Raw genomic sequence first — 427,960 nt, forward strand, 5'->3', positions numbered from 1 at the left:
CCCGCCGCGCCCGCCGCCGCCGCCGCCGCCGTCGCCGCGCCTGTGGCCGCTTCGGCACCGGCGGCGCCCGTGGTCGCCCCGGCCGCGCCGAAACCGACACCTGCACCGGTAGCGGAACCCGTCGCCGAAGACGATCTGCCGCCGTGGCACCAGGCCGGCAGCGACGAGCGTGATGAAGCGTTGGCGGTGGAACTGGCCAGCCCCGACGCCGCCATGGCCGCGCCGTGGGAAGCCCCGCCGGCACGCGCGCCCGCGCCCGTCCAGGCGGTGGCACCCGCGCCGCGCCCGCAGGGCATCGCCATCAGCCCGTCGCCCGCGGCCGGCAATGCCGGGCCGGTCGCGCTGGCCTCGGCTGAAACCTGGCTGGAACTGGTCGCCCAGAGCCAGCTGAATGGTCCGTCGCGGCAGCTGGCCGCGCATGCGGCCTTCATCGGGTTCCAGCACGGCGTCTTGAAACTGGCCGTATCGCCCGGATTTGAGTACCTGTGTTCGGACCGTTCGCTGGCGGCCCTGACCGAGGCCCTGTCGGGCCCGCTCGGGATGACCCCGAAGATCGTGATCGAACATGGCAACGCCGAGGCCGAAACGCTGCACCAGCGTTCCGACCGCCAGCGTGGCGAACGACAGCAGGCGGCCGAAACCGCCTTCATGGCCGACCCGTCGGTGCAGCTGCTGATCCAGCAGCATGGCGCCCGGGTCGTGACCGATTCCATCCGTCCTTTTGATGAGTAACACGACATGCGCGGCAACATCGCCCAACTGATGCAGCAGGCCCAGAAGATGCAGGAAAACCTGCAGAAGGCCCAGGAAGAACTCGCCAAGCTGGAAGTCACCGGCACTGCCGGCGGCGGCATGGTCAGCGTGACCCTGACCGGCGCCAAGGAGTGCCGCAAGGTGCGCATCGATCCGTCGATCCTGTCCGATGCGGAAATGACCGAAGACCTGGTCGCAGCCGCCTTCAACGACGCCTCGAACAAGATCGATGCCGAATCCAAGAACCGCATGGGCTCGGCCACGGCCGGCATGCAGCTGCCGCCCGGCATGAAGCTGCCGTTCTAAGCGTGAGCCTGCCCCTGCTCGAACAGCTGATCGAGGCCTTCCGGGTACTGCCCGGGGTGGGTCAGAAGACCGCCCAGCGCATGGCCTACCACGTGCTGGAGCGCGAGCGCGAGGGCGGCAAAAAGCTGGCCGAGGTCCTGGCCAAGGCGATCGAGCGCATCGGCCATTGCGCGCAGTGCCGCGATTTCAGCGAAACCGAAATCTGCGCGGTGTGCGCCAATGGCAGCCGCGAACGCCAGCAGCTGTGCGCGGTGGAATCGCCGGCCGACCGGCTGGCCATTGAAACCGCCACCGGGTTCCGCGGCGTGTACTTCGTGCTGCAGGGGCGGCTGTCGCCGCTGGACGGCGTCGGCCCGCGCGAACTCGGCCTGGACCAGCTGGAAGCACGGCTGGGGCAGGGCGAGGTGCAGGAGCTGATCATCGCCACCAGCGCCACCGTCGAAGGCGAGGCCACCGCGCATTACCTGGCGCAGCTGGCGCGCGCCCACAAGGTGCGGCCCAGCCGGCTGGCGCAGGGCCTGCCGCTGGGTGGCGAGCTGGAATACGTGGACCGCGGCACGCTGTCGCACGCGTTCGGCACCCGTACCGAAGCAACCTGACCACCGGCGTTGCCGGCAACCCTCAAGGTGACCCCATGTCTGAAGACACCCTGTTCGGAAAGATCATCCGCCGCGAAATTCCGGCCACCATCGTCTACGAAGATGACGAGGTGCTGGCGTTCAAGGACATCGCGCCGCAGGCGCCGGTGCACGTGCTGTTCATTCCCAAGAACGAAGCCATTCCCACGCTGGACGACGTGCAGCCCTCGCAGGCGCACCTGATCGGCAAGCTGGCGCTGGCGGCGGCAGCGTACGCACGCCGCGAGGGCTTCGCGCAGGATGGCTACCGCATCGTCATGAACTGCCGCGAGCACGCAGGGCAGACGGTGTTCCATATCCATCTGCACCTGTTGGCCGGCGCCCCGTTGGGGCACTTCGGTACGCCGGGTGCATGAAAAAAAATCGCCCCGAAGGGCGATTTTTTTTACCACCAACCCCAACCGCGGTAGCCCCAGCCGGGACCCCAACCCGGGCCCCACGGGCCATACGGATAGACCGGCACCACATCCACCTGGCGCTGTTCCGGCCACAGGTAGATCACGTCGGCCTCCAGCTTGGGCAGGCGGTACTCGTAATCGCCGATGCGGGTGTTTTCGTAGCCGGCGATCTTGCCGATGAAGGTCACGTCGCGGCCTTCCTCGAACACAGCCGGATCGTAGAAGCCGGCACGGCAGGCCACGAAGCGGCCATCGCTGGCGTCGTTGGAACTGGTGTTCGGGCGGCCGCTGCCATTGAGCGGGCGCGACAGCAGCTGGAAGCAGGTCTGACCCTGGCCCGGGGTGGTTTCGATGATGCGGCCGCCCCAGCGGACCGGCGTGCCCACCTGCTGGGTGGCGACCGAATCGCGTGGGCTGACCACGCTGAACTGCCCCTGCAGCGGTTTGGGGGCCGTGGCACAGGCGGCCAGCGCCAGCGACGCGGCAAGGGGAAGCAGGATCTTGACGTTCATGAGGTTGCTCCGGTGGACGGGCGATGCCTGTGCAGGTCACGCACGAGTGAAGGGTCGAGCTCAGCGCCAGCGTAGCGCGCGTGAACGAAACGCTGGCTGAGCGGAATCAACGCCGGGTCGGGACGTTGCCGGTGGACGCGCTGCGCCCACTCCGTGGCGGTTTCCGCAGGTTCCCGGGCCAGGCCATGCCGCGCGTAACGCCGCCCCAGCCGGTGCCAGGCCCGCAGCAGGGGATCGCGCTCGCGCTCCCCTCGGGCCAGCAGCCATGCCATCCAGCCTAGCGCGCCGCCTGCGAAGGCAATGAAAATGCCAACCAGCTGCGCCGGCTCCAGCTTGTCGATGCCAAGGGGACGCAGCAGCTGCTGCTGGCGGTTGGCGTCGAAGGACAGCACCAGGTCGTTCCAGCTGCGGCGCAGGAAGTCGCCCACCTGGCCCAGCTGCAGCCAGCGGCCTTCCAGGGTGGTGCCGGCGCCGTCGCCCAGGCGGTCTTCCAGCGTGTCATAGATGCGCTCGGGGGCGACCGCCGCGGTCGGGTCCACCCGCACCCAGCCGCGCTGCGGCAGCCACACTTCGGCCCAGGCGTGCGCATCCATGCGCCGCACCACGTAGTAGTTGCCGTAGGGATTGCGCTGGCCGCCGGCAAAGCCGGTCACCACCCGTGCGGGGATGCCGGCGTTGCGCATCAGCACCACGAACGAAGAACTGAAGTGCTGGCAGAAGCCGGCCTGCTGGTCGAACAGGAACTCGTCCACGCTGTGCCGGCCCGGTGCCGGCGTTGAAAGCGTGTACGCGAAGCGCGAGCGGATCCAGTCCAGCGCCCGCGCCACGATGGCCGCATCGTTGCTGCCCGCCTCCTGCCGCCACTGCCGCCCCAATGCTGCCGTGCGCGGGTTGAGGTCGGGCGGCAGTTGGAGTGCCAACTGCCGCTGGAACGCGCTGAGCGGCTCGGTGTATGCCGACGCCGGTGCCGACTGCAGGCGCCACCGGGTGAGTGCCGACAGGTTGCGATCGCTGCGCAGGCTGTAGGTGCCATCCAGCGTGGTGCCGGCCGGTGCCTGCAGGGGCAGGTCCAGCGCCACCAGCTGGCGGCGGTCGGTGGGCTCGTAGTCGATCTGGTAGTCCCAGCGCGCCGCGCTGCGGGTCACCGGCGGTGGCGGGCGTCGCTCGCTGTAGGGATCGCGGTCCCAGCGCCGACCGTCGAAGCGGGTCATCACCGGCCCGCGCCAGTAGCGCTGCTCAGGCGGGGGCGCGGCACCGATGAAGCTCACCCGCAGCGCGGTGGCATCATCGGCCATCAGGTCCAGCCACTCGGAGGGTTCCATGTGGTCGGACAGGCCGGGCTTGCCCACCGCGCGGTCCGGCAGCCCCCACAGCGGCTCGCTCAGTCGCGGGAACAGCCAGAACGCGGCCAGCGCCAGCGGCAGGCCCAGCGCCACCAGCTTGCCCACCCCGCGCAGCTGTTCGGCCAACGCGGCGCCGGGCGCATGCCCTTCCGCGCGCGCCAGGCGCTGCAGGGTGAGCAGCGTGGCCAGCGCCGCCAGTACCGCCAGGCCCATGGTCAGCGGGCCCTGGTCGAGCAGGAACGCAGCGAACGGGGCGAACAGCGCAAAGCCCAGCAGGCTGCGCGCATCGCGCAGGCTGCGCAGCTCGCTGGATTTCAGTGCCAGCATCGCCGCGAGCAGCGCACAGCCGGTATCGCGGCCCGGGCGGGCGCCCATCTGCCAGTAGATCGCGGCCAGCATGCCCAGCACCAGCAGCACGCGGACCGGACCGGGCAGCACGCGTTGCCCGGACGCCAGTGCGGTGAGCACCGCCGCCACGGCGAACACGCTGGCCAGCAGCGGCGGCAGCTGCAGCAGCAGTGGCACCAGGGCCAGCGCCGCGCTGGCCAGGGTCCAGCGGCGGGCGGCGGGTGACAGCAGCGGGGCGGAAGGGTCAGCCATGCGGCATCAGCGCCAGTGCGCGTTGGCAGAGGTGGTGGTGGCTGCTGCCCTGGCCGGGACCCAGCGCCGGTTGGCCGGGGAGCTGCAGCGTGTAACGGCGGCCTTCGCGTTCGGCCAGGTCGACCCAGCGTGCCAGCCGCGAGATCTTCATTTCGAGCGGCAGTGGACCCATCTGCCGCCAGTCCAGCAGCACGTCTACGCCCAGCGGCCTCTCGTACTCGCGTACCAGCAGCGTGTCGCGGCGTGCGGAGTGCTTCCAGGAAATGCTTCGCTGCGGGTCGCCCGGCCGGTAGGGGCGCAGCTGGTGCAGTTCATCGCCACTGGCATGCACGCGGGTGTGCAGCGGGTCGCCATCGCCCTCGGGCAGCGGCGGTGGCTGCTGCTCGGGCGCGGCGTAGACCAGCAACGGCGTGTCGGGCCACACCCATGACCATGCCCGCACCAGCCCCAGTGGCTGGGTGGTGGAAATGCGGATGCGGTCCACGTCCAGCCAGCCGCGACGCGTGGTGGGCAGCAACAGGTCCACTTCGATCTGGTCGGTATCCACCAGGTGGCCGTAACCCTGGCTGTCGCCCAGCGCCAGCACCAGGCCGCGGCGCACGCGGGTATCGGCACGCGACAGGTTGATGCGCAGGCGCAGCGTGGCGCCGGCCACCACCGGTTCGGCCGACACCGCATCGATCTGCAGGCCCGACAACTGCAGGTGCGCGCTGAGCGCGCTGGCAACGGCCACCGTGGCCAGCAGCAGCGCCAGCAGCAACGCCGGGTTGTTGTTGTAGTTCAGCGCGCCCATCAGCATCGTCCCCAGCAACAGGGCCACGAACAGGCCGAAGCGGGTCGGCAGCACGTAGATGCGGCGGCGGTCCATGCGGCGCGGCAGGCTCTCCGGCTGCCGTGGCCGGGCCATCAGTACCAGCCTGCGCCAGCGGTCTCCCCAGCCGCTGCGCACTCAGTCCACCGGAACGGTCTGGAGGATGGCGCGGGCCAGCGCCGGTCCGGTGCTGGCCTCGGCTTCGGGCACCAGCCGATGTCCGGCCACCGCGATGAACAGCGTCTGCACGTCTTCGGGCACCACGTGGGTGCGGCCCAGCAGCAGGGCATGCGCCTTGGCCGCACGCAGCAGCGCCAGCCCCGCGCGCGGCGACAGGCCGACCCGCACACCGGCGTGCTGGCGGCTGCGCGCCAGCAATGCCTGTACGTATTGGATCAGCGCTTCGCTGGCGTGCACCTGGCTGACCGCCTCGCGCAGGGCACGTACCTGGTTGTCATCCAGGCAGGCGGTGGCCTGTGCGATCAGGTGGCGGCGGTCGGTGCCGCGCAGCAGCTCCCGTTCGGATTCGGGGTTGGGATAGCCCAATGCAAGCCGCAGCAGGAAGCGGTCCAGCTGCGAATCGGGCAGCGGGAACGTGCCCGAAAGATCCACCGGGTTCTGGGTGGCGATCACGAAGAAGGGATCGGGCAGTGGATGGGTCACGCCATCAAGGGTGACCTGCTGCTCGGCCATCGCTTCGAGCAGCGCGCTCTGCGTACGTGGCGGCGCGCGGTTGATTTCATCGGCCAGCAGCACATGCGTGAAGACCGGGCCGGGATGGAACTGGAACTGGCGACTGGCCGCCTCATAAACCGAGACGCCGAGCACATCGGCGGGAAGCAGGTCCGAGGTGAACTGCACGCGCTGGAAACCCAATCCCAGGCTGGACGCCAGCGCGTGGGCCAGCGTGGTCTTGCCCAGGCCGGGCAGGTCCTCGATCAGCAGGTGCCCACCGGAGAGCAGCGCGACAAATGCCAGGCGGACTTCATGGGCCTTGCCCAGCACCAGCCCATTGACCTGGTCCTGTGCGTTGCGCAGGGACTGTCGCAGTTCTTCGGGTAGCATGGCGGGCACGCGGGGCGAAGTATCCATGTTCGTCTCGTGTCGATGATTCCTTCGATTCTATAGAGCAATGCAGGGCGAACAACGCGCACGCACAATTTTTTTGGTGTTGTGGACGCTCATCACGGCCGTCAAGCTCGTGGTGGCCGCGCGTCTGCCCCTGTTCGTGGACGAAGCGTTCTATTGGCAGGAAGGCCAGCACCTGGCCGCCGCCTATTCCGATCTGCCCGGGCTGACCGCGTGGCTGGCACGCCTGGGCGTGGAGCTGGGCGGCAACCACGTGCTGGCACTGCGCCTGCCGTTCCTGGCGATCGGCGCGATGCTGCCGTGGCTGGTCTCACGCATCGCTACCCGCTGGTTTGGCGCGGTGGCGGGCTGGCAGGCAGGCAGCCTGACCGTGTTGATGCCCCTGTCGGCCACGCTGGGCATGCTGGCCGTGCCCGATGTGCCGATGGCGCTGGCGGCGGTGCTGTGCCTGGATGCCGGCGCGCGCCTGCTGCGCAGCGTCGATGCGGCGGCGGCGGTGAAGCTGTCGTTGGGGCTGGTGATCGGCGCGCTGAGCCATTACCGCTTCATCGGCGTGATCGTGGTCGGTTTCATTGCCCTGCTGCTGTTGCCGCAAGGGCGGCGCACGCTGCGTGATCCGCGCGTGTGGGTCGCGCTGGCGGTGGGCGTGATGGCCTGGCTGCCGCTGCTGGCGTGGAATGCCGACAACCAGGATGCCGGCCTGAAGTTCCAGGTGGTCGAACGCCACCCGTGGGCATTCCAGTGGAGTGGCCTGTGGTTCCTGGTGATCCAGCCGATGCTGGTCACGCCGATCCTGTGCATCGCGATGTGGAAGGTGGCGCTGGCCGGCACCCGTTCCGGCGGTGGCGCGCGCGCGCAGTGGCGCTACTTCGGCCTGGTGGGTGCGGTGTCCACGCTGGCGATCTTCGCACTGGGCTTCTTCACCGACGTGGAGCGCATCAGCTTCCATTGGCCGCTGCCTGGCTACCTGGCGCTGCTGGTGGCAGTGCCGGTGGTGCTCAATGGCTGGCCGCGCTGGTTGCGCCGCACCGGCTGGTGGCTGGCCGGCGCAGGGCTGGCACTGGCGTTCTCGTATTACCTGGTGGCCTCCAGTCCGGGCCTTCGCGAGCAGCTGGCCGGCGACAAGTATTACCCGCGCAATTTCGCCGGCTGGGCGCCGTTGGCCGATGAGGTGCGCCAGGAGCTGGCGGGCATGCCGCCGGGCACGCGCGTACTGGCCGGCAACTTCAAGGTAGGGGCCGAGCTGGGCTTCCAGCTGCGCGATCCGCGCATCGAAGTGCTGCGCCACCCGCTCAACGACAAGCACGGCCGCACCGCGCAGCTCGGCCTGTGGGGCCTGCTGCACGATGGCCAGCGCGATGGGCCGATGCTGCTGGTGCTTTCGCCCAGTGACCAGCGCTACCGCGACCTGCTTGAGCGCTACCACGACATCTGCGCGCAGGTGGGCCCGTTGCCGCCGCCGCGCGTGGTCAGCCAGGACCATGGCTACCAGCGCTTCCTGCTGTTCAAGCTGCCCGCGCAGCGCATCGAGGGTCCCTGCGTGACCCCGGCCATGGCCTGGGTGGATGCGCCCCTGCAGGATGAGAAGGTGGCCGAGCGCATGGAAGTGCGCGGGTGGGCGTTCAAGGACGGCGTAGGGCTGTCGCGCGTGGAGCTGTTGATCGATGGCCAGCCGGTGGGCGATGCGGTGTACGGCCGCGCGTATGACATCACCGCCGCGTGGAAAATCTCCACCGATCCCCAGCACCCGCGCGTGGCCTTCGATGCCACGCTCGACACCCGCCAGCTCGCGCCGGGCAAGCACTGGCTGGGCATGACGCTGTATGGCAACGATGGCAGCGTGGAGCAGTGGCAGGAACAATCCTTCATCGTCCCCGCGCGCTGACCGGGCCGGCATTTTTCACGGAAGAAGAGATCCATGCGCGACGCGTTGCCTGCTGCTGCCTTTCCCGCTGTTGCCGTACCTGCCACCACTGAATCGCGCGTTCTCGCACGGTTGACCCGCCTGCTGTGGTGCAGCGCGCTCGCGGTCACCGTCGTGGGCCTGGCGGCCATGGCATGGCTGGCGCCGCGCGTGCTGTATGCCGACCCGTGGCGCTTTACCCAGAGCCTGCTGGAGCTGCCGTGGCCACGCAACGTGCTCGCCTCGGACAATGGCCACCGCGAGATCCTGCCCAACCTGGTGCGCTACGCCGAACTGGTCTGGCTGCAAGGCAACCAGTGGCTGCAGATCATCACCGGCATGCTGTTGGCCGTGCTGTCACTGGCGGGCATGGCCTGCATCCTGCGTCGCGATGCGGCGGCGCCGGTGGTGCGTGCTGCGGGCGTGCTGACAGCGGCGTTGTCGCTGTTCTGGGTGGGCAGCCAGCGCGTGCTCACCCACGCCAATGAAACCGTGCATGCCTACCTGATCACCGCGCTGCTGGTTGCCGGCGTTGCGGCGCTGCTGCGGGGTGGTTGGCGGGGTGTCGCGATGGCGGCGCTGTGCGGGATCGCCGCCACGTTCTCATTCGGCAGTGGCGTGGCGGTATTCGTCGGCTTTGCGGCGGTGCTGGTCGTGCGCCGCGCGCCGTGGCAGCACTGGCTGGTGCTGGCCGCCGGCGCCGCGTTGGCAGTGGGCGTGCACCTGGGCATGGGCAACACCGGCATGCGCAGCGATATCGTACTTGCGCCGCTGCGCCAGCTGGACCTGCTGCTGCGTTGGCTGGCGTCGCCCTTCATCTACGCGGCGTGGCCGCTGCTGGACCCGGCCATTGCGCAGCAGTTGCCGGTCGCACCGCTCCGCGCCACTGCCGTGGGTGTGGCCAGTGGTTATCAATCGGTGTTCGGCCCGGTGATGGGCGCGCGCTGGCCGCACCTGCTGCTGGGGCTCGCCGGGGTGTCAACCCTGCTGGCCATGAGCTGGCAAAGCTGGCGGCGCGGCCGTACCGCCAGTGCCGGTGAAGTGGTGGCGTTGGCCCTGGCGTGGTTCGGGCTGGCCGTGGGCGGGCTGATCGCGCTGGGGCGGATGGGCTACTTCTTCGACTACCCCGACCAGCTTTCCGCGCCGCGCTACGTGCTCTGGTCGTGGCTGTTCTGGTGCGGGCTGGTGCTGTGGGCGGTGGTCCGCATCGGGCCGCGCCGCCCACGCCGCACCGCCGGCCTGGCCCTGCTGATGACCCTCGCGCTGCTGCCCAGTACGGTCTGGATGGGCATGCTGGGGCTGGGCATGCAGCGCGTGGCGTCCGCCACCGCTACCGCCGTGGCGGCCGGCGTCGTTGATCCGGCCCAGCTCCATGGCGAAACCGTGCTGAGCGAACTGCGGTCCGCGCTGCCGGTAGTGCGGGCGCAGCGCATCTCGATGTTCGCTTGGCCGGAAACCCGCTACCTGCAGGGCGAGCGGGCCGGCCTGGCCGGCACGGGCGTGGCCATTGGCGGTGCCGCCCTGGTCCCGGTCGAAAATGCGCTGGGCGGCCCGGCCTGGCGCATCGACTTCGATGCCGACAGCAGCGCCAAGCGGCTGGTCCTGCAGTGTGGTGAGCGCCCGGTGGGGCTCGCTCTACGGGCCGGTGGGCGCTGGATGGGCTGGGCCACCGGACCGCTTGAAACGGACTGCCTGGTCGCCCTTCAGCTGCGCTGAGGGCCTGTCAGGGCAGGGTGTAGCCGGCCTGGCGCAGCAGCCCGCCGAGGGCGATCAGCGGCAGGCCGATCAACGCGGTCGGGTCGCGGTTGTCGATCGCCTCGAACAACGTGATGCCCAGCCCCTCGCACTTGAAGCTGCCGGCGCAGTCCAGCGGCTGCTCGGCCGCCACGTAGCGGGCAATCTCGTCCGCGCCCAGTGCCCGGAAGCGGACCTCGGTCAGGTCGCAGGCCTCCAGCATCTGGTCATCGCGGACCAGGCAGATCGCGGTATGGAAGGCCACCGTCTGCCCGGACATCGCCGCCAGCTGCGCGTGCGCCCCGGGCACATCGCCGGGCTTGCCCAGCGGGGCCCCGTTCAGGTCCGCGACCTGGTCCGAGCCGATCACCCACCGCCCCGGGTGGCGGGCGGCCACCTCGGCGGCCTTGGCCCGCGCCAGCCGGACGGCCAGCGCACGCGGCGCTTCGCCCGGCGCCGGGGACTCGTCCACCGTCGGCCGCGCCGTCTCCAGCGGCAGGCCCAGCCGCTCCAGCAGTTCACGGCGGTAACGGGAGGTGGAGGCCAGCAGCAGGGGAAGCATGCGACAATACCGGGGTGACAGGGGTGGGCGGCACTCTACCGCAGGCTCCCGTGTCGCGGGTAATTGACAACCGCCGGCGGCATCCTTAACATTCAGCGGCTTATGTCCGCGAACGTGCCCGAATTGCTGGATGCCTGGCGGATGGTCGCAGCACGAAGGTGCTTCGACGGTCAGGTAGAACTGGCAGAAATGACCCGCCTGCAAGGCCTTGTTGCCGATACCGAGGGCAAGTGCACGTTTGCGCTTGAATTCGGCCACGACGACATCCTGCGGGTATCCTATGTGGACCTGACCATCGATACCGCGCTGCCGCTGATCTGTCAGCGCAGCCTGCAGCGCTTCCTGCTGCCGGTGTCGGTCAAGCAGCGGCTCGGCCTGATCCGCAGCGAAGACGAAGAGTCGTCGCTGCCGGAAGAGTACGAGGCGATGCTGGTGCCCGAAGACGGCAGCCTGCGTCCGCTGGATCTGGTCGAGGACGAACTGGTCCTGGCCGTGCCGGTGGTGCCGCTGTCGCCCGAGGGTGAAGCGGTGGACCGGGACTGGGCACCGACCGAAGAAGAACAGAGCAAGGCCAATCCGTTCGCGGCATTGGCGGCGCTGAAGAAACAATAGCAGCCGGATTGTCGTCGGCGGCTGCGGCGAAAGCGAAGACTGTGCTGGGCGCTGGCGTCCTGCGCGACGATACGACGAAGCAAAAACGAACCGAGTTTGGAGCAATCCCATGGCTGTGCAGAAATCCCGTGTTACCCCGTCCCGCCGCGGCCAGCGCCGTTCGCATGACGCCCTGAGCGCCAAGCAGCTGTCCACCGACCCGACCACCGGCGAAGTGCATCTGCGTCACCACATCACTGCTGACGGTTTCTACCGCGGCAAGAAGGTGATCACGACCAAGTCGAACTCGGCCGTCGAAGAAGATTGATCTGTGTGAGGGCCGCTGCCCGGTCGGGCAGCGGCCTTTACCCTTTCTTCCGTTACAGGAAATGCAATGAGCAAGCGGATCTACTCGAGGATCGCGGGCACTGGTAGTTACTTGCCCGAAAAAGTGTTGACCAACCAGGATCTGGAGAAAATGGTCGACACCAGCGATGAGTGGATCCAGACGCGCACCGGTATCCGTGAGCGGCACATCGCCGCCGACACGGAAACCACCAGCGACCTCGGCTACCACGCCGCGGTACGTGCGTTGGAAGCAGCCGGTATCGACGCTTCCCAGCTGGACATGATCGTGGTGGGAACCACCACCCCCGATCTGATCTTCCCGTCCACCGCGTGCCTGATCCAGGCCAAGCTCGGTGCGAGCGGCTGCCCTGCCTTCGACGTCAACGCCGCCTGTTCGGGCTTCGTGTTCGCGCTGGGCGTGGCCGACAAATTCATTCGTTCCGGTGATGCACGCCATGTGCTGGTCATCGGTGCGGAAACCCTGACCCGTATCGTCGACTGGAACGACCGCACCACCTGCGTGCTGTTCGGTGATGGCGCGGGCGCCGTGGTGCTCAAGGCCGACGAAGACACCGGCATCCTGAGCACCCACCTGCATTCGGATGGCAGCAAGAAAGAGCTGCTGTGGAACCCGGTGGGCGTCTCGGCCGGCTTCGGCGAAGGCGAGCAGGCCCGCGGCGCGATCCTGATGAAGGGCAACGACGTGTTCAAGTACGCCGTCAAGGCGCTGGACTCGGTCGTGGATGAAACCCTCGACGCCAATGGCATGACCAAGGCCGACCTGGACTGGCTGATTCCGCACCAGGCCAACCTGCGCATCATCGAAGCCACCGCCAAGCGGCTGGACATGTCGATGGACCAGGTCGTGGTCACCGTGGACAGGCACGGCAACACCTCCTCCGCTTCGGTGCCGATGGCGCTGGACGTGGCGGTGCGCTCGGGCAAGGTGCAGCGCGGCCAGCTGCTGCTGCTGGAGGCCTTCGGCGGCGGCTTCACCTGGGGTTCGGCGCTGCTGCGTTATTAATACGTTAATCGGTTCACACGAAACGGCCCCGATGGGGCCGTTTTGCATTTCTGGAGGTGTGTCATGGTCGAACCCATTGTCATCGACGGCCAGCGCGCCTGGCTGAAGCAGTACGGTGAAAGCAGCCGCGCGGTCGCGCTGGGCCTGCTCAATTTCGTGGCCAACCGCTTCCAGCTGGACGCGCTGCGCCCACCGCCGCACCGCGGCGGTGACGCCGCCCGGGAAACCGAAGCGCGGCGCCTGGCCGAACTGCAGGCGCAGGGGGTGAACGTGCCGCACGTGATCGGCAGCGGCCATGCCTCGCTGGTGCTGGGCGACAACGGCAGCTCCTTCAACACCTGCCTGCGCCAGGCCGACGATGCCGGCCGCGACGCACTGGTGTCGGCGGCGATGGAGGCCATCGTGGCCGCCCATGCCAAGGGCGCCTATTTCGGCCAGCCACTGCCGCGCAACCTGACCTGGGATGGCCGGGCCATCGGCTTCATCGATTTCGAGGAAGATCCGCTGGAAGTGATGGACCTGGCCCAGGCCCAGGCCCGCGACTGGCTGATGTTCGGCTATGGCGTGGCCAAGTACTACGAACACCGCCCCGAGCAGCTGCAGGCGCTGATGGCCGCGGCCATGGATGGCGAAGACGCCCCGGTGCTGGCGCATGCGCACGAGGTTTCCGGCCGGCTGCAGCGCCTGGCCCGCTACAGCATGAAGATGGGGCGCTCGGCGCGCGCGCTGGCGCACGCCATCTTGATCGTGCACGGGGCGACGACGCTGGGCATGTTGATGTTGGTGGCGATCTGCTTTGATTTCTTCAGCGATGGCGACCTGGACATTCTGCAGCTGTTTGTTTGAGGGCGTGCCGACCAACGGTCGGCACCTGCCGGGGGCTGGTCAATACGCGCCAGTACAGACGAAGCGCGGTATTCCCCCTTATCATTCGCCGTTCGATTTTTGCAGGCGGAACTCCGCGTGACCGATTCCAATCTCGCTTTCGTGTTCCCCGGCCAGGGCTCGCAGTCGCTGGGCATGCTGGCTGAACTGGCTGAACTGCACCCGCAGGTGCGTGAAGCGTTCACCGAAGCCTCCGATGGCGCCGGCGTGGACCTGTGGGCGCTGTCGCAGGGCGGCCCGGAAGAGATGCTCAACCGCACCGAGTACACCCAGCCGGCCCTGCTGGCCGCCAGTATCGGCGTGTGGCGTGCATGGCAGGCCGTGGGCGGTGCCCAGCCGACCGTACTGGCCGGGCACAGCCTGGGCGAGTACACCGCCCTGGTGGCCGCCGGCGCACTGTCGCTGCGTGACGGCGCGCACCTGGTGCGCCTGCGCGGCCAGCTGATGCAGGACGCCGCCCCGACCGGCGTGGGCGCCATGGCCGCCGTGCTCGGCGCCGAAGACGCCCTCGTCAAGGAAGTCTGTGAACAGGCGTCCGGCAGCCAGGTGGTGGTGCCGGCCAACTACAACTCGCCCGGCCAGATCGTCATCGGCGGCGATGCCGCTGCCGTCGACCGCGCCTTGGCGCTGCTGGCCGAAAAGGGCGTGCGCAAGGCCGTGAAGCTGGCCGTCAGCGTGCCCTCGCACACCCCGCTCATGCGTGAAGCCGCCAACCGCCTGCAGGAAACCATGGCTGGCCTGGACTGGCGCGTGCCGGCCTTGCCGGTGGTACAGAACGTGGATGCCCGCGTGCACGACGGCATCGATGCCATCCGCACCGCCCTGGTCCAGCAGTTGTACTTGCCGGTGCAGTGGACCGGCTGCGTCGAAGCCCTGGCCGCGCGCGGCGTGACCCGTGTGGCCGAATGCGGCCCCGGCAAGGTGCTCAGCGGCTTGATCAAGCGCATCGACAAGGGCCTGGATGCGCGCACACTGTCCACGCCCGCCGACTTCGAGACGGCCCGCGAGACCTGGGCCGCCTGATGACTTTCGACCGCGTTCGCCACGTGCCAGCCCCCGGGCCGGCGCTGCGGACCGGTCCCGTTCGAGGAAACTGAGCATGAGCAAGCCCCTTCAGGGTGAAATCGCACTGGTGACCGGCGCCAGCCGTGGCATCGGCGCGGCGATCGCCGATGCACTGGCCGCGCAGGGCGCGACCGTGATCGGTACCGCCACCACCGAATCCGGTGCTGCCGCCATCGGCGAGCGCCTGGCTGCCGCAGGCGGCCACGGCCGCGCGCTGAACGTGACCGACCCGGCCGCGCTCGAGGCCGTGCTGGACGGCATCGCCAAGGAATTCGGTGCCATCACCATCCTGGTCAACAATGCCGGCATCACCCGCGACAACCTGCTGCTGCGCATGAAGGACGAGGACTGGCAGGCCATCCTCGACACCAACCTGACCAGCGTCTTCCGCACCTCCAAGGCCGTCATCCGCGGCATGATGAAGGCGCGCAAGGGCCGCATCATCAACATCGCCTCGGTGATCGGCGTGACCGGCAATGCCGGCCAGGCCAATTACGCCGCGGCCAAGGCCGGCATCATCGCCTTCTCCAAGTCGCTGGCCAAGGAAATCGGCTCGCGCGGCATCACCGTCAACGTGGTGGCGCCGGGCTTCATCGATACCGACATGACCAAGGCGTTGCCGGAAGAACAGCGCACCGGCCTGGTCAAGTCGATCGCCCTGGAACGCTTGGGCGAGCCGTCCGACATCGCCAATGCGGTGGCGTTCCTGGCCGGTCCCTCGGCCAGCTACATCACCGGCGAAACCCTTCATGTGAACGGCGGCATGTACATGCCGTAAGCATGTGGTGCAGGGAATGCACCGCAAGTGGTTGATCTGAATGGAATTTTGCAGCGATGCAAGGCGCCTTCGGTTTCCACTACACTATCCCACGGCCATCGCCACTTGATGGCGTCACTTTTTGAACCACTACTCCATCTGGAGCGATATCCAATGAGCACCATCGAAGAACGCGTCAAGAAAATCGTCGTCGAACAGCTTGGCGTCAAGGAAGAAGAAGTCACCACCAGCGCATCGTTCGTCGATGACCTGGGCGCCGACTCCCTGGACACCGTTGAACTGGTGATGGCGCTGGAAGAAGAATTCGAGTGCGAGATCCCGGACGAAGAAGCCGAGAAGATCAGCACCGTCCAGGCTGCGATCGAATACGTCAAGGCTCACGTCAAGGCGTGATGTCGGGCGGCTTGCGCGCGGTAGTGGTGCTTACCGCCACCGCGTGCAGCAAACCCATGGGGCCGCGCTTGCGGCCCTGTGCTTTTGAGCGTTACACCGCGTCAACCCCGCACTACCCGGGTCAGGAGAATCTGCAATGAAGCGTCGCGTCGTCGTTACCGGCATGGGCATGGTCTCGCCGTTGGGCAATGATCTGGCCACCAGTTGGAAGGGCATCACCGAAGGCCGTTCCGGCATCGGCCCGCTGACCAACGTTTCGCAGGCTTACCTGGACCGTTTCACCACCAAGATTGCAGGTGAGGTCAGGGACTTCGACATCACCGCCGACAACGAACAGTTCGGCAAGTTCCGGGTCAGTGGCAAGGATGCCAAGAAGATGGACCCGTTCATCCATTACGGCCTTGGCGCCGCCTTCATGGCCTTGAACGATTCGGGCCTGGAGATCACCGACGGCAATGCCGAACGCATCGGCGCCATCGTCGGCGCGGGCATCGGCGGCCTGCTGGGCATCGAGGAACAGACCATCGAGTTCCACGAGGGCAAAAAGATCTCGCCCTTCTACGTGCCCAAGACCATCATCAACATGCTCCCCGGTCAGCTGAGCATCATCACCGGGTTGAAGGGTCCGTCGTTCTCGGCGGTGTCGGCCTGCGCCACCTCGAATCATTCCATCGGCACCGCCATGCGCATGATCCAGTACGGCGATGCGGACGTGATGGTGGTGGGCGGCGCCGAGCGCGGCTCCTCGCCGACTGCGCTGGGCGGCTTCTGCGCCATGAAGGCGATGAGTACCCGCAACGACGCCCCGGCCGAAGCATCGCGCCCGTGGGACAAGGAACGCGACGGCTTCGTGCTCGGCGACGGCGCCGGCATCCTGATCCTGGAAGAGTACGAACACGCCAAGGCGCGTGGCGCACGCATCTACGCCGAGCTGGCCGGTTTCGGCGCCAGCTCCGATGCGTACCACATGACCGCCCCGAGCGAGAACGGCGAAGGTGCCGCCCGCTGCATGACCATGGCCCTCAAGGATGCCGGCGTTACCCCGGACCAAGTGGGGTACCTCAACGCGCACGGCACCTCCACGCCGCTGGGCGACCTGGGCGAAACCATGGCCATGAAGACCGCCTTCGGCGACCACGCCTACAAGATGATGGTCAGCTCCACCAAGTCGATGACCGGCCACCTGCTCGGCGCCGCCGGCGGCGTGGAAGCCATCTTCTCGGTGCTGGCGCTGCGCGACAACATCATTCCTCCCACCATCAACCTGCACGAAGCGGGCGAGGGCTGCGACCTGGATTACGTGCCCAACACCGCACGCGAGGCCAAGGTGGATGTGGTGATGTCCAACGGCTTCGGCTTCGGCGGCACCAACGGCACGCTGGTGTTCAAGCGCGTCTGAGCGCGCCACCCAACGTCACCGCACCGGGCCGCCATCTTGGCGGCCTTGGTGTATCTGGCCCCCGCACTTACCTTGGTTGCCCTGCCATGTTCCAGACCCGCCTGCTGCCCGACACCACCGACCTGCTTGCGCTGCAGCGACTGGCGCCGGAGCGTTACCCGCTGCTGATGGAATCCACCGCCTCGGGCACCGCGCAGGGCCGCTGGGACCTGCTGCTGATGGGCAACGGTGAATCGCTGGCGTTGCACGCCGATGGCGTGGTGCGCGACCACGTCGGTGCCGCGCACGCCGGCAGCTTCCTCGACGTGCTCGATGCGCACTGGCAGTCCCTGCGTCTGCCGCGCGAAGAAACCGGCCTGCCGTTCCGGGGCGGCTGGGCACTCATGCTCGACTACGAACTGGCCGGCCAGATCGAAACCGTGCTCCACCTGCCGGCGCGCGCCGACGGCCTGCCCAGTGCACTGGCCCTGCGCTGTCCGGCCGCCGTGCTGCACGACCGCGTGCTGGGCCAGTTCCACGCCGTGTGCGAAACCGACCACGCCGCCCAGCTCGACACCCTGCTGCAGGACCTGGCGGCCACCGCCACGCTGCCGCCGCTGCCGCAGTGGCAGCCACCGGCGCAGATGGAAGAGGACGCGCCCACGCGCTTCACCGACGGCGTGGGCAAGGTCATCGACTACCTGCGCGCCGGTGATGTGTTCCAGGTGAACCTGTCGCGGCGCTGGGTCGCGCATTTCGATGACACGCTGTCACCGCAGGCGCTGTACGCGCAGCTGCGCGTGGCCAACCCGGCGCCGTTCGCCGGCCTGTTCATCGCGCAGGGCAGGGCAGTGGTGAGCTCCTCGCCGGAGCGCCTGGTCTCGGTGCATGGCGATGACGTGCAGACCCGCCCGATTGCCGGCACGCGCCCGCGCTTCGCCGGCGACGACGATGCCGAACGCATCCGCGAACTGGTCGGCCACCCCAAGGAACGCGCCGAACACGTGATGCTGATCGATCTGGAGCGTAACGACCTGGGCCGCATCTGCACCGCCGGCAGCGTGGAAGTGGATGAGCTGATGAGCGTGGAAAGCTACGCCCACGTGCACCACATCGTGAGCAACGTGCGCGGCCGCCTGCGCCCGGGCGTGAGCCCCGGCCAGGTGATTGCCGCCACCTTCCCCGGCGGCACCATCACCGGCTGCCCCAAGGTGCGCTGCATGCAGATCATCGCCGAGCTGGAACAGACCGCGCGTGGCGCCTACACCGGTGCGTTCGGCTGGCTGAACCGCGATGGCGACCTGGACCTGAACATCCTCATCCGCACTGCCGAAGTCGCCGGCACCCACGCCGCCTTCCGCACCGGCGCCGGCATCGTGGTCGATTCGGATCCGTCCAGGGAGCTGGACGAAACCCGCGCCAAGGCCCGCGGCCTGATGCGCGCGCTCGGCCGCCAGGAATGAGCCAAGGTATGCTGTAGGGCGAACGCGTAGGGACACGCCATGCGTGTCCGCGCTGAAACGATAAACCCGTAGAGCCACGCCCTGCGTGGCTGCACCACCCACCGAGGAATGCATGGCAGGCGTAAAACGAGGTTGTCTCACCGTCCTGGCGGTACTGCTGCTCGGCGCACTGCTGCTGGCCGCCGCCGGCGCATGGTTCTGGCACAGCCAGAGCGGCTTCGCCGACACCGCCATCAGCCCCGACCAGCCCAGCGTCGTCATCGCCCCGGGCGATGGCCTGCAGACCGTCGTGCGCAAGCTGCGCGATGCCGGCGTGGATGAAGGCAACGACACCCAGTGGCAGCTGCTCGCGCGCCAGCTGGACGCGGCCGGCAAGCTCAAGGTCGGCGAGTACGCACTGGACGCCAGGCTCACCCCGCGCGAACTGCTCACCCGCATGCGCCAGGGCCGCACCCTGCAGCACCGCGTCACCATCGTGGAAGGCTGGAACATCCGCCAGCTGCGCGCCGCGCTCAAGCGCGCCGATCCGCTCATCCACAAAACCGACGAACTGGACGATGCCGCGCTGATGAAGGCGCTCGGCTTCCCCGGCCAGCACCCGGAAGGCCGTTTCCTGCCCGAGACCTACGTCTATCAGCGCGGCGATACCGACCTGGACGTGCTCAAGCGCGCCCACGCCGCCATGGAAAAGGAACTGGCCGCCGCCTGGGAAAGCCGCGCCGACGACCTGCCGCTGGATTCCCCGTATGAGCTGCTGATTCTGGCGTCCATCATCGAAAAAGAAACCGCGCTGCCCAGCGAGCGCCCGCAGATTGCCGGCGTGTTCGTGCGCCGCCTGAAGATGGGCATGCGCCTGCAGACCGACCCCACCGTGATCTACGGCATCGGCAGCAGCTACGACGGCAACATCCGCAAGCGCGACCTCACCACCGATACGCCGTACAACACCTACACCCGCGCCGGGCTTACCCCCACGCCGATCGCCATGCCGGGCCGCGACGCCCTGCAGGCCGCCGCACGCCCGGCCCCGGGCGATGCGCTGTACTTCGTGGCTGTCGGCGATGGCAGCGGCGCGCACGTGTTCTCGGCCAACTACACCGACCACAACGCCGCCGTGGCGCGTTACCTGCAGCAGCTGCGCCAGCAGCGCGCCCAGCCGCAGGCGGCACCGCAATGAGCCCCGCACTGCGCCGCCACCCGCGGTTCATCAGCCTGGAAGGCGGCGAGGGCGCCGGCAAGACCACCGCGCTCAACGCGATCCGCGCTGCCCTGCAGGCGCAGGGCTGTGAGGTGGTGCTCACCCGCGAACCCGGCGGCACCCCGCTGGCCGAGCGCATCCGCGCACTGGTGCTGACTCCGGATCCGGAAATCGCCGCAGAGCCGCTCAGCGCCGAAGCCGAGCTGCTGCTGGTGTTCGCCGCCCGTGCCCAGCACGTGCGCCAGGTGATCGAACCGGCCCTGCGCCGGGGCTGCTACGTGCTCAGCGACCGCTTCACCGATTCCAGCTACGCCTACCAGGGCGGCGGCCGTGGCCTGGAGCCGGCATGGATCGCCGAGCTCGAACGCCGCGCGGTGGGCCTGCTGCCCGGCCTGACCCTGCTGCTGGACGTGGACGTGGCCGTGGGCCGCGCGCGCGCCAACGGCCGCGACCTGTGGCCGGACCGCATCGAAAGCGAGCAGGACGATTTCTTCCAGCGCGTGCGCGCTGTGTTCCGCGAGCGCGCCACCCAAGACCCCACGCGGTTCCGCCTGATCGACGCCAGCCAGGACCAGGCCGGCGTGGCTGCCCAGGTCGTGGATGCCATCAACGCATACCTCACCAAGGAGGGCGGCAATGGCTGAGTTTTCCCCCTGGCAGCAACGCGCCTATGACCAGACCATCGCCGCGCTCGACGCTGGCCGGCTGGGCCATGGCCTGCTGATCTGCGGCCCGGCCGGGCTGGGCAAGCGCGAGGTGGCGCTGCGCATGGCCACCCACGTGCTGACCCGGGGCGAGCCGGCCGCCGCCCAGCGCGCCGCCCAGCTGATCGCCGCCGGCACCCACCCGGACCTGCAGCTGGTGTCGTTCATTCCGAACAAATCCGGCGACAAGCTGCGCACCGAGATCGTGATCGAACAGGTGCGCGAGATCTCCCAGAAGCTCTCGCTCACCCCGCAGTACGGCATCGCCCAGGTGGTGGTGGTGGACCCGGCCGACGCCATCAACCGCGCCGCCTGCAATGCCCTGCTCAAGACCCTGGAAGAGCCGCAGCCCGGCCGCTACCTGTGGCTGATCAGCAGCGACCCGGCGCGCCTGCCGGCCACCGTGCGCAGCCGCTGCCAGCGCCTGGAATTCAAACTGCCGCCGCGTGAGGAAAGCCTGGCCTGGCTGCAGGCCCAGGGCCACAGCGAAGCCAGCGCCCGCGAAGCGCTGGATGCGGCCCGGGGCCACCCCGGGCTGGCCGACGACTGGCTGCGCAACGACGGCCTGGCCCTGCGCCGGCAGGTCGCCAGCGATCTTGAGGCACTGGTGGCCGGGCGCGCGGGCGCGGTGGAACTGGCCCAGCGCTGGACTGCCGATGACCACGCCGCGCTGCGCCTGCGCCACGCCGCCGATCTGGCGTTGGCCCAGGCCACCGGGGGCGGCTTGACCGATCCCGAGCGATTGCACAAGCTGGGCGCCTGGTTCGACGCCGCCAACCGTACCCGCGATCTGTTGCGCACCACCGTGCGCGCCGACCTGGCGGTGGTGGAATTGTTGTTGGCCTGGAACAAGGTCAACGAGCGGCACGCAAAGGGGAATAGAGCATGAGCGCCACCAACGCCCGCCAGGGCATCCTGTCGCTGGCCGTCAAGGACAAAGCGTCGCTGTACAGCGCGTACATGCCGTTCGTGAAGAACGGCGGCATCTTCGTACCCACGCCCAAGCGCTACTTCCTGGGCGATGAGGTGTTCCTGCTGCTGACCCTGCCCGACTCCAGCGAGCGCCTGCCGGTGGCCGGCAAGGTCGTCTGGGTGACCCCGGCCGGTGCCCAGGGCAACCGCGCGGCGGGCATTGGCGTGCAGCTGGCCGATGGCCAGGAAGGCGAGAACGTGCGCAACAAGATCGAGACCGCGCTGGCCGGCACCCTGAACTCGGACAAGCCCACGCACACGATGTGAAGAAATTTACGCAAACCCGTTGACGCAAAATTTTGCCGCCCTATAATGAGCGGCTCAGCAGCATCGGGCGGTTAGCTCAGCGGTAGAGCATTGCCTTCACACGGCAAGGGTCGCAGGTTCGAACCCTGCACCGCCCACCATATAAGGCCCTGATAAATCGGGGTTTACGATCAAGCCGGCCTAGCGCCGGCTTTTTCGTAAATGCAGTCTGAGTGCAACGTGCCGATCTAGGTCGGTGTAGGGACCCTTCCCACAGGTCTATCCGTTCCGATGGTGTGGATTTGCCGAAAGGGAATTTCGGAAGCGTAAAGGGGGCGATGAAGTTCGTACTTCAAGCTCATGTAAGTCACGAGCGCTCGACCTCGCGAGTTTCTTTGCCGTCGAGGGTTAATTCTCTGCCCCGCTTCCCGTTGTCTTTCAGGGCGACCTTGAAGAAGACGGCTACGTCGCTGAGGGGAACGTCTTGGTTCTCCTCGGCCGCCCCAGACTAAGTCGAGCACTTCTGCGCGGCCTGATCCATAATTTCGCCCTCCATGAAGCCTCCGAACATTCGGGGGCTTTTTTCGTACTTTCGATAGAGAATGCAGCATGGAAGCATACCCAACTCAGGAAGCCGGCCATGCACAATGAAGTCGCGTCAGATCTCGTACCGCACAAAGAGGTAGAGGACTACTTGAACGCATATTTGGCCGCCAAGATCGATCAAGGCTCCGCAGTGTTGATAGCCGGCGGCTGGGGAAGCGGAAAAACAGAGTTCATCAAGCGGTTTTTTCAGCGCCCAGCATGGAAGAAATCTTCTCAGCCGGCGCCTCTGACAGCGAGTTTCTTCGGGGCAAAAGATGAGGCTGCCATATCTGACCAGTTCCTTTCTCAGCTCTATCCAGCTCTGAATTCGACATACGGCAAAGTTCTAGGGACTGCCGCATTTAGGTTGGGCAACACACTAATCTCCGCTCAAACAGGCGCCTCTGCACTTGAGCAATCGGACATATCGGCTGTTCGCGAATGGGCTGCTCATCCGAAGAAGCGCATCGTGGTCTTTGACGACTTGGAGCGGGCTACGTTTGGCGTTGACAGGGCGCTATCGCTGATCAATGGATACGTCGAGACCGATGGTCTCCGGGTGATCGTTATTGCAAACGAATCGGAAATTGCCTGCGATACGTACAGCAAGTGGAAAGAAAAAGTGGTAGGAAAGACGCTCAACGTTAGAGCTGAGCCGGAAAGTGTTATCGAGGCGGTAGCGCACGCTTTGCCGCACGGTGCGGTGAAGGGATATCTCACGCGCAATCCAAGTCGTGTGGCGGAAGTGTTGGAGGCCAATGGCAGCATCAACTATCGAAGCTTCAGAATGCTTATGGGTGATGCGCACAGGCTGGTGGATCGCGTGGATCAGCGTCTTGCCGAAAGTGCGCATGGTCTTGAATCCGTAATTCTATTTTCGATTGCCATAGGTTCAGAGTTTCGTGCGGGACGTTTGGCCGCCGAAGAGATTGCTGGCTTGAAAGGAACCTCTCGTAGGCACATCAAGGCGAGAGAAGAATGGAACGCCAGGGATGTCTACCTCGACGGACTGGAGGCGCGCGTTAGAGCGATTGGAGCCTTTGAGTCTGTAGTGCCCCCCAGGTTGCTAGCGCCGCTTTGGTCGTCCGGAGCGTTGCAAGTGGCTGCGATTAACGAGGCTATCGCAATTGATCCCGCCGTTGTCGGTCAGGCCGCGGCGCCGGCGTGGCGAAGAATGTGGGAACTATTTGGCATGTCTCGTGCGGAATACGAGAATGCCAAAGTTGAGTTAGAAGGTCAGATCTCAGATGCGCAAATACTTAAGTTTGGCGAACTACTTCATGTTGTCGGGGTCTCTCTACTTCTTGAGCGGTGGGGCGTCTACTTAATGGAAGGAAAGGCTACCCTAGAGTGGCTTTCTGAGTACATATCGCGTGAAGATGTGGGCTCAAAGCTCATAGGTGCAGAAGCGCGCTATGGCGCAAGTGAAGGGTACGGAAACCTAGGATTTCACGAACGAGACGCAGAGGATTTCAAGGTTGCAATGGGTATGGTGGTTGCGGCGGCTGCGCATGCAGCAATCGCGAATGCGAAGGTCATGCTTCCGGAATACATGAAGCAGATCGGAGCTGGCGACTACTCGTCCATATATGCGTTTCGCCTTGGTAACCTAGTGCCCAAGCCTGTTCCATGGCTTCAGCATTTGGATCCCGAGTGGCTCGTCTCCAAGGTAGTCAATGATGGGGCAATAGTTCGAGATCTGGTCGCCGCTATCTTCTCGCGCTATGACTCCGATTTAGACGGGTGGCTGAAAGACGAGTGGCCGTGGTTAGTTTCCTTCCGTCGCGAACTTAGAGGCGCTGTTCGTTCACTTCCGTCACCCCAGCGGCAAATTTGTACCGCCATCCTCAGAGGCAACTTGGAGCGCTGTAGGGGACGCGTCGTCGCGTGCTACAGGCGGACACTGGGCTGAGTTGCCAGCGTGCTCAACAGGCTTGAAGCGCCGTATGGACTTGGGCAAAGTCAATACGGCGCTTGGACCTGATCGCCGGTTACCAGCGCGAGGTCGCGGATCCGAAGTACGCTGGCCCGGACTCCAGGTGCTCTTCGGGACACCGCCTGCTGGTCCCTTCCTTCTGGCCAGTCGGCCAGCAGCACTGCTGGATTCGCTTCGCCGCGGCGAGGAATGCTCTTCCCCTCAGCAGCGGCTTGCCGGATGTATGCCTCTTCTTCGTGTTCGAGCTGCAACTGCTGCGCTTCGAGCTTCTCCCTCGTAGCGTCATCGGCGACTGTCAGACCTCTTTCATAGAGCGCCTTGACCTCTGCGTAGAGGTGAGCCCGGATGACTTCGGGGAAGAACTTGCAGGCGTAGCGGTGGCTGTCCTCTGGATACATCGACACAGGCTCACCGCCGCCTTGCGCGAACGCAGATGGCTTCACGCGCACGGATGCCGCCATCGATTGGATATGACGGTCTACAGCGGCGAGGGCGCCGACCTTCGGTAGAGCGCCCTGCCGTAGGATGCCGATCTGCTCTGCCAGCGCGTAGATCTGCGCACGAATGCGAGTCAAAGTAGGGTGGGCATCTTTCATCGTCATCTCGGGTTAGCTGCTCAGGCCCCAATCGGCCAGAGTTTGCTGCAGGTGTGCTTCTGCCGCCTTGAACGCGGCAACGTCGCCGGTTGTCCGCTCGGTCTCCTCCTGGGCGTCCGACACCACGGCATCTACCGCGTCGATCGCTGCAAGGTGCCGGCACAGCTCTGCGAGTCGTTTCTCCCGGTGGACGTCCAAGCCTTTGCCAGGTGCTGATCGGTCTTGTCCGAGGGTTACTTGCCGTCCACTGAAGCTCTCCGCCTCCGTATGGATCTGCTGTTCGATCTCCTTTCGCTGATCGCGGAGTTGGCGTCGTCTGTCACTCAGCGCTCGGCGGGCGGCGAAGTGAAGTTCGCTGCGGATTCGCAACTGTTCGAGCTTGATAAGCGTCTGGGGTACGTCGGCGGAATTGTCGATCACTGTCGGCTCCTGGGCGAATCGGTAAAGGCGGAAAGCCGCTCGGGCCTGGCCGCGAGCGCCCGCTGGAACGCGGGTAGGCATCGCAGTGCCTCCGAGAGGAGCTCTGCTGGCGGCACGCCAGCTGCTGCCGCGGCATCGCAAAGCGCATCGCTGACAACCTGGGGAAGGTCAAGCTCAATTCGGGGCATGGCATCAGTCCGAGTGGACGGATCCATTTGAACCTGGCCGGGCAGGATTGACCGAGCGTCAGTGCGCAGGAACGTGGACTTCCTGGCCGGGATCCCGTGGGATCCAGCTGCCTGGCTGAAATGCACAGGTCGCACAGCTCTAAACCCGCACTTTCCGCCGGGGAAATCGCGAGTTTCGGGGGACCTGTGGTGGAGCATCCCTATGGGCCGAAAAACTGTCGCGGACCGGGGTCCGAATTCCCCCCCCCGGTGGCTGTGCATAACCTCCAGGGACCCCGCCCATTCAGGTGCGCGTCCCTATCACTCGAGTCCTGCCCTGCTCAGCAACGCAATGGCCGCGGGGGAGAGCGGCGCCGTTTGGTGACGGGCGGATGAGCTCATATTGCTGTTTGGAATTCCGCTGTAGTATTTCTTAGCGCCGTCTCGGGGCGGCCTGTTCGGGCGCGACGGAAGATGTGCTCGTGGGAGGGCTAAGGAGGAGGTCTAATGGAACAAGATTCTGACGACAAGCCACAGGTAGAGCAGGACGACGCCGATTGCACGGTGCATACACATCCCGTACCGGCAGGGGAGTTGAGCCGCTATAGCGTGTATGGCGATCCTCACGCTGAGCAGGACATTAGGAACTACGTTGAGGGCCAGGCACGCGAGGCTGTGCATCATGTTGAGCGTGTAAAGCAAGAAGTCGTGCTGGGTCAGCTGTACGAGATATGGGACGTCACGTCCGAAACTGATCGGTGGTGGGTTGTCACCAATCTCACCAACCTCTACTCACAGAAGCACTTTCCGAGTCTTGATTACACCCTTTCGTTCCACATCGGGCTGATGGCGCGGATGAGTGATCGATCCGGCCGCGTGGACGCTGATGACCCGTCGCCCTTTGACGAGGTCGTTCGTAGAATGGATCAGGCGCAAGCTCGGCTCGGTCACGCTGTGGAGGCGGAGGATTACCAAGCTGTGGGCATGCAGCTGCGCGAAGCGCTCATTTCACTGACGAATGCAGTGCGGCGTCGGGTGACAGTGCCTGAGGGCACCACTGCTCCTCAGGCGGCCAACTTCATTGCCTGGTCCGAGCTCTTGTCCCAACTGCTGTGCCCGGGCGGTAGCAATCGCGAGTTGCGGCAGCACCTGAAAGCCGGTGCGAAGGAGGCTTGGCAGTTGGTCAGCTGGCTCACTCACCATCGCAATGCCTCTTCGCTTCCTGCTTCCATCGCGTTTGAGTCCTGCGGGACTGTCGTTGGCAACTTCATTCAGGTGACCCGAAGCGCTGAATCGGGTCAGATCGAGCGGTGTCCGGTGTGTTCTTCACAGAACATGCGAACGCATTTTGATATCGATATCCCGCCAGACGGGCAGTATTTCTCTAGCTGTGGGGCATGCCAGTGGGATAACCATCCTGGCGATGAGGCGGCTTCGGCGGATGCTGGCACCTGTTCCGAACCAGCTGAAGGATCTGGTTAGGTGGCGGCGAGGACCTAGCTTAAGCGTTAAGCGTGCCTTGGTTCCGGTACGTGCCGCTGGGCGGGTACGTGGCCAACTACCGGCCGGTAGTTGGCTGGCATCTTGCGTCGACCTAACAACGCGGCGTGGAGCGCTCGTTAGTAGGGGCGCCTCCATGCTGTTTGAGGCTCTCTTCCCTCCGCGATCCAAGAAAGCACGTCACCCAACTAGCACCACAGCGTTTTGGCCTGGTGGAACAAGCGAGGTTCTCTACCTTCCAGCCTCCAGCGCCTCAAGCGTCTGATAGGGCATGGAACCAAGGTGGAGGGGACGTCGGGCGGCGCGCGGATTGCCATGACGCACTGGGCGCACCAGTGCTTCTGGCTGCTCGGAGTAGGGCGGCACCTCGACCAGACGTCTGGCCAAGATCCTTTGCGGGACATGTAGCTTGCTTGCACTGCATCGGTTAGAAGGCCGACCAAGAGGCGGAGCGAAGCCGCGTATCGACGCGACCACCGGACAGGTTGCGTTGTATCGCGTATCGGTATACGATACATTTGCACAGGCAAAGGAGATGCCGATGATCAGATCGTTCGCAGACAAGGACACGGAAAAAATTGCCCACGGGAAGCGGGTAAGGGCTTGGGTCAACATTGAAAGGCAGATTCAACGGAAGCTTCAGTACCTGAAGGCGGCTGCTGAGCTGAGGGATTTAGGGTCTCCGCCCGGAAACATGCTGGAAGCATTGAAGGGTGATCGGCTCGGGCAGTACAGCATCCGGATAAATGATCAGTACCGAATCTGTTTCAGATGGCAAGGTAATGATGCTTACGATGTGGAAGTTGTCGATTACCACTGAAGGTCGACGTCCGTACCCCTCGGCCGATCAATCCGGACCTTGAAAGGAGGCGCTTGGGGTAAAAACCCCCAGCGGTACCCATAGATATGAAAAGCGCAAACGCGAAGAACACTACCAACGTGCTTCCGCCGGTCCACCCGGGTGAAATTCTGGCGGAGGAATTTCTTTCTCCCCTTGGCATGTCTGCGCGTGCTTTGGCTGCGGCAATTGACGTAACCCCGGCACGCATCTCGGACATCATCGCCGGTCGCCGTGGTATCACCGCCGACACGGCCTTGCGGCTTGGACGCTACTTTGGCACAAGCGCGCAGGTGTGGCTGAATCTGCAGACGAACTACGATCTGGAAATCGCCAGCCGCGAGCTAGCTGAAACGATCGAACATATCCGCCCTCGTGCCGCTTGACCGCTAGGTCATCCGCGGAAGCTACCGCTTCCCCATCATTGAAAGTTTGAGTTCCAGCGACAGGCAAGGGGGGCTTTGCCGGAAAGGAGTGGCGCTTACGGGCGGCGCAGGGCGCCGGGTGCTTTGACCCGGGAAAGGGCGCTGCCAGCTGTTTTAGCGCCCTTTGTTGTCGTGTACGAGCGACCGCTGACAACAAAGGTATCGGCACCGGATGCGGAGCGAGTGGCAAGGACATTGGTAGCCAAGATGCGCGCGGTCCTCCTGTCCGCGAACGCTTCCTTGGCGGCAGCGCTGAATGTGGCTTCTGCGCTCAGGCTTTTCATGAGCTGGTCTCCGTGACGTCCCCATTGTAGCTCTCGTTTCCAGCAGTGGACCGCAGGCAAACAGTTCAGCGGTCTCGCGGTCAACCAGTCAGGTCGCCCGCCTGCCGCCACAGCGCACTTGCAGATCAAATCAACAGCTCCCCGACGAGCGAATTCCTTCGGAATCGGATGTCGGATCTTGCACAAGCACGACAGGTGGCGGCTGGGGCCATCTGCAGCGCTGTGAGTCTCCAAAAAACTCAGATGCAACGTCGCAGCCATGATTCCAGCGGAGCTTGCCATGGTTCCAAGTGCGAAACGGTAGATTCCGACATGCTCCAGGCGGGGTGCTCGATGTTTTCATGCGTGTTTGGCGAGCCGCTCAAGTGATGAAGTGTGAGCTTCATCAACGGATCAATGCATAGTCGAGGTCGCTTGCGTCATCACTTAGGTTCCGTCTACCAAGATCGGCAGATCAAGTGATACAAACGATTTCCCAGCATCCGCATCATCCTGCATGGTGTTGTACAGAGCCTAGAAACTCTTGAAGGTACAGAATGTTGGACGTCCCGTTGTCGGGAGGGTGGCTAATACAACACCCTCGTGGAAATACGCCCGCCGGTTCCTGTAGCTTCACGGTTTCTAGCCTCCCGACGCTCTTGTCACTCCGACGAGAGCCACACGTGCCGGAGGTCCAACATGTTTAGATCGCGGGCTGTTACGCCCTACGAAGACGAACTGCGCCCCAAGCGCAAAGCCTTTTCCCGCCCGCCAAGCGCTTACAGGATGTGTGGGCATTTGTACGAACTGCCTGGCGGGATCGGGCGCTACGAACGCGTTCCTTGTCTCAAGCTGACTGGCCGCTGGTTGCGGGATGTCGGCTTCGAGATCGGTGCCAGGGTGGCCGTTGAGGTGAAGGAGGGCTCCATCATCCTCACGGTGATCGAAACGCCGCCGCCGGTGGCTCCGAAGGTTCCCTGCCAAGTGCAGCGGGAGCTGGCCCACGCAGGGAGGTTGTCATGAGCAGGCGCGTACTCATGCGGGCGAAGATGGAAGACACCTTGCGCGCCAACTTCCAGGCTGCAGCGGCGCGCAATTTCCTGCCTGCAGCCACGGTGCTGCGGCAACTGATGCAGGCGTACGTGGCGGTGCAGGGCGCGCCTGCCGATTCCGTGGCAAGGCGGCCTGGCAACGCCGTGCCGGTTGCTGCCGAGGCGGTGGCGAGGCTGACGCGGCCGCTGCACATGCAGCGCGACGAGCGGGATGTCGAAGCGCTGTTCCAGCGGCAGTGCCAATGGAAAGACAGCGTCTTTGGTGGCGTGTCGGGAGGAAACACCCATGGCTGAGCACGAGCGTCAGAAACGGTACGTATCGCCGGCGCGAAGGGAGGCACTGCGCATCTGCGCCGGCATGCTGGTCAGGTTGGTGGATGTGGTGGAAGGCTGCCACCGGCTCACGTTGCTGCGGCGCGCGGCAGGCGTTGACGAATGGGACAGGGACTTCGCCGTGTTCGCTGAGATGTCAGAAGAGTTCGACCGCCTGGGTGCTTGGGAAGGGCGCAGGTACTGGTCGGAAGAAGAGCTGGCCAAGGCGGTGCCGGATGGCAGGGAGATAGCCGCTCGGGCACGGGCCATGACGGAACGAGGGTGCCATTCTGTGGTGCGGCGGGTGGTTGCTGAGGCGGAGGGCTGAAAGCCGTAGAATCCGGATTCCAACGGTGAAGGATCACGGCATGAAGCTCAGGGGTACGGTGCGCGGCAGGCTGTGCATGGGGTGCTTCGTCCTGCTCGCCTTGGTGCTGGGTGCTGTCGAGCCTGTGCTGGCGCAGACAGCTCGCAAGCCTTCCCCCTACGAGTACCGCCCGGGTGATGACGCTGCTGCGCAGCCAGCGGTGGGGCCGGACTACCTGTCGCGGATCGATGGCCGCGAGCAGTTCATGCAGCTTTCCCGTGTCTACAACGCGGGCACTGCGCTGGAGATGCCGCACCTGATCTTCCTGGTTGACCGGCAGAATGCGGCGCGCGTGTACTACATCAATACGCCGCGCTTTGAGCTGCACGAGAACTTCGTGCGCCGCCAGGGGCTGGTCCGCTCGCTGGACAAGGCCACGCTCAATGCGCAGTACCGCGATCCGCAGCGGCGCTTCCTGTTCGGCACCATAAGCTGGCAGAAGGACCTGCCGGGGTACACGTACGAGTTCTGGGAGGGCGACAAGCTCACCGCTGCATTGCTGCGGCAGACTGATCAGGTCGTGCGGTCATCGTTCCGTGATCCCATTCGCTTCAAGACCAACTCCACCCAGCATGAGCAGCTGGCCAGCGGCATGAAGCTGCCGTTTGTCAGCCAGGAGGCCTTGTTGCGTGAGCAGCGTTTCCTGCCGCTGAACTCGGGCAAGGCCGAAGGGCGGCTGCGCATCGTACGTACCGAGGCGCAGCTGCGCACGCTGTCGCCGCGCGATATTCCGGTGCTGGACGAGGTGCCGATCGCGCTGGCCCCGGTGGCCGGGCTGGTTACGCAGCGGCCGTCCACGCTGTTGTCGCATGTGAACCTGCTGGCGAAGGGGTGGGGCATTCCCAACGTGTACGTGCGTGACGCCCAGAATGCGCTGGGCCAGTACGACGGACGCTGGGTGGCGCTGGAGGTCAGCAACAATGACTACCGGGTCACGCCGCTGGTACGCCCGGCACGCACACCGTCAGCAGCGCCTGCACGCGCCACGGTGCGCAACCTGCCGCGTCCGGATCTGGCGGTAGTCGCGCTTAAGCCCTTGGCCGCGCTGCGTGCACGCGACAGCAGCCACTGCGGGGTGAAGGCAGCCAACCTGGGCACGCTGAAGGCGGCGCTGCCACCGCTGGCGCGCGTGCCCGATGGCTTCTGCATTCCCTTCGCGCATTACCAGGCGACCATGCAGCGGCTGGACATTCACCAGCACCTGCAGGCACTGCAGCGCCGCCCCGGATTCAACACCGACCCGAACGTCCGCCGCGAGGCGCTGGCCGCGCTCCGTGCGGAGATCGCCAATGCCGCGCCCGACCCAGCCTTCATTCGTGCTCTGGATGCACAGTGGCAGGGCCAGTTGAAGGCCGGCGGGGTGTTCGTACGCAGCTCGTCCAACTCGGAGGATCTGCCGGGCTTCAGTGGGGCAGGGCTGTACACCACGGTGCCCAACGTGACCCGCGCCGATGCTGTGGCCAAGGCCGTACAGACGGTGTGGGCCTCGGTCTACAACTTCGAGGCCTACGAAGCGCGCACCGCCGCCGGCCTGCAGCAGGATGCGGTGGCCATGGCGGTGCTGGTGCAGCTGGCGGCGCCCTCGGACAGTTCCGGGGTGATGATCACCCGCGATCCGTTTGATCGCGCCCACCAGCACACGACCTACATTTCGGCCAAGCGCGGGCTGGGCATCCGCGTGGTGGAGGGCAAGCGCCAGGCCGAACAGGTGATGTATTCGGACTGGTCCAAGGCGGTGCAGGTGCTGAGCCGGTCGGCCGAGGATACCCAGCTGGTGGCCAAGGCCGGTGGCGGCGTGCGCGAAGTGCCCATCACCGGCTCACGCCAGGTGCTTACCGATGCGCTGATCGCGCGCCTGGCCAAGGTGGGCAAGGCCACCAAGCAGGCATTGGGCGGGGTGGACCAGGATATCGAGTGGGCAGTGGTGGGCGATGAGATCGTGATGCTGCAGTCGCGGCCGTATGTGGATGGCGCTGCGCGATAGCGCATCTGCTCAGTGGGATGAAACATAGCTTGCGCCGGGCCATGCCTGCGGAATGGCGAAGCTCTCGCGCATGCGCTGTGCTTCCTTTGCAGGTGTCAGCCCGAACAGCCGCTTGAACTCGCGGCTGAACTGCGAGGTGCTTTCAAACCCTACCGCATGGCAGGCCGCAGCAGCCGTCATGCCCTCGCGCACCATGAGCAGGCGTGCCTGATGCAGGCGCGTTGATTTCAGGTACTGCATGGGCGAGGTGCAGGTCACCGCCTTGAAGTGGCTGTGGAACGAGGGCGTGCTCATTCCGGCGCTCTGGGCCAACCGTGCGACATCCAGCGCTTGGGCGTAGTTCGAGTGGATGCGTTCAAGCGCCTTGGCAATCTTTCCGAACCTTCCCTGCTGGGAGAGTGCCGCGCGCAGGACCGCACCCTGCGGGCCGGTGAGGACGCGGTAGTACAGCTCACGGAGCAGCTGGGGGCCGAACAGGATCGATTCCACAGGATCGGCAAGCGCGCGGAGCAGGCGCTCCAGGGTGAGCTGCATGACGTCATCCAATGGGCTGGACATCATGCTCTGCGGTTGTGCCACGTCTGAGCTGATGCCGTGGCGGTCAATCTCCAGCATCAACTCGGCCGCAAGCGGAAAATCCAGGTGCAGGTACAGCGCCAGCAGCGGGGATTCCGCCGACGCATCCGTTTCCATGGTGAACGGCACCGGCACGGACACGGCCAGGTACTGGTTGGCGTCGTACACGTACGTGCGTTGGCCGAAGTAGCCGCGCTTGCAGCCTTGGCAGACGATCACGATGCCCGGGTCGTACAGCACCGGGGTTCGCGAAAGTGGGCGCTCGGAGCGGAGCACCCGCACGCTGGGCAGGGCGGTCAGGTTGTAGCCCTCCACCGGTGCCAGCGCGCGCACGAGCGGTGCCAGCGGCAGGGGGCTGGCCGGTCTGGAGCGGGCGGTGGCGGTGGTGGGAGTCATAGGAGTAGGCAATAAGTTGAGCGAATTGCGCCTTAGCGGGACCGGGTGGTGGAACTATTGTGCACCCCATCCCCTGATGGAGCACCCCATGACGCACCCCAAGCGAATTCTGATTACCGGTGTGAGCAGCGGCTTCGGCCTTGCGCTCGCCCGCGAGGCCCTGGCCGCTGGCCATGAGGTGGTTGGCACGCTGCGCCAGGCCGACGGCATCGCGGCGTTCGAGGCGCTGGCGCCCGGGCGCGCTCATGCACGGCTGCTGGATGTCACCGATGAGGCGGCCATCGGCACGGTCGTCGGCGCGGTGGAGGCGGAGCTGGGGCCGATCGATGTGCTGGTCAACAACGCTGGCTATGGTCATGAGGGCGTAATGGAGGAGTCTCCGCTGGCGGAGATGCGCCGGCAGTTCGACGTCAACGTGTTTGGCACCGTGGCGATGATGCGGGCCGTCCTGCCCGGAATGCGTGCCCGCCGCGCGGGGCGGATCCTCAACATCACCTCGATGGGTGGCATCATCACCATGCCGGGCATTGCCTATTACTGTGGAAGCAAGTTCGCGCTGGAGGGCATCAGCGAAGCGGTGGGCAAGGAAGTCCGTGACCTGGGAATCCATGTGACGGCGGTGGCGCCGGGCTCGTTCCGGACCGACTGGGCAGGACGCTCGATGGTGCGCTCACCGCGAACCCTGAACGACTATGACGCGGTGTTCGACCCGATCCGCCAGCGTCGGCAGGAGGTCAGTGGAAAGCAGCTCGGCGACCCACGGAAGGCCGCGCAGGCCATGTTGGCCCTGATGGACAGCGAAGCGCCCCCCGCGCACCTGCTGCTTGGCAGCGATGCCCTGGCCTTGGTTCGCGAGAAGCACATGACTGCCTTGGATGACCTCGTGCGCTGGGAGAGCGTTACCCGCTCCACCGATGGCTGAACGAGGGGCAGTTGCATCGCGGGTGGCGAGCAGACTTCGGCCTGTGCTTTCATTGGAATCGCATGTTGCCGCATGTATCCAGAGAGACATCCATGCCGTCTGATACCAGAAGGATTTCCGGCGCAGCGCTGCTGCTGGTTTCCGTGGTCTACGCGCTCACCATTGTGTGGGGCGTTGAGTGGGTGCTCGATTCACTGCGCTCACGCACGTTTGGCATGGGGCCAGAGCTGCAGCCACGCTGGGTGCGCACGGCACTGGCCCTGGCACCGTTCGCTCTGTTCTCGCTGTGGGTAGGTATCCGCCGTCCACCTCGCGTGCGCCGAGGCTTCATCGCCGGGCTGCTGGTTTCGCTTGCGCTGTGGGGCTGGTACTACGCCGATGGATGGATGAACACCGGCGGCGGCGCCAACATCGGGCTGGGCATCATCATGATGCTCTCGCCACTGCCGGTGTTCGTGGTCATCCTGCTGTCCGCCCGCAAAGCGTGAGGTTCGCGGGTCACCGAAGCTGGCAGATGCCGTTGGCGCCCTTGCGGCCGGTGTAGGACACCGACAGCGATCCGTCCGGGTTTTTGCTCAGCGAGATGACCGTATCCGTGGCGGCGTCCTTGGCTTCGTAGTAGTTGTCGTTGGACTTGTTCAGCGTGGCCTCCTTGCCGTTGACGTACACCGGGCCACCCTGGTCGCCATGGACATCCAGGCCGCCGGGGCAGGTGGCGTTGAACAACGGCAGCCCCCCACTGGCGGCGGGAGCAGCAGCCGCGTTATCCGATGCATTCGAGAAGACGGCACGGCAGCCCTGTTCGACCCACACGGCATGCTTGCTCAAGCCCCAGGTCACCCCTTCGGTGCAGGGCGATTTGCTCAACTGCCGCTTGACCTGCACATCCCCCTGGGTGTCCATGGGGCACTCGGTTCGACCACGGCCCTTGGATTCACAGGTGACGTCGGCGGCCCATGCAGGGGCGGCGACCAACAGCGACAGACCCAGAACGATGCATGTACGCATGGTTGATTCCTGAAGTGTTTTGCGCCCTGCCAGAGGCGGTGTAGGCGCAGGAAACCTACCGCCGGGATCGTTGCGCAGTGGTGAAGTCGAAGTGACCTGCGCGCGAGTGCGGGCGGGACCAGTAGAAGTACGTAGCGGTGGGCAATTCGACGGTCGCCCTGGCCGGGGTGTCGTGCGAGAATCCGGCAGACCTCGGCCGCATGGATCGGAAGGCTTGAATGGAAAAGCGTGTCTGCTTTGATTTCGAAATCGAGTTCAGCAACGGTGGTGGTATCCAGGGCCAGGAGTTCCGGCTGGATATCGAAGGCGACGACATCAGTGATGACGCGCTTGCTGATTACATCGTTCGCGACATGCGGCTGCTGATGGTCGGCACGGTGCGCATTCTCAACAAGCGGATCATCGAAGAGCCGCACAAGCGCCCACTGGATGCGCTTGACGGAGGGGAATGATGGCGTGGCACGGCATCGGACCGAACGTGCGGCGGGCATTCGTTCTCGCGGCGATTGCGCTGGGTTCGGCCTGTGGTGGAAAGCAGGACCATCGGGTTGAAGAGGGCAATCCGGCCCCAGCGGCCAATGCACGAAGCAGCGCTGAACCCTCCAGAGCGCCGGGTGGGATGCCGCGCAGTGCTCCGGTGCTGGGTAACGATGTGCCCGACGTTGAGGCAAGCGCTTACATGGAGGCCAACGGCGTTTCCCTTGAAGTTGCCCGGGAGCGGCTGCTGATCGAGTCAGAGCTTATGCCACATGTCCAGGACCTACGGCAGCGATATCGAGAGAGGATGGCCTTCATTTCGATCGAGTCAATGCCTTACCAGCACCTGGTGATAGGTTTGAAGGGGCCTGCAACGGAGCCTGTCCAGCTCATCAGAGTACGCGGGACCGATGTGAGGGTTGAGTTCGAGCAAGGCTACCCCTACACGGCGCAGGAATTCAGCGACATCATGAGCAGGGCAAGCGCCAGGGCTCTGGAGTTTTTTCCGGATGTGACCGGCCTGAGTGGTCGTCCGGAACTTGGCTTGATCGAAGTCATGGTGAGTGGGACAGACGAGCAGCGCTACCTGACCGCGAAAGCTGAACTTGAAGCAGTGGCCGGCATTGAGATCAAGATTCTGTTGGGTAGGTCCCCGCCGAGAGATCTGATTGATATTCCGCATTGATCGACCCACGGAGTGAGCCGCAGCGTGAAACCGAATACTGGAATGCCGGCCTTCCTGGGTCGAATGGGTGCATTGCTTCTTTCGCTATTTGTTGGCCTGCCGGCTGCAGCCGCGAATGCAGTGTTTCAAGATCTCCTGACGGTGCCGCGCGTGGACGGCAGCCTATTGGTCGTGCACGTGCAGCGCCCCTCTACGACGGGCAAGGTGCCGCTGCTGGTCTATATCGACGGCTCGCTGTGCATCCCCTCCACCTACAACGAAAGCGTTGCCTGGCTGCTGGAGAAGAGTGACGGTGCCCATCCCTTCGCGCTGGCCGTGATCGAGAAGCCGGGCCCAACCATCCCGGCGCTCAACGCCGAGGGAAATATCGAGATCGGACCAGATTTCCAATGCAGCGCGGAGTTTCGGCAGCGCTACTCCATCGACCAACGCGTGATTGACCATCTGCGCGCGTTGCAGCACCTGAACCGGCATGCGAGCTGGTGGAACGGGGAGCTGCTGGTGTGGGGCTTCTCCGATGGGGCGCGCATTGGAGCGCAGCTGGCGGCGTACTACCCGCAGACCAAAGCCTTGGCGCTGGTGGGCGTTGGCGGCGGAATGCGGATGGCGGATTCCATGGAGGCCATGGTGTGCTCCGCGCCTGCGGATACTGCTGCTTGCCGCGAATCGCTGCGCAAGGAAATGGACGAGATCCGCGCCGCGCCGGTGCCCACGCGCGACTGGATGGGGGAATCCAACACCTACGCGACATGGGCCAGCCGCCTGGATGCGGTGGAGGCCAATGTGTTGCGGGACCTCAAGGCGCCGCTATTGGTCGTGCACGGCGAACGCGACGGGTCGGTGCCGGTGGCGTCCGCACGGAAGCTGGCCGAACTCATGCAGGGCTCGGGCGTGGTGTTCCGTTACCGGGAAATTCCGGGCATGCGGCACAGCCTGTGGGGAGCGGCGACCCCGCAGGCGAGCGAGGCACTGCACCAAGAGGTGCTTGAGTGGTTGCCGGCGCAGGAAGGTGACTCGGAACGCTAACGGTCCTTGCCACGCGGCCGGAAGGGCACCGGCCGCAGGCCTTCTCTAGAGGGCGCCGCGTCAGCGGCGCAGGGCGTCGATAATCACGCCGGTGGCGATCTCAACGAGCAGGTACTCGGTGTCGGACTGCCGCACCCAGCGATGGCCGCGGCCCGGTTCGCGCAGATCGTAACGCGAGTAGTCGTCAACCCAGTAACGACGGTCCACCTCCGACCAGCTGAGCCGGTCGCCGCGGTGCCAGGCCTTCTTCTGCCATCCCGGCGGCGGTGCGTGGCGCTTGTCCGGGCCGCCGGCATGCGGGGGCGGGCCGTTGCCGCGTGCATGGTGGGGCGGATCGGCCCAGGCAGGCGCTGCGGCCAAGGCGGCAACGGTAAGTGCGGCAATGCCAATCAGACGTGCGGCTTTCATATCAAGCTCCCATTCCAGCCGCAGCGAGCGGCGGCGTGGTCCGGAATATAGAGCAGGTTCTGTGAAGAAAGCCGTGGGAATGTCGGGGGCTTATGGGCGGCTGAGCAGCAGCCGCGCCTGCGACTGCCAGCCACCGATGAACAGGTCCTGCTTGCCATCGCCATCCAGGTCGCCACGGGCCATGCTCCAGCTGCGGCCCACGGTGGCGGCTGGAATCACCGAAGCGGTGACGTCGCTGAAGTTGCCCTTCCCATCGTTCTGCCAAGCGCGCACCTGGAGGGGCACGAAGCCGGGCACGTCGATGGCGCTGACCACCAGATCAGGATGACCATCCTCGTTGAAGTCCACCACGCTACCGCCCCAGCTTGAGAAGCGGTGGGTGGGCAGGCGGGTACGGGTCTCATCCTTGAACCGTGCGTTGCCCTGGTTGATCAGCAACCGCGTCTGCGGGTCCTTGTCCCAGTCCCGGTTGTTGCTGGTGAGGTTGAAGAACACCAGGTCCAGCCGGCCATCGCCGTTGGCATCCAGGGCATGTACTTCGCGGGTCTCCGTAGGTATCTGCTCGCCCAGCCGCTCGGTGGCATCGGTGAAGCGTCCGCCGCCATCGTTCAACAGCAGCCGGTTGATCGGTTCCTGGCTGGCAATGGCCATGTCCAGGTCGCCATCGCCATCCAGATCGGCCAGCACGATGCCCTGCGCCTGCACGTCGATGGCCGGCAGGTGGGAGGTGCTGGCATCGATGAACCACCCGGGACGTGCACGGTCATTGAGCCACAGGAAGGGCCGCGCCACGCCCTCCTTTCCCTCGGTGGTGTTGCCCACCACGATGTCGGGCAGGCCGTCGCCGTTCACATCGCCGACCGCCACCGCGTTGGCCTGGCTGGTGGCGGGCAGGCGCTCGCTCGCCCGGGTAAAGCCACCCTTGCCGTCGCCCAGGAACAGGTTGTGCTGCTCGGTATCTTCGGCCACGAACACCACATCCAGGTGGCCGTCGCCATTGAAGTCGGCCACGCGCACATGCTCATTGTCACCCGCGATGGAACCGAACGCACCGGGCGTACGGCTGAGCTTGCCGGTGCCATCATTGAGGTACAGCCGGTTGGCGCCGTTCTCCACCGCCACCGCGACATCCAGGTCGCCGTCACCGTCGGCATCCAGCAGCGCCGCATCCAAGGCGTGCAGCTCGGCATCCGCAGGAACGTGGGTAGCGGTGACGTCGGTGAACAGCGTGGTGGCCGGCGGCGGTGGCGCCGCACAGGCGGTGATCGAGGCGCAGGACAAGGCCGTGAACAGCAGGAATGACGGGGTGGGTCGGCGCATGCTGTTCGTTCTCCAGTTCATTCAACCAGGGCCAGTTGCCGCTTGAAGCCTGGCCATAGTGCAAGCTTGTGGGTGACGTTGGTGATGGTCCGGCGCGGGTCGGTGGGGTGTGGCCGGGACGACGTGCTGCTTCGGCCCTGGCGCCACAGCCCGAACATCACGATCTCCGCGCCCACCGGGAAGGATTTCAGCCAAGCGGCGTCGGCATGCCCGACGCTGACTTCGTAGAAATCACGGCGATCGGCCACGCCGGTGTGCTGGTACTTCGGCGCGCAGTTGAGGAACAGCGAATCCGGCTGCGGCGAGCGGTGCGACCTGACCGTGCCGACCAGCGCCATCGGCAGGTCGGTAGTCCCGGTGCCAATACGCTCCCAGGCCTGGTCGTAGCGTTCCTGGTCGTAGAAGAAATTTTCCCAGTCCACGCGTTTCTTGCCCAGGCGCAGGGTGATCTGCGAGGCCACGAGGTCATCGCTCTCACACATCGCGCGCAGCACCAGCAGGTCGGCGAGGGTGCCTAGGTAGCCATATAGGGTCTGCTGCTCGATCCCGCCACGTTTCAGCGCCTGCTGCAGCAACAGCAGGCGCAGCTCGTGCCGGCCATCGTCCAGCGCAGGCAGGAACTCAGGATCCGAACCGGCGGCCACAATGGCCTGCAAGCGGCCGGGGGCGATGTACCGGCAGCCCGGCTGGTGCTCGGCGCCCTTGGCCAGGGCGATATGGGAAGGGTCCCCAGCCACGAACCTGACCGGGGCGCCGCACCCTTCGCTGTCGCAAAGCAGGGTGGGCAGGGACTGCTGCGTATCGTGGCGCTTCTGCAGGCCCTCGATGCGATGCAGGGTGCCGTGCGTTCCCACGGCCCTGCGCATCTTCATGTCACCGCTCATCTTCGCGTTCAGCCCGGATAGGCCGGGAAGCGCTCATCGGGGTGGTGCTTCTTCCACTCGGTATGGGCCACGGTGCCCTCCCAGGCGAGGAAGGTGTTCGGCACGCGCCCGCGACCGGACCAGGTTTCCTGGGTATGCGGCAGCCAGTAACGCGGCGGCAGTTCCTTGCGTTCTGCCTTGGCGGGTTTGGCCCGCTTGGCCGGGCTGGCCGCGCCCTCGCTGCCCAGCAGGGCGCGCAGCCGGCGCTGCTGTTCCGGGCTGAAATCGTCGAAGCTGGTGGTCAGCAGCAGGGTGACGCGCTCATACGCCTCCTTGGTAGCTGCCCGCAGCAGGGCCTGCGGGGAGAGGGATGCGGATGGCTTGCGGGGCATATGATTCCAGAAAGGAGGGTTGTCGGCGGGCAAGATAACAAATGCCGGTGTGATCAACCCGCTTCGGCGCCCCGCCATCCATTCAAGGAAGGAATATCGTGAGACTTGTCACGCTGCTGATGCTCTGTTTGATGGTGGCGGGCTGCAGCCTGGTGATCGATAGTGCGTACGACACCCTGGAAGAGGCGGATAAGGCCGGGATGATCGGGAAGGGATGGGTTCCCGCATGGGTTCCCCGCGATGCGACGAATCTACGTGAGGTGCACGACCTCGATTCGAATACGAGCCAGCTTTCGTTCTTCATGCCGCCGGGCACCGGGTTGAATCTCCCGCCGGATTGCCGACCGGTGGCCCATGCGCAGACGGCGCCCGCCGCCTTCAACCGCTTGTGGTGGCCCGGCGATCGCGTGCTCGCACGCTCTTACCGGTTCCTGCAATGCGATACCGAATACGACAAGGCGGTATTCATTGCCACCAACAAGGACGGCGACCGCGTTCTCTACTGGCGGACCTACGCGCGCTGAGCGTGATCCGGGGCCACCCGCGGGGGAGGGGCGTATTACTCTTTCGAGGCATGCGCGCCGGCGCCGATGGGTCCCCAATGGGGGCAGCCAGATCGACGCTGGAGGCGCCCCGGTGCAGCTGTTGTACGCAACCTTTCCCGACCGCACGCCCGGCGTGGGCCTGCTGTTGTTTCGCCTGGTGCTGTCGTTGATGCTGGTAGGCCCGTGGGGCCTGCGCGGGGCGCTGCCACCTCCCGACCTGATCGCGTGGGCGTGGCTCGCCGCCGCCCTGATCGCGTTCGGCGGACTGCTTCCGCTAGGGATAGGAGTCGCGCTGGTCCTGGCCGGGGTGGATGCCGCGCTGGACGGCTGGCCGTTGGCCGGACTGCTGCTGGCGCTGCTGTTGCTGGGTCCGGGCGCGTATTCGGTGGATGCGGTGCTGTTCGGTCGCCGGGTGCTGGAGCGGCCGGCGTCGCGGCGCGGCAGCGACGACCACACGGGCACTCACCCGAAAGAGTAGTCGTGCGCCCAGCCAATCGGGGCTTGGGCGGGGCGCGCTGGAGGCACAGCATGCACGGGTGGATTTCGCGAGGTCCGAGCCAATGCATGCCAACCATCCGGCATCTGCCGTGGAACCCGTGCCGGGCGCACCTTCGCGCGCGGTGGGGCGGGCGGTCGACTACATCGAGGCCAACCTGTCCGAACCCCTGCAGCTCAGCGCCATTGCCGGGGCGGCGTGCATGAGCCGTTTCCACTTTGCCCGTACGTTCCGCGAGCAGACTGGGCTGAGCCCGATGGAATACCTGCGCATGCGGCGCATCGAGCGCGCCCGGCACCTGCTGCGCACCGAGGGGCAGCGCGTCTGCCAGGTTGCCAGTGCGCTGGGTTTCTACGACCAGAGCCACTTCGTGCGCTGGTTCCGCCGCAGCCTGGGCTGCACGCCCACGGCCTACGTGCGCGCTGCCGTCCCGTCGGGGTGCCAGCCGTGCGACGGTGCGCCTTGCCGGTAGTTGTTTTTGTATGATGGCCCCGACGCGCAGGGGCTGACCATGACGATCACATTCCGGGCCATCGCCTGCGCGTGCCTGCTGCTGCTGGGCGGCCATGCTGCGGCGTTGGACCCGGCGCGGGCGGTGGGGCAGTTCCACCACACCGCGTGGACGGTCAACCAGGGCGCACCGGGGCAGGTGACCGCGCTGGCGCAGACGGCGGATGGCTATCTCTGGCTGGGTACGGAGATAGGCCTGTACCGCTTCGATGGCGTGCGTTTCACGCGCTTCGTGCCGCCCGGCGATGACGGGTTTCCCGCGACCAGTGTGTCGACCCTGTACGCCGCCCATGATGGCGGGTTGTGGGTGGGCTTCCGCTATGGCGGGGTGAGCCGGGTCGAGCGCACGGGCGTGCGCCACTACGGTTCAGCGGCGGGGCTGCCGACCAGCACCGTGTTCCGTTTCGCCGAAGACGGCGAGGGCCGCTTATGGGCCGCCACCTTTACCGGCCCGCTCTTCCTGCAGGGCCAGCGCTGGGTGCGGCCCACGCAGGCGATGGGCTACCCGGGACGACAGGCGCGGACGTTGTTCACCGATCGCGAGGGCACGCTGTGGATCGCCACCGAGGCCGGCATGGTGGTGTTGCGGCGCGGGGCAAGCGCATTCGAAGGGGTGCCGGCGCGCGTGGGCCGGGTAAGCCAGATCGCCCAGGCGCCGGACGGAGCCATCTGGGTGGCCGAAGCGGACGGCGGTGTGCGCCCGCTGTCCGGCCAGGGCGATGCGGTGGAATCGGCAGGGCTGCTGTTCGACCGCGACGGCGTGCTGTGGGCGACTACGCTGGGGACCGGGCTGGTTCGCCGCTCACCGCAACGCAACCAGGCGGAGGTGGAACGCTTCCGCCGGGTGGACGGGCTCAGCTCCGATTACGCGCAGCCGTTGCTGGAGGATCGCGAGGGCAATGTGTGGGTGGGCGGCAGTCGCGGGCTGGATCGCTTCCGCCATGCCAACCTGGTGCAGGTGCCGATGCCGGAAGGTGCGCAGGAGTTCGCCATGTCCGCGGACGGCAACGCGCTGCTGGTGGGCACCCGCAACCACCCGTTGCAGCGCGTGGACATGGCCGCACGCCAGACGCTGGCGCTGCCGGCGGGAATCACCGCCATGCACCGCGATGCTGCCGGCACCACGTGGTTGGCCGGGCCAGACGGGGTGTGGCGCCGTGACGGCGAGCGGTTCTCGAAGGTATCCGGGCTGCCGGTGGCGGCGCGCTCGGGTGTGCAGGCCATCGCGACCACCCCGGACGGCGCGCTGTGGGTGTCCTTGAACACGCCGGGTGTGTACCGGTTCAAAGACGGGCAGTGGGCACACTTCCAGGACAGGCCTGGATTGCCCACGGGTGGTTCGCCGCTGGTGATGCAGACCGATGCCAGCGGGCGGCTGTGGCTGGGCTTTGCCCGTAACGCGGTGGCAGTGCTCGACCACGGAGTTTTCTCCACGCCATGGACGGGCGAACCGCTGGACGTGGGCAACGTCACGGCGTTGTTCGAGGACGCGCAGGGCATGTGGATGGGCGGCGAGCGCGGTTTGGCGCGGGTGGCCGAAGGTCGGTTGCACAATGTGCTGCCGGCGGTGCGCGAAGACCTGCGTGGCATCAGCGGCATCGTGGCCGATGCTGCAGGCGGCCTGTGGTTCAACGGTGCACGTGGCGTGGTGCATGTGCGCGCCGGCGACATTGCCGGGCTGTTCAACGCGCAGGGCACCCCGCGTTACGAGCGCTTCGATGCGCTGGATGCGTTGCCCGGCATCGCCGCCCAGTTCCGGCCACTGCCCACCGCTGCGCGGACCCAGGATGGGCGGCTGTGGTTTTCCACGACCAGTGGCCTGGTGTCGATGGATCCGGCGCAGATCGTGCGCAACCCCGTGGCACCGCCAGTGGAGATCCTGTCGGTGGCGGTGGATGGGGCCGACGTGCCGATCAATGCAGGCGCCGTCGAGCTGCCGGCAGGAACGAAGAACCTGCGCATCCGCTTCACCGCACTGAGTCTTTCAATTCCCGAGCGGGTCCGCTTCCGTTATCAGCTGGAGGGCTTCGATCCGCAATGGTTCGAGGCCTCGACCGCGCGCTCGGCGTTCTACAACGCGCCTGCCTCGGGGCAGTACGTGTTCCGGGTAGCGGCCAGCAACAACGATGGGGTCTGGAACGAGCAGGGCGCCCGCCTGGTGGTCAACGTTGCACCGCATTACTGGGAAACCGCCTGGTTCCGCGTGCTGTGCGTGATCGCGGGTGCGGCCCTGCTGTGGCTGCTGTACCTGGGCCGGCTGCGGCAGCTGGCGGCACGCATCCGTACACGCCTGGATGAGCGTCACCGCGAGCGCGAGCGGATCGCGCGCGAGCTGCACGACACCCTGCTGCAGAGCACGCAGGGGCTGATCCTTCGGTTGCATGCGTCCAGCCGCAAGCTGCCGCCCACCGATCCAGTCCGCGCCGAGCTGGAAGCGGCGATGACCATGGCCGAGCAGGTGGCGGCCGATGGCCGTGAGCGCGTGCGCGGCCTGCGTGGCGATGTGGAACGTGCGCGCGATCTTGGCGCTGCGCTGATGGGCGTGGCGGAGGAGGCGCATGGCCTTGAGACCCCGGCCGTTCGCCTGGTGGTGGAAGGCACGCCGCGCGCCATGCAGACCTGCGCGGCCGAAGAGGCGTACATGATCGGCCGCGAAGCCCTGCTCAATGCATTCCGTCATTCGCGCGCCGCGCAGGTGCAGATCCTGGTCAGCTATGGGCGTCAGGGTTTCCACCTGCGCATCAGCGACGACGGGATCGGGTTACCCCAGGGGGCAGAGGCCATGACAGGGCACTGGGGCCTGGAAGGCATGCGCGAGCGCGCTGCGCGCGCCGGTGGCACCTTGACGATCCTGAGCGGACGCTCCGGGCGCGGAACGGAGATCGATCTGCAGATACCGGCGTCCTTCGCGTGGGAGCCCCGGCGCCGGTAGTCCCGGCATCGGCATGAAGAGCAACGGCGTACAAGCGTGAACCTGCCGGTATCTGGCTCCATGTGAGGTGCCGCCCCTGCGCAGGATTCACCGATGCCCCCCAACGTGTTGGAAACGCTGATGCTCACCCGCCGCCAGGCGCTCCAGGCCGGTGCCTCGGCGCTGGCCGTCATGGCGCTGCCGGGTTTTGCGATGGCGCGCACCCCTTCCCCCGCTCCGGAGAACACTTTCATGTCCGAGAATTTCGTCACCACCAAAGACGGCGTCCGCATCTTCTACAAGGACTGGGGCCCGCGCGATGCGCAGCCCATCGTCTTCCACCACGGTTGGCCGCTGTCGTCGGACGACTGGGACACCCAGATGCTGTATTTCCTGCAGAAGGGCTACCGCGTGATCGCCCATGACCGCCGTGGCCACGGCCGCTCGGCACAGGTCAGCGACGGGCATGACATGGACCACTACGCAGCCGATGCCTCCGCCGTATTCGAGCACCTGGACCTGCGCAATGCCGTGCATATCGGCCATTCCACCGGGGGTGGCGAAGTGGCGCGCTACGTGGCCAGGCATGGCCAGCCACAGGGGCGCGTTGCCAAGGCGGTGCTGGTCAGCGCCGTGCCGCCGCTGATGCTGAAGACGGCGGCCAACCCCGGTGGCCTGCCGATCGAAGTGTTCGACGGCATCCGTGCCGGTGTTGCGGCCAACCGTGCGCAGCTGTTCGTGGACTTCCCGACCGGCCCGTTCTATGGCTTCAACCGCCCCGGCGCGACCATCTCGCAGGGCGTGATCCAGAACTGGTGGCGCCAGGGCATGATGGGCAGCGCCAAGGCCCACTACGAAGGCATCAAGGCCTTCTCCGAAACCGACCAGACCGACGACCTGAAGGCGATCACCGTGCCGACGCTGGTCATGCACGGCGATGACGACCAGGTGGTGCCGATCGCGGACGCAGCGCTGCTGTCGGTGAAGCTGGTGAAGAACGGCACCCTGAAGGTCTACAAGGGCTACCCGCACGGCATGCTGACCACGCACGCCGACGTGATCAATCCGGACCTGCTGGCCTTCATCAAATCCTGATCAGGCGCTGCCACCCGGCATCCGGAACGTAAACGCTGTACCGGTGGCCTCATCCGAGGCCACCACCAGGGTGCCCCCATGGGACCGCGCAATCTCCGCGGCGATGTAGAGCCCCAGCCCCAGGCCAGGCCGCGGCAGCTCCGCCTGCTCGCGCGAGAACGGCCTGAAAATGGTCGCCAGTCGCTCGGCGGGAATATGCCCGCCGTTGCGCACGGTCAATACCAGTCCGCTTGAAGCGGCCTGTACCTCCAGCGCGATCGGCGCAGCGGCATCGCCATGCTGCACGGCATTGGTCAGCAGGTTGGCCAGCAATTGCCCCAGGCGGTTGGAATCGCACACCACCGCTCCATTGATCTCCATCCGCACCGCGATATCCGAACGCCCGGTAGCGTTCGCCACCTCGTCCACCACGTGCTGCAGATCGGCCGCCAAGCCGTCGGCGCTGCGCAATGCCACGGGAATGCCGCCGCCCAGGCGACCACGCGCGAAGTCGAGCACATCGCTCACCAACCCCTCCATGCGATTCACGCTGGAGGTGATGTGGTCGAACATGCGCTGCTGGTAATCCGTATGCGGCGCAGCTTCGAGTGCTTCGGTCACGATGCTGATCGACTGCAGCGGATTGCGAAGATCGTGGCCCAGTACTGCGATGAACTGGTCGCGCAGCTCAGCCACCTGCTGCGCATCGGACAGCGCCACTGCCGCCTGTTCAAGGCGTTCTTCGGTATCGAGGTAATTGCCGACCAGCTCGGCCAGCAGTTCCATCGAGCGCTGGATATGCAGCTCATCGAACGTGGCAGGCGCCGAATCGATCGCACACAGGGTGCCGAAGAAGCTGCCATCCGGACGGTGGATCGGTACCGAGGCGTAGCTCTCCAGCCCATAGATGCGCGGGGTATGGTGGGTGGAGTAGACCGGGTGCAGGCTCGCATGGGCGAACACCACCGGCTTGGGCGACTGCCGGATCTCATCGCAGATGGTGGTCTCCAGCACCAGCTGGCCGCCCGCCACCAGGCCGAAGCCCAGGGTGTCGTGGGTGGCGCACGCCGTCCAGGTGGTATCGGTCACCCGGGCAATGGCCGTGAACCGGCAGCCGGTGATGTGGGCCACCGTCTCGAGGATGCGCGGCACGGCCGCAATGCGGCCGATCTCGGCGATATCGCGGAGCAGGGCGGGATCGGACAGTTGGCGCATGGGGTTCAAGCAGGTCTTCAGGCCAGTAATGGTCACACGAATCGTGCCTTGTTGGGATCCATCCAAAGCCGCACACCGCGCGATCAGGGGAGATGCTTAACGGTTCAGTCGCCGTAGGATTGGTGCAGAATGGCCTGCGCCCAGCCCATGGAGGAACGATGTTCAAGCGTTTGATGCAGAGCCTGACCGGCAAGCCCGCCAGCGCCAAACCACCGCTAGCCGTGTCCCAGCCTGCAGCGCCTCCGGCGGAGGCAGCGCAAGCCCAGATCATCACCGTGTACGACGCCCACGGCCGGGAACTGCAGGTCACCCGGGCCGACTGGCGCGACAACATGCTGTTGCCCCAGATCAAGGCGATGTGGGACCAGCCCAACGAGCTTTACCAACTCATCCTCAATGCGCTGGACGACGGGTTCGCCGCCGAGGTTGATCCTGCATCCCAGCGGATGCTGGAGATCGACCCCATCGTGGAACGGGCGCACGTCATCCGCGCGATCGTGCTGATGCAGCAGGAACGCTTCGATCAGGCCGGGCAGGTGCTGCACGATGCAATCGGCAGGATCGGCGAGACCGCAACGCTCCTTACCAATCTCGCGAAGGTGCAGGCAGGCCGTGGCGAAGAGCACCAGGCCGATGCAACGTTGTGGAAGGCGCTGCAACTGGACCCCAACCAGGACAACGGCCTGGGCTGGTGGCTTGCACGGCAGCGCGAGCGCGGCGGTGAGCCCGCCTACCGGGCAGCACTGGAACAGGCAGCGGCCCTGCCGGGCAGCTGGCGCGCCAGCCTCTATCTGGGGCGGGAAAGCCTTGCGAAGAAGGATGTCCCGGCAGCGCTGGACCAGTTCCGCAGCGTTCTCGCCCAGGCAGCGCACAGCACCGATGTGTTGTTGGTCATTTCAGGCGACCTCGGCAATGCCGGCAGGATCGTCGAACTGGTGGACCTGATCGGTCCGTCCTACGACCCGGAAACGCATGGGCCGCAGGTCGGGATGAACCTGGTCCAGGCCTATCTCCATCTTGATCGCCTGGACGAGGGCGAGGCGCTACTGCATCGCCTGTACGCGCTCAACATTCCGCCGTTCAAGCAGCATCTGGATGCAATGGCCAGCCAGTACGAGGCGCGCCGGGAAGCGGGTGCATCATCGCGGCCGATCGACACTGAAGAACTGCAGATCGCGACCATGCCGTTCGAACTTCCGATCTGGCGTTACGGCCTGCGCGAGCCGCAGTGGCTGTTTGCGAACAAGCCCGACAGTGCGCGCAAGGTGACGTTCTTGATGCTGGGCAAGGTCGTGAGCGGCGAAGAGCGCGCGGAACAACAACGGGAAGATGAACTTGGGCGCCTGAGTCGCTCCATTCCGCTGTACCTGGCGGAAAGCGCCTACGAGTGGACATCCCTGCACGCCCACTCACTGGCCGCAGTGGTCAGGGGTGGCGGGCCGGTGCTGTTCGGTGCGCAGGACGAGGCCGGCGAACGCGAAACCGCGGCGGGGTTCGCGTCCAGTACGGATCTGCTGGTACTCGGTTCCATTGGTGAGGCAGGGAACCTCTGGACGGTAGATCTTGGCATCTGGGATACCGCCCGCGTGGCATTGATCGGGCGCGAAGCGGTGTCGTCGGACAGGGCAGGGTTGGAGGCCGCGATACTGGAGCTGGAAGGCAGGGTGCTTGCACGCCTGGGCGGCGTACAGAGCGCGCCGCACGATGCGATCTACACGCGGCCCACGGCGGAACAGATGCAGCCGTATCTGGGCGCGCTGGCGCAGTCACTGACGCTGTCCCTGGTCGCCAACGAGGTCACGCGGAAGCAGGATCTGTGGGGCGAGCGTAACCTGATCGAATGGCCGCTTCGGATGGCACTGCAGTGGCCGGAGCAGGAAGTGTTCAAGGCCCTGTACCTGTCGGGTATCAGCCACGCGGCGCGCTACGGCTCCGAGCTGCTCGGCGAGTTCGAGGGGCGTTCGTTCGCCCTGCTGCACGAGATGGGGCAAGCTAAATCGCCCCTGGTCGACCTTGGACCGCTGCTGCTGCATGCCTTTGGCCGGGCCGACGGGCTGGCAGCGGTGCGAAGGGACACCGCCGATGCCCATCGCCTTGCATGGATTGAACGGGTTGTCGGAGTTGGCTAGATTGGCGGCTCGACAGTAGCTCAACCGGAAGAGACGCTGATGCCATCGCGCCGGGACACAGTGTTGAGAGCCGCATTCGTGTTCGTCACCTGGCTGATCATCGTGGTGGTATCGGCCGAATTCCTGATGGCGGCGTATGCAAAGTACGGGCTTCTGGACAGCCCCGCGTACGGGCGCTTCGTGGATCGCCATGGCTGGCTGTGGCTGCACCTGGCTGGCGGCGTGGTGGCCATCGTGGCCGGGCCGGTCCAGCTGTTGGCACGCTGGTGGTGGGAACGTCCTGCGCTGCATCGGCGGGTTGGGTATCTCTACTTCGGTGGAGTTCTCACGGCCAGCGCGGCGGCGGCCGGATTGATCGCCACCACCCCGGCACCGCTTTCCATCAAGATTGGTTTTGCCGGTACCGCCCTGGCGTGGTTGACCACGGCGCTGTTGGCCATGATCGCGATCCACCGTGGCCGAGTGGAGCGGCACAGGACGTGGATGATCCGCAACTATGCGGTGACCCTGGCGCCCGTCCTGTTCCGTTTGATGTTGCCGGTAGCCATTGCTTCAGGACTGGCGCCAAGCGGAGCGCTCATCTCGTGCCTGCTGTGGGCAAGCTGGCTCTTGCCCCTTGTCACGGTGGAAGCGTTCCGGAGGAGAGAACGCGATCCGCTGAAGCACGATTACATACCTTCCTGAGGTAGTTCATGCCCGCACTTGCCCTGCTGTTTGCCGCTGCCGCCACCGCAAATACCCCGGCGGAACCTGATGCCGCCACCGTAGCCGCTATCGAGGCGACCTGCTTTGACTATGTGGATGGCCAGCTGGAAGCCGATCCCCAGCGGGTAGCGCGGTCATTGCATCCAGACCTGGCCAAGCGGATGGTGCTGGGCGAAACGCCGGACGAGCGGCTTGGCCTGCGCCGCATGAGCAAGGAAGAGCTGGTGGGCCTGACCCGCCAGGGCACGCTGAAGACGCCCAAGGCGGAGTGGGACCGTACCTGCCGCGTGCTGGACGTTACCGGCAACGCGGCCTCGGTGCGGCTGGAGACGCCGTGGTTCGTGGACTACTTCCACATGGGCCGTTTCGGAGAGCGCTGGATCATCGTCAATGCGCTCTGGTACTCCAAGCCCAGAGCGGCCTCCACGGCACCGGCGGCGAAGTAATCAGGGCGAACACGCCGCGTGATGTGAAACCAGATCGGCGAGTCGCCCGCCGTCCGCAACAGCGGCAACATAGCCGTCGGGGCGCACCAGCACCCACTCGCCCGGCCCCAGTCCGTACGCGCGCTGGAAATGCCCATCGCCGTCGCGCAGGTCGCCCTGCGGCCCAATGAGGTGTACGTGCAGGCCGGCGCGCAGCGGCGCAGCGGTTCGGTCGGCCGCATGGCCCAGCAGCGTCCAATGGGTGCCGCGGAGTACCTCGAACAATCGGCTGGGTTGCCCGCCCGCGCCCTGCAGCGGTGCATCCGGCGCGCGGTCGCCGGGCTCGATGCGCCCCTCGCGCGATTCCGCCGGCAGCGTAAGCGAAGACGCCCGATACCCCAGGTCGAGCTGCTGCACCTCACGACCACGCCGGTTGTCGCCGCGCTGGGCGTGCTCGAGAAGCCTGGTAGCAAGACCGAGCATCGCCGCCGCAACGGGCCTGCGTTCTTCTTCGTAGGTATCGAGCAGTGCCTCTGGCGCGCCTTCCAATACGGACGCCAGCTTCCAGCCCAGATTGTATGCATCCTGTGCGCTGGTGTTCAGTCCCTGGCCGCCGGTAGGGGGATGGGTATGCGCCGCATCGCCAACCAGGAACACCCGGCCAACGCGATACCGATCTGCCAGGCGTGCGTTCATCTGGTACGCGGAGCCCCACGAGACGCTCTCGACCGTGATGTCATCGCGCCCTGTCCGCTCGCGCACCATCGCGGCCAAGCCCTTGACGGACAGGTCCACCTCGCCCTCCAGCGGCACCGGTGCCTGCAACTGGAACAGGTCCGTGCCCATGAGCGGGCACAGCGAGATGCGGCGTGCCATGTCGTGCTCGTTGAAGTTGTGCCACGCATCGCGGGACAGACCCTGCAGCACGATATCGGCGACAACGGCGCGAACGCCCAGGGTCTGGCCCGGGAAAGGAATCGCCAAAGACTGGCGCACGAAGCTGCGGCCGCCGTCGGTGCCGATCAGGTAACGGGTTCTGATCGTCTGCTCGCCGCTGGGCGTGGCGATGCGGACATGGACACCTTCGCCATCCTGATCGAAGCCGAGCAACGTGTGGCTGAATTGCACGGCATGGCCCAGTTCGGCCAACCGCTCACGCATCACGGCTTCGGTGAGGAACTGCGGCACCATGAGCGGCTGGCGATAAGGCTCGGCGGGGGTAGCCAGCGCAGCTTCCAGCACCGCGCTGTCGGTGCTGCTGCCATCGGCATTGTGGGTACGCGAAAGGGGGTACGGCCCGCCGGTAGCGAACAACCGGTTGAGGATCCCCATGTCCTCGAACACCTCCTGGCTGCGGGGCTGGATTCCCTTGCCGCGCGAGCCATGGAACGGCTGGTCGCGCCGCTCCAGCAGCCTGAAGGACACGCCACGCCGGGCCAGTTCGATGGCCAGGGTCAAACCAGCGGCACCGGCGCCACAGATCACAACATCAGGGGTGCTACCCATCATTTTCTCCAGGTATGTGTAATATGCACGTATCTGGAGGGGATGCTATGCCTGCGAAAAAGAGAGTGCAAGATACACATATTTCGGCCGAGCTGAAGTCGCTGCACCTGTCCATGGTCAGCCTTGTCAGCGTGATGAACCGCCCGCGCAACGACGAGCGCCTCCTGCAGGAGGCGGGGGTAAAGCTGGACCAGGCTCTGTTCCGGCTGCTGGTGGTGATCGAGCGGGTCGGGCCGATCGGGGTGGTCGAATTGGCTGACCGGTTGGGTCGCGACTACACGACCATCAGCCGGCAGGTGGCCAAGCTGGCAACCATGGAACTGATCACCCGCCAGGGCAATCCGCAGGACCGCCGGATCCGCGAGGCCACCATTGCGCCCAAGGGCAAGGAGATGACTGACCGCTTGGACGCCGCGCGCGAGCGGATGGGCAGGGTCATCTTCGAATCATGGGAGCCGCAGGAGGTGTCGGACCTGGTGCGGCTGATGGCGAAATTCGCCGATGCAATGGAAGCGGTCGAACGTGGGACACCGGAGTAGAGCCACCGAGGCGCTGGTCAACGCGCACTGGCCGAGGCGATAGGCAGCGGCCAACCGCTTCGTTTCTAATCCGTGCCCGGGGTGCCGGGATTACCTGCTCAGCCCGTTGCAGCAGCACACCGCTGAATCGCTGCGCGAGCGCTGACCCGACCGCGCGCGATGCCGAGCTTGCAGCCGCACAGGATCAGACCTGCGCCATGCCGCCGTCCACGAACAGTTCGATGCCGTTGACGAAGCTCGCCTGGTCAGAGGCCAGGAATGCCACGGCGTTGGCCACTTCCTGCGGTTCGCCCAGTCGTCCCAGGGGCACCTGCGCTGCCAGGTGGTCGAACAGACCCTGACGGGCGTCGTCGGGCACCAGATCGCCGAGGCCGGGGGTGCGGATTGGCCCGGGGCTGACTACGTTGACCCGGATGCCGCGCTCCTTCAGGTCCAGCGCCCAGGAACGGGCGAAGTTGCGCACTGCTGCCTTGCTGGCGCTGTACACGCTGAAGTTGGCCGTGCCCTGGATGGACACGGTAGAGCCGGTGAGGATGATCGATGCCCCATCGACCAGCAGTGGCAGCGCCTTCTGCACGGTGAACAGGACGCCACGGACATTGGTGGCGAAGATGCGGTCGAAGTGCTCTTCGGTAATCGCGCCCAGCGGCAGCATGTCGCCGCCACCGGCGTTGGCGTGCAGGATATCCAGTCTGCCAGCCTGCGTGGCGATCCGGGCGTAGACCGTGTCCAGGTCGGTGGGAAGCGCCGCATCAGCGCGAATCCCGGTGGCGGCCGGACCGATCGCGGCGACGGCCGCGTCCAGTTCGGCCTGGCGCCGGCCGGTGATGAAGACAGTGGCGCCCAGCGACGCGAGGTGGCGGGCGCTGGCCAGGCCGATGCCCGAGGTGCCGCCGGTGACGAGGGCGATCTTACCGGTAAGGAGGGGGGTGCTCATGATGTTCTCCGTTGGACGAGCGGGAGGATTCCCGCCGCTGTTGGGAGAACGATAGGCTTGGCCGATTGGTGGATAAAGATGGATTAATGAGAATCACTATGCATGTACGTGCATAATGGGCGCATGAACCAACTTTCCGCCATCCGTGCCTTTGCCCGGGTCGTCGAAGCGGGCAGCTTCATCCGCGCCGCCGAGTCCCTTGACATGCCCACCGCTACGCTCAGCAAGCTGGTGCGCGAGCTGGAAGCGCATCTGGGCGTACGCCTGCTGCAGCGGACCACGCGGCGGGTATCGGTCACGGCCGAGGGCCAGGACTACTACGAGAAGGCCGGTCGTCTGCTGCGTGACCTGGAGGATATCGATGCGTCGTTCAGTGCCGCGCGGGGCACGCCGCGGGGACTGTTGCGCGTGGACGTTGGCGGGTCGACCGCACGCGACGTGCTGGTGCCCGCGCTGCCGGCGTTCATGGCGAGGTACCCGGATATCCGCATCGAGCTGGGCGTCTCCGACCGGCCGGTGAACCTGATTGGTGAGAACGCCGACTGCGTGATCCGCGGCGGGCCATTGGACGATTCATCGCTGGTTGCGCGCCATGTTGGCGATGCCACCTTGATCACCTGCGCCAGCCCGGGCTACCTGAAAGCGCATGGCGTGCCCGCCTACCCCGAAGAACTTCGCAACGGGCACCGGCTGGTGAGCTACGTGCTCAGCTCCACCGGGCGCGCCGTGCCGTTCCGCTTCCGGGGTGATGCGGGAAGTGTGGAGATCAAGGGCGGGCACCGTCTTGGCATCAATGAAAGCAACGCCCACCTGGCCGCGGCGATTGCGGGCTTGGGGCTGGTCCAGACCTTCAGCTATGCCGCCGCGCCTGCACTGGCCAGCGGTGCGCTGGTGGAAGTGCTGCGGGCCTGGCGACCGGCGCTGTATCCGTTCCACGTGGTGTATCCGCATAACCGGCACGTGACCCACCGCCTGCGGGTGTTCATCGACTGGCTGGCGGAAATGATGCCAGGGCTGCTGGCAGCCGGTTTCCAGGAACTCGACACCGACGCGCGGGTGGAGAAGCCGGCGACCACGGGTCGTTACAGGGTGCGGGCGTGAGCACACAGCGCCATACAGTTGCGAGGTGCTTGATCGCGGCGGCTTCGTGCGCGCCGCTTACGGCGTTGGCGACCAATTACACAGGCGTGCTGACGACCGCAATTGGCATTCCATTGCTTTTCGTCGCAGCAGGCTTGCTGCTGACCCTGCTGATCGTGCGCACGCAGACGCGGACATGGCTGACGTGGCTGGCGACGCTGCTTGCGCTGGCCCTGTTGCTGGCGGGCGTGTGGGTATTCGAGATGGATACGTGGCGGCTCTGGCCGTACGCCACTGACAGCCAACGCGTCACCAAGGGCGCAACAGTGGCGGTGTATTGCACACTTTGGTTGGCGGTATTGGTTCAGACATGCTTACTCTGGATACTCAGGCCGCGACGACCACAGGCGCATTGACCTTCCCACCATCCGGGCAGATCCCCCGGGCAACGAGGCAACCATGGCAGATCCTTACAACAGCGCCGCACACCCGTCGACCGCGACCCGACTGGACGATTCGATGGTGACCACCGCCTTCGAGTTGCCCGGGTTCCGGATCACGCGCAACTTGGGTGTGGTGCGCGGCATCACCGTGCGCTCGCGCTCCATCGTCGGCAATTTCCTGGGCGGAATCCAGACGCTGTTCGGCGGCAACATCACCATCTATACCGAGCTGTGCGAGCAGGCGCGCGAGGAGACCTATCGCGATATGGCCAAGCATGCACGGATGCTGGGGGCCAACGCGATCATCGGCATGCGCTACGACGCGACCGACATCATGACCGGGCTGACCGAGGTGCTGTGCTATGGCACGGCGGTGGTGGTGGAGCCGTTGCGGTGATTCGTTCAAGGGCGATACGCGGTTTGTATCGTGGACTGCTGCAGGTGGCATTGGCGCTGAGCATGCTGTCGGCACGATCCTGTGCGGATGCAGACGCACGACGATGTTTCATTTGAAGGGCAGGTTGGGCTGGTTACCGGTGCAGCCAGTGGACTGGGCCTGGCCTACAGCCGGCTGCTGGCCACGCGCGGAGCGCAGGTTGTCATGCATGACGTGGGCGCCGGTCTGGATGGGAGCGGGCAGGACCCGGGGCGGATCGATGCGACGGTGGCGCTGCTGCGCGGTACCGGGCTGGACGTGCATGCCGCGCACGCGGCGATCGATCAGCGCGATGGCTGCCGCTCGCTGATCGCCGACATCGTCGCCCGTTATGGCCGGATCGATTTCATCATCCACAACGCGGGGTGGGTGGAGTACCAGCAGATCGATGCGCTGGAGGAAGACCGCTTCGACCACATGATGACCATCGCGGCCAAGGCGCCGCTGTGGCTGGCCGAGGCGGCGTGGCCGTCGATGCAGGCACGCCACCATGGCCGCATCGTGCTGACCACCTCCGATCGCGCGCTGTATCCGCAGTACGTGCAGAAGGGCCTGGCTGCGTATGCGGCCGCGAAGATGGCAGCCGTGGGTATCGTCAACGTGCTGGCCGCTGAAGGCGCACCGCACAGCATCGTGGTCAATGCCATCTCGCCGGTGGCCAAGACCCGCATGTGGGGCGTGGAGGGCGAGCCCGATGAGCTGCACCCGGACGCAGTGGCGCCGGGCGTTGCCTTCCTTGCATCAACGGCCTGCCGCGATGGCGGCTGGATCCTGCGTGCCAGCAACGGCCAGTTCCACGCAACCCGCAGCGTGGAGGCCGACGATGTGGCCTACCCGCGCGACCTGCGCGCCACGTCTGCGGACAGCATCGAAGACATCGCCGCGCAATGGTCGCGCATCGCGCAGCCCGCGGTGGAACCACGCAGGTAGTCAACGGCACGGCATACTGGCGGGGTTTCCGTCCAGCGCATGCATGCCCATGGTTGATCTCCGCCTGCTTCGCCAGTTCGTTGCTGTTGCTGAAGAGCTGCACTTCCATCGCGCGGCCGCGCGCCTGCACATGTCGCAGCCACCGCTGACAGCGGCCATCCGCAAGCTGGAAGACGAGATTGGCAGCGAGCTGATCCAGCGCGGCAACCGTACCCTTGGGCTGACCGCCGCCGGGGCAGTGCTGCTGGCCGAGGCACGCCTGCTGCTGCAGCAGGCCGACCATGCGCTGGTGGCCACTCGCGATGCGGCTGCAGGGCGCACCGGTACCGTGCGGCTGGGCTATGTGGGCAGCGCGCTGTACGGGCGCCTGCCCGGGGTGATCCGCAGCTTCCGCCAGGGCAGCCCGGACGTTCGCCTGGAGTTGATCGAAGCCACCTCCGCACGCCAGATCCAGATGCTGCGCGAACAGCGGATCGACGTGGGCGTGGTGATTCCACCGGTGTTCGAGGCCGACGACATGCGGCTGCAGGCATTCGACAGCGACCGCCTGGCCATCGCGCTGCCGCGCGCGCACCCGCTCGCAGAGCAGGCGCATCTCACGGTGGCGATGTTGGCCGACGAAGCGTTCGTGCTGTGGCCGGCGCGCGAGGGCAGGGGCTTCCATTCGCAGGTCGTGCGCCTGTGCGCGGCCGCAGGATTCACACCGCGGGTGGTGCAGGAAGCGCACGGCATGCACGCGGTGCTGTCACTGGTGGCGGTGGAGGCGGGCATCTCGGTGGTGCCCGCCAGCATGGCCGGGTTCCGCAGTGCGGAAGTCGCCTATCACCCGTTGGCGGGGGGCGAGGCCACGTTCGAGCTGCAGTTGTGCCTGCGCGCAGATGAAGCATCGCCGGCGGCACTCAACTTCGCCCGCCATGGGGCCGGGGGCCGACCGGGCAATGCCGACCGGTAGTGCCGACCGTTGGTCGGCACCGCGAGCCCGGATCACCCCGTCACCGGGTGCGTTTCACCCAGGCGCGCACTACCAGGCCGATCAATGCGGCGAAGACCACCCATGACACCACATCGAACACGCCATCGCCAACCAGCGCGCTGACCAGACCCAGCAGGCTTGCCGCGGCGATCCACGCGGGCGCCGTGAACGGGCTGCCATTGGGCGCAGGCGTCCGGCTCATGCAGCACCCCCGGTTTTTTCAGCGCGCTCGATCTCGGTTACCCGCGCTTCGGTGCTGCCGCGCTTGAACCACAGGTACAGGCCGCTGACCAGTACCGCGATGGTGAGCAGGTCCAGCAGCGCCCACAGGATCTTCAACGGCAGCTTGCCGTAGTCGCCGAAGTGCAGCGGCTGGCTGAGCAGCAGCACGCTCATGTAGGTGGGCAGCTGCGGCTGGGCGGTGAGTTCGCCGCTGGCCGCATCGATCAGCACCGGGCGGTACAGGCGTTCGGTGAGCGGGGTATTGCCCTGCATGAACACGCCATAGTGGTGGTCGCCGCTGTAGCCGGTGCCGGGGAAGCTGACGAACGCCGGGCGCATGCCGGGCTCGGCAGCGCGTGCGGTGTCCACCGCGGCCTGCAGCGAGGCCAGCGTTGTCGGGCGCGGCTGGCCGGCGTAACGCGCGGCGAACTCCCCCAGCTGCTGGCTCTGCCAGGCGGTTTCCAGTGGCTTCGCAATCGTGTTGATGGCGCCGGTAATTCCCACCACCAGCGCCCAGCCCAGGGTGACCACGCCGATCACGTTGTGCAGGTCCAGCCAGGCCAGCCGGCGGCTGCGCCCGGTGCGCAGGGTGCCGAAACGCTGGCGGCGCATGAAGGGTCCGTACAGCACCAGGCCGGAGATGATCGCCACGGCGAACAGCAGGCCCATCGCGCCCATGAACAGCATCCCAGGCAGGCCGAGGAACAGGTCGGTGTGCAGCCGGTACAGGAAGTACATCACCCCTTCGTTGAACTGCGGCGCGGGCAACACCTCACCGCTGCTGGCATCGAGCAGTGCGGTCTTCATCTGCGGCGGCGGCGTGGCCGGCTCGGTGCCGGTGTTGACGTACACCGTGTGGCCGTCCCAATCCCAACCCACGAACAGCGGCACGTTGCCCGGGTACTGCGCCACGGCGGTGCGCACCTGTTCATCCAGGTTGCGATGCGCGGCCTGCGGCTGCGGGTTGTCCACGTGCGGTTCGCTGAGGTGGGCGATTTCCTCGCCGAACACCAGCGGCAGGCCGGTCACGCACAACAGCAACAGGAACAAGGTGCAGACCAGGCTGGTCCACTTGTGGACCAGGAACCAGGCTTTGATGGTGGAACGTTGCATTGAATTCTCTGGCGGCGGCTGGAGAGGGTAGGGACACGGTAGTGCCGGGCCACGCCCGGCACACCGTCAGAACCGGTACGAAATCGTTCCGGTCACCGTGCGCGGGTTGCCGGTGAAGCAGTCACCGAAATTACGGCACGGGGCGAAGTACTTCTTGTCGCCCAGGTTGGTGATGTTCAGCGCCATCGTCCAGTCGGTCACCTGCACTTCGGCCAGCGCGTCCACCAGCGTGTAGCTGGGCGTGCGGATGAAACCACCGTAGCCCAGCGACTGGGTGTTGCCCACGTAGCGGCCACCGATGCCCAGGCGCAGGCGCGCGTCGTCGACCAGGGTGAAGGCCTTGCCCAGCCATACCGAAGCCAGCTCCTGCGGGGTGTCGTTGAGGCGCTGGTTCACTTCCATGGCGAAGTTGCTCTTGGTCACTTCGGCCTTGTTGCGCGAGTACGCCGCGGTGAGGGTGATGTCGTGCGCGAACTGGAACTGGCCCTCGACTTCCACGCCCTTCGATTCGATCTCACCGGTCTGGATCACGTTCAAGACGTTGTCCGGATCGTTGGTCTGGCGGTTGGTTTCGGTGATGCGATAGGCGGCCAGGGTGACCAGCATGTTCGACGCCGGCTGCCACTTGATGCCGCCTTCCCACTGGTCGCCCTGCATCGGCTTGAACGCACGGCCGTACAGATCCTGGCCGGTTACCGGCAGGAACGACTCGCTGTAGCTGATGTACGGCGAGACGCCCGCGCCGATCTCGCCGATCAGGCCGGCGCGGTAGGTGGTGGCGTTGTCGGTCTGGCTGGGCAGGCCTTCGGTCTTGCTGCGCGCATGGTCGCGGCGTGCGCCCAGCACCAGCGAGACGCGGTTGGCCCAGCGGATCTGGTCCTGCAGGTAAACGCCCAGCTGGGTGGTCTGCTGGTCGGGCAGGCGGTCCCAGCCGTTGATGGTCACGCCGGTGGAGATCGGGTTGTAGATGTCGATCGGGGTCGGGGTGGCATCCAGGTTCCAGGACTTCTCGCGGTAATCGCTGTAGTCCACGCCAGCCAGCAGCAGGTGCTGGAAGGCGCCGGTGGCGAAGTCGAACTGCACCGCGTTGTCGCTGGTCAGCGAACGTACGTCCGGTCGCACGCCGTAGGCGTTGCGGTTGAGCACGCGCTTGTCGGCATCGATGAACGGGTCCAGCGGATTGGAGTAGGTGTCCGGGTACAGTTCGCGGAATTCGGTCTTGCCGTCCAGGTAGCGCACGGCCGAGCGCAGGCTGATGCTGTCGCTGAAGCTGTGGTCGAACAGGGCGGTCACGCTGTACACGCGCGAATCGAGTTTGTCGAAATCGCGGTCGCCCAGGAACGTTGACGGATCCAGACGCGGCGAACCGGCCGGTGCGTTGAGGGTCGCCACCACGGGCAGGAACTGCTGGCTCGAGGCGGTCTTGTCGTGCTGGTAGCTGGCCAGCACGGTCAGGGTGCTGCGCTCGCCCTGCCAGCTGATCGACGGCGCGAGGTACACACGGTCGTCGTCGATGGTGTCAGTCTGCATGCCGGATTCGCGCACCAGGCCGACGAAGCGACCGGCCAGGGTGCCGGCGTCGTTCAGGGTGCCGGCCACGTCGCCCTGGAACTGTCTGCGGTCGAAGTTGCCCAGCTGCAGGGCCACTTCGCCGCCGAGGTCGCCGAAGGTCGGGCGCTTGGTGATGGCATTGATGATGCCGCCGGTGGCGCCGGCGCCGTACAGCACCGACGAGGGGCCGCGCAGCACTTCCACCCGCTCCAGGCCGTACACCTCGGTGCGTGCCAGCGGATTGAAGCCGTAGCTGCGGCGCAGGCCGTCCAGGTATTGCACCGGGTCCAGGCCGCGAACGGTGCTGCCGTCGCTGCGGGTATCCAGGCCGTAGGCATCGGCGGTCACGCCCGCGCTGTAGCGCAGGGTTTCCTGCAGGTTGCGGGCGCCGCGGTCGGTGAACAGCTCGCGGGTCACCACGCTGATCGCCTGCGGGGTCTGGGTGAGCGGGGTATCGGTCTTGGTGGCAGTACTCGCGCGGTCGGCGACCACGCTGACCGCGTCCAGGGTACGGGCGGCGCTGCTGTCCTGGGCATGGGCCATCGCCGACGCCAGCAGGGTGGGAACCAGCAGGAGCAAGGGCGAGCGGCGGGACAGGGCAGGCATGACGGGGATCCCAGGGAGCAAGGGCCCGGATTATCGGGAGGTGAGGATGCGAACGCAAATGAATCTCAGATACAAGCCTATGGGGGGCGGTTTTCATCCGTCTGCCACATCCCCTGCACGAGCCCTACGCGGTGCCGGTCTTAACGTAGTCCGTCCCCGCTTCGTCATTGGAGACACGCCATGAATACCCTGCAGACGGCCGCCCGGGCGATGCGCAACGGCCTGGAGGAGATGGCGGCCCTGTTGGTGGGCGAGCGCGCCGAGGACCTGCGCCGTGACGATACCGCCGCGCCCGGGGTGGGTATTCCGATGCCACGCCGGCTGCCGCTGCGCCGCGCGCTGCCGCGCGCCCGCAAGGGCATGGCGCCGTGGCAGAAGGTGGGCGCCCCGCGTCGCTGACTGAACCTGAACAGGGGAGCATGTCCCCCACACCGCGGTTATGGCTAACTAGCGCCCCGACCAACCGACGGAACGATGTGTGAAGACAGCAGGACGATGGGGGCTGGCCGTATTGATGCTGGTCGCAGCGCTGTGGGTAGCCGGGCTGCTGGCGTACCAGCTTTCCGGGCCGGGTTGGCTGAAGGGTGTGCTGTTGGCGGGGTGGGGCGCCTTTGCGCTTGCCACCGCCGTGGCCGTTGGCCGCGCCCGTGCCGGGCGCTGGCCGGGCCCGCTGTTCGTGGCCGCGCTGGTCCTCTGCGGCGTGTGGTGGCTGCTGCTCAGCCCGCGCCAGGACCGGGTCTGGGCCGATGATGTCGCCCAGCGGCTGAAGGTGGTGGAGTTCGACGGCTCCCGGGTGGTGCTCGACAACGTACGCAACTTCACCTGGCGCACCGATGACGACCACGACGTGCGCTGGGAGCGCCGCGAGTACGACCTGGACCAGCTGCGTTCGGCCGACCTGGTGCTGTCGTACTGGATGGGGCCGATGATCGCGCACACACTGGTCTCGTTCGGCTTCGCCGATGGCCGCCAGCTGGTGTTCTCGCTGGAGATCCGCAAGGAGCGCGGCGAATCGTTCTCGGCGCTGGGCGGGTTCTTCCGCAAATTCGAGATGACCCTGGTGGCGGCCGAGGAAACCGACATCGTGCGGGTGCGCAGCAACGTGCGCGGCGAGGATGTGTACCTGTATCGCCTGAAGGGCATGACCCGCGACCAGCTCAAGGGCCTTTTCGTGTCCTACCTGGGCGAGGCGCGCAAACTGGATGCGGCACCGGCGTTCTACAACACCCTGACCAGCAACTGCACCACCATCGTGTACGAACTGGCCAAGCAGATCGCGCCGGGGTTGCCGCTGGACTACCGGCTGCTCGCCTCCGGCTATTTCGCCGAATACGCGCGTGACCTGGGCGTGCTCACGCCCGGCGTGGACTTCGCCGCGCTGAAGGCGCGCGGGCGCATCACCGATCGCGCGCGTGCCGCTGGCGATGATCCGCGCTTCTCGCAGCTGATCCGCGTCGGTGTGCCGGGCATCGACCCGGAGGTGCAGCCATGAGCCGGCTCCTTCGCCGTGGTGGGCCCCTGCTGGCGGTGCTGCTGTCGCTGCTGCTGTCCAGCGGCTGCGCCATGGTCACCATGAAGCAGGTCTCGCCCACCGATTACCTGGCCAACAAGCGCGGCGATGTGCTCACCTCCGGCAAGTTCAGCATGGCCTCGCAGGAAACGCTGAGCGTGATTGGCCTGGACGTGGCGCTGTGCGAGAAAGATGTTGCCGCCTGCGAAAAGACCCTGAAGGACACCCGCGACCTGCCCGAGGAACAGCGGCTTTCAACGCTGTCCGAGCTGTGGGTGAAGAACGCGCTGGCACTCACGCCCAAGCCGAAGGACCGCGACAAGACCCCGATGTCCGATGCGGCGCTGGATGCGTGGCTGGAAGCAGCGCGGTACGCGTATGCCTACCTGTTCTTCAGCGGGCGCACGCCGTCGGACCGCGCGTTCGAAGACCGCCAGACCCAGGTGCGCGACTACTACAACTACGCCGCGGAACAGACCGCCACGGTGGTGTTCAAGCGCAGCCGCGAAAGCGCGCTGGAAGGGGAGGACTACAACGCCGCGGTGGCGGGCGAGCGCTGGACGCTGACCTCGGACTTCGACGAGCTGCGCCTGGCCAGCATTCCCACCACGATGGTGTCGGCATCCTCGGTGAGTTTCGCCGGCCTGCGCAGTACCTATCGCCGCGACGGCTTTGGTGCCGAGCTGGTGGTGGTGATGGACCCGCCCAAGCTGATCGCGCCGGTGGACGGTGAGAAGGCCGAGATTCCGCAGTACAGCGAGATGTCGGCAATCAATGCCACCGCGTTGCTGCGCTTCAAGGGCGATACGCTGCAGCAGGTGCTGGACACCACCCAGGTGCTGTTCGACGTGTATTCGCCTGAATCCACCGAAAGCGTGGACCTGCATGGCGAGAAGGTGCCGCTGGCCGGCAACTTCACCGCCGCCTACGGCATGTGGCTTGCCCAGTCCGGCTTTGCCACGCAGTCGCTGCGCACGCTGTTCGGCCTGAGCGAAGGCATTGCCGAACCGCACATGTACCTGATGCAGCCGTGGGATCCCAACCGCCGCATCATCTTCATGCTGCATGGGCTGGGCAGCAGCCCGGAGGCCTGGGTGAACGTGGCCAACGAGATCCTGGGCGATCCCGAGCTGCGCAGGCACTTCCAGGTGTGGCAGGTGTACTACCCGACCAACGCGCCGATTGCACTGAACCGTTTCGAGATCGACCAGGCGTTCGACAACACGCTCCGGCATTTCGACCCGAAGGGCACCTCGCGTGCGTCGAAGGACATGGTGTTCATCGGCCACAGCATGGGGGGCGTGCTGGCCCGGTTGCTGGTCACCAGTTCCGGCGACACGTTGTGGAACCAGCTGCTGGCCAACTACGACCTGAAGGGTGAACGGCTCAAGCGCGTCCAGGCCAAACTGGGCCCGCTGCTGCACTTCGATGCCGAACCGAACGTGGAGCGCGCCATCTTCATCGCCGCACCGCATCAGGGCACCGATATCGCCGGCAATCGGGTCGGGCGCTTCATCGGGCGCCTGGTGCGCCTGCCGATCACCATCCTCGGCAAGTTCGAGGATGTGTTCCAGGCCCTGCAGCAATCCGAAGTGCAGTCGGCGCAGGCCACCAAGCTGCAGATCCCCAACAGCATCGACAATCTCAAGGCCACCGATCCGTTCGTGAAGGCGGCCGCCGCCCTGCCGATCATGCCGGGCCTGAAGTACCACTCGATCATCGCCCAGCGCAAAGCCGAGGTGCCGCTGGAGCAGTCCGACGACGGCCTGGTGCCCTACTGGAGCGCGCACCTGCCCGGCGCGGTGTCGGAGAAGGTGATCATCTCAGGCCACAGCGTGCAGGAAACCCCGCAGGCGGTGCTGGAGATCCGGCGGATCCTGCGCGAAGACCTGGAAGAGGTGGCGCCGTAGCGGTCAGACCCGCCGCGCCACCACCACGCTCGCAGCGGCCAGCAGCAACATGATCGCGAACGTCTGCAGGTAACCCAGGGTCACATCCACCGACAGCATCAGCGCGAACAGCGAGCCGGAAATGGCCAGCGTGGTGGCCACGCCCAGCGCCTCGCTCAACTGCAGCGCCGAGGTGTTCGCGCCCTGCTGCGCCGGCGGCGACAACGACAACGTCAGCACCGACAGGCTCGGGTAGATCAGCCCCATGCCGAGTCCGGTCAAGGTCCACCCGGCCAGCGCCAGGGCCAACGGTACGCCGGGCTGGATCGCCAGCGCGGTGCCGATGATGCCGGTGCACATCAGCAGCGCACCGGCGGTGAGCAGCTGGCGACGCGACAGCCCCTGGCCCCCATGGCCCTGGAACCACGACCCGCTGAACCAGCCCAGCGCGCCCAGGCTCAACGCGACCCCGGCCAACAACGGGCTCAGGCCACGCTCTCGCTGCAGCAGCAGCGGCAGGAACGCCTCGCAGCCAAAGAACGCCGACGCCGCGATACCGCGCAGGGCGATCACGCTGGGCAGGCCACGGCGCAGGCGCAGGGTGCCGCGCGGCAGCAGCTTCCAGCTGCACAGCACCAACAGCGCCACCGCCGGCAGCAGCACGGCCAGTGCCGGCCAGCCAACCTGCTGGCCGCCCACGTACAGCAGCAGCGCGCCCACGGATGCACCGATCGCCCAGCGCACCACGCTGCCCTCCGAACGCGGCGCGGCCGCCAGCGGCGGCACCGCGCGCAGCGCCGGCCGCAAAAGCAGCGCGGCCGGGATGGCCAGCAGCGGCACGCCCAGGAACACCCAGCGCCAGCCGGCGTGCTGCACGATCAACCCGCTGATGGCAGGGCCGATCAGCGAGGGCACCACCCAACCTGCCGAGAACGCGGCAAAGACGCGTGGCCGCAGCGATTCGGGGAAGGTGCGCCCGACCAGCACGTACAGCGACACGGAAATGGCACCGGCGCCCAGCCCCTGCAGCAGCCGGCCGATCACCAGCACCGGCATGTGCTGGGCCAGCCCGGCCACCAGCAGGCCGGCGATGAAGCAGCACAGGCCCAGCCACAACGGCCGGGCCGGGCCGAGCCGGTCGCTCCAGCGGCCCGCCAGGGTCATGCCGATCACGCTGGTGGCCAGCGTGCCGCCGAACGCCAGCGCATACAGGCGCAGGCCATCCAGCTCAAGCGCCACGGTCGGCATGGCCGCAGCCACGGCCAGCGCTTCGAACGCGTGCAGCGACACCAGCGCGACCATGCCGATGGTGGTGGCGCGGTAGCGCAGCGAGAGGATCGACGTGGGCGCGTCGGCGGGCAGTACAGCGACATCGGAAGACATGCGGATTCCAGGAACAAAGAAGCGCGGTGCTTGCGGCACACCGCGAGGTGCCGCACGATGACACCTTAACCATGGTTGAGGTCAAGCAGTGATCGCGCAGGAGCTGAGTGTAGGCGACGTGGCACGTCGCAGCGGCGTGGCGGTATCGGCGCTGCACTTCTATGAGCGCAAGGGCCTGATCCGCAGCCTGCGCACGGCCGGCAACCAGCGTCGCTTCAGCCGCGACGTACTGCGTCGGCTGGCGGTGATCCGCGTCGCACAGCGGGTGGGCATGCCGCTGGAAGCGGTGGCCAACGCGTTTGCGGCGCTGCCGGAAAACAAGACGCCGACCCGCGCCGAGTGGGCGAAGATGTCGGCGCTGTGGCGCGGCGAGCTGGATCAACGCATCGAGGAACTGCTGTTGCTGCGCGACCAGCTCACCGACTGCATCGGCTGTGGGTGTCTTTCACTGAAGCGCTGCCGGTTGGCCAATCCCGGGGACGCGTTGGGCGAGCAGGGGGATGGCGCGCAGCGCTGGGGCTGACCCGGATCAGTCGTTGGCCGCCGACAACGCCTGTCCCCGTCGCGTCGCCGCGTCGATCGCGCGCGCCACGATGGCCTCGAAGTCGGCGCCCTGGAAGCTCTCGATCGCGGCCTGCGTGGTGCCGTTCGGCGAGGTGACGCGCCGACGCAGCTCTGCCGGGGCTTCGCCGGATTCGTCCAGCATGCGGCTGGCGCCCAGCAGGGTCTGCACCACCAGCGTGCGCGCGGCGTCGGCCGGCAGGCCCTGCGCGATGCCGGCTGCTTCCATCGCCTCGGCCAACAGGAACACATAGGCCGGGCCACTGCCGGAGACGGCGGTGACCGCATCCATGCGTGCTTCATCCTCGATCCACACCGTGCGCCCGGCGCTGGCCAGCACGGTGTCGGCCTGGCCACGCTGTTCGGCGCTGACCCCGGCGGTGGCAAACAGACCGGTCACGCCTGCACCCAGCAGCGCCGGGGTATTGGGCATGGCGCGTACAACCGCGCCGGTACCGCCCAGCCAGCGCAGCAGCTGCGCACTGGTGATGCCGGCGGCGATGGATACCACCAGCGGGGCCTGGGCCTGGGCGATCTCCGCCAGCGACGCACAGACATCGCGCAGCACCTGCGGCTTCACCGCCAGCACCCATACCGCGCCCTGCGCGGCCGCTTCGCTGGCGCTGGCGTATGTCTTCACGCCGAAGTCGGTGGTGAGCTGGCTGCGCAGCCCGGCCACCGGTTCGGCCACATGGATGTTGCCCGGGGCAGTGCCCTGGCGGACCAGGCCGGCGATCAGGCTGCGCGCCATGTTGCCGCCGCCGATGAAGGTGATCGAAGTGCTCATTGGGCATCCTTGTACGTGATCTGGGCAGCGGGGCAGGGCCCCGCGCTACGGGTGGGTGGGCCCCTCAATGCCGTGCGCCGAACAAGGCGGTGCCGACGCGGACCATGGTCGCGCCATGGGCAATGGCGTCGGGGTAGTCGCCGCTCATGCCCATCGAGAGGGTATCGGCCTGCGGGTAGCGGGTGGCCAGATCGGCAAACAGCGCGTGCATGCGTTCAAAGGCCAGGGCGCGGCGGGCCGGGTCCGGCCACGGTGCAGGGATGGCCATCAGCCCGCGCAGGCAAAGGCGTGGTTCGGCGGCGATGGCGGCGGCCAGCGCCGGCACGGCGTCGGGCGTGCAGCCGTGCTTGCTGTCTTCATCGTCGATATTGACCTGCACCAGCACATTCAACGGCGGCAACGCGGCCGGGCGGTGCGCGGCCAGCGCGGTAACCAGCTTGGCCCGGTCCACGCTCTGCACCCAGTCGAAGCGCTGCGCGGCCAGGTCGGCCTTGTTGGACTGCAGGTGGCCGATCAGGTGCCACTCCAGCCCCAGGGCCGCCAGCGCATCGATCTTTGCCACCGCTTCCTGCACGTAATTCTCGCCGAACGCGCGCTGGCCCTGCGCCGCCAGCGCCGCCACGGCCTCGGCCGGCTGGGTCTTGGACACCGCCAGCAGGCGCGGCGATGGCCGCCCGGCGGCCGTGGCCGCGTTGTGCAGGTTCAGCAGCAGGGTGGGCAGGGGCAGGGCGGTCACGGGTGGGCGCTCACGGGGCAGGACACAAAGAGATTTCGCGGTGGATCAGGGAGGCTATACTGCCGACCGGGGAAAGATCCTTCCAGTCGCAGCAGTCTATGGGGAGTAGCAGCGTATGGATATCGCCGAGCTGTTGGCGTTTTCCGTTAAGAACAAAGCGTCGGACCTTCATCTGTCGGCAGGCCTGCCGCCGATGATCCGCGTGGACGGCGATGTCCGTCGCATCAACATTCCGGCCCTGGACCACAAGCAGGTCCACGCGCTCGTTTACGACATCATGTCGGACAAGCAGCGCCGCGATTACGAGGAATTCCTCGAAGTCGACTTCTCGTTCGAGATTCCCAGCCTGGCGCGCTTCCGCGTCAACGCGTTCAACCAGAACCGTGGCGCCGGTGCGGTGTTCCGTACCATTCCGTCCGAAGTGCTGACCCTGGAAGACCTGAACACGCCGCCGATCTTCCGCGAGCTGATCGACCAGCCGCAGGGCCTGATCCTGGTGACCGGCCCGACCGGTTCGGGCAAGTCGACCACGCTGGCGGCGATGATCGACTACATCAACAAGAACGAATACGGCCACATCCTCACCGTCGAGGATCCGATCGAATTCGTGCACACCTCGCAGAAGTGCCTGATCAACCAGCGCGAAGTGCACCGCGATACGCACGGCTTCAACGAAGCACTGCGTTCGGCACTGCGTGAAGACCCGGACATCATCCTGGTCGGCGAACTCCGCGACCTGGAAACCATCCGGCTGGCGCTGACCGCCGCCGAAACCGGCCACCTGGTGTTCGGCACGCTGCACACCAGCTCGGCGGCCAAGACCATCGACCGCATCATCGACGTGTTCCCCGCCGGCGAAAAGCCGATGGTGCGCTCGATGCTGTCCGAATCGCTGCGCGCGGTGATTTCGCAGGCGCTGCTGAAGAAGGTGGGTGGCGGGCGCACCGCCGCGTGGGAAATCATGGTCGGCACCCCGGCCATCCGCAACCTGATCCGCGAAGACAAGGTGGCGCAGATGTACTCGGCGATCCAGACCGGCCAGCAGATGGGCATGATGACGCTCGACCAGCACCTGCAGGACCTGGTCAAGCGCAGCCTGATCACGCGCAACCAGGCCAAGGAATACGCCAAGGACAAGCGCATCTTCGAATGATGGTGGCGCCGGGCCTTCCCGGCGCGACAGATTCGGCAGCGCCGGGCCATGCCCGGCGTTCGGCAAGGTTTCCGGAGCACATCGCCATGAATACCACCAGCACCACCATCGACTTCACCTCGTTCCTCAAGCTGATGGCGCACCAGAAGGCGTCGGACCTTTTCATCACCGCGGGCATGCCGCCGGCGATCAAGGTCAACGGCAAGATCTCGCCCATCACCCAGACCCCGCTCACGCCGCAGCAGAGCCGCGACCTGGTGCTGAACGTGATGACGCCGGCGCAGCGCGAAGAGTTCGAAAAAACCCACGAGTGCAACTTCGCCATCGGCCTGTCCGGCGTGGGCCGGTTCCGCGTGAGCTGCTTCTACCAGCGCAACCAGGTCGGCATGGTCCTGCGCCGCATCGAAACCCGCATTCCCACCGTGGAAGAGCTGAGCCTGCCGCCGATCATCAAGACGCTGGCGATGACCAAGCGCGGCATCATCCTGTTCGTGGGTGCGACCGGTACCGGCAAGTCCACCTCGCTGGCTGCGATGATCGGTTACCGCAACCTGAATTCCACCGGGCACATCATCACCATCGAAGACCCGATCGAATTCGTGCACAAGCACGAAGGCTGCATCATCACCCAGCGCGAAGTGGGCATCGATACCGACAGCTGGGAAGCGGCGCTGAAGAACACCCTGCGCCAGGCGCCGGACGTGATCATGATCGGCGAAGTGCGTACCCGCGAAGGCATGGACCATGCCATCGCGTTCGCCGAAACCGGCCACCTGGTGCTGTGTACCCTGCATGCCAACAACGCCAACCAGGCGATGGACCGCATCATCAACTTCTTCCCGGAAGACCGCCGCAGCCAGCTGCTGATGGATCTGTCGCTGAACCTCAAGGGCGTGGTTGCCCAGCAGCTGGTGCCCTCGCCGGATGGCAAGTCGCGCAAGGTGGCGATGGAAATCATGCTGGGCACGCCGCTGGTGCAGGATTACATCCGCGACGGCGAGATCCACAAGCTCAAGGAAGTGATGAAGGAATCGGTGCAGCTGGGCATGCGCACCTTCGACCAGAGCCTGTTCGAGCTCTACCAGGCCGGCGAGATCAGCTACGAAGACGCGCTGCGCTACGCCGATTCGCAGAACGAGGTGCGCCTGCGCATCAAGCTCTCGCAGGGCGGTGACGCACGCACGCTGTCGCAGGGCCTGGATGGGGTGGAGATTTCCGAAGTCCGCTGAAGCTGCGGGCGGGGAAACCGGGCGCGTACGGTGCAATGCCGGCGCGCCTTTGTTGCAAGTGGTGTTTCAAGGGGCCGGCACCGCGCCGGTGACACTGCCAATGATGAGAATGCACATGGAATTGCATGATCCATACCGCGCACCGGCGACCATTCCGATGCCACCTGCTTTGCCCGGCACGCTGCCGGAATCCCAGTCCCAGGCACGGGCGATTTCCGATGCGGCCGAGTACTACTCGCCTTCCACGCTGAAAATGGTGCTGCTTTCACCCACTACGCTCGGGCTGTACCCGATGTACTGGTTCTGGCGTAACTGGCAGGCGATCAAGCGCGAGACCGGCGGCGACCAGTGGCCCTGGGCGCGCGCGCTGTTCTCACCGATCTGGTCGTTCTTCTGCTTCCGCGAGCTGAGTGACGCGGCCAGCAGCCGGCGTCGCGAACTGGCCTTCGCGCCAGGACTGTTGGCGGTGACCTACTTCCTGCTCAACTTCGCCAGCCGGCTGCCCAACGCCGGTTGGCTGCTGGCGCTGTTCACGTTCGTACCGCTGCTGCCGGTCAACAGTCTGCTGCGCCGTTACCATCAGGATGAACGGGTCGACATGGAGCGCATGGACCGGCTCAACGTCTGGCACATCCTGGTGATCATCGCCGGTGGCCTGCTGCTCCTGCTGGCCCTGATCGGGACCGTGGCCGAACGCTGAGGCAGGTAGATGGCGCCTGCACCCGCAGGCGCCATTGATGAGCTTCGCTCATGACCACCAGTGGTTCCGGCAGTGCAATCGCCGGCGTGAGCGGGCGTATCGTTGGGGTCCCCACTCGAAGGAGCACCCCATGCAGACACGAATCCTTGGCAACAGCGGCCTGCGCGTTTCCGCGCTCGGGCTGGGCTGCATGGGCCTGAGCCATGCCTATGGCACCGCGCCGCAGGTGAGCGATGGCGTTGCGCTGCTGCACGCAGCGGTGGAGCGCGGGGTGACCTTCTTCGACACCGCCGAGGTCTACGGGCCGTTCCGCAACGAGGAACTGCTGGGCCAGGCGCTGGCGCCGTACCGCGACCAGGTGGTCATTGCGACCAAGTTCGGGTTCAAGGAGGCCAATGCCGACCTGGGGCTGGACAGCCGCCCGGAGAACATCCGCGCCGTCTGCGAGGCCAGCCTGCAGCGGCTCAGGACCGACCGCATCGACCTGTTCTACCAGCACCGGGTGGACCCGAACGTGCCCATCGAAGATGTCGCCGGCACGGTCAAGGACCTGATCGCGGAGGGCAAGGTGAAGCACTTCGGGCTGTCCGAAGCCGGCGAAACCAGCATCCGCCGCGCGCATGCGGTGCAGCCGGTGGCGGCGCTGCAGAGCGAGTACTCCCTGTGGTGGCGCGAGCCGGAGCAGAGCGTGCTGCCGGTGCTTGAAGAGCTGGGCATCGGCTTCGTGCCGTTCAGCCCGCTGGGGCGCGGCTTCCTGACCGGGGCGATCACCGCCGATACCGAGTTTGCGCCCACCGATTTCCGCAGCTCGCTGCCGCGCTTTGCGGTGGAGGCGCGCCGCGCCAACCAGGCGCTGGTCGAGGCCATCGGCGCCATTGCCGCCGCCCGCCAGGCCACCCCGGCGCAGGTAGCGCTGGCCTGGCTGCTGGCGCGCAAGCCGTGGATCGTGCCGATTCCCGGCACCACCAAGCTGCACCGGCTGGAGGAGAACCTGGCCGCTGTCGAGCTGGTTCTGCACGAGGCCGACCTGCAGCAGACCGCGGCGGCGCTGGACGGCATCGCCATCGTGGGCGACCGCTACAACGCGGAACGGCAGAAGCAGGTCACCCGCTGACGGATGTCGATTTCATGCCCTGGCCAGCGTCGTAGTGGATGAACCCCTCTGCAAGGAACAGGTCATGAGCGACACCGCCCCGGTCAAAGGTCCCGCGTCGTACTTCCCGTCCATCGAAAAGACCTACGGGCAGCCAGTGGGACACTGGCTTGCCCTTCTGGCCACGCAGGGCGGGCTCAGGCACATGGCCCTGGTCACCTTCCTGAAGAGCCAGCATGGCCTGGGCCATGGCCACGCCAACGCCTTGGTGGCCCACCATTTGAAGGACCGGACCGGGTGAAGCGGCCATTCGTTGCGGGATGAATCGATTTCACCTGCAACTGTCACGCGGATCGTGTCTAATACCGCTCCCCACGTGTCTGGCCCCACCCCCATGTCCCTTGAATCCCATGGCCCCGCGCCGTGCGACGACGCTGACGGCCATCTTGTCACCGCCGGCCCGCTGACCCCGCCGCCGGACAGCGCCGGCACCGTGGCCGATGCCAACGCCCTGCGCCATTCGGTGGCCGAGGACGTGCAGGGCATGATCCTGGCCACCCTGGTGGCCTCGCTGGGCCTGGCGATCTTCGCCAAGGGCGGGCTGATGATCGGCGGCATGGCCGGCCTGGCGTTTCTGGCCCACTACGCGTTCGGCTGGAATTTCGGCCTGGTGTTCGTGCTGGTCAACCTGCCGTTCTACTGGGTCGCGGTGCGGCGCATGGGCTGGGAATTCACCCTGAAGACCTTCGCGGCGGTCACCGCCTGCGGCGTGCTGACCGACCTGCTGCCGCGCTGGGCCGATTTCGCCCACATGAGCTCGCTCTATTCGGCGCTGGTGGGCGGCGCGCTGGCCGGGCTGGGCATCCTGTTCTACATCCGCCACCGCGCCAGCCTGGGCGGCATCGGCATCCTGGCGGTATACCTGCAGCGCACCCGTGGCTGGAGCGCGGGCAAGGTGCAGATGTCGTTCGACACGCTGCTGATGGGCGTGGCGTTCTTCGTGCTCTCGCCGGACAAGGTGATGTATTCGGCGATCGGCGCGGTGGTGCTGAGCCTGGTGCTGATGTTCAACCATCGGCCCGGCCGGTACATGGGCGTCTGAGGGTTTACCCGGTTTTCTTGAGTTTCTGCAGGCGTTTGTACACCGGGCAATCCGGGCTGTGCGCGCCGGGCAGGTAGCCCAGGCTCATCAGGAATTCACCGGTGATCTCGCCGCCGGTGAAGCGGAACGTCTTCTTGAACAGCTTCACCCACTCGGCCTTGTCGCGCGGGTGGTGCGCATCCAGCCATGCCGCGAAGCTGCCGTGGCTGGCCCGCAGCTGCTGGATCACCTGGGCGTTGTGGATGGCCGCATGCACCTTGAGCCGGTTGCGGATGATGCCCGCATCGTTGAGCAGGCGTTCCACGTCGCGCTCGCCATAGCCGGCCACGGTATCCACATCGAACTGGCTGTACGCCGCGCGGAACCCTTCTCGCTTCTTCAGGATCGTCTCCCAGCTCAGCCCGGCCTGGTTGATTTCCAGCAGCAGGCGCTCGAACAGCTCGCGTTCGTCGCGCTGCGGGAAGCCATATTCGTGGTCATGGTAATGACCGTGCACCGGATGGCCCGGTGCGATGAGGCAGTAGCCGCTCATGGGGTCTCGTCTTCAACGGGAGGTTGTTCGATGCCCAGTCTAGGCCCATCGCCGAGCGACAGTTGCGGCCAGCGTGCTGGATGGATCGTCAGGTTACCCCGCAGCAGCGGGTCGTACGCCGGGTCGCCGCGGTATTCGGAGGGCATCGGGAACTCGATCTTGCCGGCATCGGTCCAGTCCTTGCCATCGCGCGCGTGCAGGCGGCATACCGCGCCACCCCACGACGGCTCGTGGCACAACAGCATCTCGTCCACGCCATCGCCATCCAGGTCGCGGCGCAGTGCCACGCAGACCTCGTCCATTTCCAGGCAGCTGCTGACGTTCACGGTCCTGGCCAGCAACGCCTGCCACCAGTCCGGGTCTGGCGCCGGGCTGCTCTTGGCCAGTTTCAGCTGCTGCTGCAGCACCTTGAGGTCTTTGATGGCGTCGCTGTAGTTCCCATAACGGACTTGCCGCGCGTCCACGCTCAGGACATTGGCGATCAGGGTGCTTGCACGCGGATCGTCGCGGAAGCGCGGGTCCTGCTGCAGTTCCTTCAGCACCTCGGCGCCGCGCCGGCCATAGCCGAAGCGCAGATCGGTGGCGTCTTCGCCCTTGATTGCCGGCGCGGTTGCCTGCAGCCGGGCCATCTGGCTGGCCAGGCTGATCCGGATCGGGTCCAGCACCGGCGTATTGGCCAGCACCGCCGCACCCAGCACCACCCAGCACATCCAGCGGTTGACCGGTTCGATCCGCTGCAGCCAGCGCCCGCGCCTACGTACTGCGGCCAGCGCGTAACCCACCGCGTAACCGCACACCAGCAGCGCCGCGAGCAGCGCCCAGAAGCGCTCCAGGGTGACCCCGTACTGGCTGATGCGCAGGCCCATTGCATACAGCGCCAGCGCCGCATACACCGGCAGCGTGACCAGGCTGGCCTCGACCAATCGGCGCAGCCACGCCGGGTAGGGCGCCAGCTCGCTTTCATGCTGGTACACCGCGTTGCTGAAGACGATCAGCAGCAGCACCAGGGTCAGCAGTACCGTGGCTGCCGAGCGCGTGCGCCACAGCGGCTCCAGCCCGGTGAAGGGCAGGCAGACCACGAAGATCACCGCGATGAACGCCAGCAGCGGCAGCAGGCCGCGCGCCACGGCAAACAGCACCTGGCGGATGACCTGGATGGCCCGGTCCTGGGTGCGCCCGATCAGCACGCCGAACCCGAACAGCATGCCAGTGGCCAGCGCGATGAAGGCTTTTTCGCGGAACAGGTCGCGGAAGAGGTGGATGTCCACCAGGTCGAACAGCGCCGCCCACAGCCACAGCAGCATCCAGGTCAGCCCGGTGAAGCCCAGTGCCAGCGCAAGGGTCAGCCCGTTCTGCCAGGCGCGCTCGAACAGGGCTGCGTAGGTGGCGCGCCAGTGTCCGTGCTGCAGCCGGAACTGCCACCACGGCAGCGCGACGAACACCGCGACGGCCACGCACACGGAGAACGGCAGCAGCAGCGGTGCCTGGCGCAGGTCGTCGGGCGTTCCGCCCAGGTTCCAGCCGATCCATCCGGCCATAGCCAGCACCAGGGCCGAGGCCAGCGCCGCGTGCAGCCACAGGCGGCGGTCGCGCAGGTCCACCAGGGTCAGCGCAACGGCGGTGGGGACGCTCAGCACCCAGGTGTACCAGCACAGGCGCGTGGCGAATGCCTGGAACGGCCCGTGGTCGGCCGCTTCCTGCACCGCGTACAGCATCAGGCCCTGCAACAGCGCGATCAGCACGATGGCGGCGCGCGAGGCAGGGGAAAGGGGTGGCTGCGGGTTCATCGTGCTCTCCGTTGCGTACACACGTCCATGACTGCACGCATCGTAGCCGAGGCTCACGCCCGTGTGAGGATGCAGCGGGTAGAATGGCCCCATGTCCACGTTGCCTACCTCCCTTGCCGATCACCTGCTGGTTGCGCTGCCGTCGCTGACCGATCCGACCTTCGCGCGCACCGTAAGCCTGATCTGCCAGCACGACGAGAACGGTGCCATGGGCGTGCTGGTCAACCAGCCGTCCGAGTACACGCTGGGCGATGTGCTGGCGCAGATGGAGATCCAGACCGACGACCTCGTCCTGCGCGACCAGGTGGTGCTCAATGGCGGCCCGGTGCATCCCGAGCGTGGCTTCGTCATCCATGACGATGCACGTGCGTGGGAATCGAGCCTGCAGGTGGGCGAGGGCGTGTACCTGACCACCTCGCGCGACATCCTCGAAGCCATGGCCCGCGGCGAAGGCCCGCGCAATGTGCTGGTCACGCTGGGCTGTGCCGGCTGGACCGAGGGCCAGCTGGAAGGCGAGATCGCCGACAACAGCTGGCTGACCGTCCCCGCCGATGCCGAACTGCTGTTCGCCACGCCGCTGGAGCAGCGCTGGCAGGGCGCCGCCGCGCGGATCGGGGTGGACCTGTTCCGGTTGACGGACTACAGCGGCAATGTCTGAGCCGGCCACCATCCGCCGCGACGGCACCGTGCTCGGCTTCGATGTCGGCTCGCGCCGGATCGGGGTGGCGATCGGCAGTTCCTTCGGCACCCATGCCCGCGCCATCGCCGTGGTGGACGTGCACGGCAACGGTCCGGACTGGACCGCGGTCGAACGCCTGATCAAGGAATGGCGGCCCGATGGCCTGGTGGTGGGCGACCCGCTCACCCTGGATGGCCAGGACCAACCCAACCGCAAGCGCGCGCAGGGCTTTGCCCGCCAGCTGCGGGAACGTTTCAAGCTGCCGGTGGTGCTGATCGACGAGCGCTCCAGCTCGGTCGAAGCGGCCCGCCGGTTCGCCGTCGAGCGTGCCGAAGGCCGCAAGCGGCGCCGCGATGCGGCCACGCTGGATGCGGTGGCCGCCGCGGTGATCATCGAACGCTGGCTGTCCTCGCCGGACGATGCCACCCCCGTTTCCTGACCCCCAGACCCTGCCCATGACCGCCTCGCAACTCGATTCCGACGGACGCCTGCGCCACCTGCTGACCCTGGAAGGTCTGCCCCGCGAAACCCTGCTGCAGCTGCTCGACCGCGCCGGCCAGATCCGCGATGCGGCGGTCGGCCGGGTCGGCAACAAGCGCCACGTGCTGGGCGGTTCGGCGGTGTGCACGCTGTTCTTTGAACCCTCCACGCGTACCCGCAGCTCGTTCCAGCTGGCGGCGCAGCGGCTGGGCGCGGACGTGCTGAATTTCGACGCCTCCACTTCGTCCACGCGCAAGGGCGAAACCGCCTGCGACACATTGAAGAACCTGGAAGCGATGGGCGTGCGCGGCTTCGTCGTGCGTCACCCGGATGACGGTGCCGTGGCCGAGCTGGCCGCCGCGGCGGGCGAGGGCACCGCGCTGATCAATGCCGGCGACGGCCGCAGCGCGCACCCGACCCAGGGCCTGCTGGACATGCTGACCCTGCGCCAGGCCAAGGGCGGTGATTTCTCGAAGATGAAGGTGGTGATCGTCGGCGACGTGAAGCACTCACGCGTGGCCCGCACCGACCTGCATGCCTTGCGCACGCTGGGCGTGGGCGAGATCCGCGTGTGCGGCCCGCAGTCGCTGCTGCCGGACGATGACACGCTGAAGGGCTGCATCGTCGGCCAGGATTTCGACCAGATGCTGGAAGGCGTGGATGCGCTGATGATGCTGCGCCTGCAGCGTGAGCGCATGGAAGAAGGCCTGGTGCCGTCGATCGAGCAGTACCACGCCGAATACGGTTTGAACGCCGCGCGCCTGAAGCGCGCCGGCCAAGACGCGGCCGTGCTGCACCCGGGCCCGATCAACCGTGGCGTGGAAGTCACCGACGAAGTGGCCGACGGCCCGCAGTCGTGGGTGCTGCGCCAGGTGGCCAACGGCGTGGCCGTGCGCATGGCGGTGTTGGAGACGTTGTTGGGGTGAGGGGCGGCGGCTTCGGATCGTGTGAACGTTGGACGGAATACGGGGGCGGTGTGTTTCCGGCTTCGGATGCTTGGGCCGCGCTGCGCGCGGTTTCCGGCCAACGGCCGGGGCTACGAATTTTTACGGACCCATTGGGATTGGGATCAATCAACCGTGGGCTTCGGATCGTGTGAACGTTGGACGGAATACGGGGGCGGTGTGTTTCCGGCTTCGGATGCTTGGGCCGCGCTGCGCGCGGTTTCCGGCCAACGGCCGGGGCTACGAATATTTACGGACCCATTGGGATTGGGATCAATCAACCGTGGGCTGCGGATGGATGTGGCGTAGCCGTCGGCTCGTTTGTCGGTAGCGCCGGCCGTTGGCCGGAACGCAATGCTGGACGATGCCTATAGCGTCCAACGACACCATGCATGTTTGTATTCGCCGATGTTCGCGGTGATTCCCGCGCGTATCGGGTTGCCAACGATGTAGTGCGCGTGGCGTAACAAGGCTTCGTCGGCACGGACCGCATGATCGAAGAATCCGGGTTGCCACACCTTGCCCTGTCCACGTTTCAGGCGGTTCAGTGACAGCGCGCTGGAAGATTTGAAGCGCCGCGCGACGTACGCAAGTGAATGCGAGCGCAGTTCAAACATCCAGTGAATGTGGTCGGGCATGACGACCCATGCCAGGGTGTGGGTGCATCGGCTCCGGTCCATCTGTCGAAGCTGATTGACCACGATCTCGGCGGCTTCAGGATCATCAAACCAACGGGATTGCCCGGTACAACGCGTCGTCATGACGTAAACCTGCCCGACAATGCTGCGGCGCCCAAGACGTAGACGATGGCTGCTCATCCTCCCATCCTCGGCGGATGGGGCGTAGTGGTGATTCAGCGGAATGCCGACATACACATCGGCCGTTACCGTCATGCAGTGTAGGTAGCCATACGAAGGCCGGCCAACGGCCGGCGCTACCGGAATGGGGCGTTTGGTCGATTGACCCCAATCCCAATGGGCCCGTAAAAATTCGTAGCCCCGGCCGTTGGCCGGACACCGCGCGCAGCGCGGCCCAAGCATCCGAAGGCGGCATCATCACCGCCACCGATAATCCATCCGGCGTTTAAACGATCCGAAGCCCACGGTCGATTGACCCCAATCCTAATGGGCCCATAAAAATTCGTAGCCCCGGCCGTTGGCCGGAAACCGCGCGCAGCGCGGCCCAAGCATCCGAAGGCGGAAACACACGGCCCCCGCGTTTCGTCCGGCGTTTATACGATCCGAAGCCACCCACCAGACGTCCATGACCCGGATCGAAAAGCAGCCGGCCAACGGCCGGCGCTACCGCTTCTGCGCGAACAGCCAACCCCACATCGCCGCATCCGCATACGTCGCATCCCACGCGTTGTGGTTGCCCTGCGGATACTCGGTATAGCGCACGTCGCCGGCACCGGCGGCATCGAACGCGGCCTTCAATTTCCTGTCGTCGGCGGGCAGCACCACATCGTCCAATGCCCCATGGAACATCCAGATCGGCGTGGCCTTGAGGCGCTCGGCGATGGCAGCGTAGGGATCGGCTTCGTTCGCCACGGACTCCACGAACAAGGACGCCCGCACTGCGCGCGGAGCCAGCACCGCGCCGCACACCGGCACGATCGCGGCGAAACGGGTGGGGTGTTCCAACGCGATGTTCCAGCTGCCGTAGCCGCCCATCGACATGCCGGTGAGATACTGCCGCGCAGGATCGGCACCGAATTCGGCGATGGTGGCATCCAGCGCGGCCAGCGCGATGCGGTTGTTGATGCCCGACCATTCCTGGTCTTCCGGCGCCTGTGGCAGTACCACCAGTGCCGGGAAGTTGCGCGCGTGGTCGCGCAGGTGCGGGCCCAGCCCGGCGGTGGTCTGGCGATGGCCGTCACTGCCACGCTCGCCCGATCCATGCAGGAACAGCACCACCGGCAACGCGCCGCGCTGCGCCTTGGCATCGCGCGGCACGAATACCTGGTAGCGCGACACCCGCCCGTCCACGGTGACGCTGCGCTCAACGAAGTGCCCCTTGTCCGCAACGCGGGTCGTGGCACAGCCGCTCATGACGAGCACCGCCACCACCCACATCCACCACGCCGCGCGCTGTCGTGCCATCGTCCTTCCTCGGCTGAAATCGTTTTCAGTCTAGGCGCGGATGTCGGCGCAGGCATCTTGCAGTGCATCAGTCCGCGCGCGGTACCGAGGCCAGGATCTCCAGCTGTTCGATCGCCTCCGGGTGGCCCTCGGCGGCAGCGGCCTGCACCTGGGCCAGGCTGGGGTGGACCACCAGCAGGATGGGGTTCTCGCACTGGGGGCAATCAAACTCGGCCTCGTCCTCGTGCAGTTCCATGCTCATCTGGCGCGAGGTCCCCTGCCATTCGCAGGCAGGGCAGGTGTGGGTCTGGTCGCGCCAGCCGACAGTGAAGTAGTTGTCGAGGGTCAGGGCCATGTCGGTGAACCGGTCAGTGCAGCAGGATCAGGGTGGCCAGGCCCAGGAAGCTGAAGAAGCCCATGACGTCGGTGACCGCAGTGACCACCACGGTGCCGGCCACGGCCGGGTCCACGTTCATGCGCTTGAGCAGCAGCGGCAGCAGCACCCCGGCCAGCGCCGCGGCACAGAAGTTGATGATCAGCGCCAGGGTGATCACCAGCGACAGCAGGAAGCTGTGGAACCACAGGTAGGCAATGATGCCGACCACGGTGCCGATCAGGGTGCCGTTGATCAGCGCCACCCGCGATTCCTTCCACAGCAGGATGCGCGCGTTGCTCTGGCCCACCTGGCCCAGCGCGATGCCGCGCACCATGAGGGTCAGCACCTGCACCGCCGCGTTGCCGCCGACGCCGGCCACGATCGGCATCAGCACCGCCAGCGCAACCACCTTCTGCAGGGTCAGCTCGAACTGTCCGATCACCGTGGCCGCCAGGAAGGCCGTGCACAGGTTGATGCCCAGCCACACCACACGGCCGCGCACGGCGCGCTTGATCGGGGAGAACAGGTCTTCCTCTTCGTCCAGGCCGGCCGCGCCCAAGGCCTGGTGCTCGGCCTGCGAACGGATGATGTCGACCACGTCATCGATGGTGATGCGGCCGAGCAGGATGTTGTTGTCGTCCACCACCGGCGCCGACACCCAGTCATGGTCGGAGAACTGCCGGGCCACTTCGTCGGCGCTTTCGCCGACGTCGATCGCCGGCTGCTCATCGTCGATCAGGCGGTTGATCGGGGTGCTGTCCTCGTGGGTCACCAGCGAGGCCAGCGACAGCCGGCCCAGGTACTGGTGGCGGCGGCTGACCACGAACAGGTGGTCGGTGTGGTCGGGCAGTTCGCCGCGCAGGCGCAGGTAGCGCAGCACCACATCGACGTTCACGTCGGCGCGCACGGTCACCACGTCCGGGTTCATCAGGCGGCCGGCGCTGTCCTCGGGATAGGACAGGACCTGCTCGAGCCGCTCGCGGTTCTCGCGGTCCATCGACTTGAGCACTTCGTCGATGACCGTATCGGGCAGGTCTTCGACCAGGTCGGCCAGGTCATCGATGTCCAGGTCTTCGACCGCGGCGATGATTTCGTCCGGGTCCATGTCGGCCAGCAGGCTTTCGCGCACTTCCTCGCCGACGTGGACCAGCACCTCGCCATCGTCTTCCGGGTCGACCAGCCCCCACACCACTTCGCGCTTGCCCGGCGGCAGCGATTCCAGCAGGTTGCCGATCTCGGCCGGCGCCAGCGTATTGACCAGCCGGCGCACCGGACCCAGCCGCCCGCTGTCCAGTGCATCGGACAACAGTCGCAACTGGCGCGCCGTCTTGTCGTGGCGTACGGCTTCGGCCATGCACAGCTCCCGCGGCAAAAGAAAAAAGGCCGCTATCCCGGACAGGATGCGGCAGAGGGGGTGGTCACCGCGTCATTATCGCTTGGATGCATGACAAACCGGTAGGTCAGCGCGTCACGACCAACGGTCGTGACCTGCCGGGCCGTTCATTGGTTTGTGTCGATCCAGCGCTCGATGCTGCGCCGGTCGCGTGCGGCCAGCAGCTTCGGTGCTGCGGCCTGCAGTGCGGACAGATCGCTGTCGCGCACCGCGCGCCGCACCTCCAGCAGCGTGCCGGGGTGCAGGCTGAACTCGGTCAGGCCGAGCGCGAGCAGCATGCGGGTCATGCGCGGGTCGCCGGCGATCTCGCCGCACACCGCCACCGGCACCTGGTGTTCGCGGCCGGTGCGCAGGATGTGCGCCAGCAGGCGCAGCACCGCCGGGTGCAGTGGCGAATACAGCTCGCCCACCGCTTCATTGTTGCGGTCGGCGGCGAGCAGGTACTGCACCAGGTCATTGGTGCCGATCGACAGGAAGTCGACCAGGTCGATGAAACTTTCCAGCGCGATCGCCGCAGCCGGTACTTCGATCATCGCTCCGAACGGGATGTGCTCGGCCACTTCGTGGCCCTCGGCGCGCAGCAGCTCGGCCTGCTTGTTCAACCGCCGCCGGACCGCCAGCAGCTCCTCGCGGGTGCTGACCATCGGCAGCAGGATGCGCAGCTTGCCGTAGGCAGACGCCCGCAGGATCGCGCGCAGCTGGGTATCGGCCACCTTCGGCCGGGCCAGCGACAGGCGCACGCCACGCAGGCCCAGCGCGGGGTTTTCTTCGTTGCTCAGGGTCAGGCCGGTGCGGTCGGCCTTGTCCGCGCCCAGGTCCAGGGTGCGGATGGTCACCGGTCGCCCGCTCATGCCGAGCGCCGCATCGCGGTAGGTTTCGAACTGCTCCTGTTCGTCGGGCAGCTCGTCGCGCTGCAGGAACAGGAATTCGGTGCGGTACAGGCCCAGCCCGTGCGCGCCCAGCGCATGCGCCTCGGTGACGTCTTCGCGCGATTCGGCGTTGGCCAGCAGCGCGATCTCCACCTTGTCGCGGGTGCGGCTGGGCTTGCTGCGCAGGCGGCCCAGCTCGCGCTGTTCGCGGGCCTGGTCGCGCAGGCGGGCGCGGTAATCGCGCAGGTCCGGCGGCAGCGGGTTGACGGTGATCTGGCCGGTGCTGCCGTCGATGCCCAGCACGTCGCCATCGGAAATCTTCTGCAGCAGGTTGGGAACGTTGACGATCAGCGGCAGGTGCAGGCTGCGCGCCAGGATCGCGCTGTGCGAGAGTGCGCTGCCCGCGGCGGTGACGATGCCGACCACGCCATGCACCTGCAGCTGGGCCAGCTCGGAAGGCGCGATGTTGTCGCAGACCAGGATTTCACCGGCCAGCCCCTTCACGTCCGGCGGGCGTTTCTGCAGGAAGGCATGGATGCGGCCGATCACATGGTCCAGGTCGTCCATGCGGCTCTTCAGGTAGGCATCGTCCATGCCATCGAAGACCTTGGCCAGGCGGTCGCGCTGGACGCGCAGCGCATACCCGGCGCTGTACGGACCGCTGCGGATCAGCTCGTCCAGGCCGAACAGCAGTTCGGGGTCGTCCAGCAGCAGCGCGTGCAGGTCGAGGAATTCGCCCACTTCCTGGTTCAGTGCACCCTGCAGCCGCTGGCGCAGGTCGTGCATTTCGGCGCGGGCCGCGTCCACCGCCAGGTGCAGGCGCTGCAGTTCGGCCGCCACCTGGGCCGGGGCGATGCGCTGTTCGGCGACTTCCAGGGCATGCGGCAGGCGCACCCGGGCGCGGCCGAGGGCATTGCCACGCGAGGCCCCGTGCCCGGCCAGCAGCAGGGCACCGGACGCGGTCCGTGCCGGTGTGCTGGAACCCGGTCGCGACGGTGGCCCCGGCATGCTCAGCTGTCCTCGTCGAAGCGTCGCTCGAACAGGGCCACCACTTCGTCCATGGCGGCCGCTTCGTCTTCGCCGTCGATGCGCACGGTGACCGGGGTGCCCTGGCCGGCGGCCAGCAGCATCACGCCCATGATGCTCTTGGCGTTGATCTCACGGCCTTTGGCGGCCATGGTCACGTTGCAGCGGAAGGGCGCCAGCACCTGCACCAGCTTTGCAGTGGCGCGGGCGTGCAGGCCCAGGCGGTTGGATACGGTGAGTTCACGTTCAAGCATCGTCGACAATCGCTCCATTGCGAGTGCCCGCCGCCGCAGTGGCGGGCAGTTGATCCAGTCCCTGTTCCGGATAATTCATCACTCGCAACAACATCGGCAGGCTCAGCGCCGAGACCCGGCGTGCCGGGGTGCCCAGGCGGGCCAGCTGCGCTGCCAGATTGCTCGGGCTGGCGCCATACAGATCGGTCAGGATCAAAACGCCCTCACCGCTGTCCACGCGCCGGAGGGCGGCCGAGGCGAGCGGGAGCAGGGCATCCATGTCTGCGTCGAACGGTACTTCGAAAGCTTCGGTCTTCAGCGGCAGGTGCCGCAGGAGTCGGGTCGCCACGTCCAGCAGGGACGTACCGACGCCGGGATGCGTTACAAGGAGAATGCCACAGGTCATTGTCGAACGTTAACATCCCAACATGAATTGGGGATACACCACGGTAGCAACGGACCGTTGGTCCGTTGGCTTTGATCAATCCAGTTCGCGGTGGAACGTAGCCACTTCCGGCCAGCCCTGGTCGCGCGCGTGCCGGGCCAGGCGTTCGGCCAGGTACACCGAACGGTGCTTGCCGCCGGTGCAGCCGAAGGCCACGGTGACGTAGCTGCGGGTGTCGTTGCCCAGGCGGGGCAGCCAGGTATCCAGGAAGTCGATCAGCTGGTCCACGTACTTCTGCACGTCCGGCTGGCTGTCCAGGTACTCGCGCACCGGTGCTTCGCGCCCGGACATCGGCCGCAGCTCCGGGTTCCAGTGCGGGTTGGGCAGTACCCGGGCGTCGAACACGAAGTCGGCCTCGGCCGGGACGCCGCGCTTGTAGGCGAACGATTCGAACAGCAGCGAGAGCTTGTTGCCGTGACTGAGCGCGAACTCGGTCACCACCTTGCGGCGCAGCTGGTGCACGTTGAGGGTGGTGGTGTCGATCACCGCGTCGGCGGCGCGGCGCAGCGGGGCGGTCAGTTCGCGCTCGCGCGCGATCGCTTCGGGCAGCGACAGGCCCAGCTGGCTCAGCGGGTGTCGGCGGCGGGTGTCGGCGTAGCGCTTGAGCAGCGCTTCATCGGTGGCATCGAAGAACAGCAGCTGCGCGTCCAGCCCGGCCGCCTGGGCATCTTCGCGCCAGTGCGACAGCTGGCTCAGGTCGCTCTGGCCGCGTACGTCGATGCCCACGGCCAGGCGGCGCGGGGCGTCGGCATCGTGGCCGGCCAGCAGGCTGCGCACGAAGTCGGGCAGCAGGTTGATCGGCAGGTTGTCCGAGCAGTAGTAGTCGAGGTCTTCGAAGGTCTTCAGCGCCACCGTCTTGCCGGAGCCGGACAGCCCGCTGACGATGATCAGGGTGGCGGCGGTGGTTTCGGCGGCGGCGGTCATGGGGTACGGCGTTCCAGCAGGTTGCTGTGGCGGGCGATGAACATCGCGGCCGGGTCGATGCCCTTGGTGCGCAGGATGTGCAGTCGGGTGGCCGCCTCGGTCAGCACCGACAGGTTGCGGCCGGGCATCACCGGCAGGGTGATCAGCGGCACGTCCAGGTCCAGCACGTGGCGGGTTCCGGAATCGCCGGTCAGGCGCTCGTAACCATGGGGGGTGGGTTCGGTCATGGGCTTGGTCAGGTGCACGATGAGCCGAAGGTACTTGTTCTTCTTTACCGCCGTGTCACCGAACATCTCGCGTACGTTGAGCACGCCCAGCCCGCGCACCTCCAGCAGGTCCTGCAGCAGCTCGGGGCAGGTGCCGTCGAGCACGTCCGGGGCGATCTGGGTGAACTCAGGCGCATCGTCGGCCACCAGGCGGTGGCCGCGGCTGAGCAGTTCCAGCGCCAGTTCGCTCTTGCCCGAACCGGCTTCGCCGGTGATCAGCACGCCGATGGAGTAGATCTCCATGAATACGCCATGCAGGATCACCCGGGGGGCCAGGGTCCGGGCCAGGTGGTAGGAGAGGTGGTTGAGCAGCTCGTGGCCGCGCTTGGGCGAGATCCACAGCGGGGTCTGCGATTCATCGGCCGCCGCGCGCAGGTCTTCCGGGCAGGGCTGGTTGCGGGTGATCACCAGCGCCAGCGGGTGCGACTGCATGATCCGCTCGATGGTTTCCCAGCGCTGGCGCGAATCCAGCGAATCCAGCCAGGACAGCTCTTCGGTGCCCAGGATCTGCACTTTGTTGGGGTAGATGGCGTTTAGATAGCCGGCCAGCGACGGGCGCCGCGAAACGGTGTTGCCGGCCTCCAGCTCGCGCCGCTCGCCCTTCTGCCCGGCCACCCAGCGCAGGCTCAGGCGGTCACGCTGCTGTTCGAACAGTTCACGCGCGGTGATGCTGGTATTCATGCGGCGCTCGCCGGCGGGGGAAATTCGATCACCTGGCGCAGTGCCGCCGCATCGCGCGCTTCGCGCAGCGCCTGGCGGATGGCCGGCTCCGAAAACAGCTCGGCCAGCTCGGACAGCAGCATCAGGTGTTGATGGGTGTAGTGGCTGGGCACGGCGATGGCGAACACCAGGTCCACCGGTTCATCGCCGCCGAAGTCCACGGGGGTCTCCAGCCGCAGCAGCGCCCCGCGGGGGCGTTCCAGCAGCGGCGCGCGGCCGTGGGGGATGGCGATGCCGTGGCCGATGGCGGTGCTGCCCAGCGTCTCGCGCTCGCGCAGGTTGGTATAGAGCAGCTCAGCGTTGGCTTCGCGGCAGGCCAGCAGCCGGGCGGCTGCCTTGAGCACACTGTCACGATCGGCGGCCGGCAGCACCTGGGTGCGCACGGCCGCCAGTAGATCATTCAAAGGCATGGAAAGGGGGGAGCGGGGGCGTCAGGCGTCATTGTCGCCCAAGGGAGCCGGAACCGGGGCGTGCTGGTGCTTTTTCTCCTTGTGCTTGATCACCAGCCGGTCCAGCTTGTCGGCGAGCACATCGATGGCCGCATACATGGTCTGGCCGTTGGCTTCGGCGTGGAGGGTCTGGCCGGGGATGTTCACGCTGGCGTCGACGTGGTGGTCGGGCTTCTGAAGCTTCAGTGTGACCCGCGCGTCGCAATGCTGATCGAAGTGCTTGCCGATCCGTGCCAGCTTCTCCTCTACGTAGGAATGCAGGGCCGGGGTGACTTCGACATCTTTGCCAAACGTTTCGATGCGCATCGGGTTTCTCCTTTGTTCGGATGAGCCAATGAACCTTGCCGCCAGGCGTGTGAGCGTCAGGCGATGCGTACTCGTTCGTGCGAGGCGGAAATGTTCATGGCTTCACGATACTTCGCCACGGTGCGGCGCGCCACCGGTATTCCAGAGGTCTTGAGCAGGTCAGCCAGCTTGGCGTCAGAAAGCGGCTTGCGCGGGTTCTCGTCGTCGATCAGGCGCCGGATCATGGCCTGGATGGCGGTGCTGGAGGCCTCGCCGCCGCTGTCGGTGTCGATCCCCGAGGCGAAGAAGGCGCGCAGCGCCAGGGTGCCGCGCGGGGTGCGCACGTATTTGCGGGCAATGGCCCGGGAAATGGTCGATTCGTGCAGGCCGAGCTCGCCGGCCACCTCGCGCAGGGTCAGCGGGCGCAGGGCCTGGGCGCCGAACTCGAGGAAGGCGGCCTGCTGCTGCAGCAGGCAGCGCATCACCCGCAGCAGGGTCTCGCCACGAGCCTCCAGGCCCTTGAGCAGCCAGCGCGCCTCCTGCAGGTGGCTGCGCAGGTAGCCGGCGTCGCTTTCGCCACAGCGGCGGATCATCTGTTCATAGCCGCGGTGGATGACCACCTTGGGCCCGGCATGGCCGGCCAGGGCGGCCCGCCAGCTGCCGTTCTGGCGCCAGACCACGCAGTCGGGCACCACGTAGCTGTCGTGGGCCAGTTCGCCGATCTGGGTGCCCGGGCGCGGGTCCAGCGAGCGCAGCAGCTGCACGGCGGTGTCCACCGCCTCCACCGGTTCGCGCAGTTCATGGGCAATGCCGGCCACGCCGCTGCGCGGCAGGCGCTCCAGCGGCCCATCGGCAATGCGCCGGGCCAGGGCCAGGCCGGGGGTCTGCGGGTCCAGCACGTCCAGCTGCAGCTGCAGGCATTCGCCCAGGCTGCGCGCGCCGACCCCGATCGGGTCGAAGCGCTGGATCTGGTGCAGCACGGTGAGGATCTCGGCTTCATCGGCATGAATGGCCGGGAGCAGGGTTTCGGCGATGGCCGACAGCGGTTCGCGCAGGTAACCGTCGTCCTCGAACGCGTCGATCAGCGCGGCGCCGATGCTGCGGTCGCGGCGCGACAGGTGCGACAGGTGCAGCTGCCACAGCAGGTGGTCGGCCAGGCTTTCGGTCTCGGCCACGCGCTCGGCGGCGCTGCCGTTGTCGTCATCGTCGAACGAGCCGCCGCTGCTGCCGCTGCTCCAGTCGCCTTCGCCGGGTGCCCAGTCATCGGCGCCAGAGGGGGCGGAATCGGCGTCGCCGCCGTTGTCGCGTTCGGCCACTTCGGGCGGTCGCTCATCGCTGTCCGGCGCGGCATCCAGGGTGGGTTCGGCGTTCTCGGCCCAGTCCAGCAGCGGGTTGGTTTCCACCGCCTCGGCGATTTCCAGTTCCAGTTCGGCGCTGGACATCTGCAACAGCTTGATGGCCTGACGCAGCTGCGGCGTCATGACCAGTTGTTGTCCCAGCGATGTCTGCAGCCGTGCTTTCATGCCTGTGCCGAACGGAGGGAAGGCGCTGCAGCGGCCGGCGGTCAGAGCTTGAAGGTCTCTCCAAGGTACACGCGGCGGACGTCTGCGTTTTCCAGGATCGCGTCTGGTGCCCCCTGCGCCAGTACGCTGCCTTCGTTGAGGATATACGCGCGGTCGCAGATTCCCAAGGTTTCGCGCACATTGTGGTCGGTGATCAGTACCCCGATGCCACGCTGCTTGAGGTGCAGGACGATGCGCTGGATCTCGCCGACCGAGATCGGGTCGACGCCGGCGAACGGCTCGTCCAGCAGGATCAGGCGCGGCTTGGCGGCCAGCGCGCGGGCGATTTCGCAGCGGCGGCGCTCACCGCCGGACAGGCTGGCGCCCAGCTGGTCGGCCACGTGGTTGATCTGCAGCTCGTCCAGCAGCGAATTCAGCTCCTTCTCGCGGCCGGCCTTGTCCAGGTCCTCGCGCAGTTCCAGCACCAGGCGCAGGTTGTCGGCCACGGTGAGCTTGCGGAACACCGACGGTTCCTGGGGCAGATAGCCCACGCCCTGCTTGGCGCGGGTGTACATGGGGTCGGCGGTGATGTCCTTGCCGTCCAGCACGATGCTGCCGGCGTCGGCCTCGACCAGGCCCACGATCATGTAGAAGCAGGTGGTCTTGCCGGCACCGTTGGGGCCGAGCAGGCCGACCACTTCACCGGCGTCCAGGGTCAGCCCGAATTCCTTCACCACTTCGCGCTGCTTGTAGCGCTTGCGCAGACCTTTGGCGACGAGCATTACTTCTTGCTCCCGGCGGTGGGGACGGTGGTCTTGGCCGGGGCAGCGGCCGGCTTGGCGGCCGGGGCGGCGCCCTTGTTCTTGGGCGGGATGACCGTGCGCACGCGCTGTCCGTCGCCGCCGCTGTTCATCTGGCCGGTGGCGGTGTTGTAGGTCATCGTGCCACCCGAATTGGTCCCCTGCGCGCTCTTGACCGTGTAGTTGCCGGTGAGCACGATGATTTCCTTCTTGATGTCGTAGTCGATCTTGTCGGCCTGGGCTTCCATCCAGGTGCCGTCATCGAGCTGCTGTTTCATCTTGGCCTGCTTGCCGGTGAACACCGCACGCACCGCTTCACCGTCCTTCATGTGGATGTCGGCCTGGGCGGAGCGGATGTCGAGCGTGCCCTGGGTGATGGTGACGCCGCCCGACAGGGTGGTGACGCCATCGCCGACCAGCGTTCCGGACTGTGCCCCGGCGTCGATGGTCATTTCCTGGTTGCGGTCGGAGGTCTTGGCCTGCACGCCGACGGCGGGCACCATCAGGCTGAGGGCGAGGGCAACAGCGTGGAGGGTTTTCATGACGTGGGGCTTTCCTGCCGGATTCGGGGAAACGGCCAAGGCCGTTGTTGAAGTGTGGTGGCGCATCACTGACGGGGCGTGTAACGGCTCTTGACCTGGCTCAGGAACTGATAGGTCTTGTCGCTGGAGTTCAGCGCGAAGCCGACGCCGGATTGGGTCATGCCCGGTCGGGTCAGGGTCACCAGTCCATCGGAGGTGGCGCGGTTTTCCTTGGGGAACACGTCCAGCTGCTCGGTGCGGAACGTGGTCGGTGGAATGCTGGGCACCCGCGGGCTGTCGCCGCTGACGTTGCCGGTCAGCCGCAGCTTGTCGCCGGTGGCGCTGACCCAGCCGGTGTCGCTGCGCAGTTCCCAGTGGTTGCCGTCGCGATCGGGCAGCAGGAACAGCGGCGTCTGGATGGTCATGGTCTCGTCGCTGCGGGTGCGTTCCAGCAGCGGTGCGCGCAGCGTGGTCGATTCGCGGCCCTGCTCGTCCAGCGCGATGATCTGGAAATCGTGCAGCACGTAATCCTTGCTGGCATCGTCGCCCGCGACGATCTCGGCCTTGTCGCGATCGCGCAGCAGGGACCAGCCGCTGAACAACGCAGCCACCAGCAGCAGGCCACCCAGTGCGGTACGCCAGTTCATGCGCCGAACCTCGCCAGGACAGCATCCACGTGGCCCTGCGCGGCCAGCAGCACGTCGCACAGCTCGCGTGCGGCACCGCGGCCCCCGTCCAGGCGGGTCTGCCAGTGCACGCGTTCGGCAATCCAGGGATGGGCATTGGCCGGCGCCACCGCCAGCCCGACCGCGCACAGCGGGGCCAGGTCGGGCAGGTCATCGCCCATGAAGGCCACCTGGTCCAGGCCGATGCCGTGCTGGTCGCACAGGGCGCGCACGCTGGCCAGCTTGTCGCCGACCGCGATCTGGGTGTCGATACCCAGGTCGGCGCCGCGCTTCTGCGCCGACAGGCTGTTGCGCGCGGTGATCAACACGGGGTGGATGCCGTGCTGCTGCAGCAGTTTCAGGCCAAGTCCGTCCTGCACGTAATACGCCTTGCTCTCGTTGCCATCACGGTCGTAGTAGAGCCGACCGTCGGTGAGTGTGCCGTCCACGTCGAAACAGGCCAGCCGGATACGGCCGGCAACGGCATGCAGGTGGGACGGGAAACCGGGCAGCGGGGAGTAGGGCATCAGGAGCGCAGGTCAGCTGAATGGAGGAGTGTCACTGTGGTTTAAACCACCCGGGCCCGCAACAGGTCATGAATATTGAGGGCGCCAACCGCGCGGCCCTCGCCATCGACCACGATCAGGCCGTTGATCTGCTGGGTTTCCATGACCCTGGCCGCTTCCACGGCCAGCTGGTCGGCGCCGATGGTACGCGGGGTGCGGGTCATCACGTCGACGATACGCGCGCTGCGCACATCCAGGTCGCTGTCCAGGGCGCGGCGCAGATCGCCGTCGGTGAACAGACCCACCAGGCGCTGGCCGGCATCGACCACGGCGGTCATGCCGAGCCGCTTGCGGCTCATTTCCACCAGCGCCTCGCTCAGGCTGGCGTTCTCGCCCACCTGGGGCAGCTCGTCGCCGCTGTGCATCACATCCGTGATGTGCAGCAGCAGGCGCCGGCCCAGGCTGCCGGCCGGGTGCGAGCGGGCGAAATCGTCGGCGGTGAAGCCGCGCGCGTCCAGCAGGGCCACCGCCAGCGCATCGCCCATCGCCAGCGAGGCGGTGGTGCTGGAGGTCGGGGCCAGGGCCAGCGGGCAGGCTTCGGCCGGCACGCTCACGTCCAGGTGCACGTCGGCGGCCAGCGCCAGCGACGAGCCGGGGCGGCCGGTCATGGCGATCAGCCGGTTGCCCTGGCGCTTGAGCACCGGCAGCAGCATCAGCACTTCGTCCGATTCGCCCGAATAGGACAGGGCCAGCACCACATCGGCCTCGGTGATCATGCCCAGGTCGCCGTGGCCGGCCTCACCGGGGTGCACATAGAACGCCGGGGTGCCGGTAGAGGCCAGCGTGGCGGCGATCTTGCGGGCCACATGGCCGGACTTGCCCATGCCCGTGGCGACCACCCGGCCGCGACTTTCCAGCACCAGCTGGCAGGCCTGGCTGAACCCCTCGCCCAGGCGTTCGGCTACTGCGGCAAGGGCATCGCGCTCGATCTCGAACACGCGGCGGCCGCTGGCAACCAGCGCGGCCGGGTCGGCCGATGAGGGGGGCAGGGGCGATACAGCCATGCGGGCGCCACGCGGAAGAGTAGAATGAGCGCACATTTTATTAGGAAAGCCCGTTGGACGCCGAGACCATCCGCAAATTGATCGAAGACGGCCTGCCGGGCGCCCGCGCGGACGTGCAGGGCGATGACGGCGTGCATTTCGAGGCCACCGTGGTGTGCGACGCCTTTGCCGGCAAAATGCCGCTGGCGCGCCACCGGATGGTCTATGCCACCCTGGGCGATCTCATGGGCGGGGCGATCCACGCCCTGGCGCTGAAGACGGTGACCCCGGCCGAAGTGGCCGGTTGATCGCCGAAGTACCCGTTGCCTTCGACCATCCAGCCGACCATCGGTCGGCGCTACCACACCCCAAGTAGACTCCATGGCCAAGATCGTAGTGACCGGCGGCAAGCCGCTGCACGGTGAAGTGAACATTTCCGGCGCCAAGAACGCCGTCCTCCCCATCCTGTGCGCGACCCTGCTGGCCGATGCGCCGGTGGAAATCACCAACGTGCCGCACCTGCATGACGTGGTGACCACGGTGAAGCTGCTCAGCGAGCTGGGGGCCAAGGTCACCATCGACCAGGGCACGCTGTCGCGCGGCAGCGCGATCGTGGTCGACCCGCGCCCGGTCAACCAGCATGTGGCCCCGTATGAGCTGGTGCGCACCATGCGCGCCTCGATCCTGGTGCTGGGCCCGCTGCTGGCCCGCTTCGGCGCGGCCGAAGTGTCGCTGCCCGGCGGCTGCGCGATCGGCTCGCGCCCGGTTGACCAGCACATCAAGGGCCTGCAGGCGCTGGGTGCGGAGATCGTCGTCGAGAACGGCTTCATCAAGGCGCACGCCAAGCGCCTGAAGGGCGCGCACTTCACCTTCGACATGGTCAGCGTGACCGGCACCGAGAACGTGCTGATGGCCGCCGTGCTGGCCGAAGGCACCACGGTGCTGGACAACGCGGCGATGGAGCCGGAAGTCACCGACCTGGCGCACTGCCTGATCGCGCTGGGCGCGAAGATCGAAGGCCTGGGCACCGCCCGGCTGGTGATCGAAGGCGTCGAGCGCCTGTCCGGTGGCCGCCATGAAGTGCTGCCCGACCGCATCGAAACCGGCACCTTCCTGGTGGCAGCGGCGATGACCGGCGGCAAGGTCACGGTCAACCGTGCCCGCCCGAACACGATGGACGCGGTGCTGGCCAAGCTGATCGAAGCCGGTGCGAAGATCGACACCACCGACGACAGCATCACCCTGGACATGCAGGGCAAGCGCCCGCGCGCGGTCAACCTGACCACCGCGCCGTACCCGGCGTTCCCGACCGACATGCAGGCGCAGTTCATGGCGCTCAACTGCGTGGCCGATGGCGTGGGCGTGATCAACGAAACGATCTTCGAAAACCGTTTCATGCACGTCAACGAACTGCTGCGCCTGGGCGCGGACATCCAGGTTGAAGGCCATACCGCGATCGTGCGCGGTGCCGAACAGCTCAGCGGCGCGCCGGTGATGGCCACCGACCTGCGCGCGTCGGCCTCGCTGATCCTGGCCGGGCTGATGGCCGACGGTGACACCACCATCGACCGCATCTACCACCTGGACCGCGGCTACGAGAACATCGAAGAGAAGCTGTCGTCGCTGGGCGCCACCATCCGGCGCATCGCATGATCCTGCGCGGCCAGTTCACCCGCCGCCGCAAGGCGCTGCTGATCCTCGTGCTGGTGGTGCTGGGCTGGCTGGCCTATGCCTGGTATGCCGATATCGCCATCACCCAGGGCCTGGAACAGCAGGACATGGACTGGAACGGCGATGGCACGGTCAGCCGCACCGAGGTGCTGCAGGCGTTCTACGCGGTCGGGGTGACCACCACCGTGGAAGGCAACCGCCATTGCCGTTCGTTCTATTGGCGCAAGACCGGCGAGCAGATCCGCGTGGACTGCAAGACGGTGTTCCAGGCCGAAACACCGGCGAAATGAAAAAACGCCCGCAGTCGCGGGCGTTTTTTTGTATCGACCAACGGTCGATACCTACCGGCGATACCACCGGCATGTATCAATGCCACCGGTAGGTACCGACCGTTGGTCGGTACCGGTGGAATCACTTGAACGATTTGATGGTCAGGTCCAGCGCGTCCTTGCCACCTTCGCGCTGCAGCAGCCGCGCCGGCACCGGGAAGTCCTTGACCACCCAGGCGATCAGTTCCTTGTTGCCGTCCACACGCGAAACCTTGGTGGCGTCGTAGGCTTTGCCGCCCACGTTGACCTGTTCCTTGCCGACCACCTTGTAGGTCATCGGCTTGACCCGGCCTTCGTCGACCATGCGGTAGGTCAGCGGCTTGCCGGCGGCCAGGTCGCGGGCGATTGCCAGGTTGATCAGCAGTGCGTCCATGTCGCCGGTCTTCAGCGCCACCGGGCCGGCACGGTCGGGCTTGATGTCGCCGGTCCAGGTAGCCTGGTTCTTCGTCCAGTCGTAATTGGCCTGCACGTTGCGCTTCTTCACCAGCAGCACCGAGCTGTCCTTGCTGCTGAGCGGGCGCAGGCGGCCGTTGGCTTCTTCGAACACGGTGTTCTGGCTGAGCGTGGCCATCGGGCTGCGCACGTCCAGGCTGTACGTCCAGGTGTTGCCGTCGGCCTTGGCCAGGGTCATGGTGCCCGGGGCCTGCACGCCCATGTAGTTGGCCTGGTACTGCGCGGTGAACGGCTCCATCGCCATCGCCGGCAGGGCGATGACGGCCAGCGCGCCGGCTGAGATCCAGGACAGGGGGCGGGTCGGAATGCTCATGCTCAAACTCCTTGGTATTCGATCAGGCGCAGGTCGATCCGATCCTGACCGTCTTCGCGTTGCAGGATGCGCACCGGGGTGGGAACCCCGTTGGCGATCCAGAGGATGGTTTCATCGTTGCCGCCGTTGGTGCGATACACCCGCAGCGCGTTGTAGGAAAGCTCGCCGACCTCGACGTTCTCGGTGTCCGGTGCGGCCTGGTAGTCATGCTGGCGCACCCTGCCCATGTCCGCATAACGGTAATGCATCTGCCCGCCCGGGCGCGCATCGCGCATGATCGCAAGATTCAGCAGCAGTGCGCTCTGGTCGCCCGGCTGCAGCGGAACCGGCTGGGTGCGTTCCTTCTTCAGGTCGCCCACCCACTGTGCGGTACCGGCCTTCCAGTCGTAGGTGCCGGTGACCTTCTTGCCCATGAACAGGCCCTTGCGCACGGTGGCCTGGCTCAGCGGCACATAGGTGGCGCCGTGCTTCTCGAACACGGTGCTCTGTTCAATGTTCAGGCCCAGCACGCTGGCAAAGCCGCGCCGGCCCACCACCTGCATGTCCACGCGCCACTGGTCGCCACCGGTGTGAGTGACGCGCATGGTCGCATCGCCGGCTTCCTTGCCCTTGTACAGGGCCTGGTAGGTGGCGGTGAACGGCTCCAGCGCGGGTGCCTCCCAGCTACTGGGTGGCGGCAGCACCGGCAGTTCCGGCGGGGTGGGTTCCTGCGCCTGCGCGATCGCCACCGTGCACAGCAGGGAGGCGAGCAGCACCAGCGGTTTGGACAGAGTGGTTTTCATGCGCGCGCGGATGCGGGGGATAGGGGAGGATGCCAGCGGCCGGGTCAGCGGCGCGTGTGCGCCGCAGTCAGGGGGACAGCTGTCCGGCGCAATCTAGGCGCAGGGGACTGAACAGGGGGTGGCCGTCAAGCGCCAGCTGACCGTCGCGTTCAGTTACGCGGCCGGCCACCAGCCACTGCAGGCTGGCGATCAGTAACGGGTGCTCCACCGCCAGCACGCGCTGGGCCAGCTGTTCGGCGGTATCGCCGGGCAGTACCGGCACCCGCGCCTGGGCCAGCACGGTGCCGGCGTCCAGTTCGGGCACCACGAAGTGCACGCTGGCGCCGGCTTCGGCATCGCCGGCCTCCAGCGCGCGGGCGTGGGTGTGCAGGCCCTTGTAGAGCGGCAGCAGCGACGGATGGATGTTGACCAGCCGGCCGGCAAACCGCTGCACGAAGGCTTCGCCGAGGATGCGCATGTAGCCGGCGCAGACCACCCAGTCCGGCGCGAAGGCGGCCAGCGCGTCGCCCATCGCGGCGTCGAAGGCGGCGCGGTCGGCGAAGTCCTTGGGCGAGCGCGCCCAGCGGCGCTCTTGCGCGACCTTCTGCAGTGCCGTGGCCTCTGGCTTGTCCGACAGCACCGCCACCACCTCGGCGTCGAGGGTGCCGGCGGCGATGGCATCGACAATAGCCTGCAGGTTGCTGCCACGGCCGGAGGCCAGCACCGCGATGCGGCTGGGTGAACTCATTTCAGTACGTTCCGCTTGAGCAGGGGCCAGGTGAGCAGCGCGCCCACCGTCGCCAGCAGCATGTCCGCATGGGCATCCCACAGGTCGCCCTGCTGGCCGTTGTACGACTCGGCAGCCTCGGGAGACAACAACAGGGCGATGCCCCATTCAAACCATTCGTAGACCAGGCTCGAACACATCACCGCCATCACCGCCAGCGCGAAGGCCTGGCCGATACGCAGTGCCGGCCAGGCATGCCGTGCCAGCTGGGTCAGCGCCGGGGTGAAGCAGACGCCGTACAGCAGGTGGATCAGGCGGTCGAAGTGGTTGCGCTTCCAGCCAAAGGCCGTGTTCGGCGACCAGTGCACGACTGCCTGCAGCCATGTGTCATACGGCACGTTGGAATACAGCCAGCGCGCAGCGATGCAGTGGATGGCGATGAAGCCGCAGATGGCGGCAAACGCGCCGCTGCCCAGCGTCCAGCGCCGGTCCACCCACCACAAGGCGACCAGCCCGATCACGGTGAGGCTGCTGTGCAGCCCTTGTTCGACCGGCCACATCGGCTGGATCCAGGTCAGCGCGAATACCGCGAGCACGCCGACGAACGCCGCCTTCTTGCCCGGCGCCATGCGGTCCGCACGGGTCACGCCGGACACGGGCAGGGCACTGCGGTCGCTCATGCCGCGACCGTACCGCCGGAAGCGCTGAAGCTGGCCACCACTTCCGGGCGCATCAGTACGATCAGGGCATACACGCCCAGCGCGATGCCGAGCGCGCCGGCCAGGCAGGCCGCGCCGGCGGCGATCTTGCACAGCTTGTGCGAACGGCGCTCGGCCATGCGCCGCGCGCCGAGGATGTTCAAGGTACCCAGGCCGGCGAAGATCGCGCCGGCGCCGACCATGATCGCCGCCAGCAGGGCCGGCTGGGCGTTGGGGTTGGCGCTGTTGCTTTCGCTGATGTAGCCGCCGGCGGCGCCCAGCAGCAGGATCGGCACCAGCAGCAGTTCCAGCACGCCCAGGATGTAGAAGAGGATCTTCAGGGTATGCAGGTGCGAGGCGACCTGATGCGGTGTCCAGCCGCGCGGGAAGTTCAGCGGCGGGGGTGTGGAAGACATCGGCAGGCCTCAGGCGTGGGCAGTGGGGGAAGCGTCGAAGGCGGGCTTGACCGCCGGCCGCAACAGCACGATCAGGGTGAACACGCCCAGCACCGTGCCCAGCGGCATCAACATGCACGACAAGGCGGCCACGACCAGGCACAGCGTATGCCGCTGCTGGCGGGCCAGGCAGCGCCCGGCATACGCCATGAAGCCGGCCAGGGTCAGCCCGCACAGAATCAGCACCGAGCCGATCACGATGAACAGCCAGCCGAACAGCCGGGTTTCATCAGGCGACGCCGCCCCGCCGTTGCTTTCAATGGGCATCGCGCCGCTCAGCGCAGCGATGCCGATGCCCACATGGATCAGCGGAAACAGCGAGAACAGCGCTGTCAGGCCGGCCACGACGTAATGGAAGATCGACAACAGCCTCAGGTGCGAGGCGTCTTCCAGTGACAGTGGAGAGGTCGGCAGCACGGGCGTGGTCATGGTGGGTTACGTCCGAACAGGGCCTTTACGGGCGGGCGGGTCAGCAGGATCAGCGTGGGCACACCGAGGGCGATGGCCGGGAAGCTCACGCATGACACGCTGGCAGCCACCATGCAGGCGACGTAGCCGCGACGGCGGGCGAGGCAGATTGCCGTGATCAGCAATACAACCGCCATGCCTGCAGGAATTGCTGCGGACAGATAGGGGAACACGTCAGCCCAGGGTGCTGCTGGCCGCGTTTCTGTCGGCATGTCCGCGAAGATGTTGTTGACGATCCACCAGCTCGGAATCGCCCAAAGCAGCAAAAGCGCGGCCAGGATGACATGCAGCCTCGGCAGCCAGCGCAGGAGACGCTGGTCTGTGTGGCTCAGGCCATGGGCATTCGGTGGAACGGGAATCGGTGCATCCATGCGCAACTCCTTCAGTGGAATATCAGCCGATCCGCACGCGTTCGGCGCCGTCGGCCGTGGTGACCTTGCCGATGGTCCACTGCGCCAGGCCCTGGGCCTCGACGGCGGCGGTCACGCTGGCCACCTGGTCCGCGGCGACGATCAGCACGAAGCCGATGCCGCAGTTGAAGGTGCGCCACATTTCGCTGTCGGCCACCGCGCCTTCCTTCTGCAGCCACTGGAACACCGGCGGCAGGGTCCAGGACGAGGCATCGATGTCCAGGCCCAGGCCGTCGGGCACCACGCGGATGATGTTCTCGGTCAGGCCACCACCGGTGATGTGGGCCATGCCGTGGATGGCCGCGCCGTGGCTCTTGAGCAGGGCCAGGATCGGCTTCACGTACAGGCGGGTCGGCGCCATCAGCGCATCGACCAGCTTGACCCCGCCTTCCAGTTCCAGGTCGGCCGGCTGGCCGGCACGGTCATAGATGCGGCGCACCAGCGAGTAGCCATTGGAATGCGGGCCGGACGAGGCGATGCCGATGAGCACGTCGCCCTCAGCGACGCTGGCGCCGTCCTTCAGCTCGCTCTTTTCCACGCCGGCCACGGTGAAGCCGGCCAGGTCGTACTCACCCGGGGCATACATGTCGGGCATTTCCGCGGTTTCGCCGCCGATCAGCGCGCAGCCGGCCTCGGTGCAGCCGTTGGCGATGCCGCCCACGACCGCCGCGGCGGTGTCGATGTCCAGCTTGCCGGTGGCGAAATAGTCCAGGAAGAACAGCGGCTCTGCGCCCTGCACCAGCACGTCGTTCACGCACATGGCGACCAGGTCGATGCCGATCGTGTCGTGGCGGCCCAGCTGTTGTGCCAGCTTCAGCTTCGTGCCAACGCCATCCGTACCCGACACCAGCACCGGCTCGCGGTACTTGCTGGAGAGGTCGAACAGCGCCCCGAACCCGCCCAGGCCACCCATCACCTCGGGCCGGAAGCTGCGCTTCACCAGCGGTTTGATGCGCTCGACCAGTTCGTTGCCCGCGTCGATGTCGACGCCGGCGTCGCGGTAGGTGAGGGGGGAGGGGTTGGACGGGGAATTGGTCACGGGCGTCGGCGCTGCGCTGGGGTGAAAGCGGGATTTTAACAGGCCACGTTGGCGCGCAGGCCCTATTCGGGCAACAATTCCCCCCGGATACGCTCAATGGAAGTCCTGATGCGCCGCAGCCTCTTTGTAATGATGTTCCTCGCGCTGTGCCTGCCGGTGGCCACGATGGCCCAGAGCGGCCTGCGTACCGAAGGCGACGTGGCCACGGCCAGCGGAGCCTACGAGGCCGAAGTGCCGGTCAACAGCCAAGGCGAGTCCGACCGCAACGGGGCCTTGGCCCGCGCGCTGGGCAACGTGCTGACCAAGCTGTCGGGCGACCGCAGCGTGCTGTCCCGCCCGGGCGTGATGCAGGCCCTGCGCGATGCCAGGAACTACGTGGCCAGCTATGACTACCGCCAGGACCAGAGCACCTCGGCCAGCGGCGCCCCCAGCTACCGCACCATGCTGGTGGCCCGGTTCCGCCAGGACGACGTGGACGGGCTGATTTCCGCGCTGGGCCTGCCGCTGTGGCCGCAGCCGCGGCCCAAGCCGGTGATCTGGCTGGCCATCGATGACGGCTCCGGCCCGCGGTTGGTCACGGTGCAGCAGGCCAATGCGGCCCGCCCGTTGCTGAACCGGGCCATCGAGCGCGGCTTCAAGCTCGGCCTGCCGACCGGCAGTGCGGCCGAGCAGGCCGTGGTCGGCTCGATCTGGCGCCAGGACACCGCGGCCGTGGCCCGCGCCTCCTCGCGCTACGCCCCGCCGATGCAGCTGGTCGGCAAGCTCTACCGCGACAGCACCGGTGGTTGGGTCGCGGACTGGGTGTTCGTGGACGGCGGCAAGGAACTGAACAAGTGGACGGTCAAGGACAGCGACGCCCGTCGCGCGATGTCCAGCGGCGCCGACGGCGCGGCTGACGCGCTGGTCAAGCGCTACGCCAAGGCCGGTGCCGCCACCGGCGCGGCCGGCACCTACACCATCGCCGTGACCGGGGTGGACAGCGCCGAGGACTACATGCGCCTGGCGGCCGGCCTGCGCGAGAACCCGGTGGTGCGCAACATCACCCCGCTGCGCGCCTCGGGCAACCGCCTGGAGCTGTCGCTGGAGATGACCGCCGGCCTGGCCGGGCTGAACCGCATGCTTGGCGAGAACGGCGTGATCGTGCCGCTGGCCCCGCTGCCCGTGCCTATCGATGAAGACGCGGCCCCGGGCACCCCGCCGCCGCCCGCCAGCAATGAGTACCGCCTGCGATGATCCTCACCCCGGAAGCCGAGATCGCGCAGTTCCTGCGCCGCGTCAAGTACATCCTGTTCGCGCTGGCGGTGGGTTGGGTGGTGTGGCTGCTGGCCCCGATCCTGACCCCGTTCGTGCTTGCCCTGGCGCTGGCCTGGCTGGGCGACCCGCTGGTGGACCGCATCGAGGCCAACGGCCGCTCGCGCAACACCGGCGTGGTACTGGTGTTCGTGGCCATGGTGCTGGTGATCACCGCCGCGCTGCTGATCCTGGTGCCGATGATCGAACGCCAGATTTCCACCCTGATCGCGGCCATTCCGCAGGCCCAGCAGTGGCTGATGGAGAAGGGTATTCCGTGGTTCGAGCAGAAGACCGGCATGGAAATCATGCCGTGGCTGGAACCGGACCGGCTGATCGAATGGGTGCGCAGCCATTGGGAACAGGCCGGCGGCTTCGCCAAGACCTTCTTTGGCTACGTGTCGCGCTCCGGCTTTGCGATGGTGACCTGGGTGGTCAACATCCTGCTGCTGCCGATCCTGGCGTTCTATTTCCTGCGCGACTGGGACAAGCTGGTCGAGCGGGTGGCCTCGACCATTCCGCGCAACCATGTGGGCACCATCAGCAAGCTGGCGCGTGAATCCAACGAAGTGCTGGGCGCGTTCATCCGCGGCCAGTTCCTGGTGATGGTCGCGCTGGGTCTGATCTACGCCATCGGCCTGTCGCTGGTGGGCCTGAAGCTGGGCCTGTTGATCGGCCTGATCGCCGGCCTGATCAGCTTCATTCCGTACCTGGGCGCCACCACCGGCATCGTCATGGCGGTGCTGGCCGCGCTGGTCCAGGCGCAGGGCTTCGACCTGAAGCTGCTGATCCTGGTCGGCGTGGTGTTCACCGTGGGCCAGCTGCTGGAAAGCTACGTGCTCACCCCGCGCATCGTGGGCGACAAGATCGGCCTGCACCCGGTGGCGGTGATCTTCGCGGTGATGGCCGGTGGCCAGCTGTTCGGCTTCCTGGGCATGCTGCTGGCGCTGCCGGTGGCGGCGGTGAGCAACGTGCTGCTGCGCTATGCGCACCTGCGCTATCGCGAGAGCGAACTGTATGCCGGCGAGAAGACCGCGATCGTGCTTGATTCGTACATCGACAAGCCGACCCTGATCGTCGATGCGCCGAAGGGCCCGGACCTGAAGTGAGCGTAGTGCCGCAGCTGCCGCTTGCCCTGCGTTACCCGCAGGACGAGCGACTGGAAACCTTCATCGGCGCGCCCGATGGTGCGCTGGCGCAGCTGCGCGCCATTGCCGTGGGCGACGACCCGCACTGGGTGTACCTGGAAGGGGCGGCGGGCACCGGCAAGACCCACCAGGCGCTTGCGATGTGCTCGCTGGCCGAACAGGCCGGGCGCCAGCCGACCTACCTGCCGCTGAAGGCGGTGGTGGGGCGCACCCGCGCTGCGCTGGTATCGCTGGAAGGCCGCGACCTGGTGGCGCTGGATGGGCTGGATGCGGTGGCCGGCAACCGCGACGACGAAGTGGCGCTGTTCGATTTCCATAACCGCGCGCGCAGTGCGGGCATCACCTTGATGTACACCGCGCAGCACGCGCCGGACCAGCTGGGGCTGGTGCTGCCGGACCTGCGCTCGCGCCTGCAGCAGTGCGTGCGCGTGGTACTGCAGCCGCTGGATGACGAAGGACGCGCGGCCGTGCTGCGCGAGCGTGCGGCGCGGCGGGGGTTGTCGATTGATGAGGCGGCCATCGAGTGGCTGCTGACCCGCACCGGGCGCGAGCTGGGCAGCCTGGTGAGCCTGCTGGACTGGCTGGACCGGGAGTCGCTCGCCGCGCAGCGTCGCATTACCGTGCCGTTTCTGCGGCAGGTGGTGGAAGAAGGGTCGCACCGGTTGTGATGACGCGCGGCTTCGGCCGTGGTCATGCGTCTGTCGCACCGATGGGCGGTATCGGCGGTTGATCGGAATCCAACCCTACCGCAGGGTCGCGTCCAGATCTGCCAAGCGTTCCGGCGTGCCTACGTCGGTCCATTTTCCGCGATGATGCTGCCCGGTTACCCGGCCGTTTGCCATCGCGTGGCGCATCAGCGGGGCAAGGCCGAACTGCGGCGGGTTCGCTGAGGCGCCCTCCGTCGCGCCGATGACCTCGCGCCATCCGTCGAGAATCGAAGGGCGATACACGCCAACGCCGGCGTACGTCAGCCGCAGTGCATCGCCTTCATCACTGACCGTGCCATCCGCGCGCAGGATGAAATCCCCGCGCGGGTGCTGCACCGGGTTGTCGACCAGCACCAGGTGCGCATCGCCCTCTGGTTGCCGTGGCAACGTGGCGACATCCACATCGGTCCACACATCGCCGTTGATCACCAGGAACGGCGCATCGCCCAGCAGTGGCAGCGCATTGAGGATGCCCCCACCGGTCTCCAGCGGCACCGCGCCTTCATCGATGAAATGCAGGCGCAGGCCCCAACGATCCCCATTGCCCAGCGCCGGTTCGAACTGGTCGCCCAGCCACGAGGTGTTGATCACCACCTCGCTGAAACCGGCCGCCGCCAACCGCTCCAGGTGCCACACGATCAGCGGTTTGCCGCCTGCCACCAGCAACGGCTTGGGCGTGGAGAGCGTGAGCGGGCGCATGCGCTCGCCCTTGCCGGCGCTGAAGATGATCGCCTTCATGCGCGGCTGGACACCGGCAATGCCAGCGCGGCCATCGCCGGCTTGATCCGTTCCTGCAGCAGGGTGTTCAACCCGGCGAGTTCCGGATGGCGCGGCAGCACTTCATCCAGGTAGCGGATGAAACGCGGCGCGTCGGCGAAATAGTGGCCCTTGCCGTCGCGGTCGCGCAGGCGTACGAACAGGCCCAGGATCTTCAGGTGGCGCTGCACGCCCATCCAGTCGGCATCGCGCAGGAACTGCGGCCACGGCCGCACTGGCAAGCCTGCCGCCAGCGCCTGCGCGTGGTAGCGCGCCAGCCAGGCATCCACGCGCGCCAGCGGCCAGCTCAGAAACGCATCCTTGAACAGGCTCACCGGGTCGTAGGCAATCGGTCCACGTACCAGGTCCTGGAAATCCAGCACGGCCGGGCCGGGTTCGGTCGGCATCAGGTTGCGCGGCATGAAGTCGCGGTGGGTGAGCACCTGCGGCTGCTGCAGCGCGTTGTCCATCAGCCGGCGATGCGCCAGTTGCAGCGTTTCAAGCTCACCGCAGTCCAGCTGCAGGCCCAGGTGGCGCTGCAGGAACCATTCGTCGAACAGCCCGGCATCGCGCTGCAGCAGGGCCTCGCCGAACGACCCCATGCCCTCGGGAACGGGAATCTGCTGCAGGCGGATCAGCTGCGCGAAGGCGGCATCGAACCATACGTCGGCATTGGCGTCATCGATGTGCCGGGCCAGGGTCGGGCCGCCGAGGTCTTCCAGCAGCAGGAAGCCCTGTTCCTCGTCGCGGGCCAGTACGCGCGGTACGCGCACGCCGTTGGGTTCCAGCAGGTCATGCATGCGCAGCCACGGGCGTACATCCTCCAGCCCTGGCGGCGAATCCATCACGACGTGGCTGCCGTGCACGCTGGTGGCGCGCCAGTAGCTGCGGAAGCCGGCGTCCACCGACGCCCGGTCCAGGTGCAGGTCGGGGTCGCCCAGCGCGGCGCAGGTCCACTGCCGGCGAAGCTCGGCGCGCAGCGGGTCGGAAGCAGGATCGTTCATGGACAGGTACGTCGAAGCGGCGCCCTGCGGCGCTCGGGAAGAAGGGGGGAGTGCGTTCAGCGCTTGCTGCTGAACAGGCGGAGCAGGGCCAGTACCGCAATGGCGCCCAGGATCGCGCCGATGAAGCCGGCCGGTTCGCCGCGCGCATACCAGCCCATGTACTGGCCGAACCAGCCGGCCACCAGTGCGCCGACGATGCCCAGCACGATGGTCAGCAGGCAGCCCATGCGGTTGTTGCCGGGCATCACGAAGCGCCCGAGCAGGCCGACCACGAAGCCGACCAGGATGATGTAGAGCCAGCTGGTGCTGCCGAACAGACCATTCATTGCGCTGTTTCCCGCAGAAGATTGACGCAGCCTACCAAGGGCAGGCTGCGTCCGTCATCGTCGCTATCAGCAGCAGCCGTGGCCGCCGTGGCGGGTGCCGCTGTCGGCGGCCACCGGGGAACCGCTGGTTTCACCGCGCAGGCTGGCTGCGTAGTGCTCGCTGATCACCTTGGACACGCACGAGGTGACGCGCTTGCCCATCGGGATGTGCAGGAACTCGTTCGGGCCGTGCGCGTTGGAATGCGGGCCGAGCACGCCGGTGATCATGAACTGCGCGCCGGGGAACTTCTCGCCCAGCATGCCCATGAACGGAATCGAGCCGCCTTCGCCCATGTACATCGCCGGCTTGCCGAAGAAGGTCTGGCTGGCCTCGTCGATCGCCTGGGTCAGCCACGGCGCCATCGCCGGAGCGTTCCAGCCCGAGGAGGCCTTCTCCAGGTCCAGCTTCACTTCCGCGCCGTTCGGCGGGTCGCGCAGCAGGGCTTCCTTCAGCAGTTCACCGCAGGCCTTGCCGTCGGCGGTCGGCGGCAGGCGCAGCGACAGCTTCACCGCGGTATGCGGGCGCAGTACGTTGCCGGCCGAGGCCAACGGCGGCATGCCGTCCACGCCGGTCACCGACAGCGCCGGGCGCCAGGTGCGGTTGAGCACCAGTTCGGTGAGGTCGTCGTTCATCGGCTTGAGGCCGTCGACCATCGGGAACTTCTCGAAGATTTCGGTATCCACCACCTCGGCAGCGCGCTTGGCCTGGGCCTGGCGCTCTTCCGGAATCTCCACGTGCATGCCGTCGAGCAGGATGCGGCCGGTCTTTTCGTCTTCGATGCGCGACAGCAGCTGGCGCAGCAGGCGGAAGCTGGACGGCACCACGCCGGAGGCATCGCCCGAATGCACGCCCTCGTTGAGCACCTTCACCGAGAAGTTGCCGCCGGTCAGGCCGCGCAGCGAGGTGGTGCACCACAGCTGGTCGTAGTTGGCGCAGCCCGAATCCAGGCACACCACCAGCGATGGCTTGCCGATGCGGTCGGCCAGGTGGTCCACGTAGGCCGGCAGGTCGTAGCTGCCCGATTCCTCACAGGCTTCGATCAGCACCACGCAGCGCGCGTGCGGCAGGTTCTGTTCCTGCAGCGCCAGCACCGCAGCCAGCGAGCCGAAGATGGCGTAGCCGTCATCGGCGCCGCCGCGGCCGTACAGCTTGTCGCCGCGCAGCACCGGCACCCACGGGCCGAGGTCGTCGTCCCAGCCGGTCATTTCCGGCTGCTTGTCCAGGTGGCCGTACAGCAGCACGGTGTCGTCGCCGGTTTCGGCGCCGGTGGCGGGAATTTCCAGCAGCAGCAACGGGGTGCGGCCTTCCAGGCGCACCACTTCGACCTTCAGGCCCGGCAGCTTCTGCGCCTTGGCCCAGGTTTCCATCAGGGTGACGGCCTGCTCCATGTAGCCGTTCTCGACCCAATTGGCGTCGAACATCGGCGATTTGTTGGGAATGCGGATGTATTCGACCAATTGCGGAACGATCTCGCTGTCCCACTTTTCACTGACGAATTGGCCGAGCTTGGCGCTGTCCATCTGGTACTCCGAATGCATGTGGCTGATCCCGCCATTCTACGCCTGAGCAGGGGGTAGGGATTTCCCTACACCACGTCAGGTATTTAGCTGGCTGTGTGAAGGTGATGTGGACGATAGGCTGTGTGTATGTGGCGAGGGACACTGACTGCTCCGACGGGATGCCGGCAGCGGTCGGTCCGACGTCACAGGGAGCTACACGGTGGGGCCTTGGTTTTCGTGGAAGGCGCTTGCGCTGGCACTGCTGTTGACCGGAACCGCTTCGGCGGCCGACCGCATCAACATCAATACGGCAGATGCGTCGACGCTGCAGCAGGGATTGACGAACGTGGGGCCCCAAAAGGCCCAGGCGATCGTGGCGTACCGGCGACAACACGGACCTTTCCTCCGGGTCGAGGACCTGGCACGGGTGAAAGGAATAGGGACAGCAACGGTCGAACGGAATCGACGACGGATGACGGTGGGGGCCATGGCGGCGCCCACGGTGGCACCGCCCAGGAGGGCAGTGTCGGCACCCGTACCAAGGCGCTGACACAACAGGATGGGTCGCGACCGGCATGACGCCGGTCACGGTAGCCAGGCAGGAGCCGGCCACCTCGACAGCCGCAGGGACGGGGCACGCAGGGACGCAGCGCGGAGGGATTGGCGCGGATCCACCAGGACGGTGGCATCCATACCCGGGAAGGGGAGGGATGGCGGAACAACATACGGCCGAGTGCATGGAGCATGGCCGGCACCCACACTGGGCAGGACGCACAGGGGGAAGGCGGGATGCCGACAAGGACGTGACGATTGCCCGGTCCGCACAGGGATGTGTGACCGGGCAATTTTGTTTGGGGCTTTGGCGGGTTTCAACGTTTGCGGTGATCATGCGTAGCGACACGCCATGCGTGTCTTCGACCCACCCGAAGGAAGGCCACATGCTCACACGTCGCACGCTGTTGACCCACATCGCCGGTTCGCTGATCGCCGTCATGGCACTCCCGGCGTGGTCCGCGCCCGAGCCTGCCAGCCCCACCGATCTCAAGCCCGGCCAGTTCCTCTGGCATCCGGAAATCTCGCCGGCCGGCCCGATCGTGCTGGTGGTCAGCCTGGATGAGCAGCGTGCCTACGTGTACCGCAACGGCATTGCCATCGGCCTGAGCACGATCAGCTCGGGCAAGGCCGGGCATGAAACGCCGACCGGGGTGTTCACCATCCTGCAGAAGGACAAGGACCACAAATCCAACCTCTACAACAGCGCGCCCATGCCCTACATGCAGCGGCTGACCTGGGACGGCATCGCGCTGCACGGCGGCAACCTGCCCGGGCATCCCGCCTCGCACGGCTGCGTGCGCCTGCCCCAGGCTTTCGCGCAGAAGCTGTTCGGCGAAACCAAGCGTGGCGATACCGTGGTGGTGGCCGACGCCAAGAGCGCGCCGATGACGCTGGCCTACCCGGCGGTGCTGGCCCCGGTGAACAGCGTGGGCAAGACCCTGCTGGAAACCACCGGTGCACCGGACCAGTACTGGAATGACAGCGCCGCACCCTCGGGCCAGGTGGGCATCCTGGTCAGCCTGCACGACCAGCGCCTGTACGTGCTGCGCGACGGCGTGCTGATCGGCGAATCGCGACTGGAGGCCAAGGCGCTGCCGGCGTTCGAGGGCACCACCCTGTTCGTGATGCAGGACGGCTATTCGGATGCCGCCAGCCCGCTGGATGCGACGCAGAAGCTGCACAAGTGGACCGCCTACCCGCTGCTGGGGCAGAGCGCCGGCAATGCCAGCCCGGACCTGCTGGCCACGCCCAGCCTGCCCATGGCGCTGCCGCCGTCCTTCGCCGCGCAGCTGTACAAGGTGCTGGTGCCGGGCACCACGCTGCTGGTGACCAGCCTGCCGGCGGTTCGCCCGGTGGCGGATGAACAGAACCTGCAGCCGGTCTTGGAATCCGACGCGGGCGGGGCCACCTTGTAGGGATGGCCCTGCCGGTACCGCGTTGATGCGTTCCATTCCCGTTTCGATTGCCACCGTTGCCCTGTGCGGGCTGGCGCTGACCGCGTCGGCTGGCCGCGCCCGTGCGGCGACCACGCCTCCGCCCCGCATGCTGCCGCCGGCCCAGCTGGCCGACATGCTGGCGCGCGCGGCGCCCAATGCGGACCGCAAGGTGCTGCAGTTGGCCGCCAACGCGATGACCTGCGCCCTGCGCCGGCCGGAGCTGGGCGTGGATCCGGGCCGCTTGAGCGTGATTGATTACTCGCGCCCGTCCACCGAACAGCGCATGTGGGTGTTCGACCTGGCCCACCAGAAGCTGCTGTTCGAGGAGTGGGTCGCCCATGGCCGCAACAGCGGCGGCAACGCCACCGAACGCTTCTCCAACCGCGATGGCAGTTTCATGTCCAGCCTGGGCGCGTTCACCGCCAAGGAAACCTACATGGGCGGCAATGGCTATTCGCTGCGCCTGGAAGGTCTGGAGCCGGGCTTCAACGACAAGGCGCGCGACCGCGCCATCGTCATCCACGGTGCGCCGTACGTGAACCCCACCATCGCCCGGCTGCAGGGCCGGCTCGGCCGCAGCCTGGGCTGCCCGGCGGTACGCCTGACCGTGGCGAGGCCGCTGATCGACAGCCTGCGCGGCGGCGCGATGGTGTTCGCCTACTACCCGGACAAGGAGTGGCTGGCGCGCTCGCAGCTGCTGGAAGCGGACTGCGGCGGCAAGCCCGGCTGAGGCACAATGGCGGCATGTCGACCGCCACCGCATTGAGCGCTGCCACGCGCGTCATTCCCAGCTTTGAATACCGCCGCGAACGCTGGCGCAATGGACTTGGCTGGACCCGCGAAATCCTGCGCGTGCCGGACAGCGAAGAGTGGCAGGTACGCTTGTCGATTGCCGAGATCGAGCAGGATGCGGCGTTCTCGTCGTTCCCCGGCATCGACCGCGAACTGGTCCTGCTGCGCGGCGAAGGGCTGCGCCTGCGCTTTGCCGATGGCGCGCTGCATACGTTGCTGCCACCCCACGATCGCCTGCGCTTTGACGGCGAAGCGGAGATCCATGGCGAGCTGGTGGATGGGCTCACCCATGACTTCAATCTGATGTGGCGGCGTGACCAGGTCGATGCCGAACTGCTGCACCGCCCGCTGGTGGGCAGCATGTTCTTCTTCACCGAGCCGGGCACGGCGTGGGCGGTCCACCTGTTGGCGGGGCAGGCGGAGTTCGAGGGCGAGCCGGAACTGCCGCCGCTGCAGCAGGGCGACACCGCGTGGCTGGCGGCAGGACCGCGCCGCCGCTACGCATTGCGCGGTGGCGGTGAGCTGCTCGCCATCCGCCTGGACCAGCGCGGTCAATAAACGTCGCGGCGGTAGCGGCCGGCGACGATCAGGGCTTCTTTTCCTTCGCGGCCCAACGCCTGTTCGATCACCGCGTCCACTGCCGGTGCCATGCCCTGCAGGCTGCCGCAGACCAGGATCGTGGCGCCGTCGCGGACCCACTGGCGCAGGGTGTCCAGCTGCGCGAGCAGGCGGTCCTGCACGTAACGGTGCTCGCCGCCGTCGCGGCTGAACACCGTATCCAGCCGCGCGATCATGCCGTCACGCTGCCAGCGCTGAAGGTCTTCCTTGAAGTAGAAATCGTGCGTGGCGGTACGCTCGCCGAACAGCAGCCAGTTGCGACCGGCGCCAAGGTCCACCCGCGCACGAAGGTGCGCGCGCAGCCCGGCAATGCCGGTGCCGTTGCCGATCAGGATCAGTGGTGCGTCCGGCGCGGGTGCGTGGAAATTCGGGTTGCCGCGGAAGCGCAGGTCGATGCGCCCACCCAGCGCCGCGTGATCGCACAGCCAGCCGCTGCCCAGCCCCGGCGTGCCATCCGGGCGCAGCAGCCGGCGCAACAGCAGCAGCACGTGGCCTTCGCCCGGCATGCTGGCAATGGAATATTCGCGGTGCGGCAACGGCTTGAGCGTGGCCACCAGTGCCATGTCATCGGCCGGTACCGCATCGGGCAGCACCGGCAGGTGCGAGCGCGCCAGCCAATCGCGCAGCGGCTGCCCGTCGACCATCGCTGCGCCATCGCGTGCATGCGTGGCCAGCCAGGCATCGACCTCGACCGGACTGTGCTGCGGACCAATCTCCGCCACATCACCGGCCTGCCACGCCGGCAGCACGCCATCGGCCGGCACCAGGCTCACCCGCCACGTCGCCGCGCCGGGGCTGCCGGGGTTTTCCTGGCGGCGCGACTGCAGCTGCCAGGGCTGGTACTGCGCCGGCGCCCAATCGGGCAGCTCGGTGGCGTTCCCGCCAAGCTGGCCCAGCAGCTGCTGCCAGTGGCGCAGGGCGGCCGGGTCGGCGTTGTCCACTTCCACCGTGTCGAACAGCGGGTGCGCGCCGTGCTGGCGCAGCCACGCATCGAGCTGGTGGCCGAACGCGCAGAAGTGCCCGTAGCTGCGGTCGCCCAGTGCCAGCACACCGTAGTGCAACTGCGGCAGTGCCATGTCCTGCGGCATCACGCGGCGCAGGAAGGGCAGGGTGTGGTCGGGTGGATCGCCTTCGCCGGTGGTGCTGGCGATCAGCAGCACCCGGGTGGTCTGCTGCAGCAATGCGGCGTCCACCTGGTGCAGGCCGCGCACGCGCACCGGTACCCCGGCCGCGCGCAGGACCTCGGCGCTGCGCTCGCACAGCTGCTGGGCGAACCCGGTCTGGCTGGCCCAGACCAGCAGCGTCGGTGCTTCGCCGGCGGCGCTGCCAACATCGTCGCGGGTTCGGCCGCGCCACCACAGCAGCGCGCACAGCGCGGCGTAGGCGGTGAGGGTGCCTGCCGCCCAACGCCAGTGCGAGGCCAGTGGCGCGGCCAACCACCAGTCTTCCTGCAGATGCAGGCGTAAGAGCAACCACGCCAGTACGGCCAGCAGGGCCGCCACCAGCACATTGCCCACTACCGCGCGCGACGGGCTGCCTTTCATGCAGCGGCATCCTGTTCGGTGAGCAGCGCGGTAAACGCCGTGCTCAAGTGTTCTTCGATGCCCTGCGCAGTGCGGGTGATGAAGCGTGCGGCGAGCGCGTTGGCATTGGCGAACGCAAGCCCTTCCTGCGCGCCCATCACCGTCAACGCGGTGGCCCATCCATCGGCGTGCATGGCGTGCTGGGCGACCACGGTCACCGCGGCCGCCGTGCGGCTGACCGGCGCGCCCGCGCGTGGATCCAGCGTATGGCTGTAGTGCGTGCCATCCTCGACGAACTGGTGCCAGCGATCACCGGAGGTGGCAACGGCCAGATCGTCCAATGCCAGCACCCGCGGCGGATGCGCGAGTTCTGCTTCTTCTTCGGGACCTGCTTCGACCAGGACACGCCACGGCTGCCCATCGGGCTTGCGCCCATAGCCGTGCAGCTCGCCGCCCACCTCCACCAGTGCCGCCGCAATACCCTGGCTGCGCAGCCAACGGCTCACCAGGTCCACCGCAAAGCCCTTGGCGATGGCCGAAAGATCCAGCTCCAGTCCACCCGGCTGCAGCAGGTGGCCGTCATGCCAGTGCAGCCGCTGCCAACCGCAGCGTGCCTGCGTGGCCGCCAGCCGGGCAGCATCGGGAACGCGTTGGGCGTGTGCGTGCGCACCGAACCCCCACAGCGCGACCAGCGGGCCGACCGTGGGATCGAACGCCCCCTCGCTGCGCCGGGCGATATCGAGCGCGCAGTCGATCACCTCGGCGAACAGGCCGGGCAGCGGCAGCGACGTGCCGGCCGCTGCGCGGTTGAACGCGGCGATGTCGCTGGCCGCTTCCCAGGTGCTCATCTGCGCGACCACCGCATCCAGCTGCGCCTGGATGCCCGCATGCAGCGGGTGCAGATCGCGGCCGGGCGTGGTGGTCAGTTTGACCTGCCAGGTGGTGCCCATGGTGTGGCCACCGAGGCTGGCGATGTCGTGCAGGGTGGACATGATTACAGCGGCAGCACTTCCAGCGTGGCGACGTAGTTCAGGCGGCGGGTCTTGGCCTGCTTGAGCGTGGTCTTCTTGTCTTCGCTGCTGGTTTCCAGCCAGTACATGCCGGCTTCGGGCCAGGTGACCGAGAACTCGCCCTTCTTGTCGCTGGTGACCTTGATCTCTTCCTGGGCGTTGCGGTAACGCGTGCCGCCACGGGTGATCTCGAAGGCCAGGCCGGCGCGCGGCTTGCCGTCGACCAGCACGCGGAACCTGGCTTCTTCGCCGGCGGCCAGGTCGTTGGGGTGGCCCACGGCGACCAGCTCGATGCCCGACTTCGTCGGCGCCAGCGCGGTGCTGTTCGGGGTGCCGTTGGTGACGAAGGTTTCGATGCGGTTGACCGACTGGCTTACCTGCAGCTTCTTGGCCTTCTTCGGCACTTCAGTGGCGAAGGTCGCCACGGTGCCGCGCCAGCGCTTGGGCTTGCCGTCTTCTTCCCAGCTGGCCGACAGGCCGTTGTTGACCGAGGCCAGGCGGTAGGTGCCCTGCTGGGTCAGCTCGACATCGAACACGCTGCGGAACTTGCCGGTGGAGGCGTTCTGCGGCTGCACGGTGCTGCCGTCCGGTGCGGTGATGACCAGGCTTTCCAGGCGCAGCGGCACGTGGTTGAAGTAGAACAGGTCGTTGGACACCGCCGCATCGACGGTGATCCACGGATGGTCACCGGCGATCACGGTCTGCGAGGGCTGCAGCCAGGCCTTGTGGGCCAGGGCGGAGAACGGAAGGGCGGCGGCCAGGGCGGCGGCTAGGACGAGCGAGCGCTTCATCAACAACTCCATGTACAGGTTAAGGGTGCCCTCGACGGGGAGGGCAGTGGAACATCAGGGCTTGGACGACAGCGTGACCAGGCCCAGCTCGGTGCTGCCCTGGGCCTTGCCGGTCTGCGGCGCGGTGGCCGGCCAGGTGAAGGGAATCTTGACCAGCTCGCGACCGCCGACTTCGCGTACCACTTCCACCACCAGCGTGTAGTTGCCCGGTGCCAGCGCCTTCAACGCCGGCTGCCTGTCGGTGAACGACAGCGCGTGGGTGCCGGCCGGCTTGGTCGGCCCGGTCACGCCGTCCACCGGCACCTTCAGCTCGCGGCCGCTCTTGCGCCACCACTGGCGCAGGTCGGGCAGCCACTTGGTGCCGTGGCCTTCGCTGTTGCCGGTCTGCTGGTACCAGACCGCCAGGTTGGCGGCGACCTTCTGGTCGGCGCCTTCCAGCCACACCGCCACATACGGGCGGTGGTACTCGGCCACGTTGAGCTTGGGCACCTCGACGTTGATGTCCAGGGTGGTGGCATAAGCCGGCGAGGTGGCCAGCAGGCCGCTCAGGGCGATGGTGAGGGTGACGCGCATGGTGCGGCTCCGGGAAGGTGAAGGGCGAAGGAAGTCAGTGGATCAGGATCAGGGCGATCAGCAGCGGCACCATCAGGCCCAGGCCCACCAGCGGCCAGGTCATGCGGCGCTGGCGGGCATGCAGGTGCAGCAGGAACAGGCCGGTGATGCAGAACACCAGGCAGGCCACGGCGAACACATCCAGGAACCAGCCCCAGGCCGGGCCGGCATTGCGGCCCTTGTGCAGGTCGTTGAAGTAGGACACCCAGCCGCGCGAGGTGGCTTCGTATTCCACCGCGCCGCTTTCGCGGTCGATGCTCAACCAGGCGTCGCCGCCGGGGCTGGGCATGGAGAGATAGATTTCCTCGGCGGACCATTCGGCCGGGCGACGGCCGATGGAAATGCCCAGTTCGCGGTCCAGCCAGCGCACGGCCGGGCGCGGCACCGGGGCATTGCCGTCGGTGCGGTCGCCCAGCTGGCCCAGCAGCTCGGCCGGCAGTTCCAGCTGGCGGTTCACCACCTGCGGCGTCGCCTCGATCTTCGCCGCATGGTTCAGCGTGATTCCCGTGGCGGCGAACAGCAGCATGCCGATCAGGCACACCGCCGAGCTGATCCAGTGCCACTGGTGCAGGGTGCGCAGCCAGAAGCCACGGCTCTGTTGCTGCTGCACGGCGGAAGGGGGAGCGCTGGTGGCCACGGTCACGGCAGGAAGACGAATAGCCAATTACACCATTGATGAGAATGGTTCGCAATTATTGGTCGCGCGATGCCGGTCTGCGGCGTGTGCCGACCAACGGTCGGCACCTACCGGTGTGCGTGGAGTGCCCGGTGTGCGTGGGGCGCCCGGTGTGCGTGGGGCGCCCGGGGTGCGTGGGGTGGCCGGTGTGCCTGAGGCGCCCGGTGTGCGTGGGGGTGCCCGGGGTGCGTGGGGCGCCCGGTGTGCCTGGGGCGCCCGGTGTGCGTGAGAGCCGGTAGCGCCCGACCGTTGGTCGGGCGGCGGCGCGCAGCGCCGGGACTTCAGAACGCCGCGTTCAACGAAATCCAGTAACTCCGACGCTGGTCCTTCGTCGCGTAATCATCCACGCAGTTGTACTCACTGTCGCTGATCAACACGCACGACTGCGAGACGAAGTCTTTGTCGAACAGGTTGTTGACCCGCGCGTTCACCGTCAGCCACTCGTTGATGTTCCAGCTGCCGCCCAGGTGGAAGATCGTGTAATCGTCGTAATACCGCACCTGCGACGAACTCACACCGGCGACGTTGCTCACCAGCGTGTCGCGGTACCGGTCATAGCGTCCTTCGCCGATCAACGACAGGCTCACCGCCTCACTGACCTGCCAGTTCAGGCTGGCATTGGCCATGTGCTTGGCGGGATTGCCGGCGATCGGTTGGCCGTTCGCGGCGCCGCTGGTCTGCTCGGACTTCGTATACGTGTAGTTGCCTCGCAGCTGCAGGTTCTGCAGCAGGTCCACATGCGCTGCCGCCTCGATACCACGCGTCTCGGCTGTATCGATGTTCACGCTCTGGCTGAAGGTGCTGTAGCCCAGCGCCGCCCAGCCCGGGCCCACGTCCACGCAGTAGCCGCCGCCGACCGGTGCCACTTCGCAGTTCGGGAAGGTGCCGCCGCTGGCGATCTTGTCGTCGAACTTGTTGAGGAAACCGGTGACGTTGAAGCCCCAGCGCTCGCCCTCGTAGTACGAGGCGATTTCATAGTTGGTGCTGGTCTCGGGCTGCAGGTTCGGCGAACCCACCAGCGGCAGCACGCCCTGGCCGCCGAACCCGGTGACGCCGGGGAACAGCTGGTCCGGGCGCGGGGTCTTGTAGCCGGTGCTCACGCCACCCTTGAAGGTCCAGGCGTCGCTGGCGTTCCACACCACGTAGGCCCGCGGGCTGAGGTGGCTGCCGAAGATGTTGTGGTCGTCATAACGCACGCCCAAGGTGGCGGTGAGCGCGTCGGTGAGTGCCCAGTTGTCCTCGGCGAACACCGACCACATGCGGTGCTTCTGCTTGACGTTGTCGCGGTAGCCGGCGCCGTCCATGCCGAACACGCCGTCGATCATGTCGGTGTCGGTGTACTGGCCGCCCAAGGTCAGCTTGTGCGCGTCGAAACTCATGTCCAGCATGGTGTCCAGCACGTGGCCTTCCAGCTCCATGGTACGCAGCGGGCGTGGCAGGAATGCTTCCAGGCGTGCCATCTCGGCGGGGTTCAGCGCGGCGAGACCGTTGCGGGCGCCGGCGGCGCAGTTGTTGGCCGCGCCGGTGCGGTGGCACACGTCGTTCCACAGCGTCTGCAGGTCGGCGCGTTCGTCCAGGGTCAGCGGCAGCGAACGCCCCAGGTTGTTGCTTTTGGTGTGGGTCAGCGTGGTCTGCCAGGTACCGAATGCATAACGGCCCTGGTGGGTCAGTGCCAGCTGGTCGCGCTCGTAGCGCTGGTAGGCGGTGTAGCCCACGCGCGGCTGCACCACGCGGCGGGTGATGGTGCCGGTGCCGTTCGGGTTCGGAATGGTGGCATTGCCCACGCGCCAGAGGCTGGCAGCGCTGTCCAGCGTGCCGGTCTGGCCTTCGCTGTTGTCGTACTTCTGGCGCGAGACGTCGTAGTCCAGCGACAGGTCGTGGTCGTCGTTGATCGACCAGCTCAGGCGCACGCCGGTGTTCCAGTTGGTGTTGGCCACCGCCTTGCCACCACCGCCGAAGCCGATGCTGCGTTCCCACAGCGTGCCGTCGGGCAGGGTCAGTGCTTCCCATTCCGGGTTGGAGGCCTTGGCATCGTAGTAACTCCCGCGCACGGCTACGTCCAACCGTTCCTTCACCAGCGGGCCGGTGAGGTACACGTCGGTGGTGCGTGCATCGCCGAACTGGTCGTCCTGCTGCACGGTGAAGCCCTGGGTGACCGAGCCGTGCCAGCTGCCCTGGTTGCGACGGGTGATGATGTTGATGACCCCGCCCATGGCATCGGAGCCGTACAGCGTGGACATCGGGCCACGCACCACTTCAATGCGCTCGATCGCATCCAGCGGCGGCAGGTAGGCGAACTGGCCGCCGCCGAAGTTGTTCGGGTACAGCTGGCCCACATTGCTCTGGCGGCGGCCGTCGATCAGCACCAGCGTGTACTCGGACGGCATGCCGCGCATGGAGATGGTGGCGCGGCCGTTCTTGTCGGTGGTTTCCATGCCCACGTCGATGCCTTCCACGTCGCGCAGCGCATCCACCAGGCTGGTGTACGGGCGCTTGGCCAGTTCCTCACGGCTGACCACGCTGATGCTGGCCGGGGCGTCGGTGATCTTCTGTTCGAAGCCCGAGGCGGTGACCACCACCTGGTCCAGGGTCTTGGGGTCGCCCGCGACATCGCCGGCGGCGAAGGCGGGGGCGCTGAGCGCGCCCAGCAGGGCAACGCTCAACGAGCAGCGGGACAGGGACGTGCGACGACGATGGCGCTGGGCCATGGGAAGTACCTCGAAAAGGATGCGAACGCGGGAACGCCGTGGCCGGCGGCCGCAGCGCAATCGAAAAATCGTCAGGGGGCCTGCAGTGCAGGCAGCAGCGGCGCCCGGCGGCGGTCGTGCAGGCGCAGCGACGCGGACGCGGGCGGGATCAGCCCTGCGGGGGCGCCTGGCCGCGCTGGACGCGCAACCCGGGGGCCGCCGGCAGCGGTGTTGCCGGAGCGGAATCAATGGTGGGGACGACCTGCGGCGGCAGCTCGGCCAGGGTGGCCATCAGTACATCCAGCGAATCGGTCAGCGGCGGCGTGGCCGCCGGGCGGGCACTGGCCATCCGGCGTGGCTTGGCCGGGGTTTCTTCCTGCAGGCGATTCTCGCCGCCGGGACGTTCTTCGGCGGGCTGCTGCAGCACCAGCGCGGCGGTGCCGGGCAGGCGCTGTTCCAGCAGCGGCAGCGTGCCCAGCAACATCGAGAGCAGGGCCAGCCACGCCAACACCGTCGCCAACGCCGGGCGCTGCCCGCGCATGGCGGGGGCAAAGCTGCGATGGCGGTGGGGGTGGCGCAAGGTGATATCCCTGTCGGAGCACGCCAGCAGGTCTGGCGCGGCGGGGATTGTAGAGAGGGGATGTAACAAACGCAAATGGGAATGATTTACAGCGTCACGTCTCGCTCCAGCGACGCAACAGGTTGTGATACACGCCGGTCAACTGCAGCACCGCCCCCGGATCGCCGCCGGTCACGCGCAGCGTCTCGATCGCGCCATCCATCTCCAGCAGCATCCGCCGTGCGCCATCGTCGCGGACCATGCTCTGTACCCAGAAGAACGACGCAAGCCGTGCTCCCTGCGTGACCGGGTTGACCTTGTGCAGGCTGCTGGACGGGTACAGCACCAGGTCGCCGGCTGGCAGTTTCACCTCATGCTCGCCGTAGGTATCACTGATGACCAGTTCGCCCCCTTCGTAGTCCTCCGGCGCATTGAGGAACAACGTGCATGACACGTCCGAGCGCAGGTGGCTGCGCACGCCTTGACTGTCGGTGATCATTACCGCGCCATCCACATGGAGGCCATACTCGCCACCGCCCTGGTAGCGGTTGAAACGCGGCGGCAGGATGCGTAGCGGCAGTGCGGCGGCGAAGAACAGCGGGTGCCGTTCCAGCGCCGCCAGCACGATCCTGCCCAGCTCGGCCTTCAGCGGTGAGGCGTCAGGCAACTGCTGGTTGCGCTTGACCTGCGCGCCCTGCACGCCCACGGTCTCGCGGCCGTCGGCCCAGTCTGCCGCGGCAAGCGCGCGCTGCAGGTGGGCCAGTTCGTCGGCGGTGAGGAGATCGGGAACGTGCAGGAGCATGGCAGGGTCCTTGGTGGATCAGAAGCGGAAGTCCGCGCTGAACAGCACGCTGCGCGGGGCGCCCGGGGTGTAACGGTAGCCGCTCTTGTTGATCGCGGCCACATAGTCCTTGTCGAACAGGTTGTAGGCGTTCAAGCGCAGCACCAGGTGCTCGTTGATTTCATACGAAGCCACTGCGTCGTACACCGTGTACGACTTGGTGAACGCCGGCGTGCCAACCGCGCCATCGGTACCGCGGTGCATGCGGCCGGCGTAACGCACGCCACCGCCCACGGTCAGGCCGAACGGGAAGGTGTAGCTGGTCCAGCTGGTGAAGGTCGCGCCCGGGGTGTAGGTCAGGTTGCGGGTGCCGTCGGCGGCCACGTTGGCGCCTTCCTCGACTTCGGTATCCAGGTGGCTGTAGCCAGCCGACACCGACCAGTTGTCGGTGATGCGGCCCACCGTGGACACCTCGATGCCCTGCACCGACTTCTTGCCGGTCTGGGTCGGGTTGCCGGCGTCGTCGAGCACCTGGGTGTTGATCTCGTTGCTGACCTCGGTCTTGAACAGCGCGACGTTGAAGGCCAGTGCATCATCGAGGAAGGCCCACTTGGTGCCCACTTCAAGCGTCTTGGCCTTCTGCGGATCCAGGCTGGGGTTGTCGGCGCTGCTGGCCGAGCTGCTCAGCTGGAAGTTGCTGCCGCCCGGGGGCTGCTGGGACAGCGCGTAGTTGCCGTACAGGCTGACGATGTCGCCGACCTTGTACACGGCGCCCAGCTTCCAGTTGAGCAGGGTGTCGGAATGCTCCAGCGACGGATTGGGAATCACCGTGCCCACCGGGTTGCTGCCGCACGCCGGGCCGCGCCCGCCGCACACCACCGCGCTCTGGTACTCGGTCTTGTAATGGTCCGCACGCAGGCCGGCGGTGACCAGGAAGCTGTCGGTGAAGTTCAGCGTATCGAACAGGTACACCGACGAGGTGGTGGTCCTGCCACGGCTGTCGGCGCCGTTGTGTGCCCAGGTCAGGCCGGTGGCGTTCCAGTCCGGGTTGTACAGGTTGGCCGGCGACCAGGTGGTGCCGTTGGTGGCGGCCTGGCCGAAGCTCTTGAGTTCTTCGCGGGTGAACTCCACGCCGGTGCTCAGGTTGTGCACGATGGCGCCGGTGCTGACGTCCGCGCGCAGGTTGAGCTGGTCGGTGAGGATGGTGTTCTGCTGGTCCTTGAAGGTCGGCAGGCTGCGCGCGATGGTGTAGGTGTCCAGGTTGTTGCGGTCGGTGTAGCGGATGTTGCCGGTCGGCGCACCGTTGGCGCCGCGCGTGCCGGTGCCCATGAAGGCGGTGAGCATGTAGTCCTGGTCGGTACGGCCCCAGCGTGCGGTGTTGGTCAGGCGCACGCTGTCGTTGAAGTCATGCTCGATGCGGAAGGTAGCCATCTTCGCGGTGACATCGTCATGGTCGGCGCGGGTGCCGTAGAAGTTCTCCGGGTTCACCGGATGGCCAGCCAGCGGTTCCAGCGTGGGCTGCGGGGTCCAGCCGGGCAGGCCCAGGGTGGGTACGCCGCCGTCGGGCACGTTCTGCTGGTCCACATAGAGCAGGTTGAGGATGTAGCGGGTGTTGGTGCCCAGACCAAACGCCAGCGACGGCGCGATGCCCCAGCGCGAGTTGTTCACGTGGTCGCGGCCGGGCTGGTCGCTGTCTTGCCACATGGCATTCAGGCGCAGCGCGCTGGTGGCGCCAAGGGACTGGTTCCAGTCGGCCGACGCGCGCTGCTGGCTGTCGCTGCCGACCGACACGGTGCCGCTCACCGCGTCATGCAGGTTGGCCTGCTTGCTCACCATGTTGATCGAACCGGTGGGCGCGGAGCGGCCGTTGTCGGTGCCGGCCGGGCCCTTGGACACCTCCACCTGCTCGGTATTGAACACATCGCGCGAGATCGAGCCGACATCGCGCACGCCGTCCACGAAGATGCTGCTGGAGGTATCGAACCCGCGCATGAAGATGCTGTCGCCGGTGTTGGTGTTGCCGTTCTCGCCGACATAGAACGTACCCACGCCCGGGCTGTTGCGCAGCGCATCGGTCAGCGTGGTCGCGCCCTGCTGGGTGAACAGGTCGCGGCTGATGATCTGGATGGTCTGCGGGGTGTCCTGCAGGGACTGGGTGAACTTGGGCGAGGCGACCTTGTCGACCTTGAAGCCGCGGGCGGCCTGCACCTGCACCTGGTCCAGCGTACGCGGGGAGTCACTGGCCGACTCGGCCTGGGCGGCCACCGGCAGCATGGCCAGGCTGAGGCCGGTGACGAGGCTGGCGGTGGCCAGGCTGGCGGCACTGCGGGCGGGGGAGGAATGCTTGCGGCTCTTGATCATGGTGGTGATGGACCTGGAAACGGGAAGAGGAATGCCATCGAGCGCGCACGGGTGGGGCGCGCACGCAGGGGCATGGACGGTCGAGCGAAAGAGATGCGATGTGCAGGGGGCGTTGGGCGCCCTGCGTGGCGAGGTGCCTGGAGCGGTCAGGCGCTCGCGGGCGGCGCCTGCGACAGATGCGAACGCAGTGGTCGCGATCGGATGGCCGGCATGGCCCATGCGGCGGGTGACGCTGCGGTGCGCGTGCCTGCCATGCACGACGGAAGCGACGTGGCACGTTCGGCAGGGTCGGGGCGGCCGTTCTCGGCTTCCTTTTCCGCTGCGGCGCAGGCGTGGACAGCGACCGGGGCGCGGTCTGGTACAGGTATGCCGGACACCTGCAGCGATTCGCCGGCGGCCATCGCGGCCACCGTTCCCGCGCGATCCATCGAACCCTGCGAAGTGCCCAGTCCAGCCACGACGGCCAGCAGGCAGAACAGCACCGCCGCGGTCAGCAGCAATGGGGTCGAGCAGCGGTTGGCGGTGGCATCACTGGCGGCAGCCATGAGGCGGTAGTCGGTCAGGCCGGGAAGGCGAATACCGATAAATTAACAGAAACGATAATGATTCGCATCCACTGCCGTGCGGCGGGCATCACAGAACCGGCCAGGGGCCGATTCAAGTTTTCTATCGGCTCGGTGAGACTCAGTCGCGGTCGTCGCGGGTCCAGACCCCGTCAAACTCGCGCTTTACCGGGAACTTCGGCACCGCCGTATAGGCCGGGGCGCACAGGGCACGGCCATCGCGCACGTCAAAACGCGCGCTGTGGAGCACGCATTCGATGCTGCCTTCCTCGGTATCGAACGTGCCCGAGGACAGCTCGAATTCCTCGTGGGTGCACTGGTCTTCCAGGGCGAACAGCTCCCCGTCCAGGTTGAACACCACGATCGGCGTGCCGGTAACCTCGTCGAAGGTGCTCTTCATCTCGCCCGGCAGCAGTTCGGCCGTGGCGCAGACGAAGGTCCAGGTCTCGCTCATGCGTGGGCCGCCAGCGGCTTTTCCAGGATCTCGAAGCGCAGGTCGTCGCGCTTGGGAATGCCGAAGCGCTCATCCCCGTACGGGAACGGTTTCTTGATGCCGGTGCGCTGGTAGCCACGGCGCTCGTAGAAGGCGATCAGCTCATCGCGGATGTCGATCACCGTCATCTGCATCACTGCCACGCCCCATTCGCGCGCGGCGTGCGCTTCGGCCGCGTCCATCACCTGCTTGCCGATGCCACCGCCCTGCTGGGCCGGGTCCACCGAAAACATGCCGAAGTAGCCCTTGCCGTGGTCGTCGGCCACGTGCGCGCAGGCCAGCAGTTGGCCGTCGCGTTCGGCCAGCAGGACGGTGCTGCGCGGGCGCTCGATATCGGCTTGCAGACCGGTTGCGTCAATGCGCGCGCCGTCCAGCATGTCCGCTTCGGTGGTCCAGCCGGCGCGGCTGGCGTCGCCGCGGTAGGCCGAGGTGACCAGGGTGATCAGGGCGGGAATGTCGGCCAGCGTGGCCGCACGGAAGGTCAGGGTGCTCATGCCGTCATTCTAGAGCGGGGCGCCGGTGGCGGGTAGCAGTGGCGTTGCCTATGTAATGCCGCTTTTTGATAGGAACGGTGCGTTGGCCGTGCGGATCGGGCACTGGCAGGATCGTGCGGCTATGAAGTCCACTTTCCTGTCCTGCGTGTTTCTGTTGGCGCTGCCTGGCTGCGGCGAAGGGCCCCCGACGGACGACCGCTACCTGTCGCCCCGCCAGTTGGCCGTGGTGACCGCCGCCGCCAAGGATGACGACCTGGTGGCGATCAAGCGGCTGATCGCGCACTACGAAGCCACCCCTGGCAATGACGTGCCGGCCGCGCGCTGGCGGCAGCGCGCGCGCGACCTGGGCGATGTCCAGGAGCTCTACTACCAGGCGGCGTCGCGTTTCGCTTCCGCGCGGGTGGCGGAGAGTGCCGAGGCGCGCTTCCGTCTGCTGGCCGAAGCCCAGGACGCGGCCAAACGCGCCTACGAGCGCGCGCCGGAGCATGCCAACCTGCTGCTGGTCGAACAGATCGAGCGCGAGATGCGCACGGCGCTGACCGAATAACACGCCTGCGCGGGCGCTCAGCGGATGAAGAATTCCACCGGGAACGAGAGTTCCACCGGTGCCGGCCGGTCGTCGGGCACGGCCGGCAACGGCGCGGCCCGGCGGAAGGTATCCAGCGCGGCTTGGTCCAGCATCGCGTAGCCCGAGCTCTGCTCCACCGTCAGCGCAAGCAGCTGGCCATCGCGGGCCAGGCTCACCCGCACCTGCACGACGCCCTCATGGCGGCGCGCCCGTGCGGCGTGGGGGTAACGACGGAAGCGTTCCAGCCGCGCCATGACCCGGCCTTCCCAGCTGTCGCGGCCGGGCGTGGTATCGCTGGGGCCGGGCGGCAGCGGTGGGCTGGGCGGCGAGGCGGCGACTGAGGCCTGCTGTTGCAGCGGCGCTGGCGAATCCGGCTTGGGCTGCGGCGGGGTCGGTGGCGGGATCACCCAGTGGGCCGTCTCGCGCGGCGGCGTCCTGGGCAGGTCGCGCGGGGGTTCGGGCTTTTGCCGTTGGAGCGTGGCCGCCTTGCTGGGGGTAGGCGCCACGATGTCTTCCAGCGGCACTTCCGGTGCTCGCGGCGGCAGCAGCACCAGCTGGGTGCGGTCGGCCGGCGGGGGCGGCAATGCCGGCGTGCTGGCAACGTGGGTCCAGAGCAGCAGCGCGATGACGGCAGCGTGGGCCAGCACGGTCAGGCTGCCAGCGAGCGTGCGCGCATGGCGTTCGGTGAACGAGGCGCGTGCCCGCGGACGGCCCGGGGCACCCTGGTGCGGGCCCTGCAGGCAAGCGTGCAGCGGTGGGGTGCTCGCGGCACTGGGAGCGACCGACGACATCCAGTGGCATTAATGAGAAGGGTTCTCATTATGGCATACGCGCTTCGTCGTATGCTCTGGCGGGGGAAAGGGATGGGGCGCAGGATGGGGCTGAAGACGCAACACCGGGAAGGGAGAACGGCGCGGCATATCGGCGTCGTCGGACTATTGTTGTCGACGCTGCTGGGTGCTGGTTGCGCCCAGCGCCCGCAGTGCACCTACACCTTGTCCACCAGGGATCCGCACAGCGGAGTTTCGCAGCATTACTGGTCGAACATCGAGCGTGAGCTTGGAGGAAAGCATGGCGATCCTTCGCGAAGCCTCGGTGTCCATCTGATCGGGAGCAGCCTGGTCCCGACCGCATCGCAGAAAGACCGCACTCGGGTGTTCTATGCCCTAAAGGGGCCGAACGAGGAGCTGCTTCAGGCGCGCACCTGCGAAGGCAGCATCACCCGTTGCTCGGCGGAGATCGTCGAGCTGGCATTGGCTGAGTGCAGGAAGACATGAGCAGGCTTCGCTGCTGGGCTGGTCTTCTGTGCCTGTTGCTGCTGGCAGGATGCGGTGGCGATCGATCGGAGGGCCCGTACGTCACCAACCATCAGCCAAGCCGCGTGATCGCGCAAGGCTATGCAAGGGCGTTTGAGCGAACGTTCGCCACAGAGGTGATTCCCCGCCTGCACGGACGCGCGTGCCGGATACATATGGTCGATTTCGTCCACCGGGACGCCACGGTTGGCCGTCCGTCCAGCTATGAGATCTACTATGTAGTGACAGGCGCGCAGGAGAAGATGTTGGGTGCCGGGACCTGCGTGCCGCACCCGCTCGTGGGACCCTGCCTGGGCAGCGTTGGCCGGTCGGCACTGGAGATGTGTGATCCCCCGGAAGTGCCGGAGGCATCACGCGCGGAGTGGGATGACGATAGCGCATTGTCATTTGCACTTGGCGGGCCGAGCACTGTCGAGGTCGCCGTAGTCACGCCCGACAAGCGGTTCGTGATGCTGGCATCGGCGGACTTCCTGTGCCAGGGAGTTTCAAGGGAGGGCGGGCGTCTAAGGATCGATCCGACCAAAGCGACGGGCTACTACTGGAATGCGGAAGGTCGGAAGGAAGAGGTAGTAGCGTTTGCGCAGGTGGGTGCGTACGAAGTTCTTGTGGCAGACAATCTGGAAACCGAACTGGATGGCACCGAATCCGTGATGACCTATGCGAATGCGATGCCCAATGAGTTCTCGGCCAGGGGTACCTGCAACCCCAGGAGGGGGGAATGAATCAAGCGTTCGTGGAAGTCCCGAGTCGTGCTGCCATGGGATTCGATTTCAATGGATTGCCATGAGAAAAGCAGAGTACGCGAAAGTGGCATTCAAGTTGCCCCGTGGGGATGACGGGTATCCTCCCGTGGATTGGGAGAATCTTTGGGCAATCCCTCTCAGTGATGGGAGCTATCTTGTGGATAGCGTTCCCTTCTATGTAAAGCTGATTAGTTCCGGCGATGTTGTTGCTGCGCTGCATGTGGACGGACAGTTGACATTCCAAAAAGTTCTGACCGCAGGCGGACACTCTACGGTCAGGGTGATCGTATACGACGTTGATCGGGTAGCTGAGCTTAGAAGCAAGCTGTCTGGCTTGGGTTGTGCAACGGAGTTGAGTAATGTCCCGTCCTTCTTCGCCGTCGATGTTCCGCCGGACGTCAGTTTTTCTGCTGTGGTGAATTTACTGGAACGCTTTGCCGGGCAGGGCGTCCTGGACTATGAAGAGGCATCCATCCAGCATGATGATTGGGACGTCTAGCTGTGGATGTTGAGTGATTGCCCGGTATTCTGGAGCGCGATAACAGTGCTGCGGCTTCAGGAGTTGCGTAACGGCCCGACATCGGCCTCCCGGTAGTGGGTCTGCGAGACGAGTTTGTTCATTGTTCTGGGGCCCTATCTTCAGGCTCGAGAACGATCGGTGGCTGAATCTGAAGTAGTAGCGATTCGGTAGGTGTTTCGCCCGGCGTTTGGTTATTGACCTCGCCCTGCCTTGATGTCACAAAAGCTTGATTCGAGGACGCTACGCGTGGAGAGCAGAAGCTGGGATGAGGTGCGTAAGCGGCGAATGTTGCTGGCCGATGAGAGGGAGCGTGCGCATCTGCGGTTACGCCACGGCGCTGCTCTGGTCCAGGCTATCAATGAAGCGGCCTCATGTAGCCTGCGTATCGACGACTTCCGGCCCAGGTCATTTGACCGGGACATTGTGTGGCCGCGGGATATTCGCGATGCCCCGGGTCTCGTTCGAGCCTATGTCGGCCTGGCCGAAGCACTCAGGATCATGCGCTGCGTCGAGCGCAGGCTGGGTCCCCTTGAGGGCGAGATTGGCTTTCATGAGAAGGACTATCTTGGATTCGCGCCCGTGAGCGGGTTTGCCGTCACCTCCATGGTGGCGGTTGCGGACTCCACTGGTGATTCGGCCCTGTTCCACTCTGAAGCTGCTGGGGTCGTGATACTCGTGGACTGCTATGGATACAATGCCGAAGAACAGTTCAGCGTGGTGATCCAGGCGGCAAGGGTACCGCCAGGCTTTGATCTAGAGCCCGACCGATGACCTTGGATGAGATGGCTGATCATTACCCGGAAGCCCTTGGGCTCTCCCCGACAACTGCTTGGCTGAACTTCATCGAGTCCATCGTATTGCCGACGATGCCCCCTGATCTGCCCTTCGCGATCCAGGGCTGGGCTGGAATGGCCTTTGACCGAACTTCCTATGAGGATCTGGCACCGGATAGCGTGTGGGAATGCTGGATGGCGGTGCACGACCAGGCGGCCAGCTATCCTTCGGGACTCGGTGCAGTCAGATACAGGAACGCCTCTGATCTGTTGAGCGGCGTCCACATCAAGCCGGATATGGAATCCATTCGCACGTACTGGGATGAGAATTACAGTTTCCTGCGCGACCACTATGTCTTCTCTCTCGACCAGCAATGGATCATTCGACTGGATCAGGATACGACACTGTTCCTGGGAAAATTGGACTTCATGCGATCCGTGGTGGACAGGTTGGGCGGGGTGGCGGAAGTCAGGAAGATGATGGACGACGATTTCATTGGTGGTTCCGACGATGTGGTTGGTCTTGGTGACTATATTGATGGGCTGCTTGCGCCGCTGTGATAGTCAGGGACGACCAATGAGAAAGGTCCATCAAAAATTCATGATCGGGGTTCGCCTCTTTGAGGAATGGCATATGGTTCAGGCGCTTGCGCTTGCAGAGGGACTGGTCAGATCCGAAGACGAGATGGATCGCCACGACGTGTACTCGTGGCGTGGCTTGGTCTTCGAAGACGGTGGTCTATGCTCGGGCCTCACCGGACTGTCCGATGTGCGAACGTCGCGGCGCATGAAAGCGCCGCCAGTGGCAGCTGCAACTGAGGGCAGCGTTGATGAAGCTCTCTGATATTCCCGATCTGGAACAAACGGCAATCAAGCATCTGCTTGAGGCTGAGGGTGTACCGGAAGAACTCAGTGCTCAATTGGGGCGCGTCATTGCTATTGTGCGATCGGAAAGTCGTGTCGGCGTGTACGTCGACTTTATTCTGGAGAGCGACGCGATCCCGCTTTCAGGTGAGGCGGACTTTGAGATTGAGGGTCTGTCGGCTACAGGGGCAGATGGTTTTGGAGTCGAGTTCATTCTGTTCGTGCGAGGTGGCTTTCTCTCCTTCTTGGAGGTATACACTGTGCTCGCTGAACTTCCGGGCTACGCATCACTCACGCTCACCTCCAGTGTCGAGGTAAGGGTTCGCTGTTGACCGGTCACGGCTTGGACACTAAGTCATGAATTGGAAGCACGTTTTCAGTTCTATTGCTCCTCTCGCTACCTGCATCGCCCTGATGTTTTCGATGGGTCGCGCGCCAGCTGCAGAGGTTGCCAACTATGCAGGCTTGGTCAGCGATTCCCAATCTTCGAACGCTATTACTCCTGAACTAAGGAGGTGCATTCGACACTGGGAAGAAATCCGCGCGCAGCGGGTGGAATTGCCCGACCGTTCCATGCGTAATTCCGGTGCCGTGCTCCTTGAGATCGGGAGTGCTGGGTTTCCGAGCTATGGTTACGTTCGTGTGGATGGCACTCTGATGAAGAGTAGTTTCGGACCTGAGCGTGACCTGGGGGCCACACCGCTCGGTCGACATCTCATCAGCTTGTATGCCGACGCGGCTGAGTTGCCGAAGCAGCACACGGGAGGTGAGATGGACGATGGTGAGTGCTATTTTCTTACGGTGTTCGTGCGTGGCAAGACCAGTACTGCGGTTGCCTATGGAGCTGCGGATTCTTTGGGTGTCGATTCATTGATCAAGGAACTCGTTGAATCTGCATCCCGTCCGTAGCTCAGCTGAATGGCGCTCAGCCAATCATGAAGGTGAATGCGCGCGGCTTGGAGGGCATGGAGCTCCGAAGGTTTACGCATGTGGCGCACGACCAACGGTCGTGCGCTACCGGCTCGATGTAAAGGGTCCACGCCATGCAAAACGCCGCGGTTGTCCGCGGCGTCTTCTTGTCAGCGTACGCGGCTGGCGTCAGCCCAGCAGCTTGCGCACCTTGTTCAACGCCGCAATGAATCGCTCGATCTCCGCATGCGTGTTGTAGAACGCGAGAGACGCGCGGCAGGTGGCCGCTACGCCGTAGTACTGCAGCAGCGGGTGGGCGCAGTGCTGGCCGGAGCGGATGGCCACGCCTTCCAGGTCCAGCAGGGTGGCCAGGTCGTGCGCGTGCGCCCCTTCGATCAGGAACGAGACCACGGCTGCTTTGTCCGGCGTGGTGCCGAAGATGCGCAGGCCGTCGATCTTGTTCAGTTCTTCGGTGAAGTGCGCAAGCAGCTCGCTTTCGCGCGCTTCCACGTGCTCCAGGCCCAGCGATTCCAGGTAATCAACCGCCACACCCAAGCCGATGAAGCCGGCGATGTTCGGGGTGCCAGCTTCGAACTTGTGCGGAGCGTCGTTGAAGACGGTGCCTTCGAAGCTCACTTCCTTGATCATCTCGCCGCCACCGAGGAACGGCGGCATGGCATCGAGATGCTCGCGCTTCGCCCACAGTGCGCCCGTGCCGGTAGGGCCGCACATCTTGTGGCCGGTGATGGCGTAGAAGTCGCAGCCGATGTTGGCGATGTCGACCTTGCGGTGCGGCACGGCCTGCGAGCCGTCCACCACGGTGATGATGCCGCGCTTGCGCGCTTCCCGGCAGATCTCGCGCACCGGGTTGACCGTGCCCAGGACGTTGGAGACGTGGGCGACGGCCAGCAGCTTGACCTCGGGGGTCATGGCTTTGCGCAGGGCGTCCAGATCGAGCGCACCTTCGGGGGTGATCTCGGCCACGCGGATCGTGGCGCCCGTGCGCTGGGCCACCAGCTGCCACGGCACGATGTTGGCGTGGTGCTCCATGCGCGAGACGAGGATGACATCGCCGGCCTTCAGCCGCGGCAGGGCCCACGAATAGGCCACCAGGTTGATGGCGAACGTGGTGCCGCTGCACAGGATGAGTTCGCTGGCGCGCACGTTGAGGAAGCGCGCCAGCTTGCTGCGTGCGCCTTCGTAGGCGTCGGTAGCCTCGGTGCCCAGCGCATGCACGGCGCGGCTGACGTTGGCGTTGTAGCGGCGGTAGAACTCATCCACCGCGCCGATCACCTGCACCGGCTTCTGGCCGGTGTTGGCGTTGTCGAAGTACACCAGCGGCTTGCCGTGCACTTCCCGCATCAGCAGCGGGAAGTCCAGGCGCACGCGGTCCCAGTCGGGAGCGGCGGCCGTGTCGGCCACCGGGCGCGGGGTGGAGAGGTTCATGCCACGCCTGCCTTGGCCAGCGCGAGGTCCAGCTGGCGGCGCAGCTGTTCGGTCAGGCGCGCGTCGAGCACGTTCAGCGGCTCGTGGCAGAACGCGGCGCTGAGCAGCTGCTGGGCCTGCTGGGCCGGCAGGCCGCGCGAGCGCAGGTAGAACAGGGCGTTGGCATCGAGCTGGCCGACGGTGGCGCCGTGTGCGGCCTTCACCTCATCGGCGTCGATCACCAGCGTGGGCTGGGTATCGATTTCGGCGTCGGCCGAGAGCAGCAGGTTCTTGTTGGACAGGTTGGCGTCGGTGCCATCGGCGCCGGCACGGATGTGGATGCCGCCGTGGAAGACCACGCGGCTGCGGTTGGCGGCCACGCCACGCCACACCATTTCCGAGGCGGTATCGCGCGCGATGTGTTCGATGCCGAGGCGGGTATCGACATGGCGGCGGCCGTTGCCGAGCAGCACGCCGTTGGCGGTCAGCTGCGCGTTGTCGCCTTCCAGGCGCACGTTGAGTTCGTGGCGGCTGAGCGCGGCACCCAGCTCCAGGTCTACGCGGCGGTACTGCGCGTTGCGGGCCAGCACGGCATCGGTGCGCAGCAGGGCGGTGGCGCGGCTGCCATCGGCCTGCACGCGGGCGTGCGAGAGCACCGCGTCCTGGGCCAGATGGACGTGCACCAGGGTGTTGCCCAGGTGCGCGGCATCGCCGGCATCCAGGTGGTGCTCGACCACGCCGAGCGCGGCACCGGCACGCAGTTCGATCAGGTGGCGGTGATGCCAGGCCAGGTCGCTGCCACCGGCGGCGCTGATGAAGACCAGCTGCAGCGGGGTTTCGACCTGCACGCCGTCGTCCACGCGCACCAGCACGCCTTCATCGGCGAGGGCGGCGTTGAGACGGGCAAAGACTTCTTCGCTGCGCTCGAAGCGGCGGCCCAGGAAGCGCAGGGCTTCCTCGCCGGCGGCCAGCGCTGAGGACAGGGTCTGCACCTGCACGCCGGCCGGCAGCGCCGACACGTCGCTGTGCGCGGCGGACGGGCGGCCGTTGACGAACACCAGCCGCGGCGACGGAATGTCGGCCAGCAGGGCAGGGTCGATCTCGGGCGCGGCCAGCGGCGCGGGCTGGAACGTACGGCGTTCGAGCTGGCGCAGCGAGGTGTATTTCCAGGCTTCGCTGCGCGGGCCCGGCAGGCCGGCCTGCAGGGCGGCATCGAGCTCGGCGCGGCGGGCGTCGCTGCCGCAGAAGCCGGCGGCGAGGGAATCGAGCAGGGCGCTCATCAGACCGCTGCCTCCGGCACCACGCGGTCCTTCAGGAAGTGGTAGCCATGGGCTTCCAGTTCCAGGGCCAGTTCGGGGCCGCCGCTCTGCACGATCTTGCCGTCAGCCAGCACGTGCACCACGTCCGGCTTGATGTAATCGAGCAGGCGCTGGTAGTGGGTGATGACCAGGAACGAACGGTCCGGCGAGCGCAGCGCATTGACGCCGTCGGCCACGCTCTTGAGCGCGTCGATGTCCAGGCCGCTGTCGGTCTCGTCCAGGATCGCCAGCTTCGGCTCGAGCACGGCCAGCTGGAAGATCTCGTTGCGCTTCTTCTCGCCACCGGAGAAGCCTTCGTTGACCCCACGGTGCAGCAGCTCATCCTTCAGGTGCAGCACGGCCAGCTTCTGGCGCACCAGCTTGAGGAACTGCATGGAATCGAGTTCTTCCTCGCCGCGCGCCTTGCGCTGGGCGTTGAGCGCGGCGCGCAGGAAGTAGGTGTTGTTCACGCCGGGGATTTCCACCGGGTACTGGAAGGCCAGGAACAGGCCGGCGGCGGCGCGTTCTTCCGGCGCCAGCTCCAGCAGGTCGCGGCCTTCGAACTGCACGCCGCCTTCGCTGACGTCATAGCCTTCGCGGCCGGCCAGCACGTTGCCCAGCGTGGACTTGCCCGCGCCGTTGGGGCCCATGATGGCGTGCACCTGGCCCGGCTTCACGTCCAGCGACAGGCCCTTGAGGATTTCCTTGTCGCCGATGCGGGCGTGGAGGTTGTCAATCTTCAGCATGATACGAATCCAGTAGTGCCACGCCATGCGTGGCAAAAAAATCAAACGAAGGCGCGACCGGTCAGCCCACGGAACCTTCAAGGGAGACTTCCAACAGCTTCTTGGCTTCCACCGCGAACTCCATCGGCAGCTCGCGGAACACCTGCTTGCAGAAGCCATCCACGATCATCGAGACCGCGTTTTCCTGGTCAATGCCACGCGCGCGGCAATAGAACATCTGGTCATCGGAAATCTTCGACGTGGTGGCTTCGTGCTCCACCGTAGCGCTCGGGTTCTTCACCTCGATGTACGGGAAGGTGTGCGCGCCGGAGGTCTTGCCGATCAGCAGCGAATCGCACTGGGTGTAGTTGCGCGCGCCATCGGCATTGCGGTCCACCTTGACCAGGCCACGGTAGGTGTTCTGGCCACGGCCGGCGCTGATGCCCTTGCTGACGATCTTGCTCTTGGTGCGCTTGCCGATGTGGATCATCTTGGTGCCGGTGTCGGCCTGCTGGCGGTGGTGGGTCAGCGCCACGGAGTGGAACTCGCCCACCGAGTCATCGCCCAGCAGCACGCACGACGGGTACTTCCAGGTGATCGCCGAACCGGTTTCGACCTGGGTCCAGGTGACCTTGCTGCGCGCGCCACGGCATTCGGCACGCTTGGTGACGAAGTTGTAGATGCCGCCCACGCCATTCTCGTCGCCCGGGTACCAGTTCTGCACGGTCGAATACTTGATCTCGGCGTCTTCCAGCGCCACCAGCTCGACCACCGCGGCGTGCAGCTGGTTCTCATCGCGCATCGGCGCGGTGCAGCCTTCCAGGTAGGACACGTACGCCTTGTCCTCGCAGATGATCAGGGTGCGCTCGAACTGGCCGGTGTGGCCGGCGTTGATGCGGAAGTAGGTGCTCAGTTCCATCGGGCAGCGCACGCCCTTGGGAATGAACACGAAGCTGCCATCGGAGAACACGGCCGAGTTCAGCGCGGCGAAGTAGTTGTCGCCCACCGGCACGACGCTGCCCAGGTACTGCTTGACCAGTTCCGGGTGTTCCTTGATGGCCTCGGACATGGAACAGAAGATCACGCCCTTTTCGGCCAGTTCCTTGCGGAAGGTGGTGCCGACCGAGACCGAGTCGAACACTGCGTCCACGGCCACGCCCGCCAGCTTGGCGCGCTCATGCAGCGGCACGCCCAGCTTGTCGTAGGTGTCCAGCAGTTCCTTGGGCACCTCATCCAGCGAGGCGTACTTCGGGCCCTTGGGCGCGGAGTAGTAGCTGAGCGCCTGCAGGTCGATCGCGGCGATCTGAAGCTTGGCCCAGTTCGGCATCGGCATGGTCAGGAAGTGGCGGTAGGCATCCAGGCGCCACTGCGTCATCCATTCCGGCTCTTCCTTCTTGGCCGACAGGGCACGGATGGTGTCCTCGTCCAGGCCGGGCGGCAGCGAATCCGATTCGATGTCCGTGATGAAGCCGGCCGAATACTTGCGGCCGAGCTGCTCGTGGATCTCGCGGTTGGGGGTGTCGCCGGGGGCGACGGTGTCGAGGATATCGGTGGCCATGGGGGCTGCCTGTGGATCAGGAGACGACATCCGCCGCGATCACGCGGCGGGGGGCGTCAACAAGGGGAAGAGGGGGCAGGATCTGCGCCAGGGTGACCTTGCGAAGTGCGTCGGACACCACGTCGTTGATCATCCGCCAGCTGCTGCGCGCGCCGCATTGCAGCTCGCGTCCGCACTGGCTGTGGTCGTGCGCGCACTCGGTCAGGCCCAGCGGGCCTTCCATGGCTTCGACGACCTCGAACAGGCTGATCTGGTCGGGACGGCGGGTCAGCCGGTAGCCGCCGCGCACGCCGCGCAGGCCTTCCACCAGCCCGGCCTGGGCCAGGGGCTTGAGCAGCTTGCTGACGGTGGGCGGCTCGAGGCTGGCGAATTCGGCCAGTTCGGTCGCACTGAGAACCTCGCCCGGGCGAGCGGCAAGGACGGTCAGGACGACGGTGGCGTAATCGGTGAGCTTGGTGACGCGGAGCATGGGAGGGCAGAGCCATAAAGCGGACTGAAATTGTACGCTTTTATGCCCGGGCATCCAACCCGTCCTGTTCAGGTGCTCGAAGCGGGGCGCCAGCAGGGGCGCGGTGCGGACGTGGTTGGGCAATCACAAAGATTAAGCGAGAATCGACCATCCCAACGTAATGGCCAGCCACATGCCCAAGAAGATCCAAGCCCGCAAGTCGACCATTCACGGCAATGGCGTGTTCGCGCTGGCGCCGCTCAAGAAGGGCGAGCGGGTGATCCAGTACAAGGGGCTGCTGCGCAGCCACGCCGACGTGGATGCCGATGATACCGGGGATGTGGAAAGCGGTCACACCTTCCTGTTCACCCTGAACGACGATTACGTCATCGATGCCAACTACAAGGGTAACGATGCGCGCTGGCTGAATCACAGCTGCGACCCCAACTGCGAGGCCGTGATCGAGGAAGCGGAGGGCGACAACCGCCGCGAGGACAAGGTGTTCATCGAGGCGATCAAGGACATCAAGCCGGGCGACGAGCTGACCTACAACTACGGCATCACCCTGGCCGAGCGTCACACGGCACGCCTGAAGAAGATCTGGGAATGCCGCTGCGGGTCGAAGAAGTGCACCGGGACGATGCTGCAGCCCAAGCGGTAAAGCGCCCGCAGGCGCTTTACCGCGGTAGCACCCGACCGTTGGTCGGGTGACATTGCGTACCGACCCACGGTCGGTACCTACCGGCCACGCGACGTCCACATGCCAGTCACTCTCCGCCAATGCGCGGATCTGCATGGTAGGGGCTCACTTTTTCAAGGAGCCCCCACATGGCACATGACCTCAACGGCAAGCGCGTCGCCCTGCTCGCCACCGATGGATTTGAGCAGTCCGAGCTGCAGGAACCCAAGCGCCTGCTGGAATCCTGGGGCGCCAAGGTGTCGGTCATCGCACCGGGTGACGCCAGCCAGATTCGGGGTTGGAAGGACAAGGACTGGGGCGACAGCGTACCGGTGGACCAGCCGCTGGAAGGCGCCGACGCCGCCAGCTACGACGCGCTGGTGCTGCCGGGCGGGGTGATCAACCCCGACAAGCTGCGCACCCAGGCGCCGGCAGTGGCGTTCATCAAGGCGTTTGCGGCGGCCGGCAAGCCGGTCGCGGCGATCTGCCACGGTCCCTGGCTGCTGGTGGAATCCGGCCTGGCCAAGGGTCGCAAGGTGACCTCGTGGCCGTCGCTGAAAAGCGATCTTGGCAATGCGGGCGCGCAGTGGACCGATGAGGAAGTGGTGGTGGACAACGGGGTGATCACCAGCCGGAAGCCGGATGATATTCCGGCGTTTTCCGAGGCCGTGGCGAAGGCGCTGGTTGGATGAACGAAGGGGTGGAGCCGGGCCGTGCCCGGTTCCACGCCAGCCGGGCAGGGTCCGGTTTACCGGCCGAGGACGCCAGCGGGGACCAGCGTGCCGAGGTCCTGGTTGAAGGTGACCACCAGCTTGCCGTTCTTCACCTGGGCGGACTGCACCTGCAGCGCGCCAAGCATCGCGCCGACGGTCGGGTCGATCTTGTAGATCGGCTCACGGCGGGCGTAGTCGACCAGGAACGCGTTGAGCAGCTCGCGGGTGCGTGAGTCCAGCCTGCCGCCGTTGTTGGCGGGGGTGAAGTCGTCCACGGTCGGCTGGTCCAGGTGGAAACCCTGGGTCTGCGCGTCGTAGCGCAGGCCGCTGCTCAGCTTGACCTTGCCCAGTGGCGCGGGCGCGCTGCCGGCAGTCGCCAGCGCCACGTCAAAGCCCAGGTCGAGGCGGTTGCCCTGCGGCAGGGTCAGCTTGGGGTGGCTCATGGTCATCGCGATCAGGCCACCGAGGGCGTCCTGGGTGCGCGGGAAGCTGCCGTCCAGATACTGCTGGACGTCCGTGGCACCGACCGATAGTTCGCGGCCGGAAATGCTCGGCGCCGCCTGCGCGCCGACGGCGGCAGCAATGAGGACGGTGCAGGCGGCGAAGCGGGTCAACAGGGGGCGTAGCGTCATGATCGGCAGGCGCGGCAGGGAGGTGGTGACACCATAGCGCGTCGGCCTGAATCAGCGCTTCATGGGCTCCTGCGTCGCTGCGCGGTCACTCCAGCGCCGGCTGCAGCGAGGCGCCGAGGATCTCCCACCCGCTGCCATCCGGGCGCGGTTGCAGGCGGTACCAGCCGGTGTAATGGAAGGTGCCTTCTGCGGTGATCGCCCGGATGCGTACCGGCACCTCGCGCAGCCGCGACGGCTGGGCGGTATCGCGGGCGATGGGAATGTCGGTGTCCACGCGCAGGTTGCGCAGTTGCGGGATGCCGCGCAGCACGGCGTCGTCCGGGCGTGCGCCGGTGTGGCCGCCGCTCCAGAACGCGTCGGAGCTTTTGCGATCGCTGCCCAGCAGCGCATAGATGTAGTTGCGGACAGTGATGGTTTCGCTCGGCGCATCCGGGGCTACCGCGCTCAGTACCGGCGGCGCAATGGTGCCCAGGCCTTCGCCCTGGGCGGGAGTCGTCTCGGCGGATGCGGCGGCAGGGTCGGTGGCCGCCGTGCCCGCGGGCGTTTGCGTCGGCGCCGGATCTGGCTGGCACGAACACCCGGCAAACAGCAGCGGCAACAGGAACACGACTCGACGCATGGCAACACCCTCCCCGGTGGAAGGGAGAGTGTAGCGGTGGTTCAGGGGGCGCGCTGGATTGCATCCAGGGCGTCGAGCACCTGACCCAGCTGCGGCTGCAGGGTTGTGAGTGGATGCGCAGGCTGTTCGGCGTAGCGGGCGGCCAGGTCCTGCAGCAGCTGGGTGGCGATGATGGCTGCGGCGCGCTCGTCACCGGCCAGCCCGGTCTGCCGGCGGGCGACCTCCAGCAGGCGCATCCAGTCCTGCTGCGCGCGATGTTCCAGTTCGATGGTGCAGCGTCCGCTGCACTGCAGCCCGTCCTTTTCGATCGGGGTGATGGTGATGCGATAGCGTTGCGAGGGGCTGGCCATGGCGCTGCACTGTGGGGGAGTGGGTCCACCTTAGGCGTGGCCGGCGGGCCGGACGACAGGCGCGGCCGCACGCAGTGTTCCACCTTGTGCGTTCCGGGCTTGCACGTAGTGGCCGCGAGGGCCGTGGCGGCTGGCTCTGCGCGATCCTGCCGGGCGCAGGCAGGGTTTGGCAACGCTGTGTTTCGCTACGCGTGAGAGCCCCCAAAAGAGAACGGGACGGCCAAGGCCGTCCCGTTCGGGTGCTGCAGGAAGCGCGCAGATTACAGCGCGGCGTCCTTGAGCTTCTTGAGCGGACGCACCTTCAGCTTGGTGGTGGCCGGCTTGGCGGCGAACCACTGCTCTTCCTTGGTGAACGGGTTGATGCCCTTGCGCTTCGGCTTGGCCGCGACGCTGACGGTGGTGATCTTCAACAGGCCCGGCAGGGTGAAGCTGCCTGCGCCCTTCTTGTGCACCGAGGAAGCCACGGCGGTTTCCAGCGAGGCCAGCACAGCGCGGACGTCCTTGGCGACAACGCCAGAGGCTTCGACGATGTGTGCAACCAGGCCGGACTTGGTCAGCACTTCCTTGATCGGCTTCGGAGCTGCCGGCTTTGCGGCGGCCTTCGTAGCGACTTTCTTCACTGCCTTCTTCGGGGCAGCCTTCTTAGCGGTCTTTGCCATGGTTTCCTGTTCCGTGATCGGTTGGTTGTGTGGTCGCGCCGAACCCATCGGCAAGCGAAATGTAGGGCAACAATGCGGCGCCGCCAATAGGCTAACGCATAAATATTCGGCTTTTCTGCGTTTGCGGTTACTGCAGTGCATCAGGACATGCCCAAAAAAACGGTCCGTTCGGCGGGGTGGAAGCGGTTTGCCGGGCCAGGCGGGCGGGCAGGGATTGTGCGGAAATGCCTTGAAAACAGCACTTTGCAACGAGGCCAGGGTCACGCATGCCTGGCACGGGGGCGGGCGGCTGCGGCCGGAAGCCGCAGGCCGGCACGGCCAGACACGGTGCTAACGCCTGCCGGTCTACGCTGGTGCTGCCATTCACCCACTAAGGATCCAACGATGGGCATTTCGCGTCACGCCACTGCGCACTGGGAAGGTGACCTCAAGACAGGCAAGGGACAATTGAGCACGCCGCAGAGCGGCCTGCTGGACAAGACCCGCTATGCCTTCAGCAGCCGCTTCGGCGATGAGAAGGGCACCAACCCGGAAGAACTGATCGCCGCCGCGCACGCCGGCTGCTTCACCATGGCGCTGTCGGCCAAGCTCACCGAGGCCGGTTTCGTGCCTACCTCGCTGGACACTGAAGCCAAGGTCGACCTGTCGATGGAAGGTGGCCCGCAGCTTTCGCAGATCACGCTGAAAGTGAAGGCGAAGGTGCCGGGCATCGACGCCACCCAGTTCCGTGCCATTGCCGATGATGCCAAGCAGAACTGCCCGGTATCCAAGGCGCTGAGCGCGGTGCCGATCAGCATGGAAGCCGAGCTGGCTGGCTGAAATGTTCAGGGTGCCGACGCAAAGTCGGCACCCTGGGGTGACCCGTAGAGACACGCCATGCGTGTCCCACGTAGGCCCGGATTCCACGCAGGACACGCGTGGCGTGTCCCTACCAGATGATCGTGCCCTGGATGACCGTCTGCACCTGGCCGCCGGACCAGACTTCGCCCTCGGCATCCACATGCAGGGTCAACCGCGCGTCGTGGCCCACCTCGCGGCCTTGGCTGACGACATAACTGCCGTCCACGCCGGGCAGGGCGTTGCGGCTGTCCAGCCAGGCGGCCAACACCGCATTGGCCGCGCCTGAAGCGGCATCCTCGAACCGCCGGCCGTTGCCCACGAACGCGCGCACCGCCAGCTGGTAATCGTCTCCCGAGCTCCGCGCATAGGCGAACACGCCCATGCTGTCGGTGATTTCGGCCAGCGCAGCCACCGCGTCCCAGTCCGGTGACAGGGTGCGCAACGTGGCTTCATCGGCCAGTTCCACCACCCACCAGCTGCGTCCGCCGGACATGCGTGCCGGCGGCAGTTCGCCCAGTGTCCAGCCGGCCAGCGCCGCCTGCAGGCGCGGATCGGCCGCCGTGGTCACCTCGGCGACCGCCGCGCGCGGGGTGCGGATGGCGATGCTGCGCGTGGCCCCTTCGCCCACCACCCGCAGCGGCAGCGCGCCGGCGATGCCGTCCTGGACCAGGACGCCGTCCACCGGCGCGGCCAGGCCGGCGTCCAGCACCGCGTGCGCGGTGCCCACGCTGGGGTGGCCGGCGAACGGCACTTCCTTCTGCGGGCTGAACATGCGGATGCGGTAGCTGGCGCCCGGCACCTGCGGGGCGAAAACGAACGTGGTTTCCGGCAGGCGGGTCCAGCGGGCGATGGCCTGCATGCGCGCGTCGTCCAGGCCCTCCGCGTCCAGCACCACGGCCAGCGGGTTGCCGGCGCCGGGATAAGGGGAAAACACGTCAAGCTGCAGGAAACGGCGGGCGGTCATGGCGGATCGGTCTGGCGGAACGGTCGGGCAGCTTAACAAGCCCTGCCGGAGCGTGGCTTGGCATAGAATCAGAGGTTCGGCCCGGCGTGCCGGGTCGATCCCCCCACTACCTACCCATTCTTACCTCCATGTCAGCTTCCCCCCTTGTCGATCGCTGGATCGTACTGAAGTTCGGCGGCACCTCCGTGTCGCGTCGTCACCGTTGGGACACGATCGGGAAGCTGGCGAAAAAACGTGCGGAAGAAACCGGTGCGCGCGTGCTGGTGGTGGTGTCGGCCCTGTCCGGGGTGACCAATGAACTGACCGCGATCGCCGATGGCGCCGCCGACAGCCGCGCCCGCGTGGATGCGCTGGTGGCCCGCCACCGCGAGTTCCTGGCCGAGCTCGAGCTCGATGCCAGCGCGCTGGATGTGCGCCTGGCCGCGCTGCAGGGCCTGCTGGACGAGCCGCGCGCCGCCGCGCGGCCGCTGGAATGGCAGGCCGACGTGCTGGGCCAGGGCGAACTGCTGTCCTCCACCATCGGCGCGGCCTACCTGCGCGCCAGCGGCCTGGATTTCGGCTGGATGGACGCCCGTGAGTGGCTGCAGGCGTTGCCGCCGCAGCCCAACCAGAGCGACTGGTCGCAGCGCCTGTCGGTGAACTGCCAGTGGCGTTCGGATGCCGAGTGGGCTGTGGCGTTCCGCGCCCAGCCGACCCGCATGCTGATCACCCAGGGCTTCATCTCGCGCCACGCCGATGGCGGTACCGCCATCCTCGGCCGCGGCGGCTCGGATACCTCGGCCGCCTACTTTGGCGCGCTGCTGGGCGCCAGCCGCGTGGAAATCTGGACCGACGTGCCGGGGATGTTCAGCGCCAACCCGAAGGACGTACCCGACGCGCGCCTGCTGACCCGCCTGGATTATTACGAAGCGCAGGAAATCGCCACCACCGGCGCCAAGGTGCTGCACCCGCGTTCGATCAAGCCGTGCCGCGATGCCGGCGTGCCGATGGCGATCCTGGACACCGAACGCCCGGAACTGCCGGGCACCAGCATCGACGGCAATGCCGCACCGGTGCCGGGGGTGAAGGCGATCAGCCGCCGCAACGGCATCGTGCTGGTGTCGATGGAAGGCATCGGCATGTGGCAGCAGGTCGGCTTCCTGGCTGACGTGTTCGGGCTGTTCAAGAAGCACGGACTGTCGGTGGACCTGATCGGTTCGGCCGAAACCAACGTGACGGTATCGCTGGACCCGTCCGAAAACCTGGTCAATACCGATGTGCTGGCCGCGCTGTCGGCCGACCTGTCGCAGATCTGCAAGGTCAAGATCATCGTGCCGTGCGCGGCGATCACGCTGGTCGGCCGCGGCATGCGTTCGCTGCTGCACAAGCTGTCGGACGTGTGGGCGACCTTCGGGCGCGAGCGCGTGCACATGATTTCGCAGTCGTCCAACGACCTCAACCTGACCTTCGTCATCGATGAAGCCGACGCCGACGGCCTGCTGCCGATCCTGCACGCCGAGCTGATCGACAGTGGCGCGATGCCGGTGGAAGAGGGCGAGGTGTTCGGCCCGCGCTGGCGCGAGATCGCCGGCACCATCCGCCCGCGCGAAACCGCGTGGTGGCGGGGCCAGCGCGAGCACCTGCTGCACCTGGCCCAGGCCGGTACGCCGCGCTATGTGTACAACCTGGCCACGGTGCGCGCCCGCGCCCGCGCGCTGGCCGCGATCAGGCCGATCGACCAGCGGTATTACGCGATCAAGGCCAACAGCCACCCGGCCATCCTGGAGCTGCTGGAGCAGGAAGGCTTTGGCCTGGAGTGCGTGTCACACGGTGAACTGAAGCATGTGTTCAATGTGCTGCCGACGCTGTCGCCGCGCCGGGTGCTGTTCACCCCCAGCTTCGCGCCGCGCACCGAATATGAAGCGGCGTTCGCGCTCGGCGTGACCGTCACCGTGGACAACGTGGAAGCGCTGCAGCGTTGGCCGGACCTGTTCCGCAACCGCGAGCTGTGGCTGCGGGTGGACCTGGGCCGCGGCGAGGGCCACCACGCCAAGGTCCGTACCGGCGGCAAGGACTCCAAGTTCGGCCTGCCGATCGCCCGCGTGGACGAGTTCGTGCGCCTGGCCGAAGACCTCGGCACCCGCGTGGTCGGCCTGCACGCCCACCTGGGCAGCGGCGTGGAAACGGCGCAGCACTGGCGCCTGATGTGCGACGAACTGGCCGGGTTCGCGCGCCGGATCGGCAGCGTGGAAACCATCGATATCGGCGGCGGGTTGCCCATTCCCTACAGCGATGACGATGAACCGTTCGACTTGGACGCCTGGGCCGTCGGCCTGGCCGAGGTGAAGGCGGTGCACCCGGCGTTCCGCCTGGCGATTGAACCGGGCCGCTACCTGGTGGCCGAATCGGGCGTGCTGCTCACTACCGCCACCCAGGTGGTGGAGAAGGACGGCATCCGCCGCGTGGGCCTGGATGCGGGCATGAACACCCTGATGCGCCCGGCGCTGTACGACGCCTGGCACGACATCGAGAACCTCAGCCGGCTGGGCGGGTATGCCGAGGCACTGTTCGACGTGGTCGGGCCGATCTGCGAATCCAGCGATGTGTTTGGCAAGCGCCGCCGGCTGCCGGTATCCACCGCGCCGGACGATGTGATGCTGATCGCCGATGCCGGTGCCTACGGGTACGTCATGGCCAACACCTACAACCAGCGCGAGCTGCCGCGCGAGGACATCATCGACGATGTGCCCTGAGCGCCTCCCGTTGGTTTCCCTTATTGCCTCACCGGATACGCCATGACTGCTTTCGATAAACACCAGGTTGCCTGCTTCCGCTTCGTCCGCTGCGACCTCGCCGCGGATACCGGCGTGGCGCAGCTGGTCTACGCCTTCGACAATGGTCCGGAGCTGGTCGAGACGGTCAGCATTCCCGGCGCGCCGTTCGTGCTGGACGCTGCCCGCGCCGAGGCCGTGCAGCGGGCGCTGCGCCTGCTGCACCTGTTCGCGGGCGTCAGCTATTACAAGGCTGCGGTGCCGGAGCAGGTGCGGATCGACAGCTACAGCATCGATGCCGATACCGCCGCGCTGGTGGAAACGGTGTACCTCAACGGGCTGGGCGAGTTCGCCTACCGCAACGGGCTGAACCTGCGTGGGCGGTTCCGCCTGCCGGTGGAAGGCCAGGCGTTCACCGCGCCGGCGGTGGGCCTGCGCGAGCATGCACTGGTGGCCATCGGCGGCGGCAAGGATTCGCTGGTCAGCATTGAAGCGCTGCGCACGCTGGGCATCGCCGAAACGGTGACCTGGATTGGCGGTTCGCAGCTGATCCGTGCCTGCGCCGAACGCACCGGCCTGCCGATGCTCAACATCGGCCGCACGCTGGCCCCCGAGCTGTTCGAGCTCAACCGCCAGGGCGCGTGGAACGGGCATATCCCGGTCACTGCCGTGAACTCGGCGATCATGGTGCTGGCCGCGCTGCTGCAGGGCGTGGACCAGGTGGTGTTCTCCAACGAGCGTTCGGCCAGCTACGGCAGCCAGATTCCGGGTACCGGTGAAGTGAACCACCAGTGGTCCAAGGGCTGGGCCTTCGAGCAGGCCTTTGGCGAGCACCTTGAGAAACACGTGGCGGCGGACCTGCACTACTACTCGCTGCTGCGCCCGCTGTCGGAGCTGGCCGTGGCGCGCCAGTTCGCCAGGACCGATTTCTACGACGCGCATTTCTCCAGCTGCAACCGCAACTTCCACATCCTGGGCGAGCGCCCGGTGAACCGCTGGTGCGGGGTCTGCCCGAAGTGCCACTTCGTGTTCCTGGCGCTGGCCCCGTTCATGCCCAAGACCCGGCTGGTGCGCATCTTCGGCCGCAACCTGCTGGACGACATGGAGCAGGCCGGCGGCTTCGACGCGCTGCTGGAATTCCAGGACCACAAGCCGTTCGAATGCGTGGGCGAAGGCCGCGAATCGCGTGCGGCGATGGCCACCCTGGCGGCACGTCCGGAATGGAACGAGGATGCGCTGGTGAAGCGTTTCATCCAGGAGATCCAGCCGCAGCTGGACGGCGCCGAACTGCAGATCGAACCGTTGCTGGTGCTGGAAGGCGAGCACCGGATTCCGGCGGCGATCTGGGAGCGCCTGCGTGCGAATTTCGCAGCTTGAAGGCAAGCGCGTAGCGCTGTGGGGCTGGGGGCGTGAGGGGCGTGCGGCATTCGCCGTCCTGCGCCAGCGCCTGCCGGCGCTGGCCCTGACCCTGTTCTGCCCCGAGGCCGAGGCCGCCGCCGCGCGGGCCGAGGCCGGCAATGCGCTGCAGGTGCGGTCGGATGTCAGCGGTGAATCCCTGGCCGCCTTCGAGGTGGTGATCAAGTCGCCGGGGATCAGCCCCTACGGCGAAGCCGCGGTGTCGGCGGCGACGCAGGGCACGCAGTTCATCGGCGGTACCTCGCTGTGGTTTGCCGAGCATGCCGATGCCGAAGACACCGTGCGCGACACCGTGTGCGTGACCGGCACCAAGGGCAAGAGCACCACCACCTCGTTGCTGGCGCATCTGCTGCGCGCCTCCGGCGCGCGCACCGGCCTGGTGGGCAACATCGGCCTGCCGCTGCTGGAGGTGCTGGACCCGCAGCCGGCGCCGGAGTACTGGGCGGTGGAGCTGTCCAGCTACCAGACCGGCGAGGTGGCGCGCAGTGGCGCGCACCCGCAGGTGGCGGTGGTGCTGAACCTGTTTCCCGAGCACCTGGACTGGCATGGCAGCGAAGCGCGCTACATCCAGGACAAGCTGGCGCTGGTGACCGGCGCGGCACCGCGTATCGCGGTGCTCAACGCGGCCGACCCGCACCTGGCCGCGCTGTCGCTGCCGGACAGCGAGGTGGTGTGGTTCAACCAGCCGCAGGGCTGGCACATGCGCGGCGAGTGGGTGTATCGCGGCGAGCAGCGGGTGTTCGATACCGGGAATACGCCGCTGCCGGGCCGGCACAACCGCGGCAACCTGTGCGCGGTGCTCGCGGCCATCGAAGCGCTGGGCCTGGATGCGGTGGCGCTGGCGCCTGCCGTGCAGGATTTCCGGCCGTTGCCCAACCGCCTGCAGACCATCGGCCGCCGCGACGGGCTGCGCTTCGTCAACGACTCGATCAGCACCACCCCGCACGCCAGCCTGGCGGCGCTGGAATGCTTCGCCGGCCAGCGCATCGCGCTGCTGGTGGGCGGGCATGACCGGGGGCTGGACTGGCACGATTTCGTGGACCACATGGCGCACGACGTGCCGCCGGTGGAGATCGTCACCATGGGCGCCAACGGCCCGCGCATCCACGCGCTGCTGCAGCCGCTGGCCGATGCAGGCAGGTTCGGTCTGCACGCCGCCGGCGATCTGGAGGAGGCGGTGCGACTGGCCCGCACGGCGCTCGGCGAACAGGGTGGGGTGGTGTTGATGTCCCCGGGTGCGCCGAGCTACGGCGTGTACCGCGATTACGTCGCCCGCGGCCGACATTTCGCCGAGCTTGCAGGGTTCGACCCGGACCAGATCACCGCGATCCCGGGCATCGGCATCGCCTGACATTTCGCCAACGGCGCAGCCGGACGGTAGAGCGGACGGTAGAGCGGACTGTCAGTCCGCTGCTCTTCGCGGCCCACCCTGGCATAGCGCCAGCGGCGCAGCCGTACGGTAGAGCGGACTGTTAGTCCGCTGCTCTTCGCGGCCCACCGTGGCATAGCGCCAACGGCGCAGCCGGACGGTAGAGCGGACTGTTAGTCCGCTGCTCTTCGCGGCCCACCATGGCATAGCGCCAACGGCGCAGCCGACGGTAGAGCGGACTGTTAGTCCGCTGCTCTTCGCGGCCCACCTTGACATCGCGCCAACGGCGCAGCCGACTAACAGTCGGCTCTACCGCCCGCGGCGCGACCGCCCGCCGTTTGACCACTCGCCACGCGACCACCCGCCGCGCAACCCCCCGCCACCTGCGGCCCGTCACATCTCCCGACATACACTCTGGGCTCTTTCCCGGAAGGAGCAGGCGCATGAAGCAGCAATGGCAGTGGGGTGCGGCACTGGTACTGGGCATGACGGCGTTGCCGGCGGTGGCGGCGATGCAGGCCAAGCCGGTGGAGTGGAAGCACGAAGGCACCACCTTCAGCGGGGTGCTGGTCTACGACGACGAAGACAACGACAAGCGCCCCGGCCTGGTGATGGTGCCGAACTGGAGGGGCGTGAACGACTCAGCCATCGCCAAGGCCAAGCAGCTGGCCGGCGATGACTACGTGGTGCTGGTGGCCGACGTGTACGGCAAGGGCGTGCGCCCGAAGACCGACGCGGAAGCCGGCCCGGTGGCGACCAAGCTGCGCAATGACCGCCCGGTGCTGCGCGCCCGCGCGCTGAAGGCGCTGGAAGTGCTCAAGGCCCAGGCCGGCAACGCGCCGCTGGATGCCACGAAGATCGGCGCGGTCGGGTTCTGCTTCGGCGGCACCACGGTGCTGGAGCTGGCCCGTGCCGGGGCGCCGCTGGCCGGGGTGGTCAGCCTGCATGGCGGGCTGGGCTCGCCGTTGCCGGCCAAGGCCGGTGGCACCCATCCGTCAGTGCTGGTGCTCAATGGTGCCGACGACAAGGGCATCAGCAAGGACGATATCGCCAGCTTCGAGCAGGAGATGAACGCGGCCAAGGTTGATTGGGAGTTCACCAACTACAGCGGTGCGGTGCACTGCTTCGCCGAAGCCGATGCCAACAACCCGCCGGGCTGCCTGTACAACGAGCGGGCGGCGAAGCGGGCGTGGAAGAGCCTGGATACATTCTTCGACGGGTTGTTCGACAAGCGCTGACGCACGCCGCGTTGCGGCGCCGCCCGACCAACGGTCGGGCGCTACCCCGGTAGGCGACGACCGTTGGTCGTCACCCGCGGGGATCAATGCGAACGCTGTACCGCGTAACGGGCCAGGCCGCGCAGGGCGGCGACCGCATCGTTGTCGGCCAGGCCGTCGAGCGCGCGCTCGGCGGCCTCGGCGTATTCCTCGGCGCGGCGGCGGCTGTATTCCAGCCCGCCGGTGGCGTGGATGGCGGCCAGCACTTCCGGCATCGCATCCGCATCGCCGTTCTGCACGATCCCGCGAAGGCGCTCGCGGGTGGCCGCGTCGGTATGCGCCATGGCGTGGATCAGCGGCAGGGTCGCCTTGCCTTCGGCCAGGTCGTCGCCCAGGTTCTTGCCCAGTTCCTCGGCGTTGGCCGAGTAGTCGAGCACGTCGTCGGCGATCTGGAAGGCGTATCCCAGCGCCATGCCGTAATCGTACAGCGCCTGCTGGGTGGCCTCGTCCACCCCGCTCGCCAGTGCCCCCAAGCGGGTACCGGCGGCGAACAGCACCGCGGTCTTGCGCTCGATCACCCGCAGGTAGGCGGCCTCGTCGGTATCCGGGTTGTGCACGTGCAGCAGCTGCAGCACTTCGCCTTCGGCGATGCGGTTGGTGGTGTCGGCCAGGATCTGCATGACCGGCATGCGGTCCAGTTCGACCATCAGCTGGAAGCTGCGCGAGTACAGGAAGTCGCCGACCAGCACGCTCGGGGCGTTGCCCCACAGCGCATTGGCGGTGCTGCGGCCGCGCCGCAGGCTGGATTCGTCCACCACGTCGTCGTGCAGCAGGGTCGAGGTGTGGATGAACTCGATGATCGCCGCCAGCTGGTGGTGCTCCGGACCAGCCTGGCCGACCGCGTGGCCGGCCAGCATGACCAGCATCGGCCGCAGGCGCTTGCCGCCGGCAGAGATGATGTGGTCGGCGATCTGGTTGATCAGCACGACATCCGAGGACAGTCGGCGGCGAATCAGCGCATCCACGGCGGCCATGTCGGGCGCGGCGAGCGACTGGATCTGGGGCAGGCCCAGCGCGGGGCGGGTGTCTTCGGTGATGGTCATGCGGTCTGACTTTCAGGCTTGGGCGGAATTATAGGCGGTGCGGACGTATTCCGCCCGCGAAGGCGGTCCGGGGGCCGGGCAGGGCGTGAATACGTATGCAAGCGGCGCCACCGCCGAGGGTGCGCCGCTAAGCTTGTCGGGTACGTTCTGGCGCCCGTGGGAGGGCGCCCTGGAAGCCCGGAGGGGGGCCCTTGATGACGCAGATTCCATGGTGGCGCGGTGCCGTCATCTATCAGATTTATCCGCGCAGTTTCCTGGATGCCAACGGTGATGGCGTGGGCGACCTGCCCGGCATCATCGAACGGCTGGACTACGTGGCCTCGCTGGGGGTGGACGCGATCTGGATTTCGCCGTTCTTTACCTCGCCCATGGCCGACTTCGGCTACGACATCGCCGACCACCGCGATGTGGATCCGCTGTTCGGCACCCTGGCCGATTTCGACCGGTTGCTGGCCAAGGCGCACGCGCTGGGCCTGAAGGTGATGATCGACCAGGTGTTCAGCCACACCTCGATCGAGCACGCCTGGTTCCGCGAGAGCCGCCAGGACCGCACCAATCCCAAGGCGGACTGGTACGTGTGGGCCGACCCGCGCGAGGACGGCACCCCGCCCAACAACTGGATGTCCATCTTCGGTGGCGTGGCATGGCAGTGGGAGCCGCGGCGCGAGCAGTACTTCCTGCACAATTTCCTGGCCGACCAGCCGGACCTGGATTTCCACAATCCGGCCGTGCAGCAGGCCACGCTGGACTACGTGCGGTTCTGGCTGGACCGCGGCGTGGATGGCTTCCGCCTGGATTCGATCAACTTCTGCTTCCACGACAAGCAGCTGCGCGACAACCCGGCCAAGCCGCTGGAAAAGCGCCTGGGCCGGGGCTTCAGCACCGACAATCCGTACGCGTACCAGTACCACTATTACAACAACACCCAGCCGGAGAACCTGCCGTTCATCGAGCGCCTGCGCGGGCTGCTGGACGAGTACCCGGGCGCGGTCAGCCTGGGCGAGATCTCCGCCGAGGATTCGCTGGCAACCACGGCCGAGTACACCGCGCCGGGTCGCCTGCACATGGGCTACAGCTTCGAACTGCTGGTCAAGGACTACAGCGCGGCCTACATCCGCGACACCGTGTCGCGGCTGGAAGCGACCATGACCGAAGGCTGGCCGTGCTGGGCGATCTCCAACCACGACGTGGAGCGCGCGGTGACCCGTTGGGGCGGGCACCCGGCGCAGCCGCGGCTGGCGCGGCTGCTGGTGGCGGTGCTGTGTTCGCTGCGCGGTTCGATCTGTCTGTACCAGGGCGAGGAACTGGGCTTGGGCGAAGCGGACGTACCGTTCGAGGCGCTGCAGGATCCGTACGGCATCACCTTCTGGCCGAACTTCAAGGGCCGCGACGGGTGCCGCACGCCGATGCCGTGGCTGGATGCGCCGCTGGCCGGGTTCACCAGCGGTGCGCCTTGGCTGCCGATCCCGCAGGAGCACCAGGCCAGTGCAGTGGCGGTGCAGGAGCACGATCCGCACTCGGTGTTGAACGCGTTCCGCCAGTTCTTGGCGTGGCGGCGGACGATGCCGACGCTGCTGCTGGGCGACATCCGGTTCCTGGAGACGGCCGAGCCGGTGCTGATGTTCGAACGCACGCACGGCGATGAGACGCTGCTGCTGGCGTTCAACCTGTCGGCCGAGGCGACCCATTTGACGTTGCCCGAAGGGCAGTGGCACGCGCTGCATGTGCCCGGCCCGGATGCGGGACAGGCCGACGGTGGCCTTCTGCATCTGCCGGCACAGGCAATGTACTGCGCACGCCGCGCCTGATACACGATTTCCGGGGGTATTGATGGGCGGAGCCGCAAGGTTCCGCCCTTTTTTCTTCGATCAGGTTCATCGCGAGCGTTGAGGGCCCCGCCGCGGCCGGCAGGCCCCTGTGCAAATGTCCCCCGGCGGTCGCCCTGCGGCGACGGCCTCCTCCTTTACTTTGCCAGGAGCCTGCCGGCCGCGACGGGGCTCGGCTTGCGGCAAGAAAAAACCCGCTGCTCGCGCAGCGGGTTCTTCGTTCGTGCTACTACGCCTGGATCAGAACTTGTAGTTCACACCCAGCATGTAGGTACGGCCCCACTCGATGTACTCCAGCGGGCGATCCTTGGTGCCGGCATACGTGCGGTACGGCTCGTTGGTCAGGTTGCTTCCCTGCAGCAGCAAGGTCAGGCCGTGCAGCGCGCTGTCGTCGGCGAAGGTGTAGCTGATCTGCGCGTCGGTCACGTTCTCGCCCACCACGTAGCGCAGCGTGCGGTTGCCGTTGAAGTTGCCGATTTCACCGATGAAGTCCGAACGACGGCGCTGGCTCACGCGCGCTTCGAAGCCATTGCGCTCGTAATAGGCGGTGAAGTTGTACACGCGCTCGGACAGGCCCGGCAGACTGATCGGATCGGTGCCCACGCTGGACGCGCTTTCCGGGTCCAGGATCTTGATGTCGCTGTCATTGAAGGTCGCGCTGGCCTGCACGCCGAAGCCACGCAGCGGTTCGGCCAGCATTTCCAGCGGGAACGACGCGGTCAGCTCCAGGCCGCGCAGGGTGCCGCCTTCGCCGTTCTGCGGTGCGGAGAAGGTGCCCGTGGTCTGCAGCGGGGCGGTCATCCCCGGCGGGATGACGTAGCTGGCCAGCAGGTCGCTGAAGTCGTAGTCGTCCACCGACTGCGTGTACACGTAGCTCTTCAGGTCCTTGTAGAAGATCGCTGCCGCCACATACGCCTTCTCACCGAAGTACTTCTCGTACGACAGGTCGATCGCGTTGGCGCGCCACGGATCCAGCAGCGGGTTGCCGCCACTGCCGCCCGGCTTGCCGGTGGCCGTATCCACGCCGAACTCCAGGCCGGCGCGCATCTGGTCCACGCGCGGGCGCGCGACCTGCTTGGCCACCGCGAAGCGCAGGGTCTGCTGGTGCGGGAACAGGAAGGCCAGGTTCAAGCTCGGCAGCCAGTCGGTGTACTTCTTGCCTTCATCGATCGGCAGCACTTCCTGGCCGGCCGGGCGCGAGCGGTCGAAATAGTTCGACTGCGAGCTCTGGTCGGTGGTGATCATCTGCACACCGATGTTGCCGCGCACGCCCACGTCACCGATGTCGGTGTTGATGTTGGCGCGCACCCAGGCAGTGGTGGTCTTTTCCTGCACCACCCACGACTTGGGAATCAGGTAATCCAGGTTGGTGACCGGGTTGAACGTCATGTAGCGGTCGACCGCGGCCGGCACGTTCCACGCCGGGATGTAGCCGATGCCGGCAAAGCCCAGGTTGACCGGGGCGTACTGCAGGTCGCCGGCGACGTTGGCGTCGCCCTGCGCGCCGAGCAGGATGTTGCCTTCGGCCTGGGTTTTTTCCTTGCGGCGGTCGGCGTAGTTGACGCCCACGTCCACGTCCTGGAACCACGACAGCGCTTCGGGCATGTTGAACGTGCCCTGCAGGCGCGCGCCCTTCAGGCGGTCTTCCACCTGCGGCAACTTGCCGTAGCCGGAGCCGTAGATGGTGTTGGTCAGGTACAGCGCTTCAGGGTTGGAGTAGTCCAGGCCCGGGCGGATCTGCGAGAAGCCATCCGGGTTGATGGTCAGCCCGATGGTGTCCAGCTGCGGCATCGGGGTGAGCTGCAGGTTGTTCTCCAGGTTCAGCTCATCGCGGGTGGCCTTGGAGTAGTTCACATCGGCGGTAAGCTTGAAGCTGTCGAAGGTCAGCTCGTTGTTCCAGCCGAACGCGTCGATCTTGTCTTCGCGCTTGTTGTACATGCCGCGCACCAGCGGGTACACGCCGCTGGCGGTGCCGCCGGTGAAGGTGCCGTTGCCGTTCACCTGCGGATTGGTGATCAACAGGCCCGGGGTGTAGCCGCCGTTGTAGTTGCTGAGGTTGACCTCGAACTGGTTGGCGGTGTCGATCTGCTCGGCCTTGGTGTGGAACATGTCCAGCGTGCTGGTCCACACGTTCGACGGGCGGAACTGCACGGTGGCCATGTAGCCGTCACGCTTGGCGTTGCCGGTACGGCGCAGCGCCTTGATGCCGTCGGAGAACGCGGTGCCCGGTGCCACGCCGGGGCGGTTGCCCTGGTCGGTCTGCTCGGTGGTCCACGGCTCGTACAGGCCCACCTGGTTTTCCTGGATCGGGTTGTCGCTGTGCGCGTAGCCCAGCGCGATGCCCCAGGTGTTATCGGCGAACTGGTCGATGTAGCTGGCGCTGAAGCGGTTGCCGAAGGCATCCACGTTGGCGGCCTTGCCCAGCGAGTTCTTCGAATAGCGGCCGCTGAGCGCGATCACGCGCTCGCCGAACGCCAGCGGGCGCACGGTCTGCATGTCGATGGTGCCCGACAGGCCCTGGCCGACCAGCGCCGCGTCCGGGGTCTTGTACACGGTCACGCCGTTGACCAGTTCGGACGGGTACTGGTCGAATTCCACGCTGCGGTTGTCGCCGGTGCTGACCACTTCACGCCCGTTGAGCAGGGTGGTGGCGAAGTCGGGCGACAGGCCGCGCACGCTGATCACCTGCGCACGGCCGGCTACGCGCTGGGCGGCCAGGCCGGGCAGGCGGGCCAGCGATTCGGCGATGCTCACATCCGGCAGCTTGCCGATGTCTTCGGCCGAGATCACCTCGACCACCGAGGTGGCGTCCTGCTTGATCGCAATGGCGTTTTCGATGCCGCGGCGGATGCCGGTGACCTGGACGGTATCCAGGTCGGTGGCGGCGTTACCCGCCGGCGGTGCGGTGGTGGTGGACTGCGCCAACGCCAATGACGGCGTCAGGGCGACGGCCAGCGCGATACTCAGCGCGCTGCGCTTGCGATTCAACATTTTCCCCTCCCAGGCAATGTTGCCAAACTCATGTTGTGATCAACGGCGATGCGTTGCCGCAGGTGTCATGGCGCGGTGGCCGTTGACTGCGTGGCTATGGTAGGCAGCGCGCCTTCGGCGTGAATCACCCTGCATACGTATTCAATGAAAATGCGGGATTATGGAACCGGTTTCAGCGGCGCCACGACCAACGGTCGTGCCCTACCGGGGCATTGACGCCCGCGGTAGGTAACGACCGCTGGTCGTTACGGCTTCACAACGGGGTGAACCGGATGGCTTGGCCGCCACCGGGCGCCAGCACGATAGTCAGGGTGTCAGCGCTGGTGACCTCGCGCGTTTCGCGCGTGAACGCGAACGGATTGGACTGGTAATCCGCACCCTCCCCATCGCGGTAGATCTCGGCGCGGTAGCGCACGCCTGGCTCCAGGAACGACAGCGGTACCGGCAGCGAACGGCCATGCTCATCGGTGATGCTGCCCAGGAACCAGTCGCGGCTGTGGCGATCCTTGCGCGCGATGGTCACGTAGTCGCCCACCTCACCATCCAGCACGCGGGTGTCGTCCCAGTCCACGGCCACATCCTCGATGAAGCGGAACGCCTCGCGGTGCTGTTCATAATGCTCGGGCAGGTCGGCGGCCATCTGGATCGGGCTGTAGATCACCACGTACAGCGCCAGCTGGCGGGCCAGCGTGCTGGGAATGGGCTGGCCGTGGCGGCCCTTCAGGCTGAGGATGCCCGGGGTGTAATCCATCGGCCCGGACAGCAGCCGGGTGAACACCAGGTTGACCTCGTGCTCGGGCGGGTTCGGCGGCTGGCCCCAGGCGTTGTACTCCATGCCGCGTGCGCCTTCGCGCGAGATCCAGTTCGGATAGGTGCGGCGCAGCCCGGTGTCCTTGATCGGCTCGTGCGGATTCACCGCGATATGGCGCTTGGCTGCTTCCTGCACCACCTTCAGGTGATGGCGGGCCATGAACTGGCCGTCGTGCCACTCGCGCCACAGCGGGCCGCCGGCCGGATTGCGCCGGTCTACCTGGCCGTCGTCGCAGACATAGCCGCTCTTGAACGAATCCACGCCCAGCCGCGCATACAGGTCCAGGGCCGCGCCCAGCTGGTCTTCGTAGTGCTCGATCGCGCAGCCGGTTTCGTGGTGGCCGATCAGGTGCACGCCTTTCTTCGCGCCGTAGACCGACAGCGCCTCGATGTCGAAGTCCGGGGTGGCGCGGGTGAAATCGAAGTCGTAGCCGTTGCCGACCCAGTTGCCATCCCAGCCCGGGTTCCAGCCTTCCACCAGCACGCCCCGGAAGCCGTGTTCGGCGGCGAAGTCGATCACTTTCTTCGTCTTCGCCGTGGTCGCCGCATGCTTCGGGCCGGTGGCCCAGCTTTCCTGGTCCAGGTGCATCGACCACCACACGCCCAGGTATTTGGACGGTTTCACCCAGCTCACATCGCCCAGTGCGTTGGGTTCGTTGAGGTTGAGGATCAGGTTGGATTCCACCAGCCCGCCGGCGGTGTCGCTGATCTGCAGCGTGCGCCAGGGCGTATCGAAGGGCAGGGTGCGGCGCACCTTCCAGCCTTCGGCCGACGGCGACAGCTGCGCGCGCAGGCGCTGGCCCTCGGTACGCCGCAGCCACATGCCGGCGTAGTCGACCAGCGCCGCCTCGTGGATCGCCACGTGCAGGCCGTCCTGGCTGCGCAGGGTGAGCGGGGTATGGGCCAGCGGCACCTGGTCCAACGGCGTGCGCTGGTACAGGTACTCGTAATGGATGGGCTCGCCAGCAGGAATCCACCAGGCGGTGGATCGCGGGGGGATCGCGAATTCGGTCAGCTCGTCATCGATGATCGCCTCGCGCAGGCCCGTCTGCTGCGGGAAGTGGTAGCGGAAGCCCAGGCCGTCGTCGTAGACGCGGAACACCACGTCCAGCCGGCGCTTGGCACCGTTGCGCTCGCCCAGGTGCACGGTGACTTCGTTGTAGTGGTTGCGCACGCTGCGGCGCTCGCCCCAGGGCTGTTCCCAGGTGTCATCGACGCTGCGCGTGTCCTGCCCGAGCACGAGCAGGTCGCGGTCCAGGCGGCCGTCGCGCAGCTGGAAGCCCAGCTTGGAGTCGGCCACCACGGTCTGGCCCAGGCGCTCGACCCGGTAGCTGGGGTTGCCGCCATCCAGCTGCAGCGACACCTTCAGAATGTCGCCCGGTGAGCTGGCGCTGGCCACCGTGACCGGTTCAGCGTGTGCGGCGGTGGTGCAGACCAGCAACGACAGTGCCAGCCAGGCCAGCGGGCGGGGCGCGGCAACAGCGCGCAACAACGGCAACTCCAGTGGCATTTCCCCTCCCAGGGCAGCGCATATCTGCTCCGGACTATAGCCACGCGTGCCGCGGCCTCACCGCGCCACGCCATGAATACGTATGCAAGCGGGCACCGATATCGACTGCGCAGTGCGACGGGCGACGGTCGTCGCCTACCATGCAGGCAGGCACCCTGGGAGGGGGCCGCGACGACAGCGCCCCGGCGCTGGCGAACCATACCGCGTGCAAGAAGGGAGGAAGGCCGACGGGCGCAAGCCGGTCCGCCGCTTTTCGATGCTGAAAACGATCTGCTTGACCGCTGCCCTCGGGGCGGCGCTGGTATCCACCGCTGCGGCGGCGGACCTGACATTCGATGGCCGCACCGCGCGCGCCACCGCCGCTGCCGACGGCAGCTTCCAGCTGCTGGCCGATGGCAAACCGGTGGCGATTGCCGCCCAGCCGATGCGCAGCCGCACCGACAGCGTGATGTTCGATGCGCTGTTCGCGCTGGCCCAGCAGGACATGGCCGCCGACCGCGTGGATGCAATCCGCGACCCGGCCTTCAATTTCGGCAACCCGGTGGACTGCGAGTGCTTCCAGACCGGCGAGCGCTGGCCGTACGTGTGGACGCGCGATGTGAGTTTCGCCGCCGACCTGGCGCTGGCCCGGCTGGAGCCGATCCGCACCCGCCAGTCCCTGCAGTTCAAGCTGTCCAAGGCACGCGACGGCGTCACGCCCGGCCTGTTCGTGGCCCAGGACACCGGGTCCGGCGGCAGCTGGCCGATCAGCAGCGACCGCGTGGTGTGGTTCCTGGCCGCACGCGACCTGCACGACAATTCCAGCTTCATGACCGAGACCTGGCAGGCCCTGCAGGCCACCCTGGCGCAGGACCGCGCGATGGTGTTCGATGCGCGCACGGGGCTGTACCGCGGCGAGACCTCGTTCCTGGACTGGCGCGAGCAGACCTACCCGGACTGGACCCGCAACGACGTGCGCTTCATTGGCGACTCCTTCGCGCTGTCCACCAACGTGCTGCACTACCAGGCGCTGCGCCTGGCCGAGAAGTACGCCCGTGAACTCGGCGACGCCCGCGCCAGCGAGTACGCGGCCTGGGCCGACGCGCTGGCCACGCAGATCGACGCGCGCTTCTGGCGCGAAGACGCCGGCATGTACATGAGCTACATCGGCGAAGCCGCACACCCGGTGCCCTTCGCCAAGTACGACCTGCTGGGCATCTCGCTGGGCGTGCTGGCGGAGGTGTTCCCGGCCGAGCGTGCCCGCCGTTCGCTGGCCAACTACCCGTATGTGGACGGCGGCAGCCCGGTGGTGTGGCCGCAGGAAGCGCAGCAGCCGATCTATCACAACCGGGCGGTGTGGCCGTTCGTCAGCGCCTACTCGCTGCGTGCGGCACGCAAGGTGGATGATGCCACCCGCGTCCAGCGCGAGATCGAATCGCTGATGCGCGGCAGCGCGCTGGCGGGTTCGAACATGGAAAACTACGAGATGCGCACGCTCGCCGTGCACGTCGACGAGGGTCCGTTGAGCGGCCCGGTGGTCAACTCACCGCGCCAGCTGTGGTCGGTGGCCGGCTACCTCTCGATGGTGCTTGAAGGCGTGTTCGGGGTGGAGGCCAACGGCACCGTCGCGCCCAAGCTGCCGGTGGCGCTGGTGCCGCAGCTGTTCGGCAAGCGCGACAGCATCGAGCTCGACACCGGCAGCACCCGCTACATCCTCAAGCGCCCACGCACCCTCGACGGCGACCTGCTCGTAGCAAAGAAGATCGAGCGCAAGGGCAACACCGTAACCGTCCAGCTCGAACCGCGTACGGACACGCCACGCGTGTCCGCTTTCCGCGCAGACCCGGCTAACCCCAACGCCTTCGCCCCCGCCACCCCCGCCGCACCGGCAGCGCAGAAGCGCGGCAACACCTGGACGATCGCCATCCCCGCCAACCACCAGCTCTGGCAGGACGGCATCGCAGTGGGCAGCTCCGCCACCCACACCGTCACCAACGACGGCCACCAGCACTGCCTCAGCCTCACCCGTCGCGAAGGCGCCCTCGAATCGCTGCACAGCCCGATGACCTGCATCGGCCCGCAGCAACGCCTGCCCGGCGCAACCCAGTGGGCCTGGACCGCCGCAAAGCCCACCCGCGTCCGGATCCGCCTCCACTACGAAAACGCCAATGGCCCAATCAACACCGGCGTCACCGCTGCCGTGAAGCAGCTGGCCGTGCACTGTAAGGGGCAACCGGTCCAGCGCGCCACGATCGTGATGCCGCACAGCATCGGCCCGCAGGATTCCACCGCCGCCGAATTCGACCTGCCCAAAGGCAGCTGCCGTTTCACCCTGGAACCTGGCTTCAACATGAGCGCACTGGAACACTTCGCCCAGTACAACGGTGGCAAGGGCGGCCGCGACGGCGTGCTCAACGCGGCCAACGTGCAAGCGCTGCTGATCGCACCGGTGGCCGGCAACGCGGAGGCCACCCGATGAGCCGCACGGCCAAGCCGACCCTGTCGTTCTGGCAGATCTGGAACATGTGCTTCGGCTTCCTCGGCATCCAGTTCGGGTTTGCCCTGCAGAACGCCAACGCCAGCCGCATCTTCGAAACGCTGGGCGCGCCGATGGACGCCGTGCCCGGGCTGTGGATCGCCGCACCGCTGACCGGTCTGCTGGTGCAGCCGATCATCGGCTACCTGTCCGACCGCACCTGGACCCGCTGGGGTCGCCGCCGCCCGTACTTCATGATCGGCGCGGTGTTCACCACGCTGGCCCTGCTGGTGATGCCGAACTCGCCCACGCTGTGGATCGCGGCGGGCACGCTGTGGGTGCTGGATGCCTCGATCAACGTCTCGATGGAGCCGTTCCGCGCGTTCGTCGGCGACAAGCTGGCCCCGCGCCAGCGCCCGACCGGCTACGCAATGCAGAGCTTCTTCATCGGCGTGGGCGCCATCGTGGCCAGCTTCCTGCCGTTCATCCTGGCGCACTTCGGCGTGGCCAATACCGCTGCCGCCGGCGAAGTGCCGCCGACCGTGCGCTACGCGTTCTACTTCGGCGCGGTGGTGCTGCTGGCCTCGATCGCCTGGACGGTGTTCAGCACCCGCGAATACTCCCCGACCGAGCTGGCCAGCTTCGATGATGCCGAGCCGCCGGCCGTGCACCAGTCCGCGCCTGTCGCCGGGCCGCCGCCGATGCTGCAGATCGGTGGCTGGATCGCGCTCGGCCTGGCGCTGGCTGCGGCGATCGCCTGGCGCAACGGCGACAAGATGCTCTACGTGCTGGCCGGGCTGTGCATTGCCTACGGCCTGCTGCTTGGCGTGGCGCGGCTGCTGCCGGGCCCGCACATGCTGGCCACCATCGTCGATGACCTGCGCAGCATGCCGCGCACCATGCGCCGCCTGGCGTGGGTGCAGTTCTTCTCGTGGTTTGCGCTCTTCGCGATGTGGATCTATACCACTGCCGCGGTGGCCGGTACCCACTTCGGCTCCACCGATCCGTCGTCGGCCGCCTATAACGAGGGAGCCAACTGGGTGGGCGTGCTGTTCGGCGCGTACAACGGCTTTGCCGCACTCGCCGCGTTGTTGATTCCGCTGATGGTGCGGCTGATGGGCCTGCGCCTGAGCCACCTGGTCAACCTGTGGTTGGGCGGCCTCGGCTTGATCTCGCTGATGCTGATCGGCGACCCGAAGTGGCTGCTGCTGTCGATGGTCGGGGTCGGTTTCGCCTGGGCCTCGATCCTGTCGCTGCCGTATGCACTGCTGTCTGACAGCGTGCCGGCGGCCAAGATGGGCGTGTACATGGGCCTGTTCAATTTCTTCATCGTCATCCCGCAGCTGGTCGCGGCCAGCGCGCTGGGCTTCATGCTGCGCCTGTGGCTGGGCGGCAACCCGATGCACGTGCTGGCGCTGGGTGGCGTCAGCCTGTTGATCGCCGGGTTGTGCGTGCTGCGGGTGCCGTCCCACCAGGAGGTTGTCTGATGCTGTCTCGTTCGCGTTTGTGGCTGGGCCTTTCGTTCGCGCTGCTGGCCGGCCATGCCGTTGCCGCCCCGCGCCCCGAGTACGTGGGCACGTTGGAGCCGTTCGCCAGCGATGCGGTGTACTTCGTGGTCACCGACCGCTTCGTCAACGGTGACCCGTCCAACGACCACCGCGACCAGGGTGGCAAGCACCGCACCTTCGACATCCCGGTGCCGTGCCCGGACAAGGTCGACGGCAACATCGGCTATCTCGGCGGCGACTTCAAGGGCGTGCTCGACAATGCCGACTACATCCGCAACCTCGGTTTCGGTGCGGTGTGGATCACCCCGATCATCGACAACCCGGATGAGGCCTTCACCGGCAGCAAGCCGATCAGCTGCACCAGCACCCTGACCGACCGCGGCAAGACCGGCTACCACGGCTACTGGGGCATCAATTTCTACAAGCTTGACGAGCACCTGCCCAGCGCGGACCTGGATTTCGCCGGGCTCACCCGTGGCCTGCACGACGCCAAGCTGAAGGTTGTGCTGGACATCGTCGGCAATCACGGTTCGCCGGCCTGGACCATGCCGGTGAAGCAGCCGCAGTTCGGACAGATCTTCGACAAGGACGGCAAGCTGATCGCCGACCACCAGAACCTGCCGCCGCAGCAGCTGGACCCCAATCACAACCCGCTGCACGCGTTCTACAACAACATCGGCCCGGTCGACGCGGACAAGGGCTCGATCTTCGACGGCAACCTGGCCGAGCTGGGCGACTTCAACCAGGACAACCCGGCAGTGATGGAGTACCTGGTGGGCGCCTACCTGCAGTGGACCGCACAGGGCGTGGATGCGCTGCGCATTGACACCATCGGCTGGCTGCCGCACCCGTGGTGGCATGAGTTCGTCAACCGGATCCGCGCCAAGCATCCGGACATGTTCATGTTCGGGGAGGCGTTCGACTACGACGCAAGCAAGATCGCCGAGCACACCTGGCCGACCAACGCCAACGTGAGCGTGCTGGACTTCCCGCTGCGTGGCGCGATGTCCAGCGTGTTCGGCAAGGAGCAGAAGGGCTTCGAAGCGCTGGCCGAGCCGCTGCACCTGGTGGGTGGGCCATACGCCAACCCGTACGAGCTGATGAGCTTCTACGACAACCACGACATGGCGCGGCTGGATGCCACCGACGACGGCTTCATTGACGCGCACAACTGGCTGTTCACCGCGCGCGGCATTCCGGTGCTGTATTACGGCTCGGAAACCGGCTTCATGCGCAGCCGCGCCGAACACGCCGGCAACCGTGCGTACTTCGGCCAGCCGCGGGTGGATGCGGCCCCGCAGAGCCCGATCTTCGGGCCCCTGCAGCGGATCGCCAAGCTGCGCGAGGCCACCCCGGCCCTGCAGCGCGGGCTGCAGGTCAACGAACGCCTGCAGGGCGACCAGGCGGTGTTCTACCGCGTACTGCAGCACGGCGATGCCGCGCAGACCGCGCTGGTGCTGCTCAACAAGGGCGACACCGCCAGCACCTTCGAGGTCAGCCGTTACCTGCAGCCGGGCACCTGGCGTGATGCGCTGGGCGGCGGCAGCCAGGCGGTCAAGCGCAGCCTGAAGGCCGACGTCCCCGCGCACGGGGTGAAGGTGTACCTGCTGGAAGCGGCGGTGAACCAGAAGGAACTGCAGGCCGAGCTGGCGAAGGCGGTGGCGGACCAGCAGGCGAGGACCACGCGCCTGTCCCGGTAGGTACCCACCGTTGGTGGGTACGCCCTGACCACCGACCAACGGTCGGCGGCTGCCGACCGGGTAGAATCGCCCCATGACCGACCTCACCCCACTGACCCCGATCGAAGCCCTTCTGCAATCCGCCATGGACGGGAAGACTCCGATCGGTGCCTTCATGAAGGCCTTTGTCGCCTCGGACGTGGTGCTGCTCACCGGCAGCCTGGTCACCCCCGACGGCAGCGGCTTCGACCCGCTGCTGTTCGACAAGCAGGGCACCCTGCACGTGGCGGTGTTCACCCACATGGAGCGGGTCGGCTTCCACAGCCAGCAGGCGCCGCACACGATCCGCATGCAGATGCTGGAGGTGCTCAAGCGCGTACCCGGTGGCTATGGCGTGGTAGTCAATCCGGGCACCTCGCTGGGCCTGGAACTTTCCCCGGCAGGCATCGGCGCGATCCTGAAGGATTTCGCCTGAGCGAGGGCCTGCCGTGCCCGCTCCACGCGGTTTGCACATTGCTGAAGTGGACTTAATGTAGAGACCTCGATCACACAATCTCTACACAGTGCTGGTTGCTAGACTCCGCCGTCAAAACAGGGGTCTTACATGCAGACAGAGTCGTCGCGCGTCACCACCGGTGTACAGGGCCTGGATACCATCCTCAGTGGCGGCTTGCCGCAGGGGCGCCTCTACCTGTTGGAAGGCCCGCCCGGCTCGGGCAAGACCACGCTGTCCCTGCAGTTTCTGCTGCAGGGCCTGAAACAGGGCGAACGCTGCCTGTACGTGACCCTCTCGGAAACGGCGGAGGAACTGCGCGAGGTGGCCAGTGCGCATGGCTGGTCGCTGGAGGGCCTGCACCTGTTCGAGCTCGGCTCGGCCGAAGATGCGCTGGGCAATGGCCGGCTGCAGTCGGTGCTGCATTCGTGGGAAGTCGAGCTGGATGAAACGGTCAAGCTGGTCCTCGGCGAAGTGGATCGCATCCGGCCCAACCGGGTGGTGTTCGATTCGCTGTCCGAGCTGCGCCTGCTGGCCCAGGACTCGCTGCGCTACCGCCGCCAGATCCTGGCCCTGAAGCAGTTCTTCGCGCCAAAGAGCGCCACCGTGCTGCTGGTGGACGACCTGACCTCGGGCGCCGATGACCGCGACGGCCAGCTGCACAGCCTCTGCCACGGCGTGATTTCGCTGGAACGGCTGACCCTGGACTTCGGCGCAGCGAGGCGCCGGATGCAGGTGCAGAAGCTGCGCGGCGTGGATTTCGTCGCCGGCTACCATGACATTGCCATCCGCACCGGCGGGCTGGAAGTGTTTCCGCGGCTGATTGCTTCGCACCACCATGACGACTTCGGCGGGGAGACCCTCGGCAGCGGTGTGGCGGAAATCGACAACCTGCTCGGCGGCGGCCCGTTGCGGGGCACCAGCACCTTGTTGACCGGTCCGGCCGGCAGCGGCAAGACCAACGTGGCACTGCAGTATGTGTGGGCCGCCTGCGAGCGCGGCGAGAGGTGCTGCATCTTCGAATTCGACGAGCGGGTGGGCACGTTGCTGGCCCGCGCCAAGGCGCTGGATATCGACCTGGGGTCGCACCTGGCCTCGGGCTTGCTGGAGATCGTGCAGATCGACCCGGCCGAGATCTCACCCGGTGAGTTTTCCTGGAACGTGCGCAAGGCCGTGGAGCAGCGCGGCTGCAGCGTGCTGGTGATCGACAGCCTCAACGGCTACGTGGCCGCAATGCCGCAGGAAAAGCAGCTGATGCTGCAGCTGCATGAAATGCTGTCCTACCTCAACCAGAAGGGCGTGGCCACGTTCCTGATCAACCCGCAGCACGGCCTGGTGGGTACGATGTCCACCGGCAACCTCAACGTGTCCTACATCGCCGATGCGGTGATCCTGTTCCGCTTCTTCGAAGCACAGGGGCGCATCCGCAAGGCGATCTCGGTGATCAAGAACCGAGGCGGCGCGCACGAAGACACCATCCGCGAGCTCAAGATCAACGGCAAGGGCCTGGCACTCAGCGCGCCGCTGAACGAGTTCAAGGGCATCCTCACCGGCACGCCGGAGTTCGTGGGCGATTCGGCATCACTGCTGGCCCATCCTTATGCAGGATGACCCCGGGCGCGGCGGCGTTGTCCATATCGTCGCCCCGTTCGGCCGCGATGCGGCCAGCATTGCGTCGGTACTGGATGGCGCAGGGCTGGCCACCCGGCCGGCCGATACCCTGGACGATCTGGCCGCTGCGCTCGACGATCAGGCCGGCGTGGTGCTGATCACCGAAGAAGCCATCGCTCGTGGTACCGATTGCCTGCTGCAACGCCTCTCCGCCCAGCCTGCCTGGTCGGACCTGCCCGTCATCCTGCTGCGCTCCCCGCGTGCGCACCGCCGTTCGCCGTTTGACAGCCTGCTGCCGCGCACGGTCAACGTGGTGGAACTGGATCGGCCGCTGGGCGGCATGTCGCTGCTCAGCGCCGTGCAGGGCGCGCTGCGTGCGCGCGAGAAGCAGTTCCTGGTGCGCGACCAGATGCGTGCGTTGGCCGACAGCCGCAGCGCGCTGGAGCGCAGCGCGAAAGCGGCACTGGAAGCCAGTCGCCAGCATGCACTGGAGCTGGAAACGGTGGTCGCCGAGCGTACCCGTGAGCTCGAGGCACAGATGGCCGCGCGCGAAGCCAGCGAAGCGGCACTGCGGCAGTCGCAGAAGATGGAGGCCATCGGCCAGCTGACCGGCGGCATCGCGCATGACTTCAACAACATGCTGACCGGCATCCTGTCGGCGCTGGATATCGTGCGGATGCGGCTGGAGCTGGGGCGCACGGATGATCTGGAGCGCTTCCTGGATGCGGCCACCACCTCCAGCCAGCGCGCCGCCGCCTTGACCCAGCGTCTGCTGGCATTCTCGCGCCGGCAGTCGCTGGACGCGCGGCCGGTCGAACTCAACGCACTGGTCGGCGCGATGCAGCACCTGCTGCGCAGCACGCTGGGCGAAGGTGTTCGTATCCGTACCGAAGAGGCGCCGGCACCGCTGCATGCAGCGCTGGACACCAACCAGTTCGAAAGCGCGCTGTTGAACCTGGCCATCAATGCACGCGATGCGATGCCCAACGGCGGTGAGCTGGCGCTGCGGACCTTCCCGCTGCGGCTGGCCGATGGCGAGCGCGCCAGCGTGCCCGCCGGCGATTACGCTGTAGTGGCGGTTTCCGATACCGGCACAGGCATGCCGCCGGAAGTGGTGGAGCGCGCCTTCGAGCCGTTCTTCACCACCAAGCCGATCGGCAAGGGCACCGGCTTGGGCATGTCCATGGTGTATGGCTTCATGCAGCAGTCCGGCGGCCATATCGCTATCGATTCAACGCCAGGGCAGGGCACCACGATCTCGTTGTTCATTCCGCAGGTGGAGGCCGACGCCGAGCCGGAGCCGGCCGCGGACGCGGCGCCGGTGGCACTGGGTGCCGGCCAGTCGATCCTGGTGGTCGAAGACGATCCGCAGGTACGGATGCTGGTGACGGTGGTGCTGGAAGACCTGGGTTACATGGTGGAGGTGGTGAGCGATGCCGACGGCGCGCTGCCGGTGCTGGCGTCAACGCGGTGGCTGGACCTGCTGGTCACCGACGTGGGCCTCCCAGGGATGAACGGCCGCCAGCTGGCCGAGATCGCCCGCCAGTCGCGGAGCGATCTGCCGGTGCTGTTCATGACCGGCTATGCGGAAAAGGCACAGGAGCGCTCGGCCTTCCTCGAGCCCGGCATGAGCATGATCGCCAAACCGTTCCTGCTGGAGGCCTTCAGCGACGCGGTGCGCAGCGCGCTGGCCGATGCCATCAGCGACGCCAGCGCCTGAGACCCTGACCAACGGCACCCTGACCACCGTCACGCGTCGGCAGGGTCCACGGTGACCCACACTGTCTGCATCGATGGATTGAGGGGGGTGGCATGCAACGCAGGTTATGGATCGCAACGCTGTTGGTTTCCGCCTTTCCATCGCTGGCCGCCGCGCCGGTCGATCTGGCGACGCTCGACCGGGAAATGACCGGCCCGCGCACCCAGGTGCTCGTGCTGGGCAGTGTGCACCTGAGCGAGGTGGAAGGCGGCATCCAGCCCGGTGCGCTCGGTCCCCTGCTGGACAAGTTGGCCGCCTACAAGCCGGACATCATCACCGTGGAAGCCATCAGCGGTGAGCAGTGCGATCTTGCCGAGCGCCATGCCAGCGTCTACGGACCGGACTACTGCGCCAGCACCGACGTGGCGCGCACGGCCACCGGCCTGCAGATCCCGGCCGCGGTTGAGAAGATCAACGCCGCCCTCGACACGTGGCCGAAGGCACCCACGCCAGCCCAGCGCCGCCAGTTGGCCGCATGGATGCTGGCCGCCAACGAGCGGGCCTCGGCCTACACCCAATGGCTGCAGCTGCCACCGGCGGAGCGCCGCGCTGGCGATGGATTGGATGCCACGCTGGTTGCCCTGCTGAACACCATCGCCAGCCGCCAGAACGAGAGCTACCTGATCGCCGCGCAGCTGGCCGCGCGACTGGGCCTGCCGCGCGTGTACGCCATCGACGACCACACCGGCGACAACATCCAGGTCAAGGATCCCAAGGCGTTCGGCACCTCGCTGGAACAGGCGTGGAACGCTGGCAAGGCAGAGCTGGACAAGAACACCGCCATCGAGGACAGGCTGGCGAAAGCGCGCGACCTGCTGCCGCTGTACCGCTTCATCAATGCGCCAGAACGGCTGAATGTACTGACCGATGTCAACGTCGGCGCCACGCTGCGTGCAACATCAGCCGAGCATTACCCGCAGATATGGGTCAGCGGCTGGGAGATCCGCAACCTGCGCATGGTGGCCAACATCCAGCAGACGTTCCGCGAACGCCCGGGCGTGCGCGTGCTGTCGGTGGTCGGTGCCTCGCACAAGCCGTGGTTCGACCAGTGGCTGGGCCAGATGCAGGGAGTGGACATCGTGGATGCGGAGCAGGCGCTCCGGTAACAGGCTCAGCGCCCGGCCAGCGACGATTCCCGCAGTACCAGCTTCACCGGAATGGTCTGGCTTTCCACCGGCTCGCCCTGGATCAGCGCGAGCAGGCGTTCCACCAGCAGCTGGCCGGCCTGCTTGGTGTCCTGCTGCACGGTGGACAGGGTGGGTGATACCGACGCTGCCAGCGGAATATCGTCGAACCCGGCCAGCGCCACATCCTGCGGAATACGCAGGCCATGCTCGCGCAATGCCCGCATCGCGCCGATGGCGATCAGGTCGCTGGCCGCGAACACCGCATCGATGGCCTGTCCATCGCCCAGCAGCGCCTGGCAGGCGTCGTAGCCGGAAAGCTCGGTCGTAATCGCATCGAACTGCAATGCCGGGTCCACCGGCACGCCGCGTTCGGTCATCGCGGCCACATAGCCGCGGTAGCGTTCCTCGAACTCGGGGTAGTGGCTCGACGCATGGCCAACAAAGGCGATGCGCCGGCAGCCCTGGTCGAGCAGGTGGGTGGTGATGTCGAAGCCGCCCTGGAAGTTGTCGCAGCCGATCGACACCCCGGGTTGGTCCGGCAGGGCCGCGCCCCAGCGCACGAAATGGGTGCCTTGTTCCACCAGCCGCTGCAACCGCTCGCGTGACTCGTGGTAGTCACCATAGCCGAGCAGGATGATGCCATCGGCCTTGTTGCTGTCTTCGTAATCGGCCTGCCAGTCGGTGGACAGCTGCTGGAACGACACCAGCAGGTCGTAGCCGCGCAGCGCGCAGGCGCGGGTGATCGAGCCCAGCATGGCGTGGAAGAACGGGTTGATCAGGGAATCGTCGTTGGTGGGATCCTCGAAGAACAGCAGCGCCAGCGTGCCGGCATTGCGAAGGCGCAGGCTGGAGGCGTTCTTGTCCACCTTGTAGTTCAGCTCCCGGGCGATCTTAAGGATCCGCTCGCGGGTTTCCTGGTTCACCATCGGGCTGCCACGCAGCGCCCGCGACACCGTGGGCTGGGAAACCCCGGCCAGGTGGGCGATATCCAGGGAAGTGGCTTTGCCGCGGATGGTCATGAAGGGCAGGGCTGGGACGACGGAAGCCATGATGCCACGGGACGTGGGACCGTGGTTTTACCCCCGGTTTTCGGCCAGCATGTTGCAGAACAGCGCACCCTGTTCAATCGCATCATCCAGCGCCACGTGGGTATGCGGCAGCCGGTCGAACCAGCGCTTGGGCATGCTCCGTTTGGTGACGCTGCGGTAGTCCTTCTTCAGCATCGCCATGGAAAAGGTCTTGATATCCAGCGCTGAATGCGAAAACGGGCTCTCCCCGGCGAACCGCATCAGGTACCAGTACACGAACAGGAAGTCGTACCCCGCCGGATACGCCACGAACACCGGCTTGCCTGGCAACGCCTTCAGCCACGCGACGTAGCGGTGCATCGCCGCCTCCGGCGCCTCGCAATCGCTCCGGCAGGCCGCCCACGCCACTGGTTGGGTCGCCCACCACGCCATGGTATCGGGATGGCCCTGCGCCTCCGGGAGCGTGTTCAGATTGGCCGAAAAGGTCGTGAGCAGGGTCTTGTCGGCCAGATACGCCGCCGACCCGAAGCTCAGCATGGAATGCGGGCCGGGAATGGGGCCATCGGCCTCCACATCGGTGCTGACGTAGATTTCCTGCCTGTTGGCGCGGGGTGGGGTTCGTGGTAACTGGTTCATCGGTGCTCACGGACGAACAAGGGAGATGGCATGAATCTGCCGATCAGGGTAACGCTGCTGGTGGTCGCATTGGGGTGCAGCGCCAATGCAGTCGCCGGCGCCCGCCTGCAGGCCGAGATCCTCCCGGTGAGCGGTGGGCGCGGAGCGTCGATCGAACTGAAACTTGTCAATGTGGGTGACCGGGCTGCAGTGGTGTGGGGTCCCTCTCTTCCGCAGCCGAATGCGCGCGGAATGCTGTTGGACGATTTCTTCGTGGTGACGCTGCCGGATGGAGCTGAAGCCGAGTACGTCGGAATCCTTATGGACAGGTTGCCAGCCGTCCCAACTCTTCTCTCCCTGCCTGCTGGTGGCACGTTCAGCGTGGAAGTCGCGCTGGACAAGAGCTATCGCCTCGCGCCAGGAGCGGGCTACAGGGTCGCCTTACGTCTCCCCGTCGGCTATCGCAGCGATGAAGCGCCGGACGGCGCGTGGACACCTGTTTCTCCCGTCCCTCTGCTGATCGTGATGCCTGAAGGGAATCCAGGCACGCGGTAAGCCCGGGGACCGGTTGGACCCCCCTCCGAGGTTGCCTCAGCCGGCGGCGCAACTGGGTGCAGGCCCAATCCTGACAAGGGTTTGGCAGGAATCCGACCTCCAGCGGGGGCGATCCTGACAGGGGCGGAGCGAGCAGGGATGGTAGAATGCCCCGTTCTGCAATCCTACCCAGATCACACGCAGGGCAGCCCCCGTATCGGCACCGAACAGAGTGTGATATCTGTCGGGCCTGCCCTCGGACAACGGAAGAGCAAACCCTATGGCGCGCGGCATCAATAAAGTCATCCTGGTCGGCAACCTCGGCAACGACCCGGACGTGAAGTACACCCAAGGCGGCATGGCGATCACCCGCATCAGCCTGGCCACCACCAGCGTCCGCAAGGACAAGGATGGCAACCAGCAGGAGCGCACCGAATGGCACCGCGTGGTGTTCTTCGGCAAGCTTGGCGAAATTGCCGGTGAATACCTGCGCAAGGGCAGCTCGGTCTACGTCGAAGGCAGCCTTCGCTACGACAAGTACACCGGCCAGGATGGCGTGGAGAAGTACTCCACCGACATCATCGCCGACGAAATGCAGATGCTGGGCGGCCGCGGTGAAGGCGGTGGCGGTGGCGGCGGCGGCGGTGGTGGTGGTGGTGGCAATTACGGCGGCGGCGAGCGTCCGCAGCGCCAGCAGGCCCCGCGCCAGGAATACGGCGGTGGTGGTGGCGGCGGCGGTCAGCGCGGTGGTGGCGGTGGTGGCTACGGCCAGCAGCAGCGCCCGCAGCAGCAGCCGCAGCAGTCGGCTCCGCCGATGGACGACTTCGCGGACGACGACATTCCGTTCTAAGCGCAGGTTGTTTCCTGGACGACCAAAAGGCCCGCCGATAGCGGGCCTTTTGCTTTCCACACCTTTACGTAGTGACACGCCGGGCGTGTCATGCTGTCATGCGTCCGCCAGCCGACACTACCTGCGGCTGGCAGCATGATTGACCAGGTCCCAAGATGGGACTAGGAGTAGGTACTCACGCAGAGTACGACAAGATCAACGCCGCCAAGGTGGACAAATCCTGATGAACACTCGACCTCTCCATTCCGAGCACGACTATCACGAGGCCAAGCAGAAGCTTGCCGCCTGGTTCGATGCCCTGCCTGAGCCGGGTACCGAGCAAGGTGATCTGTTTGAAGTCCTGCTGATACTGGTCGCCAACTACGAAAGCACCCATTTCCGCCTCGAGGCCCCCGATCCGATTGAGGCCATCGAGTTCCGCATGGCTCGGGAAGGGCTGGATGTTTTGATCGGTCACTGAATGCATGAGCTATCACTGGGGCTTCGTGCATTTCGGGCCGGAAGTGATTACGTTCTTTCAGGAGCGATGGGCGCGGTCGTGCAGCCGACGAATGCCTGTTTGTTGAACCTGTTCGTCTCCGAACAACGCTCTATCGAGTAGTGCGAATCCTGCTTGAAAATGCGTATTCTCGTAATGTAATCATTGAAGAAGCACCGTCTGTTGAACTCGATCAGTTCGGTGCCCTTGCGCCCACCGGGAGGTGTGATGTCGGTGATGACCACCCGTCCATCAGCGCCGCATTCTCCGGTTGCCTGCGGTGGCAACACCACGACTGAAACGCTTGGCCCACCCTTGCATCGGAACGTCTGCCTGCCTGTTCGCGCACGCTGATAGCCGTCTTTGTCCGGTCCCGGTGCGGACGTGGAGAAATCGGCTGTCGCTGCGATGATGGTCATGCCCCCTTCGCTCCCGCACTTGTAGGCGGCACTTACCGGTGAGCTTGTCTGCCAGGCCTCCGAGGCGTGGGCAAAAGCGGGCGCTGTCAGGAGTGCCAGCGCCAGCGGATAGGTTCGGAGGGTCATGCGCTTACTTTCCCACAGTCCAACGGGCTCGAAGACCGCATGAGAATGGCCCCACTTGCAATGTGTTGCCGAATAAGCAACATTTGTCGCCTGATGAGCAACACGTCGCCACCGATGGACATCCTGTTCCCGGCCACCCGCCAACGGGTGCTGGCAGCGCTTCTTTTGCAGCCGGATGCCAGCTTCCACCTGCGGGAGCTGGCCAGGATCACCGGCACCCACGCCGGTACCCTTGCACGCGAACTGGACAAGCTCACCGGATCCGGACTATTGCTGCGAAGCGAACAGGGTAATCAGGTCCACTACCGGGCAAATCGCGCGTGTTTGCTGTTCGATGACCTGGCTGCGATGTTCCGCAAGACCCATGGCGTGGTGCCTGTCCTGCGCGACGCCTTGGTTCCAGTGGCCGATCACGTCTCGTTGGCGTGGGTCTTCGGCTCGGTGGCGAAGGGCACCGAGGTCGACGGAAGCGACGTGGATCTGCTGGTTCTGGGCGATCTGGGGTTCGCTGACCTGGTGCGTGCCATCCACCCCGCGCAGGAAGTGTTGCGCCGGGAGATCAATCCTGTGCTGTACTCAATGGAAGAGTTCATGCGGCGCGTGCAGAACGGTGATGCGTTTGCCAGCGAATTATTGGCAACGCCCAAGCTGCTGGTAACAGGAAACAGGGATGACCTTGGAAAACTTGCTGGCAATCCGGCAGCTACAAGCGCACAACGCTGAACCCATCTCGCTGCGCAATCCAAAGAGATCAATGGCTGCGTGAGCGTCACGCAGTAGCTTGCGGCTGCAGAATTCACTCGGCGGCATACGACACCGGCAGACTGCCAGTAGTTACGGGCACTGAATTTCATTGTGCCCTGCAGCATCCATTTTCGTGCAGTGCGTCTTGCAAAAAAACGAACTACTCCTCTATGGTGCAATCGATTGCATTGCAGTGAATAGTTGCGTTTGATACCGGTTGGGAGGCCGGAAAGCGGATGCCCGACCATTCGATTGGATCGATCCAAGGTGCGCGCGTCACGCGGCGCGATGCGCTGCGTATTGCGTTCGCCGGAAGTATTGGCCTGGCAACCGCAGGCGTGACGCCCTCGATGGCCGCCATCGCGCCGCTCAAGGGCAACCTGAAGCATTCGGTCGCCCGCTGGACCTTCCCCAAGTTATCGGTGGCCCAGCTCTGCCAGACGGTAAAGGGCATCGGGTTCGCCGCCATCGACCTGGTGGGGCCGGAGGACTGGCCCACGCTGAAGGCACACGGCGTGTACAGCTCGATGTGCAACGGCGCGGAGCTGGGCCTGACCAAGGGCTTTGCTGGTCGCCAGTTCCACGACCAATTGGTGGAGCGCTACACCCGGCACATCGACCTGGTCGCCGATGCCGGCTATCGCAATCTCATCTGTTTTTCCGGCAATCGCAACGGCATGGACCCGCAGGAGGGAATGGCTAATGCCGAAGCCGGACTCAAGCGCATCCTCGGGCATGCCGAGAAGCGCGGCGTGGTGCTGGTGATGGAGCTGCTGAACTCCCGGGTCGATCACCCGGACTACCTGTGCGACCACTCTGCATGGGGCGTGGAGCTGTGCCAACGGCTCGGCTCGGATCACTTCGGCCTGCTGTACGACATCTACCACATGCAGATCATGGAGGGCGACATCATCGCCACCATCGGCCGGCATCACGCGCATTTCAAGCATTACCACACCGCGGGCGTGCCGGGCCGGCACGAGATCGGAGACCAGCAGGAACTCCAGTATCCCGCCATCTGTCGCGCGATCCGCGACACCGGTTTCGATGGGTACCTGGCGCAGGAGTTCATGCCTGCGGCACCCGATCCCATCGGTTCGCTGCGCGAGGCGATCCGCCTCTGCGACGTCTGAAATTGATATCCACCCAGGTGAAGTAGAACCCATGGCAGACAATCATTACGACGCAATCGTCGTCGGCTCCGGCATCAGTGGCGGCTGGGCGGCGAAGGAACTGACCGAGAAAGGCCTCAAGGTCCTCATGCTGGAACGCGGGCGCAATATCGAGCACGTGAAGGACTACGTCAATGCGATGAAGGAACCGTGGGACTTCCCACACCGCAACCGGCCCACCCAGGCGATGAAGGCCGCCTTTCCGGTACTGATGCGCGACTACGCGCTGGCCGAGAACCTCGAGGGAATGTGGGCCGACGAACAGGATTCGCCCTACATCGAGACCAAGCGCTTCGACTGGTTCCGTGGGTATCACGTCGGTGGTCGCTCGTTGATGTGGGGGCGGCAGAGCTATCGTTTGTCGGACCTGGATTTCCAGGCCAACCTCAAGGATGGCATCGCCACCGATTGGCCGATCCGTTATGCCGACATCGCGCCCTGGTACGACCACGTGGAGAAGTTCGCCGGCATCGCCGGTACGCGCGAAGGGCTGGACGTATTGCCGGACGGCGAATTCCTGCCGCCGGTTCCGTTGAACATCGTCGAAAAAGACGTGGCCGCGCGGATCAAGCAGGCCTTCGGTGGCACCCGGCACATGATCCATTCGCGCACCGCCAACATCACCCAGCCCAAGCCCGAGCAGGGACGCGTCAACTGCCAGTACCGCAACAAGTGCATCCTGGGCTGCCCGTTCGGCGCCTACTTCTCGACCCAGTCGGCCACGTTGCCTGCGGCCATGAAGACCGGCAACCTCACCCTGCGGCCGTTCTCGATCGTCAAGGAAGTGCTCTACGACAAGGACCGCAAGCGTGCACGTGGCGTGGAGGTGATCGATGCCGAGACCGGGCAGACCTACACGTACACGGCCAAGGTGATCTTCCTCAACGCTTCCTCCTTCAACTCGACCTGGCTGCTGATGAACTCGGCCACCGACGTGTGGGAAGGCGGGCTGGGCTCGTCGTCCGGCGAGCTGGGCCACAACGTGATGGACCATCATTTCGGCGCCGGTGCCTCCGGCCGGGTCGAAGGGTACGATGACAAGTACTACTTCGGCCGGCGCCCCTGTGGCTTCTACATTCCGCGTTTCCGCAACGTCGGCGGCGACAGCCGCGGCTACACGCGCGGCTTCGGCTACCAGGGCGGCGCCAGCCGCAACGGCTGGTCGCGCGAGATCGCCGAACTCAACATCGGCGCCGACCTGAAGGAGGCGTTGACCGTGCCGGGCGACTGGCGCATCGGCATGACCGGCTTCGGCGAAATGCTGCCGCACCACGACAACACGATCCGCCTCGACCCTGACCGCAAAGACAAGTGGGGGCTGCCGGTGTTGGCGATGGACGTGTCCATGCGCGCGAACGAGAAGGCCATGCGCAAGGACATGGCCGCCGATGCCGCCGAGATGCTGGAGGCCGCCGGGGTCAAGGACGTGGAGATGCACGACAACGACTACGCGCCGGGCAAGGGTATCCATGAAATGGGCACCGCACGCATGGGCCGTGACCGGAAGAACTCCGTGCTGAACCAGCACAACCAGGTCTGGGATGCGCCCAACGTGTACGTGACCGACGGTGCCTGCATGACCTCCAGCGCCTGCGTGAATCCCTCGCTGACCTACATGGCGCTGACCGCACGCGCGGCCGACCATGCGGTGCGCGAGCTGAAAGCGGGGAACCTGTAATGGAACGTCGCGACCTGTTGAAGATGATCGTCGCCGCCACGGGCGCAGCCCTGGTCGGCCTGCCCGCGCTCGCCAGTGGCCAGGCGCCGGTGGCGGGGGCGAAGACCGCCTTCTCCGCCGCCGATATCGGCACGCTGGACGAGATCGCAGAAACCATCCTACCGCGCACGAAGACGCCGGGGGCGAAGGACGCCGGTGCCGGTGCGTTCATGGCGCGGTTCGTCACCGACTGCTACACCGCCCAACAGCAGGCGGCATTCCATGCCGGCCTGGCTGACATCGACAAACGTGCCGGCGGACGCTTCGTGGCGCTCGCGCCGCAGGCCCGCACCGAGCTGCTGCGCACGCTGGATGCGCAGGCCCGGAAACGCGCCACCGAGGTGAGCGAGACCGGTACCGCCGAAGGCGGTGAAGCGACGCCGCACTACTTCACGATGATCAAGCAGCTGGCCATCTTCGGTTTCTTCACCTCGAAGGTGGGGGCAACCGAAACGCTGCAGTACGTCGCCGTGCCGGGTCGCTACGACGGCGACCTGGCCTATGTCCCCGGTACCCCCGCGTGGGGCACCAGCTGATGAGGAACCCGATGAGCAAGCCCCTGCTGATGGCCGTCTGCGTGCTGGCTGCAACGCCTGCATTCGCGCAGGCCGATGACCCCGCGCGCGATCCGACCAGGACCGAGGTGTGGAAGCCGGTGCCCGCGACCGTGGCCACCCCCATGAACGCCGCGCCGTCCGATGCGATCGTGCTGTTCAACGGCAAGGATGTCTCCGCGTGGGAGTCGGAGACGGACGGACCCGTGCCCTGGAGCGTTGCCAACGGCGCGCTGACCGTGGTGCCGGGCAGCAAGGGCATTCGCACCAGACAGGATTTCTGCGACATCCAGCTGCATGTCGAGTGGCGCGCGCCCACCGCGACCAAAGGCTTCGACGGCCAGCATCGCGGCAACAGCGGCATCTTCCTGCAGGAGCTGTATGAGCTGCAGGTGCTCGACAGTTACAACAACCCCACCTATGCCAACGGCCAGGCCGGCTCGCTCTACAAGCAGGCCATGCCGCTGGTGAACGCCTCGCGCAGGCCGGGCGAATGGCAGGCCTACGACATCATCTGGAAGGCACCGCGCTTCTCACCGGGCGGTGGGCTCACGTCACCGGCGCGCATCACCGTGCTGCACAACGGCGTGCTGGTACAGGACGACACCGTGCTGTCGGGCAAGACCGAGTACATCGGCGCGCCCTCGTATGCACCGCATGGGTGCGCGCCGCTGTACCTGCAGGAACACGATTCCAAGGTCAGCTACCGCAACATCTGGGTGCGGAAGCTGTAGTGGGAAGCTACTTCGCCAGGTAGCTGGCGAGGTTGCCGATGTCCTGTTCGGAGAGTTGGGAGAAGGGCGGCATCAAGCCGCCGCCCTTCTTGATCTTGTCCTTGATCTGAGCCGAGTCCAGCCGCTTGGCGACATCGGTGAGCGCGGGGAATGTCGGCGGAACGCCGGCCCGGTTCGCACCGTGGCAGGCAATGCAGTGCGTCGCGTAGAGCTGCGCGCCGGCGGCGGGATCGTCCTTGGACCACGCGGCAGTTGCAAACGTGGTTCCACACAGAACCACGGCCATTGTCAGGATCGTTTTCAAGCAGGGCTCCTTGGCTGGCTAGCGCTGTGCGCTGGCGGGCAGGCGGGCGGTGAGGTGTTGGCGCAGGTAGTCTGCGCCGGTCTTGATGACGGCGGCCGGATCACGCGGCTGGTCGTGTTCGACGATGTACCACTGCACCCCGGCAGCGGCGGCGGCAGGCAGGATCGCGTTCCAGTCCAGCACGCCCTGGCCGACGGCGGCAAAGCCGCCCTCGGCTTCGGCCTGGCCCTTGGGGGCATTGTCCTTGGCGTGCACCGCGAACACGTGGCCGCGGAACTTGCCCAGCATCACCACCGGGTCATGGCCGGCACGCGCCACCCAGGCCAAGTCCAGCTCGGTCTGCAGGTCGGGGCCGGCTGCGGCGAACAGCAGTTCCAGGCCGGTCTTGCCGCCGAAGTCGACCAGCTCGAAGTCATGGTTGTGGTAGGCCAGGTGCATGCCCTGGGCTTTCACCTGCGCCGCGATCCGGCCCAGTTCCTGGCCCAGGGCGGTCCAGCCGGCGGCATCGGTCGGCCGATCGTTCTTGTCGAGATACGGCACCACCAGCGTGGTGTTGCCGATCGCGCGGTTGAAGGCCACCACGCCAACCAGGTCCTTGCGCAGATCGGCCAGCTGCACGTGCGACGAAACCGCCTTGATCGAATAGCGGTCCAGCAGCTGCTTGAGTTCGGCGGCGCTGACGTTCTGGGTGCCGACCGTTTCCACCGCGCCCACGCCCGCGTCGTGCACGATCTTCAACTGCTGGTCGAGCGTGCCGGCGTTGCGCAGCGTGTACATCTGCACCGCGATGGGCTGCTGTGGACCGGCCGCGTCCCCGGCGAAGGCGGGCAGGGCGGCGAGCAGCAGCAATGCGAGGGTGGTGGTCCGGCGTGCAGCAGTCTTCATCAAGAAATCCTCGTGGAGTTCAACCGATGGCGGTCCAGGCGCGCGACCTGGCCGATGCAATGACGCGGTCGACGATCAGCGCCGAACGCAGGCCGTCCTCGAAGGTAGGCAGGCCCTGCGGCCGCTCGCCGTCGATGGCGTGATAGGTGTCGGCGACGAACGCCTCGAAGCACTGGGCGTAGCCCTGCGCGTGGCCAGGCGGCAGCACCGCCAGCCGGCGTTGCTCGGCACTGCCGGCGCCAGGTCCGCGCACGAAGGTTTCCTCGCGCTGGTCGGGCTGGCCAATCCACAGCCGCTCCGGGTCTTCCTGGTTGAATGCCACGCTGGCCGTGGCGCCGTCGATCTCGAACCAGAGCCGGTTGTGGCGCCCTGCCGAGACCTGGCTGACCGTCAACGAGGCGAGCGTACCTGCGCCGGTCTTGAACATCGCTGCGGCGACGTCCTCACTGGTTACCGCCTGCATCGCGCCGCCCGCCGCCGGCGTGGTGAAGCTCTGCCCGCCCACGGAACCCCGCTCGGCAACCACGGTGGCGAACGCGGCGCTGACATCAACGAAGCGCTCGCCGCTGACCCATTCCACCAGGTCGCACCAGTGCGAGCCGATGTCGGCGAACACGCGCGAGGCGCCGCCCAGCGCCGGGTCCACGCGCCAGTTGTTGCTGGCCGGGTCCAGCAGCCAGTCCTGCAGGTAGCTGCCGTGGATCAGGTGCAGCGGCCCCAGCTCGCCCTGCGCGATGCGTGCGCGCGCCTCGCGCACCACCGGGTGGTAGCGGTAGACGAACGGCACCGTGGCAACCAGCCCGGTCGAGGCAGCCAATGCCGCCAGGGCCTGGGCGTCTTCCAGCGTGGTGGCCAGCGGTTTCTCGCAGATCACGTGCTTGCCGGCTTCCAGTGCCGCCTGCGCCATGGCGCGGTGCAGGTGGTTGGGCGTGCACACGTGCACCACCTGGACCTGCGGATCGGCGACCACCTCTTCGATGTCACGATAGCCGCGCGGAACATTCCATGAGCGCGCCACTTCCTCCGCGCGTTGCGGCGACGAGGCGACCACGCCGCGGACCTCCGCGCCGGCAAGCAGCGCCGCGCGACGATGCACGGCGGCGATCATGCCGGTGCCCACAATGGCGATTCCAAGCTTGCGCATCGTGTCGGCTCCTCAGTGCGTGCTGGGCGCGGCAGCCAGCGCCGGCCGGTCGCGGAACAACAACAGGAAGGCGACCAGCACCACCAGCGCCACGCCGGCCGGGAACAGCCAGATCCGCTGCCAGTCCGGGCCCGCCGCCGTGGTGTAGTGCTCCACCACCGCGCCGGACAGGAACGTGCCGATCAACATGCCCACCCCGTAGGTGGCCAGGGTGATGAACCCCTGCGCGCTGCTGCGCGCGGCGGGGCCGGCATGTGCGTCGGTGTAGATCTGGCCGGTGACGAAGAAGAAGTCGTAGCAGATGCCGTGCAGCACGATGCCGATCACCAGCAGGGAGAAGCCGCCGCCGGCATCGCCGAAGGCGAACATTACGTAGCGCACCACCCACGCCGCCATGCCCACGGCCAGCATGGTCTTGACCCCCAGCCGAACGAACAGGAACGGCATGGCCAGCATCAGCAGCACTTCGGACACCTGGCCCAGCGATTGCAGGCCGGCCGCGCCGCGCACGCCCAGGTCGTTGAGATAGGGGTTGGTGAAGTTGTAGTAGAACGCCAGCGGAATGCAGATGGCGATGGAGGCCAGGAAGAACACCAGGTAGGAGCGCGACTTCAGCAGCCGCAGCGAATCCAGCCCCAGCACCTGGCCCAGCCCGGCGTCGCGCTGCTGCGCCAGCGGCGGCGTGTGCGGCAGGGTGAACGCATACAGGCCCAACGCCAGCGATGCCATCGCTGCCATGCGGAAGGTCAGTTCAAGCGTATGCGCCTGTTCCCAGCCGAGCCAGCCGATCAGCACGCCGGCCACGATCCAGCCGACGCTGCCGGCCACGCGCACGGGCGGGAACTGCTTCTCCGGCGACTGCATGTGCCGCATCGCCACGCTGTTGGCCAGCGCCAGCGTCGGCATGAACAGCAACATGTAGCCCATCACGCAGGCGAAGAACGTGTTGAAGTCCGTCGCCGTAGACGCCAGCCACATCAGCACCGCACCGGCCAGGTGCAGGACCCCGAGAATGCGCTGCGCCGCGAAGTAGCGGTCCGCGATCAGCCCGACCAGGAACGGCGCCACGATGGCGCCGATGGACTGGCTGAGGAAGGCCGTGGCCACCTGGCTGGCGCTGGCCTGGAGCGGGCCCTGCACCAGGTACGTGCCCAGGGTCACGAACCATGCGCCCCAGATGAAGAACTGCAGAAACATCATCGCGCCCAAGCGCGACATGGCGTGCCTCATGGCTTGCCCTCCCAGGCGGTAATGGCTCAGATACCCAGCATGCGGCGCAGCGATGCAGGATCCGCACCGCTGTCGGCAAAGTCGTCGAAGGAACGTTCGGTCACGCGGATGATGTGGTCGCGGATGATGGCGGCGCCCTCGCGCGCGCCGTCTTCCGGGTGCTTCAGGCAGCACTCCCACTCCAGCACCGCCCAGCCCGGGAAATCGTATTGCGCGAACTTGGAGAAGATCGCCTTGAAGTCGATCTGGCCGTCCCCGAGCGAACGGAACCGCCCCGGACGATCGATCCAGTCCTGGTAGCCGCCATACACGCCACTACTTGCACTGGCGCGGAACTCCGCGTCCTTGACGTGGAAGATGCCGATGCGCGGGTGATAGCGGTCGATGAAGCCCAGGTAATCGATGTGCTGCAGCAGCAGGTGGCTGGGGTCGTACAGCATCTTCGCGCGGGGATGGTGGTCCACCACGTCGAGGAAGCGCTCGAAGGTTGCGCCGTCGTGCAGGTCCTCGCCCGGGTGGATCTCGAAGCACAGGTCCACGCCGCAGGCGTCGAAGGCGTCGAGAATGGGGCGCCAGCGCCGGCCAAGTTCGGCGAAGGCTTCTTCCACCAGTCCTGGCGGGCGCTGCGGCCAGGGGTAGAAGTAGGGCCAGGCCAGCGCGCCGGAGAAGGTGGCATGCGCGGTCAGCCCCAGTCGCTCGCTGGCTTTGGCAGCCAGCAGCAGCTGCTCCACGGCCCAGGCCTGGCGGGCGGCCGGATCGCCGCGCTTGTCCGCTGGCGCGAAGCCGTCGAACAGGCCGTCGTAGGCGGGATGGACGGCTACCAGCTGCCCCTGCAGGTGAGTGGACAGCTCGGTGATCTGCACGCCATGCCCGGCCAGCATGCCGGCGATGTCGTCGCAGTACGCCTGGCTGCGGGCGGCCTCGGCCAGATCAAACAGGTGCGGCGCGCTGGTGGGGACCTGTACGCCAGAATAGCCAAGGCCTGCCGCCCACTGGGCCAGCGTGTCCAGCTGGTTGAAGGGCGGTGTGTCGCCGATGAACTGTGCCAGGAACAGCGCCGGACCCTTGAGCGTCTTCAACGTGATTCACCCTGATGCAATCGATTGCATTACCCTAGCAGGACGTTCCGCAAAACCTGTTGTGCACTGCACAGCGACAAGAAGAACCCAACACCCATGGCAACCATCTACGACATCGCAAAGCACGTCGGCGTTTCCGCAGGCACGGTGTCGCGGGCGCTTTCGCGGCCGGACAAAGTCCTGCCGGCCACGCGCACGCGCATCGAGCAGGCCGCTGCCGCGCTGGGCTATGTGCCCAACACGGTGGCCCGGACGCTCAAGACCCAGCGCAGCGGCAAGATCCTGGTGACCGTGCCGGACATCGCCAATCCGTTCTTCGCCCAGATCCTGCAGGGCGCGGAGGAAGCGGCGCAGGCGGTCGGGTATGCCGTGCTGCTCGGCGATACCCAGCATCGACCCGAGCGCGAAGAACGCTACGCGCAGATGCTCCGCCGCAATGAGGCCGACGGCATGATCGTGCTCGGCCATCGCCTGCCGCCGACCGCGCGCGCGATCGTGCAGCAGCAGGGCACCACCGCGCCGGTGGTCAATGGCTGCGAGTTCGACCCCGCACTTGGCATCCCCAGCGTGCACATCGATAACGCCGCCGCCGCGCGCGCGGTGATGGACCACCTGTACGGTCTGGGCCACGAGCGCATCGCCGTGGTCGGCGGGCCGCCCGACAATCCCCTGCACCAGCAACGTCTCGAAGGGGTGCGGGCCGGCAGCAAGGCGCGCGGTCGCCTGCGCCACCTGAGCGTGGTGCCGGGGGATTTCTCAGTGGAATCGGGTCATGCGGCGGCAATGGCGCTGTTGGCCGGCGCGACGGTGCCCACCGCGATCTTCTGCTTCAGCGACCAGATGGCGCTGGGGGTGCTGGCAGCCTGCCGGGACCTGGGCATCCGCGTGCCAGACGCGCTGTCCGTGGTCGGCTTCGACGACCTGGCATCGTCCAGCTACCTCACGCCCGCATTGACCACCGTCCGGCAGCCCATGCGGGAGATCGGCGAGCGCGCGGTCAACCTGCTCCTCGCCATCATCGAAGGCGTGGATGTACCGCTGCAGCAGACGCTTGAGTTCAGCCTGATGGTGCGGGGTTCCACTGCTGCCTATTGCAAGCAGGCAGTGCCTGGTTGCCCCACGCTGGGCTCGAAGGCCAGACCGACACGCTGATCATCTGTTTCACGGTAGACGATCGCTCTGCAACGGCTGCCCTCGTATTCCCTTGATCCGTAACGCGGCTCAGTAAGGATGCGCTTTTCCGCAGGCCAGCACGTGGTTGTAATCGCTGGACATGCATTGGTAGAAGGCGCGCTTGTTGCCGTCGGCCGCTTCGCAGTCGGCCGTGGTGAGCTGCGGCAGCAACGCACGCAATGGCGCGGCGGAGGCATTGAACTGTTCCGCCGCGAGGTAACCGCCGCGGACGTTCTTTTCGCCCACTTCCAGCATGGTTTCCACGCCGTACCGAGCGTTCTCGACGGCCTTGGCGCAGTTCAGTTCGTTCTCGCCCTCGCGGACCTGGAGCAGTTGCCGGGAAATCTGGTCCGCATCGGCCACCGCGCGGTCGCGGGCGCTGGGCGCGGCGGTCGTGTCGTCGGCGGCAGACACCACCGGGCTCAGCGCCAGCAGCAGGAGTATCGCCGCCGCGCGACCGGTCCAGCGGGTCGAAAGGTTGGGCATGCGGTGACTCCAGGGCGGGAACGCGCGATGATACCGCGCCCCTGTGCTGGGGTACCTCGTTCGCAGTTCCTCCTGCCAACCTCTGGAATCCACCATGATGCGATTCGTCTTGTGCGTGCTTTCGCTGTTTGCGTTCGTTGCCCCCCGTCGGGGCCCGGGATTTCGTTAAGAAGAGTGCCACGCAGTCGGTCGCTCTCCCGGAGCCCGACAAGGCGCAGCTGATCTTCCTGCGCCCGTCCTCGCTGTTCGGCGGCATGTATACCATGTTGAGTGAAGTGACCCCCGAGGGTGACCGTTTCATCTCGGCCATCGGTGGAAAAGACAAGGTGGTGTATTCCACGGCCCCCGGCAGGAAGATGTTCGTCTCCAACGATGGCATGCGCGTGCATTTCATGGACGCCGACCTGGAGGCCGGCCGGCGCTACTACGTACTGGTCCGTCCCGTGTATGGCAATGGCTACCAGTTGCGGCCGATCCGGCGTGATGGGGGCAGCGACTACAGCATGGACAACCCGGATTTCATCAACTGGGTCCGGCAGAGCCGGCGCGTGGAAGCATTGGGCAGCGAGCCGCCAATGCCGGCACGGGCCCTTCCGCAGCTGGCAAAGGCCCGTGAGCTGGGCTGGGCCAGCTGGCTGGCAAAGACCTCGGCCGAGCATGCCGAGCTGACCCTGGAGCGCGCCGACGCTGTTGATCGGTAGTGATGCGGCGGGTCATCGCCAGCCTGCCTTTGAACGGGTAGGCTGCGCGGGACAGATTCCAAGGGAGTGGAGCGTATGTGGCGACAGATGGCAGCGGTGCTGGTGGTGATGGGGCTGTTGACCGGGATCACCCATTTCTTCAGGATTTCCTTCGTCGCCAAGGCCTCGTTCTCCTTCGAGGCGGGAGATGTAACGGGGGTCATGGTCGGAGTGTGGGTAGCGCTGCTGGGTGGGCTCATCTCAAGGCGCTACCGATTCGCCCTTGCCGTAGCCGCCATGTACCTCCTGGTGTGCTGCATGGCGGTGTACTTCGTCAGCCGGTTCATGGACGACGGCTTTCTCGGCGCGTTCCTGTTGAACGGCTGGAACAGCGTGGCCTACGTTCTGGGCGGCATGCTGGGCGCCTGTGTCGGTGTGTTCATCGGTAGTGGCCGGCGACGCGCCCGTGAGCGCGTCCTGCCCGAAGCCTGAGCAAGGCAGAGTCCACTCAGCGCGCGCTGCCCGCCACTACGCCGCTGCTTTCGCTTTCCGTTGCGGCCAGTGCACGCCACCACGGCGTGCCGGCATGTGGCGCGGAAAGATCCAGGCGTTCGCCCATTTCCGGCGTGGACAGCGCGATGCCGCGCTGCGCGGCCAGCGCGCTGACCCGCTCGAACGGCTCTTCCCAGCGGTGCATCGCCAGGTCGAAGGTGCCGTTGTGGATGGGCACCAGCCACTTGCCGCGCAGGTCCTGGTGCGCCTGCACGGTCTGTTCCGGCTGCATGTGCACGAACGGCCACTTGGCGTCATACGCACCGGTTTCAACGAAGGCGACATCGAACGGCCCGTAACGTTCGCCGATGCGCTTGAAGCCGTTGAAGTAGCCGGTATCGCCACTGAAGAACACGCGCAGCTCATCGTCCACGATCACCCACGAGGCCCACAGCGTCCGGTTGCCATCGCGCAGCCCGCGGCCGGAGAAATGCTGGGCCGGGGTGGCGGCGAAACGCACGCCATCGATCTGGGTTTCTTCCCACCAGTCCAGCTGCACCACGCGGTCCTGCGGCACGCCCCAGTCGATCAGGCGGTCGCCCACGCCCAGCGGGGCCAGGAACACCTGTGCACGCGTTGCCAGGTACTTGATGGTGGCGCGGTCGAGGTGGTCGTAATGGTCATGCGAGAGCAGCACGCCACGGATCGGCGGCAGGTCCTGCAGCGCGATCGGCGGGGCGTGGAAACGCTTCGGGCCCATCCATTGCACGGGCGAGGCGCGCTCGGAGAACACCGGATCGGTCAGCCACCAGCCACCGCGCAGTTTGATCAGCAGGGTGGAGTGGCCCAGCCGGTACATGCTGCGGTCCGGCGCTTCGGCCAGCGCCTGCGCGGTAAGCGCGCGCACCGGCGGCGCCTTGGGCGGGGTGGTGCCCGGCGGGCGGTTGAACATGAACTCCCAGAACAGCTTGAGCGTGGCGCCGAAGGATTCCTTCGGTTTGGCGGACACGTTGGTGAACTGGTCATCGGCGCGTTGCGGCGAGGTGTCGTAAGAGGCGATAGGCACGGTAGAGGTCATCCCGATCAGAACGGTGAGGGCGAAGGCGACAGCGAGTACAGGCAGGATGCGCATGCGTCTCCTTGGTCTTGTGGATGAGTGCGCAGGCACTCATTCATTGGCGGCAAAAAATTCAACGTTGAATGCCCTTCCAGAACAGGTCGAAACCGGCCTGCTGCAGGGTGTCGCGTTGCCCGGGCTGGGCGGCCATGGCCTCCAGCGTGGTTTCCAGCAGGCTGATCAGCACCCGGCCCAGGTAGAACGGAATGCGCTCCGGGTCGATATGGCGGGCAAGGCTGGCTTCCAGGGTCTGCAGCGTGGTGCCGAACAGCCCCGCGCAGTGGGTGCGGGTGCAGTCGGTGATGCGTTCGGACACCTTCAACTGGCGCAGTGCCATGCGGTCGATCGGATGCGCCGCACCCCAGACCAGCAGCGCGTTCCATACATGGTGCAACTGTTCGCGGACCTCGGCATTCGCCGGGAAGGTGCCACCGACTGCCAGCGCCAGGCGCTCTTCAAGGCGCACGAACAGCGCATTGAGCAGCGCGTCCTTGGTTTCGAAGTAGGTGAACACCGTGCCCTCGGCGACCTTGGCCGCCTTGGCGATCTGCGCGGTGGACGCGCCCACGCCCTGTGCAGCCACCAGTTGGGCGGCAGCAGCCAGGATCGCATCGCGTTTCGCTTCGCTGAGGGGGCGGGCCATGACGGGCTATAAGTGAGTGACCACTCATTTATAGGGCGCGGGACGCGAGGATGCAAGGGGCTGCCGGTCAGGATGGGGCGGCCGTTCAGCTCGCCCCATCGCCGTGCTCGGCACGCTGCTGACTCGGCACGCGCGCGTTGAAATTGATGGGAGGGCGGTCTATAAGGCGGTCAGGCACCTGCATGGGCATCGACGTGGCGACCACCCGACGCAAAGCAGTCCCCGACCCATCCACCGGCACGCCGCGCCTGCTGGCCGGTGGCAATCCGCAGATTCCCAAAGGCGAGGGCGATGCCCCCGTGCAGGCGTGGATCGCGGCAATACCCGACTGGAAGCGCGAAGCGGCCCGGCAGCTCGATGCGCTGGTCGTGGCAGCGGTGCCGGGCGTGCGCAAGGCGGTTAAATGGAACTCGCCGCTGTATGCCGCCGGCGATGACGGCTGGTTCCTGAGCATGCATTGCTACGCGCGCTACATCAAAGTGGCGTTCTTTCGTGGCAAGGCGCTGGATCCGGTGCCGCCGGAGGCATCCAAAAGCCAGGACACGCGCTACCTGCACGTTGTCGAGGACGTTCCACTGGATGCGAAACAGTTCACCCGCTGGGTGAAGCAGGCCAGCCGGCTTCCCGGCGAACGGATGTAACAGATCCCCTTCCACCCAACGTTGATCAGGACCCGGTCATGCCCCGTGCCAGCACCCGCAGCAAGCCGATTGCCACCGCTACCACCACCGCTGCACCGGACGACGCCGCGCAGCAGATCGATGCAAAGATCGCCGCGCTGGACGACTGGCGCGGCAAAACCCTGGCGCAGCTGCGCAGCATCATCCGCAAGGCCGACCCTGACGTGGTGGAAACCGTGAAGTGGCGCGGGGTGCCGGTCTGGGAGCACGATGGCATCCTCTGTACCGGCGAAACCTACAAAGCCGCGGTGAAGATGACCTTCGCCCATGGGGCCAAACTGGACGATCCGAAGGGACTGTTCAATTCCAGCCTGGAGGGCAACACCCGCCGTGCCATCGACGTGCATGAAGGCGAGAAGATCAACGAGGCGGCGTTGAACGCCTTGATCCGGGCGGCGGTGGGCTTCAATACGGCCAAGGCAAAAGCGAAAAAATCCCCCTCTCGCTGAACCGCGCAACCCAGAATTCCACCCCCTCGCGGTGGCACCTGTCGTCAACATCGGCAAAGATGGTGCGCTGCACGATCGCCGCTGGCGCGCGCGCATCCCCCCGGAACCTGGAATTGCCTGTGCTGAGTGTTGTTGGAGTAGTGCTTGCGTTGTATGTGGTGTGGCGCTTGATCTGGCCGCTGCGCGTGCCGGTCTCGGTACGTGGCCCGCTTGGCCTGCTGGTGCTGGCGCTGGCGCTGCACCACCGGATCGTGGCGCGGTTTGCCGGCACGATGGCTTCGCCGGAGATTCCCAAGGCGGCCCTGGTGGTGCTGGCCAGCGGTTTCACCGCGCTGCTGCTGGTGGCGGTGTTCCTGCTGGTGCTGGACGTCCTGCTGCTGGGCGCGCGCCTGCTGAAGCTGCCGCGCGCTGCCGATGCCCTGCGCCGCAGCTGGTTGCGGCCAGCGGTGGGCGGACTGGCGCTGGTACTGGGCATCTGGGGCGTACAGCAGGGCATTGCCGTGCCGCAGACCCGCCAGATCGAGGTGACCATTGCCGGCCTTCCGCAAGCGTTTGATGGCTATCGCGTGCTGCAGCTCACCGACATCCACGCCAGCCGCCTGCTCACCGGCGACTGGGTGGCCAAGGTGGTGGCTGAAAGCAACGCGCTGAAGCCGGACCTGGTGGTGATCACCGGCGACCTGGTGGACGGCAGCGTCGCCGCCCGCGCCAACGATGTACGCGCGCTGGGCCAGCTCCACGCACCGGATGGGGTGATCGCGATCACCGGCAACCACGAGTATTACGGCCAGTATGCGCAGTGGATGCCGGCATTCCGCGCGCTGGGCATGCAGGTGCTGGAGAACAGCCACACCCGGGTCACGCGCGATGGCGCGGTGCTGACCATTGCCGGCGTCACCGACCCGGTCGCGGCCCGCTACGGCCTGCCGATGCCGGACCTGAAGGCAGCACTGGCGGGCGCCGATTCCGGGGCGCCGGTGATCCTGCTGGACCATCGCCCGGGGGAAGCGCGCGCCAACGCGGCGCAGGGCGTGCAGCTGCAGCTGTCCGGGCACACCCACGGTGGCCACATCGTCGGCATGGACCAGCTGGTGAAGCGGGCCAACGGCGGGTACGTCTCTGGACGCTACGACGTGGACGGCATGACCCTGTACGTCAGCAACGGCGCCGGCCTGTGGCCGGGCTTCGCCGCGCGCCTGGGCGTGCCCTCAGAAATCACGCTGGTGACGCTGCGCCGCAGGCCATAGCCCATAATCGCCGCCAACGAGGCCGTTCGGTTTCCGTCAACGAGGACGCACGCATGTTGGTTTTGTTGCTGGTAGCGGGGCTGCTGGTGGTGAACATGGCGGCCTCGCTGTACGTATGGGCAAAGGCGGACGCGCCTGCATCGCAACGGCGCCTGCAGCTGCTCGTCATTTGGCTGCTGCCGGTGGTGGGGGCGGTGCTGTGCGTCATGTTCGTGGGGATGGCACGCACCTCCGAGGGCCAGGGTCCCGACGCTCGCTGGCACGGTGATGGCGGCGGCACGCACACCGCCGATCCGGGCGGTTGGCGGCTTCATGCTGAAAGCCGCGACGCGGACATTGGCGATGGCGCGGGCGCTGATGGGGGAAGCGGGGACTGACAGCCCGCCGCCGCCGCCGCACCCGCGCCGGGGCGCTTACCTGGCCAATGCTGGCGGTGTTGGCACGGTTGCCTGGACAAGGTCCGGGGCCAGCGCGTGGGCTACGGCCATGCGCAGCATGGCGGGGCTGATGTGGCGGCGATGCACGTGGTCGATGGCCGCCATGTAGAGGCGACCGAAGCGGTTGTGGGTGCGCACCCGCGTGCCCAGTGCAATCACTGCCGCGCCGTCCGCCTGCAGCTGCACACGGACGCACGAACGGAAGCGAAGGTGGCGGTCGTCCGCACCCAGCAGCACTTCGGCGCTGCGGTCGGTTGCGTCCACGCGCTGTGCATGGACCGGGAAACGACCGGCAAAGAGCGTGCTGCGGTCGGTCGAAAGCAGCGAGGAGACCGGGCAACCCAAGGCCGAAGTGCGCAGATGAAGCGGCGCCACCAGTGCATTTCGCAGTGCCATCAAACGGCCCACGCTGGGCGGTGGATTGAGCACGAAGCCTTCCAGCAGCGCTTCCAGCACCACGCTGGCCGAACGGCTTGCCACGCTGTTCGCGGGCAGCACCAGCGTGTTGTAGTCCTGGTGGTCGACGCCGTCGGCGAGCGCCCCGTGCAGCAGCGAATCCGCCGGCGGGGCGGGCAGCGCCTGCACCGGATGCCGGGCAGCGCTGCGGCCGATGTAACCCTGCGCCGGGCGCAGCCGCGCCAGCCACGCGCGCAGTGGACCGACCAGATCGCGTGTGCGCGCGCACAGGCCGGCCAACGCCGAGCGGGCCGGCGACTGCAGCGACAGGCTCACCACCGGAACGCGCGACAGGTCGGCCTGGTCCAGCAACAGCTGCAGCGTCTGCGGCAGGGTATCGGTCAGGGACGGAATGTCGGCGCTGTCCGCATCGATCTGCGCGCGCTGCGCCTCGGTCAACGCCCCGCTGCGTTCGTTGGCATGGCAGGAGAGCGCGAACAGCGCCGGGTGGCGCGGGTGGCGCGACACGAACTGGTGCCAGGTGCCGCTGCCGAAGCGCACCGTGAACAGGCAATCAGGCGGGATGTCCACGCAGCGCAGCGCATGCAGGAACGCAGCCGGGTCGCGCTGCAGCTGGGCATCGGACGCGGTGGAAAAGCGCAGCTGCGCACCGCCGCTGCCGGCGATGGCGGTGAACATGCGGGGCCCGGCATGGCGGTGGAACGGATGCCCCTGGCGCCCGACCGAGAACGAGTACAGCGACGACGCATCGTCGTGGGCCAGGTGCATGCCGCCGAGCCGTGCGGAGGGCTCGTCCAGCGCATCCACGAAGGCCGGATGCGCTGCCTGGCGAAGCCCGGCATCACGCAGCAGCTGGTCGCCGGCACCGATCCCGAGCTGGGTGATCAAGGCCACTTCAACCGGGCTGCCATCCCCGTACGAAGGCAGGCTGATGCTGGGGAACGAACGACTCACGCGGTGGGTGTCCAGCATGCCGGTCTCCTGGTGGCAGGGCTCAGGTCGAAGGGGTGGGTTTGCGCTTGGCGCGTGCGCGGCTCTCGCGCTGCAGTGGGCCGCCAACCGGGCAGACTTCGGCGGCCCAGGCGAACAGGGTGTTGGCCAGGCGGTCGGGCACCTGGCGGAAATACACGAACTGGCCGCGCTTCTCGCGTTCGATCAGGCCGGCATCCTCCAGGATGCGCAGGTGGCTGGACAGCGCCGGCTTGCTGAAATCAAAGCGTTCGCCCAGTTCGCCCGCGGTGAGCTCGCCACCGTTGAGGTAGGCCAGGATCTGGCGGCGGGCGGTGGAGGCCAGGGCCTCGAAGATGCGGTCCATTCCTGTAGTTAATTAATTCGTTAACTAATCGTGCGCCGTGGCCCTGGGTCTGTCAAGTGCCGGGTGCCGCATCGCACCGTCACCACCGCGTAATACGCAGCGCTTACCTTGCGCCGCACTTCTGGGGTTGGGGCGGCACAGTGGCCGAGCAGGCAAGAGGGCGGCTGGCGCGGATGTTCGTGGAACACGCGCCGGTGCTTCGGGGGTTCTTCGTGCGCCGGGGGGCGCGACAGGATGCCGAAGACCTGGTGCAGGAGACGTACCTGCGTCTGCTGCGTGCGCATGCGGGGCCGGGCGAGTCCATCGCCAACCCCGAGGCGTATCTGTTCACCGTAGCGCTGAACCTGGCGCGTGAGCAGGCCAGCCGCAGGCGCTGGTCGACCCTGCCGATCGAGGACATCGAACAGCTGGGCCAGGGCCTGGCCAGCGGGGAATGCGTGGAAGATGCCGCCGAACGCGAACAACGCAGCCAGCGCCTGCAGGCGCTGCTGGCCACGCTGCCCGAACACACCCGCGCCGTGCTGGTGATGCAGTACCGCGACGGGCTGAGCTACAAGCAGATCGCCGAGCGCCTGGGTGTTTCCCCGCACATGGTGAAGAAGCACGTCGTGCGCGGGCTTGCCGTGTGCCGGCGTGCGATGGCCGACCGCGAGGTGCTGCGATGAGCGCACCGTCGCTGCACCCCTCCGCGCTGACCCAGGCCGCCGCGCACTGGCATGCGCTGCAACGCCAGGGCGATGTGACGCCCGCGCAGCAGCGCGCCTTCATGGACTGGCTGCTGGTCTCGCCCGAGCACCTGCGCGAGTACCTGGTGATCAGCGAAACCGCGGGCGCGCTGGGGGAGGCGCTGCGCGCGATGCCGATCGACCTGGACGCACTGCTGGCGGCGCCGGCAGCGCAGGGCACGGGCGATAACGTCGTGCAGTTGCCGGCGCGCGCGCCGCGTGCAGCCGCGCCCGCGCCGGCCCGACGTCGGTGGCTTCCCGGTATCGCTGCCGCAGCCGCGCTGCTGCTGGCGGTGGGTGTCGGCACGCCGCTGGCGTGGCCGCATACCACCCGCTATGTGGCCGCCCATGGCGCGCCGCGCCAGATCGAGCTGTCCGACCACAGCATGCTTCATCTCAATGCAGAGAGCGAAGTCTCGGTGCGGATGAGCCTGTTCGGTCGACGCGTTGAACTGGAGCGAGGCCAGGCCAGCTTCGTGGTCGCGCCGGACCGCCGGCCGTTCGCCGTGCATGCCGGCGGCCTGAAGGTGACCGACATCGGCACCACCTTTGATGTCTCGCTGCTGCGCGAGCAGGCGCGGATCGCGGTCAGCGAGGGCCGCGTACAGGTACACGGTGATGGCGGCCGCGGGCGCCTGCTGGCCGATCTGTCGGCGGGCAAGGTGGCCCAGGTGGACTATCGCGACCAGCGCGTGCAGCTGCGCGATGAGGACGCGGCCAGCATGATCGCGTGGTGGCAGGGCCGCATCGTGTTCCGCGACGAGCCCCTGCGCGAAGTGGCCGACCGCTTCAACCGCAGCAACACCCTGCGCCTGCGCGTGGGCGATGACGCCGGCGCGCTTCGCCTGACCGGCAACCTGCGCGCCGATGACCTGGGTTCGCTGCGTGCGTTCCTGGACCAGCAGCCGGCGCTGGTCATCCAGCAACGTGCCGATGGCATCCACGTACGCATGCGCGACGTGGCCGAAAGCGTTGTCAAAAAAAATTCATCGAATTAGCGGTGCCCGATCCACGCCTTGCCGCGTCGTAGTTGGGGAACGCCACCGCCATTCCCTCACTGGATCCCACGATGCGCTGCACTCTGTTCCTTTCGATCGCCCTTGCCCTGCAGGTCACCGCGACGGCTACCGCTGCAGAACCGACCCGGCTTGCCGCCGATGCCATCGCCTCGCAGCCGCTGGACATGGCACTCAACGCGCTGTCGCGCCAGACCGGCCTGCAGTTCGTCTACAACGCGCAGGTGGCGGGGAATCCGCGCACCCCGGCGGTGCCGGCGGGCCTGAGCGCGGAGGCGGCGCTTGACCGCCTGCTGGCCGGCACCGGGCTGCGCTACCGCTACCTCAATGCCGGTACGGTTACCATTGAAGCGGCGACGGCGGGCAACGCGCCCACCTCCGGCGTGGTTGCGCCGATGGCGGCGGCCGAGGCCAGGGCCGCAACACTGCAGGCTTCTGCTGGCGACGGCGCCGCGCCCGGCGCGCAGAACCTGGAAACCATCCAGGTAACCGGAAGCTACAGCCGCAGCCTGGAACAGGCGGTCGACCTGAAGCGCAACAACATCGGCTTTTCCGATTCCATCGTCGCCACCGACGTGGCCGACTTTCCGGAACAGAACCTGGCCGAAGCGCTGCAGCGCGTTCCGGGCGTGACCATCGAGCGCAGCAAGGGCCTGGGCACCAAGGTCAACGTGCGCGGCCTGCCGTCCGAATACACGTACGTGTCGATCAACGACCTGGCCACTGCTTCGGGCAGTGGTGGGCGTGACGTGGAATTCGACATGTTCGCCTCGGAGATCATCCAGCAGGTCACGGTGCAGAAGTCGCCCACCGCCGCCGACGAAGAGGGCGGCATCGCCGGCTCGGTGAAGATCACCACCGCGCGACCGTTCGATTACAACGAGCGCAAGCTGGTGCTGTCGGCCGAGGGCGCACACAACAGCATCTCCGAAGAAGTCGACCCGCGCTTCGCCTTCCTGGCCGCCGATACCTGGGGCGACTGGGGCGGCCTGGTGTCGTATTCGCAGTCCAAGCGCACCAACCGTACCGACTCCACCTCGGGCATCAACTTCCGCCCGATGTCGCGCTTCCTGGGGGCGTCCGGCACGCGCGGCACCCAGGCCCAGGCCGTGCTGGCCCGCGACGCCGGGGTGAACATCGTCAACCGTACCGACACCGATGAAACCAATCGGGTGGTCTTCCAGGACAAGGTCGGCGACCGCGTCTACCTCAACGAGCAGGACAAGTGGGGCGCCACCGCGTCGCTGCAGTACAAGCCCAGCAGCAGCTTCAGCCTGACCTTCGATGCGATGCTGGGCGGCTACGATTCAACCGAGGACGAGTACGACGCGGCGGCCTATTCCGCCTCCAGCCGCAGCACCCTCGACACCATTCACGAATACGACGCCAGCACCCTGTCCGAGTACGGCATGGTGGTGCTGCGCGATGTGTCCTACACCGCCACCCAGCACGAGATGCTGAGCAAGGAGCGGATCAACAAGACCGATTACAGCCAGTACAGCGTTGCGCTCGACTGGAAGGGCCAAGACTGGTACATCGATGCCATGGCCGGCTATTCCGGCGCGGAGAAGACCTCGGACTTCTCCAACCTCAAGCACGTCGCCTACGCGCCTTCGCGCACCCGCTGGACCGGCCGCAGCGGCGAAACCATCCCCAGCACGCCGGGCGGCTTCGACATGTACAACGCCTCGGACAAGTACCTGTTCGAAGCCTACGAAACCACGCTGGAGAAGGTGGACGACGACAAGTACGCCGCCCAGGTCAACGTGACCCGCATGCTGGACCTGGCCTTCCTGCCGGCGTTGCGTGACGTGAAGTTCGGTGCGCGCTACACCGACCGCTCCAAGCAGCGCGAGTATGGCGAGCTCAAGATCACCGGGCCGACCGCCGGCAGCAGCGCCTGGGTCAACACCCGCACCCTGGCCGACAGCCCGCTGCAGTGGATCGGCGACATCGTTCCCGGCGGCGACTACACCATCAAGGACCTGGACTGGCAGCAGGTGTCCAACGACTACGCACGCCGCGCCTTCCGCTATGACGGCTTCTACACCCCCTTCGACGCCGGCCAGTTCTACCAGGTCGATGAGAAGGTGACGAGCGTGTACGCGATGGCGGATTTCGCCTTCGATATCGGCCACGTGCCGGTCAACATCAACGCCGGCGCGCGCTATGTCGATACCAGCGTCACCTCGTTCGGCTACCACCCGATCCAGCGGCCCGATGGCAGCACCGGCTACACCGATACCCCGGTGTCCAGGGACGGCAGCTACGACGACCTGCTACCCAGCTTCAACATGACCGCCGAACTTGCCCAGGGCCTGCTGCTGCGTGCGGCCGCGTCCAAGACCATGATGCGCCCGGCGCTGACCGACATTGCCTACAAGCGCACCGCCAGCTGGAGCTCGTACCGCTTCACCGATGGCAACCCGGAACTGAAGCCCACCTACGCCAAGCAGTGGGAAGTGGGCCTGGAGAAGTACCTGGACAACGGCGCGCTGTTTGCCGCTTCCTACTTCCGCAAGAACATCGACGGCGTGGTGATCAACTCGCTGACCGGCGTGGTCGAGGATGTGGCCGTGTACAACGCCAACGGCACCCTCAACGGCATCTTCGATTTCGACGTGTACCAGCCGGTGAACGCCAAGGGTTCCTACCAGGTGGACGGCGTGGAGCTGGTGGCGCAGCTGCCACTGGGCATGTTCCACCCCATGCTGGAAGGCTTCGGCGTGAATGCCAACTACACCGTGCTGGACAGCTCGCTTGCCGGTGAGTCCGACCTGGGCATCCGCACGCCGATGCCGGGCCTGGCCGAGAAGACCTGGAACCTAACTGCGTACTACGAAAATGACCGGTTCGATGCCCGCGTGTCCTACAACCACAAGGACGAATACGTGGAATCGATCGGCTATGACATGTACCCGATCTGGCGCGATGCCTATGGTCAGATGGATGTGTCGATCGGCTACCGGATCACCGACAACATCAAGGTCAGCCTGAAGGGCATCAACCTGACCAACGAGATCACCAGCGGCTACACCATGGATCCGTCCTTCCCGACCATGTACGAAGCCTCGGGCCGCCGCATCAGCCTGGGCCTGCGCGCCGACTTCTGATCATGCAGACACTTCTCCTGCTGGCGCTGCTTGCGGCGCCGGCCACGGCGTCGCCTGCCGAATCTGATGCCGGTCGCGACTGGCAGCCTGGCGACCACCACGTGCACAGCGAATGGAGCGTGGACTGGGACCGCAGCACCACGCCGCCCACGCCGATCCGTGGCGGCGACTCGTCCTACACCCGCAGCCACAACGCTGAACGGGCGCGGCACTTCGGGCTGCGCTGGATGGTGCACACCGACCACGGCGGCCCGGGCCACTCGGCGGTGACCCGCGATCACGCCCATCCGGCGCTGCTGCAGGCCCGGCAGGACGTGCCCGAGGTTATCCAGTTCAACGGCATGGAGTTCGATGTGCCGGCCGGCGAACACGCCTCGCTGATCATCGCGCCGGGCGCGCGCGAAGCCGAACAGCTGGTGACGATCGAGCGCCACTACAGTCGCGGTGAACCGCTGGAAGCGGGTAGCCGCGATACCCACCAGCACATGCTGGATGCGTTGGTCCACATGCGCGGGCTGCGTCCGCTGCCGCTGATGCTGATCAACCACCCCTCGCGAACCGCCACCGGGGTGGGGCAGTGGGGCGAAGTGGAGCCCGCTGAGCTGAAGGCGTGGCATGCCGCTGCGCCGCAGGTGCTGGTCGGCATGGAAGGCGCGCCCGGGCACCAGGCCACCCGCTCCGAGCGTGGCCTGTACCGGAATGCGGCGGCGCCGACCTTCGGCGGCTTCGATCAGATGACCACGCAGGTTGGCGGCGTCTGGGACCAGATGCTGGCCGACGGTAGCCGCTTCTGGATCACCGCCAGTTCCGATTCGCACGTGAACCAGCGCGACGGGGGGAGCGACTTCGATCCGGGTGAGTACAGCAAGACGTATGTCTGGGCACGCCCGGAGGCCGATGACATCCTCGGCGGCGTGCGCGCCGGGCGCATGTTCGCGGTGACCGGCGACCTCATCGACGCATTGGAGCTGACCGTGCAGGCGGCCGATGGCAGCGGTGGGGTGGGGCGCATGGGCGAAGGCGTGACCGTGGCAGCGGGTACGCCGATGCGCGTGCAGTTGCGGGTGCGAACGCCGGACAGCGCCAATGCGATCGGGCGACATCCGGCGCTGCGCCAGCTGCAGCTGATCGTCGGCAGTGGCACCGGCCAGGCGCCCAGGATGCAGACCCGGCGCTTTACCGCCAAGGAGTGGAAGCAGGAAGGTCGGTGGTATGAGGTGACGTGGGAATTGCCGGCGCCGCCCGGCGGCGGATTCGTACGTGCACGCGGCAGCAACACGGATGAGCCGACGCCATTGCCCGACATCAAAGGCGAAGATCCCTGGCAGGACCTGTGGTTCCATTCCAACCCGGTGTTCATCGGCAACAACCCACCGCCGTGAACGCCACGACATGGCACGTGCACGATCCGGTCACGGCCCCCCACCGAGTCTGGCAGCACCCGATTCCCGCACGGATACCGCCATGACCACGCTCACCCTGCACGACCTGGCCAAGAAAATGGCCGGCATCGACTTCACCATGCTGCAGACCTTCGCCGACAACGGCGAGATCGCCGGCCGCCCGATGAGCAACAACGGTGATGTCGATTACGACGGTGACAGCTGGTTCTTCTCGCTGGACAGCACCGACATGGTGCGCGAGCTGCAGGCCGAGCCCAAGGCCGCGCTGAGCTTCGTCGGCAGCAAGGGCCTGCTCGGCAAACCGCCGTTGTTCGTGTTCGTGCAGGGCAAGGGCCGGATCATCCGCGACAAGGAAGTGATGCGCGAACACTGGCAGAAGAGCCTGGAGCGCTGGTTCGAGCAGGGTGTGGATACCCAGGGCCTGGTCCTGATCCACGTCCATGCGCACCGCATCCATTACTGGGACGGTGAAGACCAGGGCGAGATCCAGGTCTGAGGAACGCCGGACATGCCTGCTTCCCCCGGGTCGCTGGTCGGCTGCGCTGGCTGGTCCATTCCGGGCCGCTACGCTGACCTGTTCGGCCCCGGGGAGAGCATGCTCGCGCGCTACGCCACCCGGTTTCCCATAGTGGAGATCAACTCCTCGTTCTACCGGCCGCACAAGCCCGGCACCTACGAACGTTGGGCGGCCAGCGTGCCGCCCGGGTTCCGCTTCTCGGTCAAGATACCGCGCACGATCTCCCACGATTCGGCGTTGGTCGGCGTGGGGCCTTTGCTTGACCGCTTCCTTGATGACTCCAGCGCGCTCGGCACCAAGCTGGGTGGCCTGCTGCTGCAGTTGCCGCCCTCATTGGCGTTGGATACCCGCCGTGCCTCGAGCTTCTTCCGCGCGCTGCGCAGGCGCAGTGGGGTGCCGCTGGTGTGCGAGCCGCGCCATGCCAGCTGGTTCACCGACACGGCCGACGCGTTGCTGCTGCGCCACGGCGTCTCGCGGCTGGGGGCCGATCCAGCGCGTGTGCCGGCGGCTGCCCAACCGGGCGGTGCACCGACGTGGCGCTACTGGCGCTGGCACGGCGCACCGCGCATGTACTACAGCGACTACGTCGACGCGGCATTGGACGCGCTGGCCGGGCAGGTGCGTCATGCACGTGGTCCCCGCTGGGTCATCTTCGACAACACCGCGCACGGCTTTGCCGTTGCCAACGCCGCGCGCCTGCAGGAGCGGTTGCATGCCTGAAGGCCCTTCCATCGTCATCCTGCGCGAGGCGACGGCGAAGTTCCGTGGCAAGACCGTGCGCCGCGCGCTGGGCAACAGCTCCCTGGATCTCACCCGCATGGAGGGGCGGCGCGTGATCGCGCTGCGCAGCTGGGGCAAACATTTCCTGATCGAGTTCAGCGGCTTCAGCCTGCGCGTGCACATGCTGATGTTCGGCAGCTACCGCATCGACGAACGCAAGCCATCGCCCCCGCGCGTTTCGCTGCAGTTCGACAACGGCGAGCTGAACATCTACGCCTCATCGCTGAAGTACATCGAAGGCAAGCTGGACGAAACCTACGATTGGCGCACCGACGTGATGAACGACGCGTGGGACCCCCGCCTGGCCCGGCGCCGGCTGAAGCAGCAACCAGATACCCTGATCTGCGATGCACTGCTGGACCAGGAGCTGTTTGCCGGCGTCGGCAACATCATCAAGAACGAAGTGCTGTTCCGCCAGCGGGTGCACCCGGAAAGCACGGTGGGGGCGTTGCCACCGCGGGTACTCGGCAGGGTCATTGCCGACGCCCGCGCCTACAGCTTCCTGTTCCTGGAATGGAAGCGCGCCTTCGAACTGAAAAAGCATTGGCAGATCCATACCAAGCGGACCTGCCCGACCTGCGGCGGCCCGGTTTCCAAGACCTACCCCGGTAAAAGCCGGCGGCGCACCTTCTTCTGTCCCAATTGCCAGATCCGATACTGAGTGAAGGGCGGAAACCGCCCGTCCTGTAGGATGGGTGCGTCCCACGCCGTTTCGCGCGTCCTGCGCGGCCCCTTGCGGTCGCCCGCTTCGCTCCCCTTTCGAGCCGTCCGCCACCGGGGTGGGCCGGCTCTCCGTGTTTCATGGAGCGCACATGCCGGGCTATACCACCCGCATTCTCACGGTTGCCGTCAACGGCCACGAGTTCCGTATTCGTGCCCTGAGCGACCTGCAGCAGTTCGCCGATCCCACCGGCCGCGCCGAACGGGCCGGCATCCATTCCTCGCTGTGGAGCCTGTTCGGCCAGGTCTGGCCCGCCGGCCGGGTGCTGGCCGAGACCATGAGCCAGTACGACGTGGCCGACAAACGCATCCTGGAACTGGGTTGCGGGCTGGGCCTGTCCAGCCTGGTGCTGGCGCATCGTGGTGCTAACGTGGTGGCCAGTGACCACCATCCGCTGGCCGAATCGTTCCTGGCCTACAACGCCGGGCTCAACGACCTGCCGGCCGTGCATTACCGCGACCTGCCCTGGGAAATGCCAGATACGTCACTGGGTCGGTTCGACCTGATCATCGGCAGCGATGTGCTGTACGAGCGGGGCCACGGCGTGCAGATCGCCGCGGTGATGGAGCGCCACGCCAAGCCTACGGCCGAACTGCTGCTGACCGATCCCGGTCGCGGCAACCTCGGCGGCTTCTCGCGCGCCATGGCCCTGCAGGGGTATGAAGCGAGCGAAGAGGGCGGCTTCGGCGAGGATGAAAGCAGTTCGCCAGGGCGCGGACGCCTCCTGCGTTACGCCCGTACCGCGTAGGGCCACGCAGGGCGTGGCGCTGCGACGACACGGTCTGCAGATCGTTTGTCGTAGGCTCCGAACCCATGACCAACCCACCGCCTGCCACACCCACCCGCTCCATGATCGTCGCTGGTCTGTCCACCGTGGTGGAGTGGTACGACTTCACCCTGTACCTCTACCTGGCCACGGTGCTGTCGCGGGTGTTCTTCGGCGGGGGCGACAACGCCCTGCTGGCCACCCTGGCCGGCTTCGCGGTGAGCTACCTGATGCGTCCGCTCGGCGCGCTCTGCTTCGGCCACTTCGGTGACCGCTTCGGCCGCCGCTACATGCTGCTGGCCTCCATGGCCCTGATGACGCTGGCGATGCTGGCCACCGCGCTGCTGCCGACCTTCGACAGCATCGGCGCCACCGCCGGCGTGCTGTTGCTGCTGCTCCGCTGCGTCATGGCGTTTTCGGTAGGCGGCGAATACACCGGCGTGGTGGCTTACCTGCTGGAAAGCGCCCCCATCCGCCGGCGCGGGCTGGTGACCTCTCTCGCCTCCGCCGCAAGCGAAGTGGGTGCATTGCTTGCCGTGGCACTCTCGGCACTGACCGTGGCGCTGCTCAGCAGCGCCCAGCTCGATGGCTGGGGCTGGCGCATTCCCTTCTTCATCGGTGCGGCCCTGGCCGGCGCGATCCTCCTCGCGCGCTCGACCATGCACGAATCGCCCGAATTCGAACGCCAGGTGGCCGCCGGCACGGTACCGACCTCGCCGATCCGCGATACCTGGCGCTACCATCGCGGCGCGGTCGCGCGCACCTTCGCCATCTCCGCGCTGGGTTCGATCACCTACTACGTGGGCATCACCTACGTGCCAGCGTTTCTCGGCTCGGCCAGTGACGTCGGCGAATCCCAGGCACTGTGGCTGTCCACCATCGCCGCCGTCGCCGTGATCGGCGTGACCCCGCTGGTGGGCGCGTTGTCCGACAAGGTGGGGCGACGCCCGGTGTTGATCGGGTTGGCACTGCTGTCAGCGCTGCTGCCGTTGACGATGTTCGGCGTGATGGCCACCGGCAGCGCGGTGCAGATCGCACTGGCCGCCGTGGTACTGGCCTGCCTCGCCGGCGGCGTCAGCGCCGTCGCCGCGCCGGCCACCGCCGAACAGTTCCCCGGCGAAGGCCGGCTCAGCGGCCTGGCGCTGGGCGTGACCATGGCCACCGCCTTCTTCGGCGGCGCCACCCCGTTGTTGGCCGAACTGCTGGTACGCCACACCGGCTGGGCGGCAGCGCCCGGGGCGATGATCGCCGCCGTCGCGCTGCTGGTGCTGCCGGTGCTGTGGGGCCTGCGCGAAACGCGACCCCGCTGACGATCAGTATTTCCAGCGCAGGCTCGCGGAAATGAAGCGCGGTTCGCCGTAGTTGTTGTAGTCCAGGTTGGCCCAGTAGGTCTTGTCCAGCGCGTTGCGCACGCTCAGGGTGGCGGTCCAGCTGTCGCTGATCTGGTAGTTGGCGTGCAGGTTGACCAGCATGTAGGCCGGCTGGCGCACGGTGCGGGTGCCGCCCAGCGGGTAGGGGATGTTGTAGCCCTCCACTTCGCTCTGCCAGGAGAAGCCGCCGCCCACGGTCAGGCGGTCCAGCACGCCGGGCAGGCGCACGCTGGTGTTGAGCTGCAGGAAATCCTCGGGCAGGTTGGCGTAGATCAGGTCGGTGCTGGCACGGGTCACCTTGACGTGGGTGTAGCCGGCATTGACGGTCCAGCCCGGGCGGATCTCGCCGTTGATGTCCATTTCCCAGCCGCGCGACTTGGTGCCGTTGACGCCGATGTAGGCCGAGCTGCCATCGCTGAGTGAGCCGTCCGGCAGGCTCATGTCGCGCACGGCGTAGTTGTCCTGTTTGGCTTCGAAGATCGCGGCGTTGGCGGTCAGCCGGCCGTCGAACCACTGCGACTTGATGCCGGCTTCCAGGTTGGAGCCTTCCACCGGGGCGAGCAGGTTCTCGTTGCGGTCCTTGTAGTTCTGCGGGTTGAAGATTTCGGTGTAGCTGGCGTACACCGAGAAGTCGGGCACGATGTCGTAGACCAGGCCGACGTAGGGAGTGACTTCGTCGGTGACTTTGTACTGGCCGCTGGTGCCGGTGTAGGTGCCGGCGGCGTTGTAGGCGCGGGTCAGGGTTTCCCAGCGGCTGAGGCGCGCGCCGGCGATCAGCGACAGCGGATCGGCCAGGCGCAGGCGGGTGGAGGCGTACACGCCGCTCTGCCGGGTGCGGGCGATGCGGCGGGCGCCGGTGCGGCTGGCGGTCAGCTCGGGAATGTCGCCGTTCCAGTTGCGGATGTCGGGGATGTTGTAGCGCCAGTTGGCCACCGAGGTAAGGGTCCAGGTGGTGGCTTCGAGGTCGGACCAGCTGCCACCGACGACGACATCGTGTTCGCGGCCGAAGGCGGGGAAGGTGCCGGACAGGAACAGGTCGGCGCCCTTGCGGGTGTCTTCGGCATCGCCGGCACCGGCCAGCAGGTAAGTGCCGGCACCGCTCACGGGATCGGGGTAGCCGCTGCCGTAGACGCGCACGTTCTGGACGTTGCCGCGGGTGTAGGCGGTGTTGAGCTTGAGCAGCCAGTTTTCACCGAAGCGCTGTTCGAGGTTGGCGAAGGCGGTGCTGGTTTCGCGCTGCCAGTAGCTCCACTTGGGGGCCATGTTGGTTTCGCGGGGGAGGTGGGCGAAGGTGCCGTCGCTGTTGAAGAAGGGCACGGTGCCCCAGGTGGAGCCGACCGGGTTGTTGTCCTGGCGCTGGTAGCCGACGGTGACGGTGGTGGAATCGGTCAGGTCGCCTTCCAGCACGGCCATGCCGGCCATCTTGTCTTCTTTGTAGCGGTCGTAATACAGCTCGCGATCGGTATAGGCGGCAACGACGCGGCTGCGGAAGCGGCCATCGCGGGTGAGCGGGGCGTTGACGTCGGCTTCCATGCGGCGGAAGTCCCAGCTGCCGGCGCTGATGGCGAAGGAGGCGTCGAACTCCTTGCCGGGGCGCTTGCGCAGCAGGTTGACGGTGGCCGAGGGAATGCCGGCGCCGCTGAGCAGGCCGTTGGCGCCGCGGATGACTTCGATGCGGTCGTAGAAGGCGGTGTCGTATTCCTGGTTGGTGGAGCCGCTGTAGGTGGGCAGGCTGTCGACCTGGAAGTCGGTGATGGTGAAGCCGCGCGCGTAGTACAGGGGGCGCTGGGTGTCGTAGAAGGAGACGTTGACGCCGGTGATGTTGCGCATGACGTCGTTGATCGAGAACAGCGATTCGTTCTGGATGCGGTCGAGGGCGAGCACGCTGGTGGACTGCGGGGTTTCCTGCAGGGTGATGGGCAGGCGGGTGGTGCTGGACGGCGCGCGCTGGGAGCCGACGACGTTCACCTGGTCCAGGGTCTTGGCATCGCTGGCGGCATCGGCGGTCTCGGCCTGCGCGAGGGGCGCGGCGAGCGACAGCACGGAAAGCAGGGCCAGGCCGAGCGGGGCGCGGCGGACGGAAGCAGAGCGGGAACGGAAGGACATACGCGGTCTCAGCGGGGGCCGTGGGGCACAATGGGACGCAAATGTAAATCGTTCGCATTCTAATTACAATAATTTAACGAGCTGAAAGCGAGGGCGTCTCCTTTCTACGAGTTGGGGCGCGGGGCGGCAGGGGGTAGCGGGACGCGCGTAAACCCTTCCATGGGGCTCATCGCAGCATCCATGCTGCTCAAGGTCCCGCTACCCCCTGCCGCCCCGCACCCCCTGACGAATGGCTTGGGGCGGCCGGAACAGGCAAAGGCAAAAAAAAACCGGCCCGCGAGGGCCGGTTGTAGGGACACGCCATGCGTGTCTACGCGGTGCCGGAAAGGCTCACAACGCCTGCAATTCCTCGTTGGCGTTGCGCTTTTCCTTGGCCGGCGCTGCCGGGGTCACCGGCGGCGGGGTCATCATCACTGCCGGGCTCGTCTCCACCGGCACGTCCAGGTACGGGAGGCGCAGGGTGTCGCTGGTCTGGCGGCGGATCTCGTTGGTCAGGGCCGGGCTGTCGTTGAGCTTGCGCCCGTAGGACGGCACGATCTGGGCCAGGCGGGCTTCCCAGCCGGCGGCCATCTGCTCGGGGAAGGCCTTCTTGAGCAGGTCCAGCATGATCGGCGGGGAGGTCGAGGCACCCGGGGAGGCGCCGAGCAGGGCGGCCAGGGTGTGGTCCTTGTCGGTGACGATTTCGGTGCCGAACTGCAGGACGGCGCCCTTTTCCGGGTCGTGCTTGATGATCTGCACGCGCTGGCCGGCGGTGACCAGTTCCCAGTCCTCGCGCTTGGCGTTGGGGAAGTACTTGACCAGTTCGGCCTGGCGGTCGTCGTCGTTGAGGCGGGCCTGGCCCATCAGGTACTTGACCAGGTCCAGGTTCTCCGCGCCGACGTCGAGCATGCCGGCCACGTTGTTGTGGTTGACCGAGGAGTACAGGTCGAACCAGGAGCCGTGCTTGAGGAACTTGGTGCTGTACAGGGCGAACGGGCCGAACAGGACCACCGGCTTGCCATCGAGCTTGCGCGAATCCAGGTGCGGCACGGACATCGGCGGCGAGCCGGTCTCGGCCATGCCGTAGGCCTTGACGCCGTGGCGGCCGGCGATGGCCGGGGACTTGAAGGCCAGGAACTGGCCGCCGACCGGGAAGCCGGCGTAGTTCTTGGCTTCGGGGATGTTGGAGAGCTGCAGCAGCTTGAGCGCGGCGCCGCCGGCGCCGATGAACACGAAGCGCGACTTGAGGGTGGACTCGGTGCCGGCGTTGAGGTCCTTGACCGTGACGTTCCAGGTCTTGTCGTCGTTCTGGCGCAGGGCGCGGACTTCATGCTCCAGGTGCAGGCTGAAGTTCGGGTTGCGCTGCAGGCCGGCGGTGAGCTGGCGGGTGATCACGCCGAAGTTGACGTCGGTGCCCAGCGGCATCCAGGTGGCGGCGACCTTCTGGTTCGGGTCGCGGCCTTCCATCAGCAGCGGGGACCACGCCTTGATCTGCGCCGGGTCTTCGGAGTACTGCATGCCGTAGAACAGCGGGTTCCTGACCAGCGCCTGCTGGCGCTTGTGCAGGTAGGCGATGTTGTCATCGCCCCACACGAAGCTCATGTGCGGGGTGGGGTTGATGAAGTCGGACGGCTGGCTGAGCCGGCCTTCCTTGACCTGGTGCGACCAGAACTGGCGGGAGATCTCGAACTGCTCGGCGATGCCGACCGCGCGCTTGGTCTCGATGCTGCCATCGGGCAGTTCCGGGGTGTAGTTCAGTTCGGCGAAGGCCGAATGCCCGGTGCCGGCGTTGTTCCAGCCATCGGAGCTTTCCAGGGCGACGCCGTCGAGGCGTTCGAACACCTGGATGTTCCAGTCTGGCTGCAGTTCCTGCAGGAAGGTGGCCAGGGTGATGCTCATGATGCCGCCGCCGACCAGCACGACGTCGACCGGCTTGTCGTTACCGGCGGCCGGAACCGAACGCTGGTGGAGGGGCCAGTACAGGAATACGGCCGCTGCGATCAGCAACAGCACGAGCAGGCCGAGGACGACCTTCGCTAACTTTTTCATGGATATCTCATGTGGGGAGATGAGGGCAGGATGACGGCGCTTCGTGGAAGAAGCGTGAAGAAACAAGCTCTTGGCGCATCCAGTGCCCAATTTTAGCCCGAAACGGTACGGATTTGGTGCAACGCAGCATCGCAGGGATCAATCGGACCCCAAGGTGAAATATTCAGCGAGGAAATACCCGCACTGGTAAATAAGCGCCAGCACGGCCAGGCCCAGATGCACCCGTCGCGAACGGCTTGCGATGCCCACCCCGGCAATCACCAGCATGATCCCGGTGTGCACCGGGTACGCCTCGCCGAGCATCTGCCAGCGGCTGTGCCCCTTGATCGCCGTGTCGCCCAGGTCGAGCACGGTCACCAGGGCGAGCATGCCGAAGAAGCCGCCGCGCCGCTGCAGCAGGTACTGCTCGTAGCTACCGTACTCGCGCAGGTCATCGGGGAACAGCAGCACGCACAGCATGTACCAGCTGGCGCAGTAGCCGATCACGAACAGGTACAGGCCGAAGGTCCACTGGCGCACTTCGCCCAGACGGAACTCCCACCACCAGAAGGTGACCACCGACACCAGCATCCACAGCACCCAGCACAGGTGGATGCCGGACCACCCGCCGCGCCGGGCCGGATGCTCGATGATCGAGGCCAGGCCCTTCACCAGCGTGGTGATGCTCAATCCCAGGATGATGCTCAGCACCACCCGGATATGCAGATAGACCGGATCCGATTCCATCGAACGCCCCGCGCTGGATGCTTGGAGGCCACGGTAGGTGCCGACCGCTGGTCGGCACGTGAAGGCGTACCCACCAACGGTGGGTACCTACCGTCTGCGGCGCACCAGCGTCGCCGACGCCGCCAGCACGGCCCTGGTCAGCAGCGCCATCGTCTGCACGTCGCCCTTCCAGTGCTGCCAGTACAGCGGCACGTCTTCCCACGCGCGCGGTTTCATCAGCACCAGCCGCCCCGCGTCCAGGTGGCGCTTGACCAGCGGCAGCGGGTTCATCGTCCAGCCCAGCCCGCCCACGTTGGCCTGCACGAACGCCCGGGTTGACGGAATCCACCAGGTGGGCGCCGTCATCGGCAGGTCGTCGCCGGCCAACCGCCGCGCGAAGCGTGCCTGCATGTCGTCCTTGCGGTTGAACACCAGCACCGGCGCCTGGGCCAGCGACTGCGCGTTCACCCCCTTGGCGAAGTAGCGGTCGTGGAAGGCCTGCGTGCACGTGGCCGCATAGCGGATGCTGCCCAGCGCGTGGATCTGGCAGCCCTGCACCGGCTCGTCCAGCGTGGTCACCGCGCCCAGCACCGCGCCCTGGCGCAGCAGCGCCACCGTGTGGTCCTGGTCCTCCGAGCGCAGGTCCAGCGTCGTCCCGGTCTGCCGCGCGAAACTCAGCGCCGCCTCCGGGAACCAGGTTTCCAGGCTGTCGTGGTTCACCGCCACCGGGATGCTGGCGTGCGGCAGGTCCTCATCGGCAATCCCCATCCGGTGCAGCGCATCGTGCTCCAGCAGCGCCGTCTGTTCGGCCAGCTGCACCAGCACCTGGCCTTCCGGCGTGGCCACCGCCGGCGAAGAACGCTTGACCAGCAGTCGCCCGACCCGGTCCTCCAGCGCTTTCACCCGCTGCGACACCGCCGAGGCGGTGACATTGAGCGACTGCGCCGCCCGGTCGAAACTGCCTTCGCGGATCACCGCCGCCAGGGCGCGGAGCTGGGCATGGTCGATGCGCATCGTCTTAAGTTTCGCTAAAGATGGTTAAGTAAGTTTAGCTCTACTTTTCCATGTTGCGGCGCGACAATACGCGCCATCACGGTGCTGTACGCCTTGGCGAGGCACCGCCCCCCAGCAACACAGGTGGTATCCCATGTTCTCCTTCATTTCCGGCGGCCCCGGTCTGGCCGCGTGGCTCAGTGGTGCCGCAGCCGGTATCGGCCTGTTCGCCGTGGTCGGGGCCCAGAGCGCCTTCATCCTGCGCCAGGGCATCCTGCGCAAGCACATCGTGCCGGTCGTGGCGACCTGCGCGGCGATCGATGCCATCTTCATCTTCGCCAGCGTGGCCGGCCTGCGCACCCTGACCCAGGCATTGCCCTGGCTGACTACCGTGGTGCTGTGGGGCGGCGTGGCGTTCCTCAGCTGGTACGCCTGGCAGTCGGCCCGGCGCGCGCTGGCCGGCGGCGGCGGCATGCAGGTCGATGACGGCGACAACACCTCGCGCCGCGCCGTGCTGACCGCTGCGGTCGGTTTCTCGCTGATCAACCCGCACTTCTGGCTGGACATGATGGTGATCGGCTCCATTGCCGAAAACTTCGGCAATGCCCGCATGGCGTTCGCCGCCGGCGTGGTCACCGCCAGCTGCCTGTGGCTGACCGCCCAGGGCCTCGGTGCCCGCCTGCTGGCCCCGTTGTTCACCAAACCTCGTACCTGGCGGATCCTCGACGGCACCATCGCCGTGATCCTGTCCATCCTGGCCCTCAGCCTGGCGTTCCGCGGCGTGCATTGATCTCTCTCTCTCTCTCCGTCAATGCACGTCCAAATGGCACCGTTCGCGGTGCCATTTTTCTTTCCGGGCCCGGATGCGTCCAAGAAGGTCGCCACTGGCCTGTGCTGCGCCGATCTGTCTAGAATCGCCGATCACGGACAAGGTGTCTGGCAGGAGGGGGAAGGATGAACTACTCGAAATGGGCGGCCCTGGCCGTCTTGGCCCTGCTGTGCGGGCCGGTGGCGCAGGGTTCCGCTGCGGAGCTGGATCTTGAGCGCTATCTCAAGCGCGACACGTTTACCGACATCAAGCTGTCGCCGGGCGGGGACTACTACGCTGCCACCGTGCCGATGGAAGACCGAACCGCACTGGCCATCCTCAGCCGCGCCACCGGCAAGGTCACCGGTTCGTTCGTGCCGCCGCGCAACAACCACGCCACCAGTTTTTACTGGGTCAGCAACGAGCGCGTGCTGATCGGCCTGGCCGAAAAGTTCGGCAGCCTCGACCAGCCGCAGCTCACCGGTGAGCTGTACGCCATGAACGCCAATGGCGGCCGTGGCGAACTGCTGGTCGGCTATCGCGTGGAAGGCAACGGTCCGGGCACCCGCATCCAACCGAAGAAGGTCGAAGCGGTCGCCGCCTTCCTGATCGATTCGATGCCGCAGGACGAGCGCAACGTGCTGGTCTCGGTGTGGCCGTTCTCCGAAGATCCCTACACCCGTGTCGATCGCATGGATATCGCCAGCGGCCGCCGTGTGACCGTGGCCCGGTCGCCGGTACGTCGCGCCGATTTCACCAGCGACCCGAGCGGGCAGATCCGCTTCGCCCACGGTGCCGGTATCGACAACGTCAACAAGCTCTATTACCGCGATGCCATCGGCGACACCTGGAAGCTGGTGAACGATGAGGCCGATACCGGCCGCATCGAAACCGCGCTCGGTTTCTCCGAAGACGGCAAGACCGCCTACCTGCAGGTGCAGCAGGCCAACGGCCCCGATGCCATCGTCACCTGGGACCCGGTCACCGGCACCCGCACCCCGTTGCTGCGCGATCCCGTCGTAGACCCGGACCGTCTGATCTACCGCCCCGGCACCCGTGTTCCGGTCGGCGCGCTCTACCTGGGCGACAAGCCGCGCACCCGTTTCTTCGACGAAACCTCGGCCGACGCGCGCCTGTACCGCAGCCTGGAAGCCGCGTTCGGCGGTGATGCGGTGTTCATCGCCTCCAGCACGCGCGATGGCCGCAGTGTGCTGGTGGAAACCTGGTCGGGAAGCAATCCAGGTGACTTCTACATCTTCGACACGGTCGCCAAGAAGGCCGACCACCTGATCAGCCGCGGCGCCTGGATCGACCCGGACACGGCCGCGAAGGTCCAGCCGTACGCGTTCAAGGCGCGCGACGGCCTGGAGCTGCACGGCTACCTCACCCTGCCGGCCGCGTCGGCAGGGGCGAAGCCGCCGATGGTGGTGATGCCGCATGGCGGCCCGTTCGGCGTGTTCGACGACGGCAGCTACGATTCCGAAGCGCAGATGCTGGCCGCGGCAGGCTACGCCGTGCTGCAGGTCAACTTCCGTGGTTCGGGCAACTTCGGCCGTGCCTACCGGCACGCCGGCGCCAAACAGTGGGGCGCCGCCATGCAGGACGACGTGACCGATGCGACCCGCTGGGCGATCAGCCAGGGCCACGCCGATCCGGCCCGGGTCTGCATCTATGGCGCCAGCTACGGCGCGTACGCGGCGATGATGGGCGCGGCCCGCGAGCCGGGCTTGTACCGCTGCGCCGCCGGCTACGTCGGCGTGTACGACCTGCCGATGATGCACACCACCGGCGATGTCCAGCGCAGCGGTTCGGGCAGCACCTACCTGAAGGAATGGCTGGGCAGCCCCAATGACGTGGCTGCGGTTTCCCCGGTCAACCTTGCCGACCGCATCAAGGTGCCGGTGTTCCTGGCGGCGGGCGGCGAAGACGAGCGCGCCCCGATCCAGCACACCAAGCGCATGGAGGCGGCGTTGCAGAAGGCCGGCGTGCCGGTGGAATCGCTGTACTACTCCACCGAAGGCCATGGCTTCTACACCGACCCGCACCGCCGCGAGTATTACGGCAAGCTGCTGGCGTTCCTGTCGCGCAGCCTGGGTGGCAAGACCGCTTCGGCGTCAACCGCAGCGCAACCATGAAGAAGGCGGGGCGGTATTGCCGCCCCGCCTTCCACAGGCCACATCAGAACGCCATGCGTACCTGCATCTGCGCCTGCATATCGCGAACGCCCATCAGCCGTTCCGCCATCACCGCACCGCCAAGGTCTGCGCGCAGGTAGCGATAGTCGGCGCCCAGCATCACCCGGTAATCCAGTCCGGACGGCGCCAACCCTGGAACGGTGAACGCGTGATCGCCTGCACCGTGGAGCGTGGCCGTGCGCGCGTCGGCGCGATACGCCACCGACCGGAATGCGGATGCATCACCGCGCAGGGTCCACCCATGGCCGAGGCGCCCACTGAAGGCGGTGCCCAGCTCCAGCTGCACACCACTGCGCGTTCCTGCGCCGACCGACAATCCCAATGCGCCGGCACCATACTCATGGAAGGCACCCTCGCGCGCGTGATACGCCATTGCCCCCAGGCGCGGCTGCCAGCGCAGCCCGCCGCCGGCCAGTTCCATGCCCAGCGTGCTGCCCACGCGGGTACGCGACAGCGTGCGCTGGCTGTGCGCGCTCATGCGCGTGCTGCCCCAGTGCAACTGGCGCTGGCCATCGGTCTGGTGCCATTCGTTGCCCAGCGTGTGCTGCAGGGTGAACGCGCCCAGCGCCTGGGCCATGCCCACCCCGGCAAACCGCGATTGCGAACGCGTCTGGCCGCCATCGGTGGAGAAATCCGAGCCCAGCAGGCCGGTGCGCAGCAGCAGCTGCCGACCGCCACCCAGCGCCATCGCGACCTGCACGCCGGTGCCGGTACCCTGCACGCCCGACGCCGTGGCCGTGCCCGGTCCGAACGCGACCATGTGGGTGCCGTTGCCGGGCCTGGCGCGGGCCAGGCTCGACCAGAACGCGTCGCCGTTGGCGGCCAGGCGCATGCTGGCGGCCGCCAGGCCGTTGCCGGACAACTGCTGCAGGGCGTGGTTGAACTCAGCGGCGTCAGCCACTTCCAGGCTGTGGTACAGCGCATTGTTGGCGTAGCCCGCCTCCAGCGCTGCGGCGACGCTCTGGGTGTCGGCATCGGCGATATCGCGGTAGTCGTTGCGGGTCATCACCACGTCGACATTGCCGGCCTCGTCGCGCTCGGCCTGCGCCTGCCACACCACCGTGGCGCTGGCGATGTTGTCATCACCGCCGTCGGCGCCGACGAAGACGTCCTCCAGGCGGATCTGCGAATCGTCGGTGCCGCGGGTGAACCCGGTATCAACACGGACGTCGAACAGCTCACCGCCCTCATGCAGCACCATCTGGCCGGCGCTGCCATCGGCATGGGTGCCCACCGTGTAGCCCGACACGCCGCGCGGTGCCTGCCAGCCCAGGTCGGGGGCGGGGCGATCGGCATCCTGTGTCGGCTGGTCGGCATGCACGCCGCTGCCATTGCCATACACGTTGACCTGGCCGTTGTTGATCAGGCGGCCGCCGCCGCTGGCGCCCATCTGGAACGCGTGCGAGTTGCCGGCATGGATGTTGATCACCCCGCCGCGGCGGTTGTTGAGTGTGGCCGAGCCGTCGGACTGCATGGCCACCATGTTCTGGCCGTTGTTGCCGCCGGCCACGCCGAGGTTGATCACCCCGTCGTTGATCAACGTGGCGCCGCGCGCGCCGGCCATCGCCACCGCACCGTCACCGGTCACGGTCAGCGTGCCCTGGTTGATCAGCGTCGCCTGCGCGCCTTCGGCATGCATCGCCGATTGCCGCTGGGCGTGGCTGATGATCTGCGCGCCGGCGCGGTTGATGCCGGCACTGGCATGGCTGTCGGCCAGCAGGGTCAGCACGCGCGCGTTGCCCTGCAGGGTGATCAGGCCATGGTTGTCGAAGGCTTCGATGATGTCGCGCTCGTTGCCGACGCGCGCGGTCACCGCATGCACCAGCGAACCCTGGTTGAGCGTGCCGCCGGCGTTGACGGTGCCGTGGTTCTCGAACTCGGCCATGCCTGTGAGCGCGAAGCCGCCTCCCTGGACGCCGAGCGTGGCGTTGCGGCGGCGTTCGCCGTTGTCGAATTCGCTCTCGCCGCCCATGCTGACCACGGTGTCGCGCAGCTGCATGTCGCCGAGGTTCTCGATGTCGGACTCGCCATCCAGCTGGATCGTCGCACCGTGCGCCTGCAGGCTGCCGTGGTTCTCCAGGCTGCCATCGCGGCGCAGCTGCAGCTGGCCGTGCAGTTCGAGGGTGCCATGGTTGTCCAGGTCACCATCGTTCTCCACCACCAGGCTGGCGGCCTGGCCGATGCGCAGGGTGCCGGTGTTGCGCAGGTGGCCGTCATTGCGCACGCTGAGGGTGCCGGCGTTGATGCGCAGGCTGCCTTCGTTGCGGGCCGCGCCGGTGACGCGGGTTTCCACGTTGCGGTCCCAGCTGATCTCGCTGCCCGATCCGGCCAGGAACTGGTTGCCCCCGTACTGGCCGCCTTCCGAGCCCGGCGGGACGCCGCCTCCATCACCGCCGCCGTCACTGCCACCGCCGCCGCCTCCACCACCTGCCGCCGCTGCGGCGGCACCTGCCAGCGCGACGCCGCCAATCAGCCACGGGGTGGTGCTGGATGTTGCTTCGTCCTGCGCCTCACACACGCTGTGGTCAGGATCGATGTCGCAATCGACAGCTTCTGCATCGGCGTTGCCCGCATGTGCGGGCAACGAAAGCGAGGTGCACAATGCCAGCGCGATGAGTACGGCGAGCGGGCGGTGGTGGGGCGGAGCAGCGTGACGCATTGGGAAAGTTCCATGAACGCAGGGAGCGCCATGGTGGGGAGCGATACAAACCGAGTATCTACAACTTATTCCAATCCCGTCGGACTGTGACCGGATCGAATGGTGTTAGGAAGTGTTTATGTGCATGGCGTGCGGCGGCTTACTTGACTCCGTGCATCATCCGCTTCAGCAGCGGCGAGCCAGCCATTGCCACGGCTGCGCAACCGAGGCCGATCCACATCAGCAGCCAGAACAGGTGTTCGTAGCTGGCGGCGGCCGCGGCGATGTTCATGGTTTCGCCTTCTGGCACTTCAATGGCGGCGAGCTTGCCGAACAGCGCGGCGAGGGTTTCGGAGAACGCGGTGGCCAGGAACCAGGTGCCCATCATCAGGCTCACCACGCGCGGCGCGGCCAGCTGGGTGACGGCGGACAGGCCCACCGGCGACAAGCACATCTCGCCGATCTCCAGCACCAGGTAGGCCAGCACCAGCCACCACACGCTGGCCATCTGGCCGGTGCTGCCGACCTGCTGGGCAGCGAGGGCGAGCGGGATGAAGGAAAGCGCGGCAAACACCAGGCCGAGCGAGGATTTGACCGGCTTGGACGGGTCCAACCGGCGCTTGTCGAGCCACGCCCACAGCACGGCGAACAGCGGGGCGAGCACGACCAGGAACAGGCCGCCCAGGTAGGTGAGCGAGCCGGCGGTCTGCGGAATCACCAGGCAGTCGCGGACCAGGAGCACCAGCATCAGGGCGACGATGGCGATGAACAGGTTCCGCGGGGCGGTGGAACCGGGGCGGCGTTCGGACAGGCGTGCGGCGACCACGAAACCGAGCGGCGCCAGCAGCAGGGAGGCGATCGACCACGGGATCGGGGTGCCGCCCTGGAGCACCAGCGCGGGGACAAGGTCCTTGGTGAGCATGCGGTCGGTGAAGGTGACCCAGGAGCCGTAGGTCTGCTCGTACAGGGTGAAGAACACCAGGGCCATGAAGATCAGGGCCATGAGGGCGATCATCTGCTGGCGTTGCACGGGGGTGCAGCGGGTGCCGGTGAACCAGGCGAACCAGAGCAGGACGCCGCCGAGCACGACCACCATGAGCAGCAGGGCGAGGCTGATTTCGCCGCCGATGGCGAAGGCGCCGTTGGCGGCGGACCACATGAGGGCGGCCACGGGAATGACGCCGAGCACGGCGATGCCGTAGATCAACCATTCGCGGGGGACGCCGGCAATGCGCTGGCGCAGGGCGGCGACGTTGGTGGGTTCGGCGTGGCCCTGCAGGTACTTCTGGCCCCACAGGAACATGGCCAGGCCGATGACCATGCCGATGCCGGCGGCGCCGAAGCCGTATTTCCAGCCGTAGGCTTCGCCGAGGAAGCCGCAGACGAGGGAGGCGAACAGGGCGCCGAGGTTGATGCCGGCGTAGAACAGGGAGAAGCCGGAATCGCGGCGGGGGTCGCCTTCGGGGTAGAGCTTGCCGACGATGGTGGAGATGTTGGGCTTGAGGAAGCCGACGCCCATGATGATGAGGGCAAGGGAGAGGTAGGTGATGCCGAGGGCGGCATCGTCGCGCACGATCTGGCCGTCGATGCGGGTGGCGGCATGTCCTTCGAAGGCCATGCCGAGGTGGCCGAGGACGAGCAGGATGCCGCCGAACACAACGGCTTTGCGCATGCCCAGCCAGCGGTCGGCGAGCAGGCCGCCGAACACGGGAATGCAGTAGACCAGGCCGCCGTAGGCGCCGAGCAGGTCTAGGCCTGCCTTGTCGCCGAACAGGTGGTACTTGGTGAGGTACAGCAGCAGCAGCGCCTTCATGCCATAGAACGAGAAGCGCTCCCACATCTCGGTGAAGAAGCAGACGTAAACGCCTTTGGGGTGGCCAAGGAAGTCGTCGGAAGCGGAAAGGGCGGTGGCGGTCATTAGGCGATAAGCGACAAAACAGGTCGCGATTATCACTCGACCAGTCCCTCGGTAGGTGCCGACCGTTGGTCGGTACGCTGTTGGGTCTGCGCCGACAGCCTGGCGATTCACTTTCACCTGCTGGGGCGCGGGGCGGCAGGCCCCAGCGGGACGCGCGTGAACCCATCCATGGGGCTCATCGCAGCTTGCGCGTGTGCGCTGTCCTGCGCACACGGCAAGACCGGGGTTGGGCTCCTGCCCAGCCCGTCGGGCGTATACGCCCGACCCATGCTGCTCAAGGTCCCGCTGGGGCCTACCGCCCCGCGCCCCTCAACGATCGCGATGTCGGAACGAAAGGCCGCGTAGAGCCACGCCATGCGTGGCTGCTCTTAGCGACGTACCCGGCAGCCACCCATGGGGTGGCTCTACAGGTACCGCAACCAGACAAGATCTTTGCGGCGTGCCTTCAGGCGCGCGAACTCGCGCGTTGGCCAATAAAGGGCCAGCGCCAGTGCGGCGGTGATCAGCCACAGCATCCACACATGGTCCACGGCGAAATAGGCGCCGTGGGTCTGGCCCCAGCGCGCTTCGGCGGCGACGTAGAGCAGCTTCAGCACATACAGGTGCAGCAGGTAGAAGAACATCGGGGCGGCGCCGATGCTGGCCAGCGGGGCCAGGGCGCGGGCGATCCGGGGGTTTTCGTAGAGGCGCAGGAGCAGCAGTCCGATGCCGAGGGTGAGCAGCAGGAACAGCAGGGACGGCGGGTACTTGGTGACGTTGAAGAGGCTCATCAGGGTCTGCCCGGCGCTGGCCATGGCCTGCCAGGGGGCGTCGCCGTAGACGTTGGCGGCGCGCAGCAGGGCGAAGGCGAGCAGGGCGCCGCTGCCGGCCCAGAGCAGGCGGCGTTGGCGCAGGGCGGGGTCACCGGTTCGGGCGAACCAGGGGCCGAGGGTGTAGCCCAAGGCGATGACGGCGATCCAGGGCAGCACGGGGTAGGAGGTGCGCAGGCGCAGGGCATCGCCGGCGGCGATCCAGTCGCGCTGGTGCAGGATCTTCCAGAGCACGGCGAGCGGGCCGTCGCCGCTGACGTGGATGCCGTCGAGCAGGTTGTGGCCGGCGATCACCACCAGGGCCAGGGCGGCGAGGGCGGGGCGGGGCAGCCAGAGCAGGCCGGCCAGGGCGACCATGCTGATCCCGATCGCCCAGATCACCTGCAGGTAGATCACGCTGGGCGGGAACTGCAGGGTCCAGGCGAAGTTCACCACCAGCAGTTCAAGCAGGACCAGGAACAGGCCGCGCTTGAGCAGGAAGGCGGAGGCGGCGCGGCGGGGGGCGGCCTGGCTGCTGCCGTACAGCCAGGCGGACAGACCGGTGAGCAGCACGAACACGGGGGCGCACAGGTGGGCGAGCAGGCGGCTGAGGAACAGGGCGGGCTCGACCTGGTCCACGACCATCGGGTCGGGTACCTGCTGGTGCAGGTAGAAGGTTTCGCGCACGTGGTCCAGCAGCATCAGCACGATCACGGTGCCGCGCAGCTGGTCGATGGAGGTCAGGCGGGGGGAGGCGGGGGCCACGGGTGCGCCGGTGGTGGCGTGACAGGATATAACATTACAAATCAGGGTGCGCGTCCATTTCCCGGGGTTTACCGATTACGGCGACCGGCGCTACCCGCCTTGCGTTACCAAGGCATGAAGGCTAGGTTTGACAGGATTTTTTGCCAGCAGGGGCTTCCATGAACAACGACGACGCTGCGCCCAGACAGCTCACATTCCGCGCGGTGGTGCTTGCCATCGTGCTGGCGGTGATCCTGTCGGCGGCCAACGCCTACCTGGGTCTGTTCGCAGGCCTGACCATCGCCACGGCCATTCCGGCGGCGGTGATTTCCATGGGGGTGCTGCGCCTGCTGGGCGGCGGCACGATCCTGGAAAACAACATCGTGCAGACTGGCGCTTCGGCCGGTTCGTCGATCGCCGCCGGTGTGATCTTCACGATCCCGGCGCTGGTGATCATGGGCTACTGGCCGGACTTCAAGTACTGGTGGGTGCTGGGCATCGCCGGCCTGGGTGGCCTGCTGGGCGTGCTGTTCTCGGTGCCGCTGCGCCGTTCGATGATCGTCGAAGACCCGCTTCCGTTCCCGGAAGGCAAGGCCGCGGCCGAAGTGCTCAAGGCCGGTGAGAACCCGGGCCCGGGCCTGAAGATCCTCGGCCTGTCGGCGGTGATCGGTGCGGTGGTGAAGCTGGCTGCGGAAAGCGGCATGCGCCTGATTCCCGATGCTTGGGCGACCTCGGCCTACGTGGGCAGCTCCAAGGTCACCGCGTTCATCGGCACCAACCTGTCGCCGGCGCTGCTGGGCGTGGGTTACATCGTCGGCCTCAATGTAGGCATCGTGGTGGTGTCCGGCTCGATCCTGACCTGGCACATCGCCATCCCGCTGTACCAGGCGTTCTTCATGAACACCGATCCGGCCCTGGCCGCGTCGATCGCCACCGCCTCGTCCACCGAGGCGGCGTTCGCCATCTGGGGCGCGAAGATGCGCTACCTGGGCGTGGGCGCGATGCTGATCGGCGGCGTGTGGACCCTGATCTCGCTGCGCAAGTCGCTGCTCAACGGCGTCAAGAGCGGCTTTGCCGCCGCGCGCAAGAGCGGCGGCCCGGCGCTGGCGCACACCGAACGCGACCTGCCGATGAAGTGGATGCTGGTGGCGCTGGTGGCCTTCACCCTGCCGCTGCTGGCGCTGTACCAGGCCATCGTGGGCCAGTGGCACGTGTCGATCCCGATGACCCTCATCATGATCGTTGCCGGCTTCCTGTTCGTCTCGGTCTCGGCCTACCTGGCCGGCCTGATCGGCTCGTCCAACAACCCGGTCTCGGGCATCACCATCTCCACCATCCTGTTCGCCTCGGCGGTGCTGGTGCTGCTGCTGGGCAAGGACGGCCTGACCCCGGTGGGCGTCGGTGGCGCGCCGCTGGGTGCGGTGGCCGCGATCATGATCGGTGCGGTGGTGTGCTGCGCCGCTGCCGTTGGCGGCGACAACCTGCAGGACCTCAAGGCCGGCTACATCGTGGGTGCAACGCCGTGGAAGCAGCAGCTGATGCTGGGCATCGGTGCGTTCTCGTGTGCGCTGATCATGGCGCCGGTGCTGAACCTGCTGGCTACCGCGTACGGCATCGGCGTCAAGTCCGAGCTGCACCCGAACGCGCTGGCCGCACCGCAGGCCAACCTGATGGCGTCGGTGGCCAAGGGCCTGTTCGGTGGCGAACTGCCGTGGACCTTCATCGGCATTGGTGCCGTGGTCGGTGCGGCGATCATCGCCTTCGACAGCTGGCTGAAGTCGCGCAACGCCCGCTTCCGCGTGCCGGTGCTGGCCGCTGCGATTGGTATCTACCTGCCGCTGGAACTGATGGTGCCGATCTTCCTGGGCGGCCTGATCTCCTACCTGGTCGAGCGTTTCCACAAGGTGCGCGCCGACGATGAAGAAGGCCGCGACCGCGTGCACAAGCCGGGCGTGCTGTTCGCTGCCGGCCTGATCACCGGTGAAGCACTGATGGGCATCGCCATCGCCGTGCCGATCGTGGTCAGCAGCCGCGCCGACGTGCTGGCCGTGCCGTTCCACCTGCCGGCCGCGCAGTGGATCGGTCTGGCGGTGCTGTTCGTGGTGGGCTGGCTGATCTACCGCACGGGCAAAAAAGCCACCGCGGTCTGATCGAGAGCCCATGTGAACCCGACAAACCCCGCCACGGCGGGGTTTGTTGTTTCCGGGGCATGACGTGTGGCCTTTGCGCTGGGAGGCTCCCGCCCCCTACCATCGGCGTTTTGCCGTTCCGCGGAGAACCCGATGAAGCTTCGTTACGCCCTGTTGCCGTTGTGCCTGCTGACCGCGCTGCCGTCGCTGGCCGCCACGCGTGGCCTGGATGTGCGCGACATGATCGCGCTGGATCGGGTTTCGGCCCCGCTGCTGACCGCCGATGGCGGCAACGTGGTGTTCGCCAAGCGCGTGGTCGGCACCGACAGCAAGGCCAGCACCGGCCTGTTCATCCGCAACCTGCGCACCCGCGATGCGGCCCCGCCCAAGCCGCTCACCCCGGCCGGCTGGAACGTCAATTCGGCCGCGCTGTCGGCCGACGGCGAGACGGTGTACTTCCTCAGCGCCAAGGGCGGCAGCCAGCAGTTGTATTCGATGCCGCTGGTCGGCGGCACCCCGCGCCAGCTGACCGATTTCGCGGTGGACGTGGACAGCTTCCAGATCTCGCCGAAGGGCGACCGCGTGGCCTTCAGCGCCGGCGTGTTCCAGGACTGCGGTTCAGACCTGGCCTGCACCAGCAAGAAGCTGGACGCGCACAAGGCGCGCAAGAACACCGGTGAAGTGTTCGACAGCCTGTTCGTGCGCCATTGGGACACCTGGAACGACGGCCGCCGCAACACCCTGTTCGTGGCCCCGCTGCCGGCCGCCAAGGCCGCTGCAGTCAAGGGCGCCTCGGCGATCAGCGCGACGCTGGCCGGCGATGCGCCGTCCAAGCCGTTCGGCGGCAATGACGACTTCACCTGGGCGCCGGATGGCAAAAGCGTGGTGGCCAGCATCCGCGTGGCCGGCCGCGAAGAAGCATGGTCGACCAACTTCGACCTGTACCGCCTGGATGCCGAGGGCAAGCAGGCCCCGGTCAACCTGACCGCGGCCAACCCGGCCTGGGATGCCGGCCCGGTGTTCAGCGCCGACGGCAACACCCTGTACTACCGCGCGATGAAGCGCCCGGGCTTCGAGGCGGACCGTTTCGGCGTGATCGCGCTCGACCTGGCCTCGGGCAAGACCCGCGAAATCGCCCCGGGCTGGGACCGTTCGGCCGGTGAAGTGGTGCTGTCGCAGGACGAAAAGAGCTTCTACACCGCGGCCGATGACCTGGGCGAGCACCGCCTGTTCAACATCGACATCGCCACCGGCAAGGCCACGGTGGTCGCCGAAGGCGGCAGCGTCGGCTCGCCGGTGATCGCCGGCAGCACGCTGGCCTACACGAAGAACAGCCTGAAGAGCGGCGACCAGATCGTGGTGGCCCAGGCCGACGGCAGCAGCCCGCGCGAGATCACCCCGAGCGCCGGCCAGATGCTGCCCGACGTGGCCTTCGGCGATTACGAGCAGTTCCAGTTCAAGGGCTGGAACAACGAAACCGTGCACGGTTACGTGGTCAAGCCGTACAGCTACCAGGAAGGCAAGACCTACCCGGTGGCGTTCCTGATCCACGGCGGCCCGCAGGGCAGCTTCGGCAATGGCTGGAGCTACCGCTGGAACCCGCAGACCTACGCGGGCCAGGGCTACGCGGTGGTGATGATCGATTTCCACGGTTCCACCGGCTACGGCCAGGCGTTCACCGATGCGATCAGCCAGCACTGGGGCGACCGCCCGCTCGAAGACCTGCAGAAGGGCTGGGCGGCGGCGCAGAAGCAGTACCCGTTCCTCAACGGCGACAAGGCCTGCGCGCTGGGCGCCAGCTACGGCGGCTTCATGGTCAACTGGATCGCCGGCAACTGGAACGAGCCGTGGAAGTGCCTGGTCAACCATGACGGCGTGTTCGACCAGCGCATGATGGGCTACGCCACCGAAGAGCTGTGGTTCACGGAATGGGAGCAGGGCGGCACGCCGTTCGCCAAGCCGCAGAACTACGAGAAGTTCAACCCGGTCAATCACGTGGCGGACTGGAAAAAGCCGATCCTGATCATCCACGGCCAGCTCGACTTCCGCATTCCGGTCGAACAGGGCCTGGGCGCGTTCACGGCCGCGCAGCGCCAGGGCATCGAGTCGAAGTTCCTGTACTTCCCGGACGAGAACCACTGGGTGCTCAAGCCGCAGAACAGCGTGCAGTGGCACGACACCGTGAACGGCTGGCTGAAGCAGCACATCGGCGAGTGATGTCGAAAGCGCCGCCGAAAGGCGGCGCTTTCATATGTGGTTACCCAACGCGCACGCGCGCACCCCTTTCCAGGCGCTCCATTCCGTGAAAGCACCCGCTCTGATCCAGAACGACATCGTAGTTTTCGGCCTCATCGCCGCCACCCTGGGTGCCGTGTTCTGGACCGCCTCACGCGAGACGGGGTTGTGGAAGCGCTTCTACACCTTCGTGCCGGCACTGCTGCTGTGCTACATGATTCCCGGCATCTACAACACGGTGGGCCTGATCGACGGGCAGAACACCAGCCTGTACAACCCGATCGCGCGCGACATCCTGCTGCCGGCCGCGCTGGTACTGCTGACGCTGGCGGTGGACATCAAGGGCATCCTGCGGCTGGGCCCGAAGCTGATCGTGATGTACCTGGGCGCGTCCTTCAGCATCATGATCGGTGCGGTGGTGGCCTTCATGCTGATGAAGTGGGCGCACCCGGAAACGGTCGCCGGCGATACCTGGGCGGGCATGGCCGCGTTGGCCGGCAGCTGGATCGGCGGCGGCGCGAACATGCTGGCCATGCGCGAGGTCTTCGACGTCAACGCCACCACCTTCGGCCAGTTCGCGGTAGTGGACGTGGGCGTAGGGTACGTATGGATGGCGGTGCTGATCTTCATGGCCGGCCGCGCGGCGAAGATCGACGCGCGCACCGGCGCGGATACATCCGCGATCGATGAACTGAAACTGCGCATCGAAAAATTCCAGGCCGAGCACGAACGCGTGGCGAGCCTGACCGACCTGATGCTGATCGTGGCGGTAGCGTTCGGCACGGTGGGCCTGTCGCACGCCATCGCCGGCCCGGTATCGGCCTGGTTCAAGGGGCACGTGGCGTGGGCTTCGCAGTTCAGCCTCGACGCGCCGTTCGTGTGGGTCGTGGTGATCTCCACCACCTGCGGCCTGGCATTGAGCTTCACCCGCGCGCGCAACCTGGAAGGCGCGGGCGCCTCGAAGCTGGGCTCGCTTCTGCTGTACTTCCTGATCGCCTGCATCGGCATGCAGATGGACCTGCTGGCCCTGCTGGAACGCCCGTGGCTGTTCGCACTGGGCCTGATCTGGATCGCCGTGCACATCCTGCTGCTGCTCGCACTGGCCATGGCGCTCAAGGTGCCGTTCTTCTACTTCGCCATCGGCTCGCAATCCAACATCGGCGGGCCGGCTTCGGCGCCCGTGGTTGCGGCTGCGTTCCATCCCTCCCTTGCTCCCGTTGGCGTGCTGCTCGGGACAATGGGGTATGCGACTGGTACGTATCTCGCTTACATCGTTGGCATTACGCTGCGGGCTTTGGCAGGCGGCTGAGTTCTCCTGCGTAGAAGCGCTGGCGTTTTCGTTCTCTGCGCGCGGGGGAGCGGGGTGGAGGGGGTAGCGGGGCACGCGTGAACCCATCCATGGGGCTTATCGCAGCATCCATGCTGCTCAAAGCCCCGCTACCCCCTCCACCCCGCTCCCCCAGACAGGCATGCGTCGGCGGACAGGAAGTCAAAGGCAGATGGCGTCAGGTCGATCGAATTGTTTCGCCGTAGAGCCACGCCATGCGTGGCTGAGCGGCAACCTGAATGTCCGGGCTCGCGCGATGCTTTTGACCTTGTATCCGGTCGTCGCAGAGAACTGAGGGGGCGAGGGCGGGGGTGCCCTGGCCGGACTTTGAGCAGCATGGGTCGGGCGTATACGCCCGACGGGTTGGGCAGGAGCCCAACCCCGGTCTTGCCGTGTACGCAGGACAGCGCACACGCGCAAGCTGCGATAAGCCCCATGGATGGGTTCACGCGTGTCCGGCCAGGGCACCCCCGTTCTCGCACCGCGCGATGAAAACCGAACAGCCAGCGCTCTACGCGTGGATCCAGCACCGCCGAGAGCGTTTATCCGCCCAGGCGCAATGCGTCGCCGTGCCGATCGTTCGTATCGGCAGTCGTCTGACGACCGACCCTACCGCGCTCATGCGCGCGTGCGCTCGTACACCGTTTTACGCGGCGAGGAGGCCGCGTTCGATCAGCCAGGCTTTTGCGTCTTCGGCATCCTGCTCGAACCAGGCGCGCGTGGAGCCGAGGCGATAGGTGTAGCCCCAGGCATCCATGTCCGCCATCAGCTGCGCGCTGCCTACGCCCGGCAGCTGACCGGCCAGCACGATCTGCAGGTAACAGGTGGCGTCTTCTTCGGGGACCGAATCGGTCGCGTCGGTGTGCACCAGCGCGCGGCGTTCGGGCGGCAGTACGATCAGGTGGCAGGCCTCGTGCAGCATCGAGTGCACCGGCGTGTCGTTACGCACGTAGACGTCGCTGGCGATGATGCCCGCCTCGGGCTCGCCCCAGTAACTGCCTGGAATCGGTGCGCCATCGGCCACGTGGTGCAGCTGCAGCGCGTGGCGGGCCAGCAACGCCGCCGCATCCTCGAAGGCGATGTCGGCCACCCGGGTGACCTGCGGTTCTGCTTCGGCGGCGGTGTTCATGGCGTGTGCGTCCTGCGCCCCTTCCCGGTGGGGAAGGGGCCTTTACGGTCAGGGCTGCTGCGGGCCTTCCGGCAGCGCCACCGAAATGTCCAGCACGTCGTGCTCGCCGTCCTTGACCAGGTCTACCTTGACCGCGTCCGCGTCGATGTTCACGTACTTCTTGATCACTTCCAGCAGCTCACGCTGCAGCAGCGGCAGGTAATCCGGGCCGCCACGGTGGCTGCGTTCCTGCGCGATGATGATCTGCAGGCGGTTCTTGGCCGTTTCGGCGGTGGTCTTCTTCGTCTTGAGGAAATCGAACAGGCCCATGCTTACCCTCCGAACAGCTTGCTGAAGAAGCCCTTCTTCTCAACAACGGTGAAGCGCATCGGGCGCTCTTCGCCGAGGATGCGGGCCACCGCATCATCGTATGCCTGGCCTGCGGGCGATTCTGCATCCAGGATCACCGGCTCGCCCTTGTTGGACGCGTTCAGCACATCCCCCGACTCCGGGATCACGCCGATCGCCTTCAGCCCCAGCACCTCTTCCACGTCCGTGATGCTCAGCATCTCGCCCGACTCCACCCGGACCGGGCTGTAACGGGTCAGCAGCAGGAAGGCCGGCACGTTCTGGCCCGATTCGGCCTTGTGCGTCTTCGAATCCAGCAGGCCGATGATGCGGTCCGAGTCGCGTACCGACGACACTTCCGGGTTCACCACCACCACCGCGCGGTCGGCGAAATACATCGCCAGGAACGCACCCTTTTCGATACCCGCCGGCGAATCGCAGATGATGTAATCGAAACCGTCAGCGGCCAGGTCCTTCAGCACCTTGCCCACGCCTTCCTGGGTCAGCGCATCCTTGTCGCGCGTCTGCGATGCCGCCAGCACGTACAGGTTGTCGAAACGCTTGTCCTTGATCAGGGCCTGCTTGAGCGTGGCCTCGCCGTGCACGACATTCACGAAGTCGTACACCACGCGCCGCTCGCAGCCCATGATCAGGTCGAGGTTGCGCAGGCCGACGTCGAAGTCGATCACCGCCACCTTCTTGCCCCTGCGCGCAAGGCCGCAGGCAAGGCTCGCGCTGGAAGTGGTCTTGCCGACGCCGCCCTTGCCGGAGGTGACTACGATGATTTCAGCCAAAGGACTTCTCCTGATGATTCTGTTGGGTTGCCGCGTCAGTCCAGCGCAGCGATCTTGATCTGGTCCTGTTCCAGCCACACCTGCACGGCCTTGCCGCGCAGGTTGTCCGGGACATCGTCCAGTACCTTGTAATGGCCGGCAATGGCGACCAGTTCAGCGTGGAAGTCACGGCAGAAAATGCGCGCCGTGGTGTTGCCCTGGGCACCTGCCAGGGCACGGCCCCGCAGCGTACCGTAAATATGGATGCTGCCATCGGCGATCACCTCGGCGCCCGCGCCGACCGTGGCCATCACCGTCAGGTCGCAGTTCTCCGCGTACAGCTGCTGGCCCGAACGCACGTTGCTGGTCTGCATGCGGCCGGGCTTGGGCGCATTGCCCGCGTCCACCGCCGCGGCAGGGGCCGGTGCGGCGGCACGCGCGCGGCGTGCCGGTTCCGGGGCCGGTGCGGCTGCAACGGGCGCAGGTGCCGGCTCAGCCTCGGCGCGCTCGTACTGCGCGCGGAACTTGGCCAGCAGCGGCAGCCCCAGCTGCTGCGAGAGCAGGTCGGTTTCGTTGCTGCCGTAGGCCAGCGCCACCGGCAGCACGCCGGCACTGCGCAGGCCATCCAGCAGCGCCTGGGCCGTGGCCACGTCGGGCATCTGGCTCAGGCCGCCGAAGTCCAGGATGACCGCAGCGCGGCCGAACAGCTTCGGCGCGCGGGCCACGCGGTCGTGCATTTCGCGGGTGAGGCGTTCCACATCCAGGGTGCGGATGCGCAGGTTGGCGATGCCCACCTGGCCGATCTTCAGTTCACCGGCCTGTTCAAAATCCATGTTCGCCGCCACCTCAGGTCCCCGTCGGTCGATGCGCGCGCAGCGGCTCGCGACGCTGGCCCACCCAGGGCACGTCCGGCAGCGCGTCGCCGTAGGTGTCGTGCACCCACTGGTAACTGCACAGGTCCTTGAGCAGCATGCTGGCCCGCACATCCACGTGCGGCATGTTGTTCTGCCCGACCTCGCGGAAGCCGAAGCTGCCGTGGAACAGCAGCGCCGCATCGGCGCCGTGGTCCAGGAACACCTCGCAGGTCAGCTGCGGGTAGCGCAGCTCGGCGTAGCTCTGGGCATCGGCGTAGAACGCCCGGCCCACACCACCGCCACGGCGGCGGCTGGCCACCACGATGCGGTCGATGTAGAAGAATTTGCTGGTCAGGTGCTGCTTGAACCACGCGAAGTTGCTGCTGTCGTGCTGGCTGTCGCTGCCGAAACCGATCAGGAAGCCGGCCAGGTTGCCGTCGCGCTCGGCGACGCGGAAGTATTCAGCGGTTTCATAGAACAGGCGCAGGCGGGCGGCATCCAGCGGAAGGATGGCCAGGCCGGCGTTGTTGTTCAGGGCCAGGACGGAATCGAGCTCGTGCTCGCGCACGTCGCGGATGACAATCGACATTGTGACTCCGTGGGGTAACGCGGTTGGCCCGTCTAGGGGCCCTGCCGGTGATTATTGCATGGGTGGCCGGGCAGGGCACAGGCCAGCCATGACTTATGTCCGGGTGCAGCGGCGCAGGTTCAGCCTAAGATGCGTCCATGTTGGGATACCTCAGCCAAACCCGAGTACTGCGACTGGCCGGCCTGTTCACCTGGGTCATGCTTGGCCTGCCGCTGGTCTATTCCCAGTACGAAGCGGTCCGCCGCAGCGGCGGCATCGACGTGCCGCCCCTGCTGTTGTTCGTGTCCTACCTGGCCTTCGGCGGCGGCTACCTGTGGCTGACCCGCGGCCTGCGCAACGGCGGCCATTCGGCCTGGTACGACCGCGCCATCCTGGTCCTGCTGACCATTTCCGCCCTGGCCGTGAGCTTCCTGAGCGGCTCGGGCCTGGGCAGCATCCTGATGATGGTGGCCGCCGGGGTCATCCCGTGGATGCTGCCGGCCCGGGTCGGGGTGATCTGGCTGCTGGTCAGCCAGCTGGCGGTCGCCCCGGTCTATTACCTGTTCCTGCCGTTCTCGCTGTTCGAGGCGGTGATGCAGTCGCTGCTGTATGGCGGCTTCTCCATGTTCATCTTCGTGACCAGCCTGGTCGCCCGCCAGCAGACCGACGCCCGCGAAGAGCAGCGCCGGCTCAATACGGAGCTGCGCGCCACCCGCGTGCTGCTGGCCGAAAGCGCACGGGTAAACGAGCGCACCCGGATCTCGCGCGAGCTGCATGACCTGCTCGGCCACCACCTCACCGCGCTGAGCCTGAACCTGGAAGTGGCCGGCCACATCACCGAGGGCCAGGCCCAGGAGCATGTGCACCAGGCCCATACCCTGGCCAAGCTGCTGCTCACCGACGTGCGCGAAGCCGTGAGCCAGCTGCGCGACAGCGGCGCCATCGACCTGGCCGCCGCGCTGCGCCCGCTGACCGAGCAGGTGCCCTCGCTGGACATCCACCTGGACATTGAAGAACCACTGAGCGTGGAAGACCCCGAACAGGCCCACGTCCTGCTGCGCTGCACCCAGGAGATCATCACCAACGCGGTGCGCCATGCGCGCGCCCGCAACCTGTGGATCCAGGTATTCCGCGAGCCGCCGGGGCAGGTGGTGGTGCAGGCGCACGACGATGGCGTCGGCGCCGATGGCATCGTGATCGGCAACGGCTTGCGTGGCATGCGGGAACGCCTGCAACAATGCGGCGGTGAGCTGCAGATTGAAACCCACCGGGGTCAGGGCTTCCGCCTGCGCGCCTCGGTTCCCGGCGTGCCAGTGCTGATGCTGGGTGCCATCCTGGAAGGAGTGCGTTGATGATTCGCGTCTGCCTGGTCGACGACCAAACCCTGGTGCGGCAGGGAATCCGCTCGCTGCTCGCCCTGGATGACGGGATCGAAGTGGTGGCCGAAGCCGCCGATGGCCGCCAGGCCGTCGAGGTGGTGCCGCAGATCCGCCCCGACGTGGTGCTGATGGACATGCGCATGCCGGTGATGTCCGGGCTGGAGGCGCTGCAGTCGCTGTCGCGGCTGGGCCAGCTGCCGCCGACCATCATCCTCACCACCTTCGACGATGACCAGCTGGTCCTGGCCGGGCTCAAGGCCGGCGCCAAGGGCTACCTGCTCAAGGACGTGACCCTGGAACAGCTGGTCGGTGCCATCCGCACCGTGGCCGATGGCGGTTCGCTGGTGCAGCCGGCGGTCACCCAGCGCCTGCTGTCGGGGCTGGAGCACATGCGCAACGAGTTCGTGAGCCTGGATCGGCCCGACCCGCTCACCGACCGCGAGACCGAGATCCTGCGGCTGATGGCCAGCGGGTTCTCCAACAAGGAGATCGCCAATTCGCTGGGCGTGGCCGAAGGCACCATCAAGAACCATGTGTCCAACATCCTGTCCAAGCTGGGCGTGCGCGACCGCACCCGGGCGGTGCTGAAGGCATTCGAGCTGCAACTGGTGTGAACATGAACGCCAGTTGAAAGCCTTGTGTGGCAAGGCCTGCGGCGGTCGTCGCAGGCCTCCTTGCCGAAACCGGCAAATAAATATGGCCAACGGCCACATGCTGGCCCGCGCGATGCGCTATCTTTCCGCTCCTTGTCTATTCAAAACCGCTGCTGGTATGGAAACCGGTGCGCCAATCCTGATCAACAACACCCGCGAAGCCTGCTAGGATTGGCGCTTCGCTTCAATCAACCCGGCCGTGGGATCGGCCCCGGAGACTCCTGAATGACCCGTATTATCGAGTTCCTGATCGCCTTGGGGATCGTGGCTGGCCTGTTCGTCATCATTGGCGTTGTGCTGCCGGGCGAGCGTCACATTACCGAAAGCATCGAGACCAACCGCAAGATGACGATCGTGTACGACACGGTCAACAGCCTGCGCCGCTTCAAGGACTGGAACCCGCTCGTCCTGCGCGATCCCGCCGTTGAACTGAAGCACTCCGGCCCCGCCGCCGGCGTGGGTGCCCGCCTGGACTATTCCTCCAAGGAATCGTCGCTGGGCCAGGGCAGCTGGACGATCACCGAGTCCGAGCCGAACAAGCGCGTGGCCATCGCCATCGAGGACCAGACCAAGGGCCACGACAAGAAGACCAGCTTCACGCTTGAGCCGACCGGCAAGGGTGGCCGCAACGTCAAGATCACCCAGGACTACAGCATCAAGTACGGCTGGAACCTGTTTGGTCGTTACGCCGGTCTGTACGTCAGCCGTCACGTCGGTGACGACCTGAAGCTGGGTCTGTCGCGCATGGCCAACATGCTGGCTACCGTGCCGAACATCGACTACCGCACCGCCGAAGCCCCGCTGGTCGACCTGGCCATCGTCGATGCCCCGGCCGAAGACCTGCTGGTCGTCACCGCCGGCAACGTTGATCGCGGCGAAGCGACCATCACCAAGTCCATCAAGGACAACCAGGAGTGGATCAAGCGCGTGATGGAGGCCAATGACCTCGAAGCCGCCGGTCCGTTCCGCATCATCACCACTGACTTCGGTCAGGAGAAGTACGCCTTCGACGTGGCCCAGCCGGTCAAGAAGAAGGGTACTGCAGGCGCTTCGGCTGAAGCCCTGACGGTGAAGATCGATGGTGGTGCCCCGGTCAAGTACGTGCACGTTGCCCCGCACCGTACCGCCCACGCCAAGTACACCGGCCACATGGCTGGCCTGGACATCGCTCGCAACGCACTGCGTGCCTGGGCTGTGACCGGCGGCAACGAAGTGATCGATCGTCCGTACGAAACGTGGAACGGCGGTCTGGAGAAGTCGTTCACGCAGGAAGGTACGTACGACATCTACTGGGCCGTCAAGTAAACCGACGGTTGCCACGGATGTAACGTAGAACAGAAAACGCGCCGCTTCCTGCGGCGCGTTTTTTTTTGGAGGAAGATGCAGCCATGCTCAACCTGGAACGACGCGCGCGTAAACCTTCACTGCTGGCCTGCCTGGGGGGCCTGTTGGCGGCCACGGCCGTGGGCCTGTCGGCCTATGCCTCGCACGGAATCGCCGAACCGCTGGCGCAGTCGCATGTGAGTACTGCTGCGCTGTTCGCCTTTGGGCATGGCGTGGCGTTGGCCGTGCTGGGCCCCACCCAGCAGAACAGCGTGGGCAAGCTGGCGTTGTACGTGCTGCTGTTGGGCACGCTGTTGTTCTCCGGCAGCCTGGTGGCCGGCGCGTTGTGGCAGTTGCGCACCGGGCTGGCCCCGGTGGGTGGCACGGCCTTGATGCTCGGGTGGGTGGTGTACGCGCTCAATGCCCTGAGGCGCTGACATGCCGCGCTTCCGCCGGGGCTTTGATGTAGACGAGGCGCACGACTGGCTGTCGCGCCGCGACCGTCGGCTGGGCAGCTGGATGAAGCGGCTCGGGCCGGTGGCGGCGCCGCCTGGCTGGGCACGCAGTTTCGACCCGGTCGATGCCCTGGCCCGCGCGATCCTGTTCCAGCAGCTCAGCGGCAAGGCCGCCTCCACCATCGTGGGCCGGGTGGAGACGGCCATCGGCAGCACCCGCCTGCACGCCGACACCCTGGCACGGATCGACGACCCCGGCCTGCGCAGCTGCGGTGTCTCCGGCAACAAAGCGTTGGCCCTGCGTGACTTGGCCCGGCGCGAGGCGGCAGGCGAGATTCCCGACCTGCGGCGGATGTCGGTGATGCCGCACGACGCGATCATCGACGCACTGGTGCCGATCCGTGGCATCGGCCGCTGGACCGTGGAAATGATGCTCATGTTCCGGCTCGGCCGCCCAGACATCCTGCCCATCGACGACCTGGGCGTGCGCAAGGGCGCCCAGCGGGTGGACAAGGCAGAAGCAATGCCGACCCCGAAGGAGCTGGCCGCCCGCGGCGAAAAGTGGGGCCCGTTCCGGACCTACGCCAGCCTGTACCTGTGGCGCATCGCCGATTTCACCGAAAGCCCGAAGGCCAGCACCAACCGCTCCCAGGATTGACCTGTCCCGCCAACTGACACATCGCCGCGCACGGACAATCGCGCGCACGTACGATCGCCGTGCACCGACAATCGCCGCGCACCGAAAATCGCCGCGTAGGGACACGCCATGCGTGTCCACGGGACGCCGAACGAAGCCCAGCCACGCAGGGCGTGGCTCTACATCGGCGCGGTGATCGCCCGTGGTGCGAGGTGCCACGCGCGGGCCGCATGGCGCTGTCGCGATCCATGCTGCTTACGCCCCGTTATTCGCGCGAAACATCCGCGACGGCAGGCTGCAGCTTGGGCGCAAACGCCGGGTCCTCACTCAACCGCGTACGCGGCGGGCGGCTGCGCACCGTGCGCATATGCCGGTGGTAGCGGAAGGTGGCGAGCGTGCCGCGCACGCTGACGAAGGCGAGCAGGGCCGTGAAGCCGACGCCGCTCAACGACCCCTGGCCACTGCTGATGTTCAGCAGGGTGCCCAGTACGCTCATTGCACACAACACCAACACCGCGCAGGCAGCGGTCCGGCTTCGCTTGTAGACCCCGAATGTCGCCAGCCCATAGATGACGAACGTGGCCGCCATGACCAGCAGCAGGAAGCGGTTGGCTGGGTCGCCGGAAGCAAGCAGCCCAATCGTGCCGATGCCACCGGCGACGGCCCCGATGGCCAGCATGATCCACATGTGCCGGATCGGGCTGGTGATCTCACGAGGCGGTTCGTCGCGCCAATCGCGACGCGTGGCAGCCGCAGGTACGACGCGGCTGGCCTGGTACGGGCTCTGGTCTTCCATGACGCGCTCTCCCCCTGGATGATGCGCGAAGCTTAACGGCAGATGTACCGCTTGGGTAGAGCCACGCGCTGCGTGGCTGCGCCGGAAGCGGGATCAGGTCGCCTTCCAGCACCAATGCCACGGCTCGTACACGATGCCGTGGGGGTTGTCGCGGGGGTAGCTCAGGTGGAAGCCATAGCTTCCCGCGTGCTCCAGCAGCCACGCGAACGCAGCGGTTGACTCGAAGCTCTCCTCGGCCGGCGGTTCCCCCGGGCTGCTGATATCCAGCGCACGCCCGCTGTGGTGTTCGCTGTACCCCGGTGCGGCGTTGACCTGCAGGATCGCATCCACCTCCAGCCCGCGTGCGCGTTTGCGCGCGAAGATGCCCAGCTGGTAATCGTGGCTGCGGTAGCCCGAGATGGCCTCCAGCACGGTGCCCTCGCGCGCGGCCTGCTGCTGCATGCGCTGCCAGGCGCGCGCGGCGCCCTGCTGCAGCCACAGCGGGCGGCGGTAACGGTCGAAGCCGGCCAGCGCCAGCCGTTCCGGTTCGGCTTCCAGCGCCAGTGCGGTGTCCTGCTCATAGCGCCCCGCATCGATGCCCAGCTCTTCCAGCCGGTCCTGCAGCCCGCTCAGCGGCAGCAAGGCATCGGCTGCATGCGCGCGCTGCGTGCCATGCAGCGCCAGGTCCAGGGCATCGAGCGCTTCCTCGATCCCCGGCTCGCGCATCAGGTGCGGCACCAACGGCAACAGGCCGTGCGCGGTGGCGGCGGCCAGGTACTGCCCATCACGCTTGCGCCGCAGTACCCAGCGGGCCCGGGCCAGCGCCCGTGCATCGGCGTTGCTGCGCGCGCGCAGCAGGCCGCCGGGCCACAGTTCGATATCGGCGGTGTTGATCAGCAGGGCAGGGTGTCGGCGCATGCGTACAGCTTATCGCGCAGCCTGCGCGTTCAGCGCATCCAGCAGGGCGCGCGGGTGCTCGGGGCTGAGCAGCAGCACGCGGTCGTCGCGCAGCGGCAGGTACAGCACGCGGCTGGGATCGGTGACAAGACAGAACGCCTTGTGCTTGCCCATCCGGTAATGGCCGGACTGGAACCCCGGCATGCCGAACCCGTTGATCTTCATGCCCGGTTTGAACTGGCTGTGTTCGGCCAGGTCGACGATGCGCGCCTGGTCCAGCAGCATCGACGAGACCGCCGTGCGACGGCGGTAGAAGGTGGAGGTCACCAGCAGTTCGCCGTGTTCCAGCGTGATGCGGCGACGGAGGAACGCCCAGCTGAGCACGCCGCCCAGCACCAGCAGGAACGGCAGGGTGATGGCCATGTCCATCGGCGTGCGTTGTTCCTGCAGGTGCGTGGTGACCAGCAGCACGGCCACGCCCAGCAGCGGCAGCCACAGCCAGAGCAGGCGCCACAGCGGGGCGGGCGCCACCGCGAATTCAGTGGCGGGCACGGCCGTCGTCCGGGCTGCCACGTCAGAGCTCCTTCTTGAAGAAGAGCAACGCCACGCCCATCGGGGTGCCCTGCATCACGTTCACCAGCTCCCAGCCGAGTTGGCCCTGGCGGTTGAGTTCGGCCTGCAGGTCTTCCGGCTTCAGGCCGGTCCACGAGGGCTTAACTTCGACGGTGAGGTAGCTCCAGCGCTTGCTCATTCCTTGCTCTCCGGATCAGGTGCGGGTTTGGGAAGGCGTCCAGCCTTGCGCAGTGCGTCGCGCAGCACGTACTCGATCTGCGCGTTCAAACTGCGCAGCTCGTCATCGGCCCAGCGTTGCGCCGCCGCCAGTACGTCGGCATTGATCCGCAGCGGGTAGGCTTTCTTTTCGCTCATGCTCAGTACAACGAACCAGCGTTGACGATCGGCTGGGTGCCGCGGTCCGAGCACAGCACGGTGAGCAGGTTGCCCACCATCTGCGCCTTGCGCTCTTCATCCAGCTGCACCACGTTGTTCTTCTGCAGTTCGTTCAGGGCCATTTCGACCATGCCCACGGCACCGGCGACGATGCGCGTGCGCGCGGCGATCACTGCGTTGGCCTGCTGCCGCTGCAGCATCGCCTGGGCGATTTCCGGGGCGTAGGCCAGGTGGCTGATGCGCGCATCGAGCACCTGCACGCCGGCATCGGCCAGGCGTTCGGCCAGTTCGTCCTTGAGGTGCTGGGAAATCTCGGCGGCGTGGCTGCGCAGGGAGAGCTGGCCGTCCTCGTGCTGGTCGTAGGGGTAGCTGGTGGCCATCGCACGCAGGGCGGATTCGGACTGGATGTGCACGAAGCTTTCGTAGTCGTCCACGTTGTAGACCGCTTCGGAGGCGTCCACGACCTGCCAGACGATGACCGCGGCGATTTCGATCGGGCTGCCGTCCAGTTCGTTGACCTTGAGCTTGCCGCTTTCGAAGTTGCGCACGCGCTGGCTGACCTTCTTCTTGCTGAAGAACGGGTTGTTCCAGCGCAGGCCGTTGTCCTTGACCGTGCCGACGTACTTGCCGAACAGGCTCAGCACCGCCGCCTGGTTGGGCTGCACGGTGTACAGGCCGGTCAGGCTGAACAGGGCAATCAGGCCCAGCAGCACGCCGCCGAGCATCAGCAGCAGGTTGACGTTGCCGGGTTCGATCCCGGAGAAGAAGAGCCATGCGGAGACCACCAGCAGGGCCAGCACGGCCAGCAGGAAGGGGATGCCGGAGAGGGAGGGGACGGGCTTTTCTTTCATGGGGGCATCCTTTGCGGGTGGGTTTGGAATATTGATATCAAATTGATATCACTCCTGCAAGGGCCCCATCCCATAAAATGGCGTCCCGCCTCTGATGTCCGGAATATCGCCATGATCACGCTCGGCACGCCGCTGTCCCCCTCCGCCACCCGTGTCCTGCTGCTGGGCTCGGGCGAACTGGGCAAGGAGGTCGCCATCGAGCTGCAGCGGCTGGGGGTGGAGGTGATTGCTGCCGACCGCTATGCCGACGCCCCGGCCATGCAGGTGGCGCACCGGTCGCACGTGGTCGACATGCTCGATGCGATGGCGCTGCGCGCGCTGATCGCCGAGGAGAAACCGCACCTGATCGTGCCCGAGATCGAAGCCATCCACACCGAAACCCTGGTCCAGCTGGAGCAGGAAACCGGCCAGCGGGTGGTGCCGACCGCGCGCGCGGCGCGCCTGACCATGGACCGTGAAGGCATCCGCCGCCTGGCCGCCGAAACCCTTGGCCTGCCGACCTCGCCGTACCGCTTCGTGGACACCGAGGCCGAGTACCGCGCCGCCGTGGCGGCGATCGGTCTGCCGTGCGTGGTGAAGCCGGTGATGTCCTCCTCGGGCAAGGGCCAGAGCACGCTGCGCGACGAGGCCGACATCGCGCCGGCCTGGGAATATGCACAGACCGGTGGTCGTGCCGGTGCCGGCCGCTGCATCGTGGAAGGCTTCATCGATTTCGATTACGAGATCACCCTGCTGACCGTGCGCCATGCCGGGGGCACCTCGTTCTGCGCGCCGATCGGGCATTGGCAGAAGGATGGCGACTACCGCGAAAGCTGGCAGCCGCAGCCGATGTCGCCGGCCGCGCTGGCGCGTGCCGAAGAGATCTCGCAGGCGATCACCGATGACCTGGGCGGCTGGGGCCTGTTCGGCGTAGAGCTGTTCGTGAAGGGCGACGACGTGTGGTTCAGCGAAGTCTCGCCGCGCCCGCATGACACCGGCCTGGTCACGCTGGCCTCGCAGGAACTGAGCGAATTCGCGCTGCACGCGCGCGCCATCCTGGGCCTGCCGATCCCGCTGATCCGCCAGAGTGGCCCGTCGGCCTCCTGCGCGATGCTGGCGCACGGCGAAGGCGTGCCGGTCTTCAGCAACGTAGAGGCGGCACTGGCGCATCCGGACACGGCGCTGCGCCTGTTCGGCAAGCCGAGCGTTCATGGGCACCGCCGGGTTGGGGTGACGCTGGCGCGGGCTGAGTCCATCGACGAAGCGCGGAAGATCGCGCGCGAGGCGGCGGAAGCGATCACGATCAAGTTGCCCGCGTAAGGCGTTGGCGTCTTCGTTTCTACGTGCTGGGGCGGCCGTCGGGCCGCCCCCGAGAGATGGCGTTGTGCGGAACGAACGGCAAGCATGGCCGGTAACGCATTGCAATCATCAACCCGGTAGGTATCGACCGTTGGTCGATACGCTCTTACCGCACGTCCACCCACACCAGGTGGTGGTCGCTGCCGTCGGCGATCTTCGCTTCGGGGCTTTCGTTGGCCGGCCAGAACACGCCGCTGCCGATGTAGTTGAAGCCCACTGACGGCAGCACGTAATCCAGGCGCATGGTGCCGGATTTCGGCCCGAAATCGCCGGTGGCGTGGAACGGCGCACCCTTCCGCACGATGCCCTTTTCGGCATAGGCCAGGCTGGTCTGCTCGGCACCTACGCTGCGCGGGGTCGGGTAGCGCAGCACGCGCGCGTTTTCGATCAGTTCGACGATCGCGTCATGGCGGCCATCGCCATCCACCGGGTCGTTGTTGAGGTCGCCCAGGATCACGAAGCGCGCGTCCTGTGCCAGCCCGCCGCAGGTGCCCTTGTCATCGCACAGCCAGGGCTTGTCGCCGGCCGCCAGGTATTCCTGCCACAGCCGCAGTTCGTCGTGGTTGCGCGCCGCGTTGCGCTTTTCCGGGCCGTCGAACACCGGCGGGGTGGGGTGCGAGACCAGTGCGTGCACCACGCCGTTGGGGGTGTGCACCGGCACGTCCCAATGCGACTTGGACGACAACCGCAGCTGCGACCACACGTGGTCGTTGTAGAACGACTTGCCGCTGCGCGGGTCGATCGGGCGCAGCGCGCCGGGCAGCGTGCTCCACTTCAGCAGCTGGAAGCTGCGCACCTTGGCCTCGTCGATCGGGTACCGCGACAGCACCAGCATGCCGTACTGGCCCGGGTGCAGGCCGTAGCCCCAGGCATCGTTGCCGCGGTTGCGGCCGTCGCCGCCGATCTGGCCGTTGTTGTCCAGGTCCAGCCCGCTCTGCACGCCGGTGTTGACCGGGGCCAGGTAGCGGTAGGCGAAGTGCAGCGGCTCACCGCCGCCCGGCTGGGCCACTTCCAGGTAGCGCTGCTGGAACAGGTCGGCGGCGCGGTGGGCGTCGTCGTAGTCGAATTCGTTGAGCAGCACCAGGTCCGGGCGCACCTGCTGCAGCACCGCGGCGATCTTGCGCGCGTGCGCGCTGTCGCTTTCCAGTTCGGCGATCAGCCCGCCGGTCTCATCGCTGTACAGCGAGGTGTTGTAGGTGGCGATCCGCAGCGGCGCGGAGGTGGCTTCCGGCATGGCGGCGGTCTTGGTCGGGGTTTGGGCGCAGGCGCCGCAGAGCAGGGCCAGGGCGAGGATCAGGGGATGGGCTTTCATCCCGCTATTCTGCACGGGCGGGCATTGCAATGGCGGGTCAGATGCCGTCCAGCGCCTCGTCGAACTCGTGCCAGCGGCGGCCGTCGTAGGCCTCCAGCGGCCGGAAGCGGCGCTTGTAGTCCATCTTGCGGTGGTTGCGGATCCAGTAGCCCAGGTACAGGTGCGGCAGCTGCTCGCGCCGGGCCCAGGCGATCTGCTGCAGGATCGCGAAGGTGCCCAGCCCGCGGTGGGCGTGGTCCGGGTCGAAGAAGGTGTACACCGCCGACAGCCCCTGCGGGGTGACATCGGTGACCGCCACCGCCAGCAGCGGGCCTCGATGGCCATCTTCGGCCGGTCCGCGGATTTCCAGGAAGCGACCCTGCGACCACTGCCCGATCAGGAACTGGTCGAACTCGTGCGGGCCGTGCTCGTCCATGCCGCCCTGGGCGTGGCGATGGGTCAGGTAGCGGTGGTACAGCGCGAACTGCTCATCGGTCTGCTCGGCAGCCACGATCCGCACTTCCAGGTCGTCGTTGCGCGCCAGGCAGCGGCGCTGGCTGCGGTCGGGTGCGAAACGGGCCACCGGCACCCGCACCGACACGCAGGCATGGCAGTTGGCGCAGTGCGGGCGGTAGACCAGATCGCCGGAACGGCGGAAGCCCCAGCTCAGCGCCATCGGGTACAGCGTGCCCAGCCGCTGGTCGTGCGGGTCCAGCACCAGGTCGCGCGCAGCCCGCTCCGGCCAGTAGCCACAGGGATGGTCCCCGGTCTGGAACAGGCGCAGCTCGTCGTCGCGGTCGGTGTGGATCGCCATGCCCACAGCATAGCGCCGGGGCGTCGCAGGCGGCGCGACTGTCTGGCGAATGAACACGGCCGGTGGCGCTGTCAACGCGGCCGGCGCCCGCGCGTTTTCTCTCCCGTGGGTGCCAACGCACCGCACGAAACATCCCCCAAACACCGGAGTGACCCATGCGCAACCGCAAACCCCTTCTGCTGCTGGCCCTGCTGATGACCACCGGCGCTGCCGGCCTGGCGGTGGCCGCCGATACCCCGGCCACGCCCGCCAAGCCGGCCCGCGCGATGCTGGACACCAATGGCGATGGTTTCGTCGACCGTACCGAGGCCGCCAAGGCGCCGCGCCTGGCCGAGAAGTTCGACAGCCTGGACACCAACAAGGACGGCAAGCTGTCCCGCGAGGAACTGCCGCGCTGGCAGGGCAAGCGCCACGGCCGTGGCCCGGGTGGCGGGCATGAGCGCCTGGAAAAGCTGGACGCGAACAAGGACGGCCGGATCAGCCGCGACGAAGCCAAGGCCGACCCGAAGCTGGCCGCGCGCTTCGACCAGATGGACCTCAACAAGGACGGCTACCTGGACAAGGCCGACCGCGAGCTGGGCATGAAGCAGCACCGTGATGCGTGGTTCGCTGCGGCCGATACCAACAAGGACGGCCAGCTGAGCAAGGCCGAATTCGACGCGGCCAAGGGCCCGTTCGGTGGCCCGCGCGGCGAACACCGCGGCGACAAGCCGCCGATGCCGCCGAAGGCAAAGTAACGTAGCGCCGGGCCCTGCCCGGCAACCCGGAAAGCGCCGGTCACCGACCGGCGCTTTTTCATGGGTCAGATCAACCCGCGCTCGCCGGCCACGGTCAGGATCAGGCCGACGATCACCAGATTGGTGATCAGCAAAGCAGGTCGTCCGTACATCGACTGGTACACCCAGCTGGGTCCCGTGCGTCCCTTGCGTGCGGCATCACGCGCGATCATCGGCGCCATGATCCGTTGCAGCGGCACCAGGATCTGGTAGTTCACCAGGGCGGTGCCCAGCACCATCGCGGCCAGCGACAGATACACCGGTGCATTCAGCACCGTCAGCGCCAGCACCGCCGCGCAGACCAGCATCGCGGTGAACGTGCTGTAGTGCACGAAGCGATGCACCGCCGCGCGCTCGGCCAGTGTCTGGGTGTAGCAGAGCAGGTAGCGGCCACCGAGGTAGCTGCCGATCACGCCGCCGGCCATCGCGCCGATGGCGATGGTCCAGTTGAACTCCGGGCCGAGCAGGTGGCTCTGGCTGGCTGCCGCGCCCAGTGAGCCCATTGCCGCACCGCCGGACAGGCTGGCACCGCCCAGGCCGAGCTTGCTGCTGCCCACGCCCACGCTGGTGCCCAGCAGGATCGCCGCGCTCGCCGTGCCCGGTGCGGCTACCATCACCATGGAAACCACCGCGGTGGCGAAGGCCGCGCTGGGCGCGCTGCCGCGCGCGAACTCGCCGAAGCGCCGCAGCATTTCCTCGCGCACGCTGGCGCGTGCCCGCGACAGGCGCTTGCGCACGGCGGCATCGCTCAGCCCCAGCAGGTTGGCCACCTGCTGCGAGCTCTGGCCTTCGCGGTAGTACAGCAGCAGCGTTTCGCGGCTGTCCTCGGGCAACGCGGAGATGATCTCTTCGGCGGCCACTTCCTCCTCCACCCGCTGCAGGTATTCCGGCGCGGAGGGGCCCGGGTCGGCGGCCATGCTGATGGCGATCTCGGCGGCCTCGCCCGACAGCGGCCGGCCGCGGTTGGCGCGCAGCCAGTCGCGGGCCAGGTTGCGGGTGATCTGGCGTAGCCAGGGCAGGAAGCTGCCGTGGTTGTGCAGCTGGTTGAGTTGCTGCCAGCCCTTGATGAAGGCTTCCTGCGCGATGTCCTCGCTGGCCTGCACGTCGCGGGTGATCGCCAGCGCGATCGCGGTCACGGTGTTCTGGCAGGCCAGCACGATGCGCCCGTACGACTGCTGGCAGCCGCCGGCGGCGGCAGGCAGTTCGCGGTCCAGCGTGTCGATCAGCGGCAGCGTGGTCATGGCGTCGGTCCCTGTGGGTGGTGACATCATGACGGGATGGGGCGGGGAATGTGACCGGGGGCGGGGCGGGGCGGGGTCGCGCGAGGGGCGCGGTAGAGCCGACTGTCAGTCGGCTGCTCTTCGTTCCGGCATCATGAGCGCCTGACAGGTGGCTCCGGCAGGCGGTAAACGTCGACCACACCATCGGCGTGGTGCGTTACGGTCTTCGGACGCTTGGGCCGCGCTGGCGCGCGGTTGCCGACTGACAGTCGGCACTACGAGTTTTTACGTGCGCAGGGAGATCCGGATACGTCGGGTCGGCTCACGGTTGTTGGGTCGGAGGTGTGATCCGGACTCGCACCTCTTCTTCTTCCTGCGCTGGCGCCGGTTCGGCTGCCGGGGCCTGGGGTTGTGCCTGTTGCGTCTGTACCGGTGCAGCCGTCGGGGCACTGCGGTGGCGCATCACCACCACCATTGCCACGGCGGCGATGATCAGCAGCAGGCCGATGCGGATGCGCCAGGCCCAATTGCGGCGTGGGGCCACGTCGTCGGCCTGGTCGCGGAAGGCGAATTCGGCGGTGGGGTGGTCGCGCCGGGTGGTTTCCAGCAGTCGGGCATCGCGCAGGATTTCGCGCGCGCGCGGCTGGTCGTTGGCGTGTACCACCCACAGGGTGGGGTGGGTGGTGGCCTTGCTGGTGTCCAGGTAACTGAACTGGCTGCCGCGTTTGCTGTGGTACGAGCGCCCGTTGGTGATGCGCACCTCGATGCCGGCATCGCGCAGCAGTTTGGCCACGCCTTCCACGGTTTCCACGCGCTGGCTGGTGAAGATCTGACGCATATCGAATTATTCCTTGGCCGGTACGGCGGCGGCCGCGGCACTGTCATCCACCACGCGGATCAGGCCTTCCTGCGCGGTGCTGGCAACCAGTATGCCGTTGCGGGTGAAGAACTGGCCACGGGCCAGCCCGCGCGAATCCTGCGCGCTGGGGCTGTCCAGCGAATACAGCAGCCAGTCGTCGGCGCGGAACGGGCGGTGGAACCAGATCGCATGGTCCAGCGAGGCCATCTGCACGTGCGGCTGGTAGTAGCTGATGCCGTGCGGGAAGGTCGCGGTGCCGAGCAGGTGGAAGTCCGACGCATAGGCCAGCAGCGCCTGGTGCAGTTCGGGCGCATCGCCCACCGTTTCATTCAGGCGCAGCCACACCTGGTGGTAGGGCGGGCGCTTGGGCGGGTGCAGTTCATCGCGCGGGTACACGTGGCGGAACTCGAACGGGCCGCCGCGCGAGAGCCAGCGCTGCACCTTGATCGGCAGCCGTTCCAGCACTTCCGGCGGCAGTGGGCGGTTCGGTTCGATGTCTTCCGGTTGCGGCACTTCGGGCATCTTGTGTTGGTGCTCGGCCCCGCTTTCGGCCTGCTGGAACGAGGCGGCGCAGAAGAAGATCACCTTGCCGTGCTGGATCGCGGTGACCCGGCGCACGGAGAAGCTGCCGCCATCGCGGGTGCGGTCCACGTCGTACACGATCGGGTGGTCGATGTTGCCGGCGCGCAGGAAGTAGGCATGCAGCGAATGCACATGCCGGCCGTTCTCGACCGTGGCCTGGGCCGCCGAGAGGGCCTGGCCCAGCACCTGGCCGCCGAACACGTATTTGGTGCCGATGTCGCGGCTCTGGCCGCGGAACAGGTTGTCTTCCAGGCGCTCGAGCGTGAGCAGGTCGATCAGCTCGGAAACGACGGGTTCTTGCGGCTGGGACAAGGCGGCGGCCTGGCGTTGGGACGGACGGGAATTATACCGGTGGTGGCCAGTCGCCAACTGCCGGCGCCGTGCGCCGCCGCCCGACCAACGGTCGGGCGCTACCGGGCACACCGCCCCATCGCCGGTAGCACCCGACCGTTGGTCGGGTGGCCTTGGCTTACGCTTTTCCCAGCCGTGCCACCAGCGTCTGCAACGCCTGCTGCGCATCCGGGGCATACCAGGCCTCGACGAACCGGTCCAGCCGGATCAGGTCGGCGTGCAGTGCTTCATGCAGGTCTTCGCGGGCAATGGCGCGGGTGAGCAGCATCGGCTGGCGCGGCAGCTTCAGCAGGCGACCCAGCCAGGCCACCGCGCGCGGCACCACGTCGGCCGGGGCGGCCAGCTCATCCACCAGCCCGATCTCCAGTGCGCGTTCGGCCGGTACCATTTCACCGCCGATCAGCAGCTGCGAGGCGCGGTGGTGGCCCACCACCCGGCGCATCAGGCGCTGGATGCCTTCCGGCGCCACCAGCCCCACCTGCACCTCGTTCAGGCCGATCACCGTGGGCTGGGCCGGGTCCGGGCTGCGCGCCAGGATCCGGTAATCGCAGCACAGCGCCAGCACGCAGCCGCCGGCCGGGGCGTGGCCGGTCAGCGCGGCCACCACCGGCACGCGGCTCTCGGCGAGGGTGCGCACCGCGCCGAAGAACGCCTGCCAGCTGTCCAGCAGCTTGTGCCGGTCCTCGCCGTGGCTGAGCAGGTGCGGCACGTCCATGCCGGCGCTGAAGATGCGCTCGCTGCCCGACAGCACGATGCCGTGCACGTCATCGGCCATGGCCTGGTTGATGTCGTGGATCAGCTGACGGCACAACTCGGTGTCCAGCGCATTGACCGGCGGGCGGGCCAGCCGCAGCTCGCGGATGGGGCCATGGTTGATCACCTCGATAAGCGTCGTCATGCTGCGATCTCGTTGCGGGCAGGGAACTGAGGCGATGATAACCAAACCATTCGTGTGCGTATTGTTGGCGATGTGTGCGGCCGCAGCATCGGCCACAGCGGCGGAGCCGTCGTGTGTGACGGTGCGCGAGGGCTGGGTGCGGTTGCCGCCGCCGGGGGTAACGATGGCGGCCGGTTACGGCGAGATCCATAACGGCTGCAGGACGCCGGTGACCGTGGTGGCCGCCGGCAGCAAGGCCTTCGGCGACGTTTCGCTGCATGAAACCACGCTGGTCGACGGTGTGGGCCGGATGCGCGCGGTGGAGCGGCTGCCGATCGCGCCGGGATCGAGCGTAGCGTTGAAGCCCGGCGGCCTGCACCTGATGTTGATGCAGCCGGAAGTGCCGCTTGCGAAGGGCGGCCAGGTGCCGTTGCGTTTGAGTTTGGAAGACGGCCGTAAGGTGGACGCGATGCTTGCCGTCCGTGCCGACGCCCCTAGGTCGGCAGTGCGGTAGACAGCGTTAGCCTCGGAGAAACGTCATGCGTTCGTCGCACGTAGACGATTTCAGTGCAGTCGTTTGGGAACCGACCCTACCGGCGCCATGCCCCACTGCGTCGGTGATGCGGGTCGGGCGCGGACCCGCTGGTAGGGTCGCTCCCCAGACGACTGCGCGCGGAGCGTCCACGAGCGGTAGGGCATGACCACAAACGCAGACGCCTGTTGAACGAAACAGGCCGCCTCATCGGCGGCCTGTCTGATTCAAGTAGACGCGTTGCGAATTGCGTCCGGCAGCGGGGCGCTCTTGCCGGTCTGGGTGTCCATCCACACCACCACCACGTTGCCATCCGAATACAGCGTGCTGTCGTTCTTCTGGTCCACGATGCGGTGGCCGATCGTCACGCTGCTGTTGCCCAGGCGCTCGACGAACAGCTCCACCACGATGTCGTTGGGCCACACGATCGGCAGGCGGTAGTTGACGTTGGTCGCCGCCACCACCGGCGCGATACGGTCGGTCATGGCAACGCCTTCCACGCCCAGCATCCAGCGCACGCGCGCCTCTTCCAGGTAGGAGATGTACTTGGCGTTGTTGACGTGGCCCATGCTGTCCATGTCGCGCCAGCGCACGCTGATCGGCACGCGGGCCAGGATCTTGTGTTCGCTGCTCATTACTTCTTCTTCGCCTTCGTGGTCTTGGCAGGGCTGGTCTTGCTGGGGGTGGTGGCGCGCTTGGCGGCCACCGCATTCTTGGCCACCTTGGCCGGCTTTTCCGGCTTGGCCTTGCGCGGCGGGCGGGCGTCGGGCTTGTTGGCTACCGCCGCCGGGCGTTCCGGGCGCGCGCTGACCGAGGGCAGCATCTTGGCCAGGAACTGGCCGGTGTACGACGCCGGGTGCGCGGCCACGTCCTCGGGCGTGCCGGTGACCAGGATGGTGCCGCCGCGGTGGCCACCTTCCGGCCCCAGGTCGACGATCCAGTCCGCAGTCTTGATCACGTCCAGGTTGTGTTCGATCACCACCACCGTGTTGCCCTCGTCGCGCAGCTTGTGCAGCACGCCCAGCAGCGCTTCGATGTCGTGGAAGTGCAGGCCGGTGGTCGGCTCGTCCAGGATGTACAGCGTGCGCCCGGTATCGCGGCGCGACAGCTCCTTGGACAGCTTCACGCGCTGCGCTTCACCACCGGACAGCGTGGTCGCGCTCTGGCCCAGCTTGATGTAGCTCAGGCCCACGTCCACCAGCGTTTCCAGCTTGCGCGCGATGCTCGGCACCGGTTCGAACAGCTTCAGCGCATCTTCGACGGTCATCTGCAGCACGTCGTTGATGTTGTAGCCCTTGTACAGGATCTCCAGCGTTTCGCGGTTGTAGCGCTTGCCGTGGCACACATCGCAGGGCACGTATACGTCCGGCAGGAAGTGCATCTCCACCTTGATCAGGCCATCGCCCTGGCACGCTTCGCAGCGGCCGCCGCGCACGTTGAAGCTGAAACGGCCCGGCGAATAGCCGCGCGCACGTGCTTCGGGCACCTGCGCATACAGCTCGCGCAGCGGGGTGAACAGGCCGGTGTAGGTGGCCGGGTTCGAACGCGGGGTGCGGCCGATCGGCGACTGGTCGATGTCCACGACCTTGTCGAACAGGTCCAGGCCTTCCACGTCCTTGTACGGCGCGATCGGGTGCGAGGAGCCGTTGATCTCGTTGGCGGCCAGCGAGAACAGGGTGTCGTTGATCAGGGTCGACTTGCCCGAACCGGACACCCCGGTGATGCAGGTCAGCAGGCCCGACGGAATGTCCAGGTCCACGCCCTTGAGGTTGTTGCCGCTGGCACCGCGCAGGTGCAGCGTCATCTTCGGGTTCGGCTTGTGCCGGCGCGCGGGAATCTCGATCGCGCGCTTGCCCGACAGGTACTGGCCGGTGAGCGAACGCGGCGCGTCCAGGATGTCCTGCAGGGTGCCCTGGCCGACGATCTCGCCGCCGTGCACGCCGGCGCCCGGACCGATGTCCAGCACGTAGTCGGCCAGGCGGATCGCATCTTCGTCATGCTCGACCACGATCACCGTATTGCCCAGGTCGCGCAGGCGGGTGAGGGTGCCCAGCAGGCGCTCGTTGTCGCGCTGGTGCAGGCCGATGGAGGGCTCGTCGAGCACGTACATCACCCCGACCAGGCCGGCGCCGATCTGGCTGGCCAGGCGGATGCGCTGGGCTTCGCCACCGGACAGGGTGTCGGCCTTGCGCTCCAGGGTGAGGTAATCCAGGCCCACGTCGACCAGGAAGCCCAGGCGCTCGCCGATCTCCTTGACGATCTTGCCTGCGATCTCGCCGCGCCAGCCGGGCAGGGTCATGCCGCTGAAGAACTTCAGCGCTTCATCGATCGGCAGCACCACCAGTTCCGGCAGCGCACGGTCGGCCACGAACACGTTGCGCGCGGCGCGGTTCAGGCGCTGGCCCTGGCATTCGGGGCAGTTGCGTTCGCTGATGTACTTGGCCAGCTCTTCGCGCACCGCCGCCGATTCGGTTTCCTTGTAGCGGCGTTCCAGGTTCGGAATGATGCCCTCGAAACGGTGCTTGCGCTGGGTGCGGCCACCGGCTTCGGTGAAGTAGGTGAAGGTGATGGTTTCATCGCCGCTGCCGTACAGCACGGCCTTGCGCACCGGCTCGGACAGGCTCTGCCACGGCGCGTCGGTGTCGAACTTGTAGTGCTTGGCCAGCGAGGCGATCAGCTGGAAGTAGTACGCGTTGCGGCGGTCCCAGCCGCGCACGGCACCGGCCGACAGCGACAGCTCCGGGTGCACCACCACGCGCGAGGGGTCGAAGAATTCGGCCATGCCCAGGCCATCGCAGCCCGGGCAGGCGCCCACCGGCGAATTGAACGAGAACAGGCGCGGTTCCAGCTCCGGCAGCGAGTAATCGCAGACCGGGCAGCTGTACTTGGACGAGAACAGGTGGGCCGGGGCGTCCTCGACATCCAGCGACTGCACCGAGACCATGCCGTCGCCCAGCTTCAGCGCGGTTTCAAAGCTTTCGGCCAGGCGCTGCTTGATGTCCTCGCGCGGACGGAACCGGTCGATCACCGCTTCGATGGTGTGCTTCTGGCGCAGCGCCAGCGGCGGCACCGCATCGATTTCATGCAGCGCACCGTCCACCCGCACGCGCACGAAGCCCTGCGCGCGCAGCTGGTCGAACACCTGGGCATGCTCGCCCTTGCGTTCGCGGATCACTGGGGCCAGCAGCATGTAGCGCTGTTCCGGGTCCAGGGTCAGCACGTGGTCCACCATCTGGCTCACGGTCTGCGCTTCCAGCGGGTAGCCGTGGTCGGGGCAGCGCGGGCTGCCCACGCGGGCGTACAGCAGGCGCAGGTAGTCGTAGATCTCGGTGATGGTGCCCACGGTCGAACGCGGGTTGTGCGAGGTCGACTTCTGCTCGATGGAGATCGCTGGCGACAGGCCTTCGATATGATCCAGGTCCGGCTTTTCCATCACGCTCAGGAACTGGCGGGCATAGGCCGACAGGGACTCCACGTAGCGGCGCTGGCCTTCGGCGTAGATCGTGTCGAAGGCCAGCGAGGACTTGCCTGAGCCGGACAGGCCGGTAATGACAATCAACTTGTCGCGGGGCAGGTCGAGATCGATGTTCTTGAGGTTGTGCGTCCGCGCGCCGCGGATGCGGATGAAATCCATCGCCATGGGGGATCCGTTGAAAGTGGGGCAAGCGGAGACGGCAATCGGTCAGCCTACCGAGCTTGGGATTTGGGGGCAATCAGCGACATTGCCAGCCCCTTGTCTCATCTATTGAGACCGGCGGGCCCTGAACCTGAACGGGGTTCAGGGGAGGACGGCTCAAAGCAGGGGGTGGGTTGACCCGGGCTGGGGTGAGTCATTAAAATCCCGCTTCTGTCCGCCCTCGATGGCGGCAGTCCATAGACCACAATAACTACAGAGGAAGTCTGGTCATGTACGCAGTACTGGTAACCGGCGGTAAGCAATACCGCGTGGCGCAGGGCGAAACGCTCCGCGTTGAAAAGCTCGAAGTCGAAGTCGGCAACGAGATCAAGTTCGAAGAAATCCTGATGCTGGGTGACAGCGATGGCATCAAGCTGGGCGACGCTCTGAGCGGCGCTTCGGTCACCGCCAAGGTCGTGTCGCAGGGTCGTGCCGACAAGGTCCGGATCATCAAGTTCCGTCGCCGCAAGCACCACATGAAGCGCCAGGGTCACCGTCAGTACTACACCGAAATCGAGATCACCGGCATCGCCGGTGGCAAGAAGTAATAAGGAGAAGCAGTCATGGCACATAAGAAGGGCGTAGGCTCATCGCGCAACGGTCGCGACTCCAACCCGAAGTACCTCGGCGTCAAGATCTTCGGTGGCCAGGCCATCGATGCCGGCAACATCATCGTGCGTCAGCGCGGCACCCAGTTCCACCCGGGTACCGGCGTCGGCCTCGGCCGTGACCACACCCTGTTCGCGCTCGTCGACGGCAAGGTGGAGTTCTCGGTGAAGGGCCCGAAGAAGCGTCGTACCGTCAGCGTCGTCGCCGAAGCCTGAGCTTCGCGGCACGCAGGCGCCCCCGCCCCGGCGTGGGGCCGCTGACGAAAGCCCCGCTTCGGCGGGGTTTTTGTTTTTCACGTTAGACTCTGCGGTCGGGCGCACCCGTTGCCCACCGCCTCCAGTTGGCATCCAGAATCATGAAACTTGTAGACGAAGCAGAAATCCAGGTTACCGCCGGCAATGGCGGCAACGGCTGCGTCGGTTTCCGTCGCGAGAAGTTCATTCCGCTGGGCGGCCCGGACGGCGGCGACGGCGGCAATGGCGGCAGCGTGTACATCCGCGCCGACGAAAACCTCAATACCCTGGTCGATTTCCGCCACGAGCGCATCTTCAAGGCGCAGCGCGGCGAGAACGGCATGGGCCGCCAGGCCTATGGCAAGGGCGGCGAAGACCTGGTCATCACCGTGCCGGTCGGCACCGTGGTGATGAACGTGGCCACCGACGAAGTGATCGGTGACCTGACCCAGCACGACGACATCCTGCTGGTGGCCAAGGGCGGCAAGGGCGGCCTGGGCAACATGCACTTCAAGAGCTCCACCAACCGTTCGCCGCGCCAGTCGCTGCCGGGCGAGGAGGGCGAGGAGCGCCTGCTCAAGCTGGAGCTGAAGCTGCTGGCCGACGTCGGCCTGCTGGGCTTCCCCAATGCGGGCAAGAGCACGCTGATCCGCGCCGTGTCCGCTGCCACCCCCAAGGTGGCCGATTACCCGTTCACCACCCTCTACCCCAACCTGGGCGTGGTGCGCGTGGAGAACTACCGCAGCTTCGTGATTGCCGACATTCCCGGCCTGATCGAAGGTGCCGCCGATGGTGCCGGCCTGGGCGCGCAGTTCCTGCGCCACCTGCAGCGCACCCGCCTGCTGCTGCACCTGGTGGACATCTCCCCCATGGAGGGCGGCGTGGAAATCTCGCCGATCGAGCAGGTCCGTGCGATCGAGCGCGAGCTGGCCAAGCATGACCCGGAGCTGCTGGAAAAGCCGCGCTGGCTGGTGCTGAACAAGGCCGACCTGATGTTCGAGGACGAGGCCAAGGCGGCGGCCGAGAAGATCATCGCCGAGCTGGGCTGGACCCAGCCGTGGTACCTGGTCTCGGCGCTGGGCCGTGAAGGCACCTGGCCGATCATGACCAACATCATGGCCTTCTTCGACCGCCAGAAGGAAGACGAAGCGGATGCGCGCAACGCGCTCTGACGCTGACGTTGCTTCCTCGGAAAACCCGGCTTCGGCCGGGTTTTTCTGTGAGGCCGTCAACCACGCAAAAAACCCGGCCAGGGCCGGGTTTTTGTACCGCACGCCGCGCCAGGCGCGGCGTTGCGCCGTATCAGGCGGCCTTGAGGGCCTTGATGCGCGCGGTCAGGCGGCTCTTGTGGCGAGCGGCCTTGTTCTTGTGGATCAGACCACGCGAGCTGAAACGGTCGAGGATCGGCTGGGCGACGGCAAAGGCTGCCTCGGCGCCGGCGGCATCGTTGGCGTCGAGCGCCTTGATCACCTTCTTGACAGCGGTGCGCAGCATCGAACGCTGAGCCGTATTGCGCGCGTTGCGCACGACGGTCTGCTTGGCGCGCTTCTTGGCGGACTTGATATTGGCCACAGTGGTGGTTTCCTGAAAAATCGGTGTAATGGGAACAGCAAGCTGGAAAGTATGATGGCTCGAAAAATGTACGTCAAGTCAATTGTCAAGAGGAAACACGGGTGAGTTCACCAAGGATGTTGCGCGGGCTGCTGTCTTTCAGCAGCATGACCATGATTTCACGGGTGCTGGGCCTGGTCCGCGATCTGGCCGTCACCACCACGTTCGGCACCAATGCGGTGACCGACGCCTTCTGGGTGGCCTTCCGGGTGCCCAACTTCCTGCGCCGCCTGTTCGCGGAGGGCTCGTTCGCCACCGCCTTCGTGCCGGTGTTCACGGAAGTGAAGGAAACCCGTTCGCATGAGGAACTGCGCGAGCTGATGTCGCGCGTGGCCGGCACCCTGGGCGCGGTGCTGCTGCTGGTCACCGCGCTGGCGCTGATCTTCGCCCCGCAGCTGGCCACCCTGTTCTCCAGCGGGGTCGACACCGACCCGGCCAAGCACGGCCTGCTGGTGGACCTGTTCCGGCTGACCTTCCCGTTCCTGCTGTTCGTCTCGCTCACCGCCTTGGCCGGTGGCGCGCTGAACAGCTTCCAGCGCTTCGCCATGCCGGCGCTGACCCCGGTGATCCTCAACCTGTGCATGATCGCCGGCGCGCTGTGGCTGGCGCCGCGGCTGGGCGGCACGCCGGAAAAGCAGATCCTGGCGCTGGGCTGGGCCGTGCTTGCCGCCGGCGTGCTGCAGCTGCTGTTCCAGCTGCCGTCGCTGCACGGCATCAACCTGCTCACGCTGCCGCGCTGGGGCTGGACCCACCCCGGCGTGCGCAAGGTGCTGACCCTGATGGTGCCGACCCTGTTCGGCTCCTCGGTGGCCCAGATCAACCTGCTGCTGGATACCGTGATCGCGGCCAAGCTGACCGATGGCTCGCAGTCCTGGCTATCGCTGGCCGACCGCTTCCTGGAGCTGCCGCTGGGCGTGTTCGGGGTGGCGCTGGGTACGGTGATCCTGCCGGCGCTGGCCCGCCACCATGTCAGTACCGACAAGGCCGGCTTCTCCAGCGCGCTGGACTGGGGCCTGCGCACCACGCTGCTGATCGCCGTGCCGGCCATGCTCGGCCTGATGCTGTGCGCCGAGCCGCTGATCGCCACGATCTTCCAGCATGGCCAGTTCACCGCCTTCGATACCCGCATGACCGCGCTGTCGGTGTACGGCCTGAGCTTCGCCCTGCCGGCCTTCGCCCTGCTCAAGGTGGTGCTGCCGGCGTTCTACGCCCGCCAGGACACCCGTACCCCGGTGCGCGCCGGCCTGGTCGCGCTGGTGGCCAATATGGTCTTCAACTTCATCCTGCTGGCCGTGCTGTACCACGTGATGGTGCCCGAGGCGCTGAAGGCGCAGGGCGTGTGGGTGGCGCTGGGCAAGCAGCCGGGCCTGCACCTGGCGCTGGGCATTGCCAGCGCGCTGTCCAGTTACCTGAATCTCGGCCTGCTCTGGTACTGGCTGGGCAAGACCGACGTGTACCAGCCCAAGGCGGGCTGGGGCGGCTACGTGACCCGCCTGGGCCTGGCCTGCGCGGCCATGGTGGCAGTCCTGCTGGGCCTGCTGCAGCTGATGACCGACTTCACCGACATGGACAAATGGCACCGGATCGGCAACCTCGCGCTGCTGGTCGGCGGCGGTGGCCTGACCTACCTGCTGGCCCTGGTCGCCATGGGCTTCCGCCCGCGTCACCTGCGCGAGCATTGATCCATGGGCACCCCGGCTATACTTCATGGCTATCCCTTGCAACGCATCGGTCCTGACGGGCCGGATTCCCAGTAGATGACCAGGTTGTTCAGAAGCATCGAAGGCGGGCCTTTGTTCCCGCACGGAAGCGTGGTCTGCATCGGCGCATTCGACGGCCTGCACCTTGGCCATCGTGCGCTGGTGCGGCATGCGGCCGCGCGTGCCCGCGCGCTGGGCGTGCCCGCCGTGGCGGTCGCGTTCGAACCGCTGCCGCGCGAATACTTCGCCCAGGGCGAGCCGCCGCCGCGGCTGACCCTGGCCCGCGACAAGGTCACCATCCTGCGCGATTTCGGCGTGGATGCCATCGGCCTGCTGCGTTTCGATGCGGCCATGGCCGCCATGCCCGCCGAAGCCTTCGTCGAACAGCTGCTGGTCAACCGGCTGGGCGCGCGCGAAGTGTGGATCGGGCCGGAGTTCTGCTTCGGCAACCGCCGCCGCGGTGACCTGGCCCTGCTGCAGGCCATGGGCGCCGAACGCGGCTTCAGCGCCGGCGAGATCGACCCGGTGGATTTCCACGGCGAGCGCATTTCCGCCACCCGCATCCGCCAGCTGCTGCGCGAGGGCGATTTCGCCCATGCGGCCGATCTGCTCGGGCGCCCGTATGCGATCGGGGGCAGGGTAGTGCGCGGGCGCCAGCTCGGCCGCACCCTCGGCTTCCCCACCGCCAACCTGCGCTTCCCGAAAACGCCGGCGCTGGCGGGCATCTATGCCACCTGGGTGCACGGCGTGTTCGACCAGCCGTGGCCGTCGGTATCCAGCTTCGGCACCCGGCCGACCGTGGACGGGGTGGAGCCGCTGCTGGAAGCGCACCTGTTCGATTTCCAGGGCGACCTGTACGGTCGGCATATCCAGGTTGAGTTCGTCGCCAAGCTGCGCGACGAAGAAAAGTTCCATGATCTGGCGGCATTGACCGACCAGATGCACCGTGACGCCGATCAGGCCCGTCACATCCTTTCCGAACACAGATTGCGAGCCACTGCGTGAGCCAGGACTACAAAGCCACCCTTCATCTGCCGGCCACCGAATTCCCGATGCGCGGCGACCTGCCCAAGCGCGAGCCGGGCATTCTGTCGCGCTGGGAAGACGAGGGCCTGTACGCCCGCCTGCGCGAAAACGCGCAGGGTCGCCCGCTGTTCGTGCTGCACGACGGCCCGCCGTACGCCAATGGCCAGATCCACCTGGGCCATGCGGTCAACAAGATCCTCAAGGACATCATCGTCAAGTCGCGCTACCTGGCCGGCTTCGATGCCCCCTACGTGCCCGGTTGGGATTGCCACGGCCTGCCGATCGAAATCGCGGTCGAAAAGAAGTGGGGCAAGGTCGGCGTCAAGCTCGATGCCGTCGAGTTCCGCCAGAAGTGCCGCGATTACGCCGAAGAGCAGATCGACCTGCAGCGCCGCGACTTCAAGCGCCTGGGCGTGATCGGCGATTGGGACAACCCGTACAAGACCCTGAGCTTCGATTTCGAAGCCAATGAAATCCGCGCGCTGTCCAAGATCTTCGCCAACGGCCACATCGTGCGCGGCGCCAAGCCGGTGCACTGGTGCTTCGATTGTGGCTCGGCGCTGGCCGAAGCGGAAATCGAGTACCAGGACAAGACCTCGCCGGCCATCGACGTGGCCTACGTGGCGCGCGATTCGGCGCAGCTGGCCGCGCGCTTCGGCGTGAGCCTGCCGGCCGATGTCGAGGTCGCCGTGCCGATCTGGACCACCACCCCGTGGACGCTGCCGGCCTCGCTGGCGGTGTCGCTGGGCGCGGATATCCAGTACGCCCTGGTCGAAGGCCCGGCCCATGCCGGCAAGCGCCGCTGGCTGGTGATCGCCGCCAGCCTGGCCGAGCGCGCCCTGCGCCGCTATGGCGTGGAAGACGTCGTCGCGCACGGCCATGCCGCCGGTGCCGCACTGGAAAACCTGCTGCTGGCCCACCCGTTCTACCCGCAGCGCGATATCCCGCTGCTCAACGGCGCGCACGTGTCCGATGAAGACGGTACCGGTGCGGTGCATACCGCCCCCGGCCACGGCCAGGAAGATTTCGTGGTCAGCCAGCAGTACGGGCTGATGGACAACTACACCGCCGCCCAGATCAACCCGGTGGATGGCCGTGGCGTGTACCTGCCGTCCACCCCGCCGGCCGGCGAGGTGGTGCTGGCAGGCGTGCACCTGTGGAAGGCGCAGCCGTTGATCGTGGACGTGCTGCGCGACTCCGGTGCGCTGCTGGCGTTCGTGGAAATCGTGCACAGCTACCCGCACTGCTGGCGCCACAAGACGCCGGTGGTGTTCCGCGCCACCCCGCAGTGGTTCATCTCGATGGACCAGGCCAACCTGCGCAGCGATGCCATGGCCGCCATCGACAACGTCGGCTGGTTCCCGAGCTGGGGCAAGGCGCGCATCGGCAGCATGGTCGATGGCCGCCCGGACTGGTGCATCAGCCGCCAGCGCACCTGGGGCGTGCCGATCGCACTGTTCACCCACCGCGAAACCGGCGAGCCGCACCCGCGCACCGTCGAGTTGATGCAGCAGGTGGCCGACCGCGTGCAGGCCGGCGGCATCGACGTCTGGTACGCGCTGGACGCGGCCGAACTGCTGGGCGATGAAGCGGCGCAGTACGAGAAGGTCACCGACATCCTCGATGTCTGGTTCGACTCGGGCGTCACCCATGAAGGCGTGCTGCTGGAGCGTGGCTTCGGCAAGCCGGCCGACCTGTACCTGGAAGGTTCCGACCAGCACCGCGGCTGGTTCCAGTCCTCGCTGCTCACCGGCGTGGCCATCGACAAGCACGCGCCCTACAAGCAGTGCCTCACCCATGGTTTCACCGTGGATGAGAAGGGCCGCAAGATGTCCAAGTCCCTGGGCAACGGCATCGAACCGCAGGACATCATGAAGACCCTGGGCGCGGACATCCTGCGCCTGTGGATTGCCTCGGCCGATTACAGCAACGAAATGTCGCTGTCGCAGGAAATCCTCAAGCGCAACGCGGACGCCTACCGGCGCCTGCGCAACACCGCGCGCTTCCTGCTCGGCAACCTGGACGGCTTCGATCCCGCCCAGCACCTGGTCGCTCCCGCCGACATGGTCGCGCTGGACCGCTGGATCGTGCACCGCGCCTGGGAAGTGCAGGAGAAGATCAAGGCGGCGTACACCGGCTACAACATGGCCGAAATCGTGCAGCTGCTGCTGAACTTCTGCAGCGTGGACCTCGGCTCGCTGTACCTGGACGTCACCAAGGACCGGCTGTACACCATGCCGACCGACTCGCGCGGCCGCCGTTCGGCGCAGAGCGCGATGTACCACATCGCCGAAGCGTTCACCCGCTGGATCGCGCCGATCCTGACCTTCACCGCCGATGAGCTGTGGGGCTACCTGCCGGGCGAGCGCAAGGAAAACGTGCTGTTTGCCACGTGGTACGAAGGCCTGGTGCCGCTGCCGGCCGATGCCGCGATCAACGCTGCCGACTTCGACCAGCTGCTGGCCCTGCGCGAGCAGGTGGCCAAGGTGCTCGAGCCGATGCGCGCCAACGGTGCTATCGGCGCCGCGCTGGAAGCGGAAATCACCGTCGCCGCCAGCGAGGAAACCGCCGCGCGCTGGCAGCCGCTGGCCGATGAACTGCGCTTCCTGTTCATCAGTGGCGATGTCAGCGTGCGCCCGGCTACCACCGACGAGGTGTTCGTCAGCGCCCAGCCGACCACCAAGCAGAAGTGCGTGCGCTGCTGGCACTACCGTGCCGACATCGGCAGCGTGGCCGCCCACCCGGAACTGTGCGGTCGTTGCGCAAGCAACGTCGACGGTGCCGGCGAAGACCGGAAGTGGTTCTGATGGCCGCCCCGCGTCCGCGCCCGAGCGCGCTGGTGTGGCTGGTGCTGTCGGCCGCCATCATCATCCTCGACCAGTGGAGCAAGGCCTGGGTCCTTTCCAGCCTGCCCGAGTACCAGCCAGTAGCCGTCATCGACGGCTTCTGGAACTGGTACCGCACCTACAACACCGGCGCAGCGTTCAGTTTCCTGAGCGACGCCGGTGGCTGGCAGCTGTGGTTCTTCACCGCGCTGGCGGTGGGCATCAGCGGCCTGATGGCGTTCTGGCTGTCGCGCACCCCGCGTGCGCACTGGCGCAGCGCCGTGCCGTACGCGCTGGTGATCGGCGGGGCCATCGGCAACGTCATCGACCGCCAGGTGCACGGCCACGTGGTCGATTTCATCCAGTGGTACGTGGGTGAGCACTATTGGCCCTCGTTCAATATCGCCGACGCCGCCATCGTGGTCGGTGCCATCGGCATCGCGGTGTTCGGCCTGTTCGACGGCAAGGCCGCCAAAAAGGCGGATAATGCCAACCCGTAACCCACCGCCGGCCGCTGCCGGGAGACCTGTCTGATGGATGTGCTGCTCGCCAACCCGCGTGGATTCTGTGCCGGTGTCGATCGTGCGATCGAGATCGTCAAGCGCGCGATCGAAACGCTGGGCGCGCCCATCTACGTGCGCCATGAAGTGGTGCACAACCGCTTCGTGGTGGACGACCTCAAACAGCGCGGCGCGATCTTCGTCGAAGAACTCGACGAAGTGCCCGATGGCAACACGGTGATCTTCAGCGCCCACGGCGTTTCCCAGGCCGTGCGCCAGGAAGCGGACCGTCGTGGCCTGAAGGTGTTCGACGCCACCTGCCCGTTGGTGACCAAGGTCCACTTCGAAGTGGCGCGCCACTGTCGTGCCGGCCGCGACGTGGTGCTGATCGGCCACGCCGGTCACCCGGAAGTGGAAGGCACCATGGGCCAGTGGAAGCAGGAAGCCGGCAGCGGCACCATCTACCTGGTGGAAGATGTGGAGCAGGTGGCCACGCTGGAACTCAACCAGCCGGACAACTTCGCCTACACCACCCAGACCACGCTGTCGGTGGACGACACCCGCGGCATCATCGAAGCCCTGCGCACGCGCTTCCCGGCCATGCAGGGCCCGAAGAACGACGACATCTGCTACGCCACCCAGAACCGCCAGGACGCCGTGCGCGACCTGGCCAAGCGCTGCGACCTGGTGCTGGTGGTGGGCTCGCCGAACAGCTCCAACTCCAACCGCCTCAGCGAACTGGCGCGCCGTGATGGCGTGGAAAGCTACCTGATTGACGGCGCCGACGAGATCGACCCGGCGTGGGTGCTGGGCAAGAAGCACATCGGCCTCACCGCGGGTGCCTCCGCGCCGCAGGTGCTGGTGGATGGCGTGATCGAGCGGCTGAAGGAGCTGGGTGCCACCGGCGTCGGCGAGCTTGAAGGCGAACCCGAATCGATGGTGTTTGCGTTGCCCAAGGAGCTGAGGCTGCGCCTCATCAGCTGACGGTAGCGCCGGCCGTTGGCCGGCTGCCTTTCGATCAGGGGTCACGAACCCCTGGCGGATATCTTCGGAACGTTTAAACGCCGGAGGGATTGTGGCCGCCGGGGTCGCGCGCGGCTGGACGCTTGCGCCGCGCTGCGCGCGGTGTCCGGCCAACGGCCGGACCTACGAATTGTTACGTGCCCATCGGGAGCGGGATCAATCAACCATGCGCGCCGAACGTGCGACGAATGTTGGCCACCGGCTGGTAGGGTCGCATCCCGATCGACCGCCGATGACGACTCCCCACGCGGCGAAGGCATGACCTTTGGCCATGGGGCTGTGCCCCACGCAGGTCTAGCATCGATCCTTTCGTATGCCGGAACTGTCTTCGATGAAACTGCGTGCCGCCGTCCTCTCCGTGCTTCTCGCCGCCACTGCCACCGGCGTGCACGCGCAGACACCCCCGCCGCAGGACGTCGCCTTCCCGGGCACGCTGCGCATCGACGTGGACGCACGCGACATCGGCCGCCGCATCTTCAAGGTCAAGGCCACCGTGCCGGCCCAACCGGGCCCGCTCACCCTGCTTTACCCGCAATGGCTGCCCGGCGCACATTCCCCCAGCGGCCCCATCGACAAACTCGCCGGCCTCGTCGTCACCGCCAACGGCAAACCGCTGGCGTGGAAGCGCGACCCCTACAACGTCTACGCCTTCACCGTGGACGTCCCGCAGGGTGCCAATGAAGTCGTCGCCAACTTCAACTTCCTCTCCTCGCAGGGCGCAGGGCAGGGCCGCGTGGTGATGACCCCGGAAATGCTCAACCTGCAGTGGAACGCCAACTCGCTGTACCCGGCCGGCGTGATCACCCGCAACATCCAGGCCCAGGCCAGCGTCACCCTGCCGCCGGGCTGGGCCTACGCCACCGCGCTGGACACCGAGCGCCGCGATGGCGACACCGTGGTGTTCAAGCCCATCAGCTACGACCACCTGGTGGACTCGCCGCTGTTCGCCGGCCGCCACTACCAGCAGTTCGACCTCGACCCCGGCGCCAAGGTGCCCGTGCACCTCAACGTGTTCGCCGACGACGCCAAATCACTGGTGGCCAAGCCCGAACAGCTGCAGGCGCATCGCGCGCTGGTGCAGCAGATGTACAAGCTCTACGGCGCACGCCACTTCGACCGCTACGAATTCCTGCTCGCGCTCACCAGCAAGCTCGGCGGCATCGGCCTGGAGCACCAGCGCTCCAGCGAGAACAGCGGCGATACCGGCTACTTCACCGAGTGGGACAAGACCTGGCTCGGACGCGACCTGCTGCCGCACGAATTCAACCACTCCTGGAACGGCAAGTACCGCCGTGGCGCCGACCTGACCACCGCCAACTTCAACGTGCCCATGGGCGACAGCCTGCTGTGGCTGTACGAAGGCCAGACCCAGTTCTGGGGCCACGTGCTGGCCGCGCGTTCGGGCCTGTGGAGCACCGACCAGACCCGCGACATGCTGGCGAATGTCGCAGCCACCTACGATCGTGGGCGTCCCGGCCTGGCCTGGCGCAACCTGCAGGACACCACCAACGACCCCACCATCGCCCAGCGCCGCGCCCTGGCGTTCCGCAATTACCAGATGAGCGAGGACTACTACTCCGGCGGGCAGATGGTGTGGCTGGACGTCGAAGGCAAGTTGCGCGCCTTGACCGGCAACAAGCGCAGCATCGATGATTTCGCCAAGGCCTTCTTCGGCATGCACGACGGCGACTGGAACGTGAACCCGTATACGTTCGATGAAGTGGTCAGCACCTTGAACGGCATCGCCCCGTACGACTGGGCCAGCTTCCTGCGTGAGCGCCTGGACGGCCACGGCCCGCTCATCGGCGGGCTGGAAGCGGCGGGTTGGAAGCTGGTCTACACCGATACCCCGAACGATGCCTTCAAGGCGCAGGAAACCCGCGCCAAGAACACCAACCTGCTGTACTCGCTGGGCGTGGCCGTCACCGACGGCGGCGCCATCACCGACGTGCTGTGGGACAGCCCCGCTTTCAACGCCGGCCTGGCCCCGGGCATGAGCGTGCTCGCGCTCAACGGCCGCGTGTTCAAGGGCGAGGACCTGAAGGACGCCGTCGCCGCCGCCAAGACCGACAAGGCACCGCTCACCCTGCTGGTGCGCAACTTCGACCGCATTGACACCATCAAGCTCGATTACCACGGCGGCCTGCAGTACCCCTCGCTGCAGCGCATCGCCGGCAAGCCCGACCGCCTGGCCGAGCTCTGGAAAGCGCGATGAACCTGAGCCGCGACGTGCCGATTCTGCTGGCGGCGGTAGCCGCCATCATCGGCGCGTCGCTGGACGGCGACGGCCGCTGGCTGCACTGGATCGCCAAACCGCTGGCCACGCTGCTGATAGCAGCCATGGCGTTCCGTAGTGCCGACCGTTGGTCGGCAACCGACACACCCTCCGCCCACCGCACCTACGCCCGCGCGATCCTGCTCGGGATGGCGTTTTCCTGCATCGGCGACATCTTTCTGATGTTGCCCTTCGACGCCTTCGTACCGGGGCTGATCGCCTTCCTGCTCGCGCACGTCTGCTACATCGTCGCCTTCCGCGAAGGCTTCAGGGCAGGGCGGGGCATGCTGTTTGCAGCCGCATTGCTGGCCGTATTCGCCGGCATCAACCTGGCCGGCCTATGGCCGCTGCTTCCCACCGACCTGCGCATCCCGGTAGTGGTCTACGTGGTCGTGCTCGCGCTGATGGCTACACTCGCCCTGGCGCGTGCGTGGTCGAACAACGCAGCAACCCCATCCGCACCCACAAGCACCCGCTGGGCCGCAATCGGCGCAGTCCTGTTCGTCATCAGCGACTCCGTACTGGCGTGGGACCGCTTCGGCGGCGGCCTCCCAGCCGCAACCCTGTGCGTACTAAGCACCTACTACGCAGCGCAATACTGCATAGCCCGCTCGGTCCGATAACGGCTCGCCCGCACTTGGAGGGATGACTGGGGTCGGACGACTGGCATTGCTGCCTGCATGGCGCGGCTGTGGTGGGGGCTTTACCTGGGCTGCTGGCATGGCTCTGGTAGGGTCGGTTCCCAAACGACTGCCGACTTCGCCAATCACTGCTGTAACGCATGACCCCGGCCGGAGATGCGCTCTTCGCGTGATCACTCCCCGACATCGCCCGCCGACTCACACCGCTTCCCTTCATCACACAACCGATCCAACAACGCCAACGCCACCCCATTGCTCCACCCAAACCCATCCTGCAACGGATACTCACCGCCGCCGCCCCCGCCGGCCGACCCATCCACCACATACTTCTCCACCAGCTTCCCCTCACGGTCGTACACAGTCTGCACGGTCCGCAGGAACCGCACGCCAACCTGTCGCGCCAACGCATCCTGCTTGTAACGCTGCAACCCATCCACCGCCACCCACTGCAACGGCGCCCACCCATTCGGCGCATCCCACTGCTGCCCGGTGTTCTCCGTGGTGGTCAACAACCCACCCGCACGCACCAACTGTGCTTGCACCGCTTCGGCCGTACGCCGCGCCTGCACAGGGCTAGCCACCTGCAGCCACAACGGGAACAACGCTGCAGCCGTAAGCGCAGGGCGGGGCGTCCCGCGCTCCAGATCCCGATCCGCATACCACCCCTGCCGCTCATCCCACAGCAGCGCATTGATCGCCTGCTTGCGCCGTTCCGCCTTCCGCGCGAAATCCCGCGCCACAGAACGTTCCCCCGCCGCACGACTCGCCCGCGCAATCGTCGTCTCAAGATGGAACAGCAGACTGTTCAGATCCACCGGCACAATCTCGGTGGTATGGATGCTCCCCAGCTCCGCCGGATGCACCAACCACCGCGAACTGAAATCCCACCCCGATTCCGCCCCGGCCCGCAGATCGCGATACACCTGCGAAGGCGCGCGATCCGGCACCGTGGCCGCCGTAGCCAGATCATCCGTCCACGACTCGGTACGCGGCACTGCCCGCGCATCCCAGTACCGGTTGAGCAGGCTCCCATCATTCATCCGCACCACCCGCTCACTGGCCGCACCGGGCGCCAAACCCTCCGCCCCACGCATCCAGAACGCATGCTCGGTGCGCAGCTGCGGCAGATACCGGCGATACGCGTCATCGCCCTCATGCGTCGCCAGCAGATCCACCATCAAACTGAAGAACGGCGGCTGCGACCGGCTTAGGTAATAGCTGCGGTTGCCGTTGGGAATATGCCCGTACTGGTCCAGCTGCCAGGCAAAGTTGTCCACCATGTCGCGCACCTGCTGCCAGCGGCCACTGGAGGCCAGGCCAAGCAGGGTGAAGTAGCTGTCCCAGTAGTACACCTCGCGGAAGCGCCCGCCGGGCACCACATACGGCTTGGGCAGCGGCAGTAGCGAGCCGCGCGGGTCCACGGTGTCGGTGGTCCGGGTCAGCACCGGCCACAGCCCCTCGATATGCGCGCGCAGGGTTTCCCCGGCAGGTGGCACGTAGGCGGCTGACTCCGTGGGAACGGTGAAGTGCGTGGCCACGAAGGCGGGCAGGGCGTAGCCCGGCTGCGCCTGGGCCTTCCCCCATCCCGCCAACAGTGCGTCGGCATCCAGTTTCGGCACCGCATCGGCGAATGTTTTCTGGTCCTTGAACAGGTGGCCGCGCTGCACCTGCTGGAACAGGAGCTGCCACTGCTGGTCAGGCGGCGCAGGCACAGTGACCTCGGCCGCAGCCGTGGTGGCGAACAGCAATGAGGCGATCAGCAGGCCGGGCAGGCGGGCACAGGGGGGCATGCGGGGCCTCCAGATGATGGTCCACGCACTTTACGGGTGGTCACGTCAACGCGGGGTGGCTCGGGCTGAACCGTCGCGCCTCGATGCGCGATCTTCACGCAGTCAGACGAACCCGCTACCATCTCCCGTGGGCACGTCGCTGGGGAGCGTCGTGCCTTCAAGGATGTCGCTCATTCCAGTGTTGTTTGAGCCTGCCGGTCGGTGTGACCGGACTTCAGGGAGAGATCGTATGCGCAGCACGTTGTTGACGGCGGTTCTGCTGTTCGCAGTGCCGGGTATCGCAGTGAGTGCACCACAGGAACCGGCCAAACTGGTGGCGACCCATGGCTATGCCTATGCGTCGTTCTCCAAGGGCGGGCGCGATGTACTCGTTGTCAGCCCGGTGGGCAGCAAGCGCGAGATCCGTATCGACATGGCGGCCGCCGTTCCGGCCGTTGCCAGCATGCAGGCGCTGGGCATGTGGTTGCCGGCGGGCAACTATCGTATTACGGGATGGGGCTTTCTGCCGTGGAAGGACGGCCCGACCTTCGAGGTCAAGCCTGGCCGGGTCACGGATCTGGGCGACTACGTTGCCGTGAATGTGGGTGGTTACAAGACCGTGGTCGTCCCTCTCACCCATGACGAGCATCCGGGAAGGGTGGCCGCAGCGGCGCAACCGTTCGCCTCGCTGCTGACCGACCCCGTACCGCTCCGCCCTGCCACCTTGTCGCTGTCGCCGGCCATGGAGGCGGGTAATCCGGATACCGGGCTGGGCCCCATCGTCAATCTGCTGATGGCCTATGATCGCAAGGTCAACAAGACGTCCACGATTGAAGCGCTGACATCGGCCAAGGATCCTGATGCGTTTCTCCGCCTGATCCGAACAGTCACCGTACCGGTACAGGACGAGCCGGCCACTCTCGCCGACGGCACCATGTATTTCCCTGCCGACTTCGGGCAGCTGCGCAAGCGCACGCGGGACGGCCAGTGGAGCAACGTCGGCATGGACACCGTGCGCAAGATCATGGCGGTGGAGGCGTACGACGGACGCCTGGTTAGCGGGAGCGATGACGGCTACATCCGCGAAAGCCGCGATGGCGGCGCCACCTGGGCCGAGCTCGCGGCGCTGGGCAGCATGCGCTCGGTTGTGGACATCGATCACGCGGGCGGCCGCTGGGTCGTGACCACCGCAGAAAATGCCGATGCTTTTGTACCAGGGCGCATCCCGCTGGCGCCGCGACTGCAGCCACCGGCCAAGGCAGTGCGCCTTCGCGTGTACGTCGCGCAGCGCGATGACCTGGGTGACCTGACGCTCTCCCGCGAGTTGCCGTTGGAGGGAAAAGACATGTGGGGCTGGCTGGGCGCGCAGGGACAACTGGCGGGCAGCGACTACTATCTGTTGGCGGGCAACACGCCGCAGCGACTCGATCTGGCCACCGGGCGTTGGAAGTCCATCGCGCCCAGGGAGCGGACGTCCTCACTACGGGTCAACCCTTCCACGGGGGTGCTCGCGGCGCTCTGGAGCCAGGGAGCCTTCTCGAAGGTCTATTACTCGACGGATCGTGGCGAGAGCTGGCAGCAGATCGGCCGGCCGCCCTATGTCATCTACGATGTGCAGATGGATACCGCCGCCTCAGGCTGGGCGACTCGCTGGAACGTCAATACCTGGGGTGGGGTCTGGGAGCTCTATGCCTACTCGTCGCAGAAGAACGACTGGGACATGACCGGCGAAGCGCCTTTCAACTGCAAACCCATGCGAGTGGGTGTCGAGGCACCGGTGCTGTGCGTGGCCGCCGATTCCAGCATCTTCGCGCTGCGGGATGGCAGCTGGAAGGTCGAGTTCTCCGCGCAGTGAGGGGAGGGGGCAGGCTTGACCGCCCTGCGGCTCGGTAGGGCCCGTTCAGCCGGCCGGGGCGGTTCCGCCAAGGCAGATTGACCCCCGGCGCCCACCCCCTTAGAATTGCCTGCTCAGCCGGAATAGCTCAGTTGGTAGAGCGGCGCATTCGTAATGCGTAGGTCGTAGGTTCGATTCCTATTTCCGGCACCAGTTGCAGCAAAAGCCCCGGCCTTGGTCGGGGCTTTTCGTTTTCAGTGTTTCGACCTCACGGGACTACGTCGGAAACCGCCTCTTCAATTGCGCAAGGTCGCATTTGACCTGTCAAAAATGCTGCGCTCCTTGCAGTCACAATGACAGTTGACTGGCAGGTCCACCTAACATAGCATCCCGGCCAACAGAGCCAAATCCCCTCCTAACCCAGCGTCAGTGACGGTTTGGCCTTTTTTTTGCCTGAAATTCGGATCACCGGGACGTGACAGAAGCCAAGACACCCTTGCCTCTCCTCCGCTGGCAAAAGAGCCACCGTTGGAAGACGTCTGTACCGCCACGCTAGAGGCGTTCGCAGTGTCGCGGGAGACGATCCGCTCAATGCCAAACGGCCCAAAATCATCCGAAACACGTCAGCGCTTCACGGACGGGACGCTGGAACTGATGTCGGATATCTGACTCAACCCACAGGCCCCCAACGTTGCCGTCGTCCCAGAGATGTCGAACGCATGCTCAATTCGGGCTAAGGTTGGAATCTACTTCAAAGGGACATGACCACATGGGAAGCTTCTCACTCTGGCATTGGCTGATCGTGCTCGTCATGTTGGCGATCCCGGTTGCAGCAATCGTGGCCGTCGTCCTCTTCGTCAATTCCCGCCGCCGCCCCGGCAAGTGATGGAGAGGATTGCGCCAGCGGTCAACGCGTGCCCAAGTGAAAGTGGTGCTGTGCATGGCCACGGCTGCGTGCGTGGGTCCCGCCCGTTACGGGGCGCCAGGCAGTTTCAGTCTTTCGGATGACAACTGCATCAACCAGCGATTAAGCCTATTCCGCCGCCATGCTGACCCGGTTACGCCCGCCCGCCTTGGCCCGGTAAAGCGCCTCATCCGCACGCGCGATCAATTCGGCCAGCAGCGGCTGGTCACTCCCCGGCAGCGCCTCACCCAGCGCGGCCCCGATGCTCACCGTCACATTGATGCGCGCATCGCCAACATCAATCGGAGTAGCGGCCACGGCCTGGCGCATCCGTTCGGCCACCGCCGGCGCGTCCTCGACGGCAGGCGCCGCCAGCAGCGCGACAAACTCCTCCCCGCCAAAGCGCGCGAACAGGTCGCGCTCGCGCAGCGCCTCCCGGCAGCGCTTGGCTACTACCTTCAGCACTTCATCGCCCGCAGGATGACCGTGGCTGTCGTTGATTTTCTTGAAATGATCGACGTCGACCATCAGCACGGCCACCGAATGACCGGTGGCTTGGCGCGCGGCGATGATCTGCGCGGAGCGCTCCTCAAAGTGGCGCCGGTTGGGAATGCCGGTCAACGGGTCAGAGGCGGCCAGGCGGCGCAGCTCGGCGGCCATTAAAAGTTCGGCGGTCACGTCGGTGAACAGCCAGATGCGGCCGTATTCGCCGTTCCCCCGTACGGGATGGGTGTCCACCTCGATCGTGCGTTCGCCCAGCGCCCAGTTCAAGGTGGAAGCAAAACTGACATTGCCCACCTGCGCGCCGTAAGCCTGCTCAAGCTCGGCGTGGTTGTCGCACCGCTGCCGCAGGGTACGCATGGGTTCGGCAAGATCGCGCGCGCGGTGGTTACCGGGCGGGCAGCCCAGCAGGTCGGCGGCACGCTCGTTGATCACTGCGCTTACGCCGTCGCCTTCCATCAGCACGATGCCGGCGGGCACGCTCTCGACCAGATCGATGAACTGGTTCTGCACCGTTACTTCGCGCAGCTTTTCGCGCCGGGCAGACAGCAGCCGGGCCACGCTCGTGGCCAGCAGCGGAACCTGTGGGGTCAACTGCGTGGCGGACGGCTCGCCTTTCCACAGCACCAGCAGGCCGCTCAGCGGTGCGCCGAGGGATGGCGCGGGCACGAACAGCAGCCGCGCCGGTGGACCGTTCAATCCATGCAGCAGGGCCGTGGGCAGGCGGAATCCGGCGGCAGCGACGGGTTCCCCCGACCAGCCGTGCTCCAGGATGCCGCTACGGGCCAGGCTGAATCCGGAAAAAGGCATGGCCGGGAATGAAGCGGCCCAACCCGCCCAGCCATTGGCTTCAATCTCCACCGCCATGACCAGATCCGCACCGGACGCGAGCTGGGCGAAGTGGCACAGGCCGGCGAGGGCGTCGCTGTCGGTAGTGCTCATGCCACGTTGCCCGCCAGGCAGCGCTCGAGGATACGGACGACTTCATCGGGGGCGGTCATGTGCGGAAGATGCCCCTCGGCATCGATGATATCCAGCGTGGCGGTCGGAATGGCCGCTTCCAGCCAATGACCGACCTGCACCGGTACGGCCATGTCGACCGCGGTCTGGATCACGTGCACAGGTCGGGTCAGCTGCGCGGCCAGCGATCGCATATCGGAATTGAAGATCGTGCGCGAAGTATTGAGCGCGATGTCCGGGCGCATCTGGAACAGCGTGCGCGAGAAGTCGGCCACCACCTGCCCGTTGTCCACGCCTACCACCATCGGCGCGAACCCGGCCACCCAGGCCTGGTAGTTGGCGCTCATGCTGTCGAACAGGTTCTCCAGATCCGCTGCCTGGAAGCCGCCGGTGTAGCCGGTGTCATCCAGGTAACGCGGCGAGGCCCCCACGGTGACCAGCCGGTCGAACAGTTCCGGGCGGGCCACCGCGGCCACCGCACCGATCATGCCGCTCATGGAGTGGCCGACGTACACGCAGTCGCGCAGCGCCAGGTCGTCCATGATCTCCAGCAGGTCGTCGGCATAGCCGAACAACGAACCGTGCCGGTCGAAATCGTAGGTGTCCGCGCCGTTGGGTCCGCAACCGGCGAGGTCGAACGACACTACCTCGTAGCGCGCCTCGAACCACGGGCGCAGGGCGCTCCAGGCCGTCTGGTCGGTTCCGAAGCCATGGGCAAGGATGGCGACCTGACTGCCCTTGCCGCTACGGCGGCCATTGAATCTTTCAAAGCTGTTCACGCACATCCAGTCATGGGCATTCGGCAGCTGCCGATACTAGGCCAGGCTGGCATGCGGGTCCATGACACATCGGCGCGTGCCTGGGTTTCGACCGGCCGCTGTTAACCTTGGCGTCAGGGCCGCGGTCCGAGCGCGAACCGCGCCGTCAGACGCCCCAGGGAATGTCGGCCTCGCCGGCGGCCTGCTCGAATCGTGGGCGGCCGAACCAGTAGCCCTGCATCAGGCGGATGCCAAGATCGGAAAGGCATCGCGCCTCATCCGCGGTTTCGATTCCTTCGGCGATCACCTCGATATCCAGCTCGTCGCACATCGACATCACCCCGGCCACGATCGCGCGTCGTGACCGGCTATGGTCGATGCCGCGGATCAACGCCATGTCCAGCTTGACGATATCCGGGTGGAAATCGGCCAGCAGGTTGAGGCCGGCGAAGCCAGCGCCGAAATCATCAATCGCCGTCTTGAAGCCGATACGTTTGTACTCGCTCAGGATCTCGGCCAGCCATTTGCCGTCGCTGACCTGCTCGCCCTCCACGGTCTCAAAGATGATCCGCTCTACTGGAAAGCCATACCGCTCGGCCGCCTGCAGGGTGGAGCGAATGCATACTTCCGGCCGATAGATGGCATTGGGCAGGAAATTGATCGAAAGACAGGACGGCAGCTGCAACCCGGCCGCGATCCGGATGGCCTTTTCACGGCACGCTTGGTCGAACGAATACCGGTTCTCGGCGGTCACGCGCGACAGCACCGTGTCGGCAGGTTCGCCCGCCGGACCGCGTACCAGCGCTTCGTGCGCGAACACCTTGCGCGCCTGTATGTCGACGATGGGCTGGAACGCGTAGCTGAAGTCGAACGGCAGCGGCTCCGCATCACGGCACAAGGCACATCCGGCTCGTGAGGGGGGAGAGGGCATGCAGTGGGGTCCGTCTTCAGGTCAGGCAGGAAGCTTAGCCGATGCCTGATCAGGGGCATGTGGATGCTGCGCCGTTGGCGCCTGTCCTTCAAGCTGCATCCTCAACCGCTTGGCGCTGGTTCGCGCTTCCACCAGTCTCGACGTCCTTTCCCGGTGCGACGCGCACGCTCCCTGCGCTCCGCCTCCCGTTGCTCAAGGGGGGAGCGCTGGTCCGGCCCCATGAACAGGTGGCCAAACATCTCCGGGCGCTCGGCGCGGCGGTTCGGTGGTTCGTTGGGGGTGCTGTGGTCGTGAACTGTGCTCATGGCGCAGATCGTAGTGTCGGCCAGCGTCACAGGTTGAGACGGGCGGTGGCCATATGTCCCTCGCGCGCGGCTGACGCGGCCGCATCTCGCGATGCAATACGGCCGCTAAGTAAAAATACCGGCCGACCGACCGTGCCTTTGCTGAGGCGACATCGGTTGGCCCGGTGGAAGCTGGCATTCGTCAAGGCCAGCAGGGAAATCGAAGATGACGACCAGGATGTGGGACGCGGCTCCGGCTGTCGCTCTGGGTTTGATCCTCGCGCTGCTTCTTCCGGCATGCAACCGCGAGACCACGAGCACAACTCCCACCCCAGCACCTGCGGCTGCCGGCCCCGCGGAGCCGCCTGCAGCAACACCACCCAACATGCCGCCACCGAACCCGTGGCTGGCGGAGAGCGTCTACCCGACCTCCCACTTCAATCCAGCGGCAACCGATTCAGTGCTGATCGCAGGGCCCGTCGGCAGCAGGAACCTGACTGCGGCGGACGTAGCGACCGTGCCCACGCTGATCACCTCCAATCCCACCATGAAGCGGGTGGGCGGGGAGGTGATCGCCTTTGCCAGCGGTGCGGTAGGTGTGCAGAAGATCCGGGTGACCGGCGACGCGTTCGAGGCGGTGGGCGGACTCTTGCCTTACCCCGGCTTTGAAAAATCCGCCGCGATGGCTACGCCCACTGCGCTGGATGCCGCACTGACCCAGCTGGACGCCGCCTACCGGGCCAAGGACGAGACGAAGATTCTGGATGCGCTGAAAGGGCTGGGTGCCGCCGGCCTCAACATGGAAAGCGGCATCAACGGGGTGTACAACCTGTTTGATCGCGACGGCAATCACTACTGCGTGTACGGTGGCACCCACGTGCTCAAGACAACCGATGGCAATGTGGTCGGTGACCCGCCGCGGATCGTAAAGACGGCCGACGTAGCCAAGGGCCTGCCGGCAGACGTGGCCAAGTCGGTTACCCGCATCATCGGCCTGAACATGACCTACGACGGCTTCCTGGCGGCCGCCGCGCCGGGAGCGTTGATCATCCTGGACCGGGATCTGAACGTGAAGGCGTCAGTGACCTTCAATGGCGAGGCCGTCGACAACAGCATCGTGATCGATGAGAACAATGGCATCTACGTGGTCACCGAGAAGCACATGAACAAGGTGATCTGGAATGGGACCACATTGTCCACCGACGAAAAGGACGGCGCCTGGTCGTCCGCCTACGATTCCATGCCCGGCGAAAAAGCCTTGGCGATGGGTGCGATCTCGCGCGGCTCGGGCACCACCCCGACATTGATGGGATTCGGCAGCGACCCGGACAAACTGATCGTGATCGCCGATGCGGCTGAAACCGGCAGCAACGCAGTGGCGTTCTGGCGCGACGCGATTCCGGCAGGCTTCCAGCAAAAGCCGGGCACCCAGTCCAACCGTATCGCCGACCAGATCCGCATCGATATCAGCCAGATGACCATCGAGCCCTCACCCAATGTGTTGGGATACGGCGTCGCATTCCTCAACAGTACGTATCCCAAACCGCTTCCGGCGGGTCCGGGCAATGCGTTCACCGGCGGGATCACCCGGCCGGCGCCGATTGGCATACAGAAGTTCAACTGGAACCCGGACAAGGACGCGTTCGAGAAGGCCTGGATCAACCATGAGGTCGACAACACCGACATCATGGTGCCGGTGGTCTCGGCCGCAACCGGGCTGCTGTACGCCGCGCACAAGGACAAGGGCGTCTACCAGTATGTCGGCCTGGACTGGACGACGGGCGAGATCAAGTCGCGCTGGGTTTTCCCGGACGACAGCCGTCGTTGGAACGCCTTGGGTGGCATCACTACGGTCATGGATAACGGTGACCTGATGATCGGCGGGGTATTTGCCGTCAAGCGGCTCAAGATCGGCGGTGGTGGCACGACGGCGCGGCCGTAGCGGCCGTCAGCAGACGCTTGCGCCAGACCGGTTGCATGGGCGTTTCTATCCTGGACGGGGTTCTGGTCTACTGGGCATCACGCTTGCCCAAGGTTACCCCCATGAAAACCGCCGTGTTCAGCGCCCGCCCGTACGACCGCCGTTTCCTCGATGAAGCGAATGCGCGCGACCACGCGGGACAGGGGTTTGAGCTGGCCTATTTCGATGCGGCGCTGGACGCCACGACCGCCGGCCTGGCCCAGGGTTTCGATGCGGTCTGCGTGTTCGTCAACGACCGCCTGGACGCGCCCGTGCTGCAGGCCCTGCATTCGCTGGGGGTGCGGGCGATCCTGCTGCGCTGCGCGGGGTTCAACAATGTGGATCTGGTGGCTGCCGCGGAACTGGGGCTGTTGGTGGCCCGGGTGCCGGCATACTCGCCCGAGGCCGTGGCCGAGCATGCGCTGGCGCTGGTCATGACCCTCAACCGGCAGACCCACCGGGCCTACAACCGGGTGCGCGAGGGCAACTTCATGCTCGATGGGCTGTTGGGCCGCACCCTGCACGGCAAGACCGTAGGCATCGTGGGCACCGGCAAGATCGGGCTGGCGACGGCGCGTATTTTCAACGGGATGGGGTGCACCGTGCTGGGCAACGATCCTTACCCGTCGCCAGAGTTCTCGGCGGTGGGCCACTACGTGGCGCTGGAGGAACTGCTGGCCCGCTCGGACATCGTGTCGCTGCATTGCCCGCTTACGCCGCAGACCCATCACCTGATCAACGAGGAATCGCTGGGGTTGATGAAGCCCGGCGCCATGCTGGTCAATACCTCGCGCGGCGCCTTGGTGAACACCGATGCGGTGGTGCGCGCGCTGAAGTCGCGGCATCTCGGCCACCTGGCCATTGATGTGTATGAGCAGGAAAGCGCGCTGTTCTTCCAGGATCTCTCCGGCGAGATCATCGATGACGATCTCTTCCAGCGCCTGATGACCTTCCCGAATGTGCTGGTTACCGGGCACCAGGGCTTCTTTACGGTTGAAGCCCTGCAGGAAATCTGCAGCATCACCCTGCGCAACCTGTGCGATTTCGCCAGCGGGGCGGAATGCCAGAACAGGGTGGTTGCTGCCTAGGCTGGCCCGCAGGGCTCAGGCCAGCTTGTCGGGACAGGTTGCAACCATCGTCGCGCTGTTCTGCACCGGTACCCAGGAGCGTGAACTGCCGTTTCGCGTGGTTTCCATGTACTTCTCTGTCACCTGGTAGACACGGAGGTAGCCACTGCTCTTTCCGCACCACTGGCTTACCCGGGTCGATCCCGGCTGCCAGGGAGCATCCGTGGTTTTCGCAATCACGCTCGATCCGCCTGCATCGAGCGGGTAGGAGAATTGCTCGATAAGGCCGGAAATGCCCGGCTGTTTGATGGCGTCCAGATACTGGATGCCTGCGGCACGTGCCTCGGTGGATTCCGAGGCGGCCATTGTCTGGAAGGTCGCGGTGAGTCGCTCGACAAACGACGCCTTGTCGACGTCCGTTGAAATCTGCGTTACTGCGAGCGAGGTCTGTTCAACCGGTGCGGCGGCCGTGGCCGCCTGCGGAATCGAGCTCAGCAGAATCGTTCCAATCAAAAGCGAACCGCCAATCAACATTACGTTCATTGAGACTTCCTGGTGTCTGGACGCGGGAACGGCAGCTCGGACGCTAGGTCAGTATCTGGTGGCTGTCAATTAGTCCCAGGTTACCGATCTTCCACTTCGACATAGCGCACGACGGGCTTCTCGACATTCTCGCGGACGGGCGGATCGTCATTCCACAGCGGGCGCAGGAGAATCTGCCCGGGAGTGGCTTCGATTCTTACGTGCACGCCTACTTCGAACCCGAACTTGCGCAGCCAGGCGCCGCGCAGGGTCACCAAGGGGAGTGGGCCGAAGTGGTCGCGGTCCTGTTCGCCGATCTGGGGCACGGCGCGCACGTTGTGGTAGTAGCTGGGGGAATAGCTGGGTGCGCAGCGGGGTAGCAGCAGGACGACTTCTTCTTCGTCTTCGGGCCACTGGACGGGTTTGGGTTTCATCTTCGCTCCTCCAACAGGGAATGGCCCTCGCCGGTGAGGGCGAGGGCGTCGGGAGGTCAAAACCGTAAAAGCCAGACGGCGGGCGTATTCCCCCGTGAAGGGTCTTGTATTAACCACCCTCCCGACATGGGGCATCCTTAATTTTGGCCTTTTGGAGTTTTGATCTCCGTGGGCAACCTTGCACGCGGACGACGAAGAAGCGAAATCGTTTGTGTCTGTTGGGTTTGCGATTTCAGTAGGCTGTATCTACTGGTTGTCGGGTGTGGCACGGAAACGCGGGAATTGCGGCGTTTGTGTGTGAGCCAGGGCACAAAAATTATTGTTTCGCCGACGTGCATCATTTGGTTTGGAGGGTGGTTCGTGGCGTCGTAATCGGTCCGGTGGGCGCGGAGTGGCGGGTGGGGCGGGGGAGATCAAGAGCGGTGTTGATCAGGTTTCATGCGTTACCGGGTGTGGGGGGTGCAAGGGCGGTCGTTTGGGAACCGACCCTACGGCGCGTGGCGGCCCGGTGTCCGACGGACGTGTGCCCGGCCCGGCAGTCCGGTGTTCGTTCGGGGTGCACCCGGGTGCGCGCGAGGTCGGGTTCGGGTGGGTCGGGCGGCCGGGGAGGGCCGGTGACACCGATCGCTGCCGTGAACGATTCATGTCTATACATGTCGCTCCGGCTGTGCTGATCCGGGCGGTCTGCGCGCAGTGCGACAACGTGTCGCAGCCGTTTTCGCGCCTTTCCTGCGTCAGATCATTGTCAATGCCTTTCTTAAATGGTGCGTGACGGCATAAAATTAGGGGGCTGGCATGAACGTCCTCCGTGCCGCCCCCTTGGGAGCGGTACACCCGGCTTTGGCCGGAGGGGCGCGCTTGAGAAGGCATTCCCTACGCAATTGGATCGACCGATGATTCCGTTGAAATCCCTTGGGCGCTGGCTGCGCCCGGGCCTGCTGTTCGCGTTGTCCGTGTTCATGACGGGCTGCAGCTCGGCCATTCTGGCCCCGAAGGGCCAGGTCGGCCACGACCAGAAGACCCTTCTGATCACGGCCACCGTGCTGATGCTGCTGGTCGTCGTGCCGGTCATCATCATGACCCTCGCCTTCGCCTGGAAGTACCGTGCCTCCAACACCAAGGCCCGTTACGAGCCGAAGTGGTCGCACTCCACCGCGATCGAAGTGGTTGTCTGGTCGATCCCCTGCATGATCGTGCTGGTGCTGGCCGTGCTGACCTGGCGTTCGTCGCACTCGCTGGATCCGTACCGTCCGCTGGACTCGCAGACCAAGCCGGTGGTGATTGAAGCCATTTCGCTGGACTGGAAGTGGTTGTTCATCTACCCGGAAGAGAACATCGCGACGGTCAACGAAATCACCTTCCCGGTGAACACCCCGCTGAACTTCAAGATCACGTCCGATTCGGTGATGAATGCCTTCTTCATCCCGCACCTGGGCAGCATGATCTACTCGATGACCGGCATGGAGACCAAGCTCCATCTGATCGCCAACGAGACCGGCACCTTCCCGGGCATGTCCTCGCACTACAGTGGCGCGGGCTTCAGCAAGATGCATTTCGACGCCAACTCGGTGACCGAAGCCGAATACCAGGCATGGCTGGCCAAGGTGCGTGCGCAGAGCACCCCGATGGACCAGGCCGCCTTTGGCGCGCTGGTGGCCGAGAAGAACCACGACTGGCACCCGGTGACCTACTTCGGTACCACCGAAACCGGTCTGTTCGACTGGGTCGTTGCCCGCCACATGGGTGACAACCAGCACTACGGCATGGACCACAAGGCCATGGATCACAAGGGCATGTCGCACGGCGCTGCGGGCGAAAGCCACGAAGGCCACGAGATGCCGGCCGGTGCCCATGACATGCCGGCCGACCATGCCGAACACACTGCAGACGAGCACGCCGCCGCCGGTCACGCCGGCCACGCAGGCTCGGGAGAATAAGCATGAATCCGTTGGGCAAACTGACATTCGCTGACATCCCGCACGACCCGATCATCATCTCCACGCTGGTTGGCGCGGGGATCGGTGGCCTGCTCGTGCTGGCCCTGATCACCAAGTTCAAGCTGTGGGGCTATCTCTGGAAAGAGTGGTTCACCTCGGTTGACCACAAGAAGATCGGCGCGATGTACCTCATCGTCGCCTTCGTCATGCTGCTGCGCGGCTTTGCCGACGCCATCATGATGCGTACCCAGCAGGCCATCGCCGCCAACGGCGCCGAAGGCTTCCTGCCGCCGCACCACTACGACCAGATCTTCACCGCCCACGGCGTGATCATGATCTTCTTCGTGGCGATGCCGCTGATCACCGGCCTCATGAACGTGGTGGTGCCGCTGCAGATCGGCGCGCGCGACGTGGCCTTCCCGTTCGTCAACTCGCTCAGCTTCTGGCTGTTCGTGGCAGGCGCGGGCCTGGTGATGATCTCGCTGGGCGTGGGTGAATTCGCGCAGACCGGCTGGCTGGCCTTCCCGCCGTTGTCGGGCAAGGAGTTCAGTCCAGGGGTAGGTGTGGATTACTACATCTGGGGCCTGCAGGTAGCAGGTCTAGGCACGACACTGAGCGGTATCAACTTCTTCATTACCATCCTGAAGATGCGTACCCCGGGCATGAAGCTGATGCACATGCCGGTGTTCACCTGGACCGCTCTGGTCACCAACGTGCTGATCATCGCCGCCTTCCCGGTGCTGACCGTCACCCTGGTGCTGCTGACCCTGGACCGTTACCTGGGCACGCACTTCTTCACCAATGACGGTGGCGGCAACGCCATGCTGTACATCAACCTGATCTGGATCTGGGGCCACCCGGAAGTCTATATCCTGGTGCTGCCGGCCTTCGGCGTGTTCTCCGAAGTGATCGCCACGTTCTCGCGCAAGGCGCTGTTCGGCTACAAGGGCATGGTGTACGCCACGGCCACCATCGGCGTGCTCTCGTTCATCGTGTGGCTGCACCACTTCTTCACCATGGGTTCGGGTGCCAACGTCAATGCCTTCTTCGGCATCACGACGATGATCATCTCCATTCCCACCGGCGTGAAGATCTTCAACTGGCTGTTCACCATGTTCCGCGGCCGCGTGCAGTTCACCAGCCCGGTGCTGTGGACGATCGGCTTCATGGTCACCTTCACCATCGGCGGCATGACCGGCGTGATGCTGGCGATCCCGGCCATCGACTTCGTGCTGCACAACAGCCTGTTCCTGATCGCCCACTTCCATAACGTCATCATCGGCGGCGTGGTGTTCGGCATGTTCGCCGGCATTACCTACTGGTGGCCGAAGATGTTTGGCTTCCGCCTCAACGAGGCCTGGGGCAAGCGCGCGTTCTGGTGCTGGTTCATCGGCTTCTACGTGGCCTTCATGCCGCTGTACATCCTGGGCTTCATGGGCATGACCCGCCGCATGCAGAGCTACCCGAACCCGGAATACCAGCCGCTGCTGGTCATTGCGATGGTCGGTGCGTTCATCATCGGCGCCGGCATCCTGTGCCAGATCATCCAGGTGGCCGTGTCCATCCGCGACCGCAAGAAGACCGCCGACCTGACCGGCGATCCGTGGGATGCCCGTACGCTGGAGTGGGAAACCTCTTCGCCGCCGTCGTTCTACAACTTCGGTTCGCTGCCCAAGGTGACCGAGCTGGACGACTTCTGGGAACGCAAGCAGCGTGGTGAGGCGTGGGAACGCCCGGCCAAGTACACCGACATCCACATGCCGCGCAACACCGGTACCGGTGTGGTGATTGGTGCCTTCAGCCTGGTCTTCGGCTTCGCGATGATCTGGCACATCTGGTGGCTGGCCATCGTTGGCCTGGTCGGCATGATCGGCACCTTCATCTGGCGCACCTTCGACAAGGACGTGGATTACTACGTGCCGGCTGCCGAAGTGGAGCGGATCGAAAATGAGCACCGCCGTCACCTGCAGGCGCAGGGTCTGGTGAAATCGGAGTTGCAGGCATGAGCAGCACTATCGCCAACAACGTGAACCACGGGCACGCCGCACACGCGGCGGCCCATGGCCATGATGACCACGAACACCACGACACCGGCGAGAACACCGTCTTCGGTTTCTGGGTGTACCTGATGAGCGACTGCCTCATCTTCGCCAGCCTGTTCGCGACCTACATCGTGCTGGCCGGCGGCACCAACGGTGGCCCGGGTCCGAAGGACCTGTTCGACCTGACCTTCGTCGCGTGGGAAACCACGCTGCTGCTGGTGTCCTCGCTGACCTTCGGCCTGGGCATGATCGCGCTGCACAAGCACAAGGTTGGCCAGATGTACCTGTGGCTGGGCCTGACCTGGCTGCTGGGCTTCGGCTTCATGGTCATGGAAGTGTGGGAGTTCAACCACCTCATCCATGAGGGCTTCGGTCCGGACCACAGTGCGTTCCTGTCGGCGTTCTTCGCGCTGGTGGGCACCCACGGCCTGCACGTGAGCGCCGGCCTGCTGTGGCTGCTGATCATGTTCATCCAGATCAAGCAGAACGGCCTGACCCCGACCAACAAGACCCGCATGGCGTGCCTGAGCCTGTTCTGGCACTTCCTGGACCTGATCTGGATCGGCGTGTTCTCCGTCGTCTACCTGAAGGGAGCGCTGTAATGGCACATGACACTCACGCACACGACCACGGCCATGGCGCCGCGGGCGAAAGCCACGGCAGCGTCAAGTCGTACCTGGTCGGTTTCCTGCTGGCCGCCGTCCTCACCATCATCCCGTTCTGGGCGGTGATGAAGGGTGGCCTGCCGGTCTTCACCACGGGCGTCATCATCGTGGTGGCGGCGATCCTGCAGATCTTCGTGCACCTGATCTTCTTCCTGCACCTGAACCGCTCGTCCGAACAGCGCTGGAACGTCAGCGCGGCGGCCTTCACCGTGGTGGTGATCGGCATCATCGTCGCCGGCACGCTGTGGGTCATGCACAACATGAACGTGCACATGATGCATTGACCCTTCGCGGGTGATGCAAACGAAGAGGCCGCCCGGAAGGGCGGCCTTTTTTTTGCAACCTGCATTGTGGACAACATGCCCCGGACGGCAACACGTCCCGGACGGCAACGCCGCCCCGGACGGCAACGCCGCCCCGGACGGCAACACGTCCCGGACGGCGACGCTGCCCCGGACGGCAACGCACCCCGGACGGTAACGCTGCCCGGACGGCAACGCCGCCCCGGACGGCAACGCCGCCCCGGACGGCAACGCTGCCCCGGATGGCAACGCCGCCCCGGACGGCAACGCTGCCCCGGACGGTAGTGCCGACTGTTAGTCGGCAACGCCATGCATGAAGAATGCACGGGCGGGTCCGCGCGAAGGGCAGCCGACTAACAGTCGGCTCTACCAGTCGGATCTACCGGTCGGTTACGCGGCGTTGCGCAGGAACGCCTCGGCGTCCACCGGCTTGCCCAGGTGGTAACCCTGCAGCAGGTCGCAGCCCAGTTCGTTGAGGTAGTCACGCTGCCCGGCAGTTTCCACGCCCTCGGCTACGATCTGCAGCTGCAGCGAGCGCCCCAGCGCCACGATCGAGGACACGATCGCCGCATCTTCCGCGTTGTCTTCCAGGTCGCGCACGAACGCGCGGTCGATCTTCAGTTCGGTCGCCGGCATGCGCTTGAGGTACAGCAGGCTCGAATAGCCCGTGCCGAAATCATCAATGGAAATCTTCACCCCCATCGCGGTCAGCCCGTGCAGGATCTGCAGGCTGGCTTCCACGTCCTGCATGGCCGTGGTCTCGGTCACTTCCAGGGTCAGGTGGTGCGGGGCCAGGCCGTGCCGCTCCAGCGTCGCCTTTACCGTGTCCAGCAGCGTGGTGGACGAGAACTGCAGCGGCGAAAGGTTCACCGCCATCGACCACGTTGCGTGCCCGGCATCATGCCACTGCCGCAGCTGCGCGCAGGCCTGGTCCAGCACCCAGTCGCCCAGCGGCAGGATCAGCCCACTGCGTTCGGCAATCGGAATGAAGGTGTCCGGCCCCAGCAGCCCCAGCCCCGGGTGCTGCCAGCGCACCAAGGCTTCGGCGCCGATCACCCCGCCGCCATCGGCACGGAACTTGGGCTGGTAGTGCAGCACCATCTCGTCGCGCTGCAGAGCGCGGCGCAGCTCCTGCAGCAGCTTGAGCTGGCGGTTGGCGCTGACGTGCATGGATTCGGTGAAGAACGTATAGCCGTTCCGGCCCGAGTCCTTGGTGTGGTACATGGCCGCATCGGCATGCGCCATCAGCTCGCGCTCGGTGGTGGCATCGGTGGGGTACATCGCGATGCCCAGGCTGGCGGTGACCTGCAGGTCCAGCGTGTCGATCTCGAACGGCTCGGCCACGGTGGCGATGATCCGCTCGGCCACCACGGCGGCATCCTCGGGCACATCCAGCTGGAACACGATGACGAACTCATCGCCGCCCAGCCGGGCGAAGGTATCCTGCGCGCGCAGCAGGCCGTTGACCCGCCTGCTCATCTCGATGAGCAGCTTGTCGCCCAGCTGGTGGCCGTAGGCATCGTTGATGGCCTTGAAGCCGTCCAGGTCGCAGAACATCACCGCAAAGCTGAAGTTGCGGCGCTTGGCCTTTTCGATGGTCTGCTCGATGCGATCCTGCAGCAGCATGCGGTTGGGCAGCTGGGTGAGCGGGTCGTGCAGCGCGGCCTGCAGCAGCTTCTCATTGGCCTGGGCCAGCGAATCGGCGAGCAGGCCGGTGCGGGTGCGCATCTGGCGGTCGAACAGCGAGGCGATCAGCGCGATGCCCAGCGTGGCCAGGGTGGTGACGATGACCAGCACCGCCAGCCACTTGGTATCCAGCCCGTTGGCGTACACCGCGCCGCAGATGCTGCCTTCCGGAAAGCTGGCGGCGGCCATGCCGGTGTAATGCATGCCCACGATGGCCAGGCCCATCACCAGCGAGGCCAGCCCTCGCAGCAGCCCGGTACGGCGCTGTTGGGTGCGCAGCCGGAAGGCAATCCACAGGGCGGCGCCGGCGGCGACGATGGCGATCAGCAGCGAGGCAGCGAACCAAAGCGGGTCGTACTCGATGCCCGGCTCCATCCGCATCGCGGCCATGCCCAGGTAGTGCATGCAGGCAATGCCCAGTCCCATCAGCACCGCGCCGGCGATCAGGCGCGGCCACGGCAGTTCCGGACGCGAGACCAGCCACAGCGCGTAGGCGGATGCGCCAACGGACGCGGCCAGCGAGTACAGGGTGATGGCCAGGTCGTAACCGACCGGGATCGGCAGGTGGAAGGCGAGCATGGCCACGAAGTGCATGGACCAGATGCCCAAGCCCATGGCGGCGGCGCCACCGACCAGCCACCAGCGGGCCACGCGGCCTTCGGTACTGGCCAGCCGGCCGGCCATGTCCAGCGCGGTATACGAGGCGAGGATGGCAACCAGCAGCGAGAAAACGACGAGACTCTGGCTGTAGGTGCCGGTCATGGAAAAGCCTGGATGTACATGGGGAAGGGAAAGGCGCGGGCGCCCGCCACGGTATCGGCCGGGGCGGGGCAAGGTTGAGCGGGGGCGTTCAGCCGGCAGTTGGGCGCGCGTCTCGGTTGCTGCGACGTGGCTCGGCTATCCTGCCCGACAGCAAATGAATTGGATTTGACATGGCCAAGCGGCTTACCGCCTACGTGTGCAGCGAATGCGGCGCGGAATACAGCAAGTGGCAGGGGCAGTGCACCGAGTGCGGCGCCTGGAACGTGCTGAGCGAGATCACGCTGGAAAGCGCCGCGGCCACCAAGTCGCCGGCCGCGCGCCGCTCGGGCTGGGCCGGCAAGGTCGATGCGCCGAAGATCATGGCGCTCAAGGACGTGCAGCAGACCGAGCACCTGCGGGTAAGCACCGGCATCGGGGAATTCGATCGCGTGCTCGGCGGCGGCCTGGTCGAAGGTGCGGTGGTGCTGGTGGGCGGTGACCCGGGCATCGGCAAATCGACCCTGCTGCTGCAGGCGGTGGCGAAAATGGCCGCCACGCTGCCGGTGCTGTACATCACCGGCGAGGAATCGCTGTCGCAGGTGGCCGGCCGCGCGGTGCGGCTGGACCTGCCGCTGGACAACGTCAACGCACTGGCCGAAACCCAGGTCGAAGCGATCCTGCAGCACGCCAGCGCGGCGCGGCCGAAGCTGATCGTGGCCGATTCGGTGCAGACGCTGTGGACCGAATCGCTGACCGCCGCCCCGGGCTCGGTCAGCCAGGTGCGCGAGAGCGCGGCGCGGCTGGTGCGCTTTGCCAAGGAAACCGGCACGGCCGTGTTCCTGGTGGGGCATGTGACCAAGGAGGGCGGCATTGCCGGCCCGCGCGTGCTCGAGCACATGGTGGATGCGGTGCTGTATTTCGAAGGCGAGAGCGGCAGCCGCTTCCGCCTGCTGCGTGCGTTCAAGAACCGCTTCGGCGCGGTGAACGAGCTGGGCGTGTTCGCGATGGGCGAGAAGGGGCTGAAGGAAGTGTCCAATCCGTCGGCGATCTTCCTGTCCGGCGGCAGCACCCGGCAACCGGGCAGCTGCGTAATGGTCACCCGCGAGGGCACCCGCCCGCTGCTGGTGGAAGTGCAGGCGCTGGTGGATGCATCACCGCTGTCGAATCCACGCCGCGTGGCGGTGGGCCTGGAACAGAACCGCCTGGCGATGCTGCTGGCGGTGCTGCACCGTCACGGCGGGGTGCTGGTGGGCGACCAGGACGTGTTCGTGAACGTGGTGGGCGGCATCCGCGTGCAGGAAACCGCCGTGGACCTGCCGGTACTGCTGGCCGTGTTGTCCTCGCTGCAGGACCGGCCGCTGGCGGAAAAGACAATTGCCTTTGGCGAAGTCGGTTTGTCCGGCGAGATCCGCCCGGTACCCAACGGCGAAGACCGCCTGCGCGAAGCGGCCACGCACGGCTTCAAGCGCGCCATCGTGCCCAAGGCCAATGCGCCCAAGACCGGCAGCGTCAAGGGCATGGAAGTCATCGCCGTGGAGCGGTTGTCCGAAGCGATCGACGCGATCTGAATCGGGCATTTCCGGCGCATGCGGCCGCGCAGGCAAACCGTGGCCGGGCTGTGCTAGTTTTCCGTTCCCGCCAGAGAAAACGATTACATGCAAGCGACTCCCCTGGACACGCAGGGCGCCAGCGAGATCCGTCGCGCTGGTGTCGACCTCAACGGATTGATGACGGTCCTTGGCAAACACCTGTATTCCACCCCGGTGGTGGCGCTGCGGGAACTGGTGCAGAACGCGCATGATTCGCTGGTGCGCCGTCGGCTGGAACAGGCGGACTGGCAGGAGGCCGGGCGGATCGAGGTGCATGGCGATCCGGTGAACGGCATCGTGCGCATCGTCGATACCGGCGCGGGCCTGACCCAGCAGGAAATCCACGACTATCTGGCCACCGTCGGCGTCGGCTATACCCGTGGCCTGCGCCAGGCAGGCGAGGATGACGAGGGGCTGATCGGCATGTTCGGGCTGGGCTTCCTGTCCGCGTTCGTGCTGGCGCGCCGGGTCACCGTGCGCACCACGTCCTACCAACAACCCGGGTTGGGCCATTGCTATGTGTCCAGCAATGCCGAGCAGTACACGGTATCGCCGATGCCTCCGCGTGCGGTGGGTACCGAGGTGGTGCTGGAACTGCATGGCAGCTACACGCACCTGGCCCAGGAGCAGACCCTGCGCGACATCCTGGGCCGCTACTGCGCGCTGCTGGGCGAACCCATCCATATCGGCCATGACGCGCGTGCGATCAATCCCGAGCCGCCGCCGTGGCGCCCGCAGGCGGGCGTGGCGCTGCATCCGCTGCAGGCGCAGCGCCGCGCACTGGAATTTGCCGCGCACTTCGAGCGCAGCTTCGAGCCGATTGCCTGCATGCCGCTGCGCGCCGAAGGCGGAAGCGATGCGGTGGGGCTGTTGTGGGTGCAGGATGGCGCGACCTACGGCACCAGCGACAACCGCAACCTGTCGGTGTTCGTGCGCGGGATGCTGCTCGACGACGACGCGCGCGACCTGCTGCCGCCGTGGGCCGGATTCATTGGCGGGGTGATCGAATCCAGCCGGCTGACTCCCACCGCCAGCCGCGAGGACCTGCAGCGCGACGACATCTACAGCGCGGTGCAGCATGCGCTCGGCGAGGCACTCATCGATGGGCTGGTCGAGATCGCCCGGCAGCAGCCCGAAGCCTGGCGGCGCATCCTGGTCCGGCACAACGAGGCGCTGCTGGGCGCCTCGCTCTGCGATGACCGGCTGTTCCAGCTGTTGCTCGAGCACGTGCGCGTGCCCAGCTCGCAGGGCGACATCCGCGCCAGTGAACTGCCGTCGCGTGGCGCGGTCCACGTGATCCTGGACAGTGGTGGCGGCTTCGAGGAAATGCTGTTCCGCGCGATGGGCGTGCCGGTGGCGCATGGCAACCGCTATGCCGTGGTGCCGTTCCTGCGGCGCTGGACCCAGGCCAAGGGCATGCGCCTGGTGGAGCTGGGCACCGAGCAGGGCAATCGCGCGCTGTTCCAGACCGACACGCTGCCCGAGGCCGAACTGGCGTGGCTGCAGACCCACCTGGGCGATGGCGAGCAGCTGCTGCCGGCGCACTTCAGCCCGGCTGAACTGCCGGTGGTGGTGGTGCCCGATCGCGAGGCCGAGCTGAAGCGCCGCCTCGAAGACGACGAGAACGACAAGCGCGTTTCAATGGCCGCGCTGCGCCTGGCGCGGCAGTTCACTGCCCGCATCGTCGCACGTGCACCCTCGCGCCTGTATCTCAACCTGGACAACCCGGCCGTGCAGGCGCTGCTGGCGGCCATGCGCGCCGGCAATCCCCAGGCCGAGGCCGCCGCGCGGCTGCTGCGCTCGCTGAAGGTGATCGTCAGCGCGCAGGGACGTGCGCAGGATGGCGGCGCTGCCAGCAGTGATCTCAACCGCGCGTTCGGCGACATCGCCGAGGCCCTGCAGCAGATGCTGCAGCCGCGCTGACATTTCGATTTTCTTTACGCATTACAGGACGGCACGACCGCATGGATATCTGGAACTGGGTGGAAAAACTGCAGGACGATCTGGGTGAGGCAGGGCAGGCGCAGAGCGCGCAGCTGCTCACCCGGCTGACCGACGAGGTCTGCGAGCTGCGCATCGATCGCGTGGATGCGCTGTTGCCCGAAGCGCGTGCGCTCGGCAAGACGCTTGGAAATCCATGGCTGGACGTGTTCGTGGGCCACTGGGAGATGCGCAACCGGGTCGGCAACCGGCTGGAGGGCGAGTCGGCGCTGGGTGATGCGGTGGCGTTGTTCGAACGCGCGCACCGCGCCGACACGGTGGAGTGCCCACAGTCGGTGTGCGTGACCCAGGACCTGGCCGCGTGTTACGGCAACATCGATGGCCCGGGCTGGGTGCCCGAACGCATCGAGGTGTGCGAAGAAACCCTGGGGCGGATCGACCCGAGCTGGGCCTGCTTCCAGTGCCTGAGTTGCGAGAAGGCCGACGCGCTGCTGGATGGTGGAAATCCCCAGGGCGCACTGGACTACCTGGACGTACAGGCCGGTACCGTGCTGGCGCATGGCGGCAAGGTCTACGACAGCTTCCCCGAAATGCGCATCAAGATCCTGCTGGCCAGCGGCCGTGCCGCCGAGGCCCTGGCCTTGATCGACGCGCGCCAGGCCGAGGTGGAGGCCGAGGGCGACTATGAGCCGGCCAACTGCACCGTGCCACGGCGGCTGTCGCGTGCCTGGGCGCTGGCGCAGCTGGGGCGCGATGAAGAGGCGCTGGAGGCCCTGGTGCCGTGGAACCAGGTGTCGCCGAATTACCGGCGCATGTGGGCGCACACGGCGGCGCTGCTGGTGCGCAGCGCGCCCGAACGCAACGGCTGGGACCTGGGGCGCCGGATGAGCGCCACCCTGGCGCATTACGCCCAGGTGGGCGCGCACCGTTTCGTGATCGAGATTGCCGGGTTGTGCGTGGACATGGCCCTGCAGCGTGGCGCGGTGTGGACCGCGCAACGCCACCTGGCGATGGCCCGCCAACACCTGGATGGCCTGCGCCAGGACCTGGGCGCCCGCGATGCCGTGGCGGCGATGGCCGCGCGCATCGAGGCCGCCCCCGCTGCGGCCGCCCTGCCCGTGCCCGCCGAGGCCCTGTTGGACTGGCTGGTCGGGGAGGGGGCGCAGAACGAAGGGCGCGACCCCGAGCGCGAAGCGCAGTGGTTGCTGCAGGCCGTGGCGGCGCGGCCCGATGATGCGGCCCTGCTGGACGTGGCCGCCTCGGCGCTTGCGGCCTGCGGTGCCGAGGAGGAGGCGCTGGCCCTGCTGTGGGCGTTCGTGCAGCGCCACCCGCACGAAGATGCCTCCCCGGCGTATTCGTTGATGCGGCTGCTGGTGCAGCGTGGCGACCTGGGCGAGCTGGAACGGCTGGTGCAGCACTACCAGGCGCAGGTGCCGGTGTTCGCGCTGTGGTGCCAGGCACAGATCGCGCAGAAGCAGTCCGACTGGGCCGCGCTGGAGCAGGCCTGCTCGGCGCTGCTGGCGCTGTCGCCCGGTTCGCACGGCGCGCGCAATCTGCTGGCGATGGCCCTGATGGCGATGCAGCGCTTCCCGGACGCCGCCGCGCAGTACCGCCACCTCACCGAGGTCCTGGAGGAACCGCGCAGCGCACACTGGGACCATATGACGGCAGCCAGCGCGGCTCGTGACTGGGCAGCCGTGCGGACATCGGCCGCCGCAGTCGGCATGGAACTGGACAGCACCGAAGGCCCCGTCGAAGAGAACTTCGGCTGGGTGATCATCCGCTGCATGGACGGTGGCGACCCGATCGAGTACTACGCGCGCCGGACCGGCCCGGTCACCGCGCGCATCGTCGAGAACGCGCCAGCCAACCGGCGCCAGCGCGTGGACGACTGGGTGGTGTTCGACGCCGAACTGGTGCATCCGGCACCGGAAGATGAAGAAGAACGCCGTCGCTTCATGCCTACCTACGCCGAAGTCCATCTGCTGGAAAGCGGGGGACATGCGGCGAGCTGGCTGGTGGATGGCGTGCATCCGGGCGAGGAGGCCTGGGCGGCGTTCTCCGACGCGGTCAAGGACCGCGGCTGGAAGCTGTGGACCCACAGCGCGGACGATTACCAGCTTGCCGACACCCAGGCCGACGGCGCGCCGCTGCCGGGGGTGCTGTTCACCCTCGCCCAGCCTCAGGAAGCGCCCCCGCTGGCGCTGCACCGGTTCCTGCTTGAGGCCACCGCCGGCTGGCCGCATCGGATGTGCTGGCTGCGCCTGGCCGAAGCCTGCGGCCAGGACGAACAGCGGCACCTTGATGTGATCGCGCGTTACGGGCTGTAAGCGATGCAGCGGGCGCGCCGCGGCGGTTGATCAGCGCGCGCGCCCGAACACCAGTTCGATGACGAACTGGCTGCCGAAGAATGCCAGCAGCAGCAGCGCCATGGCGGTGAGGGTCCAATGCACCGCCTTGGCGCCGCGCCAGCCGTAGCGGCGTCGCCCGATCAGCAGCGTGCCGAACACGATCCACGACAGCACGCTCAGCACGGTCTTGTGCACCAGCTTCTGCGCGAGCAGGTCGTCCACGAACAGCACGCCGGTGAGCAGGGTCAGCGTGAGCAGCGCGAAGCCCACCGCGATCACGCGGAACAGCAGGGCTTCAAGGTCCGCCAGCGGCGGCAGGGCGCGCAGCCACGGGCGGAAATCGCGGCGGCGCAGGGCGCGTTCCTGCAGCCACAGCATGATCGCCAGCAACGCGGCCACGCTCAGGGTGGCGTAGGCCAGCAGCGCCATCCAGGCGTGGGTGGCCAGCTGCCAGCCCAGCGGGCGGCTGGGCGCATGCCCATAGCCGTGATAGACGCACAACACCGCCGCAGCCATCGGGAACACCAGCACGCCAAGCGCGGCCATGCGCCCGCGCGCGGCCACCAGCGAGGTCAGCCAGGCCATGCCCAGCCCGACCAGGGACAGCGCCGCGAAGAAGTGCATGTCCGGCCCGCCGCTGGTGTGCAGGGCCACCAGTGCGTGGTAGCTGCCGTGCAGGACCATCGCCGGCACCGCCGGCCACAGCCAGGTGGGCGAGCGGTTGGCGTCATCGCGCACCACCGCGCGCACCAGCAGGGCGGTGGCGGCCAGGTACAGCAGGGTCGCGATGAGAACGATTGTCATCGTGTCAGTTTCGCATACCCCCGGGCCGTCGGGGGAGTGCGGCGGACCCGCTATACTGTGCGTCTCTTTGTCTTTCGTTCTGAACAGGTTGCCTCCATGTTCGAGTCCCTGACCCAGCGCCTCTCCGGCACCATCGAGCGGCTGCGTGGCCGCGGTCGCCTCACCGAGGAAAACATCCGCGAGGCCACCCGCGAAGTCCGCATCGCGCTGCTGGAAGCCGACGTCGCCCTGCCGGTCGTGCAGGCCCTGGTCGAGCGCATCAAGGTGCGCGCGGTCGGCCAGGAAGTGCTCAAGTCGCTGACCCCGGGCCAGGCGCTGATCAAGGTCGTGCGCGACGAGCTGACCGCCGTGATGGGCTCGGCCGCCTCCGACCTGAACCTCAATGTGCCGGCCCCGGCCATCATCCTGATGGCCGGCCTGCAGGGCGCGGGCAAGACCACCACGGTGGGCAAGCTGGCCAAGCACCTGAAGGAGAAGCGCAAGAAGAAGGTGATGGTGGTGTCGGCCGACGTCTATCGTCCGGCCGCGATCGAGCAGCTCAAGACCCTGGCCGACCAGGTGGGCGTTCTGTTCTTCCCGTCCAGCGCCGACCAGAAGCCCGAAGCCATCGTGCGCGCGGCCATCGATGATGCGCGCAAGTCGTTCGTGGACGTGCTGCTGGTGGATACCGCCGGCCGCCTGGCCATCGACGAAGCGATGATGGCCGAGATCAAGGCCCTGCACGCGGCGGTGAACCCGGCTGAAACCCTGTTCGTGGTCGATGCCATGACCGGCCAGGACGCGGCCAACACCGCCAAGGCCTTTGGTGAAGCGCTGCCGCTGACCGGCGTGGTGCTGACCAAGACCGACGGTGACGCCCGTGGCGGTGCCGCGCTGAGCGTGCGCTACATCACCGGCAAGCCGATCAAGTTCGTCGGCGTCAGCGAAAAGCCCGACGGCCTGGACGTGTTCCACCCGGACCGTATCGCCAGCCGCATCCTGGACATGGGCGACGTGCTGTCGCTGGTGGAGCAGGTCGAACAGCAGGTCGACAAGGACAAGGCGCAGAAGCTGGCCGAGAAGGTCGCCAAGGGCAAGAAGTTTGACCTGAACGACATGCGCGACCAGCTCGAGCAGATGCAGAACATGGGCGGCATCGGCGGCCTGATGGACAAGCTGCCGGGCCTGGGCCAGATTCCCGAGCACCTCAAGCAGCAGGTCAGCCAGGGCAAGGAAGTGCCGCGCATGATCGCCATCATCAATTCGATGACCAAGAAGGAACGCCGCAACCCGGGCCTGCTCAACGGCTCGCGCCGTGCCCGCATCGCGCGCGGTTCCGGCCTGACCCCGGCCGACGTCAACAAGCTGATGAAGCAGTATCAGCAGATGGAAAAGATGATGAGCAAGATGGCCGGCGGCGGCATGAAGGGCATGATGCGCAGCATGAAGGGCATGATGGGTGCCATGGGCGGCCGCGGCGGCATGCCGTTCCGCTGATCAAGGCGCCGGTCATCGAGCGCCCGCGTAGGGACACGCCATGCGTGTCCAAGGGACGCCCGGCGTAGACTGTAAAGGTCGACCCCAAAGGTGCGCCCCGCATGACCGACCCGCGAATCCTCGAACGCGCCGACAGTTTCTGTCGGCGTTTCTCGTTGCAGTCTCCCATTCTGCTCGCCCCCATGGCCGGCGCCTGTCCGGTGACGCTGTCGGCCGTGCTGGCCAACCACGGCAGCATGGGCGCGATGGGCGCGGTCCTCTCGCAGCCGCAGGACATCGTGGCGTGGATGGACGCCTTCCGCGCCCAGTCAACAGGCCCGGCGCAGGTCAATGTGTGGATCCCGGATGCTGCGCCCGCGCGCGATGCTGACGCCGAAGCCGCCACCCGGGCATTTCTCGCGCACTGGGGCCCGGAAGTGCCGGCAGATGCCGCCGACGCCGGCCCCGCCGATTTCGATGCGCAGTTCGATGCACTGATTGCCGCGAAGCCTGCGGTCGCCTCCACCATCATGGGCGTCTTCAGCGCCGCCCAGGTGCAGCGCCTGAAAGACGCCGGCATCGCCTGGTTCGCCTGCGCCACCACCTTGGCCGAAGCGCTGGCCGCCGAGGCTGCGGGTGCCGATGCGGTCGTGGCGCAGGGCTTCGAGGCCGGTGGCCATCGCGGCGCGTTTGATCCGGCGGCTGCCGAGCGCCAACTGGTGGGCCTGTTCGCCTTGGTGCCGCGCCTGGCCGACCGCCTGCAGGTGCCGGTGATTGCCGCAGGCGGCATCGCCGACGGACGCGGCATCGCCGCCGCGCTGGTGCTGGGTGCCAGCGCGGTGCAGATCGGCACCGCGTTCCTGCGCACGCCCGAGTGCGCGATCGACCCGGCCTGGTCGCAGGCGCTGGCGGCCGCCGAACCGGAAGATACCTGGCCGACCCGTGCCTTCAGCGGCCGGCTCGGCCGTGGCCTGGCGACACCTTATGTGCGGGCTGCCGCCGCCCCGTCCGCGCCGCCGCCGCGCCCGTACCCGGTGCAGCGCGGCCTGACCGCGCCGATGCGCGCCCAGGCCAACCGCGAACACCGCATCGACGCGATGCAGGCGTGGGCCGGGCAATCGGCCTGGATGGCGCCCGACAATCCGGCGGCCGAAGTGCTGCAGGCGCTGTGGGCCGACGCGCGCGGGTTGCTGGGATGAGCGTGTACTGCAACGGCCACCGCGCCAGCGCCGACGATCTGGCCGGCGCGCTGGTCAACTACGGCCACTTCACCTCGCTCCAGGTGCGCGGCGGTGCGGTGCAGGGGCTCGACCTGCACCTGCGGCGCTTGCGCCAGGGCACCGAGGAACTGTTTGGCAGCACGCTGGATGGCACCCGGGTGCAGGCATGGATCGCGCACGCGCTGCAGGCCGAGGGCAGGGTCGATGCCTCGGTGCGGGTGACGGTGTTTTCGCGCGCGTTCGATTTCCGCCAGCCGCTGCAGGTCGTGCCGGTGGATGTGCTGGTGGCGGTGGCGCCGCCGGCATCGGCACCGGCATCCCCGCGACGCGTCTGCAGCGTGCATTACCAGCGCGAGCTGCCGCACCTGAAACACGTAGGCACGTTCGCGTTGTTCCAGCACCGCCGCCAGGCGCTGCAGGCCGGTTTCGACGACGCGCTGTTCGTGGATGCGCAGGGCCGGGTCAGTGAAGGCACCATCTGGAACGTGGCGTTCGCGCGCAACGGTGACGTGGTCTGGCCACAGGCGCCGGCACTGCGGGGTACCCATGAGCGGCTGCTGCAGGCGGGCTGGGGCGGGTCACCGACACTTGAAGCGGTGAGACTGGAGCAGCTGGGCGGGTTCGATGCCGCAATCGGCCTGAACGCCTCCGGCGTATGGCCAATAGCCAGCGTTGATGATCACGTTTTCCCGGAATCCGATGCATTGGCGCAGAAGGCATGGGCCACGATGGACGGGCAGGGGTGGCAGCCCCTGGCGTGAGGCGGCACGACCAACGGTCGTGCCCTACCGCGGGGAGATAACAGGCGGTCCCCGGTGATGCCACCCGCAATGGTCGGTCGTCGGTAGCGCACGACCGTTGGTCGTGAGACGCCGCAACGCGGCGGCCGGGGCCCCGTTCAGCTTCAAATGCCCCGCTGGGCTTGGAATGCCCCGGACCGGCCGCTATAATCGCCGGCTTACCGCGCCATCCTGGCGACTGGGCAATAGAGGAAGCAACACCATGGTCAAGATCCGACTGACCCGCGGCGGCGCCAAGAAGCGTCCGTTCTACCACATCATCGTGACCGACTCGCGCAGCGCGCGTGACGGCCGCAACATCGAGCGCGTGGGTTACTACAACCCGGTTGCCCAGGGCGCCGAAGCCCGCATCGTGCTGGATATCCCGAAGGTCGACGCATGGGTTGCCAACGGCGCCCAGCTGACCGACAAGGTTCGCAACCTGTACAAGGAAGCGACCAAGGCCCAGGCCGCTGCGGCCTGATCCTGAAGGGCCGCGCCTGGCGCGGCCCGTCGGCATATACAGATGAAAGATACCGAGCGCCGCATCCTGCTGGGCAGGATTGTCGGCGCTTTTGGTGTGCGAGGCGAGATAAAGCTCGAGTCCTGGACCGAGCCGCGTACCGCCATCTTCAACTATCAGCCCTGGATCCTGCGCTCGCCCGCCGGCCAGGAGAGCACCCTCAAGGGCGCGCGCGGACGTCAGTCCGGCAAGCACCTGGTTGCGGTGTTTCCCGATATCACCGACCGCGATGTGGTCGAGTCGATGTACGGAACCGAAGTCTATGTAGCACGCAGCGCACTGCCGCCGCCGAAGGCCGACGAGTACTACTGGGTCGACCTGGAAGGTCTGCAGGTGCGTACCGTCGATGGCGTCGAACTGGGGCGGGTATCGCACCTGTTCTCGACCGGCTCCAACGACGTGGTGGTGGTGCAGGGCGACCGTGAGCGGATGATTCCGTTCGTGCAGCCGGACTTCGTCAAATCGGTGGATTTCGAGGCCAACCTGGTCATCGTTGATTGGGACCCGGAGTTCTGACCGGTGCGCATTGACGTCATCACCTTGTTCCCGGAATTCATGGCGCAGTCGGCCGCGCTGGGCGTGGTCGGCCGTGCGGCCGAACGCGGCCTGCTGGACCTGCATGGCTGGAATCCGCGTGACTACGCCGAGGGCAACTATCGCCGGGTGGACGACCGTCCGTTCGGCGGTGGCCCGGGCATGGTGATGCTGATCGAGCCGCTGCGCGCCTGCCTGGCCGCGGCCAAGGCGGCCGACCCGGCGCCGGCCCCGGTCATCTACCTGAGCCCGCAGGGCAAGCCGCTGACCCAGGCCAAGGTCCGGGAACTGGCGGCATTGCCGCGCATGATCCTGCTGTGCGGGCGCTATGAGGGCGTGGATGAGCGCTTCCTGGCGGCCGAGGTCACCGAGGAAATCTCGATTGGCGATTACGTCCTGTCCGGCGGTGAGCTGGGCGCGGCGGTGATCGTGGATGCCGTGACCCGGCTGCAGGAAGGCGCCCTGAACGACGCCGAGTCTGCCGCCCAGGACAGTTTCGAAGGCCCGCAGGGGCTGCTGGACTGCCCGCATTTCAGCCAGCCGGCGCAACATGAATGGGGCGATGTCCCGGACGTGCTGCGCTCGGGCAACCACGCGGCCATTGCCCGCTGGCGCCGCCAGCAGTCGCTGCTGCGGACCTGGCTGCGGCGCCCGGACCTGCTTGACGAGGCCAGCCTGTCCAAGGCCGACCGGATCCTGCTGGACCAGGCAAGGGCCGAACTGCCGTAACGCCCGTCGGGGTGGTAACTGCCCCGAAGAATGGTTAGAATTGCGGATTCCCATCAGGCCTTTCACGCCTGACGGTGGAAACCCTACAAAAAACGTGCAGCACAGTCCGGTGACTGCATGAGCCTACGTTGTCGAAACGACACGCCCACCCGAACGAACACAATCGGTGCACCCATGAGCAAGCTGAACAAAACCATCCTCTCGGACTTCGAATCCGCCCAGATCACCCGCGAGCTGCCGAAGTTCAGCCAGGGCGACACCATTATCGTGAACGTGAAGGTGAAGGAAGGCAACCGCGAGCGCGTCCAGGCGTACGAAGGCGTCGTGATCGGCACCAAGAACGCCGGCCTGAACTCCGCGTTCACCGTCCGCAAGATCTCGCACGGCTACGGCGTCGAGCGCGTCTTCCAGACCCACAGCGCCATCATCGACTCGGTCGAAGTGAAGCGTCGTGGTAAGGTCCGCGCCGGCAAGCTGTACTACCTGCGTGGCCTGGAAGGCAAGGCTGCCCGCATCAAGGAAGATCTGGCTGCTGCTGCGCAGGCCAAGGCCGCGCGCCTGGCTGCCAAGGCTGCCCAGTAATTCCGGCGTGGGGTACCGACCAACGGTCGGTACCTACCCCACCAGACGGCCACCTTCGGGTGGCCGTTTGCGTTTCTACGCCTTCTACCCGCGTTCGACTGCGGCAATCGGCGGCGCAGGATCGGCGACCGGCGACGGCGGCGATGCGGGTATTTCCGCGGGCGCCGCCACTTCCTGTCGATGGGCGGGCAACATGCGTGCCTTGCGCCAGCCGCCCCAGCGGTAATACGCCAGCGACATCAGCATCGCGCAGAACGAACTCACCGGGAAACTCCACCACACCGCATCGGCGCCCCAGCGATCCTGCAGCAGCTCGGCGAACGGCACCCGGATTCCCCACAACGAGGCGGCCAGGATCAGCAGCGGCGGAATCACCGCACCGGTGGAGCGCACCACGCCGGAGATCACGAAGTTCACGCCGAAGAACAGGAAGGACCACACCGCGATGTGGTTGAGGTGGCGCGCCACGTCCAGCGCTTCGCTGCCGCTGGGCAGGAACAGCGCCAGCGAGTAACGGTCCAGCAGGATCAGCGGCAGGATCAACACGCCGGTCAGCAGGAAGTTGTACAGCACGCCGCTGCGCGCGGTGCCCCGCACCCGCGACCAGTTGCCCGCGCCCACGTTCTGCGCGGCCATCGACGAACACGCCGCACCGATCGCCATCGCCGGCATCTGCACGTAGGTCCACAACTGCAGCGACGCGCCATAGGCCGCCGCGGTATCGGTGCCGTAGCTGTTGACCATGGTCATCATCATGATCATCGACAGCGAAATCAGCACCATCTGCAGGCCCATCGGCACGCCCTTGACCACCAGTGCGCGCAGGATTTCCGTGTCGATCTTGAACAGCCGCATGTCCTTGCGCCCCAGCCACAACACATGGCGCTTGTTGCGCATGTACCAGAGCAGGCCGATCAGCGACAGCGTCTGCGCGATGAGCGTCGCCCATGCCGCGCCGGCGATGCCCAGCCTGGGGAACGGCCCGATGCCGAAAATCAGCAGCGGATTGAAGCCGATGTCCAGCACCACCGACAGCAGCAGGAAGCGGAACGGCGTGCGCGAATCGCCGACGCCGCGCAGTGCGGAACTCAGGAAGGCGAACGCGTACAGCGTGGGCATGGCCAGGAAGATGATGCGCAGGTAGGCCTCGGCCAGCGGCAGTGACGCGGCCGGCGTGCCCATCGCGGCCAGCAGCGGATGCGACAGCCACCAGCCGGCGATGGCGATCACCACCGACAGCCCGATGAAGAAGGTGGCACTGGTGCCCATCACCCGCCGCGCCTGCGGGATGTCCTTGGCGCCCATCGCCTGGCCGATCAGGATGGTGGCGGCCATGCCGATGCCGAACACCGAACCGATCAGGAAGAACATGATGTTGTTGGCGTTGGCGGTAGCCGTCAGCGCCGCCTCGCCCAGGAAGCGGCCCACCCACACCGCATTCACCGAGCCGTTCAACGACTGGGCGATGTTGCCCGCCAGGATCGGCAGGGCGAACAGGAACAGGTTGCGCCCGATCGGGCCGGTGGTCAGGTCAAGCGGCGCTTTGGCCATGGGCTCTGGAGATCAAGGCGGGACAGCGGCACACTAGCACCACGCCCATCAACGGGACATCGCGATGCGCACCTCCGCGTCTCACTGCATGATCGCCGCGACCGCTGTACCCGGCACGGGTCGGCGCCGGACCCGCCCGGCTGACCGGTTCATCCCCGCCGTGCTGGCGCTCTTGATTGCCGCCGCGCTGCCCGCATGTTCGTCTACGGACGACCGCCTGCGCGATGCGCAGGTACGGCCGATGGACCGACCGGAATGCCAGGTCGGCAGCCAGCGCCGCGATCTGGATGCGGGGGTACCCGTACTGATTGGTGGCACCGGGTGCCGGGGCAACCCGTCGGCACCGCAACCGCTGAATCGACGACCGGCCGAGCCGGGGAGCTGAACCAACCGCATGACCGAAGCACAACCGTTGGTGGCCGCCTCCGTGCGGCTGGACGTGTGGCTCTGGGCCGCACGCTTCTTCAAGACCCGCAGCCTGGCCAAGCAGGCCGTGGAAACGGGCAAGGTGGACGTGGCCGGACAGCGCCCGAAATCCTCGCGCGCGGTACGCGTGGGCGAGCAGCTGCAGATCAGCCGTGGCGATGAGGTGTATGACGTGCAGGTGCGCGGCTTGAGCGACCTGCGCGGACCGGCGCCGGTGGCGCAGCAGTTGTATGAAGAAAGCGAAGCATCCCGCGCGCGCAGGGCGGAGCAGCGTGCCCAGCGCGCGGCCATGAAGAACGGCTACCTGCCGCCGGAGCATCGCCCCGACAAGCGCGCGCGCCGGCTGATCAAGGCGTTGGGCGATCTCGACGCGATGTAGCGCGTGGGCGCGATGTAACAGGTAGCGCACGACCGTTGGTCGTGCGCCCCTAAAACCGCGTTAGCGGTGCAGGTCGTACCGGTCCAGCTCCATCACCCGCGCCCAGGCAGCCACGAAGTCGTTGACGAACTTCTTCTCGCCATCCGCACTGGCATACACCTCGGCAATCGCGCGCAGCACCGAGTTGGAGCCGAACACCAGGTCGGCACGGCTGCCGGTCCAGCGCTTGCCGCCACCGTTGCGATCGATGCCTTCATAGCCATCGCCGCTGGCCTTCCACTGCGTACGCATGTCCAGCAGGTTGACGAAGAAGTCGTTGCTCAGCGTGCCCGGCCGTTCGGTCAGCACGCCCTGGGTGTTGCCATCCACGTTCGCACCCAGCACGCGCAGCCCGCCCACCAGCGCGGTCAGCTCCGGCCCGGTCAGGGTCAGCAGCTGCGCCTTGTCGATCAGCAGCGCCTCGGCCGGCACGCTGTAGCGGCCCTTCACGTAGTTGCGGAAACCATCGGCATACGGCTCCAGCACCGCGAATGATTCCACGTCGGTCTGGTCCTGGCTGGCATCGGTGCGGCCCGCGTTGAACGGCACGCTGACATCATGGCCACCGGCCTTGGCCGCCTGCTCCACGCCGACATTTCCGGCCAGCACGATCAGATCGGCCAGTGACACCTGCGCGCCGCCATCGCCCTTGAAGCCGGCCTGGATCTTCTCCAGTGCGGCCAGCACCTTGGCCAGCTGCTGCGGCTGGTTCACCGCCCAGTCCTTCTGCGGGGCCAGGCGGATGCGCGCGCCGTTGGCGCCGCCGCGCTTGTCCGAACCACGGAACGTGGAGGCCGACGCCCACGCGGTGGACACCAGCTCGGCCACGCTCAACCCGGCAGCGGCGATCTGCTGCTTCAGTGCGGTTACGTCGGCCGCACTGATCTGCGTTGCCGACGCTTCCGGCACCGGGTCCTGCCAGATGAAGGTTTCGGCCGGCACTTCCGGGCCGAGGTAGCGGGCGCGCGGGCCCATGTCGCGGTGGGTCAGCTTGAACCAGGCGCGCGCGAACGCATCGGCGAACAGCTGCGGATTCTCGAGGAAGCGGCGCGAGATTTTTTCGTAGGCCGGGTCCAGGCGCAGCGACAGGTCGGTGGTGAGCATGGTCGGGCGGTGCTTCTTCGACGGATCATGCGCGTCGGGAATCACTGCATCGGCATTTTTGGCCACCCATTGATGGGCGCCGGCCGGGCTCTTGGTCAGTTCCCATTCGTTGCCGAACAGGATCTCGAAGAAGTCGTGGCTCCACTGCGCCGGGGTGCGCGTCCAGGTCACTTCCAGGCCGCTGGTGATGGTGTCGCCGCCCTTGCCGCTGCCGAACTTGTTGGCCCAGCCCAGGCCCTGGTGTTCGAGACCGGCCGCTTCGGGTTCCACGTCCACGTTGTCGGCCGGGCCGGCGCCGTGGGTCTTGCCGAAGCTGTGGCCGCCGGCGATCAGCGCCACGGTTTCCTCGTCATCCATGGCCATGCGGCCGAAGGTGTCGCGGATGTCGATGGCGGCCTTGACCGGGTCCGGGTTGCCATCCGGGCCTTCGGGGTTCACGTAGATCAGGCCCATCTGCACGGCAGCCAGCGGGTTTTCCAGGTTGCGCGAGTGGATGTCACCGTCGGCATCGTCATCGGACACCAGCACGCCATGGTCTTCGACCACGCCCTCGGAGCCGTGCGCGTAGCGCACATCGCCGCCCAGCCAGGTCGTCTCGCGGCCCCAGTACACGTCCTGGTCCGGTTCCCAGGTATCGGGGCGGCCGCCGGCGAAGCCCAGCGTCTTGAAGCCCATCGATTCCAGTGCGACGTTGCCGGTGAGGATCAGCAGGTCGGCCCAGGAAATGGCCTGGCCGTACTTCTGCTTGATCGGCCACAGCAGGCGGCGCGCCTTGTCCAGGCTCACGTTGTCCGGCCAGCTGTTGAGCGGGGCGAAGCGCTGCTGGCCGCGGCCACCGCCGCCGCGGCCGTCACCGATGCGGTAGGTGCCGGCGCTGTGCCAGGCCATGCGCACGAACAGGCCGCCGTAGTGGCCGAAGTCGGCCGGCCACCAGTCCTGCGAATCGGTCATCAGCGCGGTGAGGTCGGCCTTGAGCGCGGCGTAGTCGAGCTGGGAGAACGCCTTGGCGTAATCGAAGTCGGCAGCCAGCGGGTGCGAGCGCGAGGAGTGCTGGTTGAGCAGGTCCACGCGGAGCTGGTTGGGCCACCAGTCGCGGTTGGTGGTGGCATCGCCGACAAGGGCGTGGTTGAACGGGCACTTCGCTTCGCTTTTCATGGGCAGTTACCTGTGGACTGGCGAATGTGGAATGGGCCCCGCAGAAGGACGCGAGGGCAGCCCAACTACCCTATGCGCCGGTCGGCGGTTGGTAAATTCAATTGATCTAACCGAAGTGATAGGTACGGACTATTGAAAGGTCGCCGGCCATGCAAGCCGGCGACCGACAGGCTGGTCAGCGCTTGCTGAGAATGCCCATGACATCGCTGAGGCCGAACTGGCCGTCGCCATCCTGGTCGAACGCGTTGAGCAGGCCGCCAATGCCGCCAGCAGCGGCCGGTGGCGCTTCGGCGCCGAGCGCCTGACCGAGCTCGTTTGCATTGCCCTGCTGGGCGAACCGCTGGGCCAGGAACGACATCACAATGGGCGCAAGGATTGCCAGCAGCTGGCCGGCGCGGCCACTGTCGAGGCCGGTCTTATTGCCCAGCACCTGGGCCGCCTGATCGGTCTGGCCGCCAAAGACGTGGCCGAGGATGCCAGCGCCGTTGGTGGCGGCACCTCCACCGCCGCCCCCCAGCACGGCCCCAAGGATTCCGCCGAGGTCGAAACCGCCGCCGCCGCTACCGCCGCCGAGATGATCTTTCTGGAGCGCATTGAGCAGCGACTGCGCGCCTTGCGGCTGGCTGGCGTTGCTGCCGAGCGCGCCCATCAACAGGGGCAGGGCGGCGCTGACCGCCTGGGTGGCCTGGTTCTGGTCCAGACCGAGCTGCTGGGAGACCTGTTGGACGCCAGTGCCCTGCAACTGCGAGAAAAGGGATGCGGTGAGCGAGTTCGTATTCACGATCGACTCCTTCGACCCGGGATGGGACCGGCGGAGCATAACGCCGCCTGCACGAAGAGAATGCGAAGGCTTCACGCGGGCCGCGAGTCCGGTAGCGCCGGCCGTTGGCCGGGCCCAGGACGACGTGGGCCGGCCAACGGCCGGCGCTACCGGCAAAGGGTGCGCCCGCACCAAGCCGGTAGGTCACGACCGTTGGTCGTGACGCTTCACACCAGCGCCTTCAACCGGTACAGCGCTTCCAGCGCCTGCTTCGGTGTCAGCTCATCCGGATCAATCGCAGCCAACGCCTCCTGCGCCTTGCTGGACGGCGCAGTGAACAGCCCGAACTGCTGCGGTGCATCCAGCGCCTGCGGGGCCATGGTGGCGGCCACGGTCTCGCCACCACGCTGCTCCAGCTCGGCCAGCCGGCGCCGGGCCTGGGCCACGGTGGCGCGGGGCAGGCCGGCCAGTGCGGCCACCTGCAGGCCGAAGCTGCGGTTGGCCGGGCCGTCCTTCACCGCGTGCATGAACACCAGCGCCTCGCCGTGCTCCACCGCGTCCAGGTGCACGTTGGCAATGCCACTGATGCCGCCTTGGTGCTGCTCGTCGGCCAGCGCGGTGAGCTCGAAGTAGTGGGTGGCAAACAGCGTGTAGCACCGGTTCTCGTACGCGAGGTGGCGGGCCACTGCGTCGGCCAGCGCCAGGCCGTCATACGTGGAGGTGCCGCGCCCGATCTCATCCATCAACACCAGCGACTGCGCGGTAGCGTGGTGCAGGATGTAGCTGGTTTCGCTCATCTCGACCATGAAGGTCGATTGGCCACGTGCCAGGTCATCGCCGGCGCCGATGCGGGTCAGGATGCGGTCGATCGGGCCGATCACCGCGCGGCTGGCCGGCACGAAGCTGCCGATGTGGGCCAGCAGCACGATCAGCGCGTTCTGGCGCATGTAGGTGGATTTACCGCCCATGTTCGGGCCGGTGATGACCAGCATGCGGCGGTCGGCGTGCAGGTCCAGGTCGTTGGGTTCAAACGGCTGCTCGCGCACCGCTTCCACCACCGGGTGGCGGCCACGCTCGATGCGCAGGCACGGGGCGGTTTCCAGCTCCGGGCGCGCCCAGTCCAGCGCCTGCGCGCGTTCGGCGAAGCCGGCCAGCACGTCCAGTTCGCTGAGCGCGGCGGCGCACTGCTTGAGCGGTTCCAGTTCGCCCGCCAGCGTATCGAGCAGCTGTTCGTACAGCAGCTTTTCGCGCGTCAGCGAACGTTCGCGCGCCGACAGCACCTTGTCTTCGAACGACTTCAGTTCTTCGGTGATGTAACGCTCGGCATTGGTCAGGGTCTGGCGGCGGGTGTAATGCACCGGCGCCTTTTCGCTCTGGCCCTTGCTGATTTCGATGTAGTAGCCGTGCACGCGGTTGTAGCCGACCTTCAGCGTGGCGATGCCGCTGCTGGCGCGCTCGCGCTGTTCCAGGTCGATCAGGAACTGGTCGGCATGGGTGGACAGGCGGCGCAGTTCGTCGAGTTCGGCGTCATAGCCTTCCGCGATCACGCCACCGTCGCTGAGCTTCATCGGCGGGGTAGTGGCGATGGCCGAGGCCAGCAGGTGCGCGCACTCGTCATGCGAGCCCAACGCCTCGCGCAGGGCCACCAGGCGTGGCGAATCCAGCGGTGCCAGCACCGCGCGCACCTCCGGCAGCAGGCCCAGGCCATCGCGCAGCGTGGAGAAATCGCGCGGGCGCGCCGAACGCAGCGCCACGCGGGTAAGGATGCGTTCGAGGTCACCCAGCGCACGGAACGCCTCGCGCACGTCACTGTCGGCACCGCGGTCGATCAGCGTGGCCACCGCATCGTGGCGCTGCACCAGCACCTCGCGCAGGCGCAGCGGGCGGTGCAGCCAGCGGCGCAGCAGGCGCCCACCCATGGGAGTGACCGTGGTGTCCAGCACACCCAGCAGGGTGTTGCGGGTATCGCCGTCCACGCGCGTATCCAGCTCGAGATGGCGGCGGGTGGCCGCGTTCATCGCGATCGCCTCGCTCGCCGTTTCGGTGGAAATGGAGGTCAGGTGCGGCAGGCGCTGTTTCTGGGTTTCTTCGACATAGCCGAGCAGGGCGCCGGCAGCGGCGGTAGCGCGCGGCTTGTCGTCGATGCCGAAGCCGGTCAGGTCATGCAGCTTGAAGAAGGCCAGAAGCTGCCGGCGGCCGCTGTCGGCGTCGAACAGCCACGGCGCGCGGCGGCGGATGCCACTGCGATGCTTGAGGAATTCCGGCCAGTTCTCTTCATCGGGCACCAGCAGTTCGGCGGGCTCCAGGCGGGCCAGTTCGGCCTCCAGCGCGTCGTCGGAATCGACCTCGTTGACCAGGAAGCGGCCACCGGCCAGGTCGGCCCACGCCAGGCCGTAGCCGTTCTTGCCACGCGAGAGCGCCATCAGCAGGGTATCGCGGCGCTCATCCAGCAGCGCCTCGTCGGTGACGGTACCCGGGGTGACGATCCGCACCACCTTGCGCTCGACCAGGCCCTTGGCCAGCGCCGGGTCGCCGATCTGCTCGCAGATGGCCACCGACTCGCCCAGCGCCACCAGCCGCGCCAGGTAGCCCTCGTAGGCATGCACGGGCACCCCGGCCATCGGGATCGGCGCGCCGCCGGAGCTGCCGCGCTGGGTCAGGGTGATGTCCAGCAGCCGGGCCGCCTTGCGGGCGTCGTCGTAGAACAGCTCGTAGAAGTCGCCCATACGGAAGAACAGCAGCAGGTCCGGGTAGCCGGACTTGGCGGCAAAGAACTGCTTCATCAGCGGGGTGTGTTCAGCGGGCTTCTGGGTCACGCGGGGTCCATCGGTGGCGGGGCCTTGGGCAGGCCGGACTCCACATTGTAGGGGAGGGTCGCACCTGCGGCTGCCGCCTGTGCCGAATTGGAGGTTGCGCCGACCTAAACGGTTAGCCGACTGAATGGTAGGGTCGGTCGCAAGACGACTGCCGATAGTGTGACCACGGCCGATAACGCATGACCTTCGAACCGAGAGACGCTTCCGTTTGCGCCCCATGCGCCACCGGGCGTTTCTCGTCTACGTGCGGTCGTTTGGGAATCGGCCCTACCCATCGGGGCCCTTCGGCCAGCGAGGCTCAGCGATCGGCCAGCAGGATGCGGGGATGGGCCGCGAAGATCTCCATGACGATCTGGAAGTAGGTCTTGCCTTCGCCTGCATCGAGGGCCTCGAGCTGAGCGGTGATCGCGCGTACGTTGAAACTGCCTTCTGTATCCAGCTTCGCCTGCAGCCATGCGCGGGTAGTTTCCTCCCCGAGCGTGCTGCGGGAATGTTCGATGTCCCGCCAGATCAATGTCGCGCCTTCGTGCCCGGCCAGCACCCCATAGCCGCCGTACAACATGTCATCCAGTGCATCCAGGCTGTGCCCGAGCTGCCAATCTTCGCCGGCCATGAAGACCCGGTTGATCTCGGCGTAGAAGCTTGGGATGTCACTTACCGCGCTGCCTTGCAGCACCAGTACCAGTGGATCGGTGGTGGTCATTCAGTCCTGTCCCTCTCTGCCTGGTCAACACGACTCTAGCAGTGGCGCCCCATCCGTTTAATCGCGGCGGCGTCGGGCATGTATATGGGAATTGCCAACGGTTATTTAAATGCGGCGATGCGACATGAAAGAGTGGGCTTCTATTCACGAACCACTCCGGAGGCCGTTCTCCCATGTCCATCGCACGCTGCACGACGCCATTCAAGGTAATCGGCACCACCGCATTGTCCGCCATGCTGCTGCTGGCCCCGCTGGTTTCCTCGGCTGAGGACCAGGCCTCGCCGCTGCGCAGCTACCTGGCCGCCAAGCGCGAGGCCATCCAGGCCCAGTCGGCCAAACCCGGTACGCCCACCGCGATCCATGCCAAAGTCACCGCCGAAAGCCGCTCCGGCGTACGCCGCCTGCGCATCGGGCCGACCGGCGAGTTCCAGTACATCAGCGACAGCGGCCGCAGCTACGCCGGCTACAACCTAGGCGCCGGCTCCTGGGATTCGCTGGTAGGCACGCTGGCCAGCTCGGTGGCCGATGAGTACGTCGTGCAGGCGGCCGTGCAGGGCGTGCCGCTGGATGGTCTGGACGTGGTGTTCACCAGCATTCCCGAGCGCAAGAGCGAGACGCTGGCCTACCCCAATAACCTGTCCTATGTGGCCTACATCGATTCACCGGCCACCGACGCCCAGCTGCAGGCGCTCAAGCGCGCGGTGCACGAGAACTCCTCGGCCATCGACCTGGTTACCCGTCCCCAACAGGTCAGCCATGCGGAGGTGGAATACCACCACAGTGCGGCCGAGCGCGATCCCAAGCTGCCGCCGGGCCTGCGTGACTTCATCACCGAGGAGAAGCGCCCGGCGGTGCTGGCCCGGCAGGTGAAGCCGGGCGCCAAGGCCAAACCGGCCGAGCCGGAAACCCTGGTTGCCCGCGCCCACGTCGAGCCGCGTACCGGCCTGCGCCGGGTGTTCCTGGGCAAGGACGGTTACCACCAGCAACTGCATGACAGCGCGCCGGGCCTGCTCGGCTATGGCCTTGCCCCGACGGTGGAGGAGCACCTGCTCGGCGTGACCGGTACCTGCCTGACCCACATCTTCGAAGTGCAGGCGGCCTCGCGCAACGTGCTGCTGGATTCGCTGGAGCTGACCGTGGATGGCCAGGTGAGCCCGCGCTTCGGCAGCAACGTGCGGTCGCCCGCGCGGTACAGCGACATCCGTTACAAGGTGCGGATTGAATCGCCGGCGTCGGAACAGGAGATCGATGCGCTGCGCCAGTCGGTCGAGGCAACGTGCCCGCTGTACAACCTGGTGAAGGACGAGCAGAAGCTGGAAGGCAGCATCGTGCGAGGCGCATATGCGGACGCTACGCGCTAAGCGCAGTCATCTGGCGCTTGCCCTGTGCACGCTGCTTGCGCCGACCGGGGCAGCGGAGGCCGCCGAGCCCGCAGAGGCCGCTGAAGAAGCAGCTGCGACGGGATCGCCGTCACAGGGTTCCAACGCGCGCACGCTGGACAAGGTCTCCGTGCTCGGCTCGCAGATTGCCGGCGGCGGTGCGCAGGCGGCACTACCGGTGGTCGCTGTGGACCGCGAGCAGATAGACGCCACCCTTGCCACCAACGGCAACGAGCTGTTCCGCAGCCTGCCGCAGTTTGGCGACGTGGCCATTACGGAGAAAGGCACCACCAACGCTGGCCGGAACTCCAACGTCGCACGCGGTGACGTGGGCTCCATCAACCTGCGCAACCTGGGCTCGAAGTACACGCTGCTGCTGGTCAATGGCCGCCGCACCGTGCAGCACCCGATCAGCAACAGCGGCGATGACACCACCTACAACGCCAACGCCATTCCGGTCTTCGGGCTGGAACGGGTCAACCTGCTGCTGGATGGCGCGGCTTCCATCTACGGTTCCGATGCCGTGGCCGGCGTAGTCGACCTGGTGATGCCGAGCAACCTGGCAGATGGCGGCGGCGTTCGCCTGAACTACGGCAAGGTGGCCGATGGGCACCGCGAGGAGGTATCGCTGGACGGGTACTTCGGCAGCGATTTCAGCGAAGGGCGCGGCAACCTTTCGGTGCTCTATGGCTTCTCCAGGCGGACCTCGCAGCTCAATTCCGATGCCTGGTTCACCGCCACCGACGGCCGCCGCCCGCTGGGCGATGGCACCAGCGTGCCCGACCCGAACGGGACCACCGGCTTCAGCACCCGAACGCCGTGGGGGCATTTCGATACCTATACCGGCAGCCGGCGCACCGGCAGCTGGTACGTCAATCCCACCACCGGTGCGTTGACCTCCGGCACGGTGCCCGCGCGCTATCACTACGATTCGGCGGCCGAGCCGGGCATTACCACGTCACCGGCCATCCGCAAGGGCAATGTGTTTGCCACGGGACGCTTCGACGTCAATGACAGCGTGCAGCTGTTCGGTGAGCTGGGCTATTACCGTGCCACTTCCGAATCCTGGGTGAGCAGCGAGTCGGGCTTTGGCGGTGATGGCTTCCTGCTGCATATCCGCCCGGATGCGTACTGGGTTCCCCAAGCACTGCGTGGTGCCGATGCGATACGTCTGCTCAACTACCAGTTCGCCGATTCGGGCATCCGCCGGGTGAAGGTGGACAACGACCAGTCGCGGGTACTGCTGGGCGTGCGTGGCTGGACCGAGGGCGGCTGGAACTGGGAAACCGCGTTGCTGTACTCACGCGCGCGCAGTACCGATACGCAGCAGGGCGGGCTGACCGATGCCTTCATCGAAGCGGTGAACCGCACCGACGCCAGTGCCTACAACCCCTTCAGCGGCGGCGACCCCGCCAGCATCCGGGTGGGCGATGCCACGCCGTACGACACCTCGGCATTCATCGGCGAGGCGACCCGCGAAGGCACCACGGAACTGGCGCTGTGGGACTTCAAGGTGAACCGCTCCGACCTGCTGACCTGGTATGCGGGCGACATCGGCATGGCAGCGGGGGTGGAGTACCGGTACGAGAGCCGCCGGGATGACCGCGACGAGAACATCGATGGCAGCAACCCCTATACCGACTGGTACACCGGTACGGTCGCGGCCAGCAACTTCTTCACCCACAGCCCGCGCCCGGATGTGCGCGGCAGCCGCAACGTCAAATCGGCGCTGATCGAATTCGCGGTGCCACTGGTGTCCCCGGCACAGGGCATCCCGCTGGTGCAGTCGCTGGACCTGCAGCTTGCCGGCCGTTGGGAGGATTACAGCGACGCCGGCAAGGTCGGCAAGCCTAAACTGGCAGCGGCCTGGAAGGTGGTGGACAGCCTGCTGCTGCGTGGCTCGGTAAGCGGCGGCTTCCGTGCACCAGGGCTGGAACTGGTCAACTCGCCGCCGACCTATGGCTTTGGCTTCAACAACGACGCGGTCCGCTGCCATGCGCTGGTCACCAAGGGCGCGCAGCCCGATTACACCGCCTGCTTGAATGCCTTCAGCAGCGGTTCGTCGGTGAAGCCGTCGGTGAGCTCCGTGACTTCGTACGGCGACGACGTCGAACCGGAAACCACCCGCCAATCCTCGTGGGGCGTGGTGTTCGAGCCGCAGTTCCTGCCCGAACGACTGGGCGCTGTCAGCCTGAGCGTGGATGCGTGGCGGGTGAAGGTGGAGAACCCCATCAGCACCATGGGCGAGGAACTGCTGTACGACGCGTACCTGCGCGTGGTGGAAGGCAGCAGCAACCCGAACGTGGTGCGGGCGGCGGTGACGGCAGAGGATATCGCGCAGTTCGAAGGTTCCGGCCTGGCGCCGGCTGGCGTGGTGACGCACATCTACAACCGCTACCAGAATCGTCGGCCACTCACCGCGTCGGGCGTGGACTACAACGTCGGCTGGCGCCTGCCGGAAACGTCGTGGGGCAACTTCTCGCTGCTGATCAGTGCCAGCCAGCTCAAGGAGTACACCCAGCAGAAACCAGCAGAAATACAGCAGGTGGCTGCGGCCATCGCCAGCGGGCAGCTGGACATCCTCGTGCCCGACCTGGGCGCGGCCAACGAGGTGGGCATCAATGGCGCGAAGCCGGAATGGCGCGCCAGCGCGACCTTGATCTGGAACCTGCAGGACTGGACGGTGCGCCTGCGCGATGACTACATCGACAGCGTGACCGCCGGTGCTTACGCCGACCGCACGCCGTTCGTGGTCGGCTCCACGCAACGCTGGGCGCTGTCGGTAAAGAAGGAGTTCACCCGAGGGCGGTTGAGTGGCGCCGCAGTGGAAGTGGGGGCGCGAAACCTGTTCGACAAAGAGCCGCCGCTGAGCGCCACCGGCAACTACCTGAGCGCGCTTCACGAATCCTACGGACGCTACCTCCACCTCGGTATTTCGAAGAACTGGTGAACATCATGAAGACGCATGCAGTCGTTTCGCTGTTCGTGGTCACCCTGCTCGCAACCGCGTGCAGTCCGCAGGACCCGGCCACAGGAGTGTCATCCGCATCCGCGGCCGCAGCCGCGGCGCTGGATTTCCAGGACCAGCACACGCAGTGGGTCCGTGAACGCAGTGCGGACCTGAGCAAGCCGGATGGCTGGACCAGCCTGATCGGGCTGCACTGGATCGAAGCAGGCAAGCGCAACGTGGGTGGGGGCGCGGACAATGCGATCCGCCTGTCCATCGCGCCGGATCGACTGGGCGAGGTGGAGCTGCGCGCCGATGGCCTGTACTTCCAGGTCGCCGAGGGCGTTCCCATTACGGTTGACGGCAAGCCGGTACAGGGCGAAGTCCGCCTGGATCCGGAAGGGACTGGCGGTGGAACCAAGCTGGCCTATGACGAAGGCAGGGGCCAGATCACCGCGATCAAGCGCGGTCAGCGCCTTGCCCTGCGGGTGCGCCATGCGGACGCGCCGGCACGGCGGGACTTCGCAGGCCTGGATTTCTTCCCCGCCGATGAAGCCTGGCGCGTGCAGGCGCGATTCGTTCCGCACCCGGCCGGCAGGACGCTGCCCATCGTCAACGTGCTGGGCGAGGTCGCCGACAATCCCAACCCGGGCTATGTGGTGTTCGAGAAGGATGGGCATGAGTGGCGGCTGGAAGCGTTGGGCGATCCGGCCAAGGGCTTGAACCTGATGTTCCAGGACCAGACCACGGGCAGGCTCACCTACGGAGTGGGGCGCTACCTGCGCACCGACCCGGTCGCGGCAGACGGCACGGTGGTGGTGGACTTCAACCGCGCGCACAACCCGCCCTGCGCGTATACGGAATTCGCCACGTGCCCGCTGCCCCCGCCGGAAAACCGCCTGGCGCTGCAGGATGGCAACGGCGAACGCACGCGGCTGGCAGTGCTGGCCGGGGAGAAGAAGTATGCGGGGGGCAACCACTGATCATCCCCGACGACGTGCCAATGGCTGCCGGCTGAACAGCCCGTGCGGCGTTGACGCTACATCCACGGCTTTTCACAAGGGGTTCCCGGTACCGCGCAGACACTGGCGCTACGTCATGAAGCGAGGAGCCAACCATGAATCTCTCTACCCGAAACGTGCTGTGTGCAGCCGCCCTGATGGCATCGGTGTTCAGCGCCAGCGCCCAGACCTACGGGCCGAAGGATGAAGGACGCCGCTTCAACGATGGCACCAAGGTGGTCTGCAAGAACGTCGAAGTGCAGCGCAACAGCCGCGACCCGAACCGCATTGCCGGTACCGCCACCGGTGCGGTGGTAGGTGGCCTGCTGGGCAACCAGGTGGGCGGCGGCAGCGGCAAGAAGATTGCCACCGTGGCGGGTGCCGTAGCCGGCGGCGCGGCCGGTCGCCAGATCCAGGGCAACTCGCAGAGCAAGAACGGCGACCGCGTGGTGGAGCGCCAGTGCTATCGCCGCTGACGCGGGAGAAGTGTAGGCGTCAGCATCACCCCAAGGGCTGGCCAAGTGCCAGCCCTTTTCCATGTCCGCGTGTCAGCGCGGACGGATGGAGGGGAACGAGCACGCAGGGGCCTTCACGAGCGCTGAACGCCGCCGGGTGCATTTTTTCACCCGCAAATCGGGGGATTTGACTAAAGGCGGTATTCCCGTCGGCCGGCGCTTCGCAAGTGCTGGCTGGGGTATACGCTCGTTGGGGAGTCCTTCCTATGCGCATTCCGCCTTGGTTGCTCTGCTGCGCTGCCCTGCTGGCGCTCCCATGCCTTGCGTACGCCGACTCAATGCCGCAAGGCTATCGGGAAGGCTGTGACCGAACGAACACGGCGAACTACAGCGGGTACATGTCGCCTGGATGGAATACCAGCTCGCCCAAGGCGATGATTTTCGCCTCGGACAGCCAGTATCCACGCACGCTGGACAACCCTCATGACCCAGCAGGCGCTGCGGCCGCCTTGCGCAAGGTGGTGGCCGACATCGCCGACTACCGGCGGCGCGTCAGCGGACCGGTGCCGCTGGTGGTGAATGGCGACATCACCGAGCACGCCCATGGCGACCAGCGCGCCTTCGTCCAAGGCCTGTTTCCGCAGCTCGCCGGCGGATCGGGAGAGGCCTTGATCCTGCCCGGCCTGGGCAACCACGACTACGGCAACAATGTCGATGATTGCGCCAACAACGGCTGCGCGCGCGACGCCATCTGCGATCACATTCACTGGGTGGACGAGATAGGGCCGGTAACCGAGGACTATCACTATGCCAAGCCCGTACATGAGGGCAGCTATTCGTACATGGTGTACGTGGGTTCGGTGGCACTGATCCAGTTGAATGACTCTCCCTTCTATGAGCGTGAGTTTGAATCCGGCACCGGTCTTCCCTTGGATCCCAAGATCAAGTTCAGGATCACCAGCTCGTTACGCTGGCTTGAAGGCGCGTTGCGCAAGGCCCGACAAGACAACAAGCATGTTTTCCTCAACCTGCACAAACGCAGCGCGTGGCCCAGCGGCGATACCGCGCGCTTCAAGCATCTCATCCAGTCCTATGGAGTACAGGCGGCGTTTGCCGGCCACTACCACAATGATCTGGGTTTCGCTCCTGGAACGTCGGGGAACTTTGGGTCGGTTCCCGTGTTCCAGAGCGGAGCCCTGTTCAATGAAACCTACCTGGTCGTGGAGATGGATTACGCCGGCGGGTTGTTCCTGGTGTACAGCATCCACTCCGGCCAAGGGCACGCGAACAAGCGGTTGGTCGGCGAGTACCCGCTGAAGGAGCCGCCTCCGCTGCCGTCAATCGACTTTTCCGACGCGGCACTGGTGCTCTATGAGGGGAATGATGCAACCCAGGAGGTGGTATGTAGACGATCGATTCCCTACAGCGCGTTCAACCTCGGCGGGAATTCGGGCTGCATCAACGACGAAGCGCGCTCGCTGCGCATTCTCAAGGCGAAGAAGGGGACCATGATCCGTCTATTCGGCGGGTATAACCACGTTCGCGGGGAAGGGTACGCTTTCATCTACATCACCAGCGACATCACGCTGCCGCAGACCGTCGGCCGTTTCGATACCTCTGCCTCCGGTAATGGTTGGCGGCTGGTGAAGTTCGGCGGCGATACGCTTGATGGAAAGGTATCAAGCATGTCCATGCTGCCGGATTTCAATGCCGGGAACAGCGAGATTACGCTGTTCGAGGGAAACAACCTGACCCAGCACTCCATCTGCACCAAGCCGATCGCGCACAATGTGCGATTCAACATGGGATCCGGTGACGGCGAGGGATGCATCAACGACGAGGCGCGATCGGGTGCATGGTTCAAGGTGAAGGCTGGCATGGAGGTCTGCTATTACGGTGCTTGGGGTCAAAGCCACAGCGAGGGTCACACTTGCATCAACGCCTACCGGGACCTGCCTTTGATCATCATCGGCTCGTTCGACCACAACTACACCGCGCCCGATGGCAGTTACAGCATCCGCAGCTACGGCGACGTCGACGGTAAGATTTCCAGCATGTGGGCGGAGAACCTGTTCCCCTATCCGCCAGCCAATACGGTGCCGGGTTGCGCCCCAACCCTCACCCGATCGCTCAAAGGTCATATCACCGCTGGCTGGAACAATCGTTCGCCGCGCTGGCTGGTGGTTGCGAGCGATCCGGAATACAGCGGGTCGCTGCGCGCCGCCGACACCCCGCAACGCGGGCAGCCGGGTGCCGCATTCGACGATCCGGCCTATGACACGTTGAGGGCCGTATTCGCCGACATCAGTGCGTTCCGCAAGGCCAAGGCCAGCGATGGGCCGGTTCCGCTGATCGTCAATGGCGACAATACCGATGGCGGCCTCGAGTACGAGCGCTACACCATGCAGGCGCTGTACCCGACCCTGGCCGGTGGCAACGGGGAGCCGCTGTTCCTGCCGGGATTGGGCAACCGCGATTACAACGACAACGTAGACGTCTGCCTGGCAGAGGGCAAGAACTTCTGCGTGCGCGACAATATCTGCGATGTGCTGCAGTGGGTGGACGAGATCAAGCCAGTGGCCCAGGACTACCACCATGGCGAACACGTCAACGGTGGTATCAATGTCCACGACGGCAGCTACTCGTACATGGTGTATGTCGGCGACGTGGCGATGATCCAGCTCAACGAGTCCCCCTTGTATGAGCGCACCATCGTGAACATGCGGGACAGCGGCCGCACCGAATTCGAGGTGCGCAGCGCATTGACCTGGTTGGAGGGCGCTCTGCGTGCGGCGCGTATTGCCGACAAGCGCATCCTGGTGAACCTGCATCGTCCGGGCGATTGGGGGCCAGGTGACGTCGCGAGGTTCAGCAGGCTGATCGCACAGTACGGAGTGCAGGCGGCCTTCGTCGGCCATGCGCATGACAGGCTGGGTGAGATGGATGGCGAGGAGAACTTCGGCAACGTCCCGGTGTTCCAGAGCGGCGCACTGGCCAACGGAAGCTACCTGATCGTTGAGATGCAGTACGCAACGAACACGTTCATCGTCTACAAGGTGCCACCGGCCGCGGGGCACGCGGCCCGTGTGAAGGTGGGCGAATACCCGTTGAGGCCCGAGCCTGCGCTGCCCGGGATCGACTTCAGCGACAGCATGATGGTCGCGTTTGAAGGCAACGATGCGACCCAGGATGAGTTGTGCCGGGTTCCGATTCCGTTTTCCCCCTTCAACCTGCAGGGCGCATATGGCTGCGACAATGATGAGATCCGATCACTGCGCATTCTCAAAGCGCCCAAGGATACGGTGATCCGGCTGTATGGGGCATGGGATCACCAGCAGTCGGAAGGTCATGCATTGATCACACTGACCCAGGACGTCCTGCTACCCGTCACCGTGGGCAGTTTTGATCGCAATCTGACGACATCCAGCTACACCGTGCACAAGATGGGCAGCACCGTGCTGGACGGCAAGGTATCGAGCATCTCGATGGGTACGGAGGAGGGCGATTTCACTGAGCCGCGTGTGGTCTTCTACGAAGGCAACGACGGCACCGAAGCCGTGGTCTGCGAAATCCTGCTGCCTTTCCAGGGATTCGACCTCAACGGCCCCCACGGTTGCGACAATGATGAGATCAAGTCGATGCGGATCATGAAAGCCAGCAAAGGCACGATGTTCCGGGCATTCGGCAACTGGGGGCACGGCAGGGACCAGGGATATACCTTCGTTACGGTACTCAAGGACATCAATGCACCGGTACTCGTTGGGAGCTTCGACCGTACCTATGCCAACGATACGGTGAAGGTCGAGAAGCATGGCAGCGAGGTGCTGGACGGAAAGATCTCCAGCTTGGCCATGTTCGGCGAGAGCTACGTGGAATTGTTCTCAAGGAACAACCAGTCGGGCAAGGTCTGTACGCACCCGGTCGCGCACGACGTCAAGTTCGACTTCGGTGTGGGCCAGGGCAGTGCCTGTCCGGATGACACGGTCAGGTCGGCGATATGGCATTTCCCGCTGCCTGGCATGGAGCTGTGCTACTACGGCAGCACCGGGCAAAGCTACAGCCAGGGCCATACCTGCGTTCGGGTCTACAAGGCCAACAGTGCGCAGATCAGGATCAACACGTTCGACAGCCCGGTCACGGACCCGGACGGTGCCTACACGATCAAGTCGTTCAGCCCGGGCATAGACGGGCTGGTGTCGAGCATGTGGGCCGAAGACTTGAGCCTGCGCAGCTCGCAACCTCAGACGGAGCAGACGCAGACTGAAGAGCCCACACCGTGAGCAGTCAGCGGGTCGGCGGATATCCCGCGATCGTCCGCGCCCCGGTGATGATCATGCGCAGCATCTGCGCGGTCTGTTCGATCATTTCCGGGTCGCGCTCGGGGGGCTGGTCCAGCGCGGTGCCGCCCATGGCGAACACCAGCCGGGTGATCGCCTTGGCCACCAGGTGCGGCTCATGCAGCAGCGCGCCGTTGTCGGCATGCGCCAGCCGGATCAGGTCCACGCAGAGCTCTTCTTCGAAGTAGTTCAGTTCGCGCTCGACGGCCTGCTTGAAGGCATCCGAACCGGCGCTGCCTTCGCGCAGCAATACGTGCAGCAGGCGGTCGTCGGCGCGCAGCTGTTCGAAAAACGTTTCCACCGACAGGCGAATGACACTGCGATCCGACGATGCCGCGCGCTGCCGCGACTCACCAATGATGGTGCGCAGCGAACGGCCGGCCAGGTCGATCAGGGCCACGGTCAGTTCGTCCATGTCGCGGAACTGACGATAGAAGGAATTCGGGGCGATCCCGGCTTCGCGGGCAACCTCGCGCAGACTCAGGGTCGACACGCTGCGGTGCGGGCCGATCAGGGTCAGGGCCGCGGCCAGCAGATCCTCGCGTGAAATCGAGGCTTTGCGGGCCGGCAGGGCGTCGTCGTGGACGGTCAGGTGCGAATCGGGCGGGGTCATCCAGGGGCCAGACGGTCAAGTCCCTGAATCATAGCCGGTCTGGGCAATATACAACTGTATACACAGCTGTATGCTCGCCCGTATAGTGGCGGCATGAGCGCACTTCCTCGACCTGCCGCCCGCCGTTCCTCCCTCTCGCCCCGCCACTGGGTGTCCGAGGAGCTTTTCGACTTCTGGGCCGGCCGGGTGCATCCGCTGTGGACCCTGCGCCGGGCGCGGGCACGGCTGGTGTCCCGCAATGCGGCCAGCGCCGACGCGGTCACTCTGGTCCTGCGCCCGAACCGGCATTTCCGCGGGGTGGCCCCGGGCCAGCACGTGAACCTGGGCGTGGAAGTTGACGGCCGCCGGCTGTCGCGCAGCTACAGCCCGACCCTGCTGGATGACGGCTGCCTTGCGATCACCGTGAAACAGGTCGCGGGCGGCAAGGTCAGCCAGCACCTGGCGCAGCATGCGCAGGTGGGCGAGGTGTTCGAGCTGGGCCAGGCCTTCGGTGAGATGACCCTGGCGGCGACGCCTGCGGCGCGGGTGCTGCTGCTCGCTGCGGGCAGCGGCATCACCCCGATGCGCGCGCTGGTACGCCAGATGGAGACCGCCGGCATGCCGGTGCAGGTGGACCTGGTGTACTGGGCGCAGCAGCGCGAGGCGGTGTGCTTCGCCGACGAGCTGGCCGATATCGCCGCCCGCCATCCCGGTTTCCGCGTGCACCTTGCGCTGACCCGTGATCCGGCCGCGCCGGCCGCGCGCGTGGGCGACTACGATTTCAGCGCGCTGGGCGATTTTTCCAGCGCGCAGGTGATGGCCTGTGGACCGGGCGGTTTCGTCGAGGCCGTAAACACGCGCCTGCAGGGACGGGTGGCCACGCTGCAGTCCGAAGCCTTCACCCCGCCGGTGCTGCCCGATGCGGAGACCGGCACAGTGCGGGTCGAGCTGCGCCGCAGTGGCCGCACCCTGGAACTGCCGCGCGGTACGTCGCTGCTGCAGGCGCTGGAGGCCGAAGGGCTGCGCCCTGCCAGCGGCTGCCGCATGGGCATCTGCAATACCTGCGTGTGCGGCAAGGCCAGTGGCGTGACCCGCCACACCCTGACCGGCGAATACGCGGCCGAACCGGCTACGCAAGTGAAGCTGTGCGTGAACAGCGCCAGCACCGACCTGATCCTGGAGCTTTGAGCATGCCTGCCGTGCATAACCGTGTGTTGTCCGCCGCCGAACTCGACGCGTTCGGCAACGAACTGGACGCCCTGCGTGCCCGCCACCTGGCGACGCTCGGTGACGCCGATGCGCGCTACATCCGCCGCGTGGTCGCGGGCGTGCGCTGGACCGGCGTGGCCGGCCGCGCGCTGTTGTTCCTGGGCGCATTCGTGCACAGCGTGCTGATTCCGGCCTGGATTGCCGGCGTGGTGCTGCTGGCGCTGTCCAAGATCCTGGAGAACATGGAGCTGGCGCACAACGTCATCCACGGCCAGTACGACTGGATGGGCGACCCGCAGCTGCAGGGCAGCACCTACGAGTGGGACATCGTCGGCACCGCCGATAACTGGCGCAAGACCCACAACTTCCGCCACCACACCTACACCAACGTACGCGGGCTGGACGATGACATCGGCTACGGCCTGCTGCGGATCTTCCCCGAACAGCGCTGGCGCCCGTTCTACCTGACCCAGCCGGTGGTGGCGGTGGTGTTCGCGCTGCTGTTCGAATGGGGCATCGCCATCCAGGACCTGCGCCTGGGCCGTTGGTTTGCCGGCAAGATCACCTTCCGCCAGCTGCTGGCACAGGCGCGTCCGGTGGGGCGGAAGATGGGCAGGCAGATGTTCAAGGACTACCTGCTGTTCCCGGCGCTGGCCGGCCCGTTCTTCCTGCCGGTGCTGCTGGGCAACGTGGTGGCAAACGTGATCCGCAACGTGTGGACCTACGTGGTGATCTTCTGCGGGCATTTCACTGCCGATGCGGAGACCTTCCCGAAGGAATGCGTGCGCGATGAAAGCCGTGGCCACTGGTACCTGCGCCAGCTGCGCGGTTCGTCGAACATTGCCGGCGGCAAGGCGATGAACGTGATGACCGGCAACCTGAGTCACCAGATCGAGCACCATTTCTTCCCCGATGTGCCGGCCAACCGTTACGCCGCCATCGCGGTGGAGGTGAAGGAGATCTGCGCGCGTTATGGCCAGCACTACAACACCGGTTCGCTGCCGAAGCAGTTCGGCCAGGTGATGTGGCGGATCGTGCGCCACGCCTTCCCCAGCCGCCCGGCGCGGGTGAAGCCGCTGGTTACCGCCGAACAGGGCGCATGACGGCACACCTGCTGGAAGACGAAGTGTCGTGGCGGGTGGGCAAGTGCAGCAGTGAAGGCCGGTCAGTCTTCCAGGCCCATTTTTCCTTCGGCCAGCGGCACCCGTGAGCCATCGAGCAGGCCACGGCTGACCGCACCGTCTTCGATGAACAGCAGTTCGCCGTTCTCGCCGTTCTTGATGCTGCTGTCGATGGCGATGATGCGCCCGCCATGGAAGCTGCTCACGTGCGGCATCGAGGTATGCCCGACCACGATGCGCTTGAGCTCGAGGTCCTTGAGCAGGGTATCGACCTGGTCGGTATCCATCTGCCCGTCAAAGTAGCCACGGAACCAGATCGGACTGGTCTTGCCGTCGAACAGGCGTGCCGTGTCCGGTGCGGCCTTGACCTGGTCTTTGGGCAGGCCGACCGAAGCCTGGTACAGGGTGTTGGTGGCGTCCAGCCCGCGTACCAGGTCCAGGTTCTGCGGCGCGATGCCGCCGTGCAGGAACAGCGTATCGCCGATCTGCAGCATTACCGGGCGGGTCCGCAGCCACTGGCCGATCACCGAGTCGGCGCCGTACAGTGCCGGGTAGCTGCGGCCCAGCAGCTGGGCGCTCTTGAGGTATTTGGGGTTCACGTAGCGCAGGTCGTCGTACAGCACCATGGTTTCATGGTTGCCCAGCACGAAGTGCACCGCGCCACCGGCCGCAGCGGCCTGCTGCTGCAGGCTGTACAGCAGCCAGAAGGCCTCGGTCACCTGCGGGCCACGATCGAATACATCACCGGCCACCACCAGCGTGGCGCTGCCCAGTGACCAGTGGTCGTCGCTGTCGATGACATGATGGGCGCGCAGCAGCTTCACCAGCAGGCCGTACTGGCCGTGGATGTCCGACACCGCCACGATGCGCGGCGTGGCCGGGTACTGCGCGGTGCTGGCCAGCTGAGGCGCAGCCACCGTCAACGGATGCGGGTAACCGCACTCGGGCAGTACCACGGTGCTGGCACCGCGCGCCGGCAGGTCACGCTCGACCACGTGGTCATTGCAGACCCACTGCGCCTGGTGACCCTTGCTGGTCATGAACACGTAGGGGCCGTCGGCATCCACATGTTCGGCCGGCGCGGGAACCTCGCGGGCGGCGGCAAGCAGGGGAACCAGGACAAGCCCGGCCAGGATCAGGCGGGCGGCGGCAGAACGGGCACGAAGCGGCATCGGAAACTTCCAGCGGAACGGGGCAGGCGGCGATACGCCGCCCACCCGATCCTAACCGGCGGCACACCCCTCAGCTATGCCCCATTGGTCAGCCCACCATGCGCAGTGTGGCCGCGACGACCAACGGTCGTCGCCTACCGCGCCGCATGGAGCCATGCCCTGCGTGACTGCCCCTCAGAAACTGGCCCGCAGATTGAACAACACCCGCCGCGGCTCGCCCCAGTAGCCCGAATTGAAGAACCCCACATTGCGGTAATACACCTTGTCGAACAGGTTGGTCACGGTCACCCCCACGCTCACGTTGTCGGTGATCCGGTACCGCCCCATCAGGTCGAACAGCACATACCCGCCCTGGCGCATCTTGCCGGTGGCGGTGATCGGGGCCCCGGCCGCGGTGTAGCGCCCGGTCGGGATCGGCTGCATCTGGTAGATCTCGCTCTGCACTGTGAACCCACCGCCGACCATCCACCTGCCGTGGCGCCAGGTCGTGTTGAAGCGTGCCAGCTGCATGGGGCTGGTGCTGGCGAAGCGGCTGCCGTCCGGGCTGGTGCTGTAAGCGTAGGTGTAGCCGCCGGTCATGCTCCAGGTGTCGGTGATCGAACCGGACAGTTCGAATTCGGCGCCGTTGGTTTCAATGCCCTTGCTGGCGATGTAGGGCACGCTGCCGTCGGGCAGCACGATGTCGGCGCCAGCCGGGTCGCGCGTGGCCACGTTGTCCTGCTTCATGTAGAAGCCATTGAGCGAGCCGTACAGGCGGCCGCCGAAGAACTCGCCCTTGAAGCCATATTCGTAGTTGCTGCCCGTCACCGGATCCAGCAGCTGGTTGTTGATGTCGCGCAGCGCGGTGGCCTGGAACACATCGGAATAGCTGGCGAACGCGGAGATGTTCGCGCTGAGGTCGTAGATGGCACCCAGGTACGGGGTCGGCTCGTGCGCGGTGGTGCGCGCGCTGCGGCCGGTGAACACACCGTTGACGTCGAAATTGTCGGTGCTGCTCTTGTAGTCCGAATAGCGCACGCCGGCGATGACCTTGAGCGGGTCGATCGGGTTCAGGCGCACCGCGGCGTAGTAGCCGGTTTCAGTGGTGGTAGTCGTGTTGGAGGGAATGCCGTAGTTGAAGGTGGTCGGCTTGCCGATGCTGCCGTCCCAGCTGTAGATGCTGGGGAAGGCGGCCACGTTGTACGGGCGCGAGCTGATCCCGGCGCGGATCGTGTCCAGGTCGCGGTCGTAATGGTTCACGCCCACCACCAGTTCGTGCTGGCGCCCGAACAGCTGGAACGGGCCCGATGCATACAGGTCGAAGGCATCTTCGTGGGTTTCGGACACGGAATAGGTATCGGCGATGCGCAGGCCCAGGCCGGTGACCGGGTCGGCCCAGTTGCCGGTATTGGAGCCGGCCAGCAGCAGGCTGTCGGTGTCGGTGTTGCGGCGGTTGTAGGCCAGGCGACCGCTCCAGCCGGCCCCGAACTGCTGCTCCAGGGTGAGGAAGTAGTTGGTGCTTTCGCGGTTCCATTCGTTCCAGCGTGCTGCGGCGCTGTAGGAGCGCGGCATCTTCGCGGTGCTGCCATCGCGGAAGAACAGCGGCGAGGCGCTCCAGGCGCCGCCGTCGGATTCGGTCTTGAGGTAATCGATGCCGGCGCGCAGGCGGGTGCTGTCGGTGAGGTCGGCTTCGATCACGCCGTACAGGCTGGGCGATTTGTCATGCTGGAAACGCACCCAGCTTTCCTTGTCGGTGTAGGCGCCGACGAAGCGGCCGCGCACGCGGCCGTTGTCGGTGAGCGGGCCGGAGACATCCACTTCGCCGCGCTTGTAGTCCCACGAGCCGGCGCTGAGGCTGGTACTGGCCTGGAAAGTGTCGGTCGGGCGCTTGCGCATCATGTTGACCGTGGCCGAGGGATTGCCCGAGCCGGTCACCAGGCCGCTGGCGCCGCGCACGATTTCAATGCGCTCGTAGATCGAGGTGTCGCTGAGGATCGAGTTGCCGCCGGCACCGGTGGTGTAGTTGGTCGGCACGCCATCGAACATGAAGTTGTTGATCGCGAAGCCACGCGCATTGAACAGGGTGCGGTTGCTGTCATACGACTGCACGGTCACGCCCGGGGTCTGCTGCAGTACTTCGGCGATGGTGATGAGGTTGAAATCCTCGATGCGCTGGCGGGTGAACACCGTGAGCGACTGCGGGGTTTCGCGCAGGGTCAACGGCAGCTTGGTGGCGGTGTTGGTGCCATACACCTGGTAGCCCTCGGTGCGCTGGGTGACCATCACCTTGTCCAGCTCGGTGGTCTTCGGGGTGTCCCCGTCCGGCGTGGCGACGGATTGGGCCTGCGCCAGCAAGGGTGCCGTAGCGGCCAGCGCCAGGCACAGGGCAAGGGTGTTCCGGCGCGGGGCGCCAGCGGTGCGGAAGCGGGACATGGGAAAGCCTCGGTAGGAGCGAAGATCAGGAATCGGGCGCACGCGGTGCGGCGGAGCGTGGCGAGGGTCGCGCCGTGGGCGCGGTCCGGTAGCTGAGCCAGAGCAGGGGCAGGGCGGCACCGGCGGCGAGGATGCCGCAACCGGCGATGACGCCGTAGGCGAGGCCCCAGGCGCTGATGCTGCAGGCCACGGCGGCGCTCAGCGCGACCCAGCCGAGCAGCCGCAGCCGGCGGCGGCGCGCCGGCGCAGGGGCGGGACCGAAGACATCCCGATGGTGGCGTTCCATGGCCAGCGACAGGCACGAAAAGCCGAACAGCGACAGCAGCAGGGCAAGCACGGTCATGCGCCGGGCCCGGTCGCGGTGGCCGCGCTGGCGCGTGGCGCACGCACACGACGCTGCGCCGGCACATGCCGGTTGACCTTGCGCGCGGCCCACAACAGGCCGACACCGACCAGCAGCAGGCCGACATCCATGCCGCCCTTGGCCAGGTCGCCTGCGGCAAAGGCCGTGAACATGCCGCCGTGCCAGGCCGCCACGTTGAACACCGGCAGCAGCACGGCGAGCACGCCTGCACAGGCGAGCTGTTCGACCCACGCGCGGCGCGGCAGGCGCAGCGTGGCATGCACCAGGCACACCGCCCACGCGGCGAAGAACACGCTGATTTCAGCCTTGGAGCGTTGCTCCAGTGCGGCCGGCAGCAGCCGGTTGCCCCACAGGAACGCGAGCATCGCCACCGGCAGGCCGGCCACGAAGCCGATGTTCAGGCGTTCCACGATGCGGAAACCCAGGTGAGGGCGGGCGGGATCGGGCAGCTGTTCGCGCCGCTTCACCGTCCACAGCACCAGCCCGGTGGCCACCATCAGCGTGCCGGCCACGCCGGACAGGAAGAACAGCCAGCGCATCGCGGTGGGGGCGAAACGGCCGGCGTGCATGCCGATCATGCCGTCGCGGGTGTACACGGTGGCCGAGCGTCGTGGGGCCTCACCCAGCAGCGTGCCGCGGGCGTCAAAGCGCAGCGGTTCGCCGCTGTCGGCAATGCGGTCGCCACTGTCGCGGCGCAGGGTGATGCGCATCGCCGCATCGCCGGGCTGGTCAACCACCACGGAGGCGGCATGTCCATCGCCCCACTGCCGCGCGGCCACCGGCAACAGGGCCGCCAGCGCCGGTGGCGTGGCGGCCTGGCCCAGCGGCTCGACCTTGGCCTCGCGCGGGAACAGCTCGGCGAAGAACGCATCGCGCCCGCCGAAGTTGGCATCCACCGCCCACGGCATGTACACGGTCATCAGCGTGATCAACCCGGTGTAGGTGATCATCAGGTGGAACGGCAGCGACAGCACCGCCAGTGCGTTGTGCCCGTCCAGCCAGCTGCGCTGGCCCTTGCCGCGGCGCAGGGTGAAGAAGTCGGCGAAGATCTTCTTGTGGGTGATCACGCCGCTGACGATGGCCACCAGCATGAACATGGTGCAGAAGCAGACGAACCAGCGCGCCCAGATCACCGGCACGTAGTGCAGGTCGAAGTGCAGGCGGTAGAAGAAATCGCCGCCGCGCGTTTCGCGCGCCTGCACCGGGGTGGCGTTGGCATCCAGCGTGGCTTGCCACGGGTTGGGCTGGCCGCGTTTGGGTTCCGGTGCATCCTTGGGCTGCCAGCGCACCGCGGTAGCGTTGCTGCGGCTGCCGGGCAGTTCGATGGACCAGCGCGTGGCATCCGGCGCGGTGCGCGCCAGGAAGGCCTGCGCCTGTTCCAGCGCGATCGCGGTAGTGGCCGGCAGGGTCAGTTCCGGCTGCATCCAGCGGGTCAGTTCCACCCGCCAGTAGCTGGCGGTGCCGGCGATGAAGATCAGGTACAGCACCCAGCCGACCACCAGGCCGGACCAGGTGTGCAGCACCGCCTGCGACTGGCGGAAGCCCTGGCTCATGCCGCGCTCCCGGCCAGCAGGGTGGACAGTGCCGCGCCGACGGCGGCTGCCAGTGCCAGCCCCACCGCTGCACGTGCGACGCTACGCGCCGCATAGGCCCAGATCGCGGCGAGGGTGTAGATCACGAACGAGGCCATGGTCGCGGCCAGTGCGGCATCCGCCAGGCTGCCGGGCAGCAGGCGCGCCAGCGCGGCAGCCCAGGTGGCCGCAACCGCGTAGCCGCCGAGCAGGGCCAGCCCGCCGCGCGCCCAGAGCACGCCGTTGCCAGCTTTGCGCGGCGATGCGCGGCGCGGGGTAGCACCGGCCGGTACGGTCGGGGAGGGGGAGGGCGGTAGCGAACGGGACACGGCGGCGGGGGCTGCAAAGCAATTGAGAATCAATAGTATTTGACGTCGGCGACCCTGTCGAATCCCTCGATCGAGGGATGCGCCGTGCCGAGCCTTGTGCTGCAGCGGTTTCCGGGCCCATCCCATGCCCGGGCGGCGCGAGCTGCAATGTTATAAACACCGTAATAGTCTCCCCGGCTGCGGCCGCAGTAGGCTTTGCCCATTGCACAGGAGCTGTTGCCATGGGTCACGACCACGATCACCTGCCGAGCGAGATCCGCCACGAGAAGCCGTTGTGGTGGGCGCTGGGGCTGACCACCACCTTCCTCATCGTCGAGGTGGTGGGCGCTTTCTGGACCAACAGCCTGGCGCTGTTGTCCGATGCGGCGCACATGGCCACCGACACGCTGGCACTGATGATCGCGCTGGTGGCGGTGCGGCTGAGCCGGCGCCCACCGGATGCACGGCGCACCTACGGCTATGCGCGGCTGGAAGCGCTGGGCGCGATGATCAATGGCGGCATGCTGTTCGTGGTGGCCGGCTACATCCTGTGGGAGGCGGTGGCGCGGTTCCGCCAGCCGCAGGAAATCGCGTCGACCGGCATGTTGGTGATCGCGGCCTTCGGGCTGGTGATCAATCTGATTTCGATGCGTCTGCTGCGCGCGGGCAGCGGTGAGAGCCTCAACGTGAAGGGCGCCTACCTGGAAGTGTGGGCGGACATGCTGGGTTCGGTGGCGGTGATCATCGGTGCGCTGCTGATCCGCTGGACCGGGTGGAGGCCGATCGATCCGATCCTGGCGGTGCTGATCGGGCTGTGGGTGCTGCCGCGCACGTGGGTGCTGATGCGCGAGGCGATCAATGTGTTGTTGGAAGGCGTGCCCAAGGGCATCCAGGTGGAGGCGGTGCGCGCGCGGTTGTGCGCGCACGCGGGCGTGCAGGATGTGCACGATCTGCATGTGTGGGCGCTGGCCTCGAGCACGCCGGCGTTGACCGCGCATGTGGTGGTCGCCGAAGGCGTGGATGCGGACGGCCTGCGCCGCCGGCTGGGCACGGCGCTCCACGACGAGTTCGGCATCGATCATGTGACGCTGCAGATCGAGGCGGACCATTGCGGGGATGATTGCGGCGATGGCACGCCGGCGGTAAAGGCGGGGCACGGCGATCATGACCATGACCATGCCGGACACGCGCATGGGCGGACGCATGAGCCACGCCGCAGCAGCCCGGACGCGCAGGGCCATCACGGCCATCCACATCCCTGAACCGGCGGCTGCCGCTACAATGGGGGTCTGCCTCGCCATCCCCTCGGAGAAACCGCAGTGACCCGGAAACTCGTACTGTTGCGCCACGGCCAGAGCCAGTGGAACCTGGACAACCGCTTCACCGGTTGGGTGGACGTGGAACTGACCGAGCAGGGCCGCCGCGAGGCCGCCGCCGCCGGCCGCCTGATGCGCGAAGAGGGGCTGCAGTTCGATGTGGCGCACACGTCGGTGCTGAAGCGCGCGATCCACACGCTGCAGGGCGCACTGGCCGAGCTGGACCAGGACTGGCTGCCGGTGAGCAAGAGCTGGCGCCTCAACGAGCGTCACTACGGTGGGCTGCAGGGCCTGGACAAGGCCGAGACGGCGGCCAAGCACGGCGAGGACCAGGTCAAGATCTGGCGCCGTTCGTACGACATCCCGCCGCCGGCGATGGACCGCGAGGATCCGGGCCACCCGATCCACGACCGTCGCTATTCGACGCTGGACCGCAATGCGCTGCCGGGCACCGAGTCGCTGGCGACCACGCTGGACCGCGTGCTGCCGTACTGGTTCGACGCGATCGCGCCGCAGCTGAAGGACGGCAAGACGGTGCTGGTCACCGCGCACGGCAATTCGCTGCGCGCGCTGTACAAGTACCTCAACAACGTCTCGCAGGAAGCCATCCTGGAGCTCAACATCCCGACCGGCATCCCGCTGCTGTTCGAGCTCAACGAAGACCTGACCGTGCAGTCGTTCCGCTACCTGGGCGACCCGGAAGCAGCCCGCAAGGCCGCTGAGGCCGTGGCGAACCAGGGCAAAGCGCGGTAAATATCCGCCGTTGGTGGATTTCCCTGCGCTCCGTGCGTGCGGACCAACGGTCCGCACCTACCGGTGGGGCAGGCAGGTATCGACCGTTGGTCGATACAGCCTGTGACCTTTGGCCGGTCCCGAACCCGCTCACCCGCGCTACGCTGCCTGATTGCCCGCATTGCGGGTGATGCTTCCCTGTAGCCGGAGAGTCGAATGAAGTTTTCCAAGCTGGTCCCGTTGGGCCTGACCGTTGCCATCGCCGCGTCGCTGGCGGCCTGTGGCAAGACCGATACCGCGCCGGCTGCCGCCGTGGCCGATGCCAAGCCGGCGTTCGATCTGTCGCAGATCAAGACGCCGCTGATCTCGCTCAACAGCGCTGACCTGGATCCGGCCATCGCCGCGTGTACCGACCTCAACGGGTTCGTCAACAGCAGCTGGCTCAAGGCCAACCCGGTGCCGAACGACCAGACCACCTGGGGCAGCTTCGAGATCCTGCGCGAGCGCTCGCTGGAAGTGCAGCACGCGCTGGTGCAGCAGGCGGCCGCCAGCCAGGCCAAGGCCGGCTCGGTGGAAGCCAAGATCGGTGATATCTGGAAGACCGGCTCGGATGAAGCCAAGATCGAAGCGGCCGGCATCGCCCCGCTGCAGCCGCAGCTGGACAAGATCGCCGTGCTGAACGACACCGCCGCCATCACCCAGTACCTGCGCGACAGCCAGGCACAGGGCCAGGGCGTGCTGTTCTCGCTGTCGGCCAACGCCGACTACAAGGACTCGGCCAACGTCATCGCCTATGTCGGCCAGGGCGGCCTGGGCCTGCCGGAAAAGGGCTATTACTTCGACGAATCGCAGGCCAAAATCCGCGAGGCCTATGTGGCCTACATCGCGCAGGCACTGACCCTGTCCGGGGTGGACGCCGCGCAGGCCAAGACCCAGGCGCAGGCGGTGATGGAGTTCGAAACCCGCTTGGCCAAGGCCTCGCTGTCGCGCATCGAACTGCGTGACCCGGCCAAGCGCTACAACCCGGTCAGCGCCGCTGAAGCGGACAAGCTGACCCCGAACTTCAGCTGGACTGCATTGTTCGACACCCTGAAGGTGCCGGCCGCACAGAAGTTCTCGCTGGCCCAGCCGGGCTTCTTCGGCGAAGTGGACAAGATGCTCACCGAAGTACCGGCCTCGACCTGGCAGGCCTATCTGCGCTTCCACACCGTCGATGACGCGGCGCCTTACCTGAGCAGCGCGTTCGAAAAGGCCAACTTCGACTTCTACGGCACCACCCTGCGTGGCCAGAAGGAAATGCAGCCGCGCTGGAAGCGCGTGCTGGAGTCGGTCAACACTTCCATCGGCGAAGGCCTTGGCCAGCTGTACGTGGACGCGGTGTTCCCGGCCGAGTCCAAGGAACAGATGCAGCACCTGGTGGAAAACCTCTCGGTGGCACTGAAGGCGCGCCTGGAGAAGCTGGAGTGGATGGGCGAAGACACCCGCAAGAAGGCGCTGGAGAAGTGGGCCAGCTTTACCCCGAAGATCGGTTACCCGGACAAGTGGCGCGACTGGTCGGGCTTTGAGACCAACGCCGACAGCTACCTGGGCAACATGCAGGCCGCGCGCGCGTTCAACTACCGCTACATGCTCAACAAGATCGGCAAGCCGGTCGACAAGACCGAGTGGGGCATGACCCCGCAGACCGTCAATGCCTATTACAACGCGACCAAGAACGAGATCGTGTTCCCGGCCGCGATCCTGCAGGCGCCGTTCTTCGACGCCAAGGCCGATCCGGCGCTGAACTACGGCGGCATCGGTGCGGTGATCGGCCACGAAATGATGCACGGCTACGATGATTCGGGCAGCCAGTTCGCTGCCAACGGCAACTTCGACAACTGGTGGACCGACAGCGACCGCAAGGCCTTCACGGGTCGCACCGACCAGCTGGTGGCGCAGTTCGATGGCTATGAATCGCTGCCGGGCGTGAACGTGAAGGGCAAGCTGACCCTGGGCGAGAACATCGGCGACCTGGGCGGCCTGACCGTGGCCTACGACGCGCTGCAGATGGCGCTGAAGGAGAACCCCAAGGCCAATGTCGCCGTGGATGGCCACAGCCAGGACCAGCGCTTCTTCATGAACTGGGCCACCGTGTGGCGCCGCAACTTCACCGACGGCGAACTGCGCGTGCGCCTGAACACCGACCCGCATGCGCCGGCGAACTTCCGTGCCAATGGCGCGCCGTCGAACATGCCGGCGTTCGCGCAGGCGTTCGAGTGCAAGCCGGGCGATGCGATGGTGCGTGCCGACGACAAGCGCGTGGTGATCTGGTAAGCGAAGGGGCCCGGCAATGCCGGGCCCTTTTTGTACAAGCGGTGTCCGAGGTAGAGCGGACGGTAGAGCGGACTGTTAGTCCGCTGCTGTCCGCGCTCGGGTCCGGTCCGCGTAGCCGACTAACAGTCGGCTCTACCGTCGCGGGTCCGGTCCGCGTAGCCGACTAACAGTCGGCTCTACCGTCGCGGGGCGGTCGGTCCGCGTAGCCGACTAACAGTCGGCTCTACCGTCGCGGGGCGGTCGGTCCGCGTAGCCAACTAACAGTCGGCTCTACCGTCGCGGGGCGGTCAGTCCGCGTAGCCGACTAACAGTCGGCTCTACCGTCGCGGGCGGTCAGCCCGGCGTCAGCGTGGTCAGCAGCGCCTTGGCCGCGTTGAAGCGGTCTTCGGGCAACGGCAGCGGCACCTTGATGCGCAGCTTGTCCGGGCCATCCATGGTGTACAGCTTGGGCTGCTTCTGGATCATCTGGATGACCGCCATCGGGTCGATGGACGGCTTGGCCTCGAACACGATGCGGCCGCCGTTCTCACCCAGTTCCAGCTTGCGGATGCCCAGTGCGTTGCACTGCAGCTTCAGCTCGGCCACCGCGAACAGGTGCTTGGCCGCGTCCGGCAGGAGCCCGAAGCGGTCGATCATCTCTACCTGCAGTTCGCGCAGCTCGCCACTGTCACGCGCGCTGCTGATGCGCTTGTACAGGGTCAGGCGGGTGTGCACGTCGGGCAGGTAGTCGTCCGGGATCAGCGCCGGTACGTGCAGCTCAACCTCGGCACCGCGCACTTCCTCGCCCGAATCCAGGTCGGGCAATTTGCCCAGCCGGATGCTGCGCACCGCGCGCTCAAGCAGTTCGGTGTACAGGCTGAAGCCCACCTCGGCCATCTGCCCGCTCTGGTCTTCGCCCAGCAGTTCGCCGGCGCCGCGGATCTCAAGATCGTGCGTGGCCAGGGTAAAGCCGGCGCCAAGTTCGTCCATGGAGGCGATGGCTTCCAGGCGCTTTTCGGCATCGGGCGTCATCGAGCGCTTGTCCGGCACCACCAGATAGGCGTAGGCGCGGTGGTGCGAACGGCCGACGCGGCCACGCAGCTGGTGCAGCTGGGCCAGGCCGAACCGGTCGGCGCGGTTGATGATGATGGTGTTGGCGTTGGGGATGTCGATGCCCGATTCGATGATCGTGGTCGACAGCAGCACGTTGTAGCGTTGCTTCTGGAAATCCAGCATCACCCGCTCGAGTTCGCGTTCGGGCATCTGCCCGTGGGCGATGCCGATGCGTGCCTCGGGTACCAGCTCGGCCAGGTCGCGCTGCATGCGGCCGATGCTTTCCACGTCGTTGTGCAGGAAATACAGCTGGCCGCCACGGGCCAGTTCGCGCTGGAACGCTTCGCGCAGCAGCGCGTTGTCCCAGGCGGTGATGAAGGTCTGCACCGCCAGCCGGTTCGGCGGCGGGGTGGCGATGATCGACAGGTCGCGCAGGCCGGCCATGGCCATGTTGAGCGTGCGCGGAATCGGCGTGGCGGTCAGGGTCAGCAGGTGTACGTTGGCCCGCATCGCCTTCAGTGCTTCCTTCTGGCGTACGCCGAAGCGCTGCTCTTCGTCCACCACCACCAGGCCCAGGTCCTTGAACTTCACGTCCGGCTGCAGCAGGCGGTGGGTGCCGATGATGACGTCGATGGTGCCGGCCGCCACCTTTTCCAGCTCGGCCTTGATCTCCTTGGTGCTCTTGAAGCGCGACAGCACTTCCACCCGGAGCGGCCAATCGGCGAAGCGGTCGCGGAAGTTGCGGTAGTGCTGTTCGGCCAGCAGCGTGGTCGGCACCAGCACGGCAACCTGCTTGCCGGCGCTGGCGGCGGCGAACGCGGCGCGCACGGCCACTTCGGTCTTGCCGAAGCCGACGTCGCCGCAGACCACGCGGTCCATCGGCTGGCTGCTGGCCAGGTCGCGCAGGGTGGCATCGATCGCGGCGAGCTGGTCGGCGGTTTCCTCGAACGGGAAGCCGGCTGCGAACGGCTCGTACATCGCGCGGTCCACGTGCAGCGCCAGGCCGGCGCGCGCACGGCGGCGGGCCTGGATCTCCAGCAGTTCGGCGGCCACGTCACGGACCTTCTCGGCCGCGCGGCGCTTGGCCTTGCTCCACTGTTCGCCACCGAGCGAGTGCAGCGGCGCGGTCTCCGGCGAGGCGCCGGAGTAGCGGCTGATCAGGTGCAGCTGGGCCACCGGCACGTACAGCCGGTCGCCCTTTGCGTATTCGATCTCCAGGAACTCGCCCGGCATGCCGCCGGCGTCGAGCACGATCAGCCCGCGGTAGCGGCCTACGCCGTGGTCTTCATGGACGATCGGCGCGCCTTCGGTGAGCTCGCCCAGGTCGCGGATGATCGCTTCCGGCTCGCGCCCGACCCGACGGCTGCGCCGGGTGGTGCCGGCGCGCTCGGGAAACAGCTGGCGCTCGGTCAGTACCGCCAGCGGCGGTGCATCGAGCGCGAAGCCGTCTTCCAGCGGCGCCACCGTGATGGCGAAGCGCTGGCCCGGATCGGCCAGGAAGGTCGGCAGGTCGGCCACCACCGGCGGCTTCAGTTCGGCCGACAGCAGCACTTCCAGCAACGCTTCGCGGCGGCCCGGCGAATCGGCGGCGATCAGCACCCGACCCGGGTAGTGGCCCAGGAACGACTTCAGCGCCTCACCGGCCGGCGCATCGCGCGCGGCCACCGGCAGCGGCGGCAGCGGCTGGTCGCCCAGCGGCGTGGCTTCGTCGATGCGCGGGTGGTCGGCGCTCCAGACTTCGATGCGCGGCAGGGTGTTCAAACGCGCGCTCAGGCCTTCCGGGCTGAGGTACAGCTCGGTGGGCGCCAGCAACGGGCGCTCCACATCGTGCCGGCGCTGCTCATAGCGGTTCTGGGTCTGCGCCCAGAACGATGCCGCCGCCTCGCCCACGCCCGGCGCGATCACCGGCAGCGCGTTCGGCTGCAGGTAATCGAACAGCGTGGCGGTCGCGTCGAAGAACAGCGGCAGGTAGTACTCCACGCCAGCCGGTGCCAGCCCGGACTTGAGATCCTGGTACAGCGCACTGCGCCGGGTATCCACGTCGAAGCGTTCGCGCAGGGTGGCCAGCACCCGCGACACGCTCAGTTCGTCCAACGGCACTTCGCGGCCGGGCAGCATGCGCACCGCGTCGACCTTGTCCAGCGATCGCTGGCTTTCCGGGTCGAAGGCGCGGATCGAATCGATGTCCTCATCCAGCAGCTCGATCCGCAACGGCGCTTCCGCGCCCATCGGGAACACGTCGAGCAGGCCACCGCGCACGGCGAAATCGCCCGGGTCCATCACCTGCGGCACGTTGCGGTAGGCGGCCGCTTCCAGCCGGCGCTTTTCCGCATCCAGATCCAGGCGCTGGCCGACCTTCAGGTCGAAACTGCCGCCGATGATGTACTTGAGCGGGGCCAGCTGCTGCAGCAGGGTCTGCACCGGCACCACCACGATGCCACGGCGCAGCGTCGGCAACTGGTGCAGTGCGGCCAGGCGCTGCGAAATGATGTCCGGATGGGGGCTGAAGGCATCGTAGGGCAGCGTCTCCCAATCCGGGAAGGCCACCACCGGCAGGTCCGACGCGGCGCCCAGCAGGGTGCGCAGGTCGGACTCGACCTGGTTGGCGCCGTGATTGTCGCGCGCGATGACCAGCAACGGCCCGTCATGGGTTTCCGCAGCGCGTGCGATGTACCACGCCAGCGCCGTGGGCGAGGCGGGAGCGCGCCACCAGGCGCGGAGCTGCCCGGAACGGGGCAGCGGCGGTGTAGGAGTTGAGGTGCGTGACATGAGCGGTCGATTTTAGCAGACCGCCACGTGATGACCTCTTACTGGCCCGGATCGAGGTCCAGCACCATGCGCACCAGGCCGGGCGTGCCCTGCGGATGCGGCACGGCCTTGAAGCCCAGCGAGGCGGCCAGCTGCTTCATCGGTTCGTTTGCTTCCAGCACGTCGCCGTACAGGTGATCCAGGTATTTGCCCTTGCCCCACTTGACCAGCTTGCGCATCAACTGCCGGCCGAGGCCCTGGCCGATGAGGAACCGGCTGATGAGGATCGAGTATTCGGCATCCTTCGTGCCCGGGATGATCGACGCGCGTGCCAGCGCACCGACCACCGCAACGCCTGCCTGCTCGTTTTCGGCGGCGACCAGAACGATCTCGTTCTTGACGTTGGGATGGGTGAGTCGATACGCCGCCTCCGAAGAAAGCTCATCGACCGACTGCGTCAGCCGGTCGCGGACTTCTGCGGGCCCGAACAGACTGAACGCTCCCTTCAGGGGTTCGTCGTCTTCGGGACGAATCGGGCGGATCAGCAGCTCATGGCCGCTGGGCGCTTTGAAAACTTCGTGCCAGGGCGGCATGCGGTTACGGGTAGCCATACCGGTGATTCCTTGGTGGTCTTCGGATTCTCGCATCCCCGGGGGCGCGTTCCGTGAACGAAACACTCACGCCGTTCAGCGGGCGGTCGTGGCGTTACTCGGCCTGCTTGAGCCACTGCAGGCGGGTACTGGCGCCGGCTTCGCCCAGATACTGCTTCAGCGCAGGCATGGCCGGGGCCAGCACCTGGTCGAACTGCCAGGGCGGGTTGAGCAACAGCATGCCACTGCCGTTGAGCCGAAGGGGAGAGTCATCAGGCCGAACCAGTAGTTCTACTGTAAGCACCGACTTCACCGGCAGGGCGCAGGCCTTGCGCAGGAAGTGCAGGATGGTGCGGCGCTGCTTGATCGGGAACCAGATGGCGAAGCTGGCCTGCGGCCAACGCGCCAGGATCTCGCTCACCGAGGCAAGGATGCGCTGGTACTCGGCATCCTGGCCCTCGTAGGGCGGGTCGATCAGGACCAGGCCACGGCCGATCTTCACGCCGTTGGCCTTGGGCGGCAGCAGTGCCTTGTTCTGTGCGTAGCCGTCGGCGTGCATCACCGCCACCCGGCTGTCATGCGCGAACAGTGCCTTGAGCGAGGCCGCTTCGGCATCCTGCAGCTCGCACACGGCCATGCGGTCCTGCTCGCGCAGGGTCTGCGCGCTGAGCAGTGGCGAGCCGGGGTAGCTGATCATCGCCCCGACCGGGTTGTCGGCCTGCACCGCCTTGAGGTAACGCTCGACCACGGCCGGCAGCTTGGGCTGGGCCATCAGCCGCATCACCCCGTCCTCGGCCTCCAGGGTCTTGCGGCTTTCCTCGCTGGCCAGCAGGTAGCGGCCAGCGCCGCCGTGGGTGTCCAGCACGAAGAACGGGCTGTCCTTGCGCTTGAAGGTGTCGAGCAGGGCAAGCTGGACGATGTGCTTGAGCACATCGGCGTGGTTGCCGGCATGGAAGGCGTGGCGGTAATTCATCGGCGCAGTGTACGGGGCGGCGGCCCCAGCGGCTATGCTGCGCGCATGAACCGCCCCCTGCACAACGTCCTGGTCGTCGAAGACGAAGCCGCCATCGCCGATACCGTGCTCTACGCGCTGCGCAGCGAGGGCTACGCGGCCCGGCACTGCCTGCTGGGCGGGCAGGCGCTCCAGCTGCTGCGCCAGGAGCCGGTGGACGTGGTGGTGCTGGACGTGGGCCTGCCGGACATGAGCGGCTTCGAGGTGTGCCGCACGCTGCGCACCTTCAGCGACGTGCCGGTGATCTTCCTGACCGCCCGCAATGACGAATTCGACCGGGTGCTGGGTCTGGAGCTGGGCGCCGACGACTACGTGGCCAAGCCGTTCTCGCCGCGCGAGCTGGTGGCGCGGGTGCGGGCGCGGTTGCGCCGCGCGGTGGCACCGGCCCCTGCGGAGGCGGCCGGCTGGCAGCAGCACGGCCGCTTTGCGATCGACCGCGAAGGCCGCCGTATCCGCTTCGGCGAGCAGCTGCTGGACCTGACCCGCTACGAATACGCGCTGATGGCCGCACTGCTGCAGCGCCCCGGCGCGATCCTCAGCCGCGCCCAGCTGATGGACCGCGGCTGGGATACCGATGCCGACAGCGCCGACCGCACCGTGGACACCCACGTAAAGACCCTGCGCGCCAAGCTGCGCACAGCGGGGGCCGAGCCCGATCCGATCCGCACCCATCGCGGCGTGGGTTACGCGCTGGAGGTGTAGCGTGCGGCTGGGACTGAAACTGTTCCTGGGCTTCTTCCTGATCGTGGGCATCGCCGCGTTCTTCGTGATGCGCGTGTTCGTCAACGAAGTAAAGCCCGGGGTCCGCCAGGCGATGGAGTCGACCCTGGTCGATGCGGCCAACGTGCTGGCGGAAATGGCCGCGGCCGACCTCAAGGCCGGGCATATCCGCAATGGCCCGTTCGTGGCCAGCCTGGCACGCGCACAGCGCCGCGATCCCAAGGCGATGGTGTGGCGCTTTCCCAAGCGCAGCCTCGATTACCGCGTGACCATCACCGATGCGCGCGGCATCGTGGTGTATGACTCCACCGGGCAGGACATCGGCCGCGACAATTCGCGCTGGAACGATGTCTACCGCACCCTGCGCGGCGAATACGGCGCGCGCTCCAGCCCGGAAACGCCCGGTGATGAAGTGCATTCGGTGATGCACGTGGCCGCGCCGATCCATGATCCGGCTGACCCCGGCAAGCTGATCGGCGTGCTCAGCCTGGCCCAGCCCAACCGCAGCATCGATCCGTTCATCGCCGCCAGCCAGCGCGCCATTCTGCAGCGCGGCGCGTGGCTGATCGGATTGTCGGCACTGATCGGGCTGTTGATGACGGCCTGGCTGATGCACGGCGTGAACCGGCTCAACCGCTATGCCAAGGCGGTCAGCGCCGGCGAACCGGTGCCGCCGCCCAGGCCGCGCCGCGACGAGATCGGCGACCTGGGCCAGGCGCTGGAAACCATGCGCCGCAAGCTGGAAGGCAAGGCGTACGTGGAGCAGTACGTGCAGTCGCTGACCCATGAGATGAAGAGCCCGCTGGCAGCGATCCGCGGCGCGGCCGAACTGCTGCAGGAGCCGCTGCCCGATGCCGACCGCGTGCATTTCGCACGCAGCATCCAGGGCCAGGAACAGCGCTTGACCGAAACCATCGACAAGCTGCTGGCGCTGGCCGAAGTGGAACAGCACGGCTGGCTGCAGAAGCGCGAATGCATCGCGCTGGCGCCGCTGCTGCAGGCCGCTGGCGATGCCGTGGCGATGCGGGCGCAGGCGGCCGACGTCGCGGTGGACATTGAAGTTGCCGAAGGCTTGGAGATTCAGGGCGACGCGTACCTGCTGCGGCAGGCCCTGAACAACCTGCTGGAGAACGCGCTGGCGTTTTCCAGCCCGGGCAGCCGGATCCAGCTGGGCGCTTCGCGCGAAGGCGATGGCGTGGTGCTGCGGGTGGCCGACCGTGGCAGTGGGGTGCCGGAATACGCACTGGAGCGGGTGTTCGAGCGTTTCTACTCGCTGGCGCGGCCGGCCACCGGCCAGCGCAGTTCCGGCCTGGGCCTGTCGTTCGTACAGGAAGTGGCGCGCCTTCACGGCGGCCGCGCGAGCCTGCGCAACCGCGAAGGCGGTGGCGCCATCGCCTCACTTCACATTCGCTTCAAATGGACCACAAACCCCGCACACCGGCAGCGCTGAAGCTGGCACCCTTCCCAACCGAGGACGGGTGATGAAATCCCTGAAGATGTTGTTGCGGTTCGCCATCGTGGGCGGGCTGATCCTGTTGCTGCTGATCCCGCTGATGATGATCAAAGGCGTGATCAGCGAACGCGAGGCATACCGCGACCAGGCCTACCTGCGCGTGGCGCAGAGCCGGGCCGGCGCGCAGACCCTGACCGGGCCGATCCGGGTGGTGCCGTGGACCGATACCCGCCAGGTCGAAGTGGTCGACGCGGCCGGTACCAAGAAGATCGAAACCCAGGTGGAGCAGAGCTACTGGCTGCAGATGCCGTCCAAGCTGGTCGTCGATGGCGGCATGCTGCCCGACGAACGCCGGGTTGGCCTGTTCCGCGTGCCGGTCTACACCTGGAAGGCCAAGGTCAGCGCCGAGTTCAGTGATGACGACTACCCGGTGAAGGCCGGGCGCGTGTACGGCACGCCGTACCTGGCGGTGGGCATTGCCGACGTGCGCGGCCTGGTCGGCTCGCCCGATCTGAAGGTGGATGGCGAGGCGCTCACGCTGCAGCCGGGCATCGGTGATGTCACCGGCATCGGCAAGGGCCTGCACGTACCGTTGCAGGGCTTCGCCGACAACACCGGCGGCATGCTCAAGTCCAGCAGGGTGGACCTGTCGCTGGTGCTCGATGGCACCCGTTCGCTGGCGGTGGTGCCGGTCGGGGATGACAGCCGCATCGCGATCCGCTCGCCGTGGCCGCACCCGCTGTTCGGTGGCAGCTTCCTGCCCAACGAGCGCAAGGTAGGCGAGAAGGGCTTCGACGCCGAGTGGGCGGTGTCCTCGCTGGCATCGGAGGCCCAGCGCCAGCTGCGCGACAACCGCGATGTGGAACCGGAAACGGTCAGCGTGGAGCTGGTCAACCCGGTCGACATCTATACCCAGGCCGACCGCGCCAGCAAGTACGGCATCCTCTTCATCGTGCTTACGTTCGTGGGCTTCATCCTGTTCGAGCTGATCAAGCGCCTGCGCATCCACCCGCTGCAGTATCTGATGGTGGGCCTGGCGCTTGCGATCTTCTTCCTGCTGCTGCTGAGCCTGTCCGAGCACATTCCGTTCTGGGTGGCGTATGTGGTGTCTGCAGTGGCGTGTATTGGATTGCAGGCGGTATACCTGTCGGGCGTGCTGCGCAGCTGGGTGCGGGGCATGGGCTTTGCCGGGATGCTCACGGTGCTGTACGGCGCGCTGTACGGGTTGCTGGTGTCGGAGAACAATGCGTTGCTGATGGGCTCGCTGCTGCTGTTCGCGGTGCTGGCCACGGCAATGTGGATCACGCGCCGGATCGACTGGTACGAACTGGGCGCGGGCCTGAAGTAGGCGGCGCTGACGTTATTCGCCATCCCACACGACGCTTCCGGCTTCGTGTGGGACCACCGGACGCTGCTGGGACAAGGGCAGGCTGGTAACCGCAGTGGATCGCGCTAGGTTCCAGCCCCTCGTCACCTCACCACACGTCCATGGCGAACCTTACGTTGTCCCCGGTGGGCCGTGCTGGCGGCGCGCCGGCCCGTCCGTCGTCCCCGCCATCAACGCGCCAGCGGCCTGCTGTCGCACCGCTGTCGATCCGCAACGCACCGCCGTGCGCACCGACGCGCAGACTGTGGTTGGACGGCATACCGCGCGACGAGCTGGACGCGCTCGCCGCTGCCTTGCGACAGGGGCCGCTGGATGCCCATTTTTTCCTGACCCTGCAGCCGCACTTCCACCGTTCCGCGCTGGCCGCGCCGATGGCGCAGGGGCTGGTGGACGATGCGCTGGGCCGGCTGCTGCCCGTGGCGCTTGCGCCCGCGCAGCGGGCCGCCTGGCGCAGCAGCCTGATGGCATTGCTGACCCTGCCACGGGTGGACTGGGAAGTGCAGTGCGCACCGTTGCGGGCACTGCTTACCGACGCGGTCGCTCGCCGCAATACGCTGCTGCAGGCGATGCGCGATGCCCTGTACCGCCCGGTGGACCAGCCCCGACGCGACTGGAACGCAGCACTTGATGCCGAGCGCGCCCTCGGCATGGCAGACGCCCGCGAGGTTGCGCAGCATTTGTGCAGCATGTCGCCATCCCGTCAGCGTGACGCGGTGCGCCAGCAGCTGTGCGACTGGATGCCGACACTGACCCCGGCGCAGCTCGACCGTGCCGTGGCACAGGCCGCTGCGGCCGCCGCGCTCAATGGCGCCTGCATCGATGCACGCAGCGCGCTGCCGGCGCTGTTCGACCGCGTCGATGACGGGGGCGTGCCGTTGATCAGCGATGCCCAGCGCGCCCGGATACTGGCGACGCTGGACCAGCTGGCCGGCGGCGCGCCAGACCCCTTGCTGGCTACCCAAGGCGGCCGCGGGGACCGGCTGGGCCAGTGGCTGTTGTCGGTCGCCGAGCGTGCAGCCCTGGCCGCCACGGCGCGCCCAAGCCTGCGAAGCGCGCTGGGCGATGCGGTGCTGTTCATCGTGGGGGTTGCGCCCGCGATCAAGGCGCTGCGTTGGGGTACGGCGGACGCTGTCCAGCCGACAGGGAGTGCTGCCCCCGTCCCAGTCATTGCCAGCGCGCCGCCCGCGGTGGCGTCGGGCGCAGCGCGGCAGGGCGGCCGCAGCATGCTGGCGCTGGCCGCAAGCCTGGTCGGCGGCGGGCTGGGCGTGGCGACGCTGGGCTGGCGCTGGGCATCCGGCGACACGCAGGCCACTGCGCCCACGGCGGAAGTGCAACCGGAACGGCAGCCTGGGCCGGAATCGGACGTTGCGCGGGTGGACGAGCGGACGCAGCACGTAGTGCGGCTTCTGGACACTGTGATCGACCGCGACGGCGACGGATCAATCTGGGACGTGCTGTGGCAACACGTGCACCGGAGCGCAGGAGGCGATGCGACGTCGCTGCGCGACACCGTGGCCACCCTGCTGGCGTCCAACGAGATCGCACGCGAGGTCATCGATGCGTTGGGCGGACCTCCGCCCGCGGAGGGCAGGGTGCGTGTGCGCCGTGCGCTTCGCCCCCTCCCCGTGCCACGCAACGGCGGTGAAGGGCTGGATGCCACCGAGCGCACCCGGCTCGACGCGGCCACCCGCCTGCTGGTCGACGTGGCGCAGCAGGCGCCGCCGCCGGGCGCCGCCGCGCTCGCGCCACCGGCCGGGGTGGACCTGGCGGTGACGCGCTCGCGGATGCTGACCTGGGTGCAGTCGATGGGGCGCAACGCCAGCGAGCAGCACCAGCGCCTGACCGCAGCGTGGCGCCACGTGGTGGCCTCCGAGCGGGCGCTGACCCTGTCCGCCGCCGCGCTGCCGAACCTCGACGCCGATCTCGCGCGCCAGGTCGCCGCCGACCTGCTCAACATGACCGGCCAGCGGATCGATCCCACCACGATCTACCTCAACACCTTCCAGGACAGCCAGCAATGGCGGGCCTGGGAAGCCGACCAGCTGCGCCCGCCCGGCGCGCTGTTCCGCAACCAGCATCGGCTGCTCCCGCCCGACCGGCGGGTACGCAGCGGGCTGGTCAGCACCCACACCCTGGTGGGGGCGGCACTGCTGCCGGTCGACGCCGACACGGGCCATGCCGGGCTCTACTACCGCTGCGTACCGGGAACCTACTTCCCGGTGCAGGAGTGCCGCGAGCTGACCCTGGAGGAGTTCAAAAGGGTGCAGGGGCGCGATTACCTGGGCGCCTTCCGCCGCCGGTATGACGCGTGCCTGGAACAGGCCTGGCATGCCCGCCCGACGCCGGGTTCGGAAGGGTTCGTCTCGGGCATCGGACGGCGTCTCGCCGGCACGGCGGTGCTCTTGAATGCAGCGGGCCAGCTCGGCGACGACGCGGCCGCAGTGGTCAAGGTATTGACCGACTTTCCGACGCGTTTCGATCTTGCCGAAGCCGCCAACGGCCGCGCGCTGGCCCTGCCGGGCTGGCAGATCGACGTGCATGCGCTGGCGGCCAACGACCGTGGCCATGCGGTACCGCTGCACGGTGTGCTGCTGGTCACCGCGCAATCGGCGGCGTCGCTGCAGGCGCCGATCACGCTGGTGATCAGCACCACCCGGATTCCGTTGATCGAGGCGTTCAACAGCAGCGACGCCGCGCTGCAGCAGCTTGCCGACGAGGTGCGCCGCCAGTTGCCGGTGCGGGTGGCCGTCAACGAGCACGCGCGCTGGCAGCAGGGCGCGCTGCCTGTGGTCAAGGCCTATGGGATCGACGGCGACTTCCGCTGGGCCTTGTTCATGCAGGCGCTGGAGCTGCGGCATGCGCAGCTGCGCGCCGCCGGCCTGTCATCGCCTGCGCGCATCCGCGAGGCCTTCAATGCGCTCGATTCTGCGCTGGCCCTGCCGTACCTGCCGGTTCCCGTGCCGGTGTTGGCCGCGGCAGGCGAGCTGGCCGCGCTGGACATGGACGGTCTGAACGCGCGCAGCGCGGCGCACTGGACGGCGCGCTTTCCGGCCGGCACCCCGGGTGCGCTGGGCAATGCCGGCATGGACGGCGCGCGCTGGCTGCACGCGCTGAGTGCCGGCCGCAGCCTGGTGGAGCACGCCTATCCCCTGCTGGTACCGTTCGTCCAACAGCGCCTGGATGACGAAATCATGCGCCGTTACCGCACCGCGTTCGACAGCAGCTGTTGTTACATCGTGTCCTTCAAGGACGGGTATCCAAGCGACCAGACGCGCAGCGGGTGGGTCCACAACCGGGCGCAGAAGCAGGCGGCGGCCAGCTTCGCCGACTGTGCCATGACCCGCGCGGCCGGTTTCGAGAATACGCCCGCGCGCCTGCTGGGCCTGTACACCAGCAGCGACAGCGCGGTGTTCGACGAGAACAGCGAGGTGGTGGGACTGGACGCATCGCAGCTGCTCTCGATGGCGCGCGAGCTGGATGTGCAGGGCGAGTACCTGCGCGCGCTGGACCGGTTCTGGGAGGCGCACGCGCCGGCCGTGTTGACCACGCTGCGCGGCGGCTACCTGTACGGCTGCGCGCAACAGCATGCCGACGGATCGTTGTCCGCCCGCGGCATGCAGCTGGCCCTCGGTGTGTTCGGCACGATGACCGCGGCCGAGTCGCAGGATCCCGCCTACCGGCCGGTTGCGCGTGCCGGTGTGCGCACCGGCTGGCTGCAGGTGCATGGCATCGCCTCGACCGTGCTGCACGTTGGCGACGAGGTGGGGCCGGAAGTACTGCTGTACTTCCCCAACGACCGCAACCGCTTCCACGAGTTTGCCAGCGAGGCCGACATGATGGGTTGGATCGAGCGCGCCGCAGCCACCGACGCCGGGCGGCAATGGCTGGAGACCGCATTCGACCTGGCCGACCTGCAGGACGGCTGGATGTCCAACGGCGTGCATACCGCTCTCGGTGCCGGCACCCAGGCGATCTTCGGACACGGGGGCGCGGTGGTGCCGATCAGCGGCGAGGTGTCGCAGGCACTGCTCGCGCGGCTGCGGCAACGCGCGCGCCGCGATGCGCAGACGCTGATGACCTCGGAGTGGGAAGCCTTCCGGCGCCGCTGGATGCCGCGCCTGGAGCGCTGTGAGCAGGCAATGGGGCTGGTCGCGTTGGTGCTGCCGGAAACGCTGCCCGTGGTGGCGGTACTGTCGGCGCTGCAGATGGGGGTGGGCGTGGAGCAGACGATCGACGGCGATACGCCCGGCCAACGCCGCGCTGGCCTTGGCACGGCAGCAGGCGGTGCCCTTGGTCTGGCGTTGTCGGCGCCGCTGGGCACGGCGCGGCTGGCGGCGGTGGCCGCGCGCGATGGTTCGCGACTGCAACCGGCGATACAGACGCCGGCGTGGGAGCAGGTGGATGATCCACTGGCGCAGCTGGCCGAGCGCTACGCCCGCCCGGTGGCGCTGTCCGGATCGCGCGCCGCCGACAATGGGGTCCACGACTACCTTGGCCGGCGATACATCAGCCAGGGCGGGCACGCCTACGAGGTGGCCTTCGACCGTGCCCATGGCACCTGGCGGCTGCAGAATCCGCAGCCGGGCAGCTTCTACCACCAGCCGGTACGGCTGAATGCCGACGGGGCGTGGGAACCCCACAGCGACGTCGGCCTGCGCGGCGGCGCACCGATCAGCCGATCCAGCAAGCGCAGGCAGTCGGTGGAACGCAGCTATCGCGGTTCCCTGAATTCCCTGGTCGAACGCACCCACTCCCATTCGGTGGACAGCAGCTCGCAGGATTTCCAGTGGGGCGTGAATCACTGGGAGCGGGTGATGACGCCGGAACAGGCGCGCGACAGCGCCTCACTGGAGCAGATGAAGGAGCTGTTCGTGTCGGGCCATCTTGACCCGGTGCAGCAGGGCGCACTGTCGGTGATCATCGAGCGGCTGGACAATACGTTGCGTGCCGAGCGCTACACCGTGGTCAACGAAGTGGTGCACGACTCGGTCTACATCGCCGGCGGCCAGTTCATCCAGGCCTCCCAGGGCCTGCTGGCCGAAGGCAACGGACTGTCCGCAGCGGGCATGTGCACCGGACTGTCGCGGATCATGGCCACGGCGATGGGGCAGGGCGAAGAGCTGCACGTGCTGGAGCACCTGCGCCAGGCGATCCGCGAGCCCGACAGCCGGCATGCGGTCGCGCTGCGTGCGCTGATCCGCGACGCGCAGGGCGCGGCCCTGCAGCCCGGTTCAATGTCGGCGGCATCGTTGATCCACGTCGATGCACTGGCGGATTTCCTTGCCAACACCGCGCGCAGCAGCCATTTCGTCCTCAGCGGCACGCAGCACAGCATGGCCTGCGGCGTGAACGTGTTGGACAACGGGCGGCGCGAATACCTGCTCTACGATCCCAACTTCGGGCTGATGGTGTTCAAGAAACTCTCGCGCTTCAACCAGTGGGTGAACAACCTGTTCGGGTCGCGCTATTTCAGCCGGCTGTCGTCGCGGACCCTGGGCGACGCCAACGCCGAGACGCTGGCTGAAATGTACGGGGCGATCCCGACCCCGGGCAGCCAGCGGATGCAGTTCCACCTGCGCCAGATCCACCCGGCACGGATGCAGGAACAGGCCGCCGCGCGCGGCTGGACCGCGCTGTACGAGCACGTCGGGCCGGCGGGTGGGGGAACGTGAACGCCCCTGCCCCCAATGCTGGCCGGGGCAGGTAAAATCGTCCCGATTCCCGTTCTCCCGAGCCCCCCATGACCTGCCGCACCCGTTTCGCCCCCAGTCCCACCGGCTACCTGCACATCGGCGGCGCCCGCACGGCGCTGTACTGTTGGCTGGAGGCGCGCCACCGTGGCGGGGAATTCGTGCTGCGCATCGAGGATACCGACCGTGAACGCAGCACCCAGGGCGCCATCGACGCGATCCTGGAAGCGATGGAGTGGCTGGGCCTGAACTACGACGAAGGCCCGATCTACCAGACCCAGCGCGTGGCCCGCTACAAGGAAGTGGCCGAGCAGCTGATCGCCGACGGCAAGGCCTATTACGCCTACGAGACCCGCGAGGAGCTCGATGCGATGCGTGAGGCCGCCATGGCCAAGCAGGAAAAGCCCCGCTACAACGGCGCCGCGCGCGAGCTGAACCTGCCGTACCGCGACGATCCGAACCGGGTGATCCGCTTCAAGAACCCGCTGGAAGGCACGGTGGTGTTTGATGACCTGATCAAGGGCCGCATCGAGATCGCCAACAGCGAGCTGGATGACATGGTGATCTTCCGTCCGGACGGCTTCCCCACCTACAACTTCGCGGTGGTGGTGGACGACTGGGACATGCGCATCTCCGAGGTCATCCGCGGCGACGACCACATCAACAACACCCCGCGCCAGATCAACCTGTACGAAGGCATCGGCGCGCCGGTGCCGAAGTTCGGCCACATGCCGATGATCCTGGACGAGCAGGGCGCCAAGCTGTCCAAGCGCAAAGATGCGGCCGACGTGATGCAGTACAAGGACGCCGGCTACCTGCCCGACGCGCTGCTGAGCTACCTGGCCCGGCTGGGCTGGTCGCACGGCGACCAGGAGCTGTTCAGCCGCCAGGAGCTGATCGACCTGTTCGACGTGACCAACTGCAATTCCAAGGCCTCGCGTCTGGACATGGCCAAGCTGGGCTGGGTCAACCAGCACTTCCTGAAGACCGAAAGCCCGGCCGACATCGCCCCGCACCTGGTCTACCAGCTGAACAAGCTGGGCCTGGACCTGGGCGCCGGCCCGGCCCCGGCCGACGTGGTGGTGGCACTGCGCGACCGCGTGCAGACCCTGAAGGAAATGGCGGAGAAGGCCGTGGTCTGGTACCAGCCGCTGGTCGAATACGACGAGGCGGCGGTGGCCAAGCACTTCAAGCCGGGCGCGGAGCTGGCGCTGGGCAAGGCCCGCGAGCTGCTGGCTGCGGCGAGCGAGTGGACCGCGGAAAGCGTGTCGGTGGCCCTGCACGACGTTGCCACCGCGCTGGAGATCGGCATGGGCAAGGTCGCCCAGCCGCTGCGCGTGGCCATCACCGGCACCCAGGTCAGCCCGGACATTTCCCAGACCGTGTTCCTGGCCGGGCGTGAAGAGGCCTTGAAACGCATCGACGTCGCACTCACTAAAGTACCGACGGCCTGACCACAGGAGACCGCATGTCCGCCAAGACCGCTTGTACCGCCCCACACCATCACGTTCACGACGCTTCGGACTTCGTGAAGGTGGTGGAGCGCGTGTGCACGGAGCGCGGACTGCGGCTGACGCCGATCCGCGCCAACGTGCTGCGTTTGATCGCCGAAGCCGGCAAGCCGGTCAAGGCGTATGAGCTGCTGGAGTGGGTGCGCAGCGGCAAGGGCGTGGGCGCCGATGCCCCGCCCACCGTGTACCGCGCGCTCGATTTCCTGATGGCGAATGGTTTCGTGCACAAGCTGGAATCGGTGAATGCCTTCGTGGCCTGCCACCACCCCAGCAGCGCGCAGCACTCGGTGCCGTTCCTGATCTGCAACAGCTGCCACAGCGCAGTCGAGCTGGAAGACCGCGACATCGTCAGCCAGCTGGAAAAGCGCGCCAAGGAGCTGGGCTTCCAGCCGCAGGCCCAGACTCTGGAAGTGCACGGCCTGTGCGCCCGCTGCGCGGGATGACGCACCCGCCGGGGCTGATCGACAATACGGCGCGGTCGCCCTGATAGTGAAACAAGCGCTGAACTGACGGTAGGGTCGGTTCCCAAACGACCGCCGATCCGGTTTATCGGCACTTGGACGCATGACCCGGGCCGAAGCTGCGCCTTCGTTGCAGGTCATGCGTTACCGGATCTTGCACCTTTATCAGCGGTCGTTCGGGAACCGACCCTACCGGTCCTGCTGCTGTTGCCTCGGGGTCGCGGCAGTATCGACCCGCACTACCACCGACATGCCTGGACGCAGGCGCGGCGCCAGCTCTTGGTCCGGGTCGATCGCGATCCGCACCGGCAGACGCTGCACCACCTTGGTGAAATTGCCGCTGGCGTTGTCCGGGCGCAACACGCTGAATTCCGAACCCGTGGCCGGCGCGATCTGCTCGATGTGGCCGCTCAACCGTTCCCCGTCAAAGGCATCCACCGCGAAGGTCGCCGGCTGGCCGATGCGCATCTTCCAGGTCTGGCCTTCCTTGAAATTGGCCACCACCCACAGCGTGTCCGGCACCAGGAACAGCAGCTGCGAACCGGCGGTGACGTACTGGCCCAGGCGCACCGACGCTTCACTGACCTGCCCGTCGCGCGGGGCGTGGATTACCGTGTTGGCCAGGTCGATGCGTGCCAGTTCCAGCTGCGCCTTGGCGGTTTCGACGCCGGCTTCCAGGCCTTTGCGCGCTACCTGGGTGGAGGTCAGGGTCTCCTCGGCAATGCGGATCTGCGCCTGCGACTGCTGCACCGAGGATTGCGCGGCCTGCGCGCTGGTGCGGAACTTGTCGCGGTCGTTGAGGGCCACCAGCTGCTTGTCGGCCAGTTCCTCATAGCGCTTGAGTTCAGTGCGCGAGCGGGCCAGTTCCGATTGGCCGGCCGACAGTGCCGCCTGGGCCGCGCCGATCTGCGCGCGGTTCTGTGCCTGCGCCTGGTCGGAGTTGGCCAAGGCGGCCACCGCGCTGTCCAGGTTGGCCTGCGCCTGCGCCACCTTTTCCTTGTAGATGCGGTCGTCGATGCGCAGCAGCGGTTCACCCTGCCTGACGTGCTGGAAGTCCTTCACCAGCACGTCGGTGACATAGCCGTTGACCTGCGGCGCCAGCACGGTGATCTGGCCGCGTACATAGGCGTTGTCGGTGCTCACCCAGCTGCTGTTGAACGGCCACAATGACCATGCGCGCAGGATCAGCGCGATGCCGATCAACGCCACCACGATCATCACCGCGACGCTGCCCCGGCTGGGCTTGAGGTACTTCGGTGCACTGCTTGGCGCTGCGGCGGCGGCCGGCGCAGCCGGTGCGGTTACCGGTGCGGCATCGGTGGGCACCGGCGGGTTGACCTCATCAGGATTGTCATCGCGCGGAGGCGTCGTGGACATGGAAGGACCTATTGCAGGGAAACGGGGTGGGGATGGCGTTTGCGCCACTGCTTGAGCACGGCGGTGCGCAACGACAACAACAGCAGCCAGCCCAGGAAGATCAAGGCAACCCGGCCACTCAACGAGAACACGTCATTGAAGCCGCGCACGTTGGCCTCACGCCGGGTGATCTGTGCCAGCTGCGCGGTGCCTTGGGCACTGCGCTGCACCGGATCGGTGAGCAGCGGCGCATAGATCTGCTGCTGCAGTTTCAGGCGCTGGGCGACCACGCCATCGCTGGGGTCGAGCTGGCTGACAAAGGCGGTGGAATAGACCTGCTCGCGATGCAGCTGGAACGTGCCCAGCACCGCCGAGCCGGCCAGCCCGCCCAGGGTCTGGGTGATCGACAGCGTGACCAGGAACGTGATCATGTGGTCGGTGCCCTGTTTCAGCGCCTGGGTGATGCCCATCATGATCAAGGGGCCCATGAACATGCCCGCGCCCATCGAGGCCAGGAACTGGCTGAGGAAGAAATCGTGCGGGCGGTCCTGGCTGGTGCGGCTCTGGTCCAGCAGCGCGGCGGTGCCCAGCAGCAGGATCGCCATCAGCAGCTGCGCGACGATGCGTTTGGGCCCAAAGGTCAGCGAGCTGGTGGCAATGCCGGTAATCACCCCGGCCAGGATCACCACGAACAGTGGCCGCATCTGGTCCGGGCCCATGCCCAGCTGGCGCATCAGGCCGATCACCCCATAGGACTGCTCGGTGGTGAGGAAGCGGATCAGGAAGGCGCCGAAGATGAAGTGCAGGGTTGCCGGGCTGGCCAGCCAGCGGGTCTGCAGCAGCGGGTTGCGCCGGTAGTGTTCCACCACCACGCCGGTGGTGCCCAGCGCGACCGAGGCGACCAGTGCCCAGCCCAGCCACGGCGTGTCGAACCACCAGCGCAGGTAGCCTTGGGCCAGCACCACCACCAACAGCGCCACCGCTGGTGCGAACAGCGCGAAGCTGAGGAAATCCATCGGCTCGAACACCTTGATCTGTGCACCGGGCGGCAGCTTCAGCATCACCACCGCGGCGAATGCGCACAGCGCCAGGCCGGCTTCGAACAGGTACAGGTTGTGCCACTGGCCGGTATCCACCAGGCCCGGCGACACCAGCCAGGCGATCGGCAACGCCATCTGCGAAATGCCCACGCCGATCACCAGCAGGTTGCCGGTATAGCGTCGCGGCAGCGACTGCAGCATGTACAGCGTGCCCAGCGTGCTGCACGCCGCGCCGGCAAAACCGCTGGCCGCACGCATCATCAAGGTGGTTTCAAAACTGCCCACGAACAGGTGCAGCACTGCCAGCGCGGCATACAGGCCCAGGCCGATCTCGGCGAACAGGCGGATGCCGTACTGCTGGCGGAACTTGAAGGCCAGCAGGTTGGCGGTGACGTTGACCATCGCGTAGGCGGCCACCAGCCAACTTCCCTGGGTCGGGGTCAGCCCGAGCTGGCCCTGCAGGAACGGCAGGTTGGCGGTGACCAGCGCGTTGCCCAGCCCGCCGGTGATGCCCACCAGCAGCGCGACCAGCGCATAGGCGACACGGCGGTGCGGCGGATGCCACGGCATCGACGCCGAACCCGGGAGAGTCGGCTTTTCGTGTTCCTCCCAATCGGGAATGGGCTTGAGGTACTCGGGCATCAGCGACTCCCGTCGACCTGTCCGCCCAGCCCTCCGCGCAGCAGTTGCAGAGCGCGCCCGGCCAGCCGCGCGCGCTCCTCGCGGGTCTTGCCGCGCAGTGCGGCACCCAGCATGCTGGAAATTAGCGAAATATCGGCCGCCTGCAGGTCCGGGCGGCACAGGCCGGCATCGATCGCGCGCTGGATGGGCGCCTTGAGCAGGGCGTGCACGGTCTGCCGCGCCGCCTTGATCGTGGGTTCGTCGGGGTCCACCGCGCGCCAGTAGTCGGCCAGCGCGGGCGACTGCACGATGCGCGAGGCCATGCTCTGCAGCACCTCGAACAAGGCATCGTCGCGATCGCCCAGGGTCTCCACCTGGCGCGCGATGCGGGCCACGGTGCGGTCCAGCAGCGCTTCGATCAACGCGGTGCGGTCGGGGAAGTTGCGGTACAGGGTGGCGCGGCCGACCTGGGCCTTTTCGACCACCAGGTCCAGGGGGGCGGTCACGCCATGCTGGCCGAACACGCTGTCGGCGGCATCGAGGATCAGGGCGCGGCGGGCAGCCGCATCGGCACGTTGACTTTGCATGGGCTATTTTCGGACAGGAATGTCCGCAATGGAAGCCGGGCAGGCGATACCGGTATGAGGCCGCTCTGCTTGGTCAACGAGGCGTGAAGTCAGTGCGCTGCCAAAAAAAACGGGGGCCCTGAGGCCCCCGAAGGTCAGACAGTGACCCCAGCGGGGATCAGAAGTACGCGCGGATGCCGAACGCCACGCCACGGCCCGGCAGCGGCGAGTAATCGCGCAGCAGCGAGGTGTGTGCACGCGCCTCGCGGTTGGTCAGGTTGTTGCCGTCCAGGAACACCTCGTAGCTGTTGCTGTCCGAGCGGTCCCAGCGGTAGGCGAAGTGCGCGTCCACCAGGGTGTAGCCCGCGCTCTCGGCTTCGTTCTGCGCGGTGTCCTTCTGGCTGCTGTAACGCACTGCACCCACCGAGGCGCGCCAGCCATCACGCGACCAGCGCAGGTCGGCGCCGACCCGCGCCGGGGAGATGCGCGGCAGGTAGCCGCTGTTGGCCAGGTCCACGGTGTAGTTGTGGTCGTGGTCACCGTGCGGCACGGCGATGTCGACACTGCGGCTGCCGCTGCCATCCAGTTCGGCCTTGACGTAGTCACCGAACACGCGCAGGTCCCAGTCGCCGCTGTTGCCTTCGAACAGGTGCACCAGCGCTTCGGCCTCGGCGCCCTTGAAGGTGGCATCCTGCTGGGTCCACAGGCGCACCGGCAGGCTTTCGACCACGCCGGTGTCGGCCAGGTAGATGAAGTCCTTGAACTTCGTCTGGTAGATCGACGCGGAGAAATCGAGGCGGTCGCTGTGGGTGTGGATGCCGAGCTCCACGCGCTGGCCGCGTTCGGTCTTCAGGTTGGCATTGCCGATTTCCAGCGAACGGGTGGCGATGTGCGCGCCGGCGGCGTACAGCTCTTCGTTGGTCGGCGCGCGTTCGGAGCCATCCACGCCAAAGCGCAGGTCGACGGCGTCGTTGAGCTTCCAGATGCCGGCCGCCGAGAGGTTGGTGGCATCGAAGGTGCGCGCGCGGTAGTCGCCGGTCGGGTCCAGCTTGACCTGGTCGTGGCGGCCGCCCAGTTCCAGCTTGAACGGGCCGAACTGCTTTTCCTGCAGCACGAACAGACCCACGTTGCGGGTGCCGGTATCGGGCACGAAGGCTTCTTCGCCCTTGGCGCCGAAATCGCTGTTGCCGAACTGCAGCCCGAACGCGCCGTCCCAGCCGCCGATCTGCTGCTGCACGGCTTCCAGGCGGGCTTCGACGCCGCGGTTGGTGAAGCGGGTGGACGGCGTGCCAGCTTCCAGCTCGACGTGTTCGTAGTCGGTGTAGGCGGTGCGCAGGTTGATGTTCTTCAGGAACGACACGGGGTTGTAGATGCCGCCCTTGGCTTCGAAGCGGTTCTGCACCATGTCGATGCGCACGTCGTGCTCGTCGCCTTCTTCTTCCTCGTCGCCATGGTCGTGGTCATGATCATGGTCGTCGTCGGCATGCACGTGGGCGCCGTTGGGAATGCCGTAGTTGGTGCGGTAGGTGCTGGCCGAGGCGCCGAAATAGCCGCCTTCGCCCAGCCAGGTGGCGCCGACGCCGCCGGCGCGGGTGCGGATGGAGCTGTTGTCCAGGGTGCCGCGGCGCGGTTCGTCGGTGTCGCCCTCTTCGTGGTCGTGGCCGCTGTGGTCTTCCAGGCCGTCGATCACCGCGTAGCCGGGAATGCGGTAGTCATCGCCGTTGCGGACCAGACCATCGACATGCAGCACCCAGTTGCCGTTCACGCCATCGAGCCGGAACATGCCGCTGCGTTTGTCGTTGACCGAGTTGCCGCGTACTTCGGCGCGGCCGCTGAGCGGGCGGTCGGGCAGGTCGCGGGCGATGCGGCCATCCACCACGTTGACTGCGCCGCCAATGGCGCCACTGCCGAACAGCAGGGTGGCCGGGCCCTTGAGCACTTCGATCTGGTCGGCCAGGAAGGGTTCGATGCTGGTGGCGTGGTCGGCGCTGACGGTGGAGGCATCCATGTTGCCCATGCCGTTGGAGAGCACGGCCACGCGCGGGCCTTCCTGGCCACGGATGATCGGGCGGCCGACGCCGGGGCCGAAGAAGGTGCTCTGCACGCCGGGCAGCTTGGCCACGGTGTCGCCGAGGGTGCCGGCCTTCTGTTCGTCCAGGCGCTCGCCGGCGAGCACGTCCACCGGGCGCGCCAACGATTCGGCATCGCCCTGCAGCGGGCTGGCGGTGACCTTCACTGCGGACAGTTCGGTCAGGTGGTGGTCACGCTCGGCGGTATCGTCGGCGGCGAAGGCCAGGGTGGGGAGCAGCGCAGCGGCAAGCGCCAGGGACAGGGCGTGCGGCGTGAGGGAGCGGGAAGAGCGCATGGGCAGAGGGTCCGTCGGTCGAATTGTTACAATGTATCAATGGTGGGGCGCGCCAATCCCGTCAAATCGGGAGGGTGGAACCGGGTAAGGCAGGGGGAGGGAGTGCGCGTCGGGATTGATGTTATATTATTCCATAACGCTTCGCCGACCCTGCTGGAAGTCATGCCCCTGTTCCCCCGCCTCCGTCATCTGTTGGATCGCTTTGGTGCCACCGGCTCGCTGCTGTGTGCGGTGCACTGCGCCGTGCTGCCTGTTCTGCTGGCGGCGGCGCCGTCATTGGGGTTGTCGGTGTGGCTGGGCGACGGGGTGGAACTGGCGTTGGTCAGCTTCGTGACCCTGCTGGGGCTGTTCAGCCTGGTGTGGGGCTATCGCCGCCACGGGGCGCTGCGCGCGCTGGGGTTCCTGGTGCCGGGCCTGACCGCGCTGTGGGCGGGGCTGCTGTACGGGCCGTTGCACCATTCGGCGGTGCCGCATGCGGTAGTGATGACGCTGGGCGGGGTGCTGGTGGGTGTTGCACACCTGGTCAACCTGCGCCTGAACCACGGGCACGTCCATGATGCGAGCTGTGCGCACTGAGGTGCTGTGTTAGGCTTTCCGATCGTGCGCGGGGGCGTCTGCAAGGACGGGCCCGCCGAACCCGTGTCAGCACGGGGTAATCAGATTTCAGACTAAGGAGTTGACGACATGGGTAAGGGTGACCGCAAGACCGCCAAGGGCAAGCGCTACAACGCCAGCTACGGCAATTCGCGTTCGCACGCGGTGAGCAAGGTGGCCGTGGGCGCAGCTGCGCCGGTCGCCAAGAAGACCGTGGCCAAGGCCCCGGCAAAGAAGGCAGTGGCCAAGAAGGCTGTTGCCAAGGCCGGCTGATCGCTCAGCCAGGTCCGACGAAAAAACGCGGCGCTTGCGCCGCGTTTTTTTTTGGTTTCGAGCAATGTGATTGCGGACAACCCGATAGTGCCGGGCCCTGCCCGGCAGCTTCATGCATTTTGGCGAACAGCCGGTGGGCCTTGCGTGGCCTGAGCTGGGCCGGCGGGTGCGGGTTTGCGGGACACGCCGTAAACCCATCCATGGGGGCTTGGCAAAAACATCCATGTTTTTGACAGTCCCGCAAACCCGCCCCCGCCGACCCTCGACGGTGTGTTGGTGGCCAGGGAAGATCAACGGCGGTGTCGATCATCTTCATGCGTTACCGGCCGCGGTGGCGCTGCATGCCGTCGTTCGGGAACCGACGCTACCGGACGAGGTTGATTCGCCGTACCCAGCCGGGTACCCGGCCCCACGTTCATTCGGCGTACCCGCTGCGTAGGGACACGCCATGCGTGTCTGATTTTCGTATCCGCACGCGACCATCCGTCGGCCTCCCCAGCACGGAAAAACTGAAACGCTGCGATTCGCGCCAACCCATCAGCAATCAAAATCACTTCAACGCAGGAACCAGTGTCTCGGGATTGCCATCGTTCGGGGCGGCCGGAATGCCCAGCAGACGCGTCATCAACGGGTAGAGGTCTACGTTGTCGAAGCCGGGCAGGGTGGCGCCCTGTTTGAACGATGGACCGCGGGCGATGAAGATCGCGCGCATCGAGGGCAGGGCGTTGTCGTAGCCATGCGAACCACGGTCGCCGGGTTTGCGCTCGGCCAGGCGCTCACGGGTCAGGGCGTTCCAGCCTTCGTGCATCTGGCAGATGATCGGCGGGATACGCGGATTGGAGCCGTACTCCCAGCGCGCCGGCAGCGTTTGCCGCGTCCAGCAGTCGTAGTTTGCGTGCGCGCCCAGCAGGATCGCTTCGGCCGCCGGTTGTTTTCCAGGCAGCGGGGCGAAGCCGATCGACTGGCCCGTCGACACGTTGCTGGCGATGGCGGGGTCGACCATGTCTTCCACCGCGATGGTCTGGCCATCGGGTACCTGCGCCATGCCGTGGTCCGAGACCACGATCAGGTTGGTGCTGCCATCCAGGCCGCGTGCCGCAAGGCCGTCGAGCAGGCGACCGATGGCCGTGTCCACCTGGACGATGGCGGCGGCGTACTCGGGGGAATCCGGACCGTAATGGTGGCCGGCCTTGTCGACCTGCTCCATGTACAGGGTGACCAGTCGCGGCGCATCCGGGCCGTCATCGCCGACCCATCGCAACACGTCATCGACGCGGTCGGCAAGGGGCACATCGGGGCTGTAGACCCGCCACTGACTCGGCCGCACGCCCTGGATGGCCGCCTCGCTGCCTGGCCACGACCAGGTGGCGCTGCGCAGGCCAGCCTTCTCCGCGCCGACCCAGATCGGCTCGCCACCCCACCAGCGCGAATCGGTCACCGCCTCCGGCAGGTTGACCTGGAACCGACCCAGCACCTCTTCCTGCATGCTGTTGTGGATGATGCCGTGGTGGTTCGGGCGCAGCCCGGTGACCAGCGTGTAGTGGTTGGGGAAGGTGAGCGACGGATACGACGGCGTCATCCAGCGGGCGCGTACGCCGTCGTGCGCGATGCGCGACAGGTTCGGCGTGATGCCACGGTCGAGCATGTCCGCACGCAGGCCGTCGATCGAGACCAGCAGCAGTTTCGGCGTAGTGGCCACAACCGCAGCGGCGCCGGCGGCAGCCGCCGTTGGCGGCGTGGGCGTGGGCGGAGCGCTGGCACAGCTGGTCAGCGCGAGGGCGGCGGCAAGCGCCAGCGAAAGGCGAACGGAAATCATCGGCCCATGATAGTCCGCCGCAGTGACGCGGCGAAGACAACCGATGGCACGGTCAGGCGAACAGCGGCTGCGTGCGCGATTCGAGTTCGAGCAATGCGGCCTTGGTTTCCAGGCCGCCACCGAAACCGGTAAGTGCGCCGCTGCTGCCGATCACGCGGTGGCAGGGCAGCACGATGGGCAGTGGGTTGCGTCCGTTGGCTGCGCCCACCGCGCGGCTGGCCGTGGGCTGGCCGATGTGGCGTGCCAGCTGCACGTAGCTCCAGGTTTCGCCGAACGGAATGTCGGCCAGCGCCTTCCATACGCGCAGCTGGAACCCGGTGCCGTGCGGGGCCAGGGGCAGTTCGAAGCCGCTGCGTTCGCCGCGCAGATACTGCAGCAGCTGGGTGCGCGCTTCGCGCAGCGCATGCGCATCGCGCTGCCACTGTGCGCGGCCCTTGGCGTCGTAGCGGTTGTTTTCGAACAGGATGTGGTGGATGCCCTGGCTGTCGCCGGCGACGGTCAGGGCGCCGATGGGGCTGTCGAAGGTGTCGTAGAGCAGGTTCATGCGGTTACTCCGAAGCGGACGTGGCCAGATGCCACAGGTGCAGCACGGCGTACGCACGCCAGGGCCGCCAGGCCTGCGAACGGGCCTCGGTGGCACGCTCGGTCAGGCGGGTATCACCGCCCAGCACCTGCTGCAGCACCAGGTCGCCGGCGGGGAAGGCATCGGGCAGCGCCAAGGCGCGCAGCGCGATGTAGTGCGCGGTCCACGGCCCGATCCCGGGCAGCGCCACGCAGCGTTCGATGAAGGTATCCAGGCGCTGGCCGGCATGGAAATCCAGCCTGCCGTCGGCGACGGCGGCGGCCACCGCGCGCACGGTGGCCGCTCGGGTGCGCGGCAGGCCGATGCCTTCCAGCGGCGCGTCGGCCAGCTGCTGCGGCGTGGGGAACTGGCGGTCCAGGCCCTCGGGCATGCCGTCCAGCGCGGTGCCGAAGCGGTCTACCACGCGCCGCGCCAGGGTGATGGCCGCGGCCACGCTGACCTGCTGGCCCAGCACGGCGCGCACCGCCACTTCGAAGCCATCCCAACCGCCGGGTACGCGCAGCCCGGGACGTGCGGCGATACCGCGCGCAAGCAGCGGATCCTGGCCGAGCGTGGCGTGCACGATGCGCAGGTCCGCGTCCAGGTCGAAAATCCGCCGCACCCGGCGCACGATGCCGGGGATCGCGCGCGGATCGACCTGGCCCAGCTGCAGCAGCAGCTCGGGCCGGCGCGGGTCGGCGGTGACCCGGATCACCGAGGGGCGTTCGGCCGGGCCGATCACGCGCTGGTAGCTGGTGTCGTCGATCTGCTCGATGCCGGGAATGCAGCGGCGGCGCAGGAAGCCCAGCATCGCGGCAAAATCCAGCGGCGGCCGGTAGCCCAGGCGCAGGGTCAGCGCGCCGTCGGCCAGCACGCCGCGCTGGCGCCGGATCGCGGTGGGCGGCATGCCGCAGCCTTCCACGAACGCGGCGTTGAATCGGCGCAGGCTGTTGTAGCCGGCGGCCATGGCCACGTCGGTGACCGGCAACGCGGTTTCGGTCAGCAGCTGCTTGGCCAGCAGCAGCCGGCGGGTAGCGTGGATCTGCGCCGGGGCCGCGCCCAGCCGCGCCACGAACAGCCGCTGCAGCTGGCGCGCGCTCAGGCCGAGCCGGGCGGCCAGGTCGCCCACCGCCGCATCCTGCAGGAAGCCATCGTGGATCAGCGCCAGAGCACGCTGCAGGGTTTCGTTGCTGAGTGCGTCCTGCGCCTCCGGGGCCAGTTCCGGCCGGCAGCGCAGGCAGGGGCGGAAGCCGGCCGCCGCCGCAGCGGCGGCGGTGGGGTAGTAGTCGACATTGACCGGCTTCGGCGCCGGCGCCGGGCATACCGGACGGCAGTAAATGCCGGTGCTGCGCACGGCAGTGAAGAACACGCCGTCGAAGCGCGCATCGCGGGCCAGGCGGGCGCTTTCGCAGGCGGCGTAGTCCAGGGGCAGGGCGGTGTCCATGGAGCCCAGTCTATGCGCCCGGCCAGGGCCCGGCTCGCCGTTTTCGGACAGCAATGCCGGGCACGCCCAGTGCGGTTCAGGGCAGGTTCCCGCGATGCCGGCCGGGCGCACTAGACTGTGCCTTCATGTGCCGTTTTCGGCACGCCCTTTGTCTGGAAGCCGGGTGTCCATGCTGCTCAAGTCGTGCGGGTTGTTGCTGTTGTGCCTGGGGCTGGCCGCCTGCAGCCAGCTGGAGAACCCCGGCAACGTCACCGCCGCCGACAAGGCGGTGCGGGCGCAGACCGCCGACGGCGACCACATGGTGTCGTTCAACGCCGCCGATGCACCGCCCGCGCCACCGCCGCCGCCCCGCAAGGGCGAGCAGGGCTGGCCCACGGTAGCGCTGGACAACGGCAAGGCCTGGCTCAGCTGCGACACCGAGTACGCCAACGACGGCGGCGACGGCGCCGCGTTGGAGGCGCTGGACCGGGCGAGCCTGGAAGCGGCCATCGCCCCGTGCGTGGAACGTGGCCTGCTGCGCGTGCGCTACGCGGGCAAGATCAATCCCGGGTTCGCCGAACTGGTGGCGCGGATCGCGCTGGTGGCCGACGCCCAGCGCGTCTCGCGGCGCATCCTGGACCTGGATTCCAGCGGTGGCCAGGTCGAAGCGGCGATCGTGGCCGGTGACCGCATCGGCGAATCCAACTGGACCATCTGGGTGCGCGAAGGCTCGGTCTGCCACAGCGCCTGCGTGTTCGTGCTGGCGGCCGGTGACAACCGGCTGGTGTCGGGCAAGGTCGGCATCCACCGCATGATGCGGATCAGTTCCAAGGCGACCTCGCGTGCCGAGCTCAACCTGGAACTCCACGAGGTCTACGACAACGTCAAGGATTACCTGCAGCGCAACGGCGTGGCCGTCGGCGTGGCCGACCTGATGATGACCGTGCCCAACCGCAGCCTGCGCCTGCTCAGCAGCGAGGAGCTGCGCCAGTTCGGCCTGGACGGCACCAATGCGGTGCAGGACGACCTGGAGCGGATCAAGCAGATGCGCAAGTGCGGTGACGATTTCGTGCGCCGCAAGGATGCCTTCCTGGTCGCCTTCGACCAGGAGTGCAAGCGCGAAGGCAGCGAACTGGACGTGATTACCCGCTGCGGACAGACGCTCAAGCAGCGCTTCGGCTTCCCGGATGTGACCTGCCCGGACGAAAGCCCGCTGTCGGAAATCGATGTGTCCACGCTGTTGCCCACCGGCGGGAAGCCGCGTGATGCGGTGGCCGAACGCACCGCCAGCGACGCCGACCAGCCCCCCGCCGAGGCGGCCGAACGCAACTGACGGCCTGCTCACGGCATTCCCGTAGACTGCAATGCAGTCCACTGCTGCCTACGGTGTCCCGATGCGCGTTCCGCTGCTGCTGTCGCTCCTGCTTCCCGCCGTTGCCCTGGCCCAGACCCCGCCGCCGGCCACTCCGGCCCCGGCGCCCGCACGCCCCGCACAGGTCGCCCCGGCCGCACCGGCACGCCCGGCCTTGACCCCGCAGCAGCAGGCGCAGGTGCAGAAGCAGGACCAGGAAATGGCCGCGGCGGGCTTGAAGGTGGCGACCCTGGTTGACACCGGTCGCGCTGCCGAGGCCTGGAAGGGTGCTTCCGAGGTGGCCCGCAAGTCCGTTACCGAACAGGCCTTCGTGGCCCAGCTCGACGGCGACCGCAAGCGCCTCGGCGCGCTGCTCTCGCGCGGGCAGCCCGTGGTGACCCGGGTCAAGTACAAGGCCGGCGCGACCGTGCCCGAGGGCCTCTACATCAACGTCAGTTTCCCCACCAAGTTCGCCAACAACGCCCAGCCGGTTCGCGAGCTGGTGTCGTTCCGCTTCGATGAAGACAAGGTCTGGCGTCTGGCCGGCTACAGCGTCCGCGCCGCCGCGCCCTGACCGCAGGAGAAATGCATGGGTATCGAGATCCAGATGCTGGGTTGGGCCATCGTGCTGGGCCTGGTGCAGGTGATGATCGCCGCAGGCGCGGTCACCCGCGAACGCGGCTTGGCCTGGAATGCCTCGGCCCGCGACGGCGTCGCGCCGCCGCCGGGGCCGCTGGCGGCACGCCTGCAGCGGGCGCAGGCCAACTTCCTGGAAACCTTCCCGTTCTTCGCCGCCGCCGTGCTGGCGGTAGTGCTCACCCAGCGCCAGGACAGCACCACCGCGCTGGCGGTGCAGCTGTATTTCTGGGCGCGGCTGGTCTACGTGCCGCTGTATGCCGCCGGCATTCCCTACGTGCGCAGCCTGGTCTGGGTGGTTTCGATGCTGGGCATCGTGCTGTTGCTGTGGCGCCTGCTGCACGGGCTGGCGTGAACCGGCGCCGACGCGGCTGATCCAGATCAAGAGCGTGCCTGCCCGCGAGCGGTAAGCTCGGTCGTGGACACGCAACGGAAACGGATCATGCAGGACGATCGCGGAGTGCAGGCAGTGGAGGTGCTGGTGGTGGGCGCTGGGCCGGCGGGGCTGTGTTTCGCCCGCGCGCTGGCCGGCAGCGGCCTGCGGGTGGCGGTGGTGGAGCAGCAGCCGCGCGCGGCGCTGGCCGAGGCCGCCTTCGACGGGCGCGAGATCGCGCTCACCCATGCCTCTCGGCACATCCTGGAGCAGCTGGGCCTGTGGCAGCGGCTGGACCCCGCTGAAATTTCGCCGTTGCGCGACGCCAAGGTCATGGATGGGGGTTCACCGTTCGCATTGACCTTCGCTGCGCGCGACGCGCACGGCAGCGACCTGGGCTGGCTGGTGCCCAATCACCTGATCCGCCGCGCGGCATGGGACAGCGTGCAGGGCCAGGCCGACCTGGAGATCCTCGACCAGTGCAGCGTGCGCGGTATCGTGCCCGGTGCGCTTCACAGCGAGGTGACCCTTGCCGATGGGCGCCGGCTGCAGGCGCGGCTGGTGGTGGCGGCCGACAGCCGGTTCTCGTCCACCCGGCGCATGCTGGGCATCGGCGCGCGCATGCGCGATTTCGGCAGATCGATGCTGGTCTGCCGGATGCAGGTCGAGGTGCCGCACCAGCACACTGCGTGGGAGTGGTTCGGCTATGGCCGCACCATGGCGCTGCTGCCGCTCAACGGCGACCAGGCCTCGGCGGTGATCACCCTGCCACCGCGTGAAATCGAAACGCTGCTGGCGCAGGATGCGGCGACCTTCGGACGCAGCATCAGTGCTTGTTTCGAACACCGCCTGGGCGCGATGACGCCGGTGGCGCGGCCCCATGCGTACCCGCTGGTGGGGGTCTACGCCACTGCGTTCGTGGGCGCGCGCTGCGCGCTGATCGGCGATGCCGCGGTGGGCATGCACCCGGTCACCGCGCACGGTTTCAACCTGGGCCTGCAGAGCCAGGACCGGTTGGCCGCGATCCTGCGCCGGGCGGCCGGGCGGGGTACCGATATCGCCGCTCCGGCCGGTCTGGCCGCCTACGAGCGGGGGCACCGGCTGGCCTCACGGCCGCTGTACGAGGCGACCAATGCGATCGCCACGCTCTATACCGATGACCGCCTGCCGGCGCGGGTGCTGCGTCGGGCGGGGCTGCGGCTGGCCCACGGGGTGGCGCCGTTCCGGCAGCTGATTGCCGCGCACCTCACCGGCAGGTGACCACCGTTGGACCTCACCGGTAGGTGACGACCGTTGGTCGTCACACGGGATCAGGGGGCGTCGCTGTCGGCGATGACGTTGATCACGGTGTCGCCGAACTGGACCTGCTGGCCGCCGCGGATCTTGCAGGCCTTGCGCAGCTCCACTTCGCCGTCAACGAGCACCTGGCCGTCGCCGATCACGGTCTTGGCTTCGCCGCCGCTGGTCACCAGGTCGGCCAGCTTCAGCAGCTGCTTCAGTTCCACATACTCGCTGTCCAGTTCAAATTCGAGGGTCTGCATGGAGCGGGGTATCCTGTGAAGGGGCGCGGAGCGGGGCCGCGCCGAAATCGGGCGCATATTGTGCGCCAGCACGCGGCGTTTACCGCCTCCGTGCTGAAATCTGTACACGTGGTTCAGGATTCATGCGGTATCATCGCGCCCTGAGCGAGTGAATTCTCCTCCGACCGAGCAGCGCCAGGGCACGCGATAAGAAAGGGCGCCCAAAGCGCGGACCATCCCCTTTTTTATGCCACTGCCACGTAAAACGGTAGTGGCTTCGGAGTTCCCCATGTCCCAAGAATCCCCCACGCCGCTGCTGTTCGCAGACCTCGGCCTGTCCGACGCTGTGATGAAGGCCGTTGCCGCCGTCGGCTATGAAACCCCGTCGCCGATCCAGGCCGCCACCATCCCGGCGATGCTGGAAGGCCGCGACGTGCTGGGCCAGGCCCAGACCGGTACCGGCAAGACCGCCGCCTTCGCGCTGCCGGTCCTGTCCAACCTGGATTTCAACCAGGCCAAGCCGCAGGTGCTGGTGCTGGCGCCCACCCGTGAACTGGCCATCCAGGTCGCCGAGGCGTTCCAGACCTACTCCTCGGGCATCCCCGGTTTCCGCGTACTGCCGGTCTACGGCGGCCAGCCGTACGGCCAGCAGCTGCAGGCCCTGCGCCGTGGCGTGCACGTCATCGTGGGCACCCCGGGCCGCGTGATCGATCACCTCGATCGCGGCACCCTGGACCTGTCCGAGCTGAAGACCCTGGTGCTGGACGAAGCCGATGAAATGCTGCGCATGGGCTTCATCGACGACGTCGAAGCCGTGCTGAAGAAGCTGCCGGAAACCCGCCAGGTGGCGCTGTTCTCGGCCACCATGCCGTCGCAGATCCGCCGCATCGCGCAGACCTACCTGAAGAACCCGGCCGAAGTCACCATCGTCAGCAAGACCACCACGTCGGCCAACATCCGCCAGCGTTACTGGTGGGTGAGCGGCATGCACAAGCTGGACGCGCTGACCCGCATCCTGGAAGTGGAACCGTTCGACGCGATGATCATCTTCTCGCGCACCAAGGCGGCCACCGAAGAACTGGCGGAAAAGCTGCAGGCCCGTGGCCTGGCCGCTGCCGCCATCAACGGCGACATGCAGCAGGCGCAGCGTGAGCGCACCATCGGCATGCTGAAGGAAGGCAAGCTGGACATCCTGGTGGCCACCGACGTGGCCGCGCGCGGCCTGGACGTGGAGCGCATCAGCCACGTGCTGAACTACGACATCCCGTACGACACCGAAAGCTACGTGCACCGTATCGGCCGTACCGGCCGTGCCGGCCGCACCGGCGATGCGATCCTGTTCGCCACCCCGCGCGAAAAGGGCATGCTGCGTGCGATCGAGCGCGCCACCCGCCAGCCGATCGAAGAGATGCAGCTGCCGAGCGTGGACGCGGTCAACGACACCCGCATCAACAAGTTCATGAGCCGCATCAGCGATGCGCTCGATGCCGGCGGCACCGAGTTCTACCGCGACCTGCTGCAGAAGCTGGAAGGCGAGAAGAACGTGCCGGCGATCGACATCGCCGCCGCGCTGGCCAAGCTGCTGCAGGGCGATTCGCCGTTCCTGCTGACCCCGCCGGTGCGTGGTGCCCGTGAAGAGCGTGCGCCGCACCCGCGTGCCGACCGCAACGACCGTGGCGAGCGCCCGGCGCGTTTCGAACCGCGCTTCGAGCGTGGCCCGCGCCGTGAAGACGACCGCGGCCCGCGTCCGCCGCGTCCGGAAGGCGATTTCGGCGGCAACGACGGTGGCTTCGAACGTGCCCCGCGCCGTGAAATCGCCCCGCGTGGCGAGCCGGAACCCGGCATGGAAACCTTCCGTATCGAAGTGGGCCATGTGCACGGGGTCAAGCCGGGCAACATCGTCGGCGCGATCGCCAATGAAGCCGGGCTGGAAAGCCGCTTCATCGGCCGCATCGACATCCGTGACGACTTCTCGATCCTGGATCTTCCGGCGGAAATGCCGGCCGACCTGCTCAGCCACCTGAAGAAGGTATGGGTGTCGGGCCAGCAGCTCCAGATGCGCAAGGTCGAGCCGGGTGAAGACACCGCAGGCTCGGGTTCGGCACGCCCGCCGTTCAAGCCGAAGTTCGGCCGCGGCGGCAAGCCGGGCGGTCCGGGTGGTCACCGTGGCCCGGGTGGTCCGGGCGGCAACGACCGTCCGCCGCGTCGTGACGGCTTCAAGCCGCGCGGTCCGCGCAACGGCTGATAGCTCCACATCGCCGCAGCCAACAACGCCAGCCTTCGGGCTGGCGTTGTCGTTTCAGCTACCTGACCGATGTGACGGCGAAACTTCGCGCCGTTTCAACAAGGCTGGACCTAGCCTGCAATCACAGGGGACTATGCCAAGCACCCATGGGCGCCGGAGGGATCTGCGATGCTGGGAGGCAGCAGGGATGTAGGCAGTACCGCCGTGCCGCATGTAACGCGGGGCTTGACCCTGCGGTTCGTGCTGCTCACCGGCATGGCGGTCGGGCTGGTGGGGTTGTCGGCGCTGATCCAGGAACTGCAGGGCGCCTCCACCGCCTGGATCGTGGGGCAGAGCCATTGGTCGCGCAGCCAGCAGCATGCCTCCTTCGCGCTGGAGCGATACCTCACCTCGGGCAACCCGGCCGCACTGGCCGAAGCGCGCGCGGCGCTGCAGGTGCCGCTGGGTGACCTGGACGCACGCCGCGCGCTGGAACAGGACGACGTGGATATCGCGCGGGCGCGGCGCGGCTTCCTGCAGGGCGGCAACCAGCCGGGCGACATCAACCGGCTGATCCTGTCGTTCCGCTACCTGGGGCATCTCGGTTACTTCCGTGATGCGGTGCACCTGTGGCAGCAGACCGACCATGGCCTGGCGCAGCTGCAGGCAATGATGGACAGCGCCGAAGCGATGCACGCAGACGGCCGCGTAGAGCCTGCCATGCGCGAAGCATTGCTGGTCCAGCTGCAGGCGCTGGACCGCAGCCTGCAGGCGCAGGCCCGCGCCTTCTCGCTGGCGCTGCTCAATACGGCTTCCATCGTGCGCATGGTCACGCTGGCTGTCGGTGGCCTGTCAGTCCTGCTGATCACCCTGGTTGCCGTACTGCTGTCACGACGCGTGCGCCATGACCTGATCGACACCGAAAGCCGCTTCCGTGCCGCGTTCTACCAGGCCACGGTGGGCATGCTCAAGCTGGACCACGCCGGGGGCATAGTCGAAGCCAACCAGGCCATGGCCGATATCCTCGGCTATCGCCGCGACGCGCTGCTGGGGATGGAGCTGCCGGAACTGCTGGTGGATGGCGAGCTGGTGCTCGACGAGGCCGGCGACATCGACTGGCCGCGCCAGCTGCGCCCGGGCGAACTGCGCTTCCGGCATGCCGACGGCGGCCTGCTATGGGGGCGTTGGAGCGGCACCCTGGTGCGCAGCCCCGGCCGTGAGGTCTCGGTGTTCGCGATCATTGAAGACGTCTCGCAGAACCACGCGCTGGCCCGCGAGGTCGAGCACCACGCCAGCCACGATCCGCTGACCGGGCTGGTCAACCGCCGCGAGATCGAACGCCTGCTGGAACTGGCGCTGCTGGATGTGCGCAGCGATGGTGGGACCCACAGCCTGTGCTACCTGGACCTGGATTATTTCAAGCTGGTCAACGATGGCCTTGGCCACGCGGCCGGTGACCAGTTGCTGCGCGGCTTTGCCGATTATCTGGAAGGTGCGGTGCGCGAAGGGGACTGGGTGGGCCGCATGGGCGGTGACGAGTTCGCGATGTTCCTGGCCGACGCCCGCCAGGAAGAAGCCAAGCAGGTGTTGCAGCGGATCGCACGCAACCTGGGCCAGGCCGGATTCCAGCGCGACGACGGGCTGCCGCGGGTCAGCTGCAGCATCGGGGTGGTCGAAATCACCGCAGAGGTGGCGGACGTGAACTGGCTGATGAGCGCGGCCGACAGCGCCTGCTATGCGGCCAAGCAGGCCGGGCGCAACCGCGTGCATTGTTTCAACGAGAACCGGATGGCGCTGGAAGAGCGGCTGCTGGAAGCAGACCGGCTGGCGCATGTGTCCAGCGCGATCGCCGAAAACCGCATGCTGCTGTACGCCCAGCGCATCGAGCAGGTGGGCGACCCGGGCTTCCTGCATTACGAAGTGCTGGTGCGCATGCGCGGTACCGACGGCCAGCTGCAGGGCCCGGGCGATTTCATGCCGGCCGTGGAGCGCTATGGCATGGGCATGGCGCTGGACCGGCACGTGCTGGGGCTGCTGTTCCGCCACCTGCAGCTGTGCCCGGCGCATGTGCAGCGGCTGGGCCTGTGCAACGTGAACGTATCGGCGCAGTCGATCGCCGAGCCGACGTTCCTGGCCTTCGTCTGCGACCTGCTCGAGCGCAACCGCGGGCTGGCGCGCAAGCTGTGTTTCGAGATCACCGAGACTGCGGCGATCAGCAACCTGGACCAGGCGCGCAGCTTCGTCGAAGGGGTCAAGGCGCGGGGCTGCCGGGTGGCACTGGACGACTTCGGTGCCGGGCTGTCCTCGTTCGGCTACCTGCGCCAGCTGCCGGCGGACATGCTCAAGATCGATGGGGTGTTCGTGCGCGACATGGATATCGATCCGGTCAGCCGTGCCACGGTGCGCGCCATCACCGAAATCGGCCGCGAGCTGCACATGAGCGTGACCGCCGAGTGGGTGGAGTCCGAAGAGATCGCCGCGCAGCTGCGGGCGCTCGGGGTGGAAGGGCTGCAGGGGTATGCCATCGAACGGCCGATGCCGCTGGAAAAGCTCACCCAGCCCTCGCTGTGGCGGGAAACCCCGGTGCCGTCCAGCCGCCTTTCCTGAACTGTGACGTGCACCGGCGCGTCTTCTTGCGATAATCGCCACGGGGACGCCATGCGGTGTGCATGGCGGTGCAGGGCGACAGGGTGATGGTGTGAGGCGCAGCGACGGCGGGATGCAGGGGATGAGCGGGGCCATCAGGTGGCTGACCGGCCTGGTATGGCTGCTGCTGTCGGCCACGGCGTTGGCCGGCACGGCGCAGGTCGGCCGTGATGTGCTGCTGCTGGGCGCCGCCACCGACCAGCAGGCCCCGCAGCGCCCCTGCTCACCGGAGGTGCTGGCCCATCACCAGGACATCCTTTCGATTCCGGCGCCTGCAGGCGGCTGGTCCGGTGCGCCACAGGCGGTGGATGTATTCGGGGTGCTGACCGGAGAGGTACGGATCAGTCACGGCGACCGCCAGATCTGCGGCAGCATGCACGACGCGCGCACCCGGGATTCGCGCTTCCGCGCCGGGGTCGGCATGGTGGTGGTGCCCAAGGCCGGCGAGCGCGAGCCGATCATCGTGTCATGGGCCGCCCCGCTGAAGCCGCGCTGGATTCCGACCGTCCGGCTGGGCGCGCCCAGCCCGGTGCAGCAGAACGATACCGCCCGCCTGCTGGTGCGCGCGGCCTGCATCGCGGTGGCAATCGCACTGGCGCTGTCGGCGCTGATGGGGTTCGTGACCGCCCGCGACCGCACCTTCCTTTATTACGTGGCGATCTGCGCGGTGTTCGTGCTGTGGCAGGCGGTGCTGGGTGGCCTCAGCGGGTACCCCGAGCCGTGGTTGCCGGTGCACGACCGCGCGTCGTGGTGGCTGGTGGCGCTGAGCACCTTCGCGCTGGCGCTGTTGCTGCCGATCCTGTGGCGGCTCAACGGCGGCGCCCGGTTGTGGCCGGGCTCAGGCACCGGCCAGCGCGCTGTGCTGTGGGGACTGGTGCTGGCCGGGTTGTGCGTGCCATGGATGGGCACGGCCGGGCTGGCCTGGATGGCGGCTGCGCTGGAAGCAGTGTTCGTGCTGGGCTGCGTGGTCTGCCTCGGGGTGGGTCTGTGGGCGGTGGTGCAGCGCGATGGCTATGCGGCGGCGGGGCTGTTCGCGCTGGCACCGTGGTGGATCCTGATCATCGCCGACGCGCTGCACGCACACTGGCTGACCGCGTACCGGATCGAGGCGCTGCAGCTGTCGGCGACCTGGTTCCTGATGATGGCCGCCTATGCGCTCAACCTGCGCCTGGGCCGGCTGCGCCAGCAGCGCGACGAGATGCGCCAGCTGGCCGATACCGATGCGTTGACCGGCCTGCCCAACCGCCGCCACGGGCTGCACCTGCTGGCCCGTCATCTGGAACGGGCGGGCGCGGAGCAGCTGCCGCTGGCGATCGGCTTCCTGGACATCGATCTGTTCAAGGACATCAACGACCGCTTCGGCCACGAGGTCGGCGACCAGGTGCTGGTGGCAGTGGCGCGTGGCCTGCGCGGCGCGGTGCGGGTGCAGGACGACGTGATCCGCATGGGCGGCGAGGAATTCCTGGTGCTGTTGCCGGGCGCCAGCCACGGCGCGGCACTGGCACGGCTGGAAAGCGTGCGCCGGCAGATTCCGGCGGTGACCGCGCCGCTGGGCATTTCCGGGCTGGCGGTGACGGTCAGCATCGGGCTGGCGGTGCTGCGCCCGGGCCGTGATGACCTGGCGGGGCTGCTGCGGCGCGCCGACCATGCGATGTACCGGGCCAAGCGTGCGGGGCGCAACCAGGTCTGCGACGGTGAACAGGCGCTGCCGGCGGATGATCCGCTGGTCGCCTGATGCCGCGCCGGACGGGGTTTTGCCGGATAATGGCGCGATGACAACCCGACTCAACAAGTTCATTGCCGAAACCGGCTTCTGTTCCCGGCGTGAAGCCGACCGCATCATCGGCGAGCGCCGCGTCACCGTGAACGGCCACCCGGCCGGTACCGGTGCGGTGGTGGGCGAGGGCGACGTGGTGCTGGTCGACGGCCAGCCGCTGCGCGCGCGCGAGGCAAAAAAGGCCGGTGGCCGCCGTCATGTGTACATCGCGCTGAACAAGCCGGTGGGCATCACCTGCACCACCGAAAGTGCGGTGAAGGGCAACATCGTCGATTTCGTCGGCCATGAGCAGCGCATCTTCCCGGTCGGCCGGCTGGACAAGGATTCGGAAGGCCTGATCCTGATGACCAGCAACGGCAACATCGTCAACCAGATCCTGCGCGCGGAGAACAACCACCAGAAGGAATACCTGGTGGCGGTGAACAAGCCGGTGACCGACGAGTTCCTGCGCGGCATGGCGCGCGGGGTGCGCATCCATAATGAAACGACGCTGCCGTGCCGGGCCTCGCGCATCGCCAAGTTCGGCTTCCGGATCGTGCTGCAGCAGGGCCTGAACCGGCAGATCCGGTTGATGGCGGCGGCGTTCGATTACCGGGTGACCCAGCTGCGCCGGGTGCGCATCGACAACGTCAAGATCGGGGCGCTCAAGCCGGGCCAGTGGCGCAACCTGACCGATGCGGAATTGAAGGGGCTGCTGCCGCAGCAGCAGGACTGGTAGGTCCTGCACCGGCGGGTAACCTTTGCCTCGGGTGATCGGGCTAGACTGTGGCCAGCTCCCGGATTCGACCCGCTGCATGATCAAGCCCGAGAAGCCCGTCAACGAGGCGGTTCGCCTGGCGGCACTGTATCGCTACCGCATCCTGGATTCGGAGAAGGAAAAGTCCTTCGAGGATCTGGTGACCATCGCCAAGGCGGTGTGTGGCGCCTCCATGGCGGCGGTCACGCTGATCGACGCCGAACGCCAATGGTTCAAATCCATCCAGGGAACGGAGGCGCAGGAGCTGCCACGCTCGGAGTCGATGTGTGGCCATGCGATCCTGCAGCCGGAACAGGTGATGGTGGTCGAGGATGCGCAACGCGATGTCCGCTTCCATGACAATCCCATCGTGACCGGTGACCCGAAGGTGCGCTTCTACGCGGGGGCGCCGCTGGTGAGTACGGAGGGGTTGCCGCTGGGCACGTTGTGCGTGTTCGATCCGCAACCGCAGCGGTTGGATGCGCAGCAGACCGAGGCGCTGGCGGCGCTGTCGCGGCAGGTGATGCTGGTGATGGAGCTGCGCCGGTTTGCGCTGGACATCCAGACCCACATGGTGGAGCGCGACGATTACGAGCGGTTGCTGGGCGAGTACCACGACGTGCTGCTGGCGCAGAACGCGGATCTGGCCGAGCAGAGCCGGACGGATGTGCTGACGGGGCTGCCGAACCGGCGCGCGATGGCGGTGGCACTGGATGCGTCGGTATTGGATGCGGACGGGCAGCCACGGCAGACGGCGGTGGCCCTGGTGGATATCGATCATTTCAAGCAGATCAACGATTTCAACGGGCACGCGACCGGCGACCGGGTGCTGGCGGAGTTGGGGGTGCTGCTCCGGGCGCAGTTCTCGGGCCGCGGGCTGGCGGCGCGCTATGGCGGGGAGGAGTTCGTGGTGCTGATGCCGGATACGGACCTGCGCACGGCGGAGTTGCAGTGCGATTTCCTGCGGATGGCGGTTTCCGACCTGCCGCTGGGGTTCCCGGTGACAGTCAGTATCGGGGTCGCGGCGCATCGTTCAGGTGACACCGTGGAGCAGACGCTGGAGCGGGCGGATGCGGCCTTGTACCGGGCGAAGGGTAATGGGCGGAATCGGGTTGAGCTTGCTCCCTGAGATCTAAAGCCTGGGCTGCTGGACTCCCTGGTTTGGCTGGCGGGGGTGGGTTTGCGGGACACGCTGCAAGTCCCGCTCCGCGGCCCGGCCCAGCCGCCAGCGGCTTTGCGTTCAGTCGCACGCGAGGCAGTGCCTCGCAAGCAGTGCGCCTTCACCCATGTAAGCTCGTTCGCGCCATCCATGGCGCTCTACGGTCCCGCAAACCCACCACCGCCAGCCTTTGACAGTGTGCCGGTGATTCGCTGAAAAGCCGTAGAGCCGGGCCGTGCCCGGCGGCTTTGGCGTGACGATTGACGGGGTCAATTGCGCCATCAATCGCAATACCTGCGACCTATCGCTGTCATCCTGCACGCCTGTATCCCTGCGGAGTCCTTCCGTGCTGCAGACCCTCGCCATTTCCAACTACCGTTCCCTGCACGATCTTGTCGTGCCGATGGGGGCATTGAACCTGGTCACCGGTGACAACGGCAGTGGCAAGTCCAGCCTGTACCGCGCGCTGCGGCTGCTGGCCGATACGGCGCGGGGAGGAGTGACGCCGTCGCTGGCGCGGGAGGGCGGGTTCCAGTCGGCGCTGTGGGCCGGTCCGGAGCGGTTGGACCGGCGGATGCTGTCGGGCGAGGTGCCGGTGCAGGGCGGACCGCGGCAGGCATCGGTCGCGCTGCGGCTGGGTTTTGCGGCGGATGATTTCGGGTATGCGATCGATCTGGGCTACCCAGTGGCCGATTCGCATTCGATGTTCAACCTGGACCCGCAGATCAAGTGCGAGAGCATCTGGGCCGGGCCGTTCCTGCGCAGCAGCAACGTGCTGGTGGAGCGGCGCGGGGCGATGGTGCGGCGGCGCAGTGGGCGCAGCTGGGAGGTGCTGGAATCGAACCTGTCGGTGCACGAAAGCTTGTTTACGCAGGTGGCCGATCCGCAGCGGATGCCGGAGGTGCTGCGGCTGCGCGAGACGCTGCGCAGCTGGCGCTTCTATGATCATTTCCGCAGTGACCGGGATGCGCCGGCGCGGCAAGCGAGCCTGGCCACGCGTACGCCGGTGCTGAGCCACGATGGGCATGACCTGGCGGCGGCGTGGCGGACGATCGTGGAAATCGGCGATTCCGATGCGCTGGCGGCAGCGCTGGACGATGCGTTCCCCGGGGCGCGGGTCTACATCGAGCCGAGTGAGGATCACCTGAGCCTGAAGTTCCACCAGCCCGGTCTGCTGCGGCCGCTGGGCGCGGCGGAGCTGTCCGACGGGACCTTGCGCTATCTGTTGCTGATCGCGGCGCTGCATACGCCGCGCCCGCCGCCGTTGATGGTGCTCAACGAGCCGGAAACCAGCCTGCATCCGGACCTGCTGCTGGCACTGGGGCGGTTGATCATCGGGGCGGCGGCGCGCAGCCAGGTGTGGGTGGTGTCGCATGCGAGCCGGTTGATCGCGGCGCTGCGCGAGGCAGAGCCGTGCACGTCGATCGCGCTGGAAAAGCAGATGAGCCGTACGACGCTGGTGGGCCAGGGCGTGCTGGACGCGCCGGCATGGTACTGGCCCGAACGCTGATGCCGGAAGCGTTGGCCCGTAAAAAAAGGATTGGTGAAATGGATCGGTGAAATGGATCGGTGAAACGGATTGGTGAAACGGATCGGTGAAACGGATCGGGAAAACGGATCGGGAAAACGGATCGGAAAACGGATCGGAAAACGGATCGGGAAAACGGATCGGGAAAACGGATCGGGAAACGGATCGGGAAAACGGATCGGAAAACGGATCGGGAAAACGGATCGGAAAACGGATCGGAAAACGGATCGGGAAAACGGACCGGAAAACGGATCGGTAGAGCGGACTGTTAGTCTGCTGCTTTTCGCGCGAAAGGCAGCCGACTAACAGTCGGCTCTACCCGCCGGCTCCACCCGCCGGCTCCACCCGCCGCGCGGGTTCCGGTTCGTCACTCGGCGATGTTGCGCGCTTCGGCGGTGCCCAGGATCTCGGGATGCTGCACTTTCTTGCGCCGGTTCAACAGCGGGTGCAGGAAGACCGCGCCGACGATGATCGCCACGCCGGCATAGAACAGCGGGGTGAGTTCACGCTGTTCGCTCAGCAGGACCATGGCCAGCAGGATCGCGTAGACCGGTTCGAGGTTGGTGACCAGCTGCACGGTGTAGGCGCTGAGGTGGCGCAGCGCAACCAGCGCCAGGGCGAACGGCAGCAGGGTGCACACGCCGGCCAGGGCCAGCAGCAGCATCCCGTCGCGCAGGTCGGGTATCACCCACAGCGGGCTGGCCAGCGCGGGCAGCAGGAACGGCAGCAGCGGGGCGAGCAGGGTCAGGGTGACGGTGCCGGCGCCCAGTTCCACCGCAGTGACGGTGAGTGGGTCGGCGTGGCTGACCAGCCGCTTGTTGAGCGAGCCGAAGATGGCGACCAGCAATGCGGACATGGCGCCGACCAGCACGCCCAGGCGCATGCCATCAGGCACCCCGCCGACCACCAGGCCGACGCCGGGCAGCACGGCGATGCCGAAGGCCAGCTCGCGCAGCTGGAAGGGGCGCTTGGCCACCCACGGTTCAATGACGGCGGTGAACACCGGGGCCAGCGCGATGCAGGTGGCCGCCACCGAGGCATTGGCCAGCTTCACCGCGCCATAGAAGGTGAGCCAGTGCAGGGCGACCAGCGCGCCCACGCCGCAGTACCCGGCGAACAGGGCGGGGGAGAGCTGGCGCAACCCGCGCCAGACGCGTGGCAGCAGGGCCAGCATGGCCACCACCAGCAGCATGCGCCACCACACCAGCGGCAACGCGGGCAGGCTGATGAGCTTGCCGAGGATGGCGGTGATGCCCCACAGCAGCACGCAGAAGTGGATTTGCAGCAGCGCTTTGCGGGTGTCGGTCATCGGCATCCGCGTATTGTGCGTCAATCGGCAAGGCCCCGATAGCGCGGGGCCTTGCCCGGCCCTACGCGCCGACCTGCTGCAGTTGTTTCCGCAGCGCCACCGCGGCGCCCGGGTTGCGGTGCTTGGCGGCGCCGATGAACAGCATGTACACCTCGCGCGGCCCACTGGCGGGGGCGTCGGCCGCGATGTGCGGCAGGTCGGGGTTGTCGTCGCCACGCGCCCAGCGCATCGCGCGCAGGCACCACTGTTCCAGCGTGCGCTCGGGGTAGCCGGCACGCAGGTTGGCGCGCGACTGCATCAGCCTGGCGTAGATGAAATCCGCGGTGGGGTCGGCAAAGCTGGGGTAATCGGCCGAGCCGCTGAACACCAGGGCCGCGCCGTGCGCGCGCGCCACGGCCACCAGCTCCGGCGTCCAAGCCACCGGATTGCGCACTTCCAGTGCGTGCCGGAGCACCTGTGCATTGGCCTTGCCGGGGAGGGCATCGAGGAACCGATCGAACTCCTGTGCACCCGCCGGATGGGTATCGCCAAACTGCCACACCAGCGGGCCCAGGCGATCCTCCAGCGCGGTGATGCCGTTGATGAAGTTGTCGGCGCGTGCGCCGGCCGCCGCCAGGTCGTGGGTCTGGGTGATCGTGCGTGGCGCCTTGGCGGAGAATTTGAAGCCGGGCGGGGTCTGCTCGCGCCACTGCGCGTACACCGCCGGCTTCTGCGCGCGGTAGAAGGTGCTGTTGATTTCGATGCAGCCGAGCTGGCGGCTGGCATGCGCCAGCTCCTCGCGCTGCGGCAGGCCGGCGGGGTAGAACGTGCCACCGCGCCAGGCCGGGAACACCCAACCGCCGATGCCGGTATGAATCGGTCCGGGAACAGCGTGCTTCAAGCGTCGCTCTCCTTCCAGGGGTCGTAGCTGCCGAACCACCACAGGTGGCCCTCGAGGTCGCGGCAGGCATAGCCGCGGCCGCCGTAGTCCTGGTCGGCGATATCGATCGCCAGCTCGGCCCCGGCGGCGACCGCACGCTCGTAGTGGGCATCGGGGTCGGTCACGATGACGCAGGCACTCTGGGTTTCGCGGCCCTCGACTTCATCGGGTTGCACGATGAGCTTGCCCCAGTCGCCGCCGTTGTCGACCGAGCCGAGCATGATCATGCCGCGGCCGTAGACCAGTTGGGCGTGGTACACGATGTCGCCTTCGGCGTACACGGCCTGCGCGGTGAACCCGAACGCACGCTCCAGCCAGGCGATGGCCGCACGCGCGTCGCGGTAACGCAGGCAGGGAATGATGGTGGAGCCGGTGTCGGTGTCGGTGGGGAGGGTCATGGGGTACTCCGGGGTGGGCGGCTTCTGGCACAGGCGAGCCTGCGGCCGGCCGCGTTACCATCGCGCGAAACCTGGCGTAACCGGCCCGTCGGTGGCCTCGACGCCCCTGCAACATGCAACCGGAGACACTGATTGAACACATCCTGGATCGGAGGCCTTGTGCTGCTGGCGTGCGCACCCCTGGCGTCGGCAGCCGTGCCGGCCGAACTGCAGCGGCTGGATGCCACGGTGGAACGCGTGCGCAGCCAGTTCGACATTCCCGGCATCGCGGTGGCGGTGGTCAAGGACGGCAAGGTCGTCTTCGAGCGCGGCTATGGCGTGCGCGAGCTGGGCAAGCCGGCACCGGTCGAGGCCGACACCCTGTTCGCCATCGCCTCCAACACCAAGGCGTTCACGGCCACCTCGCTGAACCTGCTGGCCGAGCAGGGCAAGCTGAAGATGGACGACCGGGTGATCGACCACCTGCCGTCGTTCCGCATGTCCGATCCGTACGTGACCGGCGAAATGCGCATCCGCGACCTGCTTTCGCACCGCAGCGGGCTCAGCCTGGGCGCGGGCGACCTGCTGTTCTGGCCGACCACCACCTACAGCAACGCCGAGGTGGTGCAGCGGCTGGGCAAGGTGCCGCTGAAAGCCGGCTTCCGCGACCGCTACGCCTACGACAACATCCTGTATGCGGTGGCGCAGCAGGTGATCGAACAGGTTTCCGGGCAGTCGTATGCGGACTTCCTGCAGCAGCACATCTTCACCCCGGTGGGCATGGCCGGCACCCGCTTCAATGCCGATAACCTGAAGCCGGGCGACAAGGCCGCGACCGGGCATGCCAAGTTCGACTTCACCGACCTGCGCACGGTGGCGCCGCTGACCTGGTCCAACAACGCCGGCGCGGGCGGGGTGTATTCCAGCGTGCACGACATGGCGCGCTGGATGAACGTGCAGCTGGCGCAGGGCAAGCTGGAAAACGGCACCGCGCTGTTCAGCCCGAAGAGCCAGCAGGCGATGTGGCAGATGATCACCCCGCAGGTGGTGCCCGAACCGAGCGTGCCGGCCCTGGCTGCCGCGCGCCCGAACTTCGCCGGCTACGGCGAGGGCTGGAGCCTGAGCGACTACCGGGGGCAGAAGCTGGTGTGGCACACCGGCGGTTGGCCGGGCATGGTGTCGCGGGTGACGTTGGTGCCGGAGCAGAAGCTGGGCATCGTGGTGCTGACCAACCAGGAAGTGGGCGCGGCCTTCAACGCGATCACCATGGACGTGCTGGACGCCTATCTCAAGGCGCCGGCCACCGACTGGGTGGCGGCGTATGCCGCGGCGGTGGCCAAGGCGCAGGACAAGGCCGACGAGGGCTGGGCGGCGCACCAGGCGGCACGCGATCCGAAATCCACGCCGTCGCTGCCGCTGGCACGCTACGCCGGCACCTACCGCGACCCGTGGTATGGCGAGGTGTTCGTCGAGCAGCGCGCCGGCAAGCTGCGCCTGCGTTTCGGCAGGACGGCGCAGCTGGTGGGCACGATGGAGCACTGGCAGCACGATACGTTCATCGTGCGCTGGGACGACCGCTCGCTCAACGCCGATGCGTTCGTGAACTTCAGCCTGGATCCGGACGGCAAGGTGCGCGAGGTGCGCATGCAGGCGGTATCGTCGCTGACCGACTTCAGTTTCGATTTCCAGGACCTGGTGTTGACCCCGTGAAAACAAACGGCAGGCTGCGGTGGGATAATCGCGGCCTGCCTGTTTTCCAGGAAATGGAATGTTCCGCTGGTTCGAGTCGCTGATTCCCGTATTTCCGCCGATCGACGCGCGCATGCCGCCGCGCCGGGTGCTGCCGTTCTACCTCCACTACCTGCGCCCGGTCTGGCCGGTGCTGCTGGCCACGTTGATCGCCGGGCTGCTGCTGGCGCTGGTGGAAGTGGCCATGTTCGATTTCCTCGGCCGCATCGTCGACATGGTCAGCGAGCAGCCGGATGCGGGCTTCTTCGCCCGGCACGCCGACACGCTGCTGTGGATGGCGGCGATCACGCTGGTGGCGCGGCCGGTGCTGGTGGGCCTGCACAACCTGCTGGTCAACCAGGCCATCGTGCCGGGGTTGAGCAACCGGTCGCGCTGGCTGATGCACAACTACGTGGTTCGACAGAGCCTGTCGTTCTTCCAGAATGATTTTGCCGGCAGCATGGCCAACCGGGTCATGCAGACCGGTACGTCGCTGCGCGAGTCGGCGGTGCAGATGGTGGATTCGCTGTGGTACATCGTGGTGTACACGGGCACGGCGCTGTACCTGTTCGCGCAGGCGGACTGGCGGCTGATGATCCCGCTGGTACTGTGGTTGGCAGCCTACGTGGTGATCATGGTGTACTTCGTGCCGCGCGCGAAGGAGCGTGCCTGGATCGCGTCCGAGGCGCGCTCCAAGGCGATGGGCCGGATCGTCGATGGCTACACCAACATTCCCACGCTGAAGCTGTTCGCCCACGGCGGGCGCGAGCAGGCCTATGTGGCCGAGGCGATCGAGGAGCTGGCGGTCAAGCACCGCCGCCAGACCCGGATCACCACCGGCATGGACCTGACCATCGCGATCGTCAACGGCTTCCTGATCGCCGGTACCTGCGGGCTGGCGCTGTGGCTGTGGAGCCACGGCAACATCACGGTGGGCGCGATCACGCTGGCCACGGGCCTGGTGATCCGCATCCACAACATGTCCGGCTGGATCATGTGGACGATCAACGGCATCTTCGAGGACATCGGCACGGTGCAGGACGGCATCACCACCATTTCGCAGCCACTGAGCGTGCAGGACCGCGCCGATGCGGTGCCGCTGGTGGTGCACGAAGGCGGGGTGCAGTTCGATGACATCCACTTCCACTACGGCAAGCAGGGCGGGGTGATCGCCGGGCTGGACCTGAGCGTGAAGCCCGGCGAGAAGATCGGCCTGGTCGGCCCGTCGGGCGCGGGCAAGTCGACGCTGGTGAACGTGCTGCTGCGCCTGTACGACCTGGAAAGCGGGCACATCCGCATCGACGGCCAGGACATCGCGGCGGTCACCCAGGAAAGCCTGCGCCGGCAGATCGGCGTGGTCACCCAGGACACATCGTTGCTGCACCGCTCGATCCGCGACAACCTGCTGTACGGACGGCCTGACGCCACCGAGGAACAACTGCGTGCGGCGGTGGGCAAGGCGCGCGCTGCCGCCTTCATCGACACGCTGCGTGATGCCGAAGGGCGGCAGGGGTATGACGCGCACGTGGGCGAGCGCGGGGTGAAGCTGTCCGGCGGCCAGCGGCAGCGCATCGCGATCGCGCGGGTGCTGCTCAAGGACGCGCCGATCCTGGTGCTGGACGAGGCCACCTCGGCGCTGGATTCGGAAGTGGAAGCGGCGATCCAGGACAACCTGGACGAGCTGATGGCGGGCAAGACGGTCATCGCCATCGCGCACCGCCTGTCCACCATCGCACGCATGGACCGGCTGGTGGTGATGGACCAGGGCCGTATCGTGGAAACCGGCACGCACGCCGAACTGGTCGCCGCGGGTGGTCTGTATGCCCGCCTGTGGGCGCGGCAGACCGGTGGGTTCGTCGCGGCGGACGCTGGTTAGAGCAACAGCAACAGCACCAACTGCGGCGTTTTTGTTGTTACGTGCAGGGAAGGCCGGCGGGCAGCCATCTACGGGACACGCCGTGAACCCATCCATGGGGGCTTGGCAAAAACATCCATGTTTTTGACAGTCCCTACGAGGGCTGCCCGCCGTCCTTCCCTTCAAACATCGCGGTCGGCGGAACGGAGAGCAGCGACGCATGGCGTCGCTCTACGCGTTCGCGATGTAGGGTCGGTTCCCAAACGACTGCCGGGACGAACGCAACATCCGATGACGCATGAAAATGATCGAAACCCGTAGAGCGACGCCACGCGTCGCTGCTCTCCGTTCCCCGCCGGCTTTCCAGCTCGTAGCACCTGAAACGCTGCTCTACGCGCGAAACAAAAACGGCCCGGTAATCACCGGGCCGTTTCCATATCACGTGCCGAACCGTGGCCGGCAACCACCATCACTCGATCGGCTGGTCCAGCATGAGCTGGCGTGCGAAGCGCACCGGCGGGGCGCCGTAGGACAGCATCTGGTCGTGGTAGGCCTTCAGGTTGAACTTGTCGCCCTGCTTTTCCTGCATCGCCTTGCGCGTGTCGAAGTGCTCCTGCGCGCCGACGAAGTAGGTCGGCAGCTGCGCCGAGGTCAGCTGCGCGCGCACCCACTTGCCCGATGCCTCGCTTTCCTGCTGGAACGCATCGTGGGTCATCAGCTGCATCGCCTGCTCGCGCGTCCAGTTGTCCACGTGCACGCCCTGGTCCAGGATCGCGTTGGAGATCGTGCGCAGGTAGAACTTCAGCTGCACCAGGTGGAACAGCGGATCGTTGTCCAGGTAACCCTGCTCCTGCATCATCCGCTCGGTGTACACCGCCCAGCCTTCGGCGAACAGGCCCGAGCGCAGCACCGCACGCAGCGTCGACGGGAACTTGCCCGAATGCCAGCCTTCCAGGTAGTGGCCCGGCGTGCCTTCGTGGATGCTCAGCAGGTGAATCATGCGGCTGTTGTATTCGCGCAGGAATGAATCAACCTGCTTGTCGGTCCAGTCGTCCGGAATCGGCGACACCGCGTAGAAGGTCTTCAGGTTCTTGTCCAGCGGACCCGGCGAATCGCAGTAGGCCACGGCCACGCCGCGCTGGAATTCGGGCATCAAAATGATGTCCACCGGCGCGTCGGGCAGGGTCATCAGGTCATGCTTGCGCACGAACTCGGTGGACTGTGCCAGCGCTGCCTTGGCATCGTCGACCACTTTGTCGCGCGCCGGCTTGTCGGCGTAGGCCAGCTCCAGCGCCGCTTCGATCGCCGCCTGCTGCTGTTCGTCGCTCGGATTGGCCGGCAGCGCCGGGGCGCCCGGCTTGCCGTTCAGCACCGTCTGCGCGATGCCGTACATGTCCTGGCGTACGCGCTTGAGTTCGGCGCGCGCGCGTTCGCCGATCTCGGCGCGCGACAGCGACGAGTTCAGCGCGAACTTCAGCTTCTGGTCGTACAGCTCGGCACCAATGCGGAAATCGCCCTTGGCGTTCGGCACCAGCGTCTTGTCCAGCCACGTCTGCTGTTCGTCCACCGCCTTCTTCAGGCCGTCGATGGCGGCCTGCAGGCGCTTGCCATCTTCGGCCGGCAGTTCACCGATGTGGGGCGTGATGAAGGTATCGACGATGCTCAGGATGCCCTTGTTCTGCTTGGACACCGTTTCGGCATGGATCTTCGGCACGCGGGCCGGGTCCAGATTCTCGCGGGCCTGGGCGAAGATCTGCGGCAGCTTTTCCATCCGTGCGGTGGCCGACTTCAGGCGGTCGGGCAGCGGCGCGAACTCACGCGCCATCAGGCCGTACAGCGCGCTGCCGGCGGTGCCGTTGTAGATCTGCGGATCCCACTTGGACGCCTGCAGCACTTCGGCGTTCCAGATTTCGGACTGCAGCTGGTTGCGCAGGATGGCCGCATCCACCTGGTTTTCGCGCGAGAGCTTGCCCACCTCGACCTTGTCCAGTTCGCCGAGCAGGCCTTTGTAGGCGGTCAGCATCTTCTGCTGGCCGGCCGCGCTCAGATCGTCGATCTCGCTGTCGTAACGGTGATCGCCGATCTGGGTGGCGCTGATCGGCGACAGCTGCATCCAGGTGTCCAGGGCACGCTTGGACAGGTCGGCGAAGGCGGCATCCACGGCCGCATCGGCGGCGGGGGCGGTGGCCGCGGTACCGGCCGGGGCGGTGGGGGCGTCGGCCTGCTGGCAGCCACCCAGGGCGGCGATCAGGGCAAGGGCAAGAAGATGCTGGCGCATCGGCGATCCTGTGCTGTGGACAATCGCCCAGCATAGGCGCTGCTGGCGGGCGACCGCCCGTGCCATTGGATTACCATGGGCCTTTCCCGCCGGGAGGTGTGCCATGCAGTACGAGGGAAGCTGCCATTGCGGGCAGATCGCGTTCGTGGTCCAGGCCGAGGCCCCCATCACCGACGTGGTGGACTGCAACTGCTCGCTGTGCCGGCGGCGCGGTGGTCTGCTGTGGTTCGGCCCGCGCGCGGCGCTGACCCTGAACACGGACCCTTCGCAGCTGGCCACCTACCAGTTCCACAAGCACCACCTGCAGCATCATTACTGCCGTGAGTGCGGCATTGCCCCGTTCAGCGAGGGCGTGGACCCGCGCAGCGGCCAGGCGATGGTGGCGGTGAACGTGCGCTGCCTGCCCGGGCTGGAACTGGGTGGGCTGAAGATCAATTTCTACGATGGAGCCAGCGTGTGACGACAGGGACGATGTGGCGCGGCGGCGCCATGGCAGGGATGCTGCTGGTGGCGCTTGCCGGGTGCAGTGGAAAGCAGCACGCGGAAATGGCCAATGCCGGTGCGGCCGGTGCGGTGGCCTCGCCGGAAGGTGCGGCCCTGGCGTATGAGCACGAGGTGGACATCCAGCTCGATGCCGCGCAGATCGGGCCGCGGGTGAAGCAGATCAGCGAGGCCTGCCAGTCCAGCAGGTTCGGCGATTGCGCCGTGCTGCAGGTCGGCCAGCAGGGCGGCGAGTATCCGTCCGGCTCGATCCGGGTACGGATCGCGCCCAAGGGCGTGGAGCCGTTGATCGGGCTGGCCGGGCAGGGCGGCGACGTCGCCTCGCGCAACACCCAGGCCGAAGACCTCGCCCAGCAGGTCGCGGACACCGCGCTGACCAAGGCCCGCCTGCAGAAGGAACACGAACGCCTGCTCGCCTACCAGGACGACAAGGGGATCAAGGTCGCCGACCTGCTGGTCATCACCCAGCGCCTGTCCGAAATCGAGGCAGGGCTGGAGCAGGCCAACAAGGACGCCGCCAACCAGCGGCGGCGGATCGACACCCAACTGCTCACGCTGCGCTTCCAGACGCCTGCTGGCCAGCGCAGCCGCAGCGAGATCGGCGAGGCGCTGGGCGACTTCGGCGCGACCGTCACCAGCAGCGTGGCCTTCGTGATCCGCGCGGTGGCGGCGCTGCTGCCGGTGACGCTGGTGCTGTGGCTGCTGGGCTGGGTTGGGCTGAAACTGTGGCGTCGGCGCCGTCGGGCTTCGTCCATGCCGTGACGCGTATGCACCAACGGTGCATACCTACCGGTGGGTTGCCACGTCAGCCCTCGTCGGTTTCGTACTCGACGAACACGTCCAGTTCCAGCGCCAGCTCCTGCACGGCATCGCGCACCTTCTGCGCGGTGCTTTCATTGCCAACCTCGACCTCCAGCTCATGCGTGCCGGGCCCGATGTCATCGGACAGGCCGGCCGAGCTGGAATCGTCATCGTCCATGTGCGGCATCAGGTCGTCGGTTTCCTCGACGTGCTCGATGCCCTCGATGCTCTGGAGCAGGTCGCTGATGGCGCGCGCATCGTCTTCGGTACCGGTGATCCTGAGTCGCAGCATGGCCATGGGAAGGTCTCGTGGGAGTGGGGATTCCACCGTAGCGATGCGCCGGGCAAAAGCGGGTGAATGCCCGGCCGGCGGTCGGGCGACATTCACCCGCCGGTAGCTCACGACCGTTGGTCGTGAGGCGTTTGGTCGTGAGGGCGGTTCAACAATTCATCCGGCAACGCCGGCACCGGCGTGCGTTCATCCAGGGCTTCGCGCTTGAGCCAGTCCATGAACGCCACCGCCGTCGGGCTGAGCGGCCGGTGCTCGGCGTGCACTATGTAATAGGCATAGCGCGCCTTCAGCGCCGGCCCGGGCAGGCGCACCAGTTCATAGCGCTGCAGGTACGGCTGGGCGATATGCTTGCGCGCCAGCACCGCGCCGATGCCATACACCGCCGCGCGCATCGCATCGGTGCTGTCGCTGAAGATGTGCTGCGCGGTCAGGTCCAGGCCACGCACGCCGGCGGCCCGGAACCAGTCGCGCCAGCCCTGCGGTGACATGTCGCTGACCAGCGGCAGCGTGGCGATCTGCGCGGGCTCACGCAGCGCCGACACCCCCGGCAGGGCCGGTGACGCCACCGGGCACAGCTCGTCGTCCATCAGGTGGTGGGCGGCCAGGCCGGGCCACTGGCCCAGTCCGTAACGGATGCCCAGTTCCGGACCGTTCTCGTCGAAGCGGACCAGTTCGCTGCTGGTCTGCAGCTCGATGCGCATGCGCGGATGCAGGCGGCTGAAACGCGGCAGGCGCGGCACCAGCCAGCAGTACGACAGCGAGCGCAGGGTGGTGATCCGCAGCGGCACCACATCGGCCTGCGGGTGCAGGTTGCCGGCCACGGCGTTGATGTCGCTCAGGGCGGCGGCGGCGGCGTCGGCCAACTGGCGGCCCTCGGCGGTCAGGCGCACGCCACGGGCATGGCGCTGGAACAGCACCGTGCCCAGCAGCGCTTCCAGCCGCCGCACGTGGTGGCTGACCGCGCTGGCGGTGAGGTGCAGTTCCTCGGCGGCATGGGCGAAATTCTGGTGGCGCGCGGCGACCGCGAACACCCCCAGCGCGGGCAGCAGGGCAGGGCGCAGGATCATGGCGAGACCCAAATCATATTTGTGGCTTGCAGGGATACTACGCGCTTGTCGGGGCCGCGCGGCAGGTAGATGCTGCGTGTCTGATCCCTGGAGCCCGCGCCATGTTGCTGCCCGTCCCCGCTGCCGTCGCTGCCCGTTCCTGCCATGCCGGGGGCCGCCCGTGAGCGGCGCGCCGGTGAGTGCGGGGGCGATGGAGCGCGATTGGCGCACCCCGCTGGAGCTGACCGTGCTCGGCGCGATCTGGGGCTGCTCGTTTCTGTTCATGCGCGTGGCGGTGCCGTCGTTCGGGCCGTATGCGCTGGTGGAAGTGCGGCTGCTGCTGGGCGCGCTGGTGCTGCTGCCGTTCCTCTGGCAGGCGCGCGCGCAGTTCCCGGCCCGGCGGTGGTTGTGGCTGGTGCCGATCGGCCTGATCAACTCCGCCATTCCGTTCGTGCTGTTCGCCTGGGCCGCGCAGCGCGCACCGGCCGCGATCGGCGCGATCTGCAACGCGATGACCGTGCTGTTTGCCGCGCTGATTGCGTTCCTGTTCTTCGGCGAGAAGATCGGCATGCGCCGCGCGATCGCGCTGCTGGTCGGCTTCGGCGGCGTGGTGGTGCTGGCCACGGCCAAGGTGTCCGGGCTGAGCATCGGCGCGGCGGTGATTGCCGGTTCGCTGGCTGCGCTGCTGTACGGCCTGGGCGTGAACCTGGTCAAGCGCCACATGACCGGCCTGCCGCCAGCGGCGTCGGCCGGCGCTACGCTGGGCAGCGCGGCGCTGCTGATGCTGCCGATGGCGCTGACCCACTGGCCGGACGCGCCGATTCCGGCTGTGTCGTGGGCGTGCGCGATCGCGCTGGGGGTGGTCTGCACCGGCTTTGCGTTCCTGATGTTCTACCGCCTCATCGCGCGGATCGGCCCGGCGCGCGCCTCCACCGTGACGTATCTGGTGCCGATGTTCGGCGCGCTGTTTGCCTGGCTGTTCCTGGGCGAGCCGGTGACGTGGGCGATGGTGGTCGCCGGCGCGTTGATCCTCGGCAGCGTCGCCGCCAGCCAGAAACGCTGACGCGACGCGGCATCCCTTACCGCACGGGCACGGGGATGTTGCACAGGTCGATATGCCCGGCGGCGCGTTTGTAGAAGTCGTCCACGCGGTTGCGGCGCGCTTCGACCGTATCGGCGAAGGTCTTTGAATCGGTGCGCAGCACCTGCAGCGTCGGTCGCTGCGCTTGCGGCAGGTCGCTCACGCGTTGGATCGAGCGGATCGCGGTGCGCTGCGAAGCGTCGGCGTAGAAGCCCATCGGGGCCGGTCCGCGCGGCAGCGCGCTGAGCAGCTCCATGCCCTTGAGCACCCGGCCGACCACGGTGATGTTGCGGTCCAGCTGGCGCGGCGACTGGCCAGTGACCACGTACAGCTCGGCGCCGATGCTGCTGTCTTCGTCGTTGTTGCGGCCGGCACCCAGCGCGCCGTAGCAGTGCGCCAGCCAGGTCTTGCCGTCCTGCCGGTCCTGGCCCACCGCGAAGCCGTCGACGAAGCCGGTCTGGTCGGCCCAGCCGTCGCGATCGGGCAGCACGCTGACCTTCAACCCTTTGCTGTCGCGCTGGAACTCCGCCGGCAGCTTGCGCTTGGCCGAGCCCAGCGGCTTGGCCTTGGCCGCGTCATCGGCATCAGCATCGCCGAATTGCACCACGAAGTTGTCCTGCGCGCGGTAGATGCTCTCGCCATCCCAGAAATGCTCATGGGCCAGGGTCTGGATGTTGGCCACGTGCTGCGGCGCGAAGGCCGGGGCCAGCTCGATCAGGACCTCACCGGCATCCAGCTTCATCACCAGCAGGTTGGCCGGATCCGGCGTGCGCCAGTCGCTCGCGGGCGAGGCTTCCAGGATCTGCTGGGCGCTGCGGTACGGCGTGGCTGCGGTGGCCAGGCCCGGCAGCAGGCAGGAGAGGGCAAGCGCAAGCAGGGCGGGACGGCGTGGCGACATGGTGGACCCCGGGATGAACGATCCCCGATTCTGCGCGAAGCCCGGCTCCGGCCGCCAGCCCACCCTGTCCCCCGGCAGGGTGACTAACGGCACGTTCGCTATAGCTGACTTCGCACTAGTGTTGACTCCACGCTAGCTGGAGATCGTCATGAGCGACCACGAGGTCCACCTGAAGAAGTTCCAGAAGGAGCTCAGTGCCGGCACCGTGTCGTTGGCCCTGCTGGCGGTGCTGGCCAAGGCCGGGGAGCCGCTGTACGGCTACCTGATCGCCAAGGAACTGGAACGGACCGGCGAGGGCGTGCTGAGCGGCAAGCAGAGCGCGCTGTACCCGGTGCTGCGCAACCTCGAAGGGGCCGGGCTGCTGGAAAGCCAGATCGAACCGTCGGTGGCCGGGCCACCGCGGCGCTATTACCGCATCAATGAACGCGGCCGCGAGGTGCTGGCGTTGTGGAGCCAGGCCTGGCGTGCCACCCGAGATTCCGTCGATTCCGTGCTGGAAGGGGTACTGCAATGAACGAACAGAACAGGGCGGGCGGGGGCCTGCCGACCACCATCGGGCAGTACCTGGCACAACTGCGCGCCGCGCTGCATGACGCCGATCCGGCGATGGTGCAGGACGCGCTGTACGACGCCGAGGAATACCTGCGTTCGGAGCTGGCCGCCCAGCCGGGCCGCAGCGAGGCGGAGGTGATCGCCGACGTCGCCGGCAGCTACGGTGCGCCGGAGGAAGTGGCCGAAATCTACCGCGAAACCGAAATCACCGTGAACCGCGCGCTGCGCACCCCGAGCGCCAGCGTGCGGCCGATCGCCCGGGTAGTGCCGGCGCAGGTGGCACCGGGTGTTGCCGCCCCAGCGGCCGCAGCCGGCGGCGATGCACCGCCGACCGACCGTGTTCCGCCGCCGCACCGCTCGGCACTGGCGCGCTTCTTCGGCGTGGCACTGGAACCGCGCACCTACGGCGCGCTGTTCTACATGCTGCTGTCGCTGGCCACCGGCATCTTCTTCTTCACCTGGGTAATCACCGGCCTGTCGATGTCGCTGGGCCTGATCGTGCTGATCATCGGCATTCCAATGACCGTGCTGTTCTTCGGTTCGGTGCGCGGCCTGGCGCTGCTGGAAGGGCGGCTGATCGAAGCACTGCTCGGCGAGCGGATGCCGCGTCGGCCGCGCTATGCCGACCGCAGCCGCAGCTGGCTGCAGCGTATCGGCGACATGTTCACCGATGGGCGTACCTGGCTGACGATGCTGTACTTCATGCTGATGCTGCCGCTGGGCATCATCTACTTCACCATCGCGGTCACGCTGCTGACAGTGGCGCTGGTCTTCATCTGGGCGCCGGTGGCCTCGATGTTCGCGCTGGGCGCCCCGAGCCTGTACTTCGAAAGCGAACTGGTCGTGCTGCCGCTGTGGGCCACCCCGGCGCTGGCGGTACTGGGTGTGGTGATCCTGTTCTGCACCATGCACCTGGCGCGCTTCATCGGCCACCTGCATGGCCAGATGGCGAAACACCTGCTGGTACGCCTCTAAGTCTACCGACGGCCGGCCAACGGCCGGCGCTACCGCCAGGCATCCGGAGCCCTTGGTTGATTTGACTACGATCCGGATGGACCCGTAGCAATTCGTAGGTCCGGCCGTTGGCCGGACACCGCGCGCAGCGCGGCGCAAGCATCCGAAGTTGTCGAGATCCGGCCACGGTGATCCGACCGGCGTTCAGCCCCAATCGAAACCACCCGTCAGACGTTCATGATCCGGATCGAAGCGCCGACAAACCGTCGGCGCAACCGGTCGTCAACCCGCCTTCTTGCGGATCGGGGTGACATTGCTGGCGGCCTTGGCCGCCTTCTTCGGCTTCGCCGCAGCCTGCGCGTTGGCGGCGAAGAAATCGCGCACCTTGGGGTACACGGTTTCGCGCCAGCGGCGGCCGCTGAAGATGCCGTAGTGGCCGGCGCCCTCGACCACGAAGTGCTCACGGCGCGCGGCCGGGATACCAGTGCACAGTTCCTGCGCCGCTTCGGTCTGGCCCAGGCCGGCGATGTCGTCCAGCTCGCCTTCGATGCTCAGCAGCGCGGTGCCGGTGATCGCACCGGGATCCACAAGCTCACCCTGCACATACCACTCGCCGCGCGGCAGCAGGAATTCCTGGAACACCACGCGGATGGTATCCAGGTAGTAGCGCGCCGGCATGTCCAGCACTGCGTTGTATTCGTCGTAGAAGCGGCGGTGCGCATCGGCATCTTCCATGTCGCCCTTGACCAGGTCGGCATAGAAATCCCAATGCGAACTGAAGTGCCGGCTCGGGTTCATCGACAGGAAACCGGCGTGCTGCAGGAAGCCCGGGTACACGCGGCGACCGGCGCCCGGATAACCCGGCGGCACGGTGTGGATCACGTTGTTCTCGAACCACGACAGCGGGTTCTGGGTGGCCAGGTTGTTCACCGCGGTCGGGCTGCAGCGCGCATCGATCGGGCCGCCCATCATCACCAGCGAACGCGGCGTGGTTTCGCCACGGCTGGCCATCAGCGAAACGGCGGCCAGCACCGGTACGGTCGGCTGGCACACGCTGACCACGTGCAGTTTCTCCGCACCGAGGTGGCGGATGAATTCCTGCACGTAGGCGATGTAATCGTCCAGGCTGAACTCGCCTTCGCTGCCGGGCACCATGCGCGCGTCGACCCAGTCGGTGACATACACGCGGTGGTCGCGCAGCAGGGTGCGCACGGTGTCGCGCAGCAACGTGGCGTGGTGGCCCGACAGCGGCGCCACCACCAGCACGAACGGCTGGTTGAGCATGGTGTTGAGCTGGTCGGCTTCGTTGCTGTGGCGCTTGAAGCGCAGCAGCTTGCAGAACGGCTTGACGACTTCTTCGTGCACCACGATCGGCACGCGCTCGCCGTCGACCTCGATTTCGTTGATGCCCCACTCGGGCTTCTCGTAATCCTTGCCGATGCGATGGAACAGCTCGTTCACCGCGGACAGGCGGTCGGCACCGGGCATCTGCGACCACCAGTGACCCTGGTTGGCGAAGAACTTGGCGTTGGCCTGGGCCTGGTGCACCCACGGGGCGAGCAGGTTGCGGGTCAATTCATGCAGCTGATAGAGCATGACGTCCGAATATGTATGGTCTTATGTTGCCGCGCAGCATACCTCACCCGGGTCGGGAACGCCTTAATAGGCGGATCCGTCGCAACCGGCCGTGAGATCAACGGCCACTGCGTTCCAGGGCGGCGGCGTGGCCCGCCAGTGCGGGCGACAGCCAGCAGTGCGAGCCGAGCGCGGTGAAGCCCTCGGCCGTCAGCTGGCGGCGGTACCAGGCCGCCGGGCGGGCCTGGAATCCTTCGTGGTCACCTTCAAACTCGTCCTCGGCGGTGAACGCCTCCAGGAACGCCACGCCACCGGTGAGCTCGGCGAAACCGGCCAGGGCCGGGCGCAGCTCGCGGGTGGGCACGTAGTGCATCACGTCCGAACAGACCAGCAGGTCCACCGGCGCGCAGGGGCGCAGCCAGGCGAAATCGCCAACCCGGGCCGGGTGCAGGTTGCGGCTGCGGCCGTAGCGCTGCACCGCATAGTCGCTGCTGTCGAAGCCCATGTACTGCACGCGCGGGCGCAGCTTGAGCAGCGGCGCGCGCCAGGCGCCTTCACCGGCGCCGATGTCCAGCACGCTGCGGATCGGGCGCTCCAGGTAGTACTCGGCACTGGCGACGGCCAGTGCGACCTTGCGCGCCAGGCGCGCCGCGCCGCCGGTCTGGTCGGGCTGGTACCAGCGCTGGAAGTAGGCCTGGTCGTAGGTCTTCTGCATGCGGGACAGGGATCGAGAACGGGGTGGGTGCACATGGTAGCCGAGCCCGCTGCGTCAATCCGCCGCGCATGCGCAGCCCGCGTGAATCGGCCAGAATGAACGACATCCCAAGCCAGCCGCCGGAGCAAGCGCATGCAGTCCTACTACTGGGTCAAGACCTTCCACCTGCTGTTCGTGGTGGCGTGGATGGCGGCGGTGTTCTACCTGCCGCGGATCCTGGTGAACCTGAGTGAGACCGCCGGGCAGCTGCCCGTCGTGGAGCGCCTGCAGCTGATGGGCCTGCGCCTGTACAAGTTCGGCCACATGATGTTCGGCTTCGCGCTGATCCTGGGGCTGGTGCTTTGGTTGGGCTACCGGGTGATTCCGGACTTCCCCACCATGGTCGCGCCAGGTGCGGCGGGCTGGCTGCACGCCAAACTGGGGCTGGTGGTGCTGCTGCTGGTGTACTACTCGTGGACCGGGCGGCTGCTGAAGGGCGCGGTGAAGGGCAAGGTGCTGCCGTCGTCGCGCGCGCTGCGCTGGTTCAATGAACTGCCGCTGGTGCTGTTCATCGGCGTGGTCTGGCTGGTGCTGGCCAAGCCGTTTTAAGGGATGGCTCACGACCAACGGTCGTGAGCTACCCGTGTGGCGCCATCTGCGGTAGGTCACGACCGTTGGTCGTGACCCACTGGTGCGTCGATCAGGCCGTTTCGTAGGCGCCGTAGCTGCGCAGGCGCTCGTAACGCTTCTGCAGCAGGTCTTCGGTGGACAGCTTCTCCAGCGCGTCCAGCTCGTTGAGCAGCACGGCCTTCAGGCGCTTGGCCATCTGGTTTGGATTGCGGTGCGCGCCGCCGGTCGGCTCGCGCACGACCTTGTCGACCAGGCCCAGGCTCTTCAGGCGCGGTGCGGTCAGGCCCAGCTGTTCGGCGGCATCCTTGGCCTTGCCCGCATCCTTCCACAGGATCGAGGCGCAGCCTTCCGGGCTGATGGTGGAATACACGCTGTATTCCAGCATCACGGTGCGGTCGCCCACGCCCAGCGCCAGCGCGCCGCCGGAGCCGCCTTCGCCGATCACGGTGCAGATCACCGGCACCTTCAGTTCGGCCATTTCCATCAGGTTGCGCGCGATCGCTTCGGACTGGCCGCGCGATTCGGCATCGATGCCCGGCCAGGCACCGGCGGTGTCGATCAGGGTCAGCACCGGCAGGCCGAAGCGCTCGGCCATCTTCATCAGGCGCAGCGCCTTGCGGTAGCCCTCCGGCTTGGGCATGCCGAAGTTGCGCTTGATCTTTTCCTTGGTGTCGCGGCCCTTCTGGTGGCCGATCAGCATCACCGAACGGCCGCCGATGCGGGCCAGGCCGCCCATGATGGCCTTGTCGTCGGCGAAGGCGCGGTCGCCGGCCAGTTCCTGGAACTCATCGCAGAAGATGCGGATGTAGTCGGCGGTGTAGGGGCGCGAAGGGTGGCGGGCCAGCTGCAGCACCTGCCACGAGGTCAGGTTGCGGAAGATCTGCGCGGTACGCAGCCGCAGCTTGTCCTGCAGGGTGCGCACTTCGGCCTCGACATTGACCGCCGGGCCGGCGCTTGCGCTGCGCAGCTCCTGGATCTTTGCCTCCAGATCAGCGATGGGTTGCTCGAAGTCGAGGTAGTTCGGATTCATCGGAAGCCGTCGTGAAGAAAAGAGGGAAAGTGTAGCCGAATGCGTCTAAATGCCCCGTACGCCGTCGTCTGGTCGGGGGCTAGTTCGCCCATGGCGGGCTGTACCGGACTTTCAGCGTCCGGACCGCCGGGTCGGCCCGCAGGGCTTCCACCAGCTGGCTGTCCACACGCACGGCGGTGTCGCCGGCCACGTCCAGCATGCCGGCTACCGGGCCCTGCTCGGTGCCCAGCAGCAGGTCCAGGCGCAGGGGGGTGCGGCCGGGCCGGTGGCGGTCGAGCAGGCCGTTCACCCGCGCCCACACCGGGTCGCCCTGGCGCAGGTCCAGGCGCAGCGACAGGCGGGTGGCGTAATTGGCGCAGATTTCCTCGAAGTCCCAGCATTGGCGGATGCGCAGGGCATAGCCGCCATTGAACTCGTCCTCGCGCAGGCCGCCCTTGACCACCAGGATGCGGTCCTTGGTCATCAGGTGGCCGAACTCGGCCAGGCCATCGGTGAACGCGCTGCATTCGACCCGGCCCTTGCCGTCTTCGAGCTGCATGAACACCTGGCTTTCGCCCTTGCGGCGCACACCGACCACCAGGCCGGCCAGGATCACCGGGGTTTCCTGGCGCCAGGCGCGCTTTTCGCCATCCTTGCTGGGCCGGGCAGGGGGAATCAGTTTTTCCAGCATGCCCAGGTCGGTGCCGACCAGTTCCTTGACGTCGTCGGCGTGCGGGTCGAACGGATGGCCACTGAGGTAGAACCCCAGCGTTTCGCGTTCGCCGTCCAGCAGCTGGCCCAGCCCCCATTCCTTGGCTTCAGGCAGGTCCAGCTGCAGCGCGGTGCTGACCGGGTCGGGCGCGCCGAACAGCGAGTTCTGGCCGGAGGCCTTCTCGCGCGACATCTGGTCGGTGGCCTTGAGCACTTCAGGCAGCTGCAGCATCAGCGAAGCGCGGTTCTTGCCGAGGCCATCGAGCGCGCCGCAGTTGATCATCGCTTCAAGCGTGCGCCGATTGAGCTTGCCCGATTCGATGCGCATGCAGAAATCCAGCAGCGAGGCGTAGCGGCCCTTGGCCAGGCGCTCGTCGACCACCGCTTCGCAGGCACCCTGGCCCACGCCCTTGATGGCGCCCAGGCCGTACTGGATGGTGTCGGCGCTGGAGGCTTCGAACATGTACGCCGATTCGTTCACGCGCGGCGGCAGCACGGTCAGGCCGAGGTTGCGCACTTCGGCCAGGAAGCCCACCACCTTGTCGGTGTTGTCCATGTCCGAGGACAGCGTGGCCGCCATGAACTCGGCCGGGTAATGACGCTTGAGCCAGGCGGTCTGGTAGCTGACCAGCGCGTAGGCGGCAGCGTGCGATTTGTTGAAGCCGTAGCCGGCGAACTTCTCCATCAGGTCGAAGATTTCGTCGGCCTTGGGGCCGTCCACGCCGCCCTTGGCCGCACCCTCGCGGAAGATCTCGCGGTGCTTGGCCATTTCGGCCGGCACCTTCTTGCCCATCGCGCGGCGCAGCAGGTCGGCGCCGCCGAGCGAGTAACCGCCGACGATCTGCGCCATCTGCATCACCTGCTCCTGGTACACCATGATGCCGTAGGTGTCTTTGAGGATCGCTTCGGTACGCGGATCGGGGTAGATGATTTCTTCCTGGCCGTGCTTACGCGCGTTGAAGGAGGGAATCAGGTCCATCGGGCCGGGGCGGTACAGCGACACCAGCGCGATGAGGTCTTCGAAGCGGTCGGGGCGCGCGTCCTTCAGCAGGCGGCGCATGCCCGAGGATTCGAACTGGAACACCGCGCCGGTGTTGCCGTTGGCGAAGATGTCCTTGTAGGTGGGCGCATCGTCGAGCGGCAGCGCGGTGATGTCGATCGGCGGAATGCCGGCGCGGGCATGGCGCTTGTTGATCGCCTTGACCGCCCAGTCGATGATCGTCAGCGTGCGCAGGCCGAGGAAGTCGAACTTCACCAGGCCGATTTCTTCGACGTCATTCTTGTCGAACTGGGTGACCGGGTTGCGGCCACGGCCGCCTTCATCGTGTTCGGCGAACAGCGGGCAGAATTCGGCCAGCGGTTCGGGCGCGATCACCACGCCACCGGCATGCTTGCCGGCATTGCGGGTAAGGTCTTCGAGCTGGCGCGCCAGGTCGATCAGGTCGCGCACGTCGTCTTCGTTCTGGTAGCGCTGGATCAGCTCCGGCGATGCCATTTCCGAATCCTTGCCTTCGCCCATCGCATCCTTGAGCGAAATGCCCAGGATGTTGGGAATCAGCTTGGACACCCCGTCGACCAGGCCATACGGGAAACCGAGCACGCGCCCGGAATCGCGCACCACGGCCTTGGCGGCCATGGTGCCGTAGGTGATGATCTGGCTGACGCGTTCGCGGCCGTACTTGCGCGCGACGTAGTCGATGACTTCGTCGCGGCGGTCCATGCAGAAGTCGATGTCGAAGTCGGGCATCGACACGCGTTCGGGATTGAGGAACCGCTCGAACAGCAGGTTGTACGGAATCGGATCCAGATCGGTGATCTGCAGTGCCCAGGCCACCAGCGAACCGGCACCGGAACCACGGCCGGGGCCGATCGGAATACCCTGGTTCTTACCCCACTGGATGAAGTCGGCCACGATCAGGAAGTAGCCGGGGAACCCCATCTTGATGATGGTGGCCAGCTCGAATTCCAGCCGCTCGAAATAGTCCTCGCGGGTTTTGCCTTCGGCCAGCGGATTCTTTTCCAGGCGGGCTTCCAGGCCCTTGCGCGATTCGCTGCAGATCCAGCTGTCCAGCGTTTCGTTTTCCGGCACCGGGTAGTTGGGCAGGAAGTAGGTACCCAGCCGCATTTCGATGTTGCAGCGTTCGGCCAGCGCCAGCGTGTTGTCGATCGCATCGGGGATGTCGGCGAACAGCGCGCACATCTCTTCGGGCGATTTGAGGTACTGCTGGTCGCTGTAGTCGCGCGGGCGTTTGGGATCGTCCAGCACGCGGCCGGAGGAAATGCATACGCGGGCTTCATGCGCGCTGAAATCGTCAGGGCGCAGGAAGCGCACGTCGTTGCTGGCCACCACGGGCAGGCCACGCTGGCCGGCGGCCACCAGGGCAAACTGGTTGAAGGCTTCTTCGCCTTCGCGACCGGTACGGGTCAGCTCCAGATGCAGGCCATCGCCGAACACCCGCTGCCAGTCGGCGAGCTGCTGCTCGGCCAGGTCATGCCGGCCTTCGCCGGCCAGACGCCCGGCCAGGCTGTCGCGGCCAGCCAGGGCAAACAGGTTGTGGCAACCGCCCTTGAGCCAGTCGGGGTGCACCGCCACGCCGCCTTCCGGGCGGTGGCCTTCCATCCAGGCACGCGTGAGCAGGCGCGACAGGCTGAGATAGCCTTCGCGGTCGCGGCAGAGCAGGGTCATGCGCCAGGGGGTCATGCCCTCTTCGGCGATCATGATGTCGGCACCGGCGATCGGCTTGATGCCGACCGTTTCAGCGGCCTTGTAGAACTTGACCAGCGCGAACAGGTTGTTCAGGTCGGTCACTGCCAACGCGGGCAGGTTCAGTTCGACGGCGCGGCTGAGCAGGTTGGCCTGCTTGGCCTTTTTCGGGTCAGCCTGATCCGGTTTCGCCGGGACACGGATGGTCGAATCCGCCAGCGAAAACTCGGTGTGGACGTGCAGATGTACGAAACGGGAAGTGGACATGCCGGGCCAATGTAATGCCCGGTCAGGGTAGCCGCGCGGGGCAGCCCGAACAAGGCTTGACAGGGCGTTGGGTTAAGGCGGAAGCCGCCCCCAACGGAAGGTCGGCTCGCACGGAAGAGCAGGAGCAAAGGCCGGGCTTTTGATCTCCGTTGGGCACCAGCCAACTGTCAAAGGGCGGCGGCGGTGGGTTTGCGGGGGTGTGAGCCGCATGGATGCGGCGACCAAGCCCCCATGGATGGGTTCACGGCGTCCCCCGCAAACCCACCGACGCCGCCCAAGCCAGACGAACCCCGACGTGCCGCTTTGGCTTTGGCTTTGGCTTTGGCTGTTGCGTCAGACAGCAGCAACCAACGCGCTGTCCAGGCAATCACGCACGGGCGCGAAGCTGCGGCGGTGGTGGGGGCAGGGGCCGTGGGAGCGCAGGGCTGCCAGGTGGGCCGGGGTGCCGTAGCCCTTGTGCTGGTCGAAGCCGTATTCGGGGTGCTGCTCGTGCAGCTGAAGCATGTAGCGGTCGCGGCTGACCTTGGCCAGGATCGAGGCCGCCATGATCGCGCGGTCGAGCGCGTCGCCACCGACCAGCGCCTGCGCGGGGCAGGGCAGGCCCTTGGGCACCACGTTGCCGTCGATGCGCGCGAACTGCGCCACGTGCGCGACCGCCTCGACCGCCCGGCGCATGCCCAGCATCGTGGCCTGGTAGATGTTCAGCGTGTCGATCTCCGTCACGTCCACCATCACCACGTGGAAGGCCAGCGCACGCTGCTGGATCCTGTCGAACAGCTGGTCGCGGCGGATCGCCGTGAGCTGCTTGGAATCGTCCAGCCCGTTCAGACGTGGGCGGTCCGGGCAGAACACCACCGCCGCTACCGCCACCGGCCCGGCCAGCGGCCCGCGACCGGCTTCGTCCACCCCCGCCACATAGCGCGGCGCGACCGTCGCCAGCGCCGCCCCGTCGAACAGCGCCAGCGAGGCCGCCGCAGCGTGGCGACGGCTCATGCCGGCGCGTTCCCGCGTGGCTTGCGTGCCAGCAGTTCCGCCACCGCGTCGGCCGCGCGCGCCGACGCGTCCTGGCGCAACTGCAGGTGCAGCTTTTCGTACGTGTCCTGGATCTCGATGGCGCGTTGCGGCTGATCGAACCACTGCATGATCGCCTCGGCCAGCTTGTCCGGCACGCAGTCGTGCTGGATCAGCTCCGGTGCCAGGTCCTTGCCGGCCAGGATGTTCGGCAGCGCGAAGCGGTCTACCTTGATCAGGCCGAGCGCCTTCACGATCCGGTAGGTCAGCTCCGCCACGCGGTAACCCACTACCATCGGCCGCTTCACCAGCATCGTCTCCAGCGTGGCCGTGCCCGAGGCGAGTACCACCACGTCGGCGGCGATCATCGCCGTGCGTGCCTGGCCGTCCAGCAGGTGCGAGTAGGCCACCGGCAGCGCCGAGCGCGACAGCTGCTCCTGGATCAGTGCCCGGCAGGCCGGGTTGGCTGCCGGCACCACCACGTGCAGGCCCGGAATGCGTTCGGATACCTGCCAGGCCGCTTCGAAGAACGCGCCGCCCAGCTTGCTGATCTCGCCCAGCCGGCTGCCCGGCAGCACAGCCAGCACCTTGGCGTTGACCGGCAGGCCCAAGGCCACGCGGGCCGCTTCGCGGTCGCTGTGCAGCGGGATGTCATCGGCCATCGGGTGGCCGACGAAGCGCGCGTCGATGCCATGGCGGGCATAGATGGGCGGTTCCATCGGGAACAGGCACAGCACCAGGTCGGCGCTGGCGCCGATCTTCTCCGCCCGCTTCTCGCGCCACGCCCAGACCGACGGGCTGACGTAGTGCACCGTGGTGATGCCGCGCTCTTTCAGCCAGCGCTCCACGCCCAGGTTGAAGTCCGGGGCGTCGATGCCGATGAACACGTCCGGCTGCCACTCCAGCACCCGCGCACGAAACTCACTGCGCAGCTTCAGCAGGCGCGGCAGGTGGCGCAGGATTTCGGTCAGGCCCATCACCGCCAGCTCGCTGGCATCGAACCAGGTCAGGCAGCCGGCGCTGCGCATCGCATCGCCGCCAATTCCGGCGAACTCGGCGTCCGGGAACCGCTGCTGCAGTTCGCGCACCAGGCCGGCGCCAAGCAGGTCGCCGGAGGCTTCACCGGCAACCAGCGCAATCCGCAGCGGTCGCGAAGAGCCGGGCGCTGTCATCGCAGCAGGGGCCTCTCGGCGTGCTCGATGAAGTCCAGCATGTCCTTGACGTCGGCGCTGTGCGCGGCCTGTTCGGCCAGCTGCACCTTGGCTTCGGCCAGCGGCAGGCCGGCCACGTACAACGTGCGGTAGGCGCGCTTGATGCTGGCGATGCGCTCGGCATCGAAGCCGCGGCGCTTGAGGCCTTCGCTGTTGATGCCGCGCGGGCGGCCCAGCGAATCGCTGCCGACCATGGTGAACGGTGGCACGTCGCCATTGGTCAGTGCACCCATGCCCAGGAAGGCGTGCGCACCGATCCGGCAGAACTGGTGGGCCCCGGCGAAACCGCTGATGATCACGTAGTCGCCCACGGTCACGTGGCCGGCCAGGGTGGTGTTGTTGGAGAACACGCACTGGTTGCCGACGTGGCAGTCGTGCGCCACGTGCGTGTAGGCCAGCATCCAGTTGCCGTTGCCGATGGTGGTGACGCCACCGCCGCCGCCGGTACCGCGGTTGAGGGTGACGAACTCGCGGAATACGTTGTCATCGCCGATCACCAGTTCGGTGCGCTCGCCGGCGTACTTCTTGTCCTGCGGTTCGCCGCCCACGGCAACGTGGCCGATGAAACGGTTGTTGCGGCCGATCCGGGTCGGGCCGTGGATCGAGCAGTGCGGGCCGACTTCGGTGCCTTCGCCGATCTCGACATCGGCACCGATCAGGCAGAACGCACCGATACGTACATCCGCCGCCAGTTTCGCCGACGGGTCGATGACCGCGGTGGGGTGGATGAGCGGCCCGTTCATTCGCGGGTGCCGGCGCAGAGTACTTCGGCGCAGGCGACGATCTCGCCGTCGACCTTGGCCACGCAGTCGTACACCGCCATGTTGCGGATCACGCGCTTGATCTCGACATGCATTTCCAGCACGTCGCCGGGCACCACCTGCTTGCTGAAGCGGGCCTTGTCCACCTTGACCATGTAGAAGAGCTTGGACTGCGCATCGCGGCCCAGGGTGAGCTGGGTCAGCACGCCGCCGGCCTGGGCCATGGCTTCGATGATCAGCACGCCGGGCATGATCGGCTGGCTGGGGAAGTGGCCCTGGAAGAACGGTTCGTTGATGCTGACGTTCTTGGTGGCAACGATGGTGCGCTTCTCGTAATCGATCGCGACGACCTTGTCGACCAGCAGGAAGGGATAGCGGTGCGGGATCAACGCCTGGATTTCGGTGATGTCCGGCAGCTTCTGTGGGTGGCTCATTCCTTCTCCTTGCTTACAGACAGGATGCGACGGGCCAGTGCATCGAGCTGCTTGAAGCGCGCGGCGTTCTTGCGCCACGTGCGATTGTCGGTCAACGGGGTCCCGGACGAGTATTCGCCCGGTTCGGTAATGGAGTTGCGCACCACGGACTTGCCGGTGATCACCACCTTGTCGCAGATCTCGAGGTGGCCGACGACGCCGACGGCGCCGCCGAGCAGGCAGTAACGGCCGATCTTGGCGCTGCCGGCAATGCCGGTGCAGCCGGCGATGGCCGAGTGGGCGCCGATCTGGACGTTGTGGGCGATCTGGACGAGGTTGTCCAGGCGCACGTCGTTGTCGAGCACGGTATCTTCGAGGGCGCCGCGGTCGACGCAGGTATTGGCGCCGATCTCGCAGTCGTCGCCGATGCGCACGCCACCCAGCTGGGGCACTTTGATCCAGCTGCCGGCGTCCATCGCCAGGCCGAAGCCATCGGCGCCGAGCACGGCACCGGGATGGATGCGCACGCGCTTGCCGATGCGGACGCGGGTGACCAGGGTGACGCGGGCGATCAGTTCGCAGCCGCTGTCCAGGCTGCAGTCTTCGCCGATGATGCTGCCGGCGCCGATGATGCAGTTCTCGCCGATCACGCTGCGCGCGCCGATGGTGACGAACGGGCCGATGTGGGCGCTGGCGGCGACCTGGGCCTCGGGATCGATGACGGCGCTGGGGTGGATGCCCGGCGGCCGGGTCGGGGCGATGTCGAACAGCGCGCCGATCTTGGCGAAGGTGGTGTAGGGATCCTTGGCGATCAGCGCGGTACCGGGCGCGGCTTCGGCATCGTCGGCGCGCAGCACCACGATCCCGGCCTGGCTGTCGGCCAGCTGGGCGCGGTAGCGCGGGTTGGCCAGGAAGGTCAGCTGGCCGGGGCCGGCATGGGCAAGCGTGGCCACGCCACGGATGGCGGTGCTGCCATCACCATGGACCTGCAGGCCAAACTGCTCGGCGAGTTGCTGGGCGGTATAGGTAGGAGTGTTCACGCCGGGAGTTTACCGTGTGGCGTGACTTCGGTCATGTTCGGGGGTGTTCATTGGGCGGCGCCCTGATGGCGGTTGGATTCAGGCGAACAGCCTGTGGGCTGCCGGGTTCGCGCGCAGGGCCGGCGGGTGCGGGGGTACGGGGGGCGCCGTGAACCCCGTACCCCCGCACCCGCCGGCCCTCCGACGGTTGGCCGGTGGCCAAGGGTGATCAAGAGCGCGCCAACCTCACAAACAAAAACGCCGGGCTGGGCCCGGCGTTTTTGTGTGCGATCGGTGGGTTTAGAACTGGCCACCGAACGTGAACTGCAGGCGTTCGATTTCGTCGCCGTCTTCCTTCTTGAGCGGGAAGGCGTAGCTGATCGAGATCGGGCCGACCGGGGCGCGCCACAGCAGGGCGACACCGGCCGAGGCACGCAGTTCGTTGGCCTTGAAGTTGTCCACTCCGTTGTACACGTTGCCGACGTCGAAGAACGCCGAGACGCGGGCCGACGGGCTGTCGAACAGGCGCGGGAAGTAGGCTTCGACCGAACCCACGGTTTTCAGCGAACCACCCAGCGGCTGGCCACGGTTGTACGAAGCGGTCGGCTCCGAGCGCGGGCCAAGCGTGTTGTCTTCGAAACCGCGCACCGAGTTGGTACCGCCGGCGTAGAAGTTTTCGAAGAACGGCAGGCCCGACGCGGTCACGGTGCGGGTGGTGCCATCCGGGTTGGTGATCACGCGGGTGACATCGTTGCCGTAGGAGTCGCCGTAGCCGACCTCGGCGCGGGTATTGATGACCAGCGACGGGATGATCGGCCAGTACTTGGAGACCTGGTAGTTCAGCTTGTAGTACTCGACCGTCGAACCCGGCAGGGTCGTTTCCAGGCCCACGCGCTGGTACATGCCGCGGGTGGGCATGAAGTAATCGTTGCGGGTGTCGCGCGCCCAGCCCAGCTCCGTGCGCCAGGAGTGGAACGTGCGCTGGCCGATGGCATCGATGTAATCGATGATCGCCTGCGGCGTCGCACCCTGGTAGGTGGTGATCTGGTTGCTGTCGATGCCCACCATCAGCGAGACGGTGTCGTTCTCGGTGATCGGCACGCCGAACACCACCTGCGCCGCACCGTTGGTGCTGTTGTACTGCGCGGTGTTGAAGTCGGAGTAATCCAGCTCGCGCCAGGACAGGTTGTAGCCCAGCGACACGCCGTCGTCGGTGAAGTACGGGTTGGTGTAGGAGAAGCCGTAACGCTGCAGGTAGCTGCTGCGCGACGCTTCGACCGACACGCGGTTGCCGCCGCCCAGGAAGTTGTTCTGCGACAGCTGCACCGAGGTGGTCATGCCGTAGGACTGCGAATAGCCCAGGCCGAACACGAAGCTGCCCGAGGTGGTTTCCTTGACGTTGTAGACCACGTCGACCTGGTCGTTGCTGCCGGTGACCGGCGGCGTTTCGACATCCACCGATTCGAAGTAGCCCAGGCGCTGCAGGCGGATCTTGGAGCGGTCGATCGCGGCCTGCGAGTACCAGCTGTTCTCGAACTGGCGCATTTCACGACGCAGCACTTCATCGGAGGTGCGGGTGTTGCCCTTGAACACGATGCGGCGCACGCCCACGCGGGGGCCCGGCACGACCTGCATGTTGATCGCCACGGTGCGTTCGGCGCGGTTGCTGGTCGGGATCGGGTTCACCTTGGCGAACGCGTAACCGATGTTGGACAGTGAATTGGTGATGGCGTCCGAGCTGAATTCCAGCAGGGCGCGCGAGAACGTATCGCCGGACTTCTGGATCAGCATGCGCTCCACGTCTTCCTGCGGAAGGATGGTGTCGCCGGTGACCTTGATCTCGGAGATCTTGTACTGCTCACCTTCGGTCACGCCGGCGGTGATGAACATGTCGCGCTTGTCGGGGCTGATCGAGACCTGGGTGGAATCGATGCTGAAGTCCACGTAGCCGCGGTCCAGGTACCAGGCATTGAGCTTTTCCAGGTCGCCGGACAGCTTTTCCTTGGAGTACTGGTCGTCGCGGCGGTACCACGATGCCCAGTTGTGCTCCTTGGATTCCCAGGTTTCCAGGATGTCCTTGGACTCGAACTTCTCGGTGCCGACCAGGTTCACGTGCTGGATCTTGGCGGCCTTGCCTTCCTTGATCGCAATGGTGATGTCCACGCGGTTGCGGTCAAGCGGGCTGACGGTCGGGGTGATCTCGACGTTGTATTTGCCACGGTCGTTGTACTGGCGGCGCAGTTCCTGGGTCACCCGGTCCAGGCTCAGGCGATCGAACGTGCCGCCTTCGCTCAGGCCGATGTCGCTCAGGCCCTTGAGCAGCTGGTCGCTCTTGATGTCCTTGTTGCCGGTGACGGTCAGCTTGTTGATCGCCGGGCGTTCCTTGACCGTGACCACCAGGATGTCGCCCTGCCGCTCAAGCTGGACGTCCTCGAAGAAGCCGGTCTTGTACAGGGCACGGATCGACTCGCCGACCTTGTTGTCGGTCAGGGTCTCGCCACGTTCCACCGGCAGGTAGGTGAACACGGTACCGGAGGTGATGCGCTGCAGACCATCGACACGGATGTCGCTGACGGTGAAGGGCTCGGCTGCCTGGGCCAGGGCGGGCGCGCCGAAACCGGCGGCGAGTGCGAGGGCAAGCAGGCGGCGATTGGGGAGTCGCGTCATGTCACGTCCGGTTGGAGTCGAATACGATGTTGCGGGATGCCGGCGCATAAGACGACGACAAAAGGGTAAAAGTTCATCGCGGGAACAGACCGAGGATGTCGTTGTAGAACGCCAGTCCCATCAGTCCGGCCAGCATGGCCAGGCCGATGTACTGGCCCGCCGCCATGGCACGCTCGCTGAGCGGGCTGCCCTTGACCAACTCGATAAGGTAATACAGCAGGTGCCCGCCGTCCAAGATGGGGATGGGCAACAGGTTGATGATGCACAGGCTGAGCGAGAGTACGGCCAGGAACCAGAGGAACCAATCAAGGCCGCGCTGGGCGGTCTGGTTGGCTACCCGGGCGATGGTGACCGGGCCGGAAACGTTCTGCAGCGAGGCGTTGCCGGTCACGATGCGGCGCATCATGCCGAGCGAATCGCCCGCCGCGCGCGCGGTTTCGCGCAGCGCCGCCGGGATGGCCGCCAGCGGGCCGTACTGCAGGGTGGTGTCATAGGCCGGTGCGCTGGCCTGCGGGAAGCCGATGCCGATCTGCCACGTGGGCTGGCCGCGGCCGTCCTTGCCCTGGCGCGGGGTGACTTCCAGCGCCAGCCGGTCGCCGTTGCGCAGCACCTCGATCATGCCCGGGCCGCCGCGCTTGCCCAGCGCGAGGATGGCCGGGGAGACCTGGTCGGCCGCATCGATGCGCTGGCCATCCACGGCTACCACCATGTCGCCCGGCAACAGCACGCCCTGGGCGGCGGAATCGGGCAGTACCTGTTCGACCAGTGCCGGCTGCAGGTGGAACTGCCAGGTCAGGCCGGCCAGCGAGGCCACCCAGCGCTCATCGAAGCCGGCCGGCAGCTGCGACAGCGGCAGGGTGCGGGTGCGCACCTGCTCCTGCGCATCGACCACCTCCACCTTCGCATCGTGGCGGTCCATGGCGGCCGTGGTCAGGGCCATGGCGGCCTGGCCCGCGGTGACCACGCTGCGGTCATCCACGCTCAGCACGCGGTCACCGGCCTGCAGCCCGGCCACCTGGGCCATGCACGTGGTGCGGCCGATGGTGGCCGAATAATCCTGCTTGCCCAGTACGAACATGGCCCATAGCAGGGCCACGCACAGCACCAGGTTGGCGATCGGGCCTGCCGCCACGATCGCGATGCGCTGCCAGACGCTCTTGTGGTTGAAGGCCAGGCCGCGTTCGGCCGGGTGTACCTCGACCTCGCGCTCGTCGAGCATCTTCACATAGCCGCCCAGTGGGATGGCGGCGATGGCGAATTCGGTGCCGTTGCGGTTGCGGCGCATCCACAGCGGTTTGCCGAAGCCGACCGAGAAGCGCAGCACCTTCACGCCACAGCGCCGCGCGACCCAGTAGTGACCGAACTCATGGAACGTCACCAGCAGGCCAAGGCTGACGATCATCCACCAGACGGAGCCGATGAATTCACCCATGGTGGACGTCGCGGGAAAGGAGCGGGAAGGGCATTCAGGCGTGGTCGATGGCGGCTTGGGTGATCTGGCGGGCGTGCTGGTCGGCGGCCAGCAGGCCCTCCAGTGTATCGGCGGACGCGGAAGGCAGTGTTGAAAGAGCGTTAGCCACCAGCCCTGGAATCGCTAGGAAAGCGATCCGCCCCTGAAGAAACGCTGAAACAGCTACTTCATTGGCCGCATTGAGCACCGCCGGGGCAGTGCCGCCGGCGGCCATCGCCTGCCAGGCCAGGCCCAGGCAGGGGAAGGCGTCGGTGTCGGGGGCCTCGAAATCCAGCCGGCCCTGGCTCAGCAGGTCCAGCCCGCCCACCCCGGATTCGATGCGGTGCGGCCAGCCCAGGCCCACGGCCAGGGTGGTGCGCATGTCCGGCAGGCCCATCTGGGCCAGGGTGGAGCCGTCGACGAATTCGACCAGCGAATGCACCAGGCTCTGCGGGTGCACCAACACTTCGATGCGCTCGCCGGGGATGTTGAACAGGTGGTGGGCCTCGATGACCTCCAGCCCCTTGTTCATCAACGTCGCCGAATCCACCGAGATCTTCGGGCCCATCGACCACTTCGGGTGGGCAACTGCCTGGGCCGGGGTGACTTCGGCCAGCTCGGCCCGGCTGCGCCCGCGGAAGGGGCCGCCGGAGGCGGTGAGCAGGATCCTGCGCACGCCGGCCTGGTCCAGGCTGGCGTCGCGCGAACGCAGGCACTGGAAGATGGCGCTGTGTTCGCTGTCGATCGGGATGATCTCGGCCCCGGCGGCGGTGGCGCGCTGCATCAGCAGCTCGCCGGCCAGGACCAGCGATTCCTTGTTGGCCAGCAGGATCCGCTTGCCAGCGCCGGCGGCGGCCAGGGTCGAGGACAGCCCGGCCGCGCCGACGATGGCGGCGACCAGGGTGTCGCATGCGTCGCTGGCGGCCAGCTGGTCCAGCGCGGCGGCGCCGGCATGCGCCTGGGTGTCCAGGCCGGCGGCGCGCAGGCCATCGCGCAGTTCCGCATACAGCGCTTCGCTGGCGATCACCGCATGCGCGGGCCGGTGGAGCGCGCACAGCGCGACCAGCGCCTGCACCTGGGTGCCGGCGGCCAGCACGGTGGCGCGGTAACGGTCCGGGTGGCGCGCGATCACGTCCAGCGCAGATGCGCCGATCGAGCCGGTGGCACCGAACACGGCGACCCGGCGGGGGGCGGTAGTGCTCTGCATGCTCAGAATCCGAAGATTTCCTTGCCCAGCGCGAACACCGGCAGCGCGGCCAGCACGCCGTCGATGCGGTCCAGCACGCCGCCGTGGCCCGGAATGATGTGGCCCGAGTCCTTGGCGCCGGCATGGCGCTTGAGCAGGCTTTCGTACAGGTCGCCGAGTACCGAAGCGAACACGGCGACCACCGTGGTGATGACCAGGCCGACCACGTGGCCAGGCGCGACCCCGGCGATCCAGCCGAACACCAGGGCCACCAGCAGGCCGGCCAGCATGCCGCCGCCCAGCCCTTCCCAGGTCTTGTTGGGGCTGATGCGCGGGGCCAGCTTGGTGCGGCCTAGGGTGCGGCCGGCAAAGTAGGCGCCGGAATCGGCGGCCCAGACCACGGCCAGCGCGGTCAGCAGCCACAGGTGGCCCTTGTCGCCGCTGGCGTGGATCAGCACCAGCGAGGCCCAGGCGGGCACGATGGCCAGGGTCCCGGCCAGCAGTTTGAGCGACCGCGCCGGGCTGCCAGGTTCGGCGCCGAAGGTGAAGAAGCGCAGCCACAGCAGGGCCAGCAGCCACCAGCCGATGCCCACCAGTGCGGCGATCTGGTACAGCACCAGCGTGCCGGCGTCGGCCCACACGATCAGCACCATCAGCACCAGGTTGAGCACCAGCAGCACGGTGCGGGCCAGCGTGTCGTCCACGTCGGCCAGCTTCAGCCATTCCCACAGGCCGATCAGGAACACGGCGGCGGCGGCGGCGGCCAGCCACTGGGTGGGCAGCAGCAGGATCGCGGCGATGGCGACCGGCGCCATGATCAGCGCGGCGATGACTCGGGTTTTGGTCATGGGGTGGACGTCTCGGTGGCCAGGGCGGCGATCTGGGCGCTGGTCAGGCCGAAGCGGCGTTCACGTGCAGCGTAGGCGTCGAGCGCCTGCTGCAGGATGGCGGCGTCGAACTCGGGCCACAGCACCTCGGTGAACCACAGTTCGGTATAGGCCAGCTGCCACAGCAGGAAATTGCTGACGCGGGTGTCGCCACCGGTGCGGATGAACAGATCCGGGGGCGGCAGGTCGGCCAAGGCGACGCGGCTGCCCAGCAGCGCTTCGTCGATCTGTTCGGGCAGCAGGCGCCCGGCCGCGACCTCGGCGGCCAGTTCGCGTGCGGCCCTGGCGATGTCCTGGCGGCCACCGTAGCTGGCGGCGATGCTCAGGGTCATGGCGGTATTGCCGGCGGTGCGTTGCTCGGCCAGCTGCATGCGGCTGACCAGCCCGGCACCGAAGCGCTCGCGTTCGCCGATGAAACGCACGCGCACGCCGCGGCGGTGGAGTTCATCCACCTCGCGGTCCAGTGCATTGAGGAACAGCTTCATCAGCGCGTCAACTTCGTCGCTCGGCCGGCCCCAGTTTTCGCTGGAGAAGGCGAACAGCGTGAGCGCGGCGATGCCACGCTCCAGGCAGAAATCGATGGTGCGGTTGACCGCGCGCGCGCCGGCCCGGTGGCCGATCACGCGCGGACGACGGCGCTTCTGCGCCCAGCGTCCGTTGCCATCCATGATGATGGCAACGTGGCGGGGCACGGCGGCGGTGGAGCTGCTGGTCGGGGCCTGGGTCATGCTCAGACCGCCATCAGTTCCTTTTCCTTTTCGGCAACCACACTGTCGACGTCCTTGATGGACTTGTCGGTCAGCTTCTGGATGTCGTCTTCGCCGCGCTTCTTGTCGTCTTCGCTGATCGACTTGTCCTTCAGCAGGGCGGCGATCGCCTTGTTCGCATCCTGGCGGATGTTGCGGATGGCGATCTTGGCGCCTTCGCCTTCCTTCTGCACCTGCTTGCCAAGCTCGCGGCGACGCTCTTCGGTCGGCGGCGGCAGGTTCAGGCGGATGACGGTGCCGGCCACGTTGGGGGTCAGGCCGAGGTCGGAGGCGTAGATCGCCTTCTCCACGTCCTTGATCATGCCCTTGTCGAACAGGGTGATGACCAGCGAGTGGCCTTCGGAGACGCTGATCGAGGCGACCTGGTTGAGCGGCGTGTCGGTGCCGTAGGCCTTGACCGTGATCCGGTCCAACAGGGCCGGCGAAGCACGGCCGGTGCGGATGGAGGTCAGGGTTTGCTTCAGAGCATCGATGCTCTTTGCCATGCGCGTCTGCGCGTCCTGCTTGATTTCGTTGAGCATCGCCCGAATCCTGGGTGTCACTGGGAATCGGGCGATTATAGGCGAAATGGGGTGAACCAAGGTCCGCGCTGAACGGGCGGGTGCCGGCCGTGGCCGGCGCGCCGGTCAGGTGGCGTCGCGGCCGCGCACCAGGGTGCCGATGTTCTCCCCGTGCAGGATCTTCAGCAGTTCGCCCGGCTGGCCCATGTCGAACACGCGCAGCGGCAGGTCGCTGTCGCGGGCGAGGGCGAAGGCGGCGGTGTCCATTACTTCCAGGCCACGGCGGATCACTTCGTCGTAGGTCAGGCTGTCGAAGCGGACCGCATCGCTGTGCTTGTTGGGGTCCTTGTCGTACACGCCGTCGACCTTGGTGGCCTTGAGCAGCAGGTCCGCGCCGATCTCGATGGCGCGCAGCGCGGCACCGGAATCGGTGGTGAAGAACGGGCTGCCGACGCCGGCGGCGAAGATCACCAGGCGGCCCTTTTCCAGGTGCCGGATGGCGCGGCGGCGGATGTAGTCCTCGCACACGTCGTTGATCTTGATGGCGCTCATCACCCGGGCCTTGGCGCCCAGCTTCTCCAGCGCGTCCTGCATGGCCAGCGCGTTGATCACGGTGGCCAGCATGCCCATCTGGTCGCCGGTGACGCGGTCCATGCCGCCGGCGGCCAGGCCGGCGCCGCGGAAGATGTTGCCGCCGCCGATGACCAGCGCCACTTCGGCACCGGCCTGCTGCGCTTCGATCACTTCACGCGCCAGGCGGTTGATGACCTTGGGGTCGATGCCGTAGTCCTCATCCCCCATCAGTGCCTCCCCGGAAACTTTCAGCAGGATGCGGCGATAGGAAAGATTGGACATGGTGGCCTCTGGATGCGTGGAAAACGCGGGAATTCTACTGGATGCGGCGGCACTCGGCGTGGAAAATCTGCTGCACTGCGGCGCAGCCCTGCCACAGCGGTGGATCGCCGCTTCCTGACTCCATTCAGGCCGTGGCGGTTCCCGGTGAACGCGCAATCACGCGGTTGCGCCCCAGGTTCTTGGAACGGTACAGCACGTCGTCTGCGGCCTTCAGCAGGTCCTGAACATCGGCGAAACGCTCATAGCCGCCCTGGGTGGCCACGCCGGCGGAGAAGGTGACGAACAGCGGGCCGTCGGCCACTTCTGCCATGGGGGTGTTGACGATGCTGGCCAGCACCCGGCGCACCACGTCCAGCGCCACCAGCTCGGTGGTGTTGGGCAGCAGGGCGATGAATTCCTCGCCGCCGAAGCGGGCCACGGTATCGCTGTTGCGCAGGTGTTCCTGCAGCTGGGTGGCGAACTCGCGCAGCACCTGGTCACCGAGCAGGTGGCCGTGGGCGTCGTTGATCTTCTTGAAATCGTCCAGGTCGATGAAGGCCACCGACAGTGGCCAGCCGTGCCGCGTGGCGCGCAGGAACTCCTGTTCCAGCACGGCCTCGAGCTGGCGGCGGTTGAGCACGCCGGTCAGGGCGTCGCGGTGGGCCTGTTCGGCCAACCGGTTGGCGCGTGCCTCGAATTCGTCGGCGCGCTGGCGGGCCAGGGCGGCATCCTGCATTTCGCGCAGGTTGCGCAGCGTCGCCAGCTCCTGGGCATGGTCGATCAGCTGCTGCACGCGCGCAGGCGAAATCAGCGTGGTCTCGAACAGGGCGCTGATCTCGGGCAGGGCTTCGCCGATCCGGGCCAGCACCTGGTCGAACTGCGCGCTGTCCAGCTTGAGGGTCTCGTTGACCTGCTGCAGGGCATGTTCGCGGGCAGCATCGGCGTCGGCGCTGAGCCAGATGTCGGCGACCGCGCCGGACAGGGCCACGCAGGCCTGGAAGTTGTCCTCGGCCGCGGCCGGCGATTCGCTGCGGGCGATGGCGTCCACCAGGTAGCGCGGCAGGTCCCACTGTTCGGCCATCCACGCGCCTACCTCGGCATGGGTGCAGTCCAGGTGCTCGCGTTCGAGGGCGATCAGGGCCTCGTTGTCGCGGGCCTGGCGCAGCAGCGGCAGGTAGCGCTCGGGCTCGCTCTGGGCCAGCACGAGCACGCCGATGTCCTGCAGCAGGCCGGCCAGCATCAGCTCTTCGGCCTTGCGCAGGCCGCGGGCCTGGCCGAGCAGGCTGGCCGCCAGCGCGCTGAGGATGCTGCGCCGCCAGGCGCGCTCGCGCACGTCCTGGCCCTGGCCGGGGGCGGTCAGGTCCTGGGTGACGGTGAAGCCCAGGGCGAGGCTGACGGTGGCGTTGAGCCCCAGCATGGTCAGTGCCTGGCCGAGGTTCTCGATCCGGCGGCGGCTGGCATACAGCGGCGAATTGGCAATGCGCAGCATGCGCGCGCTCAGCGCCATGTCGATGGCGATGACGTCGGCGGCCGTGGTGATGTCGGTTTCCGGATCCTGCGCCAGTTCGATGATGCGCAGGGCAATACCGGGCGGCGAGGGCAGGTTGCGGCAGAGCGCCAGGGCGGCTGTCAGCTCGGGAGGCATGGCGGGAATACTGAGGTGATGTGGCAAGAATACATGGTGTGCGTCACAGATTTGAGTGTTGGTGCTTGCGTTGTGGGAAATGTTGCCTGCGACAGGTGGGGGTCGAGGTGCCTTTCGATGCAAAACCAACGGGCAGATCGTGCGGCGGTGGGGCAATGAGCTCTTTGGTACCACATCCGCTGGCGGATGGGGGAGTGGCACGAGTGGCGTCCGCTGCTGCAATGCGGTGGGTGGCGCGGGTACCATGCGGCCTCCAATGAAAAAGGATGGACCCCATGGCCGTAAAGTCGCTTCAGGAATTCCTCGCCAGCACGCACGAAAAAGATGTCAGTGCGGATGCATTCGAGCTTGAGAGCCCGCACATGCTGGAGATACGGGTGAACGGCATGGTCTGGGCCAAGGCCGGTTCGATGGTGGCGCGCAAGGGGGCGGTGAAGTTCACCCGCCAGGGGCTGCTGGAGCAGGGGCTGGGCACGCTGCTGAAGAAAATGGTGAGCGGTGAGGGGCTGCAGCTGATGAAGATCGAGGGGCAGGGGCGGGCCTACCTGGCCGATGCGGGCAAGCAGGTGACGCTGCTGCGGCTGGCGGGCGAGTCGATTTTCGTCAACGGCAACGACGTGCTGGCCTTCGAGACGGGCATCGAGTCCAAGATCACCATGATGCGCAAGGTGGCAGGCATGCTCTCGGGCGGGCTGTTCAACATGCGCCTGAGCGGGCACGGGATCGTGGCGATCACCTCGCATTACGAGCCGCTGACGCTGCCGGTGACGGCGCAGGGCGGCCCGGTGTTCACCGACCCGAACGCAACGGTGGCCTGGTCGGGCTCGTTGACGCCCGAGATCGTCACCGACATTTCGCTGGGCACGCTGGTCGGGCGCGGATCGGGCGAAACCCTGCAGCTGCGCTTCGCCGGCGAAGGCTGGGTGGTGGTGCAGCCGTACGAGGAAGTTACGTTCCAGGCGAAGGGCTGAGGATCGCTGGCCACAAAAAAAGCCCGGCTTGCGCCGGGCTTTTTCGTGTCATCGCTTGAGGCGATGGATCAGGCCAGGCCGGCCTGCTTCATCACTTCGGCGGCGTAGTCTTCCACCACCTTCTCGATGCCTTCGCCAACAGCCAGGCGCTTGAAGCCGATCACGTCGGCGCCGGCGGCCTTGACCACCTGCTCGACGGACTGGTCGGTGTTCAGCACGTACGGCTGGCCGTACAGGGTGACTTCGTTGACGATCTTGGCGATCTTGCCGCTGATGATCTTCTCGAGGATGTCGGCCGGCTTGGACTTGTCCTTGTCGGACATCTTGGCCAGTTCGATTTCCTTTTCCTTGGCAACGAACTCGGCCGGCACGTCGGCAGCCTTGTTGTGCGGCGGGTTCATGGCAGCCACATGCATGGCCAGGCCACGCGCCAGCTCGGCGTCGCCGCCGGCCAGTTCAACCAGCACGCCGATGCGGCCGCCGTGCACGTAGGCCGCGACGTTGTTCGACGATTCCAGGCGGACGATGCGACGCACGTCGACCTTTTCGCCGACCTTGGCAATGACCGCAGCGCGGGATTCTTCGACGGTTTCGCCCGACGGCAGCTTGGCGGCCTTCAGCGCATCGATGTCGGCAGCGCCCGAGCTCAGCGCGACCGATGCAACGGCCTTGGCGAAGTCCAGGAAGTTGCTGTCCTTGGCGACGAAGTCGGTTTCGGAGTTGATTTCGACCAGCACGGCCTTGTTGCCGTCCTGTGCCGACACGATGATGCCTTCGGCAGCAACGCGGTCAGCCTTCTTGTCGGCCTTGGCCAGGCCCGACTTGCGCAGCCACTCGGCCGAAGCGTCGATGTCGCCGCCGTTTTCGGTAAGTGCCTTCTTGCACTCCATCATGCCGGCGCCAGTGCGCTCGCGCAGTTCCTTGACCAGGGAAGCAGTGATTTCCACGGGAATTCCTCACGAAAGAAAGGGGTTGGGCCGGCATCGTGGCCGGCCCATGTGACAGCATCCTGTCATCGCGCCAGTGGCAGCGGACAGGAGCGGTGGACGCCAGGCGCCCACCGCGGGCCTGGATCAGGCCTGGGCTTCGCCCTTGTCGGCAGCAGCCTTCTTGGCCGGAGCGCGGCGGGCCGGCTTGGCTTCTTCGGCAGCCGGGGCGTCGGCGAACTCTTCTTCACGGACGGTGGCAGCGTGCGGAGCAGCAGCCTTGCCTTCCAGCACGGCGTCGGCAGCGGCGCGGGCGTACAGCTGCACGGCACGGATGGCGTCGTCGTTGCCCGGGATCGCGTAATCGACCAGTTCCGGGTTGTAGTTGGTATCGACGACAGCGATCACCGGGATGCCGAGCTTCTTGGCTTCCTTGATGGCGATGTCTTCGTGGCCGATGTCGATGACGAAGATCGCGTCCGGCAGGCGGTTCATTTCCTTGATGCCGCCCAGCGAGGCTTCCAGCTTGTCACGCTCGCGACGCAGGCCCAGCACTTCGTGCTTGACCAGCTTGTCGAAGGTGCCGTCGGTTTCGCCGGCTTCCAGTTCCTTCAGGCGGGCAACCGACTGCTTCACGGTACGGAAGTTGGTCAGGGTGCCGCCCAGCCAACGCTGGTTCATGAACGGCATGCCGCAACGCTCGGCTTCTTCGCGGATCGACTCGCGGGCGCTGCGCTTGGTGCCCAGGAACAGGATGGTGCCGCGCTTCTGCGCGACGCTGGAAATGAAGTTCATCGCGTCATTGAAGAGCGGAACGGTCTTTTCCAGGTTGATGATGTGGATCTTGCCGCGGGCGCCGAAGATGTACTGGCCCATCTTGGGGTTCCAGTAACGGGTCTGGTGGCCGAAATGGACGCCGGCTTCCAGCATCTGACGCATGGTGACCTGGGGCATTGCAATACTCCTGATAGGGAACCGGCCGCCGCGGGTAATAGAGGGCGGTCCGCCGCAAGGCGGGGGGTTCCGGGGTTTGGCTTCCCTGTCGCTTCCGTGTCCGAACTCCTCGCGGAGCACCCCGGCACGGATATGGGCGGCAGGTGTGGATTCACCGGTGACGTCCGGTGTTGACGGGTTTCCTGCGCACAGGGCGCGAAGAAATCCGGTCGATTATAGCCCGGGCCGGCGGTCCGGCGCAATTGGCGGGCTGGCGGCCGGGATGTCGGCCGGTTCCGCGTCGCCGATCCGGGCCCGGAAACGGCCCCCGGCATAGGCTGTGGCGGGGCCGGGCAGGGCCCACAGGCGGGTGCTGCCGGCGAGGACATAGCCGGCCAGCTCGGGGAGCAGCAGCGTGGCGCGTCCGTCGGGGCCAATGAAGGTCAGGTCCGCCAGCCGCGCGTGGCCGGTGCCGCCATTGTAAAGCGCCAGCAGGGCGTGGCCGGCAGCGTCGCGAAGGTCAGCGGACAGGGCGGGCGCCGGGCGCGGCTGCGGCCCGGCCACGAACACCGGCAGCGACACCTGCAGCGGCGGGCTGGCGGGGCCGGCCCGGAGCACCAGCCGGTAGCCCTGTTCAGCGGTGGGGGCGGCGCCGATCCGGACCACCCGTACCCGCTGCCGGGCGTTTGGTGCCAGCGCCAGCCGGGTCGGGCTCACCACCACGTCCTGCGCCGGGGTCAGGCGTTCGGCGTCGGCGCTCTGTTCCCACCGGTACAACCGCGCCTGGCCCGACCACGGCTGCGCCGTCTCGTTGTGCAGCCACAGTTCGGCGTCCTGCTGGTCCGGGCGCAGCGCAACCCGCAGCGGGGAAATGTCCAGCGCCTGCGCGGCGGCCGGAGCAAGCAGCGCCAGCAGCAGGCAGGCGCGGATCAGAAGGTCAGGGTGAGCCATGGCCGGCGGGCGTCTTCGTCGTCTTCGTCCGCCGGGGTCAGCTGCTGCACCTGGGGCGGGGCCGGGATTTCCTCGTCGCTGCGTCGGTGTGCGCTGCGGCAGCTGGCACGCGCTGCGTCTGCGTCCAGTGCGCACGCCTCCACGATCCGCAGGCGGACCTGCAGCGGCGCATTGGCCGCGTTGGCGGCAGACAGCAGGGTGGTCAGCGCCACGCAGGTGGCCAGGCGGGCGCGGCGGCGTCGGTTCATCCGGATCGGCAGCGGGGGGTCGTTGGGATATCGGCCCGGCGCTGGCGGTCTTGAGGGGTGCGACTCAGTAGGTGATCGTCACCTTGATCTGGTCGCTGTAGCTGCCGGCGGCCACTGCGCCGACCGTGGGCGGTGCACGCCCATATACGGTCAGGGTCTGGGCGCTGCCGGTCCCCGTGCCCGAGACCAGGTCCACGTTGGCGGTGCTGCCCCAGCGCTGGGTGCGGGTGCTTTCGCGGTACAGCGCATAGGGAATGAAAAAGGCCGGGTTGGTGGTGTGCCGCATGCGCCGCACGCTGCCGTTCGCGTACAGGCCGTTGTCCAGCGCGATGGTGTAGGCGGTGCGGTTGAGGCAGGTCAGGCCGATGGTCGACGTGCGGTCGATGTTGGCGGTGATCGTGCCGGCACTGGTGCCGAAGTCCATGTCGGTAGTGACATAGGCACTGCACTGCGGCAGCACGGTGGCGGTGACCGTGAACGGGAAGCCGCCGGTGGCGGTCTTGTGGCCGCTGACGCCGGTGGCCGTGGTGCACGCCGCCGGCGCGGTGGCCGTGCCCAGCAGGACCTCGTTGTAGGCATATTCCAGGCGGACGTCGGCACCGTTGAACGCGGTGCTGTAACTGCCGGCCGCCAGCGTCTGGCTGGCTGGGATGCGACCGTAGATGGTCACGGTGACCGCGCCGCTGCCGCCGGTGAGCAGGGGCACCGAGTAGTTCAGGTCCACCACCTGCGGCCCGGGCGAGGTGCCGGGGGTCAGACCCCATATGGTGCTGTAGGCGGCGCTGGTGAACAGCTGGAAGCTGAGCGGATCTGCGGTGGTGTTGGTCATCCGCCGCAGCGGTGAAATGGCCACGCCGGTGCTGCCCACGCCGATGCCGATGCAGGCGCGTACCGACGCCGTTGCCAGCAGGCTCAGCGCGGCGGTGTTGCAGGTGATGGTGAACGTGGTGGTGGTGAAGCTGGGCGCAGCGGCGGCGTTGCCGACGTTGCCGAAGGCGGCCGTGACCGGGGTGGTGGTGGTGCAGGTGGTGTCGGCGCGGGCCACGCCGGCGCCCACTAGCCCGGCCAGTGCCAGCAACCCCCCCAGCAGCAGGCGCAGGCTCATGGCCCGGCTCCGGCCACGCAGCGCAGCGGCCCCAGCCGCAGCGCGGCGCTGCCCGGCGCCGGGCTGACCGGCACGCGCACTTCGCAGCGCCCGTCATCGGTGTCCACCTGCAGCACTGCCTGGGCCGGCAGATCTTCCAGGTAGACCTCGCCGTCGTAGCCCACCGTAGCGCTGCGCTGGTCCGGCAGCCGCACCTGGCTGCCGGCGGGCACGGGCCGGTCCTGCGCGTCGTGCAGGACCAGTGTGATGGCGCGGGTGCGGCGCAGTCCGAAACTGACCCCCAGCCCGGCGCTCTGCCGCGGCGTCACCAGCGTGTCCACGCGGTCGGCACGCATGTCGGCCGGCAGCTCCAGGGTGTCGATCGAAATCCGGTTGCGCTGCCAGGACAGCAGCGGGGTGACCAGCAGCATGCCGTCGTCGTCGGTCACCCCGATCACCCGGTTTTCCAGGCGGACCGGTACGCCGCCCACGCCGTTGGTGGAGACCACCGCGAACGCGTCGGGTACCTCGCGTGCGGCGAACAGGTGCCCCCCCATCCAGACCACGCTGCCGCTGGCGTTGGCATAGGCGAAGTTGGCATCGCCCTGGCGCGCCGCGCCCAGCGAGTAGCGGCCCACCCGGTTCAACCAGCCGGCTTCGACCAGCCCCCCGGTGCCGTCATCGCCCTGCCGGGCCTGCACCCGCCAGCCGTAACCGCCCTGGCTGCCATCGCCGGGCACCGGCTGGGATACATCCACCGTGTACAGGTTACGGTCGCCATTGCGCTGGGCGGCCAGGTTGCTCTGGCGGTTGTTGCCCAGGCTGGCCGACACCGACAGGTACACGCTGCGGTCGGCGTTGTCGTCCAGGTTCTGGTTGAACGAGGCGTAGGCCGACCAGCGTTCGGAGAACGTGCGGTTCCAGAACACGCTGGCGTAGCGGCGGTCATCGCCATCGGGGTAGGACAGGCGCAGGTAGCTGGCGCTCAGCGAGCCCAGCCGGCCCAGGCTGGCACCGGCGGTGACCTGGTCGGTCACGTCCGGTGGCAGCGCACCCTGCAGGCTGCCCAGGTCCTGGAAGTCGCCATGCGTGCGGCGGGTGGCCGCATTGAGGTTGAACACCCGGTTGTTCCAGCTGTACCCCAGCGCCCACTGGCCTCCCTGCAGACCGTCCCTGCGGCTGTGCGCATAGGACGCGTTGACGACCCCGGCCTGGCCCAGCTGCCACCAGCCGCCCGCGCCGGCGCTGGCCACGCCGCCGCCGCCTTCGGCATGCAGTTCGGCGGTGAAGCGGTTGCTGACCCCGCGCCGCCAGGTGGCGCTGCCCACGGTGGCACTGTCGTAGGCGAACGAGCGGATGCCGTAATCGCGACGCATCCGGCCCACGCCAGCGGACCAGTCCGAGAGGCCTTCAGCCAGCAGCTGCTGCGTGCCATAGAAGGCAAAATCCAGGGTCTGCATGCGGCCGTAGGCATCGGTGATCACCACCTGCGCATTGCCGGTGCCGCTGATGCCCGGCTGCGCGGCCAGCTGGAACGGCCCCACCGGTACCTCGCCGTTGTACTGGCGAAGGCCGTCGACATAGAGCTCGACGTTGGACGGCACCACGGCCTCGCCCAGGAAGCTCGGGGTGGGGGTGAGCACGCGGTAGGGCTGCAGGCCGTAGTTGCGCCCGATCTGGATGCCGCCCATCCGCACCGGGCGGCTCCAGTCGACGAAGCCGCTGAAGAAGTCACCGACGGTCAGGGTCAATGCGTTGTCGGGAAAATCCAGTTGCCACGCACTGTCCAGGCGCACGCTTTCACCGCGCCAGTCGCTATGGCCATCCTGGTAGGTGCGCAGCAGCTGGCTGCTGCGCAGCACGCCGCGGCCCATGCCGAACACCCGCCATTCGGTGGTGAGCGCCAGGTTGCCGGCGTCCTGGTTGTGGGTGGCATAGACGTCATAGTTGAGCAGGGCGCCTGGCGAGGCACTGGCCGTCGGGGTGCTCTGGGTGGCGGCCCCCACTTCGGTGACCGGCAGGTTGAGCTGTTCGAGGGGGATTTCCAGCGCCAGCGTTTGCAGGGAGGCGTCGTAGCGCATCACCAGCCCGCTGAGCTGGTCCAGTGCAACCGGCGCGCCGTCAGGCGCGGCGAAGCCGAGCTGGCGCAGCACGGGCGGGTCGGCGCGCAGCTGTCCCGCCAGTTCGGTGAACGGCAGCAGGCCGCGGGGGCTGCCGTTGAGGGTGACGTCCAGGTACAGGGTCTGCGGTGCGGTCAAGGGCGTGGGCGCCGGCAGCATCACATCATCGGCGGCCCCCGGTTCGGCGCTGGCGGCAGGCAGTTCGGCCGCCCATGCCGGTGCGCCCGGCATTCCAGACGAGACCGCGCCGGCAGCCAGGGCGACGCGCACGCAGGCCTCAGCGAGCCGGTGGCGTCGGGGACAGGGGCGTGGCTTGCGCGCCGCCATTGATCTTCGCCGATAGCGTGGCCCCGGCCAGCCGCGTCGCAGGAATATCCAGCGGCCAACGCATGGTCTGGCCGCTGAGCACGTAGCCGATCAGGCCGGGCTGGAAGACCTGCGGGCGATCCAGCGGACCTACCGCCAGATCGGCCAGTTGCGCATAGCCATCGCCACGGTTGTGCACTTCCAGCATCACCTTGCCGTCGGGTTGGACACGCACGGCGCTCTGCAGGTCGGGCTTGCCTGCGGCGCTGCCATCGGGCTGGATGAACACCGGCAGCGAGTAGCGCAGCACGAACTGCATGCCCTGGCGGTTGGGGTCCAGCGTGGGCACCTCGTCGACGATGACCCGGTACGACAGCTGTGCGTCGGGCGCTTCCGGCTGGGCGCGCACGACGCGGATCAGCTGCTGCTGTCCGGCCGCGAGCGACTGCATGGGCGGGCTGACCACCAGGTCTGAGGTGGGGTCGAGCTGGTCGCGGCCGTCGCGCTGGGTCCAGCGGAATACGCGGGCCTGCACGCTTACCGGGGCCGACCCGCTGTTGCTGACCCACAGCGCTTCGGCGTTCTGGCGGGCGCTGAGCTGCAGCGAGGTAGGCGCAACCTGCAGGCTGGCGGCCCGCAGGCCAGGCATGCCAAGCACTACCAGCAATGCACAGGCGCAGACAGCCGCCGTGGAGCGCGGTACGCGCCCCCGTTCGAGTGCTGACATGGCGGCCTCAGTACGAGATGGTGGCGGTGACCGTGTCCTGGTAGGTACCGGTGGCGGCGTTGTTCACGCTGGGATTGGCCACCTGGCCATAGATCGGGTACGCCTGCGCCAGGCCGGTGCCGGTGCCGGCCACCGTGTTGGTGCCGGTGGTCGCGCCCCAGACGTTTGCACGGCCCGCATCGGAATACAGCTGGTAGCCGACGAAGTTGTTGGTGGTCACCGCCGCATCGGTGTTGCGCATGCGCCTGGTGGTGACGTCATTGGCGGTCGCGGCGTTGGAGCCGGCATTCAGCGCGATGGTGTACGGCGTCAGCGCCGAGCACTGCGCGGTGACCGAGCCCTGGGCGTTGGACGGGGTGGTGGCGGTGGACAGCGCCGTGCCGAAATCGACATCGGTCGCGGCGGCCGCCGTGATCGTGCAGGCCTTGGTGATGATGATGCGCACGTTGAAGGTGGTGGTGTCGGCCGCCATGGCGGGCGAGGCCAGGGCCACCAGGCCAAGGCTGAACAGCAGGGGACGCGGGGCGCGAAGGAATCGCATGGTCTTCTCCTTGGACGGGGGTCCTGGATGAACGAATCGATGCCGGCGTACTGCAGGGGGAGGGCGCCAGGGGCGGCGCTGACCCCCTTATAAAAGCGATGTTGTAGGGGGGGTGTGAGGAAAACTGGCCGGTTTTCACAGTTTTTCCGTTCCCAGCCCGCCCAAGCCCTGCCGCTGTGGGGCTTCGACCCGAACGTGGGCTGTCAGCGTTCCAGCCCTTCCCGTTCAGAATGGCCCCGGATCGGCGATAATGGGCGCCATGAGCGTGAATCTGAAAACCCCCGAGGAAATCGAACTGATGCGCGTCGCCGGCCGCCTGGCCAGCGAAGTGCTCGACATCGTCACCCCGTACGTCAAGCCGGGCGTGACGACCGAAGAGCTGGACCGCATCTGCCACGACCACATCATCAACGTGCAGAAGGCCACGCCGGCCAACGTCGGCTACCGTGGCTTCCCGAAGACGGTCTGCACATCGGTCAACAACGTCATCTGCCACGGCATCCCCAGCGAAGCCAAGGTCCTGAAGGACGGCGACATCGTCAACATCGATGTCACCGTGATCAAGGACGGCTGGCACGGCGATACCAGCCGCATGTACTACGCCGGCACGCCATCGACGATGGCCAAGCGCCTGGTCGACACGACCTACGCGGCCATGTGGGCCGGTATCCGTGCGGTGAAGCCGGGCGCGACGCTGGGCGACATCGGCCACGCGATCCAGTCGCTGGCCGAAGCCGAGCGCTTCAGCGTGGTCCGCGAGTACTGCGGGCATGGCATCGGCAAGGTCTACCACGACGAACCGCAGGTGGTGCACTACGGGCGTCCGGGCCAGGGACTGGTACTGCAGCCGGGCATGACCTTCACCATCGAGCCGATGATCAATGAAGGCACCCGCTACAACAAGGTGCTTCCCGATGGCTGGACCGTGGTCACCAAGGACCGCAAGCTGTCGGCGCAGTGGGAGCACATGATCGCGGTCACCGAGACCGGCGTGGATGTGCTGACCCTCTCGCCCGGCGAATCGCAGGTCTGAGCATGTTGCCGGCGAGCCCGACCCTGGACGCGCCGGCCGACGCCGTCGCCGACCCCGAGTGGGCGGCGGAGGCTCGCCAGACCCTGCAGCAGGCCGACGCGCGCCTGTACCGGCGCTTTGACCAGAACGACAACATCGAGCGTCTGCTGGCGCTGCGCGCCCGCGCTGCCGACCATCTGATCCGGCTGGCCTGGCAGCGCTGCGTGCCGGCCGATGCCGGGCTGGCGCTGTTTGCGGTGGGCGGCTACGGGCGCGGTGAGCTGTTCCCGCGCTCGGACATCGACCTGCTGGTGCTCGGCGCGCCCGAGGCGCAGCGTCGGCATGAAGCGGCCTTGGCCCGCCTGTTCGCGCTGCTGTGGGATTGCGGCCTGCCGGTCAGTCATGCAGTGCGGTCGGCACAGGAATGCGTGCAGGCCAGCGCCGACCAGACCGTGCTCACCGCCTTGATCGAATCGCGCCCGCTGGTGGCCGACGAAGCGTCACGCCAGGCGCTGAAGCAGGCCGTCAACCGCGAGGGCCTGTGGCCGCCGCGCGAATTCTTCCTGGCCAAGCGCGACGAACTGCTGGCCCGCCACCAGCGATTCGGCGACACCGCCGACAACCTGGAACCGGACATCAAGGATGGTCCGGGCGGGTTGCGCGATCTCAATACGCTGGGCTGGATGGCACTGCGCGCGTTCGGCGTGCGCGAGCTGGAAGCGCTGGTCGGGCTGGGACACCTCGGCCCCGATGAAGCCGTTGCACTGCGCCGTGAGCGCTGCGCGCTGGCGCAGCTGCGGTTCGGCCTGCACCTGGTGGCCAACCGCCCGGAAGAGCGCCTGCGCTTCGATTACCAGAAGACCCTGGCCGCGCGGCTCGGCTTTGCCGACGACGTGGAGAGCCTGGCGGTCGAGAAGATGATGCAGGGCTTCTACCGCAGCGCCACCGTGGTGCGGCGGATCAGCGACCGCCTGCTGCAGCGCTTCGAAGAACAGTTCGACGGGGAGGCCGTGCCCGAACCGGTCAGCGTGGGCTTTTCCTTGCGCCGCGGCTACCTGGCCGCCAACGACCCGCAGTGGCCGCAGGGCGATATCGAGCAGGTGTTCGCGCTGTTCTCCAGCTGGGCCTACAACCCCGACGTGCGTGGTCTGCACTCGCTCACCGCGCGGGCCTTGGCCGAAGCGCTGGCCGAGCTGCCGGCGTACACCGAGGCCAGCACTGCCGCGCGCGAACAGTTCATGACCCTGCTGCGCAGCCCGCGCGCGGTGGATACGCTGGCACGCATGGCCCGCCTGGGCGTACTGGGACAGTGGATTCCCGCCTTCGCCCAGGTGTCCGGGCGCATGCAGTTCGACCTGTTCCACGTCTACACCGTCGACCAGCACACCTTGATGGTGCTGCGGAACATCGGCCTGTTCGCCACCAGCCGCGCCGACGAGCGCTTCTCCATCGCCCACGAGGTCTGGCCGCGGCTGCGCAAGCCGGAACTGCTGCTGCTGGCCGGGCTGTTCCATGACATCGCCAAGGGCCGCGGCGGCGACCATTCCGAACTCGGCGCGGTGGATGCCCGCGACTTCTGCCAGGCGCATGCGCTGAGCGGTTCCGATACCGACCTGGTGGCCTGGCTGGTCGAGCAGCACCTGCGCATGTCGGTCACCGCGCAGAAGCAGGACATCTCCGACCCGGACGTGATCCACCGCTTCGCCACGCTCGTGGCCAGCCGCGACCGCCTCGACTACCTGTACCTGCTGACCTGCGCCGACATCGCCGGCACCAGCCCCAAGCTGTGGAATGCGTGGAAGGATCGGCTGCTGGCCGACCTGTACTTCGCCGCGCGCCGGGCGCTGCGCGATGGCCTGGAAAACCAGATGCCGGCCGCCGAGCGCGTGCTGGAGGCGCGCGAGAGCGTGCGCGCGCTGGTGCGCGAGCGCGGCTACGACGACGCCACCATCGACCGCCAGTTCACCGTGATGCCGGATGAGAGCTTCATCCGCCTGCGCCCCGAGCAGCTGGCCTGGCAGGCCGCCGCGCTGGTGCCGGTCAAGCAGGGCCAGACCCTGGTCAAGGTGCGCCGGATCACCCCCGACGACGATGCGCTGGAAGTGTTCGTGCACTCGCCCGACCGCGACGGCCTGTTCGCTGCGATCGTGATGACCCTGGACCGCAAGGGCTATGGCATCCACCGGGCACGCGTGCTGGATGGCCCGGTGGACACCATTTTCGATACCTTCGAAGTGACCCCGGCCGACAGCTTCGCCGATGGCGATGCACCGCGGCTGGAAGCGGCGCTGCGCGAGGCGCTGGCCGGCGACCTGTCGCGGCTGCGTCCGTCGCGGCGGGTGGTGCCACGCCAGCTGCGCCATTTCCGCTTCGCCCCGCGCATCGAATTCCGCGATGCCAACGACAACGACACCGGAGGCACCCGCTTCAGCCTGGTCGCACCCGACCGCCCCGGGCTGCTTGCCGATGTCGCCTTCGTACTGCGCAACCAGGGCCTGCGCGTGCATGACGCGCGCATTGCCACCTTCGGCGAACGCGCCGAAGACATGTTCGTGATCAGCGATGAGCACGACCACCCCCTGACCGAAACCGCCCGGCAGCAGCTGCATGACGCCATGCTGCGCTGCCTGGACCCTGATCGAAACGCCGGAGACCCCCACTGATGGCCACCAAGCCTGCCAAGAAGACTGCCGCCAAGACCGCGGCGGCCAAGAAGACCGTTGCCGCTGCCCCGGTCGTGAAGAAGACCGCTGCGAAGAAAGCCGCGCCGGCCGTGAAGAAGGCGCCGGTCAAGAAGACCGCGGCCAGCAGTGCTGCGGAAACGGCGGCCAAGCGCGCCGAGAACATCGCGCGCAAGTCGCTGCGCAAGCCGGCCACCCCGGGCGTGGAAGAACTCAAGTTCGGCATCGAAAGCGCCTTCGAGCGCCGCGCCACGCTGACCCTGCATGAAATCGAAGGCTCGACCAAGCCGCTGGTCGGCCGCGTCATCGATGGCCTGGAAACCGGCGAGTTCCGCGTGGCCGAGCCGGATGGCCACGGTGGCTGGAAGGTCAACGAGTGGCTGAAGAAGGCGGTGCTGCTGTACTTCCGCGTGAATGACATGGCGGTGGTCGACGCGCGCCCGGCGCCGTTCTGGGACAAGGTGGAATCGCGCTTCGCCGGTTTCGACGAGGCCAAGTTCCGCCGGGCCGGCGTGCGCGTGGTGCCCGGTGCCATCGCGCGCCGCGGCAGCTACTTCGGCAAGGACGTGGTGCTGATGCCGAGCTTCACCAACATCGGCGCCTACGTCGGCGAAGGCACCATGGTCGATACCTGGGCCACGGTGGGCTCGTGCGCGCAGATCGGCAAGCACTGCCACCTGTCCGGCGGTGCCGGCATCGGCGGCGTGCTCGAACCGCTGCAGGCCAGCCCGACCATCATCGAAGACCATTGCTTCATCGGTGCACGTTCGGAAGTGGTGGAAGGCTTCGTGGTCGGCCACCACAGCGTGATCGGCATGGGCGTGTTCCTGGGCCAGAGCACCCGCGTGTACAACCGCGCCACCGGCGAGATCAGCTACGGCTCGGTGCCGCCGTACAGCGTGGTGGTGTCCGGCCAGCTGCCGTCCAAGGACGGCTCGCACTCGCTGTACTGCGCGGTCATCGTCAAGCAGGTCGACGCCAAGACCCGCAGCAAGACCAGCGTCAACGAGCTGCTGCGCGGCCTGGCCGACTGATGCGGTGACGCAATCGGGGCATCGTCAGGATGCCCCGATGACGCTTTCACCGCGAGCTGTGGTGCGGCTTCGCAAAGCCGGTCACAGCTTGACGCACGCATTGCCCACCGCCCGTGCTCGCGTGCCTATGCTGCGCTTCCCCAGGCAGAAGGCGCTTCCGTGGAAAACGTCAGCAATGCGGTGTCGGTGATCCGCTATCCGATTCAACCGCTGCCGCAGGTCGCTGCGGATCGTGCAACGGTCGACAACGCGATTCTACCGACTGGCATTTACAACCTTCCGGGCTTCGCCGGCATGCCCAACGTGCCTGCCGGCGAATATGGCGTGCGCCTTACGCAGGCCGACTACGTCATTTCAGCGCTGTATCAGAAGATCGTGAAGCACGGTGATCTGTCCACGATCGACGCGGACCTGGATACGATCGCGCGCGTGATGTCCGGCAGCGTCGGCTTTGGCGACACCGAAGACGAACAACGCGCCTCCAACATCTACATCGGCAAGGCGCTCAACATCCTGTGCCAGCAGGTGCGCCGTACGTCCGGGCCGCCCTGCGATGGAAATCGTCTGCTGCGCGCGACCCAGCGCTGCGTTGAAACGATCCGGGCCCGCCAGGAGTTCACCCTGGAAAACGCCAGTGTGATGATGTTCCACCTGGGGGAGCTCATCAACCATCCGCCTCTGCAACGCTGCTGCAGCGCGACGATCACCGACCACCTGGCCCCGATCTTCGAAACCCTGCTGCGGCAGCATCCGATCCACGCCATCGAGGGTGCGACGCTGGCCTTCGGTCTGGTCAGCGCGCTGCGCGCGTCCGAGCATCTGATGACGCGACCGCAGGGCGCGACCCTGCCACGCCCCGCCGCCGACAGCCTGTTGTTGACCGTGCCGTCGCTGCTGGAGGCGCAGCCGGATCTTCTGCTGGGGTGGGAAAGCCGGACCCTGGCCCTGGTGGCCAAATACGGTGTGCAGTACCTGCGGCGGCTGGCGCAGCTGAGCCGGGGCCGCGGGCGCCTGGTCCAGGGCAACGCGCTGCAGATCAACGCAGCGCGCGTGCTCAAGCCGATCATCGAGGAAGCCCGCCAGCCGTCGCGGCGGATATGGGACCAGCGCGATGGCGACTACCGCGGCCTGGGCCAGGACAAGCAGCTCCGGGACTACCTGGCCTATGCCACGCATTACTACTGCCGGTGGCTGACGCAGCAGCCGGAATGGGTGCAGTCGCGGTTGACGCTGCAGGAGGCGCCGCGCCAGGTCGCCGACAACCCGGCCAATGGCCGCAGCTTTGCCAACGTGGTGCAGCGGGGCAGCGGCGTGGCGACATTCACAGAGCAGGCGTATCCCGTCCCCGCACCGTTCGTCGCAACACCAGTGCGCCGGCCGCGGTCCACCGAGATTACCCACTTGGAACCCCCCAGTGCGCTGGCCCGGTTCAGCCAGGCCGCCGGCGATCTGGTCCGGCTCGCCGAGGACGCAGACCGCTTCGACCGCGAAGACGCGGTATCGGCCACCAACGCATTGATCGTTTCGATCGAGGCGGGGCGGACCGCCTTGAACGACGCCTCCCGCGTGCAGATGCTGCTGGACATGGACGCGGTGTGCATGCGCCTGTATGCGGCCGATCCGTTCGATGCTCCGCAGTACCGGTGGCAACTGTCCAGCATGCGTGGCTTCCTGTCCTCGCAGCTGGCGCTGCTGGTGGATCGGGAAGGACGCCCGCTGATGGGGACCGACGTGCCGTTCGACTCCGGCCTGTCGTCGTGGCAGCGCTCCCTGCTCACCGAACTCAACAAGTACGATGCATCGTCTGACCTGGATGCCGGAGCCTCGGCAGGGCAGGGCTATACTGGAAGCCAGTACCCATGACCCACTGTCGGCAATGACCACCACCGTTTACGGATTGAAGAACTGCGATACCTGCAGGAAGGCCAGCAAGTGGCTGGACCGCTTCCAGGTGCCGTACACCTTCGTCGACTACCGCGACGTCAAACCCAGCCCGGAAACGCTGCTGGACTGGGCGGCCCAGGCCGGTGGGTTCCCGGCGCTGGTCAACCGTTCCTCCACGACCTGGCGGCAGCTGCCTGAGAACCGCAAGGCGGCGGCCTCCGACGCGGAGTGGAAGCTGCTGCTGCGCGAGTACCCGCAGCTGATCAAGCGTCCGGTCGTCGTGAGCGCGGACGGCGTGATGACCCAGGGCTTTTCCGACAACGGGTTCAAGCAGCGGTTCGGAGTGGGCGCATGAACGACGTTGTTGCACTGACCTGCGACCTGATCGCCCGGCCGTCGGTGACGCCGGAGGATGCCGGTTGCCAGGCGCTGCTGGCCGGGCGCCTGCAGCAGGCCGGCTTCACCTGCGAACACCTGCGCCTGGGCGAGGTCGACAACCTGTGGGCCACGCACGGGCAGGGCGCCCCGGTGCTGGTGCTGCTGGGCCATACCGACGTGGTGCCGAGTGGACCGGTCGAGGCGTGGACCAGCGATCCGTTCGATCCGCAGATCCGCGACGGCGTGCTGTATGGGCGCGGCGCGGCCGACATGAAGGGTAGCGTGGCCGCGTTCGTGGTGGCCGCCGAGCAGTTCGTGGCCGCCCATCCGGACCACCCCGGCACGCTGGCAGTGCTGCTGACCAGCGATGAAGAAGGCGATGCCATCGACGGCGTGCGCCGGGTCGCAGAGCTGTTCCGCGAGCGCGGCCAGAAGATCGACTGGTGCATCACCGGCGAGCCGTCCTCCACCGCCGTGCTCGGCGACCTGCTGCGGGTTGGCCGGCGCGGCAGCCTGTCGGGCACGCTGACCGTTCAGGGCGTGCAGGGTCACGTGGCGTACCCGCACAAGGCGCGCAATCCGATCCACCTGGCCGCTGCGGCGCTGTCCGAGTTGACCGCGCGGCATTGGGATGATGGCTTCGAAAGCTTCCCGCCGACCAGCCTGCAGGTGTCCAACATCCACGCCGGCACCGGCGCCAACAACGTGATTCCCGGCGAGCTGCAGGTGCTGTTCAACCTGCGCTACAACCCGCTCTGGAACGCGCCGAAACTGGAGCAGGAGATCACCGCGCTGCTGGACCGGCATGGCCTGGAGTACCGGCTGAAGTGGCACCGCAGTGGCGAACCGTTCTACACCCCCGAAGGTACCCTGCGCGGGGTAGCCCGCGAGGTGCTGGGCGAATTCGCCGGCGCTGCGCCGGAAGAGAGCACCGGCGGCGGCACCTCGGACGCGCGCTTCATCGCACCGCTGGGCGCACAGTGCATCGAAGTGGGGCCGGTCAACGCCAGCATCCACCAGGTGGACGAGAACGTGTCGGTGGCCGACCTGGAGAAGCTGCCGGAACTGTACCGGTGCCTGATCGAGCGCCTTCTCACCGAAGGTAGAGCCGACTGTTAGTCGGCTGCTCTACGCGCGCCGAAGGTAGAGCCGACTGTTAGTCGGCTGCTCTACGCGCAGATCCAAGGTCCCCGCAGCGGCCGGCAGCCGACTAACAGTCGGCTCTACCCTCGGCGCTACCTTCGGCTCCGCCGGCATCAGGCCACGATCAATCCAAACGCGGCCAGCGCTGCGCCTGCCTGGCGCGGTGAAATCACCGCCTTCTTGAAATGTTTGCTGTCCATCACGTTGAGCCCGGTGATATCAGCACCGCGCAGGTCGGCGCCGTCGAAGCGGGTCAGGCGAATCTGCGCGTTGCGCAGGCTGCCGCCCTCGAACACGGCATCGCGGAAATCGCAGCCGGACAGCTCCGCATCGGAAAAATCCATCCCCTGCAGCGTGGCCTTGCGGAACGACAGCCCACGCAGGTCCGCACTGACCAGAAGGCAGTCGCGAAACTCCAACGCCCAGCCGGTCACTTCCTGCAGGTGCGCGCCGGTCAGCTTGCAATCCTCGAACCGGACCGATGACAGCGTGGCGCGGCGCCAGTGGCTGTTGTTCAGATCGCAGTGCGAAAACACCGCATCGCTGAGCAGCGCCGAGCTGAAATCGCACTCGCCGCCGCGGCATTTTTCCCAGCGGCTTTCCTCCAGCGAGGCGGCCAGCCAGGACGTGCCCGCTACCGAGCAGCGCGTGAACTGGAAACCGTCCATGTCCAGCCGCGAGAAATCGGCATTGTCGAAGCGGCAGTCCTCGAACACGGCCGCACGCGGATGCGCGGCGACGATGGCCTGCATGCGGGCGCGGGAGAGGGTTTCATCACGGAACGTGGCGGTACTCATGCCGCCCATTCTGGGCGAAGCGCGCGCCCGCCGGCAGACTTGAAGGTCGCCGGCGAGTGTGTACAGCCCGGTTCAATCAAACGTCCAGAACGCCGGTTGGATGCCCTTGCGCCAATACGATTCACCGGCCAGGAAGAACTTCTGTGCCTCGGCCTTGGCAAACCATCCGGCGGCCGCCGCCTCATCCCGCGGCACCCCCGGCGGCGCACGGCCCAGGAGCAGGCCCGTGAAGTACTGGCCGAACACGTTGCCCTGCTGGGCGGCCTTGCGGTACCACTGCAGCGCCATCGCAGGGTCGCGTTCGATGCCCAGGCCCATGCCCCTTTCGTAAAGCGCGCCCAGATCCACCTGGGCCTGGGCATCGCCGCGCGCCGCGCGCCGCTGGATGTCGACCACCAGCGGGTGCAGTGCACCGGCCTGCGGGGCAATCGCGGCGGGCAGGCCCGAACTGCTGGTCGAATAGCGCTGGTAAACCGTGGCGCGCAGGTCCCAGCGCAGTGCCGCGGCCGCGTGGCCACGTTCGCGTTCGAATTTTGCAAGCGACAGCATCGCGCCCGGACTGCCGTGGTTGGCCGCGGCGAGGTACCAGCGCCCGGCCCTGCGCGGCGACGCGCGCAGCACCGGGGGCGACGTGTCTTCAGGGCGACGTCCGGTATACATCGCACCGCTGGCCCAGATCCGCCCCAGCGCTTCTTCCGCAATGGTATTGCGGAAACTCCAGGGCGTGGCGGCGGCAGCGCGCTCATACCAGTCCAGCGCCCGGCGGTCGTTCCAGCGTTCGTAACGTTCGGCCAGCTCCAGCATGCCCTCGATGTCGCCGCGCTCGGCGGCAGTGAGCCACTTCACTTCGGCATCGCTGGTCGGGCGGTTGGGGGCGGTGGTGCAGGCGGCCAGCGCCAGCAGCGCCAGCGCGGAAAGCGACAGGCGGAAACGAAGGGGATTCATCCGTGAGTTCCAGGAGGCAGGCGTGGATTATCCGGGCCGGGGCACGTCAGGGGCTGAATCGGTTGCGCCCGCAACAGTTGCGCCACGGCCAGAACAACGGTACGGTCGATCCATGTCCACGCTCCTGGCCACCGCCGTCACCACCAACAACCGCAATAACCTGCGCGCGAATAATCGTGCGCGGCCAATGCGGGACTGCGACCAGGGCTAGAACAAGCAACATACGCCCGGACCCCAGAAAACCCGCATCGGCCGATGCGGGTTTTTTTGTTTCTGGCCGGTCGAATGCAGGCATTACGTGTATTCCCCCATCATCAGGAGCTTCCCATGTGTTCGATCTTCGGAATGTTCGGCCTGCAGGCCGGCGATGACCTCACCGCGCTGCGCCGCCACGCGTTGGACCTGTCGCAACGCCAGCGCCATCGCGGCCCGGACTGGAGCGGGGTATACGTCGATGACGGTGCCATCCTGGTCCATGAGCGGCTGGCCATCGTCGACCCGGCCGGCGGCTCGCAGCCGCTGCTGTCCGACGACGGCAGCCTGGCCCTGGCGGTCAACGGCGAGATCTACAACCACCGCGAACTCAAGGCCGAACTGGCCCAGCCGTATGCGTTCCAGACCGGCTCGGACTGCGAGGTGATCAACGCGCTGTACCAGCAGGACACCCCGGCGTCGTACCTGAACCGCCTCAACGGCATCTTCGCGTTCGCGCTGTGGGATCGGACCCAGAAGCGCGTGCTCATCGCGCGCGATCCGATCGGCGTGGTGCCGCTGTACTGGGGCCACGACAAGGACGGCCGCCTGCTGGTGGCCTCCGAACTGAAATCGCTGGTGGATACCTGCGCCGACGCCGCGCAGTTCCCGCCCGGCCACTGGTATGACAGCGCGACCGACACGCTCACCCGCTACTACGAGCGCCCGTGGCGCGACTATGACGCGGTGGAAGGCGTCGACGCTGATCGCGTTGCACTGCGTGAAGCGTTCGAGCGCGCCGTGCACCGCCAGCTGATGACCGACGTGCCCTACGGCGTGCTGCTGTCCGGCGGTCTTGATTCCTCGCTGGTAGCCGCCGTGGCTGCACGCTATGCCCGCCATCGCATCGAAGATGGCGACCAGAGCGAGGCCTGGTGGCCGCGCCTGCATTCGTTCGCCATCGGCCTGAAGGGTTCGCCCGACCTGGCCGCCGCTGCCATCGCCGCCGAAGCGCTCGGCACGGTCCACCACGGTTTCGAGTACACCTTCGAAGAAGGGCTGGATGCACTGCCCGACGTGATCCGCCACGTGGAAACCTACGACGTCACCACCATCCGCGCCTCCACCCCGATGTTCCTGCTGGCGCGACGGATCAAGGCGATGGGCGTAAAGATGGTGCTCTCCGGTGAAGGCAGCGACGAAATCTTCGGCGGCTACCTGTACTTCCACAAAGCGCCCAACGCCCGCGAATTCCACGAAGAGCTGGTGCGCAAGCTGGATGCGCTGAACAACTACGACTGCCTGCGCGCCAACAAATCGATGATGGCCTGGGGCGTGGAGCCGCGCGTGCCGTTCCTGGACCGCGAATTCCTCGACGTGGCGATGCGCATCGATGCGAAGCACAAGATGGTCGGGCCGGGTGCCGGTGGCGCGCGCCGGATCGAGAAAGCGGTGCTGCGCGAGGCGTTCGAAGGCTACCTGCCGGATTCGATCCTGTGGCGGCAGAAAGAGCAGTTCAGCGATGGCGTGGGCTATGGCTGGATCGATGGGCTCAAGGCGCACGCCGACGCCCAGATCAGCGACCGGGTGATGGCCGCAGCGGACAAGCGCTTCGTGCACAACCCGCCGCAGACCAAGGAGGCGTATTACTACCGCCACGTGTTCGAGCAGTACTTCCCGACCCAGGCCGCGGCCGAAACCGTGCCCGGCGGCAAGTCGATCGCCTGTTCGTCGCCGGCCGCGATCGCCTGGGACGCCAGTTTCGCCAGCATGGCCGACCCGTCCGGCCGCGCCGTTGCGGGTGTGCATGAGCAAGCCTTGGCGGGGTAGCGCCGGCCGTTGGCCGGCCCTGGCAACGGTCGCAGCGTTCATGTGGGCCGGCCAACGGCCGGCGCTACCGGGTAACATTCCCCCTTCATGCATTGGGGAATGTTCATGGACGTACAGACCGGAGGCAGCGTGCCGCGGATGAAGTGGGGTTGGCATTACCTGGCCTGGGCCGGGATTCCGCTGGTCATCGGCCTGGCGCTGGCGCGTTATGCCGGACCCGAGCTGCCGGCCGTGGCCGCCAAGGCCGAACCGGTGGTGGGCAGCGACTGGGCCCACCACCTGGCCTCGCCGTTGGGCCTGTTCCTGCTGCAGCTGCTGGTGCTGCTGGTGGTCGCCAAGGGCGCGGGCGCGCTGTTGAAGCGGCTGGGCCAGCCGGCGGTGATCGGCGAAATGGCCGCCGGCCTGATGATGGGCCCGCTGGTGCTGGGCAGCCTGCTGCCGGGCCTGCACGGGGCGCTGTTCCCGGCCAGCTCGCTCGGCCCGCTGGGCATGCTCAGCCAGCTGGGCGTGCTGATGTTCCTGCTGGTGGCCGGTGCCGAGCTCGACCTGGGCGGGCTGCGGGGCCGCCGCCGTTTCGCCTTCACCGTCAGCCATGCCGGCATTGCCGTGCCGTTCGTGCTGGGCGTGCTGCTGGCGATCTGGCTGTATCCCGAACACGGGCCGCAGGGCGTGGGCTTCACCGCCTTCGCGCTGTTCGTGGGTATTTCGCTGAGCATCACCGCGTTCCCGGTGCTTCTGCGCATCCTCGCGGACCGTGGCATCACCCAGACCCCGCTGGGGCAGACCGCGATTGCCTGCGCGGCGCTCGGCGATGCCACCGCATGGTGCCTGCTGGCCCTGATCGTGGCCGCCGCCCAGGCCACCGGCTGGGCGCCGGCCAGCCTGAGCCTGCTGTGCGTGGTGGTGTTCATCGCGCTGATGCTGGGCGTGGTCAAACCCTGGTTCTCGCGCCAGGTGATCCAACCGGGCAGCGAAGGCCGCTGGCTGCTGGGCATGCTGCTGCTGTCGCTGGGCAGTGCACTGGTTACCGAAGTGCTGGGCATCCATGCGCTGTTCGGCGCGTTTGCCGCCGGCGTCGCCGTCTCGTCGAATGCGCAGCTGCGCGGGTTGTTGATCGCCCGGGTCGAGCCGTTCGCGGTCACCCTGCTGCTGCCGTTGTTCTTCGCCATGACCGGCCTGCGCATGCGCGCCGATGCGCTGCAGGGCAGCGACCTGCTGCTGTGCGCGGTGGTGATCGCGGTGGCCACGCTGGGCAAGCTGTTCGGCACCTGGAGCGCCGCGCGCAGCGCAGGCATGGGCAACCACGAGGCCTGGAAGCTGGGCGCGCTGATGAACACGCGCGGCCTGATGGAGCTGATCGTGCTCAACCTGGGCTACGAGCTGGGCTTCCTCGGCGACCGCCTGTTCGCGGTGCTGGTGATCATGGCGCTGGTGACCACCGCCATGACCGGACCGTTGCTGAGCTGGATGGAGCGCTGGAAGGTGCGCGCGTAACCACCGGATGGCGGTACGCGCGACGGCGTGCGCGACGGTGTAGAGCGGACTGTCAGTCCGCTTCCTTGCCGGGCTCCAGCACCAGCGTGTAACGCACCTTGCCCGGCAGGAACGGCGTCGGCCTGCCGTGCACCCAATCTTCGTGGCCTGCGCCCCAGAACGGCGACAGCGGATGGCCGCTCTGGCCGCCGGGCATGTGGATGATCCCGTCGGCTTCATGCCCGGGCGATACCACCATGCGTTGCGAGGCACCGAAGGACGGGCCCTGCACGCGTGGCAGGTTGCTGTCGCCGGGCAGCGCATCGGCCGGCATGCACAGCCACGGCCGGGCGAAGGCGGGCAGGGCGCGGCTGATCGGGTGGCAGATGGCCGCCGTGTTGCGCTCACCCCAGGTGCGCCTGGAGAGGTCCGCTCCCTTTTCCGCCAGCTCGGTCTCCGCCTGCCGCGCCGCATCGGCCAGCAGCGCGTTCCAGTCCGCGTACGGTGCCGGCAGGAGATGCGCGGGCTGTTCGCTCACCAGCGGCCAAAGAACACCCTCGACCTGCGCCAGCTTCGGCTCCAGGTAGTCTTCGCCCAGCGATTGCTTCGCCGGCGCGAGCAGCGCAGTGGTGATGATGTCCTGCACCTTGCTGCGGAAGCCGCGTGCGATCCGGTAGCTCACCGCCTCGGCCGACGCGTGGCCTTCCCACTGCCGGCTGGCTGCCTCCAGGCGCTTCAATGCCGGGTCATCGCTGTATTCGACCACCTGCCGCAGCAGGGTCCACCAGCGTTCAAGGAATACCGCGCGGTCGTCCAGCTGGATCGCCAGCAGGTCGCGTTCGCTGAAACGCTGCTTCGCGTTGAGGTCGTCGCGGATCTGCCGCCCACGCGCGCCCAGGTCGTAGCCGGCGTTGCCGGCCACTGCCAGGTCGGCGCCATCCAGCACGCGGCCGTTGGCGGTCCACAGCCGCTGGCTGGGCGGATCTACCAGGGCAGGCGACTGGTCGCTGCGGATCGCCCACGGCGCGCAATGGGCCGGTGCGACGGTGGTGAAGCCGCTGGGCGGGCAGTCCGCCGCGCGATCCGGGCGGGCGCCGATCAACCGCCACGCGATGCGGCCCTTCGCGTCGGCCAGCAACAGGTTCTGGGTGGGAATGCCGGCGCGGTCAGCGATCTTCAGCGCATCGTCGAGGTCACCGGCCCGCGCCATGTCGGCGAACGCCATGCTGACCGCGCCCGGCAACTGTGCGGTCCAGCGCAGCGCTTCGCCGCTGCCATCGGCGCGCTCGCGCAGGATCGGGCCCCACGCGGTTTCGCGCACGCGCAGGCTTACGTCGGCCCCGCCGGCCACCCGGATGCGCTCTTCGTGCACCTGGACGCCTTCCGCGCCTGCGGCGACAGGCATGAAGTCGGCGTTGTCGATGTAGCTGTTGGTGAAGCCCCAGGCCACATGGCCGTTGCTGCCGACCACGATCGCCGGCAACCCGGGCAGCGAGAAGCCGCTGACATCCACCTGGCCGTCCGGTGCGGCGGGGTCGGGGTAGCGCAGGCGTACCCGGAACCACAGGTTCGGCGCGCGCAGGCCCAGGTGCATGTCGTCGGCGAGGATCGCGCGGCCATCGGCAGTCAATGCGCCGGCCACCGCGAAGTTGTTGCTGCCATGCACGTCCTGCCCGGCGCGTTCGCTGGTGCCTTCATGCGCGGTGGATACCGACCGTTGGTCGTTACGCAATTGGAGCGCATCGGCGGGCGGCAACAGCGCATTCCCACGCGCCTCGCCGAACAAGGGCGCATCCCATTCGCTGCCGTCGTGGCTGAGCAGCGCGTACAGCGCCGGTGGTTCCACCTCACGGATCCGGCGCATGGCCAGCTCGTTCTCGTTGGTGGGGTCCTGCAGGTCCGCGTACATGGCCAGCCCGGCCAGCACCGAATCGGTGGCGGTCCATGCGGTCGGCTGCTGGCGCAGCAGCAGGTACGGCCAAGGGCGCACGCGCAGGCTGCCCAGGCCGCGGTTGACGCCTTCCACGTAGGCCTGCACCACCTGCGGGCGCTCGCCCAGCGCCTGTGCAAGGTGCGCATCGGTGCGGGCACGCAGGCGATGCACCCGCATGCGCTGGTCGGTGGGCACGGCAGCCGGACCGAACAGCTCGGACAGCTCGCCGGCCGCCGCGCGGCGCATCAGGTCCATCTCGAAATAGCGCTCCTGCGCATGCACCAACCCCAGTGCCCGCATCGCATCGGCCTCGCTGCCGGCATCGATGGTGACCACGCCCAGCGCATCGCGGCTGACGCTGACCCTGGCCTGCAACCCGGCCACGGACTGTTCGCCTTCCAATGCCGGCAGGCTGCCGCGCAGCAGGAACCAGGCCACGCCGATCACGACGACCACGATCCCGACCAGCACCCCGAACGCCCACGCACCCCGTTTCAGCCAACGACGCATCCCACACTCCCCGAAGAAGGTCATGCAGGCCGCCCCCACCTGCGCCTGCGCATGCAACTGATTCCGATTAGATCACGGCGATCCGGGATAGGGCACCATGGCTCCCATCGATTCACAGGAGCTCCCCCATGAAAGGCCATCCCGACGTCATTGAATGCCTGAAGGAACTGCTGCGCGGCGAACTTGCCGCGCGCGACCAGTACTTCATCCACTCGCGCCGCTACGAGGACCAGGGTCTGTTCGCGCTGTACGAGCGCCTCAACCACGAGATGGAGGAGGAGACCCAGCACGCCGACGCGCTGCTGCGCCGCATCCTGTTCCTGGGCGGCAACCCGGACATGCGTCCGCACGGCTTCGAGCCGGGCGTGACCGTGGAAGAAATGCTGCAGAAGGACCTGGACACCGAATACAGCGTGCGCAACAACCTGGCGGCCGGCATGAAGCTGTGCGAACAGCACCAGGATTACGTGAGCCGCGACATGCTGCTGGTCCAGCTCAAGGACACCGAAGAAGACCACGCCTGGTGGCTGGAACAGCAGCTGGGCCTGATCAAGCGCATCGGCCTGGCCCTGTACCAGACCAGCAAGATGGACGCGAAGGGCACCGCCGCCCATTGAGGTGCCGGTAGCGCCCGACCGTGGGTCGGGCGGAACCCACTGCCAGCCAGCCACAAGCCAGCCAGCGATGGATACAAAAAAAACCGGGGAAATCCCCGGTTTTTTCTTGGGCGATCATTCCACCGACAACCCTTCCACCTTCTGCCACCCACGCGGCAGCAGGTGCCCGCGGCTGGCGCGGCTGCCGAGGTAGGCCTCCAGGTCCTTGTACGACAGGTTCATCGTGCGCTGCCCGCTGCGCACCAGCAGCGTGTTGCCCGGGCCCACCGCCACCACCGCGACCACGCGCTCGGTGGCCAGCTTGGCCTTGGGGATTTCGATGATCTTGTTGCCCTTGCCCTTGTCCAGTTCCGGCAGGTCGCTGGCGGGGATGGCCAGCAGGTTGCCCGAGCTGGTCACCGCCACGATGCGGTCGGTGTCCGGGTTGGCGACCACGGCCGGGGTCAGCACCTTCGAACCGGAGGTGAGGTTGAGCATCGCCTTGCCGGCCTTGTTGCGCCCGGTCAGGTTCTCGAAGCGGGTCACGAAGCCATAGCCATGCGTGGAGGCCAGCACGAAGCGGGTGGCGTTTTCGCCGCTGGCCAGGGTCATGAAGGCACTGCCCGGCGCCGGCGAGAAGCGGCCGGTGAGCGGCTCGCCGTTGCCACGTGCCGAGGGCAGGGTATGCACCAGCGTGGAGTAGGCGCGACCTTCGCTGTCCAGGAACGCCACCTGCTGCGTGCTGCGCGCACGCACCGAACCCAGCAGGGCATCGCCGTCGCGGTAGGACAGGGTGGAAGGGTCCATGTCGTGGCCCTTGGCCGCGCGGATCCAGCCCTTTTCGGACAGCACCACGGTCATCGGCTCGCTCGGCACCAGCTCGGTTTCGTCGATCGCCTGCGCCGCGCCACGCTGCACCAGCGGCGAACGGCGCGCGTCGCCGAACTTCTTCGCATCGGCCACCAGCTCGTCGCGGATCAGCTTGCGCAGCTTGGCCTTGCTGTCCAGGATCGACTGGATCTTGTCGCGTTCCTTGGCCAGCTCGTCCTGCTCGCCGCGGATCTTCATTTCTTCCAGGCGCGCCAGCTGCTTGAGCTTGGTTTCCAGGATGTATTCGGCCTGGTCGTCGCTCAGGCCAAAGCGCGCGATCAGCGCCCGCTTGGGTTCGTCCTCGGTGCGGATGATGTGGATCACTTCATCCAGGTTGAGGAACGCCACCAGCAGGCCTTCCAACAGGTGCAGGCGACGCTCGACCTTTTCCAGGCGATGGGTGAGGCGGCGGGTCACGGTGGTACCGCGGAACTGCAGCCACTCGCTGAGCAGCATCTTCAGGTTCTTCACCTGCGGACGCCCGTCCAACCCGATCACGTTGAGGTTGACCCGGTAGCTGCGCTCCAGGTCGGTGGTGGCGAACAGGTGGCCCATCAGCTGTTCGGCATCGACACGGTTGGAACGCGGCACCAGCACCACCCGCACCGGGTTGGCATGGTCGGATTCATCGCGGATGTCTTCCAGCCACGGCAGCTTCTTGGCGCGCATCTGCGCCGCGATCTGCTCGATCACCTTCGAGGGCGAGACCTGGAACGGCAGCGCGTTGATGACGATGTTGGTGCCGTCCTTGAAGAACGTCGAGCGTGCACGCACGCTGCCGTAGCCGGTTTCGTACATGGTGCGCAGGTCGGCGGCCGGGGTGATGATCTCGGCCGCGCTCGGGTAATCCGGGCCCTTCACGTGTTCGAGCAGGTCGCCGATGCTGGCCTCGGGGTCATCCAGCAGGTGCAGCAGCGCGCTGACGATCTCGTTGAGGTTGTGCGGCGGTACGTCGGTGGCCATGCCGACGGCAATGCCGGTGGTGCCGTTGAGCAGCAGGTGCGGCAGGCGTGCCGGCATCCAGGTCGGCTCTTCCAGGGTGCCGTCGAAGTTCGGGGTCCAGTCGGTGGTGCCCTGGTTGATTTCGCCCAGCAGCACTTCGGCGATCGGGGTCAGCTTGGACTCGGTGTAGCGCATCGCCGCGAACGATTTGGGGTCGTCGGTGGAACCAAAGTTGCCCTGGCCTTCGATCAGCGGGTAGCGGTACGAGAACGGCTGGGCCATCAGCACCAGCGCTTCGTAGCAGGCGCTGTCGCCGTGCGGATGGTACTTACCAATGACGTCGCCGACGGTGCGCGCGGACTTCTTCGGCTTGGCGGCGGCGTTCAGCCCCAGCTCGCTCATCGCGTAGATGATGCGGCGCTGCACCGGCTTGAGGCCGTCGCCGATGAACGGCAGCGCACGGTCGAGCACCACGTACATCGAGTAGTCCAGGTACGCCCGTTCAGCGTATTCACGCAGGGGCAGCTGTTCAAAGCCGTGGAAAGCGGGGCGGGCTAGATCGGTCATGCGGGATTGTTACCTGTGGCAAGGGACGGCGACGGCTGTCGCCCTCGCAGGCGGTCGATTATCCGGATGCGGCGTGGGATGCCAAGCGATGTGAAGGAATCGGGGCCGGGCCGTTGTCCTGAATGGGGCAACACTGCATTTCCTTCCAGATTAAATATTTCCATTGAGAAATATATTTTCCGGAAGTAAAGTGCGTCCCCATGATGATCTGCCCCGATACCACGCCGCCCAGCCTGGGCCTGCTGCTGCGCCAGGTGCGTGACGGCCTGATGCGCCAGCTGGACGTTTCCATGGCCGAGGAAAACCTCGATATCGGCTTCACCCACTACCTGGGGCTGAAGGTGCTGTCGTTCCGCGCGCCCTGTACCGCCAACGAACTGGCACAGGCCCTGGACCAGGTGCCCAGCGCGGTCACCCGCCTGCTGGACAAGCTGGAAGCGCTGGGCTGCGTCCGCCGTGAACCGCATGCGCAGGACCGGCGTGCGCTGCAGATCGTACTGACCGACGAGGGCCGCCAGCTGTGGGCCCGCCTGAAGCAACGCGGCGACGCGGTGATGGACGACGCCATGCGCGACCTGTCCGCCGACGAGCGCGCGCTGCTGCTTTCCCTGTTGACCCGTGTCCGCGACTCTCTGATTACGCCATGACTTCCATACCTGATCGCACCTCATCGCTGCGCCCGCTGCGGCCGGCGCTGCTGTCCGTGCTGGCGCTGGCGCTGGCCGCCTGTGCCAGCACCGGCGGCCTGCAACCGCACGGCCAGCTGCTCGACGCCGACAGCCTGCAGACCCAGCGCACCCTGGCCGGCCACACCCTGAGCCCGTCGGCATTCCCGGCCACCGACTGGTGGCGGGCGCTGAACGACCCGCAGCTGGACGCCCTGATCGCCGAAGGCCTGCAGCGCAATCCGGGTCTGGAGGCGGCGGATGCGCGCCTGCGCCAGGCGCGTGCCCAGATTGGCACCGCGCATGCCGACCGCCTGCCCAGCGTGTCCGCTTCCGGCGGCTACACCGGCGTGCGCCTGCCCGAATCGATGGTGGGTGACGAACTTGGCGGCAGCTATGCCGGCAGCGGCCAGGCCTACCTCAGCGTCAGCTACGGGGTGGACCTGTGGGGCGGCAAGCGTGCTGCGTGGGAGGCGGCGGTGGACAGCGGGCATGCCGCGGCCGTCGACGCGCAGGCCGCGCGCCTGAACCTGTCGGCCGGCATTGCCGAAGCTTACGCGCAGCTCGGCTATGCGTGGCAGCTGCACGATGTGGCCAGCGAAGAGCTGGACCGCTCGCAGAAAACGCTTGACCTGACCCGCCAGCGTCGCGCGGCGGGCATCGACAGCGACCTGCAGACCCGCCAGGCCGAAGCCCGCATTCCGGCCGCGCAGCAGCAGCTGCAGGCCGCGCAGCAGCAGATCGACGAGGCCCGCACCGCGCTGGCCGCGCTGGTCGGGCAGGGCCCGGACCGTGGCCTGCAGATCGAACGCCCGCAGCCGCTCAACCCGCTGGCACTGCAGCTGCCGGGCGTGCTGCCGAGCGAACTGCTGGGTCGTCGCCCGGACATCGTCGCCGCACGCTGGCGGGTCGAAGCGGCCGGCCGCGAGATCGACGCGGCCAAGGCGAAGTTCTATCCCAGCCTCAACCTCACCGCGCTCGGCGGCGTGGTCGCCAGCGAAGTGGACCAGCTGCTCAAGAGCGGCTCGACCTTCGCCTTCATCGGCCCGGCGCTGAGCCTGCCGATCTTCGACGGTGGCCGCCTGCGTGCCAACCTGGACAAGACCGACGCGCAGTACGACCTGGCCGTGGCCGACTACAACCAGTCGGTGGTCACCGCACTGCGCGAGGTGGCCGACCAGGTCAACGCGGTGCGTTCGCTGGCCGACCAGGCCGCCTCGCAGGCGCAGGCCGTCGCCACCGCCCGCGCCGCGCATGACCTGGCGCAGCAGCGCTACAAGGCCGGCATCGGCAGCTACCTGGACGTGCTCAGCGTGGAAGCGCAGCTGCTGCAGTCGCAGCAGCAGCTGGCCTCGCTGCAGTCGCGGCAGATCCTTGTTTCGGTTCGGCTGAGCCAGGCGCTGGGCGGGGGCTTCACCCCGTCCGGCGACACCGCCACGCTCGCCACCGCCCCCGAATCCACGCATTCCTGAGAGTCCTCCCATGAGCCAGACTTCCGCTCCTGCTGCCGCACCGGCAGCCCCCTCCCGCCGTGGCAAGCTGCTGCGTGGCCTGTTGGCCATCGTGGTGCTGCTGCTTGCCGCTGCGGCGCTGTGGTACTTCATGTTCGGCCGCTGGTTCGAAGAGACCGACGACGCCTACGTGCAGGGCAACCAGGTCCAGATCACCCCGCTGGTGACCGGTACCGTGGTGGCGATCAACGCCGATGACGGCATGCGCGTCGAGCGCGGCCAGCTGCTGGTGCAGCTGGACCCGGCCGACACCGAAGTGGCGCTGCAGCAGGCCCGTGCCAACCTGGCCCGGACCGTGCGCCAGACCCGTGGCCTGTACCGCAGCGTGGAAGGCGCGCAGGCCGAACTGAGCGCGCGCCAGGTCACCCTCAACCGTGTCCGCGAAGACTTCGCCCGCCGCAAGGGCCTGGCCGCCACCGGCGCCATCTCCGATGAAGAGCTGGCGCACGCCCGCAACGAGCTGGCCGCCGCCGAAGCGGCCGTGGCCGGCTCGCGCGAAACCTTCGAGCGCAGCAACGCGCTGGTCGACGACACCGTGATCGCCACCCAGCCGGACGTGGAAGCGGCTGCCGCGCAGCTGCGCCAGGCCTACCTCAACAACGCCCGCGCCGGCATCGTCGCGCCGGTCAGCGGCTACGTGGCCCGTCGCTCGGTGCAGGTGGGCCAGCGCGTGCAGCCGGGTACCGCGCTGATGGCGGTGGTGCCGACCGAACAGATGTGGGTGGAAGCCAACTTCAAGGAAACCCAGCTGCGCCACATGCGCCTGGGCCAGGAAGTGGAGCTGCGCTCGGACCTGTACGGCGGTGAGGTGAAGTACAAGGGCCGCATCGACAGCCTGGGCCTGGGCACCGGTTCGGCGTTCTCGCTGCTGCCGGCGCAGAACGCCAGCGGCAATTGGATCAAGATCGTGCAGCGCGTGCCGGTGCGCATCGCCATCGATGCCAAGCAGCTGGCCGACAATCCGCTGCGCATCGGTCTGTCGATGAAGGCGGAAGTGAGCCTGCGCGACCAGAAGGGCACGGTGCTGCCGACCACCACGGCCAAGGGCCAGGTGTTCGACACCGACGTGTATGCCAAGCAGCTGCACAGCGCCGACGACGTGATCCACGAGATCATCCAGAGCAACCTGCCGCGCACGGCAAAGGCAAGCTGAGGCCACCATGTCCGCACAAGCTCCCGCCGCGCCCGGCCTGCCGGGCGCGCCGTCGGCGCCAGGTGCGACCGGCGCGTTCCGGCCGGCCAACGTGGCGTTGTGTACGGCAGGCCTGGCCATGGCCTCGTTCATGCAGGTGCTCGACACCACCATCGCCAACGTCTCGCTGCCGACCATCGCCGGCAACCTCGGCGCCAGTTCGCAGCAGGCGACCTGGGTCATCACCTCGTTCGCGGTCAGCACGGCCATCGCGCTGCCGCTGACCGGCTGGCTGAGCCGCCGCTTCGGTGAAACCAAGCTGTTCATCTGGGCCACGCTGTCGTTCGTGATCGCGTCGCTGCTGTGCGGCCTGGCGCAGAGCATGGGCATGCTGGTGGTATCGCGCGCCCTGCAGGGTTTCGTGGCCGGTCCGATGTACCCGATCACGCAGTCGCTGCTGGTCTCGATCTACCCCCGCGAGAAACGCGGGCAGGCGCTGGCGCTGCTGGCGATGATCACGGTGGTGGCGCCGATCTGCGGCCCGATCCTGGGCGGCTGGATCACCGACAACTACAGCTGGGAATGGATCTTCCTGATCAATGTGCCGCTGGGCATCTTCGCGGCGCTGGTGGTGGGCAACCAGCTGAAGGGCCGTCCGGAGCAGATCGAAAAGCCGAAGATGGACTACGTGGGCCTGATCACGCTGGTCATCGGCGTGGGTGCGCTGCAGCTGGTGCTGGACCTGGGCAACGACGAGGACTGGTTCAGTTCGCCGACGATCGTGGTGCTGGCCTGCATTTCGGTGGTGGCGCTGGCGGTGTTCCTGATCTGGGAACTGACCGACAAGGATCCGATCGTCGACCTGCGGCTGTTCCGCCACCGCAACTTCCGCGCCGGCACGCTGGCGATGGTGGTGGCGTACGCGGCGTTCTTCAGCGTGTCGCTGCTGATCCCGCAGTGGCTGCAGCGTGACATGGGCTATACGGCGATCTGGGCGGGACTGGCGACGGCGCCGATCGGCATCCTGCCGGTGATCATGACGCCGTTCGTAGGTAAGTATGCATCGCGGTTCGACATGCGCTGGATCGCATCGTTCGCGTTCGTGTTCCTGTCGTTCACCAGCTTCCTGCGTTCGGGCTTCAACCTGCAGGTGGACTTCGCGCACGTGGCGGGGGTGCAGCTGATCATGGGCATCGGCGTGGCATTGTTCTTCATGCCGGTGCTGCAGATCCTGCTGTCGGACCTGGATGGCCGCGAGATCGCGGCAGGTTCGGGCCTGGCCACCTTCCTGCGCACACTGGGCGGCAGCTTCGCGGCATCGCTGACCACGTGGCTGTGGGCGCGCCGCACGCAGGAACACCATGCGCACCTGACCGAAAGCATTTCCGGCTACACGCCGGGCATGCAGGAGAAGGTGGCGGCAATGGGGCAGGGCGACCTGCAACATGGTGCAGCGGCGTTGAACAACATCATCAACCACCAGGCATCGCAGATGGGCTTCAACGACATCTTCTTCCTGCTGGGCTGGATCTTCCTGGCCATCATCGCGTTCCTGTGGCTGGCCAAGCCGCCGTTCGGCGCCGGTGCCGGCGCGGCGTCTGCCGGCGGGCATTGATGGTGTGAATTGCTGAAACGAAAACCCCCGCTGAAGAGCGGGGTTTTTTTGTTGCGACAGCTAAAGGCAGCGTTTCAGTTTTTCCGTGCTGGGGAGGCCGACGGGCAGCCCCTTACGGGACACGCCGTAAATACATCCTTGTAGGCTTGGCAAAAACATCCATGTTTTTGACAG

At 66.9% G+C, this 427,960-nt stretch carries 394 protein-coding genes, 2 tRNA genes and 2 pseudogenes; 212 read left to right on the forward strand and 186 right to left on the reverse strand.

What is annotated here, in order from left to right; genetic code table 11:
* The 4 genes from SOM39_RS14225 to SOM39_RS14240 all read left to right on the forward strand — a co-directional run.
* A partial coding sequence (locus tag SOM39_RS14225; RefSeq protein ID WP_320458699.1) for a DNA polymerase III subunit gamma/tau C-terminal domain-containing protein occupies nucleotides 1–732 on the forward strand: 732 nt, incomplete at its 5' end.
* 6 nt (nucleotides 733–738) lie between these two features.
* Nucleotides 739–1,059, forward strand: a complete 321-nt coding sequence (locus SOM39_RS14230) for a YbaB/EbfC family nucleoid-associated protein (RefSeq protein WP_068849611.1) — start codon at nucleotides 739–741, stop codon at nucleotides 1,057–1,059.
* A gap of 2 nt (nucleotides 1,060–1,061) precedes the next feature.
* Nucleotides 1,062–1,658, forward strand: coding sequence for a recombination mediator RecR (gene recR, locus SOM39_RS14235; RefSeq protein WP_093533261.1), 597 nt, complete (start codon nucleotides 1,062–1,064; stop codon nucleotides 1,656–1,658).
* Nucleotides 1,659–1,693: 35 nt separating this feature from the next.
* The gene (locus tag SOM39_RS14240; RefSeq protein ID WP_320458700.1) at nucleotides 1,694–2,053 is read left to right on the forward strand and encodes a histidine triad nucleotide-binding protein; all 360 of its coding nucleotides are present in this window, start codon (nucleotides 1,694–1,696) and stop codon (nucleotides 2,051–2,053) included.
* Nucleotides 2,054–2,082: 29 nt separating this feature from the next.
* Here the strand turns inward: SOM39_RS14240 and SOM39_RS14245 are convergent, their stop codons facing one another.
* From SOM39_RS14245 to SOM39_RS14260, 4 genes are read right to left on the reverse strand one after another with little or no spacing between them, the layout of a single operon-like run.
* Complete coding sequence (locus tag SOM39_RS14245; RefSeq protein WP_068849617.1) at nucleotides 2,083–2,607, reverse strand: Slp family lipoprotein; 525 nt, start codon at nucleotides 2,605–2,607, stop codon at nucleotides 2,083–2,085.
* A complete protein-coding gene (locus tag SOM39_RS14250) occupies nucleotides 2,604–4,550 on the reverse strand; it encodes a transglutaminase TgpA family protein (RefSeq protein ID WP_320458701.1) in 1,947 nt (648 codons plus the stop codon). Before SOM39_RS14250 ends, SOM39_RS14245 begins: the two co-directional genes overlap by 4 nt.
* Nucleotides 4,543–5,457 carry a DUF58 domain-containing protein gene (locus tag SOM39_RS14255; RefSeq protein ID WP_306989673.1) on the reverse strand — a complete coding sequence of 305 codons (915 nt, stop codon included), beginning with the start codon at nucleotides 5,455–5,457 and terminating at the stop codon, nucleotides 4,543–4,545. The genes SOM39_RS14250 and SOM39_RS14255 overlap by 8 nt, the downstream gene beginning before the upstream one ends.
* A 42-nt stretch (nucleotides 5,458–5,499) precedes the next feature.
* Complete coding sequence (locus SOM39_RS14260) at nucleotides 5,500–6,453, reverse strand: AAA family ATPase (protein ID WP_306989671.1); 954 nt, start codon at nucleotides 6,451–6,453, stop codon at nucleotides 5,500–5,502.
* A gap of 40 nt (nucleotides 6,454–6,493) precedes the next feature.
* Between SOM39_RS14260 and SOM39_RS14265 the strand changes: the two genes are divergently transcribed.
* Together SOM39_RS14265 and SOM39_RS14270 are read left to right on the forward strand one after the other, a co-directional pair.
* A complete protein-coding gene (locus SOM39_RS14265; protein ID WP_320458702.1) occupies nucleotides 6,494–8,335 on the forward strand; it encodes an ArnT family glycosyltransferase in 1,842 nt (613 codons plus the stop codon).
* 33 nt (nucleotides 8,336–8,368) lie between these two features.
* Nucleotides 8,369–10,069 carry a hypothetical protein gene (locus SOM39_RS14270; RefSeq protein ID WP_320458703.1) on the forward strand — a complete coding sequence of 567 codons (1,701 nt, stop codon included), beginning with the start codon at nucleotides 8,369–8,371 and terminating at the stop codon, nucleotides 10,067–10,069.
* A gap of 7 nt (nucleotides 10,070–10,076) precedes the next feature.
* On the opposite strand, the gene SOM39_RS14275 is transcribed toward SOM39_RS14270, so the two are convergent.
* Entirely contained in the window at nucleotides 10,077–10,649 is a 573-nt protein-coding gene (locus tag SOM39_RS14275) for a Maf family protein (protein ID WP_320458704.1), read from the reverse strand.
* Between the two features lie 102 nt (nucleotides 10,650–10,751).
* On the opposite strand from SOM39_RS14275, the gene SOM39_RS14280 reads away from it, so the two are divergent.
* The 15 genes from SOM39_RS14280 (at nucleotide 10,752) to SOM39_RS14350 (ending at nucleotide 24,191) form a co-directional block, all read left to right on the forward strand.
* A complete protein-coding gene (locus tag SOM39_RS14280; protein WP_068849627.1) occupies nucleotides 10,752–11,261 on the forward strand; it encodes a YceD family protein in 510 nt (169 codons plus the stop codon).
* 109 nt (nucleotides 11,262–11,370) lie between these two features.
* Complete coding sequence (rpmF, locus tag SOM39_RS14285; RefSeq protein WP_068849629.1) at nucleotides 11,371–11,568, forward strand: 50S ribosomal protein L32; 198 nt, start codon at nucleotides 11,371–11,373, stop codon at nucleotides 11,566–11,568.
* A gap of 66 nt (nucleotides 11,569–11,634) precedes the next feature.
* Entirely contained in the window at nucleotides 11,635–12,612 is a 978-nt protein-coding gene (locus SOM39_RS14290) for a beta-ketoacyl-ACP synthase III (protein ID WP_068849631.1), read from the forward strand.
* A 63-nt stretch (nucleotides 12,613–12,675) separates the two neighbouring features.
* The gene (locus tag SOM39_RS14295) at nucleotides 12,676–13,458 is read left to right on the forward strand and encodes a serine/threonine protein phosphatase (protein WP_320458705.1); all 783 of its coding nucleotides are present in this window, start codon (nucleotides 12,676–12,678) and stop codon (nucleotides 13,456–13,458) included.
* Between the two features lie 117 nt (nucleotides 13,459–13,575).
* Nucleotides 13,576–14,520, forward strand: coding sequence for an ACP S-malonyltransferase (gene fabD / locus SOM39_RS14300; RefSeq protein WP_320458706.1), 945 nt, complete (start codon nucleotides 13,576–13,578; stop codon nucleotides 14,518–14,520).
* Between the two features lie 76 nt (nucleotides 14,521–14,596).
* Nucleotides 14,597–15,340: a 3-oxoacyl-ACP reductase FabG gene (fabG, locus tag SOM39_RS14305; RefSeq protein WP_184124992.1), complete on the forward strand. Its 744-nt coding sequence runs from the start codon at nucleotides 14,597–14,599 to the stop codon at nucleotides 15,338–15,340.
* 153 nt (nucleotides 15,341–15,493) lie between these two features.
* A complete protein-coding gene (gene acpP, locus SOM39_RS14310) occupies nucleotides 15,494–15,733 on the forward strand; it encodes an acyl carrier protein (protein ID WP_320458707.1) in 240 nt (79 codons plus the stop codon).
* Between the two features lie 136 nt (nucleotides 15,734–15,869).
* Nucleotides 15,870–17,132 carry a beta-ketoacyl-ACP synthase II gene (gene fabF, locus SOM39_RS14315; RefSeq protein ID WP_068849639.1) on the forward strand — a complete coding sequence of 421 codons (1,263 nt, stop codon included), beginning with the start codon at nucleotides 15,870–15,872 and terminating at the stop codon, nucleotides 17,130–17,132.
* 86 nt (nucleotides 17,133–17,218) lie between these two features.
* Nucleotides 17,219–18,574 (forward strand): aminodeoxychorismate synthase component I, encoded by a 1,356-nt coding sequence (locus tag SOM39_RS14320; RefSeq protein ID WP_320458708.1) that lies wholly within the window; start codon nucleotides 17,219–17,221, stop codon nucleotides 18,572–18,574.
* Between the two features lie 112 nt (nucleotides 18,575–18,686).
* Nucleotides 18,687–19,751, forward strand: a complete 1,065-nt coding sequence (gene mltG, locus SOM39_RS14325; RefSeq protein ID WP_320458709.1) for an endolytic transglycosylase MltG — start codon at nucleotides 18,687–18,689, stop codon at nucleotides 19,749–19,751.
* Nucleotides 19,748–20,416 carry a dTMP kinase gene (gene tmk / locus SOM39_RS14330; protein ID WP_068849645.1) on the forward strand — a complete coding sequence of 223 codons (669 nt, stop codon included), beginning with the start codon at nucleotides 19,748–19,750 and terminating at the stop codon, nucleotides 20,414–20,416. Before mltG ends, tmk begins: the two co-directional genes overlap by 4 nt.
* Entirely contained in the window at nucleotides 20,409–21,365 is a 957-nt protein-coding gene (locus SOM39_RS14335; RefSeq protein ID WP_184124998.1) for a DNA polymerase III subunit delta', read from the forward strand. The genes tmk and SOM39_RS14335 overlap by 8 nt, the downstream gene beginning before the upstream one ends.
* The gene (locus SOM39_RS14340; protein ID WP_068849648.1) at nucleotides 21,362–21,715 is read left to right on the forward strand and encodes a PilZ domain-containing protein; all 354 of its coding nucleotides are present in this window, start codon (nucleotides 21,362–21,364) and stop codon (nucleotides 21,713–21,715) included. The genes SOM39_RS14335 and SOM39_RS14340 overlap by 4 nt, the downstream gene beginning before the upstream one ends.
* Nucleotides 21,716–21,780: 65 nt before the next feature.
* Nucleotides 21,781–21,855, forward strand: a tRNA-Val gene (locus SOM39_RS14345).
* 479 nt (nucleotides 21,856–22,334) lie between these two features.
* A complete protein-coding gene (locus SOM39_RS14350) occupies nucleotides 22,335–24,191 on the forward strand; it encodes a P-loop NTPase fold protein (RefSeq protein ID WP_320458710.1) in 1,857 nt (618 codons plus the stop codon).
* A gap of 50 nt (nucleotides 24,192–24,241) precedes the next feature.
* Here the strand turns inward: SOM39_RS14350 and SOM39_RS14355 are convergent, their stop codons facing one another.
* Nucleotides 24,242–24,811: a hypothetical protein gene (locus tag SOM39_RS14355; RefSeq protein ID WP_320458711.1), complete on the reverse strand. Its 570-nt coding sequence runs from the start codon at nucleotides 24,809–24,811 to the stop codon at nucleotides 24,242–24,244.
* A 12-nt stretch (nucleotides 24,812–24,823) separates the two neighbouring features.
* Entirely contained in the window at nucleotides 24,824–25,231 is a 408-nt protein-coding gene (locus tag SOM39_RS14360; RefSeq protein WP_320458712.1) for a hypothetical protein, read from the reverse strand.
* A 674-nt stretch (nucleotides 25,232–25,905) separates the two neighbouring features.
* Between SOM39_RS14360 and SOM39_RS14365 the strand changes: the two genes are divergently transcribed.
* The 3 genes from SOM39_RS14365 (at nucleotide 25,906) to SOM39_RS14375 (ending at nucleotide 28,122) form a co-directional block, all read left to right on the forward strand.
* Nucleotides 25,906–26,880: a hypothetical protein gene (locus SOM39_RS14365; RefSeq protein WP_320458713.1), complete on the forward strand. Its 975-nt coding sequence runs from the start codon at nucleotides 25,906–25,908 to the stop codon at nucleotides 26,878–26,880.
* Nucleotides 26,881–27,439: 559 nt separating this feature from the next.
* Nucleotides 27,440–27,718 carry a type II toxin-antitoxin system RelE/ParE family toxin gene (locus tag SOM39_RS14370; RefSeq protein ID WP_320458905.1) on the forward strand — a complete coding sequence of 93 codons (279 nt, stop codon included), beginning with the start codon at nucleotides 27,440–27,442 and terminating at the stop codon, nucleotides 27,716–27,718.
* Between the two features lie 86 nt (nucleotides 27,719–27,804).
* Nucleotides 27,805–28,122, forward strand: coding sequence for a HigA family addiction module antitoxin (locus SOM39_RS14375; RefSeq protein ID WP_320458714.1), 318 nt, complete (start codon nucleotides 27,805–27,807; stop codon nucleotides 28,120–28,122).
* A gap of 95 nt (nucleotides 28,123–28,217) precedes the next feature.
* Here the strand turns inward: SOM39_RS14375 and SOM39_RS14380 are convergent, their stop codons facing one another.
* On the reverse strand, nucleotides 28,218–28,445 hold the full coding sequence (locus SOM39_RS14380) for a hypothetical protein (protein ID WP_320458715.1): 228 nt from the start codon (nucleotides 28,443–28,445) through the stop codon (nucleotides 28,218–28,220).
* Nucleotides 28,446–29,222: 777 nt separating this feature from the next.
* Between SOM39_RS14380 and SOM39_RS14385 the strand changes: the two genes are divergently transcribed.
* The 4 genes from SOM39_RS14385 to SOM39_RS14400 are packed head-to-tail and all read left to right on the forward strand — an operon-like array spanning nucleotide 29,223 to nucleotide 32,139.
* Complete coding sequence (locus tag SOM39_RS14385; protein ID WP_320458716.1) at nucleotides 29,223–29,447, forward strand: SymE family type I addiction module toxin; 225 nt, start codon at nucleotides 29,223–29,225, stop codon at nucleotides 29,445–29,447.
* A 14-nt stretch (nucleotides 29,448–29,461) separates the two neighbouring features.
* Nucleotides 29,462–29,770 (forward strand): hypothetical protein, encoded by a 309-nt coding sequence (locus SOM39_RS14390; RefSeq protein WP_095363691.1) that lies wholly within the window; start codon nucleotides 29,462–29,464, stop codon nucleotides 29,768–29,770.
* On the forward strand, nucleotides 29,763–30,116 hold the full coding sequence (locus SOM39_RS14395) for a hypothetical protein (RefSeq protein WP_320458717.1): 354 nt from the start codon (nucleotides 29,763–29,765) through the stop codon (nucleotides 30,114–30,116). The genes SOM39_RS14390 and SOM39_RS14395 overlap by 8 nt, the downstream gene beginning before the upstream one ends.
* Before the next feature lie 40 nt (nucleotides 30,117–30,156).
* Entirely contained in the window at nucleotides 30,157–32,139 is a 1,983-nt protein-coding gene (locus SOM39_RS14400; protein ID WP_320458718.1) for a PEP/pyruvate-binding domain-containing protein, read from the forward strand.
* Nucleotides 32,140–32,148: 9 nt separating this feature from the next.
* Here SOM39_RS14400 and SOM39_RS14405 read toward each other — a convergent pair whose 3' ends face one another.
* The gene (locus SOM39_RS14405; protein ID WP_320458719.1) at nucleotides 32,149–33,111 is read right to left on the reverse strand and encodes an AraC family transcriptional regulator; all 963 of its coding nucleotides are present in this window, start codon (nucleotides 33,109–33,111) and stop codon (nucleotides 32,149–32,151) included.
* 88 nt (nucleotides 33,112–33,199) lie between these two features.
* Between SOM39_RS14405 and SOM39_RS14410 the strand changes: the two genes are divergently transcribed.
* Both SOM39_RS14410 and SOM39_RS14415 read left to right on the forward strand, forming a co-directional pair.
* Nucleotides 33,200–34,033, forward strand: a complete 834-nt coding sequence (locus SOM39_RS14410) for an oxidoreductase (RefSeq protein WP_320458720.1) — start codon at nucleotides 33,200–33,202, stop codon at nucleotides 34,031–34,033.
* Nucleotides 34,034–34,125: 92 nt separating this feature from the next.
* Entirely contained in the window at nucleotides 34,126–34,521 is a 396-nt protein-coding gene (locus SOM39_RS14415; protein ID WP_320458721.1) for a hypothetical protein, read from the forward strand.
* Nucleotides 34,522–34,531: 10 nt separating this feature from the next.
* Here SOM39_RS14415 and SOM39_RS14420 read toward each other — a convergent pair whose 3' ends face one another.
* Nucleotides 34,532–35,041, reverse strand: coding sequence for a DUF3011 domain-containing protein (locus tag SOM39_RS14420; protein WP_320458722.1), 510 nt, complete (start codon nucleotides 35,039–35,041; stop codon nucleotides 34,532–34,534).
* Between the two features lie 218 nt (nucleotides 35,042–35,259).
* On the opposite strand from SOM39_RS14420, the gene SOM39_RS14425 reads away from it, so the two are divergent.
* The 3 genes from SOM39_RS14425 to SOM39_RS14435 are packed head-to-tail and all read left to right on the forward strand — an operon-like array spanning nucleotide 35,260 to nucleotide 37,229.
* Nucleotides 35,260–35,493 carry a cyclase gene (locus tag SOM39_RS14425; protein ID WP_095363699.1) on the forward strand — a complete coding sequence of 78 codons (234 nt, stop codon included), beginning with the start codon at nucleotides 35,260–35,262 and terminating at the stop codon, nucleotides 35,491–35,493.
* Nucleotides 35,493–36,203, forward strand: a complete 711-nt coding sequence (locus SOM39_RS14430; protein WP_320458723.1) for a hypothetical protein — start codon at nucleotides 35,493–35,495, stop codon at nucleotides 36,201–36,203. Before SOM39_RS14425 ends, SOM39_RS14430 begins: the two co-directional genes overlap by 1 nt.
* A 42-nt stretch (nucleotides 36,204–36,245) precedes the next feature.
* A complete protein-coding gene (locus tag SOM39_RS14435; RefSeq protein ID WP_320458724.1) occupies nucleotides 36,246–37,229 on the forward strand; it encodes an alpha/beta hydrolase family protein in 984 nt (327 codons plus the stop codon).
* Nucleotides 37,230–37,289: 60 nt separating this feature from the next.
* On the opposite strand, the gene SOM39_RS14440 is transcribed toward SOM39_RS14435, so the two are convergent.
* The 4 genes from SOM39_RS14440 to SOM39_RS14455 all read right to left on the reverse strand — a co-directional run bounded on the left by SOM39_RS14440 (nucleotide 37,290) and on the right by SOM39_RS14455 (nucleotide 40,212).
* Nucleotides 37,290–37,637: an RcnB family protein gene (locus SOM39_RS14440; protein ID WP_093533296.1), complete on the reverse strand. Its 348-nt coding sequence runs from the start codon at nucleotides 37,635–37,637 to the stop codon at nucleotides 37,290–37,292.
* A gap of 90 nt (nucleotides 37,638–37,727) precedes the next feature.
* Nucleotides 37,728–38,957, reverse strand: coding sequence for a VCBS repeat-containing protein (locus SOM39_RS14445; RefSeq protein WP_320458725.1), 1,230 nt, complete (start codon nucleotides 38,955–38,957; stop codon nucleotides 37,728–37,730).
* A 17-nt stretch (nucleotides 38,958–38,974) separates the two neighbouring features.
* Nucleotides 38,975–39,829: a hypothetical protein gene (locus SOM39_RS14450; protein ID WP_320458726.1), complete on the reverse strand. Its 855-nt coding sequence runs from the start codon at nucleotides 39,827–39,829 to the stop codon at nucleotides 38,975–38,977.
* A 20-nt stretch (nucleotides 39,830–39,849) separates the two neighbouring features.
* Nucleotides 39,850–40,212: an H-NS family nucleoid-associated regulatory protein gene (locus SOM39_RS14455; protein ID WP_210131863.1), complete on the reverse strand. Its 363-nt coding sequence runs from the start codon at nucleotides 40,210–40,212 to the stop codon at nucleotides 39,850–39,852.
* Nucleotides 40,213–40,310: 98 nt separating this feature from the next.
* On the opposite strand from SOM39_RS14455, the gene SOM39_RS14460 reads away from it, so the two are divergent.
* The 5 genes from SOM39_RS14460 (at nucleotide 40,311) to SOM39_RS14480 (ending at nucleotide 45,769) form a co-directional block, all read left to right on the forward strand.
* Nucleotides 40,311–40,736, forward strand: a complete 426-nt coding sequence (locus tag SOM39_RS14460) for a hypothetical protein (RefSeq protein WP_320458727.1) — start codon at nucleotides 40,311–40,313, stop codon at nucleotides 40,734–40,736.
* Nucleotides 40,737–40,848: 112 nt separating this feature from the next.
* Nucleotides 40,849–41,235: a hypothetical protein gene (locus SOM39_RS14465; protein ID WP_093533300.1), complete on the forward strand. Its 387-nt coding sequence runs from the start codon at nucleotides 40,849–40,851 to the stop codon at nucleotides 41,233–41,235.
* Between the two features lie 109 nt (nucleotides 41,236–41,344).
* On the forward strand, nucleotides 41,345–41,725 hold the full coding sequence (locus SOM39_RS14470; RefSeq protein WP_237334321.1) for a helix-turn-helix domain-containing protein: 381 nt from the start codon (nucleotides 41,345–41,347) through the stop codon (nucleotides 41,723–41,725).
* A gap of 39 nt (nucleotides 41,726–41,764) precedes the next feature.
* Nucleotides 41,765–44,695 (forward strand): sensor histidine kinase, encoded by a 2,931-nt coding sequence (locus SOM39_RS14475; RefSeq protein WP_320458728.1) that lies wholly within the window; start codon nucleotides 41,765–41,767, stop codon nucleotides 44,693–44,695.
* A 231-nt stretch (nucleotides 44,696–44,926) separates the two neighbouring features.
* On the forward strand, nucleotides 44,927–45,769 hold the full coding sequence (locus tag SOM39_RS14480) for an alpha/beta hydrolase (protein ID WP_320458906.1): 843 nt from the start codon (nucleotides 44,927–44,929) through the stop codon (nucleotides 45,767–45,769).
* Here the strand turns inward: SOM39_RS14480 and SOM39_RS14485 are convergent, their stop codons facing one another.
* Nucleotides 45,770–46,963, reverse strand: a complete 1,194-nt coding sequence (locus tag SOM39_RS14485; protein ID WP_320458729.1) for a GAF domain-containing sensor histidine kinase — start codon at nucleotides 46,961–46,963, stop codon at nucleotides 45,770–45,772. It lies immediately after the preceding gene.
* A 158-nt stretch (nucleotides 46,964–47,121) separates the two neighbouring features.
* On the opposite strand from SOM39_RS14485, the gene SOM39_RS14490 reads away from it, so the two are divergent.
* The 3 genes from SOM39_RS14490 (at nucleotide 47,122) to SOM39_RS14500 (ending at nucleotide 50,243) form a co-directional block, all read left to right on the forward strand.
* A complete protein-coding gene (locus tag SOM39_RS14490; protein ID WP_320458730.1) occupies nucleotides 47,122–49,092 on the forward strand; it encodes a hypothetical protein in 1,971 nt (656 codons plus the stop codon).
* A 78-nt stretch (nucleotides 49,093–49,170) separates the two neighbouring features.
* On the forward strand, nucleotides 49,171–49,776 hold the full coding sequence (locus SOM39_RS14495; RefSeq protein ID WP_320458731.1) for a DUF2306 domain-containing protein: 606 nt from the start codon (nucleotides 49,171–49,173) through the stop codon (nucleotides 49,774–49,776).
* 8 nt (nucleotides 49,777–49,784) lie between these two features.
* A complete protein-coding gene (locus SOM39_RS14500; RefSeq protein WP_320458732.1) occupies nucleotides 49,785–50,243 on the forward strand; it encodes a nuclear transport factor 2 family protein in 459 nt (152 codons plus the stop codon).
* Here SOM39_RS14500 and SOM39_RS14505 read toward each other — a convergent pair whose 3' ends face one another.
* Nucleotides 50,244–51,728 carry an FAD-dependent oxidoreductase gene (locus tag SOM39_RS14505; protein ID WP_320458733.1) on the reverse strand — a complete coding sequence of 495 codons (1,485 nt, stop codon included), beginning with the start codon at nucleotides 51,726–51,728 and terminating at the stop codon, nucleotides 50,244–50,246. It lies immediately after the preceding gene.
* 47 nt (nucleotides 51,729–51,775) lie between these two features.
* Between SOM39_RS14505 and SOM39_RS14510 the strand changes: the two genes are divergently transcribed.
* Complete coding sequence (locus SOM39_RS14510) at nucleotides 51,776–52,267, forward strand: MarR family winged helix-turn-helix transcriptional regulator (RefSeq protein WP_093533308.1); 492 nt, start codon at nucleotides 51,776–51,778, stop codon at nucleotides 52,265–52,267.
* 184 nt (nucleotides 52,268–52,451) lie between these two features.
* Here the strand turns inward: SOM39_RS14510 and SOM39_RS14515 are convergent, their stop codons facing one another.
* Nucleotides 52,452–53,204, reverse strand: a complete 753-nt coding sequence (locus SOM39_RS14515; RefSeq protein ID WP_095363711.1) for an SDR family NAD(P)-dependent oxidoreductase — start codon at nucleotides 53,202–53,204, stop codon at nucleotides 52,452–52,454.
* Nucleotides 53,205–53,327: 123 nt separating this feature from the next.
* Between SOM39_RS14515 and SOM39_RS14520 the strand changes: the two genes are divergently transcribed.
* From SOM39_RS14520 to SOM39_RS14540, 5 genes are all read left to right on the forward strand, one after another.
* Nucleotides 53,328–54,305 (forward strand): LysR family transcriptional regulator, encoded by a 978-nt coding sequence (locus SOM39_RS14520; RefSeq protein ID WP_083214073.1) that lies wholly within the window; start codon nucleotides 53,328–53,330, stop codon nucleotides 54,303–54,305.
* 65 nt (nucleotides 54,306–54,370) lie between these two features.
* On the forward strand, nucleotides 54,371–54,700 hold the full coding sequence (locus tag SOM39_RS14525; protein ID WP_320458734.1) for a hypothetical protein: 330 nt from the start codon (nucleotides 54,371–54,373) through the stop codon (nucleotides 54,698–54,700).
* Nucleotides 54,701–54,743: 43 nt separating this feature from the next.
* On the forward strand, nucleotides 54,744–55,124 hold the full coding sequence (locus SOM39_RS14530) for a heavy metal-binding domain-containing protein (protein WP_184125035.1): 381 nt from the start codon (nucleotides 54,744–54,746) through the stop codon (nucleotides 55,122–55,124).
* Nucleotides 55,125–55,211: 87 nt separating this feature from the next.
* The gene (locus tag SOM39_RS14535) at nucleotides 55,212–56,093 is read left to right on the forward strand and encodes an SDR family NAD(P)-dependent oxidoreductase (protein WP_320458735.1); all 882 of its coding nucleotides are present in this window, start codon (nucleotides 55,212–55,214) and stop codon (nucleotides 56,091–56,093) included.
* A 49-nt stretch (nucleotides 56,094–56,142) separates the two neighbouring features.
* A complete protein-coding gene (locus tag SOM39_RS14540; RefSeq protein WP_320458736.1) occupies nucleotides 56,143–57,045 on the forward strand; it encodes a LysR family transcriptional regulator in 903 nt (300 codons plus the stop codon).
* Between the two features lie 40 nt (nucleotides 57,046–57,085).
* On the opposite strand, the gene SOM39_RS14545 is transcribed toward SOM39_RS14540, so the two are convergent.
* From SOM39_RS14545 to SOM39_RS14555, 3 genes are all read right to left on the reverse strand, one after another.
* Nucleotides 57,086–57,268 (reverse strand): hypothetical protein, encoded by a 183-nt coding sequence (locus tag SOM39_RS14545; protein WP_068849717.1) that lies wholly within the window; start codon nucleotides 57,266–57,268, stop codon nucleotides 57,086–57,088.
* A complete protein-coding gene (locus SOM39_RS14550; protein WP_320458737.1) occupies nucleotides 57,265–58,401 on the reverse strand; it encodes a PepSY-associated TM helix domain-containing protein in 1,137 nt (378 codons plus the stop codon). Before SOM39_RS14550 ends, SOM39_RS14545 begins: the two co-directional genes overlap by 4 nt.
* 66 nt (nucleotides 58,402–58,467) lie before the next feature.
* Entirely contained in the window at nucleotides 58,468–60,558 is a 2,091-nt protein-coding gene (locus tag SOM39_RS14555) for a TonB-dependent siderophore receptor (protein ID WP_320458738.1), read from the reverse strand.
* A gap of 180 nt (nucleotides 60,559–60,738) precedes the next feature.
* Between SOM39_RS14555 and SOM39_RS14560 the strand changes: the two genes are divergently transcribed.
* The 3 genes from SOM39_RS14560 to SOM39_RS14570 all read left to right on the forward strand — a co-directional run bounded on the left by SOM39_RS14560 (nucleotide 60,739) and on the right by SOM39_RS14570 (nucleotide 63,978).
* Nucleotides 60,739–60,957, forward strand: coding sequence for a hypothetical protein (locus tag SOM39_RS14560; protein ID WP_249833851.1), 219 nt, complete (start codon nucleotides 60,739–60,741; stop codon nucleotides 60,955–60,957).
* Between the two features lie 115 nt (nucleotides 60,958–61,072).
* Nucleotides 61,073–62,050 (forward strand): DUF4105 domain-containing protein, encoded by a 978-nt coding sequence (locus SOM39_RS14565; RefSeq protein WP_320458907.1) that lies wholly within the window; start codon nucleotides 61,073–61,075, stop codon nucleotides 62,048–62,050.
* Nucleotides 62,047–63,978 carry an esterase/lipase family protein gene (locus SOM39_RS14570; RefSeq protein ID WP_320458739.1) on the forward strand — a complete coding sequence of 644 codons (1,932 nt, stop codon included), beginning with the start codon at nucleotides 62,047–62,049 and terminating at the stop codon, nucleotides 63,976–63,978. Before SOM39_RS14565 ends, SOM39_RS14570 begins: the two co-directional genes overlap by 4 nt.
* 3 nt (nucleotides 63,979–63,981) lie before the next feature.
* Here the strand turns inward: SOM39_RS14570 and SOM39_RS14575 are convergent, their stop codons facing one another.
* Nucleotides 63,982–65,340: an MFS transporter gene (locus tag SOM39_RS14575; RefSeq protein WP_320458740.1), complete on the reverse strand. Its 1,359-nt coding sequence runs from the start codon at nucleotides 65,338–65,340 to the stop codon at nucleotides 63,982–63,984.
* An 88-nt stretch (nucleotides 65,341–65,428) separates the two neighbouring features.
* On the opposite strand from SOM39_RS14575, the gene soxR reads away from it, so the two are divergent.
* The gene (soxR, locus tag SOM39_RS14580) at nucleotides 65,429–65,863 is read left to right on the forward strand and encodes a redox-sensitive transcriptional activator SoxR (protein WP_176472643.1); all 435 of its coding nucleotides are present in this window, start codon (nucleotides 65,429–65,431) and stop codon (nucleotides 65,861–65,863) included.
* A 6-nt stretch (nucleotides 65,864–65,869) separates the two neighbouring features.
* Here the strand turns inward: soxR and proC are convergent, their stop codons facing one another.
* Together proC and SOM39_RS14590 are read right to left on the reverse strand one after the other, a co-directional pair.
* Nucleotides 65,870–66,688, reverse strand: coding sequence for a pyrroline-5-carboxylate reductase (gene proC / locus SOM39_RS14585; protein ID WP_184125053.1), 819 nt, complete (start codon nucleotides 66,686–66,688; stop codon nucleotides 65,870–65,872).
* A 64-nt stretch (nucleotides 66,689–66,752) separates the two neighbouring features.
* On the reverse strand, nucleotides 66,753–67,424 hold the full coding sequence (locus SOM39_RS14590) for a YggS family pyridoxal phosphate-dependent enzyme (protein WP_320458741.1): 672 nt from the start codon (nucleotides 67,422–67,424) through the stop codon (nucleotides 66,753–66,755).
* A gap of 115 nt (nucleotides 67,425–67,539) precedes the next feature.
* Here SOM39_RS14590 and SOM39_RS14595 point away from each other — a divergent pair, with 115 nt between their 5' ends.
* The 6 genes from SOM39_RS14595 (at nucleotide 67,540) to SOM39_RS14620 (ending at nucleotide 72,701) form a co-directional block, all read left to right on the forward strand.
* The gene (locus SOM39_RS14595; RefSeq protein ID WP_068849741.1) at nucleotides 67,540–68,577 is read left to right on the forward strand and encodes a type IV pilus twitching motility protein PilT; all 1,038 of its coding nucleotides are present in this window, start codon (nucleotides 67,540–67,542) and stop codon (nucleotides 68,575–68,577) included.
* Nucleotides 68,578–68,663: 86 nt separating this feature from the next.
* Nucleotides 68,664–69,806: a PilT/PilU family type 4a pilus ATPase gene (locus SOM39_RS14600; RefSeq protein WP_068849744.1), complete on the forward strand. Its 1,143-nt coding sequence runs from the start codon at nucleotides 68,664–68,666 to the stop codon at nucleotides 69,804–69,806.
* 115 nt (nucleotides 69,807–69,921) lie between these two features.
* On the forward strand, nucleotides 69,922–70,506 hold the full coding sequence (locus SOM39_RS14605) for a hypothetical protein (protein ID WP_184125057.1): 585 nt from the start codon (nucleotides 69,922–69,924) through the stop codon (nucleotides 70,504–70,506).
* Nucleotides 70,507–70,636: 130 nt separating this feature from the next.
* Nucleotides 70,637–71,620 carry an aldo/keto reductase gene (locus tag SOM39_RS14610; RefSeq protein WP_320458742.1) on the forward strand — a complete coding sequence of 328 codons (984 nt, stop codon included), beginning with the start codon at nucleotides 70,637–70,639 and terminating at the stop codon, nucleotides 71,618–71,620.
* 64 nt (nucleotides 71,621–71,684) lie between these two features.
* Nucleotides 71,685–71,900, forward strand: a complete 216-nt coding sequence (locus SOM39_RS14615; RefSeq protein ID WP_068854565.1) for a DUF4287 domain-containing protein — start codon at nucleotides 71,685–71,687, stop codon at nucleotides 71,898–71,900.
* Between the two features lie 93 nt (nucleotides 71,901–71,993).
* Nucleotides 71,994–72,701 carry a YitT family protein gene (locus SOM39_RS14620; protein ID WP_068849751.1) on the forward strand — a complete coding sequence of 236 codons (708 nt, stop codon included), beginning with the start codon at nucleotides 71,994–71,996 and terminating at the stop codon, nucleotides 72,699–72,701.
* Between the two features lie 4 nt (nucleotides 72,702–72,705).
* On the opposite strand, the gene SOM39_RS14625 is transcribed toward SOM39_RS14620, so the two are convergent.
* Both SOM39_RS14625 and SOM39_RS14630 read right to left on the reverse strand, forming a co-directional pair.
* Nucleotides 72,706–73,233, reverse strand: a complete 528-nt coding sequence (locus SOM39_RS14625) for a DNA-3-methyladenine glycosylase I (protein WP_068849753.1) — start codon at nucleotides 73,231–73,233, stop codon at nucleotides 72,706–72,708.
* A complete protein-coding gene (locus SOM39_RS14630) occupies nucleotides 73,230–75,020 on the reverse strand; it encodes a DUF4153 domain-containing protein (RefSeq protein WP_320458743.1) in 1,791 nt (596 codons plus the stop codon). The genes SOM39_RS14625 and SOM39_RS14630 overlap by 4 nt, the downstream gene beginning before the upstream one ends.
* Nucleotides 75,021–75,111: 91 nt before the next feature.
* Here SOM39_RS14630 and SOM39_RS14635 point away from each other — a divergent pair, with 91 nt between their 5' ends.
* The 3 genes from SOM39_RS14635 to SOM39_RS14645 are packed head-to-tail and all read left to right on the forward strand — an operon-like array spanning nucleotide 75,112 to nucleotide 77,105.
* Nucleotides 75,112–75,678, forward strand: coding sequence for a YqgE/AlgH family protein (locus tag SOM39_RS14635; protein ID WP_068849768.1), 567 nt, complete (start codon nucleotides 75,112–75,114; stop codon nucleotides 75,676–75,678).
* Complete coding sequence (gene ruvX / locus SOM39_RS14640) at nucleotides 75,671–76,138, forward strand: Holliday junction resolvase RuvX (protein WP_068849771.1); 468 nt, start codon at nucleotides 75,671–75,673, stop codon at nucleotides 76,136–76,138. The genes SOM39_RS14635 and ruvX overlap by 8 nt, the downstream gene beginning before the upstream one ends.
* 16 nt (nucleotides 76,139–76,154) lie before the next feature.
* The gene (locus SOM39_RS14645; protein ID WP_217538060.1) at nucleotides 76,155–77,105 is read left to right on the forward strand and encodes an aspartate carbamoyltransferase catalytic subunit; all 951 of its coding nucleotides are present in this window, start codon (nucleotides 76,155–76,157) and stop codon (nucleotides 77,103–77,105) included.
* A gap of 386 nt (nucleotides 77,106–77,491) precedes the next feature.
* Here the strand turns inward: SOM39_RS14645 and SOM39_RS14650 are convergent, their stop codons facing one another.
* The 17 genes from SOM39_RS14650 to SOM39_RS14730 all read right to left on the reverse strand — a co-directional run bounded on the left by SOM39_RS14650 (nucleotide 77,492) and on the right by SOM39_RS14730 (nucleotide 91,248).
* Nucleotides 77,492–77,941 carry an REP-associated tyrosine transposase gene (locus SOM39_RS14650; RefSeq protein WP_320458744.1) on the reverse strand — a complete coding sequence of 150 codons (450 nt, stop codon included), beginning with the start codon at nucleotides 77,939–77,941 and terminating at the stop codon, nucleotides 77,492–77,494.
* A gap of 483 nt (nucleotides 77,942–78,424) precedes the next feature.
* Nucleotides 78,425–79,225: a prolyl oligopeptidase family serine peptidase gene (locus SOM39_RS14655; RefSeq protein WP_320458745.1), complete on the reverse strand. Its 801-nt coding sequence runs from the start codon at nucleotides 79,223–79,225 to the stop codon at nucleotides 78,425–78,427.
* 67 nt (nucleotides 79,226–79,292) lie between these two features.
* On the reverse strand, nucleotides 79,293–79,559 hold the full coding sequence (locus SOM39_RS14660; RefSeq protein WP_320458746.1) for a hypothetical protein: 267 nt from the start codon (nucleotides 79,557–79,559) through the stop codon (nucleotides 79,293–79,295).
* A gap of 13 nt (nucleotides 79,560–79,572) precedes the next feature.
* A complete protein-coding gene (gene mgtE / locus SOM39_RS14665) occupies nucleotides 79,573–80,934 on the reverse strand; it encodes a magnesium transporter (protein WP_068849782.1) in 1,362 nt (453 codons plus the stop codon).
* A 146-nt stretch (nucleotides 80,935–81,080) separates the two neighbouring features.
* Nucleotides 81,081–82,850, reverse strand: a complete 1,770-nt coding sequence (ptsP, locus tag SOM39_RS14670) for a phosphoenolpyruvate--protein phosphotransferase (protein ID WP_320458747.1) — start codon at nucleotides 82,848–82,850, stop codon at nucleotides 81,081–81,083.
* A 2-nt stretch (nucleotides 82,851–82,852) separates the two neighbouring features.
* On the reverse strand, nucleotides 82,853–83,122 hold the full coding sequence (locus tag SOM39_RS14675) for an HPr family phosphocarrier protein (RefSeq protein ID WP_068849785.1): 270 nt from the start codon (nucleotides 83,120–83,122) through the stop codon (nucleotides 82,853–82,855).
* Entirely contained in the window at nucleotides 83,115–83,507 is a 393-nt protein-coding gene (locus tag SOM39_RS14680) for a PTS sugar transporter subunit IIA (protein ID WP_068849788.1), read from the reverse strand. Before SOM39_RS14680 ends, SOM39_RS14675 begins: the two co-directional genes overlap by 8 nt.
* Nucleotides 83,508–83,582: 75 nt before the next feature.
* Nucleotides 83,583–84,470 (reverse strand): RNase adapter RapZ, encoded by an 888-nt coding sequence (rapZ, locus tag SOM39_RS14685; protein WP_320458748.1) that lies wholly within the window; start codon nucleotides 84,468–84,470, stop codon nucleotides 83,583–83,585.
* Nucleotides 84,467–85,417 carry an HPr(Ser) kinase/phosphatase gene (gene hprK, locus SOM39_RS14690; RefSeq protein ID WP_068849794.1) on the reverse strand — a complete coding sequence of 317 codons (951 nt, stop codon included), beginning with the start codon at nucleotides 85,415–85,417 and terminating at the stop codon, nucleotides 84,467–84,469. The genes rapZ and hprK overlap by 4 nt, the downstream gene beginning before the upstream one ends.
* Complete coding sequence (locus SOM39_RS14695; RefSeq protein WP_068849797.1) at nucleotides 85,414–85,866, reverse strand: PTS sugar transporter subunit IIA; 453 nt, start codon at nucleotides 85,864–85,866, stop codon at nucleotides 85,414–85,416. Before SOM39_RS14695 ends, hprK begins: the two co-directional genes overlap by 4 nt.
* A 21-nt stretch (nucleotides 85,867–85,887) precedes the next feature.
* Nucleotides 85,888–86,211, reverse strand: coding sequence for a ribosome hibernation-promoting factor, HPF/YfiA family (hpf, locus tag SOM39_RS14700; protein ID WP_068849799.1), 324 nt, complete (start codon nucleotides 86,209–86,211; stop codon nucleotides 85,888–85,890).
* Nucleotides 86,212–86,267: 56 nt separating this feature from the next.
* Nucleotides 86,268–87,713 (reverse strand): RNA polymerase factor sigma-54, encoded by a 1,446-nt coding sequence (locus tag SOM39_RS14705; RefSeq protein WP_184125073.1) that lies wholly within the window; start codon nucleotides 87,711–87,713, stop codon nucleotides 86,268–86,270.
* Nucleotides 87,714–87,754: 41 nt separating this feature from the next.
* Complete coding sequence (lptB, locus tag SOM39_RS14710; protein WP_068849805.1) at nucleotides 87,755–88,474, reverse strand: LPS export ABC transporter ATP-binding protein; 720 nt, start codon at nucleotides 88,472–88,474, stop codon at nucleotides 87,755–87,757.
* On the reverse strand, nucleotides 88,474–89,034 hold the full coding sequence (lptA, locus tag SOM39_RS14715) for a lipopolysaccharide transport periplasmic protein LptA (RefSeq protein WP_068849808.1): 561 nt from the start codon (nucleotides 89,032–89,034) through the stop codon (nucleotides 88,474–88,476). The genes lptB and lptA overlap by 1 nt, the downstream gene beginning before the upstream one ends.
* A 65-nt stretch (nucleotides 89,035–89,099) precedes the next feature.
* Nucleotides 89,100–89,660: an LPS export ABC transporter periplasmic protein LptC gene (lptC, locus tag SOM39_RS14720; protein WP_093533330.1), complete on the reverse strand. Its 561-nt coding sequence runs from the start codon at nucleotides 89,658–89,660 to the stop codon at nucleotides 89,100–89,102.
* Nucleotides 89,657–90,205: a KdsC family phosphatase gene (locus tag SOM39_RS14725; protein WP_093533331.1), complete on the reverse strand. Its 549-nt coding sequence runs from the start codon at nucleotides 90,203–90,205 to the stop codon at nucleotides 89,657–89,659. The genes lptC and SOM39_RS14725 overlap by 4 nt, the downstream gene beginning before the upstream one ends.
* Before the next feature lie 41 nt (nucleotides 90,206–90,246).
* On the reverse strand, nucleotides 90,247–91,248 hold the full coding sequence (locus SOM39_RS14730; protein ID WP_068849816.1) for a KpsF/GutQ family sugar-phosphate isomerase: 1,002 nt from the start codon (nucleotides 91,246–91,248) through the stop codon (nucleotides 90,247–90,249).
* A 53-nt stretch (nucleotides 91,249–91,301) separates the two neighbouring features.
* On the opposite strand from SOM39_RS14730, the gene SOM39_RS14735 reads away from it, so the two are divergent.
* The 3 genes from SOM39_RS14735 (at nucleotide 91,302) to SOM39_RS14745 (ending at nucleotide 93,188) form a co-directional block, all read left to right on the forward strand.
* Entirely contained in the window at nucleotides 91,302–91,535 is a 234-nt protein-coding gene (locus SOM39_RS14735) for a BolA family protein (protein ID WP_068849819.1), read from the forward strand.
* 73 nt (nucleotides 91,536–91,608) lie between these two features.
* Nucleotides 91,609–92,880 (forward strand): UDP-N-acetylglucosamine 1-carboxyvinyltransferase, encoded by a 1,272-nt coding sequence (gene murA / locus SOM39_RS14740; RefSeq protein ID WP_320458749.1) that lies wholly within the window; start codon nucleotides 91,609–91,611, stop codon nucleotides 92,878–92,880.
* Entirely contained in the window at nucleotides 92,877–93,188 is a 312-nt protein-coding gene (locus tag SOM39_RS14745; RefSeq protein WP_320458750.1) for an EF-hand domain-containing protein, read from the forward strand. Before murA ends, SOM39_RS14745 begins: the two co-directional genes overlap by 4 nt.
* A 121-nt stretch (nucleotides 93,189–93,309) precedes the next feature.
* Here SOM39_RS14745 and SOM39_RS14750 read toward each other — a convergent pair whose 3' ends face one another.
* The 8 genes from SOM39_RS14750 to purM form a co-directional block, all read right to left on the reverse strand.
* Complete coding sequence (locus SOM39_RS14750) at nucleotides 93,310–93,993, reverse strand: DUF3108 domain-containing protein (RefSeq protein WP_320458751.1); 684 nt, start codon at nucleotides 93,991–93,993, stop codon at nucleotides 93,310–93,312.
* 2 nt (nucleotides 93,994–93,995) lie between these two features.
* Nucleotides 93,996–94,775, reverse strand: a complete 780-nt coding sequence (locus tag SOM39_RS14755; RefSeq protein WP_095363734.1) for a DUF3108 domain-containing protein — start codon at nucleotides 94,773–94,775, stop codon at nucleotides 93,996–93,998.
* A gap of 67 nt (nucleotides 94,776–94,842) precedes the next feature.
* A complete protein-coding gene (gene purN, locus SOM39_RS14760) occupies nucleotides 94,843–95,502 on the reverse strand; it encodes a phosphoribosylglycinamide formyltransferase (RefSeq protein ID WP_320458752.1) in 660 nt (219 codons plus the stop codon).
* Nucleotides 95,499–96,110: a DUF2238 domain-containing protein gene (locus SOM39_RS14765; RefSeq protein WP_320458908.1), complete on the reverse strand. Its 612-nt coding sequence runs from the start codon at nucleotides 96,108–96,110 to the stop codon at nucleotides 95,499–95,501. The genes purN and SOM39_RS14765 overlap by 4 nt, the downstream gene beginning before the upstream one ends.
* A gap of 47 nt (nucleotides 96,111–96,157) precedes the next feature.
* The gene (locus SOM39_RS14770; RefSeq protein ID WP_320458753.1) at nucleotides 96,158–96,595 is read right to left on the reverse strand and encodes a hypothetical protein; all 438 of its coding nucleotides are present in this window, start codon (nucleotides 96,593–96,595) and stop codon (nucleotides 96,158–96,160) included.
* A gap of 9 nt (nucleotides 96,596–96,604) precedes the next feature.
* Nucleotides 96,605–97,063, reverse strand: coding sequence for a hypothetical protein (locus SOM39_RS14775; RefSeq protein WP_320458754.1), 459 nt, complete (start codon nucleotides 97,061–97,063; stop codon nucleotides 96,605–96,607).
* Entirely contained in the window at nucleotides 97,060–97,473 is a 414-nt protein-coding gene (locus tag SOM39_RS14780; protein ID WP_320458755.1) for a hypothetical protein, read from the reverse strand. The genes SOM39_RS14775 and SOM39_RS14780 overlap by 4 nt, the downstream gene beginning before the upstream one ends.
* 22 nt (nucleotides 97,474–97,495) lie before the next feature.
* Entirely contained in the window at nucleotides 97,496–98,551 is a 1,056-nt protein-coding gene (gene purM / locus SOM39_RS14785; RefSeq protein WP_320458756.1) for a phosphoribosylformylglycinamidine cyclo-ligase, read from the reverse strand.
* Between the two features lie 108 nt (nucleotides 98,552–98,659).
* Between purM and SOM39_RS14790 the strand changes: the two genes are divergently transcribed.
* The 3 genes from SOM39_RS14790 to hda are packed head-to-tail and all read left to right on the forward strand — an operon-like array spanning nucleotide 98,660 to nucleotide 101,657.
* Nucleotides 98,660–99,784: a DUF2066 domain-containing protein gene (locus SOM39_RS14790; protein ID WP_320458757.1), complete on the forward strand. Its 1,125-nt coding sequence runs from the start codon at nucleotides 98,660–98,662 to the stop codon at nucleotides 99,782–99,784.
* Nucleotides 99,781–100,950 carry an AI-2E family transporter gene (locus SOM39_RS14795; protein WP_068849846.1) on the forward strand — a complete coding sequence of 390 codons (1,170 nt, stop codon included), beginning with the start codon at nucleotides 99,781–99,783 and terminating at the stop codon, nucleotides 100,948–100,950. Before SOM39_RS14790 ends, SOM39_RS14795 begins: the two co-directional genes overlap by 4 nt.
* Nucleotides 100,947–101,657: a DnaA regulatory inactivator Hda gene (hda, locus tag SOM39_RS14800; protein ID WP_320458758.1), complete on the forward strand. Its 711-nt coding sequence runs from the start codon at nucleotides 100,947–100,949 to the stop codon at nucleotides 101,655–101,657. Before SOM39_RS14795 ends, hda begins: the two co-directional genes overlap by 4 nt.
* 75 nt (nucleotides 101,658–101,732) lie before the next feature.
* Here hda and murU read toward each other — a convergent pair whose 3' ends face one another.
* The 4 genes from murU to SOM39_RS14820 all read right to left on the reverse strand — a co-directional run bounded on the left by murU (nucleotide 101,733) and on the right by SOM39_RS14820 (nucleotide 105,342).
* Nucleotides 101,733–102,434, reverse strand: coding sequence for an N-acetylmuramate alpha-1-phosphate uridylyltransferase MurU (murU, locus tag SOM39_RS14805; RefSeq protein ID WP_320458759.1), 702 nt, complete (start codon nucleotides 102,432–102,434; stop codon nucleotides 101,733–101,735).
* Nucleotides 102,431–103,456 (reverse strand): aminoglycoside phosphotransferase family protein, encoded by a 1,026-nt coding sequence (locus SOM39_RS14810; RefSeq protein WP_068849855.1) that lies wholly within the window; start codon nucleotides 103,454–103,456, stop codon nucleotides 102,431–102,433. The genes murU and SOM39_RS14810 overlap by 4 nt, the downstream gene beginning before the upstream one ends.
* Nucleotides 103,457–103,512: 56 nt before the next feature.
* Complete coding sequence (locus SOM39_RS14815) at nucleotides 103,513–103,782, reverse strand: GlsB/YeaQ/YmgE family stress response membrane protein (protein ID WP_068849858.1); 270 nt, start codon at nucleotides 103,780–103,782, stop codon at nucleotides 103,513–103,515.
* 66 nt (nucleotides 103,783–103,848) lie between these two features.
* Nucleotides 103,849–105,342, reverse strand: coding sequence for a M20 family metallopeptidase (locus tag SOM39_RS14820; protein WP_093533374.1), 1,494 nt, complete (start codon nucleotides 105,340–105,342; stop codon nucleotides 103,849–103,851).
* Nucleotides 105,343–105,667: 325 nt separating this feature from the next.
* Between SOM39_RS14820 and SOM39_RS14825 the strand changes: the two genes are divergently transcribed.
* The 4 genes from SOM39_RS14825 to SOM39_RS14840 all read left to right on the forward strand — a co-directional run bounded on the left by SOM39_RS14825 (nucleotide 105,668) and on the right by SOM39_RS14840 (nucleotide 108,662).
* Nucleotides 105,668–105,871, forward strand: a complete 204-nt coding sequence (locus tag SOM39_RS14825) for a ComEA family DNA-binding protein (RefSeq protein WP_414715883.1) — start codon at nucleotides 105,668–105,670, stop codon at nucleotides 105,869–105,871.
* Nucleotides 105,872–106,259: 388 nt separating this feature from the next.
* Nucleotides 106,260–107,291, forward strand: a complete 1,032-nt coding sequence (locus SOM39_RS14830; RefSeq protein WP_320458760.1) for a L,D-transpeptidase — start codon at nucleotides 106,260–106,262, stop codon at nucleotides 107,289–107,291.
* Between the two features lie 25 nt (nucleotides 107,292–107,316).
* Complete coding sequence (locus tag SOM39_RS14835; protein ID WP_320458761.1) at nucleotides 107,317–108,042, forward strand: murein L,D-transpeptidase catalytic domain family protein; 726 nt, start codon at nucleotides 107,317–107,319, stop codon at nucleotides 108,040–108,042.
* A 14-nt stretch (nucleotides 108,043–108,056) separates the two neighbouring features.
* On the forward strand, nucleotides 108,057–108,662 hold the full coding sequence (locus SOM39_RS14840) for a HutD family protein (RefSeq protein ID WP_320458762.1): 606 nt from the start codon (nucleotides 108,057–108,059) through the stop codon (nucleotides 108,660–108,662).
* Here the strand turns inward: SOM39_RS14840 and SOM39_RS14845 are convergent.
* The 12 genes from SOM39_RS14845 to SOM39_RS14900 form a co-directional block, all read right to left on the reverse strand.
* Complete coding sequence (locus SOM39_RS14845) at nucleotides 108,656–110,266, reverse strand: sulfite reductase flavoprotein subunit alpha (RefSeq protein WP_320458763.1); 1,611 nt, start codon at nucleotides 110,264–110,266, stop codon at nucleotides 108,656–108,658. The genes SOM39_RS14840 and SOM39_RS14845 overlap by 7 nt on opposite strands.
* Nucleotides 110,263–111,240 carry an FAD:protein FMN transferase gene (locus SOM39_RS14850; protein WP_414715884.1) on the reverse strand — a complete coding sequence of 326 codons (978 nt, stop codon included), beginning with the start codon at nucleotides 111,238–111,240 and terminating at the stop codon, nucleotides 110,263–110,265. The genes SOM39_RS14845 and SOM39_RS14850 overlap by 4 nt, the downstream gene beginning before the upstream one ends.
* The gene (locus SOM39_RS14855; RefSeq protein WP_068849875.1) at nucleotides 111,240–112,046 is read right to left on the reverse strand and encodes a DUF4198 domain-containing protein; all 807 of its coding nucleotides are present in this window, start codon (nucleotides 112,044–112,046) and stop codon (nucleotides 111,240–111,242) included. The genes SOM39_RS14850 and SOM39_RS14855 overlap by 1 nt, the downstream gene beginning before the upstream one ends.
* A gap of 54 nt (nucleotides 112,047–112,100) precedes the next feature.
* A complete protein-coding gene (locus SOM39_RS14860) occupies nucleotides 112,101–112,619 on the reverse strand; it encodes a DUF2271 domain-containing protein (RefSeq protein WP_320458765.1) in 519 nt (172 codons plus the stop codon).
* A 34-nt stretch (nucleotides 112,620–112,653) separates the two neighbouring features.
* A complete protein-coding gene (locus SOM39_RS14865; protein ID WP_414715885.1) occupies nucleotides 112,654–113,295 on the reverse strand; it encodes a PepSY-associated TM helix domain-containing protein in 642 nt (213 codons plus the stop codon).
* A 320-nt stretch (nucleotides 113,296–113,615) separates the two neighbouring features.
* The gene (locus SOM39_RS14870) at nucleotides 113,616–116,042 is read right to left on the reverse strand and encodes a TonB-dependent receptor domain-containing protein (protein ID WP_320458766.1); all 2,427 of its coding nucleotides are present in this window, start codon (nucleotides 116,040–116,042) and stop codon (nucleotides 113,616–113,618) included.
* A 148-nt stretch (nucleotides 116,043–116,190) separates the two neighbouring features.
* Nucleotides 116,191–116,601 carry a hypothetical protein gene (locus SOM39_RS14875; RefSeq protein ID WP_320458767.1) on the reverse strand — a complete coding sequence of 137 codons (411 nt, stop codon included), beginning with the start codon at nucleotides 116,599–116,601 and terminating at the stop codon, nucleotides 116,191–116,193.
* Between the two features lie 94 nt (nucleotides 116,602–116,695).
* Nucleotides 116,696–117,382 carry a Fe2+-dependent dioxygenase gene (locus SOM39_RS14880; protein WP_320458768.1) on the reverse strand — a complete coding sequence of 229 codons (687 nt, stop codon included), beginning with the start codon at nucleotides 117,380–117,382 and terminating at the stop codon, nucleotides 116,696–116,698.
* An 18-nt stretch (nucleotides 117,383–117,400) separates the two neighbouring features.
* Nucleotides 117,401–119,731, reverse strand: coding sequence for a catecholate siderophore receptor Fiu (locus SOM39_RS14885; protein ID WP_414715886.1), 2,331 nt, complete (start codon nucleotides 119,729–119,731; stop codon nucleotides 117,401–117,403).
* Between the two features lie 137 nt (nucleotides 119,732–119,868).
* A complete protein-coding gene (locus tag SOM39_RS14890; RefSeq protein ID WP_320458770.1) occupies nucleotides 119,869–120,267 on the reverse strand; it encodes a hypothetical protein in 399 nt (132 codons plus the stop codon).
* Nucleotides 120,268–120,406: 139 nt separating this feature from the next.
* Nucleotides 120,407–120,739 (reverse strand): non-heme iron oxygenase ferredoxin subunit, encoded by a 333-nt coding sequence (locus SOM39_RS14895; RefSeq protein ID WP_068849893.1) that lies wholly within the window; start codon nucleotides 120,737–120,739, stop codon nucleotides 120,407–120,409.
* Entirely contained in the window at nucleotides 120,736–121,272 is a 537-nt protein-coding gene (locus SOM39_RS14900; protein WP_217538039.1) for a GNAT family N-acetyltransferase, read from the reverse strand. Before SOM39_RS14900 ends, SOM39_RS14895 begins: the two co-directional genes overlap by 4 nt.
* Nucleotides 121,273–121,393: 121 nt before the next feature.
* Between SOM39_RS14900 and SOM39_RS14905 the strand changes: the two genes are divergently transcribed.
* Complete coding sequence (locus SOM39_RS14905) at nucleotides 121,394–121,819, forward strand: hypothetical protein (protein ID WP_306989557.1); 426 nt, start codon at nucleotides 121,394–121,396, stop codon at nucleotides 121,817–121,819.
* A 17-nt stretch (nucleotides 121,820–121,836) separates the two neighbouring features.
* Here SOM39_RS14905 and SOM39_RS14910 read toward each other — a convergent pair whose 3' ends face one another.
* Nucleotides 121,837–122,631 (reverse strand): energy transducer TonB, encoded by a 795-nt coding sequence (locus SOM39_RS14910; RefSeq protein ID WP_320458771.1) that lies wholly within the window; start codon nucleotides 122,629–122,631, stop codon nucleotides 121,837–121,839.
* Between the two features lie 84 nt (nucleotides 122,632–122,715).
* Between SOM39_RS14910 and SOM39_RS14915 the strand changes: the two genes are divergently transcribed.
* From SOM39_RS14915 to SOM39_RS14950, 8 genes are all read left to right on the forward strand, one after another.
* Nucleotides 122,716–123,117, forward strand: a complete 402-nt coding sequence (locus SOM39_RS14915) for a hypothetical protein (RefSeq protein ID WP_320458772.1) — start codon at nucleotides 122,716–122,718, stop codon at nucleotides 123,115–123,117.
* Nucleotides 123,114–123,878, forward strand: coding sequence for a hypothetical protein (locus SOM39_RS14920; protein ID WP_320458773.1), 765 nt, complete (start codon nucleotides 123,114–123,116; stop codon nucleotides 123,876–123,878). Before SOM39_RS14915 ends, SOM39_RS14920 begins: the two co-directional genes overlap by 4 nt.
* 61 nt (nucleotides 123,879–123,939) lie before the next feature.
* Nucleotides 123,940–124,398 (forward strand): DUF4265 domain-containing protein, encoded by a 459-nt coding sequence (locus SOM39_RS14925; protein WP_320458774.1) that lies wholly within the window; start codon nucleotides 123,940–123,942, stop codon nucleotides 124,396–124,398.
* Between the two features lie 306 nt (nucleotides 124,399–124,704).
* Nucleotides 124,705–125,190, forward strand: coding sequence for a hypothetical protein (locus SOM39_RS14930; protein ID WP_320458775.1), 486 nt, complete (start codon nucleotides 124,705–124,707; stop codon nucleotides 125,188–125,190).
* A complete protein-coding gene (locus tag SOM39_RS14935) occupies nucleotides 125,187–125,753 on the forward strand; it encodes a hypothetical protein (RefSeq protein WP_320458776.1) in 567 nt (188 codons plus the stop codon). Before SOM39_RS14930 ends, SOM39_RS14935 begins: the two co-directional genes overlap by 4 nt.
* 16 nt (nucleotides 125,754–125,769) lie before the next feature.
* Nucleotides 125,770–126,036: a hypothetical protein gene (locus SOM39_RS14940; protein ID WP_320458777.1), complete on the forward strand. Its 267-nt coding sequence runs from the start codon at nucleotides 125,770–125,772 to the stop codon at nucleotides 126,034–126,036.
* Entirely contained in the window at nucleotides 126,023–126,388 is a 366-nt protein-coding gene (locus tag SOM39_RS14945) for a hypothetical protein (RefSeq protein WP_320458778.1), read from the forward strand. The genes SOM39_RS14940 and SOM39_RS14945 overlap by 14 nt, the downstream gene beginning before the upstream one ends.
* A gap of 25 nt (nucleotides 126,389–126,413) precedes the next feature.
* Nucleotides 126,414–126,965, forward strand: coding sequence for a hypothetical protein (locus SOM39_RS14950; protein WP_320458779.1), 552 nt, complete (start codon nucleotides 126,414–126,416; stop codon nucleotides 126,963–126,965).
* 189 nt (nucleotides 126,966–127,154) lie between these two features.
* Here SOM39_RS14950 and SOM39_RS14955 read toward each other — a convergent pair whose 3' ends face one another.
* From SOM39_RS14955 to SOM39_RS14975, 5 genes are all read right to left on the reverse strand, one after another.
* On the reverse strand, nucleotides 127,155–128,411 hold the full coding sequence (locus SOM39_RS14955; protein ID WP_093533355.1) for a cysteine desulfurase: 1,257 nt from the start codon (nucleotides 128,409–128,411) through the stop codon (nucleotides 127,155–127,157).
* Complete coding sequence (gene sufD, locus SOM39_RS14960; RefSeq protein WP_320458780.1) at nucleotides 128,408–129,670, reverse strand: Fe-S cluster assembly protein SufD; 1,263 nt, start codon at nucleotides 129,668–129,670, stop codon at nucleotides 128,408–128,410. Before sufD ends, SOM39_RS14955 begins: the two co-directional genes overlap by 4 nt.
* Nucleotides 129,670–130,434, reverse strand: coding sequence for a Fe-S cluster assembly ATPase SufC (gene sufC, locus SOM39_RS14965; RefSeq protein ID WP_068854574.1), 765 nt, complete (start codon nucleotides 130,432–130,434; stop codon nucleotides 129,670–129,672). Before sufC ends, sufD begins: the two co-directional genes overlap by 1 nt.
* A gap of 61 nt (nucleotides 130,435–130,495) precedes the next feature.
* A complete protein-coding gene (gene sufB, locus SOM39_RS14970; protein WP_320458781.1) occupies nucleotides 130,496–131,971 on the reverse strand; it encodes a Fe-S cluster assembly protein SufB in 1,476 nt (491 codons plus the stop codon).
* A 16-nt stretch (nucleotides 131,972–131,987) separates the two neighbouring features.
* Nucleotides 131,988–132,440 (reverse strand): SUF system Fe-S cluster assembly regulator, encoded by a 453-nt coding sequence (locus SOM39_RS14975; RefSeq protein WP_068849911.1) that lies wholly within the window; start codon nucleotides 132,438–132,440, stop codon nucleotides 131,988–131,990.
* 172 nt (nucleotides 132,441–132,612) lie between these two features.
* On the opposite strand from SOM39_RS14975, the gene SOM39_RS14980 reads away from it, so the two are divergent.
* Nucleotides 132,613–133,080, forward strand: a complete 468-nt coding sequence (locus tag SOM39_RS14980) for an SET domain-containing protein (RefSeq protein WP_068854575.1) — start codon at nucleotides 132,613–132,615, stop codon at nucleotides 133,078–133,080.
* Nucleotides 133,081–133,247: 167 nt separating this feature from the next.
* The gene (locus SOM39_RS14985; protein WP_320458782.1) at nucleotides 133,248–133,790 is read left to right on the forward strand and encodes a type 1 glutamine amidotransferase domain-containing protein; all 543 of its coding nucleotides are present in this window, start codon (nucleotides 133,248–133,250) and stop codon (nucleotides 133,788–133,790) included.
* 56 nt (nucleotides 133,791–133,846) lie between these two features.
* On the opposite strand, the gene SOM39_RS14990 is transcribed toward SOM39_RS14985, so the two are convergent.
* The 4 genes from SOM39_RS14990 to SOM39_RS15005 all read right to left on the reverse strand — a co-directional run bounded on the left by SOM39_RS14990 (nucleotide 133,847) and on the right by SOM39_RS15005 (nucleotide 136,071).
* Nucleotides 133,847–134,443 carry a DUF1439 domain-containing protein gene (locus SOM39_RS14990; protein ID WP_320458783.1) on the reverse strand — a complete coding sequence of 199 codons (597 nt, stop codon included), beginning with the start codon at nucleotides 134,441–134,443 and terminating at the stop codon, nucleotides 133,847–133,849.
* An 85-nt stretch (nucleotides 134,444–134,528) separates the two neighbouring features.
* Nucleotides 134,529–135,062, reverse strand: coding sequence for a hypothetical protein (locus tag SOM39_RS14995; RefSeq protein ID WP_320458784.1), 534 nt, complete (start codon nucleotides 135,060–135,062; stop codon nucleotides 134,529–134,531).
* 41 nt (nucleotides 135,063–135,103) lie between these two features.
* A complete protein-coding gene (locus SOM39_RS15000) occupies nucleotides 135,104–135,412 on the reverse strand; it encodes a DUF3861 family protein (RefSeq protein ID WP_320458785.1) in 309 nt (102 codons plus the stop codon).
* A 260-nt stretch (nucleotides 135,413–135,672) separates the two neighbouring features.
* The gene (locus tag SOM39_RS15005) at nucleotides 135,673–136,071 is read right to left on the reverse strand and encodes an HU family DNA-binding protein (RefSeq protein ID WP_068854576.1); all 399 of its coding nucleotides are present in this window, start codon (nucleotides 136,069–136,071) and stop codon (nucleotides 135,673–135,675) included.
* A gap of 384 nt (nucleotides 136,072–136,455) precedes the next feature.
* Here SOM39_RS15005 and SOM39_RS15010 point away from each other — a divergent pair, with 384 nt between their 5' ends.
* Complete coding sequence (locus tag SOM39_RS15010) at nucleotides 136,456–136,890, forward strand: OsmC family protein (RefSeq protein ID WP_184125146.1); 435 nt, start codon at nucleotides 136,456–136,458, stop codon at nucleotides 136,888–136,890.
* 109 nt (nucleotides 136,891–136,999) lie between these two features.
* On the opposite strand, the gene SOM39_RS15015 is transcribed toward SOM39_RS15010, so the two are convergent.
* Nucleotides 137,000–137,875: a PhzF family phenazine biosynthesis protein gene (locus SOM39_RS15015; RefSeq protein WP_320458786.1), complete on the reverse strand. Its 876-nt coding sequence runs from the start codon at nucleotides 137,873–137,875 to the stop codon at nucleotides 137,000–137,002.
* Nucleotides 137,876–138,003: 128 nt separating this feature from the next.
* Here SOM39_RS15015 and SOM39_RS15020 point away from each other — a divergent pair, with 128 nt between their 5' ends.
* The 4 genes from SOM39_RS15020 (at nucleotide 138,004) to SOM39_RS15035 (ending at nucleotide 144,648) form a co-directional block, all read left to right on the forward strand.
* Nucleotides 138,004–140,607, forward strand: a complete 2,604-nt coding sequence (locus SOM39_RS15020) for a bifunctional aspartate kinase/diaminopimelate decarboxylase (protein ID WP_320458787.1) — start codon at nucleotides 138,004–138,006, stop codon at nucleotides 140,605–140,607.
* A 42-nt stretch (nucleotides 140,608–140,649) separates the two neighbouring features.
* The gene (murL, locus tag SOM39_RS15025) at nucleotides 140,650–142,002 is read left to right on the forward strand and encodes a UDP-N-acetyl-alpha-D-muramoyl-L-alanyl-L-glutamate epimerase (RefSeq protein ID WP_320458788.1); all 1,353 of its coding nucleotides are present in this window, start codon (nucleotides 140,650–140,652) and stop codon (nucleotides 142,000–142,002) included.
* Entirely contained in the window at nucleotides 141,983–143,392 is a 1,410-nt protein-coding gene (gene murD / locus SOM39_RS15030) for a UDP-N-acetylmuramoyl-L-alanine--D-glutamate ligase (protein ID WP_320458789.1), read from the forward strand. Before murL ends, murD begins: the two co-directional genes overlap by 20 nt.
* Nucleotides 143,393–143,853: 461 nt before the next feature.
* Nucleotides 143,854–144,648, forward strand: a complete 795-nt coding sequence (locus SOM39_RS15035; protein WP_320458790.1) for a dienelactone hydrolase family protein — start codon at nucleotides 143,854–143,856, stop codon at nucleotides 144,646–144,648.
* An 83-nt stretch (nucleotides 144,649–144,731) separates the two neighbouring features.
* On the opposite strand, the gene SOM39_RS15040 is transcribed toward SOM39_RS15035, so the two are convergent.
* On the reverse strand, nucleotides 144,732–145,730 hold the full coding sequence (locus SOM39_RS15040) for a polyprenyl synthetase family protein (protein ID WP_320458791.1): 999 nt from the start codon (nucleotides 145,728–145,730) through the stop codon (nucleotides 144,732–144,734).
* A 194-nt stretch (nucleotides 145,731–145,924) separates the two neighbouring features.
* Here SOM39_RS15040 and SOM39_RS15045 point away from each other — a divergent pair, with 194 nt between their 5' ends.
* On the forward strand, nucleotides 145,925–147,538 hold the full coding sequence (locus SOM39_RS15045) for an alpha-amylase family glycosyl hydrolase (protein WP_320458792.1): 1,614 nt from the start codon (nucleotides 145,925–145,927) through the stop codon (nucleotides 147,536–147,538).
* A gap of 258 nt (nucleotides 147,539–147,796) precedes the next feature.
* On the opposite strand, the gene SOM39_RS15050 is transcribed toward SOM39_RS15045, so the two are convergent.
* A complete protein-coding gene (locus SOM39_RS15050; protein WP_320458793.1) occupies nucleotides 147,797–150,547 on the reverse strand; it encodes a TonB-dependent receptor in 2,751 nt (916 codons plus the stop codon).
* A gap of 253 nt (nucleotides 150,548–150,800) precedes the next feature.
* Complete coding sequence (locus SOM39_RS15055) at nucleotides 150,801–152,867, reverse strand: glycoside hydrolase family 97 protein (RefSeq protein WP_320458794.1); 2,067 nt, start codon at nucleotides 152,865–152,867, stop codon at nucleotides 150,801–150,803.
* Between the two features lie 256 nt (nucleotides 152,868–153,123).
* Between SOM39_RS15055 and SOM39_RS15060 the strand changes: the two genes are divergently transcribed.
* From SOM39_RS15060 to SOM39_RS15090, 7 genes are all read left to right on the forward strand, one after another.
* Nucleotides 153,124–155,325, forward strand: a complete 2,202-nt coding sequence (locus tag SOM39_RS15060; protein ID WP_320458795.1) for a Six-hairpin glycosidase-like protein — start codon at nucleotides 153,124–153,126, stop codon at nucleotides 155,323–155,325.
* Nucleotides 155,322–156,809, forward strand: a complete 1,488-nt coding sequence (locus tag SOM39_RS15065; RefSeq protein WP_249833886.1) for an MFS transporter — start codon at nucleotides 155,322–155,324, stop codon at nucleotides 156,807–156,809. Before SOM39_RS15060 ends, SOM39_RS15065 begins: the two co-directional genes overlap by 4 nt.
* Complete coding sequence (locus SOM39_RS15070; protein ID WP_320458796.1) at nucleotides 156,809–158,530, forward strand: alpha-amylase family glycosyl hydrolase; 1,722 nt, start codon at nucleotides 156,809–156,811, stop codon at nucleotides 158,528–158,530. The genes SOM39_RS15065 and SOM39_RS15070 overlap by 1 nt, the downstream gene beginning before the upstream one ends.
* Nucleotides 158,531–158,603: 73 nt before the next feature.
* Nucleotides 158,604–158,984 carry an SseB family protein gene (locus SOM39_RS15075; protein ID WP_320458797.1) on the forward strand — a complete coding sequence of 127 codons (381 nt, stop codon included), beginning with the start codon at nucleotides 158,604–158,606 and terminating at the stop codon, nucleotides 158,982–158,984.
* Nucleotides 158,985–159,113: 129 nt separating this feature from the next.
* Entirely contained in the window at nucleotides 159,114–160,613 is a 1,500-nt protein-coding gene (locus tag SOM39_RS15080) for an ATPase domain-containing protein (protein ID WP_320458798.1), read from the forward strand.
* Nucleotides 160,603–162,333, forward strand: a complete 1,731-nt coding sequence (locus SOM39_RS15085) for an ATP-binding protein (protein ID WP_320458799.1) — start codon at nucleotides 160,603–160,605, stop codon at nucleotides 162,331–162,333. Before SOM39_RS15080 ends, SOM39_RS15085 begins: the two co-directional genes overlap by 11 nt.
* Before the next feature lie 92 nt (nucleotides 162,334–162,425).
* Nucleotides 162,426–163,478, forward strand: a complete 1,053-nt coding sequence (locus tag SOM39_RS15090; protein WP_320458800.1) for a DUF5694 domain-containing protein — start codon at nucleotides 162,426–162,428, stop codon at nucleotides 163,476–163,478.
* 5 nt (nucleotides 163,479–163,483) lie between these two features.
* Here SOM39_RS15090 and SOM39_RS15095 read toward each other — a convergent pair whose 3' ends face one another.
* Together SOM39_RS15095 and SOM39_RS15100 are read right to left on the reverse strand one after the other, a co-directional pair.
* Nucleotides 163,484–164,518: a LacI family DNA-binding transcriptional regulator gene (locus SOM39_RS15095; protein WP_176472707.1), complete on the reverse strand. Its 1,035-nt coding sequence runs from the start codon at nucleotides 164,516–164,518 to the stop codon at nucleotides 163,484–163,486.
* A gap of 57 nt (nucleotides 164,519–164,575) precedes the next feature.
* Nucleotides 164,576–165,163, reverse strand: coding sequence for a hypothetical protein (locus SOM39_RS15100; protein WP_306989518.1), 588 nt, complete (start codon nucleotides 165,161–165,163; stop codon nucleotides 164,576–164,578).
* A gap of 30 nt (nucleotides 165,164–165,193) precedes the next feature.
* Here SOM39_RS15100 and SOM39_RS15105 point away from each other — a divergent pair, with 30 nt between their 5' ends.
* From SOM39_RS15105 to SOM39_RS15115, 3 genes are all read left to right on the forward strand, one after another.
* Nucleotides 165,194–165,697, forward strand: coding sequence for a hypothetical protein (locus SOM39_RS15105; RefSeq protein WP_306989516.1), 504 nt, complete (start codon nucleotides 165,194–165,196; stop codon nucleotides 165,695–165,697).
* Nucleotides 165,698–165,956: 259 nt separating this feature from the next.
* On the forward strand, nucleotides 165,957–166,526 hold the full coding sequence (locus tag SOM39_RS15110; RefSeq protein WP_095364659.1) for a single-stranded DNA-binding protein: 570 nt from the start codon (nucleotides 165,957–165,959) through the stop codon (nucleotides 166,524–166,526).
* A 223-nt stretch (nucleotides 166,527–166,749) separates the two neighbouring features.
* A complete protein-coding gene (locus tag SOM39_RS15115) occupies nucleotides 166,750–166,986 on the forward strand; it encodes a hypothetical protein (RefSeq protein WP_141236231.1) in 237 nt (78 codons plus the stop codon).
* Nucleotides 166,987–167,033: 47 nt separating this feature from the next.
* On the opposite strand, the gene SOM39_RS15120 is transcribed toward SOM39_RS15115, so the two are convergent.
* Nucleotides 167,034–167,549 (reverse strand): hypothetical protein, encoded by a 516-nt coding sequence (locus SOM39_RS15120; protein ID WP_141236230.1) that lies wholly within the window; start codon nucleotides 167,547–167,549, stop codon nucleotides 167,034–167,036.
* Between the two features lie 114 nt (nucleotides 167,550–167,663).
* Between SOM39_RS15120 and SOM39_RS15125 the strand changes: the two genes are divergently transcribed.
* From SOM39_RS15125 to SOM39_RS15145, 5 genes are all read left to right on the forward strand, one after another.
* Entirely contained in the window at nucleotides 167,664–168,272 is a 609-nt protein-coding gene (locus tag SOM39_RS15125; RefSeq protein WP_249833892.1) for a nucleotidyltransferase domain-containing protein, read from the forward strand.
* Between the two features lie 257 nt (nucleotides 168,273–168,529).
* Nucleotides 168,530–169,426, forward strand: a complete 897-nt coding sequence (locus SOM39_RS15130) for a hydroxypyruvate isomerase family protein (RefSeq protein ID WP_176472627.1) — start codon at nucleotides 168,530–168,532, stop codon at nucleotides 169,424–169,426.
* Between the two features lie 31 nt (nucleotides 169,427–169,457).
* Entirely contained in the window at nucleotides 169,458–171,143 is a 1,686-nt protein-coding gene (locus SOM39_RS15135) for a GMC oxidoreductase (protein WP_068849992.1), read from the forward strand.
* On the forward strand, nucleotides 171,143–171,718 hold the full coding sequence (locus tag SOM39_RS15140; protein ID WP_320458801.1) for a gluconate 2-dehydrogenase subunit 3 family protein: 576 nt from the start codon (nucleotides 171,143–171,145) through the stop codon (nucleotides 171,716–171,718). Before SOM39_RS15135 ends, SOM39_RS15140 begins: the two co-directional genes overlap by 1 nt.
* An 11-nt stretch (nucleotides 171,719–171,729) precedes the next feature.
* Nucleotides 171,730–172,470, forward strand: a complete 741-nt coding sequence (locus tag SOM39_RS15145; protein WP_320458802.1) for a DUF1080 domain-containing protein — start codon at nucleotides 171,730–171,732, stop codon at nucleotides 172,468–172,470.
* Nucleotides 172,471–172,477: 7 nt separating this feature from the next.
* Here SOM39_RS15145 and SOM39_RS15150 read toward each other — a convergent pair whose 3' ends face one another.
* Genes SOM39_RS15150 through SOM39_RS15170 form a run of 5 tightly spaced genes read right to left on the reverse strand, consistent with a single transcriptional unit; the run spans nucleotide 172,478 to nucleotide 177,112 of the window.
* Nucleotides 172,478–172,774: a cytochrome c gene (locus SOM39_RS15150; RefSeq protein ID WP_320458803.1), complete on the reverse strand. Its 297-nt coding sequence runs from the start codon at nucleotides 172,772–172,774 to the stop codon at nucleotides 172,478–172,480.
* An 18-nt stretch (nucleotides 172,775–172,792) separates the two neighbouring features.
* Nucleotides 172,793–173,659, reverse strand: a complete 867-nt coding sequence (locus SOM39_RS15155; RefSeq protein WP_320458804.1) for a sugar phosphate isomerase/epimerase — start codon at nucleotides 173,657–173,659, stop codon at nucleotides 172,793–172,795.
* A 19-nt stretch (nucleotides 173,660–173,678) separates the two neighbouring features.
* On the reverse strand, nucleotides 173,679–174,803 hold the full coding sequence (locus SOM39_RS15160) for a Gfo/Idh/MocA family oxidoreductase (protein WP_320458805.1): 1,125 nt from the start codon (nucleotides 174,801–174,803) through the stop codon (nucleotides 173,679–173,681).
* A gap of 12 nt (nucleotides 174,804–174,815) precedes the next feature.
* A complete protein-coding gene (locus tag SOM39_RS15165; RefSeq protein WP_068850006.1) occupies nucleotides 174,816–176,033 on the reverse strand; it encodes a nucleoside permease in 1,218 nt (405 codons plus the stop codon).
* 26 nt (nucleotides 176,034–176,059) lie between these two features.
* On the reverse strand, nucleotides 176,060–177,112 hold the full coding sequence (locus SOM39_RS15170) for a sugar phosphate isomerase/epimerase family protein (RefSeq protein WP_320458806.1): 1,053 nt from the start codon (nucleotides 177,110–177,112) through the stop codon (nucleotides 176,060–176,062).
* Nucleotides 177,113–177,208: 96 nt separating this feature from the next.
* On the opposite strand from SOM39_RS15170, the gene SOM39_RS15175 reads away from it, so the two are divergent.
* On the forward strand, nucleotides 177,209–178,264 hold the full coding sequence (locus tag SOM39_RS15175; RefSeq protein ID WP_095363434.1) for a LacI family DNA-binding transcriptional regulator: 1,056 nt from the start codon (nucleotides 177,209–177,211) through the stop codon (nucleotides 178,262–178,264).
* A gap of 69 nt (nucleotides 178,265–178,333) precedes the next feature.
* Here the strand turns inward: SOM39_RS15175 and SOM39_RS15180 are convergent, their stop codons facing one another.
* Complete coding sequence (locus tag SOM39_RS15180) at nucleotides 178,334–178,771, reverse strand: hypothetical protein (protein WP_320458807.1); 438 nt, start codon at nucleotides 178,769–178,771, stop codon at nucleotides 178,334–178,336.
* 137 nt (nucleotides 178,772–178,908) lie between these two features.
* On the opposite strand from SOM39_RS15180, the gene SOM39_RS15185 reads away from it, so the two are divergent.
* Together SOM39_RS15185 and SOM39_RS15190 are read left to right on the forward strand one after the other, a co-directional pair.
* Nucleotides 178,909–179,472 carry a hypothetical protein gene (locus tag SOM39_RS15185; protein WP_320458808.1) on the forward strand — a complete coding sequence of 188 codons (564 nt, stop codon included), beginning with the start codon at nucleotides 178,909–178,911 and terminating at the stop codon, nucleotides 179,470–179,472.
* Nucleotides 179,473–179,559: 87 nt separating this feature from the next.
* Nucleotides 179,560–179,943, forward strand: a complete 384-nt coding sequence (locus SOM39_RS15190) for a hypothetical protein (RefSeq protein WP_320458809.1) — start codon at nucleotides 179,560–179,562, stop codon at nucleotides 179,941–179,943.
* 16 nt (nucleotides 179,944–179,959) lie between these two features.
* Here SOM39_RS15190 and SOM39_RS15195 read toward each other — a convergent pair whose 3' ends face one another.
* A complete protein-coding gene (locus tag SOM39_RS15195) occupies nucleotides 179,960–181,075 on the reverse strand; it encodes an MBL fold metallo-hydrolase (RefSeq protein ID WP_320458810.1) in 1,116 nt (371 codons plus the stop codon).
* 58 nt (nucleotides 181,076–181,133) lie between these two features.
* Complete coding sequence (locus SOM39_RS15200; protein ID WP_320458811.1) at nucleotides 181,134–181,703, reverse strand: TetR/AcrR family transcriptional regulator; 570 nt, start codon at nucleotides 181,701–181,703, stop codon at nucleotides 181,134–181,136.
* A 182-nt stretch (nucleotides 181,704–181,885) separates the two neighbouring features.
* On the opposite strand from SOM39_RS15200, the gene SOM39_RS15205 reads away from it, so the two are divergent.
* The 4 genes from SOM39_RS15205 to SOM39_RS15220 all read left to right on the forward strand — a co-directional run bounded on the left by SOM39_RS15205 (nucleotide 181,886) and on the right by SOM39_RS15220 (nucleotide 184,456).
* Complete coding sequence (locus SOM39_RS15205; protein ID WP_217536748.1) at nucleotides 181,886–182,344, forward strand: DUF1801 domain-containing protein; 459 nt, start codon at nucleotides 181,886–181,888, stop codon at nucleotides 182,342–182,344.
* Between the two features lie 38 nt (nucleotides 182,345–182,382).
* Nucleotides 182,383–182,832 (forward strand): DUF1801 domain-containing protein, encoded by a 450-nt coding sequence (locus tag SOM39_RS15210; protein WP_320458812.1) that lies wholly within the window; start codon nucleotides 182,383–182,385, stop codon nucleotides 182,830–182,832.
* 119 nt (nucleotides 182,833–182,951) lie between these two features.
* The gene (locus tag SOM39_RS15215; RefSeq protein ID WP_249833902.1) at nucleotides 182,952–184,079 is read left to right on the forward strand and encodes a metallophosphoesterase; all 1,128 of its coding nucleotides are present in this window, start codon (nucleotides 182,952–182,954) and stop codon (nucleotides 184,077–184,079) included.
* Between the two features lie 53 nt (nucleotides 184,080–184,132).
* On the forward strand, nucleotides 184,133–184,456 hold the full coding sequence (locus tag SOM39_RS15220; RefSeq protein WP_320458813.1) for a hypothetical protein: 324 nt from the start codon (nucleotides 184,133–184,135) through the stop codon (nucleotides 184,454–184,456).
* 36 nt (nucleotides 184,457–184,492) lie between these two features.
* Here the strand turns inward: SOM39_RS15220 and SOM39_RS15225 are convergent, their stop codons facing one another.
* Nucleotides 184,493–185,905, reverse strand: a complete 1,413-nt coding sequence (locus tag SOM39_RS15225; protein ID WP_320458814.1) for a DUF2867 domain-containing protein — start codon at nucleotides 185,903–185,905, stop codon at nucleotides 184,493–184,495.
* Between the two features lie 22 nt (nucleotides 185,906–185,927).
* On the reverse strand, nucleotides 185,928–186,248 hold the full coding sequence (locus tag SOM39_RS15230; RefSeq protein WP_093533216.1) for a metalloregulator ArsR/SmtB family transcription factor: 321 nt from the start codon (nucleotides 186,246–186,248) through the stop codon (nucleotides 185,928–185,930).
* A 173-nt stretch (nucleotides 186,249–186,421) separates the two neighbouring features.
* Between SOM39_RS15230 and SOM39_RS15235 the strand changes: the two genes are divergently transcribed.
* The 9 genes from SOM39_RS15235 (at nucleotide 186,422) to SOM39_RS15275 (ending at nucleotide 196,599) form a co-directional block, all read left to right on the forward strand.
* Nucleotides 186,422–186,913, forward strand: a complete 492-nt coding sequence (locus SOM39_RS15235; protein WP_068850044.1) for an RNA polymerase sigma factor — start codon at nucleotides 186,422–186,424, stop codon at nucleotides 186,911–186,913.
* A complete protein-coding gene (locus SOM39_RS15240; protein WP_320458815.1) occupies nucleotides 186,910–187,971 on the forward strand; it encodes a FecR family protein in 1,062 nt (353 codons plus the stop codon). The genes SOM39_RS15235 and SOM39_RS15240 overlap by 4 nt, the downstream gene beginning before the upstream one ends.
* A 71-nt stretch (nucleotides 187,972–188,042) precedes the next feature.
* Nucleotides 188,043–191,102, forward strand: coding sequence for a TonB-dependent receptor (locus SOM39_RS15245; RefSeq protein WP_320458816.1), 3,060 nt, complete (start codon nucleotides 188,043–188,045; stop codon nucleotides 191,100–191,102).
* 2 nt (nucleotides 191,103–191,104) lie between these two features.
* A complete protein-coding gene (locus SOM39_RS15250) occupies nucleotides 191,105–192,484 on the forward strand; it encodes a hypothetical protein (protein WP_320458817.1) in 1,380 nt (459 codons plus the stop codon).
* A gap of 82 nt (nucleotides 192,485–192,566) precedes the next feature.
* Nucleotides 192,567–193,001, forward strand: coding sequence for a pyridoxamine 5'-phosphate oxidase family protein (locus SOM39_RS15255; RefSeq protein ID WP_320458818.1), 435 nt, complete (start codon nucleotides 192,567–192,569; stop codon nucleotides 192,999–193,001).
* 12 nt (nucleotides 193,002–193,013) lie between these two features.
* Complete coding sequence (locus SOM39_RS15260) at nucleotides 193,014–193,742, forward strand: DUF72 domain-containing protein (RefSeq protein WP_320458819.1); 729 nt, start codon at nucleotides 193,014–193,016, stop codon at nucleotides 193,740–193,742.
* Entirely contained in the window at nucleotides 193,735–194,463 is a 729-nt protein-coding gene (locus SOM39_RS15265; protein ID WP_320458820.1) for a DNA-formamidopyrimidine glycosylase family protein, read from the forward strand. The genes SOM39_RS15260 and SOM39_RS15265 overlap by 8 nt, the downstream gene beginning before the upstream one ends.
* A gap of 151 nt (nucleotides 194,464–194,614) precedes the next feature.
* Nucleotides 194,615–195,271: a methyltransferase domain-containing protein gene (locus SOM39_RS15270; protein ID WP_320458821.1), complete on the forward strand. Its 657-nt coding sequence runs from the start codon at nucleotides 194,615–194,617 to the stop codon at nucleotides 195,269–195,271.
* Nucleotides 195,272–195,336: 65 nt separating this feature from the next.
* The gene (locus SOM39_RS15275; protein ID WP_095363423.1) at nucleotides 195,337–196,599 is read left to right on the forward strand and encodes an MFS transporter; all 1,263 of its coding nucleotides are present in this window, start codon (nucleotides 195,337–195,339) and stop codon (nucleotides 196,597–196,599) included.
* A 3-nt stretch (nucleotides 196,600–196,602) separates the two neighbouring features.
* Here SOM39_RS15275 and SOM39_RS15280 read toward each other — a convergent pair whose 3' ends face one another.
* From SOM39_RS15280 to SOM39_RS15295, 4 genes are all read right to left on the reverse strand, one after another.
* Nucleotides 196,603–198,765: a TonB-dependent siderophore receptor gene (locus SOM39_RS15280; RefSeq protein ID WP_320458822.1), complete on the reverse strand. Its 2,163-nt coding sequence runs from the start codon at nucleotides 198,763–198,765 to the stop codon at nucleotides 196,603–196,605.
* A gap of 330 nt (nucleotides 198,766–199,095) precedes the next feature.
* Complete coding sequence (gene mqo, locus SOM39_RS15285; protein WP_320458823.1) at nucleotides 199,096–200,793, reverse strand: malate dehydrogenase (quinone); 1,698 nt, start codon at nucleotides 200,791–200,793, stop codon at nucleotides 199,096–199,098.
* 138 nt (nucleotides 200,794–200,931) lie between these two features.
* Nucleotides 200,932–201,519, reverse strand: coding sequence for a hypothetical protein (locus SOM39_RS15290; RefSeq protein WP_320458824.1), 588 nt, complete (start codon nucleotides 201,517–201,519; stop codon nucleotides 200,932–200,934).
* An 87-nt stretch (nucleotides 201,520–201,606) separates the two neighbouring features.
* Nucleotides 201,607–202,512: a LysR family transcriptional regulator ArgP gene (locus tag SOM39_RS15295; RefSeq protein WP_068850092.1), complete on the reverse strand. Its 906-nt coding sequence runs from the start codon at nucleotides 202,510–202,512 to the stop codon at nucleotides 201,607–201,609.
* A 133-nt stretch (nucleotides 202,513–202,645) separates the two neighbouring features.
* Here SOM39_RS15295 and SOM39_RS15300 point away from each other — a divergent pair, with 133 nt between their 5' ends.
* Both SOM39_RS15300 and SOM39_RS15305 read left to right on the forward strand, forming a co-directional pair.
* On the forward strand, nucleotides 202,646–203,281 hold the full coding sequence (locus SOM39_RS15300) for a LysE/ArgO family amino acid transporter (protein WP_068850096.1): 636 nt from the start codon (nucleotides 202,646–202,648) through the stop codon (nucleotides 203,279–203,281).
* A gap of 164 nt (nucleotides 203,282–203,445) precedes the next feature.
* The gene (locus SOM39_RS15305) at nucleotides 203,446–205,434 is read left to right on the forward strand and encodes an alpha/beta hydrolase family protein (RefSeq protein WP_320458825.1); all 1,989 of its coding nucleotides are present in this window, start codon (nucleotides 203,446–203,448) and stop codon (nucleotides 205,432–205,434) included.
* A gap of 43 nt (nucleotides 205,435–205,477) precedes the next feature.
* Here the strand turns inward: SOM39_RS15305 and SOM39_RS15310 are convergent, their stop codons facing one another.
* The 3 genes from SOM39_RS15310 to SOM39_RS15320 form a co-directional block, all read right to left on the reverse strand.
* Entirely contained in the window at nucleotides 205,478–208,153 is a 2,676-nt protein-coding gene (locus SOM39_RS15310) for an autotransporter outer membrane beta-barrel domain-containing protein (RefSeq protein ID WP_320458826.1), read from the reverse strand.
* Between the two features lie 139 nt (nucleotides 208,154–208,292).
* Nucleotides 208,293–210,050, reverse strand: coding sequence for an oligopeptide:H+ symporter (locus SOM39_RS15315; protein WP_320458827.1), 1,758 nt, complete (start codon nucleotides 210,048–210,050; stop codon nucleotides 208,293–208,295).
* A gap of 404 nt (nucleotides 210,051–210,454) precedes the next feature.
* Nucleotides 210,455–211,603: a DUF1624 domain-containing protein gene (locus tag SOM39_RS15320; protein WP_320458828.1), complete on the reverse strand. Its 1,149-nt coding sequence runs from the start codon at nucleotides 211,601–211,603 to the stop codon at nucleotides 210,455–210,457.
* Nucleotides 211,604–211,761: 158 nt separating this feature from the next.
* Between SOM39_RS15320 and SOM39_RS15325 the strand changes: the two genes are divergently transcribed.
* The 3 genes from SOM39_RS15325 to SOM39_RS15335 all read left to right on the forward strand — a co-directional run bounded on the left by SOM39_RS15325 (nucleotide 211,762) and on the right by SOM39_RS15335 (nucleotide 217,255).
* Nucleotides 211,762–213,732, forward strand: coding sequence for an OPT family oligopeptide transporter (locus SOM39_RS15325; protein WP_320458829.1), 1,971 nt, complete (start codon nucleotides 211,762–211,764; stop codon nucleotides 213,730–213,732).
* 132 nt (nucleotides 213,733–213,864) lie between these two features.
* On the forward strand, nucleotides 213,865–215,928 hold the full coding sequence (locus SOM39_RS15330) for a S9 family peptidase (RefSeq protein WP_320458830.1): 2,064 nt from the start codon (nucleotides 213,865–213,867) through the stop codon (nucleotides 215,926–215,928).
* Between the two features lie 85 nt (nucleotides 215,929–216,013).
* The gene (locus SOM39_RS15335; RefSeq protein ID WP_068854583.1) at nucleotides 216,014–217,255 is read left to right on the forward strand and encodes a DUF819 domain-containing protein; all 1,242 of its coding nucleotides are present in this window, start codon (nucleotides 216,014–216,016) and stop codon (nucleotides 217,253–217,255) included.
* Between the two features lie 664 nt (nucleotides 217,256–217,919).
* Here the strand turns inward: SOM39_RS15335 and SOM39_RS15340 are convergent.
* Genes SOM39_RS15340 through SOM39_RS15360 form a run of 5 tightly spaced genes read right to left on the reverse strand, consistent with a single transcriptional unit; the run spans nucleotide 217,920 to nucleotide 220,945 of the window.
* Nucleotides 217,920–218,402 (reverse strand): hypothetical protein, encoded by a 483-nt coding sequence (locus tag SOM39_RS15340; protein ID WP_306989446.1) that lies wholly within the window; start codon nucleotides 218,400–218,402, stop codon nucleotides 217,920–217,922.
* A 48-nt stretch (nucleotides 218,403–218,450) separates the two neighbouring features.
* Nucleotides 218,451–218,711, reverse strand: a complete 261-nt coding sequence (minE, locus tag SOM39_RS15345) for a cell division topological specificity factor MinE (RefSeq protein ID WP_068850125.1) — start codon at nucleotides 218,709–218,711, stop codon at nucleotides 218,451–218,453.
* Between the two features lie 2 nt (nucleotides 218,712–218,713).
* A complete protein-coding gene (gene minD / locus SOM39_RS15350; protein WP_184125282.1) occupies nucleotides 218,714–219,523 on the reverse strand; it encodes a septum site-determining protein MinD in 810 nt (269 codons plus the stop codon).
* A 35-nt stretch (nucleotides 219,524–219,558) separates the two neighbouring features.
* Nucleotides 219,559–220,335 carry a septum site-determining protein MinC gene (gene minC / locus SOM39_RS15355; RefSeq protein ID WP_068854585.1) on the reverse strand — a complete coding sequence of 259 codons (777 nt, stop codon included), beginning with the start codon at nucleotides 220,333–220,335 and terminating at the stop codon, nucleotides 219,559–219,561.
* Between the two features lie 13 nt (nucleotides 220,336–220,348).
* Nucleotides 220,349–220,945: a GNAT family N-acetyltransferase gene (locus tag SOM39_RS15360; protein WP_068850131.1), complete on the reverse strand. Its 597-nt coding sequence runs from the start codon at nucleotides 220,943–220,945 to the stop codon at nucleotides 220,349–220,351.
* 137 nt (nucleotides 220,946–221,082) lie between these two features.
* Between SOM39_RS15360 and SOM39_RS15365 the strand changes: the two genes are divergently transcribed.
* From SOM39_RS15365 to SOM39_RS15385, 5 genes are all read left to right on the forward strand, one after another.
* Entirely contained in the window at nucleotides 221,083–222,276 is a 1,194-nt protein-coding gene (locus SOM39_RS15365) for a sensor histidine kinase (protein ID WP_068850134.1), read from the forward strand.
* Entirely contained in the window at nucleotides 222,276–222,917 is a 642-nt protein-coding gene (locus SOM39_RS15370; RefSeq protein WP_068850140.1) for a response regulator, read from the forward strand. The genes SOM39_RS15365 and SOM39_RS15370 overlap by 1 nt, the downstream gene beginning before the upstream one ends.
* A gap of 264 nt (nucleotides 222,918–223,181) precedes the next feature.
* Nucleotides 223,182–224,261, forward strand: a complete 1,080-nt coding sequence (locus SOM39_RS15375) for an SRPBCC family protein (protein WP_068850143.1) — start codon at nucleotides 223,182–223,184, stop codon at nucleotides 224,259–224,261.
* Between the two features lie 83 nt (nucleotides 224,262–224,344).
* Nucleotides 224,345–224,716: a DUF423 domain-containing protein gene (locus SOM39_RS15380; RefSeq protein ID WP_320458831.1), complete on the forward strand. Its 372-nt coding sequence runs from the start codon at nucleotides 224,345–224,347 to the stop codon at nucleotides 224,714–224,716.
* Between the two features lies 1 nt (nucleotide 224,717).
* Entirely contained in the window at nucleotides 224,718–225,392 is a 675-nt protein-coding gene (locus tag SOM39_RS15385) for a DNA-3-methyladenine glycosylase family protein (RefSeq protein ID WP_217536820.1), read from the forward strand.
* Nucleotides 225,393–225,636: 244 nt separating this feature from the next.
* Here the strand turns inward: SOM39_RS15385 and SOM39_RS15390 are convergent, their stop codons facing one another.
* The 6 genes from SOM39_RS15390 to SOM39_RS15415 all read right to left on the reverse strand — a co-directional run bounded on the left by SOM39_RS15390 (nucleotide 225,637) and on the right by SOM39_RS15415 (nucleotide 228,842).
* Nucleotides 225,637–226,167, reverse strand: coding sequence for a hypothetical protein (locus tag SOM39_RS15390; protein WP_320458832.1), 531 nt, complete (start codon nucleotides 226,165–226,167; stop codon nucleotides 225,637–225,639).
* A gap of 93 nt (nucleotides 226,168–226,260) precedes the next feature.
* A complete protein-coding gene (locus SOM39_RS15395) occupies nucleotides 226,261–227,064 on the reverse strand; it encodes a M15 family metallopeptidase (RefSeq protein ID WP_320458833.1) in 804 nt (267 codons plus the stop codon).
* Nucleotides 227,065–227,073: 9 nt separating this feature from the next.
* The gene (locus tag SOM39_RS15400; RefSeq protein ID WP_217536826.1) at nucleotides 227,074–227,595 is read right to left on the reverse strand and encodes a PH domain-containing protein; all 522 of its coding nucleotides are present in this window, start codon (nucleotides 227,593–227,595) and stop codon (nucleotides 227,074–227,076) included.
* 22 nt (nucleotides 227,596–227,617) lie between these two features.
* The gene (locus SOM39_RS15405) at nucleotides 227,618–227,794 is read right to left on the reverse strand and encodes a DUF4177 domain-containing protein (protein WP_083214084.1); all 177 of its coding nucleotides are present in this window, start codon (nucleotides 227,792–227,794) and stop codon (nucleotides 227,618–227,620) included.
* Nucleotides 227,791–227,970, reverse strand: coding sequence for an Arc family DNA binding domain-containing protein (locus SOM39_RS15410; RefSeq protein ID WP_070206839.1), 180 nt, complete (start codon nucleotides 227,968–227,970; stop codon nucleotides 227,791–227,793). The genes SOM39_RS15405 and SOM39_RS15410 overlap by 4 nt, the downstream gene beginning before the upstream one ends.
* Before the next feature lie 2 nt (nucleotides 227,971–227,972).
* Nucleotides 227,973–228,842, reverse strand: a complete 870-nt coding sequence (locus tag SOM39_RS15415; RefSeq protein ID WP_095363408.1) for an SPFH domain-containing protein — start codon at nucleotides 228,840–228,842, stop codon at nucleotides 227,973–227,975.
* Nucleotides 228,843–228,953: 111 nt separating this feature from the next.
* Between SOM39_RS15415 and purT the strand changes: the two genes are divergently transcribed.
* Nucleotides 228,954–230,141 (forward strand): formate-dependent phosphoribosylglycinamide formyltransferase, encoded by a 1,188-nt coding sequence (purT, locus tag SOM39_RS15420; protein ID WP_320458834.1) that lies wholly within the window; start codon nucleotides 228,954–228,956, stop codon nucleotides 230,139–230,141.
* A 145-nt stretch (nucleotides 230,142–230,286) separates the two neighbouring features.
* Here the strand turns inward: purT and SOM39_RS15425 are convergent, their stop codons facing one another.
* A complete protein-coding gene (locus SOM39_RS15425; protein ID WP_320458835.1) occupies nucleotides 230,287–231,492 on the reverse strand; it encodes an endonuclease/exonuclease/phosphatase family protein in 1,206 nt (401 codons plus the stop codon).
* 37 nt (nucleotides 231,493–231,529) lie between these two features.
* Nucleotides 231,530–232,285, reverse strand: coding sequence for an arginyltransferase (locus tag SOM39_RS15430; protein ID WP_068850166.1), 756 nt, complete (start codon nucleotides 232,283–232,285; stop codon nucleotides 231,530–231,532).
* A gap of 155 nt (nucleotides 232,286–232,440) precedes the next feature.
* On the opposite strand from SOM39_RS15430, the gene SOM39_RS15435 reads away from it, so the two are divergent.
* Nucleotides 232,441–233,022, forward strand: a complete 582-nt coding sequence (locus tag SOM39_RS15435; RefSeq protein WP_320458836.1) for an EF-hand domain-containing protein — start codon at nucleotides 232,441–232,443, stop codon at nucleotides 233,020–233,022.
* 65 nt (nucleotides 233,023–233,087) lie between these two features.
* Here the strand turns inward: SOM39_RS15435 and SOM39_RS15440 are convergent, their stop codons facing one another.
* The 4 genes from SOM39_RS15440 to SOM39_RS15455 form a co-directional block, all read right to left on the reverse strand.
* Nucleotides 233,088–234,302, reverse strand: a complete 1,215-nt coding sequence (locus tag SOM39_RS15440; RefSeq protein WP_320458837.1) for an RNA polymerase sigma factor — start codon at nucleotides 234,300–234,302, stop codon at nucleotides 233,088–233,090.
* A 301-nt stretch (nucleotides 234,303–234,603) separates the two neighbouring features.
* A complete protein-coding gene (locus SOM39_RS15445) occupies nucleotides 234,604–235,119 on the reverse strand; it encodes a putative signal transducing protein (protein ID WP_217536844.1) in 516 nt (171 codons plus the stop codon).
* A gap of 6 nt (nucleotides 235,120–235,125) precedes the next feature.
* Nucleotides 235,126–236,034, reverse strand: a complete 909-nt coding sequence (tesB, locus tag SOM39_RS15450) for an acyl-CoA thioesterase II (protein WP_068850178.1) — start codon at nucleotides 236,032–236,034, stop codon at nucleotides 235,126–235,128.
* Between the two features lie 157 nt (nucleotides 236,035–236,191).
* Nucleotides 236,192–236,971, reverse strand: a complete 780-nt coding sequence (locus SOM39_RS15455; RefSeq protein WP_068850181.1) for an enoyl-CoA hydratase/isomerase family protein — start codon at nucleotides 236,969–236,971, stop codon at nucleotides 236,192–236,194.
* A gap of 34 nt (nucleotides 236,972–237,005) precedes the next feature.
* Here SOM39_RS15455 and SOM39_RS15460 point away from each other — a divergent pair, with 34 nt between their 5' ends.
* Entirely contained in the window at nucleotides 237,006–237,464 is a 459-nt protein-coding gene (locus tag SOM39_RS15460; RefSeq protein WP_320458909.1) for a copper chaperone PCu(A)C, read from the forward strand.
* A 245-nt stretch (nucleotides 237,465–237,709) separates the two neighbouring features.
* Here the strand turns inward: SOM39_RS15460 and SOM39_RS15465 are convergent, their stop codons facing one another.
* Complete coding sequence (locus tag SOM39_RS15465) at nucleotides 237,710–238,117, reverse strand: acyl-CoA thioesterase (RefSeq protein ID WP_306989424.1); 408 nt, start codon at nucleotides 238,115–238,117, stop codon at nucleotides 237,710–237,712.
* A complete protein-coding gene (uvrA, locus tag SOM39_RS15470; protein ID WP_320458838.1) occupies nucleotides 238,117–241,122 on the reverse strand; it encodes an excinuclease ABC subunit UvrA in 3,006 nt (1,001 codons plus the stop codon). The genes SOM39_RS15465 and uvrA overlap by 1 nt, the downstream gene beginning before the upstream one ends.
* Before the next feature lie 266 nt (nucleotides 241,123–241,388).
* Between uvrA and rplU the strand changes: the two genes are divergently transcribed.
* From rplU to cgtA, 3 genes are all read left to right on the forward strand, one after another.
* Nucleotides 241,389–241,706 carry a 50S ribosomal protein L21 gene (rplU, locus tag SOM39_RS15475; protein ID WP_068850193.1) on the forward strand — a complete coding sequence of 106 codons (318 nt, stop codon included), beginning with the start codon at nucleotides 241,389–241,391 and terminating at the stop codon, nucleotides 241,704–241,706.
* A gap of 15 nt (nucleotides 241,707–241,721) precedes the next feature.
* Nucleotides 241,722–241,982: a 50S ribosomal protein L27 gene (gene rpmA, locus SOM39_RS15480; RefSeq protein ID WP_019184517.1), complete on the forward strand. Its 261-nt coding sequence runs from the start codon at nucleotides 241,722–241,724 to the stop codon at nucleotides 241,980–241,982.
* Nucleotides 241,983–242,122: 140 nt separating this feature from the next.
* Nucleotides 242,123–243,172, forward strand: a complete 1,050-nt coding sequence (cgtA, locus tag SOM39_RS15485) for an Obg family GTPase CgtA (protein WP_068850197.1) — start codon at nucleotides 242,123–242,125, stop codon at nucleotides 243,170–243,172.
* Between the two features lie 130 nt (nucleotides 243,173–243,302).
* Here cgtA and rpsT read toward each other — a convergent pair whose 3' ends face one another.
* Nucleotides 243,303–243,572 (reverse strand): 30S ribosomal protein S20, encoded by a 270-nt coding sequence (gene rpsT, locus SOM39_RS15490; RefSeq protein ID WP_017354922.1) that lies wholly within the window; start codon nucleotides 243,570–243,572, stop codon nucleotides 243,303–243,305.
* 116 nt (nucleotides 243,573–243,688) lie between these two features.
* Here rpsT and murJ point away from each other — a divergent pair, with 116 nt between their 5' ends.
* The 7 genes from murJ to SOM39_RS15525 all read left to right on the forward strand — a co-directional run bounded on the left by murJ (nucleotide 243,689) and on the right by SOM39_RS15525 (nucleotide 253,583).
* Entirely contained in the window at nucleotides 243,689–245,293 is a 1,605-nt protein-coding gene (gene murJ / locus SOM39_RS15495) for a murein biosynthesis integral membrane protein MurJ (RefSeq protein WP_068850200.1), read from the forward strand.
* Between the two features lie 75 nt (nucleotides 245,294–245,368).
* Nucleotides 245,369–246,316 carry a bifunctional riboflavin kinase/FAD synthetase gene (locus tag SOM39_RS15500; RefSeq protein ID WP_210131637.1) on the forward strand — a complete coding sequence of 316 codons (948 nt, stop codon included), beginning with the start codon at nucleotides 245,369–245,371 and terminating at the stop codon, nucleotides 246,314–246,316.
* A complete protein-coding gene (gene ileS / locus SOM39_RS15505; RefSeq protein WP_320458839.1) occupies nucleotides 246,313–249,144 on the forward strand; it encodes an isoleucine--tRNA ligase in 2,832 nt (943 codons plus the stop codon). The genes SOM39_RS15500 and ileS overlap by 4 nt, the downstream gene beginning before the upstream one ends.
* Nucleotides 249,144–249,662: a signal peptidase II gene (gene lspA, locus SOM39_RS15510; RefSeq protein WP_068850210.1), complete on the forward strand. Its 519-nt coding sequence runs from the start codon at nucleotides 249,144–249,146 to the stop codon at nucleotides 249,660–249,662. The genes ileS and lspA overlap by 1 nt, the downstream gene beginning before the upstream one ends.
* Nucleotides 249,663–249,695: 33 nt before the next feature.
* Nucleotides 249,696–250,646 (forward strand): 4-hydroxy-3-methylbut-2-enyl diphosphate reductase, encoded by a 951-nt coding sequence (gene ispH, locus SOM39_RS15515; RefSeq protein WP_093533089.1) that lies wholly within the window; start codon nucleotides 249,696–249,698, stop codon nucleotides 250,644–250,646.
* A 370-nt stretch (nucleotides 250,647–251,016) separates the two neighbouring features.
* Entirely contained in the window at nucleotides 251,017–252,900 is a 1,884-nt protein-coding gene (locus SOM39_RS15520; RefSeq protein WP_320458840.1) for a peptidase M61, read from the forward strand.
* Nucleotides 252,897–253,583 (forward strand): lysoplasmalogenase, encoded by a 687-nt coding sequence (locus SOM39_RS15525; protein WP_320458841.1) that lies wholly within the window; start codon nucleotides 252,897–252,899, stop codon nucleotides 253,581–253,583. Before SOM39_RS15520 ends, SOM39_RS15525 begins: the two co-directional genes overlap by 4 nt.
* 191 nt (nucleotides 253,584–253,774) lie before the next feature.
* On the opposite strand, the gene treA is transcribed toward SOM39_RS15525, so the two are convergent.
* Nucleotides 253,775–255,391: an alpha,alpha-trehalase TreA gene (gene treA, locus SOM39_RS15530; RefSeq protein WP_320458842.1), complete on the reverse strand. Its 1,617-nt coding sequence runs from the start codon at nucleotides 255,389–255,391 to the stop codon at nucleotides 253,775–253,777.
* 229 nt (nucleotides 255,392–255,620) lie between these two features.
* On the opposite strand from treA, the gene SOM39_RS15535 reads away from it, so the two are divergent.
* Together SOM39_RS15535 and SOM39_RS15540 are read left to right on the forward strand one after the other, a co-directional pair.
* On the forward strand, nucleotides 255,621–257,225 hold the full coding sequence (locus SOM39_RS15535; protein ID WP_320458843.1) for a hypothetical protein: 1,605 nt from the start codon (nucleotides 255,621–255,623) through the stop codon (nucleotides 257,223–257,225).
* A gap of 116 nt (nucleotides 257,226–257,341) precedes the next feature.
* Nucleotides 257,342–257,417: transfer RNA gene (locus SOM39_RS15540), tRNA-Thr, on the forward strand.
* 820 nt (nucleotides 257,418–258,237) lie between these two features.
* Here SOM39_RS15540 and SOM39_RS15545 read toward each other — a convergent pair.
* From SOM39_RS15545 to SOM39_RS15555, 3 genes are all read right to left on the reverse strand, one after another.
* Nucleotides 258,238–259,476: a GGDEF domain-containing protein gene (locus SOM39_RS15545; protein ID WP_320458910.1), complete on the reverse strand. Its 1,239-nt coding sequence runs from the start codon at nucleotides 259,474–259,476 to the stop codon at nucleotides 258,238–258,240.
* A gap of 71 nt (nucleotides 259,477–259,547) precedes the next feature.
* Nucleotides 259,548–260,354, reverse strand: a complete 807-nt coding sequence (locus tag SOM39_RS15550; protein WP_320458844.1) for an alpha/beta hydrolase — start codon at nucleotides 260,352–260,354, stop codon at nucleotides 259,548–259,550.
* A 139-nt stretch (nucleotides 260,355–260,493) separates the two neighbouring features.
* Nucleotides 260,494–261,258 carry an EAL domain-containing protein gene (locus SOM39_RS15555; RefSeq protein ID WP_320458845.1) on the reverse strand — a complete coding sequence of 255 codons (765 nt, stop codon included), beginning with the start codon at nucleotides 261,256–261,258 and terminating at the stop codon, nucleotides 260,494–260,496.
* A 510-nt stretch (nucleotides 261,259–261,768) separates the two neighbouring features.
* Between SOM39_RS15555 and SOM39_RS15560 the strand changes: the two genes are divergently transcribed.
* Together SOM39_RS15560 and SOM39_RS15565 are read left to right on the forward strand one after the other, a co-directional pair.
* Nucleotides 261,769–263,484, forward strand: a complete 1,716-nt coding sequence (locus SOM39_RS15560) for a hypothetical protein (RefSeq protein WP_320458846.1) — start codon at nucleotides 261,769–261,771, stop codon at nucleotides 263,482–263,484.
* A gap of 101 nt (nucleotides 263,485–263,585) precedes the next feature.
* Nucleotides 263,586–264,590: a 2-hydroxyacid dehydrogenase gene (locus tag SOM39_RS15565; protein ID WP_320458847.1), complete on the forward strand. Its 1,005-nt coding sequence runs from the start codon at nucleotides 263,586–263,588 to the stop codon at nucleotides 264,588–264,590.
* A 15-nt stretch (nucleotides 264,591–264,605) separates the two neighbouring features.
* Here the strand turns inward: SOM39_RS15565 and SOM39_RS15570 are convergent, their stop codons facing one another.
* Together SOM39_RS15570 and SOM39_RS15575 are read right to left on the reverse strand one after the other, a co-directional pair.
* Nucleotides 264,606–265,112, reverse strand: a complete 507-nt coding sequence (locus SOM39_RS15570; RefSeq protein ID WP_320458848.1) for a hypothetical protein — start codon at nucleotides 265,110–265,112, stop codon at nucleotides 264,606–264,608.
* Nucleotides 265,113–265,192: 80 nt separating this feature from the next.
* Nucleotides 265,193–265,525, reverse strand: a complete 333-nt coding sequence (locus SOM39_RS15575) for a SymE family type I addiction module toxin (RefSeq protein ID WP_179197313.1) — start codon at nucleotides 265,523–265,525, stop codon at nucleotides 265,193–265,195.
* A gap of 893 nt (nucleotides 265,526–266,418) precedes the next feature.
* Here SOM39_RS15575 and cyoA point away from each other — a divergent pair.
* From cyoA to cyoD, 4 genes are read left to right on the forward strand one after another with little or no spacing between them, the layout of a single operon-like run.
* Complete coding sequence (gene cyoA, locus SOM39_RS15580; protein WP_068850252.1) at nucleotides 266,419–267,462, forward strand: ubiquinol oxidase subunit II; 1,044 nt, start codon at nucleotides 266,419–266,421, stop codon at nucleotides 267,460–267,462.
* A gap of 2 nt (nucleotides 267,463–267,464) precedes the next feature.
* Entirely contained in the window at nucleotides 267,465–269,468 is a 2,004-nt protein-coding gene (cyoB, locus tag SOM39_RS15585) for a cytochrome o ubiquinol oxidase subunit I (RefSeq protein ID WP_068850255.1), read from the forward strand.
* Complete coding sequence (cyoC, locus tag SOM39_RS15590; RefSeq protein ID WP_068850257.1) at nucleotides 269,465–270,106, forward strand: cytochrome o ubiquinol oxidase subunit III; 642 nt, start codon at nucleotides 269,465–269,467, stop codon at nucleotides 270,104–270,106. Before cyoB ends, cyoC begins: the two co-directional genes overlap by 4 nt.
* Nucleotides 270,106–270,453: a cytochrome o ubiquinol oxidase subunit IV gene (gene cyoD / locus SOM39_RS15595; RefSeq protein WP_093533106.1), complete on the forward strand. Its 348-nt coding sequence runs from the start codon at nucleotides 270,106–270,108 to the stop codon at nucleotides 270,451–270,453. Before cyoC ends, cyoD begins: the two co-directional genes overlap by 1 nt.
* 408 nt (nucleotides 270,454–270,861) lie before the next feature.
* Here the strand turns inward: cyoD and SOM39_RS15600 are convergent, their stop codons facing one another.
* Nucleotides 270,862–272,919, reverse strand: coding sequence for a bifunctional diguanylate cyclase/phosphodiesterase (locus SOM39_RS15600; protein ID WP_320458849.1), 2,058 nt, complete (start codon nucleotides 272,917–272,919; stop codon nucleotides 270,862–270,864).
* A gap of 170 nt (nucleotides 272,920–273,089) precedes the next feature.
* Between SOM39_RS15600 and radA the strand changes: the two genes are divergently transcribed.
* The 3 genes from radA (at nucleotide 273,090) to SOM39_RS15615 (ending at nucleotide 278,758) form a co-directional block, all read left to right on the forward strand.
* The gene (radA, locus tag SOM39_RS15605) at nucleotides 273,090–274,466 is read left to right on the forward strand and encodes a DNA repair protein RadA (RefSeq protein ID WP_093533108.1); all 1,377 of its coding nucleotides are present in this window, start codon (nucleotides 273,090–273,092) and stop codon (nucleotides 274,464–274,466) included.
* A gap of 87 nt (nucleotides 274,467–274,553) precedes the next feature.
* On the forward strand, nucleotides 274,554–276,410 hold the full coding sequence (locus SOM39_RS15610; protein ID WP_320458850.1) for an ATP-binding protein: 1,857 nt from the start codon (nucleotides 274,554–274,556) through the stop codon (nucleotides 276,408–276,410).
* 41 nt (nucleotides 276,411–276,451) lie between these two features.
* On the forward strand, nucleotides 276,452–278,758 hold the full coding sequence (locus SOM39_RS15615; RefSeq protein ID WP_320458851.1) for a hypothetical protein: 2,307 nt from the start codon (nucleotides 276,452–276,454) through the stop codon (nucleotides 278,756–278,758).
* Nucleotides 278,759–278,788: 30 nt separating this feature from the next.
* Here SOM39_RS15615 and SOM39_RS15620 read toward each other — a convergent pair whose 3' ends face one another.
* A complete protein-coding gene (locus SOM39_RS15620; RefSeq protein ID WP_068850270.1) occupies nucleotides 278,789–279,583 on the reverse strand; it encodes a cytochrome C assembly family protein in 795 nt (264 codons plus the stop codon).
* A gap of 96 nt (nucleotides 279,584–279,679) precedes the next feature.
* Between SOM39_RS15620 and ffh the strand changes: the two genes are divergently transcribed.
* The 7 genes from ffh to rplS all read left to right on the forward strand — a co-directional run bounded on the left by ffh (nucleotide 279,680) and on the right by rplS (nucleotide 285,405).
* Complete coding sequence (ffh, locus tag SOM39_RS15625) at nucleotides 279,680–281,059, forward strand: signal recognition particle protein (RefSeq protein ID WP_068850272.1); 1,380 nt, start codon at nucleotides 279,680–279,682, stop codon at nucleotides 281,057–281,059.
* 101 nt (nucleotides 281,060–281,160) lie between these two features.
* Complete coding sequence (locus SOM39_RS15630) at nucleotides 281,161–282,237, forward strand: nitronate monooxygenase (protein WP_320458852.1); 1,077 nt, start codon at nucleotides 281,161–281,163, stop codon at nucleotides 282,235–282,237.
* Nucleotides 282,234–283,019 carry an aminotransferase class IV gene (locus SOM39_RS15635; RefSeq protein WP_320458853.1) on the forward strand — a complete coding sequence of 262 codons (786 nt, stop codon included), beginning with the start codon at nucleotides 282,234–282,236 and terminating at the stop codon, nucleotides 283,017–283,019. Before SOM39_RS15630 ends, SOM39_RS15635 begins: the two co-directional genes overlap by 4 nt.
* 241 nt (nucleotides 283,020–283,260) lie before the next feature.
* On the forward strand, nucleotides 283,261–283,521 hold the full coding sequence (rpsP, locus tag SOM39_RS15640) for a 30S ribosomal protein S16 (protein ID WP_068850278.1): 261 nt from the start codon (nucleotides 283,261–283,263) through the stop codon (nucleotides 283,519–283,521).
* Between the two features lie 42 nt (nucleotides 283,522–283,563).
* Nucleotides 283,564–284,076: a ribosome maturation factor RimM gene (gene rimM / locus SOM39_RS15645; protein WP_068850280.1), complete on the forward strand. Its 513-nt coding sequence runs from the start codon at nucleotides 283,564–283,566 to the stop codon at nucleotides 284,074–284,076.
* A 3-nt stretch (nucleotides 284,077–284,079) separates the two neighbouring features.
* Nucleotides 284,080–284,823 (forward strand): tRNA (guanosine(37)-N1)-methyltransferase TrmD, encoded by a 744-nt coding sequence (gene trmD, locus SOM39_RS15650; protein ID WP_093533114.1) that lies wholly within the window; start codon nucleotides 284,080–284,082, stop codon nucleotides 284,821–284,823.
* Nucleotides 284,824–284,997: 174 nt separating this feature from the next.
* Nucleotides 284,998–285,405, forward strand: a complete 408-nt coding sequence (gene rplS / locus SOM39_RS15655; protein WP_320458854.1) for a 50S ribosomal protein L19 — start codon at nucleotides 284,998–285,000, stop codon at nucleotides 285,403–285,405.
* A gap of 84 nt (nucleotides 285,406–285,489) precedes the next feature.
* Here rplS and SOM39_RS15660 read toward each other — a convergent pair whose 3' ends face one another.
* Complete coding sequence (locus SOM39_RS15660; protein ID WP_068850286.1) at nucleotides 285,490–286,956, reverse strand: MATE family efflux transporter; 1,467 nt, start codon at nucleotides 286,954–286,956, stop codon at nucleotides 285,490–285,492.
* A gap of 64 nt (nucleotides 286,957–287,020) precedes the next feature.
* Between SOM39_RS15660 and SOM39_RS15665 the strand changes: the two genes are divergently transcribed.
* Together SOM39_RS15665 and SOM39_RS15670 are read left to right on the forward strand one after the other, a co-directional pair.
* Nucleotides 287,021–287,341: a hypothetical protein gene (locus SOM39_RS15665; protein ID WP_414715878.1), complete on the forward strand. Its 321-nt coding sequence runs from the start codon at nucleotides 287,021–287,023 to the stop codon at nucleotides 287,339–287,341.
* A 9-nt stretch (nucleotides 287,342–287,350) separates the two neighbouring features.
* A complete protein-coding gene (locus SOM39_RS15670; RefSeq protein ID WP_068850289.1) occupies nucleotides 287,351–287,761 on the forward strand; it encodes an RNA-binding S4 domain-containing protein in 411 nt (136 codons plus the stop codon).
* Between the two features lie 60 nt (nucleotides 287,762–287,821).
* Here the strand turns inward: SOM39_RS15670 and katG are convergent, their stop codons facing one another.
* The 4 genes from katG to SOM39_RS15690 all read right to left on the reverse strand — a co-directional run bounded on the left by katG (nucleotide 287,822) and on the right by SOM39_RS15690 (nucleotide 294,338).
* Complete coding sequence (katG, locus tag SOM39_RS15675; RefSeq protein ID WP_320458855.1) at nucleotides 287,822–290,059, reverse strand: catalase/peroxidase HPI; 2,238 nt, start codon at nucleotides 290,057–290,059, stop codon at nucleotides 287,822–287,824.
* 175 nt (nucleotides 290,060–290,234) lie between these two features.
* Entirely contained in the window at nucleotides 290,235–290,840 is a 606-nt protein-coding gene (locus SOM39_RS15680) for a DUF937 domain-containing protein (protein WP_414715879.1), read from the reverse strand.
* Nucleotides 290,841–291,046: 206 nt separating this feature from the next.
* The gene (gene mutS, locus SOM39_RS15685) at nucleotides 291,047–293,602 is read right to left on the reverse strand and encodes a DNA mismatch repair protein MutS (RefSeq protein WP_320458911.1); all 2,556 of its coding nucleotides are present in this window, start codon (nucleotides 293,600–293,602) and stop codon (nucleotides 291,047–291,049) included.
* A gap of 331 nt (nucleotides 293,603–293,933) precedes the next feature.
* Nucleotides 293,934–294,338: a barstar family protein gene (locus SOM39_RS15690; RefSeq protein ID WP_320458856.1), complete on the reverse strand. Its 405-nt coding sequence runs from the start codon at nucleotides 294,336–294,338 to the stop codon at nucleotides 293,934–293,936.
* Nucleotides 294,339–294,511: 173 nt separating this feature from the next.
* Between SOM39_RS15690 and SOM39_RS15695 the strand changes: the two genes are divergently transcribed.
* From SOM39_RS15695 to SOM39_RS15715, 5 genes are all read left to right on the forward strand, one after another.
* A complete protein-coding gene (locus SOM39_RS15695) occupies nucleotides 294,512–295,699 on the forward strand; it encodes an OsmC family protein (protein WP_320458857.1) in 1,188 nt (395 codons plus the stop codon).
* Nucleotides 295,680–298,667, forward strand: a complete 2,988-nt coding sequence (locus SOM39_RS15700; protein WP_320458858.1) for a TonB-dependent receptor domain-containing protein — start codon at nucleotides 295,680–295,682, stop codon at nucleotides 298,665–298,667. The genes SOM39_RS15695 and SOM39_RS15700 overlap by 20 nt, the downstream gene beginning before the upstream one ends.
* A 5-nt stretch (nucleotides 298,668–298,672) precedes the next feature.
* Complete coding sequence (locus SOM39_RS15705; RefSeq protein ID WP_320458859.1) at nucleotides 298,673–299,647, forward strand: DUF1684 domain-containing protein; 975 nt, start codon at nucleotides 298,673–298,675, stop codon at nucleotides 299,645–299,647.
* 134 nt (nucleotides 299,648–299,781) lie between these two features.
* The gene (locus tag SOM39_RS15710) at nucleotides 299,782–300,141 is read left to right on the forward strand and encodes a glycine zipper 2TM domain-containing protein (RefSeq protein WP_068850298.1); all 360 of its coding nucleotides are present in this window, start codon (nucleotides 299,782–299,784) and stop codon (nucleotides 300,139–300,141) included.
* Between the two features lie 245 nt (nucleotides 300,142–300,386).
* Entirely contained in the window at nucleotides 300,387–304,400 is a 4,014-nt protein-coding gene (locus tag SOM39_RS15715; protein WP_320458860.1) for a hypothetical protein, read from the forward strand.
* 4 nt (nucleotides 304,401–304,404) lie between these two features.
* On the opposite strand, the gene fabR is transcribed toward SOM39_RS15715, so the two are convergent.
* The gene (gene fabR, locus SOM39_RS15720; protein WP_068850302.1) at nucleotides 304,405–305,070 is read right to left on the reverse strand and encodes an HTH-type transcriptional repressor FabR; all 666 of its coding nucleotides are present in this window, start codon (nucleotides 305,068–305,070) and stop codon (nucleotides 304,405–304,407) included.
* Between the two features lie 93 nt (nucleotides 305,071–305,163).
* Here fabR and SOM39_RS15725 point away from each other — a divergent pair, with 93 nt between their 5' ends.
* Nucleotides 305,164–306,237: a ferredoxin reductase gene (locus SOM39_RS15725; protein WP_320458861.1), complete on the forward strand. Its 1,074-nt coding sequence runs from the start codon at nucleotides 305,164–305,166 to the stop codon at nucleotides 306,235–306,237.
* A 2-nt stretch (nucleotides 306,238–306,239) separates the two neighbouring features.
* Nucleotides 306,240–307,361 carry a fatty acid desaturase family protein gene (locus SOM39_RS15730; protein WP_217538777.1) on the forward strand — a complete coding sequence of 374 codons (1,122 nt, stop codon included), beginning with the start codon at nucleotides 306,240–306,242 and terminating at the stop codon, nucleotides 307,359–307,361.
* 62 nt (nucleotides 307,362–307,423) lie between these two features.
* Here the strand turns inward: SOM39_RS15730 and SOM39_RS15735 are convergent, their stop codons facing one another.
* The 5 genes from SOM39_RS15735 to SOM39_RS15755 form a co-directional block, all read right to left on the reverse strand.
* Complete coding sequence (locus tag SOM39_RS15735; protein WP_320458862.1) at nucleotides 307,424–308,551, reverse strand: metallophosphoesterase; 1,128 nt, start codon at nucleotides 308,549–308,551, stop codon at nucleotides 307,424–307,426.
* 174 nt (nucleotides 308,552–308,725) lie between these two features.
* Nucleotides 308,726–310,963 (reverse strand): TonB-dependent siderophore receptor, encoded by a 2,238-nt coding sequence (locus SOM39_RS15740; RefSeq protein ID WP_320458863.1) that lies wholly within the window; start codon nucleotides 310,961–310,963, stop codon nucleotides 308,726–308,728.
* A 25-nt stretch (nucleotides 310,964–310,988) separates the two neighbouring features.
* The gene (locus SOM39_RS15745) at nucleotides 310,989–311,306 is read right to left on the reverse strand and encodes a DUF3325 domain-containing protein (RefSeq protein ID WP_320458864.1); all 318 of its coding nucleotides are present in this window, start codon (nucleotides 311,304–311,306) and stop codon (nucleotides 310,989–310,991) included.
* A complete protein-coding gene (locus SOM39_RS15750) occupies nucleotides 311,303–312,880 on the reverse strand; it encodes a PepSY-associated TM helix domain-containing protein (protein WP_320458865.1) in 1,578 nt (525 codons plus the stop codon). The genes SOM39_RS15745 and SOM39_RS15750 overlap by 4 nt, the downstream gene beginning before the upstream one ends.
* On the reverse strand, nucleotides 312,877–313,227 hold the full coding sequence (locus tag SOM39_RS15755; protein ID WP_208856126.1) for a DUF3649 domain-containing protein: 351 nt from the start codon (nucleotides 313,225–313,227) through the stop codon (nucleotides 312,877–312,879). Before SOM39_RS15755 ends, SOM39_RS15750 begins: the two co-directional genes overlap by 4 nt.
* 221 nt (nucleotides 313,228–313,448) lie before the next feature.
* Between SOM39_RS15755 and SOM39_RS15760 the strand changes: the two genes are divergently transcribed.
* From SOM39_RS15760 to SOM39_RS15770, 3 genes are all read left to right on the forward strand, one after another.
* Nucleotides 313,449–314,468 carry a cation diffusion facilitator family transporter gene (locus tag SOM39_RS15760; RefSeq protein WP_320458866.1) on the forward strand — a complete coding sequence of 340 codons (1,020 nt, stop codon included), beginning with the start codon at nucleotides 313,449–313,451 and terminating at the stop codon, nucleotides 314,466–314,468.
* A 57-nt stretch (nucleotides 314,469–314,525) separates the two neighbouring features.
* Complete coding sequence (gene gpmA / locus SOM39_RS15765) at nucleotides 314,526–315,275, forward strand: 2,3-diphosphoglycerate-dependent phosphoglycerate mutase (protein ID WP_093533129.1); 750 nt, start codon at nucleotides 314,526–314,528, stop codon at nucleotides 315,273–315,275.
* A gap of 195 nt (nucleotides 315,276–315,470) precedes the next feature.
* Nucleotides 315,471–317,567, forward strand: coding sequence for a M13 family metallopeptidase (locus tag SOM39_RS15770; protein ID WP_320458867.1), 2,097 nt, complete (start codon nucleotides 315,471–315,473; stop codon nucleotides 317,565–317,567).
* 333 nt (nucleotides 317,568–317,900) lie between these two features.
* Here SOM39_RS15770 and mfd read toward each other — a convergent pair whose 3' ends face one another.
* From mfd to SOM39_RS15785, 3 genes are all read right to left on the reverse strand, one after another.
* The gene (mfd, locus tag SOM39_RS15775; RefSeq protein ID WP_320458868.1) at nucleotides 317,901–321,368 is read right to left on the reverse strand and encodes a transcription-repair coupling factor; all 3,468 of its coding nucleotides are present in this window, start codon (nucleotides 321,366–321,368) and stop codon (nucleotides 317,901–317,903) included.
* 38 nt (nucleotides 321,369–321,406) lie between these two features.
* Nucleotides 321,407–321,958 carry a GNAT family N-acetyltransferase gene (locus tag SOM39_RS15780; protein WP_184125488.1) on the reverse strand — a complete coding sequence of 184 codons (552 nt, stop codon included), beginning with the start codon at nucleotides 321,956–321,958 and terminating at the stop codon, nucleotides 321,407–321,409.
* 94 nt (nucleotides 321,959–322,052) lie between these two features.
* Complete coding sequence (locus tag SOM39_RS15785; RefSeq protein ID WP_320458869.1) at nucleotides 322,053–322,910, reverse strand: 23S rRNA (adenine(2030)-N(6))-methyltransferase RlmJ; 858 nt, start codon at nucleotides 322,908–322,910, stop codon at nucleotides 322,053–322,055.
* Nucleotides 322,911–322,955: 45 nt separating this feature from the next.
* On the opposite strand from SOM39_RS15785, the gene creB reads away from it, so the two are divergent.
* From creB to SOM39_RS15815, 6 genes are all read left to right on the forward strand, one after another.
* Nucleotides 322,956–323,651: a two-component system response regulator CreB gene (creB, locus tag SOM39_RS15790; protein ID WP_320458870.1), complete on the forward strand. Its 696-nt coding sequence runs from the start codon at nucleotides 322,956–322,958 to the stop codon at nucleotides 323,649–323,651.
* A 1-nt stretch (nucleotide 323,652) separates the two neighbouring features.
* Entirely contained in the window at nucleotides 323,653–325,119 is a 1,467-nt protein-coding gene (creC, locus tag SOM39_RS15795; protein ID WP_320458871.1) for a two-component system sensor histidine kinase CreC, read from the forward strand.
* Between the two features lie 31 nt (nucleotides 325,120–325,150).
* Complete coding sequence (creD, locus tag SOM39_RS15800; RefSeq protein WP_093533134.1) at nucleotides 325,151–326,470, forward strand: cell envelope integrity protein CreD; 1,320 nt, start codon at nucleotides 325,151–325,153, stop codon at nucleotides 326,468–326,470.
* A gap of 287 nt (nucleotides 326,471–326,757) precedes the next feature.
* On the forward strand, nucleotides 326,758–332,181 hold the full coding sequence (locus SOM39_RS15805; protein ID WP_320458872.1) for a dermonecrotic toxin domain-containing protein: 5,424 nt from the start codon (nucleotides 326,758–326,760) through the stop codon (nucleotides 332,179–332,181).
* A gap of 68 nt (nucleotides 332,182–332,249) precedes the next feature.
* Nucleotides 332,250–333,653, forward strand: coding sequence for a glutamate--tRNA ligase (gene gltX, locus SOM39_RS15810; RefSeq protein WP_320458873.1), 1,404 nt, complete (start codon nucleotides 332,250–332,252; stop codon nucleotides 333,651–333,653).
* A 14-nt stretch (nucleotides 333,654–333,667) separates the two neighbouring features.
* The gene (locus SOM39_RS15815) at nucleotides 333,668–334,153 is read left to right on the forward strand and encodes a Fur family transcriptional regulator (RefSeq protein ID WP_068850345.1); all 486 of its coding nucleotides are present in this window, start codon (nucleotides 333,668–333,670) and stop codon (nucleotides 334,151–334,153) included.
* A gap of 207 nt (nucleotides 334,154–334,360) precedes the next feature.
* On the opposite strand, the gene SOM39_RS15820 is transcribed toward SOM39_RS15815, so the two are convergent.
* The 4 genes from SOM39_RS15820 to SOM39_RS15835 all read right to left on the reverse strand — a co-directional run bounded on the left by SOM39_RS15820 (nucleotide 334,361) and on the right by SOM39_RS15835 (nucleotide 340,119).
* Complete coding sequence (locus tag SOM39_RS15820; protein WP_320458874.1) at nucleotides 334,361–335,548, reverse strand: HlyD family secretion protein; 1,188 nt, start codon at nucleotides 335,546–335,548, stop codon at nucleotides 334,361–334,363.
* 8 nt (nucleotides 335,549–335,556) lie between these two features.
* The gene (locus tag SOM39_RS15825) at nucleotides 335,557–337,212 is read right to left on the reverse strand and encodes an MFS transporter (protein WP_320458912.1); all 1,656 of its coding nucleotides are present in this window, start codon (nucleotides 337,210–337,212) and stop codon (nucleotides 335,557–335,559) included.
* A complete protein-coding gene (locus SOM39_RS15830) occupies nucleotides 337,209–337,775 on the reverse strand; it encodes a TetR/AcrR family transcriptional regulator (RefSeq protein ID WP_320458875.1) in 567 nt (188 codons plus the stop codon). Before SOM39_RS15830 ends, SOM39_RS15825 begins: the two co-directional genes overlap by 4 nt.
* Before the next feature lie 157 nt (nucleotides 337,776–337,932).
* Nucleotides 337,933–340,119 (reverse strand): TonB-dependent receptor, encoded by a 2,187-nt coding sequence (locus SOM39_RS15835; RefSeq protein ID WP_414715880.1) that lies wholly within the window; start codon nucleotides 340,117–340,119, stop codon nucleotides 337,933–337,935.
* A gap of 162 nt (nucleotides 340,120–340,281) precedes the next feature.
* Here SOM39_RS15835 and SOM39_RS15840 point away from each other — a divergent pair, with 162 nt between their 5' ends.
* Together SOM39_RS15840 and SOM39_RS15845 are read left to right on the forward strand one after the other, a co-directional pair.
* Complete coding sequence (locus tag SOM39_RS15840) at nucleotides 340,282–340,695, forward strand: MerC domain-containing protein (protein ID WP_093533140.1); 414 nt, start codon at nucleotides 340,282–340,284, stop codon at nucleotides 340,693–340,695.
* A gap of 108 nt (nucleotides 340,696–340,803) precedes the next feature.
* A complete protein-coding gene (locus SOM39_RS15845) occupies nucleotides 340,804–340,986 on the forward strand; it encodes a 30S ribosomal protein THX (RefSeq protein ID WP_068850363.1) in 183 nt (60 codons plus the stop codon).
* 550 nt (nucleotides 340,987–341,536) lie between these two features.
* On the opposite strand, the gene SOM39_RS15850 is transcribed toward SOM39_RS15845, so the two are convergent.
* Genes SOM39_RS15850 through SOM39_RS15860 form a run of 3 tightly spaced genes read right to left on the reverse strand, consistent with a single transcriptional unit; the run spans nucleotide 341,537 to nucleotide 344,808 of the window.
* On the reverse strand, nucleotides 341,537–342,802 hold the full coding sequence (locus SOM39_RS15850) for an ectonucleotide pyrophosphatase/phosphodiesterase (RefSeq protein WP_320458876.1): 1,266 nt from the start codon (nucleotides 342,800–342,802) through the stop codon (nucleotides 341,537–341,539).
* Nucleotides 342,803–342,854: 52 nt separating this feature from the next.
* Nucleotides 342,855–343,346: a methylated-DNA--[protein]-cysteine S-methyltransferase gene (locus SOM39_RS15855; protein ID WP_093533142.1), complete on the reverse strand. Its 492-nt coding sequence runs from the start codon at nucleotides 343,344–343,346 to the stop codon at nucleotides 342,855–342,857.
* Between the two features lie 4 nt (nucleotides 343,347–343,350).
* The gene (locus SOM39_RS15860) at nucleotides 343,351–344,808 is read right to left on the reverse strand and encodes an AlkA N-terminal domain-containing protein (RefSeq protein WP_320458877.1); all 1,458 of its coding nucleotides are present in this window, start codon (nucleotides 344,806–344,808) and stop codon (nucleotides 343,351–343,353) included.
* A gap of 172 nt (nucleotides 344,809–344,980) precedes the next feature.
* Here SOM39_RS15860 and SOM39_RS15865 point away from each other — a divergent pair, with 172 nt between their 5' ends.
* The 4 genes from SOM39_RS15865 (at nucleotide 344,981) to ubiM (ending at nucleotide 348,407) form a co-directional block, all read left to right on the forward strand.
* Nucleotides 344,981–346,120, forward strand: coding sequence for a hypothetical protein (locus SOM39_RS15865; protein ID WP_255220478.1), 1,140 nt, complete (start codon nucleotides 344,981–344,983; stop codon nucleotides 346,118–346,120).
* Between the two features lie 61 nt (nucleotides 346,121–346,181).
* Entirely contained in the window at nucleotides 346,182–346,712 is a 531-nt protein-coding gene (locus tag SOM39_RS15870; protein ID WP_320458878.1) for a DUF4019 domain-containing protein, read from the forward strand.
* Nucleotides 346,713–346,727: 15 nt separating this feature from the next.
* Nucleotides 346,728–347,129, forward strand: coding sequence for an MAPEG family protein (locus SOM39_RS15875; protein ID WP_093533144.1), 402 nt, complete (start codon nucleotides 346,728–346,730; stop codon nucleotides 347,127–347,129).
* Between the two features lie 87 nt (nucleotides 347,130–347,216).
* Nucleotides 347,217–348,407: a 5-demethoxyubiquinol-8 5-hydroxylase UbiM gene (ubiM, locus tag SOM39_RS15880; RefSeq protein WP_414715881.1), complete on the forward strand. Its 1,191-nt coding sequence runs from the start codon at nucleotides 347,217–347,219 to the stop codon at nucleotides 348,405–348,407.
* Between the two features lie 50 nt (nucleotides 348,408–348,457).
* Here the strand turns inward: ubiM and SOM39_RS15885 are convergent, their stop codons facing one another.
* Nucleotides 348,458–348,688 carry an RNA-binding S4 domain-containing protein gene (locus SOM39_RS15885; RefSeq protein ID WP_068850383.1) on the reverse strand — a complete coding sequence of 77 codons (231 nt, stop codon included), beginning with the start codon at nucleotides 348,686–348,688 and terminating at the stop codon, nucleotides 348,458–348,460.
* Between the two features lie 268 nt (nucleotides 348,689–348,956).
* On the opposite strand from SOM39_RS15885, the gene SOM39_RS15890 reads away from it, so the two are divergent.
* The 6 genes from SOM39_RS15890 to SOM39_RS15915 all read left to right on the forward strand — a co-directional run bounded on the left by SOM39_RS15890 (nucleotide 348,957) and on the right by SOM39_RS15915 (nucleotide 358,719).
* Nucleotides 348,957–350,912, forward strand: a complete 1,956-nt coding sequence (locus tag SOM39_RS15890; protein WP_320458879.1) for a DEAD/DEAH box helicase — start codon at nucleotides 348,957–348,959, stop codon at nucleotides 350,910–350,912.
* 168 nt (nucleotides 350,913–351,080) lie between these two features.
* Nucleotides 351,081–353,498, forward strand: a complete 2,418-nt coding sequence (locus SOM39_RS15895) for a putative bifunctional diguanylate cyclase/phosphodiesterase (protein ID WP_320458880.1) — start codon at nucleotides 351,081–351,083, stop codon at nucleotides 353,496–353,498.
* Nucleotides 353,499–353,619: 121 nt separating this feature from the next.
* Nucleotides 353,620–355,272: a diguanylate cyclase gene (locus SOM39_RS15900; RefSeq protein ID WP_320458881.1), complete on the forward strand. Its 1,653-nt coding sequence runs from the start codon at nucleotides 353,620–353,622 to the stop codon at nucleotides 355,270–355,272.
* 37 nt (nucleotides 355,273–355,309) lie between these two features.
* Nucleotides 355,310–356,032 carry a pseudouridine synthase gene (locus SOM39_RS15905; RefSeq protein ID WP_093533149.1) on the forward strand — a complete coding sequence of 241 codons (723 nt, stop codon included), beginning with the start codon at nucleotides 355,310–355,312 and terminating at the stop codon, nucleotides 356,030–356,032.
* Between the two features lie 76 nt (nucleotides 356,033–356,108).
* Nucleotides 356,109–357,179 carry a sensor domain-containing diguanylate cyclase gene (locus tag SOM39_RS15910; RefSeq protein WP_217538749.1) on the forward strand — a complete coding sequence of 357 codons (1,071 nt, stop codon included), beginning with the start codon at nucleotides 356,109–356,111 and terminating at the stop codon, nucleotides 357,177–357,179.
* Nucleotides 357,180–357,555: 376 nt separating this feature from the next.
* Nucleotides 357,556–358,719 (forward strand): AAA family ATPase, encoded by a 1,164-nt coding sequence (locus SOM39_RS15915; protein ID WP_320458882.1) that lies wholly within the window; start codon nucleotides 357,556–357,558, stop codon nucleotides 358,717–358,719.
* 385 nt (nucleotides 358,720–359,104) lie between these two features.
* Here SOM39_RS15915 and SOM39_RS15920 read toward each other — a convergent pair whose 3' ends face one another.
* Genes SOM39_RS15920 through SOM39_RS15930 form a run of 3 tightly spaced genes read right to left on the reverse strand, consistent with a single transcriptional unit; the run spans nucleotide 359,105 to nucleotide 361,363 of the window.
* Complete coding sequence (locus SOM39_RS15920; protein ID WP_320458883.1) at nucleotides 359,105–360,052, reverse strand: DMT family transporter; 948 nt, start codon at nucleotides 360,050–360,052, stop codon at nucleotides 359,105–359,107.
* A 55-nt stretch (nucleotides 360,053–360,107) separates the two neighbouring features.
* Nucleotides 360,108–360,926 (reverse strand): DUF72 domain-containing protein, encoded by an 819-nt coding sequence (locus SOM39_RS15925; RefSeq protein WP_320458884.1) that lies wholly within the window; start codon nucleotides 360,924–360,926, stop codon nucleotides 360,108–360,110.
* Nucleotides 360,923–361,363 carry a VOC family protein gene (locus tag SOM39_RS15930; RefSeq protein WP_249833988.1) on the reverse strand — a complete coding sequence of 147 codons (441 nt, stop codon included), beginning with the start codon at nucleotides 361,361–361,363 and terminating at the stop codon, nucleotides 360,923–360,925. Before SOM39_RS15930 ends, SOM39_RS15925 begins: the two co-directional genes overlap by 4 nt.
* A 132-nt stretch (nucleotides 361,364–361,495) precedes the next feature.
* Here SOM39_RS15930 and SOM39_RS15935 point away from each other — a divergent pair, with 132 nt between their 5' ends.
* Nucleotides 361,496–363,052 (forward strand): serine hydrolase, encoded by a 1,557-nt coding sequence (locus SOM39_RS15935; RefSeq protein WP_320458885.1) that lies wholly within the window; start codon nucleotides 361,496–361,498, stop codon nucleotides 363,050–363,052.
* Nucleotides 363,053–363,110: 58 nt separating this feature from the next.
* A complete protein-coding gene (gene smrA / locus SOM39_RS15940; RefSeq protein WP_093533155.1) occupies nucleotides 363,111–364,946 on the forward strand; it encodes a multidrug efflux ABC transporter SmrA in 1,836 nt (611 codons plus the stop codon).
* Nucleotides 364,947–365,394: 448 nt separating this feature from the next.
* Here smrA and SOM39_RS15945 read toward each other — a convergent pair whose 3' ends face one another.
* Complete coding sequence (locus SOM39_RS15945) at nucleotides 365,395–367,203, reverse strand: DUF885 domain-containing protein (RefSeq protein ID WP_095363345.1); 1,809 nt, start codon at nucleotides 367,201–367,203, stop codon at nucleotides 365,395–365,397.
* A 103-nt stretch (nucleotides 367,204–367,306) separates the two neighbouring features.
* Between SOM39_RS15945 and SOM39_RS15950 the strand changes: the two genes are divergently transcribed.
* Entirely contained in the window at nucleotides 367,307–367,663 is a 357-nt protein-coding gene (locus tag SOM39_RS15950; RefSeq protein ID WP_320458886.1) for a GFA family protein, read from the forward strand.
* A 38-nt stretch (nucleotides 367,664–367,701) separates the two neighbouring features.
* Entirely contained in the window at nucleotides 367,702–368,466 is a 765-nt protein-coding gene (locus tag SOM39_RS15955; protein ID WP_414715887.1) for a DUF4349 domain-containing protein, read from the forward strand.
* 43 nt (nucleotides 368,467–368,509) lie between these two features.
* Here SOM39_RS15955 and SOM39_RS15960 read toward each other — a convergent pair whose 3' ends face one another.
* The gene (locus SOM39_RS15960; RefSeq protein WP_093533157.1) at nucleotides 368,510–368,803 is read right to left on the reverse strand and encodes a hypothetical protein; all 294 of its coding nucleotides are present in this window, start codon (nucleotides 368,801–368,803) and stop codon (nucleotides 368,510–368,512) included.
* A 101-nt stretch (nucleotides 368,804–368,904) separates the two neighbouring features.
* The gene (locus SOM39_RS15965) at nucleotides 368,905–369,864 is read right to left on the reverse strand and encodes a LysR substrate-binding domain-containing protein (protein ID WP_320458888.1); all 960 of its coding nucleotides are present in this window, start codon (nucleotides 369,862–369,864) and stop codon (nucleotides 368,905–368,907) included.
* 190 nt (nucleotides 369,865–370,054) lie between these two features.
* On the opposite strand from SOM39_RS15965, the gene SOM39_RS15970 reads away from it, so the two are divergent.
* On the forward strand, nucleotides 370,055–370,906 hold the full coding sequence (locus SOM39_RS15970; protein WP_320458915.1) for a DMT family transporter: 852 nt from the start codon (nucleotides 370,055–370,057) through the stop codon (nucleotides 370,904–370,906).
* Nucleotides 370,907–370,922: 16 nt separating this feature from the next.
* Here SOM39_RS15970 and SOM39_RS15975 read toward each other — a convergent pair whose 3' ends face one another.
* Nucleotides 370,923–371,822, reverse strand: coding sequence for a peptidylprolyl isomerase (locus tag SOM39_RS15975; RefSeq protein ID WP_320458889.1), 900 nt, complete (start codon nucleotides 371,820–371,822; stop codon nucleotides 370,923–370,925).
* Between the two features lie 148 nt (nucleotides 371,823–371,970).
* On the opposite strand from SOM39_RS15975, the gene SOM39_RS15980 reads away from it, so the two are divergent.
* The 3 genes and pseudogenes from SOM39_RS15980 to SOM39_RS19300 all read left to right on the forward strand — a co-directional run.
* A complete protein-coding gene (locus SOM39_RS15980) occupies nucleotides 371,971–372,336 on the forward strand; it encodes a PadR family transcriptional regulator (RefSeq protein ID WP_068850434.1) in 366 nt (121 codons plus the stop codon).
* Nucleotides 372,333–372,548: pseudogene (locus SOM39_RS19295) on the forward strand (HAAS signaling domain-containing protein); the annotation flags it as partial. The gene SOM39_RS15980 and the pseudogene SOM39_RS19295, both read left to right, overlap by 4 nt.
* 192 nt (nucleotides 372,549–372,740) lie before the next feature.
* A pseudogene (locus tag SOM39_RS19300) lies at nucleotides 372,741–373,349 on the forward strand (sensor domain-containing protein); the annotation flags it as partial.
* Between the two features lie 261 nt (nucleotides 373,350–373,610).
* On the opposite strand, the gene SOM39_RS15990 reads toward SOM39_RS19300, so the two are convergent.
* Both SOM39_RS15990 and SOM39_RS15995 read right to left on the reverse strand, forming a co-directional pair.
* On the reverse strand, nucleotides 373,611–374,924 hold the full coding sequence (locus SOM39_RS15990; RefSeq protein ID WP_068850440.1) for a polyhydroxyalkanoate depolymerase: 1,314 nt from the start codon (nucleotides 374,922–374,924) through the stop codon (nucleotides 373,611–373,613).
* A gap of 97 nt (nucleotides 374,925–375,021) precedes the next feature.
* The gene (locus SOM39_RS15995; protein ID WP_068850442.1) at nucleotides 375,022–375,618 is read right to left on the reverse strand and encodes a class I SAM-dependent DNA methyltransferase; all 597 of its coding nucleotides are present in this window, start codon (nucleotides 375,616–375,618) and stop codon (nucleotides 375,022–375,024) included.
* 132 nt (nucleotides 375,619–375,750) lie between these two features.
* Here SOM39_RS15995 and SOM39_RS16000 point away from each other — a divergent pair, with 132 nt between their 5' ends.
* Complete coding sequence (locus tag SOM39_RS16000) at nucleotides 375,751–376,206, forward strand: CopD family protein (RefSeq protein WP_093533162.1); 456 nt, start codon at nucleotides 375,751–375,753, stop codon at nucleotides 376,204–376,206.
* Nucleotides 376,207–376,297: 91 nt separating this feature from the next.
* On the opposite strand, the gene SOM39_RS16005 is transcribed toward SOM39_RS16000, so the two are convergent.
* The 15 genes from SOM39_RS16005 to SOM39_RS16075 form a co-directional block, all read right to left on the reverse strand.
* The gene (locus tag SOM39_RS16005) at nucleotides 376,298–377,257 is read right to left on the reverse strand and encodes an acetyl-CoA carboxylase carboxyltransferase subunit alpha (RefSeq protein ID WP_068850446.1); all 960 of its coding nucleotides are present in this window, start codon (nucleotides 377,255–377,257) and stop codon (nucleotides 376,298–376,300) included.
* Between the two features lie 79 nt (nucleotides 377,258–377,336).
* Nucleotides 377,337–380,918, reverse strand: coding sequence for a DNA polymerase III subunit alpha (gene dnaE, locus SOM39_RS16010; RefSeq protein ID WP_320458891.1), 3,582 nt, complete (start codon nucleotides 380,916–380,918; stop codon nucleotides 377,337–377,339).
* A 333-nt stretch (nucleotides 380,919–381,251) separates the two neighbouring features.
* Nucleotides 381,252–381,911, reverse strand: a complete 660-nt coding sequence (locus SOM39_RS16015) for a ribonuclease HII (RefSeq protein WP_320458892.1) — start codon at nucleotides 381,909–381,911, stop codon at nucleotides 381,252–381,254.
* On the reverse strand, nucleotides 381,908–383,101 hold the full coding sequence (gene lpxB, locus SOM39_RS16020; protein ID WP_068850454.1) for a lipid-A-disaccharide synthase: 1,194 nt from the start codon (nucleotides 383,099–383,101) through the stop codon (nucleotides 381,908–381,910). The genes SOM39_RS16015 and lpxB overlap by 4 nt, the downstream gene beginning before the upstream one ends.
* Complete coding sequence (gene lpxA, locus SOM39_RS16025; RefSeq protein WP_068850457.1) at nucleotides 383,098–383,883, reverse strand: acyl-ACP--UDP-N-acetylglucosamine O-acyltransferase; 786 nt, start codon at nucleotides 383,881–383,883, stop codon at nucleotides 383,098–383,100. Before lpxA ends, lpxB begins: the two co-directional genes overlap by 4 nt.
* Entirely contained in the window at nucleotides 383,880–384,335 is a 456-nt protein-coding gene (fabZ, locus tag SOM39_RS16030) for a 3-hydroxyacyl-ACP dehydratase FabZ (RefSeq protein WP_093533165.1), read from the reverse strand. Before fabZ ends, lpxA begins: the two co-directional genes overlap by 4 nt.
* A complete protein-coding gene (lpxD, locus tag SOM39_RS16035; RefSeq protein ID WP_068850463.1) occupies nucleotides 384,332–385,354 on the reverse strand; it encodes a UDP-3-O-(3-hydroxymyristoyl)glucosamine N-acyltransferase in 1,023 nt (340 codons plus the stop codon). The genes fabZ and lpxD overlap by 4 nt, the downstream gene beginning before the upstream one ends.
* Nucleotides 385,355–385,633: 279 nt before the next feature.
* Nucleotides 385,634–388,000, reverse strand: a complete 2,367-nt coding sequence (gene bamA / locus SOM39_RS16040) for an outer membrane protein assembly factor BamA (RefSeq protein WP_068850466.1) — start codon at nucleotides 387,998–388,000, stop codon at nucleotides 385,634–385,636.
* Between the two features lie 73 nt (nucleotides 388,001–388,073).
* The gene (gene rseP, locus SOM39_RS16045) at nucleotides 388,074–389,432 is read right to left on the reverse strand and encodes an RIP metalloprotease RseP (RefSeq protein WP_320458893.1); all 1,359 of its coding nucleotides are present in this window, start codon (nucleotides 389,430–389,432) and stop codon (nucleotides 388,074–388,076) included.
* A 34-nt stretch (nucleotides 389,433–389,466) separates the two neighbouring features.
* The gene (locus tag SOM39_RS16050; protein WP_210131476.1) at nucleotides 389,467–390,657 is read right to left on the reverse strand and encodes a 1-deoxy-D-xylulose-5-phosphate reductoisomerase; all 1,191 of its coding nucleotides are present in this window, start codon (nucleotides 390,655–390,657) and stop codon (nucleotides 389,467–389,469) included.
* Nucleotides 390,658–390,659: 2 nt separating this feature from the next.
* The gene (locus SOM39_RS16055; RefSeq protein WP_068850477.1) at nucleotides 390,660–391,484 is read right to left on the reverse strand and encodes a phosphatidate cytidylyltransferase; all 825 of its coding nucleotides are present in this window, start codon (nucleotides 391,482–391,484) and stop codon (nucleotides 390,660–390,662) included.
* Nucleotides 391,481–392,251 carry a polyprenyl diphosphate synthase gene (uppS, locus tag SOM39_RS16060; RefSeq protein ID WP_068850479.1) on the reverse strand — a complete coding sequence of 257 codons (771 nt, stop codon included), beginning with the start codon at nucleotides 392,249–392,251 and terminating at the stop codon, nucleotides 391,481–391,483. Before uppS ends, SOM39_RS16055 begins: the two co-directional genes overlap by 4 nt.
* A gap of 2 nt (nucleotides 392,252–392,253) precedes the next feature.
* Nucleotides 392,254–392,811: a ribosome recycling factor gene (frr, locus tag SOM39_RS16065; RefSeq protein ID WP_068850481.1), complete on the reverse strand. Its 558-nt coding sequence runs from the start codon at nucleotides 392,809–392,811 to the stop codon at nucleotides 392,254–392,256.
* 105 nt (nucleotides 392,812–392,916) lie between these two features.
* On the reverse strand, nucleotides 392,917–393,645 hold the full coding sequence (gene pyrH, locus SOM39_RS16070) for a UMP kinase (RefSeq protein WP_068850483.1): 729 nt from the start codon (nucleotides 393,643–393,645) through the stop codon (nucleotides 392,917–392,919).
* Nucleotides 393,646–393,769: 124 nt separating this feature from the next.
* Nucleotides 393,770–395,269, reverse strand: a complete 1,500-nt coding sequence (locus SOM39_RS16075) for a GGDEF domain-containing protein (RefSeq protein WP_068850486.1) — start codon at nucleotides 395,267–395,269, stop codon at nucleotides 393,770–393,772.
* 275 nt (nucleotides 395,270–395,544) lie between these two features.
* On the opposite strand from SOM39_RS16075, the gene SOM39_RS16080 reads away from it, so the two are divergent.
* Nucleotides 395,545–396,240 (forward strand): AIM24 family protein, encoded by a 696-nt coding sequence (locus tag SOM39_RS16080; protein WP_320458894.1) that lies wholly within the window; start codon nucleotides 395,545–395,547, stop codon nucleotides 396,238–396,240.
* 68 nt (nucleotides 396,241–396,308) lie between these two features.
* On the opposite strand, the gene tsf is transcribed toward SOM39_RS16080, so the two are convergent.
* From tsf to SOM39_RS16120, 8 genes are all read right to left on the reverse strand, one after another.
* Nucleotides 396,309–397,187 carry a translation elongation factor Ts gene (gene tsf, locus SOM39_RS16085; protein WP_068850491.1) on the reverse strand — a complete coding sequence of 293 codons (879 nt, stop codon included), beginning with the start codon at nucleotides 397,185–397,187 and terminating at the stop codon, nucleotides 396,309–396,311.
* A 126-nt stretch (nucleotides 397,188–397,313) separates the two neighbouring features.
* Entirely contained in the window at nucleotides 397,314–398,120 is an 807-nt protein-coding gene (rpsB, locus tag SOM39_RS16090) for a 30S ribosomal protein S2 (RefSeq protein WP_068850494.1), read from the reverse strand.
* A 213-nt stretch (nucleotides 398,121–398,333) separates the two neighbouring features.
* Nucleotides 398,334–399,050 carry a fimbrial biogenesis chaperone gene (locus tag SOM39_RS16095; protein WP_184127265.1) on the reverse strand — a complete coding sequence of 239 codons (717 nt, stop codon included), beginning with the start codon at nucleotides 399,048–399,050 and terminating at the stop codon, nucleotides 398,334–398,336.
* Complete coding sequence (locus SOM39_RS16100; RefSeq protein ID WP_068850497.1) at nucleotides 399,029–399,298, reverse strand: hypothetical protein; 270 nt, start codon at nucleotides 399,296–399,298, stop codon at nucleotides 399,029–399,031. The genes SOM39_RS16095 and SOM39_RS16100 overlap by 22 nt, the downstream gene beginning before the upstream one ends.
* 64 nt (nucleotides 399,299–399,362) lie before the next feature.
* Complete coding sequence (locus SOM39_RS16105; RefSeq protein WP_320458916.1) at nucleotides 399,363–400,397, reverse strand: spore coat U domain-containing protein; 1,035 nt, start codon at nucleotides 400,395–400,397, stop codon at nucleotides 399,363–399,365.
* Nucleotides 400,398–400,399: 2 nt separating this feature from the next.
* Nucleotides 400,400–402,733 carry a fimbria/pilus outer membrane usher protein gene (locus tag SOM39_RS16110; protein ID WP_320458917.1) on the reverse strand — a complete coding sequence of 778 codons (2,334 nt, stop codon included), beginning with the start codon at nucleotides 402,731–402,733 and terminating at the stop codon, nucleotides 400,400–400,402.
* A 46-nt stretch (nucleotides 402,734–402,779) separates the two neighbouring features.
* Nucleotides 402,780–403,535: a molecular chaperone gene (locus SOM39_RS16115; protein WP_320458895.1), complete on the reverse strand. Its 756-nt coding sequence runs from the start codon at nucleotides 403,533–403,535 to the stop codon at nucleotides 402,780–402,782.
* 7 nt (nucleotides 403,536–403,542) lie between these two features.
* Entirely contained in the window at nucleotides 403,543–404,076 is a 534-nt protein-coding gene (locus SOM39_RS16120) for a Csu type fimbrial protein (RefSeq protein ID WP_068850508.1), read from the reverse strand.
* A 259-nt stretch (nucleotides 404,077–404,335) separates the two neighbouring features.
* On the opposite strand from SOM39_RS16120, the gene map reads away from it, so the two are divergent.
* From map to dapE, 6 genes are all read left to right on the forward strand, one after another.
* Nucleotides 404,336–405,109: a type I methionyl aminopeptidase gene (gene map, locus SOM39_RS16125; protein ID WP_210131471.1), complete on the forward strand. Its 774-nt coding sequence runs from the start codon at nucleotides 404,336–404,338 to the stop codon at nucleotides 405,107–405,109.
* Between the two features lie 2 nt (nucleotides 405,110–405,111).
* Nucleotides 405,112–407,751 carry a [protein-PII] uridylyltransferase gene (locus tag SOM39_RS16130; RefSeq protein WP_320458896.1) on the forward strand — a complete coding sequence of 880 codons (2,640 nt, stop codon included), beginning with the start codon at nucleotides 405,112–405,114 and terminating at the stop codon, nucleotides 407,749–407,751.
* Complete coding sequence (gene dapD, locus SOM39_RS16135) at nucleotides 407,751–408,803, forward strand: 2,3,4,5-tetrahydropyridine-2,6-dicarboxylate N-succinyltransferase (RefSeq protein WP_320458897.1); 1,053 nt, start codon at nucleotides 407,751–407,753, stop codon at nucleotides 408,801–408,803. The genes SOM39_RS16130 and dapD overlap by 1 nt, the downstream gene beginning before the upstream one ends.
* Before the next feature lie 159 nt (nucleotides 408,804–408,962).
* A complete protein-coding gene (locus SOM39_RS16140) occupies nucleotides 408,963–410,666 on the forward strand; it encodes a hypothetical protein (protein ID WP_320458898.1) in 1,704 nt (567 codons plus the stop codon).
* Nucleotides 410,667–410,679: 13 nt separating this feature from the next.
* Complete coding sequence (locus tag SOM39_RS16145; RefSeq protein ID WP_320458899.1) at nucleotides 410,680–411,042, forward strand: arsenate reductase; 363 nt, start codon at nucleotides 410,680–410,682, stop codon at nucleotides 411,040–411,042.
* Entirely contained in the window at nucleotides 411,039–412,184 is a 1,146-nt protein-coding gene (dapE, locus tag SOM39_RS16150; RefSeq protein ID WP_320458900.1) for a succinyl-diaminopimelate desuccinylase, read from the forward strand. Before SOM39_RS16145 ends, dapE begins: the two co-directional genes overlap by 4 nt.
* 137 nt (nucleotides 412,185–412,321) lie before the next feature.
* On the opposite strand, the gene SOM39_RS16155 is transcribed toward dapE, so the two are convergent.
* Both SOM39_RS16155 and SOM39_RS16160 read right to left on the reverse strand, forming a co-directional pair.
* Complete coding sequence (locus tag SOM39_RS16155; protein WP_068854595.1) at nucleotides 412,322–413,005, reverse strand: pentapeptide repeat-containing protein; 684 nt, start codon at nucleotides 413,003–413,005, stop codon at nucleotides 412,322–412,324.
* 72 nt (nucleotides 413,006–413,077) lie between these two features.
* The gene (locus tag SOM39_RS16160) at nucleotides 413,078–413,950 is read right to left on the reverse strand and encodes a tetratricopeptide repeat protein (RefSeq protein ID WP_320458901.1); all 873 of its coding nucleotides are present in this window, start codon (nucleotides 413,948–413,950) and stop codon (nucleotides 413,078–413,080) included.
* 327 nt (nucleotides 413,951–414,277) lie between these two features.
* Between SOM39_RS16160 and asnB the strand changes: the two genes are divergently transcribed.
* Nucleotides 414,278–415,972, forward strand: a complete 1,695-nt coding sequence (gene asnB, locus SOM39_RS16165; RefSeq protein WP_320458902.1) for an asparagine synthase B — start codon at nucleotides 414,278–414,280, stop codon at nucleotides 415,970–415,972.
* A 99-nt stretch (nucleotides 415,973–416,071) separates the two neighbouring features.
* Nucleotides 416,072–417,466, forward strand: coding sequence for a cation:proton antiporter (locus tag SOM39_RS16170; RefSeq protein WP_320458903.1), 1,395 nt, complete (start codon nucleotides 416,072–416,074; stop codon nucleotides 417,464–417,466).
* Nucleotides 417,467–417,518: 52 nt separating this feature from the next.
* On the opposite strand, the gene SOM39_RS16175 is transcribed toward SOM39_RS16170, so the two are convergent.
* The gene (locus tag SOM39_RS16175) at nucleotides 417,519–419,888 is read right to left on the reverse strand and encodes a penicillin acylase family protein (RefSeq protein WP_320458904.1); all 2,370 of its coding nucleotides are present in this window, start codon (nucleotides 419,886–419,888) and stop codon (nucleotides 417,519–417,521) included.
* Between the two features lie 128 nt (nucleotides 419,889–420,016).
* On the opposite strand from SOM39_RS16175, the gene bfr reads away from it, so the two are divergent.
* Nucleotides 420,017–420,505, forward strand: coding sequence for a bacterioferritin (bfr, locus tag SOM39_RS16180; protein ID WP_093533183.1), 489 nt, complete (start codon nucleotides 420,017–420,019; stop codon nucleotides 420,503–420,505).
* 114 nt (nucleotides 420,506–420,619) lie between these two features.
* On the opposite strand, the gene parC is transcribed toward bfr, so the two are convergent.
* Nucleotides 420,620–422,863 (reverse strand): DNA topoisomerase IV subunit A, encoded by a 2,244-nt coding sequence (gene parC / locus SOM39_RS16185; RefSeq protein ID WP_184127244.1) that lies wholly within the window; start codon nucleotides 422,861–422,863, stop codon nucleotides 420,620–420,622.
* A gap of 203 nt (nucleotides 422,864–423,066) precedes the next feature.
* Between parC and SOM39_RS16190 the strand changes: the two genes are divergently transcribed.
* From SOM39_RS16190 to SOM39_RS16205, 4 genes are read left to right on the forward strand one after another with little or no spacing between them, the layout of a single operon-like run.
* A complete protein-coding gene (locus SOM39_RS16190; protein WP_068854598.1) occupies nucleotides 423,067–423,510 on the forward strand; it encodes a MarR family winged helix-turn-helix transcriptional regulator in 444 nt (147 codons plus the stop codon).
* Nucleotides 423,507–425,000, forward strand: a complete 1,494-nt coding sequence (locus SOM39_RS16195) for an efflux transporter outer membrane subunit (protein ID WP_093533184.1) — start codon at nucleotides 423,507–423,509, stop codon at nucleotides 424,998–425,000. Before SOM39_RS16190 ends, SOM39_RS16195 begins: the two co-directional genes overlap by 4 nt.
* 10 nt (nucleotides 425,001–425,010) lie before the next feature.
* On the forward strand, nucleotides 425,011–426,192 hold the full coding sequence (emrA, locus tag SOM39_RS16200; protein WP_217537334.1) for a multidrug efflux MFS transporter periplasmic adaptor subunit EmrA: 1,182 nt from the start codon (nucleotides 425,011–425,013) through the stop codon (nucleotides 426,190–426,192).
* Between the two features lie 7 nt (nucleotides 426,193–426,199).
* Nucleotides 426,200–427,786: a DHA2 family efflux MFS transporter permease subunit gene (locus SOM39_RS16205; RefSeq protein ID WP_068850548.1), complete on the forward strand. Its 1,587-nt coding sequence runs from the start codon at nucleotides 426,200–426,202 to the stop codon at nucleotides 427,784–427,786.
* Nucleotides 427,787–427,960 lie beyond the last annotated feature (174 nt).

The organism is Stenotrophomonas sp. CFBP8994 (genome assembly GCF_034044835.1).
GTDB lineage: Bacteria > Pseudomonadota > Gammaproteobacteria > Xanthomonadales > Xanthomonadaceae > Stenotrophomonas > Stenotrophomonas rhizophila_A.

Bases quoted from the DNA above. Each gene is read 5' to 3' on its own strand.
- SOM39_RS14230 (WP_068849611.1), top strand. From the start codon at position 739: ATGCGCGGCAACATCGCCCAACTGATGCAGCAGGCCCAGAAGATGCAG.
- SOM39_RS14240 (WP_320458700.1), top strand. From the start codon at position 1,694: ATGTCTGAAGACACCCTGTTCGGAAAGATCATCCGCCGCGAAATTCCG.
- SOM39_RS14245 (WP_068849617.1), bottom strand. From the start codon at position 2,607: ATGAACGTCAAGATCCTGCTTCCCCTTGCCGCGTCGCTGGCGCTGGCC.
- SOM39_RS14250 (WP_320458701.1), bottom strand. From the start codon at position 4,550: ATGGCTGACCCTTCCGCCCCGCTGCTGTCACCCGCCGCCCGCCGCTGG.
- SOM39_RS14255 (WP_306989673.1), bottom strand. From the start codon at position 5,457: ATGGCCCGGCCACGGCAGCCGGAGAGCCTGCCGCGCCGCATGGACCGC.
- SOM39_RS14260 (WP_306989671.1), bottom strand. From the start codon at position 6,453: ATGGATACTTCGCCCCGCGTGCCCGCCATGCTACCCGAAGAACTGCGA.
- SOM39_RS14265 (WP_320458702.1), top strand. From the start codon at position 6,494: ATGCAGGGCGAACAACGCGCACGCACAATTTTTTTGGTGTTGTGGACG.
- SOM39_RS14270 (WP_320458703.1), top strand. From the start codon at position 8,369: ATGCGCGACGCGTTGCCTGCTGCTGCCTTTCCCGCTGTTGCCGTACCT.
- SOM39_RS14275 (WP_320458704.1), bottom strand. From the start codon at position 10,649: ATGCTTCCCCTGCTGCTGGCCTCCACCTCCCGTTACCGCCGTGAACTG.
- SOM39_RS14280 (WP_068849627.1), top strand. From the start codon at position 10,752: ATGTCCGCGAACGTGCCCGAATTGCTGGATGCCTGGCGGATGGTCGCA.
- rpmF (WP_068849629.1), top strand. From the start codon at position 11,371: ATGGCTGTGCAGAAATCCCGTGTTACCCCGTCCCGCCGCGGCCAGCGC.
- SOM39_RS14290 (WP_068849631.1), top strand. From the start codon at position 11,635: ATGAGCAAGCGGATCTACTCGAGGATCGCGGGCACTGGTAGTTACTTG.
- SOM39_RS14295 (WP_320458705.1), top strand. From the start codon at position 12,676: ATGGTCGAACCCATTGTCATCGACGGCCAGCGCGCCTGGCTGAAGCAG.
- fabG (WP_184124992.1), top strand. From the start codon at position 14,597: ATGAGCAAGCCCCTTCAGGGTGAAATCGCACTGGTGACCGGCGCCAGC.
- acpP (WP_320458707.1), top strand. From the start codon at position 15,494: ATGAGCACCATCGAAGAACGCGTCAAGAAAATCGTCGTCGAACAGCTT.
- fabF (WP_068849639.1), top strand. From the start codon at position 15,870: ATGAAGCGTCGCGTCGTCGTTACCGGCATGGGCATGGTCTCGCCGTTG.
- SOM39_RS14320 (WP_320458708.1), top strand. From the start codon at position 17,219: ATGTTCCAGACCCGCCTGCTGCCCGACACCACCGACCTGCTTGCGCTG.
- mltG (WP_320458709.1), top strand. From the start codon at position 18,687: ATGGCAGGCGTAAAACGAGGTTGTCTCACCGTCCTGGCGGTACTGCTG.
- tmk (WP_068849645.1), top strand. From the start codon at position 19,748: ATGAGCCCCGCACTGCGCCGCCACCCGCGGTTCATCAGCCTGGAAGGC.
- SOM39_RS14335 (WP_184124998.1), top strand. From the start codon at position 20,409: ATGGCTGAGTTTTCCCCCTGGCAGCAACGCGCCTATGACCAGACCATC.
- SOM39_RS14340 (WP_068849648.1), top strand. From the start codon at position 21,362: ATGAGCGCCACCAACGCCCGCCAGGGCATCCTGTCGCTGGCCGTCAAG.
- SOM39_RS14350 (WP_320458710.1), top strand. From the start codon at position 22,335: ATGCACAATGAAGTCGCGTCAGATCTCGTACCGCACAAAGAGGTAGAG.
- SOM39_RS14355 (WP_320458711.1), bottom strand. From the start codon at position 24,811: ATGAAAGATGCCCACCCTACTTTGACTCGCATTCGTGCGCAGATCTAC.
- SOM39_RS14365 (WP_320458713.1), top strand. From the start codon at position 25,906: ATGGAACAAGATTCTGACGACAAGCCACAGGTAGAGCAGGACGACGCC.
- SOM39_RS14370 (WP_320458905.1), top strand. From the start codon at position 27,440: ATGATCAGATCGTTCGCAGACAAGGACACGGAAAAAATTGCCCACGGG.
- SOM39_RS14375 (WP_320458714.1), top strand. From the start codon at position 27,805: ATGAAAAGCGCAAACGCGAAGAACACTACCAACGTGCTTCCGCCGGTC.
- SOM39_RS14380 (WP_320458715.1), bottom strand. From the start codon at position 28,445: ATGAAAAGCCTGAGCGCAGAAGCCACATTCAGCGCTGCCGCCAAGGAA.
- SOM39_RS14390 (WP_095363691.1), top strand. From the start codon at position 29,462: ATGCGGGCGAAGATGGAAGACACCTTGCGCGCCAACTTCCAGGCTGCA.
- SOM39_RS14395 (WP_320458717.1), top strand. From the start codon at position 29,763: ATGGCTGAGCACGAGCGTCAGAAACGGTACGTATCGCCGGCGCGAAGG.
- SOM39_RS14400 (WP_320458718.1), top strand. From the start codon at position 30,157: ATGAAGCTCAGGGGTACGGTGCGCGGCAGGCTGTGCATGGGGTGCTTC.
- SOM39_RS14405 (WP_320458719.1), bottom strand. From the start codon at position 33,111: ATGACTCCCACCACCGCCACCGCCCGCTCCAGACCGGCCAGCCCCCTG.
- SOM39_RS14410 (WP_320458720.1), top strand. From the start codon at position 33,200: ATGACGCACCCCAAGCGAATTCTGATTACCGGTGTGAGCAGCGGCTTC.
- SOM39_RS14415 (WP_320458721.1), top strand. From the start codon at position 34,126: ATGCCGTCTGATACCAGAAGGATTTCCGGCGCAGCGCTGCTGCTGGTT.
- SOM39_RS14420 (WP_320458722.1), bottom strand. From the start codon at position 35,041: ATGCGTACATGCATCGTTCTGGGTCTGTCGCTGTTGGTCGCCGCCCCT.
- SOM39_RS14425 (WP_095363699.1), top strand. From the start codon at position 35,260: ATGGAAAAGCGTGTCTGCTTTGATTTCGAAATCGAGTTCAGCAACGGT.
- SOM39_RS14430 (WP_320458723.1), top strand. From the start codon at position 35,493: ATGGCGTGGCACGGCATCGGACCGAACGTGCGGCGGGCATTCGTTCTC.
- SOM39_RS14435 (WP_320458724.1), top strand. From the start codon at position 36,246: ATGCCGGCCTTCCTGGGTCGAATGGGTGCATTGCTTCTTTCGCTATTT.
- SOM39_RS14440 (WP_093533296.1), bottom strand. From the start codon at position 37,637: ATGAAAGCCGCACGTCTGATTGGCATTGCCGCACTTACCGTTGCCGCC.
- SOM39_RS14445 (WP_320458725.1), bottom strand. From the start codon at position 38,957: ATGCGCCGACCCACCCCGTCATTCCTGCTGTTCACGGCCTTGTCCTGC.
- SOM39_RS14450 (WP_320458726.1), bottom strand. From the start codon at position 39,829: ATGAAGATGCGCAGGGCCGTGGGAACGCACGGCACCCTGCATCGCATC.
- SOM39_RS14455 (WP_210131863.1), bottom strand. From the start codon at position 40,212: ATGCCCCGCAAGCCATCCGCATCCCTCTCCCCGCAGGCCCTGCTGCGG.
- SOM39_RS14475 (WP_320458728.1), top strand. From the start codon at position 41,765: ATGACGATCACATTCCGGGCCATCGCCTGCGCGTGCCTGCTGCTGCTG.
- SOM39_RS14480 (WP_320458906.1), top strand. From the start codon at position 44,927: ATGTCCGAGAATTTCGTCACCACCAAAGACGGCGTCCGCATCTTCTAC.
- SOM39_RS14485 (WP_320458729.1), bottom strand. From the start codon at position 46,963: ATGCGCCAACTGTCCGATCCCGCCCTGCTCCGCGATATCGCCGAGATC.
- SOM39_RS14490 (WP_320458730.1), top strand. From the start codon at position 47,122: ATGTTCAAGCGTTTGATGCAGAGCCTGACCGGCAAGCCCGCCAGCGCC.
- SOM39_RS14500 (WP_320458732.1), top strand. From the start codon at position 49,785: ATGCCCGCACTTGCCCTGCTGTTTGCCGCTGCCGCCACCGCAAATACC.
- SOM39_RS14505 (WP_320458733.1), bottom strand. From the start codon at position 51,728: ATGGGTAGCACCCCTGATGTTGTGATCTGTGGCGCCGGTGCCGCTGGT.
- SOM39_RS14510 (WP_093533308.1), top strand. From the start codon at position 51,776: ATGCCTGCGAAAAAGAGAGTGCAAGATACACATATTTCGGCCGAGCTG.
- SOM39_RS14515 (WP_095363711.1), bottom strand. From the start codon at position 53,204: ATGAGCACCCCCCTCCTTACCGGTAAGATCGCCCTCGTCACCGGCGGC.
- SOM39_RS14520 (WP_083214073.1), top strand. From the start codon at position 53,328: ATGAACCAACTTTCCGCCATCCGTGCCTTTGCCCGGGTCGTCGAAGCG.
- SOM39_RS14530 (WP_184125035.1), top strand. From the start codon at position 54,744: ATGGCAGATCCTTACAACAGCGCCGCACACCCGTCGACCGCGACCCGA.
- SOM39_RS14535 (WP_320458735.1), top strand. From the start codon at position 55,212: ATGCAGACGCACGACGATGTTTCATTTGAAGGGCAGGTTGGGCTGGTT.
- SOM39_RS14540 (WP_320458736.1), top strand. From the start codon at position 56,143: ATGGTTGATCTCCGCCTGCTTCGCCAGTTCGTTGCTGTTGCTGAAGAG.
- SOM39_RS14545 (WP_068849717.1), bottom strand. From the start codon at position 57,268: ATGAGCCGGACGCCTGCGCCCAATGGCAGCCCGTTCACGGCGCCCGCG.
- SOM39_RS14550 (WP_320458737.1), bottom strand. From the start codon at position 58,401: ATGCAACGTTCCACCATCAAAGCCTGGTTCCTGGTCCACAAGTGGACC.
- SOM39_RS14555 (WP_320458738.1), bottom strand. From the start codon at position 60,558: ATGCCTGCCCTGTCCCGCCGCTCGCCCTTGCTCCTGCTGGTTCCCACC.
- SOM39_RS14560 (WP_249833851.1), top strand. From the start codon at position 60,739: ATGAATACCCTGCAGACGGCCGCCCGGGCGATGCGCAACGGCCTGGAG.
- SOM39_RS14565 (WP_320458907.1), top strand. From the start codon at position 61,073: ATGCTGGTCGCAGCGCTGTGGGTAGCCGGGCTGCTGGCGTACCAGCTT.
- SOM39_RS14570 (WP_320458739.1), top strand. From the start codon at position 62,047: ATGAGCCGGCTCCTTCGCCGTGGTGGGCCCCTGCTGGCGGTGCTGCTG.
- SOM39_RS14575 (WP_320458740.1), bottom strand. From the start codon at position 65,340: ATGTCTTCCGATGTCGCTGTACTGCCCGCCGACGCGCCCACGTCGATC.
- proC (WP_184125053.1), bottom strand. From the start codon at position 66,688: ATGAGCACTTCGATCACCTTCATCGGCGGCGGCAACATGGCGCGCAGC.
- SOM39_RS14595 (WP_068849741.1), top strand. From the start codon at position 67,540: ATGGATATCGCCGAGCTGTTGGCGTTTTCCGTTAAGAACAAAGCGTCG.
- SOM39_RS14600 (WP_068849744.1), top strand. From the start codon at position 68,664: ATGAATACCACCAGCACCACCATCGACTTCACCTCGTTCCTCAAGCTG.
- SOM39_RS14605 (WP_184125057.1), top strand. From the start codon at position 69,922: ATGGAATTGCATGATCCATACCGCGCACCGGCGACCATTCCGATGCCA.
- SOM39_RS14610 (WP_320458742.1), top strand. From the start codon at position 70,637: ATGCAGACACGAATCCTTGGCAACAGCGGCCTGCGCGTTTCCGCGCTC.
- SOM39_RS14615 (WP_068854565.1), top strand. From the start codon at position 71,685: ATGAGCGACACCGCCCCGGTCAAAGGTCCCGCGTCGTACTTCCCGTCC.
- SOM39_RS14620 (WP_068849751.1), top strand. From the start codon at position 71,994: ATGTCCCTTGAATCCCATGGCCCCGCGCCGTGCGACGACGCTGACGGC.
- SOM39_RS14625 (WP_068849753.1), bottom strand. From the start codon at position 73,233: ATGAGCGGCTACTGCCTCATCGCACCGGGCCATCCGGTGCACGGTCAT.
- SOM39_RS14630 (WP_320458743.1), bottom strand. From the start codon at position 75,020: ATGAACCCGCAGCCACCCCTTTCCCCTGCCTCGCGCGCCGCCATCGTG.
- SOM39_RS14635 (WP_068849768.1), top strand. From the start codon at position 75,112: ATGTCCACGTTGCCTACCTCCCTTGCCGATCACCTGCTGGTTGCGCTG.
- ruvX (WP_068849771.1), top strand. From the start codon at position 75,671: ATGTCTGAGCCGGCCACCATCCGCCGCGACGGCACCGTGCTCGGCTTC.
- SOM39_RS14645 (WP_217538060.1), top strand. From the start codon at position 76,155: ATGACCGCCTCGCAACTCGATTCCGACGGACGCCTGCGCCACCTGCTG.
- SOM39_RS14650 (WP_320458744.1), bottom strand. From the start codon at position 77,941: ATGAGCAGCCATCGTCTACGTCTTGGGCGCCGCAGCATTGTCGGGCAG.
- SOM39_RS14655 (WP_320458745.1), bottom strand. From the start codon at position 79,225: ATGGCACGACAGCGCGCGGCGTGGTGGATGTGGGTGGTGGCGGTGCTC.
- SOM39_RS14660 (WP_320458746.1), bottom strand. From the start codon at position 79,559: ATGGCCCTGACCCTCGACAACTACTTCACTGTCGGCTGGCGCGACCAG.
- mgtE (WP_068849782.1), bottom strand. From the start codon at position 80,934: ATGGCCGAAGCCGTACGCCACGACAAGACGGCGCGCCAGTTGCGACTG.
- ptsP (WP_320458747.1), bottom strand. From the start codon at position 82,850: ATGCCGGGGCCACCGTCGCGACCGGGTTCCAGCACACCGGCACGGACC.
- SOM39_RS14675 (WP_068849785.1), bottom strand. From the start codon at position 83,122: ATGCTTGAACGTGAACTCACCGTATCCAACCGCCTGGGCCTGCACGCC.
- SOM39_RS14680 (WP_068849788.1), bottom strand. From the start codon at position 83,507: ATGACCTGTGGCATTCTCCTTGTAACGCATCCCGGCGTCGGTACGTCC.
- rapZ (WP_320458748.1), bottom strand. From the start codon at position 84,470: ATGACCGCCGCCGCCGAAACCACCGCCGCCACCCTGATCATCGTCAGC.
- hprK (WP_068849794.1), bottom strand. From the start codon at position 85,417: ATGAATACCAGCATCACCGCGCGTGAACTGTTCGAACAGCAGCGTGAC.
- SOM39_RS14695 (WP_068849797.1), bottom strand. From the start codon at position 85,866: ATGCCTTTGAATGATCTACTGGCGGCCGTGCGCACCCAGGTGCTGCCG.
- hpf (WP_068849799.1), bottom strand. From the start codon at position 86,211: ATGCGCATCGAAACGTTTGGCAAAGATGTCGAAGTCACCCCGGCCCTG.
- SOM39_RS14705 (WP_184125073.1), bottom strand. From the start codon at position 87,713: ATGAAAGCACGGCTGCAGACATCGCTGGGACAACAACTGGTCATGACG.
- lptB (WP_068849805.1), bottom strand. From the start codon at position 88,474: ATGCTCGTCGCCAAAGGTCTGCGCAAGCGCTACAAGCAGCGCGAAGTG.
- lptA (WP_068849808.1), bottom strand. From the start codon at position 89,034: ATGAAAACCCTCCACGCTGTTGCCCTCGCCCTCAGCCTGATGGTGCCC.
- lptC (WP_093533330.1), bottom strand. From the start codon at position 89,660: ATGAACTGGCGTACCGCACTGGGTGGCCTGCTGCTGGTGGCTGCGTTG.
- SOM39_RS14725 (WP_093533331.1), bottom strand. From the start codon at position 90,205: ATGCCCTACTCCCCGCTGCCCGGTTTCCCGTCCCACCTGCATGCCGTT.
- SOM39_RS14730 (WP_068849816.1), bottom strand. From the start codon at position 91,248: ATGGCTGTATCGCCCCTGCCCCCCTCATCGGCCGACCCGGCCGCGCTG.
- murA (WP_320458749.1), top strand. From the start codon at position 91,609: ATGGCCAAGATCGTAGTGACCGGCGGCAAGCCGCTGCACGGTGAAGTG.
- SOM39_RS14745 (WP_320458750.1), top strand. From the start codon at position 92,877: ATGATCCTGCGCGGCCAGTTCACCCGCCGCCGCAAGGCGCTGCTGATC.
- SOM39_RS14750 (WP_320458751.1), bottom strand. From the start codon at position 93,993: ATGAGCATTCCGACCCGCCCCCTGTCCTGGATCTCAGCCGGCGCGCTG.
- SOM39_RS14755 (WP_095363734.1), bottom strand. From the start codon at position 94,775: ATGAAAACCACTCTGTCCAAACCGCTGGTGCTGCTCGCCTCCCTGCTG.
- purN (WP_320458752.1), bottom strand. From the start codon at position 95,502: ATGAGTTCACCCAGCCGCATCGCGGTGCTGGCCTCCGGCCGTGGCAGC.
- SOM39_RS14765 (WP_320458908.1), bottom strand. From the start codon at position 96,110: ATGGCGCCGGGCAAGAAGGCGGCGTTCGTCGGCGTGCTCGCGGTATTC.
- SOM39_RS14770 (WP_320458753.1), bottom strand. From the start codon at position 96,595: ATGTCTTCCACACCCCCGCCGCTGAACTTCCCGCGCGGCTGGACACCG.
- SOM39_RS14775 (WP_320458754.1), bottom strand. From the start codon at position 97,063: ATGACCACGCCCGTGCTGCCGACCTCTCCACTGTCACTGGAAGACGCC.
- SOM39_RS14780 (WP_320458755.1), bottom strand. From the start codon at position 97,473: ATGGATGCACCGATTCCCGTTCCACCGAATGCCCATGGCCTGAGCCAC.
- SOM39_RS14790 (WP_320458757.1), top strand. From the start codon at position 98,660: ATGCGCCGCAGCCTCTTTGTAATGATGTTCCTCGCGCTGTGCCTGCCG.
- SOM39_RS14795 (WP_068849846.1), top strand. From the start codon at position 99,781: ATGATCCTCACCCCGGAAGCCGAGATCGCGCAGTTCCTGCGCCGCGTC.
- murU (WP_320458759.1), bottom strand. From the start codon at position 102,434: ATGAAGGCGATCATCTTCAGCGCCGGCAAGGGCGAGCGCATGCGCCCG.
- SOM39_RS14810 (WP_068849855.1), bottom strand. From the start codon at position 103,456: ATGAACGATCCTGCTTCCGACCCGCTGCGCGCCGAGCTTCGCCGGCAG.
- SOM39_RS14815 (WP_068849858.1), bottom strand. From the start codon at position 103,782: ATGAATGGTCTGTTCGGCAGCACCAGCTGGCTCTACATCATCCTGGTC.
- SOM39_RS14820 (WP_093533374.1), bottom strand. From the start codon at position 105,342: ATGGACAGCGCCAAGCTCGGCCAATTCGTCAGTGAAAAGTGGGACAGC.
- SOM39_RS14830 (WP_320458760.1), top strand. From the start codon at position 106,260: ATGCTCACACGTCGCACGCTGTTGACCCACATCGCCGGTTCGCTGATC.
- SOM39_RS14835 (WP_320458761.1), top strand. From the start codon at position 107,317: ATGCGTTCCATTCCCGTTTCGATTGCCACCGTTGCCCTGTGCGGGCTG.
- SOM39_RS14840 (WP_320458762.1), top strand. From the start codon at position 108,057: ATGTCGACCGCCACCGCATTGAGCGCTGCCACGCGCGTCATTCCCAGC.
- SOM39_RS14845 (WP_320458763.1), bottom strand. From the start codon at position 110,266: ATGAAAGGCAGCCCGTCGCGCGCGGTAGTGGGCAATGTGCTGGTGGCG.
- SOM39_RS14855 (WP_068849875.1), bottom strand. From the start codon at position 112,046: ATGAAGCGCTCGCTCGTCCTAGCCGCCGCCCTGGCCGCCGCCCTTCCG.
- SOM39_RS14860 (WP_320458765.1), bottom strand. From the start codon at position 112,619: ATGCGCGTCACCCTCACCATCGCCCTGAGCGGCCTGCTGGCCACCTCG.
- SOM39_RS14870 (WP_320458766.1), bottom strand. From the start codon at position 116,042: ATGGCCCAGCGCCATCGTCGTCGCACGTCCCTGTCCCGCTGCTCGTTG.
- SOM39_RS14880 (WP_320458768.1), bottom strand. From the start codon at position 117,382: ATGCTCCTGCACGTTCCCGATCTCCTCACCGCCGACGAACTGGCCCAC.
- SOM39_RS14890 (WP_320458770.1), bottom strand. From the start codon at position 120,267: ATGGCTGCCGCCAGTGATGCCACCGCCAACCGCTGCTCGACCCCATTG.
- SOM39_RS14895 (WP_068849893.1), bottom strand. From the start codon at position 120,739: ATGAGCGAGACCTGGACCTTCGTCTGCGCCACGGCCGAACTGCTGCCG.
- SOM39_RS14900 (WP_217538039.1), bottom strand. From the start codon at position 121,272: ATGAGCACCCTGACCTTCCGTGCGGCCACGCTGGCCGACATTCCCGCC.
- SOM39_RS14905 (WP_306989557.1), top strand. From the start codon at position 121,394: ATGAAGTCCACTTTCCTGTCCTGCGTGTTTCTGTTGGCGCTGCCTGGC.
- SOM39_RS14910 (WP_320458771.1), bottom strand. From the start codon at position 122,631: ATGTCGTCGGTCGCTCCCAGTGCCGCGAGCACCCCACCGCTGCACGCT.
- SOM39_RS14915 (WP_320458772.1), top strand. From the start codon at position 122,716: ATGGGGCTGAAGACGCAACACCGGGAAGGGAGAACGGCGCGGCATATC.
- SOM39_RS14920 (WP_320458773.1), top strand. From the start codon at position 123,114: ATGAGCAGGCTTCGCTGCTGGGCTGGTCTTCTGTGCCTGTTGCTGCTG.
- SOM39_RS14925 (WP_320458774.1), top strand. From the start codon at position 123,940: ATGAGAAAAGCAGAGTACGCGAAAGTGGCATTCAAGTTGCCCCGTGGG.
- SOM39_RS14930 (WP_320458775.1), top strand. From the start codon at position 124,705: ATGTTGCTGGCCGATGAGAGGGAGCGTGCGCATCTGCGGTTACGCCAC.
- SOM39_RS14935 (WP_320458776.1), top strand. From the start codon at position 125,187: ATGACCTTGGATGAGATGGCTGATCATTACCCGGAAGCCCTTGGGCTC.
- SOM39_RS14940 (WP_320458777.1), top strand. From the start codon at position 125,770: ATGAGAAAGGTCCATCAAAAATTCATGATCGGGGTTCGCCTCTTTGAG.
- SOM39_RS14945 (WP_320458778.1), top strand. From the start codon at position 126,023: ATGAAGCTCTCTGATATTCCCGATCTGGAACAAACGGCAATCAAGCAT.
- SOM39_RS14950 (WP_320458779.1), top strand. From the start codon at position 126,414: ATGAATTGGAAGCACGTTTTCAGTTCTATTGCTCCTCTCGCTACCTGC.
- SOM39_RS14955 (WP_093533355.1), bottom strand. From the start codon at position 128,411: ATGAACCTCTCCACCCCGCGCCCGGTGGCCGACACGGCCGCCGCTCCC.
- sufD (WP_320458780.1), bottom strand. From the start codon at position 129,670: ATGAGCGCCCTGCTCGATTCCCTCGCCGCCGGCTTCTGCGGCAGCGAC.
- sufC (WP_068854574.1), bottom strand. From the start codon at position 130,434: ATGCTGAAGATTGACAACCTCCACGCCCGCATCGGCGACAAGGAAATC.
- sufB (WP_320458781.1), bottom strand. From the start codon at position 131,971: ATGGCCACCGATATCCTCGACACCGTCGCCCCCGGCGACACCCCCAAC.
- SOM39_RS14975 (WP_068849911.1), bottom strand. From the start codon at position 132,440: ATGCTCCGCGTCACCAAGCTCACCGATTACGCCACCGTCGTCCTGACC.
- SOM39_RS14980 (WP_068854575.1), top strand. From the start codon at position 132,613: ATGCCCAAGAAGATCCAAGCCCGCAAGTCGACCATTCACGGCAATGGC.
- SOM39_RS14985 (WP_320458782.1), top strand. From the start codon at position 133,248: ATGGCACATGACCTCAACGGCAAGCGCGTCGCCCTGCTCGCCACCGAT.
- SOM39_RS14990 (WP_320458783.1), bottom strand. From the start codon at position 134,443: ATGACGCTACGCCCCCTGTTGACCCGCTTCGCCGCCTGCACCGTCCTC.
- SOM39_RS14995 (WP_320458784.1), bottom strand. From the start codon at position 135,062: ATGCGTCGAGTCGTGTTCCTGTTGCCGCTGCTGTTTGCCGGGTGTTCG.
- SOM39_RS15000 (WP_320458785.1), bottom strand. From the start codon at position 135,412: ATGGCCAGCCCCTCGCAACGCTATCGCATCACCATCACCCCGATCGAA.
- SOM39_RS15005 (WP_068854576.1), bottom strand. From the start codon at position 136,071: ATGGCAAAGACCGCTAAGAAGGCTGCCCCGAAGAAGGCAGTGAAGAAA.
- SOM39_RS15010 (WP_184125146.1), top strand. From the start codon at position 136,456: ATGGGCATTTCGCGTCACGCCACTGCGCACTGGGAAGGTGACCTCAAG.
- SOM39_RS15015 (WP_320458786.1), bottom strand. From the start codon at position 137,875: ATGACCGCCCGCCGTTTCCTGCAGCTTGACGTGTTTTCCCCTTATCCC.
- SOM39_RS15020 (WP_320458787.1), top strand. From the start codon at position 138,004: ATGTCAGCTTCCCCCCTTGTCGATCGCTGGATCGTACTGAAGTTCGGC.
- murL (WP_320458788.1), top strand. From the start codon at position 140,650: ATGACTGCTTTCGATAAACACCAGGTTGCCTGCTTCCGCTTCGTCCGC.
- SOM39_RS15035 (WP_320458790.1), top strand. From the start codon at position 143,854: ATGAAGCAGCAATGGCAGTGGGGTGCGGCACTGGTACTGGGCATGACG.
- SOM39_RS15040 (WP_320458791.1), bottom strand. From the start codon at position 145,730: ATGACCATCACCGAAGACACCCGCCCCGCGCTGGGCCTGCCCCAGATC.
- SOM39_RS15045 (WP_320458792.1), top strand. From the start codon at position 145,925: ATGACGCAGATTCCATGGTGGCGCGGTGCCGTCATCTATCAGATTTAT.
- SOM39_RS15050 (WP_320458793.1), bottom strand. From the start codon at position 150,547: ATGTTGAATCGCAAGCGCAGCGCGCTGAGTATCGCGCTGGCCGTCGCC.
- SOM39_RS15055 (WP_320458794.1), bottom strand. From the start codon at position 152,867: ATGCCACTGGAGTTGCCGTTGTTGCGCGCTGTTGCCGCGCCCCGCCCG.
- SOM39_RS15060 (WP_320458795.1), top strand. From the start codon at position 153,124: ATGCTGAAAACGATCTGCTTGACCGCTGCCCTCGGGGCGGCGCTGGTA.
- SOM39_RS15065 (WP_249833886.1), top strand. From the start codon at position 155,322: ATGAGCCGCACGGCCAAGCCGACCCTGTCGTTCTGGCAGATCTGGAAC.
- SOM39_RS15070 (WP_320458796.1), top strand. From the start codon at position 156,809: ATGCTGTCTCGTTCGCGTTTGTGGCTGGGCCTTTCGTTCGCGCTGCTG.
- SOM39_RS15075 (WP_320458797.1), top strand. From the start codon at position 158,604: ATGACCGACCTCACCCCACTGACCCCGATCGAAGCCCTTCTGCAATCC.
- SOM39_RS15080 (WP_320458798.1), top strand. From the start codon at position 159,114: ATGCAGACAGAGTCGTCGCGCGTCACCACCGGTGTACAGGGCCTGGAT.
- SOM39_RS15085 (WP_320458799.1), top strand. From the start codon at position 160,603: ATGCAGGATGACCCCGGGCGCGGCGGCGTTGTCCATATCGTCGCCCCG.
- SOM39_RS15090 (WP_320458800.1), top strand. From the start codon at position 162,426: ATGCAACGCAGGTTATGGATCGCAACGCTGTTGGTTTCCGCCTTTCCA.
- SOM39_RS15095 (WP_176472707.1), bottom strand. From the start codon at position 164,518: ATGACCATCCGCGGCAAAGCCACTTCCCTGGATATCGCCCACCTGGCC.
- SOM39_RS15100 (WP_306989518.1), bottom strand. From the start codon at position 165,163: ATGAACCAGTTACCACGAACCCCACCCCGCGCCAACAGGCAGGAAATC.
- SOM39_RS15105 (WP_306989516.1), top strand. From the start codon at position 165,194: ATGAATCTGCCGATCAGGGTAACGCTGCTGGTGGTCGCATTGGGGTGC.
- SOM39_RS15110 (WP_095364659.1), top strand. From the start codon at position 165,957: ATGGCGCGCGGCATCAATAAAGTCATCCTGGTCGGCAACCTCGGCAAC.
- SOM39_RS15115 (WP_141236231.1), top strand. From the start codon at position 166,750: ATGAACACTCGACCTCTCCATTCCGAGCACGACTATCACGAGGCCAAG.
- SOM39_RS15120 (WP_141236230.1), bottom strand. From the start codon at position 167,549: ATGACCCTCCGAACCTATCCGCTGGCGCTGGCACTCCTGACAGCGCCC.
- SOM39_RS15125 (WP_249833892.1), top strand. From the start codon at position 167,664: ATGGACATCCTGTTCCCGGCCACCCGCCAACGGGTGCTGGCAGCGCTT.
- SOM39_RS15130 (WP_176472627.1), top strand. From the start codon at position 168,530: ATGCCCGACCATTCGATTGGATCGATCCAAGGTGCGCGCGTCACGCGG.
- SOM39_RS15135 (WP_068849992.1), top strand. From the start codon at position 169,458: ATGGCAGACAATCATTACGACGCAATCGTCGTCGGCTCCGGCATCAGT.
- SOM39_RS15140 (WP_320458801.1), top strand. From the start codon at position 171,143: ATGGAACGTCGCGACCTGTTGAAGATGATCGTCGCCGCCACGGGCGCA.
- SOM39_RS15145 (WP_320458802.1), top strand. From the start codon at position 171,730: ATGAGCAAGCCCCTGCTGATGGCCGTCTGCGTGCTGGCTGCAACGCCT.
- SOM39_RS15155 (WP_320458804.1), bottom strand. From the start codon at position 173,659: ATGAAGACTGCTGCACGCCGGACCACCACCCTCGCATTGCTGCTGCTC.
- SOM39_RS15160 (WP_320458805.1), bottom strand. From the start codon at position 174,803: ATGCGCAAGCTTGGAATCGCCATTGTGGGCACCGGCATGATCGCCGCC.
- SOM39_RS15165 (WP_068850006.1), bottom strand. From the start codon at position 176,033: ATGAGGCACGCCATGTCGCGCTTGGGCGCGATGATGTTTCTGCAGTTC.
- SOM39_RS15175 (WP_095363434.1), top strand. From the start codon at position 177,209: ATGGCAACCATCTACGACATCGCAAAGCACGTCGGCGTTTCCGCAGGC.
- SOM39_RS15180 (WP_320458807.1), bottom strand. From the start codon at position 178,771: ATGCCCAACCTTTCGACCCGCTGGACCGGTCGCGCGGCGGCGATACTC.
- SOM39_RS15190 (WP_320458809.1), top strand. From the start codon at position 179,560: ATGGCAGCGGTGCTGGTGGTGATGGGGCTGTTGACCGGGATCACCCAT.
- SOM39_RS15195 (WP_320458810.1), bottom strand. From the start codon at position 181,075: ATGCGCATCCTGCCTGTACTCGCTGTCGCCTTCGCCCTCACCGTTCTG.
- SOM39_RS15200 (WP_320458811.1), bottom strand. From the start codon at position 181,703: ATGGCCCGCCCCCTCAGCGAAGCGAAACGCGATGCGATCCTGGCTGCT.
- SOM39_RS15205 (WP_217536748.1), top strand. From the start codon at position 181,886: ATGGGCATCGACGTGGCGACCACCCGACGCAAAGCAGTCCCCGACCCA.
- SOM39_RS15210 (WP_320458812.1), top strand. From the start codon at position 182,383: ATGCCCCGTGCCAGCACCCGCAGCAAGCCGATTGCCACCGCTACCACC.
- SOM39_RS15220 (WP_320458813.1), top strand. From the start codon at position 184,133: ATGTTGGTTTTGTTGCTGGTAGCGGGGCTGCTGGTGGTGAACATGGCG.
- SOM39_RS15225 (WP_320458814.1), bottom strand. From the start codon at position 185,905: ATGCTGGACACCCACCGCGTGAGTCGTTCGTTCCCCAGCATCAGCCTG.
- SOM39_RS15230 (WP_093533216.1), bottom strand. From the start codon at position 186,248: ATGGACCGCATCTTCGAGGCCCTGGCCTCCACCGCCCGCCGCCAGATC.
- SOM39_RS15235 (WP_068850044.1), top strand. From the start codon at position 186,422: ATGTTCGTGGAACACGCGCCGGTGCTTCGGGGGTTCTTCGTGCGCCGG.
- SOM39_RS15240 (WP_320458815.1), top strand. From the start codon at position 186,910: ATGAGCGCACCGTCGCTGCACCCCTCCGCGCTGACCCAGGCCGCCGCG.
- SOM39_RS15245 (WP_320458816.1), top strand. From the start codon at position 188,043: ATGCGCTGCACTCTGTTCCTTTCGATCGCCCTTGCCCTGCAGGTCACC.
- SOM39_RS15250 (WP_320458817.1), top strand. From the start codon at position 191,105: ATGCAGACACTTCTCCTGCTGGCGCTGCTTGCGGCGCCGGCCACGGCG.
- SOM39_RS15255 (WP_320458818.1), top strand. From the start codon at position 192,567: ATGACCACGCTCACCCTGCACGACCTGGCCAAGAAAATGGCCGGCATC.
- SOM39_RS15260 (WP_320458819.1), top strand. From the start codon at position 193,014: ATGCCTGCTTCCCCCGGGTCGCTGGTCGGCTGCGCTGGCTGGTCCATT.
- SOM39_RS15265 (WP_320458820.1), top strand. From the start codon at position 193,735: ATGCCTGAAGGCCCTTCCATCGTCATCCTGCGCGAGGCGACGGCGAAG.
- SOM39_RS15270 (WP_320458821.1), top strand. From the start codon at position 194,615: ATGCCGGGCTATACCACCCGCATTCTCACGGTTGCCGTCAACGGCCAC.
- SOM39_RS15275 (WP_095363423.1), top strand. From the start codon at position 195,337: ATGACCAACCCACCGCCTGCCACACCCACCCGCTCCATGATCGTCGCT.
- SOM39_RS15280 (WP_320458822.1), bottom strand. From the start codon at position 198,765: ATGTCCTTCCGTTCCCGCTCTGCTTCCGTCCGCCGCGCCCCGCTCGGC.
- mqo (WP_320458823.1), bottom strand. From the start codon at position 200,793: ATGAAAAAGTTAGCGAAGGTCGTCCTCGGCCTGCTCGTGCTGTTGCTG.
- SOM39_RS15290 (WP_320458824.1), bottom strand. From the start codon at position 201,519: ATGGAATCGGATCCGGTCTATCTGCATATCCGGGTGGTGCTGAGCATC.
- SOM39_RS15295 (WP_068850092.1), bottom strand. From the start codon at position 202,512: ATGCGCATCGACCATGCCCAGCTCCGCGCCCTGGCGGCGGTGATCCGC.
- SOM39_RS15300 (WP_068850096.1), top strand. From the start codon at position 202,646: ATGTTCTCCTTCATTTCCGGCGGCCCCGGTCTGGCCGCGTGGCTCAGT.
- SOM39_RS15305 (WP_320458825.1), top strand. From the start codon at position 203,446: ATGAACTACTCGAAATGGGCGGCCCTGGCCGTCTTGGCCCTGCTGTGC.
- SOM39_RS15310 (WP_320458826.1), bottom strand. From the start codon at position 208,153: ATGCGTCACGCTGCTCCGCCCCACCACCGCCCGCTCGCCGTACTCATC.
- SOM39_RS15315 (WP_320458827.1), bottom strand. From the start codon at position 210,050: ATGACCGCCACCGCCCTTTCCGCTTCCGACGACTTCCTTGGCCACCCC.
- SOM39_RS15325 (WP_320458829.1), top strand. From the start codon at position 211,762: ATGAACAACGACGACGCTGCGCCCAGACAGCTCACATTCCGCGCGGTG.
- SOM39_RS15330 (WP_320458830.1), top strand. From the start codon at position 213,865: ATGAAGCTTCGTTACGCCCTGTTGCCGTTGTGCCTGCTGACCGCGCTG.
- SOM39_RS15340 (WP_306989446.1), bottom strand. From the start codon at position 218,402: ATGAACACCGCCGCCGAAGCAGAACCGCAGGTCACCCGGGTGGCCGAC.
- minE (WP_068850125.1), bottom strand. From the start codon at position 218,711: ATGGGCCTGTTCGATTTCCTCAAGACGAAGAAGACCACCGCCGAAACG.
- minC (WP_068854585.1), bottom strand. From the start codon at position 220,335: ATGGATTTTGAACAGGCCGGTGAACTGAAGATCGGCCAGGTGGGCATC.
- SOM39_RS15360 (WP_068850131.1), bottom strand. From the start codon at position 220,945: ATGTCGATTGTCATCCGCGACGTGCGCGAGCACGAGCTCGATTCCGTC.
- SOM39_RS15365 (WP_068850134.1), top strand. From the start codon at position 221,083: ATGTTGGGATACCTCAGCCAAACCCGAGTACTGCGACTGGCCGGCCTG.
- SOM39_RS15370 (WP_068850140.1), top strand. From the start codon at position 222,276: ATGATTCGCGTCTGCCTGGTCGACGACCAAACCCTGGTGCGGCAGGGA.
- SOM39_RS15375 (WP_068850143.1), top strand. From the start codon at position 223,182: ATGACCCGTATTATCGAGTTCCTGATCGCCTTGGGGATCGTGGCTGGC.
- SOM39_RS15380 (WP_320458831.1), top strand. From the start codon at position 224,345: ATGCTCAACCTGGAACGACGCGCGCGTAAACCTTCACTGCTGGCCTGC.
- SOM39_RS15385 (WP_217536820.1), top strand. From the start codon at position 224,718: ATGCCGCGCTTCCGCCGGGGCTTTGATGTAGACGAGGCGCACGACTGG.
- SOM39_RS15390 (WP_320458832.1), bottom strand. From the start codon at position 226,167: ATGGAAGACCAGAGCCCGTACCAGGCCAGCCGCGTCGTACCTGCGGCT.
- SOM39_RS15395 (WP_320458833.1), bottom strand. From the start codon at position 227,064: ATGCGCCGACACCCTGCCCTGCTGATCAACACCGCCGATATCGAACTG.
- SOM39_RS15405 (WP_083214084.1), bottom strand. From the start codon at position 227,794: ATGAGCAAGCGCTGGAGCTACCTCACCGTCGAAGTTAAGCCCTCGTGG.
- SOM39_RS15410 (WP_070206839.1), bottom strand. From the start codon at position 227,970: ATGAGCGAAAAGAAAGCCTACCCGCTGCGGATCAATGCCGACGTACTG.
- SOM39_RS15415 (WP_095363408.1), bottom strand. From the start codon at position 228,842: ATGAAAGAAAAGCCCGTCCCCTCCCTCTCCGGCATCCCCTTCCTGCTG.
- purT (WP_320458834.1), top strand. From the start codon at position 228,954: ATGATCACGCTCGGCACGCCGCTGTCCCCCTCCGCCACCCGTGTCCTG.
- SOM39_RS15425 (WP_320458835.1), bottom strand. From the start codon at position 231,492: ATGAAAGCCCATCCCCTGATCCTCGCCCTGGCCCTGCTCTGCGGCGCC.
- SOM39_RS15430 (WP_068850166.1), bottom strand. From the start codon at position 232,285: ATGGCGATCCACACCGACCGCGACGACGAGCTGCGCCTGTTCCAGACC.
- SOM39_RS15435 (WP_320458836.1), top strand. From the start codon at position 232,441: ATGCGCAACCGCAAACCCCTTCTGCTGCTGGCCCTGCTGATGACCACC.
- SOM39_RS15440 (WP_320458837.1), bottom strand. From the start codon at position 234,302: ATGACCACGCTGCCGCTGATCGACACGCTGGACCGCGAACTGCCTGCC.
- SOM39_RS15445 (WP_217536844.1), bottom strand. From the start codon at position 235,119: ATGCGTCAGATCTTCACCAGCCAGCGCGTGGAAACCGTGGAAGGCGTG.
- SOM39_RS15455 (WP_068850181.1), bottom strand. From the start codon at position 236,971: ATGACGACGCTTATCGAGGTGATCAACCATGGCCCCATCCGCGAGCTG.
- SOM39_RS15460 (WP_320458909.1), top strand. From the start codon at position 237,006: ATGATAACCAAACCATTCGTGTGCGTATTGTTGGCGATGTGTGCGGCC.
- SOM39_RS15465 (WP_306989424.1), bottom strand. From the start codon at position 238,117: ATGAGCAGCGAACACAAGATCCTGGCCCGCGTGCCGATCAGCGTGCGC.
- uvrA (WP_320458838.1), bottom strand. From the start codon at position 241,122: ATGGCGATGGATTTCATCCGCATCCGCGGCGCGCGGACGCACAACCTC.
- rplU (WP_068850193.1), top strand. From the start codon at position 241,389: ATGTACGCAGTACTGGTAACCGGCGGTAAGCAATACCGCGTGGCGCAG.
- rpmA (WP_019184517.1), top strand. From the start codon at position 241,722: ATGGCACATAAGAAGGGCGTAGGCTCATCGCGCAACGGTCGCGACTCC.
- cgtA (WP_068850197.1), top strand. From the start codon at position 242,123: ATGAAACTTGTAGACGAAGCAGAAATCCAGGTTACCGCCGGCAATGGC.
- murJ (WP_068850200.1), top strand. From the start codon at position 243,689: ATGTTGCGCGGGCTGCTGTCTTTCAGCAGCATGACCATGATTTCACGG.
- SOM39_RS15500 (WP_210131637.1), top strand. From the start codon at position 245,369: ATGACCAGGTTGTTCAGAAGCATCGAAGGCGGGCCTTTGTTCCCGCAC.
- lspA (WP_068850210.1), top strand. From the start codon at position 249,144: ATGGCCGCCCCGCGTCCGCGCCCGAGCGCGCTGGTGTGGCTGGTGCTG.
- ispH (WP_093533089.1), top strand. From the start codon at position 249,696: ATGGATGTGCTGCTCGCCAACCCGCGTGGATTCTGTGCCGGTGTCGAT.
- SOM39_RS15520 (WP_320458840.1), top strand. From the start codon at position 251,017: ATGAAACTGCGTGCCGCCGTCCTCTCCGTGCTTCTCGCCGCCACTGCC.
- SOM39_RS15525 (WP_320458841.1), top strand. From the start codon at position 252,897: ATGAACCTGAGCCGCGACGTGCCGATTCTGCTGGCGGCGGTAGCCGCC.
- treA (WP_320458842.1), bottom strand. From the start codon at position 255,391: ATGCCCCCCTGTGCCCGCCTGCCCGGCCTGCTGATCGCCTCATTGCTG.
- SOM39_RS15535 (WP_320458843.1), top strand. From the start codon at position 255,621: ATGCGCAGCACGTTGTTGACGGCGGTTCTGCTGTTCGCAGTGCCGGGT.
- SOM39_RS15545 (WP_320458910.1), bottom strand. From the start codon at position 259,476: ATGGCGGTGGAGATTGAAGCCAATGGCTGGGCGGGTTGGGCCGCTTCA.
- SOM39_RS15550 (WP_320458844.1), bottom strand. From the start codon at position 260,354: ATGTGCGTGAACAGCTTTGAAAGATTCAATGGCCGCCGTAGCGGCAAG.
- SOM39_RS15555 (WP_320458845.1), bottom strand. From the start codon at position 261,258: ATGCCCTCTCCCCCCTCACGAGCCGGATGTGCCTTGTGCCGTGATGCG.
- SOM39_RS15560 (WP_320458846.1), top strand. From the start codon at position 261,769: ATGACGACCAGGATGTGGGACGCGGCTCCGGCTGTCGCTCTGGGTTTG.
- SOM39_RS15565 (WP_320458847.1), top strand. From the start codon at position 263,586: ATGAAAACCGCCGTGTTCAGCGCCCGCCCGTACGACCGCCGTTTCCTC.
- SOM39_RS15570 (WP_320458848.1), bottom strand. From the start codon at position 265,112: ATGAACGTAATGTTGATTGGCGGTTCGCTTTTGATTGGAACGATTCTG.
- SOM39_RS15575 (WP_179197313.1), bottom strand. From the start codon at position 265,525: ATGAAACCCAAACCCGTCCAGTGGCCCGAAGACGAAGAAGAAGTCGTC.
- cyoA (WP_068850252.1), top strand. From the start codon at position 266,419: ATGATTCCGTTGAAATCCCTTGGGCGCTGGCTGCGCCCGGGCCTGCTG.
- cyoB (WP_068850255.1), top strand. From the start codon at position 267,465: ATGAATCCGTTGGGCAAACTGACATTCGCTGACATCCCGCACGACCCG.
- cyoC (WP_068850257.1), top strand. From the start codon at position 269,465: ATGAGCAGCACTATCGCCAACAACGTGAACCACGGGCACGCCGCACAC.
- cyoD (WP_093533106.1), top strand. From the start codon at position 270,106: ATGGCACATGACACTCACGCACACGACCACGGCCATGGCGCCGCGGGC.
- SOM39_RS15600 (WP_320458849.1), bottom strand. From the start codon at position 272,919: ATGACCGGCACCTACAGCCAGAGTCTCGTCGTTTTCTCGCTGCTGGTT.
- radA (WP_093533108.1), top strand. From the start codon at position 273,090: ATGGCCAAGCGGCTTACCGCCTACGTGTGCAGCGAATGCGGCGCGGAA.
- SOM39_RS15610 (WP_320458850.1), top strand. From the start codon at position 274,554: ATGCAAGCGACTCCCCTGGACACGCAGGGCGCCAGCGAGATCCGTCGC.
- SOM39_RS15615 (WP_320458851.1), top strand. From the start codon at position 276,452: ATGGATATCTGGAACTGGGTGGAAAAACTGCAGGACGATCTGGGTGAG.
- SOM39_RS15620 (WP_068850270.1), bottom strand. From the start codon at position 279,583: ATGACAATCGTTCTCATCGCGACCCTGCTGTACCTGGCCGCCACCGCC.
- ffh (WP_068850272.1), top strand. From the start codon at position 279,680: ATGTTCGAGTCCCTGACCCAGCGCCTCTCCGGCACCATCGAGCGGCTG.
- SOM39_RS15630 (WP_320458852.1), top strand. From the start codon at position 281,161: ATGACCGACCCGCGAATCCTCGAACGCGCCGACAGTTTCTGTCGGCGT.
- SOM39_RS15635 (WP_320458853.1), top strand. From the start codon at position 282,234: ATGAGCGTGTACTGCAACGGCCACCGCGCCAGCGCCGACGATCTGGCC.
- rpsP (WP_068850278.1), top strand. From the start codon at position 283,261: ATGGTCAAGATCCGACTGACCCGCGGCGGCGCCAAGAAGCGTCCGTTC.
- rimM (WP_068850280.1), top strand. From the start codon at position 283,564: ATGAAAGATACCGAGCGCCGCATCCTGCTGGGCAGGATTGTCGGCGCT.
- rplS (WP_320458854.1), top strand. From the start codon at position 284,998: ATGAGCAAGCTGAACAAAACCATCCTCTCGGACTTCGAATCCGCCCAG.
- SOM39_RS15660 (WP_068850286.1), bottom strand. From the start codon at position 286,956: ATGGCCAAAGCGCCGCTTGACCTGACCACCGGCCCGATCGGGCGCAAC.
- SOM39_RS15665 (WP_414715878.1), top strand. From the start codon at position 287,021: ATGCGCACCTCCGCGTCTCACTGCATGATCGCCGCGACCGCTGTACCC.
- SOM39_RS15670 (WP_068850289.1), top strand. From the start codon at position 287,351: ATGACCGAAGCACAACCGTTGGTGGCCGCCTCCGTGCGGCTGGACGTG.
- katG (WP_320458855.1), bottom strand. From the start codon at position 290,059: ATGAAAAGCGAAGCGAAGTGCCCGTTCAACCACGCCCTTGTCGGCGAT.
- mutS (WP_320458911.1), bottom strand. From the start codon at position 293,602: ATGAAGCAGTTCTTTGCCGCCAAGTCCGGCTACCCGGACCTGCTGCTG.
- SOM39_RS15690 (WP_320458856.1), bottom strand. From the start codon at position 294,338: ATGACCACCACCGATCCACTGGTACTGGTGCTGCAAGGCAGCGCGGTA.
- SOM39_RS15695 (WP_320458857.1), top strand. From the start codon at position 294,512: ATGTCCATCGCACGCTGCACGACGCCATTCAAGGTAATCGGCACCACC.
- SOM39_RS15700 (WP_320458858.1), top strand. From the start codon at position 295,680: ATGCGGACGCTACGCGCTAAGCGCAGTCATCTGGCGCTTGCCCTGTGC.
- SOM39_RS15705 (WP_320458859.1), top strand. From the start codon at position 298,673: ATGAAGACGCATGCAGTCGTTTCGCTGTTCGTGGTCACCCTGCTCGCA.
- SOM39_RS15710 (WP_068850298.1), top strand. From the start codon at position 299,782: ATGAATCTCTCTACCCGAAACGTGCTGTGTGCAGCCGCCCTGATGGCA.
- SOM39_RS15715 (WP_320458860.1), top strand. From the start codon at position 300,387: ATGCGCATTCCGCCTTGGTTGCTCTGCTGCGCTGCCCTGCTGGCGCTC.
- fabR (WP_068850302.1), bottom strand. From the start codon at position 305,070: ATGACCCCGCCCGATTCGCACCTGACCGTCCACGACGACGCCCTGCCG.
- SOM39_RS15725 (WP_320458861.1), top strand. From the start codon at position 305,164: ATGAGCGCACTTCCTCGACCTGCCGCCCGCCGTTCCTCCCTCTCGCCC.
- SOM39_RS15730 (WP_217538777.1), top strand. From the start codon at position 306,240: ATGCCTGCCGTGCATAACCGTGTGTTGTCCGCCGCCGAACTCGACGCG.
- SOM39_RS15735 (WP_320458862.1), bottom strand. From the start codon at position 308,551: ATGCCGCTTCGTGCCCGTTCTGCCGCCGCCCGCCTGATCCTGGCCGGG.
- SOM39_RS15740 (WP_320458863.1), bottom strand. From the start codon at position 310,963: ATGTCCCGCTTCCGCACCGCTGGCGCCCCGCGCCGGAACACCCTTGCC.
- SOM39_RS15745 (WP_320458864.1), bottom strand. From the start codon at position 311,306: ATGACCGTGCTTGCCCTGCTGCTGTCGCTGTTCGGCTTTTCGTGCCTG.
- SOM39_RS15750 (WP_320458865.1), bottom strand. From the start codon at position 312,880: ATGAGCCAGGGCTTCCGCCAGTCGCAGGCGGTGCTGCACACCTGGTCC.
- SOM39_RS15760 (WP_320458866.1), top strand. From the start codon at position 313,449: ATGGGTCACGACCACGATCACCTGCCGAGCGAGATCCGCCACGAGAAG.
- SOM39_RS15770 (WP_320458867.1), top strand. From the start codon at position 315,471: ATGAAGTTTTCCAAGCTGGTCCCGTTGGGCCTGACCGTTGCCATCGCC.
- mfd (WP_320458868.1), bottom strand. From the start codon at position 321,368: ATGTCACGCACCTCAACTCCTACACCGCCGCTGCCCCGTTCCGGGCAG.
- SOM39_RS15780 (WP_184125488.1), bottom strand. From the start codon at position 321,958: ATGGCTACCCGTAACCGCATGCCGCCCTGGCACGAAGTTTTCAAAGCG.
- SOM39_RS15785 (WP_320458869.1), bottom strand. From the start codon at position 322,910: ATGAATTACCGCCACGCCTTCCATGCCGGCAACCACGCCGATGTGCTC.
- creB (WP_320458870.1), top strand. From the start codon at position 322,956: ATGAACCGCCCCCTGCACAACGTCCTGGTCGTCGAAGACGAAGCCGCC.
- creD (WP_093533134.1), top strand. From the start codon at position 325,151: ATGAAATCCCTGAAGATGTTGTTGCGGTTCGCCATCGTGGGCGGGCTG.
- gltX (WP_320458873.1), top strand. From the start codon at position 332,250: ATGACCTGCCGCACCCGTTTCGCCCCCAGTCCCACCGGCTACCTGCAC.
- SOM39_RS15815 (WP_068850345.1), top strand. From the start codon at position 333,668: ATGTCCGCCAAGACCGCTTGTACCGCCCCACACCATCACGTTCACGAC.
- SOM39_RS15820 (WP_320458874.1), bottom strand. From the start codon at position 335,548: ATGTCCACGACGCCTCCGCGCGATGACAATCCTGATGAGGTCAACCCG.
- SOM39_RS15830 (WP_320458875.1), bottom strand. From the start codon at position 337,775: ATGCAAAGTCAACGTGCCGATGCGGCTGCCCGCCGCGCCCTGATCCTC.
- SOM39_RS15835 (WP_414715880.1), bottom strand. From the start codon at position 340,119: ATGCGCTCTTCCCGCTCCCTCACGCCGCACGCCCTGTCCCTGGCGCTT.
- SOM39_RS15840 (WP_093533140.1), top strand. From the start codon at position 340,282: ATGCCCCTGTTCCCCCGCCTCCGTCATCTGTTGGATCGCTTTGGTGCC.
- SOM39_RS15845 (WP_068850363.1), top strand. From the start codon at position 340,804: ATGGGTAAGGGTGACCGCAAGACCGCCAAGGGCAAGCGCTACAACGCC.
- SOM39_RS15850 (WP_320458876.1), bottom strand. From the start codon at position 342,802: ATGATTTCCGTTCGCCTTTCGCTGGCGCTTGCCGCCGCCCTCGCGCTG.
- SOM39_RS15855 (WP_093533142.1), bottom strand. From the start codon at position 343,346: ATGAACCTGCTCTACGACACCTTCGACAGCCCCATCGGCGCCCTGACC.
- SOM39_RS15860 (WP_320458877.1), bottom strand. From the start codon at position 344,808: ATGGACACCGCCCTGCCCCTGGACTACGCCGCCTGCGAAAGCGCCCGC.
- SOM39_RS15870 (WP_320458878.1), top strand. From the start codon at position 346,182: ATGCGCGTTCCGCTGCTGCTGTCGCTCCTGCTTCCCGCCGTTGCCCTG.
- SOM39_RS15875 (WP_093533144.1), top strand. From the start codon at position 346,728: ATGGGTATCGAGATCCAGATGCTGGGTTGGGCCATCGTGCTGGGCCTG.
- ubiM (WP_414715881.1), top strand. From the start codon at position 347,217: ATGCAGGACGATCGCGGAGTGCAGGCAGTGGAGGTGCTGGTGGTGGGC.
- SOM39_RS15885 (WP_068850383.1), bottom strand. From the start codon at position 348,688: ATGCAGACCCTCGAATTTGAACTGGACAGCGAGTATGTGGAACTGAAG.
- SOM39_RS15890 (WP_320458879.1), top strand. From the start codon at position 348,957: ATGTCCCAAGAATCCCCCACGCCGCTGCTGTTCGCAGACCTCGGCCTG.
- SOM39_RS15895 (WP_320458880.1), top strand. From the start codon at position 351,081: ATGCTGGGAGGCAGCAGGGATGTAGGCAGTACCGCCGTGCCGCATGTA.
- SOM39_RS15900 (WP_320458881.1), top strand. From the start codon at position 353,620: ATGAGCGGGGCCATCAGGTGGCTGACCGGCCTGGTATGGCTGCTGCTG.
- SOM39_RS15905 (WP_093533149.1), top strand. From the start codon at position 355,310: ATGACAACCCGACTCAACAAGTTCATTGCCGAAACCGGCTTCTGTTCC.
- SOM39_RS15910 (WP_217538749.1), top strand. From the start codon at position 356,109: ATGATCAAGCCCGAGAAGCCCGTCAACGAGGCGGTTCGCCTGGCGGCA.
- SOM39_RS15920 (WP_320458883.1), bottom strand. From the start codon at position 360,052: ATGCCGATGACCGACACCCGCAAAGCGCTGCTGCAAATCCACTTCTGC.
- SOM39_RS15930 (WP_249833988.1), bottom strand. From the start codon at position 361,363: ATGACCCTCCCCACCGACACCGACACCGGCTCCACCATCATTCCCTGC.
- smrA (WP_093533155.1), top strand. From the start codon at position 363,111: ATGTTCCGCTGGTTCGAGTCGCTGATTCCCGTATTTCCGCCGATCGAC.
- SOM39_RS15945 (WP_095363345.1), bottom strand. From the start codon at position 367,203: ATGCGCCAGCATCTTCTTGCCCTTGCCCTGATCGCCGCCCTGGGTGGC.
- SOM39_RS15950 (WP_320458886.1), top strand. From the start codon at position 367,307: ATGCAGTACGAGGGAAGCTGCCATTGCGGGCAGATCGCGTTCGTGGTC.
- SOM39_RS15955 (WP_414715887.1), top strand. From the start codon at position 367,702: ATGCTGCTGGTGGCGCTTGCCGGGTGCAGTGGAAAGCAGCACGCGGAA.
- SOM39_RS15960 (WP_093533157.1), bottom strand. From the start codon at position 368,803: ATGGCCATGCTGCGACTCAGGATCACCGGTACCGAAGACGATGCGCGC.
- SOM39_RS15965 (WP_320458888.1), bottom strand. From the start codon at position 369,864: ATGATCCTGCGCCCTGCCCTGCTGCCCGCGCTGGGGGTGTTCGCGGTC.
- SOM39_RS15970 (WP_320458915.1), top strand. From the start codon at position 370,055: ATGGAGCGCGATTGGCGCACCCCGCTGGAGCTGACCGTGCTCGGCGCG.
- SOM39_RS15975 (WP_320458889.1), bottom strand. From the start codon at position 371,822: ATGTCGCCACGCCGTCCCGCCCTGCTTGCGCTTGCCCTCTCCTGCCTG.
- SOM39_RS15980 (WP_068850434.1), top strand. From the start codon at position 371,971: ATGAGCGACCACGAGGTCCACCTGAAGAAGTTCCAGAAGGAGCTCAGT.
- SOM39_RS15990 (WP_068850440.1), bottom strand. From the start codon at position 374,924: ATGCTCTATCAGCTGCATGAATTGACCCGCAACCTGCTCGCCCCGTGG.
- SOM39_RS15995 (WP_068850442.1), bottom strand. From the start codon at position 375,618: ATGCAGAAGACCTACGACCAGGCCTACTTCCAGCGCTGGTACCAGCCC.
- SOM39_RS16000 (WP_093533162.1), top strand. From the start codon at position 375,751: ATGCAGTCCTACTACTGGGTCAAGACCTTCCACCTGCTGTTCGTGGTG.
- SOM39_RS16005 (WP_068850446.1), bottom strand. From the start codon at position 377,257: ATGAATCCGAACTACCTCGACTTCGAGCAACCCATCGCTGATCTGGAG.
- dnaE (WP_320458891.1), bottom strand. From the start codon at position 380,918: ATGTCCACTTCCCGTTTCGTACATCTGCACGTCCACACCGAGTTTTCG.
- SOM39_RS16015 (WP_320458892.1), bottom strand. From the start codon at position 381,911: ATGAGCCGTCGCCACGCTGCGGCGGCCTCGCTGGCGCTGTTCGACGGG.
- lpxB (WP_068850454.1), bottom strand. From the start codon at position 383,101: ATGACAGCGCCCGGCTCTTCGCGACCGCTGCGGATTGCGCTGGTTGCC.
- lpxA (WP_068850457.1), bottom strand. From the start codon at position 383,883: ATGAACGGGCCGCTCATCCACCCCACCGCGGTCATCGACCCGTCGGCG.
- fabZ (WP_093533165.1), bottom strand. From the start codon at position 384,335: ATGAGCCACCCACAGAAGCTGCCGGACATCACCGAAATCCAGGCGTTG.
- bamA (WP_068850466.1), bottom strand. From the start codon at position 388,000: ATGACGCGACTCCCCAATCGCCGCCTGCTTGCCCTCGCACTCGCCGCC.
- rseP (WP_320458893.1), bottom strand. From the start codon at position 389,432: ATGGGTGAATTCATCGGCTCCGTCTGGTGGATGATCGTCAGCCTTGGC.
- SOM39_RS16050 (WP_210131476.1), bottom strand. From the start codon at position 390,657: ATGCAGAGCACTACCGCCCCCCGCCGGGTCGCCGTGTTCGGTGCCACC.
- SOM39_RS16055 (WP_068850477.1), bottom strand. From the start codon at position 391,484: ATGACCAAAACCCGAGTCATCGCCGCGCTGATCATGGCGCCGGTCGCC.
- uppS (WP_068850479.1), bottom strand. From the start codon at position 392,251: ATGACCCAGGCCCCGACCAGCAGCTCCACCGCCGCCGTGCCCCGCCAC.
- frr (WP_068850481.1), bottom strand. From the start codon at position 392,811: ATGCTCAACGAAATCAAGCAGGACGCGCAGACGCGCATGGCAAAGAGC.
- pyrH (WP_068850483.1), bottom strand. From the start codon at position 393,645: ATGTCCAATCTTTCCTATCGCCGCATCCTGCTGAAAGTTTCCGGGGAG.
- SOM39_RS16075 (WP_068850486.1), bottom strand. From the start codon at position 395,269: ATGCCTCCCGAGCTGACAGCCGCCCTGGCGCTCTGCCGCAACCTGCCC.
- SOM39_RS16080 (WP_320458894.1), top strand. From the start codon at position 395,545: ATGGCCGTAAAGTCGCTTCAGGAATTCCTCGCCAGCACGCACGAAAAA.
- rpsB (WP_068850494.1), bottom strand. From the start codon at position 398,120: ATGCCCCAGGTCACCATGCGTCAGATGCTGGAAGCCGGCGTCCATTTC.
- SOM39_RS16095 (WP_184127265.1), bottom strand. From the start codon at position 399,050: ATGGCTCACCCTGACCTTCTGATCCGCGCCTGCCTGCTGCTGGCGCTG.
- SOM39_RS16100 (WP_068850497.1), bottom strand. From the start codon at position 399,298: ATGAACCGACGCCGCCGCGCCCGCCTGGCCACCTGCGTGGCGCTGACC.
- SOM39_RS16110 (WP_320458917.1), bottom strand. From the start codon at position 402,733: ATGCCGGGCGCACCGGCATGGGCGGCCGAACTGCCTGCCGCCAGCGCC.
- SOM39_RS16115 (WP_320458895.1), bottom strand. From the start codon at position 403,535: ATGTCAGCACTCGAACGGGGGCGCGTACCGCGCTCCACGGCGGCTGTC.
- SOM39_RS16120 (WP_068850508.1), bottom strand. From the start codon at position 404,076: ATGCGATTCCTTCGCGCCCCGCGTCCCCTGCTGTTCAGCCTTGGCCTG.
- map (WP_210131471.1), top strand. From the start codon at position 404,336: ATGAGCGTGAATCTGAAAACCCCCGAGGAAATCGAACTGATGCGCGTC.
- SOM39_RS16130 (WP_320458896.1), top strand. From the start codon at position 405,112: ATGTTGCCGGCGAGCCCGACCCTGGACGCGCCGGCCGACGCCGTCGCC.
- dapD (WP_320458897.1), top strand. From the start codon at position 407,751: ATGGCCACCAAGCCTGCCAAGAAGACTGCCGCCAAGACCGCGGCGGCC.
- SOM39_RS16145 (WP_320458899.1), top strand. From the start codon at position 410,680: ATGACCACCACCGTTTACGGATTGAAGAACTGCGATACCTGCAGGAAG.
- dapE (WP_320458900.1), top strand. From the start codon at position 411,039: ATGAACGACGTTGTTGCACTGACCTGCGACCTGATCGCCCGGCCGTCG.
- SOM39_RS16155 (WP_068854595.1), bottom strand. From the start codon at position 413,005: ATGAGTACCGCCACGTTCCGTGATGAAACCCTCTCCCGCGCCCGCATG.
- SOM39_RS16160 (WP_320458901.1), bottom strand. From the start codon at position 413,950: ATGAATCCCCTTCGTTTCCGCCTGTCGCTTTCCGCGCTGGCGCTGCTG.
- asnB (WP_320458902.1), top strand. From the start codon at position 414,278: ATGTGTTCGATCTTCGGAATGTTCGGCCTGCAGGCCGGCGATGACCTC.
- SOM39_RS16170 (WP_320458903.1), top strand. From the start codon at position 416,072: ATGTTCATGGACGTACAGACCGGAGGCAGCGTGCCGCGGATGAAGTGG.
- SOM39_RS16175 (WP_320458904.1), bottom strand. From the start codon at position 419,888: ATGCGTCGTTGGCTGAAACGGGGTGCGTGGGCGTTCGGGGTGCTGGTC.
- bfr (WP_093533183.1), top strand. From the start codon at position 420,017: ATGAAAGGCCATCCCGACGTCATTGAATGCCTGAAGGAACTGCTGCGC.
- parC (WP_184127244.1), bottom strand. From the start codon at position 422,863: ATGACCGATCTAGCCCGCCCCGCTTTCCACGGCTTTGAACAGCTGCCC.
- SOM39_RS16190 (WP_068854598.1), top strand. From the start codon at position 423,067: ATGATCTGCCCCGATACCACGCCGCCCAGCCTGGGCCTGCTGCTGCGC.
- SOM39_RS16195 (WP_093533184.1), top strand. From the start codon at position 423,507: ATGACTTCCATACCTGATCGCACCTCATCGCTGCGCCCGCTGCGGCCG.
- emrA (WP_217537334.1), top strand. From the start codon at position 425,011: ATGAGCCAGACTTCCGCTCCTGCTGCCGCACCGGCAGCCCCCTCCCGC.
- SOM39_RS16205 (WP_068850548.1), top strand. From the start codon at position 426,200: ATGTCCGCACAAGCTCCCGCCGCGCCCGGCCTGCCGGGCGCGCCGTCG.